Source organism: Mariniflexile sp. TRM1-10 (assembly GCF_003425985.1).
Lineage (GTDB): Bacteria > Bacteroidota > Bacteroidia > Flavobacteriales > Flavobacteriaceae > Mariniflexile.
The window spans coordinates 1,882,984-2,344,356 of the sequence record NZ_CP022985.1 but is presented as its reverse complement, the minus strand read 5'-3'; the positions used below and the strand labels follow the sequence as shown (position 1 = coordinate 2,344,356).

General features: G+C 35.0%; 367 protein-coding genes, 5 tRNA genes and 2 pseudogenes (1 of these 374 only partly in view). 176 read left to right on the top strand and 198 right to left on the bottom strand.

Annotated elements, in window-relative coordinates; genetic code table 11:
* The 6 genes from CJ739_RS10000 to mutS form a co-directional block, all read right to left on the bottom strand.
* On the bottom strand, positions 1 to 831 hold the 5' portion of the coding sequence (locus CJ739_RS10000; RefSeq protein ID WP_117174886.1) for a glycoside hydrolase family 32 protein. Its footprint begins 729 nt before the window's first position; the window shows 831 of its 1,560 coding nt (coding positions 1–831); it begins with the start codon at positions 829 to 831; its stop codon lies beyond the left edge, outside the window.
* 9 nt (positions 832 to 840) lie between these two features.
* Positions 841 to 2,157: a sugar porter family MFS transporter gene (locus CJ739_RS09995; RefSeq protein ID WP_117174884.1), complete on the bottom strand. Its 1,317-nt coding sequence runs from the start codon at positions 2,155 to 2,157 to the stop codon at positions 841 to 843.
* Positions 2,158 to 2,449: 292 nt separating this feature from the next.
* The gene (locus CJ739_RS09990) at positions 2,450 to 5,173 is read right to left on the bottom strand and encodes a substrate-binding domain-containing protein (RefSeq protein ID WP_117174882.1); all 2,724 of its coding nucleotides are present in this window, start codon (positions 5,171 to 5,173) and stop codon (positions 2,450 to 2,452) included.
* A 445-nt stretch (positions 5,174 to 5,618) separates the two neighbouring features.
* A tRNA-Leu gene (locus tag CJ739_RS09985) sits at positions 5,619 to 5,702 on the bottom strand.
* A gap of 54 nt (positions 5,703 to 5,756) precedes the next feature.
* Positions 5,757 to 5,828 (bottom strand) — tRNA-Gly (locus CJ739_RS09980).
* Between the two features lie 259 nt (positions 5,829 to 6,087).
* Positions 6,088 to 8,667 (bottom strand): DNA mismatch repair protein MutS, encoded by a 2,580-nt coding sequence (mutS, locus tag CJ739_RS09975; protein WP_117178897.1) that lies wholly within the window; start codon positions 8,665 to 8,667, stop codon positions 6,088 to 6,090.
* A gap of 347 nt (positions 8,668 to 9,014) precedes the next feature.
* Between mutS and CJ739_RS09970 the strand changes: the two genes are divergently transcribed.
* The 8 genes from CJ739_RS09970 to CJ739_RS09930 all read left to right on the top strand — a co-directional run bounded on the left by CJ739_RS09970 (position 9,015) and on the right by CJ739_RS09930 (position 18,730).
* Entirely contained in the window at positions 9,015 to 9,548 is a 534-nt protein-coding gene (locus tag CJ739_RS09970; RefSeq protein ID WP_117174880.1) for an RNA methyltransferase, read from the top strand.
* 2 nt (positions 9,549 to 9,550) lie between these two features.
* Positions 9,551 to 10,210 carry a class I SAM-dependent methyltransferase gene (locus CJ739_RS09965; protein WP_236951644.1) on the top strand — a complete coding sequence of 220 codons (660 nt, stop codon included), beginning with the start codon at positions 9,551 to 9,553 and terminating at the stop codon, positions 10,208 to 10,210.
* Positions 10,211 to 10,318: 108 nt separating this feature from the next.
* Positions 10,319 to 11,869 carry a glycoside hydrolase family 28 protein gene (locus CJ739_RS09960; RefSeq protein WP_117174878.1) on the top strand — a complete coding sequence of 517 codons (1,551 nt, stop codon included), beginning with the start codon at positions 10,319 to 10,321 and terminating at the stop codon, positions 11,867 to 11,869.
* A 396-nt stretch (positions 11,870 to 12,265) separates the two neighbouring features.
* Complete coding sequence (locus CJ739_RS09955; RefSeq protein ID WP_117174876.1) at positions 12,266 to 12,721, top strand: VOC family protein; 456 nt, start codon at positions 12,266 to 12,268, stop codon at positions 12,719 to 12,721.
* Positions 12,722 to 13,268: 547 nt separating this feature from the next.
* Entirely contained in the window at positions 13,269 to 15,710 is a 2,442-nt protein-coding gene (locus CJ739_RS09945) for a sensor histidine kinase (protein WP_162880184.1), read from the top strand.
* Between the two features lie 4 nt (positions 15,711 to 15,714).
* Positions 15,715 to 16,338 (top strand): hypothetical protein, encoded by a 624-nt coding sequence (locus tag CJ739_RS09940; RefSeq protein WP_117174872.1) that lies wholly within the window; start codon positions 15,715 to 15,717, stop codon positions 16,336 to 16,338.
* 8 nt (positions 16,339 to 16,346) lie between these two features.
* Positions 16,347 to 16,895 carry an HNH endonuclease family protein gene (locus CJ739_RS09935; RefSeq protein ID WP_162880183.1) on the top strand — a complete coding sequence of 183 codons (549 nt, stop codon included), beginning with the start codon at positions 16,347 to 16,349 and terminating at the stop codon, positions 16,893 to 16,895.
* Positions 16,892 to 18,730 (top strand): Eco57I restriction-modification methylase domain-containing protein, encoded by a 1,839-nt coding sequence (locus tag CJ739_RS09930; RefSeq protein ID WP_117174868.1) that lies wholly within the window; start codon positions 16,892 to 16,894, stop codon positions 18,728 to 18,730. The genes CJ739_RS09935 and CJ739_RS09930 overlap by 4 nt, the downstream gene beginning before the upstream one ends.
* Before the next feature lie 107 nt (positions 18,731 to 18,837).
* Here the strand turns inward: CJ739_RS09930 and folK are convergent, their stop codons facing one another.
* Entirely contained in the window at positions 18,838 to 19,968 is a 1,131-nt protein-coding gene (folK, locus tag CJ739_RS09925; protein WP_117174866.1) for a 2-amino-4-hydroxy-6-hydroxymethyldihydropteridine diphosphokinase, read from the bottom strand.
* Between the two features lie 72 nt (positions 19,969 to 20,040).
* Here folK and CJ739_RS09920 point away from each other — a divergent pair, with 72 nt between their 5' ends.
* The 4 genes from CJ739_RS09920 to rpsU all read left to right on the top strand — a co-directional run bounded on the left by CJ739_RS09920 (position 20,041) and on the right by rpsU (position 24,707).
* Positions 20,041 to 20,745, top strand: a complete 705-nt coding sequence (locus CJ739_RS09920) for a queuosine precursor transporter (protein ID WP_117174864.1) — start codon at positions 20,041 to 20,043, stop codon at positions 20,743 to 20,745.
* A gap of 80 nt (positions 20,746 to 20,825) precedes the next feature.
* On the top strand, positions 20,826 to 23,507 hold the full coding sequence (locus CJ739_RS09915) for an AsmA-like C-terminal region-containing protein (RefSeq protein WP_117174861.1): 2,682 nt from the start codon (positions 20,826 to 20,828) through the stop codon (positions 23,505 to 23,507).
* Between the two features lie 111 nt (positions 23,508 to 23,618).
* The gene (locus tag CJ739_RS09910; RefSeq protein WP_117174859.1) at positions 23,619 to 24,482 is read left to right on the top strand and encodes a sigma-70 family RNA polymerase sigma factor; all 864 of its coding nucleotides are present in this window, start codon (positions 23,619 to 23,621) and stop codon (positions 24,480 to 24,482) included.
* Positions 24,483 to 24,512: 30 nt separating this feature from the next.
* Complete coding sequence (rpsU, locus tag CJ739_RS09905) at positions 24,513 to 24,707, top strand: 30S ribosomal protein S21 (RefSeq protein WP_117174857.1); 195 nt, start codon at positions 24,513 to 24,515, stop codon at positions 24,705 to 24,707.
* A gap of 138 nt (positions 24,708 to 24,845) precedes the next feature.
* Here the strand turns inward: rpsU and CJ739_RS09900 are convergent, their stop codons facing one another.
* A complete protein-coding gene (locus tag CJ739_RS09900) occupies positions 24,846 to 25,637 on the bottom strand; it encodes a DUF2797 domain-containing protein (RefSeq protein ID WP_117174855.1) in 792 nt (263 codons plus the stop codon).
* A 438-nt stretch (positions 25,638 to 26,075) separates the two neighbouring features.
* Here CJ739_RS09900 and CJ739_RS09895 point away from each other — a divergent pair, with 438 nt between their 5' ends.
* Positions 26,076 to 27,590, top strand: a complete 1,515-nt coding sequence (locus CJ739_RS09895; protein ID WP_117174853.1) for a GH3 auxin-responsive promoter family protein — start codon at positions 26,076 to 26,078, stop codon at positions 27,588 to 27,590.
* 630 nt (positions 27,591 to 28,220) lie between these two features.
* Here CJ739_RS09895 and clpX read toward each other — a convergent pair.
* The 6 genes from clpX to CJ739_RS09865 form a co-directional block, all read right to left on the bottom strand.
* A complete protein-coding gene (gene clpX, locus CJ739_RS09890) occupies positions 28,221 to 29,453 on the bottom strand; it encodes an ATP-dependent Clp protease ATP-binding subunit ClpX (protein WP_117174851.1) in 1,233 nt (410 codons plus the stop codon).
* 72 nt (positions 29,454 to 29,525) lie between these two features.
* Entirely contained in the window at positions 29,526 to 30,200 is a 675-nt protein-coding gene (gene clpP, locus CJ739_RS09885; RefSeq protein ID WP_117174849.1) for an ATP-dependent Clp endopeptidase proteolytic subunit ClpP, read from the bottom strand.
* A gap of 178 nt (positions 30,201 to 30,378) precedes the next feature.
* Positions 30,379 to 31,707, bottom strand: coding sequence for a trigger factor (gene tig, locus CJ739_RS09880; protein ID WP_117174847.1), 1,329 nt, complete (start codon positions 31,705 to 31,707; stop codon positions 30,379 to 30,381).
* A gap of 133 nt (positions 31,708 to 31,840) precedes the next feature.
* Positions 31,841 to 32,200, bottom strand: coding sequence for a phage holin family protein (locus tag CJ739_RS09875; protein WP_117174845.1), 360 nt, complete (start codon positions 32,198 to 32,200; stop codon positions 31,841 to 31,843).
* Between the two features lie 116 nt (positions 32,201 to 32,316).
* Positions 32,317 to 33,081 (bottom strand): alpha/beta fold hydrolase, encoded by a 765-nt coding sequence (locus CJ739_RS09870; protein ID WP_117174843.1) that lies wholly within the window; start codon positions 33,079 to 33,081, stop codon positions 32,317 to 32,319.
* Between the two features lie 108 nt (positions 33,082 to 33,189).
* Positions 33,190 to 33,903, bottom strand: a complete 714-nt coding sequence (locus tag CJ739_RS09865) for a pyridoxine 5'-phosphate synthase (RefSeq protein ID WP_117174841.1) — start codon at positions 33,901 to 33,903, stop codon at positions 33,190 to 33,192.
* 180 nt (positions 33,904 to 34,083) lie between these two features.
* Between CJ739_RS09865 and CJ739_RS09860 the strand changes: the two genes are divergently transcribed.
* From CJ739_RS09860 to murI, 9 genes are all read left to right on the top strand, one after another.
* Positions 34,084 to 34,743 carry a CBS domain-containing protein gene (locus tag CJ739_RS09860; protein WP_117174839.1) on the top strand — a complete coding sequence of 220 codons (660 nt, stop codon included), beginning with the start codon at positions 34,084 to 34,086 and terminating at the stop codon, positions 34,741 to 34,743.
* 163 nt (positions 34,744 to 34,906) lie between these two features.
* Complete coding sequence (locus tag CJ739_RS09855) at positions 34,907 to 35,791, top strand: NAD kinase (RefSeq protein ID WP_117174837.1); 885 nt, start codon at positions 34,907 to 34,909, stop codon at positions 35,789 to 35,791.
* Positions 35,792 to 35,890: 99 nt separating this feature from the next.
* Positions 35,891 to 36,577, top strand: a complete 687-nt coding sequence (gene porG / locus CJ739_RS09850) for a type IX secretion system protein PorG (protein ID WP_117174835.1) — start codon at positions 35,891 to 35,893, stop codon at positions 36,575 to 36,577.
* Between the two features lies 1 nt (position 36,578).
* Positions 36,579 to 37,319 carry an undecaprenyl pyrophosphate synthase gene (gene uppS / locus CJ739_RS09845; RefSeq protein WP_117174833.1) on the top strand — a complete coding sequence of 247 codons (741 nt, stop codon included), beginning with the start codon at positions 36,579 to 36,581 and terminating at the stop codon, positions 37,317 to 37,319.
* Complete coding sequence (locus CJ739_RS09840; RefSeq protein WP_117174831.1) at positions 37,252 to 39,885, top strand: BamA/OMP85 family outer membrane protein; 2,634 nt, start codon at positions 37,252 to 37,254, stop codon at positions 39,883 to 39,885. The genes uppS and CJ739_RS09840 overlap by 68 nt, the downstream gene beginning before the upstream one ends.
* Before the next feature lie 262 nt (positions 39,886 to 40,147).
* Entirely contained in the window at positions 40,148 to 41,155 is a 1,008-nt protein-coding gene (locus tag CJ739_RS09835) for an OmpH/Skp family outer membrane protein (protein ID WP_117174829.1), read from the top strand.
* 30 nt (positions 41,156 to 41,185) lie between these two features.
* A complete protein-coding gene (locus tag CJ739_RS09830; protein WP_117174827.1) occupies positions 41,186 to 41,692 on the top strand; it encodes an OmpH/Skp family outer membrane protein in 507 nt (168 codons plus the stop codon).
* A gap of 171 nt (positions 41,693 to 41,863) precedes the next feature.
* Positions 41,864 to 42,655, top strand: a complete 792-nt coding sequence (locus CJ739_RS09825) for a hypothetical protein (RefSeq protein ID WP_117174825.1) — start codon at positions 41,864 to 41,866, stop codon at positions 42,653 to 42,655.
* A 185-nt stretch (positions 42,656 to 42,840) separates the two neighbouring features.
* On the top strand, positions 42,841 to 43,620 hold the full coding sequence (gene murI / locus CJ739_RS09820) for a glutamate racemase (RefSeq protein WP_117174823.1): 780 nt from the start codon (positions 42,841 to 42,843) through the stop codon (positions 43,618 to 43,620).
* Between the two features lie 264 nt (positions 43,621 to 43,884).
* On the opposite strand, the gene CJ739_RS09815 is transcribed toward murI, so the two are convergent.
* The 4 genes from CJ739_RS09815 to CJ739_RS09800 form a co-directional block, all read right to left on the bottom strand.
* The gene (locus CJ739_RS09815) at positions 43,885 to 44,400 is read right to left on the bottom strand and encodes a gamma carbonic anhydrase family protein (RefSeq protein ID WP_117174821.1); all 516 of its coding nucleotides are present in this window, start codon (positions 44,398 to 44,400) and stop codon (positions 43,885 to 43,887) included.
* Positions 44,401 to 44,478: 78 nt separating this feature from the next.
* The gene (locus CJ739_RS09810) at positions 44,479 to 45,213 is read right to left on the bottom strand and encodes a LytR/AlgR family response regulator transcription factor (RefSeq protein ID WP_117178892.1); all 735 of its coding nucleotides are present in this window, start codon (positions 45,211 to 45,213) and stop codon (positions 44,479 to 44,481) included.
* A 25-nt stretch (positions 45,214 to 45,238) separates the two neighbouring features.
* Positions 45,239 to 45,589, bottom strand: coding sequence for a hypothetical protein (locus CJ739_RS09805; protein ID WP_117174819.1), 351 nt, complete (start codon positions 45,587 to 45,589; stop codon positions 45,239 to 45,241).
* Positions 45,590 to 45,591: 2 nt separating this feature from the next.
* Positions 45,592 to 47,766 (bottom strand): histidine kinase, encoded by a 2,175-nt coding sequence (locus CJ739_RS09800; RefSeq protein ID WP_117174816.1) that lies wholly within the window; start codon positions 47,764 to 47,766, stop codon positions 45,592 to 45,594.
* A gap of 199 nt (positions 47,767 to 47,965) precedes the next feature.
* Here CJ739_RS09800 and CJ739_RS09795 point away from each other — a divergent pair, with 199 nt between their 5' ends.
* Positions 47,966 to 49,123, top strand: a complete 1,158-nt coding sequence (locus CJ739_RS09795) for a vWA domain-containing protein (RefSeq protein WP_117174814.1) — start codon at positions 47,966 to 47,968, stop codon at positions 49,121 to 49,123.
* 85 nt (positions 49,124 to 49,208) lie between these two features.
* Here the strand turns inward: CJ739_RS09795 and CJ739_RS09790 are convergent, their stop codons facing one another.
* On the bottom strand, positions 49,209 to 50,213 hold the full coding sequence (locus CJ739_RS09790; RefSeq protein WP_117174812.1) for a PorP/SprF family type IX secretion system membrane protein: 1,005 nt from the start codon (positions 50,211 to 50,213) through the stop codon (positions 49,209 to 49,211).
* A gap of 380 nt (positions 50,214 to 50,593) precedes the next feature.
* Between CJ739_RS09790 and CJ739_RS09785 the strand changes: the two genes are divergently transcribed.
* From CJ739_RS09785 to CJ739_RS09770, 4 genes are all read left to right on the top strand, one after another.
* Entirely contained in the window at positions 50,594 to 51,496 is a 903-nt protein-coding gene (locus CJ739_RS09785; RefSeq protein WP_117174810.1) for a NifU family protein, read from the top strand.
* A 213-nt stretch (positions 51,497 to 51,709) separates the two neighbouring features.
* Positions 51,710 to 51,910: a dodecin family protein gene (locus CJ739_RS09780; protein ID WP_117174808.1), complete on the top strand. Its 201-nt coding sequence runs from the start codon at positions 51,710 to 51,712 to the stop codon at positions 51,908 to 51,910.
* Between the two features lie 119 nt (positions 51,911 to 52,029).
* Complete coding sequence (locus tag CJ739_RS09775; RefSeq protein ID WP_117174806.1) at positions 52,030 to 52,383, top strand: DUF1304 domain-containing protein; 354 nt, start codon at positions 52,030 to 52,032, stop codon at positions 52,381 to 52,383.
* Between the two features lie 83 nt (positions 52,384 to 52,466).
* A complete protein-coding gene (locus CJ739_RS09770; protein ID WP_117174804.1) occupies positions 52,467 to 53,282 on the top strand; it encodes a mechanosensitive ion channel family protein in 816 nt (271 codons plus the stop codon).
* A gap of 36 nt (positions 53,283 to 53,318) precedes the next feature.
* Here the strand turns inward: CJ739_RS09770 and tsaB are convergent, their stop codons facing one another.
* The 23 genes from tsaB to CJ739_RS09655 all read right to left on the bottom strand — a co-directional run bounded on the left by tsaB (position 53,319) and on the right by CJ739_RS09655 (position 81,632).
* Complete coding sequence (tsaB, locus tag CJ739_RS09765; protein ID WP_117174802.1) at positions 53,319 to 53,993, bottom strand: tRNA (adenosine(37)-N6)-threonylcarbamoyltransferase complex dimerization subunit type 1 TsaB; 675 nt, start codon at positions 53,991 to 53,993, stop codon at positions 53,319 to 53,321.
* 1 nt (position 53,994) lies between these two features.
* Positions 53,995 to 55,374: a TolC family protein gene (locus CJ739_RS09760; RefSeq protein WP_162880182.1), complete on the bottom strand. Its 1,380-nt coding sequence runs from the start codon at positions 55,372 to 55,374 to the stop codon at positions 53,995 to 53,997.
* The gene (locus CJ739_RS09755; RefSeq protein ID WP_117174798.1) at positions 55,355 to 56,476 is read right to left on the bottom strand and encodes an efflux RND transporter periplasmic adaptor subunit; all 1,122 of its coding nucleotides are present in this window, start codon (positions 56,474 to 56,476) and stop codon (positions 55,355 to 55,357) included. The genes CJ739_RS09760 and CJ739_RS09755 overlap by 20 nt, the downstream gene beginning before the upstream one ends.
* Positions 56,477 to 56,493: 17 nt before the next feature.
* Complete coding sequence (locus CJ739_RS09750; RefSeq protein WP_117174796.1) at positions 56,494 to 57,738, bottom strand: ABC transporter permease; 1,245 nt, start codon at positions 57,736 to 57,738, stop codon at positions 56,494 to 56,496.
* A gap of 2 nt (positions 57,739 to 57,740) precedes the next feature.
* On the bottom strand, positions 57,741 to 58,970 hold the full coding sequence (locus CJ739_RS09745; protein WP_117174794.1) for an ABC transporter permease: 1,230 nt from the start codon (positions 58,968 to 58,970) through the stop codon (positions 57,741 to 57,743).
* A complete protein-coding gene (locus tag CJ739_RS09740) occupies positions 58,963 to 59,664 on the bottom strand; it encodes an ABC transporter ATP-binding protein (protein ID WP_117174791.1) in 702 nt (233 codons plus the stop codon). The genes CJ739_RS09745 and CJ739_RS09740 overlap by 8 nt, the downstream gene beginning before the upstream one ends.
* Before the next feature lie 84 nt (positions 59,665 to 59,748).
* The gene (locus CJ739_RS09735; protein ID WP_117174789.1) at positions 59,749 to 59,967 is read right to left on the bottom strand and encodes a CAMCR motif-containing small membrane protein; all 219 of its coding nucleotides are present in this window, start codon (positions 59,965 to 59,967) and stop codon (positions 59,749 to 59,751) included.
* Between the two features lie 68 nt (positions 59,968 to 60,035).
* Positions 60,036 to 60,572 (bottom strand): DUF420 domain-containing protein, encoded by a 537-nt coding sequence (locus CJ739_RS09730; protein ID WP_117174787.1) that lies wholly within the window; start codon positions 60,570 to 60,572, stop codon positions 60,036 to 60,038.
* Positions 60,565 to 61,311, bottom strand: coding sequence for an SCO family protein (locus CJ739_RS09725; RefSeq protein WP_117174785.1), 747 nt, complete (start codon positions 61,309 to 61,311; stop codon positions 60,565 to 60,567). Before CJ739_RS09725 ends, CJ739_RS09730 begins: the two co-directional genes overlap by 8 nt.
* 154 nt (positions 61,312 to 61,465) lie before the next feature.
* Positions 61,466 to 62,182 carry a hypothetical protein gene (locus CJ739_RS09720; protein ID WP_117174783.1) on the bottom strand — a complete coding sequence of 239 codons (717 nt, stop codon included), beginning with the start codon at positions 62,180 to 62,182 and terminating at the stop codon, positions 61,466 to 61,468.
* A gap of 200 nt (positions 62,183 to 62,382) precedes the next feature.
* The gene (locus CJ739_RS09715) at positions 62,383 to 62,763 is read right to left on the bottom strand and encodes a cytochrome C oxidase subunit IV family protein (protein WP_117174781.1); all 381 of its coding nucleotides are present in this window, start codon (positions 62,761 to 62,763) and stop codon (positions 62,383 to 62,385) included.
* A gap of 24 nt (positions 62,764 to 62,787) precedes the next feature.
* On the bottom strand, positions 62,788 to 63,768 hold the full coding sequence (locus tag CJ739_RS09710) for a cytochrome c oxidase subunit 3 (RefSeq protein ID WP_117174779.1): 981 nt from the start codon (positions 63,766 to 63,768) through the stop codon (positions 62,788 to 62,790).
* Between the two features lie 46 nt (positions 63,769 to 63,814).
* The gene (locus CJ739_RS09705; RefSeq protein WP_117174777.1) at positions 63,815 to 64,396 is read right to left on the bottom strand and encodes a cytochrome c oxidase subunit 3; all 582 of its coding nucleotides are present in this window, start codon (positions 64,394 to 64,396) and stop codon (positions 63,815 to 63,817) included.
* A 2-nt stretch (positions 64,397 to 64,398) separates the two neighbouring features.
* A complete protein-coding gene (gene cyoE, locus CJ739_RS09700; RefSeq protein WP_117174775.1) occupies positions 64,399 to 65,292 on the bottom strand; it encodes a heme o synthase in 894 nt (297 codons plus the stop codon).
* Positions 65,293 to 65,660: 368 nt separating this feature from the next.
* Positions 65,661 to 67,760 (bottom strand): gliding motility outer membrane protein RemB, encoded by a 2,100-nt coding sequence (gene remB, locus CJ739_RS09695; RefSeq protein WP_117174772.1) that lies wholly within the window; start codon positions 67,758 to 67,760, stop codon positions 65,661 to 65,663.
* A 119-nt stretch (positions 67,761 to 67,879) separates the two neighbouring features.
* Positions 67,880 to 68,665, bottom strand: coding sequence for an energy transducer TonB (locus tag CJ739_RS09690; RefSeq protein ID WP_117174770.1), 786 nt, complete (start codon positions 68,663 to 68,665; stop codon positions 67,880 to 67,882).
* Positions 68,666 to 68,791: 126 nt separating this feature from the next.
* On the bottom strand, positions 68,792 to 69,514 hold the full coding sequence (locus tag CJ739_RS09685) for an energy transducer TonB (RefSeq protein ID WP_117174768.1): 723 nt from the start codon (positions 69,512 to 69,514) through the stop codon (positions 68,792 to 68,794).
* A gap of 62 nt (positions 69,515 to 69,576) precedes the next feature.
* The gene (locus tag CJ739_RS20610; protein WP_236951643.1) at positions 69,577 to 69,951 is read right to left on the bottom strand and encodes a VanZ family protein; all 375 of its coding nucleotides are present in this window, start codon (positions 69,949 to 69,951) and stop codon (positions 69,577 to 69,579) included.
* Positions 69,944 to 70,324 (bottom strand): glycine cleavage system protein GcvH, encoded by a 381-nt coding sequence (gene gcvH / locus CJ739_RS09675; RefSeq protein ID WP_117174766.1) that lies wholly within the window; start codon positions 70,322 to 70,324, stop codon positions 69,944 to 69,946. Before gcvH ends, CJ739_RS20610 begins: the two co-directional genes overlap by 8 nt.
* Before the next feature lie 220 nt (positions 70,325 to 70,544).
* The gene (gene sov, locus CJ739_RS09670) at positions 70,545 to 77,813 is read right to left on the bottom strand and encodes a T9SS outer membrane translocon Sov/SprA (protein ID WP_117174764.1); all 7,269 of its coding nucleotides are present in this window, start codon (positions 77,811 to 77,813) and stop codon (positions 70,545 to 70,547) included.
* Positions 77,814 to 77,819: 6 nt separating this feature from the next.
* Complete coding sequence (ruvA, locus tag CJ739_RS09665; protein WP_117174762.1) at positions 77,820 to 78,401, bottom strand: Holliday junction branch migration protein RuvA; 582 nt, start codon at positions 78,399 to 78,401, stop codon at positions 77,820 to 77,822.
* Between the two features lie 51 nt (positions 78,402 to 78,452).
* Positions 78,453 to 80,753: an NADP-dependent malic enzyme gene (locus CJ739_RS09660; protein WP_117174759.1), complete on the bottom strand. Its 2,301-nt coding sequence runs from the start codon at positions 80,751 to 80,753 to the stop codon at positions 78,453 to 78,455.
* A 189-nt stretch (positions 80,754 to 80,942) separates the two neighbouring features.
* On the bottom strand, positions 80,943 to 81,632 hold the full coding sequence (locus CJ739_RS09655; RefSeq protein ID WP_117174757.1) for a LytR/AlgR family response regulator transcription factor: 690 nt from the start codon (positions 81,630 to 81,632) through the stop codon (positions 80,943 to 80,945).
* Positions 81,633 to 81,784: 152 nt separating this feature from the next.
* Between CJ739_RS09655 and CJ739_RS09650 the strand changes: the two genes are divergently transcribed.
* The gene (locus CJ739_RS09650; protein ID WP_117174755.1) at positions 81,785 to 82,099 is read left to right on the top strand and encodes a MotA/TolQ/ExbB proton channel family protein; all 315 of its coding nucleotides are present in this window, start codon (positions 81,785 to 81,787) and stop codon (positions 82,097 to 82,099) included.
* Between the two features lie 41 nt (positions 82,100 to 82,140).
* On the opposite strand, the gene queG is transcribed toward CJ739_RS09650, so the two are convergent.
* From queG to CJ739_RS09580, 14 genes and pseudogenes are all read right to left on the bottom strand, one after another.
* Positions 82,141 to 83,070: a tRNA epoxyqueuosine(34) reductase QueG gene (gene queG / locus CJ739_RS09645; protein ID WP_117174753.1), complete on the bottom strand. Its 930-nt coding sequence runs from the start codon at positions 83,068 to 83,070 to the stop codon at positions 82,141 to 82,143.
* Between the two features lie 57 nt (positions 83,071 to 83,127).
* Positions 83,128 to 83,427: a GIY-YIG nuclease family protein gene (locus CJ739_RS09640; RefSeq protein ID WP_117174751.1), complete on the bottom strand. Its 300-nt coding sequence runs from the start codon at positions 83,425 to 83,427 to the stop codon at positions 83,128 to 83,130.
* Positions 83,428 to 83,480: 53 nt separating this feature from the next.
* Positions 83,481 to 84,503, bottom strand: coding sequence for a Holliday junction branch migration DNA helicase RuvB (ruvB, locus tag CJ739_RS09635; RefSeq protein WP_117178888.1), 1,023 nt, complete (start codon positions 84,501 to 84,503; stop codon positions 83,481 to 83,483).
* A 334-nt stretch (positions 84,504 to 84,837) separates the two neighbouring features.
* On the bottom strand, positions 84,838 to 86,721 hold the full coding sequence (locus CJ739_RS09630; RefSeq protein WP_117174749.1) for an OmpA family protein: 1,884 nt from the start codon (positions 86,719 to 86,721) through the stop codon (positions 84,838 to 84,840).
* 108 nt (positions 86,722 to 86,829) lie between these two features.
* The gene (locus CJ739_RS09625; RefSeq protein ID WP_117174747.1) at positions 86,830 to 87,789 is read right to left on the bottom strand and encodes a PorP/SprF family type IX secretion system membrane protein; all 960 of its coding nucleotides are present in this window, start codon (positions 87,787 to 87,789) and stop codon (positions 86,830 to 86,832) included.
* A gap of 27 nt (positions 87,790 to 87,816) precedes the next feature.
* On the bottom strand, positions 87,817 to 92,499 hold the full coding sequence (locus CJ739_RS09620; RefSeq protein WP_117174745.1) for a T9SS type B sorting domain-containing protein: 4,683 nt from the start codon (positions 92,497 to 92,499) through the stop codon (positions 87,817 to 87,819).
* 313 nt (positions 92,500 to 92,812) lie between these two features.
* Positions 92,813 to 94,612 (bottom strand): cytochrome c oxidase subunit I, encoded by a 1,800-nt coding sequence (locus CJ739_RS09615; RefSeq protein WP_117174743.1) that lies wholly within the window; start codon positions 94,610 to 94,612, stop codon positions 92,813 to 92,815.
* Positions 94,613 to 94,640: 28 nt separating this feature from the next.
* Entirely contained in the window at positions 94,641 to 95,708 is a 1,068-nt protein-coding gene (locus tag CJ739_RS09610) for a cytochrome c oxidase subunit II (RefSeq protein WP_117174740.1), read from the bottom strand.
* 30 nt (positions 95,709 to 95,738) lie between these two features.
* On the bottom strand, positions 95,739 to 97,094 hold the full coding sequence (locus CJ739_RS09605) for a quinol:cytochrome C oxidoreductase (protein ID WP_117174738.1): 1,356 nt from the start codon (positions 97,092 to 97,094) through the stop codon (positions 95,739 to 95,741).
* A 22-nt stretch (positions 97,095 to 97,116) separates the two neighbouring features.
* Positions 97,117 to 97,668 (bottom strand): c-type cytochrome, encoded by a 552-nt coding sequence (locus CJ739_RS09600; RefSeq protein WP_162880290.1) that lies wholly within the window; start codon positions 97,666 to 97,668, stop codon positions 97,117 to 97,119.
* Positions 97,669 to 97,673: 5 nt separating this feature from the next.
* Positions 97,674 to 98,204, bottom strand: coding sequence for a DUF3341 domain-containing protein (locus tag CJ739_RS09595; RefSeq protein ID WP_117174736.1), 531 nt, complete (start codon positions 98,202 to 98,204; stop codon positions 97,674 to 97,676).
* A gap of 39 nt (positions 98,205 to 98,243) precedes the next feature.
* Positions 98,244 to 99,665, bottom strand: a pseudogene (gene nrfD, locus CJ739_RS09590) (NrfD/PsrC family molybdoenzyme membrane anchor subunit); the annotation flags it as partial.
* Positions 99,666 to 99,692: 27 nt separating this feature from the next.
* Positions 99,693 to 102,785 (bottom strand): TAT-variant-translocated molybdopterin oxidoreductase, encoded by a 3,093-nt coding sequence (locus tag CJ739_RS09585; protein ID WP_117174732.1) that lies wholly within the window; start codon positions 102,783 to 102,785, stop codon positions 99,693 to 99,695.
* Between the two features lie 33 nt (positions 102,786 to 102,818).
* Positions 102,819 to 104,111, bottom strand: coding sequence for a cytochrome c3 family protein (locus CJ739_RS09580; RefSeq protein ID WP_117178884.1), 1,293 nt, complete (start codon positions 104,109 to 104,111; stop codon positions 102,819 to 102,821).
* 214 nt (positions 104,112 to 104,325) lie between these two features.
* On the opposite strand from CJ739_RS09580, the gene CJ739_RS09575 reads away from it, so the two are divergent.
* On the top strand, positions 104,326 to 104,718 hold the full coding sequence (locus CJ739_RS09575) for an SPOR domain-containing protein (protein ID WP_117174730.1): 393 nt from the start codon (positions 104,326 to 104,328) through the stop codon (positions 104,716 to 104,718).
* An 857-nt stretch (positions 104,719 to 105,575) separates the two neighbouring features.
* Here the strand turns inward: CJ739_RS09575 and infB are convergent.
* From infB to rimP, 3 genes are read right to left on the bottom strand one after another with little or no spacing between them, the layout of a single operon-like run.
* The gene (gene infB, locus CJ739_RS09570) at positions 105,576 to 108,380 is read right to left on the bottom strand and encodes a translation initiation factor IF-2 (protein ID WP_117174728.1); all 2,805 of its coding nucleotides are present in this window, start codon (positions 108,378 to 108,380) and stop codon (positions 105,576 to 105,578) included.
* Positions 108,381 to 108,409: 29 nt separating this feature from the next.
* Complete coding sequence (gene nusA / locus CJ739_RS09565) at positions 108,410 to 109,642, bottom strand: transcription termination factor NusA (RefSeq protein ID WP_117174726.1); 1,233 nt, start codon at positions 109,640 to 109,642, stop codon at positions 108,410 to 108,412.
* Between the two features lie 13 nt (positions 109,643 to 109,655).
* Entirely contained in the window at positions 109,656 to 110,117 is a 462-nt protein-coding gene (rimP, locus tag CJ739_RS09560) for a ribosome assembly cofactor RimP (protein ID WP_117174724.1), read from the bottom strand.
* Positions 110,118 to 110,251: 134 nt separating this feature from the next.
* Between rimP and CJ739_RS09555 the strand changes: the two genes are divergently transcribed.
* On the top strand, positions 110,252 to 111,076 hold the full coding sequence (locus CJ739_RS09555) for a universal stress protein (RefSeq protein WP_117174722.1): 825 nt from the start codon (positions 110,252 to 110,254) through the stop codon (positions 111,074 to 111,076).
* A 51-nt stretch (positions 111,077 to 111,127) separates the two neighbouring features.
* Here the strand turns inward: CJ739_RS09555 and CJ739_RS09550 are convergent, their stop codons facing one another.
* On the bottom strand, positions 111,128 to 114,181 hold the full coding sequence (locus CJ739_RS09550) for a choice-of-anchor I domain-containing protein (RefSeq protein WP_117174720.1): 3,054 nt from the start codon (positions 114,179 to 114,181) through the stop codon (positions 111,128 to 111,130).
* Between the two features lie 301 nt (positions 114,182 to 114,482).
* A tRNA-Gln gene (locus CJ739_RS09545) sits at positions 114,483 to 114,555 on the bottom strand.
* A 155-nt stretch (positions 114,556 to 114,710) separates the two neighbouring features.
* On the opposite strand from CJ739_RS09545, the gene CJ739_RS09540 reads away from it, so the two are divergent.
* Entirely contained in the window at positions 114,711 to 118,022 is a 3,312-nt protein-coding gene (locus tag CJ739_RS09540) for a glycosyltransferase family 117 protein (protein WP_117174717.1), read from the top strand.
* 3 nt (positions 118,023 to 118,025) lie between these two features.
* On the top strand, positions 118,026 to 118,679 hold the full coding sequence (locus CJ739_RS09535) for a polysaccharide deacetylase family protein (protein WP_117174715.1): 654 nt from the start codon (positions 118,026 to 118,028) through the stop codon (positions 118,677 to 118,679).
* Between the two features lie 221 nt (positions 118,680 to 118,900).
* Here the strand turns inward: CJ739_RS09535 and CJ739_RS09530 are convergent, their stop codons facing one another.
* Both CJ739_RS09530 and CJ739_RS09520 read right to left on the bottom strand, forming a co-directional pair.
* Positions 118,901 to 119,197: a thioredoxin family protein gene (locus CJ739_RS09530; RefSeq protein WP_117174713.1), complete on the bottom strand. Its 297-nt coding sequence runs from the start codon at positions 119,195 to 119,197 to the stop codon at positions 118,901 to 118,903.
* Between the two features lie 523 nt (positions 119,198 to 119,720).
* Positions 119,721 to 120,956, bottom strand: a complete 1,236-nt coding sequence (locus CJ739_RS09520) for a metallophosphoesterase (protein ID WP_117174708.1) — start codon at positions 120,954 to 120,956, stop codon at positions 119,721 to 119,723.
* 422 nt (positions 120,957 to 121,378) lie between these two features.
* Between CJ739_RS09520 and polA the strand changes: the two genes are divergently transcribed.
* The 14 genes from polA to CJ739_RS09450 all read left to right on the top strand — a co-directional run bounded on the left by polA (position 121,379) and on the right by CJ739_RS09450 (position 137,391).
* Positions 121,379 to 124,234, top strand: coding sequence for a DNA polymerase I (polA, locus tag CJ739_RS09515; protein ID WP_117174706.1), 2,856 nt, complete (start codon positions 121,379 to 121,381; stop codon positions 124,232 to 124,234).
* A 17-nt stretch (positions 124,235 to 124,251) separates the two neighbouring features.
* Entirely contained in the window at positions 124,252 to 124,620 is a 369-nt protein-coding gene (locus CJ739_RS09510) for an iron chaperone (RefSeq protein WP_117174703.1), read from the top strand.
* 3 nt (positions 124,621 to 124,623) lie between these two features.
* Positions 124,624 to 124,980 carry a bleomycin resistance protein gene (locus CJ739_RS09505; RefSeq protein WP_117174700.1) on the top strand — a complete coding sequence of 119 codons (357 nt, stop codon included), beginning with the start codon at positions 124,624 to 124,626 and terminating at the stop codon, positions 124,978 to 124,980.
* A 224-nt stretch (positions 124,981 to 125,204) separates the two neighbouring features.
* The gene (rplM, locus tag CJ739_RS09500) at positions 125,205 to 125,660 is read left to right on the top strand and encodes a 50S ribosomal protein L13 (RefSeq protein ID WP_117178882.1); all 456 of its coding nucleotides are present in this window, start codon (positions 125,205 to 125,207) and stop codon (positions 125,658 to 125,660) included.
* Positions 125,660 to 126,046, top strand: a complete 387-nt coding sequence (gene rpsI, locus CJ739_RS09495) for a 30S ribosomal protein S9 (protein WP_117174698.1) — start codon at positions 125,660 to 125,662, stop codon at positions 126,044 to 126,046. Before rplM ends, rpsI begins: the two co-directional genes overlap by 1 nt.
* A 223-nt stretch (positions 126,047 to 126,269) precedes the next feature.
* Positions 126,270 to 127,049 carry a 30S ribosomal protein S2 gene (gene rpsB, locus CJ739_RS09490; protein ID WP_117174695.1) on the top strand — a complete coding sequence of 260 codons (780 nt, stop codon included), beginning with the start codon at positions 126,270 to 126,272 and terminating at the stop codon, positions 127,047 to 127,049.
* 84 nt (positions 127,050 to 127,133) lie between these two features.
* Positions 127,134 to 128,108 carry a translation elongation factor Ts gene (gene tsf / locus CJ739_RS09485; RefSeq protein ID WP_117174693.1) on the top strand — a complete coding sequence of 325 codons (975 nt, stop codon included), beginning with the start codon at positions 127,134 to 127,136 and terminating at the stop codon, positions 128,106 to 128,108.
* Positions 128,109 to 128,511: 403 nt separating this feature from the next.
* On the top strand, positions 128,512 to 129,219 hold the full coding sequence (gene pyrH, locus CJ739_RS09480; protein WP_117174690.1) for a UMP kinase: 708 nt from the start codon (positions 128,512 to 128,514) through the stop codon (positions 129,217 to 129,219).
* Between the two features lie 42 nt (positions 129,220 to 129,261).
* Entirely contained in the window at positions 129,262 to 129,819 is a 558-nt protein-coding gene (gene frr / locus CJ739_RS09475; RefSeq protein ID WP_117174688.1) for a ribosome recycling factor, read from the top strand.
* 222 nt (positions 129,820 to 130,041) lie between these two features.
* Positions 130,042 to 131,313: a hypothetical protein gene (locus tag CJ739_RS09470; protein WP_117174685.1), complete on the top strand. Its 1,272-nt coding sequence runs from the start codon at positions 130,042 to 130,044 to the stop codon at positions 131,311 to 131,313.
* A gap of 47 nt (positions 131,314 to 131,360) precedes the next feature.
* The gene (locus tag CJ739_RS09465) at positions 131,361 to 133,748 is read left to right on the top strand and encodes an efflux RND transporter permease subunit (RefSeq protein WP_117174676.1); all 2,388 of its coding nucleotides are present in this window, start codon (positions 131,361 to 131,363) and stop codon (positions 133,746 to 133,748) included.
* A gap of 70 nt (positions 133,749 to 133,818) precedes the next feature.
* Complete coding sequence (gene asnS, locus CJ739_RS09460; RefSeq protein ID WP_117174673.1) at positions 133,819 to 135,252, top strand: asparagine--tRNA ligase; 1,434 nt, start codon at positions 133,819 to 133,821, stop codon at positions 135,250 to 135,252.
* A gap of 70 nt (positions 135,253 to 135,322) precedes the next feature.
* Positions 135,323 to 136,783 carry an RNA polymerase factor sigma-54 gene (rpoN, locus tag CJ739_RS09455; protein ID WP_117174671.1) on the top strand — a complete coding sequence of 487 codons (1,461 nt, stop codon included), beginning with the start codon at positions 135,323 to 135,325 and terminating at the stop codon, positions 136,781 to 136,783.
* Entirely contained in the window at positions 136,783 to 137,391 is a 609-nt protein-coding gene (locus CJ739_RS09450; RefSeq protein WP_117174669.1) for a hypothetical protein, read from the top strand. The genes rpoN and CJ739_RS09450 overlap by 1 nt, the downstream gene beginning before the upstream one ends.
* A gap of 285 nt (positions 137,392 to 137,676) precedes the next feature.
* On the opposite strand, the gene CJ739_RS09445 is transcribed toward CJ739_RS09450, so the two are convergent.
* From CJ739_RS09445 to CJ739_RS09400, 10 genes are all read right to left on the bottom strand, one after another.
* Positions 137,677 to 138,369 carry a porin family protein gene (locus CJ739_RS09445; RefSeq protein WP_117174667.1) on the bottom strand — a complete coding sequence of 231 codons (693 nt, stop codon included), beginning with the start codon at positions 138,367 to 138,369 and terminating at the stop codon, positions 137,677 to 137,679.
* Between the two features lie 105 nt (positions 138,370 to 138,474).
* A complete protein-coding gene (locus CJ739_RS09440) occupies positions 138,475 to 138,951 on the bottom strand; it encodes an ExbD/TolR family protein (RefSeq protein WP_117174665.1) in 477 nt (158 codons plus the stop codon).
* Positions 138,952 to 138,967: 16 nt separating this feature from the next.
* Positions 138,968 to 139,558, bottom strand: coding sequence for an ExbD/TolR family protein (locus tag CJ739_RS09435; protein WP_117174663.1), 591 nt, complete (start codon positions 139,556 to 139,558; stop codon positions 138,968 to 138,970).
* 3 nt (positions 139,559 to 139,561) lie between these two features.
* Positions 139,562 to 139,984, bottom strand: a complete 423-nt coding sequence (locus CJ739_RS09430; RefSeq protein WP_117174661.1) for a hypothetical protein — start codon at positions 139,982 to 139,984, stop codon at positions 139,562 to 139,564.
* Between the two features lie 18 nt (positions 139,985 to 140,002).
* Positions 140,003 to 140,779, bottom strand: coding sequence for a MotA/TolQ/ExbB proton channel family protein (locus CJ739_RS09425; protein ID WP_117174660.1), 777 nt, complete (start codon positions 140,777 to 140,779; stop codon positions 140,003 to 140,005).
* 78 nt (positions 140,780 to 140,857) lie between these two features.
* A tRNA-Ser gene (locus CJ739_RS09420) sits at positions 140,858 to 140,945 on the bottom strand.
* Between the two features lie 78 nt (positions 140,946 to 141,023).
* The gene (locus tag CJ739_RS09415) at positions 141,024 to 142,055 is read right to left on the bottom strand and encodes an asparaginase (RefSeq protein WP_117174658.1); all 1,032 of its coding nucleotides are present in this window, start codon (positions 142,053 to 142,055) and stop codon (positions 141,024 to 141,026) included.
* Between the two features lie 13 nt (positions 142,056 to 142,068).
* On the bottom strand, positions 142,069 to 142,836 hold the full coding sequence (locus CJ739_RS09410; RefSeq protein ID WP_117174656.1) for a TatD family hydrolase: 768 nt from the start codon (positions 142,834 to 142,836) through the stop codon (positions 142,069 to 142,071).
* Positions 142,837 to 142,971: 135 nt separating this feature from the next.
* The gene (locus tag CJ739_RS09405; RefSeq protein ID WP_117174654.1) at positions 142,972 to 143,706 is read right to left on the bottom strand and encodes a tetratricopeptide repeat protein; all 735 of its coding nucleotides are present in this window, start codon (positions 143,704 to 143,706) and stop codon (positions 142,972 to 142,974) included.
* A gap of 95 nt (positions 143,707 to 143,801) precedes the next feature.
* The gene (locus CJ739_RS09400; protein WP_117174652.1) at positions 143,802 to 144,383 is read right to left on the bottom strand and encodes an RNA polymerase sigma factor; all 582 of its coding nucleotides are present in this window, start codon (positions 144,381 to 144,383) and stop codon (positions 143,802 to 143,804) included.
* A 136-nt stretch (positions 144,384 to 144,519) separates the two neighbouring features.
* Here CJ739_RS09400 and CJ739_RS09395 point away from each other — a divergent pair, with 136 nt between their 5' ends.
* The 6 genes from CJ739_RS09395 (at position 144,520) to CJ739_RS09370 (ending at position 152,032) form a co-directional block, all read left to right on the top strand.
* Positions 144,520 to 144,957 carry a hypothetical protein gene (locus CJ739_RS09395; RefSeq protein ID WP_117174650.1) on the top strand — a complete coding sequence of 146 codons (438 nt, stop codon included), beginning with the start codon at positions 144,520 to 144,522 and terminating at the stop codon, positions 144,955 to 144,957.
* A 79-nt stretch (positions 144,958 to 145,036) separates the two neighbouring features.
* Entirely contained in the window at positions 145,037 to 146,011 is a 975-nt protein-coding gene (locus CJ739_RS09390) for a hypothetical protein (protein WP_117174648.1), read from the top strand.
* A gap of 362 nt (positions 146,012 to 146,373) precedes the next feature.
* A complete protein-coding gene (locus CJ739_RS09385) occupies positions 146,374 to 148,329 on the top strand; it encodes a DUF7849 domain-containing protein (RefSeq protein ID WP_117174646.1) in 1,956 nt (651 codons plus the stop codon).
* A 29-nt stretch (positions 148,330 to 148,358) separates the two neighbouring features.
* Entirely contained in the window at positions 148,359 to 150,944 is a 2,586-nt protein-coding gene (locus tag CJ739_RS09380) for a CHAT domain-containing protein (protein ID WP_117174644.1), read from the top strand.
* On the top strand, positions 150,913 to 151,356 hold the full coding sequence (locus tag CJ739_RS09375) for a retropepsin-like aspartic protease family protein (RefSeq protein WP_117174642.1): 444 nt from the start codon (positions 150,913 to 150,915) through the stop codon (positions 151,354 to 151,356). The genes CJ739_RS09380 and CJ739_RS09375 overlap by 32 nt, the downstream gene beginning before the upstream one ends.
* Before the next feature lie 46 nt (positions 151,357 to 151,402).
* On the top strand, positions 151,403 to 152,032 hold the full coding sequence (locus CJ739_RS09370; protein ID WP_117174640.1) for a response regulator: 630 nt from the start codon (positions 151,403 to 151,405) through the stop codon (positions 152,030 to 152,032).
* A 1,284-nt stretch (positions 152,033 to 153,316) separates the two neighbouring features.
* Here the strand turns inward: CJ739_RS09370 and odhB are convergent.
* Positions 153,317 to 154,531, bottom strand: a complete 1,215-nt coding sequence (odhB, locus tag CJ739_RS09365; RefSeq protein WP_117174638.1) for a 2-oxoglutarate dehydrogenase complex dihydrolipoyllysine-residue succinyltransferase — start codon at positions 154,529 to 154,531, stop codon at positions 153,317 to 153,319.
* A gap of 47 nt (positions 154,532 to 154,578) precedes the next feature.
* Positions 154,579 to 157,320 (bottom strand): 2-oxoglutarate dehydrogenase E1 component, encoded by a 2,742-nt coding sequence (locus CJ739_RS09360; protein WP_117174635.1) that lies wholly within the window; start codon positions 157,318 to 157,320, stop codon positions 154,579 to 154,581.
* A 155-nt stretch (positions 157,321 to 157,475) separates the two neighbouring features.
* On the opposite strand from CJ739_RS09360, the gene CJ739_RS09355 reads away from it, so the two are divergent.
* The 13 genes from CJ739_RS09355 to CJ739_RS09295 all read left to right on the top strand — a co-directional run bounded on the left by CJ739_RS09355 (position 157,476) and on the right by CJ739_RS09295 (position 169,896).
* Complete coding sequence (locus tag CJ739_RS09355; protein ID WP_117174633.1) at positions 157,476 to 158,006, top strand: alpha-ketoglutarate decarboxylase; 531 nt, start codon at positions 157,476 to 157,478, stop codon at positions 158,004 to 158,006.
* A gap of 236 nt (positions 158,007 to 158,242) precedes the next feature.
* A complete protein-coding gene (locus tag CJ739_RS09350; protein WP_117174631.1) occupies positions 158,243 to 158,740 on the top strand; it encodes a c-type cytochrome in 498 nt (165 codons plus the stop codon).
* A 7-nt stretch (positions 158,741 to 158,747) separates the two neighbouring features.
* On the top strand, positions 158,748 to 159,320 hold the full coding sequence (locus tag CJ739_RS09345) for a fasciclin domain-containing protein (protein ID WP_117174629.1): 573 nt from the start codon (positions 158,748 to 158,750) through the stop codon (positions 159,318 to 159,320).
* Between the two features lie 154 nt (positions 159,321 to 159,474).
* Positions 159,475 to 161,433 carry a Sec-dependent nitrous-oxide reductase gene (nosZ, locus tag CJ739_RS09340; protein WP_117174627.1) on the top strand — a complete coding sequence of 653 codons (1,959 nt, stop codon included), beginning with the start codon at positions 159,475 to 159,477 and terminating at the stop codon, positions 161,431 to 161,433.
* Positions 161,434 to 161,730: 297 nt separating this feature from the next.
* The gene (locus CJ739_RS09335) at positions 161,731 to 162,324 is read left to right on the top strand and encodes a hypothetical protein (protein WP_162880181.1); all 594 of its coding nucleotides are present in this window, start codon (positions 161,731 to 161,733) and stop codon (positions 162,322 to 162,324) included.
* 100 nt (positions 162,325 to 162,424) lie between these two features.
* Positions 162,425 to 162,862 carry a nitrous oxide reductase accessory protein NosL gene (locus CJ739_RS09330; RefSeq protein WP_117174625.1) on the top strand — a complete coding sequence of 146 codons (438 nt, stop codon included), beginning with the start codon at positions 162,425 to 162,427 and terminating at the stop codon, positions 162,860 to 162,862.
* Positions 162,863 to 162,866: 4 nt separating this feature from the next.
* On the top strand, positions 162,867 to 164,102 hold the full coding sequence (locus CJ739_RS09325) for a nitrous oxide reductase family maturation protein NosD (protein ID WP_117174623.1): 1,236 nt from the start codon (positions 162,867 to 162,869) through the stop codon (positions 164,100 to 164,102).
* Entirely contained in the window at positions 164,096 to 164,803 is a 708-nt protein-coding gene (locus CJ739_RS09320) for an ABC transporter ATP-binding protein (RefSeq protein ID WP_117174621.1), read from the top strand. Before CJ739_RS09325 ends, CJ739_RS09320 begins: the two co-directional genes overlap by 7 nt.
* Positions 164,796 to 165,578 carry an ABC transporter permease gene (locus tag CJ739_RS09315; RefSeq protein ID WP_117174619.1) on the top strand — a complete coding sequence of 261 codons (783 nt, stop codon included), beginning with the start codon at positions 164,796 to 164,798 and terminating at the stop codon, positions 165,576 to 165,578. Before CJ739_RS09320 ends, CJ739_RS09315 begins: the two co-directional genes overlap by 8 nt.
* 50 nt (positions 165,579 to 165,628) lie before the next feature.
* On the top strand, positions 165,629 to 166,024 hold the full coding sequence (locus CJ739_RS09310) for a hypothetical protein (protein ID WP_117174617.1): 396 nt from the start codon (positions 165,629 to 165,631) through the stop codon (positions 166,022 to 166,024).
* A 313-nt stretch (positions 166,025 to 166,337) separates the two neighbouring features.
* On the top strand, positions 166,338 to 167,183 hold the full coding sequence (locus CJ739_RS09305; protein WP_117174615.1) for a hypothetical protein: 846 nt from the start codon (positions 166,338 to 166,340) through the stop codon (positions 167,181 to 167,183).
* 211 nt (positions 167,184 to 167,394) lie between these two features.
* Positions 167,395 to 169,398 carry a TonB-copper family protein gene (locus CJ739_RS09300; protein ID WP_117174613.1) on the top strand — a complete coding sequence of 668 codons (2,004 nt, stop codon included), beginning with the start codon at positions 167,395 to 167,397 and terminating at the stop codon, positions 169,396 to 169,398.
* Between the two features lie 84 nt (positions 169,399 to 169,482).
* On the top strand, positions 169,483 to 169,896 hold the full coding sequence (locus CJ739_RS09295) for a helix-turn-helix domain-containing protein (RefSeq protein ID WP_117174611.1): 414 nt from the start codon (positions 169,483 to 169,485) through the stop codon (positions 169,894 to 169,896).
* 424 nt (positions 169,897 to 170,320) lie between these two features.
* Here CJ739_RS09295 and CJ739_RS09290 read toward each other — a convergent pair whose 3' ends face one another.
* The 6 genes from CJ739_RS09290 to CJ739_RS09265 all read right to left on the bottom strand — a co-directional run bounded on the left by CJ739_RS09290 (position 170,321) and on the right by CJ739_RS09265 (position 175,221).
* The gene (locus tag CJ739_RS09290) at positions 170,321 to 171,097 is read right to left on the bottom strand and encodes a hypothetical protein (protein WP_117174609.1); all 777 of its coding nucleotides are present in this window, start codon (positions 171,095 to 171,097) and stop codon (positions 170,321 to 170,323) included.
* A 214-nt stretch (positions 171,098 to 171,311) separates the two neighbouring features.
* Complete coding sequence (locus tag CJ739_RS09285) at positions 171,312 to 172,160, bottom strand: hypothetical protein (protein WP_117174607.1); 849 nt, start codon at positions 172,158 to 172,160, stop codon at positions 171,312 to 171,314.
* A gap of 150 nt (positions 172,161 to 172,310) precedes the next feature.
* Positions 172,311 to 172,547, bottom strand: a complete 237-nt coding sequence (locus CJ739_RS09280; protein ID WP_117174605.1) for a hypothetical protein — start codon at positions 172,545 to 172,547, stop codon at positions 172,311 to 172,313.
* A gap of 81 nt (positions 172,548 to 172,628) precedes the next feature.
* Positions 172,629 to 173,150: a hypothetical protein gene (locus CJ739_RS09275; RefSeq protein WP_117174603.1), complete on the bottom strand. Its 522-nt coding sequence runs from the start codon at positions 173,148 to 173,150 to the stop codon at positions 172,629 to 172,631.
* A gap of 339 nt (positions 173,151 to 173,489) precedes the next feature.
* Entirely contained in the window at positions 173,490 to 174,359 is an 870-nt protein-coding gene (locus CJ739_RS09270) for a hypothetical protein (RefSeq protein ID WP_117174601.1), read from the bottom strand.
* 163 nt (positions 174,360 to 174,522) lie between these two features.
* Entirely contained in the window at positions 174,523 to 175,221 is a 699-nt protein-coding gene (locus tag CJ739_RS09265; RefSeq protein ID WP_117174599.1) for an abortive infection system antitoxin AbiGi family protein, read from the bottom strand.
* A gap of 1,054 nt (positions 175,222 to 176,275) precedes the next feature.
* Between CJ739_RS09265 and nirK the strand changes: the two genes are divergently transcribed.
* The 4 genes from nirK (at position 176,276) to CJ739_RS09245 (ending at position 180,396) form a co-directional block, all read left to right on the top strand.
* On the top strand, positions 176,276 to 177,724 hold the full coding sequence (nirK, locus tag CJ739_RS09260; protein WP_117174597.1) for a copper-containing nitrite reductase: 1,449 nt from the start codon (positions 176,276 to 176,278) through the stop codon (positions 177,722 to 177,724).
* A complete protein-coding gene (locus CJ739_RS09255; protein WP_117174595.1) occupies positions 177,724 to 178,500 on the top strand; it encodes a formylglycine-generating enzyme family protein in 777 nt (258 codons plus the stop codon). The genes nirK and CJ739_RS09255 overlap by 1 nt, the downstream gene beginning before the upstream one ends.
* A 4-nt stretch (positions 178,501 to 178,504) precedes the next feature.
* On the top strand, positions 178,505 to 179,218 hold the full coding sequence (locus CJ739_RS09250) for an SCO family protein (RefSeq protein ID WP_117174593.1): 714 nt from the start codon (positions 178,505 to 178,507) through the stop codon (positions 179,216 to 179,218).
* A gap of 215 nt (positions 179,219 to 179,433) precedes the next feature.
* Entirely contained in the window at positions 179,434 to 180,396 is a 963-nt protein-coding gene (locus CJ739_RS09245) for a DUF438 domain-containing protein (protein ID WP_117178878.1), read from the top strand.
* Positions 180,397 to 180,414: 18 nt separating this feature from the next.
* Here CJ739_RS09245 and CJ739_RS09240 read toward each other — a convergent pair whose 3' ends face one another.
* The 6 genes from CJ739_RS09240 to CJ739_RS09215 form a co-directional block, all read right to left on the bottom strand.
* A complete protein-coding gene (locus CJ739_RS09240) occupies positions 180,415 to 180,873 on the bottom strand; it encodes a hemerythrin domain-containing protein (RefSeq protein WP_117174591.1) in 459 nt (152 codons plus the stop codon).
* Positions 180,854 to 182,056 (bottom strand): hypothetical protein, encoded by a 1,203-nt coding sequence (locus tag CJ739_RS09235; protein ID WP_117174576.1) that lies wholly within the window; start codon positions 182,054 to 182,056, stop codon positions 180,854 to 180,856. The genes CJ739_RS09240 and CJ739_RS09235 overlap by 20 nt, the downstream gene beginning before the upstream one ends.
* 91 nt (positions 182,057 to 182,147) lie before the next feature.
* Positions 182,148 to 182,879, bottom strand: coding sequence for an iron-sulfur cluster repair di-iron protein (ric, locus tag CJ739_RS09230; protein WP_117178876.1), 732 nt, complete (start codon positions 182,877 to 182,879; stop codon positions 182,148 to 182,150).
* 48 nt (positions 182,880 to 182,927) lie between these two features.
* Complete coding sequence (locus CJ739_RS09225) at positions 182,928 to 183,362, bottom strand: RrF2 family transcriptional regulator (protein WP_117174574.1); 435 nt, start codon at positions 183,360 to 183,362, stop codon at positions 182,928 to 182,930.
* Between the two features lie 67 nt (positions 183,363 to 183,429).
* A complete protein-coding gene (locus CJ739_RS09220) occupies positions 183,430 to 183,780 on the bottom strand; it encodes a hypothetical protein (RefSeq protein ID WP_117174572.1) in 351 nt (116 codons plus the stop codon).
* Positions 183,780 to 184,754, bottom strand: a complete 975-nt coding sequence (locus tag CJ739_RS09215; RefSeq protein ID WP_117174570.1) for a polyprenyl synthetase family protein — start codon at positions 184,752 to 184,754, stop codon at positions 183,780 to 183,782. The genes CJ739_RS09220 and CJ739_RS09215 overlap by 1 nt, the downstream gene beginning before the upstream one ends.
* A gap of 176 nt (positions 184,755 to 184,930) precedes the next feature.
* On the opposite strand from CJ739_RS09215, the gene CJ739_RS09210 reads away from it, so the two are divergent.
* From CJ739_RS09210 to CJ739_RS09175, 8 genes are all read left to right on the top strand, one after another.
* On the top strand, positions 184,931 to 185,566 hold the full coding sequence (locus tag CJ739_RS09210) for a TetR/AcrR family transcriptional regulator (protein ID WP_236951642.1): 636 nt from the start codon (positions 184,931 to 184,933) through the stop codon (positions 185,564 to 185,566).
* Between the two features lie 3 nt (positions 185,567 to 185,569).
* Positions 185,570 to 186,910, top strand: a complete 1,341-nt coding sequence (locus CJ739_RS09205) for a TolC family protein (protein ID WP_117174566.1) — start codon at positions 185,570 to 185,572, stop codon at positions 186,908 to 186,910.
* Positions 186,911 to 187,073: 163 nt separating this feature from the next.
* The gene (locus CJ739_RS09200; protein ID WP_117174564.1) at positions 187,074 to 187,436 is read left to right on the top strand and encodes a four helix bundle protein; all 363 of its coding nucleotides are present in this window, start codon (positions 187,074 to 187,076) and stop codon (positions 187,434 to 187,436) included.
* 60 nt (positions 187,437 to 187,496) lie between these two features.
* The gene (locus CJ739_RS09195; protein WP_117174562.1) at positions 187,497 to 188,672 is read left to right on the top strand and encodes an efflux RND transporter periplasmic adaptor subunit; all 1,176 of its coding nucleotides are present in this window, start codon (positions 187,497 to 187,499) and stop codon (positions 188,670 to 188,672) included.
* Positions 188,673 to 188,848: 176 nt separating this feature from the next.
* Positions 188,849 to 192,352, top strand: coding sequence for an efflux RND transporter permease subunit (locus tag CJ739_RS09190; protein WP_117174560.1), 3,504 nt, complete (start codon positions 188,849 to 188,851; stop codon positions 192,350 to 192,352).
* Positions 192,353 to 192,449: 97 nt separating this feature from the next.
* The gene (gene aspS / locus CJ739_RS09185; protein WP_117174558.1) at positions 192,450 to 194,204 is read left to right on the top strand and encodes an aspartate--tRNA ligase; all 1,755 of its coding nucleotides are present in this window, start codon (positions 192,450 to 192,452) and stop codon (positions 194,202 to 194,204) included.
* Between the two features lie 204 nt (positions 194,205 to 194,408).
* A complete protein-coding gene (locus CJ739_RS09180; protein ID WP_117174556.1) occupies positions 194,409 to 196,196 on the top strand; it encodes a chloride channel protein in 1,788 nt (595 codons plus the stop codon).
* 36 nt (positions 196,197 to 196,232) lie between these two features.
* Positions 196,233 to 196,469 (top strand): hypothetical protein, encoded by a 237-nt coding sequence (locus tag CJ739_RS09175; protein ID WP_117174554.1) that lies wholly within the window; start codon positions 196,233 to 196,235, stop codon positions 196,467 to 196,469.
* 141 nt (positions 196,470 to 196,610) lie between these two features.
* On the opposite strand, the gene CJ739_RS09170 is transcribed toward CJ739_RS09175, so the two are convergent.
* Positions 196,611 to 197,060, bottom strand: coding sequence for a nucleoside deaminase (locus CJ739_RS09170; protein WP_117174552.1), 450 nt, complete (start codon positions 197,058 to 197,060; stop codon positions 196,611 to 196,613).
* A 78-nt stretch (positions 197,061 to 197,138) separates the two neighbouring features.
* On the opposite strand from CJ739_RS09170, the gene CJ739_RS09165 reads away from it, so the two are divergent.
* The 3 genes from CJ739_RS09165 (at position 197,139) to CJ739_RS09155 (ending at position 201,101) form a co-directional block, all read left to right on the top strand.
* Positions 197,139 to 198,110, top strand: coding sequence for an energy transducer TonB (locus CJ739_RS09165; RefSeq protein ID WP_117174550.1), 972 nt, complete (start codon positions 197,139 to 197,141; stop codon positions 198,108 to 198,110).
* Between the two features lie 21 nt (positions 198,111 to 198,131).
* Positions 198,132 to 199,898: a 1-deoxy-D-xylulose-5-phosphate synthase gene (gene dxs / locus CJ739_RS09160; RefSeq protein ID WP_117174548.1), complete on the top strand. Its 1,767-nt coding sequence runs from the start codon at positions 198,132 to 198,134 to the stop codon at positions 199,896 to 199,898.
* Between the two features lie 162 nt (positions 199,899 to 200,060).
* Positions 200,061 to 201,101: a Fic family protein gene (locus CJ739_RS09155; protein ID WP_117174546.1), complete on the top strand. Its 1,041-nt coding sequence runs from the start codon at positions 200,061 to 200,063 to the stop codon at positions 201,099 to 201,101.
* 349 nt (positions 201,102 to 201,450) lie between these two features.
* Here the strand turns inward: CJ739_RS09155 and dgt are convergent, their stop codons facing one another.
* The gene (gene dgt / locus CJ739_RS09145; protein WP_117174544.1) at positions 201,451 to 202,791 is read right to left on the bottom strand and encodes a dGTP triphosphohydrolase; all 1,341 of its coding nucleotides are present in this window, start codon (positions 202,789 to 202,791) and stop codon (positions 201,451 to 201,453) included.
* 636 nt (positions 202,792 to 203,427) lie between these two features.
* On the opposite strand from dgt, the gene CJ739_RS09140 reads away from it, so the two are divergent.
* From CJ739_RS09140 to CJ739_RS09125, 4 genes are all read left to right on the top strand, one after another.
* On the top strand, positions 203,428 to 203,814 hold the full coding sequence (locus CJ739_RS09140; RefSeq protein ID WP_117174542.1) for a carboxypeptidase-like regulatory domain-containing protein: 387 nt from the start codon (positions 203,428 to 203,430) through the stop codon (positions 203,812 to 203,814).
* Positions 203,815 to 204,081: 267 nt separating this feature from the next.
* A complete protein-coding gene (locus CJ739_RS09135; protein WP_117174540.1) occupies positions 204,082 to 206,859 on the top strand; it encodes a TonB-dependent receptor in 2,778 nt (925 codons plus the stop codon).
* A 201-nt stretch (positions 206,860 to 207,060) separates the two neighbouring features.
* A complete protein-coding gene (locus CJ739_RS09130) occupies positions 207,061 to 208,173 on the top strand; it encodes a beta-helix domain-containing protein (RefSeq protein ID WP_117174538.1) in 1,113 nt (370 codons plus the stop codon).
* A 316-nt stretch (positions 208,174 to 208,489) separates the two neighbouring features.
* Entirely contained in the window at positions 208,490 to 209,665 is a 1,176-nt protein-coding gene (locus CJ739_RS09125) for a T9SS type A sorting domain-containing protein (protein ID WP_117174537.1), read from the top strand.
* A 93-nt stretch (positions 209,666 to 209,758) separates the two neighbouring features.
* Here the strand turns inward: CJ739_RS09125 and CJ739_RS09120 are convergent, their stop codons facing one another.
* Positions 209,759 to 210,094 carry a toxin-antitoxin system YwqK family antitoxin gene (locus CJ739_RS09120; protein ID WP_117178874.1) on the bottom strand — a complete coding sequence of 112 codons (336 nt, stop codon included), beginning with the start codon at positions 210,092 to 210,094 and terminating at the stop codon, positions 209,759 to 209,761.
* A 385-nt stretch (positions 210,095 to 210,479) separates the two neighbouring features.
* On the opposite strand from CJ739_RS09120, the gene CJ739_RS09115 reads away from it, so the two are divergent.
* The 8 genes from CJ739_RS09115 (at position 210,480) to ppnP (ending at position 218,829) form a co-directional block, all read left to right on the top strand.
* Positions 210,480 to 211,673: a porin gene (locus tag CJ739_RS09115; RefSeq protein ID WP_117174535.1), complete on the top strand. Its 1,194-nt coding sequence runs from the start codon at positions 210,480 to 210,482 to the stop codon at positions 211,671 to 211,673.
* A gap of 110 nt (positions 211,674 to 211,783) precedes the next feature.
* Entirely contained in the window at positions 211,784 to 212,734 is a 951-nt protein-coding gene (locus CJ739_RS09110; RefSeq protein WP_117174533.1) for a PstS family phosphate ABC transporter substrate-binding protein, read from the top strand.
* 69 nt (positions 212,735 to 212,803) lie between these two features.
* Positions 212,804 to 213,682, top strand: coding sequence for a phosphate ABC transporter permease subunit PstC (pstC, locus tag CJ739_RS09105; RefSeq protein ID WP_117174531.1), 879 nt, complete (start codon positions 212,804 to 212,806; stop codon positions 213,680 to 213,682).
* Positions 213,675 to 214,529 (top strand): phosphate ABC transporter permease PstA, encoded by an 855-nt coding sequence (gene pstA / locus CJ739_RS09100; RefSeq protein ID WP_117174529.1) that lies wholly within the window; start codon positions 213,675 to 213,677, stop codon positions 214,527 to 214,529. The genes pstC and pstA overlap by 8 nt, the downstream gene beginning before the upstream one ends.
* The gene (pstB, locus tag CJ739_RS09095) at positions 214,508 to 215,347 is read left to right on the top strand and encodes a phosphate ABC transporter ATP-binding protein PstB (RefSeq protein ID WP_269467306.1); all 840 of its coding nucleotides are present in this window, start codon (positions 214,508 to 214,510) and stop codon (positions 215,345 to 215,347) included. Before pstA ends, pstB begins: the two co-directional genes overlap by 22 nt.
* Positions 215,348 to 215,358: 11 nt before the next feature.
* Complete coding sequence (phoU, locus tag CJ739_RS09090) at positions 215,359 to 216,024, top strand: phosphate signaling complex protein PhoU (RefSeq protein WP_117174527.1); 666 nt, start codon at positions 215,359 to 215,361, stop codon at positions 216,022 to 216,024.
* A gap of 115 nt (positions 216,025 to 216,139) precedes the next feature.
* Positions 216,140 to 218,449 (top strand): inorganic phosphate transporter, encoded by a 2,310-nt coding sequence (locus tag CJ739_RS09085; RefSeq protein WP_117174525.1) that lies wholly within the window; start codon positions 216,140 to 216,142, stop codon positions 218,447 to 218,449.
* Positions 218,450 to 218,547: 98 nt separating this feature from the next.
* On the top strand, positions 218,548 to 218,829 hold the full coding sequence (ppnP, locus tag CJ739_RS09080; protein WP_117174523.1) for a pyrimidine/purine nucleoside phosphorylase: 282 nt from the start codon (positions 218,548 to 218,550) through the stop codon (positions 218,827 to 218,829).
* Between the two features lie 167 nt (positions 218,830 to 218,996).
* Here the strand turns inward: ppnP and CJ739_RS09075 are convergent, their stop codons facing one another.
* The 3 genes from CJ739_RS09075 to CJ739_RS09065 form a co-directional block, all read right to left on the bottom strand.
* Positions 218,997 to 221,474 (bottom strand): ribonucleoside-diphosphate reductase subunit alpha, encoded by a 2,478-nt coding sequence (locus tag CJ739_RS09075; protein WP_117174521.1) that lies wholly within the window; start codon positions 221,472 to 221,474, stop codon positions 218,997 to 218,999.
* A gap of 232 nt (positions 221,475 to 221,706) precedes the next feature.
* Positions 221,707 to 222,687 (bottom strand): ribonucleotide-diphosphate reductase subunit beta, encoded by a 981-nt coding sequence (locus CJ739_RS09070; RefSeq protein WP_117174519.1) that lies wholly within the window; start codon positions 222,685 to 222,687, stop codon positions 221,707 to 221,709.
* A 286-nt stretch (positions 222,688 to 222,973) separates the two neighbouring features.
* Positions 222,974 to 223,540, bottom strand: a complete 567-nt coding sequence (locus tag CJ739_RS09065) for a DUF3109 family protein (RefSeq protein ID WP_117174517.1) — start codon at positions 223,538 to 223,540, stop codon at positions 222,974 to 222,976.
* Positions 223,541 to 223,701: 161 nt separating this feature from the next.
* Between CJ739_RS09065 and CJ739_RS09060 the strand changes: the two genes are divergently transcribed.
* From CJ739_RS09060 to CJ739_RS09050, 3 genes are read left to right on the top strand one after another with little or no spacing between them, the layout of a single operon-like run.
* Complete coding sequence (locus tag CJ739_RS09060) at positions 223,702 to 224,289, top strand: MarC family protein (protein ID WP_117174515.1); 588 nt, start codon at positions 223,702 to 223,704, stop codon at positions 224,287 to 224,289.
* Positions 224,290 to 224,300: 11 nt separating this feature from the next.
* Positions 224,301 to 224,504: a hypothetical protein gene (locus tag CJ739_RS09055; protein ID WP_117174513.1), complete on the top strand. Its 204-nt coding sequence runs from the start codon at positions 224,301 to 224,303 to the stop codon at positions 224,502 to 224,504.
* Complete coding sequence (locus CJ739_RS09050) at positions 224,504 to 225,109, top strand: FAD-dependent oxidoreductase (RefSeq protein ID WP_117174511.1); 606 nt, start codon at positions 224,504 to 224,506, stop codon at positions 225,107 to 225,109. Before CJ739_RS09055 ends, CJ739_RS09050 begins: the two co-directional genes overlap by 1 nt.
* Before the next feature lie 122 nt (positions 225,110 to 225,231).
* On the opposite strand, the gene CJ739_RS09045 is transcribed toward CJ739_RS09050, so the two are convergent.
* The 4 genes from CJ739_RS09045 to CJ739_RS09030 all read right to left on the bottom strand — a co-directional run bounded on the left by CJ739_RS09045 (position 225,232) and on the right by CJ739_RS09030 (position 229,340).
* Positions 225,232 to 226,824 carry a S41 family peptidase gene (locus CJ739_RS09045; RefSeq protein ID WP_117174509.1) on the bottom strand — a complete coding sequence of 531 codons (1,593 nt, stop codon included), beginning with the start codon at positions 226,822 to 226,824 and terminating at the stop codon, positions 225,232 to 225,234.
* Entirely contained in the window at positions 226,824 to 227,255 is a 432-nt protein-coding gene (locus CJ739_RS09040) for a deoxycytidylate deaminase (protein WP_117174507.1), read from the bottom strand. Before CJ739_RS09040 ends, CJ739_RS09045 begins: the two co-directional genes overlap by 1 nt.
* 484 nt (positions 227,256 to 227,739) lie before the next feature.
* The gene (locus tag CJ739_RS09035; protein WP_117174505.1) at positions 227,740 to 228,330 is read right to left on the bottom strand and encodes a HupE/UreJ family protein; all 591 of its coding nucleotides are present in this window, start codon (positions 228,328 to 228,330) and stop codon (positions 227,740 to 227,742) included.
* A 38-nt stretch (positions 228,331 to 228,368) separates the two neighbouring features.
* Complete coding sequence (locus CJ739_RS09030; protein WP_117174504.1) at positions 228,369 to 229,340, bottom strand: NAD-dependent epimerase/dehydratase family protein; 972 nt, start codon at positions 229,338 to 229,340, stop codon at positions 228,369 to 228,371.
* A 152-nt stretch (positions 229,341 to 229,492) separates the two neighbouring features.
* On the opposite strand from CJ739_RS09030, the gene CJ739_RS09025 reads away from it, so the two are divergent.
* Positions 229,493 to 230,011, top strand: coding sequence for a hypothetical protein (locus CJ739_RS09025; protein WP_117174502.1), 519 nt, complete (start codon positions 229,493 to 229,495; stop codon positions 230,009 to 230,011).
* Positions 230,012 to 230,067: 56 nt separating this feature from the next.
* On the opposite strand, the gene CJ739_RS09020 is transcribed toward CJ739_RS09025, so the two are convergent.
* A complete protein-coding gene (locus CJ739_RS09020; RefSeq protein ID WP_117174500.1) occupies positions 230,068 to 230,781 on the bottom strand; it encodes a hypothetical protein in 714 nt (237 codons plus the stop codon).
* Positions 230,782 to 231,064: 283 nt separating this feature from the next.
* Between CJ739_RS09020 and CJ739_RS09015 the strand changes: the two genes are divergently transcribed.
* Positions 231,065 to 231,529 carry a CBS domain-containing protein gene (locus CJ739_RS09015; protein ID WP_117178870.1) on the top strand — a complete coding sequence of 155 codons (465 nt, stop codon included), beginning with the start codon at positions 231,065 to 231,067 and terminating at the stop codon, positions 231,527 to 231,529.
* Between the two features lie 7 nt (positions 231,530 to 231,536).
* On the opposite strand, the gene CJ739_RS09010 is transcribed toward CJ739_RS09015, so the two are convergent.
* From CJ739_RS09010 to CJ739_RS09000, 3 genes are all read right to left on the bottom strand, one after another.
* Positions 231,537 to 231,887 (bottom strand): hypothetical protein, encoded by a 351-nt coding sequence (locus CJ739_RS09010; RefSeq protein ID WP_117174498.1) that lies wholly within the window; start codon positions 231,885 to 231,887, stop codon positions 231,537 to 231,539.
* Positions 231,888 to 232,665: 778 nt separating this feature from the next.
* Positions 232,666 to 233,130 (bottom strand): DUF2335 domain-containing protein, encoded by a 465-nt coding sequence (locus CJ739_RS09005; RefSeq protein ID WP_117174496.1) that lies wholly within the window; start codon positions 233,128 to 233,130, stop codon positions 232,666 to 232,668.
* A 1-nt stretch (position 233,131) separates the two neighbouring features.
* On the bottom strand, positions 233,132 to 233,356 hold the full coding sequence (locus CJ739_RS09000) for a hypothetical protein (protein ID WP_117174494.1): 225 nt from the start codon (positions 233,354 to 233,356) through the stop codon (positions 233,132 to 233,134).
* 316 nt (positions 233,357 to 233,672) lie between these two features.
* Here CJ739_RS09000 and CJ739_RS08995 point away from each other — a divergent pair.
* The 5 genes and pseudogenes from CJ739_RS08995 to CJ739_RS08975 form a co-directional block, all read left to right on the top strand.
* Positions 233,673 to 234,032: pseudogene (locus tag CJ739_RS08995) on the top strand (transposase); the annotation flags it as partial.
* 173 nt (positions 234,033 to 234,205) lie between these two features.
* Entirely contained in the window at positions 234,206 to 235,321 is a 1,116-nt protein-coding gene (locus CJ739_RS08990) for a virulence RhuM family protein (protein ID WP_117174492.1), read from the top strand.
* A 418-nt stretch (positions 235,322 to 235,739) separates the two neighbouring features.
* On the top strand, positions 235,740 to 236,405 hold the full coding sequence (locus CJ739_RS08985; RefSeq protein ID WP_117174490.1) for a DUF3800 domain-containing protein: 666 nt from the start codon (positions 235,740 to 235,742) through the stop codon (positions 236,403 to 236,405).
* A gap of 270 nt (positions 236,406 to 236,675) precedes the next feature.
* A complete protein-coding gene (locus CJ739_RS08980) occupies positions 236,676 to 237,434 on the top strand; it encodes a hypothetical protein (protein ID WP_117174488.1) in 759 nt (252 codons plus the stop codon).
* A 4-nt stretch (positions 237,435 to 237,438) separates the two neighbouring features.
* Positions 237,439 to 238,047 (top strand): type II toxin-antitoxin system VapC family toxin, encoded by a 609-nt coding sequence (locus tag CJ739_RS08975; RefSeq protein ID WP_117174486.1) that lies wholly within the window; start codon positions 237,439 to 237,441, stop codon positions 238,045 to 238,047.
* Between the two features lie 2 nt (positions 238,048 to 238,049).
* Here CJ739_RS08975 and CJ739_RS08970 read toward each other — a convergent pair whose 3' ends face one another.
* On the bottom strand, positions 238,050 to 238,256 hold the full coding sequence (locus CJ739_RS08970; RefSeq protein ID WP_117174484.1) for a hypothetical protein: 207 nt from the start codon (positions 238,254 to 238,256) through the stop codon (positions 238,050 to 238,052).
* A 105-nt stretch (positions 238,257 to 238,361) separates the two neighbouring features.
* Between CJ739_RS08970 and CJ739_RS08965 the strand changes: the two genes are divergently transcribed.
* The 5 genes from CJ739_RS08965 to CJ739_RS08945 all read left to right on the top strand — a co-directional run bounded on the left by CJ739_RS08965 (position 238,362) and on the right by CJ739_RS08945 (position 241,651).
* A complete protein-coding gene (locus CJ739_RS08965; RefSeq protein WP_117174482.1) occupies positions 238,362 to 239,300 on the top strand; it encodes an IS1595 family transposase in 939 nt (312 codons plus the stop codon).
* Between the two features lie 150 nt (positions 239,301 to 239,450).
* Entirely contained in the window at positions 239,451 to 239,870 is a 420-nt protein-coding gene (locus CJ739_RS08960; RefSeq protein ID WP_162880180.1) for a hypothetical protein, read from the top strand.
* Positions 239,871 to 240,380 (top strand): hypothetical protein, encoded by a 510-nt coding sequence (locus CJ739_RS08955; RefSeq protein WP_117174478.1) that lies wholly within the window; start codon positions 239,871 to 239,873, stop codon positions 240,378 to 240,380.
* A 9-nt stretch (positions 240,381 to 240,389) separates the two neighbouring features.
* Entirely contained in the window at positions 240,390 to 240,836 is a 447-nt protein-coding gene (locus CJ739_RS08950; RefSeq protein WP_117174476.1) for a protein-export chaperone SecB, read from the top strand.
* Between the two features lie 482 nt (positions 240,837 to 241,318).
* The gene (locus CJ739_RS08945) at positions 241,319 to 241,651 is read left to right on the top strand and encodes a single-stranded DNA-binding protein (RefSeq protein WP_117174474.1); all 333 of its coding nucleotides are present in this window, start codon (positions 241,319 to 241,321) and stop codon (positions 241,649 to 241,651) included.
* Between the two features lie 86 nt (positions 241,652 to 241,737).
* On the opposite strand, the gene nadB is transcribed toward CJ739_RS08945, so the two are convergent.
* The 3 genes from nadB to CJ739_RS08930 form a co-directional block, all read right to left on the bottom strand.
* A complete protein-coding gene (gene nadB / locus CJ739_RS08940) occupies positions 241,738 to 243,297 on the bottom strand; it encodes an L-aspartate oxidase (RefSeq protein WP_162880179.1) in 1,560 nt (519 codons plus the stop codon).
* 1 nt (position 243,298) lies between these two features.
* Positions 243,299 to 244,225 carry a quinolinate synthase NadA gene (nadA, locus tag CJ739_RS08935; protein WP_117174472.1) on the bottom strand — a complete coding sequence of 309 codons (927 nt, stop codon included), beginning with the start codon at positions 244,223 to 244,225 and terminating at the stop codon, positions 243,299 to 243,301.
* A gap of 496 nt (positions 244,226 to 244,721) precedes the next feature.
* Positions 244,722 to 246,551, bottom strand: coding sequence for a hypothetical protein (locus CJ739_RS08930; RefSeq protein ID WP_117174470.1), 1,830 nt, complete (start codon positions 246,549 to 246,551; stop codon positions 244,722 to 244,724).
* A gap of 374 nt (positions 246,552 to 246,925) precedes the next feature.
* Between CJ739_RS08930 and CJ739_RS08925 the strand changes: the two genes are divergently transcribed.
* Positions 246,926 to 249,514, top strand: coding sequence for a phosphoenolpyruvate carboxylase (locus CJ739_RS08925; protein ID WP_117174468.1), 2,589 nt, complete (start codon positions 246,926 to 246,928; stop codon positions 249,512 to 249,514).
* Between the two features lie 346 nt (positions 249,515 to 249,860).
* Here CJ739_RS08925 and CJ739_RS20600 read toward each other — a convergent pair whose 3' ends face one another.
* From CJ739_RS20600 to CJ739_RS08900, 5 genes are all read right to left on the bottom strand, one after another.
* Positions 249,861 to 251,225 (bottom strand): transposase, encoded by a 1,365-nt coding sequence (locus tag CJ739_RS20600; RefSeq protein WP_117172267.1) that lies wholly within the window; start codon positions 251,223 to 251,225, stop codon positions 249,861 to 249,863.
* A 166-nt stretch (positions 251,226 to 251,391) separates the two neighbouring features.
* On the bottom strand, positions 251,392 to 251,730 hold the full coding sequence (locus CJ739_RS08915) for a P-II family nitrogen regulator (RefSeq protein ID WP_117174466.1): 339 nt from the start codon (positions 251,728 to 251,730) through the stop codon (positions 251,392 to 251,394).
* A 324-nt stretch (positions 251,731 to 252,054) separates the two neighbouring features.
* Positions 252,055 to 253,287 carry an ammonium transporter gene (locus CJ739_RS08910; RefSeq protein WP_117174463.1) on the bottom strand — a complete coding sequence of 411 codons (1,233 nt, stop codon included), beginning with the start codon at positions 253,285 to 253,287 and terminating at the stop codon, positions 252,055 to 252,057.
* A gap of 23 nt (positions 253,288 to 253,310) precedes the next feature.
* A complete protein-coding gene (locus CJ739_RS08905) occupies positions 253,311 to 253,649 on the bottom strand; it encodes a P-II family nitrogen regulator (protein WP_117174461.1) in 339 nt (112 codons plus the stop codon).
* A 115-nt stretch (positions 253,650 to 253,764) separates the two neighbouring features.
* A complete protein-coding gene (locus CJ739_RS08900; RefSeq protein WP_117174459.1) occupies positions 253,765 to 254,772 on the bottom strand; it encodes an outer membrane beta-barrel protein in 1,008 nt (335 codons plus the stop codon).
* 467 nt (positions 254,773 to 255,239) lie between these two features.
* Here CJ739_RS08900 and gltB point away from each other — a divergent pair, with 467 nt between their 5' ends.
* The 8 genes from gltB to CJ739_RS08860 all read left to right on the top strand — a co-directional run bounded on the left by gltB (position 255,240) and on the right by CJ739_RS08860 (position 267,490).
* Complete coding sequence (gene gltB, locus CJ739_RS08895; RefSeq protein ID WP_236951641.1) at positions 255,240 to 259,754, top strand: glutamate synthase large subunit; 4,515 nt, start codon at positions 255,240 to 255,242, stop codon at positions 259,752 to 259,754.
* A gap of 4 nt (positions 259,755 to 259,758) precedes the next feature.
* The gene (locus CJ739_RS08890) at positions 259,759 to 261,222 is read left to right on the top strand and encodes a glutamate synthase subunit beta (RefSeq protein ID WP_117174457.1); all 1,464 of its coding nucleotides are present in this window, start codon (positions 259,759 to 259,761) and stop codon (positions 261,220 to 261,222) included.
* Between the two features lie 174 nt (positions 261,223 to 261,396).
* Positions 261,397 to 261,693, top strand: coding sequence for a hypothetical protein (locus CJ739_RS08885; RefSeq protein ID WP_117174455.1), 297 nt, complete (start codon positions 261,397 to 261,399; stop codon positions 261,691 to 261,693).
* Between the two features lie 88 nt (positions 261,694 to 261,781).
* On the top strand, positions 261,782 to 263,374 hold the full coding sequence (locus CJ739_RS08880; protein ID WP_117174453.1) for a SulP family inorganic anion transporter: 1,593 nt from the start codon (positions 261,782 to 261,784) through the stop codon (positions 263,372 to 263,374).
* Positions 263,375 to 263,381: 7 nt separating this feature from the next.
* Positions 263,382 to 264,191, top strand: coding sequence for a universal stress protein (locus CJ739_RS08875; RefSeq protein WP_117174451.1), 810 nt, complete (start codon positions 263,382 to 263,384; stop codon positions 264,189 to 264,191).
* Positions 264,192 to 264,211: 20 nt separating this feature from the next.
* Entirely contained in the window at positions 264,212 to 264,841 is a 630-nt protein-coding gene (locus CJ739_RS08870; RefSeq protein ID WP_117174449.1) for a carbonic anhydrase family protein, read from the top strand.
* Between the two features lie 24 nt (positions 264,842 to 264,865).
* Complete coding sequence (locus CJ739_RS08865) at positions 264,866 to 265,522, top strand: DUF2490 domain-containing protein (protein ID WP_236951640.1); 657 nt, start codon at positions 264,866 to 264,868, stop codon at positions 265,520 to 265,522.
* Positions 265,523 to 265,621: 99 nt separating this feature from the next.
* On the top strand, positions 265,622 to 267,490 hold the full coding sequence (locus CJ739_RS08860) for a SulP family inorganic anion transporter (RefSeq protein WP_117174447.1): 1,869 nt from the start codon (positions 265,622 to 265,624) through the stop codon (positions 267,488 to 267,490).
* Positions 267,491 to 267,648: 158 nt separating this feature from the next.
* Here CJ739_RS08860 and fbp read toward each other — a convergent pair whose 3' ends face one another.
* The gene (gene fbp, locus CJ739_RS08855) at positions 267,649 to 268,656 is read right to left on the bottom strand and encodes a class 1 fructose-bisphosphatase (protein WP_117174445.1); all 1,008 of its coding nucleotides are present in this window, start codon (positions 268,654 to 268,656) and stop codon (positions 267,649 to 267,651) included.
* 387 nt (positions 268,657 to 269,043) lie between these two features.
* On the opposite strand from fbp, the gene CJ739_RS08850 reads away from it, so the two are divergent.
* From CJ739_RS08850 to CJ739_RS08840, 3 genes are read left to right on the top strand one after another with little or no spacing between them, the layout of a single operon-like run.
* Entirely contained in the window at positions 269,044 to 269,523 is a 480-nt protein-coding gene (locus CJ739_RS08850; protein ID WP_117174443.1) for a GNAT family N-acetyltransferase, read from the top strand.
* A gap of 1 nt (position 269,524) precedes the next feature.
* Positions 269,525 to 270,775: an aspartate kinase gene (locus CJ739_RS08845; protein ID WP_117174441.1), complete on the top strand. Its 1,251-nt coding sequence runs from the start codon at positions 269,525 to 269,527 to the stop codon at positions 270,773 to 270,775.
* A gap of 22 nt (positions 270,776 to 270,797) precedes the next feature.
* Positions 270,798 to 272,627, top strand: a complete 1,830-nt coding sequence (locus CJ739_RS08840) for a GNAT family N-acyltransferase (RefSeq protein WP_117174439.1) — start codon at positions 270,798 to 270,800, stop codon at positions 272,625 to 272,627.
* 37 nt (positions 272,628 to 272,664) lie between these two features.
* On the opposite strand, the gene CJ739_RS08835 is transcribed toward CJ739_RS08840, so the two are convergent.
* The 11 genes from CJ739_RS08835 to CJ739_RS08790 form a co-directional block, all read right to left on the bottom strand.
* On the bottom strand, positions 272,665 to 273,429 hold the full coding sequence (locus CJ739_RS08835) for a sulfite exporter TauE/SafE family protein (protein ID WP_117174437.1): 765 nt from the start codon (positions 273,427 to 273,429) through the stop codon (positions 272,665 to 272,667).
* Between the two features lie 84 nt (positions 273,430 to 273,513).
* Positions 273,514 to 273,900 (bottom strand): VOC family protein, encoded by a 387-nt coding sequence (locus CJ739_RS08830; RefSeq protein ID WP_117174435.1) that lies wholly within the window; start codon positions 273,898 to 273,900, stop codon positions 273,514 to 273,516.
* Between the two features lie 175 nt (positions 273,901 to 274,075).
* Positions 274,076 to 274,531 (bottom strand): DUF1801 domain-containing protein, encoded by a 456-nt coding sequence (locus CJ739_RS08825; RefSeq protein ID WP_117174433.1) that lies wholly within the window; start codon positions 274,529 to 274,531, stop codon positions 274,076 to 274,078.
* A 24-nt stretch (positions 274,532 to 274,555) separates the two neighbouring features.
* On the bottom strand, positions 274,556 to 275,491 hold the full coding sequence (locus CJ739_RS08820; RefSeq protein WP_117174431.1) for a 2-hydroxyacid dehydrogenase: 936 nt from the start codon (positions 275,489 to 275,491) through the stop codon (positions 274,556 to 274,558).
* Positions 275,492 to 275,707: 216 nt separating this feature from the next.
* Positions 275,708 to 277,081: a magnesium transporter gene (mgtE, locus tag CJ739_RS08815; protein ID WP_117174429.1), complete on the bottom strand. Its 1,374-nt coding sequence runs from the start codon at positions 277,079 to 277,081 to the stop codon at positions 275,708 to 275,710.
* Positions 277,082 to 277,091: 10 nt separating this feature from the next.
* Positions 277,092 to 277,865: a 16S rRNA (adenine(1518)-N(6)/adenine(1519)-N(6))-dimethyltransferase RsmA gene (gene rsmA, locus CJ739_RS08810; protein ID WP_117174427.1), complete on the bottom strand. Its 774-nt coding sequence runs from the start codon at positions 277,863 to 277,865 to the stop codon at positions 277,092 to 277,094.
* A 170-nt stretch (positions 277,866 to 278,035) separates the two neighbouring features.
* Positions 278,036 to 278,353, bottom strand: a complete 318-nt coding sequence (locus tag CJ739_RS08805; RefSeq protein ID WP_117174425.1) for a DUF4286 family protein — start codon at positions 278,351 to 278,353, stop codon at positions 278,036 to 278,038.
* Positions 278,354 to 278,470: 117 nt separating this feature from the next.
* Positions 278,471 to 280,246: a tetratricopeptide repeat protein gene (locus tag CJ739_RS08800; protein WP_117174423.1), complete on the bottom strand. Its 1,776-nt coding sequence runs from the start codon at positions 280,244 to 280,246 to the stop codon at positions 278,471 to 278,473.
* A gap of 324 nt (positions 280,247 to 280,570) precedes the next feature.
* Positions 280,571 to 280,693, bottom strand: coding sequence for a hypothetical protein (locus CJ739_RS20705; protein ID WP_257791458.1), 123 nt, complete (start codon positions 280,691 to 280,693; stop codon positions 280,571 to 280,573).
* 177 nt (positions 280,694 to 280,870) lie between these two features.
* Positions 280,871 to 282,142, bottom strand: a complete 1,272-nt coding sequence (gene serS / locus CJ739_RS08795) for a serine--tRNA ligase (RefSeq protein ID WP_117174421.1) — start codon at positions 282,140 to 282,142, stop codon at positions 280,871 to 280,873.
* Between the two features lie 128 nt (positions 282,143 to 282,270).
* A complete protein-coding gene (locus CJ739_RS08790) occupies positions 282,271 to 283,206 on the bottom strand; it encodes a bifunctional riboflavin kinase/FAD synthetase (protein ID WP_117178861.1) in 936 nt (311 codons plus the stop codon).
* 197 nt (positions 283,207 to 283,403) lie between these two features.
* Between CJ739_RS08790 and CJ739_RS08785 the strand changes: the two genes are divergently transcribed.
* Positions 283,404 to 286,475 carry a zinc-dependent metalloprotease gene (locus CJ739_RS08785; protein ID WP_162880178.1) on the top strand — a complete coding sequence of 1,024 codons (3,072 nt, stop codon included), beginning with the start codon at positions 283,404 to 283,406 and terminating at the stop codon, positions 286,473 to 286,475.
* Between the two features lie 263 nt (positions 286,476 to 286,738).
* On the opposite strand, the gene pth is transcribed toward CJ739_RS08785, so the two are convergent.
* From pth to CJ739_RS08770, 3 genes are all read right to left on the bottom strand, one after another.
* The gene (gene pth, locus CJ739_RS08780; RefSeq protein ID WP_117174417.1) at positions 286,739 to 287,365 is read right to left on the bottom strand and encodes an aminoacyl-tRNA hydrolase; all 627 of its coding nucleotides are present in this window, start codon (positions 287,363 to 287,365) and stop codon (positions 286,739 to 286,741) included.
* Between the two features lie 151 nt (positions 287,366 to 287,516).
* A complete protein-coding gene (locus CJ739_RS08775; protein ID WP_117174415.1) occupies positions 287,517 to 288,152 on the bottom strand; it encodes a 50S ribosomal protein L25/general stress protein Ctc in 636 nt (211 codons plus the stop codon).
* Positions 288,153 to 288,207: 55 nt separating this feature from the next.
* Positions 288,208 to 289,149 carry a ribose-phosphate pyrophosphokinase gene (locus CJ739_RS08770; RefSeq protein ID WP_117174413.1) on the bottom strand — a complete coding sequence of 314 codons (942 nt, stop codon included), beginning with the start codon at positions 289,147 to 289,149 and terminating at the stop codon, positions 288,208 to 288,210.
* 146 nt (positions 289,150 to 289,295) lie between these two features.
* On the opposite strand from CJ739_RS08770, the gene CJ739_RS08765 reads away from it, so the two are divergent.
* The 7 genes from CJ739_RS08765 to CJ739_RS08735 all read left to right on the top strand — a co-directional run bounded on the left by CJ739_RS08765 (position 289,296) and on the right by CJ739_RS08735 (position 296,295).
* A tRNA-Leu gene (locus CJ739_RS08765) sits at positions 289,296 to 289,375 on the top strand.
* 418 nt (positions 289,376 to 289,793) lie between these two features.
* Positions 289,794 to 292,457 (top strand): outer membrane beta-barrel protein, encoded by a 2,664-nt coding sequence (locus tag CJ739_RS08760; RefSeq protein ID WP_117174411.1) that lies wholly within the window; start codon positions 289,794 to 289,796, stop codon positions 292,455 to 292,457.
* A gap of 214 nt (positions 292,458 to 292,671) precedes the next feature.
* Positions 292,672 to 292,809 (top strand): hypothetical protein, encoded by a 138-nt coding sequence (locus tag CJ739_RS20330; RefSeq protein WP_162880177.1) that lies wholly within the window; start codon positions 292,672 to 292,674, stop codon positions 292,807 to 292,809.
* A 77-nt stretch (positions 292,810 to 292,886) separates the two neighbouring features.
* Positions 292,887 to 293,570 (top strand): hypothetical protein, encoded by a 684-nt coding sequence (locus CJ739_RS08755; protein ID WP_162880176.1) that lies wholly within the window; start codon positions 292,887 to 292,889, stop codon positions 293,568 to 293,570.
* A gap of 731 nt (positions 293,571 to 294,301) precedes the next feature.
* Entirely contained in the window at positions 294,302 to 294,781 is a 480-nt protein-coding gene (locus CJ739_RS08745) for a MauE/DoxX family redox-associated membrane protein (RefSeq protein ID WP_236951639.1), read from the top strand.
* On the top strand, positions 294,778 to 295,899 hold the full coding sequence (locus CJ739_RS08740; RefSeq protein WP_117174403.1) for a hypothetical protein: 1,122 nt from the start codon (positions 294,778 to 294,780) through the stop codon (positions 295,897 to 295,899). The genes CJ739_RS08745 and CJ739_RS08740 overlap by 4 nt, the downstream gene beginning before the upstream one ends.
* Before the next feature lie 81 nt (positions 295,900 to 295,980).
* Positions 295,981 to 296,295, top strand: coding sequence for a DUF6520 family protein (locus tag CJ739_RS08735; protein WP_117174401.1), 315 nt, complete (start codon positions 295,981 to 295,983; stop codon positions 296,293 to 296,295).
* A 978-nt stretch (positions 296,296 to 297,273) separates the two neighbouring features.
* Here CJ739_RS08735 and CJ739_RS08730 read toward each other — a convergent pair.
* From CJ739_RS08730 to CJ739_RS08680, 11 genes are all read right to left on the bottom strand, one after another.
* Entirely contained in the window at positions 297,274 to 300,057 is a 2,784-nt protein-coding gene (locus CJ739_RS08730; RefSeq protein ID WP_236951638.1) for a M16 family metallopeptidase, read from the bottom strand.
* A 410-nt stretch (positions 300,058 to 300,467) separates the two neighbouring features.
* The gene (locus tag CJ739_RS08725; RefSeq protein ID WP_117174399.1) at positions 300,468 to 301,958 is read right to left on the bottom strand and encodes a protein-disulfide reductase DsbD family protein; all 1,491 of its coding nucleotides are present in this window, start codon (positions 301,956 to 301,958) and stop codon (positions 300,468 to 300,470) included.
* Positions 301,959 to 302,559: 601 nt separating this feature from the next.
* Complete coding sequence (locus tag CJ739_RS08720) at positions 302,560 to 303,036, bottom strand: protein-disulfide reductase DsbD domain-containing protein (RefSeq protein ID WP_117174397.1); 477 nt, start codon at positions 303,034 to 303,036, stop codon at positions 302,560 to 302,562.
* A gap of 38 nt (positions 303,037 to 303,074) precedes the next feature.
* Complete coding sequence (locus tag CJ739_RS08715) at positions 303,075 to 304,415, bottom strand: TlpA family protein disulfide reductase (RefSeq protein WP_117174395.1); 1,341 nt, start codon at positions 304,413 to 304,415, stop codon at positions 303,075 to 303,077.
* A gap of 264 nt (positions 304,416 to 304,679) precedes the next feature.
* A complete protein-coding gene (locus CJ739_RS08710; RefSeq protein ID WP_162880175.1) occupies positions 304,680 to 305,156 on the bottom strand; it encodes a protein-disulfide reductase DsbD domain-containing protein in 477 nt (158 codons plus the stop codon).
* Positions 305,157 to 305,410: 254 nt separating this feature from the next.
* A complete protein-coding gene (locus tag CJ739_RS08705; RefSeq protein ID WP_117174391.1) occupies positions 305,411 to 306,853 on the bottom strand; it encodes an FG-GAP repeat domain-containing protein in 1,443 nt (480 codons plus the stop codon).
* 151 nt (positions 306,854 to 307,004) lie between these two features.
* Positions 307,005 to 308,438, bottom strand: coding sequence for an FG-GAP repeat domain-containing protein (locus CJ739_RS08700; RefSeq protein ID WP_117174389.1), 1,434 nt, complete (start codon positions 308,436 to 308,438; stop codon positions 307,005 to 307,007).
* Positions 308,439 to 308,913: 475 nt separating this feature from the next.
* Positions 308,914 to 310,242, bottom strand: coding sequence for a RagB/SusD family nutrient uptake outer membrane protein (locus tag CJ739_RS08695; protein WP_236951637.1), 1,329 nt, complete (start codon positions 310,240 to 310,242; stop codon positions 308,914 to 308,916).
* Between the two features lie 131 nt (positions 310,243 to 310,373).
* Positions 310,374 to 313,742, bottom strand: coding sequence for a SusC/RagA family TonB-linked outer membrane protein (locus tag CJ739_RS08690; protein WP_236951636.1), 3,369 nt, complete (start codon positions 313,740 to 313,742; stop codon positions 310,374 to 310,376).
* A 674-nt stretch (positions 313,743 to 314,416) separates the two neighbouring features.
* Positions 314,417 to 315,577 (bottom strand): T9SS type A sorting domain-containing protein, encoded by a 1,161-nt coding sequence (locus CJ739_RS08685; protein WP_117174387.1) that lies wholly within the window; start codon positions 315,575 to 315,577, stop codon positions 314,417 to 314,419.
* A 474-nt stretch (positions 315,578 to 316,051) separates the two neighbouring features.
* Positions 316,052 to 317,230 (bottom strand): FecR family protein, encoded by a 1,179-nt coding sequence (locus CJ739_RS08680; protein ID WP_117174385.1) that lies wholly within the window; start codon positions 317,228 to 317,230, stop codon positions 316,052 to 316,054.
* A gap of 976 nt (positions 317,231 to 318,206) precedes the next feature.
* Between CJ739_RS08680 and CJ739_RS08675 the strand changes: the two genes are divergently transcribed.
* Positions 318,207 to 318,488, top strand: a complete 282-nt coding sequence (locus tag CJ739_RS08675; protein ID WP_162880174.1) for a DUF6520 family protein — start codon at positions 318,207 to 318,209, stop codon at positions 318,486 to 318,488.
* A 231-nt stretch (positions 318,489 to 318,719) separates the two neighbouring features.
* Here the strand turns inward: CJ739_RS08675 and CJ739_RS08670 are convergent, their stop codons facing one another.
* From CJ739_RS08670 to CJ739_RS08650, 5 genes are all read right to left on the bottom strand, one after another.
* Entirely contained in the window at positions 318,720 to 319,241 is a 522-nt protein-coding gene (locus CJ739_RS08670; protein WP_117174381.1) for an RNA polymerase sigma-70 factor, read from the bottom strand.
* 525 nt (positions 319,242 to 319,766) lie between these two features.
* Positions 319,767 to 319,904, bottom strand: coding sequence for a hypothetical protein (locus CJ739_RS20765; protein WP_409446112.1), 138 nt, complete (start codon positions 319,902 to 319,904; stop codon positions 319,767 to 319,769).
* A 9-nt stretch (positions 319,905 to 319,913) separates the two neighbouring features.
* Positions 319,914 to 320,432, bottom strand: coding sequence for a hypothetical protein (locus CJ739_RS08660; protein WP_117174377.1), 519 nt, complete (start codon positions 320,430 to 320,432; stop codon positions 319,914 to 319,916).
* A gap of 346 nt (positions 320,433 to 320,778) precedes the next feature.
* Entirely contained in the window at positions 320,779 to 321,327 is a 549-nt protein-coding gene (locus CJ739_RS08655) for an RNA polymerase sigma-70 factor (RefSeq protein WP_117174375.1), read from the bottom strand.
* Complete coding sequence (locus CJ739_RS08650) at positions 321,324 to 321,671, bottom strand: hypothetical protein (RefSeq protein ID WP_117174373.1); 348 nt, start codon at positions 321,669 to 321,671, stop codon at positions 321,324 to 321,326. The genes CJ739_RS08655 and CJ739_RS08650 overlap by 4 nt, the downstream gene beginning before the upstream one ends.
* Before the next feature lie 387 nt (positions 321,672 to 322,058).
* Here CJ739_RS08650 and CJ739_RS08645 point away from each other — a divergent pair, with 387 nt between their 5' ends.
* Positions 322,059 to 322,547: a RodZ family helix-turn-helix domain-containing protein gene (locus CJ739_RS08645; RefSeq protein WP_117174371.1), complete on the top strand. Its 489-nt coding sequence runs from the start codon at positions 322,059 to 322,061 to the stop codon at positions 322,545 to 322,547.
* Positions 322,548 to 322,693: 146 nt separating this feature from the next.
* Here the strand turns inward: CJ739_RS08645 and CJ739_RS08640 are convergent, their stop codons facing one another.
* Together CJ739_RS08640 and CJ739_RS08635 are read right to left on the bottom strand one after the other, a co-directional pair.
* Positions 322,694 to 324,184, bottom strand: a complete 1,491-nt coding sequence (locus tag CJ739_RS08640; RefSeq protein WP_117178853.1) for an aminotransferase class V-fold PLP-dependent enzyme — start codon at positions 324,182 to 324,184, stop codon at positions 322,694 to 322,696.
* An 879-nt stretch (positions 324,185 to 325,063) separates the two neighbouring features.
* Positions 325,064 to 325,483: a helix-turn-helix transcriptional regulator gene (locus CJ739_RS08635; RefSeq protein WP_162880173.1), complete on the bottom strand. Its 420-nt coding sequence runs from the start codon at positions 325,481 to 325,483 to the stop codon at positions 325,064 to 325,066.
* Between the two features lie 112 nt (positions 325,484 to 325,595).
* Between CJ739_RS08635 and CJ739_RS20595 the strand changes: the two genes are divergently transcribed.
* A complete protein-coding gene (locus CJ739_RS20595) occupies positions 325,596 to 326,960 on the top strand; it encodes a transposase (RefSeq protein WP_117172267.1) in 1,365 nt (454 codons plus the stop codon).
* A gap of 117 nt (positions 326,961 to 327,077) precedes the next feature.
* On the opposite strand, the gene CJ739_RS08625 is transcribed toward CJ739_RS20595, so the two are convergent.
* Entirely contained in the window at positions 327,078 to 327,722 is a 645-nt protein-coding gene (locus CJ739_RS08625; protein WP_117174367.1) for a hypothetical protein, read from the bottom strand.
* 52 nt (positions 327,723 to 327,774) lie between these two features.
* The gene (locus tag CJ739_RS08620; RefSeq protein ID WP_117174365.1) at positions 327,775 to 328,152 is read right to left on the bottom strand and encodes a DUF7793 family protein; all 378 of its coding nucleotides are present in this window, start codon (positions 328,150 to 328,152) and stop codon (positions 327,775 to 327,777) included.
* 479 nt (positions 328,153 to 328,631) lie between these two features.
* On the opposite strand from CJ739_RS08620, the gene CJ739_RS08615 reads away from it, so the two are divergent.
* Complete coding sequence (locus CJ739_RS08615; RefSeq protein ID WP_117174363.1) at positions 328,632 to 331,052, top strand: aminotransferase class I/II-fold pyridoxal phosphate-dependent enzyme; 2,421 nt, start codon at positions 328,632 to 328,634, stop codon at positions 331,050 to 331,052.
* 411 nt (positions 331,053 to 331,463) lie between these two features.
* Here the strand turns inward: CJ739_RS08615 and CJ739_RS08610 are convergent, their stop codons facing one another.
* From CJ739_RS08610 to CJ739_RS20590, 17 genes are all read right to left on the bottom strand, one after another.
* The gene (locus tag CJ739_RS08610) at positions 331,464 to 331,892 is read right to left on the bottom strand and encodes a hypothetical protein (RefSeq protein WP_162880172.1); all 429 of its coding nucleotides are present in this window, start codon (positions 331,890 to 331,892) and stop codon (positions 331,464 to 331,466) included.
* A gap of 257 nt (positions 331,893 to 332,149) precedes the next feature.
* Positions 332,150 to 332,779, bottom strand: coding sequence for a Hint domain-containing protein (locus tag CJ739_RS08600; protein ID WP_117174356.1), 630 nt, complete (start codon positions 332,777 to 332,779; stop codon positions 332,150 to 332,152).
* Positions 332,776 to 333,909 carry a type II secretion system F family protein gene (locus CJ739_RS08595; protein ID WP_117174354.1) on the bottom strand — a complete coding sequence of 378 codons (1,134 nt, stop codon included), beginning with the start codon at positions 333,907 to 333,909 and terminating at the stop codon, positions 332,776 to 332,778. The genes CJ739_RS08600 and CJ739_RS08595 overlap by 4 nt, the downstream gene beginning before the upstream one ends.
* Positions 333,909 to 334,370, bottom strand: a complete 462-nt coding sequence (locus CJ739_RS08590) for a PulJ/GspJ family protein (protein ID WP_236951635.1) — start codon at positions 334,368 to 334,370, stop codon at positions 333,909 to 333,911. The genes CJ739_RS08595 and CJ739_RS08590 overlap by 1 nt, the downstream gene beginning before the upstream one ends.
* Positions 334,360 to 334,662, bottom strand: a complete 303-nt coding sequence (locus CJ739_RS08585) for a hypothetical protein (protein WP_236951634.1) — start codon at positions 334,660 to 334,662, stop codon at positions 334,360 to 334,362. The genes CJ739_RS08590 and CJ739_RS08585 overlap by 11 nt, the downstream gene beginning before the upstream one ends.
* A 23-nt stretch (positions 334,663 to 334,685) precedes the next feature.
* Entirely contained in the window at positions 334,686 to 335,963 is a 1,278-nt protein-coding gene (locus CJ739_RS08580) for a hypothetical protein (RefSeq protein WP_117174350.1), read from the bottom strand.
* A 19-nt stretch (positions 335,964 to 335,982) separates the two neighbouring features.
* Positions 335,983 to 336,447, bottom strand: a complete 465-nt coding sequence (locus CJ739_RS08575) for a hypothetical protein (protein WP_117174348.1) — start codon at positions 336,445 to 336,447, stop codon at positions 335,983 to 335,985.
* Positions 336,437 to 337,423 (bottom strand): hypothetical protein, encoded by a 987-nt coding sequence (locus CJ739_RS08570; RefSeq protein WP_117174346.1) that lies wholly within the window; start codon positions 337,421 to 337,423, stop codon positions 336,437 to 336,439. Before CJ739_RS08570 ends, CJ739_RS08575 begins: the two co-directional genes overlap by 11 nt.
* 205 nt (positions 337,424 to 337,628) lie before the next feature.
* Positions 337,629 to 338,288: a fibronectin type III domain-containing protein gene (locus tag CJ739_RS08565; protein ID WP_117174344.1), complete on the bottom strand. Its 660-nt coding sequence runs from the start codon at positions 338,286 to 338,288 to the stop codon at positions 337,629 to 337,631.
* Positions 338,289 to 338,291: 3 nt separating this feature from the next.
* Positions 338,292 to 339,026: a hypothetical protein gene (locus tag CJ739_RS08560; RefSeq protein ID WP_117174342.1), complete on the bottom strand. Its 735-nt coding sequence runs from the start codon at positions 339,024 to 339,026 to the stop codon at positions 338,292 to 338,294.
* A gap of 416 nt (positions 339,027 to 339,442) precedes the next feature.
* Positions 339,443 to 340,246, bottom strand: coding sequence for an ankyrin repeat domain-containing protein (locus CJ739_RS08555; RefSeq protein WP_162880171.1), 804 nt, complete (start codon positions 340,244 to 340,246; stop codon positions 339,443 to 339,445).
* Positions 340,247 to 340,272: 26 nt separating this feature from the next.
* Positions 340,273 to 345,198 carry an RHS repeat domain-containing protein gene (locus CJ739_RS08550; RefSeq protein ID WP_117174338.1) on the bottom strand — a complete coding sequence of 1,642 codons (4,926 nt, stop codon included), beginning with the start codon at positions 345,196 to 345,198 and terminating at the stop codon, positions 340,273 to 340,275.
* Positions 345,199 to 345,200: 2 nt separating this feature from the next.
* Positions 345,201 to 345,479, bottom strand: coding sequence for a lipocalin-like domain-containing protein (locus tag CJ739_RS20325; protein ID WP_162880170.1), 279 nt, complete (start codon positions 345,477 to 345,479; stop codon positions 345,201 to 345,203).
* A gap of 194 nt (positions 345,480 to 345,673) precedes the next feature.
* The gene (locus CJ739_RS08540) at positions 345,674 to 351,112 is read right to left on the bottom strand and encodes a hypothetical protein (RefSeq protein WP_117174334.1); all 5,439 of its coding nucleotides are present in this window, start codon (positions 351,110 to 351,112) and stop codon (positions 345,674 to 345,676) included.
* Between the two features lie 4 nt (positions 351,113 to 351,116).
* Positions 351,117 to 351,572, bottom strand: a complete 456-nt coding sequence (locus CJ739_RS08535; RefSeq protein ID WP_236951633.1) for a hypothetical protein — start codon at positions 351,570 to 351,572, stop codon at positions 351,117 to 351,119.
* A gap of 329 nt (positions 351,573 to 351,901) precedes the next feature.
* A complete protein-coding gene (locus CJ739_RS08530) occupies positions 351,902 to 352,435 on the bottom strand; it encodes an OmpH/Skp family outer membrane protein (protein WP_117174330.1) in 534 nt (177 codons plus the stop codon).
* A 34-nt stretch (positions 352,436 to 352,469) separates the two neighbouring features.
* Positions 352,470 to 354,020, bottom strand: coding sequence for a tail fiber protein (locus tag CJ739_RS20590; RefSeq protein WP_117174327.1), 1,551 nt, complete (start codon positions 354,018 to 354,020; stop codon positions 352,470 to 352,472).
* Positions 354,021 to 354,487: 467 nt separating this feature from the next.
* Here CJ739_RS20590 and CJ739_RS08520 point away from each other — a divergent pair, with 467 nt between their 5' ends.
* The 14 genes from CJ739_RS08520 to CJ739_RS08455 all read left to right on the top strand — a co-directional run bounded on the left by CJ739_RS08520 (position 354,488) and on the right by CJ739_RS08455 (position 368,490).
* Positions 354,488 to 355,165 carry a response regulator gene (locus tag CJ739_RS08520; protein ID WP_117174325.1) on the top strand — a complete coding sequence of 226 codons (678 nt, stop codon included), beginning with the start codon at positions 354,488 to 354,490 and terminating at the stop codon, positions 355,163 to 355,165.
* A 180-nt stretch (positions 355,166 to 355,345) separates the two neighbouring features.
* Positions 355,346 to 355,765, top strand: a complete 420-nt coding sequence (locus CJ739_RS08515; protein WP_117174323.1) for a general secretion pathway protein GspG — start codon at positions 355,346 to 355,348, stop codon at positions 355,763 to 355,765.
* Positions 355,765 to 356,244, top strand: a complete 480-nt coding sequence (locus tag CJ739_RS08510) for a hypothetical protein (RefSeq protein WP_117174321.1) — start codon at positions 355,765 to 355,767, stop codon at positions 356,242 to 356,244. Before CJ739_RS08515 ends, CJ739_RS08510 begins: the two co-directional genes overlap by 1 nt.
* An 18-nt stretch (positions 356,245 to 356,262) precedes the next feature.
* Entirely contained in the window at positions 356,263 to 357,672 is a 1,410-nt protein-coding gene (locus CJ739_RS08505) for a GspE/PulE family protein (RefSeq protein WP_117178849.1), read from the top strand.
* Between the two features lie 11 nt (positions 357,673 to 357,683).
* The gene (locus CJ739_RS08500) at positions 357,684 to 358,871 is read left to right on the top strand and encodes a hypothetical protein (RefSeq protein ID WP_117174319.1); all 1,188 of its coding nucleotides are present in this window, start codon (positions 357,684 to 357,686) and stop codon (positions 358,869 to 358,871) included.
* 4 nt (positions 358,872 to 358,875) lie between these two features.
* Positions 358,876 to 360,069 carry an autotransporter outer membrane beta-barrel domain-containing protein gene (locus CJ739_RS08495; RefSeq protein WP_117174317.1) on the top strand — a complete coding sequence of 398 codons (1,194 nt, stop codon included), beginning with the start codon at positions 358,876 to 358,878 and terminating at the stop codon, positions 360,067 to 360,069.
* Between the two features lie 6 nt (positions 360,070 to 360,075).
* Positions 360,076 to 361,584 carry a bZIP transcription factor gene (locus CJ739_RS08490; RefSeq protein WP_162880169.1) on the top strand — a complete coding sequence of 503 codons (1,509 nt, stop codon included), beginning with the start codon at positions 360,076 to 360,078 and terminating at the stop codon, positions 361,582 to 361,584.
* Between the two features lie 22 nt (positions 361,585 to 361,606).
* Positions 361,607 to 363,799, top strand: a complete 2,193-nt coding sequence (locus CJ739_RS08485; protein WP_117174313.1) for a type II secretion system protein GspD — start codon at positions 361,607 to 361,609, stop codon at positions 363,797 to 363,799.
* 3 nt (positions 363,800 to 363,802) lie between these two features.
* Positions 363,803 to 365,008: a hypothetical protein gene (locus tag CJ739_RS08480; RefSeq protein WP_117174311.1), complete on the top strand. Its 1,206-nt coding sequence runs from the start codon at positions 363,803 to 363,805 to the stop codon at positions 365,006 to 365,008.
* On the top strand, positions 365,001 to 365,513 hold the full coding sequence (locus CJ739_RS08475) for a hypothetical protein (RefSeq protein ID WP_162880168.1): 513 nt from the start codon (positions 365,001 to 365,003) through the stop codon (positions 365,511 to 365,513). The genes CJ739_RS08480 and CJ739_RS08475 overlap by 8 nt, the downstream gene beginning before the upstream one ends.
* A 207-nt stretch (positions 365,514 to 365,720) precedes the next feature.
* On the top strand, positions 365,721 to 366,578 hold the full coding sequence (locus tag CJ739_RS08470) for a YicC/YloC family endoribonuclease (protein ID WP_117174309.1): 858 nt from the start codon (positions 365,721 to 365,723) through the stop codon (positions 366,576 to 366,578).
* A 95-nt stretch (positions 366,579 to 366,673) separates the two neighbouring features.
* Complete coding sequence (gene gmk, locus CJ739_RS08465; protein ID WP_117174307.1) at positions 366,674 to 367,264, top strand: guanylate kinase; 591 nt, start codon at positions 366,674 to 366,676, stop codon at positions 367,262 to 367,264.
* A gap of 8 nt (positions 367,265 to 367,272) precedes the next feature.
* Positions 367,273 to 367,851, top strand: coding sequence for a nicotinate (nicotinamide) nucleotide adenylyltransferase (gene nadD, locus CJ739_RS08460; RefSeq protein ID WP_117174305.1), 579 nt, complete (start codon positions 367,273 to 367,275; stop codon positions 367,849 to 367,851).
* Between the two features lie 111 nt (positions 367,852 to 367,962).
* Entirely contained in the window at positions 367,963 to 368,490 is a 528-nt protein-coding gene (locus CJ739_RS08455) for a hypothetical protein (RefSeq protein WP_117174303.1), read from the top strand.
* A 12-nt stretch (positions 368,491 to 368,502) separates the two neighbouring features.
* Here CJ739_RS08455 and CJ739_RS08450 read toward each other — a convergent pair whose 3' ends face one another.
* Together CJ739_RS08450 and CJ739_RS08445 are read right to left on the bottom strand one after the other, a co-directional pair.
* Positions 368,503 to 370,020, bottom strand: a complete 1,518-nt coding sequence (locus tag CJ739_RS08450) for a polysaccharide lyase (protein ID WP_117174301.1) — start codon at positions 370,018 to 370,020, stop codon at positions 368,503 to 368,505.
* A 218-nt stretch (positions 370,021 to 370,238) separates the two neighbouring features.
* On the bottom strand, positions 370,239 to 371,177 hold the full coding sequence (locus CJ739_RS08445) for a nicotinic acid mononucleotide adenyltransferase (protein ID WP_117174299.1): 939 nt from the start codon (positions 371,175 to 371,177) through the stop codon (positions 370,239 to 370,241).
* Positions 371,178 to 371,378: 201 nt separating this feature from the next.
* On the opposite strand from CJ739_RS08445, the gene CJ739_RS08440 reads away from it, so the two are divergent.
* Both CJ739_RS08440 and CJ739_RS08435 read left to right on the top strand, forming a co-directional pair.
* Positions 371,379 to 372,380, top strand: coding sequence for an NAD(P)H-dependent glycerol-3-phosphate dehydrogenase (locus tag CJ739_RS08440; protein WP_117174297.1), 1,002 nt, complete (start codon positions 371,379 to 371,381; stop codon positions 372,378 to 372,380).
* An 81-nt stretch (positions 372,381 to 372,461) separates the two neighbouring features.
* On the top strand, positions 372,462 to 372,827 hold the full coding sequence (locus CJ739_RS08435; RefSeq protein ID WP_117174295.1) for an endonuclease domain-containing protein: 366 nt from the start codon (positions 372,462 to 372,464) through the stop codon (positions 372,825 to 372,827).
* A 921-nt stretch (positions 372,828 to 373,748) separates the two neighbouring features.
* Here the strand turns inward: CJ739_RS08435 and CJ739_RS08430 are convergent.
* The gene (locus tag CJ739_RS08430; RefSeq protein ID WP_117174293.1) at positions 373,749 to 374,144 is read right to left on the bottom strand and encodes a hypothetical protein; all 396 of its coding nucleotides are present in this window, start codon (positions 374,142 to 374,144) and stop codon (positions 373,749 to 373,751) included.
* Positions 374,145 to 374,259: 115 nt separating this feature from the next.
* Here CJ739_RS08430 and CJ739_RS08425 point away from each other — a divergent pair, with 115 nt between their 5' ends.
* Entirely contained in the window at positions 374,260 to 375,258 is a 999-nt protein-coding gene (locus CJ739_RS08425; protein ID WP_117174291.1) for a T9SS type A sorting domain-containing protein, read from the top strand.
* Positions 375,259 to 375,329: 71 nt separating this feature from the next.
* On the opposite strand, the gene CJ739_RS08420 is transcribed toward CJ739_RS08425, so the two are convergent.
* The 4 genes from CJ739_RS08420 to CJ739_RS08405 are packed head-to-tail and all read right to left on the bottom strand — an operon-like array spanning position 375,330 to position 381,534.
* Entirely contained in the window at positions 375,330 to 376,745 is a 1,416-nt protein-coding gene (locus CJ739_RS08420) for an efflux transporter outer membrane subunit (protein ID WP_117174289.1), read from the bottom strand.
* 4 nt (positions 376,746 to 376,749) lie between these two features.
* A complete protein-coding gene (locus CJ739_RS08415; RefSeq protein ID WP_117174287.1) occupies positions 376,750 to 379,884 on the bottom strand; it encodes an efflux RND transporter permease subunit in 3,135 nt (1,044 codons plus the stop codon).
* Between the two features lie 12 nt (positions 379,885 to 379,896).
* Positions 379,897 to 381,024: an efflux RND transporter periplasmic adaptor subunit gene (locus CJ739_RS08410; RefSeq protein ID WP_117174285.1), complete on the bottom strand. Its 1,128-nt coding sequence runs from the start codon at positions 381,022 to 381,024 to the stop codon at positions 379,897 to 379,899.
* A gap of 9 nt (positions 381,025 to 381,033) precedes the next feature.
* A complete protein-coding gene (locus tag CJ739_RS08405) occupies positions 381,034 to 381,534 on the bottom strand; it encodes a GbsR/MarR family transcriptional regulator (RefSeq protein WP_117174283.1) in 501 nt (166 codons plus the stop codon).
* Positions 381,535 to 381,720: 186 nt separating this feature from the next.
* Between CJ739_RS08405 and CJ739_RS08400 the strand changes: the two genes are divergently transcribed.
* The gene (locus CJ739_RS08400) at positions 381,721 to 382,203 is read left to right on the top strand and encodes a hypothetical protein (protein ID WP_117174281.1); all 483 of its coding nucleotides are present in this window, start codon (positions 381,721 to 381,723) and stop codon (positions 382,201 to 382,203) included.
* 21 nt (positions 382,204 to 382,224) lie between these two features.
* On the opposite strand, the gene pheS is transcribed toward CJ739_RS08400, so the two are convergent.
* The 3 genes from pheS to CJ739_RS08385 form a co-directional block, all read right to left on the bottom strand.
* Positions 382,225 to 383,244 (bottom strand): phenylalanine--tRNA ligase subunit alpha, encoded by a 1,020-nt coding sequence (gene pheS, locus CJ739_RS08395; RefSeq protein WP_117174279.1) that lies wholly within the window; start codon positions 383,242 to 383,244, stop codon positions 382,225 to 382,227.
* 232 nt (positions 383,245 to 383,476) lie between these two features.
* The gene (locus CJ739_RS08390) at positions 383,477 to 383,902 is read right to left on the bottom strand and encodes a hypothetical protein (RefSeq protein ID WP_117174277.1); all 426 of its coding nucleotides are present in this window, start codon (positions 383,900 to 383,902) and stop codon (positions 383,477 to 383,479) included.
* Between the two features lie 340 nt (positions 383,903 to 384,242).
* Positions 384,243 to 384,599 carry a hypothetical protein gene (locus tag CJ739_RS08385; RefSeq protein ID WP_117174276.1) on the bottom strand — a complete coding sequence of 119 codons (357 nt, stop codon included), beginning with the start codon at positions 384,597 to 384,599 and terminating at the stop codon, positions 384,243 to 384,245.
* 110 nt (positions 384,600 to 384,709) lie between these two features.
* Here CJ739_RS08385 and CJ739_RS08380 point away from each other — a divergent pair, with 110 nt between their 5' ends.
* The gene (locus CJ739_RS08380) at positions 384,710 to 385,246 is read left to right on the top strand and encodes a CvpA family protein (RefSeq protein WP_117174274.1); all 537 of its coding nucleotides are present in this window, start codon (positions 384,710 to 384,712) and stop codon (positions 385,244 to 385,246) included.
* Positions 385,247 to 385,289: 43 nt separating this feature from the next.
* Here the strand turns inward: CJ739_RS08380 and CJ739_RS08375 are convergent, their stop codons facing one another.
* Positions 385,290 to 385,625 (bottom strand): DUF6686 family protein, encoded by a 336-nt coding sequence (locus CJ739_RS08375; protein WP_162880167.1) that lies wholly within the window; start codon positions 385,623 to 385,625, stop codon positions 385,290 to 385,292.
* A gap of 76 nt (positions 385,626 to 385,701) precedes the next feature.
* Positions 385,702 to 386,613 (bottom strand): DUF6607 family protein, encoded by a 912-nt coding sequence (locus tag CJ739_RS08370; protein ID WP_117174270.1) that lies wholly within the window; start codon positions 386,611 to 386,613, stop codon positions 385,702 to 385,704.
* Positions 386,614 to 386,716: 103 nt separating this feature from the next.
* Between CJ739_RS08370 and CJ739_RS08365 the strand changes: the two genes are divergently transcribed.
* From CJ739_RS08365 to CJ739_RS08355, 3 genes are read left to right on the top strand one after another with little or no spacing between them, the layout of a single operon-like run.
* Positions 386,717 to 388,801, top strand: coding sequence for a TonB-dependent receptor plug domain-containing protein (locus CJ739_RS08365; protein WP_117174268.1), 2,085 nt, complete (start codon positions 386,717 to 386,719; stop codon positions 388,799 to 388,801).
* An 18-nt stretch (positions 388,802 to 388,819) separates the two neighbouring features.
* Positions 388,820 to 389,488: an HmuY family protein gene (locus CJ739_RS08360; RefSeq protein ID WP_236951632.1), complete on the top strand. Its 669-nt coding sequence runs from the start codon at positions 388,820 to 388,822 to the stop codon at positions 389,486 to 389,488.
* Between the two features lie 2 nt (positions 389,489 to 389,490).
* Positions 389,491 to 389,943: a DoxX family membrane protein gene (locus CJ739_RS08355; protein ID WP_117174266.1), complete on the top strand. Its 453-nt coding sequence runs from the start codon at positions 389,491 to 389,493 to the stop codon at positions 389,941 to 389,943.
* A 153-nt stretch (positions 389,944 to 390,096) separates the two neighbouring features.
* Here CJ739_RS08355 and CJ739_RS08350 read toward each other — a convergent pair whose 3' ends face one another.
* From CJ739_RS08350 to CJ739_RS08305, 10 genes are all read right to left on the bottom strand, one after another.
* Positions 390,097 to 390,723, bottom strand: coding sequence for a carbonic anhydrase (locus tag CJ739_RS08350; RefSeq protein WP_117174264.1), 627 nt, complete (start codon positions 390,721 to 390,723; stop codon positions 390,097 to 390,099).
* Between the two features lie 34 nt (positions 390,724 to 390,757).
* The gene (locus CJ739_RS08345; protein WP_117174262.1) at positions 390,758 to 391,507 is read right to left on the bottom strand and encodes an SH3 domain-containing protein; all 750 of its coding nucleotides are present in this window, start codon (positions 391,505 to 391,507) and stop codon (positions 390,758 to 390,760) included.
* 1 nt (position 391,508) lies between these two features.
* A complete protein-coding gene (locus tag CJ739_RS08340) occupies positions 391,509 to 393,281 on the bottom strand; it encodes a BatD family protein (RefSeq protein ID WP_117174260.1) in 1,773 nt (590 codons plus the stop codon).
* 85 nt (positions 393,282 to 393,366) lie between these two features.
* The gene (locus CJ739_RS08335; RefSeq protein WP_117174258.1) at positions 393,367 to 394,185 is read right to left on the bottom strand and encodes a tetratricopeptide repeat protein; all 819 of its coding nucleotides are present in this window, start codon (positions 394,183 to 394,185) and stop codon (positions 393,367 to 393,369) included.
* A gap of 133 nt (positions 394,186 to 394,318) precedes the next feature.
* Entirely contained in the window at positions 394,319 to 395,356 is a 1,038-nt protein-coding gene (locus CJ739_RS08330; RefSeq protein ID WP_117174256.1) for a vWA domain-containing protein, read from the bottom strand.
* A 102-nt stretch (positions 395,357 to 395,458) separates the two neighbouring features.
* Positions 395,459 to 396,466 (bottom strand): vWA domain-containing protein, encoded by a 1,008-nt coding sequence (locus tag CJ739_RS08325; RefSeq protein ID WP_117174254.1) that lies wholly within the window; start codon positions 396,464 to 396,466, stop codon positions 395,459 to 395,461.
* Complete coding sequence (locus CJ739_RS08320) at positions 396,466 to 398,205, bottom strand: BatD family protein (RefSeq protein ID WP_236951631.1); 1,740 nt, start codon at positions 398,203 to 398,205, stop codon at positions 396,466 to 396,468. Before CJ739_RS08320 ends, CJ739_RS08325 begins: the two co-directional genes overlap by 1 nt.
* The gene (locus tag CJ739_RS08315; protein WP_117174252.1) at positions 398,206 to 399,072 is read right to left on the bottom strand and encodes a DUF58 domain-containing protein; all 867 of its coding nucleotides are present in this window, start codon (positions 399,070 to 399,072) and stop codon (positions 398,206 to 398,208) included.
* A gap of 100 nt (positions 399,073 to 399,172) precedes the next feature.
* Complete coding sequence (locus tag CJ739_RS08310; protein WP_117174250.1) at positions 399,173 to 400,174, bottom strand: AAA family ATPase; 1,002 nt, start codon at positions 400,172 to 400,174, stop codon at positions 399,173 to 399,175.
* A 187-nt stretch (positions 400,175 to 400,361) separates the two neighbouring features.
* A complete protein-coding gene (locus tag CJ739_RS08305; RefSeq protein WP_117174248.1) occupies positions 400,362 to 401,507 on the bottom strand; it encodes a DUF4382 domain-containing protein in 1,146 nt (381 codons plus the stop codon).
* 327 nt (positions 401,508 to 401,834) lie between these two features.
* Here CJ739_RS08305 and CJ739_RS08300 point away from each other — a divergent pair, with 327 nt between their 5' ends.
* The 3 genes from CJ739_RS08300 to CJ739_RS08290 all read left to right on the top strand — a co-directional run bounded on the left by CJ739_RS08300 (position 401,835) and on the right by CJ739_RS08290 (position 404,189).
* Positions 401,835 to 402,587: an SDR family NAD(P)-dependent oxidoreductase gene (locus CJ739_RS08300; RefSeq protein WP_117174246.1), complete on the top strand. Its 753-nt coding sequence runs from the start codon at positions 401,835 to 401,837 to the stop codon at positions 402,585 to 402,587.
* A 53-nt stretch (positions 402,588 to 402,640) separates the two neighbouring features.
* Positions 402,641 to 402,931, top strand: coding sequence for a four helix bundle protein (locus CJ739_RS08295; protein WP_236951630.1), 291 nt, complete (start codon positions 402,641 to 402,643; stop codon positions 402,929 to 402,931).
* Positions 402,932 to 403,055: 124 nt separating this feature from the next.
* Positions 403,056 to 404,189 (top strand): ATP-binding protein, encoded by a 1,134-nt coding sequence (locus CJ739_RS08290; protein WP_117174244.1) that lies wholly within the window; start codon positions 403,056 to 403,058, stop codon positions 404,187 to 404,189.
* Positions 404,190 to 404,439: 250 nt separating this feature from the next.
* Here the strand turns inward: CJ739_RS08290 and amaB are convergent, their stop codons facing one another.
* Positions 404,440 to 405,990: an L-piperidine-6-carboxylate dehydrogenase gene (gene amaB, locus CJ739_RS08285; protein ID WP_117174242.1), complete on the bottom strand. Its 1,551-nt coding sequence runs from the start codon at positions 405,988 to 405,990 to the stop codon at positions 404,440 to 404,442.
* A 121-nt stretch (positions 405,991 to 406,111) separates the two neighbouring features.
* On the opposite strand from amaB, the gene CJ739_RS08280 reads away from it, so the two are divergent.
* From CJ739_RS08280 to pbpC, 5 genes are all read left to right on the top strand, one after another.
* Positions 406,112 to 407,191: an isoaspartyl peptidase/L-asparaginase family protein gene (locus CJ739_RS08280; protein WP_117174240.1), complete on the top strand. Its 1,080-nt coding sequence runs from the start codon at positions 406,112 to 406,114 to the stop codon at positions 407,189 to 407,191.
* Positions 407,192 to 407,591: 400 nt separating this feature from the next.
* On the top strand, positions 407,592 to 413,156 hold the full coding sequence (locus tag CJ739_RS08275; protein WP_117174238.1) for an alpha-2-macroglobulin family protein: 5,565 nt from the start codon (positions 407,592 to 407,594) through the stop codon (positions 413,154 to 413,156).
* 4 nt (positions 413,157 to 413,160) lie between these two features.
* A complete protein-coding gene (locus CJ739_RS08270) occupies positions 413,161 to 413,472 on the top strand; it encodes an antibiotic biosynthesis monooxygenase family protein (protein ID WP_117178841.1) in 312 nt (103 codons plus the stop codon).
* Between the two features lie 220 nt (positions 413,473 to 413,692).
* Entirely contained in the window at positions 413,693 to 414,043 is a 351-nt protein-coding gene (locus tag CJ739_RS08265; protein WP_117174236.1) for an endonuclease domain-containing protein, read from the top strand.
* Positions 414,044 to 414,245: 202 nt separating this feature from the next.
* Entirely contained in the window at positions 414,246 to 416,597 is a 2,352-nt protein-coding gene (gene pbpC / locus CJ739_RS08260; RefSeq protein WP_117174234.1) for a penicillin-binding protein 1C, read from the top strand.
* Between the two features lie 407 nt (positions 416,598 to 417,004).
* Here pbpC and CJ739_RS08250 read toward each other — a convergent pair whose 3' ends face one another.
* The 5 genes from CJ739_RS08250 to CJ739_RS08225 all read right to left on the bottom strand — a co-directional run bounded on the left by CJ739_RS08250 (position 417,005) and on the right by CJ739_RS08225 (position 420,931).
* Positions 417,005 to 417,430, bottom strand: coding sequence for a type 1 periplasmic-binding domain-containing protein (locus CJ739_RS08250; protein ID WP_162880166.1), 426 nt, complete (start codon positions 417,428 to 417,430; stop codon positions 417,005 to 417,007).
* Between the two features lie 427 nt (positions 417,431 to 417,857).
* Positions 417,858 to 418,652: an ankyrin repeat domain-containing protein gene (locus CJ739_RS08245; protein ID WP_162880165.1), complete on the bottom strand. Its 795-nt coding sequence runs from the start codon at positions 418,650 to 418,652 to the stop codon at positions 417,858 to 417,860.
* Between the two features lie 304 nt (positions 418,653 to 418,956).
* Positions 418,957 to 419,826: an endonuclease/exonuclease/phosphatase family protein gene (locus CJ739_RS08235; protein WP_117174224.1), complete on the bottom strand. Its 870-nt coding sequence runs from the start codon at positions 419,824 to 419,826 to the stop codon at positions 418,957 to 418,959.
* On the bottom strand, positions 419,826 to 420,350 hold the full coding sequence (locus tag CJ739_RS08230; RefSeq protein WP_117178839.1) for a YciI family protein: 525 nt from the start codon (positions 420,348 to 420,350) through the stop codon (positions 419,826 to 419,828). The genes CJ739_RS08235 and CJ739_RS08230 overlap by 1 nt, the downstream gene beginning before the upstream one ends.
* A 113-nt stretch (positions 420,351 to 420,463) precedes the next feature.
* The gene (locus tag CJ739_RS08225; RefSeq protein ID WP_117174222.1) at positions 420,464 to 420,931 is read right to left on the bottom strand and encodes a CYTH domain-containing protein; all 468 of its coding nucleotides are present in this window, start codon (positions 420,929 to 420,931) and stop codon (positions 420,464 to 420,466) included.
* Positions 420,932 to 421,011: 80 nt separating this feature from the next.
* Between CJ739_RS08225 and dinB the strand changes: the two genes are divergently transcribed.
* The 14 genes from dinB to CJ739_RS08155 all read left to right on the top strand — a co-directional run bounded on the left by dinB (position 421,012) and on the right by CJ739_RS08155 (position 444,901).
* On the top strand, positions 421,012 to 422,109 hold the full coding sequence (gene dinB, locus CJ739_RS08220) for a DNA polymerase IV (protein WP_117174220.1): 1,098 nt from the start codon (positions 421,012 to 421,014) through the stop codon (positions 422,107 to 422,109).
* 537 nt (positions 422,110 to 422,646) lie between these two features.
* On the top strand, positions 422,647 to 423,360 hold the full coding sequence (locus tag CJ739_RS08215) for an RNA polymerase sigma-70 factor (RefSeq protein ID WP_236951629.1): 714 nt from the start codon (positions 422,647 to 422,649) through the stop codon (positions 423,358 to 423,360).
* Positions 423,361 to 423,664: 304 nt separating this feature from the next.
* Positions 423,665 to 424,831 (top strand): FecR family protein, encoded by a 1,167-nt coding sequence (locus CJ739_RS08210; RefSeq protein ID WP_117174217.1) that lies wholly within the window; start codon positions 423,665 to 423,667, stop codon positions 424,829 to 424,831.
* Positions 424,832 to 424,988: 157 nt separating this feature from the next.
* Positions 424,989 to 428,294 (top strand): SusC/RagA family TonB-linked outer membrane protein, encoded by a 3,306-nt coding sequence (locus CJ739_RS08205; RefSeq protein ID WP_162880164.1) that lies wholly within the window; start codon positions 424,989 to 424,991, stop codon positions 428,292 to 428,294.
* Between the two features lie 31 nt (positions 428,295 to 428,325).
* Positions 428,326 to 429,888 carry a RagB/SusD family nutrient uptake outer membrane protein gene (locus tag CJ739_RS08200; RefSeq protein ID WP_117174213.1) on the top strand — a complete coding sequence of 521 codons (1,563 nt, stop codon included), beginning with the start codon at positions 428,326 to 428,328 and terminating at the stop codon, positions 429,886 to 429,888.
* 307 nt (positions 429,889 to 430,195) lie between these two features.
* Entirely contained in the window at positions 430,196 to 431,761 is a 1,566-nt protein-coding gene (locus CJ739_RS08195) for an alpha-N-arabinofuranosidase (protein ID WP_117174211.1), read from the top strand.
* Positions 431,762 to 432,013: 252 nt separating this feature from the next.
* A complete protein-coding gene (locus CJ739_RS08190; RefSeq protein ID WP_117174209.1) occupies positions 432,014 to 433,612 on the top strand; it encodes an arabinan endo-1,5-alpha-L-arabinosidase in 1,599 nt (532 codons plus the stop codon).
* A 101-nt stretch (positions 433,613 to 433,713) separates the two neighbouring features.
* Complete coding sequence (locus tag CJ739_RS08185) at positions 433,714 to 435,039, top strand: serine hydrolase domain-containing protein (protein ID WP_117174207.1); 1,326 nt, start codon at positions 433,714 to 433,716, stop codon at positions 435,037 to 435,039.
* A gap of 167 nt (positions 435,040 to 435,206) precedes the next feature.
* Positions 435,207 to 436,172, top strand: coding sequence for a glycoside hydrolase family 43 protein (locus CJ739_RS08180; RefSeq protein ID WP_117174205.1), 966 nt, complete (start codon positions 435,207 to 435,209; stop codon positions 436,170 to 436,172).
* Positions 436,173 to 436,300: 128 nt separating this feature from the next.
* Positions 436,301 to 437,290 (top strand): arabinan endo-1,5-alpha-L-arabinosidase, encoded by a 990-nt coding sequence (locus CJ739_RS08175; RefSeq protein ID WP_117174203.1) that lies wholly within the window; start codon positions 436,301 to 436,303, stop codon positions 437,288 to 437,290.
* Positions 437,291 to 437,455: 165 nt separating this feature from the next.
* On the top strand, positions 437,456 to 439,831 hold the full coding sequence (locus CJ739_RS08170; RefSeq protein ID WP_117174201.1) for a glycoside hydrolase family 127 protein: 2,376 nt from the start codon (positions 437,456 to 437,458) through the stop codon (positions 439,829 to 439,831).
* A gap of 10 nt (positions 439,832 to 439,841) precedes the next feature.
* Positions 439,842 to 441,545 (top strand): GH39 family glycosyl hydrolase, encoded by a 1,704-nt coding sequence (locus tag CJ739_RS08165; protein WP_117174198.1) that lies wholly within the window; start codon positions 439,842 to 439,844, stop codon positions 441,543 to 441,545.
* A 73-nt stretch (positions 441,546 to 441,618) separates the two neighbouring features.
* A complete protein-coding gene (locus CJ739_RS08160) occupies positions 441,619 to 443,604 on the top strand; it encodes an alpha-L-arabinofuranosidase family protein (protein ID WP_117174196.1) in 1,986 nt (661 codons plus the stop codon).
* Positions 443,605 to 443,722: 118 nt separating this feature from the next.
* Positions 443,723 to 444,901 carry an aldose epimerase family protein gene (locus CJ739_RS08155; RefSeq protein WP_117174194.1) on the top strand — a complete coding sequence of 393 codons (1,179 nt, stop codon included), beginning with the start codon at positions 443,723 to 443,725 and terminating at the stop codon, positions 444,899 to 444,901.
* A 348-nt stretch (positions 444,902 to 445,249) separates the two neighbouring features.
* Here CJ739_RS08155 and CJ739_RS08150 read toward each other — a convergent pair whose 3' ends face one another.
* From CJ739_RS08150 to CJ739_RS08125, 6 genes are all read right to left on the bottom strand, one after another.
* Complete coding sequence (locus CJ739_RS08150) at positions 445,250 to 447,169, bottom strand: glycoside hydrolase family 97 protein (protein ID WP_162880163.1); 1,920 nt, start codon at positions 447,167 to 447,169, stop codon at positions 445,250 to 445,252.
* A gap of 292 nt (positions 447,170 to 447,461) precedes the next feature.
* The gene (locus CJ739_RS08145; protein ID WP_117174190.1) at positions 447,462 to 448,310 is read right to left on the bottom strand and encodes an alpha/beta hydrolase family protein; all 849 of its coding nucleotides are present in this window, start codon (positions 448,308 to 448,310) and stop codon (positions 447,462 to 447,464) included.
* Entirely contained in the window at positions 448,311 to 451,076 is a 2,766-nt protein-coding gene (locus tag CJ739_RS08140; RefSeq protein WP_117174187.1) for a PD-(D/E)XK nuclease family protein, read from the bottom strand.
* A 73-nt stretch (positions 451,077 to 451,149) separates the two neighbouring features.
* On the bottom strand, positions 451,150 to 452,526 hold the full coding sequence (locus tag CJ739_RS08135) for an OmpA family protein (RefSeq protein ID WP_117174185.1): 1,377 nt from the start codon (positions 452,524 to 452,526) through the stop codon (positions 451,150 to 451,152).
* A 123-nt stretch (positions 452,527 to 452,649) separates the two neighbouring features.
* Positions 452,650 to 453,843: a glycine C-acetyltransferase gene (gene kbl, locus CJ739_RS08130; protein WP_117174183.1), complete on the bottom strand. Its 1,194-nt coding sequence runs from the start codon at positions 453,841 to 453,843 to the stop codon at positions 452,650 to 452,652.
* A 21-nt stretch (positions 453,844 to 453,864) separates the two neighbouring features.
* The gene (locus tag CJ739_RS08125; RefSeq protein ID WP_117178835.1) at positions 453,865 to 456,996 is read right to left on the bottom strand and encodes a UvrD-helicase domain-containing protein; all 3,132 of its coding nucleotides are present in this window, start codon (positions 456,994 to 456,996) and stop codon (positions 453,865 to 453,867) included.
* Between the two features lie 129 nt (positions 456,997 to 457,125).
* Between CJ739_RS08125 and CJ739_RS08120 the strand changes: the two genes are divergently transcribed.
* Positions 457,126 to 457,734 (top strand): superoxide dismutase, encoded by a 609-nt coding sequence (locus CJ739_RS08120; RefSeq protein ID WP_117178833.1) that lies wholly within the window; start codon positions 457,126 to 457,128, stop codon positions 457,732 to 457,734.
* Positions 457,735 to 458,361: 627 nt separating this feature from the next.
* Here CJ739_RS08120 and CJ739_RS08115 read toward each other — a convergent pair.
* Both CJ739_RS08115 and CJ739_RS08110 read right to left on the bottom strand, forming a co-directional pair.
* The gene (locus CJ739_RS08115) at positions 458,362 to 460,260 is read right to left on the bottom strand and encodes an amidophosphoribosyltransferase (protein ID WP_117174181.1); all 1,899 of its coding nucleotides are present in this window, start codon (positions 460,258 to 460,260) and stop codon (positions 458,362 to 458,364) included.
* Positions 460,261 to 460,385: 125 nt separating this feature from the next.
* Complete coding sequence (locus tag CJ739_RS08110; RefSeq protein ID WP_117174179.1) at positions 460,386 to 461,312, bottom strand: PfkB family carbohydrate kinase; 927 nt, start codon at positions 461,310 to 461,312, stop codon at positions 460,386 to 460,388.
* Positions 461,313 to 461,373 lie beyond the last annotated feature (61 nt).

Genomic DNA, 461,373 nt, shown 5'->3' with positions numbered 1-461,373 from the left:
ACGTGTACCAGAACCTCCATTCGGAGCACTTTCTCCACCATGACTAATAATTAACACCCACTTTTGCTCTTTACTTCCTTCAACATGTAACTTAAAAAGGTCTGGGCATTCCCAAACACCCAGCGGTGGGTTATCATTGAATCTAAACTCACTAATTTTTTTCCAATCCCTAATATTTGATGATTCATAAAATTGAACATGATCCTTAACGACCAATACTAATTGCCACTTCGATTTTTCTTCATTCCAGAACATTTTAGGATCTCTAAAATCCTTAATACCCGGATTTTTAATAACAGGATTTTGTTCATATTTTGTCCAAGTTTCACCTTCATCATTGCTGTAAGCTATTCCTTGTGTTTGATAATCAATATTTCCAGCTTTTTCCTTAATGGGATCGTGGTAAGTAAATATGGCTACCATGGCATCTTTACCAAAGCCTGCTGTGTTGTTTTTATCAATTACGGCACTTCCAGAAAAAATATATCCTAAACTATCAGGGTACAATGCAATTGGTTTACGTTCCCAATGTAAAAGGTCTTTACTTGCGGCATGTCCCCAATGGATAGGTCCAAATACAGTAGTGTTTGGATGGTGTTGATAAAACAAATGGTACGTTCCATTATAATATACCATACCGTTTGGATCGTTCATCCATGCCTCTTTGGGCGTAAAATGAAAGTTTGGACGGTACAGCTCTTCTTCCGTATGGGATAATACGTTTACAGTGCTGTCCGTGTTTTTATTGTTTTGGACTTTATCCTTACATCCGGTAAGTAAGAACAAAACCATAAGCATTAGAATGGGATTGGTTTTTCTTAAGGTTTTCATTTATTTATCTTATTTGATTAGTTTTTTGCTTAATTCCTCTAGGGATATGCCCTTGGTTTCCGGCATCATAAAAATCACGAACAGCAATTGGAACGCCATCATTATGGTAAAGAACAGAAATACCATACCTGCCCCAATAGTTGAGAACAGGACGGGGACCAAAGAAGGGACGACGGCCGCCAATACCCAATGTACCGAGCTACCGAATGATTGCCCGTAGCCCCGTAAATGGTTTGGGAAGATCTCTGAAATGAACACCCATATAACGGTGCCCTGCCCAATGGCATGTGCGGCTATGAACATGAACAGGAATATGGGCATAAAGCTTCCTTCCCAATTGAAAAAGAACGCTGCCGAAACCAACGATAGGGATATGATGTAACCAAAGGAGCAGATGTACATCAGTTGTTTTCTTCCCAACCTGTCGATCAGGAAAATGCCCAAAAGCGTAAAGAGCATGTTGGTTACCCCGACGCCTATACTGCTCAATAGTGCTGAGCTTTCCGCCAGGCCCGCTTCCGTTAAAATCCTGGGCGCGTAATAAAGCAGCGCATTGATCCCTGATAACTGATTGAAAAATGCCATGAGGAATGCCAAGATCAGTGGGAATCTATACTTCTTCAGGAATATGTTTTCATTGGGTACCATGTTGTCCATTTCATCCTTGATCTCCAGCATGAGCTTTTCAGGATCTTGATCTGGACTTATTATTTGAAGCACTTTTTTGGCTTCGTAGTTTCTGAATTTGGTAAGCAGCCATCTGGGGCTTTTTGGAACAGTTAAAACAAACACGGTGTAAAAAGCGGCAGGAAAGGCCTCCACGCCTACCATCCAGCGCCATGCGTTCTCTCCGATGTCATTTAACAGGTAGTTTGATAAAAAGGCTATAAGGATTCCAAATACGATGTTGAACTGGTAAAGGCCAACTAGCTTACCTCTGTCTTTTGCGGGAGCGATTTCTGAAATGTATGCAGGAGCCGCGATTGTTGATGCACCTACGCCCAGTCCCCCAATGAACCTAAAAAACGCAAACGTCCAAGGGTCATTGGCAAAAGCGGACCCTACTGCGGATATGGTATATAGTACACCTATCCATATTAAAGTATTTTTACGCCCTATTCTATTAGTGGGAATCCCACCGAAAAAAGCCCCTACGACCGTGCCCCAAAGTGCCATGCCTATTACGACAACGCCATGGAACATATCGGAAGAGCCCCATAATAGTTGTAGTTTTTTTTCAGCGCCCGAGATAACTACGGTGTCAAAGCCAAATAGGAAACCTGCAAGTGCTGCAGTAATGGACCAGATAAGTATCTTTCTGTTCATTGCGTGGTGGTGTATTTAGTTTAGTCTACGCAATGTATAGGGAAAGAACAGATTTGTAATTTAGATTTGTTTCAAAAGAATTTGATTTTGTTCTAAAAAAAATAAACTCAAATAACTATCACATAATCAGTTATTTGAGTTGAAAAAATATATTTTTTAAAAATATTATTTTTTAAAAATGTTACATGTTTTTTTAAAATTCTAACAACGGTTGCATATAGAATTAATAAAAGTTCATATGCTTTCTATTTTATAAAGCAACAACGGTATTTCTATTAAACATACAGACACTTTAGTTGTTGTCCCGATAAGATTTAGGAGGTTTATTAAATTTATTCTTGAAGCTTGTTGAAAAATAACTAGGAGAAGAAAAACCTGTAGCAAAAGCTATTTCAGAAATCGTTAGCATGGTTTCATCTAGCATCACTTTCGCTTTTTCCAATCGAATATTCTGAATATAGTCACTAATATTAATTCCTAAAATCGCTTTCATTTTTCTATATAACTGTATTCTGGAAATATTCATTTCCTCCGCCATTTGTTCTACCGAAAAACTAGAATTATCCAGGTTCTTATTGATGATTTTATTAACTTTTGAAATAAAATCTTGCTCAAACAACCCAAAGCCATGGTCATTATCGAGTTTATAAATATTATTAATATAGTAATAGCGAAGTTTTTCTCTATTGTATAACAAAGATTTTATTGATTGTAATAAAATAGCAAAACTAAACGGCTTGGTTAAATATTGATCTGCTCCAGACTGCAGACCTTGAATATAAGATTCTTTGCTACTTTGTGCAGTAAGTATAATATTTGGAATATGGGAAGTCCTTAAATCGTTTTTCAATATTTTACAAATTTCAAATCCGTTCTTATCTGGTAAATTCACATCACAAATAATAATGTCTGGAATAATTTCCAATGCCTTTTCTATCGCATCTGTACCATCAGAACAACTAACTTGATATTCTATAGATAATTTCCCTTGTAAATAGTGCACTAAATCTGAGTTGTCTTCAATTAGTAAAACGGAATGCCGTTCTTCATTACTTTCTTGACTTTCTTGATTAAATGAATCTTCCTCATAATCATGTTTAAAATTAAAAATAGAATCATCAACAATATCGGGCTCATAAATAATTTCTTCAGAACTTAAATGACTGTCTCCTTTATGCAAAGTCACTATGAATTCTGTGCCGTGTTTCGAGACAACTTCAATAGTTCCATTATGAAGTTCCACAAATTCCTTTGAAAGGTGTAGTCCGATTCCAGAACTGGATTTATTATTATTTGAACCCTGATAAAAAGCCTTAAAAACATTATCTATTTCTTTACTGGGAATACCTATTCCAGAATCTTTAAAATGAATTTTTACAACATTGCTTTCTGCTTCATCTTTAATATCAATTTGTATGGTGCCATTATTTGGAGTGAACTTAAATGCATTGGATAGCAAATTAAAATATACTTTATCCATGAGGTTTCTATCTAAATAAACCTTTAAATCCTTATTATTGGTGTTAATTGAAAATTTAATATTTCGCTTTTGGGCTTCGCGTTCAAAATCATTAAAAATAAGATTAGAAAATTCAAATAAATTGGTTTCCGATGCTTTTAAATTAAATTTTTGGCTTTCAATTTTTCTAAAATCGAGTAATTGATTAATTAAACGCAATAATCTTTTTGAGTTATTGAATATTAAGGCAACATCTCTTAAAAGCTTATTTTCTTTTATAGCTTTATTTTCAGACATTGATTCAATAGAAGACAAAATAAGTGTAATAGGGGTTTTAAATTCATGCGATAAACCTGTAAAGAAATTGTCTTTGGCTTCATTACTCTTTTCAACCTCCTTTGCTATTTTTTTAATTTGGTTTCTCTGAATGGTAATCTTTTGATTTTGAAGTTCTAACTCGCGTTTTTTCTTTTTTAATTTGAAAGAGAAATAAACACTATAAGACGCAAAAATTATGGTAGTAATTAAAAGCCCTAATAATAATTTTAATGTATTTTTTTGAGATGAATATGTTTTTTGTTGTTCAATGATTTTGTTTTGTTGATTTTTAATGTCAGTTTGATGCTTGTGAATTTTGTCATACTGATTCTTCATCATTTCAGCATTTCTACTGTCAATTACAGTCGTATTTAAGATGGTATTTTTTGGGACTTCCTCGTTGTGAACAATTTTCCTTGCCAATTTAATGGATTCATCACCACCTGTTGGATACAATATGCTGGCTTTCAAAATGCCTTCTTGAACTAACTGGATGCCGTTACCCTTCCCATATAAACCATCAACACCTATAAAATCAATATCCTTTTCTACGCCTTTAGATTTTGCAATTTTCCATGCATCATATGCAATAATATCATTAAATGCATACACATAATGAATTGGAGTTACATCTAAAGAATCAAAAATTTGAGCTATTCTCTTAATATCTCCTACTTTAAAACTATAAGGAACATTTATATTAGGATCATTATCTACAATTTGATGAAACCCTAAATGCCGTTCAACTTCAGGAGAAGCCTGACCATGCCCCATAATTTCAATGACATTGATATTTTTTTTATCTGAAGAAGCAATATAATTTCCCGCATTTCTTCCTACCTCCAGATTATCGGCGCCAACAAAAGCTGTAAATTTTTCAGAATTAATTTTTCTATCAACAATAATGATAGGAATTCCTTTGTCGAAAGCACTTTCTATTACCGGTACAAGAGGCTCTGGTTCTGCTGGAGAAATAATTATCACATCAAATTCATTTTCTATCATAAATTCAATTTGTGATTTCTGTATTTCAATATCACCATTTGATTGAAAAATGGTTAAGTCCAATTCAGAATATAATGACGCTTCCACTTGCATTTCATAATCCATAGCTTTTCGCCAATCATCTTTACTTATGCATTGGGAAAAGCCTACTTTATATGTCTTCTCATCAGTGTTCGAACATGAAAAAACAAATATTATATATACTACAAATAAAAACTTACTGTATTTTATCATTTTATTAAAAAATATAATTAAAAATCAATGTTCGTTTTATCAAAAATAATCTTTTTTATATCTAACTCATTTAAATAAAATCATTAGTGTTTGATTAAAGATTTGAGACTACTTCTCTAAAAGAAAATAGAAAATAGATTATAGACGATAGACTAAATGACGACACGTTGATGTTCAAATGTATTTTTGTATGCCTGTTTTAATACATGACAAAAAACAAGACCACAAATCAGTAGCCTCTTTAAAGAGCTATTATCACTGTAATTGTTGAATCGTTTAATTGTTTAATTGTTATTGGGTGTTGACTACAAACTATTGGCTAATTTACTAATGACTAACTTTTTTGATGTTGATTCGTTGATTTGGTTATTTGAAGATCGAAATGTTGTACTTATGTTGTACCTGAATAAAAAAAGCCTTTACAAGAAATCTTGTAAAGGCTTTGTACTGAGGACGGGACTTGAACCCGTACAGCCTAATGGCCATTGGATTTTAAGTCCAACGTGTCTACCAATTCCACCACCTCAGCATACTTTCGATGGCGTTAAGCACATCTACTTGGTATATTTTAAGAAAGTTTCAGAGCGAAAGACGGGATTTGAACCCGCGACCCTCACCTTGGCAAGGTGATGCTCTACCCCTGAGCTACTTTCGCAATTTTTTAAGAACGTGCAATATCGCTATTGCGGATGCAAATTTAAAATATTTCTTCTAAAACCAAAGCCTTTTATTAAAATAAATGAAATTATTTTTAGAGCCTGTTTAAATTTGTATGATTGGATCATCTATAGGTCATTTTTGATGCAAAATGAGGCGAAATCGAAGATAATGGCAGGACCATTTGATGAGGTTTCAGCGAAATTAGGCGCAAAAAGGGGCATAGAAAAACAATTGATATAAATTTAAACAGGCTCTTAAGCTCGTTTTTTCTTTACCAACATACGTTTAATTTCGTTTAGCTTCATTAAAGCTTCAACAGGCGTAAGTGTATCAATATCAATATGCAATATCTCGTCTTTTATGTTTTCCAGCAACGGATCGTCTAAGTTAAAAAAGCTTAGCTGCATGTCATCAGTGAGTGTTTTTACCTTATCGGTAAGTTCTTCACTGGAATGCGATTTCTCTAATTTCTTCAAAATGGCATAGGCACGATGCAAAACTTGCTGTGGCATGCCTGCCATTTTTGCAACATGGATACCAAAACTATGCGCACTGCCACCTTCAACCAATTTTCTAATAAAAAGCACATTATCTTTCAGTTCTTTTACCGAAACATTATAGTTTTTAATACGGCCAAACGTTTCGGTCATTTCATTAAGTTCGTGGTAATGGGTAGCAAACAATGTTTTTGGTTTTGCCGGATGCTCGTGTAAATACTCGCTAATGGCCCACGCAATGGAAATACCATCATAGGTACTGGTGCCACGGCCAATTTCATCAAGCAACACCAAACTTCTATCGGAAATATTATTCAAAATAGAAGCGGTTTCATTCATTTCCACCATAAAAGTCGATTCGCCCATCGAAATATTATCACTGGCTCCTACTCTGGTAAAAATTTTATCAACCAAACCGATTCTAGCTGCTCTTGCCGGTACAAAACTTCCCATTTGAGCCAACAACACAATAAGGGCGGTTTGACGTAATATAGCCGATTTACCAGACATATTTGGTCCCGTAATCATGATGATTTGCTGATTGGTTCTATCTAAAAATACATCATTGGCTATGTACGCTTCGCCAATAGGTAATTGTTTCTCTATGACGGGATGGCGTCCGTCTTTAATTTCTAAATCGTGTGATTCATCAATAACGGGATACACATAATTATTATCTGTCGCCAACTGGGCAAATCCGCACAAACAATCTAACTGTCCAATTAAATAGGCATTTTGTTGTACTGGTTTTATGTATTGGTTCATCCAAGTAACCAATTCTGCAAATAACTGCTGCTCTATCGCCAATATTTTATCTTCGGCGCCTAGAATTTTAGTTTCGTATTCTTTAAGCTCTTCGGTAATATAGCGTTCTGCATTAACCAGTGTCTGCTTTCGTATCCAGCTTTCCGGCACTTTATCTTTATGTGTATTGCGTACTTCAATATAATAGCCAAATACATTATTGGAATCTATTTTTAAAGAGGTGATGCCCGTGCGTTCGCTTTCCCGTTGTAGCATCTTATCTAGATACTCTTTTCCGGATTTTGACAAGCCTCTTAATTCATCCAATTCTGAAGAAAACCCCGCTGCAATGGTATGTCCTTTTAACGCATTAACAGGTGCATCCTCATTAAGCATTTCTTTAATTTTCGCCCTTAGCTCATCACAACCTTGAAGCGTATCGCCAATAATTTTTAAGGATTCATTATCACAATGACTCGCCAAAGACTTTATCGGCACAATAGCTTCCAACGAGTTTTTAAGCTGAATCACCTCACGTGGATTCACCTTAGCCGTCGCTACTTTAGAAATCAGCCGTTCCAAATCACCAATATGTTTGATATGATTCTGGACTTTTTGAAGCGTACTATTTTCTTTCGTTAAAAAGTGAACTACTTCATGGCGCTGCTTTACTTTATCGATACTTTTTAGAGGCAATGCCAGCCAACGTTTTAGCAAGCGTCCACCCATAGGCGATATGGTTCTATCGATAATATTTAATAGCGTTACCGCATTATTATTGGTAGAATTATAAAGTTCTAAATTCCTAATGGTGAATTTATCCATCCACACATAAGCTTCTTCAGAAATTCTAGATATTGAGGTTATATGCTGAAGTTTATTATGCTGCGTTTCCCCTAAATAATGAAGAATGGCCCCCGATGCAATAATACCCTCATACAAATCCTCAATACCAAAGCCTTTAAGCGTTTTTGTGTTGAAATGTTTTATAAGCGTTTCGTAGGCATAATCGGTTTGATATACCCAATCTTCCATATAGAACGTATGGAAATCTTTCCCAAAGGTGTCGTTAAAAAGTGTTCGTTTTTGTTTGGAAACCAACACCTCACTCGGGTTGAAATTCTGCAGTAACTTATCAATATATTCGGCATTCCCTTGCGATGTTAAAAACTCGCCTGTAGAAATATCTAAAAATGAAATACCTATATGTTTTTTATCAAAATAAACCGAACATAAAAAGTTATTGGATTTTGATACCAACACCTCATCATTAAATGCCACTCCAGGCGTCACCAATTCGGTAACCCCACGTTTTACAATGGTTTTTGTTTGTTTCGGGTCTTCCAATTGGTCGCAAATAGCAACACGCTCACCTGCTTTAACCAGTTTTGGCAAATAGGTGTTTATAGAATGGTGCGGAAAACCCGCCAATTCAATTTCACTCTCGCTACCAGCACCACGCTTGGTTAAAATAATGCCCAAAATACCAGCTGCCTTAACAGCGTCTTCCCCAAAGGTTTCGTAAAAATCGCCCACACGAAACAACAGTAAAGCATCAGGGTACTTTGCTTTGATAGCATTGTATTGTTTCATTAACGGGGTTTCTTTTTTTGCCAAGGTCAAGTGGTTTTTTAATGTTATTTTTGCTAAAAATGCAAGATTGCTAATGTAGCATTATTTTGATTTTTTTTGAAATTGAACTAATAGAAGTTATTTACAATTATTAACAATTTATTGATGTTAGGATAGCCACGGATACATGAATATTATTTTGGTTTTATTAATTCAGTATGTGTTGTAAGATGATAGAACGATAGAACCCTCAAGGAAACAAATAGGTTTTTATCGATAATTAATGATAAATATTTGTGTATTCGTGGCAGAAAAACATTTAAAGATGGGATTCCCGCCTTCGCGGGAATGATAAAAAGAACTTTTTTATGCGAAAACTAAAAAACAGCGAATTAGACCGATTGAGCGTCAACGACTTTAAGCAGGTTACCAAAACACCGCTCATCATCATTCTCGATAATATAAGAAGCCTAAATAATATTGGCTCGGTATTCCGTACCAGCGATGCATTTTTAATCGAAAAAATTTATTTGTGCGGCATCACCGCCACACCACCACATAAAGACATTCATAAAACCGCCTTGGGAAGTACCGAAACCGTTGCTTGGGAATATGTTGAAAGCACAAAAGCATTGGTTGAAAAATTAAAAACTGAAGGCGTAAAAATCTGTTCCATCGAACAGGCAGAAAACGCCACCATGTTAAACGACTTCACACCCAATCCACAGACAACATACGCCTTGGTTTTTGGCAATGAAGTAAAAGGAGTTGCCCAAGAGGTGGTGAGTGCTAGCGATTTGGTGATTGAAATTCCGCAATACGGCACCAAACATTCGTTGAATATTTCGGTGAGTGTTGGAGTGGTTGTTTGGGATTTGTTTAGTAAAATTTCCAAAAACTAGAGGTGGACAAAAAACCAAAACAACCTTGGCCTACTAAAGACGTAATGACCCAAATTTATGACATGAAACTTTGGGGTGGAAAAGACTTCGATTTTTATTCTGGAAGTGGCTCTCATAACTTCGAAATAACAAAACCCTATTTAGATGTTTTAATTACTTTTTTAGAAGCTAATAACAAATCTTTAATTGTTTGCGATTTAGGTTGTGGCGATTTTAACATCGGAAAACACCTTACCAAATACACTAAAAAATATTACGCTATTGATATTGTTGAAAGCCTGATTGACAGAAACAAAAACATCTTTAAAGAAGCCAACTTAGAATTTCATTGTTTGGATATTGCAAAAGATGAACTTCCATATGCAGACTTCATTATATTACGCCAAGTTTTGCAGCATTTATCTAACATAGAAATACAAAACGTTGTTAAAAAATTAGAAATTTATAAATACATTATTTTAACTGAACATGTGCCTTTTGGAAACTTTACCCCAAACAAAAATATTATTTTCGGACAAGGCATTCGATTAAAACAAAATAGCGGCGTAAATTTACTTGAAGCACCTTTCCGTTTAAAAATTAAAGAAGAAACTATTTTAAATGAGCATATACTAGAAAACAACAAAGGACGTATTGTTACTACGTTATACAACCTGTTTTAAAGTTTAGTTTTTCTAAAAAAAAGATTTTATAGAATAAACCATTGAACAAAACAAACAGCTTTCTTCAACTCAGAAAACTAGCTTTATAAGCTAAAACTAAAATTCTAAATGAGACCATTTTTAGCCATTGTATTTCTAATATTAATTAGTTGTAAAACGGAGACCAACTTAGGAGTTGATTATAGCAAACTAACAACCATCCCTACCAAAGAACAAGTCGGGCATTTGGTTTTACCAGACACTATTGCACCAGTTGAGGCACCGTTTGATATGCCCCTATTTGAAAAACCTACATTTCCCGATAGAACCATCAATATAAAAGAACGCATTAGCCAAAACTCAAATGATATTACGGCTATTGTTGAAACCGCCATTACCGAACTCAGCAGTTTAGGGGGTGGGAAAGTAATCATTCCAAAAGGTGTTTGGAACACTGGGCGTATTTCATTAAAAAGCAATGTAAACCTGCATATTGAAGAAGGTGCCGTAATACAATTTAGTACCCATGTAAAAGATTACCAACCTGCTGTTTTTACACGTGTTGAAAGCATGGAAGTGATGTCGCTAGCCGCATGTATTTACGCCAACAATCAAGAAAATATTGCCATTACAGGTAAAGGCAAACTCGTTGGCCCTTATGGTGGCGAAATAAAAGAACGCTCGTACCACACGCCTATTGAAACGCTTGTAGATTTAACCAAACCTGCCGAAGCGCGTATTCATGATGGCTCGAAGGAAGACTGGATCTTTCCTCCAAAATTCATTTCGCCCGTTAACTGCAAAAAGGTTTATATTGAAGGCATTTCATTAGAAAATACCGCTTTTTGGAATATTGTTCCCGTGTATTGCGACAATGTCATCATAAGAGGTGTTTCGGTAAACTCGGTGGGCATTCCCCGAGGTGATGGTATCGATATTGAATCTTCAAAAAACGTGCTTATTGAGTACTGCACACTAAGTACAGGCGATGATGCCTTTACCATGAAATCTGGTCGTGGTGAAGACGGATTAAACGTTAACAGAGCCACCGAAAATGTCGTGGTTAGACATTGTTTAGCGCTTAAAGGCCATGGTGGCATTACCTGCGGAAGTGAAACTGCAGGTGTTATTAGAAATTTATACGTCCACGATTGTGTGTTTGATGGCACAGGTGTTGGTATTCGGTTTAAAACACGCCGACCCAGAGGTGGTGGTGGCGAAAACCTGTATTACAACAGAATACGCATGAACCTTGAAGCCACTTGTATAAAATGGGACATGCTAGGCACACGAGCTTATGTGGGTGAATTGGCAGACAGACTTCCTATAAGAGACGTAAATGCCCTAACGCCTTTTTACCGAAACATACACATTTCCAATATTATTATTGAAAATGGCACACACTTTTTAAAAATTTACGGCATACCCGAATCGCCATTAACCAACTTAACTATTGATAATGTGGATGCCAACTGCAGCAATCTCATCATAATAAATGATGCTAAAAACGTAAGTATTAAAAACACGAATATCAAAACGCCAGATTCGGTGGTCGATATACTTGGTGGCGACACTATCAGCTTTGACAACCTTGTTTTAGACATAAAACAGAGCGCATTAACCACACCTAATGAAACTATTGAAACCAAAGGCATTCATTTTAGCGATAGCGATTTGTAAATAGCACGAAAAATAATCTTCACAAAAATAGCTGTTAAAATTTGAATCAACAGCCCTAATAAGGGCTTCCTTCGACATTCCTTCGAGGATTGTTCGGGGTTTCTTCGTAAAATAAGGGGTTTCACGAAGAATCCTCGAAGGAATGTCGAACAAGACTCGAACAAAACCCCTTGAAGTCTTAGTCAAAAAATCGATGAACGGTTCATTATTTTTGGAATTAGGCATAAACATTTAACTTGATTCTAAATGTAAAAAATGATAACTTCGCTTGTATGTGCTTAACTTGTTCCTGTATCGGAACATTGAAACGAACTCATATCCAAATCTTTATACGCAACTTAACTGGTAAAGCTTTATATCGTAATCATAATTTTTTATTCATAAAAAGATAAAACTATGACAAAAAATAATTTACCCACAATGCACAATGTAGGCATTGTTGTAGAATCCCTCGATGACGCCATCTCTTTTTTTACTGAGCTAGGCTTGAAGCTCGAAGGGCGAGCCATGGTTGAAGACGAATGGGCTGGTCGCGTTACGGGACTCGGCTCTCAGAACGTAGAGATCGCTATGATGGTTACACCGGATGGCCATAGCCGACTCGAGATTTCACGGTTTCTCACGCCGCCTACCATCTCAGATCACCGCATGGCACCTGTGAACGCTCTCGGCTACCTACGCGTTATGTTTACCGTAGACGATCTTGATGAGGTACTCTCAAGGCTTAGTAAGCATGGCGCTCAACTTGTTGGCGAAGTGGTTCAGTATGAAAACGTGTATCGGTTATGCTATATCCGCGGAATCGAAGGCATCCTTATCGGGCTAGCGGAAGAACTCGGTAATAATTCTTGAAAAAAGAATTTTACTCGAACGGACAAATTTAGCTTATAGTTTTGCTAGCTTTTAAGCTTTTAGTATTTAAATTCGTTTGTTGATGGGGATGAATTATTGAAATGGATTTGTATGCTAAATGTTGTGCCTCGTCCTAAAAGACGACACAACCGACAGTAAACAAACAGAAAAATGAATGACAAAATACCAACGCTTTATCAAAATCAAAAGAGCCTCATCACAACACTCAAAACCGACCTAATCAAGTATATTTGCTTTTACCGCAACGCCCCAACAGAATTATCCGATTAATTTTATATAAAATCAATATCTTTACGCCAAATGCAATTTATACAGGAGCAACAAGCAATAAATAGAATCAAGGTAGTATTTGTTGAAAAAAACTTAAGCAGTAAATGGCTTGCTAAACAGCTTGGCAAGAATGAAGCAACAATTTCAAGATGGTGTACAAATGGATGTACAACCCACATTGAATACATTAGCCTCAATTACATAACTACTTAATGTTCAGATTACTAATTGATTAATAATGAACAGAAATAGCTTAATGGATAACGCAGCACAGATATTAGAACTTAAAAAAAGGCTTTCCCAAGAAACACAGAAGGATAAGCCTAATACAGGTTTGATCGCATCCATCAATGACGAAATCGAAAAATTAGAAATAACCCAAATTCCATTTACCGTTTCGGCTAGAACAGCTCGTCTAATCGGACAAGAAAACTTTGCCAATGCCGAAGGAGCTATAATTGAATTGGTTAAAAATAGTTATGATGCTGATGCATCTGTATGTATTATTATAATTGATCCAGTAAACGATAGTATTCGAATTTTAGATAATGGAGATGGCATGACCGAAAAAATCATTCGGAACCAATGGATGACTATTGGAACTGATGATAAGAAGATCAATTTTAAAACTAAATCAAGAATTAAAACTGGAGCTAAAGGAATTGGAAGATTTGCATTAGACCGACTTGGCAAGTCTAGTGTAATGCTAACAAAAACTCTAGATTCTGAAAGTTTAGTTTGGGATGTAGACTGGAACCAGTTTGACAACTCTGGTGCAGTCATATCGGATATCAAAGCAACTCTTCAAATTGGCAATAGTGATTTTTGGGGAGAAATTATTGAAATGCAAAATTTCACTGGATTAAAAGATCCAATTATTGATTATTGGAAAGAGGAAAAGGGAACCTTAATTTCGATTGACAAACTTAAAGACACTTGGGATGAAAGAGCAACACAATCTCTATTCTCAAATCTGGAAATATTAGTTCCTCCATTGGAAACTAATATATTTCAATTATTTCTTTTTAGCACATTAGAGCCTCAAAAATACGGAAAGGTTCTACCAACTTTATGTGATGATTTTGATTATAAAATTTCAACGATTGTTAATGAAGACCAATCTGTAAGTATTAAAGTTTTCAGAAATGAACTAAACTTTGGGGATTTAAAAAGATTAGGTTTTTTTGAGAACTCAAAGCTCAATCAACCTCAATATCAATTCAGTGCTTTTGAAAAAGGTATGTTTGAAATTAAGACCAAATTAGAATCTTTAATTGCAGGTTATAAAGACATTGACAAAAACAACAACTTAAACAAAATAGGTGCTTTTTCTTTTTCCTTTTTCTTTATGAAAAGAGGTGGTGGTCAGGAAAAAGATGAGGATATTAGTAAGTATCCTTATAAGGCCGTTAATTATAGTAATCGATCAAGTTGGCTAGATAAGTTTGGTGGAATTAAAATTTTCAGAGATAATTTTAGAGTGAGACCATATGGCGAAACTAAAAGTAGCTCATTTGACTGGTTGGACTTAGGAAAAAGAGCATTAAGTAACCCCACGGTAACAAGACCAGGCTATAGAGTCCGACCTCAACAAGTTTATGGTATTGTAAATATTTCGAGAATTGATAATATCAATTTTGAAGACAAATCAAGCAGAGAAGGATTACAAGAAAATGATACTTTTTCGTTATTTAAAGAAATTTTGAAATCCATTATTGAAATTTTTGAGCAAGACAGGAATCAAATAATGATGACCCTCAAGAAAATTTATGACGAAAACAATAAAAAGAGAAAGGCAAAGGAAGATGCTGAACAAATCATAAAAAATAAGAAAGAAACTAAAGGTAATTCAAGCACTAACGATCCTAAGGTTGAACAGGAAACATTGATAAGCGCAATTGAAGCATACAAGGAAGATATTGAAGAGTTGCAAGATGAACAAAAGATTTTAAGAGTTTTAGCAAGTGCTGGGCTAATAGTTACATCTTTTGCTCACGAATTTAGAAATCATACAGATAGTATTCTTCCAAGGACTGACGAATTAAAAAGTGTCCTATTACAAGTCATTGATATTGAAAAACTAAAAGAACTTCCAGATTTTTTTGATCCTTATGTTATGCTTTCAGATATGCGAAAGCAAGATGAAAGGTTGAAATCTTGGCTTGATTTTTCAATTTCATCAGTAAGAAAAGATAAAAGAACTAGAAGAATAATTAATATGGTCACATATATAGAAGGACTAGAGAAAATATGGAGTTCCTTACTTTCAAGGCGAAACATCAAATTGACAATTGACAAATGGAAATTTACAGAAGTCAATTTCAGAGGACACGAAATTGATTTAGACGGAATTTTCAATAATCTCATCACGAATTCAGTTGATGCATACAAAAGAAAAGACTCTGGAGACATCAGAGAGTTAAAACTAAGTTTTGCATTTAATTCACTCGAAACAAATGGAATTAGTATTGTATATCAAGACTTTGGCCCTGGTCTTTTGGAAGAAATATCTGAACCAAATAGAATATTTCAACCATTTTTCACCACAAAAAGAGATGATAAGACTGGGGAAAAAATTGGTACAGGCTTAGGCATGTGGATTGTGAAATCTACTATAGATGAATATAATGGGGATGTGGAGATAATGCAATCTCGACCCAATTTCAAGCTAAAAATAACATTACCGCATAATCTTTAATGAAATGAAATACAAAATCGCTTATATAGACGAAGACCAATCCGACACGAGGAGGTTTCAACGTTTTTCATATAATTTTTTTGAAGTAATCCCCATTACTCCAAAAGATTCCATTGAAGATACTTGTAATGAAATATTGGAGAGCCACGTTGATGCCATAGTGTCTGATTTTGATTTTGCCGAACAACTTTCTACAGTTCACTACGATGGTACTGATTTGGTTAGCCTGTTCTTAAAAAAAAGAGAAGGGTTTCCTATATTCATTCTGACTTCTTACGAAGATGATGCTATCTCCAAAGGAGAAGATGTAAATATTATTTATGAAAAGAAGGAGATGGACGAGGGAGAACAATTTTTAGAAAGAGTTAAAGCTCAAATTGAAAAGTATAAACATAAATTAGAATCAGATGAAAAAAGGCTTTTAGAGTTAATTTCTGAAAGCAAAAAAAGGAAACTTGATGCTCCTGAAAAAGAAGAGTTGGCAGAGCTTGATTCCAAAATAGAGAAAGCTTTAGATAAAGAAAGTCGAATTTCAAATATTTTGCGAGATGAGAAAGAAGCCTCTGAACTCTCTGAATTACTTAAAAAAGTTGATGAACTAGCAAAATCATTAGGTAAAAAAAGATGAGTGAAATATTGTTTCGAAACGAACCACCGGAAAGAACATATTCTGGTAAAGAACTGGCAGATTATAGACGATATAAGGATTCGCTCGCAAAAGATTTCAAAAATAGATGCGGATACACTTACTGTCTAGATTTTTGGTTTGGAGGGAAAACTAATTTTCAAATTGACCATTTTAAACCAAAATCAAAATATCCAGAGCTAGAAAGGAATTACAAGAATTTAGTATACTCTTGTTCCTATGTTAATAGAGCTAAAAGTGATGATTTTGGATCTTATATCGATCCAGTTGACGAAGATTACAATTTACATTTTTATAGAGATATTTTAGGAAATATATATCCTAGAGATAATTCTGATTCAGCTAAGTATATGTATATCAAGTTAAAATTGTACTTAAAGAGACATAGTATTATTTGGATGCTAGACCAACTGGAACAAAAGATGTTTACGCTTCAAGAACTTATTGAAGAATCAAACAATCCAATTGCAAATGAATTATTAGTTGCTGTCACAATGAAATATAATGACTACAAAAAACATCTTAGAGCAATTCAATGAGAAACGCATTCAAATATTTAAGTAAATATTCTACAACCCCGAAGGATGTGGACAGACTTATTATTTCTGCTTTTCTTGAAATTAATAAATTGGAACTTAAGAAAAATAAACTTCTTAAGTCGTATTCAATTGGCCAAACAGATAAAGAGGAATACATCTCATTAATTGAATTTATATTAGTAATCAATTCTGATTCAACAAAATTTGGTTTTGAAGAACTTATTGAACTTTTTGAATTTGTAATTTCTCCTGCTGATAGAATAATTAACGGAGCTATATATACTCCTGAAAAAATCAGGGATTATATTGTTAAAGAATCTTTTACCAAAGCAACAAGTTTCAAAAATCATATTCTAATATCAGATATAGCTTGTGGCTGTGGTGGCTTTTTATTCAATGCTTCAAAGGAATTGAAGAAGAGAACCAGCAAAACCTATGCAGAAATATTCAAAAACAACATTTTTGGTATTGATATTCAAGAATACTCAATCAACAGAACTAAGCTTCTTCTTTCGCTTTTGGCTTTACAATCAAACGAGGACGAAATAAAATTTGAATTTAATTTATTCCAAGGCGATTCTCTTGATTTTGACTGGACAATTAAAATTGCTGAATTTAAAGGTTTTAATATCATTCTCGGAAACCCACCCTATGTTTGTGCTAGGAATCTTGATAAAGAAACCAAAGAAAAATTAAAAGGTTGGGAAGTTTGTAAATCTGGTAATTCTGATCTTTATATTCCATTCTTTCAGATTGCCATTGAGAATTTGTCTGAGAATGGAATCCTTGGTTTTATCACAATGAATTCCTTTTTCAAAAGCCTTAATGGAAGAGCTTTAAGAGGCTATTTCCAAAGAAAACAACTTGCTATCAGCATTATTGACTTTGGGTCAGAACAAATTTTCAAATCAAAAAATACATACACTTGTATTTGTTTCATTGAAAATAGAAACCAGCATTTCATTACATATAATACCTCTGAAAGTGATAAGTTAAAGAGAAAACAATCCTTTAAAAAGGTGAATTATAAAAATCTTGATTCTAGAAAAGGATGGAATTTAAAAGACAATAAAACCATTTCAAAAATTGAATCCACGGGTATTCCATTTGGCGAACTTCACCAAACTAGACACGGCATAGCAACACTAAAGAATGACATTTATATTTTTAAACCAGTTGACGAGGACGAAAACTATTTCTACTTGCAAAATGGTAGTTTGTATAAGATAGAAAAAGGTATTTGCAAAGACATTGTCAATTCAAATAAGTTAAGTCGAGAGATTAGTTTGAACAACCTAAAAGAGAAAGTCATTTTCCCATACGACCAACAAGAAAAACCTAAAATTCTAGAAGAAGAATTAATCAAAGAAAACTTCCCCGAAGCCTACAAATATTTTCAAAATAAAAGAAAAATGCTGTCAGAAAGGGATAAAGGTAAGGGGAACTATGAAAACTGGTTTGCATTTGGTAGAACTCAATCTTTGGAGAAGATAAAGAACAAAATGTTCTTTCCTAAATATTCTGACAGGACACCCAATTTCATTATCAATTCGGATGATGACTTACTTTTTTATAATGGATTAGCAGTTGTTGGAAGTTCTGAAATAGAAATGAAAATCATTAAAAAGATTATGGAGTCGAATATCTTTTGGTACTACATCAAGACCACAAGCAAACCTTACTCTTCAAACTACTATTCATTAAATGGAAATTACATCAGAAATTTTGGTGTTTGCGAATTGACACAAGACGAAAATAAATTCTTAATAGAAGAGACCGACCAAGATATTTTAAATGAATTTTTCGAGTATAAATATGAAGTAAAAGTAAGATAACCCAACGCTAAACCAAAAATCACAAAAGAACATATATCTTTTTCCAACGCTGAAAACCAAACAGAACGAAAAAAAGCCAGTGTAAAATATCGTTAAGCATAAGCCAATCACTCCCCACAAACCTCTCCCAAAACCCATAAATAATCACTTCTATTTTCAATAAAATCCCTATCGGAAATATCAATAATTTTGACATTAAAGTCGGTTTGGCTTTTTAAAAATTCTAAATAACCCGCATTTATTTTTTCAAGATAATCGTTGGTAATGTGCTGTTCGTAATCACGTCCGCGTTTTTTAATGTTCTCTTGCAATTGTGCAGTGTTTTGATATAAATACACATACAAATCGGGTTTACGCAAGTCTTTATACATTAAGTAAAAAAGTTTGCGGTAGAGCTTAAACTCATCTTCTTGCAAGGTAATTTTAGAAAATATCAGCGATTTAAACACATCATAATCACTTACAATAAAATCCTTAAATAAATCGAGTTGCGATAAATCGTCGCTAATTTGTTGGTAACGGTCTGCCAAAAAACTCATTTCCAAAGGAAAGGCATACCGCTGTGTATCGCTATAAAATTTGGGCAAAAACGGGTTGTCGGCAAAGCGTTCTAAAATAAGTTTGGCATTAAAATCGTGTGCAATTTTGGTCGCTAAACTGGTTTTTCCTGCACCTATATTGCCTTCAATGGCTATGAAATCATACTTTGAAAAATGGTAGTCTTTAATAGGGTTTTTCAACCAAATATTAATGGGTTCCAAAACGCTATCATCGTCGCATTCGGCTAATAAATCAGCAACATTTTTATGTAATAGGGGGTGTTTTACCTGGGCTGCAATATCGTGTAACGGCAACAATACAAACTTACGATTTTGCATTTCGGGGTGTGGCACTTGCAAGGTGGCTGTATTCAAAACATGGTCTTCTACCAAAATAATATCTAAATCGATGCTTCGGGCTTCGTAAGTACTTTTCTGGGTACGCACACGTCCTAAAATGGTTTCGATAGCCAATAATTGCTGAAGTAGGGTTTCGGGTTCTAAATGACTTTCTAAAACCAAACAGGCGTTAAAAAAATCGTCGCTTTCAAAACCAAATGCAGGCGATTTATAAACCTTTGAAATGCGGATAATATTCCCGATTTTAACATGAATTAAATCGATGGCATCTTGAAGGTTTTTAAATTTATCTCCTTTATTACTGCCCAATGCTATGTAAAACGTTGTTGGTTGTATCATAAGTAGTGGCAAAATAAGTAAAACAAAATTTATTCCTTTATATTTACAAGACGTATTTATTCACAATTGTAAATGACTTCAAAAGACAAACTTGCTGCCCAACAAATTTACATGCTTTTGGGAGCGCTTTTTATAACATCGTTGGTAGTTTCAAACCTTATCTTTCAAAAATTCTTCTATTGGCATCCTTTCGATATGGAGGTTTTTGGAAGCAAACTATTTATTGTTTCGGTGGGTATTTTGCCCTACCCCATTACGTTTTTAATAACCGATTTAATTAGTGAAATTTACGGAAAAAAACGTGCCAACCAAGTGGTGGTGACCGGTATTTTTGCGTCACTGTTTTCTGTTTTAATTGTGTATGTTGCCGATATAGTCCCTGCGGTTTCTGATTCTCCTATTAACAATTCGGTATTTAATAATGTTTTTGGACGTACCATTTTAGCTGTTGGAGCAAGTATGACTGCCTACCTCTTTGCACAGTTTGTAGATATTCAAATCTATCATTTCTGGAAACGGGTAACCAAAGGGAAACATTTATGGCTGCGTAATAATTTTTCAACCTTTTTATCGCAATTTGTGGATACTTTTTCGGTTGTTTTCTTATTGTGCTTTTTTGAGGTGCTTCCTTGGAGCATGTTTAAAGGCCTGCTTATTAGCGGGTTTTTATTTAAAGTATTAATTGCTATTTGCGACACACCTCTTTTGTATTTAGCTGTGTTTTTATTCAAAAAACGTTTCAAACTTAAAGCACATGAAGAGATCCAACTTCTTTAAAAAAATATAAAGGTTGTTAAATTTTCGGTTTACGCTAAGCTTTTAGTTACTTTTGTTCGTATATTTCATAAAATTTCCCAATGAAAAAAGCTCTAAAAATCACCGGAATTTCCCTACTTATCATTATAGCACTTTTAATTGCAAGCCCTTTTATATTTCAATCGCAAATAAAAGAAATGGTTAAACGCTTTATTAACGAAAACCTAAATGCAAAGGTAGAATTTAGCGACGTCAGCTTAAGTTTTATAAAAAGTTTTCCGCAAGCGCACGTCAGTGTAGACGATTTGGCTATTACCAATTTTGAACCTTTTAAAGGCGATACGTTGGTGAGTGCCAAAAAAATGGCGTTTACCATGTCTATCAAAGAGCTGTTTAAAAAAGCCAACGACCCCATCATTGTAAAATCCATACATGCAGACACTGTTTTGTTGAATTTAAAAACCAACGCATCGGGTGCTGCCAATTATGATATTACCAAAGAAAAAGAAAATGCATCTACCGAAAGCAGCAGTTTTGCTTTCGATATTCAAGACTATCAAATTAAAAACAGCACGATCAATTATTTAAGTATAAGTGACGAATCTAAAATAGCGTTAAGCATTTCTGAGCTTAACCATGAAGGCAAAGGAACGTTTTCTTCTGAAAAATCGGAGTTAGACACCAAAAGTGAAGCAAAAATAAGCTTTACTATGGATAGCACGAATTATCTAAACAACAACCCTATAAAACTGGATGCTTTAATTGGTTTGGATTTAGAAAACAGCAAATACACCTTTAAAGAAAACAAAGGGTTTATCAACAAATTACCTATTGAATTTCATGGGTTTGTGCAATTACTTGAAGCAGGACAAGATGTTGATATTACCTTTGAAAACCCCGAATCGTCCTTTAAAAACTTTTTGGCGGTCATCCCAGAAGCGTATTCCAAAAACATAGAAACCGTTGAAACTACAGGTGATTTCAAAATTAAAGGTATCATAAAAGGCTTGGTTACCGACGAAACCATTCCTACATTAGATATTAGTATTAAATCGAACAATGCCTCGTTTAAATATCCTGACTTACCAAAACGTGTTGAAAATATTATTATCGACACCGAAATTAAAAATACCACAGGTAAAACCGAAGACACTTATGTTGCTATAAAAACCTTGAACTTTAAAATAGACCAGGATGTTTTTAAATCGTCTGCAACCATAAAAAACATTACGGGCAATATGCTTGTAGATGCCGATATAGATGGTGTTATAAACTTAGGAAACATTGCAAAAGTATATCCGGTAGATTTTAAAATGGATTTAAGTGGTATTTTAAAAGCTAAGTTAAACACGGCTTTTGATATGGATGCCATTGACAAAAATGCTTACGAACGTATAAAAAACAGCGGAAGCATGAGCTTAAGCAATTTTAAATATGCTTCGGAAGATTTTAAAAATCCGCTACAAGTTTCGGATGCCGCCATGACATTCAACCCAGAAACGGTTACATTAAACACTTTTAAAGCTCTAACTGGTAAAACCGATTTAAACGCCACAGGAACCATAAAAAATTTGTTAGGGTTTATGCTTAGCAACAAAACCTTACAAGGTAATTTTAATTTGAATTCCAACACCTTTGCGGTAAACGATTTTATGAGTGATGACGTAGCAACCCCAACAGAAACCGAAAGCGATAAAAAACCAGCAAGTAAAACAGAGTCTATAAAAATCCCAGCATTCTTGGACTGTACCATAAACGCCCAAGCCAACACCGTTATTTACGATAATTTACAGCTTAAAAATGCAAAAGGTGCTTTAATTATTAAAGACGAACAAGTACAATTACAAAATTTCACCACCAATTTATTTGATGGTCAACTAGCATTATCGGGATTTGTTTCAACAAAAACCGAAACGCCAACCTTTAGTATGGATTTGGGCATTAATAGCTTTGACATAGCTAAATCGTTTCAAGGCATGGAGCTGTTCCAAAATTTAGCACCATTAATGAAAGTCATACAAGGTAAATTAAACTCAACCTTAAACTTAAAAGGTAATTTAACTGATGATTTTACGCCTAATTTAAACAGCTTATCGGGTAATGCTTTAGCCGAAATACTATCGTCAACCATCAATCCTTCCAAAGCCGAAATTTTGAATAAATTGGAGAATTCATTAAACTTCGTTGACTTTAAAAAACTAAATTTAAACGACCTAAAGACAAGGTTTGACTTTAATAATGGGAAAGTAAGCGTTAAACCATTTAAAGTTAAATACGAAGATATTGAAATTGAAATTGCTGGTGCACATGGCTTTGATAAAACCATGGCTTATAATGCGATATTTAATGTGCCTGCAAAATATTTAGGTAGTGAGGTTACGAGTCTTATTGCTAAAATTGACGATGCTTCAGCAAAAAATATTACCGTTCCAATTACGGCAACCATTGGAGGCTCTTATACAAACCCTACCGTAAAAACCGATTTAACAAGTGGCGTTTCCAACTTAACCAAACAATTGGTTGAAATTCAAAAACAAAAACTGCTTAACCAAGGCAAAGACAAAGTAAGCGACATGCTTGGTGATATAATATCGGGTAATAAAACCAAAAAGGACTCGGCTACTACAAGCCAAAATAACGCCGTTAAAGAGGTGCTCGGCGGCATTGTTGGAGGCAACAAAACCACCACCGATACTACCAAAACCAACACAACCAAAGACGCCGTTAAAAATGTTTTAGGTGGCTTATTAAGCAAGAAAAAACAAAAAGACACGGTTCAATAGCTATTATCATTTCTTTTTGTGTGTTTTTAAATAAAGTACCGTAATTATTAGGTTATCTCATTAAAAAAGTTAAGTTGTGGGTTATAAATAGTCTATAACTTAAAAATAATAATGAGACAATTAAAAATTACGAAACAAGTTACCAATCGAGAATCGAAGTCGCTTGACAAATACCTTCAGGACATTAGCAAAATACAATTAATAACTGCTGAAGAAGAGGTAGAATTAGCACAACGCATACGACAAGGCGATCAAAAGGCTTTAGATAGACTCACCACTGCTAACTTACGTTTTGTTGTTTCAGTATCAAAACAGTATCAAAACCAAGGTTTAACCTTGCCCGATTTAATAAACGAAGGTAATGCCGGTTTGGTTAAGGCCGCAAAACGTTTTGATGAAACCCGAGGTTTTAAATTCATATCGTATGCTGTTTGGTGGATTCGACAAGCCATTCTTCAAGCATTGGCAGAACAATCGCGAATAGTGAGGTTACCCTTAAACAAAATTGGGTCTATCAATAAAATAAACAAAGCCTATTCCTTTTTAGAACAAACGCACGAACGACCGCCAAGTGCCGAAGAAATTGCATCTAACCTTGAGCTAACAATTAGCGATGTAAAGCAATCTATGAAAATTTCGGGCAGGCATGTGTCTATGGATGCGCCTTTAAAAGAAGGTGAAACCTCAACACTTTATGATGTTGTAAATTTTCAAGAATTGCCCAGACCTGATTCTAATTTGATGAAGGATTCTTTAACCACCGAAATTAATCGTGCCCTAAACATGCTTTCTGACAAAGAAGCTGAAGTGATTCGGAATTTCTATGGCATTAGCGACAAACAACCCATGAGCCTTGAAGAAATAGGTGAAGCTTTTGGCTTAACACGCGAACGCGTTAGGCAAATAAAGGAAAAAGGCATTCGTCGATTAAGACATACATCGAAAAGCAAAGTATTAAAAACGTATTTAGGATAATCCTAAAACACAAACAATTAAAAACTATACATGTTAAAAATTATTATCAAAGATGGCGAAAATATAGAACGTGCCTTAAAACGTTATAAAAGAAAACACCGTAATATTAAAGTCATGCAAAATTTAAGAGAGGCGCAGTTTTTTACAAAACCATCTGTTAAAAGAAGACGCCAAGTACAAAAAGCGTCATACATTCAAAACTTAAGAGATCAAGAGGATATTTAGACGGTTAGACGGTTAGACGGTTAGACGGTTAGACGGTTAGACGGTTAGACGGTTAGAAAGAAAAAAAATCCCATTGACTACAAAAAGTGTTGATGGGATTTTTTTGGTGTTATTCTTGAGTAATCGCTAACGCAACATTTACAAACTAATAGCAACCACCAAACCTTCATTTGCACGTATATTAAAAACGGTATCATCTTCAAAAATAAGATACTGTCCTTTTATCCCAGTAAGTTTTCCTGTATATGTTTGGTCTTTAATTAGGTTCAAACTATTTGGTTTTTTTGGGTATTTCTCAACAGGAAACTCCATATTGGTTTCGGTATTGGTTTCAATAAAATAATCTTTTGCTTCATTTGGAATGTATGGTTTCAAACGTTCGCGCCATACTACCAAATCTTCATCTACTATATCATTTTTTAACATGGTACGCCAATTGGTTTTATCACTCACATGGTCTTTTAAAGCGACCTCGGTAATGCCTGCTAAATAGCGATTTGGCACTTCTACAATTTCTATAGCTTCATGCGCTCCTTGGTCTATCCAACGTGTTGGTACTTGACTTTTTCTGGTTACACCCACTTTGACATTACTGGAATTTGCCAAATACACAACATGCGGTTGTAGCTGTACTTTCTTTTCGTATTCTAAATCACGATCTTCTTTATCTAAATGTGCCGTACTAAGTTCTGGACGCATAATCCAATCGGCTGCCTGAGGTATTTCAAAAAAACAACTTTTACAAAACCCTTGGCGATAAATAGGTTTATCCAATCCGCAGTTTAAACATTGGTATTTAACAAATTGGATGGTAATGGTTTTTCCCAATAATTGATTCATATTTAAAAAATCGTTTTCAAATACCAAATAGTATGAAATAGGACTTGAAAACTCTGTTTCCATTTTTGTTAAAACACCTTGATAGGTCATCTGTTTAAAATTTTAATTGTTAAAAAGTAATTATTAGTGTCCGATTAAAGATTCAAGACCGCTTCGCTAAAAGATAAGAGAACAAAGACTAAATAACAACAAATTGATATTCAAATGTCTATTTGCACGTCTATTTTAATAAGCGCTAAGTAACAAACTATTACAAAAAGCGAGGCCATAAATCAGCAATGTCTTTAAAAAGCCACTATCACTGTGTGTCCAGTGAATTGCAAAAGTTTCATCGGACAACCATGAAATGTAATAAAAAATCTATCATATTATTCATACTTTCATATTTTATTTTTGAATTCGATACTCTCTGATTTCAGTAATTCGTTCCAAAATTATAAGCATTTAAAAACTAAATGTAAATGTTAAATTTTGAAACTCATTTCATAAAAAAAGTATTATTTTTAAGAACTTAAATATAAAACAAATATGCCAATCCCTATAGTAAATTCCATTGCTTCTTGGTTCTTAAAAAAGCGGTTTCACCAAATTGAATTATTCTTAAAATATCCCAACGAAGTACAAAACGAATTACTATTACAGCTTTTAGACACTGCTAAAGACACTGAAATTGGTAAAAAATACGATTTTGCTTCCATAAAAAACTATAGAATGTTTGCCGAGCGCATCCCCATAAAAAATTATGATGGTTGGCAAGATATTATAGAGCGTGCTATGAAAGGCGAAACCAATCTATTTTGGCCAACACCCATAAAGTGGTTTGCAAAATCCAGTGGTACCACACGTGCAAAAAGTAAATTTATTCCCGTAAGTGAAGATTCTCTTGAAGATTGCCATTATGCAGCCAGTAAAGATTTATTGTGTATGTACCTTAACAACAACGAGGAATCACAATTATTTACAGGTAAAAGTTTACGCTTAGGCGGAAGTAAGCAATTATATAAAGAAAACGGCACCGTATTTGGCGATTTGTCGGCTATTTTAATTGACAATATGCCCTTTTGGGCAGAGTTTAGCAGTACTCCAAGCAATAAAGTATCGTTAATGAGCGATTGGGAACACAAAATGCAAGCCATTGTAAACGAAACCATAAACGAAAATGTAACGAGTCTTGCGGGCGTACCATCATGGATGCTTGTGTTACTTAATAATGTTTTAGAAACCACAGGAAAACAAAACCTGCATGATGTTTGGCCAAATCTGGAAGTCTACTTTCATGGCGGGGTAAGCTTTACACCATACAAAGACCAGTACAAAAAAATATTGCCTAAAAAAGATTTTAAATATTATGAGATTTATAATGCTTCTGAAGGCTTTTTTGCAATTCAAGACCAAAACAATTCTAACGAATTATTATTGATGTTAGATTATGGTATTTTCTACGAATTCATCCCTATGGATATTTATGCCACCGACGCAGAAAAAGCCATTCCATTAAGTGAAGTAAAACTGCATCAAAATTATGCCGTAATTATTACCACTAATGCTGGTTTGTGGCGTTACAAAATTGGAGACACCGTTAAATTCACTTCGTTAAACCCCTACAGAATTAAGGTTTCTGGCAGAACTAAGCATTTTATAAATGTTTTTGGCGAAGAACTTATTATCGAAAATGCCGAAGAAGCCCTAAAAAAAGTATGTAAAAAAACAAAGTCAGAAATTGTAGATTACACAGCTGCTCCTATTTTTATGGAAGGCAAAGAAAAAGGCGCTCACGAATGGCTGATTGAATTTAAAACGCCCCCTAAAGACATTGATTATTTTAATGAATTGTTGGACAATGCCCTAAAAGCCCTAAACTCCGATTACGAAGCTAAACGTTACAACAACATCACGCTTAACAAACCTAAAATCAATATCGCACGTAAAAATTTATTTTACGATTGGTTAAAACAAAACAATAAATTAGGTGGGCAACATAAAGTTCCTAGACTTTCTAATACACGCTTATATTTAGACGACTTAATGAAATTAAACTTTTAATATTTTACTTACATGTTTTACTGCGGCCATTTCAAAGCTTAAATGCTATTAGTTGATTGTAAAAGCAATTGTACCAATGACGACCTGCAAGTTAAAAGACATGCTGAATTTGCTGTCTCAGATTGAAGTGGTTTAAACTTTTTCGATTGAAGCAGGACGGAGCGTGAAAAAATAACCCAGTGGGTTATTTTAGCGAACGAGCCAGCCAGCGCAATGGCAATTTTGGCCAATCGAAGCCTTTTTTGAGTTAGGGTCGAGCGTAAAGAAAAGATTTAGTAAATCTTTTTAGCGAAGGAGCCAGCTTGTCGCGTTGGAAAAGCTACGGAAAGAAAAAAAGACATAGAGTGGGCAAAAAAGGGCGATTTTTTAGCCAATTAGAAAAAGTTTAAACCACTTCATTAACAATATCGATTAAATACACATCAAAAAAGTACTTTAAACGAGTATTTTGCCTTATCATCTAAAAGCTACAAAGAAGGCATTGTGAGGAATTAAAATAAATATACTTTTAACAAAGTTTTTAAAAACAGTATGAAAAATCCCCATAATGTCCTTTATTAATTAACATCCATAAAAAAATAAAAAACCACGCTAATTAGCGTGGTTTTTTTATAATTATGTGTTGCCTTTTTATGAAACTGCCTTTAGTTTCTTTAAAGTGGTTTTAACCAATTTATCTTCAACATACGTTTTGGTAACATTCAGCTTTTTATCGTTGCTACTTGGTAATTCAAACATGGCATCGGTTAGGATTTCTTCACAAAGTGAGCGCAATCCTCTAGCTCCTAATTTATATTCAATAGCTTTATCTACTATATAATCTAAAGCACCGTCCGTAATGGTAAAATCAACATCATCCATTGAAAACAATTTTTGATACTGTTTTATAATGGCATTTTTTGGTTCGGTAAGTATCGCTCTAAGTGTTTCAGCATCTAACGGATCCATATAAGTTAGTACTGGCAATCGGCCAATAATTTCAGGTATTAAACCAAAGTCTTTTAAATCTTTTGGAATGATGTACTGAAGTAAATTATTTTGATCGACTACATTATCTGAAACAGACGCACTGTAACCTACGGCTTGCATATTTAATCGTTTTGAAATATGACGCTCGATACCATCAAAAGCACCACCAGCAATGAATAAAATATTTTCGGTATTCACTTCAATGAATTTTTGGTCTGGGTGCTTACGTCCTCCTTTTGGCGGCACATTTACAACGGTACCTTCTAAAAGTTTTAAAAGGGCTTGTTGCACACCTTCACCGGACACATCCCTGGTAATAGAAGGGTTATCGCTTTTACGGGCAATCTTATCAATTTCATCAATAAAAACAATGCCTTTTTCTGCCTTTTCTAAGTTATAATCGGCTGCCTGTAATAAACGTGTTAAAATACTTTCTACATCTTCACCTACATAACCCGCTTCGGTTAAAACGGTTGCATCAACAATTGCTAAAGGTACGTTAAGCATTCTTGCTATTGTTTTTGCTACTAAGGTTTTACCTGTACCTGTTTGTCCAACCATAATGATATTACTTTTCTGAATATCAATATCGTCTTTTGTTATTGGTTGTAATAAGCGTTTATAATGGTTGTATACGGCTACCGACATGACTTTCTTGGTCATACTTTGCCCTATAATATATTCGTCTAAAAATGCTTTAATTTGTTGTGGTTTGCGTAGTTTTAATTCTGCCGACAAATCGCCACTGTCACTTTGTTTAGATTCTTCTAGTACAATACCATGCGCTTGCTCAATACATCTGTCGCATATATGAGCATCTAAGCCTGCTATTAATAAATTCGTTTCGGGTTTTTTACGACCACAAAACGAACATTCCAATTCTTCTTTTGCCATTAATCCTATATTTTTGGAGAAAAATCATTATAAATCCCTCTATAACAATTCCTTAAAATTACAAATTTTTATTTAATTACGAGCTAAAATTTCATCAATCATACCATATTCCTTAGCTTTATCGGATTTCATCCAGTAATCCCTATCACTATCGGCATACACTTTGTCGTAATCTTGTCCAGAATGCTTACTAATAATTTTATAAAGTTCTTCTTTTAAAATAAGTATTTCTCTTGCCGTAATTTCAATATCGCTTGCTTGACCTTGAGCGCCACCTAACGGTTGATGAATCATAACACGGGAATGCGTTAAACCACTGCGTTTTCCTTTAGCACCAGCACATAACAACACAGCTCCCATAGAAGCTGCCATGCCCGTACAGATCGTAGCCACATCTGGTTTTATAAATTGCATGGTATCGTAAATACCTAAACCTGCATACACACCTCCACCTGGTGAATTAATATAGATTTGAATGTCTTTTGATGAATCGGTACTTTCTAAAAATAATAGTTGCGCCTGAATAATATTTGCTACTTGGTCATTAATGGCTGTTCCCATAAAAATGATACGATCCATCATTAAACGAGAAAACACATCGAAAATGGCGATGTTCATTTGACGCTCTTCAATAATATTGGGCGTTAAGCTTGTTGGATACATACTACTGATGATTTTATTGTAATATGTACTGCTTATACCTTGATCTTTTATCGCGAATTTTTCAAATTCTTTTGCGTAATCCATAATTGTTTTTTGTTGTTGTTTTAGGTTAAATCCTTAATTATCAATTGAGTGATTTATAAATTAAAGAATTAAAACTAATTTTTCATCTTTTAATGCTAAACGTACTCAACAAATTAGGCGCTATAACTCGTTAATTATAGCGCCTAAATATAATGAATTATTCTTTAAAGGCACCTTATTATTTATGCCCATAAACTTCTTTAACAAAGTTTTCGTAGCTTAATTCTTTTACTTTAAGGTTTGCTTTTTCTTTATAAAGAGCCAATAGTTTTTGACTGACTAACTGCTCTGAAATACGACGTGCTTCCTCTTGGTTTGATAAAATACGTGCAGCAATATCATCCAATTCTTTATCGGAAGGGTTCATTTGACCAAATTGTGCCATTTGTGCTTTTATCATTTCTCTTGAATGATTTTTAATATCATCCATAGTTATCTGAATGTTATTATCTGTAATCAACTTGCCTTCAATTAATTGGTAGCGTAAGCTTTTTTCAGATTTTTCATATTCTTCTTTGGCTTGATCTCTATCCAATGGTTGTTCACCTGCGGTTTGCATCCATTTTTGCAAAAAATCTGCGGGCAAATCGAACTTTGTATTTTCAACCAAATATTCGGTAACATCGTTTAAAAGTTTTTGGTCGGCTTGCTGTGCAAATTGCTTTTCGGCATCTTCTTTAATTTTATCTTTTAATTCCGTAACCGATTTTACAGCATCTTTGCCAAATAGTTTATCAAACAACTCTTGGTCTAAATCGGCAAGCTCACGAGTATTGATTTCAGCAATTGTAAAACTCACTTCAATATCCAAACCATGTACATCGTCATGCCCTAATTTTAAAGCATGCATTAATTCATGGTCATCATCATAAAGCCCTTTGGTTTGTAATGTAATAACACCACCAACTTTAGCACCAATGAATTGTTTTTCGGTTGCTTTTCCTTTAAATTTATCTAAAGTTAAAGTCACTTTATTTTCAATGTCGCGTTCTTCATTTTTAAATGTACCCGTAATTTCGCTATCTTTTTCTACAGCCGTTTGAGAAATTAATTTCCCGTATTGCTTTTGAATACGCTCTATTTGCTCGTTGATCATTTTATCATCGGCAATAATATGGTATTGCGTAATAGCATCCTTAGCTTTTAAATCAACTTCAAATTCCGGCGCTAAACCTAATTCAAATTCAAACGAAAGTGTTTCAGCATCCCAATTTATAGCGTCTTGTGGTTTAGGTAATGGTTGTCCTAAAACATCTAACTTTTCTTCAGTAAGATATTTGTTTAATGCATCTTGCAATAACTTGTTTACTTCATCAACCAACACTGCTTTTCCGTATTGTTTTTTAACCATTCCCATGGGCACTTGGCCTTTTCTAAAACCAGGAATGTTTGCTGTTTTACGGTAATCTGTTAAGATTTTTTCCACTTTAGCGCTATAATCTTCTTTAGCGATATCTACTTTTACTACAGCATTTAATGCATCAACGTTTTCTCTTGTAATATTCATTTTAAATGATATAAAGCCTTTTAATAGGCATTTAACAAATACTATTAATTTTTTAAACCAAATTTATTTAATCAAAATCGGGTTGCAAAAATATAACATTTTTGCAACCCGACAAAGTTTTTAACCGCTTGATTTAAAGCGGTTTTTTATCTTCATTTAAAAGCGAATGTAGAAAGGATTGAAGCAAGGAAAGCAGGATGCTAAATAGGATAGCGGTCCAGATACTGCTTACCGAAAACCCGTCTATTAATTTATCGACCAACAAGATTATTAAGGCGTTTATTATTAATAAAAACAGCCCTAAAGTAACAATGGTAATTGGCAAGGTTAAAATAATCAAAATAGGCTTTACCAACAGGTTAAGAATAGACAAAACTATGGCCACAATAATGGCATTAACAAAGGCATCGCCCGACAAAGTGACCCCTGGTAAAAAATAAGCTAAAATAAATACAGATAGTGCTGATAATAAAAGTTTGAGAATTAAATTCATAAGTATATGGTATTGTTTTTAGGTCATATCGTATCGCCTTATTTTTATTGGTGTTTACAACAAACTTGTTGTTGATGGCGATTTCATAATATTTTCAATAAAAATACAAAAATAAATTACTTAACAAACGCCATCACCGCATCAAAAAAGTCTTTTGGGTTTTCGGCATGCAACCAATGTCCTGCATTGGAAATGGTACTGATTTTTGCGTTTGGAAAGTGATTTAGAATAATAGCTTCATCCTCAACTCCTATATATTCTGAACGATCGCCACGTAAAAACAGAGTATCTTTTTTAAAGGTTGCTTGAGATGGCAACGGCTCACCCACTTCGGCTACTTCTTCTTTTAAAACTTCTAAATTCATTCGCAACCCCAATTTTCCTTTTTCAACCCAGTAAAGGTTTTTTAGTAAAAATTGGCGCGTTCCTAAATCGGATACATAACCACTTAAAACCTTATCGGCTTCACCCCTACTTTTTAAAACATCAAAATTTAAAGCACTTAAGCCATTTAAAATACCATCGTGATGCACAGGGTAAAAACGTGGTGAAATATCGGCTACTATTAATTTTGAAACCAATTCAGGATATTTTGCAGCGAACAACATGGCTGTTTTCCCCCCCATGGAATGTCCTAATAATATAATATTTTCAAGTTGATGTTCATCACAGTAATGCTTTAAATCTTCAACTAGAACTTCATAGTTAAATTGATTGTCTTGAAAGCTATGGCCATGATTGCGCTGATCCACCAAATGCACCTGAAAATTTTGTTCACTAAATTGAATTCCTAGTGTTTTCCAATTATCACTCATTCCTAAAAACCCATGAAGGATAACAAATGGCTGGCCTTCGCCTACTATATTTGAATGTAAAAGCATTTTTTGATTTATGATTTTTGATTTACGACTCCCGTTTCACATTTCACGATTAACGATTTACAATTTTTGATTTACGATTTGAACAATTCACGTTTCACGATTTACGATTCACTTAAGTCTTTGAAGATACATTTGAATAACGTTTTCAATACCCAAATATAAACTTTCGGCAATTAGGGCATGCCCTATGGATACCTCTAATAAATTAGGCATATTTTCTTTAAAAAATTTGATGTTATCTAACGATAAATCATGACCTGCATTAACACCTAAACCTAAACTATGAGCCAATTCAGCACTTTCGATATACGGTTTTATAGCCTCTTTATTTCCTAAACCGTATTGATGTGCAAAGGCTTCAGTGTACAACTCTATTCTATCGGTTCCCGTAGCTTTAGCACCTTCAATCTGCTTTAAAACAGGGTCGACAAAAATAGAGGTTCTAATGCCATTTTGCTGAAATTCCTTAATGACATCAACTAAAAAACCGTTATGCTTAATGGTATCCCAACCAGCATTACTGGTAATGGCGTCTTCGGCATCTGGCACTAACGTAACTTGAGTTGGCTTTACTTCTAAAACTAATTTTAAAAACGACTCTACGGGGTTGCCTTCAATATTATATTCGGTATACACTATCGGTTTTAAATCACGTGCATCTTGATAGCGGATGTGGCGTTCGTCGGGTCTGGGATGTATGGTTACACCTTCAGCACCAAAACGTTGCACATCTTTTGCAAACTGGACCACATTAGGCACATCGCCACCTCTAGAATTCCTTAAAGTTGCTATCTTGTTAATATTTACACTTAACTTTGTCATGTATCACTATTTTAAAAGACAAAAATACAAAGTAGAACAGGCATATATACTTTTTTTTTGATTAATTTGCATTCCTATAATTAGGGTAATGAAATGAGCGTTAAATATAAATTTGAGAATAACCCGAACAAACAATTAGTGCATGGCATCTGACAACATTTAAAAATAAAAAACGAACAGATGAAACTATCAGAATTTATTGTAAACGATATAAAACCGTTAAATAGCAACAGCAAAATAAGCGATTTGCAGCACCTATTTAATCAGTTAACTTATTCACACATTCCCATTCAAGATGATAATAAAATCTATTTAGGAAGTTTTTCTGAAAATGACGCACACTGTTTTGAAAGCGACAAAACGGTTAACGACTACAAATATGCTATTGAAAATTTTTTTGTGCGCGACTCGACACTTTGGCTCGATGTATTAGAAGCTTTTGCTGTAAATTCCACTAATATTATGCCTGTTTTGAATCACCAAAATATGTATTTGGGCTATTATGAATTAAAAGAGGTTATTAGTTTATTTAAAGAGTCTCCATTTTTCTCTGAACCTGGCGGCATTTTAGTGATTGAAAAAGGCATAAACGATTATTCCTTTAGTGAAATTAGCCAAATAGTAGAATCTAACAACGGTAAATTACTGGGTGCTTTTATATCTAAAATGAAACCCGATTTGGTTCAAGTTACTCTAAAAATAGGTAATACAGGGCTTAATGAAACTATTCAAACCTTCCGTCGCTACAGTTATAATATTGTATCTGGGCATGAAGAAGACAGTTATCTGGAAAGCTTAAAAGAACGATCGGACTATTTGAATAAATATTTAAATATATAACATAGAATCCCATTACTATAAATTGGTTTCAAAAAATAATGATTATAGGGATGACCAAGCCTGTGCTAAGCATTATCGAGATGCAAAAATATATTTTGCAGCGAAGGTAGCAAGTGAAGCTTGTCGAAGCATAACCCATAAAAAACAATAAAAAAATTAACACATGAAAGTTGCCGTTTTTGGACGATTTTATAACGAAACCACTACAACTTCCGTAGAACGCTTATTTGATTATTTACTAAAGAAAAACGCCGATGCCTACATTGAAACCGAGTTTTTCAATCTTATAAAAAGTGAATATCCAAATTTTGACGATTACAAATCTTTTAAAACATTTGACACTTTAGACAAATCGTTTGATTTTTTGGTAAGTGTTGGTGGCGACGGTACTATTTTACGCGCCATTATTTTTGTAAAAGATATGGACATTCCAATTATAGGAATCAACACGGGACGTTTAGGTTTTTTAGCTACAATTCAAGTCGACCAAATAGAAAAAGCCATTCAAAACATTATAGATGGCAAGTATAGAATTTCAGAACGCAGTTTATTATCGATTGAAACATCACCTGAAAACGATGATATTAAATCGCTAAATTTCGCATTAAACGAAATAGCGGTAAGCCGAAAAAACACCACCTCCATGATTACCGTTGAAACCTATTTAAACGGTGAATTCTTAACCTCGTATTGGAGTGATGGCCTCATAGTTTCAACACCAACAGGTTCAACAGGTTACTCATTAAGTTGTGGCGGTCCCGTAATAACACCAGATACCAATAGTTTTGTTTTAGCACCCATTGCACCTCATAATTTAAGCGCACGTCCACTTATCATTCCAGACTCTACTGAAATTCAACTAAAAGTTTCAGGCAGGGAAGAAAGCCATTTAATCTCTTTGGATTCCAGAATTGCTACTTTAGAAAATGGCACCCTCATTAAAATTAAAAAAGCCGATTTTAAAATTAAAATGATTGATCTTTTGGATGAAAGCTTTTTAGACACGCTTCGAAAAAAACTACTTTGGGGAGAAGACAAACGGAATTAGGCAATATTTTTAAAGAAATGCTGTTTTACACTAATACAATTTAGCTCAAATTGTACTAGACATTTCTTATTTATTATATTTGCAAACTTTTGAATATTTATGAGGCATTTAACCATATTGATATTAAGCATTTTAATCGCTCAATTAAGCCATTCCCAAATCAACGAATTAGGTGTTTTTGTAGGAGGCAGTAATTTTATTGGCGACGTAGGAGCTACCGACTATATTTCGCCCAATCAATTTGCCATTGGGGGTATTTATAAATGGAATAGAAGTAAAAGACACTCATACCGTGCTTCTTTAATTTTTAGTGATTTAGAAGGCATCGATGTGAATTCAGACGACCCAAGACGTATTCAAAGAGGCTATGAGTTTTCAACTAAAATAACCGAAATTTCGGCAGGAATGGAATTTACCTTTATAGATTTTAACCTTCATTCTGGCCGAAAAATAGCAACACCTTATTTATATACTGGAATAAGTGTAGCGCACCACGATAATTCTTATTTTTTAAACGGCGTGCAAACCGACGAAAACAATTCCAGTTGGGCATACGGGATTCCTATGGCATTAGGATTTAAAACAAATTTCCTGGGCAATCTTATTTTAGGTATTGAAGTTGGTGCACGTTATACATTTTCAGATGAGTTGGATGGAAGTTTTCCTGACGATGCAAACCATTTCCAAAACCGATTTGGCAATATTAATAATAACGACTGGTATGTGTTTTCGGGCATTACCTTAACCTATACATTTGGCGAAAACCCATGTTATTGTATAAATTAAAATGAATTTAAAGGAAACAGTACAAAGCAAAAACTTACCAAAACACATTGCTGTTATTATGGATGGCAATGGGCGTTGGGCTAAACAACAAGGCATGATGCGGGCTTTTGGTCATGAAAATGGCACAAAAGCTGTTAAACAAACCGTTGAAGCTTGCGCCGAACTCGGTGTTGAAAATTTAACGCTGTATGCTTTTTCTACCGAAAACTGGAACCGTCCAAAACTTGAGGTTCAAACGCTTATGAAACTTTTAGTTTCTTCATTAAAAAAAGAAATTAAAACGCTTCAAGATAACAACATAAAACTCTCTGCCATAGGCAATTTAAACAGTTTACCTAAAAAAGTTTTCAAAGAACTTCACGAAGTTATAGAACAAACAAATGCCAATACCCGAATGACTTTAACCTTAGCTTTAAGCTATGGCTCTCGAGAAGAATTACTAAATACTGTTAAAGAGATTAGTATTAAAGTTAAAAATAATATAATTTCGCTCGAAAAAATTGATGAATCAATTATAAATGAGCATCTTTACACGCGAAATTTACCAGACGTAGATTTGCTTATTAGAACCAGTGGGGAACAACGTATAAGCAACTTTTTACTTTGGCAAATTGCTTATGCCGAATTGTATTTCACTAGCGTATTATGGCCGGATTTTACAAAGCAGCATTTGTATGAAGCTATTATTGAATATCAAAAAAGAGAACGACGATTTGGGAAAACAAGTGAACAACTTAGCTAATAATTTACCTTTGACAACATTTTTAAAAAACTGTTTTGCTTTATTACTTTTTATAAGCGGCATTAGCATTCAAGCTCAAGATTTACCATATAGTAACGGTGAAAAATACATTTTAGGAGATGTTTCTGTATCTGGAAATACCTCATTTAGCGAACAAACCATAATTACATATTCCGGATTAAGCAAAGGAAAAGAAATATCTATCCCTGGTGAAGATATTGGCGATGCTATAAAAAAACTTTGGAACTCCAAATTATTTAGCGATATAGAAGTTTATATAACCCATGTAGAAGGTAATGTTGCTTACTTACAAATTAGATTGTCTGATCTACCACAACTTAACGAATTAAAAATTAATGGTGTAAAAAAGGGTAAAGTTGAAGGAATAGTTAAAGACACCAAATTAAATAAAGGTGTAAAAGTCACCGAAAACCTTATTACTACGACAAAAAATTTCCTAACTAAAAAATACAAAAAGGAAGGTTATTTAAACACAAAAGTACATATCAATACTATTGAAGTTAAAGATTCTACAACAACTGCCAGAGTTAACATGGTTGTTAATATTGATAAAGGTGAAAAAGTAAAAATAAAAGACATAGTATTTACAGGCAACGAAGTATTAAGCGACAAATATCTTCGTAAAAGTATGAAAGGCACAAAAAAAATAAATCGCCTTCGCATATTAAAACGCTCGAAGTTTATTGATTCTGCATATCAAGCAGACTTAACAAATGTTGTAGAAAAATACAAAGAAAATGGCTATAGAGATGCCCGCATTATATCGGATAGTATTATTTACAACGACGACAAAACAATTTCTTTACAAATAGGAGTTAACGAAGGCACCCAATACACCTTTGGGGACATTACTTTTATAGGTAACACCGTTTACTCAAACGAGCAATTAACCAGAATGTTACGTATTAGAAAAGGTGACACTTATAACGGTGTACTATTACAAAAGCGTATAGCAGACAATTCCAAACCAGATGGTGATGATATAACAAACTTGTACCAAAACAACGGTTATTTATTTTCAAGCATAAACCCTGTTGAAGTAAGTGCTGCCAACAATGTTATTGATTTGGAAATTAGAATATCGGAAGGGAAGCCTGCTTATTTCAATAATGTTACGGTGGTTGGAAACGACAAAACAAACGACCATGTTATTTACCGCGAAATTAGAACACGTCCAGGACAATTATACAGTAAAGCCAATGTGGTACGTACCGTTAGGGAACTTGGTCAATTGGGTTTTTTCGATGCCCAGGAAATATCGCCTAACTTTAATAATCCAAACCCTAACGAAGGCACCATAGATATGGAATACTCGGTTAAAGAAACAGGATCCAGTCAAATAGAATTACAAGGTGGTTACGGTGGTGGTGGCTTTATAGGTACTTTAGGATTATCGTTTAACAACTTTTCCATTAAAGATATTTTCAAAAAAGATGCTTACAAACCAATCCCTATGGGCGATGGTCAAAAACTGGCATTACGTTTACAGGCCAGCCGTTTTTACCAAACGTATAGCTTTTCATTTTCCGAGCCTTGGTTAGGTGGTAAACGTCCCGTGCAATTTTCAACATCGATATCACATACAAAACAATTTCAGTATAATCGTATAACTGGAAACGCAGATAAATCTAAAAGTTTTAATATTACAGGTATTACCTTTGGTTTAGCAAAACGCTTGCAAGTACCAGACGATTTCTTTGTATTATCACAAGCCATTGGCTATCAACGTTACGACTTAAATAATTACAATACAGGATTATTTACTTTTGGTGATGGTTATTCTAATAACTTATATTATTCTGTAGGATTAAGCAGGAACAACACCAGTGTAGATCCTATTTACCCAACCGCAGGTTCGAGTTTTGGCGTTAATGCCAAATTCACAATTCCTTATTCGTTATTTGATGGTGTTGATTATAAAGCACTAAGTGAGGAATATAATGAATTAGACCGATCTGTTAGTGGTACTCCAGATTACACCCGAGCTGGAGAAATAGACCAACAACGCTATAACTGGTTAGAATTCTATAAAGTAAGTTTTAAAGGCGATTGGTACACACAAATAGCAAAAGATTTAGTGTTAAGACCAAGCGTAGAATTTGGTTTTTTAGGCGCCTACAATAACGATAGAGGTGTCATCCCTTTCGAACGTTATTATTTGGGAGGCGATGGTTTAGGCACCTATAGTTTAGATGGTAGAGAAGCTATTGCGCTACGTGGCTATCCAAACCAATCATTATCCGATAATGATGGTGGTACTATTTATAATAAATTCTCATTAGAGCTTCGTTACCCTATTACATTAAAAGCATCTGCAAAAATTTATGCCTTAGGTTTTTTAGAAGGTGGTGCATCATTCACTAAATTTAGAGATTACAACCCATTTGACATTAAACGCTCTGCAGGTTTGGGTATTCGCATCTTTATGCCAGCGTTTGGTTTGTTAGGAATTGACTTTGGTCATGGGTTTGATCCTTTAGAATCTTTAGGTGAAACTAAAAAGCACGGATGGGAAACACACTTCATCATTGGACAACAATTTTAATTTGGCATGATTTTTTCTATTAACACTTTGATGATTTAAATGAGAATTAAAATTTTTAAGATTATATTTCGTTAATTTTGAAATGAGCAATCTAAAATTTTTATAATCAATGAAAATGTTTATTTTGCGAATTGCATCTGACAATAAAAAAACAAATAAAACAATCAGATGAATAGATAATTCGAAAAAAGGCAGAAACAGCAATAAATCATCTGTCGGTTTTTAGAATTTATAAGCAATTAAAATATAAAAAAACAAACAGATGAAAAATAGCGTTCTTTTTTTACTGACATTAGTTTGTATGATATCCTTTTCAGTTAATGCGCAACGTGGTGTACGAATTGGATATATTGATACGGAATTTATTTTAGAAAATATACCTGAATACCAAGAAGCTACCGCACAATTAAACGAAAAGGCCAACAAATGGAAAAACGAAATTGACGCCAAGTTAAGTGCCATAGAACAAAAACGAAAAGATTTAAGCAACGAAAAAGCACTTTTAACAAAAGAACTTATTGATGAACGCGAAGAGGATATTGCTTTTGAAGAAAAGGAAATTTTAGACTATCAGCAAAAACGTTTTGGACCCAATGGCGATTTGTTTATTCAAAAGAAACAATTGATGCAGCCCATACAAGATCAAATTTTTGCAGCAGTTCAAGATATGGCAGCAACAAAACAGTACGATATTATTTTAGATAAATCTGAAACTGTGATGCTATATTCAGCAAAACAATACGATTTAAGTGATATAGTAATAAGAAGCATTACAAGAACTGCTAAACGCACACAAGCAGAATCAAAAGCAGAACGAAGGGCTGCTGAAGCTGAAGAATTAGTACCAGAAGTTAATTATGAGTTGGAAGCACGCGAAAAAGCATTGGAAGAGAAAAAAGCCGAACGCGAAAGTGCTATAGAAAAAGCGAGACAAGAAAAATTAGACGCACGTGCTGCTAAAGTAAAAGAAGCAGAAGAAAGACGTCAAAAAATATTGGAGGAGCGCGAAAAAGCGAGACAAGAAAAGTTAGATGCTAGAAAAACGACCGATGAGCCAGAGGTGAAAGCAGAAGAAACATCTAAATCGGTTGAAACAAAAACCGAAGAAGAACCAAAAGTTGAAGAAACTAAAACACAGGCGCAACTTATTGAGGAAAACAGACAAAAAAAATTAGCAGAAAGAGAAGCCAGAAAAAAAGAATTGGAAGAAAGAAAAAAGAAAATTCTTGAAGAACGTCAAAAGGCTAAAGACAGTATAAACAACAAATAACAATTTATAACACATTAACACTATTTAAAAATGAAACAATTAAAAACCCTATTATTAGCAACTGTATTATGTATTGGAACCGTTAGTTTCTCTAACGCCCAAAGCAAAATTGCTCATATAAACACCCAAGAATTAATTACGGCTATGCCAGAAATGAAAGAAGCCCAAAAGCAACTGGAAACATTAAGCAAAACGTATCAAACAGACATTCAAAGTTCTGTTACCGAATTCCAAACGTTGTTAAAGCAATACGAAGCAGAAGCAGCTACTAAAACAGAAGAAGAAAACGCTAAAAGAGGGCAAGAAATTCAAGAAAAACAACAACGTATTCAACAATTTCAAGCCGATGCTCAAAAAGATTTACAGAAAAAAGAAATGGATTTGTTACAACCAATTACCGAAAAAGCAAAAGCTGCTATTTTAAGAGTTGGTCGCGCACAAGGTTTTGATTATGTTTTAGATTCGGCTCAAGGTGTTACTATTTTAGCTGATGGTAAAAACTTATTAGACGATGTTAAAAAAGAACTAGGTATATAACTATTATTCTTTCTAAAATTTTTAATAAGCTGTTTTAAAAAAACAGCTTATTTTTTTTGAAATTTTTATTACATCAACTGTTTTATATTTCGCATTATATATAAGAAAAATCTTTGTTGATTAAATTTAAATCTTATATTTGTAGTCATGAACCTATAAATATATATTTAAATGAAAAATTTACTTACACTGAGCGTATTTGCTCTAATTTTATCCTGTACTACCAGTGAAAACACAACCCCAAATGAAAATTCCGAAGAAAAAATTTATGAAAAATTATCTTATATAGTTAACGATGAAAAATACAGTATAACAATAGACATTACTAATGAAGATGACCCAATTGTTATTGAAACTGACGAATCAAAAATAATTCAATCAATTCTTGAAAATGAAAATTCAGTTTTCTATTACAATCCGGAAATAGAAGACTTAGTCCTATTTGAGGATTATAACAGCTATTCAATATTCATAAATAACAAAGCTAGAGTAAGATCTTTAAAAGAGAAATATAAATCTAATATTACTCCATTTCAAAATACATATCAATCTAAGACTACCGAAGGTCCAGTGTATGGGGCAACTCCAAATGTTACGGTTTATACACAGAGTAATAAAGGGGGTACATCCTTCTCTTTCCTAAACAGCCTATCTATTTATAAGAATCCTAATTTCAGCAATACACCCGTGGGTGATAACACTGTGTCATCTATAGAGGTGACAAATGCATACGTAGGTTTTTGGCATGGATTTGACTATAGCGGTTATTTATTAATAATTGATAGCTATAATTATAATACTGTAGTATCAAATTTAAAAGATGCCAAGTTGACTTCATTTACGATTTATAATGGCTCCAGTAGTAGCTCTTATTATTGTGGGTGGCTTTGCAGTAAAAATTGGAATGATCGAATATCTTCTGTAAAAGCAAGAGGAGATGGTATTAAAAACTTCAATTTCTAAATAAATTTTAATCATATATTGAAAATACACTAAGTTGCTTTTTAACCAGGCAGATTAGTGTATTTTTGTTTAAATTAGTAAACATATTTTAATATTAATTGTTTTAATTTATATTAAAATTAATAAAATTTATACCAAAACAAAATACTCAATAGTTTTACTATTCAAAGTTTAGGATTTTATTTATGAGCAAACAACCTATTGGCATTTTCGATTCTGGTGTTGGTGGCACTTCTATTTGGAAAGAAATCAACATGCTTTTACCAAATGAGAATACCATCTATTTAGCCGATAGCGCTAATGCTCCTTATGGTTTAAAAACAAAAGAAACCATTGTTAGTTTAAGCATTAAAAATGTTGAGCACCTTATTAACCAAGGTTGTAAAATTATAGTGGTGGCCTGTAATACCGCCACGACCAATGCCATTTACCTACTCAGAGAAACATATAACATCCCCATTATAGGCATAGAACCTGCCATAAAACCAGCGGCACTTAACACCCAAACCAAAGCCATAGGCATTTTGGCTACCAAAGGCACGCTTTCCAGTGAGCTATTTCATAAAACAACCGATTTGTTTGCTAGCGATATTACGGTTATTGAACGCATTGGCGAAGGCATTGTAGAACTTATTGAAAGTGGACAATTGCATTCTGAAGCTATGAGAAATTTATTGAAACTGTATTTACAACCCATGATTGATGCCAATATTGATTATTTGGTTTTGGGTTGTACACACTATCCTTATTTAATGCCTTTACTTATTGATATATTGCCTAATCATGTTAAAATTATAGATTCAGGTGAAGCTGTAGCACGACAAATCAAAGCGGTTTTAGAAAAGCATGATTTGTTAAACACCAGTGTAGCAAAAGGGAACTGCCAATTTTTTACTAACGGAAAAACCGAAGTTTTAGCATCGCTAATAGATGATACGCTTAAGGTTGAATATCTTGATTTTTAACCCATTCCTGCGAATGCAGGAATCTCTTAGTTAATAAATAGAATTTTAATTCTTTTGAAAATGGTTCTATTACAGGGTATTCTATTTTATCAATTCGAAATCGTGAATCTTTCACATTTACAGTGAAAAGCCCAAAGCAAGGTACGATCGAGGACTTGTGACCTTTCAACTGCTCTCAAGATAAACTCCTAGCCCGCCCGTCCTGAGCGGAGTCGAAGGGTGTGGTAACCCCCAAATAAAGAAGATTCCTTTTTACAAAGGAATTTACTCTTTAAACCAACTGGAATATTTTATGTAATTATTGGCAATGCGGTCTATTTGCCCAGAAATTAACTCTTGGCTTATATCTTTTATTTTTACGGCTGGTACACCTGCGTAAATACTTCCGGACTCAACTCTGGTGTTCTGGGTTACTACGGCACCTGCAGCTATAATACTATTGCTTTCTATAACGCAATTGTCCATAATAATGCTTCCCATACCTACCAAAACATTGTCATGTATGGTGCAACCATGGACTATGGCATTATGACCAATAGATACGTTGTTGCCTATATTGGTTGGAGCGGTTAGATAAGTCGCGTGTATAACAGCACCGTCTTGCACATTTACTTTATTGCCCATTTTTATGTAGTTTACATCGCCACGAACCACGGCATTAAACCAGATACTGCATTGAGAACCTGCTACGACATCGCCTACAATCGTGGCGTTTTCGGCTATGTAACAATCGTCTGGTAATTGTGGTGACTTTCCGTTTACTGATTTTATTATTGGCATTTTTATGAGTTTAAAAGTTGAAGGTTGAAAAGTATAAAAGTTTTGTTATTTCTCACTACGTTCGAAATGACAATAATATTACTGAAAATATGATAAAAGTTCGGATTTTTTGGAGGCTGAAACCATAATTTCTTTTCCGTTGCTTAACACAACGCTTCCTCCCTTGCCTTTTACATATTTTACGACTTCATTAACGTTTACTAAATATGATTTGTGTACTCTAGCAAAGCTACCATCAATCAAAATATCTTCAAAATATTTTAATGTTTTACTTACTATTTTTTTCTTGTTCGTGTTTAAATGAATTTCGGTGTAATTGTCATCGGCTTTACAATATAAAATATCCGAAGTATTCAGAACCTCGAAACCATCTAATTGCGGAATGGTTATTTTACCATGAACGTTATTGGTTTTAGGAACAAGCACTTGGTTTTGTAGAGCGGTTTCTTTGGTTTTAATTTCGGAAATATAATCGACTGCTTTAATAAGTTCGTCTATGGAGATGGGTTTCATTAAATAATACGATGCATGGGCGTTTAAAGCATCAATAGCATAGTGGTTATAGGCGGTTACAAAGATGGTTTCAAAATTTATGTCGCCAACCCTGTCGAGTAAATCGAAGGCGTTTCCATAGGGCATTTCTACATCTAAAAACACCAAGTCTAAATCATTATTTCGGATTAATACCAAAGCCTCTTCTACATTTGCAGCTTCGCCTAAAACACTTACGTTTGGACAGTATTTTTTGAGATAATTCTTAAGAATTTCCCTGCTTGTTTCTTCGTCTTCGACGATTATGGAGGTTAGTTTCATATTTTCGATTTTTGCCACTAATTCATTAATTTCTATTTAAACAATTATTTGTCGAAATCAAAACATATAAAGGCACGCGCTTACAAACAAATTGTATCGAATCGCCTTCTATAAGCTCAACTTTCAATATATCAAACCTTTTTTCACTTATCCTGTGTTTAATTTCATCTTCAGTACCAACTTCTCCATCAAGAATCCAAACAGCATCTAATAACTTAACCCAATATGTTCCAGTATATTCTTTTAGTTCATCAAAACTTTTAATCCCTAAGCTTTGATTTTCAGAAGTCAATTTATAACAAGCCTTTCTTTCTTTTATCGTTTTGCAAGATAAGATTGAGATAAATACAAAAAACAAGATAAACTTTAACCTCATAATCAATCCTTTTTAAGCGTTACAACTACCTTGGTTCCTCTATCCTCTTCATCTTGAAAATCATCTACAAACACATCTACTTTATCTTTATACATGGCATTTAAAATAGACACACGCTTTTTAATATTACCCATACCTTTTGAGTTTTGTTTTTTCTGATTTTCAGTTTTTAGGGCTTTCGATTTTTCTCTTCCAATACCATCATCTGTAATGGTTATTTTAATTTCTTCAGGATTGCTTTGTGAAATGCTAATGTCTAATCGTCCTTTTGCTTTTTTGTATCGCAATCCGTGCCAAACTGCATTTTCAATGTAGGGTTGCAATAACATGGGGGGAATGACAAACTCACTGATATTGATATTTTCATCGATTGTTATGTTATAATCAAATTTATCTTGAAACCTAAAATGTTCCAATTTGGTGTATAGTTCCAAAAGCTCAATTTCTTTTTCCAGAGGTATAAAATCTTCTTCACTATTTTCTAAAACGGCGCGCATTAACAATGAAAAATCTGTCAGGTATTTGTTGGCTGTTCTTTCATCATTTGATGCTATAAAACTATTTACCGAATTTAGAGCATTAAAAATAAAGTGCGGATTCATTTGACTGCGTAAACTTTTTAACGCCAACAAATTGTTTGCCAACCGCTGTTGTTTGATGTACTTAAACATTAAAAAACCCACTACCAACAACAACATGACACCTCCTATTAATGAGTAAATAATAACCTTTTGGCGTTTGGCTTGTTCTAAATTAAGCTCGTATTTACTTTCGGATAATGCCCTATCGCTTTCTAAACTTAAAATTCTATTTTGTTTTGCAACAATTTCTTTACTAAACCTAGCGGCCTGCGATATTTCCTGTTCTTTTATTGAATATAATTGATCTACTAAATCTACATAACTTTGGTAAGCTACAAGTGCTTTATCAAATTCCCCGGCTTCCCTATACACTTCCGAAAGTTTTCTGGTCGCATCTTTTTGAACGATTAAATCCTCTTTATCATCAGCCTCTTCTATACTTTTCTTCAAATAAGGTATCGCATTAGCATAATCTCTTTGAGAGGCATAGGCATTCCCTATTTTATAATTTTGTTTTTGTGGGGTTAACGCACTTTCGTTATTTAAAATAGAATCTTTTTGTATGTCTTTTATTTGTTTTAAGGCTTCTTTTCTAAGTTGAATTTCACTTGAATAATTGTTTGTCTTATTTTTAAAATCGGCGACTTTAATTTTTTCTTCAACAGCACGTTTTTTATTTTGAGTATTTGCAAGCTTTAAAGACTCATTAAAAAACCCTTCTGCTTTTTGGACTTCACCTTTAGCATTATAAACCTGTGCTATTTTGGAGTTTAAATCGGTTACCTTTGGAGATATTAAATGCTTTTGTGCTACTTTTAAACCTTCGTTATACGCATTAATGGCCGATTGATACGATTTTGTCAACAGATAGACATCACCAAGTCCTTCGTATAATTCTACCAATTGCCAATTAGACAATTCCTTTTTGTTAATGCCATTATAAACTTGAAGACTTTCTTGGTAGTTATTGTTTTGTTTATAGGCAGAAGCCAATTTTAACTTCACGACATTCGTATTGATGCTCTGAATGCTAATTCGGTAGTTTGAAACCGCTAAATCATACTGTTTCCAATACAAATAAATATCGCCTAAAACCTCATAGGCTTCACTATTTTCTTTTGAAGAATTACTAGCTCCCAACGCTTTCTCAATAAATTGGATACTCTTTTTAGCATCTTTTTTTAAATGCGTTTCGGCAGAATCTATAAGTGATTTAAACAATTCGGGATTGGTTCTTGAATACTTTTTCTTAGAATATTGAACATCTTCAATACTAGGTTGTACCTCCACTTTAATACGTTCATTGCTTTGAATAATATAATAAACCGTTTCAAAATCTTTATGCTTTATGGTAAGTTCATCGCCTTTTCTTGCTTCAATTCTAAAATTACCTCCTAAATCGGTCGTTGTATAAGAACCCCCATTCACTTCAATATTGACATTCGGAATCGGGTTTTTGGTATCACTTTCAATCACAGAGCCTCGAACCGTAAATGTCGGTTGATTATTTAAGATTTTGTCATTTTCTTGAGCCAACAAAACCGTTGTGCACAACATCATGCATACAAACCATATATATTTTAGTGACGACTTCATTATGAGATAAACTTACGCACTTTACTCGATAAAATAAAATGAAGATTTTACAAAAGGATGTAATTATTATTCAGAATGGCTGTGTTTACGCATTTATATACTAAACTGGCTCATTCAACGCTTGCCCTTACTCATTCTTAGTTTTTTAAGAAATAAGTTGATTATAGATTTATGGTGTTAATCAAAAAAATAAAAAATTATGAAAACACATCTTAAAACACTCGTATTCAGCATCGCACTAATTGGGTTTACAGCTTGTAACGCCAATAACAAAAAACAACCTACTAACTATGCTCAAACTGAAATAGCAAAACATGAAATCAATAAACAATTTATTAAAGTCGCCCTTTTATTAGATACAAGCAATAGCATGGACGGATTAATAGACCAAGCTAAAGCACAACTTTGGGATATTGTAAATGAACTATCATACGCAAAATGTGGCACCAACAAACCCCATTTAGAAATTGCACTGTATGAATATGGCAATGATAGGTTACCTAGCGCAGAAGGCTATATACGGCAGGTTTTGGCATTTAGTAATGATTTAGATGAAATCTCGAAAGAGCTTTTCTCGTTAACCACAAATGGTGGTGAGGAATATTGCGGACAGGTAATTCAAACCTCTTTAAACCAACTAAACTGGGGTAAAAATCCAGATGATTTAAAACTCATTTTTATTGCAGGCAATGAACCCTTCACACAAGGAAAAATAAACTATAAAGATGTTTCGGTGAATGCTAAAGAAAAAGGCATCACGATAAATACCATTTTTTGTGGCGATTACAACCAAGGCATTTCAACATCGTGGAAAGATGGTGCCGCATTAACCAATGGCGATTATATGGCAATTAATCAAAATAAAACTACGGTTCATATAGTTTCGCCTTATGATGATGAGATTCTTATACTCAATCAGAAATTGAATAAAACCTATGTGATTTATGGCAAAATAGGAAAACAAAAAATGGCATTACAAGCTGAGCAGGACAGCAATGCACAAGGTTACAGTAAAGCCAATGCCGTAAGCAGAACCGTAAGCAAAAGTTCGCATCTATATAAAAATGAAACTTGGGATTTGGTTGATGCTGTTGAATTAAAAGAAGTTTCGGTTGAAACCTTAAAAGATGATGCTTTACCTGAAGAATTAAAAGGAAAATCGGCTGCTGAAATCAAAAAATATGTTTCAGAAAAAAAGAAAGAGCGCGAACAAATTCAAAATAAAATTCAAGAATTAAACGCGAAACGTAAAGTCTATATTTCAGAACAAAAAACAGATACCAAAAATGGATTGGAAAATGCCATGACCAATGCTATTAAAGAACAAGCTAAAAAGAAGAAATATACCTGGAATTAATATTGTCTGTCTGTTCGAGCGATGCTGAAAACTAAATCTGTTAAGTTTCGGCAGCGCTCCCGACAATACTTTCTTTTCTTTCAATTCAATTCACCGCAGGACATCTACAATCGTAACGTTCGCGTCTGCAATTAAAATTATAGCCTAAGGTTAATTGATGAAAACCGCCATTGGCATACACCACAGAATTAGATTGATAGGTATAAGTATAAGCAAACATAAATTCATTATAATTCACTCCTAAAATGGGGGTTATCTGTTGTAGTTTTTGACTATCTACTGCTCCAGAACTGGTTTGGTATTCGGCACCATCCAAACTTGTTCTATAGGATAAACCACCCCAAATTTTACCAAATTCCATTTCTTTGTATGCCTTGGCATTAATATCTAAAGATGCTTCTTGAGTGCCATCTTTATACTGAAACATTAAAGAAGGTTCGTAACTCCATTCGCTTCCGTATTTACTAAATACACTACCTACAGAAATTAAATAGCGTCTTAAATTGCTTGTTATTTCAATATCGTTATTAACTCCAGCATTCTTCAACACATTTTTCACGGTGCCATGTGCATAAAAATCTAAAAAATGGTATGACACTCCTAAGTCTATATTGAAGTTAGTCTCGTTCTGCACAACGCCATCTATTATAGGGTCTGGTCCATCAAACAAAAAAGAAGTTTCATCTAATTTATACTGAATAAACCCGGCACTCAAACCAAAAGAGAGCATATTTAAATCGGTTTCCGTTCTAGAAAACATAATGTGATGTGCATAGGTTGCATAAGCGCCAGATTGCGAATGGTACCCGTTGTTATCGGTGTACAAAATACCTCCAATGGCAGAGGGCGAATCTCCAATGCGTCCATTCATGCTTAATGTTAAAAGCTTGGGCGCATCTTCATGCCCAAACCATTGCTGGCGTGCCGTTAACCTAATCTTGGAACAGTTAGCAATACCCGCCATCGACGGATGAATTAAATAATAATTATCGGTGAGGTAATCGGTATATATCGGTAAGCCTTCTTGCGAATTTACACTATAAGCGAACAAAACGCTTACTGCTACCATGAAAATATTTTTTAACTTCATAAGTTCACTCGAGTTGGTTTGCTATTGCACAAACGCTTTGGTTATAAAGAGACTGTTTAAGTTTTATCCTTTGGCTCTTTTATGTGCCTTTTTCCGCCATACTTCAGCTATTTTTCGATCCATAGCTACGTACCTCTCCCTCGCGGCAGCCCGGCTCCTTCGCTAAAAAGGTCTCCCAGACCTTTTTTATACGCTCGGCCCTGTCTGACAAAAAAATACCCTATAAAACATTCCAAAAACAAAATTTAAACAATCTCTAAAAAATCATAAAAAAACAAAGCGTAAACTTTGCACTTCAATCTCTTAAAAAGAGACAACAAAACTCAAATATATGGATATCTAAAGTTTTCTTTTAGTATTTTTGTAAAAAATTAGCTGAAATGAATACTTTCAAGGTTTCTGTACGGGAAACATCAAATAACGCCATCATTAAATTCGAACTAAATGCTTTTATAACCAAGCATCAAAGTTTTGAATTTGACAATATAGATGAAGCTAAAGCATCGCCTTTAGCGCAACAATTATTCTACCTGCCTTTTGTAAAAAAGGTATATATCTCTGGTAATTTTATTGCTGTAGAACGTTACGGCATTGTAGAGTGGAGCGATGTTCAAGACGAAGTGGCCGAACAAATTGAAGCCTACTTAAACGATGGTGGCATTGTGATTGAAGAAACTGCCCAAGCCAAGAAAGTCCCTGTTACTGTTTATGCCGAAAGTACGCCAAACCCTTCGGTAATGAAGTTTGTGGCTAACAAAAAGATAGTAACGGCTCTTTTTGAATTCACATCTATAGACGAAGCAAAATTGTCGCCATTAGCTACAGAGCTATTTCATTTTCCGTTTGTAAAAAGTGTTTTTATTGACGAAAACTATGTGTCTATTACAAAATATGACATGGCAGAATGGCAAGATATTACTATCGAGCTACGTGAGTTTATTAGAAGCTACATTGAAAACGGTAAAGATGTCGTATTACCAAATGCTGCAGAAACTTTAAAAAAATCGACTACACAATTAGATACGCAATATGAATCATTGGATGATACTTCTAAAGAAATCATTAATATTTTAGAAGAATATGTTAAACCTGCTGTTGCGAGTGATGGTGGCAACATTCAATTCATATCGTATGATTCCGAAAGCAAAAACGTAAGTGTGATGTTGCAAGGCGCTTGCAGTGGCTGTCCATCTTCAACTTATACCCTAAAAAGCGGTATTGAAAATATGCTAAAGGAAATGCTAAAAGGCAAGGTTGAAACAGTTGAAGCCATAAACGGTTAGTTGAACTCGTTTAAACTTTTCACAATTGGCTAAAAAATTGTCATTTTGCACTCGCTTTTTGTCTTTTCCTCGTTCCATAGCCCTGCTATGCAACTTAAAAAAGCCTTCAATCGAGCGCAAAACGACTAATTTTCGCTTCAATTAAAAAAATTTAAACAAGTTCATTGCATAAATTTTATTAACTTTAGGTTTTTCACTTAAATTTTTAAAATCATGTCTGTATTGAAAGTTATTGAAATTTTATCTGACTCTACCGAAAGCTGGGAAGATGCGACTAGAAAAGCTATAAAGCACGCCTCAAAAAGCGTTAAAAACATTCGATCAGTTTACGTACAAGACCAAAGCGCCACTGTAAAAGATGGTGAAATAACAGCGTTTAGAGTAAACCTAAAGATTACTTTTGAAGTAAATTAATTTATATTGAACTTATCTTGACTTTTTCTATTTCCTAAAACCTGCCTGCCGGCAGGCAGGAATGGCTAAAATTCGTCCATATTTCGTTTCTTTTTTTATGCAAAATTTTTAATAAAAAAATGACCCTTTTAACAACCATTTTAATTGTTTTTGTTGCGCTAGAGCACTTCTATTTTTTAATATTGGAAATGTTTTTATGGACCACCCCAAAAGGCATTAAAACCTTCGGATTAAAATCTAAAAATTTTGCCGATGACACCAAAGTATTAGCAGCCAACCAAGGTTTATATAATGGTTTTTTGGCCGCTGGCCTGATATTTTCAATCATTCAAAAAGACATCCAAATAGCTGTTTTTTTTCTAATTTGCGTAATTATCGCAGGTATTTATGGGTCTTATTCCACAAAACAGATAAAACTATTTTACGCACAAGCAGTTCCTGCCATCGTCGCTTTGATTAGCTGCTTTATATAAGGAACCCATCTTGACTTTTATTTTAAGACTGTTTGCTTGTAAAGTTTATAACTTTAAACCCTAAATAAATTATAAATACAATTATGAAATTTGAAAACATTGACACTGAAAAGTGGATTGAATTAGCAATTGAATATGGACTAAAAATAATTGGCGCCATTGCCATTTGGATTATTGGCTCGTGGATAATTAAAAAAATCCTGAAGGCAACCCGAAAAGTAATGACAAAAAGTAGTTATGAGGAAAGTCTTCAAAAGTTTCTAATAAACCTTCTTAGTTGGGGATTAAAAATATTGCTGATCATTACCCTTTTAGGCACTTTAGGTGTACCCACTACCTCGTTTGCTGCCATTATTGCCGCAGCAGGTTTGGCTATTGGTTTGGCGCTTCAAGGTTCTTTAGGAAATTTTGCCGGTGGTGTTCTAATTATGATCTTCAAACCCTTTAAAATAGGTGATGTTATTGAAGCCCAAGGCGAAATTGGTGCCGTAAAACAAATTGAAATATTTACCACAAAATTAATTGGGCTCTCCAACAAGGAAATAATCATTCCCAATGGAGCTTTATCTAACGGAAACATTGTTAATTACACTACAGAAGGAACACGACGTGTCGATCTCGTTTTTGGTGTTGGTTACGATTCCAATATTAAGATAACCAAAGAGGTTTTAATGACTGTTTTAACAACGCATCCTAAAGTATTACAAACCCCGGAACCTACCGTAAATGTATTAGCTCTGGCAGATAGCTCGGTAAATTTTGCCGTAAGACCTTGGTGCAATGCGGAAGACTATTGGACCGTTTACTTTGAAGTGACCGAAAACGTAAAAGAAGCGCTTGATGCTGCTGGTATTGAAATTCCGTACCCACATCAAGTTGAAATTAAAAAGAATGCTTAATCCATCTCCTAAATCCGCTCCCAAAGGAAAAGGACTTTAGTTCTTATTGGATTTTAAAGCCACAAAATCTTTTAAATAATAGGGCTCAAAATAAGCGACATCTTCAAAGTCGCTTATTTTGTATTTAGTATAAGCCAACATACTCATCTCGCTTGCCGATGGTAATTTATCTTCAATAAAAACAGCGTTGGGGTGATTGATTATGGCTTTTGTTTTTTCAACACCATTACCGACAAAATACACGTTGCCTTTATATAAATATTCTACAAAAGCGTTTTCATCTAAAATTTGCGCTTCGGTTTCTCTAATTTCTTTATAATTTGAATTAAAAATTGCTGCATATACTTCCAAACGTCTGGCATCTAACATGGGGACTATAATACCATCATTACAATCTACCTGATGCGCTAAGGCTTCTAAAGTTGGCACAGAAATTAAGGGTTTATCTAAGGCAAAACAAAGTCCTTTAGCTGCCGATACACCGATGCGTAACCCTGTATAAGAACCAGGACCTTTACTAATAGCTATCGCATCCAACGCTTTTGAAGTGATGCCTCCTTCTTTTAAAACAGCATCAATAAACACATGTAAGCTTTCGGCATGCGAATAGTTTTTACTGTTATCTTCTTTTAAAAACAGTGTTTTTCCTTCTTTTGAAAGTGATACCGAACAATTGGTTGTTGCTGTTTCAATATTAAGTATTAAAGCCACATTAATTAGTTAAAGATTTTCCCATGTAAAAGTCTAAAACTTTTGTCTTAAAAACAAAATCATACTTAGCATTTATTAAAGATGCTTGGGCATTTATTAAACGTATGCGGGCTTGGTCTAGTTCAAAAGACGTCATACTTCCAATATTAAAACGCTCCTGTGAATTTTCAAATGATAATTTTTGAGCTGCCAACGATTTTTTTGCAGCTTCAAAAGCTTTAAATGCCGCTTGCGCATCGGTAAATGCGCGTTGTATATTAGACTCTAAATCTAATTTTGCTTGCTCTAAATTAAGCTTACTGTTTTCTTCCTGTATTCTGGATTTTGCTACGGCTGTTTTATTTTGAAATCTTGAAAAAATGGGAATATTTACATTCAAATTAAAACTATGCGACTTTTGATTGTTTAACTGTTCTAAAAAAGCATCTTCATTTTGAGTTAAATTTGTATAAAACGCATTGGTATTAAAACCATATCCTATTGACACACTTGGTAAGTAGCCACTTTTAGAAATTTCGGTATTTAACTGTGCATTTTCGATGTTTTTTTCGGCAATTTTAATCTCATTTCTATTTTCTAAAGCAAAATTTAAAACTGGTGCAACGTTAGTATATAATAATGCTTCCGATGGACTTTCTATATTAATAACTTCAACATCAAACCCTTCGAAAGGCACTTGTAGTAATTGTGATAAGGTTAATAACGCCAAGGTTACGTTATTCTCGGCTATGGTTACACTTTGTGCATCGGCACTTAATGTAGCTTCGATATCATAAATATTTGCTCTAGGTTGTACGCCAGCATCAACCAAACTTTTAACTTGCACTAATTGCTTATCACTAAACTCATACTGTGCTTTGGCAGTGGCTAAATTTTCTTTGTTAAACAACACGTTCAAATAGGCATTTACTACGTTTAAAGATATGTCATCTTTAATTCTATTCAACTCTAATTGACTCGTTTCTAGATTTAATTTTGATTGTTTGTAGAGATTTGTTAACCTAAACCCGTTAAATACCGTTTGACTTGCTCCAACTCCAAAACTAGAACTATGTGATGTTCTATCTACAATCACTTGGGTGTTACCAATATCTATACGCTGCGTACCAACACCGACATTATGCCCCGCACTGGCACTAACTCCTGGTAAAAAGTTACCTTTGGCTGCGATAATATTTTGTTCGTCGGTAAGTAAAGCATTTTCACCTTGTTGTATTGTAATATTATTTTCTAGCGCATGGTTTACACAATCTTCCAATGTCCATTTTTTACTTTGTGAAAAAGAGGTTGTAAAAACCAAAAGTGTTAATACGAGTATAAAAAAGCTGTTTTTCATTTTAAATATATAAATAGGCATCATTTTATCTTCCTTGTTCTTCATCTTCATTGTCTTTTGAAGCTTTGTTCCACACTTTAATTTTATCGCCTTTTTTAACGCCTTCGGTAATTTCTACATTGATACCATCGGACAATCCCAAAGTGACATTTTGCTTTTTGTACTTACCTTCACTTTCCAATATTTCAACAAAAGGCTTTTCGGTAATTCGGTTGTATTGTAGCAACGCTTCCCTTATAGCTAAAACACTGTCTTTATTTTCTATATCAATTTCGGCATTGGCGCTGTATCCTGCTCTAATATTAGTGGTTTTATCTAAAGTGACATTGGCTTTAACGGTAAACTGAACAGCACCATTTTCTTCAACACCTCTGGGAGCAACAAAGGTTAGTTTTGCAGGGAATTCTTTTTCATTGATGGCTCCTAAAATAACTTTTATTTCTTTGCCTTCTTTTAATTTCCCAACTTCAGCTTCATCTACTTTACCTTCAAAAATCATGTGACTCATATCGGCAATTATGGCAATGGTAGTTCCTGCATTGAAATTATTACTTTGAATGACTTGATCGCCTTCACGCACAGGAATTTCTAAAACAGTTCCTGAAATTTGTGCTATAATATTGGTATTTGCCGAACTTCCGCCAGAAATAGACCCGCGTTTTATAATTTGATAATCGTTTTGGGCTTGACTGAGTGTTTCCTTAGCTTGATTAAATGCCAGTTCGCTGTTTTCAAAATCTTGTTTGGAAATAACGCCTTTTTCAAAAAGCGATTTGTTTCTTTCGTATAACACTTTCGCATTATCATACGATAACTTAGTTGAAGAAATACGACTGCTGGCACTTACCAAACTTTGTTCGTTTGGCACAACTCGAATCTTTGCAATTAAGTCACCTTTTTTAACCACATCGCCTTCTTCAACAAGAATTTCATCAACTATACCAGAAATTTGAGGTTTTAGCTCAATTTCTTCTTCAGGATTTAATTTACCTGTTGCTACCGCCTTGGTGCTTATGGATGTATAAAAAGGCTCTTCAACTTTAAAATCTTCAATGGCTTTAGAGTTGGCGTCTTTAAAATATTTTAATACAAATGCTAATAGTATGATGACAACTAATACTAAACTGATTTTTACTGTTTTGTTCATTTGGTTAATGTTATTATTTATTCTTCTCTTAATGCTTCTATTGGTTTTATACTGGTTGCTTTAAATGCTGGAATTAACCCTATTAAAGTACCTAACACGACTAATATGATAAGTGCAATAAACACCACCGCTATAGATACCGATGCGTTAACTATGGCAGCATCGGACCCTTGACCAAAAGCAGCATCCAATCCAATTAGAATCCAACCTCCGGAAATAATTCCGAAAATACCTGCTACTAATGTTAAAAAAACGGCTTCAACTACTATTTGTCTTTTAATTTCAAACGGTGTGGCACCTAAGGCACGACGTACCCCAATTTCTTTGGTGCGTTCTCTCACGGTTATTAGCAATATATTACCAATGGCAAAAACTCCTGCTATTAGGGTAGCGATACCCACAAACCATGTTAAAAACTGCATGCCTGTTAAAAAACCTGTAACTTTCGCAAATTCTTTTCCTAGATTAAAACTTCCAAAAGCACGTGTGTCTTCTGGGTGGATATTATTTAAGTTTTTAAGCAATAATTTTGTGTCTTCTTCAATTTGTTTGATGTCGTATTCTGGTTTTCCGGTAATCATCATCCAACCAATTCTATCGCCTTGATTGTATATTTGTTGAAACGTTGTGAATGGTATATGGATATCTGTTGATGGTCCCATATTCATATTACTCACTTCAAAAATGCCAATAACCATAAAGTTTATACCATTAATATCTATATAGTTACCAATGGCACCCTCCCCTTTATCAAACAATTGCTTATAGGCATCTTCAGATATGACGGCTGTTTTTTTATTATCATCAATGTCATTTTGATTGATAAATCTTCCGTGAATGAGTTTCTTCTTTTGTAATTGGTCTAACAACGGATAATCACCAGCCATTTGAAAACTTCCTGAAAGAAAGTTTCTTGTAACATTTGCCGATTGCTGGCTTCTTGGAAGTACAAACTCAATACCTTCTACGTTTTCTTCAACTTTTTTGGCATCGGACAACGTTAACCTTACTTGCTTTCCTTCTTGAAACCCTTTAAAAGGTTTGCTGGTATTTTGACCCCAAACAAACACACTATTGGTTGCAAAACTACCAAACAATCGGTTAAATGAATTTTCCAATCCTCTTGCAGAACCTAACAAACCTATTAACAATAAAATGCCCCACCAAACACCTACCATAGTAAGGATTGACCTTAGTTTGTTTTTACTAAAGCTATCGAAAACTTCTTGCCACGTATCTCTTTCTAATAAAAATTTAAACATGCTTAGTCGTTTCTTAATGCTACAATTGGTTTAATTTGCGATGCTTTTTTTGCTGGCAAATAGCCCGCTATAGCACCTGCGGATATCAGTGTAATGGTAGCTCCAATTACCAAACTGTTACTTACACCTGGGTCTTTAATGAAATAATCTTTTAAAACAGGTTCTGCTAACTCGACAACCCCAACACCTATCAGCAAGCCAACATAGCCTGCAATGGCGGTTATGATTATGGATTCTATTAAAATAATGGATATAATTGATTTTGGCGACGCCCCTAATGCTTTACGAATACCTATTTCTTTGGTGCGTTCTTTAACTATAAAAATCATGATATTGCTTATTCCCACAATACCTGCTATTAAGGTTCCAAAACCTATTACAAGTATAATAACCGTTAAGCCGAATGTCATTTGGCTAACTGCTTTAGTGCCTTCTGCCATGTTATGAACTCTTACCGCGCGTTGATCACTACTTGCTACCGAAAACCGTTCTTTAAGTTTTTTGCTAAGTGTGTTGCTAAACGCTAAAGCTTCATCATAATCCAATTCTGGATTGTAGGTTAAGTTTATTTGATCTATATAATCATTATTACCATACACCTGTTGCGAAGTTGTTACGGGCATGTATATAATGCTTTCTTCATGATCGCCTCCATCATCGGTAAAAATCCCAACGACTTTATATGGGATGCCACTAAGGTTTATATACTTTCCTAAAGCTGTTGTTTTTAAAAACAAATCTTCTTCGATTTTTTTGCCAATAACCACAACTTTGGTTCTATTAACTAAATCGGTTTGATTTATATAACGGCCTTCCTGTACTTGGGTTTTTTCTAAAAACTGATGGTCTGGATGAACGCCCCTTAAACTGTAACTCCCTTGTTCGTTTCTAAAAGAGGCCTGTATGTTGTTATAGATTCTGGCGGTAATATATTCTACCTTGTTTCCAAATTCTTCTTTTATATAATTGAAATCTTCATTTTTGAATTGAATTTGCCTACCTGCCTGAAACCCTTTATTTGCCTTAGTTGTACGTCCAGATTGTATAAATATAGAATTGCTAGCGTCATCGACAAAGGCTTCGGAAAAAGTGTTTTGTAACCCGTTGGCGATACCGAAAAGAATGGTGAATAGCAAAATAGCAAATGCGACGGTAAAGCCAGACAATAAACTTCTGGTTCTATTTTTATTGATACTTTGAAATATTTCTCGCCAAAGGTCTAAATCAAACATACTGTTGGGCTCTTACCTGTGTTACTTTTTTGTCTTCCATAATGACGCCATCGCGTAGGCGCACAATTCGTTTACACATATTGGCAATATCTTCTTCGTGGGTTACCATTAAAATGGTTTTACCTTCATCATTTAATTGCTGAATAAATGCCATAATTTCGTGTGAAGTTGACGAATCTAAAGCACCTGTTGGCTCATCGGCTAATAATAACTTAGGATTTGCAGCTAAGGCTCTGGCTATGGCAACACGCTGGTTTTGACCTCCCGATAATTCTTTCGGCAAATGGTTTGCCCAATTAGCCAACCCTACTTTTTCTAAATGAAACATGGCCAACTCTTGACGTTCTTTACGTTTCATACCTTGATAATACAAAGGTAACGCTACATTTTCAAGGGCATTTTTATAATTAATAAGATTGAACGATTGAAAAATAAATCCTAAAAATTTGTTTCTGTAAACAGCTGCTTTCTTTTCGGTAAGATTCTTAATGGGCAATCCGTCTAGAATATAGTCTCCAGAATCTGCTTCGTCCAACATCCCTATGATATTTAACAAAGTGGATTTTCCAGAGCCCGAAGACCCCATAATGGCAACCATTTCGCCTTGTTCAACAGTAAGATCAATACCTTTTAATACATGTAAACTGGAATCTCCTATAGGGTAGGATTTGTGTAATTGACGTATTTCTAACATTTTTTTGATTGATTAAGCGTGAAGCTTTCTAATTAGACTATCAATACAAAGTAATGTTACATATTACAGACTAAAAACTTTTTATTACTTTTTTAACGTCTTGTATTTCTTATAGATAAAGAAGCCAATACCTCCAACCAAGATGTATGGAATGGCCATTAAATAAACAATCCCATCGTTAATACCTTCTGCTGCTGTTTGCCCTTCTTCACTTTCTAAAACAGCGCGACACATAGCGCATTGGGCGTTGGTTTCTAGAAAAAAGAAAAGAGATAAAAGAATTAAGACAACTTTATGTTTCATAAGTTAGACGGTTAGACGGTTAGACGGTTTCTTTTATTTCTTCTCTTTTATCTTCTTTCTTTTTTCTTTTAAGCGTAATATGGTGAAATCATAACATAAACAATAACCCCTGTCACAGCAACATATAACCATAACGGAAAAGTAATTCTTGCTATTTTTTTATGCTTTTCTATGTTATTGGTTATCGCTCTAACATACGTGATTAACACAAATGGAATAACAACAATAGACAGTAAAATATGAGTTAATAAGATGAAATAATACACATACTTAATAGTTCCTTCGCCTCCAAACTTTGTGGAATCGCTGGTCATGTGGTAAGCTACGTACATAATCAAAAATAAAGCCGAACACCAAATGGCGGTTGTCATTAAATTTTCATGAAGCACTACTTGTTTGTTTTTAATGGCAAAAAAAGCAATTACTAAAATAATAGCTGTCAATCCATTTATGGTAGCATAAATAGGTGGTAAAAAAGACAAAGGTTCTACATTAGGTATTCTTACACCGAATAAGATGGCGACGACTATGGGTATCACTATTGATAATACTACAATTAATTTATTGTATTTTTTATCATCTAAAATTTCTTGTTTATTACTCATTTAGCAATTTTTTAATATCTTCTTTTAATGCACTAATCTCTTCCGGTGTACCATCATCGTCTACCTTTTCAGATTCTGAAACAATCCCTTTGTAATAAATAATCGGGTTACCAAACTCATCTTTTCTAGAACGAATAAATCCATTTTTATCGATTAGAGCAAAATTTCCAGAATGTTCAAAACCCCCTACAGCATCTTCATCTTGTGCTGTATAAAGATTAAACCCTTCGTTTGACAGTTTGTAAATAGCCTCTTTATCGCCTGTCATTAAATGCCAATTAGGGTTGGTTACGCCATAATGCTCTGCATAGGCTTTAAGAATTTCAGGCGTATCGTAATCTGGATTTATAGTGAAAGATGCCACTCCAAAATTTTCAAACCCTTTAAATGCATTTTGGATTTGAATAAGGTTGGCATTCATTCTTGGGCAAATGGTTGGGCAGGTTGTAAAAAAGAATTCAATGACATACACCTTGCCCTCATAATCTTTATTGGTTATGGTTTTTCCATCTTGATTTGTAAAAGAAAATGATGGAACTTTTTTTGCTTCTCCGTTAATTTCTATAAAAGCCAAATCGGAAAGGTTTACTTTATTTTCCTTGGAAAAATCACTTCTGCTTTCGTTTCTGATGACATCATTATTAGAAATTCTATCTATAATTTTTGGAATGAAAATAATACCAAAAACGAGAATAATAAATGCGATACCTATATATGAATAATTAGTTTTTTTGCTCATTGCTTTTATATTCAATTCATTAATCCGTGGGTTTTCGGCTGTACTACCGATGACGTTTTTTTAAAATTAGGACTTCGACAAGCTTAGTCTGACAAATTAAACGTCATTTTATATTGCTTTTTTATAATAAAATGATACTTCAACCTGACACATGCTAATTATTTTCGGGGTTTAAATCGTTTGCTCTTCTTGTTGAAGAATCGAATTCGCCTTTTCTTATTTGTCTGTATTCGGTAAACAATATACGTAAATCGTCACTCATCTTATTTTTTATTTCGGCTACTTCAATGCAATTGTAAGCACTCAAAATATAAGGAGGCACTTTCTTTGATATTTCGTTATCAGTTCTGTCGTCCAATCGCCCCCTTTGGTTTAAATCTTTATCAATTATAAACACATCATTCGTAGCTAAATCACCTGTTAAACCTGTTTTACTTTTTAAACTAGCAAATACATTTTTAATAGCATCAGGTTCACCAAAAGCAAAATGCCAAAATCTTAAATCTTCATAACCACTAATTTCAGCTTTTAGTTTTTCAACAGCAGCTTCAGTACCTTTCGGCATCAAAATGACTATTTGAAACTTTTTAAAACCTTTAAATTTATCGTAAACCAATTCTTTTAAATTAGATGCCACAATACTATTATCTATAGGGTTTAACCCTAAAAACCCAAGTATGGTAATGTGATCCTGCAAAACAATGCTTTCTTCGGAATTTGAATGAAATTGATTGGTTTCCAAAACCGATTGGTTTATGATATCAAGCGGCGTATAGTTATGGGTTGCTGGGTACAAAAGCAGCAAAAAAGTAACAGGGAGAAAGAATAAAATTCCTAAAATTAAATACCGACCTGCTTTTTTATAGTTCATTAAAAACCTGTTTTTTATGTGTGCCTTTTTATTTTCTTAATGGCACATAGAACATTCATATAATTGTTCCCTTGTGTTTCGAAATATCGTTATGAATGTTTCAATTCAAAACGCAAAAATAAAAAAAGGCGGTTTAAAAACCGCCTTTATATATCTATTTAACACTTAGACTTTGCTCAGTGTGTAGGCTCTTTGATTAATTAAAAATCTCTTTTTATATAACCTTTGTCATAAACGTGAAAAACGTAACCACCTTCTTGTAATAAGATAAATATTAAATAAAGAATTAAGAAAATGGCTGTCCATACCACTGCACGTCTTAAACCTCTAGTTTCATCGCGCATGTGCATAAAATCCCAAGTAATATAGTATGCTTTTACTAAAGTTAATATAATAAATATCCAGTTAAGGCCTTTCATTCCTAATACTTGACCCATTAAAGCTTCTGGTTTGTATATACCCAATACAACCTCTACAGCAGTAACAATGGTTAAAAAGATTAAAACTCCCCAAATTTTTTGAGTATTCGATTTAAACTTAACTAAACCTCTAAATATCTCTAATTTATGTGCGTGTGCCATTTTTAAACTAATATTTTTTACTTATTAAACTAGGTAGAAGAATGTAAATACAAATACCCAAACCAAATCTACAAAGTGCCAGTATAAACCAACTTTTTCAACCATTTCGTAGCTTCTACGTCTTTCGTAAGTTCCCAATACCACATTGAAGAAAATAATGATATTAATTATCACTCCAGAAAATACGTGAAATCCGTGAAACCCTGTTATAAAGAAAAAGAAGTCTGCAAATAAGGGCGAACCATATTCATTAACATGTAAATTAGCACCTTCAACCACTAATCTCCCATTGTTTTTCAACTGTTTTAACGACTCGTCTCTAGACAAAACTGTTTTTTGACCATGTTCGTCCAACAACTGCGTTCTAACCAAAATATTTTCATGTGTTTCTAAACCGTGTACAACTTCTTCAACAGTATAAGGTGGCAAAGTTCCTTCTTCAGCAAACCAAATACCATCTTTACGCTCTTGTTGTACGCGCTCATGTTCCCCTGCTACCACAAAATCCCTTAATGCTACACGATGGCCTTCCGTATCAACAAATTGAAGAATGTTTCCTCCTTTTGTTTGAACAGCACCAAAATCGCCTTTTATAAATGTTGCCCACTCCCAAGCTTGAGATCCAACGAATATGATACCACCAATAATGGTTAAAAACATATATAAGGTTACTTTGGCTTTATTTAAATGATGACCAGCATCTACAGCCAATACCATGGTTACAGACGACATGATAAGTATAAACGTCATAAACGCCACATAAATCATTGGTAACTCTTGCCCATGTAAAAATGGTACGTGTGTAAATACCTCATCGGCAATTGGCCATGCATCAATAAATTTAAATCTTGAAAATCCGTAGGCTGCTAAAAACCCCGAAAAGGTCAAAGCATCTGAAACGATGAAAAACCACATCATCATTTTACCATAACTTGCTTTTAAAGGCTCGTTACCTCCTCCCCAAGTTTTAACTTCTGTTCCAGCGTTTGCAACTGTAGTACTCATATATGTTGGTTGTTTTTTTAAAGTTGGACAAAAATAATCAATTTATTTATCTTATAAAATATAAAAATAAAAAGAGATACACCCATAGGATGTCTATAAAATGCCAAAAGGTTGCTGCAAGTTCAAAACCAAGCATTTTTGTTGGTTTATACTTTTGTTTAAAATGATTATAAATTACCACCAATAAACAAACTAGCCCTACTACAACGTGTAAAATATGCACAATTGCTATTAAATAGATGTAAGACATGGTGACATTACTGGTTGGACCCGTGAAATTATAACCCAAATCAATAATTTGTTGAAAGCCAAAAAATTGATAAAAAATAAAGACAATACCTAAAATAAGCGTGATAAATAACCAAAGCATTGTAGCCTTACTGTGGCTACTTTTTAAAGCTCTTTTTGCCAGCATGAACGCCACACTACTCAACATAATTATAATCGTACTGATTATAAAAGCATTAGGCAATTGAAAATCTTTCAACCAATCGGGTCTGGAACTGCTTACTACAAAGGCGCTCGTCCATCCCGCGAACGACATAATAAGCGAAATGATACCAAACCAAAGCATCATTTTTTTTGCTCTGTTATTTTTTTCTTCTAAAGTACCTTGTGTTAAATCCATGGTTATCTTATAAATTTATCGATGACGTAAACAATTTGTACCAATGTTATATATGAAACACTTGCCAGCATCAACTGTTTTGCTGCTTTTTCGGTCATTTCTTTAAATAATCGAATGGCAAAATATAACATGCCCAAACCTAATATAAAAACCAAAATGGCTGCTACGATAGAAAGTTTTAAACTACCTGTAAAACCAAAAACCGGAATAATAGACACCAAAAGCGTCCAAATAGTGTACATAATGGTTTGAACCGCAGTGCCTTTATCTTGTTTACCTGTTGGCAACATAAAGAACCCGCCTTTCTTATAATCTTCAAACAAAAACCAACCAATAGCCCAAAAATGGGGAAACTGCCAAAAAAACTGTAAGGCAAACAAAGTGCCTGGTTCTATACCAAAATCATCGGTTGCTGCTACCCAACCTAGCATAAACGGAATCGCCCCCGGTATCGCTCCAACAAAAACCGCCAAAGGTGTTTTCGTTTTTAAAGGTGTATAAACGCAGGTGTATAAAAAAATGGATATAGCACCAAACATAGCCGTTTGCTTATTGATGGTGTATAAAATAATAATACCCAACACTGTAAAAACAGATGCAATTATAAATGCGGTGGTTACCGACATCCGACCTGCAGGAATGGGTCTATTCTTGGTGCGATCCATTAAGGCATCCAAATCTTTTTCAATAATCTGATTGAATGCATTGGATGCACCTACCATAAAATAGCCGCCAAGTGCCAATAAAACCAAGGTTTTAAAATCAACTGTTTCAACACCTAATAAATAACCCGCAAGTGATGAAAATACCACACTTAATGCCAATCGCATTTTAGTGATTTCCTTAAAATCTGAAATTACAGAAGGTACTGTTACCGACGTTTTTGAATTGCCCAATAGTATATTTACTTAACCGCTTAATATAGCGAGTGCAAAGATACTTTATTAAAGCATTTTTAGCAATGCTTTTTATTGGTAATTTATTTTGGAAAAACCATTTGATTTATTTGGGCGTGCCCTATATCCTGAAACAAGTTCAGGAACTAGGTCGGGCTAGGAGTTTATCTCGAGCATTATCGAAAATGAAAATATATTTTTATTTGAAGATAAAAGCGTAGCTTACGAAAGGTTGCAAGTCCTCGCTCCTGCGTCGCTGTGGGCTTTTCACTGCCATCCCTCACGCAGAGGTAGATTTAAATGAAAGCTTATATTAAAAACTCTGTGTACACTCTGTGAGTCTCAGCGGAAAAACTTCAAACAATAATTTAAAAATCAAAATACCAATTAAACAAATCGGTTCTAATACCAAAGTTAAACCAAACCGTATTGTTTTTAAATGTAGTGGCTGTTTCCGCTTCAGGATTAAAATTTCTAACAGTTATATCGGTGAAAATCTTCAAATTTGATGCTGGATTTATGACATAACCTGCTTGTAAATTGCCATTAAAGGTTTTTGTTTTGATGCCTTGCCCAACTTCTACACCGGTATCAAAAGGTCGGTCGTTATAATCTCTATAAATATCGCCACCATAGCTAAAATTATCCGTTCCATCATTAAAATCCAATCCGCGAACTCCAAAAATAAGTTTAGCATCGGCAAACCAGCGTTTATAATGGTAACGTCCAATTAAAATAGCTTCACTAAAGTTGGCTCCCCATAGATGCGCCATTGATTGGTTGTTATGCCCATAATTAAGCACAATAGTATTATGCGAATAGGTATATGGACGCATGCGATTGTACTCAAACTGCAACAATAAATTATCAACTTTAAAGGCATTGTAATACTTAAGGCCAAGTTGATAACCATATTTGTTTTTCCAACTTTTTTCGCCTCCTTTTATATCACTTAATGAAAACTCGTCTAAAATAAACTGACTATATATATTAACGTTATCATTAAACTTATATTTAGCAGAAGCTCCAAGCAATGCATTTCCGGCACCTTGGCCCGTTTCAAATTCAATAGCTCTGTAGAATATAATCGGGTTTAAATAATTCACATCAAAACCTCTATCGTTACTATTGGTCCACAACACCGACTCAAACAATCCTATATTCAATTTTTTGGAAACGTTCCAACTTAAATAGTGATTGGCGATGTATTTGCTTAAAAACGCTTTGTCATTTTCTACTTCTGGACGCACATCTTTTAACCACATCCACGTATTGGTATACTTTATTTTCCAAAAAGATGTGTTTAATTTTAAAAATGGGTGCGGACTCGCCACATCACTCAATAATAACGAACGATACCCATCTCCAATAAAGTTTTTACCATGCCCGAATTGGATGTTAATAAACTTAGCTGGCTTATACGACAAATAGGCTTCTGCCACGGGATAATCATAAGAATCCGTTTTAAAACGCTTTGCAATACCACGTCCCGGAATAATAGCAGGATCGGGTCCAAAGGCTTTTAAACTTTCGGCATACTCGTTTACATATTGGGCAAATCTGCCTTGGCTTTCAAAAACCGATGCATAAAAACTTAACTTATCACCCAAACCACCTTGCACTAAAAACCCACGCGTATTGTTATAAGTGGAATTAAAATCGGCATTAGCATCCGTTCCTGTTTCCAAATCGAAAATAGGATCGATAGTAAACCAATAATCATTTCCTTGTAATTGCACCAAATGTTCGTTCCAAAGTTTTCTTCCTACCCAAGTATCAGTTTCTTTTAGCAACTTGCCTTTTTCAGCTTTAAAATCGTAATATCTCGAAACGTCTTCGTAAATAAATGGTTTGGATGCGGTGTGACTGTTGGCACCAACTATATTCATGTCCCTGTCAAACCTCGCATAATCACTATGCGTAAACGGTATGTTTAACTGACTGGAATACGCTTTATTTTCAAATGCTTTTAAAGAAGTATTCACACTATCAAATTCTGATTTGGCCTGTTGCTCTAGCTCAGACAGCTCGTTTTCTTTGGCTATATCTTGGGGTATTGCTGTTTGATCAACCAAAGGTATGCGGATGGGAATGGTATATTGCTTATAGGTTTTTCGACCATTGTATGTTGCCGGTGTTACTTTTGGAAATAACGAAAACACCCGTTTCACTTCGGTTTTCAATTCATCGTACATCGCCTCGACATAAAGCACTTTAAATTGTCCCATCGTATCGACCTCAAAAAGCACAATGACTTCACCTTTATAATGCTCTTTTGTAACTTGTTCAGGCACTTTAAAATTATCGAAAATATGATTGTAAACATACGTGTCAAAACATGTTTGCAGTTTATCTATAGTTAAGCTATCGCAATTAGGAAATACAGGAGGTTTTTCATTATAAGCCCTGTTTTGGGAATACATTGTAAGACTTGTAAAAAGTAGGAATAGAACAACGAATTGCTTCATGGTTTTTATTGACTTGGATTTAGAATCGAAAGATACTATATTTTTAATAATCGCTTATTAAAAAAGCCATTATCGAGGATTTGATAACGGCTTTTTAGTATTTTTAAGTTATAACTAATCTAATCTTGAACTTGAAATACGATTGGTAAGGTATAAATAACCCCAACATTTTTATCGCGTTGTTTACCTGGAGTCATTTCTGGGATGATATTGATAACACGTGCTGCTTCTTTTTCTAAATCGGGATGCGTTCCTCTAACTTGAATATCTTTAACATGCCCTGTTTTATCAATTTTGAATTGTGTTCGAATGACTTGTTTGCCAGATAAACCTAATTCGCCGCCCAAATTGGTATTAAACTTTTTTTGAATTAATTGGGTAATTTTATCGGACATACATTTACGTTTTTCGTCATTTGTTTTTTTCTTTTCACATCCTGGATAGATAGGGACCTGTTCAATTTTTTCAAAAATTACATCTTCAGGCTCTACTGGTTTATCTACTAAAGTCACATCTCCAGTATTAAGTGGTTTTACAACTGATACCGTTGGTTTTTCTGGTTTATCAAAAACATCGGGAGCTGTGTCTGGAACCACCTCGTAGTCATCATTTTTTGGTTTACTAGCTTTTTGTTTTACAGGTTCCTCAACAACTGCTACTTCAGGTCTAAAAAGAGGCATTTCTGCTACATAAGTAACATTAGGTGGTTGGATGTCTGCAATCTTAGGGATGGCTTTTTCAAACTTCATCTCTAACAGTCCATAGGCTGCGAGTAAACAAACAATTAAGCCAATTTGAAAATAAAGGCTCGAGTTTTTTCGTAAATTTGCATCATGCTTTTGTGACTTTTTCACGATTTCTCCATTTTGCCGAATGGGTTCGTGAGTTTTCTTTGAATTGCTCATAATAATTATAGTTTAAAATGTTAATATTATGATAAAGTCTCAATAAGTGTACCAAAAAAGAAATCCCGTTACAAAATTTGTAACGGGATTTTATATTTAAAAATGCCTTCTTTTATATTAATAAAATTAATCTTGTACTTGAAAAACGATTGGTAATGAATAGGGTACAGTTACCGCTTTACCACGTTGTTTCCCTGGTTTCATTTTTGGAAGCAAACCAATAACACGAGTGGCTTCTTTTTCTAAACCTGGGTGTGGTGCTCTTGCACGAATACCTGTTACAGTTCCTGTTTTATCGATTTTGAAGATCACATTAATACGCTGTCTTCCGGATAAACCTAATTCTCCAGCCAAATCGGTGTTGAATTTTTTGCTTACGAACTCTTGTATTTTTTTAGACATACAGTCTCTTTTAGCATTGTTATCGCCGCCTTCACAGCCTGGGAATACCGGTACGTTTTCAATGACTGCGAAAGGAACCTCAACATCTTCTTCAATTGCAGGTGCTACTTTTACCGCTTCAACTTTTACTACTTTTTGTTCTTGATCAGATTCTGTAGATTCTATAACGGTCTCTTCAACTTCAACTTCATCTTCTACAATCTCAATAACTTCTGGAGCTGCTGGCGGTGGCGGTGGTGGTGGCGGTGCTTGTAATTGCTGAGTTAATGGAATTTCTTCTTCTAACTCTTCTTCCATATTTACCATGCCTACATCAATATCCGATTTATCGTAAGTTTTAAAATTGATAGCGAAATTTGTTAGAAATAACATCAACGCTAAACCAATAGCGAAATAAAGTGAACTGTTACGTCCAACATTTGCTTTAGGATTTTTTTTAGGTTCCATAATTTTATTGTTTTTCAAGATTGCTAAAATAACTATTTATTTATCAAATAAGCAAGTGTTTGTTATTTTTTAATAGTAATCAAATTTCTAATGAATACGATTATTACCGTAAGAAACACGCCCATTGTATTTGCCATAACATCATAAACATCAGATGATCGTGATACTGTTATTGTTCCTTGTAATACCTCAATAATTATACCAAATACTATTGAAAAAAGCGCAGCATAGGTTAATGCCTTCTTTTTTTCAAGCTTAAATGTATTGAAAAAAGTGTTAAACCATAAAAAGGCCAACACCATATATGCTAAAAAATGAAATATTTTGTCACCAAAAGACACGCCTATTTCTGGAAGCTTTTTAATTTTAATCAAGCACACTGCAGCCAATACCAATGTATAAAGTATGCTTACTAAAAGTAACAGCTTTTTAAGCACCTATAAGGGTTTTATAAGCATCGGCAGACATTAAATTTTCTACCTGAGACAAGTCTGAACACTTCAACTTTATCATCCAACCGTCACCATAAGGATCGGTGTTTACTTTTTCTGGTTCATCTTCTAATAAACTATTAAACTCAACAATTTCACCCGTTAATGGCAAAAACAAATCGGATACTGTTTTTACCGCTTCAACGGTTCCAAAAATCTCCTCGGCGTCTAATGTTTCGTCAACCGTTTCTACTTCAACATATACAATATCACCCAATTCACTTTGTGCAAAATCCGTAATACCAACGGTTGCTATATCGCCTTCAATACGCACCCATTCGTGGTCTTTTGTATATTTTAATTCTGATGGAATGTTCATTTTATTATTTTAAGTTAGTATTGGGCAAATGTATTTATTCAAACTTTAAATTCAAATAGATTCATAAAATAAAAACCGGCATTAAACGAAATATTAAATAAGCAAAAGCTTTTGTTATTTAAGAGCCTGTTTTAATTTATATCAATTGTTTTTCTATGCCCCTTTTTGCACCTAATTTCGTTGAAACCTCTAAACTAGGTTTAGAGGCCTATTTTTGCGATTAATTCCCAAAATTATATCTAATGGTAAAACCAGACCTAATGGTTGTTTGTGGAAATGCTGTTGAAATAGCATATTCTGAGAACGTATAATCGAAATAAAAGATGCCTGTTAGGTTTTTACTAAAAGCATAATCGGCCGTATATTTTATACCCCAAATGGTTTGACCTGAGGTTACTTGGTTGTTTTCTAAATCTAAATACCTAATAATGGTTTTATTATCCCTTATGGAAATATCAGCTTTCATATTTAAATCGCTTACAATACGTTTGCTTGGTCCCGCCAAATTGGAATTGATACGCAAATCTTTAATTCTATAACCTAAGCCCAATACATATTCCATGCCTTGTACTTCGGTCATTAAATTGTTATCGAAACTAAGCGACAACAAACGGTCTTTTTTAATTTCCGTTAATATTTTAACCGAATTCTGCATTTCAAAATCTATGCGAATTAACGGGCTGAACATTTCGGTTAAGTTAATATTACTGAACAAGGTTTTGTTTTTATAATTACCCGATTGATTTAAAACATTACTACCTGGAGGGATGTCATCATAATCTATACTGAAATCTGGTTGTACATAATCTAAATTCGTTTGAAACTGATTGATGGTATAGGTTGAACGGTAGCCATGCGTTAAAGAAAAACGTTTAAAGTTCTTTTTAAACCAAGCATATTTCATGAAGCCTGTATATTTTAAATCCCAGTTTGGAATAGGCACATCTCTAAATGCCGAGGTTTTTACTTTACTCGCATCTTGCCCCGAATAAGCGGCTAAAAATGCTGGCAATAATACGGCTTGACTATTTTTTCCGAAGCCTTTAGGAAACCCATCGGCATCCACATCGTTTATATCAACACCTTTTTCTTGCGCTAAGCGTTGTGCAATTACAAGTCTGTTAGCTCTAAAGTCGTTAAACGCACCCGATGCCGTTTCGTCACTTTTACTAAAAGCGGTTTTAATCAAAAGTGTCGAAATATTGAAATTACCAAAGGTATTTGGGGTTAACGAATTGTATTCGTAAGTATTAGGGTCAACCCTAAAGTTTTCGGTGTAGTTTTCATAGTAAGTTCTGTTTCCAACAATATCAATTTTCAAATCACTTACAGGCTCTAAACTAGCCGACACGTCCAGTTGTTTCGTGTTTGTTGTTGTGTACTGCTGATTAAAATCCGGAAACAAAGTTAACCAACCACGTCTTGCGGCTAAGTATCTAATATCACTTTGGCTACCAAATGTAAAACCAGTTGTTGGTTTTAAGGTACCTATAAACCCAGGTGTTTGTAGATAACCCGGTAAAAATGTGCCGTTGTTTTCTGAATAATTAAGTTGAATTCTTTTAATACTTGTCAAAATATCAACCCCTGCGTTTAGCAACTTGGTCACCGACTGGTTTTTTATTTTTGGTTGATTGGTATTATTTTGGTTCGCATTTGGCGTTGTTGGTGTGGTTCTCGCTCTTGCTCTAGAAATTGGTTTTTTAACCAATCCAATATATTTATAAAACCTGTTCATATCTAAGGTTGTATTGATATTGTGGGTATTGGCGTTTTGAATGGTATTTCCTAAATCGTAGGGACCACTTTCGATGCCATTTTCATCTTCAAATACTAATTCCCCATATAAATCAGACCCTTTTTGCCATTGGAAATTGCCACTATATTGATACGTAGCATTAACAAAACTAAAAGTTGGGATTTTATTAATTGGCAGTTGGTAGTTAATACCTAAGTCTTGCGATTGTCTGTTAGGGTCTCCAAAATCGAAAAAGCCATCCCAAACATCTAAGGTTTCATCTTGCTCACCGTTAATGATATTGTCCTTAAAATAATTTCTAACAATATTATTATTTGCCGCTGTAAAGTTTAAACTCAACGATTCTGTTAAATTGTAATTAATGGTATATTGAAAATCGAAGGTATAGTTTCTTCTGAATAACTCTTCAATACCAATATTGCCGTCACCAAGTTCTACTTCCCTAAATTTCTGTCTGTTGAATTGTCTGTTAATATCTGAGTTTACAGTAAAGCTTGATGGTAATAAATTAAAGTTCAAATCCTTTAAAAACTTCCAGTACTTGCCCGTAAATAAAGAGTCGTTCTTTTTAAAAGGTTCAACTTTGAGAGGGTTAAAATTGAATGCATAATTTGCCCCAACACGTACTGTTTTGTTAACCGCGTTTTCAATTTCAAAATCTCGGTGTTCTACTTTGTTGTAAGAATAGTTTAAGGTAACATTCTCCACATCATAAAAACGAGGTTTCGCTTCGGTAGTTCTGGTTTTTCTAACACCAATAAAATTGATGCTTTGTCGTTTTGTATAGTCTTCCGATTGTTCTTTTATAGTTTCACGATCGGCATTGGTATTGGCTGCATCTAAACGAGACTCTAAAGTTAAATCCTTATAATACGCATCGTATTTAGGTGTGATCAATTCTTCGCTTTGCCCATAATTAAACGGTACCTGAATGCCCCATTTTTTTGGTAACAATTGCCCAACATTAATATTGGTCACCACATCGTATTGTTTTACATCTTCCAAACTACGCTGGCTAGGACCTTGCTCGATACTTCCAAAACCAGAGGTGCTTTGTCTTCCTGTGGCACTGATGTTCATAAAGTCGGCAATATTGGTATCTAAACTTACCACGGCTGCCCAACCTCCTTCGTTATCCATATCGGATAAGCGAAGTTCATTAAACCAAACCTCGGCACAAACCGGTGATGTAGGTGGCGGCCCATCATTTAAACCATCCTGAACACGATTTTTAACTCCAACCATTAAGGTTCTTATATCTCCAAAATTAGGATTACCTTTTATAGTAACACGATGTTGACCAATAACATATGTTGAAAATTCATCAACTGGCGTATCTACCAATTTACCATCAATAACATCATAAAACTTTTGTTTTTCAGAAGGCAAAGTAGGATTGGCGATTTCCAAGGCTTTAATTTTTCCTAAAATATCTATGGGTAAATTAATTTCGTTTTCTTCTGGCCAAAGCCCTTCTCTTGATGCAGATTCAGATACTTTTAGAGGGATTTCTATTTGATAGTAATTCTCTGTGAGGTCGTTACCCATACGTACAAAACCGACAACTGTACTGTTAGTAGGTATGCCCGTACCTTCTTCTTGAAGGTGCATAAACATACGCATACGCTTATACTGGCGCATATCTAAATTAATGTTTTTATAAACCCCTCTGGAATCTTGCGATTCTAAATTACATACATTAACAAGTAATGATTGCTCGTTTTGTTGAACGACCGTATTGTTGTTATATAACTCTTCAGGGTCTATACCTGGTGGTCTTTGATAACTACCTTCGTTTTCCAGCGTACCAATAACACCTACTGAAAACTCGGTATTGTCATCTGCAGGATCATCTTTATCATCTTGTAAGGTTTGTGTATAACGTCTCCATTCGCTACGTACTAAATCCAAGGTTCCAAAACGAAAAACCGTAGGCTCTGTAAACTCTTTAAGAAATAAACGTGTGAATCTTACCGACCTTAAATCGGTAATCCCTCCAACGGGTTTTGCAAGACTGCCTTGTACTGGAATTCTAAATAAATACCATCTAACATTTGGATTCTGCCCATTAGGAAGTGCACGAGGTCGGTCTTTAAAATCGACTAAGAATTCTTTTAAAGGATTGCTGTCAGGAAGATTATCAAAATCAGATTTTGATGTTGGTAAATTTTGTCTCGTAATTGGCAATTCATATTCGTAATAACTATCAATCGTGTTCATGGTATTATCACGATTAATATCTTCTACATCGGGTTGGGTGTTGGCACCTCTATCGGTATTTGAAAAAGTGTCGGGCGTATTGCCTTCTACGCCATTGTAATTTTTATAGCGATCGAAAATATTGCCGTCGGCGTTTAAAAAATACGCGTAATTATCTTTTGATGGATCGCTTCCAAAACTAGATCCAAAAGTTGCAACTTCCTCCGCATCATCATACCCATCATATCCAACATCTTGATTGGTGCGCTCTTGCCCTGTGGTATCGAATGCATAAACTAGAGATTGATTTTGAGGAATTACTGTACCCCAATCCGTTACAGGAAGCAAATCAATATTTCCATCTTTTGGCAAACCATTCTCATACAATTTTCTACCATCTTTAATAATATCTTCTGAAATATTACCAAGATTGAACACTAATTTCCCTCCTGGATTTGATGGATTTTCTTGAAACGGATCTTGCAACCAAAACTCGATATACTCCACGTTTTGTTGTTCAAAATCGGTTGATGTTAATTGGCGTGTAATGCCCGCCCAAGAGGTTTCAGGGTTATTAATAACATCATTTGTTGCTGAAGGGTCAAAATTATATGGCCCTCTTTCGTTTGGATAATACGCCAAATCTAAGGTGCTCAAAACCGTATTTTGTCCTTGTACCAAATCTCTATCGGGGAATAACTCATTTATAAAAACACGACTGGTATACAAACTGGATAAATCGTTATCTGATATACCATTGGGTCGTTGGCTAGTATAAAAAATGGGATCAATATTGTACCAGTTTAACATGGCTCTACCATAACCATTTTGAATACCATTATTATCATCACCCGGTGATGCTGTTAAGTCCAACGGTCTACTTGATAAAAACCAAGACTGTTGCGATTTTAAATCAATAGAGTTTTGGGTACCTTCAAAATCATCAACATAGGAGGTGGCTTCACCTTTTAAGCTGGTGCCTTTTGGAGACCCTGGTGCTAAATAGGCGAACTCACCACGTAATGATACATTCGATTCTGCATCGGTATCAATATTTGGTAAGGCGTTTGCTAATCGGGTTAAGAACGGTACCTTGGTTGAATAATTACCGTTTATTCCAAAAATGGTGTTATTAATAGGTTCGGTGCCATAATTTGCCTTTTGTGTAATGGGGCGTTCATTTAAATTTAAAAGCGTTCCCCCCAATACAAAGTTTTCGTTAAACTTATGTTCTACATTAATACCTGTGAAGCGTCTTGTTTGCTGACCAAACACCGCATTATTTTCGGTTGAAACTTCGATAGGGGTGTTGGATGCTTTTAACGCTTCATCCAAAATTTGAACACGCCCTAATTGGTAATTTACGGTATAATCAATGCCTTCTACCAACACACGACCACCCGCAGTAACACGAACTGAACCTCGAGGCACATTAAATGATCCAATAGGAATACCATCGCTTCCACTGGATTTATAACGCCCTTTTAATTTGAATTTGTTTTTTTCAACGGCTTCTAGAGCAGCTGTTTTGGTACTGTTATAAAGGACATCGTATACATACTTTACTTGGTTTTCGTTGTATGTGGCATTGTTATCATAATCTTCACTGGCATTAAGTGATAATTTATTAAAGAGGTATTCACCAAAAGGTTCTGCGCTTGGGAAAATAATTTTTCCGCTTTGCGATAGTACCGTAATGCCTTCAACATAATCGAAAAAACCATCACCATTAGATTGCGGATCGTTGTTGAAATTTAATTTATCTAAATTAAACACTCTTAGTAAAGGTGTTTCTTGCAATGGGTCTTCATTAGGACCTGGCGGAGGAAACGCTGTAGAACCTACAGGCTTTATATAATTTAAAGGCGATGCTTCGTTGTAAAAAATATTCAGTTTAAAATCGTCTGAACTCAAGTTGTATGCACCTGTATCATAGATGTTTTTCATCATCAAATCCCAAACTGGCTGTGTAACATTTGTGATGCTGCTTTTTAATAACTTAAGTATTAAATTACTGTTAACCACGTTTGTTACTTGTCCCGACCCATTGGTTGTTACATTGGTTGCATCTACACCATCGTTGGCAAACTCACCTACTTGGTACACTTGCCCGCCTAAGGTATATTGAAATGCCACGGCTAAAACCTCATCGTTATTCAATCGTTGGTTTAACGAAATATACCCTAATTGGGTATTTAAAATATATTCTTGTCCGTTTATTAACTTTCGGGCGTTTTCTAACTTGGCATAATCAAAGCCTTCTCGCACATTTGGTACGGTTATACCATTTTGTACGGTAGCCACATCTCTAATAGCATCTGTAAGTTGAGACCCTGCGCCTCCTACATTGGTGGGATCGAAGGCATTATTTTCATTGTTGGGATATGCTGTTGGTGCTGCAAAAATGGTAACGGCAGAACCCACTTTTTCTGGATCGGACTCGCCTATATCTTGCAACGCCACCACGTTTCTAACATTTTCGGTTCTGTTGCTTCTGTTGGTAACCCAAACTTCAAGTCTTGTTATTTGAAGTCCGCCATTATTAATATACGGATAGGTCGATAAGGCTTTATCGTAAGTATCCCTAAAATATTGTGCTAGGAAGAAATGGCGATTTTCATCATAATCTCTAATGAACAATTCAAATTCTTCTAAAGTACCACCACCTTGTGCCACTACGGTATTGCCTTGTGATTTTTGCTCAGAAAACACCCCTGTTACGGTTGTTTTTCCAAATTGTAATTGGGCCTTTACACCAAATAAACTTTGCGCACCAGTAATTAAACTGCTGTTTAATGGCATGCTTACGTTACCAACTTCTATTTTTTGAATGATATCGTCTTCAGTTGGTGTGTATTCTAATTTTATAAGATTTTGAAAATCGAAGGTAGATTGTGTATCGTAATTGGCGGTTACTTGAAGACGCGTTCCTACTTTGCCCATCAAACTTAAACTGATACGTTGGTCAAAATCGAAGGTGAAATTGCTTCGGTTCCTTGGCGAAAATGACGGATTGTCTTGTTTTGAAAACAGCATCCCTAAATCCATTTCCACAGAGCCTTGTGGCACTACTTCAATGGTATTGCTTCCAAAAATAGATTCAAAAAAATCAGATTTCACATAAAACTCGGGCAATAGGTTTTTTTGAGCTTCATCGGCGCCCTCTTTTTTACCGTCAAAGGCACTTATTTTTTCTTTATAATATTCTTTTACACTTTCTCTTGCTACTAATTCGTAATATTCTTTAGGTGTTAAAATAACGGGGTAATTGATATTAAAACTACCTATTTTTTCAGTATAAATATAACGATTTGTTGTAGCGTCATATGTATATTTAGACTCAATACTATTAGGGTCCGGTGTTTTAATACTTCCTAAATCAAACCCTGTTTTAACCGAATCTTGAGCTGTAGGTTCTTGCGACCAAGCTGCTACAGAAAATAAAAACACAATAATTAAAAACGTGCTTCGACTGCGCTCAGCATGACATTCTTTAAAGGATTTATAAAAATTAAGGTTGGTTATATTCAAAATCTATTATAAATTTTTTAATGCTTGTTTAATAATGGTCTCTACAGTGGCGTCTGGTTGTGCCATAATAATTTTCTCCACAGCACGTTCCGCTTGTTTTCTCACAAAACCAAGCACTTCTAAAGCAGATAACGCTTCATCTTTATTCGTATTGCCTTTAGAAACAGAAACTTCATCAATATCATAAATCTTCAAAACTTTATCTTTTAAATCTATAATAACTCGCTGTGCTGTTTTTGCGCCAATACCTTTAATACCCTGTATTAAAGCCACATCGCTACTAGCGATACCTTCTATCACTTGTTTTGGCGTTAATGAAGATAGCATGGTACGGGCAATACTAGCGCCAATACCACTGACTGAAATTAATAACCTGAAAATTTCACGCTCTGCTAATGATGAAAAACCATAAAGCGTATGTGAATCTTCTTTAACTTGAAGATGTGTGAATAATTTTAAATGTTCATTATCAACAATTTGAGAGTAAGTATGCAACGAAATGTTTAGCATGTAGCCAACACCATTACAATCGATAACAACATCTGTTGGGTTTTTCTCTACAAGTTTTCCTTGAATATGTGTGATCATTTATAGCAATTCGTTAATCGACCAAATGTAATAAATTTATTTTCAACAGAATTACTTAGAGTTTCCCTTTTCCAATTCTAACTTTTCCTTTTGCTGTGCATCAATTACTGCAATGGCTGTCATGTTCACTATTTCATCTACATTAGCACCCAATTGAAGAATGTGCACTGGCTTACGCATACCCATCATGATGGGGCCAATAGATACCGCTTCGTTTAATTCTTTTAATAATTTATAGGTGATATTTGCCGAATCTAAATTTGGAAAAATCAAAGTATTTACTTTTTTACCAACCAATTTTGAAAACGGAAATTTTTCTTGAAGCATTTCAGCATTTAAAGCAAAGTCTGTTTGTAACTCGCCATCTACAACCATATCGGGATAATAACGGTGTAAATGCGCTACGGCATCACGTACTTTTGTTGCATTTTCGTAGGAAGATGAACCAAAATTTGAATAAGAAATCATTGCCATAACCGGATCCATCCCAAACATTTTAACTACTTGAGAGGTCATTTGTGCAATCTTGGTTAATTCCCTCGAAGTTGGGTTTATATTTATAGATGTATCACTTAAAAACATGGGACCACGCTTGGTCATCATGACATTGGTAGTTGCCACACGCGATGTGCCTTTTGCCATACCTATAAGCTCTAACATAGGCTTTACAACCGTTGGATAGTTTCTGGAATATCCTGAAATTAAGGCATCGGCATCACCTTCATTTACCATCATTGCCGCAAAATAGTTGCGCTCCCGCATTAAACGTTGCGCCGAATAATAGGTCACGCCACGACGTTTGCGTTGCTCCCAATACTCTTTGGCATACTTGTTTTTTCTATCGTTTTCTTCTTCGGTTTTTGGATCTATTATAAGTATATCTTCAGCATCAAATTCAATTTCAGCCATCAATTCTTTAATGGTTTCAACTCTCCCTAATAAAATGGGAATCGCAATACCTTCTTCATAAACTATTTGAGCTGCTTTTATAACTGCAAGTTGGTCTGCTTCGGCATAAACAACACGTTTAGGATCCAGTTTTGCACGGTTAAACAACAATCTTATAAGTTTGTTATCATTCCCTAAGCGCTCTCTTAATTCATCTTTATATTTTTCCCAATCTAGAATGGGTTCTTGGGCAACACCACTTTCCATAGCCGCTTTAGCTACAGCTGGTGGTACTTCGGCAATTAAACGGGGATCGAAAGGTTTTGGTATGATATATTCCTTACCAAATGTCAATCTGGTCTCTCCATAGGCAATATTAACTTGCTCCGGCACAGATTCTTTAGCCAATCTTGCCAATGCTTTTACTGCCGCCATTTTCATTTCCTCATTAATTTTGGTTGCACGCACATCTAGTGCACCACGAAATATAAATGGAAATCCAAGTACGTTGTTTACTTGGTTAGGATGGTCACTTCTACCCGTAGCCATAATAATATCTTTACGTGTAGCAATGGCTATGTCATATTTTATCTCTGGATCTGGGTTTGCCATAGCAAATACGATGGGGTTTTCAGCCATGGACAGCAACATTTCTGGCGACACGATGTTTGCCATAGACAAACCAATAAACACATCGGCATCTACCATGGCTTCATCAAGCGTATCTATTCTTCTGTGGGTAGCGTATTCGGCTTTTTCAGATGACAAATTTTCCCTATCGTCCCTAATAACGCCTTTGCTATCTAGCATCACCATGTTTTCTCGTTTGGCACCACATGCTTGGTATAAACGTGAACAAGAGATGGCTGCAGCACCCGCACCACTTATTACGATCTTAACTTCATCTAGTTTTTTCTTTGCAATTTCAACCGCATTAATTAAAGCTGCTGCCGATATAATAGCTGTACCATGCTGGTCGTCGTGCATTACAGGAATATCGAGCTCTTCTTTTAAACGTCTTTCTATTTCGAATGCTTCTGGCGCTTTGATATCTTCTAGATTAATACCTCCAAAAGTGGGCGCTATATTTTTTACAGTGGCAATAAATTCTTCAACATTTTCGGTATCAACCTCAATATCAAACACATCAATATCGGCAAAAATTTTAAATAACAACCCTTTACCTTCCATTACTGGCTTTGAGGCTTCAGGTCCAATATTCCCTAAACCCAAAACCGCCGTACCGTTTGATATTACAGCGACCAAATTACCTTTGGCCGTGTATTTATAGGCATTGTTTTTATCTTTTTCAATTTCCAAACATGGTGCCGCTACACCTGGTGAATAGGCAAGTGCTAAATCGCGTTGGGTTGAATATTTTTTGGTTGGAACCACTTTAATTTTACCTGGAGTAGGCTTTGCGTGGTATATAAGGGCTTCTCTACGTTTACTTTCTTCGCTCATAGGAATAAATTAGCTAATCGAACAAAGATAATAATCATATCATTGATAACACTATTCTTTTCACGGAAACTCCTATTCTTTTTTACGTAGGTATTAATACGGCTTAAACTTTGAAATTACTCTTTTAAAAAATCAATATTTCGCTTTAAGCCAGAAAATTTTTTATAAGAGAATCCATTAGAAATACAACTAACTATTAAAAAAATCATTAACCTTTTCCTTATAACTTCTTGAAATAGGCAAGTGATATTGAGCATTCACTACAACCTCGTTACCATTCAGTGTAGAAAAATCCGGATTTACCAAAAAGGATCTGTGAATACGAATAAACCCATCTAGTTGTTGTTCCCATTCAGATATTTTGATGTTATTTTTATACTGACTCCCATCTGAAAGAATTGCTAAAGTAAAATCGCCTCTACTTTCAATGTAGATCAAATTATTAATTTTAATTATTGTTTTCTTTCTATCACTGAATATTGAAATTGTTTCTCCGTAACTTTTCTTCTTTTTTTTAAATATTATTTGTTCTAAAAGGATAAAAAAACCAATAATAACCCAGATAAAAACAGGATTTATAAGTGTTTTTTCAATTGAACCTGCTTTTAATTCCAAAAAATACCAATATGCCAATGTAATAGCAAGATACCCCCAATAAAGAGACACCATAGATATAAAAAAATATCGAATCCATTTTTTAAGCCCTTTTAATGGTCCAATTTTTTGTATACCATATTTAATCAAAAAAGCTATTGGCAAAAAAAAGAGTGCTGTTAACCATGCATTCCAGAAATAAGGAATAGAGTTTTGAAGTAAAATAGCTAATAAAAAAGAAGCTATTAACCAATAAATAATTTTATGGATTTGTTTTTTTGTCACATTGTAAAAATATAATAATTAGCTCTAACTAAACCGAAAATATAATCCACAATAGCTTGACAAATGGATTTAACAACTCCAGAAAGGTTTTTAACATTGGTACTTAGCTGTGATTATTAATACATTTGAATATCAACTTTAAAACAAAAATTATGTTAGATTTATTTTATGAAGGTGGTTCGTTATTTATGACCATACTTACTATTTTACTGTTAGGTGTTATTGTGTGTTTTTGGAAATTCCCTGAATGGATTAAAGAGGTTGGTTTGTTAGCTCTATCATTTGGGATTTTGGGTCAAATTATAGGATTATATGGTGCTTTTAAAGGCATAGAGCAAATGGGACAAGTTAGCCAAGAAATGATGGCTGGTGGATTAAAAGTCAGTTCAATAACTACAATTTATGGATTACTTATTTATATAATCTCTCTTATATTGAGATTAATTAATAAACCAAGATTGAGTTAAATTAAACCAATTAGGATTAATTATTGAAACTAAATCAGTAATTAGTCCTGATTCTTTAAAAAATCAATATTCCGCTTTAAACCAGAAAATTTAGTGCGTTTTACTGCCGAATTTTTAAATACTTTTTCAAAAACGTCTTCCGTAATCTCTTCCCAATCTTTTTTGGTCATTGATAATAATTCGGGATGCGGATTAAACAATGGCTCACTATGCGCTTTTGAAAATCGGTTCCATGGACATACATCTTGACATACATCGCAACCAAACATCCAATCATCAAATTTCCCTTTAAATTCTGTTGGTATGTTTTCTTTTAATTCGATGGTGAAATACGAAATACATTTGCTTCCATCAACTACATACGGCTCGGTGATGGCTTGTGTTGGGCAAGCATCGATGCATGCCGTACATGTGCCACAATGATCTGTTGTTTGCGAATCATACTCCAACTCTAAATCGACAATCAATTCTGCAATAAAATAAAACGAGCCGACTTGCTGGGTTAGTAAATTACTATGCTTTCCAATCCAACCCAAACCCGATTTTGCTGCCCAAGCTTTATCTAAAACGGGAGCGGAATCTACAAAAGCACGCCCATGAACGTCGCCAATTTCTTCTTGAATAAAATTTAAAAGTGATTTCAGTTTTTCTTTTATGACGAAATGATAATCGGTTCCGTAAGCGTATTTTGATAGCTTATAACTTTCTTTATTTTGTTCTTCTGAAGGATAATAATTCAATAATAAAGAAATAACGGATTTTGAATCTTCCACCAGTTTTGTTGGATCCAAACGTTTATCAAAATGGTTTTCCATGTACTGCATTTGCCCATGCATATTGTTGTTTAACCATTTTTCCAGTCGTGGCGCTTCTGCTTCTAAAAATTGCGCTTTACTAATGCCACAGGACAAAAAACCGAGGCGTTTGGCTTCGGTTTTGATGAGTTGTGCGTGTAATTGTTTGTTATTCATTAGTTATACTGTCACACTGAGCGCAGTCGAAGTGCTAATTTAACTTAATCTTTATACTTAATAATGTGTTGCATTTCTACACTCCGAAAGTATCTGAAGCATATCAAAATCTCCATTTATTAAAGCTTGTTTTTTTGCTCTTGTCCATCCCTTAATTTTCTTTTCAAAATAAATGGCTTGTAAAACATCATTAAATTCTTGATAAAATCCCAAAGTTAATGGTCTTCTTTTATATGTATAAGAATCTATTTTGTATCCTGATTGATGCTCATTAAATCTTTTTTCTAAATCGTTTGTTATTCCGATATAATAAGACTCATCCGAACATTTCAGAATATATACAAAGTAAAAATACATTCGTTACTATTTAAGGGCTTCGACTGCGCTCAGCCTGACATTAGAAATTAAATTCAAAACAATCCTCCTTGAATATTTCCTTTTATCTTACCCAAATGTTTATAGGCAAGTTCTGTAACTTCACGTCCACGAGGGGTACGCATAATAAAACCTTGTTGTATTAAAAAGGGTTCGTAAACTTCCTCAATAGTTTCAGCACTTTCACTAACTGCCGTTGCCAACGTAGAAATCCCTACTGGTCCGCCTTTAAATTTATCAATTATGGTGGTTAAGATTTTGTTGTCCATTTCATCTAAACCAAAAGCATCTACATGCAAGGCTTCTAATGCATATTTTGCAATTTTTATATCGATGCTACCGTTTCCTTTTATTTGGGCAAAATCTCGAACCCGACGTAATAAAGCATTGGCAATACGTGGGGTTCCCCTACTTCTCCCAGCAATTTCTATGGCGGCTTCCATGGTAATGGCAACATTTAATATGGAAGCACTACGCTGAACAATCGTTGTTAAAAGTTCGGTGTTATAATATTGTAATCTGCTTTGAATACCAAAACGGGCACGCATGGGTGCGGTTAACAAACCTGAACGCGTCGTTGCACCGACCAAGGTAAACGGATTTAAATTAATTTGAACGGAACGTGCATTCGGACCTGATTCGATCATAATATCAATCTTGTAATCTTCCATGGCGGAGTACAAATACTCTTCTACAATGGGGCTTAACCGATGGATTTCATCAATAAACAACACATCGCGTTCTTCAAGATTGGTAAGTAAGCCTGCTAAATCACCAGGTTTGTCCAATACAGGACCCGAAGTGATTTTTATACCAACGTTTAGCTCATTTGCAAGAATGTGTGCAAGTGTCGTTTTACCTAGTCCTGGAGGGCCGTGAAATAAAGTATGGTCTAATGCTTCATCACGCAAATTGGCTGCTTGAACAAATACCTGAAGGTTCTCCAGCACTTGGTCTTGCCCCGTGAAATCATCAAAAGACAACGGTCTTAATTTTTTTTCGACGTCTAATTCTTCTGGAGAAAAGTTTTCGTTTGTTGGATCTAGGTTTTCGTTCATAACAACTTCTTGCGAAGGCAGGATTTTTTTTATTACTTTATCTACAAAGTGGATTCCTGTCTTTACTTCGACTTCGCTCAGTATAAACTCCGGAATAACAATAAAAGCAAATATAAAGAAAAAAGACCTTTGCAATGAAGATTCAATACAAAGGTCTTTGATAATTTATTATGTTATTACAAGATTCCAACTTTCACTTCGACAAGCTTAACAAACTATGTTCCACAAAACCAATTTAAACCATACATTGTCAGACTGAGCGCAGTCGAAGTCCTTCTTACCTCTTCTTTATTAATACAGCTTCGACAAGCCAGTGTGACATGCAGGAAGTTGCTTAATTCAAAATAGTGAATTCACAACGTCTGTTTATGTCATAATCTTCTTCTTTACAAATACCTTCTTTAATGCACTCGTTAAGTGGTTGCATTTCACCATAACCCATACTTTTTAATCGACTTCTTTCAATGCCTTTACTTACTAAATACTCTAAAGTGGATGCGGCTCGACGTTTTGATAAATCCAAATTGTATTGGTCGTTACCACGGGCATCGGTATGTGCCGATACTTCAACTTCCATTGTTGGATATTTTTTCATTAAATCTACCAACACATTTAAAGTAGTAGCGGCATCGTCACGAATTTTAGACTTATTGAAATCGAAATAGATTTTATCCAATTCAACCTTTATATCGCCTTTTTCGTTTTGTTTCACACGTTCTTCAGCATCAGCAAACGATTCTAAAATTAAATAAATACTGTGCTTTCCTTGACCATCCGTTGAGAACTCCACATCTTGCGGTATGTAAGCTTTACGGGTACCTCTAATTTTATATTTTTTGTTTGGTTCAATTTTGAACAAATAATCCGCTTTTGAACCTACAATAGAATCTTGAAGCACATTTCCAGCATCGTCAAATAATGTTACCAATGATCCTGGCAATAATTCTTTGTTGTTTTTATCTTGTACCAAACCTTCAACCAGATATTTGGTTAAGATGTTTTCCTCTCTTCCGAAGCGATATAACCTATCCAACCCACTTCTGTTTGAAGACACAAACCCTTTATTGTCTTTTTCTCTAATACTATAAGCAAAATCATCTAAACTACTATTGATGCTGCTTCCTAAATTCACTGGCTTGTCGAAATTTCCATTCACCAAATTACTTCTAAAAACATCCAATCCGCCATACCCTAAATGACCATCAGACGCAAAATACAATACATCTAAATCGCTTATATACGGAAATTGCTCGCGGTGTTTTGTGTTTATTTTAGCTCCTAAATTTTCTGGTTCTCCGTAAGTCCCATCGTCGTTAATGGCTACTTTATAAATGTCGAAACCTCCCATGGTTCCTGGCATATCGCTGGCAAAATATAGTGTTTTTCCATCTTTACTTATTGACGGATGTTCACAACTGTATGTATTCGAATTAAATGGCAATTCTTTTACATGGGTCCACTTTCCATCTATTAATTCCGCTTTTAAAATTTGAATATGCGCAATACGTTCTTCTTCAATTTTAGAACGCGTATGGTTGGTTCTATTGAAATACATGGTTTTTCCATCTCTACTAAAGGTCGCATTACTTTCGTGTGAATTGGTATTTATTTCATCTGAAAAAGGAACAACGTTTTCCAACTGCCCATCGTCTGTTAAATTTCCAGAATATAAATCCAGATATGGTAATTTATTCCATGAATATGACGGGTTTTCGATATTTCTGGTTGAAGCGAAAGCCACTTGATCGTCACCATAAAAAGATAAACCAAAATCACTATTCGTAGATGTTTCGTTTGCTACTTGTGCTAACTGAAACGTATGAGGTGTTGTTTTGTCGTTTAACTCTATAAAAGCAGGGGTATTAATTTGCTGGTTGTAATATGTGCTTAAATGCACATCGGCCTCCTTATAATCTTCAACTCCTTTTAAAGCCTGTGCGAACCTAAAACGATATTCAACATCTACAGAGTCGCCATAATTAACAAACAGCTCCCTATAGGTTTTAACCGCTTTTTGAAGATTGGTATTGAAGTAATAACTATCAGCTAAATTTTGAAGTACTTCTTGTGTGCGGTCTTCGGTTTCGTATATTTCGGCAGCTTCAATGTAAGCTCTCTTTTCAAAAAGCTTATTGGCCCGTTTAAGGTTTCCCTTTTGTGCTAGTGCGATTCCACTAACTAATAAAAGGCTTGCAAGTATATATATGTGTTTTTTCATGTGGTAAATTTTATTGTTTTTTAACTGTCACATGCAGCATTCATAATAGTGTATATTCTTGAACTTTGAATTTTAGAAATGGATGTTTCATCTTTATAGTCTTTATGGTTAGAAGAATCTAGGTGAACGATCGTAACCGCCTTTAAGTCCTAATAAATCAATGTCAAACAAAATAAATATTTCGTGAGAGCCTGAATTGTAATCACCAAGGTTGTTTGTTGTAAAATCGTAAGCGTACCCTATTTTTAAATCTGGCATCACTCTAAAACTTATTAATCCACTTATAGCATCATCTAAACGGTAGCCTAAACCAGCTTCCAACTTTTCATTAATTAGAACATTGGTTGTAAGATCCAATGCTAATGGTGCACCTTGAACCGACTTTGCCATAAACGCAGGTTTCAATTTTAGATTTTGATTAATATCAAATACATAACCACCTGTTAAATAATAATGAATACTTTGAACGCCTGTTGCTTTTACGCCATTTTCGGTTTCGATATGTTTTGAGTTCAGCATATTGGGGGCTGATAAACCAACATAATAGTTATCGGTGAAATAATATGCCCCAACACCTATATTCGGGAACGTTTGACTGATGTTTTCGTTAAAAGCCATATCTGTTGAAGCACTGCCCGATTGCAAATTAAAGCCATCGAAATTAACATTAAAAAATGTGAATCCTGCTTTAAGCCCTAATGATAATTTTCCGCCTTTTAAACCCATTGGTAACACATACGCAAAATCTGCATAAATGTTATTTTCCTGAACCACATCGCCTAAATTATCATTGGTAAAGGAAATACCGGCTTCCATTTTCTCGTTGATGGGTGTATGGGCAAAAAAGGTTCCTGTTTTTGGAGCTCCTTCAATACCTACCCATTGCGTTCTGTATAATCCACCCATATTTAAAATGGCTGCTTCCGATGTAGCATACGCTGGATTTATTACGCTCATGTTGTACATATACTGTGTAAACTGAGGGTCTTGCTGCGCAAAACTTTGTAAGGACACGAGGATTAACCCTACTATGGCAGCTATTTTATGATATATATTTAAATTGTTCATATTTTCTAAATTGTGTTTATCTAAAAATTATCTGCTTAAGTATAAATGTCCTTGTTTTGGTTTGTTCTCGCCATCATTAAAATTGAAAATGTAATAATACATGCCTACTGGCAAGTCACCTTTAAACGTAGTTCTTGACTGATTTGGTTTTCCATCAAAACGAGGCGTTGACGCTTTTCCTTTATAAACAATATTGCCATAGCGGTTATAAATCTCTATTTCAAAATTCGGATATAGAATGGCTAAATTATCAACCTCATAGGTATCATTAACACCATCTCCATTGGGTGAGAATCCATCTGGTAAAAAAAGTTCACCACATGAAGTTAAATCTGGTGTAACTGCTAAACGTACGTTACTTTCACATCCTGTAGCGGCATCAACCAATGCTGCGTAATAGGTTGTTAAATTAATAAGAGTTGAAGTGTCACTAATCATTGACCCATTAACATCCGCGTCATACCATACAACATTAGCAGTATTGGAATCGTATTCCGTAATATTAAGTGAAAGATCATTTATAGTTGGATTATCATTGATACAATATTCCTTACTTGGATCGTTTAATGTCGGTGTAGGCGCATTATTAATAATTGCATTAATTTGAACACTCAATGAAGATTCACAACCTGAAGCTGTCGTTTGAGTAGCAAAATAATCTTCACCATTTACCAATGCTGTAGATGTGCTTAATGGTGTAGACAAAGTCGCATCGGCATACCAAGAAACCGTTCCTGTTGGCCTTATACTTGCTGACAAATCTGCGACTGTGGGATTATCTACTAAACAAAACGATGGATTTGGTTCTAACACGACTATTTGAGGTGAATCGTTAACTGTTACAGTAATTTGTGCACTAGAATCTGGTGAACACGGCGAAACGGCTGCAACTGTATAAGTATATACACCTGCGACATCAGCACTTGGGTCGAATATTCCTGTTCCGCTCGCTAATGCTGGCGACCAAGTTCCTCCACTTTGTGCTGAAGTTCCTAAAAGTGGGAATAAATCGGTTGAACCATCTATAACACATATTGTAGCTGTAGTATCTGTTCCCGCATTAGGCGCTAGAGTAACCGAAACAATCACATCACTACTTACTGTTCCGCAAGCATTTGTTAATGTGTATGTGTAAGTTCCTGGAGCATCAACTAAGGGGTCAAAAACACCTGTGCCACTCGACATCGCTGGTGACCAAGTACCTCCTGTATCGGCACTTCCAATTAAAGTGAATAAATCGGTTGTTCCGTTATTGCTACAAACATCTAATGTATTGTTACTACCTGCATTTAAAGGCTCTTCAATTGTTACGGTTATCATGGTGCTTGCATCTATACAAGGTGAAGATGCTGTCACTAAATAGGTAAATTGATAATTGCCTGCTGATAATCCAGTAGCATCAAAAATACTTCCTGATAAAGCGCCTGTACCATCTACATCTTGCCATGTACCTCCAGCATCTTGCGTACCATCCAGTCCAGTAAATAAATCGATGGTATTGTTAGTATTACAATCCACAATTGGAATGGGGTTTCCTGATTTTGGTGACACATAAATAGTTGCAGTTACTAATGTTCTAACCGAAGATTCACAACCTGTGGTTGCATCGGTTTGAGTTGCATAATAGTTGTTGCCGTTAACTAAAGAAGTAGTCCCTGATAATGGCGTTCCTCCCGTTGCGTTATCATACCATTTTATAGAAGTTCCTGTTGCTGTTAAATCTGAAACGGTAGCAGTATCACAAAACTCTTGGGTTACTGAAGCTGTTGGCGCTGGTGTATCGTTAACAATAATGGTCACTGTTACCAAAACATCGTCACAACTACCAATGGCATCAACGTCGAATGTAAAATTATAAGAGCCCATTGCAAGACCATCAAGCGTTACTAAATTTCCTGATAAAGCACCTGAAGTATCATCATCATTCCACACTCCTGTTTGGTCTTCTCCAGTTAATAAGTCAAATAAATCATAGGTTTGACCTGATGTTATTGAAGCTACACAAAATTCAACTGGTGCATTAGCTGTTCCTGATTCCGGTGCATTTTCAACGCTCACAAGTACTGTTGAACTGTTTGAACACCCATTGGCATCTGTAATGGTATAGGTGAAATTATATGAACCAATGACCAGCATGGTTAAATCGACATTGCTTCCACTTAGAGCCCCTGTTGTATTATCATCAGCCCAAGTACCTCCTGCATCTTCTCCAGAAAGTTGACCGAATAAGTCCAATGGTGAATTCGCTGCCAAATCATTTTCACAAAATATCGCTGGCGTTGGTGTTCCCGTAACTGGTAATGGGTTTATTGTGACGGTGACGGTTACTAAAACATCGTCGCAGCTTCCAATAGCATCCACATCAAAAGTGAAATTATAATCGCCCGGTGTCAAACCAGATAAATCTACAGGATTTGAAACCATTACTCCCGTGTTATCTAAACCTGAATACCAAGTTCCTGTTTGGTCTTCACCTGTTAGTAAATCGAATAAGTTGTAACTGGCCGGCGCTAAACCTACACAAAATTCAACTGGTGCATTAGCTGTTCCTGATTCCGGTGCATTTTCAATGCTCACAAGTACTGTTGAACTGTTTGAACATCCATTGGTATCTGTAATGCTATAGGTAAAATTATAGGAACCAATGGCCAGCATGGTTAAATCGACATTACTTTCACTTAAGGCGCCTGTTGTATTATCGTCTGTCCAAGTACCTCCTGCATCTTCTCCTGAAAGTTGACCGAATAAGTCCAATGGTGAATTCGCTGACAAATCATTTTCACAAAATATCGCTGGCGTTGGTGTTCCCGTAACTGGTAATGGGTTTATTGTGACGGTGACGGTTACTAAAACATCGTCGCAGCTTCCAATAGCATCCACATCAAAAGTGAAATTATAATCGCCCGGTGTCAAACCAGATAAATCTACAGGATTTGAAACCGTTGCTCCCGTGCTATCTAAACCTGAATACCAAGTTCCTGTTTGGTCTTCACCTGTTAGTAAATCGAATAAATTATAGCTGGTCGGCGCCAAACCTTCACAGAATGCAACTGGCGCAGTTGCTGTTCCAGATTCCGGTGCAGGTAATATGGTAATCGAAATGGTTTCATCATCCGTACAAGTACCATTATCAATAGTATAAACAAAATTATAAGGACTACCTGAAACTGTAAAACTTGAAATATCTATTGGATTTGTTACGGTTACATTACTAGCATCTATCCAAGTACCACTATTGTTATCTTGAGAACCATCTAAAGCATCAAACAAATCGAATGGTGAATTTGAAGCCAAATCATTTTCGCAAAACGTTTGGTTAATAGCATTTCCTGCATTAGGGTCCGCTAAAATAACCACTTGAACTGTCGTAGATTCTTCTGGACAAGGGTTTGGCGAAACATTTTGAGTATATGTAAAATTATGTGCTCCAATTATTAATGTTGATAGATCAAGCGTTGATGGATTTAAAACCGTAGGGTCTGAACTACTAGTACCTTGTGTCCATAAACCATCTTGGTCTTCATTATTTAAAAGTGAAAATAAATCAAATGATGTTGGTGCAGTAGATTCACAAAACGTAGCTGGACTTGTTGGTGAAACCGTTCCAGAAGTAAACGTTTCATATATGGTAATTGTAATATTAGCTGTGTCTTGTGGACAAGCACCATTACTTGGAACCGTATAAGTAAAGGTATGAATTCCAGCTGTAAGTGTTGAAATATTAACTGTGCCTTGATTGCCGTTTGAGGTTGGCAAAGGTCCCGACCAAGTTCCGTTTATATCTGGTGTCCCACCAAGTTCATCAAACAAATCGAAAGGGTCCATTGGAACACTATCATCACAATAGTCTAAAGTTGCAGAAATTCCAGCATCAACCGGGTTATTAATATTAACTAATACAGGCATAGCATTACTGTCACAAAAACTATCAACTATTACATAATAAGTGTTTCCATTTACCAATGGTGTAGACAGCGATAAAGCAGGAGGAATAGGATTGCCAGAACCATCCAGATTTTGATACCATTTAAATGTAGATGTTGTTCCTGGATTCAAATTAGTTACAGTTGGATTTGAATCAGAACAAAACATTTGAGTACTTGGTGGCGTTGGGTCTGAAGGTGAATCAACAACGATAGTATCCCCTTCTTCAATTTGGCTCTTGTTGCCTAAATTATCAACAAAAATGATATAATAAGTATAAAACCCAGATAATGGATCTATAGCATTTGCCAAATCCGTTAATTCAAAATCATTATAAACCTCAACAGAACCTCCCATTGGAATATTAGGCTGCAGCACATCATCAATATATGTTTGTACGGTTGGGTTTTCATTACTACAATAAATAGCATCAAGCTGTTGTCCGGATTTATTAACCTGAAAGTCAATAGTAATTGGAACTCTTGGACCACATGAACCTGTGTTATCATCTACATAATAGGTGCCCTCCGAAACTAGCTGTGCAGGGTTTAAGGCAGTACCTCCAGAAGAAGTAAGATACCAACTTATGCCACCCCCATTATCAGTTACATAGTTATTACTGTCAGTATTTAAATCCGAAAAAGTATATCCCGAAGCATCTTGAATTGTTGGAGATGGATCATTAATTGATGGACATTGGGCATTAACTTTAAGAGCTGTCCCAAGGAATACCATTAGATAGATTGTAAAAAACCTTACATATCTAAATGAGTAGTTTGTTTTCATCTGTTTGTATTGATTGTTTTTTAATTGTCAGATGGAACACCCTTTATAATCATCTTCGTGTGTGAATGTAGTTCTCTCATGGGTGTTTCATAGTATGGGTTAGTTATAGATTTGGGTTAATAGATATTTAAGCTATGGCCCTATTTAATTTACTTACAAATATATATAAAATTCTTAACAGATATGCAATTTAACGCATTTTTTTGTATTTAAACGATATTTTCATGTATTTTATATCTCTTCTAAAAAAGATTAAACAAAAAAACTCATCTTGTGGAGATGAGTTTTTTGATTTAATGTAAAAAATATGTTTTTAATGCTGAAGTTCTTCCTCGCCTTCTTTTAATGGAATATTTTGAGGCACAAAGTCTACATCATGTCCTGGTTTACTATAATCATATGCCCAACGGTACACGTGAGGAATGTCTCCTGGCCAGTTACCGTGCATATGTTCCACTGGTGTTGTCCATTCAAGTGTAGTTGATTTCCATGGATTTTGAGTGGCTTTCTTTCCATAGTAAATACTGCTAAAAAAGTTATATAGATATACTATTTGAACCACACCACCAATTAAAGCAAAGATGGTAATGATAACATTTACGTTTGCTAAATCGTCAAATAATGGAAAATTAGTATTTGTATAATAACGACGTGGTAAACCTGCCATACCTATAAAATGCATTGGAAAAAACACCCCATAAGCACAAACAGCTGTAATCCAGAAGTGAATATATCCTAAGTTTTTATTTAACATACGACCAAACATTTTTGGATACCAGTGGTAAATACCTGCAAACATACCGTAAAGAGCCGATATACCCATTACCAAGTGGAAGTGAGCTACCACAAAATACGTATCGTGTACATTAATATCTAAAGCGCTATCTCCAAGAATAATACCTGTTAAACCTCCAGTAATAAATGTTGATACAAATCCAATGGAAAATAACATGGCAGGGTTCATTTGTAAATTACCCTTCCAAAGTGTCGTAATCCAGTTAAATGCTTTTACAGCAGATGGAATTGCAATTAATAGCGTAGTAAATGTAAACACCGATCCTAAGAATGGATTCATTCCAGAAATAAACATATGGTGACCCCAAACGATGGTTGATAAAAACGCAATAGCTAATATAGATGCAATCATCGCACGATAACCAAAAATAGGCTTACGAGAGTTTGATGCCATAATTTCTGATACCAGACCCATGGCAGGTAATATAACGATATATACCTCAGGGTGACCTAAGAACCAAAATAAATGCTCAAACAATACAGGAGACCCGCCTTGGTAATGTAAAACTTCACCTTGGATAAATATATCTGATAAGAAGAATGATGTTCCAAAACTTCTATCCATAATTAATAATAAAGCAGCAGATAACAATACTGGGAATGATATAATACCAATAATCGCAGTAATAAAAAATGCCCAAATTGTTAAAGGTAATCTTGTCATAGACATCCCTTTAGTACGCAAGTTAATGACCGTAACTACATAGTTAAGCGATCCCATTAATGACGACGCAATAAAGATAGCCATAGATACCAACCATAGGGTCATACCCATTCCAGACCCTCCTTGAGCCATTGGTAAAGCACTTAATGGTGGATAAATCGTCCATCCAGCAGCAGCAGGTCCAGCCTCAACAAACAATGATATGACCATGATTACACTTGAAAGGAAGAATAACCAATAAGAAATCATATTTAAAAAGCCTGAAGCCATATCGCGTGCTCCAATTTGCAACGGAATTAGTAAGTTACTAAATGTTCCACTTAAACCAGCAGTTAGTACAAAGAATACCATGATAGTACCATGAATGGTTACCAAAGCTAAATAAATATCAGCATCCATAACACCTTCTGGTGCCCATTTGCCTAATAATGCCTCAAACAATACGTTAGGTTGCTCTGGCCATGCAATTTGCATACGGAACATCATAGACATTAAAACACCTATTACTCCCATAATAGTACCTGTAACTAGGTACTGCTTAGCAATCATTTTATGATCCTGACTAAATATATATTTAGTTACAAAGGTTTCTTTATGATGATGTCCGTGGTCGTCATGAGCGTCGTGAGCGTGAGTATCTTCGTGTGCTGACATAATCTTATAGCGTATTTATCTTTTTTAATTAATTAACTAGAGAGTTTTTGAATTCTTTTTGCTCTTTCATCCAAGCATCATATTCTTCTTGAGTTTCCACTACAATCTTCATTTGCATATTGTAATGGGATTTTCCACAAATTTTATTACATAATAATAAATAATCAAACTCGTATCTATCTAAAGCCTCACCGCCTTCAGCAATTAACTTCTGACTTTTTTCAACTCTAATATTATTAATATTTGCAATTTTCTCAATCATTTCTGGTGTTTGTCTCATCTCTGCAGTAGTAACTGTTGGAGTAAACCCAAATTGGGTTATCATACCTGGTACACAGTTCATTTGAGCCCTAAAGTGTGGCATGTAAGCAGAATGCAATACATCTTGTGAACGCATTTTGAATAATACTGGCTTACCAACCGGCAAATGCAATTCGGTAGTAATAACATCATCTTGTGCATTTGGGTCAGCTTCATCTAAACCTAAAATATTAGCGCGATCGATATCGATTAAACGAACATTAGCTTTTCCTAATGTATTATCTGCACCGCCATATCTTGCTTTCCAGTTAAATTGTTGTGCATACAACTCTATAACTAATGGGTCGTCACTTTCATCAACACCCATAATGTTTATCCACGTATTTAACCCGTAAATAATTAAACCCGCTAAAACGATAACTGGAATGATTGTCCAGATAGCTTCTAACTTATTATTATCTGCAAAAAACAAGGCTTTCTTACCCTTTTCACCTTTATATTTAAAAGCAAAGTAATGTAATAGGAATTGTGTTATTGTTTGCACAAAGAAAATGATAACCATGGAGATAATCATTAAGTTATCTATGGTTGGACCATGCTCTGATGCCGAGTTAGACATTAAAGGCAAATCACCCCATTTTGCAAAACACACAATGGTAATTATATAAATGAACGCTAAGAAGCCCATCATTAAGTATCCATTGATTGTATTATCCTTGTCGTTGGCAATTTGAGAGTTTTCGCTTTTAGCTTGCGCCAAATCGAAAATCTTTACCATTTGCCAAATGGCAACTAAAATAAATACTAAAACTATAATTGTTAATAAAGCAGTCATTGTTATCGTTCGTCTTTATATGTATCTTAATTAATAATGAAAATCTTCACTTTCTTTTCTAAAAGGATATCCTTTTACAAGTAATGGTGCCTTTGTTAAAGCTGTAAATACTACAAATATGAATAATCCAGCAAAAAGCACTATCGAACTAATTTCAGGAATACCAATAAACCATCGGTCTCCTACTGTAGCTGGCATTATCATATTGAAAATATCTATATAATGACCTGCCAATATTACAAGACCTGCCATAACAACAAACCAAGGAATACGTTTATAGTCTGCATTCATCAACATTAAAATTGGGAATACAAAGTTCATAACCACCATACCTAAGAATGGTAATTTGTAATCGTTAAAACGTGATATAAAATAAGTGACCTCTTCTGGAATGTTTGAATACCAAATAAGCATAAATTGTGAGAACCATAAGTAAGTCCAGAAAATACTGAAAGCAAACATGAATTTAGCAACATCATGCAAATGATTTTCATTGACAAACTCCAAATAATTTCTAGATTTTAAGTAAATAGTAATTAACGCTAAAACAGTAATACCACTTACAAACATACTAGCAAATACATACCATCCAAATAAGGTTGAGAACCAGTGTGGATCTACACTCATAATCCAATCCCAAGACATCATAGATTCTGTATAAATAAAGAATACTAAGAACCCTGCTGCAATTCTAAAAGACTTTTTAAAGTTACTATTATCTTCCGCCGTATCTTGAGCAATAGAAAATTTACGGGCAAAATGACGGTATAAACTCCAACCGGCAATAAATACCAAACCTCTAAATGTAAACCATCCTATATTTAACCATCCCGATTTACCTTGGATTAATTTATCGTGAGCTACTACTTCTGGATCCATCCAAACAAATAAATTGTAATGACCAATAGTCCCAGATGCTACAGCGATACCTAAAACTATTAAAGCACCAGGCAATACATAAGCTGTAATACCTTCCATCACTCTAAATAGTACTGGAGACCATCCTGCTTGGGATGCAATTTGAATCGCATAAAAAGCTAGAATCCCTAAGGCAATCATCATAAAGAAAAATGCAGCTACATATAGTGCAGACCACGGTCTGTTAGCTATTTGATGCTGAACATGCTCAATGTGTTCTTTGTGTGCGTCAACTTCTGCATGTGCTTCTTCTCCATGCGCATTTTCAGTGGCATGTGCATCATGACTTGGTGTTTCATGGGAAGCTTCTACTGCATGACCCCCACCGTGATGAGATTCTTCTGCAAGTAAGGTTTCAACTTCTTCAAAAGATTTATGAGATGTCATAAAACCATATCCTACACCTAATGCTCCTAATATCATTAGAATGAAAGAAAATGTCTTTAATTTATTTGAAAATGTATACATATCTATAATAATCTTGTCTATCTTACTTTTCTAAATTAGCCTTTAATTCCAGTACATACGAAACTACTTGCCAACGTTCTTCTTCTTTCAATTGGTTAGCATACGAACCCATAGCATTTTTTCCATAATAAATAGTATGGTAAATACTGCCTTCATTTATAGCTCTTCCTGCATCATCATAACTAGGAATACCAAGGATTTTTTCGCGTTTCACTAAGTTTCCTTGTCCGTCTCCTTTACCTCCATGACAAATTCCACAGTAGATATCGTATAATGCTTTACCTCTTTCTAAATCTACGCTGGTAGAATCTAATGGGCTTTTTAAAGTTTCTTTTGCTAACATGTATCCCTCTGTAGAGTTTTCAATATCAAAAGGAATAAAACCTCTTGCTATAGATCCCTCGGCAGGTAATTGTGCTTCAACGCCATCTTTAAATGCGGCTTCTCCATAGGTTTCGTAACCAGCAGATTCATACATATTTGGCATGAATTGGTAGTTTGGTGCGGTATCCTTTTTACATGATACGGCCACTAAAATAACTGCTAATACTAATATTTTAATTAAGCTCTTCATCATTATTAATGCGCTTTATCAATTAAATTAATTTCAACGGCTCCAGTTTCTTTAAGTAAACTTGCCAATGCTTCCTCATTTCCATCTACAGCAATTTCCATTAAAAAATGATCATCTGTAGTTCTTGGATCAGGATTTTCAGCATTTTTAAATGGCCACATTCTACTACGTAAGTAAAAAGTAATTACCATTAAATGCGCCGCAAAAAACACGGTTAACTCAAACATAATTGGCACGAATGCCGGCATATTTTCTATATAGCTAAAACTTGGTTTACCACCAATATTTTGAGGCCAATCTTCAATCATTATAAAATTCATCATAACAATTGCAACCGTTAAACCTATTAAACCATATATAAAAGCGGTAATAGCAATACGTGTTGGTGCTAACCCCATAGCCTTGTCTAGTCCGTGGACTGGAAATGGTGTATATATTTCTTCAATGTGGTATCTTTCTGCCTTAACCTTTTTAACAGCAGACATCAATACATCATCATCTGTATAAATAGCGTGAATTACTTTAGATGCTTCCATTGCCTACGCTTCGTTTTTATTGTTAGTTACTTGATCTCCAGAGGTTCTTGCATCTGCTCCTGTTCCTACCAAACTTTCACCTCTTTCTCTAATATTTTTATAACGTTCACCAGATGATTTTAAAATAGTTTTCACCTCTGCTTGTGCTATTACAGGGAATGTTCTTGAGTACAATAAGAATAACACAAAGAAGAATCCGATCGTTCCAATAAAAATACCTATATCTACAAATGTTGGAGAGAACATCGTCCATGATGATGGTAAGTAATCACGGTGTAACGATGTTACTATAATTACAAAACGCTCAAACCACATACCTATGTTTACTACGATTGAGATAAAGAATGAGAACATGATACTTGTTCTTAATTTTTTAAACCACATAAATTGTGGGGAGAATACATTACAGGTCATCATCGCCCAATATGCCCACCAGTAAGGACCAGTTGCTCTGTTTAAGAATGCATATTGTTCGTATTCAACACCAGAATACCATGCAATAAATAACTCAGTAATATATGCCACACCTACTATAGAACCCGTAATCATGATTACGATGTTCATTAATTCGATATGTTGTACTGTGATATAATCTTCAAGGTTACACACTTTTCTCATAATAATAAGAAGTGTGTTTACCATCGCAAATCCTGAGAATACCGCTCCAGCAACGAAGTACGGCGGGAATATGGTTGTATGCCAACCTGGAATCACCGAAGTCGCGAAGTCAAACGATACGATAGTATGTACAGAAAGTACAAGTGGCGTTGCTAAACCTGCAAGTACCAAAGATACTTCTTCAAAGCGTTGCCAATCTTTAGCACGACCAGACCAACCAAAACTTAACAAGGAATATATTTTCTTTTGAAAAGGTTTTATAGCTCTATCACGTAGCATAGCGAAATCTGGTAATAAACCTGTCCACCAGAATACTAATGATACCGATAAATATGTTGAAATCGCGAACACGTCCCAAAGTAGTGGTGAGTTAAAGTTTACCCATAACGAACCAAATTGGTTTGGTATTGGTAACACCCAGTATCCTAACCAAGGACGCCCCATGTGAATGATTGGGAATAAACCTGCTTGAACTACCGAGAAGATGGTCATCGCCTCCGCAGAACGGTTAATGGCCATTCTCCATTTTTGACGGAATAATAAAAGTACCGCAGAGATAAGTGTTCCTGCGTGACCAATACCAACCCACCAAACGAAGTTAGTAATATCCCAAGCCCAACCTACAGTTTTATTTAAACCCCAAGTTCCAATACCTGTTGATATGGTATATAAAATACATCCAATTCCCCAAAGAAAGGCTACAAGTGCTATAGAGAAAACTATCCACCATTGTTTATTTGCTTTTCCTTCTACTGGTTTAGCCACATCCACAGTAACATCGTGGTATGATTTCTCGCCTGTAACTAAGGGTCTTCTAATAGGTGCTTCGTAATGAGACGCCATAATTATATAATTGATTCTTTAATTAGGTTATGCTTCAGTTGTATTTCTCACTTTTGTTTGATACATCACGTTTGGTTTTACGCCTACGTGCTCTAACAAGTGGTACATACGGTTATCTTCTTTAAGTTTTGCAACTTGACTTTCTTTATCGTTAATGTCTCCAAAAACCATGGCGCCACTGCTACAAGCTGCAGAACATGCTGTTTGGAATTCACCATCTTTAATTTCACGTCCATCACGTTTTGCATCCAAAATGGTTTTTTGTGTTTTTTGAATACACATAGAACATTTTTCCATAACACCACGAGAACGTACAACGACATCTGGATTTAATACCATACGACCTAAATCATCGTTCATATGATAATCAAACTCATCATTGCCATTGTATAAGAACCAGTTGAAACGACGTACTTTATAAGGACAGTTATTTGCACAGTATCTAGTACCCACACAACGGTTGTAAGCCATATGGTTTTGACCTTGACGACCATGTGAAGTTGCTGCCACAGGACAAACCGTTTCACAAGGTGCATGGTTGCAATGTTGACACATTACTGGTTGGAAAGCAACTTGTGGATTTACAGAAGCATGCTCCATTTCACCAAATTCACTTAACGAACTTCCTAAGCCAGAAATATGTTCTTTTTTCTCATTATCACCTGCAAATGATTCTTCAGATGAATAATATCTATCAATACGTAACCAGTGCATATCACGACTACGACGTACTTCTGTTTTTCCAACTACTGGCACGTTATTTTCAGCGTGACACGCAATAACGCATGCGCCACATCCTGTACACGCATTTAAATCGATTGATAAGTTGAAATGATGCCCAACAGAACGATCGAATTCATCCCATAAATCTACATCTGGTGACGTAACAGGAGTTTCTTTATGATTTAAAGAGACTACAGGAACCGCATTCCAGTGTTTTTTATCTTTGGTATTGAAGATTTCCAAAGACGTTTCTTTAATAATATCGCCACGACCCATTAAGGTATTGTGTAACTGCACTGATGCAAATTCATGCTCACCTGCTGTAGCTTCAATAGTAACGTTTTGTACCGTATTAAAGTTTTTATATAATGCATAGGCATTAACACCTGTTTGCATTTCTTCTTTTAAACCTTTTGTTTTTCCGTAACCAAGTGCTAATCCAACAGAACCTTTAGCTTGTCCTGGTTGAATCATAACTGGAGCAGTTATGGTTGTTCCGTTTACAGTTACTTTAGCATAACTACCATTTAAAGCACCGTTTGCAACATGCTTGTTCATTAAACCTAATGCATCAGCATCGGCTTTTGAAATGGTTAAATAGTTATCCCAAGACGTTCTGGTAATAGGATCTGGAAACTCTTGCAACCATGGGTTATTGGCTTGTTGCCCATCGCCCATACCTACTTTGGTATATAATGTTAATTCTAAACCTGATTTTTTTGCTGAAGCAGCTAATGCACTAGCAGCATTTCCTGAAGGTGTTTCTGCTGAAGTTTCAGCGTCCGAAGTATTTTCAGTTTCAGTAGCGATGGTTCCAACATAAACACCATCGTGCAGTGCTTGATTGAATGAGCTACCTCCTAATATGGTTGTTCCCCAAGCTTCTTTAATATAATCGTGGTAAGAAACATCGTTTCCTGTCCATTTTAATAAAGCCTCTTGAAATTGTCTGGTATTGAATAACGGACGAATAGCTGGTTGCGTTAAGGCATAATGTCCTTTCTTCAACTCAACATCACCCCAAGATTCTAAATAGTGAGGAGCTGCTGCTAAGTAATGTGTTTCTGAAGACGTTTCATCAACTTTAAGAGAAAACGCAATTGATAACTCTGTTTTCTTTAATCCTTCAGCAAAATCTGAAGCATTTGGTAATGTGTAGATTGGATTAACACCACTCATGATGATGGCGCCAACCTTGCCTGCCTTCATATCGGCAACTAAACCTAAAACGGCTTGGTCACTACCTTGTCTTGTTTTTATAGGTGTTTTTGGGTCGAATGCTTTACTCGCCAAAAATGCATTTATTTCTAAAGCAACAGTTTGTGCATTGACATCTTGAATTCCTGTAACTACAACGCCTTCGCTACCTGCTTTCTTTAATTGAGATGCTGCTTTTTTAACGGCATCTTCTATATGTGCTGGTAAACTTCCTGAAACTGAACCACCAACGACATAACTATATAATTTAGCTAAAGCTATTTTTTGTTCACTTGGTGTTAATGGCACACGTTTGTCGGCATTCGCTCCAGTTAAAGACATATTAGACTCAAACTGAATATGACGCGACATCTTACCGTTTTGAGGAATTCTGTTTTTTGAATATCCCGCATCAAAACCGCCACCTTGCCAATCGCCTAAGAAATCGGCACCAACAGAAACAACGGTCATCACTTTAGAGAAATCGTAATTAGCTAAACCGCGCTCTCCATATTTTGCTTGGTAAGCATCTAATGCAGCCGATTCTGACACAGCATCGTACACTACATGACGAACGTTACCGTATTTTTCCTTAAATTCTGAAATTAACTTACTTGTAGAAGGGCTCGCAAAAGTTTGTGTTAATAACACAATTTCTTTACCAGCTGCTTTTAAATCGGTTAATTTTTGATTGGTTTCTTTATCAAACGTACTCCAAGAAATAGAAGTATCTCCTTTTTTAGGACCTTGAACTCTTAAACTATCGTACAAGCCTAAAACCGAAGCATTTACTCTAGCATTTGCACTACCATTGGTAACTGCCAAAGCGTTGTTTTCAATTTTAATGGGACGACCTTCACGCGTTTTTACTAAAACACTAGCAAAATCAAATCCATCTGCAATGGTTGTTGCGTAATAGTTAGCTACACCAGGAATAATTTCTTCTGGTTGAACTACGTAAGGAATAGATTTAACAACAGGGCCTTCGCAAGCCGCTAAAGATGCTGCAGCTGTACTAAAACCTACATATTTTAAGAAATCGCGACGTGTTGTAGAGGTTGCTTCCAATGTATCTTTATCACCTAAAAATTCATCAGTTGGAATTTGTTCTACAAACTCGTTTTGTTTTAGCGTCTCAACAATAGAACTATTCTCGTTTAGTTCTTCAACACTTTTCCAGTATTTCTTGTTTGATGACATATTATATAATTGAATTAACTTCTTATTAATTTATTAATAGTGGCATTTACCACATTCTAAACCACCCATTTGAGCCGCAGTAACTTCTTTGACTCCATATTTCTTAGCCAATTCCTTATGAATTTTTTCATAATAAGCATTGTCTTTCATATTAACATTGGTAGTTCTGTGACATTCTATACACCATCCCATAGTTAACGGAGCAAATTGACTAACAACTTCCATTTCTTGGATAGGACCGTGACAGGTTTGACACTCTAAACCAGCAACCGTAACGTGTTGCGAGTGGTTAAAGTAAACAAAATCCGGTAAGTTATGAATACGAACCCATTTCACAGGTTGTGAATTCCCAGTATATTTTTGTTCAGCATCATCCCAACCTGCTGCTTTGTATAGCTTTTTAATCTCACCATCATAGAATTCCTTAGAATGCTCTGGAGTTGTTTCCCCATTGTACTCATAAATTGATTTATGACAGTTCATACAAACATTTAAAGATGGAATGCCTGAAGTTTTACTTGTTCTTGCAGAAGAGTGACAGTATTTACAATCGATACCATTATCTCCCGCATGAATTTTATGCGAAAAGTGAATAGGCTGTACGGGTTGATAGCCTTGGTCTACACCTATTTGCATGAAATACCCGTACACAAAATAAGCACTAGACAATAAAAAGAATATAGCTACAACCAACATTAAAAATTGGTTTTGAACAAATGCTTTCCAAAGTGGTGTCCCTTTTGTTTCTTCTGGCAATTCAATATTCTGAGCCGAAGCAAAACGACGCAATGTTTTGTTTACTAAATAGAGCCCAGCAGCTAATAATATGAATAGGATTGCTAAAGCACCTAATATAATTTCGTTTGAAATACCTCCTGTTGAAGAAGTAGTTTCGGCAGGTACAGCAGCTCCTGTAGTATTAGCAGGCGCTTCGGGTTTCACCTCGGCAGTATACGCAAGAATATTATCAATATCTTCATTTGATAATTGTGGAAACGCTGTCATTGCAGCACCTCCAAACTCGTTATACACTTTGTTTGCGTAAGCGTCTCCAGACTTGATAAGACCTGAACTATTTTTTACCCACGCATAAATCCATTCTTTATCTAAACCTTGCTCATCAGCTAAACGCGCTTCTACATTACGTAAAGCAGGCCCTGTCATTTTCTTATCAAGTTGATGACATGCTGCACAATTGGCATTAAATAATGATTTCCCTTTTGCTGGATCTCCTTGAGCAGAAAGCGAGGTTGTAAACGCTAATAATAAAATTAAGCTAACACGAAAAATGTTTACGCTTAATCTACGGTGAATCACCTTTCTCATATTGTTGGTCAAATTAACTTCTAAACTTTGGTATGATTTTTTCATTTAATAATTGAAAAAAATACAGTTAAAAAAATCTCTGGCAAAAGTAATACTTAAAGTCGATTTGCGAAATGTTAGAGAACTGTTAATTGGTAATTTAGAGAGATTCTAAATAATAAAAACAACTTAATTTAAGTTTATAACGTATACATTTGTATAAATATATTTGAAAATGAAATTATTGAATTTAAAAATTAGCGCTTTAAGTGTTTTAGCTTTTATTACGGCTTCAAACTATTGTTTGGCACAACAAGGAACCGTTGTTGTAAATCAGGACAAAAAAATAACCACTTTACTAGAGGTTAAAAAGGAAATGAATAAAAACGAGAGCGGTTCTGACAGATATAAAATACAGATATACTCTGGAAATCATCGTCCTAGTGCCGAGGCTTCGCAAAGAGAATTTAACTCAAATTTTTCTGATTGGAAAGCTTCTATTGAATACGAAACACCAAATTTTAAAATTTGGGCAGGCAATTATAGGACGCGTTTGGAAGCCGATAGAGCCTTGAAAAAAATTAAAAGTAAATTTCCAAATGCCTTTATTTTTAAGCCTAAGAAATAACCTTATATATTAAAGAGTCAAGACCGCTTTGCTAAAAGACAAGAGACAAGAGAAAAAAGACTATAGACTGAATGATAACAAATTGATTTACTTTTCTGTTATAGTACTAGCTAAGTAATTAATTATTACAAAAAAGCTAAACGACAAAAACCGGAAATCTCTTTAAAAAAGCCATTATCACTTTGTTTGAAGCAATTGAAGTCGTTTAAACTTTTTCCAATTGGCTAAAAAATTGCCCTTTTTTTTGACCTCTCTAACCTGAGTTCGATTGTTTTTAAATAAAAGTGGCACAACGCGTGTTCAAAATGTTTAACCCTTCCGGATTTAAATCCGCCTTCCCTTAAAAAAAGGAACATGCTGTTTGTCGTTTTAATTTCAATATAGGATATAGGTATAATCATAATATTTACCTGCCTTTTAAATTCTCCTCCTTTAAAAAGGAGGAGTGGATTCGGTTTCACTAAAAGAAACCGGAGACCAGGTGGTTTTTGCCCGGATTCGATTGCTGTTTAGGTTTTGGGAAGCAGACCTACAAGGTTTTTCAGTCCTACAAGGTTTTTAAAACCTTGCAGGAGTTCAAAAAACCTTGCAGGAGTTAAAGGAGTTAAAATGGCTTTAATCATCAATTGCTGATAATCGAATTCAGGTTCTCAATGTCTTTTTTTCATTCCGTAGCAATGCTATGCAATTCTAAAAAGGCTTCGATTGGTCAAAAAATGACTAATTTTCGCTTCAATCGAAAAGGTTCTAACCACTTCATTAAAAAAGTTATATCGGACAACAATGAAAATGATTCATAAAACAAAAAAAGCGACCAAATTGGTCGCTTTTTGTTTTCTATGAAATATGAAAATTCCTTATTTAAGTTTCTTTTTAACCTCAACTTCATGGAACCCTTCTATAATATCACCTTCCTGAATGTCGTTGTAGTTTTTAATTTGTATACCACAATCAAAACCTTTGGTTACTTCTTTAACATCATCTTTAAATCGTTTTAATGACGCTAATTCTCCAGTAAACACCACAACCCCATCTCTAATTAATCTGATTTTGGAATTTCTTAGGATTTTTCCGTTAGTTACCATACAACCAGCAATGCTACCAATTTTAGTAACTTTAAATATTTCCCTGATTTCTGCTGTACCTGTAATCTCTTCTTTAAATTCCGGAGATAACATACCTTCCATTGCATCTTTAAGATCGTTGATGGCATCGTATATAATAGAGTATGTTCTGATATCAATTTCTTCTTTATCGGCAATGCTTCTTGCATTTCCAACAGGACGCACATTAAATCCAATAATAATGGCATCGGAAGCAGATGCTAATAACACATCACTTTCTGTAATGGCTCCAACACCTTTATGTAAAATATTCACTTGAATTTCTTCAGTTGATAGTTTCTGGAATGAATCGGTTAATGCTTCCACAGAACCATCCACATCACCTTTAAGAATGATATTCAATTCTTGGAAATCACCTAATGCAATACGACGACCAATTTCATCTAAGGTAATATGACGTTGTGTTCTCACCGATTGCTCGCGTTGTAATTGTGCGCGTTTTGAAGCAATTTGTTTTGCTTCGCGTTCATCTTCAAATACATTAAATTTATCACCCGCTTGTGGTGCACCATCTAAACCTAATATAGACACTGGTGTTGAAGGTCCTGCAGCTGTTACGCTATTACCGCGTTCGTCCTGCATGGCTTTTACTTTACCACTATTTTTTCCTGCCAATACATAATCTCCCACTCTAAGTGTTCCTGCTTGCACTAAAATAGTTGCCACATAACCACGTCCTTTGTCTAAAAAGGCTTCTACAACAGTACCTAAAGCTGGTCTATTTGGGTTTGCTCTTAGCTCTAATAATTCAGCTTCAAGCAATACTTTTTCCAATAATTCTTTGACACCTGTTCCAACCTTTGCAGAAATATCGTGCGATTGGATTTTTCCTCCCCAATCTTCTACCAACAAATTCATTTGTGCTAATCCTTCTTTAATTTTTTCAGGATTTGCAGCTGGTTTATCAATTTTATTTATGGCGAAAACAATAGGAACTCCTGCTGCTTGTGCATGCGCAATAGCTTCTTTTGTTTGTGGCATGATATCATCATCTGCCGCTGCTACAATAATGGCAATATCAGTTACTTGTGCACCACGAGCACGCATCGCTGTAAACGCTTCGTGACCCGGTGTATCTAAGAAGGCTATTTTTTGTCCGTTATCCAATTCAACACCATAGGCTCCAATATGTTGTGTAATACCACCAGATTCTCCTGCAATTACATTTTCTTTACGGATATAATCCAAAAGTGATGTTTTACCGTGATCTACGTGACCCATTACGGTTACAATGGGTGCTCTTGGTTTTAAATCTTCTTCGCTATCTTCAAAAACCTCAATGGACTCTTCAATATCTGCGGTTACAAATTCTACTTCATATCCAAATTCTTCTGCTACAATTGAGAGTGTTTCAGCATCTAAACGCTGATTCATGGTTACCATCATTCCAAGTGACATACACGCTGAAATAATTTGGGTAACTGGTACATCCATCATGGTTGCCACTTCGCTTGCCGTAACAAACTCAGTAACCTTAAGAATTTTACTTTCTGCTGCTTCTTGCTCTAAATTTCTTTCTGTTTGATCTCTATGTTGATCTCTTTTGTCTCTTCTATATTTAGCACCTTTTCCTTTAGAAGATTTTCCTTGAAGCTTTTCTAAAGTCTCACGGACTTGTTTTTTAACATCTTCTTCACTAGGATCTTCTTTAACAATAGGGCGTCTTGCTTGTCCTGGTTTATTACCTTTAAAACGGTCGTTACCTGGTTTGCTAGCATCGCCACCTCTGTTGTCACCACCTTGTTGCGGACCTCCAACTTTACTGATACGTCTTCGCTTTTTCTTATTAGCTGAAGCTCCAGCATCACCAGGTTTTGCGTCGGCTTTCTTTTCTTCTTTCTTTTTCTTAGGCTTATTAAACTGAGATAAGTCAATTTTATCACCTGCTATTTTAGGACCGCTAAGTACTTGGTATTTGGTTTTTACCCTTTCTTCAGTAATTAATTCACCTTCAGAATTGGTTATCTGTTTTTTAGGTTCAACATCCTTTTTAGGTTCTGGTGTTGCTTCCTCTTTAGGTTTAGAAGTTTCTGGTTTAACTTCTTTCTTTGCCTCATCAGGAACTTGAGGCTTTACTTCTTCCTTTACAGGTTCTTTTTCAACAGGTTTTTCTATAACCTCTTCTTTAGGAACCTCAACCGCTTTCTCCTCTTGCTTTGGAGCAACAGGGGTTTCTTCAGGCTTTTTAGGATCTAAATCAATTTTCCCCACCTGCTTTGGTCCAGAAAGTGTTTTAGAGGCTTTTATTATTTCTTCTTTTCTGGCTGATTCTTTTTGCTTTTCTTCAATTTCACGTTCTCTTTGCTCACGTAGCACCTCTTTTTCTTTCAATTTGGCTTCACCAACTTCTTTAGATGCTACTTTTTTATTAGCATCTGTTTGAAATTCGTTTGAAAGAATTACATGTACTTCTTCTGAAATTTTAGTATTCGGACTTTTTTCAATATCAACCCCTTTTGATTCTAAAAAATCAACTGCGCGGTCAATAGAAATATTGAGTTCCCGTAATACTTTATTTAATCTAATTGTGTCAGCCATAAATTGCCTTTAAAATACTCAAATATATGTTATTCTTCAAATTCTTCCCTAAGAATTCTAATAACGTCTTTAATTGTTTCTTCTTCTAAATCTGTTCTTTTCACTAAATCGTTTACATCTTGCTCTAAAATACTTTTTGCAGTATCCAATCCAGCTTTACTAAACTCTTCAATAATCCATCCTTCTATTTCGTCAGAGAATTCTCTTAACTCTACATCTTCTTCTGCACCTTCTCTAAATACATCTATTTCATAACCAGTTAATTGACCCGCCAAACGAATGTTATGACCACCTCTACCAATGGCTTTACTTACTTCTTCTGGTTTTAAAATAACCTCAGCACGTTTTGTCTCTTCGTTAATTTTTATTGAAGTAACCCTAGCTGGACTTAACGCTCTTGTTATGTATAATTGTAAATTATTTGTATAATTAATTACATCAATATTTTCGTTACCCAATTCACGTACAATCCCATGAATTCTTGAACCTTTCATACCAACACATGCCCCAACAGGATCAATTCTATCATCATACGAATCTACCGCTACTTTTGCTTTTTCACCAGGTATTCTAACGACATTTTTAATAGTGATTAAACCATCAAAAACCTCTGGTATTTCTTGTTCGAAAAGCTTTTCTAAGAAAGCAGGAGACGTTCTAGACATGATGATGGTTGGTTTAGCGCCTTTTAACTCGACGCTATCAACAACACCTCTTACATTATCTCCTTTTCTAAAGAAATCTGATGGTATTTGTTTTTCTTTAGGAAGCACAATTTCGTTACCTTCATCATCCAACAAAATAACAGCTCTGTGACGAATATGATGTACCTCAGCTGTGTAAATTTCGCCAATTAAATCTTTAAATTGCTTAAAAACGATGGTGTTATCGTGCTCATGAATTTTAGAAATAAGGTTTTGACGTAATGCTAAAATAGCACGTCTTCCTAAGTGAATAAGTTTTACTTCTTCAGATACTTCTTCTCCTACTTCAAAATCCGGTTCGATTTTACGCGCTTCCGACAAGGAAATTTCTTGGTTAGGTTCCTCAACCTCACCATCTGCAACAACAACTCTGTTTCTCCAAATTTCCAAATCCCCTTTATCGGGGTTTACAATAATGTCGAAATTATCGTCGTCGCCATACTTCTTTTTTAAGGCACTTCTAAATACATCCTCTAAAATCGCCATTAACGTTACTCTGTCAATTAGCTTATCGTCTTTGAATTCTGAAAAAGATTCAATTAACGCGATATTCTCCATAACTCCTATTGAATTAAAATTTAATCATAACTTTTGCTTCTACAATATCTTCGTAAGCGATATCCGCTTGCTTCTTTACTGTTACCTTCCCTTTACCTACTGGCTTTGGTTCTCTAACTTTCCACTCTAATGTAATATTTGTATCGGTTGCTTTTGCAAGTACGCCTTCAAACGTTTCTGAAGCGGTTCTTACCGTTAGCTCTCTTTTCAAATTCTTACTATATTGTCTTTTATTTATTAAGGGTGATGCAGCTCCGGCCGACATCACTTCTAAAGAAAAATCATGTTCTTCTCTATCCAAACTATGCTCAATAGCTCTGCTAATAAACATGCAATCTTCAACTAAAACGCCATGATCGCCATCAACAACAATATTAATATGATTATCTCCTTGAATTGAGAAATCAATTAAAAACAAATCTGGTCGTTCTATTAACGCAGCGTCTAATAAATTTTTAACGTTAGTTTTAAACATTTTTTTTATGAAAAGAGGGGACTTTCCGTCCCCTCTTTCTTTAGTTTTAGCCTTTCAACAGTGCAAATATATAATATTTTATTGATTTTTAAAGTAATATTTCATAAATTTAGGTGTATCTTACTTATGAAATTATGAAAAAAATACTTGTCCCCACCGACTTTTCTACTCAAGCCGAAAACGCTTTAAAGGTAGCCGCACAATTAGCCAAAAAGCATGGTTGTGAACTTTATTTACTGCATATTCTTGAAGCACCACTGCAAACCGTAGACCCTTTAAGTTCTTACAACGACTTGCCTGAAGCCATGTTTTTTATGAAATTAGCACACAAGCAATTTGAAGAATTAAAAGAGAAAGATTATCTAAAAGGCTTGGTAGTACATGAGCACGTAGAGTTTCAGGAAATATTTAAGGGCGTTTTTCATGTTTGTAAAAAAAATCAAATAGACTTGGTTGTTATGGGGTCTAACGGAGCAAGTGGTTTAAAGGAAATGCTTATTGGTAGTAATACCGAAAAAGTGGTTCGCACTTCTGAAACTCCTGTACTTGTTATTAAAAACGAGCATAAAACATTCCAAACCAAACACTTTGTTTTTGCATCTGATTTTAACGAGGAAAGCATAGCGCCTTTTAAAAAAGCCATGGCATTTGCCAATCTTTTTGACTCTAAAATGCACTTACTTATGGTGAATACGCCTAATCATTTTATCACATCCAACGATGCTCAAAATAGAATACAAAATTTTATTAAAGATATTAAAATGCCCAATTACTCTGTTAACATTTACAATGATGTGACTATTGAAACGGGCATTATGAACTTTTCGCAATCTATTAATGCAGACTTTATTGGCATGAGTACCCATGGCAGACGGGGCATTTCCCATTTCTTTAACGGCAGCATTAGCGAGGATTTAGTAAACCACGCCAAACGACCTGTGATGACATTTAAAATTTAATAAAAAAATCCCAATCTTTCGATTGGGATTTTGATTTAATTTGGATTAGATTTATAATTTAACAAAACGCTTAACACCGTGTTCTTTTGTTTTTAATATATAAATTCCAGAAGTAAATTGAGATACATTTAAAGCACTTTCGTTGTTAAATGTTTTTACTTCTTGTCCGTTTATATTATAAATAGTTCCAGATAATATTTTATTGAATTTTAAAATACCTTCAACCACTGGGTTAGGATATATTTTGAAATCATTTTTTGAAACTTCTTCACTAATACTTAATACCTGATCGTCTATTTGGATTACTCCTAACGAGCCACTCACTTCATAACCTACTAAAAGTAAGTTTTTTGAGTTTGGACTATCGGTAGCAGGAATGAATTTTATAATCTCAGGCGCAGTATCACCTGAAGTTCTATTGCCTTTATAGTAAGTAATAAACTCAACATCGTTAGGGTTGGTGATATCGTACATAAGTATTGAACTTTGTCTTTCTAAACCAATAAACGCATAGGTTTTACCATCAACAACACCAATTGCTATTGCTTCTGGCTCAACTCCTTTATCATCCGATCTACCATCAAGCACCCCTTCGTCTTCATTAAATAATGTTGGTTCTTCTGAAGCAATTTTTTGACCAAATTGATCGGCACTGTCGAACACTAAATTGCCATATTCATCGAAAATTGAAAACGACCTAGCACCATAAGAATAGATTTGCTCAACAGTACCATCATTGTTGTAATCTCCATCGGCAATTGTGGTTTTAAGTCTACCAATATTAGCATCAGCTTGAAGCGTTGCTGCATCTGGATAATATGTTGAATTTAAAGTCAGGTTTTTAACACGCACTTCTTCTGAATATCCACCATAATCTCTAGAATCTCCTTCGTTTGCTGTTACTATATAGTTTAAACTTCCCACTTTATAAGATGCAATGGCATCTGGCATAAACATACCCAACGTTGGGTGTTGTGTAATATTAACCACATCATCTCTGTCAGAAGCATCAAAACCATAATCGGTAGCAAAAGAAATAATACCCAACACACTAGCATCGGTAACACCCGCTCCTGCTAAACCAAAATCGTTATCGTTTATTACGGCAATTTCATTGTTTGGTAACAAAGCAATACCTTCAGCTTTATCGGATGATTGGTAACCAATAGTTGGCAAATTTACCACTTTGTTTTTATGAACTGGCAAAATACTTTGAGCAGCAATTTCATCTGCCGATAGTTCTTCCAATTCTTTAGAACCCGTTAAAACCGTATTCAAAATGTTTGTTGCGTAATTAATATCTATTTCGAAAATGTATTTTTTACCATAAGTTGCAGTTGGCCCTTCAGAATCTCTTTCAATAACTAAAAATTTACCGTTTCCTGTGTAAACTGCATCACCAATTTTATCTACTCTTGAAGATGCATAACCTGCATCTTTATTTCTTTCCAATAAATACACATACTCACTAACTGGAACGCCAGTATCGGCATTAATACCTAAGATTCTAATAACATCCGATTTATTTCTAACCGCTGCACTAGACGGATTTTCAATAGGCGATTGTATAAATGCATAAACAACATGGTTTACCTCATCGTAAGCAATAGCTTCAAAACCCCTGTTATCCCATCTTTTAGAATAAACCTCTGGCAACGTTTCTGCACCATACGTTCCAACAGGTTGAGGATTTGTTCCTAATAATGAGGTTCCCGATGGCACATAACGCTCTACCAATGTTCCGTTAGGCTGAAACTTATAAATTGCAGGTCTGTACTCATCGCAAGCCCAAAAGTAGCCATCTTTATCAATTAAAACGCCTTCAAAATCACCACCGTACGCATCATAAGGTAGTTCGTGATAAACTTCAGAAGAACCATCAACATAATCTGAATTTGTATAAGCTGTTGAGGCATCGGTATAAGTTACAGGCACTTCATCAAATCCAGATATGTTTCCTTTTCCAGAAATAGGTGTTACACCATCTTTTCTAGTAAGAAGAATTTGATCGTTTAAAGCAACTGCTCCGGTTGTTTTATTTAAAGTGAATTTTACAATTCTACCTTGATAATCTGGTAATTTAAATGGTCTTAAGTTTTTTGTTGAAGTAGGCGTAACACTTGAACCAGAAACAGCATCGGCATTAGGGCCTCTATCTGGAATAGCATAAAAAACATAATCGGTTGCCGTAGAGTTTACAGCATCGTAAAACAATCCTGAAAAACCTCCTAAAAGTACTGGTGCTTGACCGCCATCGTAAGCTGGAGTACCAAGTTCCGGCCAATTAGCCACTAACTCGTTAACAACATAGCTTGTAACTGTTGGCGTGCCTAATAAATGGTTTTTATAACCTAAGGGCAAAATATCAATAATGGTATTATTCGTTAAATTCAAAACTACCAATGCATTATTTTCTTGACAATTTACATACGCTTTTGTACCATCTTCCAAAACGGTAATGTATTCAGGTTCCATATCTTGGGAAACAGTAGCAGCACCGTTATTTCCAAAAATACGAATGCCCTTATTTTGTAACGATACTCTTTTATTATCGTAAGCGTTGAAGTTTATTGTAGAAGCTGAAGCAGACAATACACCTCCACTTAAATCTATTACAGAAATTGTACCTTCTGGGTCGTTGGTATAATCATCTGAAGGCTCTCCCTCGTTAGCGACTAAAAGTTTCATACCATCAGGCGTGAATGTTAGCATATCTGGCAATGCTCCTGCTGTAACTTCATTTACATAATCTCCGTTTAAATCAAAAAACACCACTTTACCTGCGTTTTGTTTTGGGCTCGCCTCAACAGCTATCGCAACTATACTGCCGCTTATGGCAATAGAATTTGGTCCTGCTCCATAAGTTGACAAATCTACATCCTTAACTAAGGTTGGAGTAGTGGGATTGCTAATATCTACAATAGTAAAACTATTGCTTGCTGAATTAGTAAAAAAAGCGTGTTGATTGATTACATCGTAAGCAACCGTTTCAGCAGAAGCTTCTATGCTAGTTTGATAACTAGACAAATGCTGAAGTGCATTTTGAGCTTTAACTGCCGTAAAAGACAAGGCTAGAAAACTAGCAAAAAGAGTAATTTTTTTCATTTTATTTAATTAGGATTAATTTATTGATAAATAAAAGAATTACTGCCCTTTAGGGTATTACCTTAGAATTATTTTCATGTAAAATATAAACCCGTAAGTTTAACTTTATGCAACCATAAGTTTAATAATGTTATCTAAACATTAAAACCCATATTGGTATTGCGTTAGCGATTATAGTGAAAAGCCCACAGCGAGGTACGAGCGAGGACTTGCAGCGGAAAGCGCGACCCACAGGGTAACGCCCATGTATTATTATACAAAAAAATCCTGACTCAAAATAGAATCAGGATTTACAATTATGTTGGCTTACTAGGGCTCGAACCTAGACTCTTCTGGACCAAAACCAGACGTGTTGCCAGTTACACCATAAGCCAATGTGTAATTGAGGGTGCAAATTTAGTACAAAGTTTTATTTTCACAAGCATTTTTTTGAAAAAATAATTACCAATACTTAACGTTTACTTAAAAACGTACTAAATACCATATTTATTATTAAATTCGCCTCTGTAAATAAAGACAATAATTTATTATGACCAATTTTAATTTTAAAAAATGGAATACCTTTTTAGGATGGTTCACTTTTTTAATAGCTCTTGTAACATACGGATTAACAGTAGAACCCACTGTAAGTTTTTGGGATGCTGGCGAATATATTTTAACTTCGGCTAAATTACAGGTAGGACACCCACCTGGTGCGCCTTTCTTTCAAATGCTAGGCGCCTTTTTCTCTATGTTTGCCTTAGAGCCTTCGCAAGTTGGTTTTATGATGAATATGATGAGTGCCATATCTAGTGCCTTCACCATTCTTTTTATGTTTTGGACCATTACCCTCCTTTTAAAAAAACTGGTTGGACATAAAAACGACATCACTAAAGAGAAAGCCATCGCTATTTTAGGTAGTGGTATTGTAGGGAGTTTGGCTTTTACGTTTACCGATTCGTTTTGGTTTAACGCCGTGGAAACCGAAGTGTATGCTATGGCTACTTTAATTATGGCGGTTATGTTTTGGCTTGGGCTACGCTGGGAACAAGACATGCACAAACCCCGTGGGAACCGTTGGCTTATTTTAATTGCCTTTATTATTGGACTTTCTTTTGGGGTTCACTTTATGGGCTTATTAACCATACCTGCTATCGGACTTATTTACTACTTTAAAAACTACAAAACCATTACCATTAAAAACTTCATTGTTGCCAATGTCGTTTCTGTTGCTATATTATTATTCATTTTTAAACTATTGGCGCCAAATATCCTTAAAATATTTAGTGTTTTCGAAATCTTCTTTGTCAATTCTATTGGGCTTCCTTTTAATTCGGGGTCTATTATTGCGGGTATTTTATTGGTAGGCATTATTTATTACGGATTAAATTATACGCATAAAAAAGGGATGGTGCATGTTAATACCGGCATTTTATGTGTTACCTTTATCATTGTTGGATTCTCAACATGGTTATTACTTCCCATACGCGCCAATGCCAACGTGGTTATTAATGAAAACAACCCATCGAGTGCCAGGGAATTATTGGCCTATTATAATTTAGAACAATATCCTGAAACACACTTGTTTTACGGACCACAGTTCACCGACCAATATGCTTATTTAGATGAAAACAATCCGTATGTAGATGACAAACCTAAATACGAAAAAGACGAAGCCAAAGGCAAATACGTTATTGTAAACAATTATAAAAATGCAAAGCAAAACTACAATTCCAAACATGCTTCCATTCTTCCACGTATGTGGAGTACAGAACATGCCGAAAACTACATGATGTTTTCTGGGTTTTTAGACTTTAAGCTAAAACCAGAATACCAAATGGAAAACGAATTGCGAACGACTGTCACTAATTTTAAAAATGAAGTCGCTAAAGGTGCCGTCGATTATGAAGATTACAACAACTTCCTAAAACGCTTTAAAAATTATATTGATGTTGAAAAACCAGGCCTTTGGGAAAACATAACCTATATGTTCGAGTACCAATTAGGCTATATGTACTGGCGTTATTTTATGTGGAACTTTTCAGGACGACAAGATGATATTCAAGGAAAATACGACAACCACGGAAATTGGATAACGGGCATAAAACCATTAGACGAAATGCTTTTAGGGCTGTCCCAAGACAATTTGCCAAGTGATGTTAAAAACAATAAGGCAAGAAACACATATTATCTATTACCGTTCATTTTGGGATTAATAGGTTTCTTCTTTTTATTCAACATAGACAAAAAACTATTTTGGGTTTTATTGGTGTTTTTCCTTTTTACAGGAGTCGCCATACAAGTTTATACCAACGTACGCCCTTTTGAACCACGTGAACGCGATTACTCGGTAGTGGGCTCGTTTTATGTGTTCGCCATTTGGATTGGGTTTGGGGTATATGCCTTATTTGATGCCTTAAAGAAATACGCTTCACCTAAACTTTTGGCACCCATAATATCTGTTATCTGTTTAATATTAGTTCCTGGTCTTTTAGCCGCAAACAATTGGGACGACCACGACCGATCAGATAAATACACTGCTAGATCTATGGCAAAAAAGTATTTGGATTCTTGTGAAGAAAACGCTATTCTATTCACCATTGGTGATAACGATACCTTTGCGCTTTGGTATGCCCAGGAAATTGAAGGCTATAGAACCGATGTGCGCGTTGTAAACACCAGCTTGTTTCAAACGGACTGGTATATAGATCAAATGAAACGTCAGGCATATGAAAGTGAACCGATTCCTTCACAACTAACGCACGATTTATATAAATACGGCACGAATGATTATATTATTATTGAACCCGTTGTGAAAGATACTTTACAAGTCAAACAGTTTTTAGATTTTATTGCAAGTAACAATCCTAAAACCAAATATAAATATATCTTAGAACAAAAAGGCGTTGATATTTCGCAAGTTAGACAGCAAGATTTAAACGCAAGCTATTTGCCAACCGAGTTTTTAAGAATTCCGGTAAATAAAGAAAATGCCTTAAAATCTGGTATTGTAAGTCCTAAAGACGCCGATAAAATAGTGCCACATATTGACATACAAGTAACTGGAGGTGCTTTATACAAAAACAGGTTATTAATGCTTGATGTTGTTGCTAACAATAATTGGAAACGCCCTATTTACTTTACCGGCGGAAGTTTTGGCGACGACGATTACCTTTGGATGAAAGACTACTTGCAACTAGACGGTATGTGCTATAAACTGGTCCCTATAAAAACCCCTATAAATAAATCAAACCCGTTTGATATGGGACGTGTTGATAGTGACCTGATGTATAACAAAGTGAAAAAATGGGATTGGGGCAATAGCGGTAGTCCAGATATATATCACGATCCCGAAACACGTAAAAACTCCATTTCTTACAGAGGTAATTTAGCCCGATTAATTGAACAATTGCTTATCGAGAAAAAATTAGATAAAGCAGAAGAAATCGCGGACATCGCCATGACCAACATGCCTGTTGAGTATTTTGGATATTACACCTTGTTGGAGCCTTACATAAGTGCTTATTACGAGGTAGGCAACAAAGAAAAAGCACAAAAGCTGTTTAAAGAGGTGGCTAAAAAATATCAAGAGAATTTATACTATTACAGCACATTAAAAACGTCTAACCAGGAACGATTCTTCGAAGACATTTACACCGATATTGAACGCTATAAAGGTCTAATAAATGTTTTAGTAAAATACGACCCCAACTTTGCAGAAAAAGAAGGCGATATATTCAATAATCATTTAATGCTATTTAAACACTTTTACGGAGGTCAACCTGAAGAGCAGGATACTGTTCCAAAAACTGAAATAGACATACCAACTTCCGATAGCAGTATTGATTTAATAACTGAGTAAGGGATGACCTTAACGCCAGTAAAAACACCATTAGTTGCCAAAAAGATGTTCCCAAACTATGTTTGGGACATCCCAACTAATGATAAGGTTTTATATCTTACGTTTGATGATGGTCCTACCCCGGAAATCACCAATTGGACATTAAATACATTAAAGGAATACAACGCAAAAGCTACTTTTTTTTGCATTGGAAATAATATTGAAAAACACCCTGAAATCTTTCAAAACATTTTAAACGAAGGACATGCCATTGGCAACCATACAAACAACCATATTAAAGGCTGGAAAACAAAGGCGAAAGACTACATTGAAAACACTTTAGAAGCTGAAAATATTATAACGAATCAAATTCAGGATTCAGAATTCAGGGTTCAGAATTTTTTCCGTCCACCTTACGGACAGATAACCCCCAAACAAGGGAACAAACTCCTAGAATTAAACTACAAAATAATTATGTGGGATGTACTCTCTTTTGATTGGGATAAAGACGTATCGAAAGAAACGTGCTTAAAAAATGTGACTTCAAATGCAACCAACGGAAGTATCGTAGTATTTCACGATAGTATAAAAGCCTCAAAGAATATGCAATATGCATTACCAAAAGTAATGGCATATTATAATGAAAAAGGATTTGTATTTAAATCTTTAGAATTTTGATTATTCGCTTTTTATATAATAAAGAAGCAACTAATTAATGCTAATTGGTTTTGCGTTAGGGATTACTCATGCATATTATTTTAAATTGATGAAATCGTGAATGCTATGCATTTGAAGTGGAAAGCCCACAGCGAGGTGCGAGCGAGGACTTGTATCGGAAAGCCCGACCTTTAGGGAACGCCCTAAAAAATATAAAAAAGAGATTCCTGCCTTCGCAGGAATTAAACATACTTTTGAATGATGCCAATAAGCGTATTAGCATCTTGCTCACCGCTTTGGCGCCATTTCATTTCGCCGTCTTTATAAATAATTAATGTTGGCAGTGTTTTTACACGCAACGCTTCGGCAAGCTCTTCGTTTTTTTCAACATCAATTTTAATCACTTTAGCCTTATCGCCAAGTGCAGCAGCTACATCTCTTAAAACGGCATGCATTGCTGTAGATTGGTCATTCCAATCCGTGAAAAATTCTAACAAAACAGGAATTTCTACATCAATTAGTTCCCCAAATTTTGACATACTCTATTGTTTATTAGTCAAATGTACTTATACAAACCTACGCAATTTTTCGAAAATATCAATAAACATGGTGTTTATAATGTATTGAACTCATCTTTCCTTTTTTTGATTGAAGCGAAAATACCCTTTGCGCAAGCTGGCTTGTTCGCTAAAATAACCCATCTGGTTATTTTTATACGTTCTGTCCTGCCCCATATTTTACATTCAAATGAAAAAAGTCAAAATGAGTTCCTTACTATAAAAGTAAGTAATTACTTTGTATAATAAAAATTATTGTTGTCCGATAAAACTTTTGAAATTCTCTGTAAACACAGTGACAATGGCTTTTTAAAGAGATTACTGATTTGCGGCCTTGCTTTTTGTAATGATATGTTACTTAGCGAGTATTAAAACAGAAAAGCAAATAGACATTTGAGCATCCATTTGTTGCCCTTTAGTCTCACTTGTCTATTGTCTATTTTCTTTATTCTATTTTCTTTTAGCAAAGCGGTCTTGAATCTTTTAAATGAATAAAACATAAAAATTAGGTTGTACTTGCCCCCTTTTTAAGTTCAATTACCGTAATCTCTGGCCATATCCCCACACGTCCTGGAAATGCCAAATACCCAAATCCTCTATTCACATTGATGTATTGCCCCATTTCTTCGTAAATACCTGCCCAATATTTGTAACGCCATTTTACAGGACTCCATTTAAACCAACCTGGTATTTCAATACCAAACTGCATACCATGGGTGTGACCACTTAGTGTTAAGTGGTAATGATAATCATCATCAATCACAACTTTTTCCCAGTGGGTTGGGTCGTGGCTCATTAAAATTTTAAAATCGTCTTTTTTAATTCCCGAAGCAGCTTCCCGTAAATCACCTGCTTGTTTAAAACCACCTGTGCCCCAGTTCTCAACACCAACCAAAGCGATACGTTCACCATCTTTTTCTAAAAAACGGTTTTCATTCAATAATAAATCGAAGCCAATTTGCTTTTGAATGGTTTTTAAATCTTCCAAGTTTTGATGTTTAGCTGCTTCAGAATTCCAAGTAACATAATCGCCATAATCATGGTTTCCCAACACCGAAAATTTACCGTCTTTAGCATGTAGCTTATTAAAAATGTCTAGATAGGGATGCATTTCTTCAGCTTTATTGTTCACCATATCGCCCGTAAACAGAATGACATCACTTTGTTGGTCATTAACCAAATTTACGGCGTATTTAACTTTCTCTACATCATCAAAACTTCCCGAATGGATATCGCTTAACTGGGTTATTTTATAGCCATCGAATGCACTGGGTAAATCTTCAAAAGTTAAGGTATATTTTAAAACCTTAAAATTATACTTGCCCTTATAAATACCATATAAAACAGACGCCAACGGAATGGCCGCTAGACCCAATACAATCTGACTAACAAACTGCCTGCGTGATGCAAAATAATTCCCTTTAGCGGTATCTCCCTCGGTAAAATAGCGATACATAGCTTGCGGCACTCTAAAAACATCTTCAGCAAACATGCCTAAAAAAAGAATCGCTTTAGGAATTAAAATCGCTAGAAAAAATCCAAAAGCATAGGCATGGGTATGGGAAAAACCATCACTTCTGTTAAAACCATAATAGTTAAAAACAAAATTCCCAATAACTAATATAGAAACAACCCAATACGATAAATGAAACCAACTATTTTTTGAGATTGTTTTAAATACCTGAAAAGCATATAAATCCAGAATGAAGAAAATAACAAGAAAAATAACCCAACGGAGCATAATTATAAAATTAGTTTGTAAAGTTACTCATTTCGCGTTTTGATTTTCTTATGAAATTGTTAAACGTTTGATTTCAATTTCTAAGTTAAAATTTCATCAATCGTAACCTCCCAAACCCTAAATCAAAAATACTTTTCGTAGTTTTGGTTTCTTGTCTGTTCGAGTGCAGTCGAGAGCTCATTTAACACAAAATATTAAAAAAACCTCTCGACTGCGCTCGAGGTGACAAGATGGTTTCATCTTAGAAACTGTTTAAGTTTTGTTTATTGATGCTTTTTTGACTTATTTTTGGAGCAGATGAGGCGGATTTTTTTCTAATAACAGAGCTATTAGAAAAAAAATTCAACGAAATATGGGTCAAAAAGAAACAAAAAATGGCTTTTAGATAAAATTTAAACAGTTTCTTAATATATTCAATAACAATGTCCGATCAAAAACGTCTTTTTTTAGTTGATGCTTATGCTTTAATTTTCCGTGGGTATTATGCCTTTATAAAAAACCCAAGAGTCAATTCCAAAGGTGTTGACACCTCTGCTATTATGGGTTTTATGAACTCCCTTTTAGATGTCATTAAACGCGAACGTCCCGACCATTTAGCCGTATGTTTTGATAATGGTGGAAGCGTTGATAGGGTTGAAATGTTTGAAGCTTATAAAGCCAATAGAGACGAAACGCCTGAAGCCATTAAAATTGCCATTCCTTACATACAAGACATTTTAAAGGCGATGCACATACCCATTATGACGAAAGAAGGATTTGAAGCCGACGATGTTATAGGAACCCTTTCTAAACAAGCCGAAAAAGAAGGCTATAAAACCTTTATGGTAACGCCCGATAAAGATTTTGCACAATTGGTATCTGAAAATATTTTTATGTACCGCCCTGTTTTTGGAGGTGGTTATGAAACTTGGGGGATCCCTGAAGTAAAAGCAAAATTTGAAGTAACTGACCCTCTACAAGTGATTGATTTTCTTGGAATGATGGGCGACTCTAGCGATAACATTCCCGGGCTTCCTGGTGTTGGCGAAAAAACAGCCAAGAAATTTTTAGCGCAGTACGGCAGTATGGAAAATCTTTTAGCCAATACCCACGAGCTAAAAGGCAAAATGAAAGAAAACATTGAAGGTGCTAAAGAATTGGGATTACTTTCAAAAAAGTTGGCAACCATCATGCTAGATGTTCCTGTAACTTTTCATGCCAAAGATTTTGAATTGGACCAACCGGATCTTCCAAAAGTTACCGAGATTTTTCAAGAGCTGGAGTTTCGTCAATTACTTGCAAATTTTGAAAAAACGTTTGCTGTTGAAGTAGCATCTACATCAACTGAAACTACCTCAACGTCAAATACTAAAGAAGTAAAAGCAACACCTAAAGAAACTGCTTCGGCGGGAGCAGGACAATTTTCGTTATTTGGTGGCGATATATCTACTTCAGAAAAAACAGAAACTGTTTCAGAATTCACCAGAAAAACAGCCGCAACCACCTCACATTTTTACCAAAGTGTAGCTTCTGGTATGGCAACCAAACTATTCATTAAAAATTTAATGACCCAAACGTCGGTTTGCTTTGACACCGAAACAACCAATATAAACCCTATAACAGCCCAATTAGTAGGCATTGCTTTTTCGTGGGAAATTGGAAAAGGGTTTTATCTTCCGTTTCCTGAAGACCAAAATGAAGCCCAAGAACTTATAGAGCAACTGCGTCCGTTTTTTGAAAGTGAAAACATTCAAAAAGTTGGGCAGAATTTAAAATACGACATCAAGGTTTTAGCTAAATATAATATTGAAGTAAAAGGAAAGCTCTTCGATACCATGTTGGCACATTATTTAATCAACCCTGATATGCGTCATAATATGGATGTGTTGGCAGAAACCTATTTAAATTATTCGCCAATTTCTATTGAAGCACTCATTGGTAAAAAAGGCAAAAACCAACTTTCGATGCGCGACGTTCCATTAGAGAAACAAACCGAATACGCTGTTGAAGATGCCGATATCACCCTGCAACTTAAAGAACATTTTGAAAAAGAATTAGGTGAAGCCAATACCCAAAAACTGTTTGATGATATTGAAATTCCGTTGCTTCGTGTGCTGGCCGCTATGGAATTGGAAGGTATTAATTTGGATGAAAAATTCTTGAATTCACTTTCAGAACAACTTGAAAACGACATAAAATCTTTAGAAACCAAAATTTACGCAGAAGCAGGTGAAGAATTCAACATTGCATCGCCAAAACAATTAGGCGATATCTTGTTTGACAAATTAAAATTGGTCGATAAACCAAAGAAAACCAAAACCGGACAGTATGCCACTTCCGAAGATATTTTAAGCTATTTGGCAAAAGACCACGCCATCATTCAGCATATCTTAGATTTTAGAGGGCTATCAAAACTAAAAAGCACTTATGTGGATGCCTTGCCAACACAGGTAGAACCTTCAACGGGTCGTGTCCACACCGATTATATGCAAACTGTTGCTGCTACCGGACGACTTTCAAGTAATAACCCCAATCTTCAAAACATTCCAATTCGTACCGAACGTGGGCGTCAAGTACGCAAAGCATTCATTCCGCGAAGCGAAGACTATATCTTATTAGCTGCCGATTATTCGCAAATAGAACTTCGGATTATTGCTGCCTTAAGCAAGGAAGAAACCATGATCAACGCCTTTAAAAACGGTGAAGATATTCATGCCAGTACCGCTTCAAAAGTATTTAATGTCCCTATTGAAGAAGTCACCCGCGAACAACGTAGCAATGCCAAAACCGTAAATTTCGGAATTATATATGGTGTTTCTGCTTTTGGGTTAAGCAACCAAACCAATTTAAGCAGAAGCGAATCTAAAGAATTGATTGACACTTATTACACGACCTATCCAAAGCTTAGAAGTTTTATAAGTGAGCAAATCGATTTTGCACGTGAAAATGGCTATGTACAAACGGTTTTGGGCAGACGTCGCTATTTAAACGACATCAATTCCAGGAATGCCGTGGTTAGAGGTGCTGCTGAACGTAATGCGGTAAATGCGCCTATACAAGGTAGTGCTGCCGACATTATAAAAATAGCCATGATTAAGATTTACGAGAAACTCCAAACTGGAAATTTTAAAACAAAAATGTTGTTGCAGGTGCATGATGAGTTGGTTTTTGATGTGTTTAAGCCTGAATTGGAAACCATCAAAACGTTGGTTAAGACCGAAATGGAAAATGCCTATAAACTGGAAGTACCATTAGATGTGGATTTGGGTGTTGGTAATGATTGGTTGGAGGCTCATTAATCAATATAACAAAACCCATGAAAACAGATTTCACAACCGTTGATGCTTACATAAAAATATTTCCAAATGATGTGCAGGAAAAACTGAATACGATAAGGAATATTATTATTGAAAATGCCCCTGGAGCTATTGAAACCATTTCATACGGTATGCCTGCTTATAAAACTTACAAAAAACCTTTGGTTTATTTTGCAGGTTATGATAAACACATTGGGTTTTATGCAACACCTACTGGACATGAGGCTTTTGCTGAAGAATTAAGTATTTTTAAACAAGGAAAAGGTTCTGTTCAATTCCCTATAAACACACTATTACCTAGAGACCTGATTGCGCGTATTGTAAAGTTCAGGGTTAAAGAAAATGAAGAAAAATTTAAGAAGAAATAATCTATGTTAACAGACATTCATCCAAAGCTTCCCATGCGTAACAAAGCAGTTACTAAAGACTATTATGTAAATAAACTGGGGTTTGAAGTGTTTGGAAATAAAGATTTTGATGGCTACTTAATGATTCTGAAAGATCGCATCCAAATCCATTTTTTTGAATACAAAGAACTTAACCCTAAAGTAAATTATGGACAAATTTATATCCGAACGAATGCTATTGATACACTTTACAAATCATTTTTAGAAAAGAAAATAACTATTCATCCCGCAGGGCATTTACAAGTAAAGCCATGGGGGCAAAAAGAATTCTCTATACTTGACCCAGATAATAATTTAATAACGTTTGGACAAGCTATTTAAATAGAAAAATAGTGTTTTATCAAAAAATCGCACCTTTTCAATATCATTTTTAAAGTGAACCAAGCCTTCTTTTTAATGTTTAATACAAAATATTAATATCTCTAATTTTCAATAGAACACTTGGTAAATAAAATTTCCCGTTTACTATTTGGTAATCACATAGATTGTCGTACATTTGCAAACTCTTTTTGAGAGAGGAATGTTTAATAAAAATAATTAATAACGTGGACACATTAAGCTACAAAACCATTTCAGCTAACAAAGCAACTGTAGATAAGCAGTGGGTTTTAGTTGACGCTGAAGGTCAATCTTTGGGTCGTTTAGCTTCAAAAGTTGCAAAACTTTTAAGAGGCAAACATAAACCTAGCTTCACACCACACGTTGATTGTGGTGATAACGTAATTGTTATCAACTCAGAAAAAATCAACTTAACAGGAAACAAGTGGAACGATAAAACGTACATTCGTCACACAGGGTATCCGGGTGGTCAAAGAAGTTTAACTGCTACCGAATTGTTTGGAAAAGATCCTGCAAGAGTAGTAGAGAAATCAGTAAAAGGAATGTTACCTAAAAACAAATTAGGTGCAGATTTATTCCGTAATTTAAACGTTGTTGTTGGTTCAGAGCATACGCATGCAGCTCAAAAACCAAAAACAATTAACTTAAACGAATTCAAGTAATGGAAGTAATTCACAAAATTGGCCGTAGAAAAACGGCAGTTGCTCGTGTATATGTTGCCCCAGGAAAAGGGAACATCACAGTAAACAAAAAAGAATTAAACGCTTACTTTACTACATCTACTTTACAATACAAAGTAAACCAACCATTAGCTATGACTAATAACGAAGGTAACTTTGATATTACAGTAAATGTATTAGGTGGCGGTATTACTGGTCAAGCAGAAGCTGTTCGTTTAGCAATCTCTCGTGCTATGTGCGAAGTAGATGCAGAAAACAGATTAACACTTAAACCAGAAGGCTTATTAACAAGAGACCCAAGAATGGTAGAGCGTAAAAAATTCGGTCAGAAAAAAGCGCGTAAGAAATTCCAGTTCTCTAAACGTTAATATCCTGAACTTGATTCAGGATCTTTCAATCAGATACCTTTATCAAATTCAATTAAGCAGATGCTGAAATAAATTCAGCATTATTAAAATTTAACTCAGTTATTGTTGTCCTAGCGTAAAAGCAGGATTTAGTTTAGCATCTAAATGAAGCCTAAAGCATTAAGCTTAAAGCCTAAAGCCCAAAGGAACATTGCTAATTCAACAGAACGTAAACTATTACAAAATGGCAGTAGAAGTAAAAGAATTACTTGAAGCAGGTGTACACTTCGGTCACCTTACACGTAAATGGGATCCAAACATGGCGCCTTACGTATATATGGAGCGCAACGGCATCCATATTATAAACCTTTATAAAACAGCGGCAAAAATTGATGAAGCAGGAGAAGCATTAGCTAAAATTGCAGCATCAGGTCGTAAAATTTTATTCGTTGCAACAAAAAAACAAGCAAAAGATATTGTAGCTGAAAAAGCGGGCACTATTAACATGCCTTACATCACAGAAAGATGGCCAGGTGGTATGTTAACTAACTTTATTACTATCAGAAAAGCTGTTAAAAAAATGGCTTCTATTGATAGAATGAAAAAAGACGGTACGTTCTTAACGCTTTCTAAAAAAGAGCGTTTACAAGTAGATCGTTTAAGAGCTAAGTTAGAGAAAAACTTAGGTTCTATTGCAGACATGACACGTTTACCAGGTGCATTATTTGTAGTTGATATTAAACGTGAGCACATCGCTATTAAAGAAGCTCAAAAATTAAACATTCCTATTTTTGCAATGGTTGATACCAACTCCGATCCACGTCAAGTTGATTATGTTATACCTGCAAATGATGATGCTTCTAAATCAATCGATAAAGTGCTATCTTATGTAACAGCATCTATTGCTGCTGGTTTAGCCGATAGAAAAGCTGATAAAGATACAGACCAAGAAGATGACGACGTAGTAGTGGCACCAACAAAAAAACGTGCTTCTAAAGCTGTTGTTGCCGACGAGGAAGAATAATTAACAATTTCACAATACAAATAAGTCGTTTAATTATTTTCTTTACAGGAATATTTGAACGACTTTTTTAAATTTTAAAAATATATGGAATCTACAGTAAAAATTACAGCAGCTGAGGTTAATAAATTAAGACAAGCTACTGGTGCAGGAATGATGGATTGTAAAAAAGCTTTAGTTGAAGCTGAAGGTAATTTCGACAAAGCTATTGAAGTTTTACGTAAAAAAGGTCAAAAAGTTGCTGCTAACAGAGCAGACCGTGAGTCTTCTGAAGGTGCTGCCATTGCAAAAGTCAATGCAGACAATACCGTAGGTGTTGCTATTGTTTTAGGTTGCGAAACCGACTTTGTTGGTAAAAACGAAAACTTTATTGCTTTAGCAAACCAATTAGCAGATTTAGCTTTTAACTACAACACAAAAGAGGAGCTTTTAGCTGCCGATTTTGGTGGGATGACAGTTGCTGATAAATTAATTGAGCAAACTGGTGTTATTGGTGAGAAATTAGATATCAATGCTTTTGAAAAATTAGAAGCACCTTATGTTGGTAGCTATGTTCATATTAACAAGATTGCTGCTTTAGTAGGTTTAACGGCTAATGTGAAAAATGCTGAAACATTAGCAAAAGACGTTGCTATGCAAGTAGCTTCTATGGGAGCTTCTACATTATCTTACAAAGATTTCGATCCTGCTTTTATTGCTTCAGAATTAGAGGCAAGAATTGCTGTTATTGAAAAAGACAACGAAGAATTAGCGCGTTTAGGTAAAACACTTAAAAACGTACCTCAATATATTTCTATGGCACAATTAACGCCAGAGGTATTAGCTAAAGCAGAAGAAGAAGCAAAAGCTCAATTAAAAGCAGAAGGTAAACCAGAACAAATTTGGGACAAAATTTTACCAGGTAAAATTGAACGTTTCATTTCAGATAACACTACTTTAGACCAAGAACAATGTTTATTAGATCAAAACTTTATTAAAGATGATAAAATAAATGTTGCTAAATATGTTGCATCTTACGGAGATGTTGCTATTTCAGGATTTAAACGTGTTGCTTTAGGATAATTTTCATTTTTTCAGGAAATGAAAATCTAATAAAACAATAAAATTTTCAAAAAAACCACTACACTATATCAGGTAGTGGTTTTTTTTATAGAAGTGGTTTAAATTTTTTCCAATTGGCTAAAAAACCGCCCTTTTTGCCCACTCTATGTCTTTTTTTCTTTCCGTAGCAATGCTATGCAACTCTAAAAAGACTTCGATTGGACAAAAAAATGACTGATTTTCGCTTCAATCGAAAAAGTTTAAGCCACTTCATAAAAATTCCGCTTTAGCAATTTAAGATATTGTTTATATTTGCTGAACTTTCAAAAATTAAGATGTAATAAGCAACTAATAATATTGTGAAAACAACTAAATAGTTAATTTGCGAATTGCATCTGACCTTTATAAGCAATAAAAATTACAGATGAAATATAAAAGAATTCTTTTAAAACTATCTGGTGAAGCCCTAATGGGAGATCGCCAATATGGTATCGATCCAGAACGTTTATCCGAATATGCACAAGACATTAAAGCCATTACCGATAAAGGCGTAGAAGTCGCCATAGTCATTGGTGGAGGTAATATTTTTAGAGGTGTAGCTGGAGCAAGCAATGGTATGGATCGCGTACAAGGCGACCATATGGGTATGCTAGCAACCGTTATAAACGGCTTAGCTTTACAAAGTGCCTTAGAAGATGCTGGATTACCAACACGTTTACAATCTGCTGTGCATATTAACCAAGTTGCAGAACCCTTTATTAGACGCAAAGCCATGCGACACTTAGAAAAAGGACGTGTTGTTATTTTTGGTGGTGGCACCGGAAATCCTTATTTTACTACCGATTCTGCAGCCGTTTTACGTGCTATCGAAATTGAAGCCGATGTTATTTTAAAAGGAACACGTGTTGATGGTATTTATAATGTAGACCCAGAAAAAGATGCTAAAGCGATTAAATTCAATTTTATATCGTTTGATGATGTGTTGCGAAAAGGCTTAAAAGTAATGGACACCACGGCTTTTACGCTTAGTCAGGAAAACCAACTTCCAATAATAGTATTTGATATGAATAAAAAGGGCAACTTACTAAAAGTTGTTTCTGGCGAAAAAGTAGGTACCGAAGTAAACCTCTAAATTTGGCGTAATTTTTGAGTAATTGATTGAAAAAATAATGTTATGAATGAAGACATACAATTTATATTAGACACTGCAAAAGAAGCAATGGATAGTGCCATCAAGCATTTAGAAAAGCAATTTGTTAATATTAGAGCGGGAAAAGCAAGTCCTGCGATGCTTGGAAGTGTTATGGTTAATTATTATGGTGCCCAAACACCCTTAACCCAAGTTGCTAATGTAAACACCCCCGATGGTAGAACTATTACAGTACAGCCTTGGGAAAAAAAGATGCTTCAAGAAATTGAAAAAGGCATTCAAATTGCAAATCTTGGTTTCAACCCAATGAACAATGGCGATACCATCATCATTAATGTACCACCTTTAACTGAAGAACGTCGACGTGATTTGGCAAAACAAGCCAAAGCTGAAGCTGAAGACGCTAAAATAGGGGTTCGTTCTGCTAGAAAAGACGCCAACAACGAGATTAAAAAATTAGACGACGTTTCTGAAGACCTAAAAAAGAACGCCGAAGTAGATGTACAACATTTAACAGATAAATACGTTAAAAAGATTGATGACCTTTTCGAGACCAAAGAAAAGGAAATTATGACTGTATAATTGAACTCGTTTAAACTTTTCACAATTGATTAAAAAATGGTCTTTTTGCACTCGCTTTTTTGTCTTTTCATTCTTCCATAGCCCTGCTATGCAACTCAAAAAAGCCTTCAACCGAATATAAAATGACTAATTTTTGTTTCAATCAAAAAAGTTTAAACGAATTTATTTTAAAGCGACTAACAAGTCGCTTTTTTTACAAACTATAGCTTTTGCATTATTCCTATGTATAAATATTGTATCTTCTTCTTTTTTACTTTGTATGCTACAATATTTCAAGCACAATCCAGTCATGAAACCTATTTAGAAACCGCTCAGGATTCTATTAAAAAAAGCGCCTTTGCAAAAGCTCTTAGCAACGGATACATTCCCACAAAATATTTCAATTTCGACTTAAAGTATCTTATAAAATACAATCAATATGAAGGTGTGCGAACAGGAATTGGTGGTATTACAAACGATGCGTTTTCAAAAAAAATAAAAATGAATGGCTACGGGGTTTATGGGTTTAGAGACCACCGTTTTAAATACAGTATTGGCAGTAGTTTTCATTTAGACAAAGAAACCAATACTTGGATGACACTTACCTATACCGACGACTTAGAAGAAACCGGAAGCACCAAATTTTTAACTGATAAACGTTTTTTTCAATTATTTGAACCCCGTTTACTTAACATCGATTTATTCCATAAACACATCACAAAGGCTATAGCATTCGAGCATCAAATCTCAAACAACTTAAACACCGAAGTAGAATTTTCAGTAAGCAATATTGACCCCACTTATAATTACGGATATATAACTGATAATGGTGTCTTAAATACTTTTGACTTAAGCTTTGCAAAATTTGCATTACAATGGAGTCCTTTTAAAAGTTCCAATGTTTCAGAAACAAGGTTAAAAGACATTAAAAATGAGTTTCCACTAGTTACTATACAATACACAAAAAGCTTTAACGATGTATTTAATAGCGACTTAAGTTTTTCAAAATTAGACTTTAAAACGATTTATCAAATTGGCAAAAAAGATGGCAATCTTTCTGAGATTACTTTAGTTGCAGGAATAGCAAAAGGAGATATTCCGTTAACCCATTTATACCACGCCTACCCTAATAATATTAATAAAGAAACCATTATGCAACGTTTTTCGGTTGCAGGCACCAATAGTTTTGAAACCATGTTTTTTAATGAATTTTTTTCTGATAGGTTTGCAACACTACACTTTAAACATTTCCTTAAGCCCTTTAATATTTCAGAGCGTTATAAGCCGCAAATGGTTTTGATTACCCGTTATGCCATTGGCGACACGAAGCAACCGGAAAAACACCAAAACGTCACTTTTGGTTCGCTTAAAAAAGGTTATACCGAATCGGGTTTCGAAATTAACAAATTACTTTTCGGATTCGGATTAAGCTTTACGTATCGCTATGGTGCTTACCACCTACCTGAAATTGGTGACAATGTTGCTTTTAAGTTTACATTTAACTTGACTTTATGAGGTAATACCCTCATTTTTTCTACCTTTGCGCAACTTTTATTTTAGGCATGTTAAAACTTTTTACCAAAGATTTTTGGGACGTTATCGCAAGGTTAATTTTACGTAATAAAATAGGCATTCTTGTTACTATTATTATTATAACCATTTTGTTCAGCACGCAATGGAAAAATATGCGTTTTTCCAATACCGAAGCGAACCTGCTGCCGGATGATCATGAAGTAAATATTACTTATAACAACTTTTTAAAAACCTTTGGAGAAGAAGGAAACCTTGTTATAATTGGTGTAAAAGACAGCTCTTTATTATCGGCTGATAAGCTAAATGCTTGGAATAAATTAGCAGATAGTTTTAAAAAATATGATGAAGTAGAAACGGTTATCTCTGTTAAAGACCTTCAAAAACTCGTAAAAGATACGCTCCATCAAAAGTTTAGCTTAAAACCATTTATTAAAGATTCTATCACTTCCTTAGTTCAAATAAATGAACTTAAGGACGAACTTTTCAATAAATACCCTTTTTACGATAATTTCTTATTCAATAAGAAAACAAAAACCATAAGAACCATTATTTATCTTGACAAGGCCATTGTTAACACATCGGCTAGGAAAGATTTTATAATTAATGAATTAGTGCCAAAGATTGAAGATTTTGAGACAGCTACAAATTTAGATGTTCGCATTTCGGGCATGCCTTATATTAGAACGTTAAATGCCCAACTAATAATTGATGAAATTGTCTGGTTTGTTTTGGCTGCTTTATTGGTAACCTCCCTTATTTTCTTTTTCTTTTTTAGGTCGTTTAGAGCCACGTTCATTTCATTGATAGTTGTATGTATTGGAGTTATGTGGACCTTAGGCATTATTGGCGCCTTAAACTACGAAATAACGGTTTTAACCGCTCTTATTCCGCCATTAATTATTGTTATAGGTATTCCAAACTGTATCTTTTTAATTAACAAATACCAACACGAAGTAAAACTGCATGGTAATAAAGTAAAATCGTTACAGCGTGTTATCACAAAAATTGGTAATGCGACTTTAATGACCAATGTGACCACAGCTTCTGGTTTTGCCACGTTTATTTTCACTGAAAGTACACTTTTAAAAGAGTTTGGTATTGTAGCTTCTTTAAGTATCCTCTCAATTTTTGTATTGTGTTTGCTAATTATTCCTATTATCTACACATTTTTACCTTTTCCTAAAGACAGGCATTTAGAACACCTAAACAAACGTTGGATTGGCGGTTTTGTGAACTGGATGGAGCGCATGGTAAAACACGAGCGTATAGCCATTTACTCGGTAGCCTTAGTTTTATTGATCGTAAGTATTATTGGCATCTATCAAATAAAAATTTCGGGTAGTTTAATTGAAGACATGCCTCAAGATTCTGAATTTGTTAATGATATCCGTTTTTTTGAAGATGAATTTAACGGCATCATGCCTTTAGAGTTCATGATTGACACCAAACGCAAACAAGGTGTTATGAAACTTTCGACACTAAGGCGTATGGACGAGCTTCAGGAATTAATTAACGACATACCCGAATTATCAAAACCCATTTCGGTGGTCGATTTGGTTAAATATTCCAAACAAGCCTATTACAACGGTAACCCTAATTTTTACCAACTGCCTACATCGCAAGAAAATAGCTTTATATTATCGTATGCAAAAAACTCGACATCGGACGTCGATTTACTCAAAAATTTTGTTGATAGTACAGGTCAATATGCCCGCATCACAACCTTTATGAAAGATATTGGAACTGATAAAATGGAACGCATTGAAGAAGACATTCAAACCAAGATAAACAAACTTTTCCCTAAAGAACAATACACCGTTACTATGACGGGTAAAGCCTTGGTATTTCAAAAAGGCACAGCCTATCTGGTTAAAAACTTAGCTATTTCTTTATCGCTTGCTATCCTTCTAATAGCGCTGTTTATGGCATATATGTTTAGGTCTGGGCGTATGATAATTGTTTCGTTAATACCTAATCTTATTCCGCTGTTGGTAACCGCAGGCCTTATGGGCTATTTGGGTGTTCCTATTAAACCTTCAACCATTTTGGTGTTTAGTATCGCCTTTGGAATTTCGGTAGATGATACCATTCACTTTTTGGCAAAATACAGGCAAGAACTACAGGCAAACAACTGGAAAATTAAAACATCTGTTTATGGAGCTTTGCGCGAAACGGGAGTAAGTATGTTTTACACGTCTATCGTACTGTTCTTTGGCTTTTCGGTATTCACCATCTCTGATTTTGGTGGCACAGTAGCTTTAGGAGCATTGGTTTCGGCAACTTTGCTATTCGCTATGTTATCTAACTTGCTTTTACTTCCTTCCTTACTGTTGTCGTTAGAACGCAGTATTGCCAATAAAGAAGTATTAAGAGAACCAGCCATAAATATTATTCCAGAGGAAGACGAAACCGATTAGTCTAAAAAATTCTGAATTCAGAATTCAGAATTTAGAATTTTCTATATTTACATTAAAAATTTTAAAGCATATGAAATCACGTACTATTTCGGAATTATTGTCACAAGATTTTGTTAGTTCTGAAGTTGATATAAAAGGATGGGTTAGAACCTTTAGAGCAAATCGATTTATCGCTTTAAACGATGGTTCTACAATCAATAATATACAATGTGTTGTCGATTTTGAAACCTTAGACGAAGCACTTTTAAAACGGATTACAACAGGTGCAGCCATACATATTAAAGGCGACTTAGTAGAAAGCCAAGGCAAAGGGCAAAAAGTAGAGATTCAAGTCAAAGACATAAAAATTTTAGGAGATTCAGACCCCGAAACCTACCCCATTCAACCTAAAAAACATTCTTTTGAATTTTTAAGGGAAAACGCCCATTTACGTACCCGAACCAACACCTTCAGTGCTGTGATGCGTTTGCGTTCTGCCTTATCGTTTGCTATTCATAAATATTTTAATGATAATGGGTTCTACTATGTGCACACGCCAATTATAACAGGTAGTGATGCTGAAGGCGCGGGTGAAATGTTTAGAGTCACCAATCTCGATGCAAAAAAACCACCCTTAAATGAAGAAGGTCATGTAGATTATTCTAAAGATTTCTTTGGAAAAGAAACCAATTTAACCGTTTCTGGGCAATTAGAAGCCGAGACCTATGCCATGTCTTTAGGAAAGGTTTATACTTTTGGACCTACTTTTAGGGCTGAAAACTCAAACACCTCACGCCATTTAGCCGAATTTTGGATGATAGAACCCGAAGTCGCTTTTATGGATTTAGCTGGTAATATGGATTTAGCCGAAGATTTTATGAAATTTGTGCTAAAATATATTCTTAAAAACAATCGTGAAGATTTAGAATTTTTAGACGCTCGTTTGCAGGACGAAGATAAAACCAAACCACAAAATGAGCGTCAAGAGATGGGTTTAATTGAAAAGTTAAATTTTGTAACCGATAATAATTTTAAACGCGTAAGTTACACCGAAGCCATTGATATTCTTAGAGACAGCAGCCCAAATAAGAAAAAGAAATTTAAGTATATTATTAAAGAATGGGGAACCGATTTACAAAGTGAACACGAACGCTTTCTTGTTGAAAAACACTTTAAATGTCCTGTTATTTTGTTCGACTATCCTGCAAACATCAAAGCGTTTTATATGCGTTTGAATGACGATGGAAAAACAGTTCGCGCTATGGACATTTTATTCCCTGGTATTGGCGAAATTGTGGGTGGAGCACAACGTGAAGAACGTTTAGAGGTTCTGAAACAAAAAATGGCAGCCATCAATATTCCTGAAGAAGAACTTTGGTGGTATTTAGACTTACGCAAGTTTGGTACCGCTGTTCATGCCGGTTTTGGTCTTGGATTTGAACGTTTGGTAATGTTTGCTACAGGCATGAGCAATATTAGAGACGTTATTCCGTTTCCAAGAACACCACAAAACGCCGAATTTTAAAAAACATTAGTATCTTGGTAACAAATTAGTAAAAAAGTTATTTTACTATTATTTTAAACCAAATCGAAGTATGCTCAAACAACATTTACAATTCAAATTATCACAAAAGCTGTCACCGCAACAAATTCAGTTAATGAAATTGATACAGTTGCCTACGCAAGCATTTGAGCAACGTTTAAAACAAGAATTAGAAGAAAACCCTGCATTAGAAGCCGGTAAAGAAGAATTAGAAAACGATTTTGATTCTGATTTGGACAATTCAAATGACGATTTTAATGATAGCGAATCTATTGGGGACGATGACATTAATGTGGATGAATATCTGAGTGATGACGAAATTCCAGATTACCGTACCCAGGCCAATAATTATAGCAGTGACGACGAAGAAAAAACGATGCCTTATGCCGCAGGAACCTCATTTACACAGCATTTAATAAATCAGTTGAATACCTATAGGTTAGATGACGAAGAGTACGAAATCGCTGAGTTTTTAGTTGGTAGCGTTGATGAAAGCGGTTATATACGTCGTTCTCTATCTGACATCATGGACGATCTGGCCTTTACACAAAGTGTTTATACTACCGAAGAAAAAATAGGTAAAGTTCTTAAAATTGTACATCAGTTGGATCCTGCAGGTGTTGGTGCTAGAAATTTACAAGAATGCTTAAGCATTCAACTGCATAGAAAAGAAAAAACGCCCGATACCGAATTGGCTATTGAAATTATTGATACTGCATTCGAGCAATTCACTAAGAAGCATTACGATAAACTTATTCAAAAGTTTGATATTTCAGAAATTCAATTAAAAGATGCCATTCACGAAATTGAACATTTAAATCCAAAACCCGGTGGGTCTTATGCAGGCAATAATAGAATTGTAGAGCACGTAGTTCCAGATTTTGCCATTAAAATAGTTGATGGCGAATTAGAATTAACGCTTAATGGGCGCAATGCTCCCGAACTTCATGTATCTAGAGAATATAACAACATGCTTAAAGGTTATAAAGAGTCGAAAGACAAATCGAAGTCCCAAAAAGATGCCGTTATTTTTATAAAACAAAAGCTAGATGCCGCGAAATGGTTTATTGAAGCTATCAAACAGCGCCAACAAACCTTATTCATTACCATGAGTGCCATTATGAACTATCAGGAAGAGTATTTTTTAACAGGCGATGAACGCAACTTAAAACCGATGATTCTAAAAGATATAGCCGATGAAATTTCTATGGATGTCTCTACCGTTTCAAGAGTTGCCAATAGTAAATATGTTGACACTCCTTATGGAACCAAATTGATTAAAGAGTTCTTTTCAGAATCAATGAAAAACGATCAAGGTGAAGATGTTTCAACAAGAGAAATAAAGAAAATTTTAGAAACTGTTATTGAAGAAGAAGATAAGAGAAAACCTTTAACCGATGAAACTTTGGCTTTGATTTTAAAAGAGAAAGGCTACCCTATAGCACGACGTACTGTTGCTAAATACAGAGAACAATTAGATGTTCCTGTAGCCCGATTACGAAAAAAAATATAATGGATAGAATTTTAAAAAGCATCTCGTTTATTTTCCACCCATTACTTATACCGTTTATGGGGGTTGCTTTTTATTTTTTAGTATCTCCTCGCTTTACCCCTAAAGAAGTAATATATGCTAAACTTATTTCTTTAGCTATACTGACTATTATATTACCTGTTTTAATATACTTTTTATTAAAAACTTTAGGTAAGGTACAATCTGTCTATTTAAAAACAACTACTGAACGCATTTTACCTTTAGTTTTGAATTGTGTTATTGTCCTAATTGTATTGCTACGTATTTTAACCCAAACGCAATTTATAGAACTCTATTTCTTTTTTGTTGGTATTTTAATTTCAACGATGACGTGTTTAATATTAGCCATTTTGAAATTCAAAGCGAGTATTCATATGATTGCTGTATCGGGACTTTTTATGTTTTTTATTGTTTTAAGCATACATTTTAGTATAAACATTAACGAAATACTGGCTTTAATGTGTATCATAATGGGTGCCGTAGCTACTTCTAGACTGCATTTAAAAGCACATAACAATAAAGAGTTAATTATGGGCTTTTTTATTGGCGTGATGCCTCAGTTAATCTTAGTGAATTATTGGTTGAATTAGTTTATTGCTTAAAAAGCTAAATTCGATATAATGTAATCTGATATTCAAGTGTTTAAATAGTTATATAAATAAAAAACGATAATCATTACAAAACCTGAGTTCTGGTTGATAAACATACCCTGTAACTTTTAACAGTTTAACCGTGTAATCGTTGAATCGTTTACACAAACTCCATCGGTACATTACATTCTGAACTTTTAACTTTTAACTTTGTACTTTGTACTTCCAATAGTGTACTTTTAACATCTAACTTCGTTAAAATTTATATCGAACTCAAGTTAAAAACTATAAAATATAAAACATCAACCCTACTTTTATGGTATTTGTTTTTATATCATTACCATTCAATATAGCCTTGTCTGAAAAAATGGGAGATAAACCATAATACATATAAAAATTCCAAGTATTATAACCTACACTAAGGGTCAAGCCATACTGAAGCTTATTAAAGTCGCTAATATTACGGTGTTTAAAAGATCCTAAGTCTCCTTTAAACTTTGTTGTACTGGTAACCAAGTAACCTAATTTAAAACCAGTATAGATACGCCAAAACTTGTATTCGGTGGGTGTTGATGTCCGCCATCTAAACTCAATGGGAAGTTCTATTAATTGGTTTGTGTACTTATTTTTTGAATAGGTCGCAGCACCCTCTAAAATAGTATAGGTTATGTTACCATTACTATCTTTATTAATAAGTAAATTTTGAATGAATGAATTTAACGAATATCCTAAACCAATGCCAAGAGCAATATTTCGTTCTTCATTTAAAGGCATGTCCTTTATAATACCAAAATGAATACCACTTGAAAACCCACTTTGCGATAAATCTTTTGGCTTTTTACCTAATAAGTTATATGTGGCACCTATGTAAAATTGGTCTTCTTTATAAAAATTATCAACGCTGCTAATACTATCCTCTTGTGAATAACATAAATGAACACTAAACAAAATAAGTAGGATTCCGTATGAAAATTTCATCTTTAGCAGTTATAATTCATTATACAAACATACCATAATTATTAAAAATAAAAAGGCGTTTTGAAATTTCAAAACGCCTTTTATATAAAATTAAGAATATAGAAATTAGTTATTTTCTAATACACTACCTTTTTTAGTAGTGTAATTTATTTTAAGCGCATTTACTTTTCGTAATTCTTGCTTAATATCACCAATTAATCCCATATTAGCATCTTTATCTACTTTTAAAGCAGTAGTTAAAAACGGAACTAATTCTTCTCTTTTAGAAGCGCGTTCTGCAGCAATAAAAGCAGCTATATCATTAACATCGGCAAAATCATCGTTAAGTTGAATTCTGGTTTCAGTACCATAATTTCTATAATTCGCACTTGGTTTACCTGCATATATATACATAACCAAATCTTTCTTATCTAATTTTTCAACTTGATCTGCAAATGGTAAATTATTTTCTACTTTCAAAGTGTTCTGTCTCATAACAGTTGCCACCATAAAAAAGAATAATAACATAAACACAATATCTGGTAATGATGCCGTTGATATTGCTGGCATTTCGCCGCCTTGTTTCTTTTTAAATTTAGCCATAATAATGTGTTAAATTTTAATTTTGTACTTCCGAAAGCTTTTGAGGATACTCTATTTTTATTTTCTCGAGTTGCTCTTTTAGCTTCGTTTTATTTCCTGGCCAATTAACATCATTAAGGTTCGCTTCCATTTCAACAAAAGATTTTCCATATAGCGACTGCGCTCTAATATTCCTTAAATCGTTGTATGCAGCTACTAATTCATTTTGAACCGCTATATACGTTTTATAAGTTGTTTCACGCTCATTCTTTAATGATATTACAGCCTTATCTGGATTATCAGAAGATTCAGGATCTTTATCACCATTACAATAATCACAAGTACCATCTCCACCATTGTCTAAAAACTCTGTGGCCGCCTTTCTTAAATCTTTAAGTTCCATTAACTCGTCCTCAACAAGTAATTGATCTTTACCATTTAAAAGTACGGTAAAAATATTTTTTTGTTTAATAACAGGTGGTTCTACGTTATCTTCAATAGGAGGTAGCTTTCTGTTTAATCCAGAATCCGTTTCAATAGTGGTTGTTACTAAGAAAAATATCAATAGTAAGAACGCGATGTCGGCCATGGAGCCTGCATTTACTTCTGGTGCTGCTCTTTTTGCCATAATTTATTTATTTAATAGTTTTTTTGCACTTGAAAGAAAGGTAGCAACTATTGCTATTACTGCAAGAAAGTAAAAAGCATATAAACCTGCCCCTACATTCTTAGAGATCCCTTCTGTAATGCCCAAACCTTTATCGTTAAATTGCTTTAAATCTAAATCTGTACCAGATGATATAAGGTAAGATATTAGAATAACTGCCAAAAACAATCCTACGGTGGTTAGCGTTTTTTTAATGTTTCCTGCAAATATGCCTTTAAGCACATATATAAGTATTAAAGCTATTACTATAAATAGAACAATATAAGTAACCACTAATATATTGTCTATCATACTATCAGAATCTGTTGTCATTAATAACAATGCAAAAACGGTTCCAATAATACCAAGAGCAAAAGCTAAATACTTGAGTATTTTATATAAATTCATGATTTTTAGTTTTAATTATTACTTTTTATTTCTAATTAATAGATCCATTAACGTAATAGAAGCATCTTCCATATCATTAACGATACTATCAATTTTAGCAATAATGTAATTGTAAAAAACTTGAAGAATCATCGCTACAACAAGTCCAAATACTGTTGTTAAAAGTGCTACTTTAATACCTCCAGCAACAAGTGATGGTTGCATATCTCCAGCAGCCTCAATTTTATCGAACGCTTGAATCATCCCAATTACTGTTCCCATGAACCCTAACATTGGTGCTAAAGCAATAAACAATGAAATCCAAGATACGTTTTTCTCTAATTGTCCCATTTGAACACCACCGTAAGCTACAACAGCTTTTTCAACAGCGTCTAAACCTTCGTCCGTTCTATCTAAACCTTGATAGTAAATAGAAGCAACAGGACCTTTTGTGTTTCTGCAAACTTCTTTTGCAGCTTCAACGCCTCCAGAAGCAAGTGCTTCTTCAACCTCTTGAGTTAATTTTTTTGTGTTTGTAGTTGAAAGATTTAAAAAGATAATTCTTTCTATAGCTATGGCTAATCCAAGAATCAAACATAATAATACAATCCCCATAAATCCAGGACCACCTTCAATAAATCTCTTTTTTAATTCTTGATGAAAACCAAGTTCTTCTGCTGGTTCAGCAGTGTCTTCATCTTGTGCCATACTTGCTACAGTTGTTGCAACTGTGCTTGTGTTTGCATTTGTTGTTGCATTAACAGTTCCAAAAGCCATCATTCCAGCAATGGCAAGGATAGAAAATAATCTTTTCATGTTCTAAATCTTAATTTTATTAGTTAATTAATGTGTTAAAGATATAAAAAAAATACAATAAAAAAATAAAAATAACAGCAGAGAGGAAGGGATTCGAACCCTCGATACCCTTTTGAGGTATACACACTTTCCAGGCGTGCGCCTTCGACCACTCGGCCACCTCCCTTTGTTTTTTTATTATACTTTTTTATGGGTGGGCAAATAACAAAAAAAACTTTGAACCTTAAAATTTTATAAGTTAATTTTAAGACAATTCACCTCGTAATGCTTTTTCGAAGGTCATTTTGAATGTTTTAAAGGGTATATTTTCACCCAACAGGTACATTAATTTGCAAATTGCAGCCTCGGTTGTCATGTCTTTACCTGAAACAACTCCTATGGTTTTCAAATGGTTACTGGTTTCATAATGCCCCATCATCACACTTCCGCCTACGCATTGCGTTACATTTATAATATGCACACCGCGCTTAATCGTTTCTTGCAAAAGATCGATAAACCATGCTTCTGTTGTGCAATTTCCAGCGCCATAAGTCTCCAAAACAACTGCTTTTAAGCTTGGCGTAGCTAATACACTCTTTAAAAACGTCTCAGATATGCCTGGAAACAGTTTAACAAGCGCTATGTTGGTGTCTAAATTTTTATGGACTATTAACGTTTTTTTTGAATCTGGCTTCAATAAATAATCTTGGTTTACTTTTAAATGCACCCCAGATTCTGCTAATTCGGGATAATTTAATGATGCAAATGCTTTAAAATTTTCGGCATTTAGTTTCGTCGTTCTATTAGCTCTGTACAATTTATACTCAAAATACAAACAGACTTCCTTAATCAAAGGCTTCCCGTTTTCTTGCAAAGAAGCCATTTGAATTGAGGTGATTAGATTCTCTTTGGCATCGGTTCTTAAATCACCAATGGGCAATTGCGAGCCTGTAAACACTACTGGTTTTACTAAATTTTCCAAAATAAAGCTTAATGCCGATGCTGTGTAGCTCATGGTATCGCTTCCATGTAATACAACAAATCCATCAAATTTATTATAATGGGTTTCTATTATTTCAGCAATTTGAATCCAATACACCGGATTCATATTACTTGAATCGATGGGTTTTTCAAAAGAAACCGTTTCAATATGGCAGTCTAACAATTGAAGCTCTGGAATTTTATCTAAAAGATTTTTAAAATCGAAAGCCTTCAATACACCGGTTTTAAAATCTTTAATCATACCAATAGTACCGCCTGTGTATATAAGTAATATGTTTGGTTTTAATTTACTCATTTTGATTTACAATTTAAATTCCAAATACATCTTTAGAATTCTGGGTGGTTATTTTGGCTATTGCTTCTAAAGATACACCATATATTTCTGATAATTTTTCCAACACCTTTAATATATAGACACTTTCATTCCGCTTACCTCTGTATGGTGCCGGTGCTAAATAAGGCGAATCGGTTTCTAATACAATATGATTTAAGTCTATCTGATTTAAAAACTGATCGATTTTCCCATTTTTAAAAGTTGCAACACCTCCTATTCCTAATTTCATATTATAGGACATCGCTTGATGCGCCTGTTCTAAAGTGCCTGTGAAGCAATGAAAAACCCCATACAAATCATCACTCTTTTCTGTTTCTAAAACTTCAAAGATTTCATTAAAAGCTTCCCTGCAATGAATAACTATGGGCAACTTATATGTTTTAGCTAATTGAATTTGATGTTTAAACGCTTCTTGCTGAATACCGAGTGTTGACTTATCCCAATACAAATCAATACCAATTTCACCCACTGCATAAAATTTTCGTTTTGCAAGCATGGCTTCAACAAACTTTAACTCGTCCTTATAATTATCTTTTACGTGCGTTGGATGCAAGCCCATCATTAAAAACACATTACTAGGATAATCCTTTTCAAGTTGAAGCATGGATTCTGTATATGTAGAATCGATGGCTGGAATAAAAAAACGTGAAACGCCTTCATTTAATGCACGGGTTATCATGGCATTTCTATCTTCATCAAAAGCGTCGCTATATAAATGGGTATGGGTATCGGTAATTATCATTCGGTAAAAATAAGAAGTATTTTAATAAACAAAGACCTTAGAGGTTTTGTTAATACCTACAAGGTTTTGGAAACCTTGCAGGTGGGTTTTGGAAACCTTGCAGGTAAATCATTACTCAACCTTGCAGGCAAAGCATTACTCTAACTTTTTTATAAGTTTTTGGGCTTTGTCATAATCATCAGCATCTTCTGGAATGGTCTTTAAAATTTCCAAAGACGCATCGTAGTCTTTTTGTTTTAAATGACTTAATGCCAAATACCAAATAGCTTTATTTTTATATGCCGATTGCCCTTTACTCAAACTAATCAATAAACGTTCAGCCGTTTCAAATTTGTTTAATTCTACATTGGCTACAGCTCTATAAAATTGTAATTCAGCATTGTCTTTATCCATTAGCATTAAACTTTTAAAAGCTTCTTCCGCTTTAGCGAAATCTTTAGTGTTAAAAGCGTTTTCGGCCGTTTTTAATAAAGCATCTTGTTCGCCTCTCACGGTTAAACTAATACTGTTATAATTTGCAAAATCCTCATAAACCGGACTTGAAAAATTATTAAACACGGTTATACCAATTAATAAAACAACACTTGCCGCCACGGCATATTTCCAAATTTTAAAACGAACCACTTTTTTAGGAGCGTCTAGTTTTTCAAAATAAGTTTTTGAAATATTTTTTAAATTATTTTGAAATGCTGTTGAAGCTTCCTCGTTACCAAGCTTATGTTCTAAAAAAGAGGAAAGTTCTTTATAGGTATTGAAACTGTCTTTGAATTTTGGATCTACTTTCAATCGGGCTTCAAAAGCACTTTTTTCAGTTTCAGAAAGGTCTCCTAAAAGGTAGTTTTCAAACAATATGTAGTCTTGCTCATTCATGTGTTCAATTTTATTGTTTTTTAGCAGTCACATGCTACATCTATTTAATCTTTTGTTATAGCATTAAAGATTTAGTTATAGATGTTTCATAATGGTTACTTATTAAGTAGGTTAAATTTTGGCGACCCTTGAACCAACTCTGTTAGTTTACCAATACATAAAGATTTCTTTTTTCGGGCATAAGCGTATGTTACACCTAAACTTGAGGCTACTTCTTCCATCGATTTTATTTTAAAAGTAGCGGTCAATAATTCTTTACAAGCAGTTCCTAGTTTTTGAAACATTTCGGTAAATAAGGCTTGTTTTTCGCCAAACACATCGGTTTCAAATGCTAGTTCTTGAGCGTCGTCATCTTTATATAAAACTTCCTCATTAATTGTTACCTCTTTATGAGCTATTTTTTTCAGTTCATTTAACCATTTGCGTTTACACAATAAAAAGAAATAAGCATCAAACGGACATGTAAGCTCCAATTTCTTTTCGCTTGCCTGATTATATATGGTTATTAATGTGTCCTGTACCACATCTTGCGCTTGGTCTACATCCCCACTGTTCTGCTTGATGTAATTAATAACCTTAGGCACGAATTTATCATAGATTGCTTGTATGATAAAGGAATTGTTTTTCAGCAAACCATCAATATATTTTTGGTCTTCATGTATTTTTTTTTCGCTCATTAACCCTTGTATTTACTGCTAATTTAAAAAAACTTTAAAATAAATGGGTAACAATTTTTAAATGGTTTTGATATAAGGGTGTAACAGCAAAATGCTAAAACAAAAATTTTAATTAATCCATAAAAATTTAGAAATCATGAAGAAATCAATTTTAATTATCGCAACAGTAGCTTTTTCAATAATAAACATAAACGCTACAAATGAAAAATCGATCCTTAACACTTCAAATGAAGTTGTAAGCTTTACAAAAGAAAACATTGCTCAAGTATTTGACTGGAAAGTAGAAACCGATAAAGGCAGCTATTCAGGAACTTCCCTTTCTCTTGAAAACGCTAAAGAAATGATTGCCTTATCTAGCTCTGGAGAAATTGTTTTAGGAACCGAAATTCAAAGTTACTTGGTTCTAAAATCTGAAATCAATACTAGTAGAAATTATTTCTGGGAAGTTGAAACAGCTACAGGTTCTGCAAAAGGTTATGCATCTTCTGAAGATTATGCCAACAAAATGATACAATTAGTAGCCTCTGGTGATGCTGTAATCTCTAAAATAATCATCAGTCAACCTCAACAATAAAAATAATTACCAAAACAGGGTAACAAAATAGTTGCCCTGTTTATATAACAATGAATAATAACTTTAAAACCCAATAATCATGAAAATTACAAAACACATTTTAGGAACACTTTTATTAACGGCTTTAATATTTACTAGCTGTTCAAAAAACGACAATGAGGATTTAGTAATCCCCGCAACAGCTCAAGAATTTGATGCTTTAAGAGAAGAAGCTTTAACCGCTTTAACCCAAACATTTCAATTTAATGCCGAAGATGGCTCGGTAAACTTTACATCTGATAAAGGTGTTGAAATCTACATTAATGGCGCCTGTTTAACCAAAAACGGGGACGCCGTAACCGGTGCCGTAGAACTAGAATTTGTTGAATTATTTGATAAAGGCAACATGCTTACAACAAACAAACCTACAATGGGTATTTTACCAAGCGGTGACAAGGCCTTATTGATTTCTGGTGGCGAGTTTTTTGTACAAGCTACCCAAAACGGTGTTGCTTTAGATACCAACTGCGGATTCCAAATGTTAATTCCTGCTGATTTAACAGGTGGTATAGATAACGATATGATACTTTGGAATGGTATTATTGATGATAACGGAGATCTTGCTTGGGCTGAAGACAAACGTGATGGTGCCAACGGTGAAGGTGGTGTATTTGCAGAAGGCAACCAATACTACGGTTTTTTCCAATCGTTTGGATGGTCTAACGTTGATAGATTTTACAGTGACCCACGACCAAAAACAACTATTTTAGTTGGTGTTCCAACAGGATACGACAACACAAATAGCTCAGTATATTTATCTTACGATGGTGAAGATTCTGGTCTTGCCAACTTAGACACTTATGACTCGCAAACGGGATTATTCAGCGAGCATTACGGACAAATCCCCGTTGGACTGGAATGTCACGTTATTTTCGCAACCGAAGAAGATGACAACTGGAAATACGCTATAAAAGCGGTAACCATTGTTGAAAACGGTGTTATCACATTTACAGAAGGTGAAACATCTATAGCTACCGAAGCACAACTTACAACAATTATAAATGGTTTACCATAAACAGCTACTCATTTTAATGACCTACTTAAAAATCATGGTTTGCCACAATTCTTAACCTGCTTTTTTTATCCCAGAGACACTTCGTTTCTGGGATTTTTTAGACCTCACAGGTTTTAAAAACCTGTGAGGTCTTCTTCATTTAGAAAAAAGGGTAACAAAATACCAACTTTATTGATATAATGGTATACAGAACACATCATGAAAAAGTTTGTTTTTATATTCATTATAGTCTGCATCATATTATTCGTAATTGGCGCTAACATTTCTATCATATTATCTAACTTATAAAAACGATACCCATTAAAAACAGCTTTATAAATGCCACTTTTTGTATATTTAAAATCTATTTAAACCTCTTTATCATGAACAAACGGTTTTCTTTTCTATGTTTATTTTTAATTGGCGTTTGCAGTTATGCTCAAAAACTAATTGTTAACGATACGCTAACAAGAGTTGCAACCATAAAAAATACAACCCATGGCAATGCCGTTTTGTTCACTCCTGAAACGCCCACATTAAATCAAATAGCAGGAGCGCCCAAAGCATTTTATACCCATTACTGGGAATTTGGTGATGGCCATTATAGCACCGAAGAAAAACCAAAACACGTTTATAAAAAAACCGGGGAATACGAAGTAAAGCTTTGGGCAACCAACAATTATGACACAGGTAAACCGCCCACAACACGTCCTAAAAAAATTGCCATAAGCGACATAACAACAGCGTATGACGACGTTGCAAGCATGGAAGAGGATTTCATATTAAAACGCAATAGGGAACCCGTACCCGACGAAGAAATGGTGGTCATTGTTAGTTATAAAAACCCAAAAGATTATACTACTAATGGGAAATTGTATTTGTTTTATAACGAGCACCAATACAAAGCCAATAATTTTGAATTAATAGATACTCGAACTTATCACAACGAAAAAAATGTTTCGGCAGATGGATTTGCTTTCACACATCATATTGATGACGATGGCACTTATTTAGCATCTTCTAATAATGAGTTTATTGAAGCGCGCACTTTTTCGCAAGATTCTACCGAAAAAACCAACCTGCCTTTAACCATTGCAAACTCTAAAGCCTTTTACAAAAACTGGAGTCTTTTGGAGTTTGATAATATGAAACCTCAAGAAGAACGCAATCTTTTTTTCAGTTTAAAAACCACTCCCGAAATGCTTAAAGACACCAGTGCCATTATTTCGATAAGAGGTATTTATGTACCTGATGCCAATTACGATAACCATAAAGTAAAGGATATGGAAATGGAAATCGTAACCTCCCACGATCCTAATAAAATGTCATCAAACGGCACGTTCTTAAATTACAGATTGGTACGTTTTAAAACTTTGAAATATAAAATTAAATTTCAAAACAACGGTGAAGGGCCTGCACGCACCATTCGCTTGGAAACCGATATCCCTGAAATGCTGGACAAATCGACACTGAAAGTTTTGGATATGTATCCCAAATGTGATATATGTCCCAAAAAAGAAGTACTGTATAGCTGCTTAGACACCATGTTTACAGACACTCAGGCTATATTCACATTTAAAAACATCTACCTACCCGGAAGCGAGCAAAAGAATGTGAAAGAATACGATTCTACCAAAGGCTTCGTAAAGTATAGCATCAAGTTTGCCAAAGATTTTCATAAACAAAAAACCAAAAGCAGAACTGCTATTATCTTCGATAAAAACGACCCGATAATCACCAACTATTCCACCACACGTTTTTTACCGGGAATTTCTATTGGTGCCAAAGTTGGGGTTAATTCTTTTTCAGATTTAAATAATTCTGAAAGCTACTTTTTTGGGGCTACCCTATCACCATACAAATCGTACCGTTGGTATTGGCAAGTTGAATTGATGAATAATTTTCATAATTATGATGCCAACACCAATGTCACCGAAGAATTTGTTCAAGATGCACAGGGCATTCGTTTTTTACAGCGTACCACAACCCGAAATTCTTTTGAAAATATCGATTGGGACGTACCCATTTTAATTCGTTATAATATGAATAATTACATCGGTCTTGGGGCAGGCTTACAAAACACTGTGTCACTTAGCGAAAAACAAGAACAATCGATTTTAACCGAGCGGTTCGAAGGCGATACAGCAGACGGGCCTATTATAGATTCCAAAGAAGAATCTGTAAAAACGACCAATTCATTTACCAATTTAAGAACCGGCTTGTTATTTGAAGCCACCGCAGGTTTTGCAAGAATCGGCCCCAGTTTAGGTGCACGCTATATTATGAATTTTGAAAACGATTTTAATTATTGGCAATTCTATGCCATTTGGAAGTTTTGAGCCTAAGGCTCTTTTGGTATCTCACTCAAATGAAAAAAATATTTTTTCTATTCTTTTTAATCTCTGGAATCTCTTTTTCACAAAATTTGGAAGAAGCCATTTATACTGCTGTCGAAACATTTATTAGCAATAAAAATGATGCGTCATTAAAACTTTTAAATCAGCAAGAATCTTCATTTAAAACTCATGTAAAAACTAAAGACGAGCAATTAGCACTCGTTTTTTTACAGTGCCACAAAGGTTATTATTTAGATGAGCATTCCAAATTAAAAGAAGCCCTTGCCACGTATGAAGATGCCCTAAAACGATTCAACAACAACGAGCTTTCAAAACTTTCAGATTTTGACATCATTGAAAGTTGCTTAAAACCTTTGGGTAATTTATATACCAAAACTGGCGATTACACCAACGCAGTTAGTACCATAAACCAATACATTTTTTTAGCTGAAAAAAATAAAAATACCAAGCATCAAATTAGCGGTGCTATCAATTTAGCCATCCTATACCGAACCCTTGATAAGCACGAAACGGTATTAAAAATTGTTAATGATGCTCTTAAATTTCCTAATATAAACAGCCATCAAAAAGCATTGCTTCAAAATATAAAAACGAATAGTTTAGCGGCTTTAAATAATTACGAAGCCGCTTCACTATTAAATAACGCTTCAACTTTCTTAAACTTTGAAAAATATAAGAACGATTATATAATAGAACTTCAAAAAGACAATTACCCAGAAGCTTTAAATGCGTTCAACAAAGCAAAGGAATATCTTTCTGAAATAAATTTACCTGCAAGAGATCTGGCGAAGTTTTATGTTGAAGAAGCGCAATTGCACTATTTACTTGAACAGCCAAATGAAGCTTTAAAGAGTTTGCAACAGGCCATCAAAATATTGTTGCCAAATTTTAATGAAAAAGGGTTGCCCAACAAAAAAGATTTGTACCCAGAAAATACATTTATAGATATTTTCGACTTGTATGCTACTATTCAAAACAATCCCAGGAAAGCATTAAAAAGTTACGATTTAAGTTTTTATGTTTCTGATTTATTACAAGAAAACTGGACGTCGCAAGAAACCAAAATTTTTAACGAAGCCTCGAACCGAATTAGGAGTGAGCTCTGCATCGATATTCTTTATAACATCTATAAACAAACCAAAAAAAAATCACTTTTGTTTGAAGCCTTTCAATATTCAGAAAACAATAAAGCTTCGATTATAAAGGATCTGAACCTAAAAAAAATACGCTTGCAACAGTTTCCTAACGACAGTTTACTAGCTAAGGAACTTCATCTTCTAAAAACCCAAGAATATTATACTGGCCTATTAATAAAAGAACAACTTGGTGCCAATAAAGCTTCAGCTGTAAACCATTTAAGTGAAAAATTAAGTGCTATTAGCCTTCAATTAAAAACATTAAAAACAGCCATTTCAAAAAAGTATCCAGAAAGCAACAAATCATATACTTTAGAAAGTTTTCAAAGCAAATTAGCAAAGGATAAAGCTGTTTTGGTTGCATACTTCTTCGGAAAAAACACCTTATACCAATTCGTGATTTCAGAAAAAGACATCGCCATTGAAGGCATTCAACTAACCGAAGAAATCAAAAAAAGAATCGTAAGCTTTATTCATTTATTTAATAGTGCTTCCATAATAAATAACGATATAAACAACTACACCAATCAAGCTTTTACTATCTTTAAATTACTAAACTTTAATAAGCTTTCTCCCTATAAAAATGTGGTGATAATTCCCGATGGATTATTAAATTTTATACCATTCGAAGCGCTACTTACTTCTAAAACCACCACCACATCATTCTCAAAAATGCCTTTTATAATTAAAAGTCAACATATTATTTATAATTCGAGTGCAACACTTTATTTAACCAAAAATCAAGAACATAAAAACAAAGACCTGCTTGGTTTTTTTCCTGTGTTTGAAAACACCAATCAAAAGCTTACTTACTCTATTGATGAAGCAGAAGTCATTAAAGAAAAAATGAATTCAGATATTTTCATGAATTCCAAAGCTTCAAAAACCAACTTTCTTAAAAATGCTTCTAAATATGGTATTCTACATTTATCTACCCATGCCAGTAGTGGCGATTTTATAAACCCTGCTAACATTTCGTGTTATGACGACGTAATAATTTTGAACGAATTATACAGTTTAGACTTAAAGCCCGATTTAGTGGTTTTAAGTGCCTGCGAAACGGGTATAGGCAAACTCTATAAAGGCGAAGGCGCTATGAGTATTGCTAGAGGATTTCAATATGCGGGTGCAGAAAACTTACTGTTTTCACTTTGGCAAATTAATGATTTATCGACCTCTCAAATCATGCAATCTTTTTATGAAAATTACAATACATCGGAATCGGCATATTTAGCTAATCACCAATCAAAAATAGACTACTTAGAAAATGAAGCCATTAGCAATGCAAAAAAATCACCTTATTACTGGAGTGCTTTTGTCTATTACGGAACACTTGAGCCAGCAAAATCAGACAACACCACATTTTATATAATTTTTAGCATATTTATAGCAAGCATTGTGTTACTTTTAATTTTGAAATTTAAAAAACATGACAGAAACACTAGAAGAATTTCTTCTTAACAAAGGCTATATTAGGGTAAAGTTACGCCTTACCAAAACCAATCACTTCGAAATTAAAGCGACTTTAAATGGCGTTAAAGGACGTTTTATATTGGATACTGGCGCCTCAAATTCGTGTGTTGGTTTTGAAGCAGTAGATCATTTTAATTTAAAAGTAAAAGATTCCAATATTTTGGCAGCTGGAGCTGGTGCCAGTAATATGGAAACTAAAATGTCCAAAAAAAACAAAGTTAAAATCGGCAAATGGGAAACAAATAAAGTTATTTTGGTTTTATTTAATCTTACCCATGTAAATACGGCGCTCATAAATCATAAATCAAAACCTGTTGATGGCATTATTGGTGCCGATATTTTAAAAAAATCGAATGCTGTGATAGACTATGAGAAGAAATATCTGTACTTAAAACTTTAATATCCTTATATTTATACCATAAATTAATAGCATTTAACTCCCTCTAATGAACACTTCAATTGTAATTGCAGACGATCATCCGTTGATGCTTCGCGGTCTTACCGATTTTTTGACCGCTAAAGGCTTTAACATTGTTGGAAGTGCGCAAGATGGTAATACCGCTTACAATCTTATTGTAAAGCTCAAGCCAGAAATTGCCATTCTTGATATTAGAATGCCCCACCAAACAGGTTTAGAAATTGCCGAAGCTTGTAAAAAAAATAATCTTTCAACAAAAGTTATTCTTATCACTTTTGATAAAGAAGAAGAATTATATGATAAAGCTATGGAATTTAATGTGTATGGCTATATTTTAAAAGAATTTGCTGTTGAAGAAATTGAAACGTGTATAGAGCATGTTGTAAACAATAAAGCTTATTTTAGTAGTGAGATAGCTTCGTATTTAAATCCTAATTCAAATAATAAACCAGCAAAATTAGAGTTACTTACCAAGGCTGAATTGAAAATTGTAAAACTTATTTCCGAAAATAAAACAAGTCTTGATGTAGCCGAAGAACTTTCCATATCGGTTCGCACAGTTGATAAACACCGAAGCAATATTGTTAATAAATTAGGTTTAGACAATAAGCCAACATCTCTTTCAATTTGGGCCAACCTTAACAAGCAGCATCTTTAAAAAATACGTAGAAGTGCGTATTTTTTTTATCAATTACACACATTACTTTTACAGAGCTATTAATCAGTTTTTAGGGAGAATTATTGAAGGCTTTAAACGTCATGTTTAAAGCTTTCTTTGTTTCTATCAATTTTATGCTGTTTAATTTTTGAAATGGCATTAAAAAAGATTCAAGATTCAAGACCGCTTTGCTAAAAGAAAATAGACAAGAGACAGGCTAAATGATAACAAATTGATTTACTTCCCTGCTTTTATAATCGTTAAGTAACTTATTATCACAAAAAACAAGCCCACAAATCAATAATCTCTTTAAAAGCCATTATCACTGTGTTTGCAGTGAATTGCAAAAGTTTTATCGGACCACAATGATTTAATAAAAAATAAGTAGAAGTGCGTATTTTTTTCATCAATTACGCATATTATCTTTACAGTATTAATAATAAGTTCTTAGGGAGAATTATTGAAGGCTTTAGACGTCATGTTTAGAGCCTTCTTTGTTTTTATCAATCTTATACCGTTTGATTTTTGAAATGGTATTAAAAAGATTCAAGATCCAAGATTCAAGACCGCTTTTCTAAAAGAAAATAGAATAAAGAAAATAGACAAGAGAATATAGACTATAGATTATATAGACAATAGAAGACTAAATGATAACAAATTGATTTACTTTTCTGTTTTTATAATCGCTAAGTAACTTATTATTGCAAAAAAAAACAAGCCTACAAATCAATTAATCTCTTTAAAAGTCATTATCACTGTGTTTGCAGTGAATTGTAAAAGTTTTATCGGGCCACAATGATTTAAAAAAATACGTAGAAGTGCGTATTTTTTTTATCAATCACACACATTACTTTTACAGTGCTATTAATCTGTTCTTATAGGAGAATTATTGGAGGCTTTAGACATCATGTTTAGAGCCTTCTTTGTTTTCTATCAGTCAATCTTAAACAAAAAATACGTAGAAGTGCGTATTTTTTTTTACTTACTCAAAATATACCTTTACACCGCTATTAATTAATCATTTAAGGGATGATCTATATAAATTCTCTACGCGCTTTAGCGTAGAGAGTTTATTAATGTTATTCAAATATCCAAAAAGTAAAACCATGGGAAAAGATAATAGTTATCTAGATAAATATTTTATAATTGGATTAGTTATGTTAGTTGTTATTGTAATAACCATAAACATTGTTTATTGTATAGGGGTCGCTTTTTAAAAAACAAAAAGTGCTAACACATTAAAAAACGTTGTTAGCACTTTTTTATTTAATTAAGCCTACTCTATTAAAGTTCTAAAGCTTTTTTCACATCATTATTCATTAACAGCTCTGTAGGGTTTTCTAAAGCTTCTTTTACAGCTACTAAAAAGCCAACACTTTCTTTTCCATCAATGATTCTATGGTCATAAGATAATGCGACATACATAATAGGGCGTATTTCAACCTTACCATTAATGGCAACTGGACGTTCTACGATGTTGTGCATTCCTAAAATACCACTTTGAGGAGGGTTAATAATTGGAGTCGATAGCATACTACCAAAAACACCTCCATTGGTAATAGTGAATGTTCCTCCGGTCATTTCATCAATAGTAATTTGGCCATCTCTTGCACGAAGCGCTAATCGTTTAACTTCAGATTCAACGCCTCTAAAACTTAAATTTTCAGCATTACGAATTACTGGAACCATTAATCCTTTTGGTCCTGAAACCGCAATACTAATATCATAAAAATCATAAGAAACCATTTCGTTTCCATCAATCATAGAGTTTACAGCAGGATACATTTTTAATGCTCTTACAACAGCAAGTGTGAAGAAACTCATAAACCCTAAACCAACGCCATGTTTTGTTTTAAATACTTCTTTATATTCATCACGCAAAGCGAAAATTGGGGACATATCAACTTCATTAAAAGTCGTAAGCATCGCCGTCGTATTTTTAGCTTCCACTAAACGCTCTGCAACTTTACGACGCAACATAGACATTTTACTTCTTGAAGCACCACGGCTACCACCTGTTGGTGTTCCCATAGATGGGACAGCACTTATAGCATCTTCTTTGGTTACACGTCCATCTTTTCCTGTTCCTGAAATTGATGAAGCTTCCATACCTTTCTCGGCTAAAATCTTTTTAGCTGCAGGACTTGCTGTTCCTGTTGCGTATGTTTTTGTTTCTACTGCGGCTGGTTTAGGAGCCTCAGCTTTTGGAGCTTCTTCTTTCTTTTCTTGTTTTGGTGCTTCTGCTCCACCTTCTGGTTTTGCTGCGCTAGTATCAATTAAGCATACTACAGCACCTACAGCCACGGCATCACCTTCTTCTGCTTTAAGGGTAATGATACCACTTGCTTCTGCTGGAAGTTCCAATGTTGCTTTATCACTGTCCACTTCAGCAATAGCTTGATCTTTTTCAACATAATCGCCGTCTTGAACTAACCAAGTTGCTATTTCAACTTCTTTTATAGACTCGCCTGGTGAAGGCACTTTCATTTCTAAAATCATTCTTCTTATTTTAAATGTTTTACGAGTTTTTCAACTCAACTTATATGTTATACTATATCAAATACTTGGTCAATAACTCTTTGTTGTCTTCTCTTGTCTCTTGTACTAGAACCTGGTGCAGGAACAGAACTGTATGGTCTTGACATAACTTCTAGTTTAACAAAATCCAAGCGTTGTACCACATGACTCCAAGCACCCATGTTCTTAGGTTCTTCCTGCGCCCAAACATAATTTTTCGCATTAGGATACTTCGCAATTACTTGTTTTATCTTGTCTTCGTGAAGTGGAAACAATTGTTCAATTCGAACTAAAGCGATACTATTATTCTCTAATTTTTCACGTTGTGCCAATAAATCGTAATAGAATTTACCTGTACAGAAAACAAGTTTAGTAACTTGCTCTGGATTTAAAGTATCGTCTATAACTTCTCGGAATTCTCCAGTTGCTAATTCATTTAATGATGAAACCGCTTTTGGATGACGTAATAAACTTTTTGGTGTAAATACAATTAAAGGTTTTCTAAAATCCCATTTCATTTGACGACGCAATAAATGGTAAAAGTTAGCTGGCGTTGTACAATCGGCTACAATCATATTATCATCAGCACATAATTGTAAATAACGCTCCATTCTTGCAGATGAGTGCTCAGAACCTTGACCTTCGTAGCCATGAGGCAATAATACCACAATACCATTTTGAGCTTTCCATTTATCTTCAGCAGCCGATAAATACTGGTCGAAAATAATTTGAGCGCCATTACTAAAATCACCAAACTGGGCTTCCCAAATGGTTAATGTATTTGGGTTTGCCATGGCATAACCATAATCAAAACCAAGTACGCCATATTCAGATAAAAAGGAGTTATAGATATCCATTTTACCTTTATTTTTTGGGTTTGTATTTAGTAAATTTATACGGTCTTCAGAAATTTCATCACGTAAAATAGCATGACGATGGCTGAATGTACCACGTTCTACATCTTGTCCAGAAATACGAATATTATAACCTTCTTCTAGTAAAGTTCCATAAGCTAGTGTTTCAGCCATTCCCCAATCTAGGGTATCAGTTTCAAAAACCATGGAGGCTCTACCTTCTAAAATCCGCTCTGCTTTGCGAACAAACTTCACACCCTCTGGAACGGTTGACACTACCTTAGCAATGCCTTCTAAATTATCTTTTGGATACGATGTGTTTTCAGGTTTAAGTATAGCTTCTAAACCTTTACGACTAAAACCGTTCCATCGTTCAATCATAAACTCTCTAACCTTAGAAGATTTTTCATCTTTAGATTTATCGTAAGCTGTTTCTAAAACATTTTTAAATTCCTCTACAATACCATCGGTATATGCTTGGTCAATTGTTTTTTCAGCAATTAACTTATCAGAATATATTTTAAATGGATTATCGTGTTTAGCTATTTCTTTATATAATTTTGGTTGTGTAAAACGGGGCTCGTCACCTTCATTGTGCCCGTATTTTCTATAACCTAATAAATCAATATACACATCTTTTTTATATCGCATTCTGTATGCCAATGCTAATTCCACTGCATGTACTACGGCTTCGGCATCGTCTGCATTCACATGCAATACTGGAGATAATGTTACTTTAGCAACATCTGTACAATACGTACTAGAACGTGCATCTAAATAGTTGGTAGTAAACCCAATTTGGTTATTTACCACAATATGAAGTGTTCCTCCGGTTTTGTAACCATTTAGTTGGCTCATTTGCGCCACCTCATACACAATACCTTGACCTGCAATAGCGGCATCTCCATGTATAATTATTGGTAATATTTTAGAGTCATCACCATTATAATCGGCATCAATTTTAGCACGTGTAATACCTTCGGCAACAGAAGCAACAGTTTCTAAATGCGAAGGATTTGGCACCAAATTCATCTTAATGGTTTTCCCGTTTTGGTACGTTTTATCGAGTGTTAAACCTAAATGGTATTTAACATCGCCATCAAAATCCAATTCCTCAAAATCTTTACCATCAAACTCGCTAAAAAGTTCGTGAACTGGCTTTCTAAAAATATTAACCAAAGTGCTTAAACGACCACGGTGTGCCATTCCTAATACGCATTCTTTTACGCCATATTTTTCAACCGAAATATACAATGTATTGCTTAATGCCGGGATAAGCGACTCACCACCTTCTAACGAAAATCGTTTCTGACCCACATATTTGGTCTGTAAAAAATTCTCGAAAGTAACCGCTTGATTTAATTTAGAAAGAATATATTTTTTAGAATCTTCGTTAAAATTAGGCTGGTTATCATTAATATTCAATTGACTTTGCCACCACCCAATAACTTCTGGATTACGCAAGTACATGTATTCAACCCCGATGGAGCTGCAATAAATTTTATCTAAATGAATTAAAATTTTCCGTAAAGTCTGAGTACCAATACCTAAAATCTCACCTGCACTAAAAACGGTATCTAAATCGTTTGTGCTAAGTCCGAAATTTTCGATTGCCAATGATGGCTCATAAGTTCTTCGTTCGCGTACAGGATTTGTTTTGGTAAACAAATGTCCTCGCATTCTATAGCCATCAATAAGCTTTACTACTTGAAACTCCTTTTGAAGAGATTCTGGCATTTGAGTTGAAACACTTTCAATATTTTCACTTTGTAATCCATAATTTTCACTACCAAAATCATACCCCTGAAAAAAGGCCCTCCAACTCGGTTCTACTGAATCTGGACTTTGTAAATATTGATCATATAAATCGGCAAAATACGATGTATGTGCTGCGTTTAAAAAAGAAAATTTATCCATTATAGTATTGATACACTTAATTTAAATCAAATTTCCTGCAAAAGTACAACTTTTACCAAAAACAGATGTTTCTTTTGCTATATTTATAAGCTAATTACAACCGTAATATTGATAAATTATTTTTTTATGTTAATTTTTTAAATATTTCCAATTATATGAATAGATTTTATTTAATCATTAAAATCACGTTGCTGTTTTTCTTCATAATTCTTAGTTCTGTAAGTACTTTAAACGCCCAACAAAGCCAAGATAATTTCTGGGATTCCGTACGCTTTGGCGGCGGTATTGGATTGAGTTTTGGTGATGGCTTTTTTAGTGGCACATTGGCTCCAAGTGCTATTTATGAGTTTAACAACCAAGTAGCTTTAGGGTTTGGATTAAATGGAACTTATAATACACAAAAAGACTTTTACAAATCTACCATTTTGGGAGGTAGTTTAATAGGCTTATTTAGCCCTATTAATGAGATTCAACTATCTGCCGAATTTGAAGAACTCCACGTTAACAGACGCTACGAGAGTCGTTTAAATTTAGAAAACGACATTTATTGGTCTCCTGCCTTATTCTTAGGTATAGGTTACAGAAGTGGCAACGTAACATTTGGTATTAGATACGATATGCTGTACGATAAAGACAAAAGTATTTATGCCAATGCTTGGGCGCCATTTGTTAGGTTTTATTTTTAAAAACCCAACTTTAAAAATAACAGCTTAAAACTTACTTAAGGTTATCTATTAGCTTTTCTTAATTCCTGTAATAACCTTTTTGGTATGCCTTCAAATTAGTATACGCAAGTATTCACAAAATCACATCATTTAATAATGTTACAAACAAAAAGGACAAAAAAGTCCTTTTATGACTTTTGTCATATTATTTCCTTAATAAGGTACCTAAATTTGCTTGACTTAATTTAATTCATATTATGAGACAAGCATCAAAATTATTAATACTTCTCGCCATAACCATATTTATAAGTTGTGGTGGAAAAGAAAAGAAAAAAGAGAATTTTTCTTATGAAAAAACAGAGCCTACAGAACAAACTGCTCCTGTGGTAGAATCTGTTCCTGCATCAAAAAGAGTCGACTTAAGCGACAAAGGTATTGGCCCTATAAAATCGCTGGAGTTAGCGCCCGAAATAGACCAAGCAATGGCGACTCATGGTGAAGATATATATACAAAAATGTGTACAGCATGCCACAGAGCAGACAAAAAATTTATTGGACCTGCCCCAACTGGAATTTTAGAACGCAGAACTCCTGAATGGGTTATGAATATGATTTTAAACCCAGAAGAAATGATTCAAAACAACGCTTTAGCTAAAGACTTATTAACCGAATTTAATGGCGCTCCTATGGCTAACCAAAATCTTACGGAAGCCGAAGCCAGAGCTGTACTTGAATACTTTAGAACATTAAAATAAAATTCAGATGAAAACCAACTTAAGCATTTTATTTACTGTTTTACTTGTTGTCTTCTTTTTTAATTGTAAAAATAATAAAGAAACTTCCGTAGAAACATCCACAAACAACACCGCTACAACATCAACTGTTGAAAAACAAGGACAAGCCTTTATAGCAGATGATGGTTCCACACCTAACGTATTGCAAATAGCCATTGGCTCCAAAGACCACACAACACTTGTGGCTGCTGTTCAAGCTGCCGAATTGGAGAATGCCTTGGTAAATGCAGGTCCGTTAATGGTTTTTGCGCCTACGAACGAAGCTTTTGCTGCGTTACCCACAGGAACGGTTGAAGATTTATTAAAACCAGAGAACAAAGCTACTTTGGCCAATATTTTATTGAACCATGTGACTCCGGGCAACTACTCAAAAGACTTTCTTAAAAAATTCAAAAAATTAGGTCAGGCCAATAATCAAAACATAGAAGTGGAAGTTATTGGCGACGATGTATTTGTTGGAGGTGCCAAAATAATTGCTAGTGTATCTGCCGGTAATGGTATTGTACATGTAGTTGACAAAGTCATTTTACCAGAAAACTAAACATTTTAAACAAAAAAACATTATGAAATCGCCATGATTTGGAAACACAATTGATAATCATCGAACACCAATGAAAATAAAATTTGTGAGATAAACACCAATGAAGATTAAAGCGATACCATATGACCTTTAAAAAATAAATAATTATCTACATATGAAAAAAATATTAAATATTTCCATTGGGTTTTTAATTATTGCCTTCACTTTTACAAGTTGCAATAATGGAGAATCTTCAAAATCTAACGGCGCATTAAGCTCAAATGCTGCCGAAAAAGTATATGTTGCCCCTGGGGAGCATGATGAATTTTATGCTTTTATTTCTGGTGGTTTTAGCGGACAATTATCTGTTTATGGTTTGCCATCGGGACGCCTTTTTAAAGTTATTCCCGTTTTCTCCCAAGATGCAGAAAAAGCTTATGGCTATAATGAAGAAACCAAACCTATGTTAAATACATCTCATGGATTTATTCCTTGGGATGATTCACACCATCCAGACATTTCCCAAACTAAAGGGGAATTAGATGGCAGGTATGTATATATTAATGCAAACAATACACCTCGTATTGCAAAAATAGATTTAACAACATTTGAAACTACAGAGATCATTGAAATTCCAAACAGTGCAGGAAATCACAGTTCTTCGTTTGTAACCGAAAACACGGAATATGTGGTGGCAGGAACTCGTTTTTCTGTACCTATTCCCCAAAAAGACATGCCTATAAAAGACTATAAAGGAAACTTTAAAGGCGCCTTGTCATTCCTTAAAGTAAATCCAGACAATGGTGAAATGTCTATAAAATTTCAAATATTAATGCCCGGATTTAATTATGACCTATCACACCCAGGACGTGGAAAGTCTCATGGATGGTTCTTCTTTACTACTTATAATACCGAGGAAGCTAGTTCGCTTTTAGAAGTTAATGCCTCACAAAATGATAAAGATTTTATTGCAGCCATTAACTGGAAAAAAATTGAAGAATATGTAAATAATGGAGGTGGCACCAAAATGCCCACTAATTATGCACATAATTTATATAGTGAAGAAACACATTCTGCAACATCTACTATGATCAAAGAGGTTTTAACAGTTAACCCATTAGATGTTCCTGGTGCCATATACTTTTTACCAACACCAAAATCACCTCATGGTTGTGATGTAGATCCAAGTGGAGAATATATTGTTGGCAACGGAAAACTTTCAGCGGACCTCACAGTACATTCATTTACCAAAATGCTTGATGCTATTGCCAACAAAAAACATGATGGCGAAGCTTACGGCATTCCAATTTTAAGATTTGAAGATGTACTTGCAGGTACCGTAAAACAATCCGGATTAGGACCATTACATACCGAATTTGATGGCAAAGGCAATGCCTATACCACTTTCTTTATTTCTTCGGAAGTTGTAAAATGGAAATTAGGCACTTGGGAAGTTATTGATAGAAAACCAACATACTATTCCGTAGGGCATTTAATGATTCCTGGAGGAAATTCAGCAAAACCTTTTGGCAAATATGTGCTTGCCATGAATAAAATTACTAAAGACCGTTATTTACCAACGGGTCCTGAAGTAACACAATCGGCGCAGCTGTATGATATCTCTGGCGATAAAATGGAACTGCTTTTAGATTTCCCAACTATTGGCGAACCGCATTATGCCGCTGGTTGCCCTGCATCGTTAATTAAAGCCAATTCTAAAAAACTCTATAAACTGGCAGAAAACAAACATCCCTATGCTGCTAAAAGTGATGCCGACACTAAAGTGACCAGAAATGGTAAAGAAGTTCATGTACAAATGACCATGATACGCAGTCATTTTTCACCTGATAATATTGAAGGTATTAAAGTAGGCGATAAAGTATATTTTCATGTCACCAATTTAGAACAAGATTATGATGTTCCTCATGGTATCGCCATAATAGGAGCCAATACGTCTGAATTACTAATAATGCCAGGGCAAACCGAAACGTTTGTTTGGGAACCAAAACAAGTGGGTGTATGGCCATTTTATTGTACAGATTTCTGTTCTGCGTTACATCAAGAAATGCAAGGGTATGTTCGCGTATCTCCTGCATCATCTAGTATACCTTTATCTTGGTCTTTAGGAGACTAATATAGTATTGGGGAATTTTATTTAGTGTTTATTTCCCATATAAGGCGAGAGTTGAATTGTCGCTCTCGCCTTTCTTTTAAAACATTAAAACAAATCCGTTGGGTGAAATTAAGAAAATTTAATTTATAACGAATTTTGATTATAATTTATAAGTCAATTTAGCACTCAAGTGTCAGTCTGAGCCTGTCGAAGACACTAGAAGATACATTTCGACAAGCTCAATGTGACAATTTATATAAAAATTAGTATTGATAAAGCAATTATACCCAACGAGTTAAAACAATTAAATACAAACAGATGAAAAAGTCAAACATCATAATGCTTATTGCGGCTTTATTGCCTTTAGGATTGTTTCTTTTTCCACTTTGGAAAATTACTTTAGAAGCGCCTCAATATCCAACTCCTTTGGGAATGTACATTCATATTAATGATTTTTCAGATGTGAACCCTTTTGATATTAAAAACATCAATTTAATGAATCACTATGTGGGAATGAAATATATTCCGGATGCCATTCCTGAATTCAAAATTTTCCCTGCGGGCATATTGATAACGACTATATTGGGACTTATAATTGCATTTAAAGGCAACTACAAATGGTTCTTGTCCTGGTTCATATTGATGATCGTTTTAAGTACAGCTGGACTATACGATTTTTATTTATGGGAGCACGATTATGGTCATGATTTAGACCCCAAAGCGATTATGAAATTCACCAATCCGGATGGTTCGGTAATGGGCTTTCAACCGCCTTTATTTGGCACTAAACACATCTTAAATTTTACGGCACATTCGTACCCAAGATTAGGCTCTTTGTTTTTAGGGTTAGGTATTGCAGCCTCATTTATTGCTTATCTGGTTGGGAAAAAAACCAATAAAATAATTTCTTGAAACGAACTATCCTCGAGGCAGAGCGTCGAGGAATTCTTTTCGATTAAAAAAACAAAAGCTATGTAGAAAAAAATCTCAAAAAACACTAAAACACTATGACATGCAAACACTAAAACAATTATTAATAGGCTCATTATTGCTGTTATTTTATGGCTGTAATGTATCTCCAAAAGCCATAAACTATGGTAGCGATGGTTGTCATTTTTGTAAAATGACCATTGTAGACAAAGTTCACGCAGCCGAAATTGTTACTAAAAAAGGCAAACTATATAAATTTGATTCAACCGAATGTATGATTCATTTTATGAATGAATTCGACAATGCCGAAATTGAACTATACCTTTCAAATAACTACACAGAACCTGAAGCTCTTATAGACGCAACCAAAGCTACTTTTTTAATAAGTAAAAATATTCCGAGTCCTATGGGAGCGTTTTTATCGGCCTTTAAAACTGAAGGAGAAGCACAAAAATTCCAATCGGAAAAAGGCGGGATGCTGTATTCCTGGAACCAACTACTAGAACATTTAAAAAACTAGTATCATGTACAAAACAGTCATTTTTTTACTGGTCATTTTAATGGCTTACTCCAGTTATGCTCAAAAAATTGAAGTATGCCACTCTTGTGCTATTACTTCATTAAAAAAAGCCATAGCTCAAGCCAAGGATTATGATACAATTATAGTAAAAAAAGGGACTTATAAAGCGCATAAAATTTTAGTAAATAAACCTCTCACAATTATTGGCGAAAATCACCCCATTATAGATGGCGAAAAAAAAGGTGAAATTTTCACCATTATTTCAGACCATGTAACGATTGATGGCTTGTTCATTATAAATGTTGGCACTAGTTATACCGAGGATTATGCCGCAATTCGTGTTAAGCGAAGCAAACATTTTGTTATCAAAAACCTCGTCTTGGAAAAGTTGTTTTTTGGTATTTATATAGAAAAATCGAGCTACGGAAAAATTTATCACAACAAAATAATTGGCGATGCGGTACAGGAATACAATTCCGGAAATGGCATCCAATTATGGTACAGTAATCATATAGAAATTGAACATAATTATATCGAACATGTTCGCGATGGGATTTATTTAGAGTTTTCAGACGATTGCCTCATCAAGAATAATGTAAGCGTACAGAACTTACGTTATGGGTTGCATTTCATGTTCAGCAATAACGACACCTATCAAGGCAATACGTTCCAAAGCAATGGTGCTGGTGTGGCGGTTATGTTTTCAAAAAAGATAAAAATGTTCAACAATACGTTTAAAGAAAATTGGGGTACTGCATCATACGGCATACTTTTAAAAGAAATAAATGATGCTGAAATTATTGGGAATACCTTTGAAGAAAACACCGTAGGCATCAATATAGAAGGCTCGAACAGAATTGTTTATAAAAACAACGATTTCATCAATAACGGATGGGCAATTAAGGTTCGTGGTGCCTGTTATACCAACAGTTTTCTTGAAAATAATTTTCTGTACAATTCTTTCGATGTTTCATACAACAGCAATATAAACGACAATGTTTTTGACAAAAATTATTGGAGTAACTACACAGGTTACGATTTGAATAAAGATGGCATTGGCGATGTACCTTACAGGCCGGTCAAGCTGTTTTCATACATTGTAAACCGCACACCGGAAACCATCATTCTATTGCGAAGTTTGTTTATTGATATTATAGATTTTTCCGAAAAAGTATCACCCGTATTTACACCCGATAATCTATTAGACAACAATCCTGTAACAAAAAAAATCTCATGGTAAGTATTCAAAATTTACATAAAAAGTTTGGAAAAAACCCCGTGCTAAGTGGCGTCGATCTATCTATTAAAGAAGGGGGCATTTTTGCAGTACTTGGACCTAACGGCTCTGGAAAAACCACGTTGATAAAATCTATATTAGGTATGGTAATTCCCAACAAAGGTACCATATCGGTTTATGGTCAAAACATAAAAAACAATTCGGATTACCGCTATAACATTGATTATTTACCACAAATCGCCAACTTCCCTAGCAATTTAAAAGTAAAAGAGCTTATTAAAATGATTAAGGATCTGCGTGGTAAAACCAGTGACGACGAACGTCTTATTGATTTATTCAAACTAAATCCGTTTTTAGATAAAAAATTAGGAACACTTTCTGGCGGAACCAAGCAAAAAGTGAATCTGGTTTTAACCTTTATGTTTGATAGTCCGCTTATTATTTTGGATGAACCCACATCTGGACTCGATCCCATATCACTTATTAGACTAAAAGATTTAATTCAAGTAGAAAAGGCTAAAGGGAAAACCATTTTAATAACCTCGCACATCATGAGTTTTGTTGAAGAAGTTTCCGATGAAGTCGTATTTCTATTAGAAGGGAAAATTTACTTTAAAGGTCGTATTTCAGAATTGAAAACAAAAACAAATCAGCCCGATTTCGAACATGCCATTGCATCCATTTTAACCGAGAACCATGCTTAAAATATTAAAATATAGTTTTTACGATTTAATGCGAAGCCGCTGGAGTTATGTGTATTTCGCTTTTTATTTAATGCTTGGGATTGTCCTCCTTTTTTTAAACAATGATTTATCTAAAGCGGTCATTACTTTAATGAATGTGATCATCATATTAGTACCACTAATCGGAACCATTTTTGGTGTTATGTATTATTACAATTCCAAAGAATTTACCGAGCTTCTTTTAGCACAACCCATAAAACGCTCTTCCATATTTTTAGGTCAATATCTAGGTGTTGCCTTGTCTTTGTCTATGAGTTTAATTTTAGGCTTAGGATTGCCATTTATTTTTTACGGATTATTTAAAAGCCATGCCATTTGGGATTTTTCATTATTGCTTATCACTGGCACTTTTTTAACCTTAATATTTACAGCATTGGCGTTTAATATTGCCTTATCTAATGAAAACAAAATTAAAGGCTTTGGATATGCCATTCTGCTATGGTTGTTTTTGGGCATTATTTACGATGGCATCTTTTTAATGTCATTAATATTATTTGAAGCGTATCCATTAGATAAAATGTCATTAATAGGAACGATGCTAAATCCAATAGATTTATCGAGAACACTCATTCTTTTAAAACTTGATATCTCGGCATTATTGGGATATACAGGCGCTATTTTTAAACAATTTTTCGGAACTAGTTTCGGGTTAATTGTTTCATTTACAGCCCTATCCCTTTGGGTGATTTTACCCGTTTTAAGCATCATTTTTAAGGCAAAAAAGAAGGATTTTTAATTATTTCAAAATATCATATTAAGTTTAAAAGAGTTCAGTAAATTTGACCCATGATTTCAACAATCGCTAATAAAATAACAGCATTTGTTTTAGTGTTTATATTATTTGCACATAATGTAAACACACTGGCTATTATTGGCGATTTCGTTATTAATCAGGACTTCATTGCAAAAACCTTGTGTATTCAAAAAGACAACCAACAAGGGTGTAACGGTAAATGTCATTTAATGAAGGAATTAAAGGAAAGTGCACCGGAATCAAATACAACGATACCTGTGCAAGAGACAAAACGTTTCTCGTTAGATGCATTTTGTCTTTATAAAATTAATTCCTCAGAACATCTAAATTTTGTAAATAAAGCATACCAAATTGGGTTTAGCCCATATTCACAAAATCTACTTCACACGTATTTCGATATCGATACGCCACCTCCCATATTCATCTAGTTTTTTACAGCTTATTAATGACCCTTTTCTGGCTTATAACCTAAGCGAGCATGCGGTATTATGCATTACAAAAAAATGTGTGGTTTGTCATGCTACGCGAAATTTAAAAAACAATACAGATGAAATGTCCATAACTGAAGGAGTTATGAGTTAAGAGTTATGAGTTAAGAGTCTAACCACGGGTTAAGGATTAACAATTAACCAGAATTAAAATAACAAACAAAACCCTTAAAACCAATATGAGTAACCTTTGTTAAGTCCCTCCTTCGGAGGGGTTGGGGAGGCTTGGGGTTAGGGGGCTAAATATTAACAGATGAAATTAAAATATATTTTACAGATAGTGTTCATTGCTATACTAGCAACATCTTGCTCAACCGACAATGATGACGAAATAACGATTAATGAGATTGAAGGACTTGTTAAAATCCAAGACCTTTCAAACAGTACCCATACCATTGAATTATATAATGCTACAGGGCAATTTAAAACAGGATACAATGCAGTAAGTATTCGCATTAAAGACAATACGTCCAACACCTATATAGAAAATGCCACCGTATCTTGGAATCCAATAATGCAAATGCCTACCATGCAGCATTCTTGTCCTAAATCTGTTATCGGAAAAGCTTTAGGAAAAGAAACAGTCTATGAAGGATTTATTATTTATCAAATGACCGGTATGGATGGTTCTGGATGGTCGTTGACTGTAAATTATTCTATAAATGGCGTTGAATATTCCATAACAGATACTATAACCGTCATACAGAATGCTAAACAACATGTAACCAGTTTTATGGGGAGCGATAACAATCGTTATGTCATGGCTCTCATTGAACCAAAAACACCAAAAATCGCTATTAACAATTTAAAAATTGGTTTGTTTAAAATGGAAACCATGATGTCTTTTCCTGTTGTTGAAAACTATAAAATCACCCTAGACCCCCGCATGCCAGGGATGGGAAATCACAGTTCACCCAACAACACAGATTTAACTTTCAATACAGAGGATGCTATGTATCATGGCAATTTATCACTTACCATGACAGGGTATTGGGTGCTTAATTTAAAGTTACTAAATACTGAAAACGAGGTATTAAAAGGTGAAGATGTCACAACCGAAAACACCCAAAGCTCGCTTTATTTAGAGTTGGAATTTTAAGCTTAAACAAACATTTAATATGAGGTTGTCTAAAAAGACTATTTAGAAGCAAATTGTCACATTGAGCATTATCGAAAATGAAAATATATTTTTATTTGAAGATAAAAGCGCAGCTTGCGAAATGCATTGGTATTCTGACTTATAAGGTTTTCGACTGCGCTCAAACTGACATAAAAGTTTACTTTTTAGACAGTCTCACAAAGTTTTGCCAATGAAAAAGTATATCATATGGGGCGTTAGTTTGTTATTTGCTACACTAACATACGCTCAAGACATAGAAAACCACCTTGAAAAAAAGGACACTATTAATTTAAATGAAATTATGGTGGTTGGAAGACATAAGCTAAGCAACTACCGTCAGGAAAAAACACTATCCAGTATTGATGATTTTTTAGAAAAATCCAACAAAATCACCATGATCAAGCGTGGAAATTATGCTTGGGAAGCTTCTTTAAATAATATGAATAGCAACAGGCTATCTATAACTATCGATGGCATGCAAATTTTTGGAGCCTGTACGGATAAAATGGATCCTATTACATCGTATGTTGATGTTTCAAATCTGGAAAAAGTAAGTGTTGGCTCAGGACAAGAAGGTACCGAACATGGTCATTGTGTTGGTGGTGGTATCGACTTGCAATTACCACAAGCCACCTTTGGGGTTTCAGGGTTAAAAACAAGTATGGATGTGGGTTATGAAACCAATGGCAACTATAAAACTACGGGATTAGACATGGAATATTCCAACCATAAATTCTATTTAAACGCTGATGGAATTTATAGAAAATCCGATAATTATAAAGCCGGAGGAAACAAAGAAGTGCTCTACTCCCAATTTGAAAAATATAACATTTCATTACAAAGCGGCTATAAACTAAGCGAACATGAATCTTTAGATGCCAATGTCATTTACGATAAAGCTACCAATATCGGTTACCCTGCCTTGCCCATGGATGTTTCGTTGGCAGAAGCATTAATCACTTCGTTTACACACAATTACGCAAACGATTCAACGTTTATAAAATCCTTAGAAACAAAAATATACTTTAATACGATAACCCATATTATGGATGACTCTAAACGTCCCATCGTGCCTATTCGTATGGATATGCCTGGATGGAGCGACACCTATGGATTTTACAGTAAAGCAAGTATTAAAAAAAATAAGCATGACGTTATTTTTAATTTTAACGGATTTTACAACAGGTCTTTGGCAGAAATGACCATGTACCCAAACGACACCAATCAACCAGATATGTTTATGTACACATGGCCAGATATCAGAACACTTTATACAGGTGTTTATGCAAAAGACAGCTACCGTTTTAATGAAAATGAAACCCTTTCAACATCACTTCGTTTTGGTTTTCATAAAAACAGGATTGCAAAAAAAACAGGTTTGGAAAGTCTTCAAATATTCTATCCTGAAATTGATGCGTCTAAAAGTCGGTTTCTAACCAGCATGTCATCAAATTATGAGATAAAAAAACACAGGTTCGATGTAACATTTGGTCTGGGATATGGTGAAAGAGCACCAACAGTTAGTGAAGGTTACGGTTTTTTCCTTTTCAACAGTTTTGATAATTACGATTATATAGGCAACCCCACTTTAAAAAATGAAAAAGCTATAGAAGCCAATTTGAAAACCAATTATCATTTTAAAAAATTCCATGTGGGTATTGAATCCTCCTATTTTCATATTATGGATTATATTATTGGTGAAATTGATGCGACATTAAGCCCCATGACTATTGGCGCTAATGGTGTGCAAGTGTACACGCATTTAAATAATGCCACTATTTTTGATGTCTATTTAAACTCTTCTTACCAACTTTCAAAAACATTCTCAGTTAATGCAACGGTTGGTTATAACTACGGAAAAGGGAGTAACAAAGAACTGTTACCACTTATAAAACCGTTTTCTTATTTAGCTGAAATAAATTATAACACATCCAGTTTTAATGCAGCCATTCAACTTGAAGGAAACGGAAACCAAAGTAAGTACAGCCGTTTTTATGGTGAAGACGAAACACCACAATACGCCGTTTTAAATTTAAATCTTGGAAATATATTTTATATAAACCACCATAAAACCGTACTTAAATATGGTATTGAAAATATATTCGACACCAACTATTCAACCTATGCCGATTGGAATAACATACCAAGACAAGGCAGGAATCTATATATAAACCTATCTTTTGTATGGCAATAATATTGGTTAGAGGTTGTATAAAACCAAATCGAATTTGTTTTTTACAAGTGTGGTAAATTTCACAAAAAATCTTATATTTGGTTCATGGAAACAGCAACAAAACCAAACCACATAGGCAGAAAGATTAGCCGTATCAGGGAGCTAAGAGGCATGAAACAGGAAACACTAGCCGAAGAACTGGGCATCAGCCAACAAGCTGTGTCCAAAATTGAGCAATCTGAAACCATTGAGGATGGTAAACTGGAACAGATTGCAAAGGTGCTTGGGGTTACAAAGGAAGCAATCGAAAATTATAGTGATGAAGCTGTATTTAACAATATTCAGAATAATTATGATGGTTCCGTAATCCATGCTGGACCTACAATAAATCACCATTGCACATTTAATCCTCTCGATAAACTATTAGAAGCGCACGAAGAAAACAAAAAACTCTACGAACGTCTTTTAAAATCTGAACAGGATAAAATTGAGTATTTGGAAAAACTGCTCAATAAATAATACCAGAAGAAGTTAATTGTTAAATTATTTAACCTTTTTATATGTTTCTAGCTGCAATAGGAATGTTTTTAAAGGGAATTTTATTTTAGCCTTATAAAACAACTGCATAGACGCACTCAAAGTGGTGGTTTCCTTTAGTTTAAAATCGCTGCTATAGGTTGTTTTAGGCAACTTATAAGGTTGGGAATTATAAGTAAAAATCAACAACTCTATCTAACTTTTCATGTGTTTATATTTATTTGTTTTTCAAAGGACACATGGAACGCCTATAATCATTTCCTTGGGTGTACAAAGTTTTGGTCATGGTCGTTTCATCTTCGGTTTCGTGAATGGTTATTTTCTTATAAAGAGGGACTTCAAAAAAAATCTTTTTAATAGTTTGGTTTTAATATTTGCTAACATTTAGAACGGTGTTGCACAGGTTTTATTTTTCTATAGTAACATAAGCTGTATGTTCACATTTATGAAATCCAATTAATTGTTCCCCACATTTCGGGCATTGTTCATGATCACAATTGTCAGTGTGATAAAATCCTTTAATAACCCCACAATCGCCACATAGGTCACTATTTCCAATTTTGAAAGTTGTTTCACTACCGAATGGGATTCTATCAAATATTTCATTGTCTATTTCTAAACCGTCATATTGTTGAGATTCAATAATGTCTTTAGGGTGATTTTTATGTACCGTAATTCCATGGTAGTGAACATATTCTGACTTTTTTATTTCACTTAAAAGTTCTGCTTCAAACGCCCAATATTCTTTTTGAATTATGTCATGAAGGTCTTTGCTAAGGTATTTTGAATAGAAATAGTGAATAAACTCAAATAGTCTTAAGTAATAACTATGCGCTTGCTTTGGGTTTAGATTAAATTGAAAATGGGTTATTTGATTGCGAATTTTAATAGTTTTCTCTAGTCTTAATTTATCTGAAGGTTCTAAATCGATAACTTTAAAACTTACTAGTCTATTTAAAGCTGCAGATATACCAACTGTCTTATTAATATTAGGGTTATCAACATTGTCATAAACAAGCATTTCATTTTCTTTTGATAAAAGAAATTTCAAAGTCAATTCTAGACCTTGTATTAATAGGACAATTGCAATTGGATACTTATCACTTTCTTTAGATGCTCTTCTTGCACAATGAAGAGATTCATTTATAAAATTGGATGCATTTCTATTTAAATCGAATTCCATATTTTTTACTTGTGCCTAACAATTGTATAACCACAACAAACAGTAGCACTATTGTAGTTATATTCTTTATATACGCAATATATTACTTTTTCTTTAATATTGCTACGAAGTCACTGACTTCAAGAGCTGTTCTAACGGGCTAAGAACCGGTTCAGTCAACAGGGCGTTCATGTTGGGTCGTACCGACCACACGAACGCTAGTTATTGGTAGTAGTTATTTTATTTCCGAACCATATAAATTCTTAACGTTATCTCCGAAGTCAAATTTAGTGTGTTCAAACGGTGAATAGATAAAAAACTGTTTAATTACTTCGGTCGCAAAATCAATTCTTAATGCTGCAACAAATCCTTTGTCTTTATAATTCTCTACCATAATTCCAACTAAATAAAATTTTGGCACTCCCTTTTTTCTATCATTCCAATTGGGCACATACCAGAGTCCGCTTCCACTAATTCCTCTCAATTCCTTTGTGATTTGTTTTTCATTAGAGCCAAAGGGTGCAACTTTTCTTTGATATTTTACTAAAATAAAATGGTCAGGATTAAATCCGTACTTTTCGTATTTGTCAGTTTCTATTGGGTAAGTCAAAAACTTAACTGGAATAGGTTTGAATTCCGCTTTTCCACTTGTTTTTTTTACTCCAGAAACTGGATATCCTGCAATTACATAATATCCACCTTTTTGAACTTTATGGTTAACTATAATGTCAGATGGATTACAAAACCCTAAATTTCCTCCAATAAAATTTTTGTTCTGTCGTGCAGAAAATTTTAAAATGCCAAAGTCTATTGGATTGTTGGTTTTTGAATCTTTGTATGATGTTATAACTATTCCATTTAGCCACACCATTTTTTTGTTAGCTCCAGGAACTATTAAATTTGGCCAATCTTCTAAATTCAATAAATGTCCAGCACTTATCAAATATCTATCATCATTTATTTTCAGAAAGATTCCACAACCTAATGGAATTGCAGAAGGTGGATTGGGAACACTTAATATCGGTGTAACTTGTAATGCTGTATTTGCAACATTCTGTGTTAATATTCCTAATTTCTCGTCCATTCTCTAATTACTGCCAACGGTTTGTATATGCTTTGGTGCGTGGTAAAGCAATGAATTTAACAAGTGCAAACTGAATAGAAAATCCTCGAGGATTTTCGTAAGCAAGCTAGAACTAGCACTAAATTATATACGTTGTTACCACACGTTTTTTTAGATTATAAAAGCAACTACAATTTGCAATAGAATAGACAAAATCGCAACAACTAAAAAGAATATAAAAATGTTTTTCGAGATATTCTGTGTTTTTAAAAGTCGGAATTGGTTTAGATTGTTTAAAATCAACAATTCTTTTTCGTCCATTGCTCGTAATTCCGAAAGCTTTTTGTATTTGCTGTATTTCTCAAATTCGTTTAGTTCAATGTCATTAACATTTTTAATATTTTCCATAAGGTTTTATTGAGTTATTGATTGTTAGCACACATTTTTTAATCAGATTATTAATTTTTAAATCAAATACTATGTCAAAATTTATTCAATTTTTAAAGAGTCGTTTTTTTTATGATTGGGAAGAATTTCAGTTCTTTTTTCCAACAATTCTATACGCTCTTTTTGTTTTTCCATTGTGTTTTTTACTTCTTGTAATTCTTTATCGGATAGCGTTTTTAGATTGTCCAATTTTGATGTAAGTGAAACATAAGCAATTACTAAAGCTAAAACAGGAATAACTATTTGAACAAAGTTTTTTAACCAATTTATTATGATTTTATCATTCTCTTTTAAATATTTTTTATCCGAAAATGAATTAAAACCTTTTAGTGTAGAGATTAAACCCTCTATATCAACATTGGTATATTTAACCTCTTCATTTAGATATAAAGTTCCAATAATAAGTTCTAATTTATTTCGGTCGCATTTTAATTCAGATTGTAAGTCACTAAAACTCACTCCGAACACAAAATTAGAATCAGTTTGGTCACTATTGAATTTTATAAAGCTGTCAGACAACAGTTTTAAAGTCTTATGTCTTTTTCTATTTATGTTTATTAGCATGAGTGAGTTCAAATGTGTGGTAACAATTGTATAACCACAACAAACACCATCCCCATTGTAGTTATATCTTTTATAGGTTTACGAATATAATAAAAAACCACCTACAAAAAACATTTTAAAATGTAAAGTAGGCATGACAGCAGTCCTGGTTTAGTTTCGTTCGCCCTTTGTTCAGGCAAACCCCCATCCAAAAAATAGACCCCCGAACCATAGCTGAACAAAACCCGAACAAAACTCGAACAAAACCCGAACAAAACTCGAACAAAACCGCTGTTGCTTATAACGTTAAAAAGTATTTGAAGTTTACCAAAAAGCAGTGCCATTGTTGGCACCAGTTTTTTATTCGTTTTTATAATTCACTATTTTATCTACTGAAATTCCTTTTCCATATTTTTCTATTGTTGTAAAAATTTCAAGTGAGTTAAAAATCGGTTTTATTTTTTCTTCATTTTTTGGATGAATAATTTTATAATCATTTTCGTTTTCAAAATATTCTCCTAATTTCTCAATAATTGTTTCATATTTTACTAAACCACTTTCTTCTTTTGTTCTAAATAATTTTTTGATTCTTTTTTGAATTAAAACAAAATCTACTTTTGGTAAAACAAACGGAATATGTTCAGGCCAAACACATAAAGTTTCTACGTTTTCAGTTCCATTTTTATTTAGGTAGAAAATATTTGGGACAAAGTATTCTTCTGTTAATTTTTCTTGAAGTTCGTTTTTATTGTAGCAGAATTCCCAACAATAATTGGATTTCTCTAATTCTAAATAATTTAGTTCCCATTCTTTAAAATAAGATTTACTGATTTTTTCATTTGATTTTAACCAGCTTTTTAATAATTCTCCTTTTTTATATTTTATTGGTACTGCTTCTGCTTGTGGGTCAAGAACATAAAGGTCAAACTTTTCTATTAACTTATCTACTAATTCAAAACTTTCAATTCCGAAAAAGTCTGGTCTAACATAATTTATATTAAAACATAAATTAGTATCTTCTAAATCTTCAAAGTCATTTTCATCTTCGACTTCACTTTCTTCTGATTCATAAGTTTCAAATAAGCAAAAAACTCCTGTAGTTTCATTTTCATAAACTATTTGGTCTTCGCTTTTACTTTCCAACATTGGAATAGTATTTAAGAATTCAACCATTTCTGAAATACTTACTTCATTATTTCCTTTTTTGTAAAAGTTTAAATCAAAACTCATTAAGTTCGTTTTTTTTTAAATTGGTGCCAACGTTAAATGTATGTTGCGTAAGGGATTGCGGAGCTCAAACCTATCAATTTACCTCCATAAATTAATGCGAGCGAAAACGCTCGAAAACCAGTGAACCCCTTATGCAATATACATATTGTTGTGTGTTCGCCTTTTATTTTATCCTCCAATTGGATATTTTAATTATTTCAACATCTAATCCAAAAGTATTTATTAGTTCGTCTTTTTCGGATGCATTCGAAACAAAAAGAATTTGAATATCCTCTCGTTTAAATCTAAGTGGATATTTTTCCAGCATTTTATTATGCTTGTCTCTGTTTTTCAAATAGGTCCTTTGATTCTGTGAAATCAAATAATTATCAATATCCGATTTTCTTGGCACAAATCTCCATTCGTTTTCTGCCTTAAAGTCAAAATTCTCTTCTTTAAATTTGCTGTTATACCCTTTTTCATTTTTCATGAAAGTCTTCACCTCCATTATTGCAAGTCGAATTTTTCCAGGTAGTTTTTCGTTATTCGTTTTTCGCCTTGCTTTAAGTAAAATGTTCATTCCTTTTGCTGCTACAGAAGTCGTTCCAACATATAAAACTGGACCAACATTATTGTTTTTTGCCCAATCCTTCGAAAAACCAATGCCATATTTTCCATATGTTATTCTTTCATTATCAATTGTTGAAATGTTATATTCTGAAAATGAAATCATAGGATGAGCTGCCTTTGAGGCTGCTTTATTATCATAGTAAAAGTCCTCACTACAAAATGATAATTTTAGCGAATTACTGGAAAGAATGAGTTTTAATGTGTTAAACTCTTCTGTTATATGGATTATCTTGTTTTCTGATTTACTTATCATTTTGCACTCTACTCAAGGTGACACACAACAATCGTATAACCACAACAAACACCATCCCCATTGTAGTTATATCGTTTATAGGTTTACGAATATAATAAAAATCCACTTACAAGAATATTTTAAAAATGTAAAGTAGGCATGACAGCCGTCTTAGTTTAGTTTCGTTCACCCTTTGTTCGGACAAACCCCCATCCAAAAAATAGACCCCCGAACCATAGCTGAACAAAACCCGAACAAAACTCGAACAAAACCCCTCTATTTTTGGGCAGGTGTGTCCTCTTCGGTTCAAGGTTCAAGGTTTTGGGTGTTGGGTTCTGGGTTTTGGTGAATCGGTTAACTATAATCAGGGAGGTCCAAATCGTGAAACGTGAAAGGGGAATCGTGAATCGTCAATCGTCAATCGTTAATCAGAAATCGTGAAAAGATTCGGGAATAGCATCTTGTCATCGTTTTAAAACATCTTTTAACCTCTCGGGTTCTGATTGTTAGACTTCTTAGAATGTTAGACTTTTTAGATTTTTAGATTTTTAGATTGGGGATAGGTCTAGAGAAAGGGGAATTGTCAATCGTCAATCGTTAATCGTGAAAGGGGAATCGTCAATCGTTAATCGTTAATCGTCAATCGTTAATCAGAAATCGTAAAAGGTATCTTGTCATCGTTTTAAAACATCTTTTAACCTCTCGGGTTCTGTTCTTGCTTCAAGATTTGTGCTCTCAATTCCACATTCTGAATCCATAATTCTGAATTCTGAATTCTAAATTGTCAATCGTCAATCACCTGACACTCATGCCGTCACGAGCGAGATGCTCGCGATAGCGGAGGTATATAAACCTATCTTTTGTACTACAATAATTTGGTAATAAAATCTATCTCGCCTATCTTGTAAGTTTATAATAGTTAAATTTCAACTATTAAATTCGAATTCCGTAAATTTATGAGAATCTGACAAATATCATATTCTCAAACAAATTCTACACGTATTTTTGAACAAAGAGGATATTTTTATCCTTTATAATAAACAACGAAAACTATCAATAAACTAAAACACTAAAAATGAAACATTTAAATTTATCACTTGTGTTTTCTGTAGCCAGTATGCTATTTTTAACATCTTGTTTCGATAACAAAGAAACGGTTTACGACAACGCAGCAGACATTCCTGTAAACAGAGAAATGATTGCGGAATTAACATCGCCACCCCATGTGCCAACGCCAGTTGGAAAAAGAAAAGCAAAAAAGCTTATCATAAAAATGGAGATTCTTGAAAAAGAAGGAGAAATGACCGACGGCGTGAGATATGTATATTGGACCTTTGGAGGTACTGTGCCCGGCAGTTTTATTAGAACACGTGTTGGCGATGAAGTAGAGTTCCATTTACAGAATCATCCAGATAATAAATTGCCACACAATATTGATTTACACGCCGTTACCGGACCAGGAGGTGGTGCCGAATCATCATTTGTGGCACCTGGGCATGAAAAAGTGTTTTCGTTCAAAACCATAAACCCAGGATTGTACGTGTACCATTGCGCTACGGCGCCTGTTGGCATGCACATTGCCAACGGTATGTATGGTTTAATTTTAGTAGAACCTGATGGTGGTTTACCGCTAGTAGATAAAGAATACTATATTATGCAAGGCGATTTTTATACAAAAGGCGCTAATGGCGAACGTGGGTTACAGCCTTTCGATATGCAAAAAGCTGTGGATGAACATGCCGATTATGTTGTTTTTAATGGCAAAGTTGGTGCACTTACTGGCGACAATGCCATAACAGCCAAAGTTGGCGAAACCGTTAGACTCTTTGTGGGTAACGGTGGGCCAGGATTGGTATCGTCTTTTCATGTTATTGGAGAAATATTTGATCGCGTACACATAGAAGGTGGCGATTTAATTAATAAAAATGTCCAAACTACTTTAATTCCTGCTGGTGGTGCTGCTATGATAGAATTTCGTGTAGACGTACCAGGAACATTTATTCTAGTGGACCACTCTATTTTTAGAGCCTTTAACAAAGGAGCCTTAGGCATGCTGAAAGTAGAAGGCGAAGAAGACAAAAAAATATACTCAGGAGAAATACGCGACGACATTTATTTGCCTGAAGGCCCTGGTATTCAAACGATGCCAACAACTGGTGAAATTATAGCTTCAGAAGTACCTGCAAAATCGTTTGAAGAACAAATGGAATTTGGAAAACAAGCCTATATGCAAACTTGCTTTGCTTGTCACCAAGGTGAAGGACAAGGCGTTCCAAACGCTTTCCCGCCATTGGCAAAATCCGATTACTTAAATGCCGATGTAGATAGAGCCATTGGGGTTGTACTTAACGGACTAACAGGAGAAATCACCGTAAATGGTCAGAAATACAACAGCGTTATGACACGGCAAATGTTATCATCCGATGAGATTGCAAATGTATTAACCTATGTCTATAATAGTTGGGGCAACTCCAAAAAAATAGTTACTAAAGCTATGGTAGATAAAGTAAAACAAAAGAAATAATGAAATACCATGCCTTTAGAATATTGCTTGCTTTATTAGTGCTTCAGCCCATGCTTTTCGCACAATCTAAAGGCATGGTTTCCATAAAAGGGAATCGTTATATCCCACTATACGGAAGAGATTCTACCGTTGTTGAAGTAAAAGATTTCGAAATGGACATCTATCCTGTTACAAATGCAGAATATGTTGCTTTTGTTAAGAAATATCCAAAGTGGCAAAAAACGAAAAGCATCAAATTATTTGTGGATGATAGCTATTTATCGAATTGGAAAAATGATTTAGAACTTAAAGATTCAGAAAAACCAGATAGTCCTGTTACCTATGTGTCTTGGTTTGCTGCTAAAGACTATTGTGAATGTCAAGGCAAGCGTTTACCAACCGTTGATGAATGGGAATATGTGGCTATGGCTGACGAAACAACCAAGGATGCGCGTGTGAAGCCTTCATACAACAAACAGATATTAGCTTGGTATGAAGCCCCTCGATCTAATGAAAATAGCATTGGACGCACACCAAAAAATGCTTGGGGTGTACACGATTTACATGGTTTGGTTTGGGAATGGACTTTAGACTTTAACTCCGTTTTAATTACTGGAGAATCAAGAAAAGACGTTGACAAGGACAGCAATCTTTTTTGTGGTAGTGCCGCAGTAAATGCTACCGATTTAATGAATTATGCTGCTTTTATGCGTTATGCCATTCGTGGTAGCTTAAAAGCCAAATATTCTATGAAAAATTTAGGATTTCGTTGTGTGAAAGATATCAATCTAAAATAAAACCATGAAGTATTTAAAATACATATCTCTAGTCTTAATAACCACTTTAGCATTTCAAAGCTGTAAATCTGATAAAAAATCAAAAGACGATATTACTGAAGTATATCAGTGTCCTATGCAATGTGAAGGCGATAAAACGTATAGCGAAAAAGGAAGTTGCCCGATTTGTAAGATGGACTTAACGCTTGTTGAAAACAACTCAGAATTAGTGGAGGATGGTGGAATTTCAGAAGAATCCATATTCAATTTAACTTCTATTTGGCATACTGAAGAAGGCAAGGCTATTCAACTTAAAGATTTAAAAGGAAAAACTTTGGTAATGGTCATGATTTATACCTCATGTAAAGCAGCTTGTCCCCGATTGGTTGCCGATATGCGTCACATTGAATCTCAAATTCCCGATGAAAAAACAAAAAATACTCAGTTTGTTATGGTAAGCATCGACCCAGAAACCGACACCCCCGAAAAACTAAAAGCCTTTGCCAAAGAAAACCTTATGGACGACATACATTGGACTTTTTTGCAGGGTAGCGAAAGTGGTGTTCGTGAGTTCGCCAATGTGTTATCGGTAAAATACAAAGAAATTTCACCTATAGATTTTTCACATTCCAACATCATATCTGTATTCAATCCGCAAGGGGAACTAAAGCACCAACAAGAAGGCCTGGGAGTTGACAATAAAGACACCATTGAAACTATTTTACAGATGACACCCTAAAAAATTATTTAATCATAAAGAGGCTGTCTAAAAAGTCTAGTTCTATGTCATATTGAGCACTTCGACAAGCTCAGCACAGGCTTTGTCGAAATATTTTAACTTACTGATAATCAATATCGGTTTCGACAAGCTCAACCTGACAAATTAAATTTAAAGGACTTTTTAGACAGCCTCTTCCATAATAAAAAACATAAAAAGTGAACTCATTTTACCCCATTGTTGAAACCTTAACAGAAGGACACCCCGTAAAAGTCTATTATACTGAAAGCGCTTTAATACAAGATTTAATTTTAGAATTAAAAGACGTCAATCCTATTGAAGATTTTCAGAAATATTTAAATATTTTCAACCAATTAACCACCATTGAAAAACGTTTTGCACGAAAAGAAAATCAATTATTTCCTTATTTAGAGAAGCATGGTTGGGAAGGCCCCAGTCAAGGCATGTGGTCGTTTCATGATAATTTGCGGGAACAAATAAAGTTATTAAATAACTACAACGTTAAAAAAGATATTGAAAAAATTATTGAGAATATCCCCTATTTATTAAATGGCATCGAACGCTTGTTGACTATTGAAGATATAAGACTGTTTCCAAACGCCATGGAACTGATAACCGAAGAAGAATGGAAGGATTTTTATATAGGTGACGAGGAAATTGGTTGGATGCTAAAAGAAAAACCAACACCTTATCCTGCAGTTGCAAAAGAAGAAGCCTACCTTCATCCAAGTCAAGATCACAGTCAGAGGGATTTATCATTTTCGTTAGAAAACACCTTTCATTACGATGAAGGTTATATGACACCTGAACAAGTCAATTTACTTTTAAGTTTTTTACCTGTCGATATTACCTTTGTTGACGAAAACGATAAAGTTATTTTCTACAATCGAGGAAACGACCGTGTTTTTGCAAGAAGCAAAGGCATCATTGGTCGAGAAGTACGGTTTTGCCATCCGCCAAAAAGCGTTAATATGGTGTTACGTATTGTTGAAGAATTCAGATTAGGCACTAAAGATGTTGCTGAATTTTGGTTTAATTTTAAAGGAAGAATCATCCATATCCGGTATTTTGCCATCCGGGATAAAAACAAAACATATAAAGGTGTTGTTGAGATGTCTCAGGATGTAACCGATATTCAAAAACTTGAAGGTGAAAAAAGATTATTGGATTGGGATTAAACCTAGCCAATACCAGATTTACTTCCAAAATTGATCATCAAGCTTATCCACAAAATCCGTTTCCTGATGAATTTTTTCTATCTCCAGTAATTCCAATTCGGTAGCCGCTTTTTGAATTTCCGGAAACAAAACGCGTTCTTCAAATCGAATATGTTCATCTAGTGCTTTTTCAATCTGGCTTAAAGCAATTTCTATATGGTCATCTTCAAATAAACGCTTTAAAAGTGTATGGTCTTCTAGTGCTTTTTTTACAAGCTCATTATTTGATTCCAAAACCGGAAAAACAAACTGTTCTTCCATTTCAAAATGCGGAATTAAATGTGTTTTAAAAAACCAATCGGCATACACCTTGATGCGTTCTGGTTCAATATTTTTGCTGAATCCTGCTCTAATTTTCCATGATAGCAATAAACCATGGTGATGCTCTCTGCTTAAAGGTTGTAACGCTTTGTGACGTTTAAGTGGTTTCTGCGACATTTTTTCTAGTGTTTATAATGTTGATAATGAAGCATCCAATACCTAAAGGCAATAAGATACTGCATAAGAATAGTATTAAGTAATAATTTGGTAACAGACCTATTCCAAAGTAAAAAAAGCCTCCTTGAATTAATAAAATAAGTTCCGTTAATACAAAACCAAAGATAAAGGCATACATCCCGAAAGTTAGTGTTTTAGAATGCTTTATTAAACTATTTTGTAATAAAAAGGCAAATAAAAACCCGGAAATAACACCCAACATGCTTAAATGGATAAACCCAATGACGAAATTTCTATGTTGATATGCTACGTTTGAAACTTCAGGAATTAAAGATGCCGATTGCAGCAGCATTTTAAGCACAAAGCAAACCAATGCAAAATCATACATGAACTTAGTAACGCTGGCCTGTGTTTTAATGAACGCTTTTAATGCCGGTTTTATAATTATTATAAAATAGTATAAAGCAAATAACTGGCAAATAACCCCAATACCATTAATCCATACCAAAACAGGATGTGGCGCAAACCAGTTTACAGGCAATGCAAAAGTGAGAATGGTCGCTATGATTAAAAATTTAAAAAATAATCGAAACTCTTTCGAATCTTGAAGTTGTAATTTATGAAAAAACACAGCAATAACAGCCAACAAAAACCACCCATTAAACTGAAAATGCAAAAAGAACTGAATCGCTATTTGGTAAAATGCCGATGCTTGTCCAAGCATAACAACTGCGGGTCCTAAACACCACACACCAATAGTTGATAGTAGCATAAAAGCCAATGCCCATTTAAGTAAACGACTTGTAACTTTGTTTTTGGTTTTATGATGTTTGAAAATTAAGTAAGCAAAATAGTAACTACAAAAAATATGTAATGTTGAAAACGCAATGGAAACCGCTGCATACCCCTGAAAAGGAAAACTAAACAACATACCAACAACGGCAAATTCGGTGACCCAAAACAACCGATTATAAATAGGCTTCTTATCAGGAATAAAATAGTGGACTATGAGCGTAAAAAGCATTAAATACACCCAACCTAACATAGCAACATGCGAATGGGCATGCGTTAAAAACCGATAGTTAAGTGACATTGGCTGTACAAAAGCATATCGCAATAATAACCCAAAAACAGCTGCTATAAAAAAGTTAAGCAAGCATACTAAAACAAGTTTTTTAGGCATTACAAATTATCTTTAAGTGATGTACCAATAAACATAGAAAATCCAGAAAATCAAAAAGTCTTTCTGGATTTTTTAATTGAAGCTATTGCTATTAACCAAATTGTTGTTCTAATTTAATAGCTTCGGGGAATAGAATATTATTCTCTAAATGAATGTGTAAATGTAAATCCTGTTCAAACTCGTTTAACATGGCAAAGGTAACTATGTAGGTATTACAACCATCGGCAGGTGGCGTGTAGTTATTTGTCAACTCAGCAATTTGTCTAAAGCGTACCCCTTCATTATCGTGCTCTTGCATCATCATAGCTATTGGGTTCTCAACTGTTCCAAATGGTGGCGGCTGTATGGTAGTATGTCCCAATTTTGCGTTCACCATTCTTTTCACAAAAGGAAAAAGAACCAATTCTTCTTTTCTCATGTGAGCTGTCAATTCACCTGCTGAAGCTGTAAAAAGTTTATTAATTTCAAACAATTCTGGATGTCTTTCGCCATGAACGTTACACAATTTATCTAAAAACTGACGCAAAATGGGGATTTTTTCTTCCACATAGCGGTGATGCTTTTTCTCAATATATTCTGCCAATAAATCTAAAGGCCATGATTTATAATCAATCGTTTGGTCTGTTTTAGAGCTCAAAACGGTTTCAAGTTCATCAATTAGCATATTACTGTCTATGCCTTTTTTAGTGCAGGCCTCTTCAATGGTTCTGTTGCCATTGCAACAAAAATCAATTTTATATTTTGTAAATACCGCTGCGGTTCTAAAATCTTCGGCAACAAAGTGCCCTATTTGTTTTTGGGTGTTTTTACTTATTGTTTCCATCATGTTATTTATTTCGGATAATTTTATCCTATTTATATTCAAATTTTTTTAAGCCTTTAAAAAAGACGCGCCCGATTTTATGTTCAGGGCAAGTTCTTCCAAACTGGTGTTCTCTAACATTTGTTTTAGTTCATCCCTAACGCCCTTAAACTTATCATGCACTGGACAGGGATGGTTTTCATCGCACTTTTCTAAACCCAAACCACATCCGTTATAAATGTTATCGCCATCAATGGCCTTTACAATTTGCGAAAGCTTAATGTATTTAAGCTCATTTTTATCAACCTCAAAACCGCCATAAGCGCCTTTTACTGAATTAATAACTTTATGCCTTACCAATGCCTGCAAAATTTTTGCCGTAAATGCTTGCGGAGAATTGATTTCTTCAGCTATTTCTTTTGGGCTTACACGTTTACCTTCATACGAATTTATCGCAATGAAAATAGACGCTTTAATACCATACTCACAAGCTTTTGAAAACATAATAATTACTTAATTTGATACAAATATAAGATATATTTTTAAATAGGACAAATTTATCTTATTTAATTTATTTGTACTTATTTCTAAACCACACTTTTTGCCATTCACGTTGCAGAATTAAAAACATGACATCTTCAGATAGCTTGAGAATGTCTTCGCCATTTAAAGCTTTTATTCGCTTTTCTGAAACATCAATAATATAAAGCAGGTTTAAATATTCGGTAAATTTTTCCTGGATAAGTTTATAAATTGTTTCGTGAAGTAACAATTTTAAACTGGTAGGCAAAACATCTTCATGAAAATCTAAATTGATATTAGCCAATAAAAAATCCTTATTCAGTTGGCGTACTAAATTTTTATACAAATCCAGCTTATTTGCTTCTTCAACTAAATCCTCGAATGTTGATGGTAAACTCATTAAACGTTTCTATTCATAAGGTTGTTTCCAAAGTCTTTTAGCAGCGCTTTTTTGTCATCGGAAATATTAATAGTACTTAAAACATTAAATGCTTTATGGGTATATTCTTGAATGGCATTTTTTGTAGCTTCGGCAGAACCAGAGGATACAAAAATTTGTTTCGCAGTATTTATTTTAGCTGAAAGGTCTTCTGGGTTTGACGAAAATAATTGGGTTAATTCAAACCTATCCGTTTCGTTTGAAAATTCCAATGCCTTTAGGTACAAATAGGTTTTTTTATTTTCAATAATATCGCCACCTACTTGTTTTCCAAAAGTTTTTGGATCGCCAAAGACATCTAAATAATCATCTTGTAGTTGGAACGCAATACCCAAATTTTTACCAAATTCATAAATACTATGTTGATCTTCTAAGGATGCATTGGCTACAATAGCTCCCATTTTCATGGCAGCACCAACCAAAACAGCTGTTTTATATTCAATCATTTTTAAATATTCGCCAATAGTAACATCATCACGCGTTTCAAAATCTACATCATACTGCTGACCTTCACAAACTTCCAATGCCGTTTTACTAAACAACTTAGCCAATGCTTGAAAAGTGACAGGTTCATAATTCTCAAATAATTGATACGCCATAATTAACATCGCATCTCCCGAAAGGATGCCCGTATTCACATCCCATTTTTCATGTACCGTTTGATACCCACGTCGCAAAGGCGCATCATCCATGATATCGTCATGTACCAACGAAAAATTATGAAACACTTCAATACTTAAAGCGGCATCGAGTGCTATTTTATAATCGGCATTAAAAATTTCAGCAGTCATTAAAGTTAAAACCGGGCGCAGGCGTTTACCTCCTAATTGCAGAATATAGTTTATAGGACTATATAAAGACAGCGGTTCACGGTCTTGGGTAAACCCTTCTAAATGCGAAGTAAATGCGTCTTGATAAAATTGTACGTTTTGCATCAAACAAAAATAATGCAATTGCCATCACTAATCCAACAACTTTAATCAATATTAAAAAATTGTTAAAACTTTGGAAACTTTTATTGTTTTTAAAGTTTCCTATTGTACATTTGCCTCGAATTATGAAATCGCCATACTATCAACAACAAAAAAACTAGGACTATAAGCGATACCAAATGTCCTTTAAAAAAAATAAGTATCACCATTTGAAAGAAGATATTTTAAAAACAGCAGTCGATTTATTCTTAACCTATGGGTTTAAGAGTGTCACCATGGACGATATTGCCAATGCCCTTGGCATGTCTAAAAAAACCATTTACCAATATTTTGAAAATAAAAACGTACTCGTAGAAGAGGCTACATTATACATGTTTCATTTTATTTCGAAAGGAATTGAAGAAATAGTAGCTCAAGAGAACAACCCTATCGAAGAAATTTATGAGATAAAGCATTTTTTGATGAAGCATCTAAAAGACGAAAAATCATCACCACAATACCAACTTCAAAAATATTATCCAAAAATTTACGAATCGTTAAAGTCCAAACAAGTTTGCGTAATGGATGATTGTGTAACCCACAACCTAGAACTTGGTATAAAAACAGGACTCTACAGAGACACCATAAACACCGAATTTGTATCTAAAATATATTTTGTGTGCATGATGGCTTTAAAAGATAAAGACCTGTTTCCTTTAAATAATTTTTCTATGCACGATTTGATGAACAATTATATTGAATATCATTTAAGAGGCATTTGCACCCCAAAAGGACTTGAACATTTAACCCAATACTTAAATAACAATCAATCATAAAATATGAAGCACGTACTAATTTTAGTCTTTAGCTTACTCCTTACAATCAAAGGATTTTCTCAAGAAAACCCGCAAAGTCTCAGCTTAGAGCAAGCTATAGATTTTGCATTGCAGAACAACAGAACAGCAAAAAATGCCACACGCGATATTGAAGCTGCCAGACAGCAAAAATGGGAAACGACAGCTACAGGTTTGCCACAAATCTCAGCCGAAATTGGGTATCAAAACTTTTTAAAACAACAGGTATCTTTAATTCCCGCAGAATTTTTTGGTGGTAATCCTGGTGAATTTGAAGAAGTTACTTTTGGCACCAAACAAAGCGTAAATGCCATGGCAACACTAAACCAGAAAATTTTTGATGGCTCTTACTTGGTTGGTTTACAATCGGCCAAAGTATTTTTAGAAATATCAAAAAACGCTAAAACCAAAACCGATTTAGAAGTTAGAAAGGCAGTGATAAACGCTTACGGCAATGTGTTACTTGCCGAAGAAAGTGTTGCCATTCTTGAAAAAAACAAAGCCATTCTTGAAAAAAATCTATACGATTTATCAAAAATGTTTGAAAATGGTTTGGAAGAAGAAGAAAGTGTAGAGCAACTTCAAATAACATTATCGGGTGTAAACAGTTCGTTAAAAAACACCGTTCGATTAAAAACATTGGCTTATCAAATGCTTAACATCACTTTAGGTCTAGATGTTTATAACCCTACAGTATTAACAGATAACCTTGAAAGTTTAACGGTTCAAAATATATCTTTAGAATTGGTTGATGCTGATTTAAATTTAGAAGAAGCCATAGACTACCAAATAGCCGAAAACGATAAAAAAGCGAAAGCGTTATTGCTAAAATTGGAAAAAAGCAAAGCGCTACCAACTTTAAACGCATTTATAAACGGTGGTTATTCGGCTTTTAGCGATGAATTCAATTTTACAAGCAAGGACCAAAAGTGGTTTGGTTCGTCGTTGTTTGGCGTTAACTTAAACATTCCTATTTTCAGTTCCTTAGGAAGAAGTGCCGCTACACAACGTGCTAAAATAAATCTTGAAAAAGCGAAAGACGATTTAATTGAAACCGAACAAAAACTACAACTTCAAACGGCTGCTGCAAAAAGCGATTATCAATTTGCCATTGAAGATTACGATAACAAAAAACTAAACTTAAATCTTGCTGAACGCATTGAACAAAAAAACCAAACCAAGTTTTTTGAAGGTATTGCTTCCAGTTTCGATTTAAGACAGGCACAAACGCAGTTATATACAGCACAACAAGAATTTTTACAAGCCATGCTAGATGTGATAAACAAAAAAGCAGAGCTAGAAACTATATTGAATAAAGTTGATTAGTTTATGAAAAGAGGTTATAGAAAAGGTTTATGGGTTTATTAGTTTATAAATGGTTATGAGTTTATCATAAATAATTAAGCTTAGAACTAATAAACGGTTAAAATTCAAACAATAAACCTCACACCTTATAAACACATAAACTAATAACCTAAATTTTAAAAATATGAAGCAATTCTCTTTCGAAAAATTAATCGTATGGCAAAAATCAAGAACCTTGTCTGTTTCAATATATAAAACAACAAAGTTATTTCCAGATGACGAGCGTTTTGGTTTAACAAGCCAAATGAGGAGATGTGCTATTTCCATGGCATCAAATATAGCTGAAGGCTCTGGAAGACATACCAATAAAGATAAAGCACCATTTACGGAAATTGCTTTTGGATCTGCTTTAGAATTGTTAAATCAGCTTATTCTATCAAACGACCTTGAATATACTTCAAACGAAAATTATACTCAAATTCGAGAAAACATTACAGAAATAACAGCAATGCTAGATGGTTTGCATAAATCCCAACTCAGCCAATAAACTCATAAACAAATAAACTCATAAACTCAAAATAATAAACTCATAAACTCCATTCAAAAAATGAAAAATATATCCGCCATATTAATCGTTACGCTTCTTTTAACTGCCTGCAGTGGTGAAAAAAAAAGCAAATCTTTAGAAGACCTAATTGCTTCAAATAACTTAGAGGCATTAAAACAAAAACGTGAGGAAATTGATGCTAAACAACAAGAATATGCCGCACAGTTAAGCCTCATTAACAATAGAATTTCTGAATTGGATACCGTTAAAAGATTACCATTGGTGACTACAGTAATGGCAAAATCTGAGAAATTCGACCACTTTTTAGAACTACAAGGTAATGTTAAAACCAAACAAAACCTTGTTATTTATCCTGAAATGGCAGGCACCTTAACACGCGTGTATGTAAAAGAAGGACAAAACGTTACCAAAGGGCAATTACTTGCAACCATTGATGACGGTGGTTTAAGCCAACAAGTGGCACAATTACAAATTCAAGCTGATTTAGCCAAAACAACCTTCGAGCGTCAAGAACGTTTGTGGAACCAAAAAATAGGTAGCGAAATCCAATATCTGCAAGCTAAATCTAGTTATGAAGCACAACAACGTGCCGTAAGCCAGTTAAAAAGCCAACTTGCAAAAACCTCAGTTAGAGCACCGTTTACAGGTGTTATTGATGATGTTATTACAGACCAAGGCAGTGTCGTAGCGCCGGGGCAATCGCAATTAATGCGTATTGTTAATTTAGAAGATATGTATATTGAAACCGACGTTCCGGAAAATTATATTTCTAGCATAACTGCTAATAAAGCTGTAAAAGTAGAGTTTCCAATTTTAGGAAAATCCATCGATGCTAAAATTAGGCAAGCGGGTAATTTTATAAACCCAGCTAACAGAACCTTTAAAATAGAAGTTGCGGTTCCTAATAAAGACAAAAGCATTAAACCAAACTTAACCGCAAAACTTAAAATTAACGATTACACAAACGAAAATGCCATTTTAATTCCTCAAAGTATCATTTCAGAAAATGCCGATGGCGAGCAATACATATACATTATTGAAAATAAAAATGCCGATAATGAAGGAAATGCCAAACGCGTCATTATCGAAACAGGAAAGGCACAAGGTGATGTCATAGAAGTGACCAAAGGACTAGAAAACAATGCCGAAATTATTGAAGAAGGTGCCAGAAGTGTTAATGACGGTCAAACTGTTAAAGTAATCAATAATCTTTAGAGAGATGACAGAAGAGCGATGTCAGAAGACTGAAGTTTAAAAGTTATAATTGAACAAGAAATAGAATTAAGAGAAAAACTTGAAGCACCCCATAAAGGATTACAAGTCTTCAAAAATACCTCAAAATAAATACTAACGTCTAAAGTCTAACGACTAAATATTAACGACCAATAATCATGACGAAACAACAAAAACAAGTCGATAAAGAATTCAAACTATCATCGTGGGCGATACATAATAAGACCACCATTTATATGATGATGGCTATGATTTTCTTTTTAGGTAGTTCAGCATATTTTAAAATGCCCCGAGAAAGTTTCCCAGAAATTAAAGAAACTAAAATTTATATAAGCACGCCGTTTTTCGGAAATACCGCCGAAGATATTGAAAAACTAATTACCGATCCGCTTGAAGACAAACTTAAAACAGTAAGTAATGTGGTAGAAATTACCTCATCATCCCAAGAAGATTATTCAATGATAGTTGTTGAGTTTGATGAAGATATTACCGTAGATCAAGCAAAACAAAAAGTTAAAGACGAAATAGATTCTGAAACTTCGGGCGAAGATTGGCCAACATTCAACGGTGCGAAAGTAGAACCTAATGTGTTCGAGTTGAGCATGTCTGAAGAAATGCCCATTCTTAACATTAATATTTCTGGCGATTATCCGGTTGAAAAACTAAAAGAGTTTGGCGAATATCTTCAAGATGAAATTGAAAACTTAATCGAAATTAAAAAGGTCGATATTCGTGGTGCTCAAGAAAAAGAAGTTGAGGTAGCCGTAGATATTTATAAAATGATGGCGTCCCAAGTGAGTTTTGATGATGTAATTAGTGCCATAAATAGCGGAAACATGACCATGTCTGCGGGTAATTTCATTGCTAGTGGTCAGCGTCGAACCATTAGAATTCTTGGTGAAATAGAAGATCCAAACGATTTAAAAAACTTTGTGGTTAAATCCGAAAATAACAATCCCATTTATTTAAAAGACATTGCCAATATAAGCTTCAAAGAAAAAGATAAAACAACCTATGCCCGCGAGTTTGGAGACCCTGTTGTGATGCTAGACGTAAAAAAACGCTCTGGTAAAAACATGGTCGAAGCTGCTGAAAAAATTGAACTCATTAGAAAAGATGCCATTGAAAACGTATTTCCAAAAAACCTGAAAGTAACTATCGCCAACGACCAATCTTCAAAGACCATTGGACAAGTTGATGATTTAGTGAACAACATTATTTTTGGTATCATTCTCGTTGTAACCGTTTTAATGTTCTTTTTAGGATTTAAAAATGCCCTATTTGTTGGGTTTGCCATCCCTATGTCTATGTTTATGTCTTTAATGATTTTAAACTTATTAGGCTATACCATGAATACCATGATTCTCTTTGGGCTTATTATGGGTCTTGGTATGTTGGTAGACAACGGCATTGTGGTAGTTGAAAACGTATACCGCCTTATGGACGAAGAAGGCATGAGCCGAAAAGAAGCTGCTAAAAAAGGCATTAGCGAAATTGCATATCCTATTATTATTTCAACAGCAACTACGGTCGCTGCCTTTATTCCTTTAGGTCTTTGGCCTGGGCTTATGGGGCAATTTATGATCTATTTCCCAATAACATTATCGGTAGTTTTAGGTTCATCTTTATTTGTTGCCATCTTTTTTAACTCCGTATTGGTTTCTCAATTCATGACAACTGAAGATAAAGACATGCCTTTAAAACGTATCATATACATCACCGCAACCATTTCCATTATAGGCTTTATCATCCTTATAATTGGTGGCGATTACAGAGCCCTAGGTTCCCTTATGATTTTCACAGCCATCATGTTGTGGGTGTATCGCTTGATACTTCGTAAAATGGCGAATCGCTTTCAAAACAAAAGCCTTGTAAAACTTGAAAACTTTTATGAAAAATCCTTAAAAAGTGCCTTAAAAGGGAAACGTCCTTATTTTATAAGTATAGGAACTGTTATTTTACTCATTATTTCATTTGTAGTTTTTGGAATTTCTTTGGGAACACAAAGAACAAAAGTAGAGTTCTTCCCAGATAATAAACCGAATCAAATTATAGTCTATATTGAATACCCTGAAGGTACCGATATTGAAAAAACCAATACCATTACCAAGGAAATAGAAAAAAAAGTATATCGTGTTTTAAATGAAGACATGTATAGAAAAGGCGACTATAACTTTATGGTAGAAAGTGCGGTATCGCAGGTGGGTGAAGGTGCTGGAAATCCGCAAACCGATGGTGGTTCAGCTGCCGAAATGCCCCATAAAGGTAAAATTACCGCCTCGATGCGCGAATATAAATTTAGAGAAGGAGAAGACAGTGAATTGATGCGCCAAAAAGTACAAGAAGCCTTAGTAGGCATTTATCCTGGAGTATTAATTTCGGTTGAAAAAGACCAAAACGGACCACCGGCAGGAGCACCAATTAACATTGAATTAGAAGGCGATGATTACTCGGAGCTTATTAATACTGCCGAAAAAATGCGCGACTTTATCAACTCCAGAAGTATTGCAGGTATCGATGAGTTAAAAATAGACGTGAACAAAGACAAGCCAGCCATGCAAGTGGTGGTTGATAGAGAAAAAGCTGGAGAATTAGGCGTCAGTGCGTCTCAAGTAGGGCAACAATTAAGAAATGCCATTTTTGGAGCCAAAGCAGGCGTTTATAAAGAAGATGGTGACGATTATGATATTTATGTACGTTTCAATGAAGAAAACAGATATAATTCGAGTGCCATTTTCAATCAGAAAATTACTTTTAGGGATATGGCTTCTGGACAAATTAAAGAAGTTCCTGTATCTGCTGTTGCAAAACAATCCAATACTTCAGGCTTTAGTGCCATAAAACACAGAGATGTAAGGCGTGTTGTTACGGTATATTCCGCTTTAGCACCAGGTTATACCGATGCCGGTGCAGTGGTATCGCAAGTGCAGCATGCCATGAAAGAGTTTAAAGAATTGCCAAAAAACATTAAAATAGATTATACTGGGCAAATTGAAGAACAAAACAAACAAATGGCATTCTTAATGGGCGCATTCTTTACTGGATTATTCTTAATATTTTTAATTCTTATCTTCCAGTTTAATTCGTTCTCTAAACCAGCAATCATCATGCTTGCCATATTTTTAAGCTTAATTGGTGTGTTTAGTGGCATTGTTATTACGGGTAGCGCTTTTGTTATTATGATGACCATGATGGGTATCATATCACTGGCAGGTATTGTTGTAAATAACGGGGTGGTTCTTTTAGACTATGCCCAACTTCTTATTGATAGAAAAAAATATGACAGAGGTTTAGATGAAGAAGAATATCTTGATAAAGAAGATTTATACAACAGTATCGTACAAGCAGGTAAAGCGCGTTTACGCCCTGTTTTACTAACAGCCATTACAACTATATTAGGTTTAATTCCTTTAGCCATTGGTTTAAACATTAATTTCTATACCCTATTTAGTGAGTTTAATCCACATATCTATTTTGGTGGTGATAACGTTATTTTCTGGGGTCCTTTGGCTTGGACAGTTATTTACGGGTTATTTGTAGCAACGTTTTTAACATTAATAGTAGTACCTGTATTATTCTTTTTAGCCATGCAATTAAAAATGTGGATAAGAAGTAAAACAAGTTCTGAACCTATAATTCAAGAACCAGAGATTATAGATTAAAAAAGAATGGATTAAAAACAAAAAGCCTTAACATATGTTGGGGCTTTTTGTTTCATAATCCCATAAGTTATGTAAATTTGCACTTCAAATTTCAACTATGTACAGAAGTCATAATTGTGGTGAATTAAATGCATCACATATAAATAAAGAAGTCACACTTGCTGGGTGGGTTCAAAAATCTAGAGACAAAGGCTTTATTGTTTGGGTAGATTTACGCGATCGATATGGCATGACGCAACTCGTTTTTGATGAAGAGCGCACCTCCAAGGACATGCTATTACAGGCACAAAATTTAGGTCGTGAGTTTGTCATTCAAGTAAAAGGATTGGTTATAGAACGCACATCCAAAAACCCAAATATGCCAACAGGCGATATTGAAATTTTGGTCTCAGAACTAACCGTTTTAAACGAAGCCTTATTACCGCCTTTCACTATTGAAGATAAAACCGATGGCGGTGAAGAACTGCGTATGAAGTATCGCTATCTGGATATTCGTCGTAACCCTGTAAAAAACAGCTTGATTTTTAGACATAAAGTAACCCAAGAAGTTAGAAACTACCTGTCTAAAGAAGGTTTTATAGAAGTTGAAACACCTTACTTAATAAAATCGACTCCCGAAGGTGCACGCGATTTCGTAGTGCCTTCGCGCATGAATGCAGGACAATTTTATGCACTTCCGCAATCGCCTCAAACTTTTAAGCAATTGCTTATGGTTGGTGGCATGGATAAATATTTCCAAATAGTGAAATGTTTTAGGGATGAAGATTTACGTGCCGACAGACAACCGGAATTCACACAAATAGATTGTGAAATGGCGTTTATTGAGCAAGAAGATATTTTAAATGCGTTTGAAGGTTTAACCCGTCATTTACTAAAAGAAGTCAATGGTGTTGACATTGAAAAATTCCCAAGAATGCTATATGACGATGCCATGCGTTTATACGGAAACGACAAACCAGACATTCGTTTTGGGATGGTATTCGGTGAATTAAACGAGGTTGCCCAACATAAAGATTTTGGTGTATTTAATAATGCCGAATTGGTAGTTGGTATTGCAGTACCCGGTGGGAACGCTTATACCAGAAAAGAAATCGACCAATTAATTGATTGGGTAAAACGCCCACAAATTGGTGCTTTAGGAATGGTTTACTGTCGTTGTAATGAAGACGGCACATTCAAATCGTCTGTAGATAAATTTTACGATGAGACCGATTTAGCTAAATGGGCAGAAGTAACTGGTGCCAAAGCAGGCGATTTAATCTGTGTGCTTTCTGGTGATAAAAATAAAGTACGCACCCAATTAAGTGCTTTACGTATGGAATTAGCAGAACGTTTAGGACTTAGAAATCCAAAAGAATTTGCACCACTTTGGGTTATGGATTTCCCTTTATTGGAATGGGATGAAGAAACCAAACGTTACCACGCCATGCACCATCCATTTACATCACCAAAACCAGGTCAGTTGGAATTATTAAAAACAAATCCTGGAGAAGTAAAAGCCAATGCGTACGATTTGGTGCTGAACGGAAACGAAATTGGTGGTGGTTCTATTCGTATTCACGATAAAGAAACGCAATCCTTGATGTTCGATTATTTAGGATTTACACCCGAAGAAGCAAAAGCACAATTTGGGTTCTTAATGGATGCCTTTCAGTATGGCGCACCGCCACATGGTGGTTTAGCTTTTGGATTGGATAGATTGGTAGCTATTCTTGGCGGACAAGAAACCATTCGTGATTTTATTGCGTTCCCAAAAAACAATGCAGGTCGAGACGTTATGATTGATGCGCCTGCAACCATAGACGATGCACAATTAACCGAATTAAGCCTAAAACTTAATTTAAAACAATAGAAACTGTTTAAGTTTTATCTAAAAGCCATTTTTTGTTTCTTTTTGACCCATATTTCGTTGAATTTTTTTCTAATAGCTCTGCTATTAAAAAAAAATCCGCCTCATCTGATCCAAAAATAATTCAAAAAAGCATCAATAAACAAAACTTAAACAGTTTCTAAAAATCAATCCTGCTTTTTGCAGGATTTTTTAGTAGATTTAACTATGCCAAAACAAACCATTCTAAAACAAGTACTCATCTGGAGAGCTAAACACATTTCTCACAGACAATTTGTATATATATTAAGTATTGTTATTGGTTTTACCTCTGGTGTTGGTGCGGTGATTTTAAAAAATTTAACGCACTTTTTTCAACATTTATTGGAAGGTAATTTAATTAAATATTACCATCATGCTTTTTATTTTTTGTTTCCTATTATTGGTTTAACCATCGTATATTTTATCATAAAATATGTTATTAGAAACAAAGTAAGCCATGGTATCCCCTCGACCCTTTTTGCTATTTCAAAACGAAAAGGTGTTATGAAACAATACCAAATGTTTGGTTCTATTTTAACGGCACCTCTAACGGTTGGCTTTGGTGGTTCCGTAGGACTAGAAGGACCTACAGTAGCTACGGGAGCTGCTATTGGTTCTAACATTTCAAGAATGTTTCACATGAACCAAACCACTCGAAATTTATTGATTGGTTGTGCTGCCGCTGGCGCCATGTCATCTATCTTCAAAGCTCCTATTGCCGCTATTATTTTTGCTATTGAAGTGTTTAGTTTAGACTTAACCATTGCATCTATGTTGCCCCTTTTATTGGCATCACTTTCAGCCATTCTAACTTCTTATTTTTTCTTTGGAGACGATATTTTATTACCCTTTAGAATTGAAGATAAATTTGTTATTTCCGATGCCCCTTTTTATATGGTTCTGGGTGTTTTCGCCGCTATAACATCCATCTATTTTGCTCAAGTTTACGACAAGTTTCAAAAATTTTTCGACAAAATAAAATCCCCCATAAAACGTTTAGTAATTGGTGGCATTCTTTTAGGTATTTTAATTTATTTCATTCCACCACTTTATGGCGAAGGATTTGATGTTATCAATAACCTTATTGCCGGCAACCCAGAAAAAGCTTTGGAAAACAATATCTTCCAAATGGATTTAACCAATATTTGGATCATCGTTCTACTTTTAGCTGGTTTGGTATTTTTTAAAATTATTGCCAGTGCCCTCACTTTTGGAGCTGGTGGTGTCGGTGGTATTTTTGCACCAACGCTTTTTATGGGTAGCATTATGGGCAATTGTATTGCCAAAATAATTAATAACTGCGGTTTGTTCAATACACCTGTTTCCGAAAGCAATTTCACCCTTGTAGGTATGGCTGGTTTACTTGCTGGTGTTTTACATGCGCCGTTAACCGCTATTTTCTTAATTGCAGAACTTACCAGCGGCTACGAACTGTTTATACCCTTAATGCTAACGGCAACCATTTCATTCGGTATTACGAAATACTTTAGCTCACATTCGGTTTATAATATGGAATTGGGTAGAAAAGGCGAACTCATAACCCACGACAAAGACCACGCTGTATTAACCTTAATGGATATAGATAAAGTTATTGAGAATAATTTCATAACTATAAATCCAAAAATGAATTTGGGTCAGATGGTACATGAAGCCGTTATAAAATCAAACCGAAATATTTTTCCTGTAGTGAATGAAAAAAACAACGCCCTACTTGGTGTTATTTTGTTGGACGATTTGCGCCCCGTTATGTTCGATCAATCATTATACAATGACATTACGGCTACAGATGTTATGCAACCAGCACCCGAAATAATCGATCTCGAAAAAGATAAAATGACCGACATTATGAGAAAATTTCAAGATAGTAGTGCATGGAATTTACCCGTAGTGAAAAATGACGAATATGTTGGTTTTATATCAAAATCAAAACTATTAACGGCTTACCGAAGACAATTAATTAACTTTACAAAATAAAACCTAAAGGTTATTTAAGTATCCTTATCCCTACAAATGAAATATCTCATTCTTTTTTTGTTTTTAGCCTCTTTCGGAAGTATTTTAACTGGGTATTTTGTAGAATCTGAATACTCCCAAAAACTTATTGGCTTCGGCGTTATGGGGCTATTTTTTATTGTATTTCCACTGTTTTCGTATTACCGCTGGAAAGATAAAGATGTTAAAGATTATATGCTTACTAAAGAAAATTTGGACAAAATGCGTGAAAATCAAAAAGAAAAGAAGATTTAGCAGTGTTCAGTTGGCAGTGTTCAGTCACAGTGTTCAGTCGCAGTAATCAGTTGCAGTAATCAGTGGTGTTAAAGAGTATTAATATTCACAAAAAAAACTCTGTGAATCTCTTTTTAAACTCTGTGAATCTCTGAGAAACAATTAATTCAAATTACGTCTTTCAATAAAAAAACGTTTCAATAACTCAGCAGCTTCCGTTTCCATAACACCACCCTTCATAACGGTTTTAGGATGCAGTTTGGTTTTCAAATTAATACACCCTCGTTCCAAATCCCTAGCGCCATAAACAATATTCGATATTTGGCTCCAATATAAAGCACCCGCACACATTTGGCAAGGCTCCAACGTTACATACAACGTGCAATTTTTTAAATATTTTCCTCCTAAAAAATTAGCCGCAGCTGTAATAGCCTGCATTTCGGCATGTGCCGTAACATCGGTTAATGTTTCCGTTAAATTATGCCCGCGGGCTATAACCCTGTTATCAATAACAACCACAGCGCCTACAGGAATTTCGCCTTTTTCAAAAGCCATTTCTGCTTCCTGCAAGGCTTTTTTCATAAAATAGGTGTCATCAAAAGGTTCTATCATAAAAACAAAAATACAATTTCAAACGATTTAAAAATCTTTCGGCAGGAAATTTGATAAATAATTCCAAAGCTTCCCACTATGCAAAAATATTATTCTATTTCCATTCCAAAACCTTGCCATGAAGATTGGCATGCCATGACTCCTAAAGAAAAAGGCAGATTCTGTAACTCTTGCTCTAAAACAGTCATTGATTTTACAAAAATGGACACTTATGAAATTCAAGATTTTATAAATGAAAATAAAGGCAACCGTGTTTGCGGACATTTTAAACAAAGCCAATTAGATAGTATCAATATTCACATCCCGTCACAGGTCTTAACCGCTAGAAAAAGCTTTCACAAAACATTTTTATTAGCATTACTTATTGTTATGGGAACGACCCTAATGAATTGCACTAACAAAAATGGTAGTAAACAAAAAATTGATAGTATTGAAGTTGTAAATTCTATAAATAATACTACAATTGATGTTCTTGGAGGATTATCATTAATAACAGAGATAGATTCATTACAAAACAAAAATTGTAATACCAGTTCTAAAAATATAAACCATATCGATATTACAACTGATGGTGAATTAATTATTGAACCTGTTGGAGATGTTGTATTTATTGAAAAGATAAAAAATCCTGATTCAACAAACCTCGTTACCCCAACTTATTGTCCTGCACCTGAAAAAGAAACAGAAGAAGAAATACTTTTTGGAATGATTACAGTACAGTCTCCACCTGAATTTAAAAATACGCCACAAAACTTTACCGTGGAAGAAAAAAGAAATTACTTCTCAAAAGAAATATCAAAAATTATTTCTGAAAATTTTAACACATCAATTTCTTCAGATTTAAAAGGCAGACAAAGAGTTTATGCACAATTCAAAATAGGCAAAAACGGCTTCATTTCAGATATTAAGGTTAGAGCAATAAATATAAAATTGGAAGAAGAAGCCATTCGAGTACTTAAACTTTTGCCTCAATTCATCCCTGCAAAACAAGCAAATAAACCTATAGATATGCTCTATACCTTGCCTATTATTTTTCAAGTAGAAGAATAATAAAATCTGTACTTTTGCTTCGTGCAAAAAAACCTTTTAAATACCATTCATTCCCCTAAAGAACTTCGTCTTTTAAACCAAAAAGAATTACCTCAACTTGCCCAGGAATTGCGGGACTTTATAATAAACATTGTCGCCACCAAAGAAGGGCATTTAGGAGCGAGTTTGGGAGTGGTTGAATTAACCATAGCACTACATTATGTGTTTAATACGCCCGAAGACCAGCTTATTTGGGATGTGGGTCATCAAGCTTACGGACATAAAATTCTAACAGGTAGAAAAGATTGTTTTCATACCAATAGACAGATTCATGGCGTGAGTGGATTCCCAAAACGCGATGAGAGTGTTTATGATGCTTTTGGTGTCGGGCATGCCTCTACTTCTATTTCGGCAGCTTTGGGTATGGCGATTGCTTCCAAACTACATGGTGATTTAGAAAAGCAACATATTGCTGTTATTGGTGATGCCTCTATTGCTAGCGGTATGGCTTTTGAAGGCTTGAACCATGCCGGCGTCACCGATGCCAACTTACTGGTTATTTTAAATGATAATGCCATAGGAATCGATCCAAGCGTGGGTGCTTTAAAACAGTATTTAACCAATGTTAAAAAGGGGATTCAGAAAAAAAATAATATTATAAAAGCCTTAAATTTTGATTATTCCGGACCTATTGATGGTCATGATATTGATAAAATTATTTCAGAATTAAAGCGTTTAAAATCTGTAAAAGGTCCTAAGTTTTTACATGTCATTACCACCAAAGGCAAAGGTTTAAAACAAGCGGAAGAAGACCAAGTTAAATACCACGCCCCCGGAAAATTTGATGCTTCAACAGGAGATCTTATTTCTAAAACACCATCGGAGTTCACTAAATACCAAGATGTTTTTGGATACACTATTGTGGAGCTTGCCAAACAAAATAAAAACATTGTGGGTATAACGCCTGCGATGCCCACAGGAAGCTCACTAAAATACATGATGAATGAAATGCCAGACCGTGCTTTTGATGTGGGCATCGCCGAACAGCATGCCGTCACATTAGCTGCTGGCATGGCAACCCAAGGACTCATGCCGTTTTGTAATATCTACTCCACGTTTTTACAACGTGCTTACGACCAAATTATTCATGATGTCGCCTTGCAAAAGCTACCTGTTATTTTTTGTTTAGACCGTGCAGGACTGGTTGGTGAAGATGGCGCCACGCATCATGGGGTTTTTGACCTGTCGTATTTAAGGTGTATTCCCAATCTCATTATTTTTGCACCAAGAAATGAGGTTGAGTTAAGAAACATCATGTACACCGCACAACTTGGCTTGCAACAACCCATGGCGATTCGCTACCCAAGAGGCACTGGCGTGACTGTTGATTGGAAGCAACCGTTTTCTAAAATAGAGATTGGTAAAGGCGTTCAGCTAAAAGACGGCAATAAACTGGCTGTTTTAAGTATGGGGACGATTGCTAAGAATGTTAGCGATGCTATTGAAAAATCGGAGCACCCTGATAGCATAGCCCACTACGATATGCGTTTTTTAAAACCTTTGGACGAGGTGTTATTACATATTATTTTAAAGACATTTGACACCGTTATGACCATAGAGGATAATAGTATTAAAGGCGGTTTTGGAAGTGCTGTTTTAGAGTTTGCTGCAACACATAATTATAAAAACAATATCAAGCTTTTAGGTATTCCAGATGTGTTTATTGAACATGGCAGTGTTACCGAACTTCAAAAATCTATTGGTTTGGATGTTGCGAGTTTGACGAAATATTTTGAATTGTTTTTGTAATTTCAGTAACGTCTGATATAATTAACTCGTACTTAGCGAATTTCGAAGTATTAAAAACGATTTGATATTGTTGTAGTTGTAGCTCATTTTGAAAAAAATTCAGCTCATAAATAGTATGAATTTGAGCCACATTTAGTATTTTAGTGAGCTAAACAGATCACAATGAAAGACAATAGAAACTCCGAAATACTCAATTTCATTTTAAAAAATCAGGAATGCTCTTCAAAAGAAATTCATGAAGGAATTTCAATTCCAATTAGCTATGCTACTGTAAAAAGAATCTTAACAAATTTAACTTCCGAAAATTTAATTTCTAAAATTGGACAAGGAAAAGGTACAAGGTATATTATTTCCCCTGCTTTTGAACTGCTTCAGCCAATTAATATTGAAGATTATTATAAAAAAGAAATTGACGAAAGAATAATTAAAGAAAATTTTAATCTCGATTTAATAACTGAAACCCTTGGAAAAGCAAATCTGTTTACTGAAATTGAATTTAACAAATTAGAAGAACTTCAAAAAACTTATAAACATAACTTTTCTCAACTTTCAGAATTTGAATACAAAAAAGAACTGGAAAGGCTAGCTATTGATTTGAGCTGGAAATCATCTCAAATTGAAGGAAACACCTATTCTCTTCTCGAAACAGAACGCTTACTTAAAGATAAAGAAACGGCTTCAGGTAAAACAAAAGAAGAAGCAACAATGCTTTTAAATCATAAGGATGCCATTGATTTTATCATCGAAAATCCGGATTATTTAATCCCCTTAACAGTTTCAAAAATTGAAGATATTCATAGTATTTTAATTAAAGAACTAGCCATTGACAGAAACATTCGAAAAAGAAGAGTAGGTATTTCAGGAACAAATTATCGCCCGTTGGATAATGAATTTCAAATCAGGGAAACATTATTAAATATGTGCCATTTGGTAAACAATAAAAATAATATTTTCGAAAAAGCACTTTTGACTTTAGTGCTAATTTCATATATCCAGCCTTTCGTTGATGGGAATAAAAGGACAGCAAGAATTGTAAGTAATGCCATTTTGATGAACAACAACTATTGTCCAATTTCGTTCAGAACGGTTGATTCCGTTGAATATAAAAAAGCAATGTTGTTGTTTTACGAACAAAATAACATAACGGCATTTAAAGAGATATTTATAAATCAATTTGAATTTGCAGTCAATACATATTTTTAAAAAGATAAAAAAACGAGCTACAACACCACTAGCAGTCCCCCACTACTGTTGAACCCTGCTTAGTAACGGCAAGAGTATGAATAACAACTCCATGCCCCTTTTTTGCTCTGCAATAGTTTATATTTTCTACTAATACATCAAAATAAATTTGTCTTGTAAAAAACATCCAACCAATATACCGTAGCAAACGACACGAAGTACAACCCCGACTTATTATGGAATTTATAGTTTCTGCTCATAAATCTAAAATACGAAAAGCTTTTACACCTATAATATTTAGGATGTAAAAGCTTCACTTTTCTCACTCTTGACGCCACTAAGCGGGAGCTTAGAGGTAGCGTGCGCTTATTTAAAATTCAAATCCTTTTATTTTTTTGTATTCCAAAATGGCTTTACTATCTGAAAGTAAGGACACATAAAAACATACACTGGACAAACGTTGGTACAAACTAGAACTTTCTATGTTTATGGTTTTTGGAAGGCTTTTAAAAATAAGTTTGTCGTAATTTGAAGCAGTTCCATCATATATATTGTTTATGGCGTTTGTATAGGTGGTTAAGAGCGTATTTATAACACCATACCCTGCAATTTCTTTATCGACCACCTCGGTGGATTGGTAGATGTTTTCAATACTGATTTTAATAATATCTTTTATTTGTGCGTCGTATTTGCTTTTATCCAACAAAGCACAATCAAAGTCGCCATTTAAAATAGCTTCTTCATGTTTCATGAAAATAGTTACAGCCTCGTCAATTAAAGTGCCAATCGCCAAGGCCCGCAAATAACTCACGCGGTCTTCCTTATTGGTTAGGGCATAGTAGTTTTCGGTTTTAATTCTATCCCGCACTAAATTTATAAGGTATTCCAGAGCAAATTCTTCTTGGATGAGACCTAGATTGATACCATCTTCAAAATCGATGATGGTATAACAAATGTCGTCGGCAGCTTCCACTAAAAAAGCAAGTGGATGACGTGAAAAACTTAAGTCTTTATGGCTTCGTTTTATCAAACCCAATTCGGATGCGATATCCACAAAAGCGTCTTTTTCACTTTGAAAAAAACCATATTTTTTGTCGGCAATATGAGTTGTTGGTTTTTTGGGAAGTGACTCTTTGGGGTATTTGGTAAAAGCGCCCAAAGTCGCATAACTTAAACGTAAACCGCCACTTCTTCCAGCTCTACTCTCGGTTAGAATTTTAAATCCGTTGGCATTGCCTTCAAAATCGCATAAATCTTGATATTCTTTCAGAGTCAGTTGGCTTTTATAGTTACTGCCTGCGCCGGTTTTAAAAAATTCGCCTATCGCTTTTTCACCCGAATGTCCAAACGGCGGGTTTCCAATATCATGTGCTAAGGCTGCGGCAGCTACAATGGCACCAAAATCGTTGGCTTGGTAGCCATGGACATTTTGTAAATGGGGATGTTTTTCCAGTAATTTTTTACCAACCAATCGCCCCAAAGAACGCCCCACCACACTAACTTCCAAGCTGTGGGTTAAACGGGTGTGCACAAAATCGGTTTGAGATAAGGGAATTACTTGGGTTTTATCTTGTAAACTTCTGAATTCTGAAGAAAAAATCACGCGGTCATAATCTACTTCAAAGCCTAAACGGGTTTCGTCTTGTTCTTTTCTAATGCGTTTGTTGGTATCGCCAAAGCGTTTTAAGGATAGTAATTGTTCCCAGTTCATTGTTAAATTTTAAGCATTGGCAAGATAATAAAGAATTTCTTTAAACTTAGAAACTGTTTAAGTTTTGTCTATTGATGCTTTTTTGAATTATTCTTGGGTCAGATGAGGCTGATTTTTTTTTAATAGCAGAGCTATTAGAAAAAATCCAACGAAATATAGGTCAAAAAGAAACAAAAAATGGCTTTTAGATAAAATTTAAACAGTTTCTTAATCCGTTAGGTGTAAATAAGAAAATTTAATCTAGAATGAATTTTGATTACAATTTAGGTTCTCAAGTGTCAGTCTGAGCGCAGTCGAAGACCTTAAAAAGCACATTTCGACAGGCTGTCTGACAGAGGATTGGTATTAAAATGGTTTGTCAAGCTTGTCGAAGCTATATGAAGTAAGAAATAGCTAAAAGACTTCGACAGGCTCCATGTGACAATGAATATAAAATTAGCATTACCAAAGTAATTGTACCCAATGGGTTAAACTTATCATGTTTTTAAAGGAAATATTTTTCAACTAAATTCAACAAAACTAAAATTGAAAATTCGGTAACATTAGGATAACATTATAATGACCGTTGTTTAATGTTTAGATAACATACTATTTGATTAGAATCGCTTTTTTTGCATTGTTGATTACAATCGTATTATGAAACGTTTAATTTATTTATCTCTTTTTTTACTTACCGCTACTTCCTTTGGGCAAAACACAGGCTTAATTATTGGTAAAATCATGGATAATGAATTAAATAATGCACCGTTAGTACTCGCTAATGTTTCAGTTAAAGGCACTGCCATAAATTCAAACACCGATTTAACCGGTATGTTTATTATTGAAAACCTGGAAGCTGGTGATTACACGCTAGTTTGCAGTTTTGCCGGTTACGAAACACAAGAAATTAAGGTGCATGTTGATGCATTAAAACCTGCAGAAATAAAATTATCCCTTGCGGCAAGTACCATTTCATTAAGTGAGCTAGCATTGCTTACTAGCGTCGCACAAAAAGATGACAAATCGGCTGCTGTATTAAATTAATATAGCAATTCATTATTTAAAAGCATCCTTCTTCTTATATCTATTCAAAAAAGGATGGATTTTTTTCTTTTTAAGCAAGATGTGTTCTTTATATGTTTTGTTTTCAGCTTCTTTCTATGCTTTCAAAAAAATCAATGTTAAACTAATGTTTAGAAATCAACGATTCGGTAACATTAACATAACCCTTTTGTTACCGTTGTTTAACCTACTCATAACATCCTATTCATTTTGTGTTTCGTTCTTTGCACCAAGATAAAAACTAAAAGAATGAAAAAATTAACCCTATTGTTACTGCTATTTACGGCAACAATTTCATACAGCCAAAATACTGGTTCTGTGGTTGGTAAACTAACCGATAAAGAATATAATAACGAACCTTTGGCTTTCGCCAACGTATTAATAAAAGGAACTACCAAAGGAACCACATCAGACTTTGATGGTTTGTACAGTATTGAAAATTTAAGACCTGGTGCATATACCTTTATATTTAGTTTCGTAGGTTACGAAACACAACAAATACCTGTAACCGTTCTTGCAAACAAAGTAACTGAAGTTAATGTACCCATGGGCGCAAGTGCTGCGTCTTTATCGGAAGTTGTAATTACAACTACTACCAAAAGAGAAAGCGAAACAGCTTTGTTGTTGGAACAAAAGAAAGCCGTTGCTTTTAAAGCATCTATTGGTGCTGACGAACTTTCAAGGAAAGGTGTTAGCGATGTTGCGACTGCTGTAACCAAAGTAAGTGGTATTTCTAAACAAGAAGGTTCTGGGAATATATTTGTAAGAGGCTTGGGAGACCGTTATAACATTACAACTCTAAACGGATTACCATTACCATCTAATAATCCTTCAAATAAAAACATTGTTTTAGATATTTTCACTACCGACATTGTTGAATATGTAGGCATTAGCAAAACGTTTGAATCTCAAAACTATGCCGATTTTGGTGGTGCCAATATTGATATTGTATCCAAAAAGTTCTCTGGTTCGCCTTATGTCATTTTAGGTGTTGGTTTAGGAGCTAATACCAATGTTTTAAAAGTAGATGATTTTTACCTACAAGACGGCCCTTCATATTTGGGTTTCGATTCTGGGAAAGCACCAAGCAACCCTTTATTACCTTACAATTATGCAACAAGCTGGGATAGACAAAGCACTAAAAACATTTTTAACAACAGTTATGCATTGTCTGGCGGAAAAAAATTCAGCATAGGCAATGAAAGTAGTTTAAGCACTTTTATTACTGCATCGTTTGATGCTGAGAACAAATATATAGAGGGATTTGATAGAGGTAGCATTACAGCTCAAGGAACTATTAATTCAGACTTCTACAAAAAGTCTTACAAGCATAATACCAATACTACAGTAATGGGTTCTGCCGATTATAAAATTAACAATCAAAACGCTGTTCTATTTACATCCCTATTTTTAAACTCTAGCTCTCAAGATTATAGTGAATACGAAGGTACTAACCAAAACTTTGATGGTGGAGCTCCAGGAGTTGGTGATATTTCTGGTTTTATAAAGCGTGGCACTTTCGATAAAACACAATTATTTGTAAATCAATTATTAGGCAGCCACGAATTTAACGAGCAATGGCAAGCTAATTGGGCTGTTGGGTACAGTATATTGAACAATGTCATTCCAGACCGAATGCAAAACACTTTTGTTCCTGCTCGTGATGGTTCTTCAAACTATACATTCTTTACAGACTCTAGTATTCATAACCATCGTTATTTTCAAGAGTTAGAAGAAAATGAATTGTCTGCAAATGCTTCCGTATCCTATAATTTCAACAAAAATGTTGACGATGAGTTTAATGGAAAAGTAACATTAGGGTACTCTGGTAAAATGAAAGATATTGATTTTGATTCACAACAGTATGGTTTTTTCCCAGTGGCAAACAAAATTACATTCCCTGCAAACGGTATTCATGATGTAGACACCTATTTAAATTCGTCAAATTTCAATACATCAACAGGTGACAGATCAAGTGTAATACCTCAACTTTACACAGGTAATTTAGATGTGCATGCGGTATATGGAACATTGCAATACAATGTAACTGAAAAATTATCGGCTATTGTTGGTGTTAGATTTGAACAATTAGAGCAAAACGTTTATTTTGAAACTTCGTTGGTTCCTAGCGGTGATAATTCAAACTATTCTCCTGTTAACTTTTTACCTAGCTTAACGGCCAAATACAAGTTAAACGACAACCAAAATTTAAAGTTTGCTGCTAGCAAAACCTATACACTGCCTCAGTTTAAAGAAAAAGTAAAATTATTGTTCCAAGAGGTAACCCAAGATTACGAAGGAAATCCTAACTTATATGCATCAACTAATTACAATGCCGACTTAGGCTGGGAATATTTCCCAAGTAATGGCGAATTGGTTTCTGTTACGGCATTTGGAAAATTAATCCAAAATCCAATAAACGAAATGTTTACCAACTCATCTTCAGGAAATATCACTTATGCCAATACAGGCGAAAGAGCAATTGCTTTGGGGGTTGAGTTAGAATTAAGAAAAAACATTTTTGAAATTGAAAAAGAAAACGATTTGAAAGATAAATTATCTTTTGGAATTAACGGTTCTTATATTAACCATACTCAAGATTTGGATAAAGATAAAGTATTTGAAGAAAACGGTTTTGGAGCTAATTTTACTTTTGATGAAGCCAAATTATCTGGAGCTTCTGATGTTTTAGCTAATGCCGATATAACATTATTAAAAGAGTTTGCGAATAACAAAGATATTTCAGCTACCTTATCATATGCTTATTTTTCAGATAAATTAGCCGTAATTGGAACACAAAGCAAAGGTAACATGGTTGACAAATCTATCAACCGCTTAGACTTTAATCTTAAATCTAGCTTAACTAAAAATTTAAAATTGGGCGTATCTTATAAAAACATTTTAGACCCAACCTACAAACGTATATTGGAACAAAGCAAAGTACCTGGAAGTACAACATCAGATGTTTTAGTAAGCTCATACAAAATCGGTTCTAATTTTAAAATATCTTTGGAATACAAGTTTTAAAAAGACAATCCTTTTAGTTCAAAAAAGGTGATTATCAGTTTGTTAATCACCTTTTACTTTTATAATACGTTATGTAAATTTTATGTTAACTAATACAAGACTTAACCAGAAATACTTAACAACAAGGTAATGCAGGCTTAACCAATAAAAAACAGTTTGTGGCTTTCTTTGCAGCATAAAATAAAACAAAAAATATTCAAAATGAAAAAATCAATTTTAGCAATAGCAGCAATCGCAACACTAGCTTTTACAAGTTGTAGTGATGATGACAAGCCAACAACTCCAAAAAGCACTTTTGAGTTAAAGGTAGATGATTTAAAAGGAAACATTAACGATGGCACTGTAACTTTAGATCCGTCTCAAACGTATACATTAACAGGTGGTTTAATAGTAAAGTCTGGAGCTACATTAACCATTCCTGCAGGAACGACTATTAAAACTAGCGCTACTGCTCCTAATACTTCATTGTACATAGGTGTTGAAAGAGGTGCAACTATTAATATTAATGGTGAAGCTAATAACGCAGTAGTGATGACTTCTGGTAAAGCGGAGCCGAAAGAAAGTGATTGGGGTGGATTAGTAATTTGTGGAGATGCCAAAGTAAACACTGGTGACAATGGTACATCTGAAGTAGGTGGTTTAAGCTTCGGAGGAAACAATAATGCAGATTCTTCTGGAAAAATCAACTTCTTAAGAATTGAATATACCGGTGCTAAATTTTCATCTGATAAAGAGTTTAATGGCGTTTCTTTCTTTGGTGTAGGAAGCGGAACAGAAATATCTAACATTTACGCCTATGAAAGTGGTGATGATGGTATCGAGTTTTTTGGCGGTGCAGCAAACGCTTCTAATTTAGTAATTATAAATGCGTATGATGATTCTTTAGATTTTGCCGATGGTTACCAAGGTACAATTACTAATGTTTACATTTCTGGTATTACTAAAGCTGGTATTGAAGGTTCTAATAATGCGGGAAATGACATTGCTACTCCAATGACTGATGCAAAATTGATAAACGTCTCTATTGTAAAAGGTGCCGATGCTAAATTTACGGCTGGTGAACAAGCGGTAAACTTTAAAGAAGGTGGTGGAAAACAAACTTACACTAATTTATTTGTTTCAGGTATTGATACATTTGCTAAGTTAGATTCTGGCACTGGGGCTACTGCAAGAATTGCTGCTGGAGACTTTAAAGTAAACGGCATAGACTTTGTTGCAGCCAACAACCTTACTACTGATTATGTTTCATCCGAAACAGGAGCTGGTAGCGGTGCAACTTTACCATCTTGGGCTTCTAAAATTTCTAAAAACTAATTATTCTCTAGTAGAGAAAAAATAATATAAAGAAAAAAAGCATCCCGAATCGGGATGCTTTTCTTTTTTAGTTATTGATCAAAAAAAACGTGACTCTATTGAATTTCAGTTTCTTTTAAGCCAGCTATAACATTAGCATTATAATCTACTTCTTTTATGGTTTTATTAGTCCAATAAAATCTTTAATCCTTTTTGTGTGTATTTTTTAAGCTATATAAAATTAGATAGGTTTTTATTTACATTTATATAGCATTCAGGTAACAATATTTATATATTATAAGATTAAGTTTACGGAATATACCTAAAAAATTTTATTATGAAAAAAATCACTTTATTACTAGTACTATTATCGAATTTAGTTTTTTCACAAACAATAGATGTAAAAGACTTTAAAGTAAACGAACCAATAGGACAAACGTTTAACTCTGGAACTAAGTTTGATTTTGAATTTAAAATAAAAGGAGACTATTCCTATACAACAAATGGATATCATCAAATAGACTTAATAATATACAAAAATAATGTTTCTTCAAGTAATGAAATAGCTAGAAGTTACTGGAATAGAGAAGACGATGAAGACCTAATTTTTAATGACTACACTACGAAAACATGGTGGAATACTTCACTAATTAATTACTCTACTACATCAGGTGGAATATTTAAACTTGTTGTTAAATATGGAAATCAAACAAAAACCTTGACATATATCATTCCATATACTATTCCAGATACTGACACAGATGGAGATGGAGTATTGGATGGTAATGATAATTGCCCAAACGAGCCAGGACCATCATCAAATAATGGGTGTCCTTTACCTGTGGGCAATCCAGATTTAATAATTAATTCAAATAATTCAACTGCAAAATCTAGTGGAGCAAGTGGAACTACACAATATATTTCTACTAACACATCCCACTCACTTTATTTAGGTGAATCATTACAATTACTTTTATTTGTTAAAAATAATGGACAAATAACTTCTAACTCTATGAAAGCTGGAATTTATGTGACTACTGGTTCTGGATTCACTAATGCATCTTTACTAACAGAAGTGAATTATGGTAATATTAGTCCTAACGGAAGCGAATCACATTCAATAGAAATTTCTGGAAGTACAATTGCAGGATATGCGAATTCTAGTGGTTGGGCTTATATACACATTGTTGTTGATAAGAATAACAGTGTTAATGAAGGATCCTCAGGAGGTGAAAATAATAACATATATTCATCTATTCCGGTGGTAACTTATTACACTAGTAGAAGCGGCAAAAGCACTATTAATAAAAAGGATTCAAATTTAACACAAGAAATCTTAGAGGAGAAATTAATAGAGCCTTATTCTATAGATATCTATAATTTCCAAGGTCAAAAAGTTTTATCCAGGGAAGTTGCTTCAATAGAAGAAGAAAATAAACTAATACAATCTTTAAGCAGTGGTTTATATATTGTTAAGTCTAAAAATAAAACTTATAAAATTTCTAAAAACTAATTCGCTTAGTAGAGAAAGTATTAATACAAAAAGCATCCTAAAATTTTAGGATGCTTTTCTTTTTTTAGTTTATTAATTTAAAAAAACGTAACTCTATTGAATTTCAGTTTCTTTTAAGCCTGCTATGACATTAGCATTATAATCTACTTCTTTTACGGTTTCATTAGTGTAATAAAACCATTTGCCGACTTTTTTACCATTATCATAATTTCCAGAAACAATTTTTTTGCCTGCTGTATCAAAACTTAACCACTCTCCTTGTAATTTACCATCTGTCGTATAAGTTCCTGTTTGACTTACAACGCCATTGTCATGATAATAAACCACTTCAATTAAATTAGTGTCTTTGTTAAGTTTTAAATCTCTCTTTTGTTGTCCAAAAGAAACCACAGTAATTAAAAAGGCAAAAAGTAAAATACATTTCTTCATAATTATGGGGGTTTTAAACATTATATATCAAATATAGTGATTTGGTAACATTAAAACAACACCTAGATAACATTAAGGTAACACTAAAATCGCAATTGATTATATATCAAATAGTTACTAATGTTAAATTTAACATTGGCAATATTAATAATTAGTTAATGTTAATATTACAATTAGCTAAACTAAAAGGTTGATATTCGCATTGTCTTAAGACGAAACAATTAGTTTTTCATATAATCTATTAGTTTTTGTCGACTACATTATTATGATTTCTAATGAGCTGCCTTAGGCCAAGGCAGCTTTTTTTGTCACAAAATTAATAATCAGGAAACATTCAGTTAACATTGGAATCGGTTATTTGCAGCGACAAAAATTAATAAACATTATGAAAATTAGATTATTCGCATTAGCCTTTTTAACGGCTCTTATGATGAATGCACAAGAAATTGAAGCACCAAAATTTGGAAAAGGAATTTTAAATCTTGTGGGTAAAGATAGTACTTGGTCAATGAAGGTAGCCGCCAGAATGCAATTTTTAACTGTGATAGACTGGGCTAATCAAGACGGAAACTATATTGACCCACAATCTAAATTTACGGTTAGACGCGCGCGACTAAAGTTTGAAGGATTTGCTTATAGCCCAAAATTAGAATACAAATTAGAATTAGGATTATCTAATGACGATATATCTGGAGCGTCTGTTTATACAAAGAATGCTCCTAGATACATACTCGATGCGGTTGTGAAATGGCATTTTGCTAAAAACCTACAGTTATGGTTTGGGCAAACTAAATTACCTGGAAACAGAGAACGCGTTATTTCTTCTGGAAACATGCAATTTGTTGACCGCTCGTTACTTAATAGCCGTTTTAATATAGATCGTGATATGGGTATTCAATTACATCATCAATTTAATTTAAGCAACTCTTTTGTTGTAAAAGAAATACTAGCAATCTCGCAAGGTGAAGGAAGAAATATCACAACTGGTAATATTGGTGGACACCAATATACAACTAGATTAGAGCTATTGCCTTTTGGTGAATTTGTTGGTGAAGGTGATTATTCTGGAAGTGATTTAAAAAGAGAAGAAACACCTAAACTTGCTCTAGGAGTATCTTATGATTATAATAATAATGCGGTTAAAAATCGTAGTAACCAAGGATCTTATATGACTAACGATACTGGTTTCTTTGAAACTAATATAAACACCTTGTTTATTGATGCCATGTTTAAATACAATGGATTCTCTTTTATGGGTGAATATGCTAACAGAGATGCTAAAGATGCATATGCAAAAAACTCCGATGGGTCTTTAACAGATGTCGAAGTTCAAGTTGGAAACGGTTTAAATCTTCAAGCAGGTTATTTATTTAAAACCAATTGGGAAGTAGCAGGTCGTTATACTAACATTGCTTATGACAAAACAATAACGGGGAGCGATATAGAAAATCAATACACCTTAGGTGTTTCGAAATATATAGTGGGACATAAACTTAAAGTACAATCAGATATCAGTTATTTAGATTTTGGATCTAATGATAAATTGATGTACAGATTACAATTTGACATCCATTTCTAATAAAAATATTAAAAACTTAAATCATGAAATCGCCATGATTTGGAAATCCAAACACCAATCAAAATAAAGCGATAACATATGACTTTTAAAAAACAAATAATTATTTACATATGAAAAAACAATTATTAACCTTATTCGTTGCTGTTTTAGCATTAAGTTGTGGAAACAAAAACAAATCTTCCGAAGCTAATAATTCTGAAACTTTAACAGGCACTATAAAAGTGGATGGTTCAAGCACCGTTTTTCCAGTTACCGAAGCTGTAGCAGAAGAATTTAGAAACGTGCAACCTAAAGTAAATGTTACTATTGGTGTATCTGGTACTGGTGGTGGTTTTAAAAAGTTCTCTAGAGGTGAAACCAATATCTCTAATGCTTCAAGACCAATTAAAGATAAAGAAATTGCTGCTTGTGCAGAAAACAACATTACATATTTAGAGCTAGAAGTAGCTTACGATGGGTTGGCTGTTTTAGTAAACCCTGAAAATACTTGGGTTGATAATTTTACTCCAGAAGAGTTAAAAAAAATCTGGGAGCCAGCCGCTCAAGGTAAAATTATGAAATGGAATCAAATACGCCCAGAATGGCCAAATGAGGAAATTCATTTATACGGTCCTGGCGTTGCATCAGGAACTTACGATTATTTTACTGAAGCTATTGTTGGAGAAAGTGGTTCAAGTAGAGGTGATTTCACCGCAAGTGAAGACGACCATGTATTGGTACAAGGTATTGCCGGAGATAAATACTCTTTAGGATTTTTTGGATTAGCCTATTACGCTGAAAACAAAGACAAATTAAAATTAATTGGTGTTGATAACGGTACAGAGATTATTAAACCTTCTTTAGAAACAGTAAGAAACGGCACTTACACCCCTTTGTCTAGACCTTTATTTATATATGTAAATAGTACTTCCGTAAAATCGCCAGAGGTTATTGCTTTTGTTGAGTATTATATAGATAATGCAGCCGAATTATCTCAAGATGTTGGCTACATTCCACTTCCTACTGAACTGTACACAAAGCAAAAAGAAAATTTCAGAACTTTTGTTGAAAGTAACAAATAAACAGAAGTTTCTATTTGGAAAATCAGGTATAGCACTATACCTGATTTCCTTATTTTGATACTATTTCGTATGCGAAAAACCAAAGAATTTATCATTGAAAAATCTCTATTTGCAAGTTCGCTAATAACCATTGCAGTAACTATTGGTATTGTTTTAGTACTATCCATTGAAGCTGTGCAGTTTTTTAGCGAAGTATCTATCATAGATTTTATTACTGATACCCAATGGACGCCATTATTCACCGAAAAACACTTTGGAATTTTACCGTTACTTTCGGGCACATTGCTTACTTCTTTTATTGCCATAGCAGTGGCATTACCTATTGGCTTGTCTATTAGTATCTATTTAAGTGAGTACGCTCCAAAATCCTTCAGAAAATCCATTAAACCTTTACTAGAGCTTTTGGCTTCCATACCAACAGTTGTTTATGGTTTTTTTGCGCTTGTAGTGGTAACACCTTACTTACAACAAATTATTCCTAATCTATCTGGTTTCAACTCACTTTCGGCAGGTTTAGTTATGGGTATTATGATTATTCCGTATATCTCGTCCATTAGTGAAGATGCTTTACATGCCGTACCACAATCGTTACGCGAAGCCTCTTTTGGCATGGGAGCAACAAAACTACAAACTGCATTTAAAGTTATTGTCCCTGCAGCATCTTCGGGTATCATTGTCTCTATTATTTTAGCTATTTCAAGAGCTATTGGAGAAACCATGATTGTTGCTGTGGCTGCTGGCCAACAACCCAGATTAACACTAGACCCAACAGTTCCAGTAGAAACAATTACAGCTTATATAGTTCAGGTAAGTTTAGGCGATGTTCAACATGGTTCACTCGAATACAGAACCATTTTTGCTGCGGGAATTACGCTATTTGTGTTTACATTTTTATTAAACACCCTTAGTTATAGAATTAGAAAAAAATACCGAGAGAAATATGAGTAATATTCAAAGAAACAGATGGAAAGACCAAGTGTTCAAGTTCTGGGGAATATTTTGTACACTTATTGGTTTGGTATTACTCGTCATATTTATTGGGAATATTGTTATTGATGGGTTTTCTAGAATTGATTGGGACTTTATTACGAACCTCCCTTCTAGAAAAGCAGAAAATTCAGGGATCTATACTGCATTAATGGGAAGTATCTGGATCTTACTCCTAACAACAATAATAGCTTTTCCTTTAGGTGTTGCAGCCGGCATATATTTAGAAGAATATGCCAATAACAACAAACTAGCTGGTTTATTAGAGATTAATATTTCAAACCTTGCAGGTGTACCTTCAATTATTTATGGATTATTAGGTTTGGAAGTATTTGTAAGAATCATGAATCTTGGAGCAAGCGTTCTTGCTGGCAGTTTAACCTTATCATTATTAATTTTACCAATAGTAATAGTTGCAACACGTGAAGCTATTAAGGCTGTACCAAATTCTATTAAAGACGCCTCTTATGCGTTAGGTGCTTCAAAATGGCAAACCATTTGGCACCAAATTTTACCCGCTTCTGGTGGAGGTATTTTAACAGGAGTTATATTAGCTTTATCAAGAGCCGTTGGTGAAACAGCTCCGTTAATAGTGATTGGTGCTTTGGCATATGTGCCATTTGCCCCAAAAACCCCAATGGATGAGTTTTCGGTATTGCCTATTCAAATATTCAACTGGATCTCTAGACCACAAGCAGGCTTTATTGAAAATGCTGCTGCAGCAATTATCATTTTATTAGGCATTACTTTTATTATGAATGCAGTTGCAGTATATTTTAGAAATAAATGGCAGAAGAAATGGAAATAATTATGGAACAATTAAAAGATAAAAGTACAGTGTTAGGTAGTGTCTTTGACCCATCTCTAAAAAAAACACCAAAAATAGAAGTTAGCGACGCAAAAGTGTGGTACGGTGATTTTATGGCTATTAAAGGCATAGACATGTCTATAAAACCACATACTATTACTGCTTTTATAGGACCTTCTGGATGTGGTAAATCAACATTTCTTCGTCTATTCAATCGTATGAACGATTATGTTGATGGTTTCAAAATGGAAGGTAAAATAAAAATAAACGGAGACAACATTTATAAGAAAAAAGTAAATGTTGAAGAACTTAGGAAAGAAGTGGGCATGGTATTTCAAAAGCCAAATCCGTTTCCAAAATCTATTTTTGAAAATGTTGCATACGGTTTAAAAATACAAGGTATTAAAGATAAAAACCTAATTGCTGAACGCGTTGAAAAAGCACTAAAACAAGCAGATCTTTGGGAAGATGTAAAAGACGATTTAAAAAAATCGGCACTTGCATTATCTGGTGGGCAACAACAACGTCTATGTATTGCCAGAACTTTAGCTGTAGAGCCATCAATTATTTTAATGGATGAGCCAACCTCGGCTTTAGACCCAATTTCTACAGCTAAAATAGAAGACCTTATTTGTCAACTTAAAGAAAAATACACCATCATTATAGTTACCCACAACATGCAACAAGCAAGTAGAATTAGTGATTATACTGCTTTTTTCTATATGGGAGACTTGATTGAGTACAACAAAACAAAAACAATTTTTACAAATCCAGAAAAACAACAAACCGAGAATTATATTACGGGGCGTTTTGGTTAAAATATAAACATATGGTATCAAATGCAGAACACCAAAGAGAAATTCTAAATCAAGCCGGATTAGAAATGTTGGAACTTTGCAAATCGCAACTAGAAAAAGCTATTGAGGCTTTTTTAAATAATGATAGCGATTTGGCAGAGGAAGTTATGAGCTCGGAAAACCGAGTGAACGCTTTAGATATTAAAATTGAAAAAGACTGCGAAAAATTCTTGGCATTATACAACCCTGTAGCTATTGATTTGCGTTTTATAATGGCTATTTTAAAAATAAATTTCGCATTAGAACGTATTGGAGATCATGCCTATAGTATTTCTAGATATGTAGTAGATAGAAACAAGAAAGTTTCTGAGCCATTGCTAAAAAGCTTAGAATTCGATCTTATGGTGGAAACCGTCTTTTCTATGATAGAAAACATAACACTTGCATACGAAACCAAAGATGTAAAAACGGCTAGAAAAGTATTCAAAAAAGACAAAATACTAGATAAAATCGATTTTAATTCTTTCGATATAATAGAAGGTGAAATAAAAAAAGAGGCGTCTTTAGTTGGCGAAGCCTTAGTAGTATCATCAGTTATTAAAAAAATAGAACGTGTTGGCGATTTAATAAAAAATGTTGGCGAAGAAATTATTTTTTATATTGATGCCGAAGTATTAAAGCATAAAAAAAAGAAATAAAACTTAAAAATTTTATTACATATTTTTTTACAAAAACCCTAATTGGTAACATTTTGTTAACATTGGGGTTTTTTATTTGAATTACTTTTGCACCGTTACTTTCAACAAATTTATTATGGAAAACATATACTTATATATGATTATCGCTCTTGCCATATTAGCAATCGCTGATTTGGTAGTAGGAGTTAGCAATGATGCCGTAAATTTCCTGAATTCAGCTATAGGCTCAAAGGCCATACCCTTTAAAACCATTATGATTGTTGCCAGTATAGGCGTTGGGCTAGGTGCCATTTTCTCTAGTGGTATGATGGAGGTTGCAAGATCTGGAATTTTCAATCCCCATGAATTCATGTTCAATGAAATCATGATTATTTTCATGGCAGTGATGATAACGGATATTCTGCTATTAGATTTTTTCAATACCGTGGGGATGCCAACATCTACAACTGTTTCTATTGTTTTCGAATTATTGGGAGCATCAGTTGCCATGGCACTTATTAAAATTGGTCATAAAGGTGGAAACTTTTCCGATGTTGTGAACTATATCAATACTTCCAAAGCAGGAGAAATCATTTTTGGTATTTTACTTTCTGTTGTCATTGCCTTTTCAATAGGTGCTGCTGTACAGTGGGTAGCACGTTTGCTATTATCTTACAATTATGAAAGAAAAGCAAATTGGGTAGGTGCTCTATTTGGTGGTATCGCCATAACTTCTATCACCTATTTTATCTTTATGAAAGGTATTGGCGGAACAGTTTATGCCAAACAAAGCTATGATTTTATAGGAGGTTCGACAATTAAAGAATTTTTAAGCAACCAAGCTCCTTTTATTATCTTTACAAGCTTCATTTTTTGGTCATTGTTTTCTTATCTTTTAATAAGCTTTACTAGGCTTAACATCTATAAGTTAGTAATCATCATAGGTACTTTTGCGTTAGCTTTAGCATTTTCAGGAAACGATTTGGTTAATTTTATTGGTGTACCAATTGCTGGATGGCAATCGTACTCTGCTTGGGTTGGCACAGGTATTTCACCAGAAGCTTTTAGTATGGGCTTTCTTTCTGACAAAGTACCTACTCCTACCTTTTTGTTAATTATAGCTGGGTTGGTAATGGTAGCTACCTTATGGCTATCAAAAAAAGCAAAAAATGTGACCGAAACCGAAATCAACCTATCTAGAGAAGGTGATGGTAAAGAACGTTTTCAACCTAACTTTTTATCTCGTAGTTTTGTAAGGTTTGCCATGTTATCATCTCAAATGACATCGTATATATTGCCAAAAACTTGGCAAGCTAAAATTGAAAAACAATTTGAAAAACCTGTAATTAACTTAGCTAAATCCAAAACACACGAATTACCTGCTTTTGACATGGTACGTGCAGCTGTAAATTTAATGGTAGCTGCCATTCTTATATCATTAGCAACCTCTATGAAACTTCCACTATCTACAACCTATGTAACGTTTATGGTTGCTATGGGTACATCATTAGCCGATAGAGCTTGGGGAGCCGAAAGTGCTGTTTACAGAGTAGCGGGTGTTTTAAACGTTATTGGGGGATGGTTTTTTACAGCATTTATTGCTTTTATCGCTGCTGCCCTTATTGCCTACTTGCTAAACTGGAACGTTGATGTTATGATGCCTGTGTTATTGTTGGTAGCTATCTTATTGATAGCTAGAAATTATATAGCACATAGAAAGCAGTCTTCTGAAGCTAAAGCCGAAGATAGTTTAACGAAAGCTGAAAGCAGCTCTATTCAAGGTGTTATATACGAAAGTGCCAACAACATTGGTAATGTTGTAAAACGTGGTAATAAAATATACACCAATGCCATTAATGGGTTGGCGAAGCAAGACTTGGCGTTATTAAAAAAGAACAAAAAGCAAATAGTAAAATTATCTAGCGAAGTAGATGAATTACGCGATAATATTTTCTATTTTATTAAAAATTTAGATGAATCCAGTGTTGGAGCCAGTAACTTTTATATTCATGTTTTAGGCTATCTTCAAGATATGACCCAATCTTTAGAGTATATTACTAAAGTGAGCTATAAACATGTTCAAAACAATCATAAAAAACTAAAATTCAATCAAATTAAAGAATTAAAAGAGGTAGATGAACGATTTGAAACCTTTTTCAATAATACTCAAAAAGCTTTTGATTCCAGATCATTTGAAGAAATTGGAATTATTTTAGGCAGAAAACAAGAGATTTTAGGTTTGGTAACCTCAAAAATTCAAAAGCAAGTTGAACGTACACGCACTGAAGAATCGAGTCCTAAAAACACAACCTTATATTTTAGTTTGTTATTGGAAACCAAAGATTTGTTAAATGCTACTATGAATCTTTTGGAAGAATACCATAATGCACACGACAGTTCTGTTAAACCTGCTACTTTAGTACAAAATTCAACAGAATCTAAATAATAATTTTTATAAGTCAAACAACAAAAGCCATCTTAATTAAGATGGCTTTGTTGTTTATTTAATTTATTTACTTTTGTATAAAATTTAAATAACATACAATGATTTCAGCAAACGAGTATTTTGATAGTAATGTAAAATCTTTAGGCTACACCACAGCAACAGGAAATTCTACTTTAGGCGTTATGAACCCTGGTGAGTATGAATTTGGAACTTCTAAGCACGAAACTATGCGTGTTATTGAAGGTGAAATGACTGTTAAGCTACCTGGGGCTACAGAATGGGTAACATTTAAAGCTGGTGAAGCTTATGAAATAGATGCTAACAAAAAATTTCAAGTTAAAGTATCTGTACAAACATCCTATTTGTGCCAATATAAATAATAGTATTGAGAAACTGTTTAAATTTTATCTAAAAGCATCAATAAACAAAACTTAAATAGTTTCTGAAAAAATTCCATAAAAAAAGCACCTCAATCGAGGTGCTTTTTTACAACACTTAATCTGAAACTGCTTTCAAATATTATAAATTTAAATTTGGGGCAAATTTATTAAGACCCACACATTAAACAATCGTCTCCTTCTGCCGCTTTTGCCTGAGCTATAAGTATTTTCATTTCTTCAGCTGACATGGGTTCTATTTCTGGAGCTTGTTGTTTTGCAAATTTAACCGCTGTTTTTTCAGCTATATGTTTTTTCTGTTTTTGTACAACGTCTTGGTTTACTACTTCTACCCCTTCTGTAGTAGGCTCTTCCTTTTTAGTGGTTTGTAAGGTGAATTTAATAGCATCTACAGCACTCTTAGTACGTAAATAGTACATCCCTGTTTTTAGCCCACTCTTCCAAGCATAGAAGTGCATAGACGTTAATTTTGCCATAGTTGCTCCTTCCATAAATAAGTTAAGCGATTGCGACTGATCGATAAAGTAACCTCTCTGGCGACTCATATCAATAATGTCTTTCATACTTAACTCCCAAACCGTTTTATAAAGTTCTTTAATCTCTTGTGGAATGATCTCAATACCTTGAACCGAACCATTAGCTCTCATTATTTCTTGTTTTAAACCATCATTCCATAAACCCAACTCCACTAAATCTTCCAATAAATGTTTGTTTACTACAATAAACTCTCCCGATAATACACGACGTGTATAAATATTAGAGGTATATGGTTCAAAGCATTCGTTATTTCCTAAAATTTGGGAAGTTGAAGCTGTTGGCATCGGCGCTACTAAAAGCGAATTGCGTACGCCGTGTTTTAATACTTGTTTACGCAGTTTTGCCCATTCCCACATGCCGCTCAATTCTTCGTCCTTTAAACCCCAAAGGTTATGTTGGAACTCCCCTTTACTTATTGGAGATCCTTTATAAGATTGATAAGGTCCATCTACTTTGGCTTCTTCCATACTTGCAGTAACCGCAGCAAAATAAAGCGTTTCAAAGATATCCTGGTTTAATTTTTTTGCTTCATCGCTTGTAAAAGGCATACGTAATTGAATAAACGTGTCTGCCAACCCTTGCACACCAAGACCTATTGGTCTGTGACGCATGTTAGAGTTTTCAGCTTCTTTTACAGGATAATAATTTCTATCAATAACCCTATTTAAATTTTTTGTTACGCGTTTTGTAATACGGAACAGTTCTTTATGGTCGAACTCACCATTTTTAACAAACATAGGGAGTGCTATAGATGCCAAATTACACACAGCAACTTCATCGGGTGATGTATATTCTAAAATCTCGGTACATAAGTTAGATGAACGAATGGTTCCTAGATTTTGTTGGTTTGATTTACGGTTAGCTGCATCTTTGTACAACATATATGGCGTACCGGTTTCAATTTGGGATTCCAGTATTTTTTCCCAAAGTTCACGGGCTTTAATAGTCTTACGGCCTTTTCCTTCAGCTTCATATCTTAAATATAATGCTTCAAAAGCGTCGCTATGTACTTCGTCTAAACCCGGGCATTCGTTCGGGCACATTAACGTCCATGGTCCGTCTTCCTGAACACGTTTCATAAATAAATCGGAAATCCACATGGCGTAAAATAAATCGCGTGCACGCATTTCTTCTTTTCCATGGTTTTTCTTTAAATCAAGGAAGTCAAAAATATCAGCATGCCAAGTTTCAATATAAATAGCAAAACTTCCTTTGCGTTTTCCGCCACCTTGATCTACATAACGTGCTGTATCGTTAAAAACCTGGAGCATCGGCACAATACCATTACTAGTGCCGTTTGTCCCTGCAATATAGCTTCCTGTAGCACGAATATTATGTATAGCCAAACCAATACCACCAGCAGATTGCGATATTTTAGCTGTTTGTTTTAATGTATCGTAAATACCATCAATACTATCGTCTTTCATAGTTAATAAGAAACAAGACGACATTTGTGGTTTTGGTGTTCCTGAGTTGAAAAGTGTTGGTGTAGCATGTGTAAAATATTTTTTAGACATGAGTTCGTAGGTTTCAATAACCGACTCTAAATCGTCTAAATGAATACCTACTGCCACACGCATTAACATGTGTTGAGGGCGTTCAGCTATTTGACCATTAAGCTTTAATAAATAGGAACGTTCAAGCGTTTTAAACCCAAAATAATCATAACCAAAATCACGGTTATAAATAATGGTAGAATCCAGAACATCCTTATTTTTCATGATAACCTCGTAAACATCATCGGCCAAAAGTGGTGCATCTTTACCAGTTCGAGGGTTTATGTAAGTGTAAAGGTCATGCATAACCTCACTGAATGTTTTCTTCGTGTTTTTATGTAGGTTAGAAACAGAAATTCTTGCCGCTAATCGTGCATAATCTGGGTGTGCCGTTGTCATCGTTGCAGATATTTCGGCTGCTAAATTATCAAGTTCGCTAGTGGTAACACCGTCATATAAACCTTCAATGACACGCATCGTTACTTTTAACGGATCTACCAATTCGTTTAACCCGTAACACAATTTACGCACCCTGGCGGTGATTTTGTCGAACATAATCTGTTCTTTTCTGCCATTTCTTTTTACTACATACATATTTTTATACTTTTTTTAAGTTTTACTGATACACCTTCAGTAAAACGGTTAGTTAGTTATCCCAAATACTATCTAATTAATAACTAGTTTAGTACTTAGTGGTTTCGTTGGATTAATAAAATTTATTCAAATTCTCATTTTACTGAAACTGGCTCAGTGAAAATGTATGAGAGCAATACCTTTATAAGGTAAAAAAAGCTTTTTTTTTAATTGACTTTAATGATGAACTCGATTAAAAATCGGCATCAAAAGTAAATTTATCTTTTTCTTCTTCTTTATTAAGAACGCCTGCTTTTTGGTATTCGGACACACGTTTCTCAAAGAAATTAGTTTTCCCTTGCAATGAAATCATATCCATAAAGTCGAACGGATTTGCTGTATTATATTCTTTATCGCAGCCTAATTCAAACAACAATCTATCGGTTACAAACTCTAAATATTGCGACATAAGTTTAGCATTCATGCCTATTAAACTGGCTGGCAATGATTCCGTTATAAACTCACGCTCGATATCTAAAGCATCTACCAAAATCTCTCTAATTCTATCTTTTGGCACTTTATTTACCAAATGCTTGTTATGTAAGTGTACTGCAAAGTCGCAATGCACACCTTCGTCACGAGAGATCAACTCATTTGAGAATGTCAATCCTGGCATTAAGCCTCTTTTCTTTAACCAGAAAATAGAACAAAATGCCCCTGAAAAGAAAATACCTTCTACCGCTGCAAATGCAATTAAACGTTCTGCAAAACTTGGAGATTCAATCCATTTCAAAGCCCAATCTGCTTTTTTCTTTATCGCAGGGAAATTTTCAAGCGCATTAAATAATAAATCTTTTTCCTTTTCGTCTTTAACGTAGGTATCAATTAAAAGTGAATAGGTTTCACTGTGGATGTTTTCCATCATAATTTGAAACCCGTAAAAGAATTTCGCCTCACTATACTGTACTTCGCTTACAAAGTTTTCTGCTAAGTTTTCATTTACAATACCATCACTAGCCGCAAAAAAGGCCAAAATGTGTTTTATAAAATAGCGCTCGTCATCGTTTAGTTTATTTTTCCAGTCTGAAAGATCCTGATGTAGATCAATTTCTTCTGCAGTCCAAAAACTAGCCTCCGATTTTTTATACCATTCCCAAATATCATGATGTTCAATTGGAAAAATAACAAAACGATTTTTGTTTTCTTGTAGAATGGGTTCTATTGACTGAGACATTTTTTTTGGGTTTTATTTTAAAAGTTAAACGAAAATCTGTACCGATTTAGGGAGTAACAAAGATTGAAAAATGCTGTTAAAAATGAAAGTTTAGTTATAAACAATGTCAAGAAGTTTTTAACAATTAAAGAATTTACAAACAAAATGAAGTTTACAAAATAAAAGTGTTAATAGTCTGTTTTTCAAGTTTTTACAATTTTTTAATTTTCAAAAAGTTTACAGGAAAAAACAAGTTTTTATATTTTAAACCCCTTATTTTAAAGGTGTTTAAGAGGATTATTTTTAGTTATTGGAACTTGTTGGCAACCTTTTCCAATTCCGAATACCAGTCTTCACCAAATTTTCTAATTAAGGCCTCCTTTACAAATTTATAAACGGGAATTTGTAATTCTTTTCCAAGCGTACAGGCATCGTCACAAATTTGCCATTTGTGGTAATTTACTGCCGAAAATTCAGTGTAGTCTTGTACTCGTATGGGGTATAAATGACAAGAAACAGGTTTTTTCCAAGAAATTTCACCTTGGTTATAGGCTTCTTCAATAGCACATAATGCCACTTTCTTTTCATCAAAAATCACATAGGCACAATCGGCACCATTAATTAAAGGCGTTTCTAAATCGCCATCTTCAGAGACCACGTATACACCCTGGGATTCTATCGCTTCAATGCCTTCTTTTCTTAAAAAAGGTTTCACTTTAGGGTATATGTCTTTTAATATCTCGGCTTCCTCTTTTTCTAAAGGGGCACCCGCATCACCATCAATACAACAAGCACCTTTACATGCCGATAGATTGCACATAAAATCCTTTTCAATAATATCTTCTGAAACGATGGTCTTCCCTAATTGAAACATATTCTTTAATTATAGAACTCATTTAAACTTTTCATAATTGGTTGAAAAGTTTAAAGGAGTTCATATTGTAGTGGGCAAAAATAACTAAACTTTTGCGTTTAATGCTATAGATATTGTACACAATCCTATACTTTTGCAACAATATATAAGAAAGCGCACAAATGCAACTTAATTTTAAAGAAATATTTACTGCTTTTATGGTATTATTTGCTGTAGTAGATATTGTTGGCAATATTCCCATAATAATAGATTTACGAAAAAAAGTAGGTCATATTAACAGCAGGAAAGCCGCCATTATTTCGGGAGTTATCATGGTGTCATTCCTATTTTTGGGTAAAAGTATTTTAACCCTCATTGGTATTGATGTAAACTCGTTTGCCGTAGCTGGGTCGTTTATTTTATTTTTTATTGCGTTGGAAATGATTTTGGGCATCACACTTTATAAACATGAAGATCACACTGCAGACACTGCCTCGGTATTTCCGTTGGCATTCCCGCTTATTGCCGGTCCCGGCAGTTTAACAACACTCTTATCACTACGAGCTGAATTTGAAACCGAAAATATTATAGTAGCCATTATATTAAACGTTATTGTTATTTTTATTGTTTTAAAAACATCTAGAACCATCGAACGCTTTTTAGGGCAAAACGGCATTAGCATTATTAGAAAAGTATTTGGCGTGGTATTATTAGCCATTGCTGTTAAACTGTTTGCCCATAATATTAAAGCACTATTTGAAATTATTTAACCTATAGACAGATGAAAATTTTAACCATTATAATTAGCGTGCTTGCCTTAGCACTTATAGTTTTCAACTTTACCAAAGTGAATTTTGAATCCCCTTTTGAAGGCGAAAGTATGATTGCTTTAATAACCATTTTAGCAGCACTTTGCGCCATTGTCATGATGCTCATTTTAAGGGTTTCTAAACATATTGAAGAAAAAGTAAAACAACGCCGTTAATGTTTGATGCCTTAATAATAGGTGGCGGAGCCGCAGGTTTACAATGCGCTTTAGTGCTGGGATCTGCTAAAGGCAAACCCTTTTCTGAAAACAAGCATATTGGCATCATTGCACATCAAAAAACATCGCATTTACAAACCGCTCTATTTAACAATGTGCTTGGTTTAACGCCTGGAACTACAGGAGAATCTATTTTAAATTCAGGTAAAGCACAATTAAAGTCCTTATATCCACATGTTAAACAGATTGAAAACGAAAAAGTTTTAGAGCTATCAAAAACTGAAGATGTTTTCAACATAAAAACCAACAAACACACTTATAAATCCAAACTGGTTGTAGTTGCGGTAGGCTACACCAATTTAATGACTATAAAAGGTTTGGAACCATACATTGAACCCCATCCGCGGGCAGCGATTGAAAAAAACCGCATTTGGCTAAAAAACATTGACCACTTAGTGGATGAGAATCTATATGTTGCTGGCTCGTTGGCAGGTTGGCGCAGTCAGTTTGCTATTTGTGCAGGCAGTGGCGCCCATGTTGCTACTGATATTTTAACCCTTTGGAATGGCGGGAAGCATGTGAAGGTGCATGATAAGATTGGTTAACTTGTAAAGTTGCAAAGACTCAAAGATACAAAGTTGCAAAGCCGAAAAGTGCACTATTAACAATATGGACATCTAAAGAGTTGCTTTGAAATTTCAAAAATACTGAAAACTGAGACTGAAAACTATTCCCCCCCCTCACTCAACTCAATAACCTCTTCAATCATAATATCGCGTTGATTGAAAACTTCCTCAAAAGCACCCGCACCATAAAGTTGGTCGGCCAATGTTGCCTTTAGATATTGCTTTACCTCATCGTGATACGCCACGAAGGTTAATTTAGATTCGGTTCTTTTATTTAAATATTCTTGAAAATCATAGACCATCTTCGTTGGGACCTCAAAAACATCAATAAAATCCTGTCTAGAAATATCGCCGTAAAACATCCTGTCTTTTTCTAAGGTTTCAAAAATAAAATACCCCATAAACCCACGACGTTGTAAAAAGGTAAGGGTTTCGTTTTGCATGCTGTTATCTATAGGCACAAACACGTCTGGTATAATACCGCCTCCGCCATATACAATTTTCCCTTTTGGGGTTTTGTATTTTAAAGAATCGGCAACGTGGATTTTTTCTGGATCCAAAAGCTCACCGCTATCCAATCTTTCAAAATATTCATCGTAATAATCTTTATTTCCCTTATTGTATGGCCGTTGAATAGAACGCCCTGTTGGGGTGTAGTATCTTGATACGGTTAGTCTCACCGCACTTCCATCGCCCAAATCCATTTCGCGTTGCACCAACCCTTTACCATACGAACGACGTCCAACAATAGTACCTTTATCATTATCCTGCAATGCACCCGCAACAATTTCACTTGCAGATGCTGAGTTTTCGTTTATTAATACATAAAGTTTGCCGTTTTCAAAATCTCCCTTATCGGTGGCGAAACTTTTTTCAACATTACCTCGTTTGTTTTTTGTGAACAAAATCAATTTATCATCTTCCAAAAACTCATCTGCAATTTGTTCGGCAATGCCCAAAAAACCACCTGGGTTGTCACGTAAATCAAGGGCAATTTCTGTCGCTCCTAAGTCTAGAAGTTTATCCAAACCTTTTTTAAATTCTTTATAGGTGCTTTCGGCAAAACGGTTAATTTTTATATACCCTAATTTTTTGGTAAGCATATAAGCAGCATCCACGCTTTTTATTGGAATGTGAGAACGTTTCACTGTGAAATCCAACAATTTTGATTGGCCCTTTCTAAATACCTTTAAGTTGACTTTACTGTTTAATGGACCTTTTAGTTTTTTTATCAATTCGCCATCTTTCAACTTATTACCAAACAGCGTATCGCCATCGGCCATCACAATGCGATCGCCACCTTTAATACCAGCTTTGTCACTTGGCCCACCTTCTATGGCTCTAATAACGGCTATGGAATCTCGATATGGATAAAAACTAATACCAATACCAACAAAATCTCCTTTCATGCTTTCCGCAACACTTTGCATATCTTCTTTGGGAATATACACTGAATGTGGATCCAAATTTTCTAAAATGCCATTTACGGTAACGTCTACAATACTATCGGTATTAATATCGTCTACATAATCGTAATCTATATAGTCTATAAGTCTGTTGAGCTTATCCTTTTTGCTGTTTTTTGAAAATAATTTATCGGGCACATCGCTAAAATTCAGCTTGCCTCCAATAAAAATGCCCGCAGCAATGGCTACACCTATTATTAAGGGTAAATATTTCTTTTTATATGGCATTAGGCTCGTAGATCTTCAATTTGTTTTAACTCAATTCCTGCTTTTTTTAAGAATTCTAATCCAGAATCGTCTTTATAAGCTATATGATATACCACTTTTACAATACCTGCTTGATGGATGAGCTTGCTACACTCTTTGCATGGCGACATGGTTATGTAAAGTGTCGCACCTTTGCAGGATTGGGTTGATGCCGCTACTTTTAAAATAGCGTTTGCTTCGGCGTGTAATACATACCATTTGGTGTATCCCGCATCGTCTTCACAAAAATTTTCAAATCCTGATGGCGTACCGTTGTACCCGTCTGAAATTATCATTCTATCTTTTACTATAAGCGCACCTACTTGCCTACGTTTGCAATACGATAATTTTCCCCATTCTTGTGCTATCCTTAAGTAGGCTTTATCGTATTTAAGCTGTTTCTTTTCTGGCATTAATTTTAATTATAATTTGGGCGTTACCCTCATTTCAAGTTTTAAGTTTAAAATGAAACTTAAAACTATTCGGGTCGGGCTATCCGTTACAATCTTTTGCAAAAAAGCAAAAGGATTTTCACTACTATCCCTAACGCAAAACAATATAACGAATATACTTGGTTCGTATTTTAATTGCAACGCAAGTTCGTTAAACTTTTTAGAAAGTTTGTGAAAATAATAACAAGTTTTATCTGGAAAGGTGGTTTGCGTTAAAGGCTACTCACACATACTATTTTAACCTGAGTTCGATGTAATATAATCTGGTATACAGGCACTTAAATAGTTAAATAAAAAAAAGATATCATTACAAAACCTTCGTTCTGGTTGATAAACATACCCTGTAATTTTTAATAGTTTAATCGTGTAATCGTTGAATCGTGTATTACAAACTTCATCGACACCTCAAACTCTGAACTTTGAATTTTGAATTTTGAATTTTAAACTAAGCCAGAAAATCGCTGTTAAGTATCATAGGAATAACCAATCCAACTACGATGGCAGAGATGACCATAATCCAGTCACGCTTATTAAACCTAAATATGGTTTGCATAATATAACCTAATAGTAAAACCACAAATACAATGATTATTTGAGCCAATTCGATCCCTAAAGCGAACTCTAGCAATAGCACTAATTTACTATCGGAATCGCCCAATAGCATCTTAAACTCCCGAGCAAAACCTAAACCGTGTATTAAACCAAAGAAAAGGGTTGACAAAAACAAGACGCCTACTTTTTCTTTTTGGGCACCTTTACCCGAAGTAAACACATTAAAAAGCGCTACAATTAGTATGGTTATAGGTATCAAAAACTCCACCATAACCGCTTTAACACTAACAATATTATACACTGCTAAAACTAATGATAGCGTATGCCCCAAGGTAAACATGGTTACTAATAATAACACGCGTTTCCAATCTTTAAACAAATATGGAACGGTTAAAACAATAAGAAATAATACGTGGTCGTAGGCTTTTATATCAAGGACGTGGTTGATGCCATATTGAACGTTGAACCAAAAATTTTCGAACATAACACTATATTAGGATTTAGGGAAACCCAAATATACAATTATTTAGATTTGTTTAACGATGCGCCATATTTTTTATTGAGTTGCAAAAGCATCTCTTTGGTGATGTCTTCAATATTGAATTGGTGCTTCCATTTCCAATCTTCTCTTGCATAAGAATCGTTAATACTCTTTGGCCAACTATTGGCTATATCCTGTCTGTAATCTGGTGTGTATGTAATTTTAAATCCCGGTATGTGTTTTTTTATGGATTCGGCAAGCTCTTTTGGTGTAAAACTAATAGCTGCCAAATTATACGACGATCTTATCTTTACAGCATCTTTATTGGCCGTCATAATATCTATGGTGGCTTTTATAGCGTCGTCCATAAACATCATGGGGAGTTCGGTCTCTTCAGTTAAAAAGCAATCATAGAAACCATCGGTTATAGCTTTATGGTAAATTTCTACCGCATAATCGGTTGTACCGCCACCTGGCAATGTTTTCCAGCTAATAATGCCCGGGTAGCGTAAACTGCGAACGTCTACATCATATTTTTTATGATAGTATTCACACCAGCGTTCGCCAACTTGTTTGGTAATACCATAAACAGTAGATGGCTCCATAATAGTATATTGTGGCGTAAACTCTTTAGGTGTAGTGGCGCCAAATACGGCAATGCTCGATGGCCAAAATACTTTTTTTATAAATTTCGCTCGGGCCAAGTTTAGCACATGAAACAACGATTCCATGTTTAAGTCCCAAGCTTTCATGGGATATTTTTCGCCCGTTGCACTTAAAATGGCTGCCATTAAATAAATGGTATCAATCTTATACTTTTCAACACACACTTTAATGCTTGCGTAGTTTTGCGCATCAACAATTTCGAAAATACCCGAATTAACAACGTCTAAATTACTGTAACTAATATCGCTGGCAATAACATTTTCCTCACCAAACAACCGCCTAAGTTTAAGTGTTAATTCTGACCCAATTTGACCGCAAGCACCAATCATTAATATTTTCGACTTCATTTAAAGCTGTGTTTATAAATATTTATCAAAAATAATAAGTTTTTATTGATAATATCGCATTTTAAAACTGAAATATTACTAATACTAATACAAACTATCTAACAAAAAAAAGAAACGAATCTTATATCTTTGCTTTTTATATATGATATGTTATGAATTTTAAGTATTTAAGTATTTGGTGCTTTTTGGTTATTGCTTTCTCTTGTAAAAAAAATCAGGAGCAGGGCGAGGCAACTCTTGATAAAGCCAACGATAGTCTGGAAATCAAAGTAAAAGACATTTCGAAAATTAAGTACACCGATTATATTTTAGATAGCAGAACAGAAGACATTACTATAAATTGGAATGCATACAAGCAACTGCAAGAGGTCATAGACCATGTAAAGAAGGCCGATTTAAGTTTCTTTTACAATAACACTAAAGAAGTTAAAGAGTTACTAACCAACTTAAAACAAACCATACCCAGCAATATAAATAGCCCTGCCATTTTAGCAAGAATTTCGGCTTTAGAAACCAAACTTTTAAAATTGGAAAGTTTATCAAATTTATCTACCACAAGCAAGGAGGAACTTCTTGAGAACATCAAAGGATTTTTGGTAGCGTTTTCTAATTTAAACCTACAAATGAATAAGAAAATAGAAAACGATAATATTATTATTGAAAAGCCATAAAATAAAAAAGCGGCAAGCATTAAATAACACTTACCGCTTTTAGGTATTTAGTTTAGTTAGTTTTTAGGTTGTGCTGCTTGTGCCTGTAACACTTGTTTTTGTCTTAACAATTCGTTTTTTGTTAACTGAATTAAATTAAAGTTTGGCGACAACTTTAAAGTAGCATCCAAAATATCTACAGCTTTATCGATATTTTCTTTTTTGTCTTTGTTATAGGTAGATAACGCATTTAAGTACATAAAAGCCGATTTTAATGATACTTCATAGGGCGTTTGGGTTTCGTAAAATGCTTTTTTCATATCGTCTTTAGAGTTTGCCAACCCATAAGTAATGTGCTTATCCGCTTCGGCTAGTTTTTGAGTTTGCAAACAAAGCTCAGCCAATTCATAAGCAATTAGAGCATTTGGATTTCTTTTAAACATTTCATCAAATTGCCCAATAGCTAATTCTGGTTGTTTTACAGCCTTTAACGAAACAGCTTTTACTTCTATAGCAATGTCTGAATCGTCCACCATGCGTTCATAACCTATGGTGTTTAAAGCTTGCATATATTTATCTTCACTCATATAAATATAAGCCAGCGTATCCATTCTTGCCGGAGAAGGCGACAACACATTTAAATGCGTCATAGCGTTGATGATGCCTTGAACATCTCCCTGTTTTTTCATTTGCTTATAATAAGCTTCATAATGCTTCAATAAATCGGAGTTGCTTTGCGCACCCATTATAAAACCACTCACCAAAAATCCTAATACAAATAATCTTTTCATCTGTTTATTTTATTGTTTTTTAATTGTCAGATGGAACACCCTTAACAATCATCCTCGTGTGTATGAATGCCATTCCCATGGGTGTTTCATTGTTATACTATTTTAAAGCACTAAAACTATAAAAAATTAGCATTTAAACCCTTAAAAGTATACTAATTATTTCCGTTTCAATTAATAATTAATTATTCTTAAGGTTTTATTATGGATTTAATGTCAGATGAAAAATACATTATTAGGAAAATTTAAAAAAAATAAGTACATTAGGTTGTTAAAAGATAGAATTATGGGAATTAAAAGTTTTTTAGCCTCTCGAAAAAATCAGCAGAATACCTGTGTAGATTTGCCTATTAAGGTTAGTGACTACATGTCTACAAACCTGATAACCTTTAAGTCTGAGGAACTCATAGAAAAAGTGATTGATTCCTTAATTAAAAACAGAATTTCTGGTGGTCCGGTCGTAAACGATGAGCATGAATTAATTGGTATTATATCTGAAGGCGATTGTATTAAACAAATAAGTGAAAGCAGGTACCACAATTTGCCTATGGAAAATAATACTGTTGAAAAATGTATGGTGAAAAATGTTGAAACCATTGATGGGAACATGAATATTTTTGATGCTGCAAATAAATTTCTAGAATCAAAACGCAGACGTTTTCCTATTGTTGAAAACGGAAAATTGGTAGGTCAAATAAGTCAGAAAGACATTTTAAAAGCAGCCCTTGCCTTAAAAGGACATACATGGTAGTGTTTGTTTAGCTTTCTCTTTTTACCAAGGCATAATATTCATCTTCTAAGGGCAAGTACCCTTGATCGTAAACAAAGTAATAAACGGTACCTACTTTAGTAGTATAAGTACTTGTGAAAAAATTAAAATCAAAACCATGTTGAATAAGTTTTGTTCTCGTGGTTTTTGTTTTTTGTTCTGGGTTTAACGTTTCTAAAATGCGCCAATTTTTCCTTAATCGATTATTTATGTTTCGAATTAAGTTTTTAGAATCTTTATTTATGGTATTGTTATAGGCATTACGGCAATAATCACTACAAAATTTTTTGTCGCTTCTTCCTATTATTTTTTCACCACATTCTAAACAAGCTTTGGACATAAGTACATCTTTTTTATAAATGTACAAATTTATTTTTGACAGTAAAATAATATAATTCTTCTGTTATTGGGAATTACATGCCTGTTTACACCAATAAAAAATGAAGAAAATCGATTCAATATTAAAAAAACTAGGCTATGAGAAAGAAGTTTAGTTTTAGAGAAATAAAACTAATAAAGTCATTCATTATTAGTTTTTTATTAGTAATTATTTTACTGACTATATCATTTCTTTTTTTTCAGGAATCAATTCTATGATTAGGGCTATAATATATATTAAAAAATATATGACTATATACCAATAAAAATAGATATATGAATCAAAAATAAAGCCTATTGAATATATAGTAAACAATAGTAAAGATTTCCATATCATTAGAATAAGGGATGAAAGAGAAATACAACAACTAAATAAAGCGTCTTCATCTTCCCTTGATTTATCATTTAGCAAAACAATCAGCCCTAATGAAAATGTAGAAATAAAGCTTAATGTACATGATAATGTCACTAAAATAGTTGCATCAGTAGTTTTATTTATAAAAATTATTGTTTATAAAAAAAAATGACAGATACCACAAAGGAGATGTTAATAGAGATAATGCAAATGATTTTAGAAACTGATTAGACTCCTCTATATCCTTAACATACGACATTGTAAATTGTATTAATAACTGAAATATACAACAAAACAATAAAAATCTTATAATAAGTCTTTTAATAGACTTTGAAAATTTTATTTTATTAAGGTAGGTAGATTGCTGACAGTCGGAAGCAAAATATTATTCTTTATCTTTAGATTGGAAAATTTTGCCTAAAACAAAGATGCTAGCAAGACCAATTACAGTTGTAGTTCCTAATGCTATTGCAAGAGTTTCATAACCTTCTGTCGCTAAATAAACAGTAGAGGCAATACAAAGTAGAGCTAATGTAAAACCAAAAATTTGACCTCTACCACTTTGTTTTATTTGTCCTTTTATAGCGAAATCTTCTAAATCCATTCGATGTTTAGATTGGTTTTCTGCCATTTTCACAACACGTTCAGCACCATCTTTTACTACATTATTATACTGTTGCAAAACTTCAGGTGAAGGTAATGGTCCACTAAAACTTCTCTTAATTGTAAGGACAGATATTATTTTTTCCTTTTTCTCGTCAGAAATTTCAGGGTCATTTAATATTTCTTGAATTTCTTGAGGAATGTCATTTTCTTCCTCCTCATTGATTGGGTCTAAAGCTTCTGACATTTTATTTTAAGGAAAGTTCTTTTTTAACGTTTTTGATAGCTTTTTCAATATCTTGTCCAACAACACCCCAATCTGATTGTATAGCTTTAAAATCAGCTTCTAAAGAAGTCTTTGAAGTATTAAACTTATAGTAATTTCCAAACACGTTAAAAGCACTACCCATTCCAATAAAAAATGAACTTTTAGGGAATAAGAAGTCAGTTCTGTATTTACGAATTTTAGTCATTTTTATAACTGTTAGTTGTTTATAAGTTTATTGTATTTGTTAATACAAAGTTACAATATAATAAAATATTATGTAATTAAATATAAGTTAAATTATATAGAAGACATATTATTACGTTATAAGATACATTATTTAATTCATATATTAAAACGTTATGTGTTAAAGTGTATTATAAATTATATACGCAAACAAGCTAAAAAAGTTGGAAAAAATAAATAGATTTCAGTAATTCAAATATAGATTAGCTCTTTTTTACACTAAATATTTGTTTGTTGTGTAAATAAACACTATGTTTATTTCTTTAAATAATAAGATTATGTTCAATAAAGAAGTAAAATCAGTCTTAGACTTAATCCAAGCCTTTCCAACTGAGCAATCTTGTATTGACCATTTAGAAATATTACGTTGGAACGGTAACGTCGTAAGTCCTTTTGATGCTACTTCTAAAGTATATGATTGTAAAGGAAATAAATATAAATGTAAAAACACAGGAAAATACTTCAACGTTAGAACGAACACTATTTTTGATAATACTAAAATGGATTTACAAAAATGGTTTCTTGCCATTTGGATTGTAACATCATATAAAAAAGGAATCTCATCTATACAGTTAAGCAAAGACTTAGGAATAACCCAAAAAAGTGCTTGGTTTATGCTACAACGTATTAGAAATTGCTTTGGATTGGATTAATCAAGGTGAATACGTAAGAGGTCGTGTATCTATAAACACCATAGAGCATTTTTACGTTGGTGAATTTGTGTTCAGATATAAGACAAGATTCATGAAATGAAAGATTTAATTTACCTTTGTCTTACATCGAGAATAAAGCAACTTTAAAGAATTAATAAATGTATAGTTTAGAAAACACAAACTTCATGTTTTATTCATCGGATAATGGCACAACCAATATCCAAGTAATATTAGACGATAAGAACGAAACGGTTTGGGTTTCTCAAAATAGCATGGCTGAAATATTTGACACTACCAAACAAAATATCAGCCTTCACTTAAACAACATATACAAAGAGGGTGAATTAAATAAATTTTCAACTGTCAAGGAAATCTTGACAGTTCAAAAAGAAGGTGGTCGAAATGTTCAAAGAAATATTGAGTTTTATAATCTTGATGCTATAATTTCAGTTGGCTATAGGGTTAGTTCACAAAAAGCCACCATGTTTAGAATTTGGGCTAACAGTATTTTAAAAAGTTATCTTGTAAAGGGTTTTGTGCTTGATGACAACAGATTAAAACAAGGGAAAAACTTATTTGACAAAGATTATTTTGATGAATTAATTGAGCGTATTAGAGAAATACGTGCTTCTGAAAGACGTTTTTATCAAAAAATTACGGATATCTATGCCACTGCAATTGATTATGATCCCAAAGCTCCAATTACACAAACTTTCTTCGCAACAGTACAAAACAAGCTAGAGTATGCCATTACTAACCATACAGCATCAGAAATCATAAAACTAAGAGCAAGTTCCAAAAAACCTCACATGGGATTAACAAGTTGGAAAAATGAAAAAAAAGGAGGCAAAATACTAAAGTCAGATGTCGGCGTTGCAAAAAATTATTTATCCCAAGAAGAAATATCTGAATTAAACAGGATTGTTACTATGTATCTAGATTATGCAGAAAACCAAGCCAGTAGAGGTAAAATAATGAATATGAAAGATTGGGTGGGCAAATTAGACGCTTTTTTAACATTTAATGACTACGATATTTTAAATGATGCTGGGAAAATGAGAGCAAATGTTGCTGAAACATTTGCTGAAAAAGAATTTGAAAAATTCAGGGTAATCCAGGATAAAGAATATAAATCTGACTTTGATAAAATGGTTGAAGGCGTCAAAAAGGGTGAATTACCAAGTGAAAAAAAAATTGAAATTCAAGAACCCTTTTCAGAATTCAACCAAAAACTAAAACAAGGGTTAAATTACAATCCTAAAGACGAAAAATAAATTTTACCCTCAGTATTGGCTGTTTAGTTAAGGAGTTATCGCTATAAAAGAAAGGAGTATCATTAACAAGTGTAACAAACTCCTATCCCTATACATTGAAGAGGCAGCTATATACAATTTTTATATTTCTGCAACATATTTATACACCCCTGTTACCGGCATCTATATACATTATGGGACAAGCTCAAAATCAAAAAATAAATCAAGATTATCAAGGAAATAAATGCCTTTTAAAAATTAAATGTTAATTATGCCGTCAACATTAGTAATTTATTTGTACTTTTGTATAGTAAACAGGTAACACTCCTAAGCAAAGTGTGGTTGTGAGACATCTACCATAAGTGTATTATAAATACACCACCCTTAGGGTCTGTTTTTTAAAAATATTTTAGAGCCTATTAATTTAGGCTCTTTTTTTATGAACTTCTATTTAGACGAAAGCGGAGATTTGGGTTGGACATTTGACAAACCCATAAGAAAAGGTGGCTCTAGCAGATATTTGACTATTTCTGGTTTTATTGTGGAAGAAGAACACGAAAAACACATAGTCCGTTTCATTCTTGAAATGTACAGTAAATATGGTTTGAAAAATGGCATTGAAAAAAAAGGAGCTAGCTTTAGTTCTGATCATTGCAAATTTATAACCTCTCAATTAAACAAGATTAAATCAAAAGCACCAAGCTTTAAAATAATAACAATTACGGTTTATAAGCCGAAAGTAAATGAAGCCTTAAGAAAAGATAAAAACATATTTTATAATTATGTTTTATCATTATTGGTTAGGCAACAAATATTGAATTGTGATTGCGCTAAGATTTTTATTGACCAAAGAACAATAAAAGTAAGTCATGGTCAAAGTTTCCCTGATTACATAAAAACAGTGGTCTGGGGGGATGATGGCTGCAATATTGATATAGACTGTGAGTTTATAAATAGCTACAACAATAAAATGATTTGGTTTGCAGATTGGTATTCTAATTGGGTATGGAGAAGGTATGAAAATAATGATTGCGAAGCTTATAACCTCTTTAATAAGTTGCCCTTATCAAACTTTTTTATTGAGAAAAAATTATTTTTTCCTTAAATTAGAACGTTTTGACACTAAATATTTGTTTTTTATGCAAATAACCACACAACAAATAAATCCCGAACACACCCATAAGAATATCACCGACCATATTTTACTCTATTTGTATAATTACCATATCAATAGTTACATCGTTTGCCTTTTTTATTGAATAGCATCGTATATATTATAATAATAAATTCAATTAAGAACACTATATGAAAATAATATTAATTTTTCTAAATATCTTTTATTTATATTTGTTAAACTATAATAACTTAAAACGCATTGTCTGAGAGGCTTAAAATAAAGTTTACGGGGAATGAAATAGACCCATCTAAGGTGACTGCTAATGAGTTCGCTAAGATTGTTGCGTCTTATGAAAATGCTCTTTTGTCTGTTGCTAATAAAATCAATCCTGCAAGAAAAGGAATTGATTTTATTAGTGTAGTTAATGTGAAACACGAAAGCTTAACTATTGAAGCAGAGCCTCACACAATACAAATAAAGGAAGCTGCGAATGAAATAAATACAGCAATTAAGCAAAATAGAGTTAATAGACTTCCTTACGAAACAATTGAAAATCTTATGGTTTTTCAATCATTTGTCAATAAATATAAATGTAAAGCCATACTAAATGGAATTGAGGGAGTTGAAACAGCAGAAATAACGGTAGATAGCGATATTAAAATAACCGATTCTTTATACTTCAAAGGAGAAACAACTATATATGGAAAAATTATTAGAATAGGCGGTTCTAAGCCTAGAGTAAGGATTCAAATAGATAACGGAAATTATATTTCTGTAGAAACTTCAAGTAAAAACGCTAAAGAATTATCCCCAAATCTTTATAATAGAATTGGAATAAAAGGAATTGGTAAATGGAAGAAAGAAAACAACGAATTAGTTGAAATAAAAGCCAAATCATTTGTAGTTATTTCAGATTTACCCCTTACCGAAAAATTGAAAGGACTTAGTAACCTACTTAGTAAATATTGGATAAATATCGATAATCCCGACGATTACATTACATCATTAAGAGGTTAATTATATGAAGAAAGTCTGCGTAGATACAAATATGCTCGTTTGGTACATTAAAAAACAATGTACAAAAGGACAAGAAGAATATTTAGAAAAAGCAGACTACTTGTTTAATTATTTTGAAAAGAACAATATTTTAATTGTAATACCTAGCTTGGTTGTTGGAGAATTATTAGGAAATATTGAAGACGAGGATGAAAGAGAGGGCTATTTTGATTACATATCATCTAATTTTGAAATAGCTCAACATGATATTGTTTCAGCTAGGAAATTTACAGAGTTAAGGCTTAAATTATCTAAAACAAACGCTAAAAGTTACGCTACTGAAAATAACATTCCTAAATGTTTAATGATAAATGATTATAACATCTGCGCAGTCGCTATTTCTAGTGGATGCGATGCTGTTTTTTCACACAATTTAAAAGATTTCGAGCATTTTGCAGACCACCAAATACTTATTTACAATCTAGATTATGTAGATGTTTTAAAAGCAGAGGAAGAAAAAAACGAGAAATTTCATAGTAAAAAATCAAAAGACCCTGCTCAGACTAGTATTTTTGAACAAACAAATGATAACGACAATGATGATGAATACGAAGGAATAGAAGTCATACCATAATATTAATAATGCTTAACCTTAAAAATCCTATAATCTTCAAACTCGATAGGATATTCATCTTTACGGACTAAAGTCCAATAACTCGGAAAGTTTTCATCTTCAACAAAATCCGTAATCTTTTTTAGGTTTCCAAACGTACCTAATACTACGTCATTTTTAATCAAGACGAAGTTTGTTTTATCCTTTATACGCTCTTTATATGTAGTCATGGGCTAAAATTAGCAATAAATATCAAATAAACCGAATATTTTTGTATAATTTATTTGTATATATCAAAATAACCGATTATATTTGTATATATAAAATTAGAAACCATGAATTTTAAATCACTACCACAGCTTTTAGACCACTTCAAAGAAGAAGCGACTTGCATAGAATATTATGAATTGGTTCGTTGGAATGGTTATCCTGTTTGCCCTCATTGTGGTAGTGAGAGAGTTTACAAAACCACAAGGGGCTATAAATGTGCAAACAACGAATGTTACAAAAAGTTTACCGTTAAGGTTGGTACTATCTTTGAAAACTCTAAAATATCTTTAAGAATATGGTTCGCTGCTATATTCTTGGCTACCAACCATAAAAAGGGAATTAGTTCTGTTCAATTAGCATCGGACTTAGGAATTACACAAAAAACCGCTTGGTTTGTATTGCACCGTATAAGAGAAATGCTGAAAGTTAAAGAGCCTAAATTATTGGGTAACGATAATATGGTAGAAGTTGATGAAACCTATATCGGTGGAAAGAACAAATTTAAGCATCACGGTAAAAAACGCTCGGTTATAGATAATACTTTGACTAACGAGGGTAAACCGTATGTGCCTAAAAAAATGGTAGTAGGTATCATAGAGCGTAACGGGCAAGTGGTTCTTAAACACGTTCCAAGTGCCGATTTAAACAACATAGGTTCATTCATTTCCAAACACGTTCAGCAAGGCTCTACAATCTATTCGGATGAAGCACCAGTATATAACCACTTAAAAAAGTTCTATACACATGATAACGTTCAACATGGAATCAATATCTATGTAGAGGGCAATGTTCACACGAACACAATCGAAAACTTTTGGAGCGTTCTTAAACGTGGTCTTTACGGTATCTACCACCAAGTAAGCGACAAACATTTAGAGCGTTATTTAGATGAATACAGCGCACGTTTCAACACACGTTCTTTGACAAACCAACAAAGGTTTGAGAAATTTTTATTGGATAGTGAAAGTTCTTTGAGTTATAAAAGACTAACGTTAAAATCTTGATAATTTAACATCAATTTCCTATATTTTATCGTATATTACGTAATAAGTGATAAATTGATACAATATCTCGTCCGTTTTTACGGCATTTTATGTATGGATATTGTTTCTTTTAGATATATTTGTAAACTTCTAATAAGAAAATATCATTTATTGGACTATATAAAATCTAAATCGGTATTCAATTTGGAAGCCGCAAAAGAATTAATAAATGAGCATCAATATTATGCGCCAAGCGTACATTGTTCATATTATGGGTGTTTTCAACATATTATGTCAAAGCTTAATTCAATAGGCATTACTTATGAAATAATGGATAATGATATTGCAAATTCTAAGCAAGATGGTGTACCTACACTTTATTCCAATAAATACCCAATAGATTTAATAATCAAAGAAATTAGCAAAAAATCCGATTTGATATACACTAAAAACGTTAGAGACAAGATTAAGAAATTAAAATTATTTAGGGTTATGTCAGATTATCACAACGACCAGATAAATGAACCCAAAAGCACAGAAGCTTTAAGGCTAAGCCACGAAATAATAAACTTGATTAATAAAAAAATATAAATGACTTCGATAGATTATTTAATCAAAAAACTCAAAGAATTGCACGCTAATTGTGAATTTTTAGATATAAAATATGAATATAAAAAATATCTAAACACACATATAATAGATGTAAGACCTAAAGAATTTTTTGAAACTGACACATTTTATGTGGCTTCTCAGCTATCTTTAGAAGATGAATTTGAAGAATTATTTCCAACCGAAGAAATTATTTTTATATCTGACAATGAATTAATAGAAATAGAAAAACCTATTTTAATATTAAAAGCCATTGATATAAGAGAATTTGAAGTTGCATTCAATACGCCTTTCTTAGATGAAATTTTCTTTGAAGATATGAATACAACTCAAATAGTTGGAGCAAAGTGTTATTCATTTGAAAGCTTAGATTTTATAGATATAGAAGAAATTGAAAATGAAATTGAAATTAAAATACCACCTCCTAAACCTTGGTGGTCAAAGAAAAATAAAAAAAGCTCCAAACATAAATTGGAGCTTTTTTTTGTTTAATTTTGTCGTATGGCAGAAGTAAAAAAAGCGTCTTTTAGCTTTAAGACATTTAAAGTACCCAGTTTTTCTTATGAATCTTCAAAGAAGAAAGAATCTGAATTAAAAATAGACTTTAATCCTAGCGGAGAATATAATAAAGAATTAGGGGTATTTCAATTAAATATTGAATTTACAGGTTTTGAAGAAGGCAACAATAATCCTGTCGTTAGAATTAATAGTTTTGCTATATATGAATTTTCAAAAGGTCTAGATATTAAAGATATTCCAGATTATTTCTATAGCAACTCAATTGCTATTGTTTTTCCATATATCCGAGCTTTTATAAGTAATCTAACATTACAAGCGAACACGGGTGTTTTAATGTTAGGATTGCTTAATTTTACTAAAATGGGCGATTTACTTAAAACTCAAACCGTAAGTATAAATGAACAAGGACAAAAATCCAAAAGACAATAAAAAACCTAAAGAAAAGCCCTTGATTATCAAAGGCACTTTGGACGATGTTCTAAAAGCTTCCGTAAAGAAGCCAAAGGACAAAAAATAGCATCGGTATTGACCGTAAGTTAGAGTTAAGCTCCAAGAGATAACATTAACTAGTGCGACACGTTATTTGATTGAATTACCTTTGGTCTGATTTATTCGGCAAGATGCTCACGCTCTGGCATTCTGAATAAGTAGGTGCTAATCGTGGATTAAAGGTCTGGCTTCCCAAAAAAAAGCGTTTTTCTTGCTTTATTAAATTAACATATTCGTTTGTCCCTTTTTGTATATAGATGCTCTGTTACCAATCATTTAAAGCGATTTAAACGACTACAAACATTTACAAACGAACACAAATGTTTACTAACCGATTATATTTTTCCAACAATAACATCTTTGCCATGTCGAAACATCAGAACTCGATAGTATTAACTGTTTAACAATTAAAAATTAAAATTATGAGCACACTTAGAAACAAAGTACAGTTGATTGGCAACTTAGGAAACGATCCAGAAATCATCAATTTAGAATCTGGAAAAACACTAGCAAAATTTGCTATTGCAACAAACGAAAGCTACACCAATACGAAAGGTGAAAAAATCACGGACACACAATGGCACAACATTGTTGCTTGGGGAAAAACAGCCCAAATAATTGAAAAATATGTAACTAAAGGAAAAGAAGTTGCTATTGAAGGCAAATTAACATCACGTAGTTATGATGATAAAGATGGCAACAAACGCTATGTTACCGAAGTGGTATGCAATGAATTATTGATGTTAGGAAAATAAACCATTGTTCTTTAAATTCATGTTCTTGAGGCTGCCTAAAATTAAGGCAGCCTCTTTTTGTTTGGGAAAGTCCAGTAGTTGTCTTTCTACTTGTCTACATTATCAATATTGAAATAACCGCCTTTGTTTTCGGTTCTTTTTAAAGATTGTTCTACAATTAAATGAGAAACATTCACCATGTTACGCAACTCACAAAGCGAGGTTGATATTTTAGATTCTTTATACAGTTCTTCAACCTCATTATGAATTAAATCTAAATGCTTTATCGCTTGTTTTAAACGTTTATTACTTCTTACAATACCCACATAATCTCGCATTAAAGCCTGCATTTGTTTCAAATTATGCTGTACTAAAATATGCTCTTTCGGGATTGTTGTACCCTCATCATTCCAATCCGGAATTATGACATCGGCTACTTCATAGTCATTTTCACTATGGTATTTAAAAATATTATGCGCGTACACCAAGGCTTCCAATAACGAATTGGAAGCAAGTCTGTTGGCTCCATGCAATCCTGTTCTGGAGCATTCACCACAGGCAAATAAATTGGAAATACTTGTTTTTCCTTTTTTATTCACTTTAATGCCGCCACATAAATAATGAGATGCCGGAACAACAGGTATCCAATCGGTTTCAATTTGTATGTGATGCTCTAAGCATTTGTTATAAATATTGGGAAAGTGATTTTTAAAAGCATCCATATCTAAATGGGTGCAATCTAAATACACATGTGTTTCACCTGATTTTTTCAATTCACTATCGATACTTTGCGAAACAATATCGCGCGATGCCAATTCGGCTTGTTCGTGGTAATCCAGCATAAATCGATGTCCCGATTTGTTTCGTAAATACGCACCAAAACCTCTAACGGCCTCAGAAATTAAGAATGACGATTCGCCCTTTGCTTCGTACAAAGCCGTTGGGTGAAATTGCACAAACTCCATATCCTTAATTTTAGCCTTTGCCCTATAAGCCATAGCGATACCATCACCCGTAGCAATAATGGGGTTTGTAGTATGACCATAAACACAACCAATACCACCAGAAGCTAAAAGGGTACTATTTGCTTTTATAGTGAAGATATTATCGGTTTTTTGATCGAAAACATAAGCACCGTAACAGGATACTTTTTCGGATGTATCGTTGACAATATGGTGGTTTGTAACCAAATCGATGGCGAAATGATGAGGTAAAATAGTGATGTTGGGTAATTGATGGGCACGTTTAAGTAAGGCGCGTTCTATTTCGTAACCCGTAATGTCTTTATGATGTACAACACGATATTCTGAATGGCCGCCTTCTTTTCCTAAATTGAATTCACCTCCAGCATCTACATCAAAATTAGCTCCCCAAAGCAAAAGTTCTTCTAAACGTTTGGGGCCTTCTTCAACAACCATTTTAACCACTTCTTTATTGCACAAACCATCACCTGCAATTAGGGTATCTTCAATATGCTTCTTAAAGGAATCCTTTTCTTTGTCCAAAACAACGGCAACACCACCTTGTGCATACTTGGTGTTCGATTCGTCTTCGTTGGCCTTGGTTACAATAACAACGGTTCTGTTTGGAAATTTTTCGGCTATTTTAACTGAAAAAGTTAAACCTGCAATGCCAGATCCAATTACTAAATAGTCTGTATTAATCATGTTATTTAGAAAGCTCTAACATACGTTCTATTGGCAATAAAGCACGTTCTCTAATGTGTTCCGGTACTTCTATTTGAGGGCTTTCATTTAACAGACAATCGTATAGTTTTTGTAGCGTGTTCATTTTCATAAAATGGCATTCGCTACAAGCGCAGGTATTGTCTTCAACTGCTGGCGCAGGAATTAATTCGGTATCAGGCATTTCTAATTGCATTTTATGTAAAATACCCGCTTCGGTAGCCACAATAAATTTTTCTTCAGGATGCGCCTTCACAAAATTTATCATCCCTGAAGTAGAACCAATGTAGGTAGCCGTATTTAAAATATGTTCCTCAGATTCTGGATGCGCAATAATTTTATAATCTGGGTATTTTTTATGAAGCTCAATTAATTTATCTATTGAAAACGCTTCATGTACAATGCAACTTCCGTCCCAAAGTAATAAATCCCTGCCCGTTTGTTTACTAACATAACGCCCTAAGTTTTTATCCGGAGCAAAAATAATAGGCGTTTCTTTTGGGATGGATTCTACAATTTTTACAGCGTTAGACGATGTACAAACAATATCGCTTAATGCTTTAATTTCGGCGGAACAATTCACATAGGTAATAACCACATGGTTGGGATGGGCTTTCGTGAATTTTTCAAAAGCTTCCGGCGGACAAGAATCTGCCAATGAACAACCCGCTTTTAAATCGGGCAACACCACCATTTTGGTTGGGTTCAATATTTTAGCAGTTTCTGCCATAAAATGAACCCCTGCAAATACAATAATATCAGCATCGGTTTCAGCTGCTTTTTGTGACAACTGCAAACTATCACCAACATAATCGGCAATATCCTGTATTTCTGCAACTTGATAATAATGCGCCAATATAACCGCATTTTTCTCTTCTTTTAGACGCTTTATTTCTTTTACTAAGTCCATGATTCTCTTAATCTTCAACATGCTACACAAGAAAATCTTCTTATGCTGTTCAATTATTATACAAATATCTTAATTATAATCTTATTGAACTGAGATTAATAGAAAAAATGAGTGAGAATTAAATGGGTCTTTATCTTTTTATTAAATTTTTAAATTCTTTTTAATCAAAGGCATATTTATTTACTAAAACAAAAACTCCTTCAAATAAAAAATTAATTGAAACTGACTATCCTTGAGGCAGAGCCTTAGAAACTGTTTAAATTTTATCTAAAAGCATCAATAAACAAAACTTAAACTGTTTCTTAGGGGAATTATTCAAATTAAATACGAATACTAGTGTTGGGTTAAGTGTAATATGTCGGTTAAGTCGCCATTATTTTTTTCTTTTATAAGGCTAAAAAACTTAGCATAGCTGTAGCTACGGTACGTTTTTTTTAACGAAATAAAAGGGAAAAAGAACAAGACTTGGGCTGGCTAAATTATGCTTAACTTAACACTAGACAGCTACTTGTGTTTTCTGGTTTTGAATTGATAAATCTTGGATTTCTAAAGCTATTAAACTTAATGATTTTTCACCGTTGGCTAACGCATCTAACACTTCGTCTTTTATATCTTGAAACGTACTTTTTAACTCATTAAACAAGGTTTTATAATAAGCAACACCCTCGCCTAAATTATGGGTAAAGGTCAGCAAGTATTTTTCTTCTTTATTGGTCATTACTGTTTTTACTTCCTCTAATTTATTTTTTAAATAATCAATATAAATAGTGAGCTCTTTAACAAACAAGTTCGGGCGATCGGTTCTAGAAATCATGTTGTCTCGTCCATAAATATGGTCAGTCATATTCTTTAAACTCATGACTCTTGAGTAATACGCCATGTTAGGTCCTGGACAAATAGAAACGCCTTCGCCTTCAACCTTCGTATCTAAATTATAAGCCAACAATGCCGAAGTGCCTAGACCTACACAGGTACACGATTTTTCGGTTATTTTATTAAATTCCTTTTGATATTCGTTTAAAGGCAAACCGGCTTTATCTAATTCTTTTATTTTTAGATGTTGATATTCCCTAGATGCTGTACAAATCCCTGTTTCTTTGAATTCTTTATTTAAGGCTACAAATTTTTTAGGACACGAACTTCCTGGTCTGCCCTTACTGATCAGCGCTTCTTTTTCTAAATCTTTGGTATTCGATCTGAGGTTATTAAATGGTACGCCTAAGGGTGAAATGTCACTTAAATACAAGTCTTCTTCTTTAGCAAGCATCAATTGATTCATGGTTTTTTCATCAACCGTTGTTGCTTCTGGCACTAATAAAAAGGGCGTTCCCCAACCCACAGCATCTAATTGATATTGGTTAAGCAAAAATTCATGCTCTTCGTGTGTACCGACACCGCCTTGAGCCGAAACCCTGATGCTTAAAGGTGTTTTTGAAATGGCTCGCCCTTGATTAAGTAATTCTTGATTTACAATAGCTTCTACAGATGCTCTTAACTCTTCTCTTTTTTCTTTAAATTCTGCCAAAACAGGTCCTAATAAATAGCCATCAGTAGCAAAAGCATGCCCGCCACAGTTAAGTCCAGACTCTATTCTGTATTCTGATACCCATAGTCCTTTTTTTGCTAAAAATTTACCCTGAATTAACGCCGATCTGTAATCACTCACTTTTAAGATAATTTTCTTTTTAAAAGTACCGTCTTCTGTTGGATAAAAATCATCGAACTGGCTCATGTATGCATACAATCTGGGGTTCATTCCTGCCGACAATACCACCGAAGATTTTAGTTTACTATTGGCAAAACCTCGTAAAGCGGCATGGGCATCGTTATACTCAATTGGCAACTTTTCGTTTTTTATATAGTTGTCTTTATCGACTTTCGTCATAATATTGACATCAATACTCCCTTTGGTTAGGTTTTGTGAAGCCCATTGTTTAATTTCTGAAATATTAAATCCTTTTTCTGTTAGCTTATTAAACTCTTGCTTAACCTTAGAGCTTGATGGTAGCATATTTATATAAGCTTTTAGCTCTTCCCCTTTTTCGGTAGCACCCATTTTTAAAGCTTCAAATTTTTTATCGACCAAATCGCTCATCATATTCAAATAGGATGTAATTCGTTTTGCTCTAAAATCATCTATTTTATCAGTTATTTCGGTATAGGGAATTTCAAATTTTTCGCTATACATTTTTCTCAATTTCTCAATCAAAATATCATCGACCAATGAGATTACAGAGTCTATTCCGTATTGAGCAACTTTTAACGGTGCGTCTATTGTAAATCCAATTCCCATGACAGGAATGTGGAATGTATGGGTTTTATTCATTTGTTTCGTGTTTATAAAATACTTTCAAAGTATTCATATTATTCAAAAATGGTAATTGTAATTTCCTTTTGTTTTGAACAAATTTATGAATGACTTAAAAGATGCGAAGTACCAACTAAATAACAAAACAAAACATGACAATTGTCATACTTCTAAATGGAGCTGTTTAAAAAAAGGCACCCTTTACGTTGCTTCTTTAAAGTATTGCAAAGAAATTAAGGTTATAAAGATTCAGATTAAGTGAACATTTTTTTAATTATTCTCAATCAGAATTCAGTAAATAACAAAAATTGATAAAATTTTGAATTTTCTATGTTCGTTAATTAAAGCTTCCTTACTTTTATGGTTAATTTTCAATAGAACTGAACTACCTTATGTCTGTAGAACCGAAATTAACACGATTCAAACAACACGTACTGTCTAAATACCAAATATACAATAGTATATTTATGACCTTACCTTTTGATGCTATTACAAAAACAGGGGCGTTACTGCCTTTGTTTCATGAAACCTGCCAAAAAGGATTTAAAAATGGAGACGACCCAACCACCATCGTTGATACGTTCTTTAAAAAATACCAAGGAAGACGTTCTAAGGAAAGCCAAATAAATCTACTTTTTAGGTTTATACAATATATAGAACGCCAAGTGGTTTTATTTGATGCTGTTGAAGATGCCGCTTTCCCTATTGTAAACAACATGGAAGGTATTGGCACTTTAAGAAACCTTAAAGAATCGGCCGTTTCCAACAACAATTTGGAAGCTTTACAAAATTATCTCGAAGAGTTTAAAGTACGCATTGTTTTAACTGCACATCCAACACAATTTTATCCGGGCTCTGTACTTGGTATTATTACGGATTTAACAGAGGCCATTAAAAAAAATAACCTATCTGAAATTAACAACCTATTTGCTCAATTAGGAAAAACGCCTTTCTTTAAACACGAAAAGCCAACACCCTATGACGAAGCAAAAAGCTTAATATGGTATTTAGAAAATGTTTTTTATCAATCTTTTGGAGAAATTTATAATTACATCCAACAGAATATTTACGATGACGGTAAAAAACACAACGAAATAATCAATATTGGTTTTTGGCCAGGTGGTGACCGCGATGGAAACCCGTTTGTAAAACCAGACACCACCCTTCGCGTAGCAAAAAAGCTTAAACAAGCTATCTTAAAAAAATATTATGCCGACTTAAAAAACTTAAGACGCAAACTTACTTTTAGAGGTGTAGAGGAACGCATTATACGCTTAGAAACTATTTTCTACAATTTTAGCATCAACTTAGACTACCCTGAAGCTATTACTTCAAAAGCGTTTCTTAAAGAATTATTAAGTATTAGAAACGTTATTGTTGAAGAATTCCAATCGCTTTACGTTAATGAAATAAATAGCTTAATTAACCGCATCCATTTATTCGGATATAATTTTGCAACCCTGGATATTAGACAAGATAGCAGAATCCACCATGATGTTTTTACAACAGTAATTGACCATTTAATTAGCAATGGGAACACATCATTCCCAAAAAACTACCACGATTTATCTGAAGCTGAACAAATTAAAATTTTATCGGAAGTTACAGATATCAGTGTTGATATCAATGTGTTTGATGATGAAATGGTTTACAACACTTTAAAAACCATCGAGGCTATTAAAGATATACAGGAAAGTAATGGCGAGCGCGGCGCTAATAGATACATTATTAGCAACAACCAAACGGCTTTAAATATGATGCAGCTTTTTGCCATGCTTAAAATAGTGGCATTTAAAGATGACTTAACCGTAGATGTGGTACCGCTTTTCGAAACCATTACCGACTTAGAAAATGCCCCTGCCGTCATGGAGCAATTATATACAAATCCAGCATACATGACACATTTAAAAAGCCGTGGCAACAAGCAAACTATTATGCTAGGTTTTTCTGATGGCACAAAAGATGGCGGGTATTTAATGGCTAACTGGGGTATTTATACCGCAAAAGAAATGCTTACCGAAATGTCTAGAAAATATGGTATTACTGCTATATTTTTTGATGGACGTGGAGGTCCTCCGGCAAGAGGTGGTGGAAAAACACACCAGTTTTATGCATCTTTAGGGCCTAAAATTGAAGATAAAGAGGTACAGCTTACCGTTCAAGGACAAACCATAAGTTCTAATTTTGGAACTTTAGATTCGTCTCAATACAATTTAGAACAGCTTATAAGTTCGGGCATGTTTAACCGCTTAGGAAAAGAAAAACATGAACTATCTGATGAAGATAGAATGGTCATGGACGATTTAGCCGAAACAAGCTACCAAGCTTATAAAGATTTTAAAAGCCATCCCATGTTCATTCCGTACTTGGAACGCATGAGTACTTTAAAATATTATGCTAAAACCAATATTGGAAGCAGACCGTCAAAAAGAGGTTCTTCAGATAAATTAGTTTTCTCTGATTTAAGAGCCATTCCTTTTGTGGGGTCTTGGAGCCAATTAAAACAAAATGTTCCCGGTTTTTTTGGCGTTGGAACAGCATTGAAAAAATATGAAGAAAAAGGTGAATTTAACAAAGTAGAAGCTCTATATAAAAATTCTAAATTCTTTAAAACTTTACTGGAAAACAGCATGATGAGTTTAACAAAATCATTTTTCGACTTAACAAAATACATGTCTAAAGATGAAGAATTTGGCGATTTTTGGAATATTATTTACAGCGAATATATTACAACAAAAACATTATTGTTAAAACTTACGGGTTACAAACAATTAATGGAAAACGAACCTTCTGGAAAGGCTTCTATTGAAGTTAGGGAATCTATTGTTTTACCGTTGCTTACCATACAGCAGTATGCACTTAAAAAGATTCAGGAACTGGAAAAAGAAGACGTAAAAGATACCGAGCAAATTAAGATTTTTGAGAAGATTGTGACACGCTCTCTTTTTGGAAATATTAATGCTAGTAGAAATTCAGCATAACATTTAAAAGCACTACGTTTTTAATATGAACTCATTTAAACTTTTTTGATGGAAGTGAAAATTAGTCATTTTTTGTCCAATTGAAGAAAGTTTAAACGAGTTCTACAATAAAAAGGCTGCCTTGAGAATTCAAGACAGCCTTTTATATTTTGGAGTGTTAACTATTAAGGCACATTCAGAAGTAAGAGTACTTTTGAGTAAAACTAACATAAAAAATGACCGATTTTGATTTTCAAAATCGGTCATTTTTGTTATTTGGAGTTTTTTAAGGATAATTTTATAGAAAAGAATGCGTTTTTGTTTCCAACAGGACACAAGTATCCCATCGAAGTTAGCTTTCGTTTTTTTAAGCAGCTAAGTTTTTAAATCGAGAGCTGTAAATTCTTCTTCCAATTTCAAGAGCATTGGCTGTATGGATTCCGAAGAAAATCCAGAGAATCTCGCTCTTTTGGGTTTTGGCCTTGATCTTTTTCAGGTTGTAATGTTCTTTTTCTTTACCAAAGCTTCCTTCAAGACGTGTGGAACGTTCTTTTTTGATTTCTCTGGCCAAAATTTTACGCTGTTCTTCGTTTTTACCAGCCTTTCCTTTTCTGATAAAATCGGTCTGGATTTTGCGACTTGAGGTAAATGTTCGGTTTTTATTGGTAGCATAAATAGCATCTGCCCCCAGTATTTTTATTTTAGTCTTGGTCAGGTTTTGGGCGCAAGATACACTGCTCTGCAAACGGGTCCCTTCATTGAAGGCACGGTACTGGATATGCTCAATAAAATTGATTCCGTCTATTTGAACTTTGTTCACTTTTGCTCCAAATTCTACCTGTTTGGTTTCTTTGCCCCGCACAATTGGACGAATGTAACTTTTGCTGATGCTTACGATTCTATCGGGAACACTTTTTCCTGTTTTAAATATTTGTGCCTGTTGCCGGTAAACTTTGGCAATAATGGATCGTTGTCGCTTGTATTTAGCGGTGGATTCAAATGGATATTGATTTTCTATCTGACCCAGTGCACCGTTAAGTTTGTACAGTAATTTCAGTAACCCTCGGGTTACTTTTGTGCGGTATTTGGATTGTTTCTTTCGTTTTTTCGAATACTCGTTATAGCGTCTGCACCAATCCAGATATTTGGTCCTGGGCAATTTGATTTTCAAAGTGCGGCATAAGGATTCCATTTGTCTGTAGTTCCACTGAACGCATTCCCAAAGCAATTTCTGATTGGTTGGAAAACGCACTTCGCTCTCGTAACAGGTCGCATCGGTAAACATTTTGTCCAGGTCCTTCATATAAGGAATCCAGTTCTTGGCAAGTACTTCTTGGGATCTTCTAATATTTAAACCCTTGGAAAGCTCCATCCTGATTTGGCTCACGATCTTAAAGTTGGTCAGCGGTTTATCGATGGGAATTAGAATATCGCAAAAAAACTGCATGAAAATATTTCCATTCAAAAGCTCGATCAGTTTCTTGTCCGAGCATCCATAATAGTTTTTGAGCATCATCAGGGCAATTTTCCCTTTGGGACTAAAATAGCAATGGGTTCCTTTTTTAGAATCTTTCAATTTGAAAGATTGACCAAGCTCGGAAAAAGGCGTGGAAAGGTAAATTTTGCCCAAATCGGTTTTTAGAAATTGGGCATAAAATCCATCAAAATCTTTATTGATGGCGAAAATTGGAATTTCGTATTGAAATTCGCTTAAACGTATTATTTTTGGCATCACACTTTAAAAGAAAACCCCGTTTTTGGCCCGTTTGGAGCAATTTCGGGGTTTGTTCCTTCTAATATAATACCTATTTTATTGAAAAACAATAGTTTATATTATTATGAATATGCCTATTAATAAATAGAACTACGTTTATTTCTTTATTAGTAGTTCTATAGAGTTATCTTAATGTATCCCCACCTTTTTCTCCAGTTCTTATTCTGTAGCATTCCTTAACATCGGATACAAAGATTTTACCATCTCCAACTTCACCTGTACCTGCAGAACGAAGAATTACTTGTATAGTCACTTCTTCAAAATCATCATTGACCACAATAGACAAATACCTACGTTGAATATCACTTGTACTATAGGTTACCCCACGGTACACATGCCCTTCTTTTTCGTTTCCAATACCCGTAACATCCCAGTACGAGAAAAAATTTACGCCAACTTCATGCAAAGCTTCTTTTACTACGCTATATTTCGATTTCCTAATAATTGCTTCAATTTTCTTCATAATAACTCCATTTAGTGTTTATTTCAAATTTAAGGAAATATTGACAATATCTTTAGAGACTGTCCAAATTTTGTTTTTAGAATATTCTATCGTGTATTTTTTCGTCAGACGAAGGCATCTTGAGGTTCATAGCCAGAGAAAGCTAAAATCTGGAACAGGACGGAGCGTATAAAATACTCCCGTAGGTTATTTTGGTGAACGATCCAACATACGCAAAGGATATTTCTTCGCTTCAATTAAAAAAGTCGAGGCGAGTTCTAAAAAAAAGAGGCTTTGCCACATGACAAAACCTCTCTTTTTCAGTTTATATTTAAAACCTATAGATTAATGCTCATTCAATCTAAAGTCTGGATAAGCATCCATACCATGTTCGTGTGCATCCAACCCTTCTAATTCTTCTTTTTCAGAAACGCGGATTCCTACGGTTTTCTTAAGTGCAAAAATAATGATGAATGCCGTTGCTAAACAGAATACAGCATAAGACCCCACACCTATTAATTGGCTAACAAATTGGTCTAAACCGGCCAAGTTTCCAAAAATACCTACTGCCAATGTTCCCCAAATACCACATACTAAGTGAACAGCAATAGCACCAACAGGATCATCTAATTTTAATCTGTCAATAAACGCCACAGCAAAAACAATTAAAGCTCCTGCTATAGAACCAATTAAAATAGCATCGGTAGGGCTCATTTGGTCTGCACCAGCAGTAATACCTACTAAGCCACCTAAGATACCATTTAAGAACATGGTTAAATCTAAGTTTTTGTACATAGCTGTAGATACTAACATCGCTACAACACCACCAGCCGCAGCTGCTAAACAAGTTGTTACAAGCGTTAATGATGTTAATCCTGGGTCTGCAGAAAGTACAGAACCACCATTAAATCCGAACCATCCTAACCATAAAATTAAAACACCACCAGTCGCCAATGGTAAATTATGACCAGGAATTGCTTGAGGCTTTCCTTCTTTAATCTTACCAATACGTGGGCCTAATAAACAAACAGCAACAACGGCTGCCCATCCTCCTACAGAGTGCACTAAGGTAGAACCTGCAAAATCGTAAAATGGTGTTTCTAATGTTTGTAAAAATCCACCTCCCCATTTCCAAGATCCAGCAATTGGGTAAACTAAGCCAACATATATTACTGTAAAGATCATGAATGGTACAATTTTAATACGCTCTGCAACTGCACCAGAAACGATGGTAGCTGCAGTAGCGGCAAACATACCTTGGAACAAGAAATCTGTCCAATACGTATAACCTTCGTTATATGTTAAATCCAAAGCGCCTTCAGCTGTTAATGGTGAACTTAATCCAAAACCTGAAAACCCTAAAAATCCGTTAAACTCTCCTGGGTACATAAGATTGAATCCTACAAGGCAGTAAAGCAGCAATCCTATGGTAATGATAAAAATATTTTTAAATAAAATGTTTATTGTGTTTTTTTGTCTCGTTAATCCAATTTCTAAAAATGAAAAACCAAGGTGCATAAAAAATACAAGTGCTGTACAGATCATCATCCATACATTATTTGTTGTAAGTAATTCCATAATATTGTTTTATTAGATGATTATTATTTTAAAGTGTCTCCACCTTTTTCTCCAGTTCTTATTCTGTAACATTCTTTGATATCAGACACAAAGATTTTACCATCTCCAACTTCACCTGTTCCTGCAGAACGAAGAATTGCTTGTATTGTAGCTTCTTCAAAATCATCATTGACTACAATAGACAAATATCTGCGTTGAATATCGCTTGTACTATAGGTTACACCACGGTACACATGCCCTTCTTTCTCATTCCCTATACCCGTAACATCCCAGTACGAGAAAAAATTTACGCCAATTTCGTGCAAAGCTTCCTTTACGACACGATATTTGGATTTTCTAATAATTGCTTCAATTTTTTTCATAATGTCATTATTGTTTATAAGTTTTAAAGGTTAGTTAAAGAAAAATAAAGCAATTTAGGTTTATCGAGCAATTGCTTTATTTTCCTTTTATATTGGTTGATTTTTTATACTTTTTTTAGAAAGAGTATATAGCTGCTAATGTAAATGCTGCTAAGCTTTTTGTAGCGGCTAAGTCGTTATCAAAATACACTTCTTGACTGTTTGAATCCAGTCTAAGCTCTGGCTTGATAATTAAATTCTCAATAGTGTAGCTTCCTGTTAATGTTAATGCAAGAACATCTTGATCATCTGTTGCAGCATCTACATCACTCATCCAATCAAAATATTCACCTCTTAACCCTAATGAAAAGCTATCAGACATTGCGAATTGAGGATATAAAGCAGCACCCATAAAACCTTCTCCTTCATTATCAGCATAAGCAGCATTAATACCTAAGAAGAAAGAATCAGTTAAATCAAAACCACCTGTATAATCGATTTCAAATCCTAATTTTGCTTTATTGTCATAGTATAGATTTAAAAACTGACCTGAATATCCCAATTGAGCCCCTAAAGAATATGCTCCAGGCACTGAACTACTAGTTCCGTTAAAGTTTTCATCTGTAACGTTCATTACAGCAAGCATTAAGCTAAAATCTTCAGAGAGAGAAAAATCTGCTTTCAAACCAACATGCGAAAACGGACCATTTGAAAATAAATAAGAAGTACTGTAGTTAAAATTTGCTGCAGGAGAAATAACTTCATACCCTAAGTATGTGTTAAATCTACCTAAAGTTAATTTAGTGCTCTCTGACACATTCCAGTATGCATATAATTGATTAACAAAAATACCCGCATCAGTACCCGCAGCCTGTAAAGCTCTAGGTCCAAAAGCTAGGTCAGCAACAGCTCCTGTTTTTTCGCCTTCATAAGAAGCTATGATGTTTGCCATACCTAAAGCAAAACCAGTTTCATCCGCAAAAGAAGTTCCGAAGGATTGCGAACCTACATCCGTAGATGTTAAATTAGTTTTATAATACGCATCAACTGTTCCACTAATTGATACTTTTTTCGCAGGTGCCTCTTCTTGTGCAAATAACGCCGTTCCCATAAAAAGCATTGAAAGGGTAATTAATTTTTTCATAATGTTTTGAGTTTTTAAGTTTATTAATTTTGGTTTGTTCCTTAAGAATGTCGTAAAACTAAATTAAAAAAACTTAACCCCCATAAAAATGAGGGGTGTTCTACGTATTTTTATGAATATTTCATTTTTTACCCTACTTTTTAAAGGGTGTTTTGTATTTTTTTTTGATTTTTTGATTTTTTACTAAACAGTTTAATTGAATTATCGTCAGTATTTTCTAATTTTTAGTGATTTTATTTTCATTAATGTGAATAATTATTATCATAATTTCAGTAATCCTTAATTTATTCTAGAATAATTTAGGTGTTGAATATTTAATAAAAAATCACTTTATTATTAACATATAATTATTTTTAGCCAAACTTCACTTCTAAAATCGAAATAATGAATTCCTCTCTATTGTTATTCAAAAACAAGGTCATATCTTAGCATTTCAACTCAAGTTTTTAAACCAATATTTGTTGATTATGCTGAAGAAACAAGGAATGTATTTACCTGAATTTGAACACGAAAACTGTGGTGCAGGTTTTATTTGTAATCTTAAAGGAGAGAAGACAAATCAAATTATCCATGATGCGTTAGAAATTCTAGTAAAGTTAGAGCACCGTGGTGGTGTAAGTGCGGATGGGAAAACTGGTGATGGCGCCGGTTTGTTAATTGATATTCCTCACGATTATTTTAAACGCGTGTGTAGTTTTGATATCCCTGAACAAAGGGAGTACGCCGTAGGTATGGTATTTTTACCTAAAGTACCTAACCAATATCAATTTTGTAAAAACACTTTTGAAAAAGAAATAAAAGAACAAGGACTTTCTATATTAGGATGGCGACAAGTGCCTGTGGATTCTTCTAATTTAGGAGAAATTGCACTAGCTTCAGAGCCTAATATTGAACAAGTTTTTATTGGAAAAACAGAAGCTATCACCGAAGCTGTTTTTAAAGCTAAATTATATGCTGCCCGTAAAATTACAGAGCATACTATTAGAGAGTCTAAAATCTCTGAAAGTGGGTATTTTTATGTGCCAAGCTTATCTACTACAACCCTTATTTATAAAGGTATTATTATGCCGGAGGATATTGGGCCATATTATACCGATTTACAACAAAAAGATTTGGTAACCCGTTTAGCGTTGGTACACCAACGTTTCTCTACCAATACCATGCCTACTTGGGAACTGGCACAACCGTTCCGTTTTATGTGTCAAAATGGAGAGATTAACACCCTTCGTGGTAACGTAAGCAGAATGCGTGTTCGCGAAGAAATTATGAAAAGTGACGTTTTCGGACCTCAAATAGAAAAATTATTCCCCATTATATTACCAGGCAAATCGGATTCTGCCTCTATGGATATGGTGGTTGAATTGTTAACACATACCGATAGGTCGCTTCCAGAAATTATGATGATGATGATTCCGGAAGCTTGGGAAAAACACAAAACCATGTCTGAAGAGCGCAAAGCATTTTACGAATACAATGCGTGCATTATGGAAGCTTGGGATGGTCCTGCTTCTGTACCTTTTACTGATGGTGATTATATTGGTGCTTTACTAGATAGAAATGGACTAAGACCTTCTAGATATACCATAACCAAAAGCGGCAAATTAATCATGGCATCTGAAATTGGGGTAGTAGATATTGCTCCTGAAGATGTAGAAAGACACGGTAGATTGGAACCAGGAAAAATGTTCTTGGTAGACATGAATGAAGGACGCATCATTGAAGATGAAGAAATTAAAAGTAAAATTGTTACTGAAAGACCTTATAAAAAATGGTTAGACCAGACACGTTTACATTTAAAGGATGTGCCTTACACCAACGAAACCTGTCCGATAGAAACCATCGATATTAAAACAAGACAACGTTTATTTAATTATACGTTTGAGGATATTCAGGAAGTTATCACACCTATGGCTGTTGCCGGTAAAGAAGCTTTAGGCTCTATGGGTACCGATACACCTTTAGCTGTATTATCGGATAGACCTCAACTAATTTCAAATTATTTCAAACAATTGTTCGCACAAGTTACCAATCCACCTTTAGATGGTATTCGCGAAGAAATTGTAACCGATATTAGTTTAAATCTTGGAAAAGATAGAAACATTTTCAGCATTACAGAAAGACAGTGCAGAAAACTAAGAATCCAAAACCCTGTCATTTCCAACGCCGATTTAGAAAAAATCAGAACCATACAAATTGAAAGTTTTAGAGCAGAAACTATCCATATTTTATATCCGAAATCTCAAGGACTTAATGGTTTAGAGGATGCTTTAGAAAACATGATTACTCAAGTTTCCAAAGCCATTGATAAAGGTGTAAACATCATCATATTATCTGATAGAGGTGTTAATAAAGATTTTGCACCAATTCCTGCGTTGTTGGCTTGTTCTTATGTAAACCATCAAATGAACCGTTTACGCAAGCGTTCTTATTTCGATATCATTATCGAATCGGCAGAACCTCGCGAACCGCATCATTTTGCTACCTTATTTGGTTATGGAGCAAGTGCGATCAATCCTTATATGGTAAACGAAATTATCCGTTCGCAAGTAAAAGAAGGTTTCATTACCGGTATGGATGAAGAAAAAGCGGTTAATAACTTCAATAAAGCTATTGGCTCCGGCATCTTGAAAATTATGAATAAAATTGGAATCTCTACACTACATTCGTACAGAGGTTCCCAAATTTTCGAAATAGTTGGTTTCAATTCTGCATTTGTTGAAAAATATTTCCCTTATACAGCTTCAAGAATTGAAGGTATAGGTCTATATGAAATTGAAAAGGAAATTAACGAACGATACAAATATGCCTATCCAGATAATTTAATAGACAAACGTTTAGGATTAAATATTGGTGGCGATTACAGATGGAGACGTAATGGTGAACGTCACATGTTTAATCCAACCACCATAGCTAAATTACAACAGGCGGTTAGGTTAAGCGACCAAGCAAGTTACGATGTGTACGCCAAAGCCATAAACGAACAGTCTGAAAATTTAATGACCATTCGTGGTTTGTTCGAATTTGATAAGCTTGACCCCATTCCATTAGACGAAGTAGAACCTTGGACCGAAATCGTAAAACGTTTCAAAACAGGTGCTATGTCTTACGGGTCTATCTCTAGAGAAGCACACGAAAACCTAGCCATTGCCATGAACCGTATCGGTGGTAAATCCAATTCTGGTGAAGGTGGTGAAGATAGAAAACGTTTCCATCCAGATTTAAATGGTGATAGTCGTAACTCGGCTATTAAGCAAGTAGCATCGGGTCGTTTTGGTGTCACATCCCATTACTTAACCAATGCGAAGGAAATTCAAATTAAAATGGCTCAGGGGGCAAAACCTGGTGAAGGTGGGCAATTACCTGGCGAAAAAGTATTACCATGGATTGCTGCGGCGCGAAATTCAACACCTTTTGTTGGATTGATTTCACCGCCACCGCATCACGATATTTACTCTATTGAAGATTTAGCACAATTAATTTTCGACTTAAAAAATGCCAATCGTGAAGCTAGAATCAATGTTAAATTAGTTTCAGAAGTTGGTGTGGGTACCATTGCTGCTGGTGTTGCAAAAGCAAAAGCCGATGTGGTACTTATTGCTGGTTATGATGGTGGTACAGGAGCTTCTCCGTTAACATCATTAAAACATGCCGGTTTACCTTGGGAACTTGGTCTAGCCGAAGCGCAACAGACTTTAGTTTTAAATAACTTAAGAAGTAGAATTGTTGTGGAATGTGATGGTCAATTAAAAACCGGTAGAGATGTTGCCATCGCTGCTTTATTAGGGGCAGAAGAATTTGGTTTTGCTACAGCTCCTCTTGTTGCTTCAGGTTGTATTATGATGCGTAAGTGTCACTTAAACACCTGTCCAGTTGGTATTGCAACCCAAGATAAAGAGTTACGTAAAAACTTTAAAGGCACGCCAGAACACGTTATTAATTTCTTCTACTATATTGCTGAAGAATTAAGAGGTATTATGGCACAATTAGGGTTTAGAACCTTAGCTGAAATGGTTGGTCAAACCCATAAAATTAACGCCAACAAAGCAATTACCCACTATAAAGCAAAAGGGTTGGATTTATCGGCCATTTTACACCGTCCAGAGGCTTATAAATTAATGACTGTTAAGAATACCGAAAAACAAGATCATAATTTAGATGGCGTTCTTGATTTTAAAATATTAAAAGATTCTCACAGAGCCTTATATAGAAAAGAAAAAATGACTTTAGCATATCCAATTCACAATACCGATCGTACTGTTGGAGCTATCGTTAGTAATGAAATTTCAAAAATCTATGGTCATTTAGGCTTACCGGAAGACACCCTTAATATAAACTTTACAGGATCAGCTGGTCAAAGTTTTGGAGCTTTTGGTGCTAATGGTTTAACATTTACAGTTGAAGGAAACACCAACGATTACTTAGGCAAAGGATTATCTGGTGCCAAATTAATAGTTAAAAAACCTGTAAAAGCCGATTTCATTGCAGAAAACAACATCATTGTTGGTAATGTTTGTTTATTCGGAGCTATTCAAGGTGAAGCATATATCAACGGAATTGCCGGTGAACGTTTTGCTGTTAGGAACTCTGGAGCCATTGCTGTTGTAGAAGGTGTTGGAGATCATGGTTGTGAGTATATGACTGGAGGAAAAGTAGTTGTTCTTGGTAAAACAGGTAGAAACTTCGCTGCTGGTATGAGTGGTGGTATTGCGTATGTTTACGACCCCGAAGATAAATTCACAAACGGTTTGTGTAATACCCAATCCATAGAATTTGAACAAGTTTTAAATGAAGATGCCCAAAATTTAAAGGCATTAATTGAAAACCATGTTCGACACACAAACAGTAACCAAGGTAAAAAATTATTAGCAAACTGGGAAACTAGTTTAAAGAACTTTGTAAAAGTGATGCCTACCGAATACAAACGTGCATTAAAACGTTTAGAGACAGAAGAACAAATGGTAGAAGAACTAACAATAGCATAATGTCATGGGAAAAGTAACAGGATTTAAAGAATTTGAAAGACAAGATGAAAGCAATGCGCCCGTAAAAGAGCGTTTAAAACATTATAAAGAATTTACCATTCCTTTAAGTGATACGGAAATGTCAAAACAGGGATCACGCTGTATGGATTGCGGCATTCCTTTTTGCCACAGTGGTTGCCCACTTGGTAATTTAATACCGGATTTTAACCACATGGTATATCAAGGTGAATGGCAGAAAGCCTCTTGGTTATTGCATGCAACCAATAATTTCCCAGAGTTTACAGGACGTTTATGTCCTGCACCCTGTGAAAAGTCATGTGTGTTAGGCATTATTGAAGATCCCGTATCAATTGAAAACATTGAAAAACAAATCGTAGAGCGTGCTTTTAAAGAAGGTTGGATAAAACCACAACCGCCAAAAACAAGAACGGGCAAAACCGCTGCTATAGTAGGCTCTGGTCCTGCTGGTTTAGCAGCTGCACAACAATTAAACAGAGCAGGACATACTGTAACTGTTTTTGAAAGAGATGATGAAGTTGGTGGTTTATTACGCTACGGCATTCCTAATTTTAAAATGGAAAAAGGTATCATAGACCGTAGAATTGCCATTTTAGAAGCCGAAGGCATTACTTTTAAAACCAATGTGAATGTTGGTGTAAATTATGATGTTGAAGAATTAAAGAACTTTGATGCTGTAGTGCTTTGTGGTGGCGCTACCGAAAGAAGAAGCTTACCTACACCTGGATCTGATGCAGATGGTGTGGTACAAGCTATGGATTTCTTAACCCAACAAACCAAAGTATTATTTGGCAAAGAAGTTAAAGACCAAGTTTTGGCAACCGATAAGCATGTCATAGTAATTGGTGGTGGAGATACAGGATCAGATTGTGTTGGAACATCAAACCGTCAAGGGGCTAAATCGGTAGTGAATTTTGAAATCATGCCAAAACCCCCAGGGCACCGTTCACCTACAACTCCATGGCCTTTTTGGCCATTACAGTTAAAGACATCGTCATCGCACGAGGAAGGTGTTGAACGTAACTGGTTAATAAATACCAAAGAGTTTATAAAAGACGCCAATGGCAAATTAATCGCTTTAAAAACTGTAAATGTTGAGTGGAAAATGGTTCCAGGTGAGCGTCCTCAACTGCTAGAAATTGAAGGTTCAGAAAAAACATGGCCATGCGATTTAGCATTACTTGCTCTTGGATTTACAGGTCCAGAAAGCACTATTGCAGATCAATTAGGCATTGAAAAAGATGCTCGTTCCAACTACAAAGCAGAATACGGAAAATACCAAACCAATATCCCTAACATCTTTACCGCTGGTGATATGCGTAGAGGACAATCATTAATTGTTTGGGCAATTTCCGAAGGTCGAGAAGCAGCGCGTCAAGTTGACATTTACTTAATGGGTAAATCCGATTTACCTACTAAAAACGAAGCTGGCGATTTAATAGCCTTATAAAAAATACCAACCCCCTTTATTGAGAATAATAAAGGGGGTTATATGTTATATCTGTAAATATTTTCGTTTAAAATTAAAAAAAAATCAAAAACACCCCATTTTTAACCATTTTAAAAAATATTTAACATAATAGAAAGTGTTAAATACTATATTTGCTTCTAATATTTTTTCTTAATGATTAGAAAGGCAATAGCGATATTTTTTACAACCTTATTTATGGCACTTATTATTGTGCCATCTGTAATTATTGCATTAGATGATTCTATTGATACTTCTATATTCTATTCTATAACAGAAGAAGAAGAGAACAGCAAGACCAAAAACTTGATATCGCCGTTTTCGCTTCAAAATCATGATGGTTTAGCCTATTTTACGTTAAGGCCTCTTCGTTTTTTTAGTTACAGGTTTAAAAATTACCCAAAACCCCACCTCAATTTAATTTCTCCGCCACCAGAACGCATCATATTATAATTTCGGTTTTTTTCTGACTTTGAAAAAAGTCAACTAATCACGTTTAATAACTTTTGGTTTTTAACCAAGAGTAAAATTTAATTATAATATGTTTAAAACTATTAAAAACGACTTGCCTGCAAGTATCGTTGTGTTTTTTGTTGCCTTACCATTATGTTTAGGTATCGCTCTTGCGAGTGGTGCCCCTTTATTTTCGGGTTTAATTGCAGGCATTATTGGAGGAATTGTTGTTGGAGGCTTAAGTGGCTCTAAAGTTGGTGTTAGTGGGCCTGCAGCGGGCTTAGCCGCTATTGTTTTAACTGCCATTGGCACCTTAGGAGGTTATGAAAACTTTTTAGTTGCTGTTGTTTTAGGTGGTGCTATTCAAATACTTTTCGGAGTTTTAAAAGCCGGAGTTATTGGCTATTATTTTCCCTCATCTGTTATCAAAGGCATGTTAACGGGTATTGGTATCATCATTATTTTAAAACAAATACCAAACTTTTTCGGGTACGATGAAGAGTCCGCTTGGGACCTTGAATTTTTTGAAATGGATGGTGGTAACACCTTTTCAGAATTATTCAGCATGTTGGGTAATATACACCCAGGAGCTGCTTTAATTGGATTTGTTAGTTTAATATTAATAATATTTTGGGATAAAGTATTAAGTAAAAAATCTAGAATATTTCAATTAATTCAAGGGCCTTTTGTTGTGGTTGTTTTAGGAATTATCTTTTTTATTATAACCCAAAATCATGAACTATTGTCTATTGGACAAAAGCACATGGTTAGCGTACCTATTCCTGATAATGCTACCGATTTTTTAAGCCAATTTAGTTTCCCAAATTTCACTGCCATAACAAATGTAGATGTTTGGATTACTGCCTTTACTATTGCATTAGTAGCAAGTTTAGAAACTTTATTATGTGTTGAAGCTTCAGATAAAATTGACCCTGATAAAAATGTAACACCCACAAACCGCGAGTTATTGGCACAAGGTACGGGTAACATGATTTCTGGTTTAATTGGCGGTTTACCAATTACACAGGTAATTGTTAGAAGTTCTGCAAATATCCAATCTGGTGGAAAAAGTAAATTATCGACCATATTACATGGTCTTCTACTTTTAGTATCGGTCATATTAATTCCCCGTTTACTTAACATGATCCCATTATCGGTTTTAGCTTCTATCCTTTTGGTTGTTGGTTACAAATTAGCAAAACCATCTTTATTCAAAAAAATGTATGAACTAGGATGGAAACAATGGATTCCATTTATAGTAACCGTTTTTGGCATTGTGTTTACCGATTTACTGTTTGGAATTTGTTTAGGGCTTATGGTTGGTATTGTCGTGATTTTACTTAAAAGCTACCAAAATTCACATTTCCTTCATATTGAAGACAAAAGCAATGGTAAACATAAAATAAAAATGACGCTTGCAGAAGAGGTTACCTTTTTTAACAAAGGAGCCATTCTTAAAGAATTAGATAGTTTACCACGAGATACCTATTTAGAATTGGATCTCATTAAGACCCGATATTTAGACAATGATATTATAGAGATTCTTGAAGATTTCCTATTTAAAGCCAAAGAAAGAAACATCGATATTAAACTTGTTTCAAAACGTGGTATTGTTGAAAATCCATCAAGTTTCATCAAATTCTTTAACGAGAGACCAAAATCGAAATTAAGCTTAAGTTAAAAACATCATGAAAAAAAATAAATATAAAATATTAGTGCTTGCCGATTTAAAAAAATCGACGAGCACGACACTAAAAAGCACTGTTAGTCTAGCAAAAATGATTGGTGCTGAGGTGGATTTTTTTTATGTAAAAAGCGCTTCAGAGATTGTTGAAAGAGACAATCAATTATCTGCCATTCGTGTGATTAACCAAGATTATACGGCAACCGATAAAAAAATAAAAAAGATAATACAATCTGTTTCAGAGAACCATCAAATAAACATCAATTACTCGTTTGCATTTGGGAATGTTAAAAACGAAATAAGTAGCTGTATTAAAGAAAAACAACCAGACATTATTGTTTTAGGAAAGAAAAAAAACAATTTATTAAATTTGAATGGAGATAAGATTATTCAATTTGTTTTAAAACAATTTAGTGGTACCATTCTAATAGCAGATGCAAATAACACGTTAGAGCCCGATGTAAAATTATCATTAGGTGTTTTAAATAATATTGAAACAACACTTAGTACCTCTTTAGCTCAAGATTTGTTAGCTCATATCCAAACACCTGTAAAATCATTTAAAATTGTTAAAAAAGCCAAAGTATTGGATGAAGCCATTTTTTCTACAAATATCAATACCATAGAATATGTATTTGAAGAAAACGATCATACTATTGCTAATCTTTCAAACTACATATCAAAAAATAACATTAACCTGTTGTGTATAGATAGATTGGAAAATGGTTCAAAAAACAAATCCAAAACAACAACGCAGGATATTAAGTCTATTATAAAAAAACTTAATGTCTCTCTCCTGTTAACAGGTAAATAAAAAATTAAACCAGTAAAATTATGAAAGCACATACAAGAGAAACCCAAGCAACCATGACGCCTCAAAAGGCATTACAATATTTAAAAGAAGGCAATCAAAGATTCCAAAATAACTTAAAAGCAAACCGTAACTTATTAGAACAAGTTAACGATACTAGTGAAGGGCAATTTCCGTTTGCAACCATTTTAAGTTGTATAGATTCTAGAGTTTCCGCCGAATTAGTATTCGACCAAGGTTTAGGCGATATTTTCAGTGTTCGTATTGCAGGAAACTTTGTGAATGAAGATATTTTAGGAAGTATGGAATTTGCCTGTAAACTCGCAGGAACCAAATTATTAGTGGTATTAGGACATACGAGTTGTGGTGCTGTAAAAGGCGCTTGCGACGATGCCAAACTGGGCAATTTAACCACTATGTTAGGTAAAATTAAACCAGCTGTTGAATCTGTAACAGAACCTACGGACAAAAGCTTAAGAAATTCTAAAAACCTAGATTTTGTAGATCGTGTTGCAGAAAAAAATGTAAGCATTGCTATAGAAAACATTAGAAAACAAAGCCCTATTTTAAAAGAAATGGAAGACAATAATGAAATAGATATTGTTGGGGCTATGTATGACATCAACACAGGTGAAGTTGCATTTTTTGAATAAAAAGTAAAAAACACTAAACATATTATGAAGAAGAGAATAAGTATGGTAGCACTAACGTTAGCGTTAGTGCTGCCTAACTTTATAAATGCTCAAGACAGCAATTTTGGTAATTGGCTTATATACATTGGAAACAAAAAGGTAAATTCTAAATGGAATATCCATAACGAAATTCAATACCGAAATTATAATGCTATTGGCGATTTAGAACAATTACTGTTAAGAACAGGTTTAGGTTATACGTTTAACGAAAACAAAAATAACGTTCTATTAGGCTATGGTTATATTTTATCTGAAAATTATATAGGTGATACCGATGAAAAAACAAGTGTTAATGAACACCGAATTTTTCAGCAATTTACATCAAAGCAAAACATCGGAAGCCTCATATTAAACCATCGTTACCGCTTTGAACAACGCTTTGTTGAAAATGATTTTAAAATGCGTTTCCGTTATTTTTTAAGTTTAAACATTCCTTTTTCCGAAACAAGCAACTATTATATTTCGGCATACAATGAAGTATTTTTAAATACCGAAAGTGCCGTTTTCGACAGAAACAGAGTTTATGGGGGTATTGGTTATAACTTAAATAAAAACATAAAACTAGAAGCTGGATATATGAATCAATTTTTTGAGACTTCAAGCAGAGATCAATTTAATTTGATAGCGTTTGTAACTTTCTAAAAATTTTAAATAATAACCCCATAGTTTTTTATGTATTTGGGTTTCTGAAGTGATTTTAATTTTAAATAATTAACTTAGAACTTTAAAATAAATTCCATTATGAAAAACCTATTTTCAAATTTAAAAGGCGATGCTTTTGGCGGTATTACTGCTGGTATTGTAGCATTACCATTAGCTTTAGCTTTCGGGGTATCATCTGGTCTGGGTCCAAGTGCAGGGCTTTACGGCGCCATTTTTCTAAGTTTTTTTGCAGCACTTTTTGGTGGCACAAACACTCAGATTTCGGGACCAACGGCTCCTATGACGGCCGTGAGTATGGTTGTAATTGCAGGCATCATTGCCATAAACGACGGTGATATTGAAAAAGCCTTACCAGCAATACTTATCGTATTTTTGTTAGCAGGCATTATGCAAGTGGGATTGGGTCTCTTAGGACTTGGTAGGTACATAAAATATATTCCTTATCCCGTAGTTTCTGGTTTTATGACAGCCATTGGTGTTATTATTCTAATTACACAAATTTTACCTTCTATAGGGTATTATCCAAAAGAAGACACAGAATTTGTTAGCCAATTCAAACCCCAGGCTGAAGAATTAATTTTAGAAAATATTTTAAAAGAAGAAGCTAGCGAAGGTATTTTGGTTTTAGAAGATTTTGAAGAAACGTTGAAAAGAGCCAAACTTATTACTGATGACGATATTTTAAAAGAATCAAAAACACTAGCCAAAAACGAGGCTTCCGGAGTTATGGGAACCTTAAAAGTATTGCCTAGAGCTATACAAAACATTAATTGGTTAGAGTTGATTTTAGCGCTTTCGACCATATTCATCATCTATGGTTTTAAGCGTATCACCACAAAAATACCCAGCACCTTGGTTGCTTTGGTTGTTGTATCGGGTGCAGCCATAGCGTTTGGATTAAACTACAGGCCTATTGAAGAAATTCCAAGTGGGATACCAATTCCTCATTTAGAAATTTTCACCAATTTCAGTATTGGAAGCATAACACCTTATGTTTTTACAGCTTTAACTTTGGCTTTGCTAGGCGCCATCGATTCTTTATTAACAAGTATTGTGGCCGACAATATGACCAAGACAAAACATAACCCCAACAAAGAACTTATAGGGCAAGGTATTGGTAATAGTATAGGGGCGCTTTTTGGTGGTATTCCTGGTGCAGGCGCAACCATACGAACTGTTGTAAATATCAATTCTGGAGGAAAAACAAAACTTTCGGGTATGATTGCCGGTATCATGTTACTTATTATCTTACTAGGTCTTGGGCCCATTGCATCAAGAATTCCAGCGGCGGTACTTGCAGGTATATTAGTTACTGTCGGGATAGGGGTTATGGATTATAAAGGACTTAAAGCCGTACCAAGTTTACCAAGAGACGCTAAGATTGGACCTATTAATATAAGTTCAGAAGTTATTATTATGTTTGTTGTTTTACTACTTTCTTCGTTCTGGAATTTAGTTTACGCAGTAGGAATTGGGCTTATTATAGCGTCTTTAATGTTTATGAAAAAAATAGGCGATTTAACTGCCGAACGTTCTGATGTTAAATCTTTAAAGGAAGAAGCTTGGAGCGATGAACTTGATTTTCCAGAGCAATTAAAAGAAAAAGTGTTTATTAAGCACATTAAAGGCCCTTTGTTTTTTGGCTCTACAAACGAGTTTTTAAGTTTAGCGGCACAAATTCCAAAAACAGCATCAATAGTTATTATTCGTTTAGACCGCATGCAATATATGGATCAATCTGGACTATACGCTATGGAAGATGTCCTTCAGGAACTTAATAAAAACAGCATCACCCCCCTGTTTGTTGATTTGCTAAATCAACCAAAATACATGATGGAGCGCATTGACATTATTCCAGATTTAATGCCAAGAGAACAAATTTTTGATACTCTTGATGAGTGCATTAAATGGATTAAAGCTAAAAACGATCTAAATCTGAATCAATAGATAAAAAAGAGGCTGTCTAAAAAGTCTAGTTCTATGTCATATTGAGCTTGTCGAAATATTTTAACTTACTGGTAATCAATATCGGTTTCGACAAGCTCAACCTGACAAATTAAATTTAAAGGACTTTTTAGACAGCCTCTTTTTATAAAGCTTATTTTTTACTGTGCATCGCGCATAAACTCTTCACACTTTTCAACCATGTTTTTACTACCGCAAATAAAAGGCACACGCTGGTGCAATTCCGTTGGTGTAATATCCATAATTCTGGTAAAACCATCACTGGCTTTACCGTTTGCTTGTTCTGCTAAAAAAGCCATAGGGTTGCATTCATATAACAAACGCAACTTGCCATTGGAGTTTAATGAGCTTTTTGGGTATAAGTAAATACCGCCTTTTATCATGTTTCTGTGAAAATCGGACACTAAAGATCCAATATACCTAGACGTGTATGGTCTATCACCTTCTTCCTTCTGGCAATATTTTATGTAATTTTTAACCCCTTGCGGAAAGTGAATATAATTCCCCTCGTTAACAGAATAAATATGGCCATCTTCTGGAAACTGCATATTAGGGTGTGATAAATAAAATGACCCAATAGCGGGATTCAATGTAAACCCATTAACACCAGCGCCCGTTGTATAAACCAACATGGTAGATGTTCCATAAACCACATAACCTGCCGCTACTTGCTGACTTCCTTTTTGTAAAAAATCTTCAATGGTAACAGGGCTTCCTATAGGTGTAATACGTCTGTAAATTGAAAAAATAGTTCCTACAGATACATTGACATCAATATTTGAAGAACCATCTAATGGATCTATTAACACAACATATTTGTTTTGATGGTTTTCATCTTGACTATTAATAGCAATAAAATCGTCTTCCTCTTCACTGGCAATACCGCAAACGATATTCCTATTGGTAAGTGTTTGGATGAACTTTTCGTTCGCATAAACATCCAACTTTTGTTGGTCCTCTCCTTGTATGTTTGTATCACCGGCAGCTCCAATAATATCTACTAATCCTGCTTTATTAACTTCATGGTTTACAACTTTGGCAGCCAGTCTAATAGAATTAATAAGACTAGATAATTCACCCGAAGAATATTTAAAAGATGATTGGTTTTCAATGATAAATTCCCCTAAGGTTTGCTTTTTGTGAGACATAAATTAGATTTTTTGCTACAAATATCTGCTATTTTTTAATGAACTACAACGTTTTCGTTCAACATTAACCTTTTATATATTCAACTTTAAACTATCTTTGAAATACCTGAAACAAAACTTGCTTCAAAAGACAAAAGCAAATTAGGTATAGCATCTGATTTTATTTTAAAGAAAAAACGATCAGATAAAACATCCATGTTAAAAACACTTTTAACACATAGAAACATGATTATGGATGTAACATCTGACCGATAAAAAACAATAGAGATAAACAGATGAAACATCCATGCTAAAAACATTCTTAACACACAGAAGCATGATTATGGATGTAACATCTGACCGATAAAAAACAATAGAGATAAACAGATGAAATAATTAAAATAAAATATGAGTTTCACAATAAGAAAAGCAAAAAAAGAAGATATGCCGCAAGTGCTATCGTTAATAAACCAATTAGCTCATTTTGAAAAAGAACCCGAAGCCGTAATAATAACTGTTGAAGATTTACAACAAGATGGCTTTGGCGAACATCCTGCATTTTTTTGTTTTGTGGCTGAAATAAATTCGAAAATTGAAGGCATTGCATTAGGCTATAACCGCTATTCTACCTGGAAAGGAAAAACAATTCACCTAGAAGATTTAATTGTTAACGAAACTGCTAGAGGCACCGGATTAGGTTCTGCCCTGTTAGATGAAGTTGTAAAATACGGTCATCAATTAGGCGTGAAACGCATTAATTGGGAGGTGCTTGATTGGAACGAACCTGCCATAACATTTTATAAACAAAAAGGAGCTACCATAAAAGAAGAATGGCGTGTTGTTCACATGGATGAACAGAGCATAAAAAACTATATTTCAAAACTATAATATGCAGGTATTTAAATTTGGTGGCGCATCGGTTAAAGATGCCCGCAGTGTTAAAAATGTGGCTTCGTTATTACAAAAAGTAGGCTACAAAAACACACTAATTGTTGTTTCTGCTATGGGAAAAACAACCAATGCTTTAGAACTTGTTGTTAAAAATTATTTTGATAATAAAACCGAATTACAAAGCACTTTACAAGAAGTTATAAAGTACCACAATGAAATTCTATTGGATTTATTTGATAACGAAAACCATGAAGTTTTTAAAAAAGTAACCGCCTTTTTTAATGAGCTCAACCAATTTTTATCATCCAATAAATCGCCCGATTATAATTTTGTTTACGACCAAATTATAGGCTATGGCGAGTTGGTTTCAACAACTATTGTTAGTGCGTATTTAAACAGTATCCAAATAAAAAATAACTGGATAGATGTTCGCGAACATATTAAAACCGATAATTATTACCGAAGCGCACATGTTAATTGGGAAGAAACACAACAACATATCACATCAAATTTTAATAAAACTGTTTTAAATATTACCCAAGGCTTTTTAGGTAGCGACTCTAATAATTTTACAACCACTTTAGGTAGAGAAGGTAGCGATTATACAGCAGCTATTTATGCCTATTGCTTAAACGCCGAGCGTGTAACTATTTGGAAAGACGTTCCGGGGGTATTAAATGCCGACCCACGCTATTTTGAAAATGCCCAATTGCTTAACCAAATAAGTTACCGCGAAGCCATAGAATTAGCATTTTATGGGGCTTCGGTTATTCACCCAAAAACCTTACAACCTTTACAAGGTAAAGAAATTCCTTTGTATGTAAAATCGTTTTTAAACCCAGAAGCTCCAGGTACTAGAATAGGCAAAAACATTACTTTAGACCCCATGGTTCCTTGTTTTATAGTTAAGAAAAATCAAGTTTTAATCTCATTATCATCCTTGGATTTTTCATACATCGTTGAAGAAAATATTAGCGACATATTCAATTTATTACACTTATACAAAATGAAAGTGGACGTTATTCAAAATTCGGCCATTAGTTTTTCGGTCTGCGTCGATAACATTTATGACAATCTTGACAAATTATTACATCATTTAAAAGCGAAATTTAAAGTAACCTGTCATAAAAACGTATCTCTTTATACTATTAGGCATTATACCCAGAACGCAATTAACCAAATTGAAGAAGGTAAAACGGTGTTATTAAAACAATTAACACAAGAAACTGTTCAAGTAGTAAGTAAGTAAACAATTTAGTACATTTACAGTCATGACCAAACAACAAGATTCAGGATTAGTCTCAGCTAAAGAAGTGGCTAAAGTAATAAACGTAGACAACTATGGTTTTATAGGAACGTTTATTGGTTGGTTGCTTATGAAAGTGCTTAAGATTTCAACTCTAAATAAATTTTACACACGGAACAAACACCTTCAAGGGATCGATTTTTTAGATAAAATTTTAGATGAGTTTCAAATTAAATTTGAAATTCCTGAAGAAGATTTAAAACGACTTCCTAAAGATGGTGCTTACATTACGGTTTCAAACCATCCTCTTGGCGGTATTGATGGTATTTTACTTTTAAAACTAATGCTCGAACAGCGTAGCGATTTTAAAATAATTGCCAATTTTTTATTGCACCGTATCGAGCCAATGAAGCCTTACATTATGCCTGTAAATCCTTTTGAGGATAGGAAAGACGTAAAATCGAGTCTTGTAGGCTTTAAAAATGCCATTTTACATTTACGTGAAGGTTGTCCATTAGGTATTTTTCCAGCAGGAGAAGTATCAACTTACAGGGATGGCAAATTAATGGTTGATAGACCTTGGGAAGAAGCAGCCATGAAGTTGGTAAAAAAGGCCGAAGTTCCTGTAGTGCCTATTTACTTTCATGCAAAAAACAGCCGATTATTCTATAAGCTATCAAAAATTAGTGATACGTTAAGAACTGCCAAATTACCTTCTGAAGTATTAACGCAAAAAAGGCGTACCATTAAAGTTAGAATAGGAAAACCCATTTCGGTTGAAGACCAAAAAGAACATACATCTCTTGATGATTTTTCAGAATTTTTAAGACGAAAAACCTATATGTTATCGAATTCTTTTGAAAACAAATCGAAAATATTAGATAACATTCAATCTACTTTAAAAACACCTAAAGCGCCAAAACGTATTGTAACACCTGTTGAAAATACATTAATGATTAGTGAGGTAGAAGCGTTACGTAAGGATGACTCTAGGTTACTACAAAGTAAAAACTATGAAGTCTTTTTAGCTGAGGCCTATAAAATTCCTAATATCCTGCGTGAAATTGGTCGTTTACGCGAAATTACTTTTAGAGAAGTTGGTGAAGGCACCAATGAATCCATAGATTTAGATGTTTTTGATAACTATTACCACCATATGTTTCTATGGGATAATGACAATAAGGTGCTTGCAGGAGCCTACAGATTGGGTTTAGGCTCTAGAATTTTTGAACGTTACGGTATTAATGGTTTTTATTTACAAGACTTGTTTCGGTTTGAACCCGAGTTATATAAAATGATGAGTGAGTCCATCGAAATGGGACGTGCTTTCATTATTAAAGAATATCAACAAAAACCGATGCCATTGTTTTTACTTTGGAAAGGCATCGTACATATCACCTTACGTTACCCTGAACATAAATATTTAATTGGCGGTGTGAGCATTAGCAATCAGTTTTCCAATTTCTCGAAATCGTTGATGATTGAGTTTATGAAATCGCATTATTACGACCCCTATTTAGCGCAATATGTGAGTCCTAAAAAAGAATTTAAAGTAAAACTGAAAGACGCCGACAAAGATTTTGTTTTTGATGAAACTGAAGCCGATTTAAACAAATTTGACAAAATTATTGATGAGATTGAACCAGGTGCGTTACGCCTACCTGTACTACTTAAAAAATACATAAAACAAAACGCCAAATTACTGGCATTCAATGTAGATCCTTTATTTAACAATGCTGTTGATGGATTGATGTATATTAGAATTGCCGACTTACCCGAAAGCACCGTACGCCCCGTTATGGAAGAGTTTCAAGCAGAACTGGAACGTAAGTTTATGGAGAATAATGAAGAGTGAATGACGGTTTTTAAACTCTAAAAAAGTTACTATTTTATTATCTAAACAACATGATGATGCCTCCCAAAGCTGTGACTATTAGCACAAAACGTCTGTAATTAACATTCGAAATGAGTTTCACTATATAAGCTCCCAAGAAAAAGCCCAAAATAACCATGGGTATTAAAATCGAATTCAAAACCAATGTTTCTACACTAACGGTTTTCCAAACAAAAAAATGAAAGGGCAATTTAAACACATTTATTATAAAGAATAGCCAAGCAGCTGTCCCTATAAATTCGTTTTTAGGCAGACGCATGGCAAGAAAATAAATATCGGAAATAGGACCTGCCAAATTACCGACCATCGTGGTAAAGCCTGCCAGAAACCCCGCTGAATTAGAAAACCACTTATTGGTTGGTACGGTGGTAGATTTTCGGTTTTCCATATAAAACATAATGAGCACAGATCCAATGATGATGACCGCCATAATGCGTTTAAAAACAACTTCAGAAATATCATTACCTACCCAAACGCCTACTAAAACCCCAATAACCATAGCAGGCAACAATTTTTTTATATAGTGCCATTGCGCATGCTTGTTGTAATATACCACAGCAAAAATATCGGCACAAATTAGCATAGGAAGCAAAATACCTGTGGATGCTTTTTCACCAAACACAAAAGCCAGTATCACAACAATAATAATCCCAATGCCTTTGACACCTGATTTTGCTAATCCCAATAAAAAAACCGCAAAACAAATAGCTGTCCATTGCAATACGGTTAAATGGAATGATTGTAGAATTTCGAAATAAGTCAATTTGGTTGATGGGTGTTAGTGGATGGTTGTTGGTCTTGGGTCTTGGGTCTTGGGTCTTGGGTCTTGGGTCTTGGGTCTTAAAATTTACAAAAAAGCACTATCTATGGGTTCCCAAAGTTCAATTTTATTGCCATCGTTATCTAAAATCCAACCAAATTTGCCGTATTCGTATTCTTCAATATCGCCAACAACCGTAACGCCTTCGCTTTTTAAAACCTTTATTAATTCAATTAAATTTTCAACCCTATAATTAAACATAAAGTCTTTTTTTGACGGCTCGTAATATTTGGTATCTTCAGCAAACGGGCTCCATTGGGTTGAACAATTGTTCCCTTCCTTGTCTTTCCACCAAAAGGTACAGCCATAATCGTCGGTATTGAATCCTAAATGTTTTTTGTACCAATCTTTTGTTTCCTTAGGGTCTTTCGTTTTAAAAAACAACCCGCCAATACCTGTAACTCTGTTTTTCATTTTATAGTTTATTTTTTAATATTCTTTTCTTTAGTACATGACAAAAATAGAAGAGTGTCACATTGAGCCTTTCGGCTGGGTTCAAGATAAACTAAAGTCGAAATGCTATTAAAAACAATACTTCCAATGTCTTCGACTGCGCTCAGACTGACATCTGAATATATTTGAATTTTTGTCATGTACTAAAATTCTTTTCGTACATGTTTATCCATTCTTCAACAGTTATTTTTGAAGCTAATTCACCAATAAGTCCGTACGGAATATCATCAATATATTTAAAACGAACGCAACCTTTACCCATGTCGAGTTTCCGCTTGCAGTATTTGGGATATTCAGCAACAAACCAATCGTATAATGCTTTTTTAGCGTATACCCCCGAATGATATACGTTTATAGTATTTTTTTGTGAAGCAATGCTCATAAACGGCAAAGGCAGTTCTGGCGCGCAATGATACCCATCTGGATATATGGTGTGAGGCACTACATAACCAATCATGCCATAACTCATGGTTTCTTCAAAACCTTTTGGGATATTTTTTTTAATGACTTCTCTCAACTTCTTAATGGGTTCTTGCCTGTCCTCTGGAAGTTGATTGATGTAATCTTCGGGTGAGTTTGCTTGGTATGGCACTTCGTTTGCTTTAAAAGCTTAAAGTTAACAAAATTTTGCTTTAATCTTATCGACAATGGTTTGTGCCAGTTTTTCTTTGCTTTCGACAGTCCAACCAGCAACATGTGGTGTTAAAAGAACGCTTTGTGATGCTATTAAATATTGGAATGGTTCGGGCATAGTTGTCGTAAACATATCTTCAAAAGATGCTTTTTCATATTCTAAAACATCTAACCCAGCACCCAATATTTTTCCAGATTTTAATGCCAAAACCAAATCTACCGTAACCACACTTTTACCACGTGCCGTATTGATGAACCAAAACGGTTTTTGAAATTGATTGATAAAATCGGCATTCATCATGTTCAACGTTAAAGGCGTTTGTGGGATGTGTAAACTTACAACATCCACTTTTTCTTGAAATTCTTTTAGGGGCACTTGTTTTGCATTGCCATCACCAACTTGATCCTGTATGTCGTAGCACAGTACTTCAACATCAAACCCGCATAGCTTTTTCGCAAAGGCTTTACCCATATTGCCATAACCAATAATACCAACTGTTTTTCCGTCGAGTTCTATACCTCGATTGGCTTCCCGTAACCATTTGCCTGTTCTAACTTCTTGATCGGCTTTATTTAGTTTGTTGAATAATGATAGTAACATACCCAAAGTATGTTCACCCACCGCATTGCGGTTACCTTCGGGTGCTGCAATAAGTTCAATGCCTTTTGTAATAGCATAATCACAATCTATGTTTTCTAAACCAGCCCCTACACGTCCAATAAATTTTAGGTTTTTGGCAGCATCAAGAAATTGTTTGTCAATAGCGAATCTGCTCCTTAAAATAATGCCATCATAATCTGAAATTTTGGTTTCAATAGTTTCTTTTGAAGACGTGTAATCTTCATGATTGGTAAATCCCAAATCATTTAGTTGATTGATTAAAAGGTCGTGATTGGTATCTAGGTGAAGGATTTTCATGTTATGCCATTTCAAAAATCAAATGTAATTATTATGTGATGCTGAAACAAGTGCAGCATGACGTTTTTTACCTTGCTGATTTTGCGTTAAGGATGACTCTTCAAACTATTTTGAATGAATGAAATTGTGAATGCTCCGCATTTGCAGTGGAAAGCCCACAGTGAGGTATGGGCAGACTTATAACATAAAGCCCGACCTTGGTAGCGCCCAAATTGTTTAAAACCCTAAAATAAACTTTGCGATTAAAAAATACATTAATATACCAAACACATCGTTGCTTGTAGTAATAAACGGTCCTGTAGCTACGGCGGCATCGATACCGCGTTTGTCTAAAAATATAGGGATGAATGTACCTATTAACGCTGCCATTATGATGACTGAAATTAAGGCAACGCATATAGTTAATGACTCTAGATAGCTGGTGTCAAATGCAAAATGACTTATAGGCAATACGATACATGCAATGGCTAGCCCATTGACTAAACCCAATAAAAATTCTTTGAAAAGGCGGCTTATGATATTACCATTTATGGAGTCGTTGGCTAAACCTTGCACCACAATGGCAGATGATTGTACACCAACGTTTCCTGCGGTTGCTTGTATTAAGGGAATAAACATTAAAAGTGCTGGAAATTTCAGCATGGCATCGTTAAACCCGCTAATAATACTTGCTGCCCCTATGCCTCCAAACATGCCTATAAGCAGCCACGGCAAACGGGCTTTGGTAAGCTCCCAAATATTATCATCGGCCTCTACATCGGCCGTAATACCTGCAGCTAATTGATAATCTTTCTCGGCTTCTTCTTTCATGACGTCCACAATGTCGTCAATAGTGATTCTACCTAATAATATTTGATTATCGTCTACAACTGGGATGGCTTCCAAATCGTATTTCTGCATCACTCTGGCAACGTCTTCGGCATCGTCGTGTACATTTACATAATCAACGCTAGAGTTAGATAATTCAGCTATTCTTTGGTCACTTTTAGCAACAATAAGATCTTTTAACGATAAGCGCCCAACCAATCTATTTTGCTTATCCACCACATAAATGGAATGGACACGGGTTACTTCTTTGGCTTGTCCTCTTATGCGACGTAAACAGCCTGCAACCGTCCAAGTTTCATAGACTTTAACCAGCTCTTTTGCCATAAGTCCACCTGCCGTATCTTCATCATAAGCCAGTAATTCTTCAATTTCTGCCTTGTGTTCCTCGTCTTCAATATGTGAGATAACTTCACGCTTACGTTCTTCAGGTAATTCAGAAATGATATCGGCAGCATCATCGGTATCTAGTTCACCAATTTCATCGGCAATTTCTTTTGAAGACAGGTTTCTTAATACTTTTTCTCGATTGTCTTCATCGAGCTCCATTAAGATATCTGCGGTGGTTTCGGAATCTAGAAGTTTTATAATATATACAGCCTCATCTAAATCTAATTCATCTAAAATTTCGGCAATATCGGCGTAGTGAAAGTCTTTTAAAAGTTTCTGAAGCGCTTTGTCATCATTTACTTCAATAAGACGTTCTACCTGATTTATTAAATCATCGGTTAATTCAAATTGTATGTTTTCTATTTCTTCAGACAAAATACGATGTTTAAATGTCTTTTTCGATTAACTGTGTGAGTTCTATAAACTGCTGAACATTTAATTGCTCTGGACGTTTGTCAAAGATACTATCTTCTCTTAAATTATCACTTAAATTGAATGTTTTTAAACTGTTACGAAGTGTTTTTCTTCGTTGTTGAAATGCTGTTTTCACTACTTTGAAGAATAAGGCATCTTCACATGGCAGAGAATAGTCTTCTTTTCTTGTGAGTCGTAACACACCCGATTCTACTTTTGGTGGTGGGTTGAATACTGTTGGCGGTACCGTGAAAAGATATTCTGCATCGTAATAGGCTTGTGCTAACACTGACAAAATACCATACACTTTATTGCCTTCTTTTGAGCAAATACGTTCGGCCACTTCTTTTTGGAACATGCCCGAAAACTCAGGGATTTGGCCGCGCATCTCTAAAGTTTTAAAAACAATTTGGGTTGAAATATTATAGGGAAAGTTACCAATAATAGCAAATGGTTCGCCTTTAAATATCTGATTTAAATCGTACTTTAAAAAATCCTTTTCTATAATTCGTGGTGCCAGATTTAAGTAATTAGCTTGTAAATAGGCTACCGATTCGGTATCAATTTCAATAACATGGGTGGTGACTTCTTTCTTTAGTAAATATTTAGTTAGCACGCCCATACCCGGACCAATCTCTAAAACCGTTTTATAGCCTTTTAACGTAAGTGTATCGGCAATTCTTTGCGCAATATCCTCATCGTTTAAAAAGTGTTGTCCTAAATGCTTTTTTGCCTTTACTGTCATTTGTTTTAGGGTGTTGGGTATTAGGTGTTGGGTATTAGGTTTTCGTTATTTGTTGAAAATCGTAATCCGTAAACCGTCTTTTGTGTTATGGTACGAATATAACAAGAATAACTCGCGAAGGCACAATGATTGTTTTGTCTTTTTTCTCTTCTCTATTTTCTGTTATCTTTTTATTTAGAATATTCATCAACAATTTCAAGTTCGGTTCTAAACGCCAATACTTTATCTGCAAATTTTTTAAGAGCTTCGCCTCTTAATTTTGGTGCATCTTCTTTATAATATGCCTCTAAAGCTGCGCGCGATGATGTTCGGTATTGCACCGAATAGGTAACGCCTCCCATGTCTTCTTCTACCAAAACCCTGATAAGCGTTGCTTTTTCAAATTTTCCAGTAGCTAATATTTGTGGAATATGTTCTTCTTTCATCCAAGTCAGCCATTGCTGATGAATGCTTTCGTCTATGTTTGAAGTTACGTTGTATATGATCATTGGGTTCAAGGTTTTGGGTTCAAGGTTCTGGGTCTTGGGTTCCTTTTAATAATCTAACTGTCTAGCAATCTAACAGTCTAATTGTCTAACTATCTAATTGTCTAACCGTCTAAAAATCTAATTAATAGCATCACCTCGTAACGCTCTATAACGCTTTCTGGCTTCTACAAAATAAATACTATCGGCATGGTTAAAAATAATTTTCTCGTATAATGCTTTTGCCTTTTCTGGCTGATTTAATTGATTTTCGTAGAGTTCTGCTAACTTAAAATAGGCATCATCTACTAAAACACCTTCTCCATAATTTGTAATAATAGCATTGTAATTGGCTTCGGCTTTATCAAATTGGGCTTTTTCTTCAAATAATTGGGCTTGTTTAAATAAGGCTTGTGGAATGATGGGTTCGGTTTTGTGTTTGTTTAAAATAGTGTCTAACAAGGCTATAGATTCGTTATTTTTGTTTTGAAACGACAATAAATCGGCTTTCGCATACCTTTTTAGAGCGGTCTGAAGTGAATCTTCATATTTATTATCGGAAATAAGCAGTTTTAAATCTAAGGCATCATTGGCTATAAGTTGCGACGTTGAAGCTTTTAGTACTTTAAGCTGTGATTCTGCCCATTTAAAATCGCCTTTATAATAACTGGTTTTGGCCACTTTATATCGTGCTTCTTGCGACACGGTGCTGTTTTTTACATTTCTCTGTATTTGTGTGTAATAAATTAAGGCATCGTTAAAATTTTCTTGTAAAACCAAAATATCTCCCAACTCTAATTTCACTTCGGCTTGCTGTAGTTCGGTTAATGGCAACTGTAATGTTTTTTCCAGAAAAGACGTTGCCTTTTTCGGGTCGTTTTTATTGAAAGCCAAAAAATGTGCATAAGCAATTTGAAGTTTTAAAGTTTGCGAAAAAGTTCCAAATTTGTTTAATAGCTCGGTGTATTTGGCATCAATAACATCATAATTATCTTCCGTACTTTGCTTTATTTCCAATTGCATTAAATGATGGTGCGCTTCCAACAAAACATCTAAATCTTGCGAGTTCGCTGTTATGTATGTATATATTTCTTTAGCGATTTCCAGTTCGTTTTTACTAAAGGCAATATCTGCTAATTCTTCTATTCTAATTAAACTTTCGGGCTGCCTACTAAAAACAGCTTTCTCTTGGGCAAATGCTTTTTTAAAATCGTTTTGCTGAATAAACAACCAACTTAAAAACTCATTCCAAAGAATGTTTGGTTCTTGTTGTGCTTTTCTAAGCAAAATTTTTCTAAAAATAATGTTGTTCTCATTCTCACTATTTTCACTTATAAAATCGCTTATAGCACGTTTAATATTAGGTAATGTAAATGGATTAGACTCGGCAAAATCAACATAACTGATAAACATTTTTTCAATGTTTCCCTGCTCGCCATACAACTGTGCCAATTGCAGATTAAAATTATAATCCGGTTTTAGTTTCATGGCTTTTTCATACGCAATAATAGCTTCATTTATTAGTGAATGACTTTGAAAACTTCTAGCAATAGAAGATACGTTAATAGGATTTTCATCAATGCTAGCCAGAGCTTTATTATAATTGATATTAGCATTTTCCAAATCATTTTTAAGCTGGTAATTATAGCCCAATTCCACCATAAATACTGGATAATTAATACGTTCCATGAGTTTTAACAAAAATGATTGTGCTTCATCATATTGCTCTAATTCTTGATGCGAACTAACTATTTGAAAAATATAATTAATGTTTGAAGGCGATTGGGTGTATAACTTTTTATATTCAAATAATGCTTTTTCAAAATCCCCGTTTTTATAGTAATCTCTAGCCAATGCATCGTCTTGCGAGTATGCATACGCACTAAATAGAAAGCATAAAATAAATAGGATTTTCATTTATAAAAAATTATTTTACTTTTCATCGGAATAAATCAATTGCTTTTGTTTGTTGATATTTTTTTTACAAAAAAACTTCTTAATTATAGCGATTTCATGTGGTAAAGATAATGAACTCATTTTGACTTTTTCAATTGGCCGCAAAATGAGTTCAATAAATAGGCTGAGTAGCTACTGCTAATATAATTATAAAAAAAATGCCCGAATAAAAATTCGGGCATAACCAACCAAAATAAAAGTTCCATTAACTACCGTTAATATAAAAAACGATGTAATACTGATTGGGGACAGTCTTTGTGTAAAGATTGTATGAGAATAAAACCCCTATTTACTTACAATAGCAGTTTCATTATTTTCAGATTTTGATATTTCAAAATCTGAAAATAATACTTTACCTGCGAAAAAAATTAGTGTAATTAAAATTACTAAGCGTTTAATATTCTTCATGGTCAGTAGGTTTAATAGATTTGGTGCCTCTAACTTCGAAAATATTTTTTAGATACGCAAAAGAAAACGTAATAAAGTTGCTAAAAAACGTTACTAACTCACACTTAGTCGATTATTTGAAATCAAATATTGAAATATTGTAAGTTTTTATCTTTTTTTTGAAAAATTTATTTTGCTTTAATCAATAATTTTAAAACCTGTATATGCTTGTAAAACTTCAGGAATTACAATACCATCTTTTGTTTGATAATTTTCTAAAATACCTGCTAAAACTCGTGGTAAAGCTAAAGAACTACCATTTAGTGTATGTGCCAATTCGTTTTTACCTTCGCTATTTTTAAAACGTAATTTCAACCGGTTTGCTTGAAAGGTTTCAAAGTTAGACACTGAAGATATTTCCAACCAACGGTCTTGAGCGGTTGAGAACACTTCAAAATCATACGTTAAAGCCGAAGTGAAACCTAAATCGCCACCACAAAGTCTTAATATTCTATATGGTAACTTTAGTTCTTGCAAAATGGTTTTTACGTGTTCTACCATACCATCCAACGCTTCATAAGATTTTGTTGGATGCTCAACTCGTAAAATCTCCACTTTATCAAATTGGTGCAACCTGTTTAGCCCACGAACATGCGCCCCATAACTTCCAGCTTCACGTCTAAAACAGGGTGTGTAGCCTGTAATGCCTATTGGTAGATCGCTTTCGTTCAATACCACATCTCTAAAAATGTTGGTTCCAGGCACCTCAGCAGTTGGAATTAAATATAAGTTGTCTTCGGTGACATGATACATTTGCCCTTCTTTGTCTGGCAATTGTCCGGTTCCAAAACCCGATGCTTCATTTACCAAATGAGGCAATTGATATTCGGTATAACCCGCAGCGGTATTTTTATCTAAAAAATAAGCTATTAAAGCACGTTGTAACCGAGCGCCTTTGCCTTTGTAAACAGGAAATCCTGCTCCTGTTATTTTGTTTCCTAATTCAAAATCGATGATGTCGTATTTTTTTGCTAATTCCCAATGCGGCAAAGCACCTTCATGCAATACAGGAATATTGCCTTCTTTGTAAACTTCAAAGTTATCGGTATCAGAATTTCCGTTAGGCACGATCTCGTTAGGCACATTTGGAATTTTATAAAGCAATTGGTTTAATTCTTCTGCTTTATTATTAAGTGCTTCGCTTAATTCTTTTGAAACTTCTTTTAACTGACTTGTTTTTTCTTTTAAAAGATTGGCTTTTTGTGCTTCACCCGATTTGTATAAGTTCCCAATTTCTTTTGAAAGTGTGTTCGATTCTGCCAAGGTGTTATCCAACTCGGTTTGAATGCGTCTTCTTTCTTCATCTAAAGAAATAACGTTATGAATCATTTCAGTAGCATCTATGTTTCGTTTTGCTAATCGGGTTATTACCAAATCTTTGTTTTCTCTAATAAAAGGGACTTGTAACATGTCTTGAAAATTTAAGCGACAAATTTAATGAATTGCCACTATAATTTGATGTCTTTTGAAAGTAAAATCAAATTTATGGTTTTGAACGATTACGAGATGCTGAAACGAGTTCAGCATGACGTGAAAACCTAATTAAAATGCGATTTTATATAGGCTAAAGACACCTCTTTGTCTTTTAATAATTGGTTTTTTAAAGCCTCAACCGATTCGAATTTTTGCTCGTCGCGCAACCGGTGCAATAAATCTATTTGAATGGTTTTATTGTAAATATTTTTGTTGAAATTGAAAAAATGCACTTCAATGGTTTCTTCACGGCCTTCAACGGTAGGGTTAAAACCAATATTCATCATGCCATAAACAACCTGATTATTAATAACAGAACTCACGACATAAGATCCGTGTTTCGGTATTAATTTGTAATCTTCGGCTATTTGGATGTTTGCAGTAGGATAATCAATCTGTCTGCCCAAAGCTTTTCCTTTTACCACTTTTCCTGTTAGCATAAAAGGATAGCCCAAAAACGCGTTTGCCTTGGCAATATCTCCTTCTTCTAAAGCCTTTCTGATTTTAGTGGAGCTTACAGACACCTCATTAATGTCTTGTGCCGAAATTTCTTCAACCTCAAAACCGTACAAATCCCCAAACTTCCTTAAATCGTTAATATCGGCGTTCCTATTTCTCCCAAATCTATGGTCATAACCAATAATTACTTTTTTTGCATTTAGCTTGTCTACCAAAATTTTCTTAACAAAATCTTCCGCAGAAAGTCGGGAAAATGCCTTTGTAAACTTTTTAATAAGCAAGTAATCCAAACCTAAGGCGTCCAAAATAGCACCACGCTCGTTAATGGTATTTATTAACTTAATACCAGAATCCTTTTGTAACACCATACGCGGATGCGGAAAAAAAGTAAGGATGACAGATTTTAACTGGGTTTGTTTACCAATATTAATTAATCGCTTAATTATTTTTTGATGCCCAACATGAACCCCATCAAATGTGCCAATGGTAACTATAGTTGGTTCTACCGATTTGTATGCTTTTATATCTTTAATTTTGCTCATAACAAGCATTTAATTGCTACTTTAATTAAAAAAAATTAGATTTGCTAACAGTGTTAATAAAACCAGCTTCAAATATTTTTTATGAAATCGCCATTAACAAACGTTTTAAAAATCACCCGTAAATAAAAAGGCGATTGCTTCGCCAGTTCGCTATCGTTCGTGTCCATATGACCTTTAAAAAACAACAATATCTACTTATGAAAGCAAAACTACATTATGTTTTATCAATAGCAATGTTTTTGTTTATCTTTTCGGTGTCTTCCCAAAATTCTTCATGGGAAAAGGTTGAAACCATTAAAGATTCCAAGATAATTTCAAAATTCAATTTAAACAAAAACAATGTTCATGTTTTCAAGCTTCATAACAATTTGTTGCAAGAATCGCTATCTGGTGCTGTTTCAAGAAACTCAAAAACAAGACAAAAAGCAACCATAATCACCATGCCTGCTGAAAATGGCAAATTAGAAACTTTTAGAATTTACGAAGCCTCTGTTTTTGCTCCAGACTTAGCTGCAAAATACCCTGATATAAAATCATATGTGGGTATAAGCACCGATAATACTGGAACGCGGTTACGTATGAGCGTTTCGCCACAAGGGGTACAAACCATGATTTCTTACAGCAACAAACCTGCTGTTTTTATGGAACCCGCATCAAAAGGCTCTAAGGAGTACATTTTGTACCGGAGAACGGATAAAAACAAAACAAAAAACGTCTTTGAATGTAAAACCCTTGATGAGCTCAATGAAACGTTTAATAAAAATGGTTTAGCTTCAAAAATTGCCATTAATGAGGGAGGTGCTAACAACCAAACACTTCAAAAATTCAGAATAGCTATTTCTACAACTGCCGAATATACGGCGTATCATGATGATGGCATTTCTGGAAATGGTGATGCCGTTGCCGATGCTTTAGCAGCTATAAATGCAACTTTAAGCAGGGTTAACGAAATTTTTGAAACCGATATGGCAGTTACTTTTGAACTTGTTAATGCCCCACAATTAATATATACAGATGCTACAACCGACCCCTATTCTGATGCTAATGTAGGCGCTGATGAAGATAATTTTGATAACACAAATGGCTGGAGTCTTCAACTTCAAAATAACTTAACCAATACCATTGGAAATGCTGCTTACGATATTGGCCACTTATTTGGTGCCACCGGTGGCGGAGGTATTGCTGGGTGTATTGGTTGTGTATGTAATAATGACTCCGTTAGCGATTCAGACCATAATAAAGGAAGTGGATTTACCTCACCCTCAAATGGTATCCCAGAAGGCGATACCTTTGATATCGATTTTGTTGTTCATGAAATTGGGCATCAAATGGGCGCTAACCATACCTTTGCTTATGAAAATGAAGGTACCGGTGTGAATTCCGAACCAGGAAGTGGCAGTACAATTATGGCTTACGCGGGAATTACTGGTGAAGATGATGTGCAAAACAATAGCGACCCCTATTTTCATTATCAAAGCATTAAACAAATATTAAGTAATTTGGGTGGTAAAAGTTGCCAAACAACTGAAGTAATCACCAATAATCCGCCCATTGCAAATGCTGGAAACGATTATCACATTCCAGCTGGAACAGCCTATGTTTTAAAAGGTGCAGCTACCGATGCAGACGGTAGTGATAACTTAACGTATAGTTGGGAACAAATTGATAGCGGTCTCGTAAATTATTTAAATTTCGGGCCAACTTTAGCTTCTGGTTCAATGAATAGATCATTGCCTCCTTCAAACGCTTCTGATAGATACATCCCGAAATTAAGCAGTGTATTAGCTGGAAATACCATTCAAACCAATCCCTCTTTAGGAAGTGATTGGGAAACGGTTTCAACCGTTGGAAGAAACTTAAATTGGGCACTAACGGTAAGGGACAGAGCCCCAGCTAGTGTCAGTGGCGGACAAAGTAGTTTTGATACCATGGCAATAACCGTAGAAGATGTAACGCCATTTACTATTTCAAACCCTGTGTCTTGGAGTCAAGGCAGTAATGTAACTATAAATTGGGAGGTTGGGCAAACAGCCAATGCTACCATAAACTGCCAAAATGTAAATATCAAGCTCTCTACCGATGGTGGTTTAACGTTTCCAATAAACGTTGCATCAAACACACCTAACGATGGTGCCTTTTCATACACGGTGCCTTCAATTCCAGACACATCGCTAGCCAGACTATTAATTGAAGCTGCCGATAATATTTTTTACGATGTTTCAAATTTTAATTTTTCCATTTCATCAAACCCCGATTTTTTTATTGTTGAAGAAACTTTAGATCCCTTAGAGTGTGCCACCACTACAGCAACATTCCATTTTAATTATGTAACTGCTAATGGTTTTTCTGAAAATACTGTTTTTAGTGCATCGGGAAATCCAAGTGGTTCTTCTGTAACTTTTTCTCCAGCAAATTTAGATGCTTCTGGACCTGTTACCATGACCATTAGTGATTTATCTGGTGTTCCGCAAGGAGATTATCTAATTACGGTAACTGGCACTTCATCTTCAATAACTAAAAATAAAGTTTTAAATTTCCCTTTTTTCAATGGGCTTTGCGCCTCTATCGCAAATACTCAATACGAAACCAGCACTACTCTAGTTCAGTTTAATACCATCAATAACGCATCAGGAAAACCTTCTGGCTATAATAATTACACAAATATCACTACCTATGTTAATAGAAATAGCAGTTATCCTTTAACAGTACACGTAAATACCGATGGAGACTTTACAACAGGCACCAAGGTATGGATAGATTGGAACCAGAACTGTAGCTTTAATGACGCTGGGGAAGAATATAATTTAGGCACAGCTACCAATGTTACCAATGGTGCTACTTCAAACGTGCCACTTTCAATTACCATTCCTGTTGGAGCCATTTTAGGAAATACCACTATGAGAGTAAGTACAAAATTTGATGATGATGGTCCTCCTAGCGCTTGCGAAAATGGATTTGATGGTGAAGTTGAAGATTATACGCTAAACATCATGCCAACCATGGCTATTGAAGCATTTGGTTTCGAGAATTTTGTGGTGTTTCCTAACCCGAATAATGGCAAGTTTGTTATTCAATTAAATGGCTCATTGGAACGAGCGATTGATATTGCTGTTTTTGATATTAGAGGAAGGCATATTTATAAAAATACCTTCCCGAACGTTGGTGATTTTAGTCAGGAATTGCAGTTAAATAATGTACAATCTGGCATGTATTTATTAATTGTGAGTGATGGTGTTAGGAAATCTACTAAAAAGATTGTGGTAAAATAATATTTGAAGAAATAAAACCGCAAATTCATTTTAAATAATTTGATTGTCCGTTATTAATCATAATGAGCGGGTCTCCTCGAGCGCAGTCGAGAGGTTATTAACTTAACGATTTCAAAATTAGGTCTCGACTGCGCTCGACCAGACAACGATATTCTCTAAATGATTGATTACGGATATACAATTAAATAATCAATACGAATCAATAAGCTAATAATAAGTTATGTGAAACTGAAACAAGTTCAGTTTGACGAACGCATCCACTTTTACTTGCCATTAAAGGTATTCATGGTAATATTAATGCCTGCCAAGCCAAAGGATTTTATAAGCTCGATAGATTTATCTAAGCGTTCTTTAAGTTTTTCGTTTTCATCATCGGTCCATTCACCCAGCACATAGTCAACCTGTTGCCCTTTATTAAAGGCATCACTAATACCAAATCTAAAGCGGTTGTAGTTTGTGGTATTTAGCTTTGCTTGTATGTCTTTTAATCCGTTATGGCCACCATCGCTTCCTTTGGTTTTTACACGAATACTTCCGAAAGACAGGTTTAAATCATCGGTTATTACCAACAAATTTTCTAACGGAATATTTTCTTTAGTTAACCAATAGACCACTGCCTTTCCGCTTAAATTCATGTAGGTACTTGGTTTTAAAAAAATAAAGGTTCTTCCTTTTAACTTATAAGTGGCGGTGTCTCCCAGTTTTTTAGTTTCGAAAGTTATATTTTCTTGTGAAGCAAAATGGTCTAAAATTCTGAATCCTATATTATGACGGGTGTTGGCATACGCTTCGCCAATATTTCCTAGACCAACAATTAAAAACTTTTTCATGGTATCTTGTTCGTTTGGATGACTTTTCTTTTTAAATAACCTTAATAAAAATTTCCACATGATTTTGTTTTGTGTGCTAAAATTAAAACAAAAAAAATGAATTCGTTTAAACTTTTTTGATTGAAGCGGTATACTTTTTAAAACATGGGTAAAACAAAAAAAAGCATCCTGAAATATTCGGGATGCTTTTGGTATTTAATAAGAATATTATCTATTCTTGAGTTGCTTCTACTTCAGCTGCCGCTTCTGCCGCTGCCTCAGCTGCTGCTTCTTCTTCTTCATCATCAAATGCATCTACTGACGCTCTAGAACGTCTTACAAGACAAACTACTGTATTGTCTGGGTGCATGAATTTGTAAGCATCGTTCTGTAATGTAGTAATGTAAAGTTTGCTTCCAATTTTAAGCGGCGTAATATCTGCTTCGATAAAATCCGGTAAGTTAGCTGGCAATGCTTTAACACGTAAGCTACGTCTGTTTTTACGCAATACACCACCATTTTTAACACCACGAGAGTTTCCAACAAAACTGATTGGAATTTCCATAGTAATTTCTTTGTCTTCGAATAACTGATAAAAATCTATGTGTAAGATTTTGTCTGTTACTGGGTGAAATTGAATGTCTTGTAAAACAGCATTATATTTTTCACCATTTTCCAAAGCAATCACAACTGTATGCGCATTTGGAGTGTATACAAGTGATGAGAACGCTAATTCTTCTGCACTGAAATGAACTGGCTTATCTCCTCCGTATAATACGCAAGGAACCTGACCAGCATTACGTAAGGCTTTTGTTGCTTTTTTGCCCACGCTTTCTCTTTGAGATCCGTTGATTGTAATTGATTTCATTTTTAAAATATATAGTTAATAATTATTATTCTCTTTTTATGCGTGCCTTTTGAGCCTACATGATAAATTTTGAACTAATAGACTTGTTGTTGTGTACTTTTTCCATAACTTCAGCAAATAAATTGGCACAGCTTAAAACCCTGATTTTATCACTTAATGGTTTAATAGGTATGGAATCGGTTACTATCAATTCTTCTAAGTTTGAATTATTTAAATTCTCGTATGCCTTTCCAGATAATATAGGGTGAGTACAAATAGCTCTTACACTTAACGCACCACGTTCCATCATTAAATCGGCTGCTTTTGTTAGTGTTCCGGCTGTATCAACCATATCATCAACCAATACGACATTTTTACCAGTAACATCCCCTATTAATTCCATATGGGAAATGATATTGGCTTTAGCGCGCTGTTTATAACAAATTACCACATCGCATTCTAATGCTTTTGAATAGGCATAAGCTCTTTTGGAACCTCCCATATCTGGCGATGCAATGGTTAAATTATCTAAATTTAAACTTTGCAAATAAGGCAAGAAAATGGTTGATGCAAATAAATGATCGACGGGTTTTTCAAAAAATCCTTGTATTTGGTCTGCATGCAGATCCATGGTGATAATTCGAGTTGCACCTGCGGCTTCCAACATTTTAGCCACCAATTTAGCGGCTATTGGCACTCTTGGTTTATCTTTCCTGTCTTGTCTTGCCCATCCAAAATAAGGTAATACTGCGGTTATATGTCTTGCCGAAGCACGTTTGGCAGCATCAATCATCAACAACATTTCCATTAAATTCTCTGGTCCTGGATTGGTAGAACCAATGATGAAAATACGTGTCCCTCTAATAGATTCTTCGTATGAGGGTTGAAACTCACCATCGCTATAAGTAGAGGTAATCACATTGCCTAGTTCTGACCCAAAAGCTTTAGCAATTTTCTCTCCAAGCACCTTACTTTGAGTACATGCAAAAATTTTAGCTTCGGTAATCACAATTGGCATGGTTAACTTATTGTTTTATAGCGCAAAAGCGCGCCCTATTTTAAACGAGGTGCAAATTTATACATTTATTTTAACCTAAAAAGTATATTGCTCACTATTTTTATGAATATTATAGAAAAAATATATATTTTTGCAGTCCTATTTAAGCTCAAGTGGCGGAATTGGTAGACGCGCCGGATTCAAAATCCGGTTCTTCGGAGTGCGGGTTCGATTCCCGCCTTGAGTACAACAAAAATCCGTAATACAATTGATTATTAATTGTTTACGGATTTTTTATTTTATTGTTTGTACGATTTATGTACGGTTGAATTTTTTTTTCGGCTAAAAAACATGTATATACCCCAAAAGGTTTAAAAAAACAATCCTATAAGAATCCAGTGTGCTTAGAAGCGGTTTGTACCTCCTTTCCTTTGTAATGTCATTCTTCTTTAAGGTGACATTATAGAATCCCTTTAAGACAAGTTTTAATCCATTTGAGATAAGTTTTATCATCGACCTTTGTTAATGCTTTTTAGTTAGTAGTTGACTTTCGGTTGCGCCCAATCACCCCTTTTCTGAAATCCTCAAGATTGTGCGTAGCCGAAATTAACTAAGACAGAGTTCCATGTCTGATTAATCATGTCTATCCCAATAGCTGTAAACACATGAAACATTATTTTTTTACATTCTCAATTTTCTGTGCAACAGTGGCTTTAGCGCAAACCAAAGCATTTAAAATTTCGGGAACTTTAATCGCCGAAGTCGATAAAACACCTTTAGAAGCTGCTACTATCTATCTCGAACGTGTTAAGGACAGCTCATTGGTAACTTATACTATTTCAGACAAAAACGGAAATTTTTCTTTAGAAGGCAAAACAACAAACCCGAGTTTGAATCTTTATATCTCGTATGTTGGCTATCAAACCTATTATCAACCCATTCATTTGAATCAGGAAGCTATTCATTTAAGCACCATTAATCTAAAAACAGATCTGAATGCTTTAGAGGAAGTACTTATAACATCTAGGACTCCCGTTAGGATAAAAAAAGACACTTTAGAATTTAATGTCTCGTCCTTTAAAACTAAAAAAGATGCAAATATTGAAGATTTATTAAAGCAATTGCCAGGAGTAGAAGTTGATCCCAAAGGAAATATAACTATAAATGGCAAAACGGTGGATAAAATTTTGGTAAATGGAAAACCTTTTTTTGGCAATGACCCCACCATAACAACCAGAAATTTAAGCAAGGACATCATTGAGAGTGTCCAAATTACAAATACAAAAACCAAGGCTGAAGCTTTTGCCGGAGATGAAGGTAATAAAGACAAAAAGACTATTAATTTAACTATAAAGAACAAAAACAGTAACGGTATTTTTGGGCGAGTAGCCGCTGGATCAGGAACAAATAGGCGTTACATGTTTGCAGGAATGCTTAATCTTTTTGATGATGACCAGCGTATTAGCATGCTTGCGGGAGGAAATAATACAAATTCGCCTGGATTTGGTTTTAAAAGCGACCATGGAGGTGGAGAAGGCATCATAACATCTCAAAATTATGGCGCCAATTATGTTGACACCTTTGAGAAAAAGCTGGATATCTCTGCCAATTATTTTCATTCTGATAGCCGTTCAGAAAACGAGAAAACCGCTCAAAGAACATACACCCTTCCCAATTCGAAATATATCTCTAATTCCGGTTCAAACTTAGATAACGAAACTGATAATCATAGTGTTGATTTGGGTTTTAACATCAGCGTTGATTCTACACTTTTAATCAACATGAGTCCGTCATTTAAAACGACCAACACTAAAATAGAAACATCCAGTGATGAAACATCCAGAGACGATAAAAATACAGTAACTAATCAATCCAGCGCATCATCTTTTGCAGAAACTATGGATGAAAACTTTAGAAACAATTTAGATGTAACGAAACTATTTGGTAATAATGGCGCCTATTTAAAACTTCATGTCTCAAATGAATACAATACCACAGAAACTGATGATTACCTGACTTCGGAAACGACTATTTTTGGGGCAAATCCCGAAACTATTAGTAGAAACCAATTGACACAGGGAGCCCTCAAAAAAAAAGGCTTCTATACTAACATAGCATATCGGCTTCCTTTAAAAGCCAAGGAATTGTTTTTAGACTTTAAATTTAGTTATAGAAATGATATCCAGAAAAACACCAAAAGCACTTACAGTTTTGATACCAACACACAGGATTTCACCTTATTTAATGCAGATTTAAGTACAGATTTTGAATATATGAACAAAAGAAGTACCCCAGGGCTAAAGCTAACGTATACAAAAGAAATGTGGTCTATTAATTTGGAATCGGGCTATGTATTTAGTACCCTAAATAATATCGATTTTTTAAGACCCCACTTAAGTTTAATACACTCTTTTAAAGCTTTGGAACTAAAATTGGGGTCTTATTATCAATTTAACCCAAAATCATCGATGTCCTTCGGTTATAGTTTAAATAATACACCCCCACAATTATCACAATTACAACCATTTCAGGATATATCGGATCCCTTAAACACGATAACAGGCAACCCTAACTTAGAACCTACAAACACCCACAATTTTTCTTTCCTATATAATGCATTCGATTTTCAAAAGCAAACAAATTTCATTAGCCATGTAGTAGCCGATTTTAGGAACAATCAGATTGTTCCTAAAACTACAATTAATGAAAACTTTATACGACATACAACCTATGCAAATGTAGATGGCGGTTATGATATAGGTGCCAGCGGCAGTTATAGTAAGTTAGTGAAAATAGACAGCTTAAAGACACTTAAATATCTAGTAAGCCTATATATGGGCATCAATAAATTTATTAACTTTAATAATGGCGTGCAATATGTTTCAAACAATAACTTTCTAATACCATATGCCGGCCTTAACTTTACGTGGAAGGATGTCATGACGCTTATGCCAAATTACAGGGTCTCATTTAACAGAACCACATTTGATTTAGACGATTTTAAAGATCAGCAATTTATTGATCATTCGATAGGACTTCAACTAACAACATACGTTCCTAAAAAATTTGAATGGCAACATGATATTAGCTTTAATTATAACCCAAACATAACGCTGGGTTTTCAAAAAAGTGCCTGGTTTTGGAACACATCCTTGATGTATACAATGCTTAAAGATCAAGGAACTTTAACTTTTAAGATTTATGATTTATTAAACCAAAATACGAACGCAAAACGTATGGCTACAGAAAATTATATCCAAGATCTACAAAGCACTGTCCTGAAACAGTACTTTATGTTAAGTTTTAGTTGGAAACTTAATAGTTACTAAAGTCAAACTAAATCACTATGATTTTAAACGAGTTTATAGGTTTGATTGCAAAGTGAATGTCTGTTTTGCCACGAATACACGAGTATTTTAATAAAATCCCATTTAGTACATGACAAAAATCTAAATATATTCAGATGTCAGTCTGAGACCTTTGTTAAGTTTTTTAACTAGCGAATGTGATGACGTAGTTTTACAAGTTCAACAATAAGCCACAATGCAAGAGAACTTGGCATATCAATTAGCTATAAAACAGCGGTTTATAGAATACATCAATGGTAGCGCAGTCGAAGGCATTGGAAATACTGTTTTTAGAACCGGAAAACCACAAAAAGCTTCAATAAATCCCTCTTAGACAAGTTTTAATCCGTTAGAGATAAGTTTTCTTAGCTTTATTTGTTATATAAAGCAACCCCAGGCAAAAAAAAGCTAATGATACAACACTTACTTACACATAAAAAAACCAACAAAAAATTCGTAGTGTTTGAAGATAGGGATTTTGAAATGAAAAACCCCATTGAACAATATGGAAATAAAATCATCACAAAACAAATGATTTTAAATGGCATTCCTAAAGAAGAGATAACGGGTGTAAAGGAATTTACGGCCAGGAGCAAGGAAATATTTAGAAATGCTTTTAATGATTGGTTAAAGCTAAAAGAAGAATTCCAAGCCATAAAAATTCCGGAAAACTTAATTCAGCTTTTAAAAACCGATAGTAAAGAAGATCAAGAAAAGTTACTCAAAAAATTAGCAGTAACCCCGGAAGTGCTCACAGCCTTTATTTTTATGGCGTACCATAAATTCGGATACACATTGAGTCAACATACCTTTAGATTTCCCAAAAGATTTTTTGAAACAACCAAAATATTACATATTAAAATTATTGATAGTGGAGCGCACTGGCATTGCTTTTTTACAATCTTTAATAGTTTGGGAGAAGAAAAAACCGCTTCAGACGACAAAGAAGAATATCTTTATTATATGTCTTTCACCTTTGGTATTGATAGAACGGAAATCGTTAACCAAATAAAATCGAATGGGTTCGAATTAAAGTTAAGCCATCTACCATATATCACATTAAAACATTATGAGCATTCGTACCAGATGTTTTAAAGACAGGAACCTTCGTAAACAATCCCCAATATTTGTAGCTAATCCACGAACTCGTTTAAACTTTTTTGATTGAAGCGAAAAAATAGGAATTTTTGAACCAGATATAGTTTTTGCCGAAAATACCAAGCTAAAACCATCTCGGCTTCGGTTTTTTTCTGTAAAACCGAAGCCCACACCTCCTTTAAAAGGAGGAGAATTTTAAAGGCAGGAAACATCATGGTGATACCCGCATTGAGATCAATACGACAAACAACTCCTTCCCTTAAAAAAGGGAAGGTGGATTTAAATCCGATAGGATTTGAAGACGGAAGGGCAAAACCATTCTAAAAGCTAAAACCACCTCGTCTCCGGTTTCTTTCTGCGAAACCGAATCCACTCCTCCTTTAAAAGGAGGAGAATTTAAAAGGCAGTGAAATATTATCATTATTCCTATATTGAAATTAAAGTAACAAACAACTCCTTCCCTTTTTTAAGGGAAGGTGGATTCAAATCCGATAGGATTTGAAGACGGAAGGGTAAAACCATTTTAAAGGCAGGAAATATTATAATTAACCCAATATTGAATTAACAAAACAGGGACTTATCCCTCAGCTTCACACAATTAATCCCTCTCAGACAAGTTTTTTTACACCAGAGACAAGTTCTATCCCTCTGAGACAAGTTTTTATCCGTTAGAAATAAGTTTTCTTAGACATCTTTGTACTGTTGATGAACAAATAATCATAAATAGCATGAAAATTCATAGTAAATATAGAAACATTTTATTGGAAATTATCTGTTTCCTGTTTATACTGTTGTTTGTATATGCAGCGATGAGCAAACTATTGGTCTTTGACCAATTTAAGATCCAAGTAGGGCAATCTGCCATGTTAACGCCCATTGTAGATATCATAGCCTGGGGAATCCCTTTCCTTGAATTTGTCATCGCATTGATGCTTATCATCCCGCGATTTAAACGCTTGGGGCTTTATGCCGCCTTTACCCTTATGGTCATGTTCACAACCTATATCTTTATCATTTTGAATTTTAGCAATGATATTCCCTGTTCCTGTGGGGGCGTTCTCGAGAAATTGGGATGGACTGAGCATTTAATATTTAACATTGCCTTTGTTTTTCTTGCCTTTACGGGCATCCTACTAATGAGTAATGACAAAATGAACAATGACAATAAGAACACCTCCAAAAACTATTTATACGATATATACGCATGATACGTAAAAAAACCTATACCGTTCTTTTAATCTGTACCATAGGCAGTATGAGCCTTGTTGTATTGATGTTTATCTTAACAAAAAAAGAGATACAGCGAGACATGAGTTTTAAACGTGGATTTCTTCATGATGCCCCAAAAAAAATTCATGAATTGGATCTGGAATACAATAACTATTATATCGCCGGAGCGGCCGATGGACAAATCTATCTGGGAAACCCTCAATCGCCCTTATACCTTACGGTACTGGACACGGCACTTCAAAGCAAAGAAGTGATTCATTTAACTATGGATCAGGATAGTTTGCCGTTACGTTCCCCACAGCTCCGGGTGACTCCCCCTTACTTCTTCTTGATGGACGGTACCGTTCCGTATGTCCTTAGGGGGCGCACCAAGGACTGGAAAGCACACTCCATATTAAAAAACCCGCTTTATTTCTCTAATGCCCAGCCTATGGACTCGGTTACCTTAGCGATACGAGCCATAAGTAACAAGACCAAAGAGCTTGTGCTTGGTACCATAAGCCTTATGGATACAGCAAAGGCCAACCTCTCTTACAAGCTCTTGGAAAAACAAGTGGATGGCATTTTTGATACTGATGGCACCCTTCAGTACAACCAGCAGTTACGACGATTGATATATACCTACCGCTACCGCAACCAATATATTGTAGCCAATGACAGCCTCCAATTGCAATTATTGGGAAACACCTTGGATACCATAAGCCAGGCCCAAATACAAGTGGGCACCATCGCCTCTAAAAACCAACGGAAACTGGCAGCACCTGCCCTTACGGTGAATAACTACAGTGCGACCTCTGGAAACTACCTATTTGTAAACTCCAAGCGTTTAGGAAAAACAGAGTCTTTGTTTTTATGGGAACAATCATCCGTTATTGATGTCTATGACCTTACGGAAAACAGCTATCAATTTAGCTTTTATGTAGCCGATATAGAAACGCAAAAACTAACAACATTTCAAGTACTCAATGATAAATTCATAGGACTCATCGGTAACCATATCGTTACCTACCAACTAGGGGATCGTTTTAAGGAACCGCAGCAGCCTCCAGCCACAACGGCTCTAAATTCAAAAAAACAAGTATCGGAATACCGATAAACAATACTGCAGTCAGGGCTAAGACCGAAAACCTGTAAAAAAGAGTAGGTCACTAATAATTTAATTTTAAATACTTTTATTATGAAATCAAAAATTTTTAAAATCGTTTTACCAGCGTTTGCTCTGGTGTTTGCCATTACCGCATCGCTTGCTTTTACACCTGCCGAAAATGGTAAGGCAGAGGATGCTCCAGTTAATAAAGGATGGTACCAAAATCCTGATGCAAACAACTGCGTACAAATCATGCCGATTCAATGTCAAACTGATATAGCTCCGCAGATTTGTACTACTATTGTATTTGGTGTAGAGCGTCAATTGTTTTATACAGCAACTGGCGACATTACGACCCCATGTAATATTACTTTGTATAAAAGACCAAATGGAAATGGACAATAATCGCTATACGAGATTATTGCAGCATTTCAATGATTAGAGAAAGAAGCCGTCTCACAACTTGAGACGGTTTTTTATTTCAAAAAAATTGAGATATTTTGTATAGTTATATTTAATTTATAAACGTCTACAAACGTAAGTTCGACGTCATGTAATCTGATATTCAGATGTTTAAATAGTTAAATAAAAATAAAAAAAACCGATATCATTACAAAACCATAGTTCAGGTTGACAAACATACTCTGTAACTTTTAACTGTTTAACCGTATAATCGTTGAATCGTATATCACAAGCTTCATTGGCACATCAAACTTTGAACTTTGAACTTCTAATATTGCATATCTAACATCTAACTTAGTCAAAATTTATATTGAACTCAGGTTGTTAGAATATGGCGTTTACAAATTCCAATTGTTTGCCCTTACCAAAAGGCTATATTGATTGACTTCTGTGTATGTCTATTATCTTTTCCTACTTAGAAATTAAAAGTTAAATCTCAACAGTACCTGATGAACTGCCAACGGTTTGAAACAAAACATTCTTTCCAGAAAATTCATCTACGATTTGGATACGCGCCGTGCCGCTTTTATTTAATCAAAAGACCTGTCAGGGTTTTAAACCCTGACAGGTCTTTGCCTCTAAGCCAAAATAGCAATTGAACTTAGACCAAAACCACCTCGTCTCCTTTTAAAGGAGGAGAGTTTTAAAGGTAGCAAAATACCATGGTTATACCCATATCGAAATCAAAACGACAAACCACTTCTTCCCTTTTTTAAGGGAAGGTGGATTTAAATCCGATAAGATTTAAAGACGGAAGGGTAAAACATTTTGAAAGCTAAAACCACCTCGTCTCCGGTTTTTTTCAGTGAAACCGAATCCACGCCTCCTTTTAAAGGAGGAGAATTTTAAAGGCAGGAAATATTGTGGTTATATACTGGGGCTTCCCTCGACAAGCTGGCTCCTACATAAAACATCGACTGGCTATTTTTTTAACGCTTGGTCCGGCTTACAAACAATTTCATAGGTATCAGCTCCTTTTAGGATGGTTTTGGCGATTTCCTGAATGTCCTTTTTGGAAATGCCATTGATGATGTTCTCAAAGTTTTTGGGATCGTGCCTGTTATAACCCTCCAAAATATAATCGGTGAGCAGACGCATATATTCACTATTGTTGTCTTTGGCTTCTTTCCGTTCTTTGAGATAATTGGTCAATGTCTTATCCAAATCACTTTGATCGATATCGCCTTCTGCCAATTTATGGATTTCGTTATGTACTATTTTGATAAGCCCTTCCTCTTTTTCTGGGTTAGCATCAAATGCTATCGAAATCGTGGCTTGTTTTCGTGGTTCTTTTAATAATTGTGCATTGACACTAGCTCCATAGGTACCTCCTTCCTGCTCCCTGAGGGTTTCGGTATAGCGTAATTGCAGGAGGTCGCCCAAGGTTCTTACAAGCCATTCATTTTTAAGGCTATAATCCAAGTTATTTCTATAGCCAATACTAACGGTACTTTTAGGGTCTTCCATCTCCAAAAAGACATCTTTATCTATATGCTTCCGCACCCAATCTGGGGTATTGTCCATCCATTGTTCTTTGCCCTTTTCGGTAGGCAGACTGGCGATATAGGATTTCAATAAAGGCCGGATGCTGTCTATTGGGACATCACCGACTATAAAAAATTGGAAATCTGCGGGGTTTGCAAAACGCTCTTTATACAATTTCTTGATGGTTTCGAAATCAATCTCCTTGGCATAGTCCTGATCGAACAAGCGGCGTTGGGGGTTATCATAACCATACAGAGCTACCGTAACACTATCGCTAATCTTGGCATTGATATCTTTACTTCTACGCATGATATAATTGTTGACATTGCCCATCAGTACCTTAAAGGCGGCTTCATCAAATCGGGGTTTTACAAAATGAAGATAAACCATTTGCAGGAGGGCTTCCACATCCTTGCTTGTCGAGTTGCCGTTAATACCTTCCGTAATATTATTGATGTATATGGTCGTATTTGCCGATTTGCCAGCCAGAACTTTTGTGAGGTCGGTAGCGGAATAATCGCCCAAGCCTGAAAAGTCAACGGTATTTTTAACCATACTGGCCGATGGTAGGTCATCATCCTTAACCAATGACAGTCCGCCATCACTAACGGCTTTGAACTGGACATCGTTTTTGTTTTTATTGGAGAACTTATAATGTACCTTGACCCCATTACTTAGCGTAAAGGTCGTGGCATTTAGTTTTTGGGACGTATATTCGAAATTGATCTCTCCTGGTGTTATGCTGTTATCTGAAAGGAGGGTCTTTCCAGCAAATCCATCGGTATATGGGGCAAGGGTGCCATCGTTCTCAATTTCCATTAGGATTGCCTCGGCTTCTTTTTTAGTGAGATTGTTTTGACCCTTTACTCCTGTTACCAACAGGTAGCGGTTATTTTGTGTATATAAATTGCTTATCGCCCGGTGCACGTCTTCTGCCTTTAACCCTTTGAAGATGGATTTTACAACTTCGTATTCCTGTTCCACATCGGTCATGGTAGCATGTTCCAAATAATTATTTTTGATGGTTTGGATGAGCTGGCGATGGGACTGTTCGTCCTTTTTAGAAATAGACTTTTCATAAGAGGTCTCGAACTGATGGATGGTTCGATTCAATTCTTCAGGTGTAAATCCAAATTTGACGGCTCGGTACACTTCGGTCATGGCTATTTTATAGGCTTCTTGTTGCTCATTGGGCTTTGGGTATATTTGACAGGTGAAGGACTTGGTCGTTCTCGAATGGTCGCCAAAGCCAATGTGTGCCCCAAGAAAGGGTGCCTCGGGTTTCTGGCTTATTTCCTTTAACCTTGCTGAAAGCATGGTCGTGACCATAGCGTTGAGCAGGTCGGTCTTTAGATCGGCGACCGTTTCTTCCCGTAACCTTTTGGGATGGCGGATGCCAAAGGTAATCTGTGCCGTAGAAACTTCTTCATCCAGGGCCATAACATATAAAAGTACCTCGTTATCACGAATTTGGGTGTTGATACGTTGCTTTGGATGTTTGATTGGGGGAATGTCGGAAAACCGTTCTTTTATCTTTGCTTCCATACCATCCAAATTGATATCGCCTACCACTGCTATGGCCTGTAGGTCGGTACGGTACCAGTCATGGTAAAAGTCGCGTAGTGCCTTATATTCAAAATTATCAATGACTTCCATTTTCCCTATCGGGAGTCGATTGGCGTAGATGGTGTTGTTGAACATTGTGGGCAATTGTTGTTGTAATATACGCATGTTACCGTTTTGGCGGGTGCGCCATTCTTCTTTTATGACGCCACGTTCGGCATCGATCTCGGCATCGGTTAACAACAGATTGTTGGCCCAGTCTTTTAATATCAACAAACCCGTATCGATCATATCGGGCGTTGTGGGCATGTTGTCGATGTTATAAACGGTTTCGTCAAAAGAGGTATAGGCATTGATGTCCTTACCGAACACCAGGCCTTTTTCCTGAAGGGTATTCAAAATGCCCTTGCCTTCAAAATGTTTGGTACCATTCAATGCCATGTGCTCCAGAAAGTGTGCCAAGCCCTGTTGGTCATCGTTTTCAAGCACAGAGCCCACATTTTGGATGATGTAATAGCTGGCGACGTTTTTGACCAAGGTTGATTTTGCGATGTAATAGGTCATCCCGTTTTCCAGCACGCCCTTTCGAATGTTGGTGGTTTGGGGCAAGAGGTCATTTTTATGGATCGTTTGCGCCGAAAGGACGGTACAGAACATAAAGCTTAATATAATCACTACATTTTTCATGGGTTCATTTTTATTGCCTGCACTGCCGGCTGGAGGAACATCCAAATAATCATTTTTCTGTGTGTTTAAAAGTTGATTATGGCTGTTTTATTTATTTACGCTTAACAAGGTTTAAAAAACACGACACCCCATCCTCTAATGGGATGCCGTGTACTCCCGATAGCTATCGGGATCAAAATAATGCTCAAAATATGAATGACTAATTCAAAATAAAATAAAGAAGTGGTTTAAACTTTTTCCAATTGGCATACTTTGATTTCTTTTATACAATGTCTAGAGGGATTAATTATTTTCTGTTTAAATATTAACTAATAATGAAAAAATGGCTGTTAATCCCTCATATGACATGCATCATTGTTTATGTTTTAATCATTGAATATTCATTTTATATTATTATGTTCTTTTAAACCGCTTTCTAAAAATGTTATGAAATTGTTGACATCGAGGTCGTAGGCCTTTGGTTCTACCAATTTTTGGCCGTCTGCATCTATGAGCACATAAAACGGTTGGGCGTTGTTGTTATACGCCACTATTTGATAATCGGCGTTCTGTTTGCCAATGGACTTTTTGGTCTTACCGTCATATTCAGATACATACCACTCTTTTTCAGGTAATTCCGTTTTCTCATCCACATACAATGCCACCACAACATAGTCTTCGTTTAAAATTTTCAATAGCCTTGGGTCACTCCATACCCTTGCTTCCATTTCCCTGCAGTTCACACAACCATGACCTGTAAAGTCTATAAAGATGGGCTTGTTTTGTGCCTTAGCACAGGCTTTTGCTTGTTCCAGATCGAAATAGCCTTGAAGGCCGTGTGGTAAATGGAGCATGTTAGCGTATTTTGGTCTATCACACGCCCCTACCTCTTCCCCTCGAAGGGGAGAGACTTTATCCCCCGTAAGGGGAGAAATGGCTCTGGATGACATAGGATTTGTATTCATGACGAACTCCTGTGATGTTAGTGGCGGTAAATAGCCTGATAAAGCCTTTAGGGGTGCTCCCACCATGCCCGGAATTAAATACACGACAAAACTAAAGATGATGATGGCGAGCATTATTTTTGGAACGCTTGCTTTTTGATTCGCTGTGGTATGTGGCAGTTTTAATTTACCAATAAGAAATAGCCCCAGCAAGCTAAAAATGACAATCCAAAAGGCTAAATAAACCTCTCTGTCCAGAATGCCCCAATGGTACACCTGATCGGCGACACTTAAAAACTTTAGGGCAAATGCCAGTTCCAAAAAGCCCAAAACAATCTTGACATCCTGTAACCAACCCCCGGATTTCGGCAGTTTTTCAAGCCATTTAGGGAAGGCCGCAAAAAGGGTAAAGGGAAGCGCCAATGCCAGTGAAAAAGCAAACATGCCCGCTACGGGCTTGATCACCGCACCACCGGCCGAGAGCACCAATACGCTACCAACAATAGGTCCCGTACAGGAGAACGATACCAATACCAACGTAAAAGCCATAAAAAAGACACTTAACCAACCGCCCTTATTACTTAAAGTATCCATTTTATTCACCCATTTATGAGGCAGTGTTAGCTCGAACATGCCCAAAAAAGACGCCGCAAAAATTAAGAAGATGAAAAAGAACAAGACGTTTGGCAGCCAATACGTGCTTAACCAATTGGCAAACTCGGGGCCGTTGATACGTGCGACAATACTACCGGCTATAACGTAGATTAAAATAATAAAAAAGCCATAAAGCAGTGCTTTAGAAAACCCCTTGCGCTGTTTTGTTTTTTTGGTGGCTTCACTTCCAAAAAAACTCACTGTTAGTGGAATTAGGGGAAATACGCAAGGGGTTAGTAGGGCTGCTAAACCTGAACCGAATGCCAATATCATGAATGTCCAAAATTCGTTCATCTGTATATTTTGTTTGTTTTTATATTTGTTTAGCCCGTTGGGATAATTGCTTTATCTATGCTAATTTTATATAAATTGTCATGGGAGCCTGTCGAAATGTATTTTCTAGTGTCTTCGACAGGCTCTGACTGACACTTGAGTGCTAAATTGAGTTTTTAAATTAACGTGAGTTCGATTTAAAAACAATTCTATACTTAAGGATAAACTCCACTATTAATGGAGAGTTACCTTGAGATTTTATCTTGAGTGCAGCCGAAAGACTCAACCTGACAAACGATAAGCTCAGTTTGACTAACTAATATCATTATATATTGCTTTTTATAGAAATAAAAATGATATTTCAGACTGACAAATGCTCTATGTTTTAGCCTGTCGAAGCTGCATGAGCAGAAATAGCTAAAAGACTTCGACAAAGCCTGTGCTGAGCTTGTCGAAGTGCTCAATCTGATTATGTTTATCAAACTGAAATGATTTGAAAAGTCTGTCATACTGTCGAAGCCTATCATTGACATAAACTTGGGATTAATCCTTATGTCGCACCCAAATTCCCCATACTTTTTGCTTTCATTTTATATTCATTACACGGTCTGTTATGATTTATTTATTTATTGATTGTTTTAATCTGGAACTCAAATTCGTCATCTCCCAGAATGCATTTGCCATCAACCGTCGTACAGACCTGATAGGTATAACTTCCTTTTATTACTGGATTCTTGGAAAGGATTTTGACTTTTTGGCGAAATTCCGCTGTGCTCTCAAAATAATTGACATCGACTTCAAAAACGTCATCGTATTTCTTTTTAGCACCTATGGCCACAACATCGCCCACTAACTTATAACTGCCATTAGGCGAAAACGCGAAAACGGTGGGCAAGGGGCCTATTTTGTAGTCCTGGACATTGGAATATAAATGCCAAGTGGCATCCAATTGGATTTTAAAGATGAGTTCGATAACATCTCCTTGTTTGATGTCTTGCTTTGATAGCTTGCTGGTCCATTTTGCCGGCGTTAAAATCTGGGCGGACACTGGGATTCCCATTAAAAGGTTTAAGACAATTAATATTATTCTTTTTTTCATTCCACAGGTTTCATTTAAACTTTAAAAAGGCCTTATTTCTATTTTTCTTCTAATTCCAAATATTTACGGATGAGCGGTTCCAACCTTTCACCCCGCGCGTCTCTATCTACTATAATGCCTTCCTTATTTAATAACCATACGGTAGGTAATGACGTTATTCCATACAAGGCGTGAAGGCTTACCGATGCATCCGACCCCTGGTCCAAACGCTGTGGCCAATTGGCACCAGTCTTTTTGAGAATGCCTTCTATCCTGTCTTTAGCGGCATCATTATCTGCGGCGATCCCTATTACCTCAAAGCCCTGATTACGGTATTTGTCATATAGGCTCCTCACATGTGGCATTTCTTTAATACAGGGCGCACAATAGGTTGCCCAAAAATCAATGAGTACCACTTTGCCTCTCATTTTGGCAAGATCTACTTTGGTGCCATCCATAGCGGTAAATGCCATTTCCAATGGCTTGGTATAATCCACTCCTTTTAATGTCTCGATGGCCTCTACATTTTCGGCGGCTACTTTATGTAAGACTTTAATTCCTTTTTGGTCTGCCTGTGGGTGATCGCTACTTGTTATTTCAAAGAAGTATTTCCAATAGGCATCGGCCGCAACTGGTGAAAAATTTTTGAGCAATGTCAAAATATTCTGAACACGATCGGACACGATTTCCATGGATGCATATTTGTTGGCGTGATGTTCCAGGCGTAGCCGAATGTGTTGCCAGTACTGCTGGTCAAACCGATTCCAATAATCAGCCTCCAACTTTTCCTTTTCTAAGGGACTATATAACCTTAAAGCCTGACGAAACTCACGGCTGATCAGTTGAAATTCTGCACCTTCTTTACGTTTTAAGCTTGTATTGGATGCCAGTACACTTTCTGCCATAGCGTCCCCTGTTTTTCGCCATTGTTCCCATGCCACAGTATCTACCGGCAATAACCGTAGAAACCTCTTAAAATCCTTAGGTGGTATACTGGCCAACAGCTGTACAAGACTGTCAGGGATGGTTTTAGGAACAAAATAAGGTTCAGCATAAGCGTTAAAGAATAGACCTAAGGCCCTATCGCGACGCTCATCTTGTGGGTAATTGTTCCAAAACGCTGCTGCCAATCGAGCTCTTTTTCTTAAAAATCCATCCTCATACCGCCTTATTTCTAAAACACCCCCTTCTCTAGCCCTTTGAGCTTCTTCAGCAGAGCCTAAATAGGTCATCGCATCTTCTAAAGCTTTCCAGTCTATATCTGCTTGTGTTTCTATAACTGTCGTATTTGTATTCGGTTCTTGCGCTTGCATGTTAATGGTAAAAAAAACAAGCAATGGCAGGATGCTATTTTTTAACCTTGGCAAGGTTGTACCTTTGAACTTTTTAATCGTATTCATACTTAATTTGTTTAAACTATTTAATTACTATTTTAAGTGAGTTCTATATAAATTTTCTTTTTTATACTTATCGTAACTTATTATTTTTAAGCTTTTTTGTCATTTAGACAACGTGAGGAACGAGCGACGAAAAACCTTTAGGTTCAGTATAAGCTAAACCTCATAATTATGGGATTCCTCCTCATGCTTCGTTCGGAATGACAACAATTTTCATTAAAAAAACTTAACTAACTGATTAATAGTTATTATTATACCGAACTCTCGCTATTTTACCGTAACTACAACATCTATCTTTTTTCTAACTGGCGGATAACAGATATAGTCATTACAGGTTTGATATATTATGTTGACCTTAATAGTTTGTTTACCGGGCTTTACATTTTCACATGTTTGGAATTTTTGGGACATTCTAATATCGTTGCCCCAGTAGGTATCCAAAAAACCAGGCTTATTTGGTAATTCCAATCCGCCTATTTCTTTTAAGCCCGCTGGCACTTCAAAGCTTACGTTGGTAGCAATTTTACCCTGCGCGGTGTTCATATCAATAGGTGCATATATATACCAACCGGGTTGGGTACTAAACGTCGTCGTAATACTAAACGCTTCTCCTGCTTTTACTGTTTCCGGTGAATCGATGGTATAGCTTACAGGATCACCTGATGTAGATTGTGCCATCACAAGAGGCCCCGTTGTGCCTACCATCACCCAGCATGTCATTATCATTAATGCTTTATAAATCATAATCATACTTTTTTAACTGAAGTGGTTTAAACTTTTACGATTGAAGCGAAAATCAGTCATTTTTTGTCCAATCGAAGTCTTTTTTGAGTTGCATAGCATCGCTACGGAAAGAAAAAAAGACGTAAAGTGGGCAAAAAAGGCGATTTTTTAGCCAATTAGAAAAAGTTTAAACCACTTCATAATTAGTTTTATGTGCTATTCCTATTATATAGATGTTCTCTCAATTGGCTAGGTTGAAAGGCAGGTGCTCGTCCCTATTTTTCTCCTAGCATCACGTATACATATCCCTTATGAGCAAGCGTACGATGTACCCCTTTCCCATAGTAACGTTCGTATGGTTCTTTATCCGACACATAATACTTTTTCAGTGCCTCTTCCTTTCCCATCGCAGCTACGATACTGTCATGACGTGCCTGCTGAATTTCTATATTTTCTTTAAAACTATCAGGGTAATAAAGAGGATTGAGTTTGCCAATGCCCGTATCGTGTTCCCAACTCCATGACAGGTCGTGGTCAAAGGTTCCTTTTAATGTGGCAACACTCGTTCCTATCAACAGGTCATTCACCCCGTCATTGTTCCAATCGGTTACACATATATTGAGCCAGCTCCCCGGGAATTCCTTCTTGCCATTTTTGGTTTTGAACAAAGGGACGCCCGCTTCAAAGCGCAGCACTTCTTTCCCGCCTACCGGACGGTCAGGTGTTTTAACGCCACGGAAAAATGTTACCGCTGCATTTTTTCCTTTATCGGTAAAAGCATCTGTCATTAAAATATCGAGTGTGCCATCCCGGTCCCGGTCAACTACGTAAGGCACCATGTTAACTGAAGAGTGGGATTCAAGTTGCTTACCATGTACGTCATATAACAGCTCCCTTTTTCCGAACTTGGGAACGGATTTGGTCCCTATATTTTCACAGATCCGCAATGCCTCCCCCCCTACAATCATATCCTGGTCCCCATCATCATCAAAATCACCAAATGCAGCGGAAGAATACATCCAATATTTCCTACTTTTAAAATCTGTGATTGGAGGTTCATGAGATGCCTTAAAATAATCCAGGTTACTCCAACAATCCCTTATAGGGTCATAAGCTTCCTCCAGCTTTATACCGTGTAAAAACCCATTGGCACTGCCCCGAAACCAGGTAATGTATCCGGGTGTGTACTGGCCCGATAACAGATCGGTAAAGCCATCGTTATCCAGATCGGCGAAGCGGGGGGTAAAGGGGAAACAGCAAAACGTATAAATGGACAATGGTGTGCCCGTACTTTCCTTTAACTCGGGTATTTCCCTGGCATATATAAATTCATCAGAAAATTCAGGAGCCGCATCCGTTCCCTTATTTTGGTATACCCGTATATGATGTCCTGTGATAACGCCCCATTGGCGACCACTTCCAAATTCCCCTATCAATACATCTTTTTTACCATCACCATTCCAGTCGTACACTGCAGGGGCCACCCATCCATTGCCTTCGCCCCTCACCGGAAGGGAATCGCCCATGATCAATTGGGGCTTGCCCAGTTTAGGAGCTCCCGGGATATCGGCGTGGATGAGTTCGGGGAAATCATTGGGGCCCAACGTGTTTTTAGTGTCTTTTTTTTTGACCGTCTGTACATCACTTTCTGTATTTACATTGCATTGTGTATTTACAGCACAAAACAGAAGACTCACTATTAAGATTATTCTATTCATTTTTTATTGTTCTTTAAATTTATTATGCATACTTATCCATTTCCTGGTCCAAAGGAATGGGTTGGTAAAGAGTACTATTTTGGTTTTTTGGGCTCCATAGCCTATACGCTAACTGACACCATCACTTAAAGTGTCCAGTCGGCACTCGATCCTATTTTTCTCCCAGCATGACATATATATAGCCTTGATGTGCCAGTGTTTTATAGGCTTCTTTTTTGTAATAGTGCTTAAAAACATCTTCCTTCGTCTGACGACCTTTCTTTCTCCATTCCTCATCACTAAGCCCCGATTCTTTTTGGTTTGCTTCTGCACGTTCCATGCTTTCTAATATTAATCTCTTCAAACTAGCGGATGTATATGCCAGATTTTTTTTTCCAATGCCTGTATCATGTTCCCAACTCCATGACAGGTCGTGGTCAAAGGTCCCGTTCAATGTGGCAACACTCGTTCCTATCAACAGGTCATTCACCCCGTCATTGTTCCAATCGGTCACACATACATTGAGCCAGCTCCCCGGGAATTCCTTATCGCCATTCTTGGCCTTGAACAAAGGGATGCCCGCTTCAAAGCGCAGCACTTCTTTCCCGCCTACCGGACGGTCAGGTGTTTTAACGCCACGGAAAAATGTCACTGCTGCATTTCTTCCTTTCTGCATATAAGAATCCGTCATTAAAATATCGAGTGTGCCATCCTGGTCCCAGTCAACTACGTAAGGCACCGTGTTAACTGAAGAATGGGATTCAAGTTGCTTACCATGTACGTCATATAACAGCTCCCTTTTTCCTAACTTGGGAACGGATCTGGTCCCTATATTTTCACAGATCCGCAGTGCCTCTCCCCCTACAATCATATCCTGGTCCCCATCATCATCAAAATCACCAAATGCAGCGGAAGAGTAGATCCAATATTTCCTACTTTTAGGAGTTGTGATTGGAGGTTCATGAGATGCCTTAAAATAATCCGGGTTACTCCAACACTCTTTTATAGGATCATAAGCTTCCTCCAGCTTTATGCCGTGTGAAAATCCATTGGCACTGCCCCGAAACCAGGTAATGTATCCGGGTGTGTACTGACCCGATAAGAGATCGGTAAAGCCATCGTTATCCAGATCGGCGAAGCGCGGGATAAAGGGGAAACAGCAACCTGTATAAATGGACAACGGGGTGCCCGTACTTTCCTTTAACTCGGGTATTTCCCTGGCATAGAAAAATTCATCAGAAAATTCGGGAGCCACATCCGTTCCCTTATTTTGGTATACCCGTATATGATGTCCTGTGATAACGCCCCATTGGTGACCACTTCCAAATTCCCCGATCAATAGATCTTTTTTCCCATCGCCATTCCAGTCGTACACTTCGGGAGCCGCCCATCCATTGCCTTCGCCCCTCACCGGAAGGGAATCGCCCATGATCAATTGGGGCTTGCCCAACTTAGGGGCTCCCGGAATATGGGCATGGATGAGTTCGGGGAAATCATTGGGGCCCAACGTGTTTTTAGTGTCTTTCTTTTTAACCGTCTGTGCATCACTTTGTGTGTTTACGGCACAAAACAGAAGACTCGCCATTAAGATTATTATTCTATTCATTTTTATTGTTCTTTAAATTTATTATGCATACTTATCCATTATCCTAGCCCAAAGGAATGGGCTGATTATGGCTAACATTCTATTTTGTTGGTTAATTAGTTCGTTCTAGGTTCCTTCATGAGATCTCCCCCTTCGCGGGCAATGTCATTAAGTTAAGTATGATTATTCTAAATTGTCACATTGAGTATTATCGAAAATGAAAATATATTTTTATTTGAAGATAGAAGCGCAGCTTGCGAAAGGCTTAACAGAAAAGAGTTTGACAAAGGTTTCGACTGCCTGTCCGCAGATAGACGGACGTTCAGATTGACATCCGAATATATTTTTATTTTTGTCATACTAATATTTATTGTTTTGTTCATGGCACTTATAACCGCTTTCCCAAAGTTTCCGTTTGAATTGCGAAAGATGGTTTTAATTCTAGATTCTATTTATGAGATCCCCGCATTTATGAGATCCCCGCCTTCACGGGGATTTAATTATCGTACCCATCATTTTGAGGCAATAAATTGGGATTCAACAAAATTTCAGATTCAGGAACTGGAAACAGAATGTCTGTATGCTGCCATCCAGATTTTATGGGTGCCAGGATTTCGGCGGCCCTTCCAGTTCTTTTTAAATCGAACCAGCGCAGTCCTTTTTCTGTAAATAGTTCTACCTGTCGTTCTTGAATAATGGCATTCAGCAACTCGTTTAAGGTGGCGGCTGTGGTATTTGGCAATCCTGCCCGAGTTCTAATTTTATTGATGTCTGCTTGTGCACCAGCTATTTTATCCCCGCCTTGATGTGCCCGTGCTTCCGCACGGATTAAATACTGTTCTGCCAATCGAAATACCACTGTATATTCCAATGAAGTGGGATTATCGTTAACCTTTGTATCGCGCGCCTGTTGGTATTTATACGCATAATACCAAGTATTTGCACCCACCGTTGATTTCCCGATCCAATCAGACTTACGCCGATCATTAGGTTCGAATGCATTCATTAGAGAGGCACTTAAAACAGGTCTAACGCCTGGGGAACCAGGAAAGATGAATCTATTGCCTTCCAAGGTATTAAATCCATCCTGAGGAGGTTTGATTTGCCATATCGATCCTGATGAATTCTTTTTAAACACCTTTTTTAAATCTGGCTCCCATACAAAGCTGTTAATGACCTTACTTGCAGTGGCATCTGCAAGCTCCCATTGTTGGGTATATAAATAGACCCGTGCCAATAGAGCATCTGCAACTGCTGTGTAGGCGCGTACCCGCTCTCCCGAAACCGAAACATCTGCACCCAACAACCCCGAAGCCGCTGTTAAATCAGTTATAATATGGCCATATACGACCTCTACCGGCATTCGCGCTACCTTTGTGTTCGCTATATAATCGGTCGTGCGGATATAAGGAATGGGGCCATACAGCTCCACCAATAAACTATGCAGATAGGCCCTAATAAACAGGGCTTCGCCCTTTATTTGATTTTTGTCTTCGAGGCTCAAGGCTGAAGAATTATCAACGCCTTCTATCACAGCGTTGGCTTCATAGATCCCATTATACGCGTCACTCCACCAACCTGATACTGTAGGATCTAACGCAGTCACATTATGCGTATAGATTGGGGTCAGATTATTGACCTGATCCAGTTCATCGGCATATAAGCCCATCTCTTCAGATAGGTTATATACAAACCCTGTACGTATTTGGGCATAGATACTTCTTAAGGCTGCCGTTGCTGTTGTCGCATCTTCAAAGACCGCTTCGGCAGTCAATCGATCTGTGGGGAGGTCAACATCCACAAAATCATCGCAGGACGACGTCAAAACGGAAATCAATAAAAGCAGATATAATCCTTTCAAAATACCAAACTTACCCTTTATAGAATGGATTAAGAACTCTATTATGTATCTCATCACATATATTTTTTTAAGTTGCATAAAAACTGTGTTTAATGTTAAAAACCTAAATTTAGACCCAAAGTAAATTGTCGTAATGGCGCTAAATTATCTAATGCCGATACTTCGGGATCGACACCATCATATCCTGTTATAACAAATAGGTTCTGCCCATGCAGATAGACACTTACATCCATGCTCTTTGTTGCAGTCTTGGGAACCGTATAGGACAGCGATACATTTCTCAATCGGATAAAGGAGGTATCCGTCACTGCCACATCACTGGATTTATACCTATTTGCTGCCGTTGCTAACGCACTATTAGATAAATAATAGCGTTGGATCGGGCTCTCATCGCCCGGTTGCTGCCAACGGTCCCATAGACTTACAGGCATATTTTGAAGTGTGCTCCCAGGATCTCCAAAAAAAGACAGTTCCTTAAAGCCTTCTTGTTTGGTGAACTGGAAGAACACATCCAGTTGTAGGTTTTTATACTGTATGGTATTGCCTAGCCCTCCAACATATTTTGGGGTAGGGTTAGGGTTTAAAAACAATTTAGCGTCATCACTAAAACGGATAGTACCATCATTATTAAAATCTTCAAATTGATACACGCCAGTTTCTGGATCTACCCCGATAGCATGATATATTTTTCGGACTCCTAAAGGTTGTCCTATCACAAAGGATTCTGCAAAAGTCGAGCCTTCCAATCCCGGAAATGCGACTAGTTTGTTTCTATTAGCCGAGATATTAAAGGTCGTACTCCACTTAAATGCATCGCTTTGTATATTTAGTGTACGTAAATCGATTTCAATGCCCTTGTTTTCCACTATGGCGTCATTAAGGTTGCCATCTATGCCAGGAAAGCCTGTAGTGGCAGGCAACGGTATATTAATCAGTTGGTCAGAGGAACGGTTCTGGTACCAAGCGGTTGAAACGAATAGGCGATCCTTAAAAAATCCAAGCTCCACAGCGGCTTCCAGCTTTTTGTTTGTTCCCCAAGAATAAAGGTTAGGATTGTATAGACCTGAAGGCGCCAAACCTGGACCATTGTAATTTCCAGAGTCCTCATAGGAATCATAAAACCCGTAATTATCCACTACGTTATCGCTACCTGTAATGCCATAACTGGCACGGAGCTTCCCAAAGCTTAACACCTGGTTCTGTTTTAAAAATGGTTCCTTCGTAAATATCCATGCCGCCCCCATCGCTCCAAAATATCCAAAGCGTTTACCGGGCCCAAAGCGGCTGGAACCGTCCCGACGCCCTGTCAAGTTCAATATATATGTATCTTGCCAGTTAAAGTTAATCCTGCCAAAGAATGCCTGATATTTATATTCTGAACCTATATCCTGCAAAATCTGTATTCTGTTCGCCGCTTTTAGATTACGCAGTTGGCTATTGCTAGTAAAACCTAATCCATATTGAGACAATTGCTGATCTTTAGTCTGTTGAAAGGTGGCACCCACCAATAGTTTTAGGCTGGTATCTTTCCAATTTTTTTGCCAATTGATCTGTGGTTCCACGCTCCAGGATTTTTGGACTTGATCATTAATAGAAATAGAGGAACCATTGATACTGGACTGACCTGAGGTTGTATTTGGATCTAGGCTTGTATGTGGGGTTTCAAAATAAGTTTTCGTGCGATAGTCGGTAAAGCCCAAACTGGTCTTGAACTCCCATGCCGGGGTTGGATGATAGGATAGTACCGTATTTGCAATGAGGCCATGGGTCAATGCATTATAACTTCTTTCTAAAATAGCCAAGGGGTTTTGCCACGTGGAATTTTCCCAATTTAAGTTGCCTTGGTCGTCATAAAGCGCTGGTGCGTTGGGTGCTAAAGTCCTTGACTGCCTTGTAAAATCACTACCGGGTAAATTATTGGTGTCTGCACCATAGTTTGCCGAAACATTCAATTTTAAACGTTCATCTTCTGATTGGTGGTTTAGGTTAAGCAGCACCGTTGCCTTGTCATATTTAGAATCTCCAGGGAATACAGTAGTCTCACTTGAGTAGCCCCCACTTAACAAAAATTGGGTCTGTGCATTGCCTCCCGAAAAAGAGAGCTGCGCATTATGCCTATAAGCGGTACCTCCAATAAGCACCTCTTGCCAGTCTGTATAACGATCTTGGTCCCATACTAATAGATCGGGCATAGTACGTGATATATACTCGGGTAGGTCTTCCAGTGTGAGACCGTCATTTGTAATGGCTTCCTTGCGCATCTCTAAATATTGCTCGGTGTTCATTAAATCCAAAAAACGGGTCACCCTGCTTAAGGTACTGCTTACATTGACCTTGATCTGGGTTTTTCCCATCTTGCCTTTTTTGGTCGTGATCAATACCACGCCATTGGCACCTCGGGATCCATAAATGGCCGTGGCATCGGCGTCCTTAAGCACTTCAATGCTTTCTATGTTTGCCGGATTTATGGTATTTAAGGGGCTTACCCTTCCGCCAGGAATAGGGCTTTCTGTATTGAAAAGTCCCGAAAATTCAGAACCGTATGGTACCCCATCTACAATATATAAAGGCTCGTTGTCAGGGTTTGCAAAAAACGCTCCTGAATTAGATATAAAATTATCCCCTCGAATACGAACACGATAACTTCCACCAGGAACACCAGAATTCTGGGTAATAACAACTCCGGGAAGGTGTCCTTGCATGGCTGCCAAGGGATTGTTGACCGGTTGTTTTTCCATGTCCTTGGCTTCGATTTTGCTGATGTTCCCGGTTCGTTCCCGTTCAGATGTTATATAATAACCTGCATTAATGGTCACTTCGTCCAAGGTACTGATACTTTCTTTGAGGGACACATCAATGGTCGTTTGGTTACCAACAGTTATCTCTTGTTTTTCAAAGCCCAAAAACGAAAAGATCAGTACATTTTCCGGATTGGGCACGAAAATGCTGTAACGCCCATCAAAATCGGTAGTTACACCTAGGGTAGTGCCCTTTATCAAGACTGTGGCACCCGGTAAGGGATTGCCTAATGGGTCTGTGACCGTGCCAGAGACACGATGTTGTAGGGCTTTTGAATGGGGAGCTTTCTCTTTTATGAGAATCGAATTGTTTTTTGCAAAGATGATATTGACAGGACTTCCATCAAGGGTATGATCTAATAATTTATTTAACCTAATGACTCCTTTTTTGAGATGCACTTTAGGAAAATCTTTAAACAAATCGAAATGGTACACAAACATATAATCTGTTTGCTTTTTAACAATATTGAATACTTCATCAACGGACATAATAGTATCTGCATCTATAACAATCTTGTCGTTTTGAGAGCATGCATGTTTGGGTGCCAAGCTGAACAGCGTTGAACAGAACAAGAATATAAAGGTTCGCATCATAAGCTTTATGAGTTCTTTTCTTGTCCCGAAAGTTATCGGGAAGAAAAGCACATTAGTTAATTCAATTTTCATAACTTTACATGTCATTAATTAGTTAAACTTTTTTTGATTAATTAATACGGCTTAGAAGGGGATGAAGTATGATGTTTTTAGCGAAATTTAAACTTCGTTCCCTTTACTTTTTTATATTCTTTTAAGTGCCAATGTGCCATCTGGTTCCTTTTCATTATAATTTATCTCTACCAATCTTTCGGTGCAATCGTTTAGCGAACACCCCATGTCTTTAAGTTGAAAATTTGTCATTTCGACAAAGGAGGAATCTCATTAAATCCTTACTAAATAATATGAGATTGCTTCGCCAGTTCGCTGAAGCTCGTGTCCTCGTGCCTCGAAAGGACAAAAAACAACTAAATATCTTAACTTAAACATTCTGCGAGTATCAACTGATCCATTGACGTCGTCAAATCCTCTATTTAGCTTACTAATGCGAATCAAGGGTTGAAAATGAGCCTTGCCAATCCGGGAGATACCTTTGCCAAAGTTTTGAACTTTGGCAAAGGTTAAACCTCAACTTACTGAGTATTAATACTCTTTAAAACCCAACCCCTTGATTCGCATTACTATGTATTCATTTTATTAAATTGATTTTGTGAAATCGAAGATTTGACTAAGCCAATACTTCCTATTTAGGTTCGTCAGATCTTCAATTCTTCACTAAACTTTTTATTTTTAAGAGACTGTTTACGCTATTTCTTTATAATTCTTTTAGTCTCCGTACCATTGCTGGTATTGATCTGTAAAAAATACATCCCTTTTGACAGATGGCTCACATCGATTGTCTCTTGTTTAGTCTGTAAGACCAGTTGTCCTAAATTATTATATATGTTAATAGTTTTTAAGTTTAAAATATTTTTAACATACAGGATATCCATTACTGGATTTGGATATACCAATACATTTTGGCGCTTATAATCATCTGTTACAGACAGTGTTGCCAAAGAACTAACTGATAAATTGTCAAATCCCATTATCACTCCAGTATCTGTTGTTACCGTAAAGGACGTGACGTTGATCCAATTCAAATCCACAGAGGCAGCCCCTCCAACCAGTGATGCCTCAACCACCGGATTATCACCTCCGGTAGGGGTAAACGTATAAACTACATTGCTGGCAGCACCCTCTAAAGCTAAAATGGAATTGACCACTACGGGTTGATCGAATGTAAATGTAGACGATGTAGTGCCACTGGCTAAAACAACATTTCCTGATGACCCTCCAAAACCTCCAACAGGAGTGAAGGCCGTACCATCATTAGCAGTATTATCATCATTTGTGAACGTCACCGTGATATCGCCTTTGGTTTCGGTGACATTGTTGCCATTGTCAACGGCATTCGTGTCCCAATCAAAAACAACGGGGGTACTATAAGGATATACTGATAAATTGTCAAATCCCATTATCACTCCAGTATCTGTTGTTACCGTAAAGGATATGACGTTGATCCAATTCAAATCCACAGAGGCAGCCCCTCCAACCAGTGATGCCTCAACCACCGGATTATCACCTCCGGTAGGGGTAAACGTATAAACTACATTGCTGGCAGCACCCTCTAAAGCTAAAATGGAATTGACCACTACGGGTTGATCGAATGTAAATGTAGACGATGTAGTGCCACTGGCTAAAACAACATTTCCTGATGACCCTCCAAAACCTCCAACAGGAGTGAAGGCCGTACCATCATTAGCAGTATTATCATCATTTGTGAACGTCACCGTGATACCGCCTTTGGTTTCGGTGACATTGTTGCCGTTATCAACGGCATTCGTGTCCCAATCAAAAACAGTTTGACCACTAACTGTGTTAAAAGCCAATGCCAATACAATAAATAAAAATGTAATTTTTTTCATAATTAAGGGTATTTAATGGTTAATAATTAGTAGTTAATAATTTTAAATAATAGTGTTTTAGTACATGACAAAAACTGAATCGTGTCACATTGAGAGCTGCCTAAATGCGATTAAAACTAATATTTCCAATGTCTTCGACTGCGCTCAGACTGACATCTGAGTATATTTGGGTTTTGGTCATATACTAGAATAAAACGTTTGTTAAAACGAACTCGCCTTGAACCAAAGTCATAAGCATTTCTTTTCATATCCAAGTCCCACCTGCCAATAGGCGGTAAATTGAGTACCAGTGTTGTATTTATCTAAAGGTTAAAAAAAAGTGTTGTACTTTAGGTTCCCTGTTCCTATCTGACTACAGACTGGTTCACTAAAATGATTTACAGATTTAAAGAATTAATTAGGTTCTAATTGTTTGTGCATATGCATATGACTTGTTCACAAACATCTACCACTTGATTTTAATACGTTCCACCTTTATTTAATAATTAACCTTTTATCGTTTATTTCATAGTTATTGATAAAATTGGTATTCTTAATAGCTGTTAGAATATCCTCAATACTATTGCTTTTGTTGAACGTGCCAATAAACCGTTCTTCTTTTTTTACCCTATTTTCAATGGTCACATCCATATCGTACCATCTTGATAGTACTTTCATAATGTCTTTTAAAGATGTATCCTCAAAACTAAAAACACCGTCTTTCCATGATGTTACATTATAGACGTCGACCGAAGTCATGCTTATATGATTAGTTTTTAGATTAAGGCTTGATTGTTGGTTAGGTGCCAGTACTTTGGGTGTTGGGTGTTGGGTGTTGGGTGTTGGGTTTACTTTTACGCTTACTTTGCCCTCTACCAAGGTGGTATAGATATGGGTCTCATCTTTATAGGCTTTTATATTGAATTCCGTACCTAATACTTCAACGTCTTGGGATTGGTTCAGCACCTTAAACTTTGCTCCCTTATGGTCTGTACTTGGTGACACATCAAAATAGGCTTCGCCATAAACGAGTTCTACCTGACGAACCTCTCCATCGATAAAACTCACCGGATATTTTAGCTGGGATTCAGAATTCAACCAGACTTTAGTACCATCGGATAATCTTATATAGAATTGACCGCCTCTTGGAATCGTTAATGTGTTATAGGCAATCGCTTCGGTCTTCGGTCTTCGGTCTTCGGTCTGGTACACAATCTCCTCGCCGTTACTGGTTACATAGGATGCTTGATAGGTTCTGCCTTTTCCCAGAACGACGTCTTCCCCACTTTCTAAAGTTAGGATGGCTTTATCTGAACCTACTTCTATCGTGTTGTTTACAATAACTGGCTCTGTGAACTGTGGGGTATCGTCTCCTTTATTTAAGAAAATAGTCAATGCAACAATTAAAAGGACAGATGCTACGGCAGCATATCTGTAATACAATAATTTCCTTATTGGCACATGCATCTTACTTCGAACAATTTTCCAGTCTTTTTCCGTTTCAATGCTCTTTAAAAGACTTAGGCGCTTGCCTTCTTTGATGTCCAAGAGCATCTGTTCTTTCGTTTTTTTATCGAAGAAATCAGATTTTTCGAAGTCTCTGCAACTTTCATTCTTTATGAGCGATGCTGCTAATTTTTTTGAAAGTGATTTTATTTTATTAGAATTTTCCATTCGGAATATATTTGCTGTTAGAACTTGTTCCTTTTTAGAACTCGGTTCTTAATAGTCATTACAACAAAAAATAAAAAACGGGTGGTATAAATACCGTGTTTTTTTTATAATGGGCGTTCGGCTTAAGCACCAAGGATGATTTTTACACATCTTATGTAATCATCTTCGACAAACTATCTATGACGTTTTTTAAAATTGTGACTTCGACAAGCTCAGTCTGACAAACGACAAGCTGTCTCACAGGGGAACTATAAAAGTAAGAGGGTAAATAAATTTGTCACACTGAGCTTGTCGAAGTGCTTTTAGAAGAAATCTTGGAATCCTTAGCCTGACAGAGAAGCATCTAACCATACTTGTCGTAGCTACATGTCGAGGTACTAAGAATTGGACTTTGACAGGCTCCTATCTGACAAACTAAACATCATTCTATATTGCTTTTTTTAGAATAAAAATAATCCCTCCGACTGACAAATGCTGGATGTTTATGAATTCTTAATGTTTAGTGCTGTCATGCTGAGCTTGTCGAAGCATAGTCTATCGAAGCTTCTTTATTGATATTCACGCAACTAATCCCTCTCGGACAAGTTATTTTCCTCCAGAGACAAGTTCTATCCGTCTAAGACAAGTTTTTATCCCTTAAGAATAAGTTTTTTTACCCATCTTTATATAACCCCATGTAAAACAGCTGTCAATTTGGCTTTTATACAGGGGATATAGGAACGGACAAACTAAGAACATTCAAGTACCAAACTATAAATCCATAGGGCGTATCGGTAACCATATCGTTATTCCACCGATTACCGATTAAAATACTGCAGTCAGGGATAAGACCGAAAACCCGTAAAAAAGAGTAGGTCATTAACATGTAATTTAAATATTATGAAATCGCCATTAACAACAAGTTTGTTGAAAACAAATACCTATAAAAAAAAGGCGATACCATATGACATTTAAAAAACAATTAAATATTTACATTATGAAATCAAAAATTTTTAAAATCGTTTTACCGGCTTTTGCATTGCTGTTTGCCATTAGCGTATCGCTTGCATTTACTCCTGCCGGAAATAGTATGGTGGAGGAGACTCCTGTTACTGCAGCATTCTACCAAAACCCTGATGAAAATAACTGTACACAGGTTGTTGTTGACTGTGACACTTGTGGTTGTGAGATTTGTACCGCTGTAATATTTGGTATCGAGCGTCAGTTGTTTTTAAAAAACGCAGGAGGCAAATGTAATATTCTCCTATATAAACCTTAACAGTGGTTTTGCAAAGGTTAGTAAATTAGTGAAAAGGTGTCGGTTTTGGACACCTTTTTTAAGTGCTGACTTTCTGAATTATATCATTTAAGCTTTGAAATTTCTGTATAATAAAAGAATGTTTTTTTTTCTTTACACTTATGTAAATCCCTGATATAGGTTGACCACAAAAAGTCAATTTATATATCAGGGACATCCACATCTCACGATTCACCATTTTCACGATTCCACTCATCTTAAAAAACCCAAAAGCTTTCTTAATTTACGGTAGGCCACTTTTTTATGGTCTTTGACGGTATTGACAGAGATGGACAGTGTCTTGGCTATCTCATCATTGGTGTAGTCCTTGATGCTGAGCCTTATCACCTGGGCCGCTTTGTCCGGTAGTGTTCTGATGGCGTTTTCTATGATAACGGTGGTTTCCAGTACCACGGCCTCGGACATAAGGAATTCTTCCGTCTCATGGGTTTCCATGTTTTCCTGCCCATAACGTTCTGTTAGCTGGTGCCGTTTGCTTTTTAGGTGGTTGAGGCATTTATTTTTTACGGCTTTATAAAAATAGCCGGTGGTATGGTTTTCATCTTGAAAAACGGTTTTATCTTCCCATACCTTGATGAAAACCTCCTGAACGATGTCTTTTGAGGTCTCTAAATTATCAAGGTACTTATATGCGAATACACATAGCTGTGGGTACAGGCTCTTAAAAAGCGTGTTGTAGTCCTTAAGTGTTAATTCTTTTTTGCCTTCCCTCATGGCTTTATTAGAATAGAATTAGTCAAAATTATAGCAAATAATAAATGACTTTGGTTGAGATAAAACATGTCATCTAGATATTTTTCGCCCTTTTCTAGGCTTAAATGATTATGAAGTGGTTTAAACTTTTTCCAATTGGCTAAAAAATCGCCCTTTTTTACCCACTCTACGTCTTTTTTTCTTTCCGTAGCAATGCTATGCAACTCTAAAAAGGCTTCGATTGAGTAAAATTACCATTGCGCTGGCTGGCCCGTTCGCTAAAATAACCCACTGGGTTATTTTTTACGCTCCGTCCTGCTTCAATCGAAAAAGTTTAAACCACTTCAATTACTCCTTCCTTGTTACTGACCATAATTTCATTTGTTTAAATTCCCTTTTTATGTTCTTGGTCAGTGTCCCGATAGACACTAGCTCCCAATTATTAATACGGTATGGGTTTAGAAACAAAAAAGGCGCGGAACGCATCTTAGCTTTTTCAAAGTCTGTTTGGCACCGTGTCGCACAAATAAGTGAAATGCCCGCGCTCTAATACGTGGGCATCTTTTTTTGAAAATGGGATCCAAAGGAAAATCTTTTACCGAGAGAACCCATAGACTTTTCGTCTTTAAGGTTTTTATTTACAAATACAATTTCCATATTATACCAACGCAATAATACAGTCATAATACCTCTTTAATTAGAGTCATAATATTTTTTTAATGGTTTTCTTTCAAAATCGAAAACACCATCTTTCCTTGAGATGAGGCTATTAATCCCATTTACAGTTGTAACCCTCATATCATTAGATTGAAAATCTAGATTTGATTGTTGGCTAGGTGCCAGTATTCTGGTTATTGGACGTTGGGTGTTGAGTGCTGGGTCTACTTTTACGCTTACTTTGCCCGCTACCAATGTGGTATAGCTATTAGTCTCATCTTTATTTAAGAATATGGTTAGAGCGACAATTAAAAGTACGGATGCGGCAACGGCATATTTTAATTTTCTTATCGGTACATGCATCTTACTTCGAACCATTTTCCAACCTTTTTCCGTTTCAATGGTCTTTAAAAGGTTCAAGCATTTACCTTCTCGAATGCCCAAACATATGTACTCTTTCGTTTTTTTGAAGAAACCGGATTTTTCGAATTCGCGGGAGTTTGCATTTTTTATTAATTTTATTGAAAGTGGTTTTGCTTTATTGGAATTTCCCATTCAGAATACTTTGCTTTTAGAACACGTTCTTATATATAACAACAAAAAACAAAAACGGGTGGTATAACTACAATACTTTTTTTCAAAACGCAGGTTCGGTTTAAGTACCATGAATGATTTGGCACATCTTATGAAACCGTCTTCGATAAGCTCAACGTGACATTCTACTTTTAACTGGCTAATGGACTAAAATTCATAGGTCATAAATAATTATTCGCTATCTTTTCTAAGCGTTTAATGTCATATGTAGTCAAAGCATGAGCCTGATAAAACCTATTATTGATATAAATTAGATTTTTTATCCTGATGTCGAACTCCAGTTTAAAGCACCAAGATATTCTTTTGATTATCCAATAGCCAAAATCCCCAGAACCTGCCTTAAAAACCCCAGAAGCTTTCTTAATTTGCGGTATGCCACTTTTTTATGGTCCTTGACGGTATTGACGGAAATGGACAGTGCCTTGGCAATCTCATCGTTTGTATAGTCCTTGATGCTGAGCCTTATCACCTGGGCCGCTTTGGCCGGTAGTGTTTTGATGGCATTTTCTATGATAACGGTGGTTTCCACGACTACGGCCTCGGACATAAGGAATTCTTCAGTCTCATAGATTTCTGGATTTTCCTGCCCATAACGTTCCGTTAGCAGGTGACGTTTGCTCTTTAGATGATTGAGGCATCTGTTTTTTACGGCTTTATAAAAATAGCCGGTGGTATGGCTTTCATCTTGAAAAGTAGTTTTGTCTTCCCATACCTTGATAAAAACCTCCTGGACAACATCTTTTGAAGCCTCCAAATTATCAAGGTATTTGTATGCGAATACGCAAAGCTGTGGGTACAAACTCTTAAAAAGCGTATTATAGTCCTTAAGTGTTGGTTCTTTTCTGCCTTCTCTCATGGCTTTGTGCCTTCCCTGCCAATGGACACAACGTCATTTGTTTCGATGCACCTTTTTATGTTCTTGGTCAGTGTATCGATGGATACCAGTTCCCTATTGGTAAAATATACGCTTGGTAACGATCCATAGAACGTGTCGAATTCTTTTCTTGATAAAAGCTGTGTTCCCGTATTGTATGCCAGGTCGGTATATATAATGCCCATAACCTTGAGCGCCGTGCCACAGTGCTCCTTAACGGCATTGCTAAGGCTTGACCTGTCCAGCAACAGGGCCAGTGAGTCTAAAATATCGTGCTGTGGCAGTATAAAGGAGTTGGGGTCTATAGGTTTCTTGTTGTCTTCCATGAGGGTCAGGTTTAGGGTTAATACATGCTTCTTTTATAGTATTATGTAAAGTTGAAGTTACCTGAAAAACAAGGTCAATGACCCATTAAACCCTTAGTGTACGGGAACAAAAAAGGCGTGGAACTCAGCTTACTGCCTTAGAGGTACTGGTATACCGAGGAACAATAAGTGAGCCCACGCCCTAAGACGTGAGCATCTTACCTATCATTTCGTTCCTTTTAAAATTACCAGTTTTCTAAGACGAAATTCAAAGCGAATGCTTCTAATATATTAATACAAAAGAATTGCAATTCACTAATTATTATGTCAAGATATAACTAATTTTATTAACAACAAAATTTCATTATAAATTATTTTATGTTGTTCTATATTTTGTTCAATTTGATTATGGCTAAATATAAAAATGAACAACTTTTAAAAGAAATTGGGGAAAGGATAAAAACTCAAAGAATTAAAAGTGAGTTAGAAATAGAAGATATATCTGAAATGACTGGATTCACATACAACACCATTCGAAGCCTTGAAGATGGTAATGAATTAACTTTAAGCTACTTTGTTGAAATCTGTAAAGCCATTAAATCCCATCCGAAAGACATTCTTGATTTAAAAATAGATCCTCAAACACGATACGAATTATCGCCTTCTAGAAAAGAAAAATCCCGTCTGACTGCTCGGGTAAAATTATATTTGGCAGATAATTACTTCTCAAAAGATAGAACTGCTCATGACATTCTACGAGAACTTGAGGAAAATTATCAAATAAAATCTTCTACTGCAGCCATATCCGTTATACTTAATAGAATGGTTGAAATGGGTATTCTCAAAGCATCAAAAAAGAAAAACATCCATTACTACTCCACAAGGAAAAAGCAATAATAGCCTTGGCTCTATTGGTCTGCACCAATAATAGTTTCTCGTATGGATTCATATTTATTCTAGTTTTTTTAATATTCAGATGTTCCATAATTGCTCCATAATTTGGCATAATAAGTCGCTTACAAAATCACGAATGGTGGTATTCTTTATGATAGATTAAACCAAGTTTCGGTTACTTGCAACTGTTCATGGTCTGGTTTTAAATTTATATAATCATTTTTTAGGGCATCATATTCATAGTCTTTGCCCCAAATATCATAATTGGCTGCCACAGCCTCTATGGCATCGCAGATGGTATCTATCTCATGGTTTGTCATGGTTGGATGGATGGACATCCGTACCCAACCCGGCCTATCAATCAGGCATCCATCCATAATCTTTTTCTCAATGGCCATGGATAAAGGCTCATCTACCTGCAACAGGTAATGTCCATAGGTACCGGCACAGGAACAGCCGCCCCTAGTTTGTATGCCAAAGCGATCGTTCAGTAATTTTACAATAAGGTTATAATGGCAGCCCACCACATAGAAGGAGTAGATCCCCAAGCGATTGGTATGTTCTCCTGCCAAAATGTGGAGATTTGGAATGTTTTTGAGTCTATTGAACACCTCGGCATTAATGGCAGCTTCGCGTTTGAGTATATTGTCCACTCCCATTTGTTCCTTGAGCTTTATGGACAAGGCAATCCGTATCGCTTGTAAAAACCCTGGTGTACCACCATCCTCCCTCGTTTCGATATCGTCTATATAATCCCGGGCTCCCCAAGGATTTGTATAGGAAACGGTGCCTCCACCTGGAATATCGGGTACTAGGTTCCTGTATAGTTTTTTATTAAAAATAAGAACCCCTGAAGTACCAGGTCCTCCTAAAAATTTATGGGGAGAAAACGTGATAGCATCCAAATAAGCCTCTGGATCCTCAGGATGCATATCCATAGCCACGTAAGGCGCCGAACAGGCAAAGTCCACGAAGCATAAGGCATTATGGGCATGGGCTATTTTAGCCACTTGATGGTAATCCGTTTTAATACCCGTTACATTGGAACATGCCGTAATGGCCACAATCTTTAATGGGAGGTCTTTATGGGATTCCAATAAGGTTTCCAAGGATTTCATCCCGATTAGCCCATCCTCTGTATGGGGTATGATTTTCACATGGGCAATGGTTTCCAGCCATGATGTATGGTTGGAATGGTGTTCCATGTGCGATATGAATACCATAGGTTTTAAATGATCCGGAATCTGGGCATAGGGCATGAGCAGCTCCGAGACCTTCAGCCCCATAAGCCGTTGTAATTTATTAATGGCACCGGTCATTCCCGTTCCTACCGTTATCAGGACATCATCATTGTTTGCATTCACATGGGTTTTGATGATGCTTCTTGCCCGATGGTAGGCCTTGGTCATGGAAGCTCCTGTTATAGAGGTTTCCGTATGGGTATTGGCCACAAAGGGCCCGATAGTATCCATGAGTTTTTCCTCTATAGGTCTGTACAATCTACCACTGGCTGTCCAGTCTGCATAAATAATCCGCTTTTTGCCATATGGAGACATAAATTCTTGATTAATTCCGATGATTTGATCGCTGAACTGCTTAAAATAAGCTTTCAAATCAAAACGTTCTGTGATGTTTTCCATGTTATTACTACCCATATATTTTTACTACTATAAATCCATTATTGGTTTGTTTTCGGTAAGACTGTTCTTGATTTCTATTATCAACTGTAACTTATTATTCAAAAATAATCAAAATTAAGCGATTAAATTATTAAATACATAAAAAAAATAAGCAATTACTGGTTTAAATGTAATTTCACATGGTTTAACTTCTAACATTCTTACTCTAAAGGAAATGTGAATTAGGCACGAGCAAAGCGAACTAGCGAAGCAAAACCCAAGGTAGAGCCATCGGGGAATTATTTAACGTGAGTTGTTATGTAATCTCATATCCAAGTGTTTAAATAGTTATATGAATAAAAAAAAACAATATCATTACAAAACCTGAATTCAGATTGATAAACATACTTGTAACTTTTTAACAGTTTAACCGTGTAATTGTTGAATCGTGTATCACAAACTTCACGTACAAGAACCCAATACTAAACTCTGAACTCTGAACTTTTAACATCAAACTTCGTTAAAATTTATATTGAGCTCAGGTTATTTAGATTAAACTTCCGAAAATTTTAAAGGGCTTCGTTTGAGGAGAAAATATTATTCAAAAATGGCAAACACAAAAAAAATAATATTTGCGTATTTACAGCTATGGGAATCGGAATGATTAATCATATTAAAATGCTCTCTTTAATTAGTTTCGGCTACGCTCAATCTTAAGAATTCCAACCAAATAGTGATTGGCGCAACCGAAATCAATTACTAATTATTGATAAGCAGGCACAAATGTCGATGATAAAACTTGCCTGAAAGGGATTAAAACTTATCCTAAAGGGATTTTTTGCAATATTGCTTCAAGAAAAATGAAATTACAAAAGGAGGTACATTATAAACCGCTTCAAATCATAAAGAACTTTTATAGGATTGCTTTCTCAAATCCCTTGGGGTATAGCCATATTTATTCTTGAAAGCTTTGGAAAAATGTGGGACACTTATAAAACCTGTTATATGAGCCACTTCTTTTAAAGGAATATCGGAATGTTGGACCAAAACGCTTGCTTTTCTTAACCTTTCATCTATTAAAAAACGAAAAACAGTTTGTCCATATAGTTGCTTAAATCCTTGCTTTACTTTATATTCATTGGTTCCAAAAGTATGGGCTAATTCTATTAATGGCGAAAGTGGTTTCTCTAGATTTTTTAGAATGTAATCATGAATCTGCCGAATTTTTCTAATATCTGATGAATTTAGGCGAGAGTCTTTATTTTGCTTAGTAGCATAGAGGGATTTCTTAGCCTTTTTATTGTTTTTCTTTCCAGGCATATTCATAATAATATAAACTATTGTTTTTCAATAAAATAGGTATTATATTAGAAGGAACAAACCCCGAAATTGCTCCAAACGGGCCAAAAACGGGGTTTTCTTTTAAAGTGTGATGCCAAAAATAATACGTTTAAGCGAATTTCAATACGAAATTCCAATTTTCGCCATCAATAAAGATTTTGATGGATTTTATGCCCAATTTCTAAAAACCGATTTGGGCAAAATTTACCTTTCCACGCCTTTTTCCGAGCTTGGTCAATCTTTCAAATTGAAAGATTCTAAAAAAGGAACCCATTGCTATTTTAGTCCCAAAGGGAAAATTGCCCTGATGATGCTCAAAAACTATTATGGATGCTCGGACAAGAAACTGATCGAGCTTTTGAATGGAAATATTTTCATGCAGTTTTTTTGCGATATTCTAATTCCCATCGATAAACCGCTGACCAACTTTAAGATCGTGAGCCAAATCAGGATGGAGCTTTCCAAGGGTTTAAATATTAGAAGATCCCAAGAAGTACTTGCCAAGAACTGGATTCCTTATATGAAGGACCTGGACAAAATGTTTACCGATGCGACCTGTTACGAGAGCGAAGTGCGTTTTCCAACCAATCAGAAATTGCTTTGGGAATGCGTTCAGTGGAACTACAGACAAATGGAATCCTTATGCCGCACTTTGAAAATCAAATTGCCCAGGACCAAATATCTGGATTGGTGCAGACGCTATAACGAGTATTCGAAAAAACGAAAGAAACAATCCAAATACCGCACAAAAGTAACCCGAGGGTTACTGAAATTACTGTACAAACTTAACGGTGCACTGGGTCAGATAGAAAATCAATATCCATTTGAATCCACCGCTAAATACAAGCGACAACGATCCATTATTGCCAAAGTTTACCGGCAACAGGCACAAATATTTAAAACAGGAAAAAGTGTTCCCGATAGAATCGTAAGCATCAGCAAAAGTTACATTCGTCCAATTGTGCGGGGCAAAGAAACCAAACAGGTAGAATTTGGAGCAAAAGTGAACAAAGTTCAAATAGACGGAATCAATTTTATTGAGCATATCCAGTACCGTGCCTTCAATGAAGGGACCCGTTTGCAGAGCAGTGTATCTTGCGCCCAAAACCTGACCAAGACTAAAATAAAAATACTGGGGGCAGATGCTATTTATGCTACCAATAAAAACCGAACATTTACCTCAAGTCGCAAAATCCAGACCGATTTTATCAGAAAAGGAAAGGCTGGTAAAAACGAAGAACAGCGTAAAATTTTGGCCAGAGAAATCAAAAAAGAACGTTCCACACGTCTTGAAGGAAGCTTTGGTAAAGAAAAAGAACATTACAACCTGAAAAAGATCAAGGCCAAAACCCAAAAGAGCGAGATTCTCTGGATTTTCTTCGGAATCCATACAGCCAATGCTCTTGAAATTGGAAGAAGAATTTACAGCTCTCGATTTAAAAACTTAGCTGCTTAAAAAAACGAAAGCTAACTTCGATGGGATACTTGTGTCCTGTTGGAAACAAAAACGCATTCTTTTCTATAAAATTATCCTTAAAAAACTCCAAATAACAAAAATGACCGATTTTGAAAATCAAAATCGGTCATTTTTTATGTTAGTTTTACTCAAAAGTACTCTTACTTCTGAATGTGCCTTTCCAGAGGTTATCGTTTTCCATAACGCTGTTTCTCTTTCCTTGCTGCTCTTAATAATTTCTATGGACGTTATTATGATTCTTTCAGATTGACTAATTTCATCAATAAATTTGCCCACCAAGCAATTTATTGTCAAAGTTAAATGTTGTTTGGTTTTAAAAGACAATACAATATATTCCTCGTGAGAATCCTGGTCTGTGGACACTAACCTAGAGGTTAAACGATCCCATTCTAATTTAGAATCTTGAGTCAAAAATGAAGAAAACGGCTTTCCTTGTAATTCACTATCATCAAAAAGCAATAATTGTTTGATTTGAGAATTATATGCTGTGATTGTTTCCTTTTTATCCAATAGAAAAAATATTTGTACAACGTACTTATAAGTTTCATGTACGTTTACATAGCCTTGATGTAGAAAAAAGGATTTTATTTCTTCTAAGGTCATATTAACCAGTTCTACTAGTGCTTCAATGTCATCGTTCAAGTTGGTTCTTTCAAGCCTATACGCAAAATTTCCGCTCGCAAACTCCATAAGAATGTTGTGAATTTGTTTTAGCCTTTCCATTTTATCTTTATCAAGCATTATACATAGATTTAGTTTTACTGTTTTACACCCAAAAAATCAAAAAATTAGTTTAGGTAAAGGAGCGCAAAAATGCTAAAGCTTCGGCATCGTCGGTAAATACCTTGGTAAAAATAATGGGCTTACTTGTTTTAAGGTAAAAACCTGATATTATATAAGACAATGGATTATTAATTAATAAGGCAACAGCTTTAATTAGAACCGAACCTTCCAGTGCTAAATAATTTCTTGCAGCTTTATCTGCACTTTTAACGCCTCTCATATCACAAAAAATTAAAAAAGCTTTACCTTCCTGTAAAAAGAGTCGGTCTTCTACAATTTTTATAGCGCCAGCCAGATCTATAGAAACATCACTTTTGTAAACAACAAAAAGAATGTCATTTTCTACCCACAGCTTGGCGTACTCATTTTCTATATAATTATTCAACATGAGGCTATAATTTCGATCTTCAAAATAACATACTTGTAAAAGTGTGATTTATGACTTAACTATTTTTTGTGCTAATCTTAATCTTGAGAGGAAATTATTTGAAACACATTAAAACAAACCAAATATAATAAGAATTATTTTAATACAACTGTGGAAAACCCGTACTTAACAATTATATAAAGGCTTCTTATTCCATTTTACCATGACTTGTTTTCAATGCTTTAGCTAGACATACTAACTTCTAAACTTCATAAAAGTTAATTGTTTATAAGTTTTTAACTAAATTAAAAACAACCGGTATTTTACTTCCTTAAGAATAACGTATTTGCAGCAAATAAAACTTACCTGAAAGGGATTAAAACTTATCTGAAAAGGATTTTTTGTTGTATTTCTAACATCATAACAAGATTACACCATTAAATTTTTCTAGCTTCATCATTTTATCTGTAGATAGATTGAATTACTAAAACTTTCGGAACATGGCAAAAATCAAACACAACAATTTTTTAGACACTGTAAATGAAGTATTTACGGATGCAAAGCAAGAAGGTGTATTGCACTTGTATGCTGAAGGAGACACCTTTAGCGGACGCACCATAGGTGTAGGAAACAGGCAATTGTACCATTTTGGAACCACTGGATATTTGGGATTGGAACAAGACCCCAGATTAAAAGCCGCGGCAATAGATGCCATAACCAAGTATGGTACACAGTTTCCCTTGTCCAAATCCTATATTTCCAATCCGCTTTACAAGCAATTGGAGGAGAAAGTCACGGACATGTACCAAAACCCAATCATCATCACCAAGAACAGTACGTTGGGACATTTGGGGGTTATACCCAATGCCGTCAATGACCGGGATGCCATCATTCTGGACCATCAGGTACATTGGAGCGTACAAAGTGCCGCAAAGGTTTTAAAAAACCGAAGTGTAACGATAGACATGATACGGCACAACGATATGGATATGCTGGAAAAGAAAATAAAAAACCATTCGAATAAGCATCAAAGAATCTGGTATATGGCAGACGGCATCTATTCGATGTACGGAGATTATGCGCCCTTAAGTGATTTAAAAACACTCGCTTTGAAATACCCTCAATTGCACCTTTATATCGACGATGTCCATGGGATGAGCTGGACCGGAAAAAACGGTACGGGCTACGCACTGGGCGAACTCGGTTCGCTGTCGGAGAACGTGCTATTATTTGGAACACTGAGCAAAACCTTTGGAGCCAGTGGTGCCGTATTGGTCTGTTCCAATAAAAAAATGTACCAAGAGATAAAGACCTTTGGCGGGCCCTTAACCTTTTCGGCTCAATTGGAACCGGCTTCCGTAGCAGCAGCCACCGCCTCCGCGGAAATCCACTTGACACCGGAAATCCATGAGCTTCAAAACGATTTAAGGGAGCGCATCCAGTATTTTAATAGTCTTTTGGAAAATACCGAACTGCCACTAATCGACAAAAACAATTCCCCCGTATTTTTTATCGGCACGGGCATGCCCAAAACGGGCTATAATTTTGTCAACCGCTTGATGAAAGAAGGGTTTTATGTCAATCTGGGAATATTTCCAGCCGTACCCGTCAAAAACACGGGTGTACGCATCACCATATCCAGACACAACCAAAAACAGGAGATCAAAGCATTGGTGGAGGCCATGGTCTATCATTATCCCAAAGCGTTGGAAGACACCCATACCAATGCCCTTCGCGTAAACCAAGCATTTAAGCGAGATGTCAAACCAAACAAAATAGTAGCATCAAATCATACCGTTAAAGTGCAACTTGAAGATTCCATAACAAAAATAGACAAAGCCCTTTGGAACACATTGCAGGGAAACCAAGGTGTCTTTGATTGGGAAGGCCTTGAATTTCTTGAAAACACCTTTAGTAACAACCCTCTAAAGGAACATAACTGGAAGTTTTGGTACTTAATGATCTATGACCAGAACCAACACCCCATACTATCAACATATTTCACTTTGGGATTATGGAAAGATGATATGTTAGCAGATGTCAGTGCCTCCCAACTCATTGAAAAGACTCGAAAAACGGACCCTTATTACCTAAGCTCCCTAGTTCTCAGTATGGGATCATTATTTACAGAGGGAACACATCTTTACATCGATCACGAACATCCATTAAAGCAAGAAGCCTTAAATGCCATGATGCAGACTATGGAAACCTTAGAAAAACAATGCCATGCAAAAATGATTGTGCTCAGGGACTTTTCGGAAAATGAAACCCTGCATCCGTATTTTCAAGGGCAAGGATTTGTACGGGTACAAATGCCCGATTCCTGTAAAATCGATTTAAAAGCACGTGAAACCATTGAAGACTATGGCGCAAAACTATCGTCAAGAAACAGGCAGCATTTACGGAAAGAGATTCTCGCATATGAGCCGTTGTTGAAAATCGACATACTGAAAAGCTGTAATGCAGACCAGTTAAAACAAGTTGAGGCTCTATATAACAACGTACATCAAAACAATTTAGGATTGAACACTTTTCCCTTTCCGGAAAAATTATTCAAAAATATGTCAGAGCATCCCAATTGGGAATTCATAACCATTGGTTTACTGGATTCTCCCGATAAAATGATAGGCGTGATGCTCTGCTACAACAATGGCGGCCATACGTATGTACCATCCTTTGTCGGCATGGATTATAGCTACCTAACAGAATATTACACCTATCGCCAATTGCTGTACCAAACCATAAAGCGTGCCATTGAACTAAAATTCAAGCATATCGATTTGGGAATGACCGCCAGTTTTGAGAAACGCAAACTAGGAGCCAAGATTACGGAAAAATATGCCTACATACAGACTTTCGATAACTATACTTTGGAATTTATGAGCATCTTAGAGCTTAATGGATCTACCAATACCGCTTAAGCTTTGGACAACCAAAAAAGAAATTACAGTGACGTATTTAAAGAAAAACCGTGCGTTTAAGTTTTTAGCGAGAAAACTAGACTTAAAAACAAAAAGTTGGACAAATTTTATAAGACCAGTTCTAGATATTTAAATTGATAAAATTTCTGTTCTGATTCATAAGGAGCTTTATAGAATCTTCGCTGTTTTTACTGTTTTCATCACAGAAAAACCACAATCCTACTTAATAGGATTGTGGTTTTTGTTTTATAATTATAGAGAAGTTACAACTTCGTGCAGCGGGTTTTTAGGGTTTTGCCGTTTTCTGGCTCTTTTTTGCCACAAAAAAACCACAACTTTTACATTGTGGTTTCCTCTTGTTTTTATTTCTTGCTCGTTACGGCACTACATAAAAACTAGCGGTAGCGTATACTAGGGAACAGCGGGCAACAATACCTCCTTCAAGACCTTAAATCTCCCCCTTTTTACTTTACCAAGAATAATAGCTGTAGTTATAATAGCTATTGTTGATAATATTATATACAATACCATAAAAATTGTACCCCGTATTTTTTTGTTTTTAGAGACATTTCTCCACTTTTCATCCATCTGCTCATAGCTAAACTTTGAATATCTTAAATAATTTGGGATAATGAAAACTAAAAATGAAGCATAAAGAACATATTTATTGATATTCATATTTAAATCTAAATAGACATATGCAAAATATAACATAGTAAATACATTAAATTGTTGCATTAAAGAAACTACACAAAGGGCATATAGCATAGGAGTACTATCTCCCAAAATATTTTTATATAAAGAATAAGACCTATAATAGACATAATCAAAAAAGTTCATCAATTTCATTTTTATCTTTTATCTTCTAGTTCGTCAATATCCTCGTTATTCACTAAAATACTATTTACAAAATAATTACTGCTATTAGAGATTTTAGAAAGGTTATAAGTTTTTATTGTTTTCTCAAATTGTGTAATTCGAACAATCTTAATTTTCTTTAACCCATCTCCTTTATTTGTTAAACAATAGTCAGAAACTTTCAATATCATTGTTTTTATACCATAATTCTTTAGTGTTTTCTCAGGATTGAAAGAGCACTAACCCTTATCTTTAACGTAATACGGGTGATCTTCTGTACTAATAATCTCCTCTCCATTAGAAAAAACAACCTTTACGAGTTTATGGTGTATAGGATTATCAACTTTTAACACAAGATTAATTTCCATTTTTTCTTTTATAAAATCATATGTTAAAACAGCATCTCCAACTTGTATAAACTCAATGTTTTTGGTAGTTCCATCTCCCATCAACACTTGAGAACCTTCCGCAAAACAATTTGCTCCTATACTCATCGGTGTTTGTCCTGTCTGCATTTCTATCATTTTAATTCTTTTTTCCTTATTGGGGTCATTTCTAACATCATTAGCATACAATTGAAATACAGGGGCCAATATCCATCCACCAGGGGCAAAGGCAGTTCCGCTTATCATAAAATCAACAAAGTTATCACCATTGACATTTCCATTGATAAGCATATCATTTGTTGCTGGAATCATTCCTGCTATATTACCTATAGTGCCTAACCCTTTTGCAAAACCAGCTATCCTTGTCATTCGAGCAGTATTTTCTAAAGTCAATTTTGCGGCACTTATTTCAGCAGTACCATATACATATACTAAAGATTTGTTTAAGTCAGAATTAGTTTCTAATGCTTTAAGAGCAATCACCCCATCACACTGCTCAACTTAAACATCGGCAGGTACATGGCAATCAGGATAACGCCCACCAGCACACCGACTATGAGAATTATAAACGGCTCCATGATGGTGGACAGCATTTTGGACTGCTGCTGCACCTGGGTGTTGTACTGCATATTGAGCCTGTCAAAAATGAATTCGGTCTGGTTGGTTTCCTCGGCGACCTTTACCAGGGCGATCATCTTATCGTCAAAGAGCTCGTGCTGGCCTAGGCTTTGGCTTAGGGACTGCCCTCTCAGAATGTGCTGTTCCACTGTTTCCAATGCGTGCTGCAGGGGATAAAAGTCGATCATTTGCTTGACCAACTGGATGCTGTTCACCACGGGGACCTTGGATGCGGTCAATAGGGACACAGCCTGCGTAAACTGTGACAGGTAAATGGCCTTTACGAAGTTGCCGATAAAGGGGAGCTTTAGTATAAGGGTGTCCTTGAACTGCTTGTACCGTTTGTTTTTGTTGAACAGGGGCTTTGAGGCCATCATGGCGATAATCGCCACGAGCATTAGCCACCCGTAGCTGCCCACAAATTCCGATAGGCTTATGATGAACTTGGTGATTGCCGGGAGTTCCACGCCCTGTTGCCTGAAGATATCCTGAAACATGGGCACGACGTACCTCAGCATAAAGACCACGACCAGAACGGCGGTGCTTAATATGATCACGGGGTATGTCAGGGCACTGACCAAATTTCTGTGCTGTTCGTTCTTTCTTGCATAGAAGTTCCCCAGTTGTTCGGTGACCTGGAACAGTGTGCCTGTTTCCTCACCGATCTTTATGGAATAGTATTCGTAATCGGTGAACTGTTTTTGTTTTTTCAGTGCTTCCGATAGGCTTTCGCCCGATATTATGGCATTATAGATCTCTTGCAGGGCCGCTTTGGTCTGTTTCTTTTTGTGCGAGCTCTGTATGAGCTCCAGGCCGTCCTTTAGGGTGATACCCGCTTTTAGCAGGACGCTCAGTTCGGTGTACAGGTCTTCTTTTACCTTATTGGAGAACGTTCTGTCGAACAGGACGATCTCTTTCTTTAGAAAGGAGGTGCCTGTGCTTGGTTCTTTTATAGCGGGTGCTTGTTTTTCTATGTTGTCCAGATTGAATGCCATCAGTTTAAAAAGGGAATTGCGTCGTTGTCCTTGTATATGAAAAGGGTTTGGGTTTGGTATGCTTTACTGGTTTCCAGTTTTATGGCGTCCATGGTTCCGGTGCCTATGGTGCTGCCCTCAAAGTACATGGTCCTATGCTGCAGTTGGATGTGGAAGGTATCCATGGTCTTGGTGATGTAGCTGTCGTGGAACCGATAGGTTATGGAATCGATGTCGTTTGCAAAGGTTATTTTTTCTTCCATGGGATCGTATTTGATTCTTGAATATCTGTTAAAGTCCAGCCATAGGGACTGTTCGAGCTTATTGAGCTCGGTGCTGTTCGCAAAGTTTTGCTGGATGCCGGTCATATGTTTTTGTACCAGGGTCAACACCGAAAATGCCAATCCCACAACGATACTGGTGAGTATCAGGACCACGACCATTTCGCTTATGGTAAAGGCCTGTATTTTGTTATGGGTCATTTTCATGGATTGTTTTTGTAATGTTTTTATTGGTGGTGCTGTTCAGTGCCTCGAACCGGACGCTATGGGTTCCGTTTTCTGTGATGGCTTCAACAGTGATTTGCCAATCTTTATAATCGTCTTGATAGGGAACTGTTAGTTTTTCTCTTTTGTACAGGTATTCCAGTTCGTTTAGGTGGGCATCCATGTTCCGGGTGTTGTTTTTGATACTGTTTGAGAACATGTTGTTCAGTATCATACTGGTAATCATGAATACCAGCACGATCAGTACCGAGGCGACCAGGGTTTCCATGAGGGTGGATGCGTTTGTTTTCTTTAGTAGAGCCATTTTAGTACGCCTTTTTTTTGGTTTTCTAATGTTAGGCCTATATATTCCCGGGGCAGGGCCTCTATTGTAATGCTGCCATTGTAGAGGTGGTTTTGGTAGGAGGATCCGGATTGGTTTGCTACAAAATTGGACGTGAAGACACTGCCGTGCACCGTTCCCAAAAGCTCTAGGTTCCTGTTACAGTATATTTCGCCGGTCACGGTAACGGTTTCGTCAATGAACACTTGTGCCCTGTGGTTCTTCGTAGTTCCCAAATAGACAATGGCACCCTTTACGGTACTGCCCTTACCGATCTTTATGGCAGGGGTTTCCTTGGCATGACCTGTGTTTTCCGTTGGGTTTTTGTTGTCCTCTTCTTCATTTAAAACGAATGCGGAGGGGTAATCGAGCCTACAGTGTTCCCCGATAATTATTTCTTTGGTTGCGATGGCTTGAAAAGTGCCTTTTGTGTTGTTTTTTATTTCGATGATGGGTGCTACCAGTACCACGTCCTTTAGGTCGGATGGGGCTTCCACGGTGATCTTTGTTCTGGACTGTACCAGGATATGTCCTGTGAGTGATATGTCGGACAGGGTAATGTCCCTGCTGCTATAGAGAACCTGTAATGGGTTTAAAAATGAGTTTTGTTGTTTTTTGGTTTTACCTAGGTCCAAAAACTGGCTGGGTTCGATTTGGTCTATGTTATCCTGAATTGTGTTAATCTGTTCCTGGGTTGCTTTTGAAATTTCCGGAAACTCGGCGCTTGTTCTTGTCGTGCCGTATATAAGCTGGCTTCCGTAATAGGAGTGTCCCGATATGTTGCCTGTCCGGACGCCTTGTTTGGGGATATGGGCGAGTCCCTGGATTTTGGTGTTCCCTACAACCACTAGGGGCTTGTTCTGGTCTTCGACGTACAGGGCAATGCCTTCGGGTCGGGGCTGTCTGGCTCCTATGAGGGCGGTTTTTATAAACGTATGGGTTTTTATTCTTGACATGGCGGTGGCTTTTTCAAAGAGCCCCCAATAATCACGGTGTACCTTTACTGTTTTATAGTCTTCGTCTTGTTGGTTGATTTGCAAGGTGTCGTTTTGCCTGATATCGTTTTGAAGTACATAGCTGATGCCTTTATTGGCGTTTTCAATGGTTTCCAATACAAAATCGGTTTTTATTTTAAATTGTTTGTGGGTATGGACCAAAATAATAAAGGCAGCCAACAGCACAGCTACAACTACCACGATGAACATGGTCAGCTGCAGGGCACCGGCTTTTACTTTTTGCCTTTTCATAGATGTGAAAATAGGTGTTTCATTGTTTGGGGACTGTTTTCCTTTGGCCTTTGTAGTTGACCAAAATTTCAGTATTGCTGGCCTTTACCAGTTTTACTTCCTGGACCTCCTGCCCTATTTTCATGATGTGCTGCTGTCCGTTTATGGACAGTATGCACAGTTTTTCCTTGCTGTCCTGTTTAGAAACGGTGCCGTGGTAGGTGATTGAGATCCAGACAAAGGCTTCTTTTGGCTTGGTGGTTCTTGGGGTAGTGCTTTCCTGTTTTTTGGCGTACAACGTGCCCAGGAAGGGGTCGCGTTGAACCGGCTGGATGCTAAAGGTATCCTTGGCGGCATGGCTCTTTGGCGTAAAGACGACCATTTCATCTTGTTTCTTGACTTCTGGGGCTTCTGGATTTAATGTGGACATTATCTTAAATCCGATGATGCCCCAGATGGCCAGAACGGCCGCCAATAACAGGTATGTTTTTGTTTTATTCTTCAATTTTTTTATTAAGTAATTTTTCTACTAATAGTAGTAATTTTTCATTTTTAGATTCCAGTGCCTCAATTCGTTTTTCTTGGTTGATGGTGTAAAGCGTTAACTCTTCTATTTTCTGTAACAGTTTAGAATCCATCTCACCTAAAAAGATACCGTTTTCTTTTACTTCCTCTGCACTTGGGATGTCTTTTAAATGCCCTTTTTCTTTGATGTGTTGCTCTACTTCTTTTAGGGTTGGAAGGTTATAGCTGTTTTCAAAAACGAAATCTGCCCAATTACTATACATAGCGACTTTTACTTCTTCAGCAGCTATTTTTCCTTGAACCCCTAATTTGAATCCTTTGGTGTCTGTTGTGCCGATGCCTACGTTGCCATTAGATAGAATTCTTACCTTTTCTTCTGCATTTCCATTTTGTCTTACATAAAACGATAATCTTCCGTTGCTTGAGTCTGTTTCAGAAAGTGTGGCGGCTTCCATAATACCAAAAACTCTACTTAGGGGATTAGGAGCTCCATTTTCAGATAGTGTTAATAACAATCTACTTGTTTCATTTGTACCTGAGTTGGTGCCATAATTCTTTCTATTATCTATAACTAACCCATTAAAATCACCATCTATTTGTCCCGAAATTTGTAATTTACTTGATGGACTTGCTGTACCAATACCAACATTCCCCCCATTTAACCAACTATCACCGCTACTAGCAATATTCGCTTTCAATATTCCAGATCCATCTCTAGCCTGTATTTTAAAATTATTTAAAGCATCCTGATAAAAACCAGACCAGTTATTTACACCAACAGATGTCGCTAATATGGTAAAATCCGTAACTCCACTTGGAGATACAACATGCAATCTAGATTCTGAATCTGGGGTTGTTGTACCTATCCCAACATTTGTACCTGTATCTGTAATGGCTTGTTGTGAAAAAACAGTATTCACTGTTATAAAAAAAAGAAACTTGATTGTATTTTTCATCTGTTTATATTTATTGTTTTAATTTGGTCATGCTTCGACAAGCTTCACTTGCTACCTTTGCTGCAAAATATATTTTGCATCTCGCTAATGCTCAGCACAGGCATGCTCCCTGAATAATCATCCTCGTGTATGTGAATGCTATTCTCACGGGTGCTTCATATTATTGTTTTTTAAAAATTACTTAACTATTTATCAATTAAAATAACTATTCATTCACCGTAAACCCAATTTCCATATAACCCGTTTCAAAACCAGAGTTTTTAGCTTTTACTCTAAATTTATATGTGTTTGCACTCAAATTGGAAACTGAAAAGCTAGTATTTGTTATGGTTTCATCCTTAATGGTTTCTACAGGGTTATCAAAATCCGGGGTGGCTATTTGTATCACATATTGGTCTGCGCCTTCAATTGTTTCCCAAGAAAAATTGATGGTGTCGGTTGTTAAGAAGGTATTCCCATCTGTTGGAGTCAAAATAACCAGTTGCTCATTTGTAATATCGACAGGGTCTGGTGCAGAAACCGTGAATTTTTGGGTTGTGAACAGTGTTGCATAACCTGAGTTTTCCGCCCGTATGCGCCACTCATAATTACCGGAATCCAGTAGTCTATTAAAAAAAGTGCTCGTTACGGTAGAGTCCGTTACTATTTGTGTGGCAGCTTCAAAACTTGGTTTTGCTATTTGTATTTTATAGCTTTCGGCTTCTTCAACGGCATCCCAAGTAAATGTAACACTGGCTTCGTCTACCAGCACACCGTCCCTAGGCGCTAAAACCGTTACGGTTTCTTCTGAAATATCTACGACTTCAATAATGTCATCACAATTGAAAAAGCACAGTGTTGCAACTAATAATAGTAGTTTTTTCATTTTCTAGTAGTTTAAAGTATGTATCTTTTTTTCTGAACGTTTAGCAGAACGATAGGTGTTATTGGGACAACTATTATAGTCACTTACTAAATCCACAATCTCAAGCTTGTGGTATTTGTTTGCCTGCCAACAGCAATTGGATCCTTTAAAAGCAAATACCACGCCTTGGTTAAATGGAATTGTTTGTGTTTTTACGGCGTCTTTATAAAGTTGCAGTGCATAGGTTTTATATCCTTTTTCAACAAGAAATACAGCGTCTGCTTTTGTAATAGCATCTAAATCGGGTTGGTTTAGTGCTAGTGAGATACTGGTTATAATATGAACATCGGCATTATAACTTAAATACTTTTTTACGGCAGTGTTTTCTTCATTGTTTAAAGCATGTATTACGGCAACCTTATCGGCTATTTGTAACTTGACATAATTAGGCTTTGTTTTAATGGAATCGACATAGTTAACGTTTACATCAGCTGCTTGTAAAGCATTGGCTTTGGCAAATACTCTAAGGGTCTGTTTAGTGAATGGCGTTACTATTGTAGAAACCTTTATGGGTGTTTTATAGGCTGGAATGGATGTGTTGTTAAATTCACTTTGTAAAATGAAATCTTTTTCTAAACCAATACTTCCCAGAACGACCTGTTGTGTGGTATTGGTTTGGGACACTTGATCTATGGCTATTGTTTTACAGCTTGTTACAAGCAATAGCACACATCCGGCACTTAAAAAGTTTTTGAACATATTTTTACTTAATTTTAGTTGATAAAAATATGCATTTTTTTCCTAAAACGGATAAGGTTATTCCTTAGAATTAGTAAGGTTTTTACTTAGAAATATTAAGGTGGTTTTATGAAGTTGTTTAAATATGCTGGATGTGCTTGATTGTATATGGGGTGAAGCGTGAAAACGTGAAAGGTGAAAGGTGAAAGGTGAAACGTGAAAGAAAACGTGAAAGGTGAAGCGTTGTAAAATATAGAAAAAAACGGATATTCCTGTGGTTGATGTTTTGAACCTGAATAATTTTACCAGATACAATGAATATTGACTTTGATAAAGTTGGAATTGTCTATGGGAATGGGTGCGAAGTCGGGAGACTTCGCACAGCACCCCAAAACTATTAGAAACGTTTGTTTTTAGTAGACTTTGGGGAGCTGGGGTTATTCCTTTTTTAAATAATTCAAGATTTCGTCCTTAGCCTTTTCTCTAAATTTATTGGGCTCATTAAACGAAAATTCCCTGCTTTTAAGAATCTCATCTAAAGATTTATACCCTTGATAATGCAGCAATACAGTACCGTCTATAAATATTTTTTCTGGAACTTTAAACTTTAAATCAACTATTAAATACTTTAAAGCACTTAAATTCCTGTCTTCTAAACAATTATAAATAATATTTTCCTGATAATCTTCAGGACTATTGTACAAAGATAATAAGTCAGGGTTGTTTAGCTTTGAGGTCAATAACTTTAAAATCGCAAAACCACATTTCACTTTACTTTCTTCATTGTAGTGTAATATTGTTTCGGGTATCGGATCGTATGCTTGATTACATTTACTAGGAAATCTAGGCGTAATATTTGCACCATACTCTAATATTTTTTTAATAAAAAAAGTATCACAATTATGATTGTATCTTATGGCTGATTTTAAGGGGCTCACACAAGAAGAATTATCAATATTGGGATTAGCTCCAAGCCTTAATAATTCTTCAAAAGCATCTTTTTTGTTATTAGCGATAGCTAATGCAAGTAAGGATACTTCATATTCTTCATCTTCAAAATTAATATCAACATGTTTTTTTAATACTTCTTGTCTAATCCCCTCTACATCATTACTTTTTATTGCTTTAACAAGGGTTTCTGCAGGTGTACCATAAAAATTTGAAAATCTAAAGGCTGGGTTACTATGTTCACAAGAACTTAAAAAAAACATGATATTAACTATAAAAAACACATATCTCATAACTAAAAAATTAATTTTAAAAAACTTTATCGGCAGCCACAACCCGCTTTATCATCTTTCCCATAGCTAAAGGTGGATAGTATATTTTGAATAATATTATTAATATCATGAACTTCCCAAAGCTTTAATCTAAAATTATCCTTGAATTCACCTACAAAAACATTTTCCCCTATAGGTTTAACAAAGGCCGTTGCTGCTGTTTTATGTTGAAGTTGGTGTAATGAAGCTCCTTTTGGAATATAATTGATTTGTTGAACTGCTGGACGATATGCTAACGGAATTGTACTATTAATTTTATTTATACTAGCTTGAGATAACCAAGCAGGATCAAACGTAATAGACAGCCTACCTGTGGCAAGCGAGGAATAATTAGCTTGTCCACCGCCTAGTGAATGCCCAACAAAAGTAAGTTCTTGTTGCCCAAGATAAACTGATAACCTAGTGGAGACTTTTAAAGCCTGTGCATATTGTTCAGAACTACCAATAAACTGTTGGGCATTATTCTTCCAATCTTTCCAATCTATTGTACCTGCATAAGCATAAGCATACTCCATTATTCCAGTTTTTTCATCCCTTCTTTCAAATAAGAACCCATAGAGCCCTGACTGAGAATCATCAATATTAAAGTTAACTATGGTTGAGTATTTCCAATTCCCTATTAAAGTTATATTTGGATCGTACACATAAGCAGCCATTAATGCAGCTTCTAAAGGTGTAGGATATCCACCATTGAGGTCTACAACAATTACAGGATTATTAGCCATACCTTGATATGGTGTATGATGTATTCCCATGGGGTCAGGACTTAACCACCTCCCAATCCTGCTATCCCATAAACGAAGCTCAAAAGCCTCTTTCCCAGTCTCAGGGTCTTTTTCCTGTCCTTGGTATTTGTAGCGGTAATTTCCCTCGATGTTTCGATTAGGCATCGGCATCCCGAAGGGATAGTAATCTATTGTAGATACTATTGCCAAAGACGTACCGTTACTGGCCCTGCCTGTTACAGCACGCACATTACCTAAATGGTCGGTTAGCTGGTAATGACTTGAGCCATCACTTTTATTATAAACACCCAAACGGCTTGCCCCATAAATGGTATGCTCCGTTACAGTTGTGCCATTATAAATAGCTAAGGCTGTACCAGCTGCATCACGTACATAATACTGTGTACCTGTCAATGAACTTATTCCTCCATTTATCGTGTAACTTTCCTTTTTTACACGGTGCCCTTTATCATTGTAAAAGAACTTGACCAAAGGTACATTTTTTTTGGATACCTCGGTTACTAAACCACTTGCATTATACTTATATCTAATAATATTGGTTGGGTCGGCGATAGTAGCATATTCATGATTTTCTATTAATTGCCCAATACTATTGTATACGTAGTTGCCAGCATCTTGGTCTCCTATGTCGTCTGCGTTTGCCACATCGCCAGCGGCATCGTCTACCCATGCTAATTGGTTGGGCTTTACAGGATCGTACACATAACTCAGGTTGTCCATAGCATTGCTGCCATTTTCGGTATTCTTGTTACGCTTTAGGGTTTTAATGTTCCCATTGGCATCATAGGTAATGCCCGAAACATCGTAATCGCCGTTCCCTAAAAACCCATCTTCATCATTAATTACGGCGGTAAAGGTACTTCCGCTTTGTGCATGAAACCCGGGTTGTAAGGTGATACTAAGGGTGGCCTCTAAATTTAAGGTGTTACCACTTGTTGTTACAGCCGTTGAGGTTACCGTTTCATCGGCCGTAGTTGGTACCGGCGTGCTATAGTTCCCATAGTGCGCATCTGTTAGCCAATTGCTTTTGTTATAACGATAATCGTAAACCGTTTCTTTATTTGTTCCTGCATGGTAGGTATTGTTGTTCCAACGGACCCCTTTTATATTTCCGTTATATTGATCCTGTCCAAAAACAGTGGTTTCTATATTGTTTGTTGTTCGCAAATAATCGTCCTGATGGTAATCAATCTGCATCCCAAACAAATCGTTGGCATCGCCTCCCGGGTCTTTACTGGCTGTTAGGCTGGGATGGTTAATACTTTTTAGCTGTCCATTTATGTTATACACATAATCAATACCCTGCAATGGATTTCCATTGGTATCGGGAGCCAATTCAACACGCTTTAGCGCGCCTGTTTCATAATACTCATATTCGGCTTGCGTAGTATAATTGCTATCATTTGTAGAGGTACTCACCTTAACCAATTGGCCATTTATAGAGTCATAGTGATAAGCATGAATAAACCGTTCTGATGCATTATTACGTTGGTAATCGACCGCCAATATCTGACCACTTACATAATCATATTCATAGTCTATGGTCTTTAGTCCCAGTCCGGATATTTCCTGTATTATCCACTTTACACGTCCTTGTACATCATAGCTATACCAGGAGCTGGTTTGATTGTTTTCTGTTTTAGATACATTGCCAAACAAAAAGGTCTGCTTATAGTTTGTTAAAGAAATTCCATTGGCGGTTAATTTGGCATCTAAAGAAGCATCCGGGATATCATATAGTATATTTTGTACTTCCTTGGTAGTTCCTGAAGGAAGCGTCCCATCAGGATCGGAAGTTGCAAAATTGTTGTTTGTAATCACTCCGCTTTCTATAGGTCTTCCCAACACATCATAATTGGTATATGAAAATTCTCCTGCTAAAGCTTGTAACACATTTTGGGAATACCGTATTTGCCCATCTTTACGGTATTTAAATTCTGCACTGCCTTCATCGGGACTTGCCGTACTTAACAATTGTCCTAAACTGTTGTAGGCAAACGTACTTGTTAAAGTATGATTTCTGGTTGAAGTGTTCAACGTTAAAGCATTGTCAAAGCCAAGAGGCTGGACATTCTTGGTGAGTCTGCCTGCCCTATCGTAAAAATTTAAACTATAATCATAATAGTTTACTTTATAACGTATCCCAACCGCTTCTGTTGGTTTTACCAGTGAAACACTTCCTCCTGCAGATATGGTCACATACGGATATGGATTCTTGCTATAGGGTACAGAAGTTACTTCCTGAATACGGTAAAAACCCGGAGATAAATTAACATTTCCACTAACATTGGAACTTATTGGTGTGGTACTATCACTTATTAAGTCGTACACATTAAACTTCGCATCATTACGACCTTCAAAAGTGACCGTCCCACCACACCCTACCGGGATATGGATATCAACAAAGCCTTGTTCATTTATTGGAGATACTACCTCATACTGTTTTGGATTGTTTTCTTCATTTCCGCTTCTAGCTGCGGCTAAGGTGTTACCATCACTATCGGTAAAAATTACGGTCTCAATACCATTAACATCTCGACTAACCGTTTTTGTTACCTTTAAATTGTATGGATAAATAGGGCATTCTTTATAAATAGTACTGGATAATTCAACATCATAAATATAACTACTATTAACATCCCCTAAATAACTTGCATACGACAAGGTATAATATCCTGACAATCCCCAAGTAGCCTCATAAATTTTACCAGATTGAAATACAAAACTAGTAGATGCCTCGACCAATATAATCCTATTTTCAATGGTTCCTGTGTCGCAAGACACCAATTGTAATTGATAGAATCCCTCGCTAGAGCTACTGTAACTACCGGTGTCCTCCGCTAAAATAGCATCGGGTGTACCAAAATAATCTTTCCCAAAGGCATAATACATTTCTTGGGCCACCGGCATTGAAAAACTATAAGATTGCAACCATTCCCCATTTGTTTTATTTCCTCCTAAGACCTTATTAACCGAACCAGGCAATAATTTACTGTATACTTGTCTGTTAAAAGGATATGAAGTAATATCTTGATACTGTTCATTTGTATTATTATCACTATAATACCATCCTAGCTTACTTATTGTTGAGTTTAAGCTTACCTGGGAAGGATTCTGTAAGGTTGAAGCACCATCAAAATCGTTTTTATCATAGGTTCCTCCTGCGCTGTCTTTGATTAAATTATCCTTATAACTAATATTATATCCTGAATAAACGGGTGCACTCAATGTCTGTATTGCAGCCCTACCGTGATTATCGTATAACGTTTGATTAGCCCATATTTTATCTTTTTTAGCATCATAACTAAGGGACTGATCATGCTTGCCTAAAAAATTATAATAGTTTCGGTTAGCCCCTATTAATGTTCCCGACAAATTATACGATTCTGAATGTACCCAGTTTCTAGCATCATCACCACTTACCGGGCAGCCATTATTGCTAGATGGTCCTGACTGAGCAGGACATTGATCATTACTATTAAATACATATCCAGAAGGCTGAGAACATGATGATTGGGTTGTATTTGGGTCTCCTAAGCCGTCACCATCTGAATCTGCATACCAAACTACTTCTAGCTCTATTTCTGCATAAACAGAACCTGACCCCCCGCTCCATGTACCATTATTATTTCTTGCGCGAATATAATAAGTTCCCGTGCCTAAATTTGCTATAAACGGTTGACTCGATGTTCCCAACGAAGTACTCGTACCATTCGAATTTTTTCCTTGCCAATACCAACTAACTCCACAGGGTGGAGTTCCGTTGCTTATTAAAGTAGCCTGTCCACATTCGTAAGAATCAACTATTGGGTTGTATGGTGTTGAAGGTGGTTGTACATGGACAGCTATTTGAACATAAATTTCTTCATTGTTAGTTGTGTTTATATAAGTGACCCCCAGGCTCTGTGTTCCTTCTATACACCATTCTACCACAACCGTACCTTCATTATTAGGACCTATTATATGACCTTCATGTTCCTCCCAATATACTACTTCGTATGCTCCATAAGGATCTGTTAAATAATAAGTTTCCGTCTCGCCTTGATTGGGATAAATTTCCCCGCTTATATTTTGAGAGAATAAAACATAAGGGCTCAGAAACACAATCAGTATTGTTAAATACGACAATAATGATCTATTTTCAAAAGATGAATGTAGTTGTTCCATAGTTAATAAGATTTTATAAAATGCCACTCTGACATTAAAGGTTTTAAACTAGCTTCTACTTTTGGTTTTAAAACCAGTTCTGATGCAGAAACTGAGATAATTTTATATTCTCGTAAAACAGCTCCTGCGTCTGTGATAAGTATTCTATCACCATTGGTTTCCCATCTTCCTAAAAATTCTTTACCATTGACTAACTTTTGGCTATATCCACCATTATCATTAAAGGTAATTACCCGACCCTCGTAATTGCTCCGTACTTTCTCTTTCCTTTCTGTTCTCATTTTTTGGCAATGGGATTTAGCACTTGAATCCATATGTTCCATCGAGTTCTTATAGTCAAAAACCCTACTTCCTATTAACAATTCCTCTATATTATTACTTGATTCTTGCGACCATAAAGGATTGTGGAGTATTAGCACTAACAGGACAAAACTGATATTTCTAAAAAAATTTTTCATACTTAGTTTTTTTATAATTATGGTAAATAATTACAACAGTCTCCACAACCCTCGGTTGTCATACTTTGGTAGTGGTATTTGTTTTCGTTTATGAGCTTAAACCCTCCTGTATAAGAATTGATGGATGCATTGTTATAACTACCCGAAGTTCTAACCTGCGTAGGCACTTCAACATACGTTTTACATAACCTACCTGCAGCATCATAAACATATCTAGTTGCCATATTATTAGCATCTAGAATATAGAGAAGCTCATCGGTAACTTTATCGTAAACATAACTGTTCATAGACGTATATACAGGATGGAGCCTAAAATCATCAAAATAATAATTGCCGCCATTTGTATTGGTCACATAGAGACTAACGCTTGAACTAGCAATTAGGTCAACATAATAATTATATTGTTTCCAACTGCCTGCTTCAACAGATTCAGACATAGGAACACTAGTTCCATTAAGTTTTAAATTGGCTCCTGTTTGGCTAGCTGCCCCAGAACTATGATACATCCAAAAAGATACTTTGTATTTCCCTGGTCTAAAGTCTTTTGTATAATCAGTACTATTAGCACCTACATTACCTAAAATTTCAAAAACCTTATCGTTTGCCGCATTTGTTTTAACCGAATAATCACCGGTATGTGCAATTCCTGATTGCCTGAAATTAGCTCCCAAAACTTCTCCGTCAAAATTATTCCCAGACACCATATTTTCTGCTCCACTATAATACATCTCTGTATATCGCGCATTACCACTTGCTACTGTTTTACTAAAATTATCGGCCATCTTCGAAGAGGCAAAGTTCCCATTGATATCTTTAGTTTCAATAGGCGATGACCAATGTGTATATCGTGTAATCTCTGAAATATTTTGCCATTTGCTACTGGTTGGTGTCCCTGCACCCCAGTTGAAATAGTTATTATATTCACTTACACCTGTGTTATATGCTCCTGTTGTTGCATTTACTTCATCTTTCCAAAGATAGGTTTTATGCTTACGCCATACAGGCACTTCCCCTGCAGAACTTTCCATCCCAAATTCATCCCTATAAGTCCAATCCTTATTCCAAGTGGTTATGCTGGCACTCAATGTTCCATAAGCATTTGGTCCTGATAATTTAGAAATAGACATTGCCTCTTGTACTAACATATTCTTATTTGATGGGTTTGTTACTTTAGAGCCCATTAAAGGATATTTTTCGTAGGCTGGTATTTTTTCTACTATTTGTTTTGTACCATCGGACATCGTTGTTTCTGTTCTCCTAAAAGCTCCGGTTTCTGGATCGGCATTACTATATATTTCAGTATTTTTTCCAAATTGTGTAGTAGTTGTAACCCTTGATAAAACACTATTATAATCTCTTCTACTCGATAGTGAAAGTAATCGCTTTTGTAATACAGGGCTTTGGTTACTGCTATTTGCTTTAAAAATAGACTTCATGCTTTGGAAAGATTCTCGCACATATCCTCTATTGGAATAACTAGCTAAATCAACTCCACTCAAATAACTTTTCTCGGTTTTTTTCAATAAATGACCTTCATTATTAAATTCTTCAATAGATCTAAATTGACCAACCAAAGATGTATTTACATCTATGTTTATTTTCTTAGCATAAACTTTTTGATCATTATGTAATAATCCTTCACTGTGATTATTTGCATTTTCAACAGTGGCATTGAATATTTCTTTACCTTGGTCATCGTACATAGTAAGATTAGGATCAAAAATATCCTTTACTGGTTGCAGCGTATAAAATCGATATCTTGTTTCACCCAATGGAATTCCTTGATCTGATTCGGAAACCATTGTTACATATTCGTACATAACTCCTGCGCCAGGTAATTCTGATTGATATGGTACAAATTTTAATCCATTAACAGGAGCAAAAGACGTTATTCCAGATGATTTGTATGTACCAACATTCTTTTCTTTATAAGTACCTGGTTGATTATAATAATACTTGGTATGGTATTTATTGTTACTTTCATCTTCAAGAGTAATAGATTTTACCCTCAAACCACCTCCAGTTTGGTCATTAGGCACTTTACTTGCTAATAATTTATAATAAATTGAATGGTGGTAAAACCCTCCAGATTCTCCTGCAGGACAGTTATTTTTACCTTTTTTTGTATTACTAGGGCCATTAACATTGGAGCCTTGTGTATAAGAATACCAATCATTATCATTAAAAGGATTATGTTCTGGATCTGTATAAGTAAAATTTATTTGTGATGAAGATAATTTTAATACTACTTGAGTTGTTGAAACAGATTGCACTTCTAATTCTTTCGCATCTATTAAAAATTTATAATTATCAATATCATGAAAAGCACCATCTTCTCTGCCTCTAGCACAAAATGACAAATCAATAAAGGGATAATCTCCTATTTTGAAATAATCGGTAAAATCTTCAGTAAAATATTCTGGATCAATATTTGGCGTGTCATTTTCAATATCTATATAATAAAATCCTCCGGAAGTTCTAAATCGGAATTTTAAATTATCTACCCAATAGCGTCTAGCAAAGGCTTCGATATAATAATCATCCTCTTCATATTCAAAATTTATAGTAGAGCCTGTTGGAGTAGTTATTTTTTTTAGACTCCAATTATCTGGCCCATGAGAATTGGCAAATTGAGAATAATACTGATTAAATAAAGTTTTGTAATTACTATCTCCTGGCTCACTATTAAATGTAGTTTTCAAGTAATTTTTCAAGTAATACTGTTCATCAATAAAACCCCATTCATCCTTTGCCTTTTTCACTTCTTGATTATCATTTATATTATGACCCATTGGATAAACAAGACCACTAGTACCACTTCCTTTATAGTCAAATTTATAAGGGGGCATATATTTTGCTAAATTCCTACCTAAAAATTGAACACTTTTTAATGACAACTTCCCTTTATTTGTATTTGGTGGATTACTTGCAGAAGTGTTATTATAACATTGGTAAGAACTAGGTGAACCTGTAGCAAGTTCATAATCATACTTTAGCTGAATGGTTTTTATAGCTTTAGAATAATCAAAGTTTGCAAAATCCTTAATATCATACACATCTTCTTCTTGATGCAAATAAACTGTTGGTCTTGCATTTCTTTCAGCATAAAACCCCGCATCAGGATTAGTATTATATTGCAATTGATAACTATCATTTGCTATATAACCTGGTAAATTTTGGGAATTAAGCGTTTGATAACTATCGTCTTTTTGAACATTATCAAATTGAGAAGGGACAATAACTATTTTATCTAAAAGCAGCTGGTACTCTCTCTTATATGTAATACCATTTTCTCTTACCCATGGATCTGTACCACCACTACTAGTATTATCTGGAATTCTATCAAATCCTACATTATAACTGTAAATAAAAGAACTTTCATTATTAGTGCCATTTGTTGTGGCTCCAGTAGCATCGTATCTTATGTCTTTAACAAAATAGGCCGTATGGGTTTGCGTTACTATTTTATCTAAATAATAAAGATCTTTCCTTCCGTATTGATAATTACCAAAATCTTCAGTCCCTATTTTGCCTAATTCATTGGTGCTGTAATTAACCCCATTATAAGGTGAACGCCATGTATAAGCATTACTCCATTTACCATGGTCCAATCTCACCCAATATCCGTAATCGTTTGCGTCAGGAAAATTGTTACTATTTGTATCAACAAAATCAGGTCCTGTAATAGCTGTTAAAAGCCAATGTGTAGCAAAAGCTGTGTATTGCCTCTTTTCATTTACATAATTACCACTTGCGTTTTGCAAATTTGTACGTTCTACCCTTTCATAATTATAGACAGGAAGTGCAAAATGGTAGATTTTACCATCTGGCGCAGTAATTTTATAACCTCCTATTCCTGAATCTTTGTAATCGAGGTTTGTTCTACTAGTATGGGGTAAGCCTTCTGGCTCTAACAATCCAGTTGCTTGACCCGTTCTTATTTGATAATTAGTAAATACTTCAACATAATTGCCTGATTTTTTTCTATTATTATCTGCAACTTTTCCTGTTGGCAAATAATCTTTCATTGTTTTATTTTGATCTGTATTAAAAGAAAAACTACTAGTATAGTTTAATGGAGCTATCTGTGTTTTCTGTGTAAACTGACCATCAAAATAGAATACAAAATTATTACTCCCTCCAAGACTTTTAGTTGGCAAATAGTTTGTACTACCGCTGCTGTTATGATTATATATCCTCATTTTTTCATCAGTACCGGAGTTTGGATAGGATCCTTTATAACCAAGGCCAAATAATGTGGCATTTTCAAATACTTTAGGCTTCATACCACCAGCAATTCCTGTTGCATTTACCTCATACGAATCATAGCCTGCAAAAGAAAAGTTTAATTTCATATTCTCGTCCTGAGAATCTGCAATAAATTCTCCTTCACTCTGGGGCAATACCTGATCGTACATATCCGTATAAACATATCTATTTTGATAATCTCCAAACCTATGATTGGTAGGAATACCTTCATTATTTATATTTAAATCGTTACTAGCAGCTTGATTGGCATAAAGAATTCCATAACCTGTTTTACCATATCCTTTTTTTAATGTATAAGTTACTTTTTGTTTACCGAAACCTAATGAAAAAGGGCCTAACTGTATAGGAATATAAAAACCTTTACTACTAATATCAAAATCTCCAGAAGAATAGTTTCCGACAGAAATTCCGCCACTACCTGATTGACCTTTATCATATGCTTTACGATTACTATAACCTCCTGAAATAGAGAAAGAAGCCCCTGAATCTGAAAGACTAACACCTAAACTTCCCGTTAAATTTCCAGAACGTCCACCAACACCTAATCCAACTGTTGGTTTTCCACCATTAATATTTCCAGATATTGAAATACCTGCACCAACTCCTGAAGTTTCACTTCCTTTACTACCAAAACCAACACCAAAACCTACTGAATAACTTCCATCAGTACTAATACTTGCGCTAATCCCAGCGAAAGATCCAAAAACTGAACCAGATAAACTCTTATTAGAACCCCAAGACATACCTACACCCACCTCAGCAGCTTTACTTATACCTATACCTACATTAATACTATAAAATGTTTGAGAATCTTGGAAATAGATAAAGTCTAATGTTTTTGCAGAGCTCCAATCATCAGGTGTCGCACTGACCCCCCTAGCAATAGCTCCTGTATTTATATTCCACCCTAGACCAACCCAAGATGACTCCATATCTAAAGGGATACCCGAATGATATGACAATGTAACCGGGAAACCTCCAACGTCTATTAAAGGAAGTACATAAGCTGTGTCTCCTGTTGATAAATTCACCATGTCTGTAGCGTCTACAGGTTCAAAACCTGAAGCTTCTGGAGCATTTGGCCCATTATTATTAGCAAACAGATAATTAACAGGAATAATTGAGGTCAAAAAATTAAGTGTTAAAAACACCGCGATTACCTTATGTGAAAATTTGTTTTTTTTCATTTAGTTAATTTTTAAATGATATTGTTGGTTCGTTATTCAATTTATCCGTTGGTACTTTAAATTTCACCTCGCCCGTGTACAGTCCCAAATCCTGTATGGTAAAGTTTAAATAGTCCTCCTTTAAATGTTTTTCATCCCTGGGGTACACAAACATGATGGTGGTCGCCCTGCTCATGCCGTACATGCGGGGGTATATGAAGTCCGCCATTTCCAAGGTGTCCTTGCTTGGGGTATATACATGTACCTTTTGGCCCATTCCAAATGCCAGCTCGTTTACCATGGCCCCGAACTCGTTCCTGTTCTTTGGGGCGGTGCTCAACAGTTCCTGGTTGTTCTGGCTCATGCTTAAATTGAAATACATGTATTTGCTATATTTTTCCCTTAATTCTTTTATTTGTGCCGAGCTTGACGAAGCATCTCCCAGTTCCTGGTTTACCAAAGCGTCCGTGGGACGGTACATGAGGGTATAGTCCACCCCGTTTATGGTTTTGTGCTGGGTATAGCCGTTGGTCTCGTCCTTTATATAGTCCAACATAGCGGTCTCGTTGTTGAATGTTTTTTGGTTGCAGCTGGAAAACAGCACCACCATTATCAATAATGAGATGCCTCGTCGTTTCATGCTTCGCTCTGTCGGAATGACAAAGTGTTTCCTTTTTATTAATTTCAACTTGTATGCTCTAGTTTGTTTATTAATATTCCTCTTTCCTTGTTATTAAAACTGTTTTGATGTGCAATTGAGGCTTTCTAACTGATATTTATGGGATTCCCGCCTTCGCGGGAATGACAAAACTATTTTCCTTGAAATTCCGCATTAAGCCCTTTCAATACTTCTTGGGTCAGATCGGTCACTTCATCGGCGTACATGATATTACCGCCTCCGCTTGCCCCAAATATGATCTTGTACTTGTGCTTCTTACCGTATTCCTTTATGTAATCGTTGATATCGTTGATCACGGTCTGGGTGGATTTTTTGTCTTCTTCCTGGATCTGTTTTTGTATGGCCTGTTGGTAATTGTTAATCTGCTGTTGTTTGTTGCCCAACAATTGCTGTTTTAGCTCCAGTTCCTTTTTGCTCATAGTGGAGCGTTCCTTTTCATAGCTTTTGATCTCGTTTTGCCAATCGACCATTAAACTGTCCACATTGGCATTGAGGGTCTTTGCTTTTTCCTCAAACTGGGCCTTTACGATTTTTGTGCGTTGGTACCCGTCCAGCAATTTGTTGACATCCACATATACCAGTTCCGATGACGAGTTTAAATAGAAGAATGAAAGAATGCTTGCTGCTATGGCAATAAGGGACAATGGCAATGCTAGTTTGTTCATTTAAAAAAGTGTGTTTGTTTAAGGGTTTGTTTGTTTAGTTCTTTTGGTTGCCGTTCAATACCAGTTGCTCTAATCTTAAAAGACGATCCTTCAATTCTTGATTGACCTCATCCTGTTGTTTAATTAGAATTTCTTGCTTCTCTAATTGTTTTTCCTGCTCGATGGTGTACAATGTTAACTCTTCTATTTTTTGAAGTAATTTTGTGTTCATTTCTGCAACGTATAGACCATTAGTTTGCATTTCTTTTGCAGAAGGAATTTCCGGCAAATGTTTATGAGCTTTAATAAACTCTTCAACTTTTTTTAGGGTAGGTAAATTGTAATCGGTTTCGAAAACAAAATCGGCACCTGCTGTTGCTGTTACTTTGACTTCTTGAGCATGAATAAGTCCTTTTACGGTAAGTTTGGCGTCCGGTGTGGTAGTACCGATGCCAATATTTCCATTAAAAATGTCTGCAAACATGTAAGCAGTATTTAAAAATTCGGAATTGGTATATTCTAATTTAGAACCAGCTTTTTCTCTTAAAAAGTAAGTTCCTTCATCTTGATATACAATACCTCCTATGTCGTTGTATGTCCCAGAAGGTCGAACCCATTTAGCAATTGTTTGATTCCATTTTGCTGGCCCATAACTCCCTGTTAACCATTCATCTCTAATCCAACTATTTTCAGCAGATCCTAAAGTAACGCCTAATGTTGTCTTTCTAATTTGAGCACCATCAGTTACATGAAGTTTATAATCTGGTGATGTGGTGCCGATGCCTACGTCGCCATTAGTTTTTATAATCATTCTTTCACCATTGCCTGCATATAGGCTTAAATCCTTTCCAGTTTTTCCACCTACAATGGCTTTGGCGTTGGCTGTATCCCAACTTAAAATACCATAATCGGCTGCACTTCCCCATTCCATAACACCATCTCCTCTAAACTTTATTCTATTATTTAGTTGTAATGTTGTCACTCCAGATGTTCCTTGATCTGCGATATGTAATTTAGCGTTTGGAGTAGTTGTGCCAATACCTACTTTTTTATTACCATCAAAAACCATAATCTGATTAGATCCAATTACATTACCATAACCAATTTCTAGTTTATAACCGTTTGAATTACCAGCAATGTAATATTCTTCATTATAAGCATCAAAATGCAAGGTTTTATTATTGGATATACTAGCGCCACTTTGTAAATTTAATAGGCCTGTAAATCTTCCAGTTCCCGTAACATCAAGCTTATAAATGTTATTCGTGTTTCCTATGGAAAAGTTACCTGTATTAGAGTTATATCGCATCTTCTCAACACCATAACCATAAAACATAACATCGCTCCAAGTATCGTTTATATCCCCAAATGCAATACCGCCTCCGATTTCTTGTATAACTCCTCCTCCACTATTACCTTCTAGGCTTAATCCCCCAACCGTTACATTGCTAGCAAACCTACCTGTACCCAACACATCTAATTTATATGAGGGTGTTAGCGTCCCAATCCCCACATTTCCAGAAGCAGGAAATGTATTGGTGGTTTGCGCATTTAAAAAAAAGATTGATGACAAGAAAGTACAGAAAACAAAGATTGGCTTTTTCATTGGTTTGATAATTTAGCATTTATAGTAACGCGTTAAAAGTATTTATTTTTTATGAATAACAGGTAAGGATATTCCTTGAAATAATTAAGGATTTCCCTTTTTTTTTAAATCAAACAAATATGCTTTAAACAGTGGTATAATCTGTAGTATTCTGAAGAAATATACTATTATTCGAAAATAATATTCGCTTAAAAAATAAATCATAAACACCTAAAAATCAATATATTACAAAATAAAAAAAGAAATAATCAACGATACAAATAAAGAAATAAGGAAATACCTTAGAAATATTAAGGTTTTACCTTAACGGTGTTTTAAGTATTATTAATAAATTAGCCACAGCAATTTTATTTTTCTTACTTGTTTATTTCAGGCTAGTATGACATAAACTTATGACGTTAAGATTGAAGGCTTTTATTTAGTAAGATTCAAGTCAAGTAAAGTTTGAAATCAAAATATATTACATAATGACCACACCTATCAAAACTTTAATTATTGACGATCATGTTCCAATAGTTGAAGCGTTCGAAAGATCGCTTTCCCATTTAAATTCAAACAGCCATTTTGTTTTTGAAGTTGATTCGGCAACTGATTGTGATTCTGCAATTTTAAAAATTGAAGAATCCATAAAGGAAGATAAAAGCTATCACTTATTTTTTCTTGATATTAGCTTGCCTCCCTCAGAGGATCGTAAATTTCTTTGTGGTGAAGATGTAGGAAGGAGAATTCGTGAACTATATAAAAATGCAAAAATTATTGTTTTCACCCATCATAGTGATAGTTTTAGAATTAGCAATATTTTTAACAGTATCAATCCGGAAGGCTTTTTAATAAAAAGCGAAGCAGGTTTCAGCCATTTTATCGACGCCATTAAAAATGTATTAAATGATACACCTTACTACACTAAAACGGTATTGGAATTACTGAGAAATAATATGGTTTCAGACTTGGTATTAGATGAAAAAGACAGGATGCTACTTCATGAACTATCAAAAGGAACCAAAATGAAAGACTTACCCAGAATTATCAATTTGTCTATGGGTGGCATTGAACACAGAAAAAGAAACCTCATTGAAATTTTCAATATCAAAAAAAAAGATGATAAGTCCTTGATAGAACTCGCAAGGGAAAAAGGGTTTGTATAAATGTACAGGCTTTAACCCAATAAATTTAATTACATACTTTATTGGTTTTGAAGTCCGCGTAAGTATTAACCTTGTTTTTTCAAGCTTAACCATGATCTAAAATATGCCTTTTAATACTATCTTTAACCTATTTAATTGGCACTTATTTATTTTGTTAACCCGCCGTTATTTTAATAAACTATGGATTTAAAAAATATAAAGATTTCTAAAAAACTCCCGTCGTACAACCTTCAGGAAATATTGATCGTACTGGTCATCATTGGCATCCTATTATTATTGGCCCTGCCCAATCTGATGCCCTTGATCAGCAAAGCGAAGAGCATCGAGGCACAGACCCAGCTCAAGTACATCTACAATTCGCAAACGAGCTACAGGTATATGTACTCCAAATATTCCAGCGACCTGAACGAGATTGACTTTACCCCTCCCAAAACGGTTAAGGAAAACGGCACCAGCAATTATGTGTATGAAGTGGTAAGTGCCTCCAACAACAGCTTTAAGGTCAGGGCGACCGCCATTACCGATTTTGACGGCGATGGGGTCTTTAATGTGTGGGAGGTTGACGAGAACGGCAATCCAAAGCAAATTGTTAAGGACTGATGGTGATACTAAAAATCATATTGCTGCTCGCCTTTGGTCTCATTTTATATCAGGATATAAAAGAACGCCAGGTGTTCTGGTTTTTGTTTCCCTTGATTGCCCTTTGTGCCGGTATGCTGTTTTATTTCGGAACGGTGCCCGAACTTTTCTATATGGCTGTATTATTGAACGTTGGTTTTGTTATCCTATTGTTGTTGGCCGTGTTTTTATACGGCAGGTTGAAGCTAAAGACCGCGTTCGCCCGTGTTTTTGGCCTGGGGGATGTCCTCTTCTTTTTTGCCGTGTGCTGTTCTTTTTCCACCGTTTCCTTTATCGTGGTTTTTTGTAGCGCCCTGGTTTTTTCCTTGGTCCTGCACCTTTTATTGTCCAAAAACCAAAAATCCGAAACGGTCCCGCTTGCTGGTTATATGGGTCTGTTCTTTGGCCTGGTCTACCTTGGGTCCTGGTTTGGTTTGGTTCAATCTGTTTATCAAATATAATGTATGGACAAAACGGATATGAATAAAATAGATTATAACCTTCCAACGTCCTTGGTACAGCTCATCAGCAGTGAACAGGCCTATCATTACGGCATTGTGCCCGTTGATGCAAAAAATGGCAGTCTGACCTTTAGGTCGGACAGTCCGTCCCAAACGCTCAAACAGGAACTGCAGGTCGTTTTGGGAAAGCAAATCGAGCTGCTTCCCGAGTCCCCTGAAAATATCCAGCAGTACCTGGCGACCAATTTCAGGAAACAGACGGGCAACACCAAAGAGGCCCTGCACTATACGGCCGATTTTCTTGAAAGGCTCTTGCTGACGGCCAAGAACATTGGCAGCAGTGACATCCACTTTGAGCCTTACGAGCACCGCTGTCGGGTTCGCTACCGTTTGGATGGCAAGCTCAAGGAACAGTTTTCCATTGCCTTAAATGAATATCCGGTTATCGTTAATAAATTAAAGATCAAGGCGGGTCTGGACATCTCCGAAAAGCGTTTGCCACAGGATGGGCGTATTACCGTCAAAACGCACGCCGATGAGTTTGATATCCGTGTTTCCAGTTTACCGACCTTGCATGGTGAAAAAATGGTGCTGCGTATTTTAAGTAAGGATGCCGACCATATCCAACTGGATGACCTGGGCTTTACGGAAGCGGAATTAAAGACCTATACGGAGTCCATTAAAAAACCGAACGGGATTGTGCTCATTTCCGGCCCGACGGGCTCCGGGAAAACGACCACCTTGTACGCGACCCTGAAGTTATTGAACGATGACAAAACCAACATTGTTACCATTGAGGATCCTATCGAATATACTTTGGAAGGTGTTAACCAGGTCCAGTTGAAGGAGAATATCGGATTGGACTTTGCCAGCACCTTGCGTACTTTTTTGCGCCAGGACCCTGATGTGATCATGGTGGGTGAGATTCGTGATGTTAACACCGCCAATATGGCTATTCGTGCTGCCCTGACGGGGCACATGGTTCTGTCCACCGTCCATACCAATTCAGCATGGGCAACGGTCTCCAGGTTGATCGATATGGGGATTCCGGCTTTTTTGATTGCGAGTACCTTAAATGTTAGTGTGGCGCAGCGTTTGGTGAGGAAGCTCTGTAATGCCTGTAAAGAGGAAAAGCCTGTCGATAAAGATGTTTTTCCGCAGAATTTTGTCATCCCCCCTGCCCTAAAGTCCCATTTTGTTGCCGTGGGCTGCAACAGCTGCCACCACACGGGCTATCAGGGCCGCAAGGCCATTTATGAGATCATCCCCATTACAAAGACATTGATCGGCCATATCAAGCATAACGACCTGGAAATTGATGCTTATTTAAACGAACATGGCATAGCTACTTTAAAAACAAACGCCATTGACTTGGTATCTCAGGGGATTAGCTCTGTGGAAGAGGTGTATGCACTATTAATTGATTAACATTTTTTATTATGAAAAACACTATTTTACTTCTTTATCTATTTGGGTTTATTTTTAAAGTTCAATCTCAGAATGTTGATTTGAATAACAGTACAGATTATATTAGAATACAAAAAAATGGGGCATCAAGTTTCTCACGAGCATTTGGTATAAATGGAAGTAATCAACTATACATAGGAAGTGTTGAAGAAACAATTGGAAATATTTACTTTTTCAATAAAGGAACAGATTATTTAATGACTATTAAGCCTGATGGAAACGTAGGCATCGGCACCACTACACCAAATGCTAAGCTTGAAGTTACTGATGAAATAAGAGTTAGACTAGCAACAAACAATGTAGACAAAAATGTGGCCAGAATTTTACCCATTGGCTACAGCGGAATAACTGGGGCAATGAATTGGACCATAAGAGGCGCATATCAGTATTCGACTGGTATTAATACTAACTCAGTTGGCGGAGATTTAGATCTCATAAAATCCTTAGATAGAAATACAATTCTAGCTACCAAGAGCGATGGTACATCAATAGGAAACGTTGGCATAGGTACAACTAGCCCTACCTCCAAATTAGAAGTTAGCGCAAATAGTAGTACAGATGCTATAGCGCTTAGACTAACTAATACTGGATGGTCTTGTAACATGTCAACATCAATAGAATTCAAAACAGGAAATCAAAAGTCTGTACCAACGTCAAAAATTTCCTCAATCATGAATGGCTGTGGTAATGCTGGAGATAGGTTAGGTTTTTTTGTTCAAGACACTAGTACTAATAATCCTAACAACAACCCTTTAGTTGAAAAATTATCATTATTGCCTAATGGTAATTTGGGAGTAGGTACAACTTCCCCAGATGCCAAACTTGCAGTAAACGGCAATATACATACCAAAGAAGTCAAAGTAGATTTAATAGGCTGGAGCGATTTCGTTTTTGAAAGCAACTACAACTTACCAACCTTATATGAAGTAGAAACTCACATAAAAGAAAAAGGTCATTTAAAAGACATTCCCTCTGCTGAAGAAGTAGTTGAAAATGGTATTCTGCTAGGTCATATGAATGCCAAACTTCTTCAAAAAATAGAAGAACTAACACTTTATACCATTCAACAAGAAAAAGAACTTCAAAATCAAAGATTAATTAATAAAAATTTAGAAGCTCGATTACAAAAAATTGAGGATTTATTGAGCTCTAAAAAATAACATCATGAAAAAAATACTTTTTATTACCTGCCTTTGCTTATTTGTCACTTTATGTTTAAATGCACAAACAACACCTTTTGATAATTTAAATGCAAATCCATTAACCAATAAAGCTATAACATGGACATCTTCCAACTATGGTTCAGGTTTTGGGCATAGAATTATAAATTCTGACCCTGGAGGACAAACCTTATTAAACTTTCAAGGGAGACATGATTCTACAACTTGGTCAGATATTATGACGCTTACCTCTAATGGAAATGTGGGAATAGGAACGAGTAATACTAACTTTAAAGCACACATAGTATCTACAATAAGTGCCCAAGCACTTAAAGTTGAAAATATTAATGGTGGTTATGCTAATGTAGATGTATCCAGTAATAGATCATCTGGAAATATTGGCGGATTTAGATTCTTTACCAATGGAGATACTTATGCTACAACGGAATTAAATACCATAGTAAATGGTGATTTTTACATTGGTACTGGCACGGGTAGTAATGTTCCATCTACAAGATTAACTGTCACATCTTCAGGTAAAGTTGGTATTGGGACTTCTAATCCAAGTGCCAATTTTGAAGTCTATCAGTATGATGGTCTAGCACATACAAGAATATACACGAATCAGCATAATGGAATTGCTAAATTAGAGATTGCTGGGGGGGTCGCCGGTTTTGTTAATGGGGAATATGGTTATTCGGGTTGGTCCATTTACCATTCTTATAATCAAACAAATAAAGATTTATATTTTAGACACGGACAGACAGGAGAACCTAATGTGATCTTTACAGACAATGGCAATGTTGGCATTGGCACTTCTCCAGACTCAAAACTCACTGTAAAAGGCAACATTCACACCAACGAAGTCAAAGTAGATTTATTGAATGCCGTGGCTCCAGATTATGTGTTTTATAAGGACTATGATTTAAAATCGCTTAAAGCTGTTGAAGATTATATTGCAAACCATGGGCACTTACCCAACATCCCTTCTGCAAAAGACATGGAAACCGAGGGTATCATGCTTAAGGAAATGAACTTAAAATTGCTTGAGAAAATTGAAGAACTCACATTATATGCTATTGAGCAGGAAAAAGAAACAACTACTTTAAAAGAAGAACTTCAAAACCAAAAACTAATTAATGAAAATTTAGAAAATCGATTACAAAAAATTGAGTCTTTATTAAACTCTAAAAAATAATAACCCATGAAAAAACTTCCATTTATATTCTGTCTTTGCTTATTTGCCACTTTGTGTTTAAATGCACAAATAACCAATACATTTCCCGACTCTGGAAATGCGGGGATTGGCACTACAAATCCCACTAATAAACTAGTTGTTCAAGGAGATTCGTCACCAAATTTAGAACTCAAAAACTCTAATTATTCCAATGGTGGCTTTATATTAAACCGTACCAATTATGGACATCAATGGAAGTGGTGGGCAGAAAGTAATGTAATGTATTTTGATTTCTCGACCGATGAGACAAATTATTCCAATAAGTTCACAATAAAATCTAACGGGAATGTTGGCATATCTAATGCTAACCCTCAAGATAAATTGCAAATTTCCAATACTTTTGTTTTTCACGATGGGGGTCATAAAATTCTTAGCCTTTTATATTCTCCTGGTGCAGTTGATCTCGATGATACTAAATATGCCTCGGAAATCCGTTATGACCCAACTTCTGGGAGTTTACATTTAGGTACATCTTCCACGGTTACCAATGCCCCTACCGCAAGATTTTCTATCACTAAGGACGGTAATGTTGGCATTGGGACTACTGCACCTAATGCTGGTCTGGAAATCTTTAAAAGCAACACAAATAACCATGCTTTAATATTAAATTCCTCTGGTTTAGGTTGGGGCTCTGGTATGCTATTTAAGAATACGTCAGGACTAACTTATGGTATTTACTCTGGTGCTGACAATAAATGGCATTTTACTAATGAAGGTGTAGGAGACAGATTGGTAATTGATAATGCTGGATACATAGGCATTGGCACTTCTACCCCTTCATCTAAATTACAGGTTGAAGGAAGAACTTCTGTAGGAAAATCAGGAATATTAAATTTAGATTGGACGAATGAAGCCAATTGGGGAGGAAGTGCTAATAAATGGTCTGGATATATAGGTTTTAATGCATATAGAAATAATGACGAGATTAAGGACAGCTATTATGGAAATAATCAATATACTAGCAAGGGGGTGTTTGAAGGATCAAATTATGGGTTTAGATGGCTTTTTAGAAAGGTTGTGAATAATGACTCGCAAAGTCAACATCAATTGTCTGAATATATGAGGCTAGACAATGATGGCAACTTAGGTATAGGCACCACACCAGATGCCAAACTCACCGTAAAAGGCAACATCCACACCAATGAGGTGAAAGTCGATTTATTGGGTGCTGTGGCTCCAGATTATGTGTTTTATAAAGACTATGATTTAAAATCACTTAAAGCAGTTGAAGATTATATAGCAAGCAATGGGCATTTGCCCAATATCCCTTCGGCAAAAGACATGGAAACCGAGGGCATCATGCTTAAAGAAATGAACTTGAAATTGCTGGAGAAAATAGAGGAGTTGACACTTTACACCATCAATCAAGAAAAACGCATTGAAACTTTAGAAAAAGAAAACACCACACTAAAAACCCAAGAAGAACGGATTGCACAATTAGAAGAAAAAATAAAATTACTTCTAAACAAAAAATAACCATATTTAGTACCTAAACTACATGAAGAAACTGCACTATATATTACTCCTATTCGTTTTTCAATTTGGCATTGCCCAGAATAACGATGCCCGTATCCAATCCATCAAAAACCAATTGGAGGTCTTGGCCATGGACAATGTGGGACTGACCGAACAGGTAAAGACCGAGATTAGCGTAAGCAACATCACCTTGTCCAATTTCCTGTTGGCGGTTTCCAATGTGCACAAGGTCAATATGAACCTGGCTCCCGAGCTTGACCAGATTAGTATCGTCAACAATTTTTCCAATGTAACGGTGGCTGACCTGTTGGTGTTCTTGTGTAAGGAATATGGTCTGGCCATTGATTTTACAGGCAATATCCTCTCCATAAAAAAATATGCACCACCTATAGAGCTTCCTAAAGAGCGTATCATTCCAATTTCTTATGCACCGGATGGCAATACGATTAGCATTGATGCCAAAAATGATAAATTATATGATGTCTTTAAAGGTATCATTGATGAATCTGGTAAAAATTTGGTGTTTGCGCCCGGTATGGAAAGCAAATTGATTACTTCCTATATACAGGACGTGCCCTTTGATGCGGCCATGGACAAACTGGCCTTGGCAAACCAGATGTTTGTTGAAAAGACCAAGGACCATTTTTATGTGTTTGAGGACAGTACGCCTTCTACAGACTCCCATGGAAAACAGCTATCGGGCAGAAAAAAATCTAATTTAAACTTCAAGGTTTTGGATGTGGACAGAAAACTATTGGAAGTTGATTTTGTCAACACGCCTATCGCCGACATTATTAATGATATTGGTACTGAACTGGACATAGACATATTCACCGCAACACCGCTACAAAGCGCAGGAAATGCCACTTTTAAAACCAAATCCATTTACTTTGATGACTTGCTTGAAAAGTTGTTCGAATCACAATCTACCTCGGGAACATCCGTTCCATTAGATGTAAATGCAAACCAAAACAGAAACAACCAGAATCAAAACATCAGCAGTTCCAGTCCTTCTTCTGCTCAGTTATTCACCTTTAAAAAAGAAGGCACTACTTATTTTTTTGGTACCGAAAATCAATTAAGTGTTCGCAAAGTGGAAATCATTCCCTTAATATCCCGAACGGTAGAAATGTTTGCAGATCCTTCTGGTGGTGGAGGCACCAATAGATCGGTTGGAAGAAATTATGGCAATCAAAATAGCTATGGCAACAGTGGTTACAATAACAATTACACCAATCAGTTTGACACCAATGTGGGAACGAACAGGAACAATAGGGAATCCATTAGCTCAAATAACCAATCCAGTTTCAATAATTCCGTATCTAAAGGGGAAGCTCTATTGAGTATTCTTCCTGATCAAATTAAACAGGATCTGGATATTAAAGTGGACTATGAGCTCAACAGTTTTTATGTCCTTGGGGCCAGTGAAAAAATAGAGCGTTTTAAGGCATTCATTAAAAAGATCGATAAACCAGTACCCGTTATCCTTATTGAGGTCATGCTCATTGAGGTCAACAGGAACTCCACCATAGAAACCGGTGTCAGTTGGGGGATTGGTGACGAGCCGGCTGAGACCAAAGGGGGTATTTATCCGCAGACGGATTTAACATTAGGGGCCAGAACCATCAATAGGGTACTGAACGGTTTTGATGGTTTTGGACATATTAATCTGGGGAAAGTGGTGCCCAACTTTTTTGCGACCATCAAGGCCATGGAATCCAATGGCAATATCAAAATACGTTCCACGCCCAAATTGTCCACGCTCAATGGGCATCGCGCTACTTTTTCCAATGGACAGACGTCTTACTATGCGGTAACGCAGCGTAATATTTATGGGACCGATAACCCGCAGACGTCCGAGATCACGAATTACGAACCCATTGATGCCGAACTGGGGCTGACCATCAAGCCTATGGTTTCGGGCGACGGCCAGGTGACCCTGGATATTTTTGTGGTGCAGTCCAGTTTTGGATTGCGTATTGCCGAAGATGCACCACCAGATTTAAACTCCCGGGAGTTCAGTTCGATCATCCGGGTTCAGGACCAGGACATTGTGGTCTTGGGCGGTCTGGAGGAACAGGTCAAGAACGACTCTGGTACGGGGGTGCCTTTTTTGGCACGTATTCCTGTTATTAAGTGGTTGTTCAGTACCCGCAAGCGCGAGGATTCCAAATCGAGGTTAACGGTGCTCATCAAACCGACGGTTATTTATTGATCTATGTTGGAACGGTTTAAAACATATCTGGAATATGGGAACCGCTTTTGCGGGGTGGAGCATGGCTCCCACAATGGGCAGGAGGCCTTTTATGCTACGGTTTTAAAGAAAGACAGAAAGAGCGTTTCGGTCGTGGACTTTTTTGACAGTGCCGATTTTGAAGGTATGGTCTCAAAGCTTAACAAAAAACAGCCTGTTTTTTTGGTGGTCAATAATGATAGTGTATTGACCAAGCACATTGAGAGCAGTCAAACGGAGGCTTCAAAGTTAATGCACAATGCGTTTCCCAACATCAATCCCGAAGACTTTTTTTATGAGATTGTTTCCCAAGGCTCCAGCCATCTCCTGTCCATTTGCAGGAAGGCCTATGTTGAGGGGCTGGTGCTTGATTATAAGGGGCATGGCTTTTCCGTCATCGGTATTTCGCTGGGAAACGGCCTGGTGACCGGTATCGCTCCCTTTTTGGACAGTACGTCCATTATGACCTCAAATGCTTGTTTGACCATGAACATGGGGGCTGTAGCGTCCATTGAGAAAAAAAATATCGAAGACACCGTTACTTATGATGTCAATGGTTTACGGGCAAATAACTTTCAGTTGCTTTCGATGGCAGCGGCATTGGATATTGTTTTGGAACGTTTTAGACCCTTATCCAATTTCGGAATCTTAAAGCTGTCCCTTAAAAATGATTACAAACAGGCCCGGTTTTTTGCCGTTTTCGTAAGGTTTGGGTTGCTCTTTATTTTATGTGGGCTGCTCATCAATTTTTTTGTTTTCAACCATTATTTTGAGACTGTCAATGCCCTGCAGCAGACTTCACAAATAAACCAAACGACCAAATCGAGCCTTTTGGAGCTTAGCGAGCGTGTCAATAAATCGCAAAAAATGGTGGACGATATGCTCAAGGGCAGCGCTTCCAAAAGTTCTTTTTATGTGGATGCCATTGTCCGGGGGCTGCCTAGTTCCATACTGCTAACGGAGCTGGATTACCAGCCGCTGCTTAAACGTATTAAAAGTGGGCAGTCGGTTGTGATTGACAATAATACCCTGTTGGTGTCCGGGGAGTCAAACGACAGCGCTTCCTTTTCAGAATGGATTGCGGACATGGAAGACATTGACTGGATACAGAAAGTTGAGATCATAAATTACGGGGATGCGTCTTCATCGGTTGCTTCCTTTTCTTTAAAACTTATGATGGTCCATGACTAAAAAAAACAAAAATATAGTGTTGGTGGCCGGTTTTATATTGGCCTTGTTCCTTTGTTACCATATGGCGGTTTCTAAAACACTTGTTCTTAAAAAGGAACACGACCACTTAAAGAGTGAGGCTATTTTGTTCGAGAACACGCCCAAGCAGGTCTCGCTCTTAAAACAAAAGCAGCTTTATTATGATGGTCTGCTTTCCAAGTACCAGCTTAATGGGAGCTCGGTCCAAAACAGCCTTTTAAGGACCATCAACGCATTTGCCGATAGTACGGGCCTTAAGGTCGTTGGCTTTTTGGAACCCCATACCGTGCTTCAAAATGACCTAAAGGTAAGTACCTACCAGTTTACCTTGGAGGGGGATTTTAATGCTATTTTAAGGCTCATACATAAACTGGAACGGGACACTGGGTTTGGGGAAATCATAAATCTCCATTTTGAAAAGAAAACCAATTTTAGGACTGGGAAGGCTTATCTGCAGGCCCAGGTGCTGTTGAAGAGTTTTGGGTGATTATAAACGAACACCCTTGGGCAGTGTCTCAAGGAATTCTATAGATTAGAATAAATTACTGGTTTGTCGCAATTGCTTTTATAAAGAAATTCCAGTTTTTTGCTTCTCTTTTATCTGCCTCAAACCAACGAATTCCATTTAACGCCCTTTTAAGTGTTTTCTATCCCTTAGGTTTTAATTACATTTGCATAACTTAATACACACGTTATGATATATTCAATGACAGGTTACGGAAAATCTGTTTTGCAATTACCCACCAAAAAAGTAACTATCGAGTTAAAATCCCTTAATAGCAAAAGCTTGGATTTAAATGCCAGAATGCCTTCTATTTACAAAGAAAAAGAATTGGCGATCAGAAAATTACTTGCAGATAATTTAGAACGTGGCAAAATAGATTTTTCTATTTATATGGAGGCGACTGCCGAAGATACGTCTACACAAATTAATACACCAGTTGTAAAACAATATATAGAACAATTACGGCAAGTGGTTGATGGCGATGCCATTGAATTGCTTAAAATGGCGGTTCGGTTTCCGGATGCTTTAAATACCGTGCGCGAAGAAATTGACGAAAACGAATGGCAAATCATCGCTGTTGAAATTAACAAAGCCATAGAAGATTTAAACAACCACCGTTTAGATGAAGGCAAAGTATTAGAACAAGAATTTAACAAACGTGTTACCATTATTGATAACTTATTGGATCAAGTTATAGCTATGGACCCCGAGCGTATTGTAGGCGTTAGAGAACGTTTATTAAAAGGTGTTGAGGAATTAAAAGACAAATACGACGAAAACCGCTTTGAACAAGAGTTGGTATATTACATTGAGAAATTTGATATTACCGAAGAAAAAGTGCGTTTAAAAAACCATCTGAATTATTTTATTGAGTGTATTAATTCTAAAGATTCCAACGGAAAAAAACTAGGATTTATTAGTCAGGAAATGGGACGTGAAATCAACACCATTGGTTCAAAAAGTAATTATGCACCCATGCAACAATTGGTGGTGCAAATGAAAGACGAATTGGAGAAAATTAAGGAACAATTATTAAATGTACTGTAAACAGCTGTAAGCTATAGGCTTTAAACTGTAAGCATAGTTAGCCTAAAGCATACAGCCTAAAGCGTACAGCATATTAGCAACAAACATAAAACTTCGTGACAAAACAAACCACCACAAACAAAGGAAAACTTATTGTGTTTTCGGCGCCATCGGGTTCTGGAAAAACAACTATAGTTAGGCATTTATTAGGTATAGAGGATTTAAACCTAGAATTCTCTATTTCGGCAACTTCTAGAGAAAAGCGGGGCTCCGAAGTAGATGGAAAAGACTATTACTACCTATCATTAAAAGAGTTTAAAAACAAAATAAAAAACGATGAATTCCTGGAGTGGGAAGAAGTCTATCGCGATAATTTTTACGGTACATTAAAAACCGAAGTTGAACGTATTTGGGCTATGGGCAAAAATGTTATTTTTGATATAGATGTATCGGGTGGTTTACGTATAAAAAGAAAATTTCCAGAGGAAACATTAGCAATTTTTGTAAAACCCCCAAGCATTGACGAATTAAAAATAAGACTTAAAAAACGAAAAACCGAAACCGAAGACAAAATAAACATGCGTGTTGCCAAAGCTTCGGCAGAACTAGCCACCGCGCCTTTATTTGACGTTATTGTGGTAAACGACGATTTGGAAAAAGCACTCGTTCAAGCTGAAAAATTGGTAAGTAATTTTGTAAATTCTTAAACCTTCACATGAACATTGGATTGTATTTTGGCTCTTTCAACCCCATACACATTGGGCATTTGGTTATTGCCAATCACATCGCTGAATACAGTAATTTAGACGAAGTTTGGTTTGTAGTAACGCCGCATAATCCTTTTAAAAAGAAAAACTCTTTGCTAGATAATTTTCAGCGGTTGGAAATGGTGTACCGTGCCACCAAAGACTACATCAAACTTAAACCTTGCGATATAGAATTTAACCTGCCTCAACCTAATTACACTATCAACACACTTATTTATTTACAGGAAAAATATCCTAATTACGCGTTTTCCTTAATTATGGGCGAAGACAATTTAAAGAGTTTTCATAAGTGGAAAAACTACGAAGTTATTTTAGAAAACCACGATATTTACGTGTACCCAAGAGTTTCAAAAGATAAGATAGAAACTCAATTTGATGGACATAAAAAAATTCATCATATCGACGCACCCATTATGGAACTCTCTTCAACCTCTATACGCAATGCCATAAAAACAGGTAAAAACGTAAAACCCATGCTACCAGAACACGTTTGGGAGTATTTGGATGAAATGAATTTTTATAAGTAAGTTGTTTATTTGTGAGAAAATTTATTAATTTCGTTTAGCGTTCGATGTAAAACATCAAAGCGAATTTATATCATTATAGTTTTAAGTATTTTTTATAAATAAAATCATTATATGAAAATTCGAATAATAATATTCTCTTTTGTTTATTTTTTTATATTAAAAGTCAATGCACAAAATGTAGCCAAAGTAGAAAATAATTTGATTGGTCAATGGCAATTTATTAAAATGGTTGATACTAATAACAAAAAATTAAAACCATTTGTTAGTTCAACAAATTATAGTCCAAAATTCAGAAAGATATTTCCTGATATTGTTTTCAGTAAAAAAGGAAAAATAATAATTGATCCAGATCATAAGACCCCACTCAAAGCTAATTGGAATTGGATTTCTGATTCTGAAATTGAAATTATTGAAACATTAGACAAGGATTCGGACAGATTTAAATTTCCTGATGATTCTATGAAAATTAAAAGAGAGAGAGAATTAGATGGAAAAGGAAATTATATATTACGGGATACATTTCAAATTGAATGGATAAAAAAAACAAAAATTAAAATATATAGAGGCGAACCTTTTTTTAGAATTTATAAAAAAAACCGCCCAAAGAACAAATCTTCAAACGGTTTCCAAACTAAATAAAACTAACTTTAACTAACTAATGCTATCTATGTTGTTACCAAGATTACGGTAATTAATTTTTTCGGTTGGGTTCGTTCCATTAAGAAATTCTTCAACATTTGTATAGCCATCACCATCGGAATCAATTGCGCTATCTGTGTTGTTTTTGGGATCTAAGGAATGTTTAATTTCCCATGCATCCGGCATTCCATCGCCATCACTGTCAACGGGCACTTTAGCTGGATCGTAAGTCAATACAGGGTATCCACCTACTTCCGAAATATCTTTAAGTATTCCCGTTTCGGTAGTCGGTTTTCCTGAACGAACCATGTCCGTAACACGTGTATCTACCGCATCGCGCTTTGGTAATGTAGCACCTACTTTTGCCAGCACAGATTCGAAAGCAAGCTCCGCCGTTTCATGTGGCGAAACAGGCCAGCCCACAAACGGCGTGTTTACACGAGCCAATTTTTCAGGTCCTTTAATACCTGACCAATTATTATTGGTAAGCTCTTCATTGCCATACATAACATTACCAGCTACATACCATTTTCCGGGTCTATTTTGTGCCTTGGGATACCAATCACCTTCTGCCCAAGCACTTCCTGGCGAATACATACTTCTTTGCTCAACACGGGCAAAAACAGCTTTCATATTGTCGTTGGTTGCAGGACCTGATTTGTAGTAGTTGTTAATAACATTAATCATGGAAGTTTCGTCGCCACCATCCATCGTTCTATGACGCCAATTAAAAATAACATTGTTTCGGAAATCAAAAGGTCCAGACATACCTATAGATGGATTTCTAGCGGTATTACAGGCAAAAAGGTTGTGATGGAATGTCGATGGGTTTCCTCCCCAAGTGCCTCCAAAAGCATGACCACGCGCATCAAGAGCTTCACTGGAAATTGTCCACTGAATTGTAATGTTTTCAGCCGGATCTTTAATTTGAGTACTGCCGTCAAGTGAAGGTCTCATGCGGCGGTAAAGAGATATATTTTCATCCATTCCCCAACTTGTTGAACAGTGATCAATAATAATATGATGGTTTGGGTTACCTCCAATGTTATCATCGCCTTGTCCTCCCACAGGAACACCACGACGCACACGAACATGGCGAAGAATGACATTGTGGGTGTTGATATTAAATGTTCCTGCTATGCATATACCATCTCCAGGGGCAGATTGACCCGCAATAGTAATATCTGGATGATTAATATTAAGATCATTTTTAACTTCAATGGTGCCAGCAACGCGGAATACAACAATACGCGGGCCTTCAGTTTCAACTGCAGCACGTAAGCTGCCCTCACCGCTATCGTTAAGATTTGTTACGGCAATAACTTTACCACCGCGTCCACCTGTGGTGAACATTCCAGCACCCCACGCACCTGGAAATGCGGGAATGACCCCTTCAGGTAATCTTGGAGGGTGTGGAGGTATTTGTCCAGGTTCAGGCTGACTGCTATCTTGTGCATTGGAATTCAATACGACTATAAGAAACGTAAAAAGCAACAGACTTGCTCTGGTTATTTGATGGATTTTTATCATAGGTGTTTAATTTAATTACTTATACAGTTTTTAAGAGATCCTTAAAAGGACGTGGCTAATATGGTTGTTTTAAGAATAATTAACTGCTATTTTTGAACGGCGACCAATTTTATGAAACTTTTGTGCATGATAATATACAAGCCAAATCAAAAAAAAGAAACCGCCTAAAGAATAAATCTTTAAACGGCTTCTAAACTAAATAACCAACCAAACTTATGTTAAACCCTTGTATTTTCTCTTGGGTTTTCTACTTTATCTTTTCTATGCTTACGCAATTTTTCTGTTGTAACAGTTCTTCCTTTTGTATCTGTTGTTTTCATAAATTGTATATAGCCTCTACCAACAAACTCATAGGCAGTACCCGATGTTGGGTGATACAATTCTATCTTTCCATCATTTATAACGCTTAATTCAAAATATTCATTGTCAAAATAATCATAATCTAATGTTAAAGTTTTAAGCTTGTTATTGCCAGCTATATTTCCAACACCATAAACTCCGGTATAATCCCAATAAATATTATTTGGGCTGGTACCGTTAACATCTTGTGAGCTTCTAAATTCTGAATCGTTTCCGCCAGCTAAAAACTGTAAAAAGTTTTCGTTATCAAACTCGTTTATAGCACCATAATCGCTTGTATATACTTTTTCCCAAGCGTTATACTCTTGCAAGAAATAATGAATATTATCATAAAACACAAAATCGTAATCGAAATTGCTGCGTTGGTAACCATCTAAAAAGTATGAGGTATCATTATTAGGGTTGTAAAGCTCGATGGTATTGCTGTCTATTTGGTAAACATCAAAAGTTTCAAACCCATCTATAACATGGTAAACATCCAGAACCATATCATAAGCATCATAAGTCCCTACTTTTATTCCAAAGCCATTGCCCGTATTACCAATACCTACAATATTATTATTTGCTAATACATTATTATTTATAAACGACATGGTAAACGCTTTTTGTAAAAAGGGTGTTTCGCCATAACCTTTAGTGGCATTAATGTCTACATACCACAACTCGTACGAACCCAATAATTGGTTTAAAGATATTTGTGGCGTATTATCGTAATCGTCTACAATAACTTCTCTGTAACAAGAAGTAAATAGGGTAGCTATTAAAGCAAACGAAAAAAGTAATTTTATAGTCTTCATAATCAAACGTTTTTAGGGTTCCTGTTTTAATGGTTTTCAAAACACGTGCCAAAAATTTTTTTGACTCCAAATTTTAAGTCTCAGTATGAAGCCTTCCGTCTCCCGTCATCGGTCATTTATATTCTTTACTCTTTTAACATACATTCCTAACCTAGATAAATATTTTATGTATTTTTGAAACATCAAACAACGAAACTATTTATGAATGAACCTTTAAAATACGCGGTTTTTGGTGCAGGAAGTTGGGCAACAGCCATTGTAAAAATGCTTTGCGAAAATTTAGATGAAGTAGGTTGGTACATGCGCAGTGTTTATACCAAAGAGCATTTACTTAAAGAGCGTCACAACCCAAATTATTTAAGTTCGGTAGAGTTTCATGTAGAGCAACTAAAGCTTAGTAACGATATCAACGACATGGCCAATTATGCCGATGTGCTTATTTTTGTAATCCCTTCTGCCTTTATTTATAGCGAATTACAAAAATTACATGTTGATATTTCCAATAAAATTATTGTTTCGGCAGTAAAAGGCATTATTCCAGAAACAGGTTTGTTGGTTGGTGAACATTTTCATGAAGCTTACAAAATACCTTACAACAATATTGCGGTAATAGCGGGTCCATGCCATTCTGAAGAAGTGGCTTTAGAACGTTTATCGTACCTAACCATTTCATGTTCAGATGCTAAAAAAGCCCAAGCTATTGCCGATAGTTTGTCGAGCGATTACATAAAAACAAAAATTAGCGACGACATTATTGGTGTAGAATATGCCGTTATGCTTAAAAATATATACGCTATTGCGGCGGGTATTGCCCACGGATTGGGTTATGGTGATAATTTCCAGAGTGTGCTTATGAGTAACTCCATTCGTGAAATGAAACGTTTTATTAAAAAAATGCATAAAATGAAACGTAACATAAATAATTCCGCCTATTTGGGCGATTTATTGGTAACAGGCTATTCGGTATTTTCTAGAAACCGTATGTTTGGAAACATGATTGGAAAAGGCTACACCGTAAAAAGTGCACAAATGGAAATGAGCATGGTTGCCGAAGGCTATTACGCCACCAAAAGTGCTCATTTACTAAACGAAAAAAACAAAAAGAAAACACGCTTGCCCATTATCAATGCGGTTTACGATATTTTATACGAAGGTAAAGACCCGAAAAAAACCTTTAAAAAGTTGACTGAGAAATTGGATTAATTCCTCCTCTAACTCCTCCAAAGGAGGAGAACACTCAATCCTTAATTTTCCCAAAGAAATGAAAGACGGAAAGATTAACGTATGACACAAAACATCCATAATCTTAAATACCTTGAAGAACGTAGAAAAGCGCTTCGAAAAAATTCAACATCTGCCGAAGCTACGCTTTGGAAACACCTCCAAAAAAGCCAATTAAACAATAAAAAGTTTAGAAGGCAACAGAGCATCAAAAATTTTATTGTCGATTTTTATTGTCCAAAAGAAAAGCTTATTATTGAATTAGATGGTGCATATCATTTGGATTTTGCGCAACAACAATATGATTTGGAACGAACTAAACAACTAGAATCTTTAGGTCTTAAAGTGATTCGTTTTGAAAATAAATTGGTGTTTGAGAATCTAGCTGAGGTTTTAAATGAGATTGTGAGTCATTTTAAAAGTATTTAACATTTGAATTTTCTTTTACAGTAAATTCAGTATAATAACCACCTCGTCTTCTATTTCGATATCTCGAAATAGAATCCACTCCTCCTTTAAAAGGAGGAGAATCCCTTTTCATTTAACTAAAAGTTTGCCGACAGTTTAATTCCTTCCCCTGACCTCGGCATTAAAATCTAATAAAAACCACAACTAATTGATTATTAATTCTAAAGCAATTTATTTAAAGTGTTATGGGGTGACTCAATAAATTTTTATTCCCGTAGGAAGGTACAGAGATTTTTTAAACATTTAGCTTTAACAAAATATCGGGTGACCCTGTATCGAAAACAGGAAAAAGGAGGAGAATCCCTTTCCATTTAACTAAAAGTTTGTCGACAGTTTAATTCCTTCCCTAACCTCGGCATTAAAATTTTATAAAAAACCACAACTAATTGATTATTAATTCTAAAGCAATTTATTTAAAGTGTTTTTGGGTGACTCAATAAACTTTCATTCTCATAGAGATGCTGAGATTTTTTAAATATTTAGCTTTAACAATATAGTGACCCTGTATCGAAAACAGGAAAAAGGAGGAGAAATCCCTTTTCATTTAACTAAAAGTTTGCCGACAGTTTAATTCCTTCCCCTGACCTCGGCATTAAAATCTAATAAAAACCACAACTAATTGATTATTAATTCTAAATCAATTTATTTAAAGTGTTTTTGGGTGACTCAATAAACTTTCATTCTCATAGAGATGCTGAGATTTTTTAAATATTTAGCTTTAACAATATAGTGACCCAGTGTCGAAAACAGGAAAAAGGAGGAGAATTCCCTTTTCTTTTAACTGAAAGTTTGTCGACAATTTAATTCCTTCCCTTTTTAAGGGAAGGTGGATTTCATTTTGATAAAAATGAAAGACGGAAGGGTCATGAAAGACGGAAGCATCTACTTCACCAAAACACCCTTAGCCTCCATTAAAGGAACAGCTTGCAACGCTTTTAAATTAATGGTGTTTTTTCTGAACAAAAAGGTTTTATCAAACATTTTGCTTCCTTCAAAAAAAGATACTTTAAACGTATTGTTTAAAGCAAAAAGTTCTTCTTGCATCAACTCAATTTTGGCATAGCTTTTTTTAGGAAGTGTATCTAGTTTCTTTCTAAAGGTAGAAGTTATTTTTTCTTCGGAATAGCCAGAAGTGACAATTAAAACCATTTCTAAATCAACGTCTTTGTCATTGATTATATAAGCATTCCAATCTTGGGTTTTATAAATAGCGTTATACTCGTTTACAATGGCAACGTAAACACCTTCAACTTTTGGAATTTCGATATCTTTTTTCATGAGAAAATGTAATTTTTAAAAAACAAAATTAGCAGAATTTATAATACAAAATTAATGTCTTTTAGTTTGTAAAGTAAGAATAATAAACTAAATTAGTTGTACTAAAAAAAACACTATGCAAAAAATTACTTTAATAATTTTAACTTTACTTACAGCTATTAATTTAAACGCTCAAATTATCTTAACAAGCGCAACAAGTTCTCCACAGATTGGGCAAGAATTTAATTATATCGCTATCCCTAATTATGCATTTGATGTTAGTCAAAGTGGAGCAAACCAGACTTGGGATTTTTCTTCCGCCACTGGTTCTGAGTCAATTACTAATTATATTGGTTTAGCAAGTTCTTCGGAACCATCAACATTTCCTCAAGCAAATGCTGTGGCTGTTACTACAAACCCAAATACTGAAACTTATTTCTCTAACTCTACCTCTGGACAAATAATTGAAGGCTTTTTTTCCCCTGGATTACTTCGAGAAATTTATACAGACAAACGAGAGTTTATTAAATACCCCATTACCTACAATGATGTTTTTAATGAAACATTCTCAGGAACTAGCGAAAATATTGCAGCTGGACAAACTTATGACAGAGCAGGAACTACTCAAATTTCAGCTGATGGATATGGCACATTAATTCTTCCTTACACAACAGTAAATAATGTTCTTAGGATAAAGATAACCAATACATACTCTGATACTTATATGGGGTTTCCAATTGGTCCATATAACGATGTTATTTTAGTTTGGTATAATGCCACAACCAAAAACCCTATAGCCAGTACTTCTGATGCCTATTTTAATGGAGATCTCATATCATCGCAAGCCACATATTTAGCCCAATCGGATTTAGTACTTGCTACAAATGATTTGCAATGGACTAAAAACCAAATATCAGTTTATCCTAATCCAGCTAATGACTATGTTCATATAAAGAATAGAACAAATCAATCTTTATCACTTGGAATTTATGATGCTCAGGGTAGAATAATTAAAACGGCTAATATTGAAAAAGGCGAAAATAAAATAAATGTTTCAAGCTTAAACTCTGGTATATATATTATCAGCTATTTAAAAAACTCACATTTATATACACAAAAAATAGTAATCAAATAAAAAACTAGTTCGATTGCTTATTATCCATGGTAAAACGTTTGGGTGTAAATGTTTTACCATGGATTATAAAATTACTTCCAACCACCTCCAAGTGCTTCATACAAATTTACAACCGCTAATAATTGTTGCAACTTGCTATCAATCACATTCAATTCAGCATTTAAGGCGCTTTGTCTTGCAGTTAATAAATCCAAATAATTGGCGTACCCATTATTCAAAAGTATTTCTGAATTACGCTCCGCATCTCTTAATGCCTCTACTTCTTTTTGTCTGAATTCAAATTTTCTGGTTTCGGCGTTGTAAGCAAACAAAGCATTAGACACTTCATTACCAGCCACTAATAGTGACTTTTTAAAATTTAGAAGTGCTTGTTCCTTTTGTGCTTTACTTACTTCATAGTGTGTTTTAATTTTTCGCTGATTAAAAATAGGTTGTGCTAACCCACCGACTAAATTGGCAAATAATGAATTCGCATTAATTAGCTCATTAAAATCTAAACTTTGAAAACCACCTGAAGCTGTTAGCGTTAAAGATGGATAGAAATTGCTTCGTGCCACATTGGTTAATTCAAAAGACTGGATTAAAGCAAACTCTGAAGCCATTACATCGGGGCGGTTGCTTAATAAACTTGCTGGAACGCCCAATTTTAAATCGGATTCTAGGGTTTGCACCTCCATCTGACTTCTATCAATATGTTGGGGCACTTTTCCTAACAAAATACTGAGGGTATTTTCGGTTTTAAAAATGGCAGTTTCTAAATCTACTTGTAAAGCTTTGGCGTTATTGTATTGTGCAATATTTTGGTCTACCGCTACTTGGGTTACTTGACCTGCATCTTTTAAAGCTTTTATGGTTTCTACTCCTTTTTCACGAGTTTCAATAGTTTGTTTGGTAATTGCTAATTGTGCATCTAAAGCCAACAGTTGATAATAGGTGACAGCTATACCAGAAACCAATTGCGTTTTTACTGCTTGATGTGCTGCTACACTTTGTAAATAACTAGCTTGGTAAGCACGCTTGTTGCTGCGTATTTTTCCCCAAATATCAGCTTCCCAAGACAAAGCACCTGATAGTTCAAACTGGTCTAAGGCGCCATTAAAAAAGGATCCAAATTGGCTATTCCTTGCCAATTCCTGATGCGTCATAGTTCCCTTTGCATTTAACGTTGGAAAATAACCTGCTTTCCCTTGTTTTAAATAGGCTTCGGCAGCTACTATTTGTTGGATAGCGATGCGCACATCCATATTATTTTGAAGTCCTTCTTCAATATATTGACTCAAATAACTATCTGTAAATAATGTTTTCCAAGATACATCTGCCATGGATAAACTATCGGTTGGCAAATTATCGGTTCTGTACAAATTTTGGGTTTCTGCCAACTCCGGTTGTTTGTAATCTTTGGCAACAAAACAACCTTGCAGTGTTACGGAAACAACTACCAAAAGCAGGCTTTTACTAAAAAGTGTGTGTTTTATTATTGATATCATACGGTTAATCTTCAATAGTTTGAATTGCTGGTTTACTCGAAATTTTTTCTTGTAACCATTGAAATAAAATAAATAGAATGGGAATAACGAATACCCCCAAAATAGTACCAATAAGCATGCCTCCAGCAGCACCAGTACCAATAGATTTATTACCTTCAGATCCAACACCTTTTGCCAATACCAATGGCATTAAACCTAAAATGAAGGCGAATGAGGTCATTAAAATAGGGCGTAAACGTGTTTTTGCACCGTTAACAGCTGCATTTACTATGCTCTCGCCATTATATCGTCTTTGACGTGCAAATTCCACAATAAGGATGGCATTTTTAGCCAGCAACCCTATTAGCATGATTAAAGCAATTTGGAAATATATATTGTTCTCAAGTCCTAAAAACTTGGTGCTTATATAAGCTCCAAAAACCCCAAAAGGAATAGACAGAACAACCGCTAAGGGTAAAATATAACTTTCATATTGAGCACACAGTAAAAAGTAAACAAATAGAATACTTAGTATAAAAATAAATGTTGTTTGATTACCTGCATTTACCTCTTCGCGCGTTAACCCAGAATAAGCAACTGTATAGTTACTTGGTAATTTGGCAACTTCTTCTTCAATAACCCTAATCGCATCACCTGTACTGTAACCAGGGTTTGTAGCACCACTTAAACTTGCCGAGTTAAACAAGTTAAAACGGGTTACCGATTGCGGTCCGTACACACGCTTTAAGGTTATGAACTGCGTAATAGGCGTCATTTCACCTGAATCGGTTCTAACATACATGCCATTTAAAGCATTCACATCGGCTCTATCCTCTGGTAACGATTGAATATACACACGGAATTGTTTTCCAAATCTAGCGAAATCGGATGCATAAACGCCACCTATATAGCCTTGCAATGTTGAAAATATGCTGTTAATTGGCACGCCTTTTTCTTTTGCCAAGGGCACATTAACTTCCATTTCATACTGTGGATATTTTGTATTGAAAGACGATTGCGCATACTTAATTTCTGGATGCTTCATTAAAGCTCCAATAAATTCCTGGTTTGCTTTATCTAAGTCTGTAAACTCACCCCCAAAGCGGTCTAACAAATTCACTTCAAAACCAGCTGAATTACCAAAACCACGAATACTAGGGGGCGCAAAGAAAATAATATTAGCCCCAGGAATGGTAGATGCAATACCAAATAGTTTACCTGTAATAGCTTCGGTAGATAATGTTTCGTCTTCACGATCAGCCCAATCTTTTAATTTAAAAAAGCCAATAGCATAATTACTTCCTGCACCACTTAATAAACTTCGTCCTCTAATTAACGAAACGCCTTCAACACCTTCTAATTTATACGTTTTGTCATATAATTCTTGGGTTATTTTATTTGTTCTATCTAACGATGCGCCGGCTGGTAATTCTATATTGGCAAAAATCATCCCTCTATCTTCGTTGGGAACAAAACCTGTTGGGGTTGTTTTCGATGCCCAAAAAATACCAACCACAACTAAAATCAATAATACAGCCGAAATCCATTTTTTCTTATAAAGAAGTTGTATTGACTTTCCATATTTTTCAACCGTGGCGTTAAATCCACGATTAAAAAGTGTGTAAAAACGTTGTAAAAAACTCTTGTTTTTTAACGCTTCTTCGTCATACGGTTTTAAAAATAATGCGCATAATGCAGGACTTAATGTTAGGGCGTTTACAGCCGATATAAGTATCGCAATTATTAAAGTGACTCCAAATTGTTTATAAAACACGCCCGTAGGTCCTTGCACAAACGTTACCGGAATAAATACAGCAGCCATCACCAGAGTAATAGATATAATAGCCCCCGATATTTCGTGCATGGCTTCTAAAGTTGCTTTTTTAGCATTTTTTTCACCGTGTTCTAACTTGGCATGAACCGCTTCAACGACGACAATAGCATCATCTACCACAATTCCAATGGCCAATACCACAGCAAATAGTGTCAATAAATTGATGGAATACCCAAATAAATTCAGAAAGAAAAAGGTCCCAATAATTGATACAGGTACCGCAATAGCAGGAATTAATGTAGAACGAAAATCTTGCAAGAAAAGAAATACTACAAGAAATACTAATAGAAAAGCTTCTAATAAGGTAGTTACTACTTTATCTATAGATGCCGTTAAAAATAAACTGGTGTCATAAGGAATAAAAATATCTAATCCTTTAGGCAAATCTTTTTTAACATCGTCTAATGCGATTTTGATGTTTTCGATAATTTCCTGAGCATTAGAACCTTTCGTTTGGAATACGCCCATAAATACGGCAGGATACCCTAAACTTTTAGCACCTGAACCGTACGATTGTGCATCTAGCTCTATAGTTGCAACGTCGTTTAATCTTAAAAACTCGCCATTTCCTAATGCCTTAACAACAATATCGGCGTATTGCTTTTCCTCTTTAAAACGTCCGCTATATTTTATAACATACGAAAAAGCTTCGCCATTATTTTCGCCCAACGAACCAGCTGCGGCTTCTAGATTTTGTTCTTGTAAAGCGGCCGTAATATCTGAAGGTATTAAATTGTATGCTGCCAGTTTTTCGGGTTTTAACCAAATTCGCATGGCATAATCTTGCTGAGAAAACACACTAACATCGCCAACGCCGTTAATTCGTTGCAATGCAGGTATCACATTAATCCTTAAATAATTTTGAATGAATGTGGCATCGTAATCTTCATTTTTTGAATACAACGACAAGAACATTAACGCACTCGTTTCTTGTTTCTGGGTTGTTACCCCTGTTTGCTTTACCTCTTGTGGCAGTAACTGATTGGCTCTAGAAACACGATTTTGCACGTTTACAGCGGCAACATCGGCATTAATATTTTGGTCGAAATATACCGTAATATCCGCAGTACCATTATTGGAGGCTGTTGAAGTGATATAGGTCATACCTTCAACTCCATTTATTTGCTCTTCAATAGGAATGATAACGCTTTCTAAAACCGTTTCGGCATTCGCGCCAGGGTAATTCGCCGTTACTTTAATGGTTGGTGGCGCAATGTCGGGATATTGCTCTATAGGTAAGCTTGAAATACTTATAAACCCAAGCAATAGTATAATGATGGAAATAACTGTAGAAAGTACAGGTCTTTCAATAAATGTTTTTAGCATAATTATTTCTTTCTAGTTTTTAAATAATTTTTCGATAGGTTTCAAAACACTATCAAATGCAACTTCTTGAGGTGTTATTGGCATATCATTTCTCAACTTTCCAACACCTGTAACTACTATTTTATCGCCTTCTTTTAATCCTGATTCAACAACATATAAATTATTAACGTTTGCTTTTACTTTAATGATCGAAGATGACACTGTATTATTTTTACTTAATTTAAAAACCATAATGTTTCCTTGTTGTTCATAAGTAGCTTCTTGTGGAATAACGGTTGCATTTTCGTAAATGGTTGGAACTTGGATTTTTCCACTATTGCCATTTGTTAAAAGTTGATTTGGATTATTAAAAACAGCCCTAAAACTTACCGTTCCAGTGTTTTGGTTTATTTGTCCCGTGCTAGTTTCTATCTTTCCTTTTTCAGAATACATCGTTCCATTGGCAAGTATTAAGCTTACTTCTGGAAAGTTTGCAATCTTTTCTTCTAAATTATTTCCTTTTGTGTTTTGTAGAAAGTTTAAATAATCGGCTTCATTCAAACTAAAAAACGCATATACTTGTTTAATATCACTAACGGTCGTTAAGGGTGTTTCGTCATTGGCACTTACTAGCGAGCCTTCTCTAAATTTAATAGCCCCCACATAACCATCCACTGGGCTTTTTACAGTTGCATAGCCAATATTAGCAGCAATACTACTGTAATTCGCTTGGGCTTGGGCTAAATTAGCTTTAGCAGTTTCTAATTGTACCGAACTGATAATCCCTTTCTCTACCAAGGGGATTAATTTATCCACTTCAACTTTAGCAACATTTATACGTGCCTTAGCTGCTCCTGCATCTTGACTTAACGATTGTGTTTCTAATTTGAATAAAACTTGCCCTTTTCGCACTTTCTGACCTTCATCTACCAACACTTTTTGGATGTACCCCGATACTTTTGCCCGTACATCACTATTTACAATGCCTTCTATATTGGTTGGGTATTCTTGAAACCCCGTAACAGTTTTGTGGCTTACTTGCGCTACAGGAAAAGTAGCTGGCGGCATTTTAGCGGCTTGTTGTTCTTGTTTATTACCACAACTTGATAACACAATTGCTAAACATAGTGTTGCGATTGAATATAGTCTGATTTTTTCCATGTTGCTTCCTTAAAGTTTATTGTTCTTTTCTATGATTTTTGTCCTTAATTTTAATACAGATTTGGTAGCTTCGTCCAAAAACTGAATGTAATCGTCATGAAATTCTAAATCGAATTTTGAAGTGTCATCAGAATTATTGGCGTTCGATTTTTCTTTATAGTCTCTAATTTCAATATGGAGTTCTTTTTGAACACACCAAGTTTCTATCATATCATCAATACCTTGAATAATCGTGTCTTGATTTATTACAAAATATTTTTTTCGGTCTCCCAATTTTGTGAAATAGACAATTTTCTTTAAATCTTGTAAGTGATTTAAATGGGTTGATATGGTGCTTTTACTAGCGCAAAGCTTTAATACCAAATCTTCAAAAGTTGTTCCTACCTTTCCTGTTAGTATGATGTACGACATAATACGAGCTGCAACAGGAGCCAGTTGGTCTTTATTCTCTATAAAAACCCCTAGTTTTTCAACCAAAGCTTTTTTCTCACTACATATATTATCCGGCATAATTATAAAATTTGGTGTAAATATAAAACAGGTTCGTTTTTTTCCGAACTAAACGAAGTTAAAAAATTGTTAAATAACAATACTCACAATAATATTTGCTTTGAAAGAAATAATTTACTAGATTCGTTTGGAAACCGTCTCAAACGCCTTTTCCGTTTATGCTACTTTAAAAACCAATATTTTTTTATGAAGAAATTAGCTTTATTTTTCCTTTTCAGCTTTTTGGCTCTATACTTAAAAGCACAAACTACTCCTTTAAATGTAGATGAGGATTTATACGAAACGATAGGAAAAGAATTAAATACGATGATTTCGGAAGAAAAAGATGCTATGAAAATAGTTTCATTAACCCCTAAAAAAGATTTGATTAATGATAATATTTATGAGTTTTCGGTAGTAGTTATTTATAATTTAGTTTCTAAAGAACAAGCCATATTGAATGTTGGTTTTAATAATGGTATAAGTGAAAAATCCCATCGACTAATTTCCGATGCTTCAAAAATTATAAATAAGGGCGCAAGCTATCATACTTTTAAAGTAAAATCAAAAGTAATTGATTGGAGCGATATAGGAGGTGCTTTTTATGTAGCAACAAATATGTCTGAGCATCCGCATGAAAAAATTTGGAGTCCTTTAGCTAGCGACAGGTTCTTTTTAAAGGTTAACTAATATTTATCTTTACAGTTGTTTTTATAGTGCGCTTTTAAACTGCTCTAAAAACCTCACATCATTCTCGCTTAATAAACGAATATCATTTATTTGGTGAAGCAACATGGCAATGCGATCTATACCAACTCCAAAAGCAAAACCAGAATATTCTTTAGAGTCTATTTTGCAATTTTCCAATACGTTGGGATCTACCATACCACAACCTCCAATTTCTAACCAACCGGTACCTTTTGTAATGCGGTAATCCGATTCGGTTTCTAAGCCCCAGTACACATCAATCTCGGCACTTGGCTCTGTAAATGGGAAATAAGACGGACGCAAGCGTATTTTAGATTTTCCAAACATTTGGGTTGTAAAATATTGAAGTGTTTGCTTTAAATCGGCAAAACTTACATCTTTATCAATGTACAAGCCTTCTATTTGGTGGAAAAAACAGTGTGAACGTGCCGAAATAGCTTCGTTACGGTATACGCGACCTGGAGAAATAGTACGAATTGGTGGTTGGTTATTTTCCATATAACGTACTTGCACCGAACTGGTATGGGTACGCAATAAAATATCGGGATTTGTTTGAATGAAAAACGTATCCTGCATATCGCGTGCCGGATGGTATTCTGGCAAATTTAAAGCGGTGAAATTATGCCAATCGTCTTCAATTTCCGGGCCTTCACTAACATTAAAACCAATGTTAGAAAAAATATCTATAATTTGATTTTTTACTATAGAAATCGGATGACGCGCACCAATTTGAATCGGGTTTCCCGGACGTGATAAATCACCATAAATACCTTTTACTTCCTCTTTACTTTCTAAGGATTCCTTTAAAGTATTTACTTTGTCTTCGGCTGTATTTTTAAGTTGATTTATTATTTGCCCAAACTCCCTTTTTTGGTCGTTGGCAACGTTTTTTAATTCTCCATAAAACTCCTTTAGAAGTCCTTTAGAGCCTAAGTATTTTATTCTGAAAGCTTCTACTTCCTCTTTGGTTTGTGCTTTAAAGGCTTCTGCTTCGGTAATAAGTTCTTTTATCTTGTCTATCATAACTTCCTAAAATGATGGCAAATTTACTGATTTTTTACGGAATTTGATAATGAACATTATTTTTGACAAACTATAAATAATTATTATCGGAAAGATCTGGAATTTAGAAAGAACTGTCTTTTTTAAAGGAAATTGAATTCAATCCGTTAGGGATTGGCTGTTCTTGGGGACTACTTTTTTGTTGCCAAATAGCTAAACAGGGATTTAAAAACATATTCTTAATTTATACTTTTCAAGCATAAATATCCTTAAATTCCTTTAAATTTCTCATCCATTCAATGGACTGATTTAATGTACAGCATCTTTTTGTGCTATTATGGGACAGGTATTTTTCAATTGTGGCAATATTGAAATTTAAATCATCATAAAAAACAATGGCCGACGCGACAATAAAATCATAGTCGGTATTAAATTTGATCCATTGTTTAAGATCAATAGAAAATGAGGCTATCCTATTTGAAATAAAACCAATTTTCAAGTCCTCACCGTAGTGATCTACCAAAGCCATGACGATGTCTTCGCATTCTTCTATACCAATATGTACACCTTCCTTAAATTCAGCGATACAAAAAAAATCCAATAAATAAAGGTTCCCAATGTCCAGGGTTACTTTTTTTGAGTCTATGGCACCATAATAGGTTGAGTTTTCAAATTTCATCGGGGCAATATCTGTTTGATTAAAAATAACATTCTAAATATAGGAAAATCATACGTATATTTGCTGTGAATATGATTTAAAATAAAAATCATCTACTATTCAGAGCACCCATATTCATCATGAACAGATTGAATAACGAAGAATAATTGACAAAATTCTAAAAAATGGTGTGTTTATCTAACATGCGTTTGGCATGACCAAGACTGTATAAGACTCAAAATCAGCCACTCATGTTTTTATATTCGGTTAACTTCAATAAAAACCAAAATCAATCGAAGTGGCATATGGAGTTCATCTTGATTTTTTTATTTTAATTAAAAAAGTTGAGGTAAGTTCCTTATTAATGGATATACTCGGTTTCTAGAAAGTAGTTTACAATGGCTTCTTTCATTAAAACACTTTGTTCACCCGCTTTTAAATGTGGTAAGGTTTCGATGGTTTTGTAATGTGGCCAACCTTCGGCATCCACAAAATCGAGTTCGTAATAGCCATATGGCGTTAGCAACTTACAGATGGCAATGTGCATTAAATCGAGCTTATGGTCTTTTTTAAATTCCCTATCTAACTGCCCAAGTTCCTGCACACCTATTAAATAAATAATGGCATCGAGGTCTAGCATATCGCCATCAGCAAATTGGTTGGATAGTTTTTTTACTACCAATTCCCAGCGTTCTTTTAATTGTTCGTCTCTAGACATGGGTTGAGTTGAAAAGTTTTAAAGTTCAAAGTTAGTAAACTTCTATGTTCTTATGAATAGTTCTGTTTAAAATTCAAAATAAATTGTAGGTTTGTTAAAACAGATTACATATGAATGTTTTAGATATTGTTTTATTAGCCTTTTTAATTTTAGGATTGGTAAGGGGCTTTTGGCGGGGATTTTTTGTTGAAGTAGCATCGTTAGTGGCTTTGGTAGCTGGGATTTATGGTGCATTTCATTTTAGTGATTTTGCTTCTGATTATTTAAAAGAAAAAGTAGATTGGACCGAAAACACCATAAATATTGTGGCTTTTGTTGCTACCTTAATACTTATTATTTTGGCTATTGCCTTGGCAGGAAAAGCATTAACAAAAATTGCCGATTTTGCTGCACTTGGACTCGTTAACAAAGTTTTAGGGGCACTTTTTGGCGGATTGAAAATTGCCGTTATTTTAAGCGCTGTACTTATTGTGCTTGAAAAGATGAACAAACCAATTCCTTTTACAGAGGAAGCAGATAAAGAGGCTTCTGTACTATACACGCCTCTGAAATCTATTATCCCATTGATTTTTCCTAGTTTAATTGTAAATGGAAAACCTATTGGTGATGATTTGGAAGCGGATGAAACTTTACAAACTGGTTTGTAAATAGTTGATAGAATTACTAAAACAGAAAAATTCGGATAGTATTTTAATTCAAGACAAACATATAATCTATATCATCTACATTTAAAATACTATCTTTTCTTTTGTTTATGAACAAGGCTTTTAATTCTTCTACTTCTTGCCTATTAAACATTAAAACAATGTTTTGACATACTGTTGTAATTGGGATTTTTCGCTTAATATTGGTATAAGCATATTTTTGTTCCCAATAGTCAATATCAATTTCTAGAAGATATGTTTTCAGTTTTTCAAAGTGAATTGTACTAAGCTCACAATATATGTTGTTAAACTCTAGGTGATAGGTACCGCAGCTTTCACAAAATGAAAGTTCTCCACTTCTTACTTTTGCTAATGTTTTCAAACTATCGCACATATTTAATTTCTTATATTTTTTTAAGCTTAATACAATTCATTTCCTTTTTTTACCTAGAAGCCATTTAAAGTTTCTTTACAAATGCTTCAATGATATTATTGATATCTTTTTCTTTGTTTGAGAAATCTTTTGAAAATAAATGTTCATACAACGCTTTATCTTCTACTTTTTCTTCTAAAGCTAAATTTACTTTTCTATTAAAAACCTGATCCCATTTAGCACGTACAAGTTTCCAAGGTTGGCTATTGGTTTTCCACCAGTCTTGGGCAGCTTGACATTTACTATCATCTACTTTAGTGTATATATTCAATCCCTTTTCTTGAGCAAGTAACACATCGTCTTCCCCTTCTTTTCTAATCACTTTATCGTTATCTTGATCGTGTATCCAACCTGTTTTGGTAATTTCATGTTTGTTGGTTCTAACGGTTACATTGTAATCACTACGTTTTGTGTATTCACGTCGTGGTAGTGGGGCATCCGTTGTATTTTCCCAATAGCTTTTTCCATCGGCATGGATCCACGTGGCAGAACCTTCGTAACGCGGACTATCATCTACTTGAAATACTTTTTGTGTCCATTGCCCTTTTACTTGGTCTTTTGGCAAACTCACATAATTCCATTTATTGTCAGCATTGTATGTGTATAAGTTGACATTTTCATATAACCAATCTTGTCTCCAATGTTTAATAACATGTTGTCTATCGGTTGGACCCACAATTAATAAATGTTGCATCACAATTTTATTGTCTGTGTCTTCAACCAATTGTACCCACTCTAAACCTTTATCGTGTTTTGTTTTAGAAGGCATATACGTAGAATCATTTGAATACTGAAATGTTTCAGCAAAATTGAAGCTTACTTCATAACAACCACACATACTTTTAATGGCTTTTTGGTCTTGGTTTTTTTTGTTTTGGGCATTACCATTATACAAAAATGTTAATGTAAAAACCGCTAATAGTGTTACTTGTTTCATTTTTAAGTGTTTGATTTTAGTTATTATAATAATTTGAAATTTATTTTATTCTTATTTAGATTAAATAAAAATAACTTATATATTTGTGACAAATTTATGTAGAATGAGTCTAAATAAAAATAATATCCCCATCTTTTTTTTAATTTTTTTTAGCGGTATTTCTTTTTCACAAGAAGGGGTAAGTGCTATACAAGACTCAATAAAAATTAAAAATTTAGACGAAGTTGTTATAACCGCAACCCGAACAGTTAGACAGCTTTCTTCTTTACCACTGCCCGTTCAATTAGTATCGAAAAAAGAAATCCAAAGTGTTAATTCGCTTCGTTTAAGTGATATTTTAAACGAACAAACAGGACTTATTACCGTACCTGATTATGGTGGTGGCGAAGGCATTCAACTTCAAGGTTTAGACTCGCAATACACGCTTGTTTTAATTGATGGCGTACCATTAATTGGGCGTTCCGCAGGTACTTTAGATCTTAGCAGAATTACCATTGGTAATGTGAGGCAAATTGAAATTGTAAAAGGAGCATCTTCTAGTTTATATGGTAGTGATGCGCTTGGTGGTGTTATAAATATTATTACAGACAGCCCAAAATATGGTTTTAATGGAAATTTAAATTCAAGAGCGGGAAGTTTTAATAGCTACGATAGTAGTCTCAATTTAGGTTATAAAAGAGAAACGTTTGCCATTAGTACATTTTTAAACAGCTTTAATAGTGGTGGCTATGATTTGAATAAAAATGATGTCTTAAATACCGTAGAACCATATAGTAATTACACATTAAACTCTAAACTTACTTACCACTTTAACAAGAATACAAACTTGTTTCTTTCTGGAAGGTATTATTCCCAAAATCAAGATTATGTCGCTTCTGAGGATTTAAAAGGTGAAAGTAACATAAGGGAATGGAACACGCATTTAAAACTGAGCCATAATTACAGTAAAAAATGGAGCAGCTATTTTGAGTTTTATGCAACCCGTTATAAGGCAAATGAGTATTTGAATCATACTGATAATTCACCTTTTAACGCTAGCAATTTTAATCAATTATTAGTTCGTCCTGAAATTAGAGCTACTTACAATTTAAATGAAAAAAGTGCTTTTATTGGAGGGTTGGGTTGGAATCATGAAATCTTAAAAAGAACCGATTTTTCAGCAAGCCCTAAGTTTAATTCTCCATACGCATACTTACAATATGATACCAATCCAACTAATAACATAAACGTCATTCTTGGTGCCCGTTTTGATAATCATAGTGAATACCGATCGCAATTCAGCCCTAAAGCAGCCATTCGCTATAAATTATCTAAAAAAATAGCCATAAAAGGCGCTATGGGTTATGGTATTAAAGCGCCCGATTTTAGACAATTGTACTTCGATTTTACCAATGCAACTGTAGGGTACACCGTTTTAGGATACAATGTGGTTAGCACAAAAATGCCTGAATTGGAATCAGAAGGACAAATTGCCAACATGGTTGTGCCACTCTCAGAATTTGAAAATATGCTAAATCCTGAAAATTCCATAAGTTTTAATCTTGGTGCAGATTACAACCCTCTAGCATCATTAAAATTCAACTTAAATCTTTTCAGAAATAACATAAACGATTTAATCGATACACGAGTTATTGCTAATAAAACCAATGGACAAAACGTATTTAGCTATTATAATGTTCATAAGGTTTATACGCAAGGCTTAGAATTTAACACAACTTGGAAACCCAGTAACGACATAAAAATTTCAGGTGGTTATCAGTTACTTTTTGCTAAAGATAAAGATGCTGAAGATGCCTTTAAAAATGGAACCGTTTATGCGCGCGAAACACCAAGCTCACCCTCATTTCAATTAGATAAAAAGGACTATTTCGGTCTTTACAACCGCTCACGACACATGGCTAATGTAAAGGTGTTTTATGAGGTCACTAAATGGAATTTAGATGCCAACATTCGTGGCACTTACAGAAGCAAATATGGGTTATACGACACGAATGGAAACACCTATTTAGATACATACGATGCTTTTGTTGAAAGTTACACTATCTGGGACATCGCTATTAACAAAACGCTCTATAAAAACTATCAACTTGGCTTTGGAATTGACAATGTTTTTGGTTTTACCGATACTCAAAACATTAGCAATATTCCAGGACAAATAATTTACGGAAAACTGAACATTCAATTTTAACAATTATATATAAACACTATGACCTCTTCAAACAAAAACCAAGAACGCAAAATGAACAATAGTAATTTTGCGATCAAATCAATCAAATTTTTAGCAATAGCAGTACTTTTTATGGGCATCGCCTCTTGTTCCGATGATGACGACAAGCCCCTTTTGGAAGTAGAATCTGAAACCTATTCTAATTTACATGCACCTCAATCTGGTGGTCAAGGATCCGGAGAGGCTATCTCTGGTACTTTTACAAAGTTTAGTTTCTCAACAGGGCAAACAACTACAAGTGAAACCGAATGGGATATTGCCTTTAGAGGAACTTCGATTATTATAAATGGCGGCGCATCTTTAGGAACTACAGATGAGCCTGAAAGAACAGGAAATGTATCTGGCTATATTGCAAATAATACTTTTGAAAATGTAAAAACTGTTGATACCGATCTTTTAGGGCAAGACTCAAGTGAAGGGTATGTTTTTTCAGATTGGTACACTTATTCTGGGCCACCAAACCACTTAATTACTGCTACTCCAGGAAAAGTATTTGTTTTAAAAACATATGATGGAAAATATGCTAAAATGGAAATTGTTAGCTATTATAAAGATGCCCCAGAAACACCTAGTGCATTTAACGGAACGGAGAGGTACTATACTTTCAATTATGTATACCAACCAAATGAAGGTGTAATGACGTTTTAATCATGGGAAAATCAATCAGCATTTTATTTATTATACTTCGTTTGTTTTTAGGCGGATTTATGATTTATGGAGGTGTCCAAAAATTCCAGTCACCTCCCATTACTCCTATTGAAGTATTAGAAAAAGCCAATAAATTTTCATCTCCTGAAAATGAACCTACGCTTCAAAAAATATTATATATAAGCGGCGTCAAACAAACAGGCTATTTTTGGCAAGTACTTGGATTTTGTGAACTACTTTTTGGATTTCTTTTAATTATTCAAATCACAGGATTTGTCGGTTCTCTTTTTTTGCTCCCAATGACCCTACATATATTTCTATTTCATCTGTTTCTTGAAGCTGATGAAGTTGGAGAATTAATTCAAACAGGCGGATTATTCGCTATAAATATCGCGCTCGTTTTAAAAGAAAAAGAAAAGTGGAAACACTTGCTTTGGATAAAACCTTTTCAATAAATTATTTAAAAATTAAAAAGGCTAAAAAGTATAGTTCTATGTCATATTGCTTGTCTAAATATTTTAACTTTCTGGTAATCAATATAATTTTTAACAAGATCAACCTGACAAATTAAATTTAAAGGACTTTTTAGCCTCTTTTTTATCTAAGAACTAATCTAAATGATAAATCTCCCGTATGCTTTCAAGAATACTCTCAAAGTCCATTTTTAAATCTATCAGCTCGCCCGTATGCACATCGAACACCCAACCGTGTACTTTTAATCCGCGTTCTCTGGCTGCTTTTTGTACTGCAGCAGTTTTAATAAGATTAACACATTGCTCTTGTACATTAAGTTCTATAAGCCTCTCATACTTTTTTTCCTCGTCGGTGATGTGTTTTAATTCATTTTTATGGATACGATAGACATCCCGTATATTACGTAACCAAGGATTTAAAATACCCAAATCGGCCGATTGCATGGCCGCTTTAACACCTCCACAACCATAATGGCCACATACTACTACATGATTTACTTTAAGATGTTCTACGGCATAATTTACAACAGACATGACGTTTAAATCTATACTAATAACCATATTAGCAATGTTACGGTGTACAAAAACATCGCCAGGACCCAAGCCCATTAATTCTTCGGCAGTTACGCGACTGTCCGAACAGCCAATAAATAAGAGTTCCGGATTTTGTCCTGACCCCAAACTTTCAAAATAATTCGCATCGGAAGCCAACTTCTCTTTTATCCATTGTTTATTATTCTGAAAGACTCTATCTAAGTTCATATGGAAATAATTGTTTGGCTAAAGATACATCAAATTAAAGTGCTTTTATGTCTTCGGAAGAAACCCAACCGGTTTTCCCATCTTGAAGTTTAATTTTTTTCCAGTCATCAACAGTATCTAAAATCTGTACTTTGGTGCCTTCGTGCAACCTGAAGGATTCTTCACTTCTATTGTTCGGTGCATTTTTTACCAAAATTTCTTTAGCAAATACAATGGCAGGTTTATTCTTTTTATCTAAATTGAATTTATGAAATGCAAATAATAACGTAATGCACATTATTGTTAAGGATACTAAACTACCCAAAAAAGCCAATCGTTTTCTTAGCGAGGAATATGCAAAATAGTAGACTAAAAATAAGATAACAAAACAAAAGACAAAGCCAATAGATACTTTTGCCCAAGTATCAAAAGTCATGGTGTTGGCAGCATTATTTAAAATTTTTGATAATCCTGCTTCAGGAACCACATCAATGGCATCAATGGTCATATTTTGTGCAAAGGCCAAATTGTTTTTTATGTCTTCATCGTTAGGTGCTAACTGCAAAGCTTTTTCGTAATAATAAATACTTGGTGCAATGTTGTTTAATTTATAATGGGCATTCCCCAAATTAAAATATAGCTCTGCCGAATGGTTTTTAGTATCTAAAATGGTTTTATACTTATCTATAGCTTCACCATATTTTCCTTCGTTATATAATGCATTTGCCTGCTCAAAAAGGGCATTGTTTTGGGCAAATAAACCAAAGCTGAACAAAAACGATAGGATGTATAATAACTTCTTCATTTTAACGTGCTTGTTTATCAATTAACGAAATGGTTGTTGCTGCTTTTTCATAATCTTCTTGCATGGTTACAATATCTATTGGTGTGTAACGTGCCAACTCGCAACTTTCTAAAATGCTAATAAAGTCTTTAATCACAGTAGCTTCTACTTGCTTTTCTGCAAGCAAGGTATTAATGTGGTCTTTACTTAATTCATAGGTTTCAATGTGCAATTTCGCTTTTAAATAATTATGCAGTGCTTTTTCTAAAGCAATATAAAATACTTCTTTTTGACCTAGCGACTTTTTGGCATGGCTCAAGTATTTTCTAGCTAGTTTATCGGCTTTTCTAATTTTATTTCCATAAACATCGGCATCTCTTGTTGCCTTTTTATTTCTAATTACAATTGCTAACGGAATTGCTAAAAAAGGCAGTAATAACAGGCTCCAAAAGGCAGTTGTTTTAAAAAAGGCTGTATTATTTACACTTACAAAATTGGTACTCGTTTTAATAAATGCAAACTGATCTTTGTTAAGTAAAACAGGTTGTTTTCCGTTATTTGCAACAGCTGCGTTATTAGAATTGGCATTGTTTAAAGGACCACTTAAAACATCTAAAACAATTTCATCGGAAGTTAAACGCTTATAACTTTCTGTTTTTAAATCGAAGTATGAAAAAGAAATACTTGGTATGGGATATTTTCCTTTATATTGAGGAACAATGGTATAACTATCGGAAATAGACCCTTGCATACCGGATAGACTGGTATTGACCTCTTCTTTGTGTTCGGGTTCGTAAACTTCCAAAGAACTTGGTAACGACACTTTAGGCAGTTTAAAAAGCTTTAAATTCCCGTTTCCTTTAACAGCCACTTTTAATTGCAAGGATTCGGAAGCTTCTAGACTTGTTTTTGAAGGTGAAACCTCAAAACTAAAATCACCTACGGCTCCAGAAAAATCTAAAGGTTTGCCTTCTTCCGGCAAGGACTTAACGGTAATGGTACTATTCCCGGCAGAGACCACTTTGTTGGTACGCGTCATTAAAAGGCTTCCAAAAATATCGCGTCTGTTGGTCGGTACGCGCAAAGCAATATCTAAACTTAAAGGTTCTATATTAAGTTTACCCGTTTTTTGAGGATACAATACGGTTTTCCTTAAAACCAAAAAGCGATAGTCTTCCCCTTTGAAAGTACCGTTTTGTACTTTTTGACCTTGCGTATCTATATTCTGACTCCAAAAATCGTTATAACGTGGACTATCAATTTCGTTCCAATTATCAACAGCAATAGATGGAGATACATATAGTTTATATACCACTGTAATGGCTTCATTTAAATACGGATTGGTTTTTGAAATTTCAGCAACTAAATGAACATTTTCCGAAGCTATATAATCTGGATTATTAGGGTCTTTGGGTATTTCTACAGCAGCGGTAACTTCAATAGTGATAGGCACTGTTTTATAAGTTTCCCCATCAATATTAATAGTTGCCTGAGCAATGGTAAACTGACCTCGGCCTTTGGGTGCTAAGAAATAGCTATAGGTTTTTTTAAAACTTCTAACACCATTAATCCACGAATTGCTAACCGATTGGTTTGGACCTCCAACTACGGTGAAATTAGAAAAATCCGGTGGATTAAAATTATCCCCATCTCGGTTCATTTCAAAATCGATACGCAAACGCTCATTAACCCCGAGCTTTTGTTTGCTAACCTTGGCTTCAAACTTAACCTGAGCCGAAGCCATACTTGTAACAAGTATTATTAATAGTATGTATGTGTGTTTAATAAGTTTCATAATGATTTACGATTTTTGATTTACGATTTACGATTTTTGATTTTTCTCAATTTCAAAATTCGTAATTCATAATTCGTAATTCGCTTTACCAATCTTTTTCTGTTTTTACTTTAACACCTTTTTGTTTTTCGGCATTGATTTTTTCTTGAACTTTTTGTTCTTGGTTATTCATGGCTTCTAACAAACTCTTAACCTGTTGCGGAGACATTTGACCTGGACGGGGTTTGGGCTGCTCTTGTTTTTCTTTATCATCAGCTTTTCCTTTATTGTCTTTTTCTTCTTTAGGCTTTCCGTTTTCATCTTTCTTATCGTCACCCTCTTTTTGATCTTGATCACCTTGGTCTTTTTGGTCTTGGTCTTTCTTATCGTCCCCTTCTTTTTTGTCCTGATCCTTTTTGTCGTCCTTTTTATCCTTATCGTCTTTCTTATCGTCTTGTTCGTCCTTTTGTTGTTCAGCACATATTTTGGCTAAACCCAAATTATATCGTGTTTCTTCATCAGTTGGATCGTTTCTTAAGGCGTTTTTATAAGCTTCGACAGCTTCTTTACACTTTTTGTTTTGCATAAGCACATTGCCTATGTTGTGGTAAGCTTTGTGTTTCTCAGGTTTTGAAGTAGCAATTTTAGCGGCTTGATCTAGTCTATATAAAGCTTCTTCATAGTTTCCTTTTTTAATATAAGAGTTTCCTAAATTATAGATGCCTGCTACGGTTGTTCCTTGTTCTGAAATGGCTTTTCTATATTCCTTTTCTGCTGAAACAAAGTCGTTTTCACTAATTAAATTATTGCCTTCATACACATAATTATTAGCTTTTTTAGCCGCTAATAATGCTTCCTTTTCCTTCTCTTGCGAAAAAGAAAAAGTAGTTGTTAACGTCATTATAATTACTAGTATATATTTCATTTTACTGTTTATTAATCAACTTATAAATATATAAAACCAAACAACGGCCTCTAGTTAAAGGTTTTATAAATGTTAGATTTATGATTAACATTCTAATTTCAATCGTAAATCAAAAATCGTAAATCGTAAATACCTAAAGGTTTTCGTTAAATAAATTTAATTTTTTTAACCAAGCGGTTTTACGGTCCAACAAGAAAATATCGAGTAGCAAAAAGAAAACAGCAAATGCTAAAAACCATTGAAATTGGCTTTTAAAATCGGCATATTCCTTTGTTTCAAACTCCTTTTTATCCATTCCGTTTAAAATATCGCCTATTTTTTTAACAACCTCATTCGTGTTTTTGCCGTTTAAATAGACTCCATTAGCTTCGGCAGCAATACTTTTAAGGGTTTCTTCATCCAAACGCGTAATAACGGTTTCGCCTTGGTTGTCTTTTTTATAATTTAAAACAATCCCGTTACGTTTTTCCGGTATAGGTCCCCCTTTTACATCACCGACACCAATGGTAAAAATCCTAATACCTGCTTCGTTAGCTTCTTCGGCTACTGCGGTGGCTTCTTCGCTGTGGTCTTCACCATCTGAGATAATTATTAGAATGCGATTGGTTTGTTCTTCATCATCAAAATAGGTGGTTGCCAATTTGATGGCTTCATTAATAGCTGTTCCTTGGGATGATAGCATATCGGTATTCATGCCTTGAAGAAACATTTTTGCCGAAGCATAATCGGTTGTAATGGGCAATTGCGGAAATGCTTTTCCTGCGTAAGCAATAATACCTACGCGGTCGCTTGCCAAATTATTGATGATTTGCGTTACCAATTGTTTGGCTTTGTCTAACCTATTGGGTGCGATGTCTTCGGCAAGCATACTTTTTGACACATCGACTGCAAAAACGATATCAACGCCTTCGCGTTTTATGGTTTCTAGCTTTGTGCCTATTTTTGGATTTACCAATGCGATGGCTAGACATGCAAAGGCTAAGCTTAATACAACTAGTTTTAAAACGGACTTAAATAACGATGCATTCGGACTTAATTTTTTTAGTAATGCTTTATCGGCAAATTTGCGTTGGGTGCGGTGTTTCCAAAATTGAAGCACCAAAAAGAATAGGATTATTACTGGAATAATTCCTAATGCCCAAAACCATATTTTTTCGTCTAATTGATACATTTATTTTTTATTTGTTTGTCCCCTAAATCCCCAAAGGGGACTTTTATTTCCGTAAATGGAGTGTCTTTTTCTCTTATCTATTTTCTCTTATCTATAATCTAATTACACAAAACTTCTAAAAATGGTGTTTCTTAGTAAAAATTCTATCAACAATAGTAGACCCGCCAATAGCACCAACGGGCGGTATTTTTCTTCGTAATTGTAATATTTAAACTCTTCAACATCTGTTTTCTCAAGTTTGTTTATTTCTCCATATATTTCTTCAAGCTTTTTATTATCGGTGGCTCTAAAATATCTTCCTCCAGTAACTTTCGCTATTTCTTTTAACAATACTTCGTCAATCTCTACGGGTACGCGAGCATATTGAAATCCGCCTGTTCTTGGATCTAATGCTACCGGTGACAATGCCATACCGTTAGTACCTAAACCGATGGCATATGTTTTTATACCATATTCCACCGCCAATTCACTAGCTATTTTTGGATCTATAAAACCAGTATTATTCACACCATCGGTTAATAATATAATGACCTTACTTTTGGCTTTGCTGTCTTTTAATCTGTTTACTGCAGTTGCTAAACCCATACCAATTGCCGTTCCGCCTTCAATAATCGTGTTGTATTTAATGTCTTTTAATGAGCGTATTACAATTGCCTTGTCACTAGTAACAGGGGTTCTTGTATAACTTTCTCCAGCGTATTCTACCAGTCCTATTCTATCATTCGGTCTACCTTTAATAAATTCAGCTGCTACATTTTTTAAAGCTTCCAATCTGTTTGGTGACAAATCTTTTGCCAGCATACTTGCCGATACGTCAATAGCCATTACAATATCAATCCCTCTTGTTGTTTTTGTTTTAGAAGAAACATCAACCGTTTGTGGTCTTGCCAATGCTGTAATTAATAATGCTAATGCCAATAGACGTAATACAAATAACCCGTGTTTTAGTTTTGGTAACCAAGAATTGGTGAGCTTAAAACCTTTTAAGCTAGATATTTTAAGTTCAGCTGTTTGCTTTTTATGTTTGAAAATATACCATAATATAGCTAAAGGCAATACTAAAAGTGCCCAAAACCACTGCTTATTTAAAAAATCGATGCCTTCAAACATTATTCTTCTGCTTTTTTAAGTTCAACTGAATTTAAAATACGTTCTATCATTTGATCTGCATACTCATCATTAATTGGATAGGTTATAACAATTTGCTGTAACACATTTTCTGAAGCAAATTGTAGTAATATATAATTTCCCTCTTGTACTTTTTGGCTTATTGGATTTTTAATTTTTAATGTTCCATAGGTTTTTAATCCTTCTGCGCCATTTGGTGTTACAAATTTATCTCTCAATACCACAATATCTTGAGCGCCCTGAGCTTCCATTCCTTTAAGACTTTGCTCGGATGCCTTCTCAATATCGATTTTGTTTTCACCCATGTTTTTATATGACGTGGTATTTACCATCACACTAAAAACATCTAATAAGGTTCCGTAAATAAAAGTTGTTTGGGTTACTTGTGCTTTCATTTCGTCTGGAACTGGCAACTCGATACGAGTTAATACTTTAGGCGTAGAAATGGTAACTGGTGGCACGCCATATGCACTGGTGACCCATTCGCCTTCTAAAAGCTCAATACTATCATGACCAATAATGGTGTCTTTTATATAATTGAATCCGTACTTTAAACCAAAGCCAACAAATGTTGCCATTAATAAAAATACACCTATAACAACAGTAATGATGATTTTCTTGCGTTTCTTTTTACGCTCTAACTCTTGACGGTATTTTTCATCTTGAAGCTTTTCTTCTTCTGTTGGTTCCGGCAATGCTTCTTTTACATGGTCAATTTCAATATCAATAGTATCTCTATCCATTTTGGCGAGCTCAACATCTACGGCAGATTTAGCGAATTTCACCAAATCAGCACGTTTTAAAATGCTTTCTAAATTTCTAATATCTTGAGTACTCAACTCTATTTGATTGCCTTCTTTAAGTAAATTAAGTCGGTTAATCAGCTCATCCGTTGTGCTTTCCAATGCTCGGTCATACACTTTTTCGTCAAGATATTTTCTAATAATAAACGTAAGGTCTGAGTAGTATTCCTTTATAGAATCGGTTTCTAAATAATGACTTTCATCCAATTTTTTAAGAGCTAACTTCGCTCTATCATAAGGTGGTAACAAAGCAATTTGTTCTGCTTCGGTTAATGGTTTTTTTCGCCAAATAAACCAATACATTAAAAAGCCAATGATGCCAACTATTAAAAGTGTCAGCAATACATATTTCCACCAATCACTACCTTTTTTACTAACTTCAATAATGGGTTTTATATCGTAGAGCCCTTGTTTTGTTGTGTCTACAACCACATTGTTCACCTCAACTTTTAATGAGTCGGTAAAAAAAGTTTTATCACCAATAATGACTTTTTGCCTTGGGATGGTGTATTTCCCAGAATCAAATTGAGTTAAACCATACTTTTTTATAAGGTTGTATTTGTCTTTATTTTTAATGGTATCAATCGCATACGATTCAATCATTTCCAAGGGAGAAAATGTTTGCCCTTCGGGGAAAACCACCAAGCTGTTTGGTTTGGTTTCAACTTCAATTTTATAGGTAATTTGTGCCCCTATTTTAATTTTTGTTGAATCGATAGATGTTGTTACTTGGGAAAAAGAGAAAAAAGATGAGAGAAAAAAGACCAAAGACCAAAAGACGGAAGACCGAAGATTTAAGACCGAAGACTTAAGACCGAAGACCAAAGACCCAAGACTCAAGACGGAAGACCGAAGACCGAAGGCCCCTTTTATTTTATTCAAAAATCGTAAATCGTTAATCATAAATCTAAACTCCATTTATCCTCTTCTTTTAAAATACCCCAACATTTTTTTTACATAGCTTTCATCAACACGACAATCGATAGTCCCCGCTCCTGATTTTGTAAAACTTTCTCTGTAATAATCTACTTTTTCTTGATAAAACTTACCATAATTAAGGCGTACTTTTTTGGACGATGTATTTACTAACATATATTCACCCGTTTCTTCATCTTGCATTTGAACAACGCCTAAATTCGGAATATCTTCTTCGCGTTTATCATAAACCCTAATGCCTGTCACATCGTGTTTTCCTGAAACAATTTTCATGGTTTGACGGTAATCGTCTGCAATGAAATCAGACAATACAAACACAATCGCTTTTTTCTTCATAACATTTTGCATGAATTTTAAAGCTTCGGCCAGATTGGTTTGTTTACTTTCTGGTTTAAACTCAATCAATTCACGAATAATACGTAGTACATGCGAACGCCCTTTTTTGGGTGGGATATAAAGTTCTACTTTATCTGAAAATAAAATCAAACCAATTTTATCATTATTCTGGGTTGCGGAAAACGCTAAAGTTGCTGCTATTTCCGTAACGACTTCGCTTTTAAATTGTGCTTCGGTACCAAACATTTCAGACCCTGAAACATCTACCATAAGCATCATGGTAAGTTCGCGTTCTTCTTCAAAAACCTTTATATAAGGTTCGTTGTAACGCGCAGTCACGTTCCAATCTATATTTCGAACATCATCACCAAATTGATACTGGCGCACTTCGCTAAAAGTCATACCACGTCCCTTGAAAGTTGAGTGGTATTCGCCTCCAAAAATATGATCGGACAAACGGCGTGTCTTAATCTCTATTTTACGTACTTTTTTTAGTAATTCTTTAGTATCCATTTTTTTAGTAAACAGTTTACAGTCTCAGTTTGCAGTAAATTATATCCAGCAGCCAGTAAACGAAAAAACTGATTACTGCCACTGAACCCTGTTAACTGGATTAAGGTACTTCTATTTCGTTTACTATTTTATTAATGATGTCTACCGAAGTTACATTTTCGGCTTCGGCTTCGTAAGTGATGCCTATTCTGTGTCTTAACACATCGTAAACGACGGCACGAACATCTTCAGGGATTACATACCCACGACGTTTTATAAAAGCGTAGCATTTGGCAGCAGATGCTAAATTGATACTTCCACGGGGCGATGCACCAAAAGAAATAAGTGGTTTTAAATCGGCTAGTTTATATTTTTCTGGGTAGCGTGTTGCGAAAACAATGTCTAGTATGTATTTTTCAATTTTTTCGTCCATGTAAACATCACGAACTACTTGTTGTGCTTTTAGAATTTGAGCAATTGAAACCACAGGGTTTACTTTTTCCCAAGCGCCTTTCATATTCGCTCTCATAATTAATTGCTCTTCAGCAATTTTTGGGTAGTCAATAACCGTTTTCAGCATAAAACGGTCTACCTGTGCTTCTGGCAATGGGTACGTTCCTTCTTGCTCAACAGGGTTTTGGGTTGCCATTACTAAAAATGGCTTGTCTAATTTAAACGTTTCATCACCGATAGTTACTTGTTTTTCCTGCATGGCTTCAAGTAATGCCGATTGCACTTTTGCAGGCGCACGGTTAATCTCATCTGTCAATACAAAATTTGCAAAAATAGGTCCTTTTTTGATGGAGAAGTCATTCAACTTCATATTATAAATTAGGGTTCCTGTGACATCGGCAGGTAATAAATCGGGGGTAAACTGTATTCTGCTAAAACTGCCATCAACCGCTTGTGCCAAGGTATTAATGGCTAAAGTTTTTGCAAGTCCCGGAACACCTTCAAGCAATATATGCCCTTGCCCCAGCAAACCAATAAGCAAACGTTCTACCATATGCTTTTGCCCTACGATGACTTTGTTCATCTCTAGCATCAGTAAATCAACAAAAGCACTTTCTCTTTCAATTTTCTCGTTAATAGTCTTAATATCAATTGTACCTGTTTCTTCCATCATTTATATATTTTTTAAACGCCCGAATATACTAAGCTTATTTGAGCAGTGCAAATTGTTAAAACTTTTCTTTGAACGCTGTTAAATATTGGTTAAATTATCCAAACTGTTCAGTTAATAATTGGTTAAAAAAATAGCGCGACACCTAGATGTCGCGCTATTTAATAAAGCTAATGCTTCTAATTTTTTATTCTGCAACTAACGTTATTGCATCTAAAGTAGTTTCTGTATTAGATGTTACAATGACATCTGTAGAGCCATCTTTAGTATAATCTTGTGAAACAAAACCAGCAGCACTTACGGTTACAGTGTACGTTCCAGCTGGGATATCTTCTAAAAGAAATTCTCCACTGGCATTTGAATCCATTGTTGCAACAACATCCCCGCTATCTTTATCTTTTACGGTTACAGTTGCTACAATATCATTTGTTACATCTCCTCTTATAGAACCTACTTCTGTGTCTTGTTCCTCAGTTAGCTGAATAGGTTCTGCTAATGTTGTTGTTTCACCATTAACAACTGTTACTCCTGATACGGATCCTTCGGTGTAACCTGATTCAGCATTCAAAGGTGTTGCAATGACATCATACGTTCCTGCAGGTAAGCCCCATAAAGTAAAGGCACCTGTGTCGTCTGTAATCGCAGAAACAACAAAATCGTCATCTGTTTCTGGAGTTCCCTTATCGTCAACCAATACTGAAACCGTAGAAGGCACATCATTCGGTTCAACAATTCCCTCTATATTACCTGAACTCACTTCAGCACTCACATAAAGTACTGGTTTCAAAATAATATTGTCTGAACCACCTGCCATAACTATTGATTTTGCAACATCAAAATCCAATACAAAATTATAGGTAAATCCTTCTTCTATGACAGTCCCTACTTGAAGTTTTAAACCTGATTGCTGGGCACTAGGTGTTTTTAGATCAAAGGTTTCAGGTTCATCAGCATCATTTCTAATAACAATGGTATTACCGTCTCCTAACACCAATCGCATTTGTTCAAGTGTTCCGGCAGGAATTGGTTCCGTGTCAACCAATACTTCATTAACACCACCAGTAAGATCCAATAAATTGATAGATCCTTGGCTACTCATCTCTAAGTCAATCCATCCACTTTCATCAGTGCCGTCAGTGCTGTCTTTCATTTTTATCATAACGCCAACTACATTAACGTTTACTTCGTCATAATCGCCTGGAGAATCAACAAGTTTTATTGTTATTTTTGGAGCTCCTGCGTTTATTTTGTCAGATTCGTTGTCACTACATCCAATAATGGATATCATTAAAAATGAGAGAAAAAATAAGCTTAATCTGTTTAATGTTTTCATAATTTTATATATTTATTTATTTGGGTTCATTAATTATATACGTACCCAAAACGGAAAATAGATTATCTTTTTTCAAAAAAACTATCTTTTGTTTTTATTTTATCTCGTTAAATATTTTGTTTGACAAGTATAGTAAGGCCTTAGAGCAAATTTTAAAGAAATAGGAATATTAACTTCTATAAATAGAAAAGACAACTATACCATTTTATGTCGCTTTTAAGTATTTTTATAAAATCGTCTTGATTTTTTTGATTGAAGCGAAAAATGTTCTTTACAATTGCAAAAAGTCAAGATAAGCTCTATATATGAATTGCAAAAACAATACAAATGAAAAAAACAGCCCTAATAACCGGAGCAACAAGTGGCATAGGACATGCAACAGCCTATGAGTTTGCAAAGCATGGCATTAATTTAATTTTATGTGGAAGGCGATTGGAGCGCCTGCATACCATACAAGCAGCCTTAGGCAAATTAACACATGTACATATACTAAATTTTGATGTGCGTGATAAAACTGAAACGTTTAAAGCCATTGAATCACTACCAGAAAAATTTAAACATATAGACATTTTAATTAATAATGCAGGCAATGCACATGGTTTAGATCCCATAAACGAAGGAAGTATTGACGATTGGGATGCCATGATGGACATAAACGTCAAAGGACTTTTGTATATAAGTAAAGCCATAATCCCACAAATGACCAAACGACAATCGGGACATATTATAAATATTGGCTCATCGGCAGGTAAGCAAGTGTATCCAAAGGGGAATGTGTATTGCGCCAGTAAACATGCTGTTTTGGCTATTACAGAAGGCATGCGTATTGACTTGAATCCGTTTGGAATTAAAGTAGGTGCCATAAGCCCAGGTTTGGTTGAAACCGAATTTTCGCAGGTGCGCTTTAAAGGCGATAAAATTGCCAATACAGTCTATGACGGCTTTAAAGCTTTGCAAGCCGAAGATATTGCCGAAATTATTTATTTTGTTGTATCACGTCCTGCCCATGTTAATATTGCCGATATGCTAATTTTTCCAACGGCACAGGCTAATGCCTTTACATTAAACAAATTTGTCTGAACTTATTTTTAATATGGATAGCATTTTTTATTTTTATTATTTATTCAAGTAATATGGCACGCCACAATTCATTTGAAAGTTTAGAGGTTTATAAAGAAGCATCCGTGTTTTGTGATGCGATATGGGAAATTATATGCCATACTTCTTTAAGTAAAGATTATAAATTAAGAGAGCAAATCAATGGTTCATCTGGTTCAATAATGGATAATATAGCTGAAGGATTCGGTAGAGGAGGAAACAAGGAATTTATAATGTTTTTAAGCTATTCCCGCGGGTCATGTAACGAAAGCAAGTCGCAATTATTAAGATGTTTTCGACGAAATCATATAGATGAAACCACTTAACAGTGATGCTGAAAATCTAATAAATCAATTATCAAAATTTATCAATTACCTTAAAAGCTCCGAACGCAAGGGCTCAAAATTTGATTAGTCTTGAATAAATAATAAAAATAAAGCATAGACAATAATGATCAACAAGCGCCTACTTATAAAAAATTTGCTGTCACACAATGACGAAAATAGCTTTTATGATAAAAAGCGTAAAATTGACATTAGCTTTAAAGAAGGAAAAGCTAAGTTTTTAAAGCATGTCTGTGCGCTTTCAAACAGCAATCCTAAAAACAACTCGTACATTGTTATCGGTGTTGAAGATATTGATAACGACATTGTTGGTGTTGACTTTTTTGATGACAGTAAAATCCAAAACCTCATCAATGCCTATTTAACCAATCCGCCTATTGTTCAATATGAAAATATTCCGTTTCCGCATTTACCAGACCATAAAGTAGTTGGTTTGGTTACCATTCGCCCAACTGGAAAAATAACATCGCTGCGGAAAAACATTTGGAAATATTATGGCGGCTCGGTATTTTTTAGAGATGGGAGCATGAGCATGCCCAAAGTATTCGACATCGAAATAAAAGATGTTAATTCTAAAATTGTTGAGTCTATTGAAAATCATTCGCAAAACAATATTGAGCATACCTTAAACGGCGTTTTCGATTTTTTAAAAAAACGCAAAGACTACAACGCCCAATACAAGGTATTTAAAGAATACTTTGTTGTTTGTTGGGCAGGGCAAAAAAAAGTAGTTAAAGATGAAATATTTTTTTCTAGAGTTGATATTGAATTGATAAACGAACAGGTCCGTTTGTTTTTTTCGGCTTTTGATGAAGTGGCTATTTTTATTAATGACGATTCATTTAAAATCGTTGAATATGTGAATCTAGGGTTTCAAAATTCCAATAAATACTATCAATTGGAAGAAACCATTATCAATTTTGAAAACAATGCCAATTATTCCATTGAAACCAAGCTTTTATTTGAACCACCACAGTACGATAAAAAAGTACTTCACCATATTTATAACACTACAAATGCTATTTTAGAAAAACTAAAAAAAGGGCTACCGTTTACAAAAAGCGAAGAAACAGATTTAAAAAACTTACCTATAACCTATCTAATTTGTTATCTAAATTTATTTCACGAAGCTATTGATAAGTTAAATGAAGCAAAACCCTATTTAAGGGCTCATAGTGAAGAATTATATCACCTTTATAAAGAATCCATGCGTGTTTTAAGGAAGGTAAAATACAGTTAATCTAATTTATTGGAAGCTTAACCATAATTTAACTTTGGTGCTTTTTTTCTCACGGCATATAACATATATTTGCACTGCTATTAATCTTTTTAAAGATATAACCTTGTTTCTCCCGATAAAATTTCGGCATTGGAGCAAGGTTTTTTTATTAACCGATTTACCCAAACTACTTTAACGGCTCAATGCAAAAAGTCAAGATGAGTTCAATGTTTCATTTGAAAAAATAAAGCTTAGAAACACACATATCAAGCTATAAATCAAATTTAATACCTTGAGCTAAAGGCAACACAGCTGTATAATTAATGGTATTGGTTTGACGTCTCATATAAATTTTCCAAGCATCACTACCAGATTCGCGACCACCACCAGTTTCCTTTTCACCACCAAAAGCACCACCAATTTCGGCACCCGAAGTACCAATATTCACGTTGGCGATACCACAATCAGATCCAGTAACCGACAAGAAACGCTCAGCTTCACGCAAGTTGTTTGTCATAATGGCTGAAGACAATCCCTGCGCCACATTGTTTTGGATTTCAATCGCATTTTCTACACCACCCGAATATTTCAATAAATACAAAACAGGTGCGAAAGTTTCATGCTGTACTATTTTAAATTCTGGTTTCGCTTCAGCTATGGCTGGTTTTACATAACAGCCGCCTTCGTAACCTTCACCAGAAAGCACACCGCCTTCAACTATAATTTTGCCCCCTTCTTTAACTACTTTAATTAAAGCATCTTGATACATCTTCACCGCATCAGTATCTATTAAAGGCCCAACATGATTTTTTTCATCCAACGGATTTCCTATACGAAGTTGTTTGTAAGCATCGATAACGGCTGTTTTTACCTTATCGTAAATAGACTCATGGATTATCAATCTTCGCGTTGAAGTGCAACGTTGACCGCAAGTACCCACTGCGCCAAAAACCGCACCAATAACGGTCATTTTTATGTCAGCATCTGGAGTTACAATAATGGCATTGTTCCCTCCTAACTCTAACAAACTTTTTCCTAAACGACTTGCGACTTCTTGTGCTACAATTTTACCCATTTTGGTGGAACCTGTTGCCGAAATTAATGGAATGCGAGTATCTTTCGTCATAAATTCCCCTACTTTATAATCGCCATTAATTAAACACGAAATGCCTTCGGGCAAATTGTTTTTTGAAAAAATTTCAGCAGCTATATTTTGACAAGCAATACCACAAAGCGGTACTTTTTCACTGGGTTTCCAAATACATACATCACCACAAACCCAAGCTAAAGCGGTGTTCCAAGACCAAACTGCTACTGGAAAGTTAAATGCTGAAATAATTCCAACAGCACCTAACGGATGGTATTGTTCATACATACGGTGACCAGGGCGTTCGGAATGCATGGTTAATCCATGAAGCTGACGCGATAAACCTACTGCAAAATCGCAAATATCGATCATTTCTTGAACCTCACCCAACCCTTCTTGATAGGATTTACCCATTTCATAAGATACCAATTTTCCTAAAGCTTCCTTTTTTTCTCGAAGTTTTTCTCCAAACTGGCGCACAATATCACCGCGTTGTGGTGCAGGCATTAATCGCCATGTTTTAAATGCATGGGTTGCGGCATCCATCACCTTGTCATAATCGGCTTTTGTGGTCGTTTTTACTTTTGCTATAAGCTGTCCATCAACAGGCGAATAGGATTCTAAAATATCTCCATTGGAAAAATTATTTATCCCTGTAGAAGTGCCTTCATTAATATCTTTTATTCCTAAAGTTTTAAGAACTTTTTCTATTCCGAAATCTGTTATCACTTTCATTAATTATAGATTTATTAGTTAAATTAAAATTATTTACGAATATAGCAATAAAAAGTCGTTTTTATTAAAGTTTAATACTTATAAAACTGTTAACTTTGAAATACAAACTAAGATAAATCTTATGAAAAAATATACTCTAATTTTTTTTAGCTCACTTCTACTTTTTAGTTGTAAAAAACAAGACAAACTGATTGATTCCGAAATTAAAGAAGAACATATTAAAGATTTACAATTAACGACTGAAAACAAAACTGTTCAATTCTCAATTGTTATTCATGGTGGCGCGGGCTATATAAAAAAAGAAAATATTTCATCCGAAAAAGAAAAGGAATACCGAGATAAACTTGAAGAAGCTATTAAAGTTGGTTATAACATTTTAAAAAATGGTGGTACTAGTTTGGATGCTGTAGAAAAAACCATTAATGTTCTAGAGGATTCTCCCTTATTTAATGCGGGTAAAGGCGCTGTTTTTACGTACGAAGGCACGAATGAACATGACGCTTCTATTATGGATGGAAAAACCTTAAATGCCGGTGCTTCGGCAGGTACAAAAACAATAAAAAATCCTATTAGTTTAGCCCGTGCTGTTATGGAAAAATCGCCACACGTGATGCTCTCTGGGAGTGGTGCCGAAATATTTGCTGAAGAACATGGCTTAGAAATTGTAGAGCCTAGTTACTTTTACACAGCCCCCCAAATGAAATCTTTAGAACGTGCAAAAAATGCTGAAAAAAACAAAATGTCATTGTTTTATGATTCGAAAATTAAAGACTCAAAATTTGGAACTGTTGGTTGTGTGGCATTAGACAAAAATGGCAACTTAGCAGCAGGGACTTCAACAGGCGGTATGACAAACAAACGTTGGGGACGCATAGGTGATTCGCCTATTATTGGTGCGGGTACTTATGCAAATAATAACACGTGCGGAGTTTCAAGCACAGGTTGGGGTGAATATTTTATTCGCGGTATGGTTGCATATGATATTTCGGCTTTAATGGCATATAAAGGCATATCGCTTGCAGAAGCTGCCAATGAAGTGATTCAAAAAAAGTTACCGGAAATTGGAGATGGTGCTGGTGAAGGGGGTATTATTGCGATTGATAAAAATGGACATGTAGTAATGGAATTTAATACGCCCGGGATGTTTAGAGCAACTATGAATGATAAAGGTGAACTCTATATCGGGATGTACAACGATTAAGAGACTGTCTAAATATTTTTCATTAGTGTCCGATAAGATTCAAGGCTGCTTCGCTAAAAGAAAAAAGAATAGAGACTATAGTCTATAGTCTATAGAAAAATAGACTAAATGACAGCCAATTCAAATTCAAATGTATATTTTAATAATCGCTAAGTAATTTATTATGACAAAAAGCTAGACCACAAATCAGTCTTCTCTTTAAAAAACCATTATCACTGTGTTTGCAGTGAATTGCAAAAATATTATCGGGCAACAATGAATATTTTTCTTAAAAGTATCTTTTATGAATAATTTAACAAAAGAGAAAAGCCTAAAATAAAATACTTCAACGTAATTTGTTTAACAAGAAGCTGCCTACAATTTCTTTTAATTTAAGTTCAATTCAGTAAACTATCAACCTATGTCATCAAAAAAGCTCCTCGCTATCGTAATATTAATTGCGATTACAATTTCCTGCAAAAAGAAAGAAGTAGAAACCGATAACTTATTTAAGTTTCGAGAATATATAAGCTATACCTCTTCTGGTTTGGTTTCGGTGGCTGATCCCATTCAAATTAATTTGGCAAAAGATGTAGAAGGTTGGGAAATGGGCAAGGAAATTACTTCTGATATCATAACCATTTCTCCGCATGTACAAGGAAAATTAACGACTGCCAACAAGCACACACTACTTTTTACACCCGATGAACATTTAGAACCGTCGACAGAATATAGTGTCACCGTTAAACTAAATGACATTTATAAAAACATCCCCAAAGATTTTAGCAGCTACACATTTCAGTTTAAAACCATTACACCAAATTTTAATATTGTTACCAATAATTTACAATCTTATAGTAAAAATTGGCAGTATTTGGAAGCAGGATTGCGTTCGGCAGATGTCATTTCAATTAAAGATGCAAAAAAAATAGTTGAAGCATTTCAAGAAGACAAAAAACTATCCATTGTATTCAATGAAGCTCATGAATATGCCAAAGTGTTCGAGTTTAAAATTGATAGCATCCACCGTAAAATAAACGACAGCGAAGTCCTTGTAAAGTGGCATGGAAAGGCGATTAAAGCAGATAATAAAGGCGAAAACAACGTATTTATTCCCGGAATAAACAACTTTACTATTATTAATATGGATGTCATTCAAGCCCCAGAGCAACATCTGTCCATTAACTTTTCCGACCCTTTAAAAAAGCAACAAAACTTTGATGGATTGATAACCCTTCAAACAGTAAAAAACCCGAAATATGTGGTAGATGGTAATGTATTGAAAGTATATCCAGAATCTAAATTGACAGGGAATATTCGAGTTGATGTATTCCAGGGTATTTCGAACACCGATGGTTATAAACTTAAAAAACCGTTTTCTGAAATCATTGCTTTTGAAGAATTAAAACCACAAGTACGCTTAATTAGCAACGGCACCATTCTACCAAACTCACAAGAATTAAAATTCAATTTTGAAGCGGTAAACTTAAAAGCTGTAGACGTAAGAATCATTAAAATTTTTCAAAATAATGTGCTTCAGTTTTTGCAAGACAGCGAGTTAAACGGCAGAGATTCTTATGCGATTAGGCAGGTAGGCCGACGCATTGCAAAACAAACCATACAACTTCAAACCGCTGCTGGAAATACTGGAAAGTGGAAAGCGTACAGTATTGATTTATCTAAATTTTTTAATGCAGATGCGGGTGCTATTTATCGGGTGGAACTGAGCTTTAACAAAAGCTATTCGTTATATAATTGCGATGCAAATACGACAACATCAAACACAGAAGGTGATGAATATGAAACATATTACGAAGATGAATACTATGAAGGAAACCAAACAGAAAGCACACCTGAAGAAGAAGAATTACGGGAAGAAGCCTATTGGGACAACCTAACATACCATTACAAAAACTACAACTACAATTGGCGCGAAGAAAACAACCCCTGCCATGACGCATATTATAATGGCTCTAAAATTGTTTCCCAAAACCTATTGGCATCAAATCTGGGCGTTATTGCCAAACAAGGCAGTAATAACTCATACTATTTCGCTGTTACTAATATTTTAACTACCGACCCAGAAGCGAATGCAACTGTAAAACTCTATAACTTTCAACAACAAGAAATAGCAAGTGCGCTAACAGACAACGACGGATTAACCCTTATAGATTTAAACAAAAATGCTGCCTTTGCCATTGTTTCAAAAGGAAAAAATACCACATATATAAAACTCGCCGATGGTAATTCGTTATCGCTAAGTAAATTTGATGTGTCCGGCAATAAACTTCAACGCGGGCTTAAAGGCTACATTTATGGCGAACGTGGGGTTTGGCGACCTGGAGACACACTTCACTTAACGTTTATGCTGAATGATTTTACAAATCCCTTACCAAAAGGCCATCCTGTGAAAATGGAAATTACCGATCCCAACGGTAAATTGGTTTATAAAAACGTCACATCAAACAACCTAAATAACTTTTACAAGTTTACGGTTATAACCTCATCTGAAGATAAAACAGGAAATTACAATGCCAAAGTTTCTGTTGGTGGTGCATCCTTCTATAAAGGTTTAAAAATTGAAACCGTTAAACCCAACCGCCTAAAAATTAAAGTAGATTTTGAAAACGACATTCTTACAAGCAAAGAACCTTTAAAGGGGACTTTGGATGTGAAATGGCTTCATGGCGCACCCGGAAAAAACTTAAAAGCAGAAATTAAGGCAAAATTCAGTAGTTCCCATACCGCTTTCAAAAATTATAAAGAGTATGTTTTTAATGATCCGACAAGACAATTCAACACGGAAGAAAGCACTATTTTTGAAGGTTCTGTGGATGCTGAAGGACTCGCAAAAATCGATAAAAAATTAGAGATTGGTAAAAATGCCCCAGGCATGTTGAACGTTCAGTTTTTAGTGCGTGCTTTTGAAAATGGTGGTGATTTCTCTATGGATGCTTTTACCAAACAATATGCGCCTTACGAGTCGTTTGTTGGCTTACGTGCTCCTAAAGGAAATGCTTATGGTTCATTCTTTACAGATGAAAACCAAACTTTTGATGTGGTAGTGGTAGACGCCAACGGTAAACCCATAAAACGCAATAACCTTGAAGCAAAAGTTTATAAAGTGGAATGGCGCTGGTGGTGGAATTCGTCTTACGATAACCTATCTAGCTATGTGTCCAGCTCCTACCATAAACCATTTCTGAACAGCAAAATCAATACAGATGCTAACGGAAAAGCACAACTAAATATAAAAATTCCAGATAACCAACGTGGTAGATACCTCATTAGAGTTGTTGACCCTATAAGTGGTCATGCTACAGGGCAAACGGCCTATTTTTATAAGAACTGGTATGCCCCAGCTGGCGATAAAGAAGCCGCTAAAATGTTAGTGTTTTCAGCCGACAAAGAACATTATAATGTGGGTGAAACTGCAAAAATTAAATTTAAATCGGGCAGTGAAGGGCGTGCCTTGGTTAGTGTTGAAAACGGCACAGAGGTTTTAAACTACAAATGGGCGAAAACCAAACAAAGTGAAACCACTGTTGAAATTCCTATAACTTCTGAAATGGCGCCCAATGTATTTATCAATATTTCGTTATTGCAACCACATGCCATAACGACCAACGATTTGCCCATTCGTTTGTACGGCATTATTCCAATCATGGTCGAAGACCCTAGCACTAAATTGGAACCTCAGCTGAAAATGCCCCATGTGCTGCAACCCGAACAGGAATTTCAAGTATCTGTTTCAGAAAAAAACAAAAAAGCGATGACTTACACCCTTGCGGTTGTTGAAGAAGGACTATTGGATTTAACACGCTTTAAAACACCAAATGCTTGGGACGAATTTTATACCCGTGAAGCGTTGGGTGTAAAAACCTGGGATATTTTTGATGATGTTATTGGAGCTTACAGCGGAAGCATCGACCAAGTTTTTGCTATTGGTGGTGACGGAAGTGCAGCCGCAGGAAAAAATAAAAAAGCAAACCGATTTAAACCAGTTGTTACTTATTTAGGTCCTTTCTCGTTAAAAGCTGGTGAAAGCAAAACCCATAAAATAAAACTTCCAAATTATATTGGTGCGGTACGCACCATGGTTGTTGCAGGAAACCATACGACCAAAGCGTATGGAAGCACAGATAAATCAGTAGAGGTTAAAAAACCTTTAATGGTATTGGCTACGCTTCCGAGGAAATTAAGTCCAGGAGAAAAAGTAACACTTCCAGTGACCGTTTTTGCTATGGAATCCAAGGTAAAAAATGTGAATATTAGTCTCAAATTAAGCAATGGCATTTCTATCGTTGGAGAAAGAACCAAAACGCTGTCATTTCCTAGACCAGATGAGCAAATAACGTATTTTGAATTAGACGTTAGTAAAGCAAAAGGCGTCAGTACCATTGAAGTGATAGCAACAGGAAATGGTGAAAAGTCAACTTATAAAGTGGAATTGGATGTTATGAACCCAAACCCTATAACCTCTATTCCCATTGATGAAACATTAGAATCCAATGCATCAAAAACTTTAGGGTTTTCAACCTTTGGTATTACAGGAACAAATACTGCAACCGTCGAGTTTTCAACCCTGCCTCCAATGGATTTTTCACGTCGTTTACAATATCTTATCCAATACCCTCATGGATGTGTGGAACAAACCACATCGAGTGTGTTTCCGCAGTTATTTTTAGGAGATATTTTCGATTTAACGTATGCTAAAAAGCAACAAATTGAAAGTAATATTAAAAATGGCATTATTCAATTAGGGCATTTCCAGCAATCAAATGGTGGATTAAGTTATTGGGCTGGAGAACGTACTGCTGATGATTGGGGAACCAGTTATGCCGGTCATTTTATGATTGAGGCAGAGAAAAAAGGGTATGTACTGCCATTAATGTTTAAAAACAATTGGCTAAAATACCAAAAACAAGCTGCTAGAGATTGGCGACCAAGTTATAGAACCTATAATTCCGATTTGGCCCAAGCTTACAGGTTATATACGTTGGCACTTGCTGGACATGCAGATTTAGCCGCCATGAACCGTTTGCGTGAGTTTAGCGAAATTTCCAATGAAGCCAAATGGCGTTTAGCTGCGGCTTATGCTTTGGCAGGACAAAAAGAAGCGAGTAACAGTATTTCAAAAACTGCCAATATAAATTTCTTGCCTCCAAAATATAATTATTACACCTATGGCTCGGTAGATAGAAATCGTGCTATGGCTTTAGAAACCATGGTGTTGACAAAAAATTCCAAAACGCGGGAATTGGCACAATACATCGCTAAAGATTTATCGAGTAACCGTTGGATGAGCACCCAAACCACCGCTTATAGTTTGCTTGCCATGTCAAAAATGGTCGCCGCTAATGGTGGAAAAGCATTACATATAAGCTACACTATTAACGGAAAAACCGAAACTATAAATTCTAAAAGTGCTATTGCCCAACGCGAATTAAAAGTATTAGATGGCTCAAACAGCCTGTCCATAAAAAATAATAAAGACAATTTGATTTATGTCCGTATTTTAAACTCTGGGAAATTACCTTTAGGAGAAGAAATTGCCGAACAACGTGGTTTAAGTATTTCTTTAGTGTATAAAGATTTAAAGGGCAATAAAATGGAGATTTCAAAATTGCAACAAGGGCAAGATTTTGTAGCAACTGTTAGCATTAGTAATATGAAAAATGAAAGCGTACAAAACGTGGCTTTAACAGAAATTTTCCCTTCAGGATGGGACATTGTAAACACACGTTTCACTGAATTTGGCGATGCCACCACAAGTCAGGCACGTTATACAGATATTAAAGATGATCGAGTGAATTTCTATTTTGATTTACCTGAAAAAGGAAAATACAGCACAAAAACTTTTAATGTGATGCTGAATGCCTCGTATTTAGGAACCTATTATTTACCGGGCATTCAAGCTGAAGCAATGTATGATAATGAGTATTTGGTGAGAACAAAAGGACAATGGATAACGGTTGAAAAGTAAAAGCATGAAAACCAACTTCAAACCCTATTACGCCGTAATTTTCACTTCAACCCAGAAAGAAAACATTGAAGGTTACAGTGACATGGCAGAAAAAATGGAAGCGCTCGCCAAACAGCAATCTGGCTTTTTAGGAATAGATAGCGCAAGAAACCAAATAGGTATAACCGTAAGTTATTGGGAAAGTTTAGAATCCATAAAAAACTGGAAGCAACAAACCGACCATTTACAAGCACAATTAAAAGGTAGGCAAGATTGGTATAGTTGGTACAACGTGAGAATTTGCAAAGTAGAACATGAGTATGAGTTTAATGGATAAACCACCTCGTCTTCGGTTTCCTTTTGCGAAACCGAATCCACTCCTCCTTTTAAAGGAGGAGAGCTTTAAAAAGCGGTGAAACATTATAATTACAACTAGGTGAAACATTATAATTACAACTATATTGAAATTAAAGTAACAAACCACTCCTTTCCTTTTTTAAGGGAAGGTGGATTTAAATCTGATAAGATTTAAAGACGGAAGGGTTAAATAAAATAAGATGCACAACCACAAACACCTAGAAGAACGGAGAAAAGAATTAAGAAAAAGCTTAACTCCCGCAGAAGCTTCGCTGTGGAAGTCTCTACAAAGAAAACAGCTTAAAAATAGAAAATTTAGAAGGCAACATAGCATTAATAATTTCATAGTAGATTTTTATTGTGCTTCAGAAAAACTGATAGTAGAATTAGATGGAGCTGTTCATTTAGATTTTGCACAACAAAATTATGATTATGAACGAACTCAAATTTTAGAAAACTTAGGTTTTAGAATCATTCGATTTGAAAACAAATTAATTTTTGAAAACCTGCCTGAAGTTTTAGAAAATATAGCAAGTCATTTTAAAGATTAAAACCACATATCGTCTTCTATTTCGGAAATCAAAATAGAACCTACTAATCTTTTTTAAAGGAAAAGTACTTAAAAGGCGGTGAAACATTATAATTACAACTATATTGAAATTATAGCGACAAACAACTCCTTCCCTTTTTTTCAAGGGAAGGTGGATTTAAATCTGATAAGATTTAAAGACGGAAGGGTAAAGAATATAAACAGTGAACAAAATAACTACTTACATTAAACGTCATAAAATAAAGTCGGCAATAATTGCCGTCATTTTAATTGCTTATTATTTCTGTTTACCAAGGCAACTTTTTAAAGACCCAACAGCAACAGTAATTACCAGTGCCGACAATGAACTTTTAGGAGCGCAAATTGCTGACGATGGGCAATGGCGGTTTCCTCAAAACGATAACCTTCCAGAGAAATTCAAAACCTGTATCCTTCAATTTGAAGATGAATATTTTTATAAGCATCCTGGTTTTAACCCTGTTTCTATTTTTAAAGCGTTGCGAGATAACCTAAAATCCAACAGCGTAAAACGTGGAGGTAGCACCATAACGCAGCAAGTTATTCGCTTATCAAGAAAAGGTCAAAAACGTACTTATTTTGAAAAAGCCATCGAAATTATTCTTGCTACAAGATTAGAATTAAGAGCATCAAAAAACCACATTTTGGCATATTACAGCAGCAACGCGCCTTTTGGTGGCAATGTCGTGGGGTTGGATGCTGCTTCATGGCGTTACTTTAATAGAAATGCCAATGAGTTATCTTGGGCAGAAAGCGCTACACTTGCCGTTTTACCGAATGCTCCAAGTCTTATTTATCCTGGAAAGAATCAAGAACGGTTAATTAAAAAAAGAAATCGGCTGCTTAAAAAACTTTTAGAAAATGAAATCATCGATTCGTTAACCTATAATCTGTCAATCGCTGAAAGTTTAGCTCAAAAACCATATCCATTACCACAAATAGCACCTCATTTGTTACAAAAAGTATCGCAATTACATAAGGGAAAACGGATACAGACCAGCATTGATATGCGCTTACAAGAACGTGTTAACTATGTTATAAAAACCCATTACAATCAATTAAGCCAAAATGAAATTTATAATGCTGCTGTACTGGTTTTAGATGTGAAAACCAGAAAAGTGATGGCGTATGTTGGCAATACCCCAACAGACAAAGCCCATGAAAAAGATGTAGATGTTATTGATAAACCCCGAAGTACCGGAAGTATTTTAAAACCATTTCTTTATACTGCCATGTTGGATGCTGGTGATATTTTACCGCACACATTAGTTGCCGATGTTCCCACGCAATTTGGGAGTTACAACCCTGAAAATTATAACAAAACTTATGATGGTGCAGTTCCTGCAAGTCGCGCCTTATCACGCTCGTTGAATGTTCCTTCGGTTCGTATGCTTCAGGAATTTGGGTTAGACCGCTTTCATCATTACTTAAAAGTACTTCAGCTTAAAGATTTAAAATACCATGCCAATCACTATGGCCTCTCGCTTATTCTCGGTGGTGCCGAAAGTAATCTGTGGGATTTATGCAAAAGTTATGCAGCATTGTCATCAACATTAAATCACTTTTCTGAAACCTCAAGCGAATATTACACCAACGAGTTTTGTGAACCCACTTTTTTAGTTTCGGAAACCATTGACTTCGGAAAGAAAACAACAGACAAAACACTTTTTGATGCCGCTTCCATTTATTTAACTTATGAAAGTTTAAAAGAAGTGAATAGACCGGAAGGCGATGAAAGTTGGGAATTTTTTGATGGCTCTAAACAAATTGCTTGGAAAACAGGCACCAGTTTCGGCTTTCGCGATGCTTGGGCTATTGGCACCACTAAAGATTATGTTGTAGGCGTTTGGGTAGGAAATGCCGATGGCGAAGGCAGACCCGGTTTGGTAGGCGTACAAGCAGCAGCTCCCATTTTATTTGACGTGTTTGACTTATTGCCAAAAAGCGACTGGTTTTCAAAACCTTATGATGAAATGCAAGAAGTCTCAATTTGCAAAAAAAGTGGTTATAGAGCGTCTCCTAATTGTGATGATCTTGAAGAACGTTTTATTCAGTTAAGTGGATTAAAAACCAAAGCCTGTCCGTTTCATATTTTGGTACATTTAGATACTTCTGAAACATATCAGGTAAACTCATCGTGCGAAGAACTTAGTCGCATTAAAAACAAATCGTGGTTTGTGCTGCCTCCTACAATGGCCTATTATTACAAAACCAAAAACCCCTTTTACAAACCTTTACCCAAGTTTAAAAGCGATTGTTTGAGAGATAATGCCATTACTATGGAATTTATTTATCCAGAGGAAAATAACAGCATTTTTTTACCTAAGGATTTTGATGAAAAACCCAATGACTTGATTCTAAAAATAGCGCATTCCAAACCAGATGCAACCCTATTTTGGTATTTAAATGAAACGTTTATTGGAAGCACAAAAGACATCCATGAGTTGGCTATAATTCCTAAAGAAGGCAAACATATCATTACCGTTGTTGATGAATTTGGAAATGAGGCAAAAAGAAGAATCACTATTACCAAATAATATGTGACTTTGTGTGAATCAATTAATTAATAATGTCACCCAAATTACAGAAGATTTTGACGGTGATTGGTGATTATTTTATTACAGTAAAAAAACAATTCTTGAAAAATCTATATAAAATATTAATTAAATTAAACAAAAAAGAAAATGGCATTACATACTTTGCGTATTCTAAACTTGTCTATTTTTTAATTATTGTATATCTGTTTCATTTTCATTTAGTTACCTTATATGGGACAACTTGTTTTAAAATGTACTTGGGAATAGCAGGGTAACACAAACGACCTCAACTAATGTTTTCCTAGAAAAGAACCACAACTTTTTTATTGTAGTTCTTTACTCTTGTTTTATTTCTTACTCGTTACGGCACGGAAAACATTTCCGCGCTAGCAGGGGAGGACAATTAACTACCATCCCTTGCTTAGATAATTAAGCTCTAGAGGTTCAGTTATATAATAACAATCATTAAACCTAGTTAAATTGACTCTCAAAGTCCACTGATTATTTTTATCATCCTCAAGCTTCATGATGTATTTTTCTCTAAAAAAATAACTTGACACTTCCTCTATACTTTCCATTTCAAAGTTTTTAAGTTCAAAATGCCATTTGTCAAGTTTATGTATTTTTTCCAAAGTGCCTATTAACATATTGTAGCTTATTGAATACATTTTTATAACCTGCGGTTTGTTATTAGTTAATAAGTCTGCCATATCATTATAACCATTGTCCTTTTTACCAGCACCTTTCCAAACTTTCAACACACTATCAAACTCAATCAAAGAGATATATTCTTCTGTGTTTTTATTATTAATAGCTTCAACTGAATTTTCCATTAAATCCTTTGCTGTTTTACAAACCTGACTTGGTGAGTTTACACATGTCAAAAATAAAAACATGGAGACGAAACAACTAATATTAATTTTTGTATTCATAGTTATACTTTCAATTTAGGTGTTCTTTATTTTTTTAAAATTATTTCCGCACCCATCCTCCCGAATAGATATCATGTGTATAATTACCTTCTTCAAGGTTTCCAGATCTAGTATCCTCTAGTAATTTTTTAGTTTCCTTATCCTTTTCTCTTCTTTCTTTTTCTCTTCTTCACTTTTTCCCTTCATCTTCCTTCTCTGAAAATGAATTATAAACATCTTAAAAGGTCAGCTTAAACACAAAAACTCCTTTTAAGGAGTTTTTGACATTGTTTTCATGTTCTTTAAAGGCTTGTGCAACGACTACGTACATTAGGGAACAGCTAAAATACTACCTATTTTCTATATAATTTATAATTCTTTTCCTATGTAAATCATTTTTTGAGTTTTCAGGGTATTTTTGTTCATTTAAAAATTCAATTATAGTAAGTTCCTGCCTAGGTGTATTATTATGCGAAGGCCTAACAAAAATATAACTTGGTATTTCTGCTTTTCTTTCTATAATTAAATATTCCAGTATGTCTAAATTATCATGTACAATACAATTAGCCAAAGGTCCCTTTCCATTAATATAATTATAGCCATTAATATCCGCTCCTAATTCAACTATTTTTTTTACTAAATCAATACAATCTGACTTAATAGCAATCATTAAAGGTGTTTCTTTTGTTATATAATTAGAATTAAGATACTTTACATCTATTTTATCATCTATTTTACCTCCATGTTTAACAAGCAATTCTAAAATATCTGTTTCACAATTTCTTTTATAGGCCTTATCACTAGCAATAAAAACAGCAGTTGTAACTTCATTATTCATATTAGAGGGTGGTTCTGATTTCTTATTTGGGTCAGCACCAAACTCTAGTAATTTAGAAACTGATTTTTGTAAATTATTAGCAACTGATAGCATCAGAAGTGAGTGACCAAACTCAGGGTCTAAATAATCTACTAAAGATTCATCTTTTTCTAAAATTCTTTCTATTTCACCTAAATTCTCATTTTTAACCGCTATAGCTAAATCATAAGCTTTAGTATTTTTAAAGGATTCAAAATCAAAACCAGGTAGATTTTCTTTACAGCCATTTAATATTATTACTAAAAAAATTATTCCGATTTTTCTCATTTTAAGCTTTTTAATTACCAATTAGGCATTGCAGTCGAAAATGTTCCAAAGATCGACTGTTTGGGGACATAAGGCTTAGGATTATTAGCCAATCCATCAATCATACTTGTAATACTATGCCCTCCTTTACCACTAATTCCTGGTTTAACAAGTATCGTATTCCCAAGTGCAGAGGCAGATGTAGATATTTCTGCTTTAGCGGGATACAAACTTCACCAGCAGGGGAATCACTATTACCAAATAATATGTGACTTTGTACAAATCAAAGACCATAGCCCATTTGGATCCAACTAGCGCTATAAAATTATTTTCTAACATACGTTTTAAGTATACAATGATCGCTTTTAAACGTATTAATTTTTTGAGTTTTAAGAATCTTTAAATCTTTAGAAACCCAAATATGGTCGAGAGAAAGCAACGGTATGTTCCATAACCACGTTTCTCTAAAACCATTTCCTTTTTCATTGAAAGCGTGGTTGAAATTTTCTTTAATTTCTTTTAAATTTTTAGATTCAAAAGGCACATTAAAATCGCCCAAAATAACAGTTTTTTGTGTTGTTTTAATTGATTTATTAACAAAATCTAGCTCCCAAGTACGAGGTACATCGGGGCTTCCCGTAACATCAACTGCATAAAAATCAATACCCCTCGTTTTAAATTTTATAACCGTTGAGCTGTAATTGGATGTATTCTCACTTTCAATGTGTACTTCAGTTTTAGAAAAAACACATATTTCCCTTCTTAATTTATAAAAAAAATATTCTGGATATTTTAGTTGGAAGGAATCCATGTTAACTCTTTTAGACTCAACCAGAACCATTATATCTGGAATACTATTACTCTCTTTAAATGCTTCACCAAAACCATTCTTGCGGGATGCATTCCAAAAAACCACCTCTAAATCTAAATCATTTACTGGCTCTGGAATATGGATCTTAAAACTTCTTCCCAGCCAAATTAGTAATAAAACACCTGCTAAAACGAAATGATATTTTCTTTTTTCAATAAAGATAGATAATATTAAAACGACTAATATTATCAACGGTAAAGGGTGTGCATAATAATTTAAAGAATCCGAAAAACTGCGTTCTTTTAAAACAAAATGTACTACCAAAAGCGCTGTGATTATTACAACATTTACAATCCAATAAAGAATTTTAAAAATCTTAATCATTACCTAAGCGAAAAGCCCTTTGCCGCCCACCAAGGGTGTATTTCTATAACCAAACGCCCAGCTTTTACCATGGGGTCTGCATTCGCTAAACTATCGGCCATTTTAAGGGTTGGCACATTATAGATTGTAATACCTCTAATATCACCTTTGTCTCCAAAAGGCCCAGAAATATCAGCATAGCCCAACTCGTACATTTTGCCTAAATAAGCCAAATGTTCTTCTTGTAAAATCTCTGCTTCTTCTTCGTTTTGCGTACGAATGGGACCGTTTTTTAAAAACGCTACAAAATATTGCTGCATTAAAATGGTATCTTTTGTTTTTTCATCAACATAATCAAAGGTTTTAAACCCTTTAGCTTTTAGGTCTTCTTTAATTTCTTTTGTCGATTTTTTAACGGGTTTTTCTACAATTTCAAGTATTACTGTGTCTTTGGCGGTTTCTTCTACGACGGTATTTTCCTTTTCTTTTTTTCTACATGACACCATTGCCAATATTGAAAAACATATTACTATAAATTTTTTCATCTGTTTATATTTATTGTTTTTATCTGTCAGATGGTGCATCCATAATCATGCTCCTGTGTGTTAAAGGTATTTTTAGCATGGATGGTTCATCTTCTCTCTTTCAATTATTTACGTTACCATGTTTTAAATGGTCTTTTGCTTAATTGTGAATTGTAATATTTAATAGTTCCAGTAACTTCTTCACCTAACCAATCGGGTTTTAAGAATGCCTCATTTTCGGTATTTAATTCAACTTCAGCAATGACTAATCCTTCGTTTTCACTATAAAATTCATCCACTTCAAAAATATGATCTCCAAATTTTACTTCATAACGGATTTTATCAATAACACCTGGTTCACATAGCTTTAAAAGTGCTTCGGCCTCTTCTTTTAATAGTCCTTTTTCCCATTCAAAACGCGATAAACCATCATTAGTAGATAATCCCTTTACAGTTATAAATCCAGTATTTCCTTTTAATCGAATTCTCACGGTTCGGTCTTTATGCGTATTTAAAAACCCTTGTATAATCCTTGTGCTTTTAAAAGCTTCATTTTTATAACTATTTGAAGTTACTAAAAATTTGCGTTCAATTTCTACCATTAACTATCTCCACTAATTTTAATTAATTTGCTCGTTAAAAATGCCAATAAAAAATCACATTTAATGCCTAAATTTACACTATGTTGACCGATTTACCAATACGAAAAATTATTCATGTTGATATGGATGCGTTTTATGCCTCTGTGGAACAAATGGATGACCCAGAACTCAAAGGGAAACCCATTGCTGTTGGTGGAAGTGGTAAACGCGGTGTCATTAGTGCAGCAAGTTACGAAGCTAGAAAGTTTGGAGTAAAAAGTGCAATGGCTGGAAATTTGGCTGTAAAACTATGTCCAGAACTCATTTTTGTGAGACCACATTTTGAACGTTATGCTGAAATTTCAAAAAAAATCCGAAAAATTTTTCATGACTATACCGATTTGGTAGAGCCACTCTCTTTAGATGAAGCTTATTTAGATGTTACCCACAATAAAAAAGGCAACCCAAGCGCCTCTTTAATTGCAAAAGAAATAAGGGAGCGTATTTTTAATGAAGTGGGCTTAACGGCATCGGCAGGTATTTCTATTAATAAATTTGTGGCGAAAGTAGCCAGCGATTTTAATAAACCTAACGGACAAAAAACAGTAAATCCTGAAGAGGTTTTTGAATTTTTGGAAGCACTTGATATTAGGAAATTTTATGGCGTTGGTAAGGTAACTGCTGAAAAAATGTATCAATTAGGTATTTTTACTGGAAAAGATTTAAAACAAAAATCCATTGATTATTTAGATGAACATTTTGGAAAATCCGGTCGGTACTATTATTATGTGGTTAGAGGCATTCATAATAGTGAGGTAAAACCAAACCGAATTAGAAAAAGTTTAGCTGCCGAACGGACCTTTAGTGAAAATTTATCGAGCGAAGTATTTATGCTTGAAAAGCTAGAACATATTGCCGATGAAGTTTCCCGACGCTTAACAAAAAGCAAAGTATCTGGTAAAACCATAACATTAAAGATAAAATATAGCGATTTTACTTTGCAAACCCGAAGCAAAACCTTGCACTATTTTATTAGTGATAAATCATTAATTTTTGAAACTGCAAAAGATTTACTCTACCAAGAAAAACTGAGCAATTCGGTGCGGTTGCTTGGTATTTCTATGTCTAATTTAAACACCGAAACAAAAAAAACACATGAACAAAAAAGTGTGAGCGTACAACTAAAGTTTGAGTTTTAATTAATTTTAAATCATTGTTGTCCAATAAAACTTTTACAATTCACTGCAAACACAGTGATAAGGGCTTTTTAAAGATATTACTGATTTGTGGCCTTACTCTTTATTATAATTTGTTACTTAGTGATTCTTAAAACAGTCATGCAAATGGACATTTGAATATCAATTTGTTGTCATTTGGTCTATATGCTATGTTCTTTGAGTGAAGCCTTGAATCTTTAATCGGATACTAATAATTTCAAATGGGTTTATTTACTATTTTTATTTGAAATCAAAAAAATAAGTGTATAAATAACATTTATAAAAATACACTTGGTTATGTGGTTTTTTTAAGTTAACTATGTAAAACAAAATAGGTCTGTTAATTACAATTAAAGTGGCAAATCTAAAATTGCCTGCAAAAGTGCTGAAAACTTAGAAGTTATTTAAACTTTTTGTTTGTAAGCGAAGAATTTAATCCTGCGACAGCTGGCTCGTTCGCTAAAATAACCCACTGGGCTATTTTTTACGCTCCGCCCTGTTTCATAATAAACCTTTTTTGTGTCGCATAACAGCGCTACGGGACTTAAAAAAGTCAAAATTAGGGAGCAAAATGTGAATTTTGCAAGTAAAAGAAAAAGTTTAAATCACTTCTTTTTAAAAATAGTATTAGTTGAGATAGAAAAGCAGATTATTGATTTTAATTCAACAACTTTGAACACTCATAGCGAACCATATCAGCTTACATTAAAAGAGTATAAAAAAACATTTGACTCTTTGTATACATTGCTATGTTTATTCGCTAACAAATATTTAAATGATATTGAAGCATCAAAAGATATTGTTCAAGTAGTTTTCATTAAAATTTGGGAAGATAATATTGAGTTTCGTAGCGAAGAAAATATTAAATCCTATTTATATACTTCAGTAAAAAATAAATCGCTCGATTATATTAAGAGTAAACGTGTTACATCAACCGAAAAATTGTCATCCATAAAAATAGAAGACATGGAAACAGAGCCTTTTTATTTAAGAGAGGTTGTGGTTTTAGAAACCCACAGTATTGTTGAAAAGGCTATAAAAACATTGCCTAAAAAGTGCGCACAAATTATTAGGTTAAGTATTAATAATTTTACGAATCCAGAGATAGCTACCGAACTGGGCATATCGATAAACACCGTTAAAGCCCAAAAAAAAATTGCATATAAAAAACTAAAGCCTATCCTAAAAGATTACCTCATTCTTATAGCTTTTGTTTTTGATTTAGGTGATTAGCCTTGACTTTTTCAATTGGCCGCAAAATGATCTTTTTACCCCATATTTTACCTTTTTTTACTCCGTAGCACTGCTATGAAGTGATAAAAAGCTAAAATCTGAAAGAGGACGGAGCGTATAAAAATAACCCAGCGGGTTATTTTAGCGAACGAGCCAGCATACGCAGAGGGCATTTTTGCTTCAATCAAAAAAGTCAAGATGAGTTCAAATAAAAAAGTTTTTCACTTTTTTTTAACCCTATCTTAACATTCTGTCGTCTTAAGGTTAAATAAGCATATTTTCAAGTTAATTAACCATACATCGCATGTCTGTTTTCAATAAAATCATTATACTATCCAAAAAACTTGCGTCCTCATTATTAAAAGACGAAAAGCCTACAGATTTAGAAGCTTCCGATATTTTTAATGATGCTGATAAAGCATATATATTGAAGAATCTTACCGATGAGACTTTAATAAAAGAACGTCTTAACCTAGCAAATCAAGTTAAAAAAAAGGAAGATTGGGAAAAAGTAAAAAGTAATATTACAAAACCATCCGTAAGGTTTTTATATTGGAAATATACTGCCGCTGCCGCTGTAATAGGATTATTGGCAACTACATATTTTTTTAGAGGAACACTTTTTAACAACTCTAATGAGTGCATGCCAATAATTGTAAATAATAATATAAAAACAGGTACCGATAAGGCTACCCTAACATTAGAAGATGGAACCATTATAGCTTTAGAAAAGGGAAATAATTATGAGGCTGGTAATTTTAAAAGCAATGGCGAAAAAATAATATACCAAGCAAATAATCGCTCAAATTCAAAAATTGCATATAATTATTTAACTATTCCGAGAGGCGGGCAATTTTTTATTGAATTATCAGATGGCACAAAAATATGGTTAAACTCAGAAACCCAACTTAAATATCCCGTATCTTTTATTAAAGGTGAAACCCGAAATGTAGAACTTGTTTATGGAGAGGCTTATTTTGATGTATCACCTAGCGTTAACCATAAAGGATCGAAATTCAAAGTAATAAACCAAAATCAAGTGGTTGAGGTTTTAGGAACAGCGTTCAATATAAAAGCCTATAAAGACGAAACTAATATTTACACCACTTTGGCAGAAGGCAAGGTAGAATTAGACTTTAACGGGAAAAAACAAAAATTAAGTCCAACACAACAATCTAATTTTAATTTGAACACCAATGCTTTATTGGTAGTAAATGTAGATGTATACAACGAAGTTTCATGGAGACAAGGTGTTTTTAGTTTTGAAAATAAACCATTAAAGGAGATTATGAAGGTATTATCCAGATGGTATAATATGAATGTCGTATTTATTAATGAAGAAATAGGAAATGAAGCGTTTACAGGGGTTTTGGGCAAAGATCAAAACATAGAAGATATTTTAGCTACCATTAAAAACTTTGGAATCATCAACAATTATTATATAAAGAACAAAACAATAACATTGAAATAAAAAAAGGGAGCGAAGTTTTGACATTTAGCGGTATCTAACTTCGTCCCTCCTAACTAAATTAATTAAACTAATGTCTAACTAATCTTAATGCTAAATTATGAAAATTAACTTAATTGAGGCCCGTTCTCTAACTCGAAAACGGCTACTACTATTTATTATGAGAACATTTTTCTTCTTATTATGTACAACCGTATTCAGTTTCACTACTGAAAACACATTTTCTCAAGAGAAGGTTGTCATTGACCAAGACCAAACGGTAACGGTTGATAAGGTGTTCAAAATAATAAAAGAACAAACGAATTATCGTTTTATTTACCCAAGTAATCTATTTGAAAATGCTCCTAAAATTCAATTAACAAAAGGGGAAATTGAAATTCAAAAATTACTAAACCAAAGCCTTTCAGGAAGTAATCTTAATTTTGAAGTATCTAAAAACAACACCATTGTAATTAAAGAAAATGTTGTTAATTATGTTAATGAAATTCAACAAGGTATTCAAATATCTGGTACTGTTGTAGATGGTTCTGGGTTTCCTTTACCTGGGGCAAATATTCTAGAACAAGGTACTAAAAATGGTGCACAGTCAGATTTTGACGGTAATTTTTCCTTAAAAGTTTCAAGTAAAAACGCTGTTTTAGTAGTTTCTTACTTAGGATATTTAACCAGAGAAGTTGCCTTAGAAGGTAAAACAAAAATTGATATTGTGCTACGTGAAAACGCTTCAGCTTTAGATGAAGTCGTGGTTGTAGGTTACGGTACGCAAAGAAAATCAGACTTAACGGGCTCTGTAAGTGTTGTAGATATTGATAATGCTAAAAAAACAGTAACATACGATGCCGCTAAAATGTTACAAGGTCAAGTTGCAGGTGTAACAGTACAATCTTCAGGAGAACCAGGAGGTTTTGTTAACATTAAAATTAGAGGAATAAACTCGTTTAGCAACAACAACCCGCTTTTTGTAATAGACGGAATGATTATAGATAGCCCTTTCGATTTTGCTCCAGGCGATATCGAATCTATGCAAGTGCTTAAAGATGCATCGGCAGCAGCCATTTATGGAGTACGTGGCGCTAACGGTGTTGTAATTATCACCACAAAAAAAGGAAAAATGGGCAAATTTGATGTGAAATTAAAGTCACTTTATGGCGTTCAAAATGTAGCTAATACTTGGTCGGTAACAGATAGAGTGGGCTATCAAAACATAACTACTGCTGCCGAGTTAAACGCAGGTTTAAGTATTGCACCAGGAAACGACCCAAACAATCCTTCATATATTAGTAACGTAGACACCAATTGGCAAGAAGCTGCTTTTCGTACAGGTTATATTGAAAACCACGCCCTTACTTTTAGTGGTGGTGCCGAAAGTTTAGCCTATAACATGAATGTAGATTACTTTAAAAATAGTAGTTATATGGATTCTCCACAAGACTATGAAAGAATATCTACCAATCTAAATTTAACAGGGAACAAAGGCAAGTTTAAGTATGGCTCAAAATTGGGTTATACACAATCTAATAAAGAAATTTTTAACGAGTATTTAGCTGGCCAGTCGCCAATAAGTGATTTATTGGGAGCTATTCCAACAATGTCAGTTTATGATGAAAACAATATAGGAGGTTATGGCGGCACAGACAACTTAACCCAAAGAGCTATTTCCATGAACGTCATTGGGTTTAATAATGTAAATGAAAATTCAGGACAAAGAAATCGTTTTATCGGAAATATTTGGGGAGAATTAGAAATATTTGAAGGATTTAAATATAAATTGGATGCCAGTTTTGATAGATTAGATTGGAAAAATAGACTGTTTATTCCTGAAAGTGAATTAGGATGGTATTACTTAACAACGCCCGAAGAAGCGTCTTTAGATATTGCAACAGGAAGTCAAACCAGAACCTTCCTAAATCATTTACTTACTTATGATATAACTCTAGCAGATAAGCATAAAATAGGTGTTTTAGCTGGTTTAGTACAAGAAAGAAACGACTATTACAACCATTGGTCAAGAGGTGTTGGATACCCAACAGGAACGATTAGTCATTTAGAATATGCTACCGATACGAGTACAGGTGAAAACGAAAACACTATAACAGGTATTTCTTATTTAAGCAGGTTAAACTATGGGTACGACGATCGTTATTTGTTAACTGTAAACTTTAGACAAGATAAAACATCGCTTTTTAGTGAAATCAATAATTCAGCAAATTTTTATTCCTTTTCAGGTGCTTGGAAACTTAGCAACGAAAAATTCATCACTTTACCAGAGTGGTTAAATACTGTTAAGTTAAGAGGTGGTTATGGCGAATTGGGCAATAACACCATTCCACCATACTTTTTCGCAACAACCACAAATCAGTTTGCCGGATATAATTTCAATAATGCTTTAGCTCCTGGAACCACAGTTGTAAGCTCGTTGGACCCTAATGTACATTGGGAAAAGACAAAAACAACCAATGTGGCACTTGAATTAGGTTTATTGGATAATGATTTACAATTTACGGCAGAATATTATATTAAAAAATCAAACGATTTATTAATTGGTGTACCACTACCTTTTTCTACTGGTGCATTTCCTGCAAGTATTACCACTAATGCAGGCGCTGTTCAAAATAAAGGTTTAGAATTTACGGCTTCTTACAGCAATAATCGCCATGAGTTTAAATACAATATTTCGGCTAATTTAGGAACACTTAAAAATGAAGTACAACAAATAGGCATCAATGGAAATCCAATTTATGGTGCTGCTTCAAAAACAGAAGTTGGAAGATCTATTGGAGAAATTTATGCTTATGAAACCGATGGCATTTTCCAATCGGATGCTGAAGTTGCCGCTTCACCAACACAAGTTGGTGCGGCTGCTGGTGATATTAAATTCAAAGATCAATTAACCGTAGATACAGATAACGATGGTGTGTTTGATTCGGCAGACGGTATTATTAACGATCAAGATAGAATTTTTCAAGGAGTTACTATTCCTAAATACAGCTATGGGTTTAACTTTAATAGTACTTATAAAAACTTTGATTTATCATTCTTTTTACAAGGTGCTGGCGGAAACAAAGCATTCAATGGGATGTATAGAAACTTGATGATTGGTCAATATGTTAATCATCATACAGATGCATTAAATTACTGGACACCTACCAATACCGATACGAATGTACCACGACCAATCATCGGAGATCCAAATGGCAATGCAAGAGATTCTAACAGATTTATTGAAGACGGTGATTATATTAAACTTCAAAATATGGAGATTGGGTATAATATTCCTTTAGGAGATAATAAATTAATCCAAAGTGTTAGAATTTATGCCAATGGCCAAAACTTATTTATTATAAGTAAGTACAGAGGATATGATCCAGATTTTAATTCAAATGACGGATTGTTTTCTAGAGGGTACGATGGTGGGTCTTTACCAAATCCAAGAACATTCTCATTAGGTGTTCAAGTAGATTTTTAACAGAAGTTAACAACAATTAAAACGAATTAAAATGAAATATATAAATTTTAAATACTTATCAATATTCCTTTCGCTGTCTATGGTGCTTAGTGGCTGTGTAAAAGAAGATGATTTAATACAAATAGACCCTAATAACGATGCCGTTGATTCTTTTTGGAAAACTGATGATGATGCGCTTAAAGGTATTAATGCTGCTTACGGCAGTCTATTAACCGATGGAACCTACATGAGAAGTACCCCATTATTATTAGATTTAAAAGGAGATGATTGTAAAAGCAACAGCCCTTGGGGCGCTATGTATGTGGTGGGTAAATTTAATTCAAACGTTACCGACGCAGCCATTTATGGATGGGCTTATGAAACTTATTACCAAGGTGTTTATCGTGCCAACCAAGTTTTAACACATGTTCCAAGTATTGATTTTGAAGACAGTGCTCTTAAAAATAGAATTTTGGGTCAAGCCTATTTTTTAAGAGGTTTGTATTTGTTTCATGCAGTAAACTTATTTAAAAATGTACCAATTCCAACAGAGTTAGCAGCCATATATCCTCAAAAAACAGAAGCTGAAGGATGGGCACAGGTCATTGAGGATTTTAAAACTGCTGCCGATTTACTTCCTGTTTCTTACACTAATATTTCAGGTTTAGATGCAGGAGAAAAAGGGCGTGCTACCAAAGGGGCGGCCCTAGCTTACTTAGGAAAATCGTATTTATTTACTAAAGATTTTCCAAATGCAAGAGATACTTTTAAACAGGTTATAGATTTAAATGTGTACGCATTGGTTTCTAATTACAGAGATAACTTTACAGATGTTAATGAGAATAATTCAGAATCTGTATTCGAAGTACAATTTAGTAGAGATGCAGGTGGTGTAGATTTAGGTTGGGGCGGTGCTCCAGCTTCTGGATGGGGAAAAACATCAGCTAGAGCTATTACTTATGGACCAAGAGCATTTGGATGGACAGACGTTCAGCCTACTAGAGCTTTGTTTAATGAATTTCAAGAAGAATTGACCATATCCGGGGAGGTTGATCCCCGATTGGATGCAACCATGTTCTATAATAAGCCAGGAGGTATGATGCTATACGGTCAAGATTTTGCGACATTTTATGGAGGGAACCCTCAAGATTTAAACGATCTTTTCTGTAGAAAATACCAAAATTCTGATGGCAATTATCCAAATGAATACGATTGGCGCTCTGGAATTAACGAACGTATTATGCGTTATGCAGACGTGCTGTTAATGTATGCAGAATGTTTAAACGAAACAAACGATACGCCAGGCGCATACACGTATATAAAACCCGTTAGAGACCGTGTGGGTTTACCAGACTTAAGTGTTGTAAAGCCAAATATGACAAAAGAACAAATGAGAGAACAAATAGGGCATGAAAGATATTTGGAGTTCGCTCTAGAAGGGCACCGTTTTGATGATATCCGTCGTTGGGGATGGTTACAAGACCAAACCAAGCTTACTTGGTTAAAATCCAGAGATCCAGAATTTGACACCTATTCACCAGGAAGGGAATATTTCCCAATTCCACAATTAGAAATGGACAACAATCCAGGAACCGTGCAAAACTCTGGGTACTAAATATTTTTTGAGTTAGTTTATTTAATGAACTCGTTTAAATTTCTTAGCCAATTATGAAAAATTTAAACGAGTTCAATTCCAATAGCAAGCTTTTAACTTGCTATTGGATATTATTTTTTTTAGTTCCAATGCATTAAGCATATTAACTAATAAAATGAATGCTAAAATTATAAAATAGATTTTATCAACGTATTTCTTGGTTTTATTAAGTTTTTTCAATTTATTTGTAAGTGTATATTAAACACTTATAAAGTAAGATATTAAAATCTTAATAAAAAAGGAATAATTAAATTATATAAAAAAGCAAATGGTTGAGTTTAAATTTAAAAATGGATTTTTAAAAGTTCTTGTGATTAACTTTATAGCATGCCTGAGTGTCTATTCTCAAGATAAGACAACTCTGGTAACAATAAATAAGACTGAAGATGCCCCCGTAATAAGCAAGCATATTTACGGCCATTTTGCTGAGCACTTGGGAAGATGCATTTATGATGGTTTTTTTGTTGGAGATACATCTAAAATAGCTAATACAAACGGTGTACGTAATGATATTGTTGAAGCCTTAAAAAAACTACAAATACCTAATTTAAGATGGCCTGGAGGCTGTTTTGCAGATACCTATCATTGGAAAGATGGCATTGGCCCTTTAGACCAACGACCAACCATAGTGAACACTTGGTGGGGAGGCGTCACCGAAGACAATAGTTTTGGTACCCATGATTTTTTAAATATGTGCGAATTACTTGAAACCGAACCATACCTTTCTGGTAATGTTGGTAGCGGTACGGTACAAGAATTGGCAGATTGGGTACAATACACCAATTTTGGAGGCAAGAGTCCAATGAGTGATTTACGAAAGAAAAATGGTAGAAACGAACCATGGAAAGTAAAATATTGGGGAATTGGAAACGAGGCTTGGGGCTGCGGTGGCAATATGACAGCGGATTATTATGCCAATGAGTATAGAAAATATGCCACATTTATTTCCGATTGGGAAAATACAGGAGGAATCGTACGTATAGCTTCTGGAGCAAGTAGTGATGATTATAATTGGACGGAAACCCTTATGAAGAATATTCCGAGAAATATGTTAGGAGGCTTGGCATTGCACCATTATTCTGTAATAGACTGGAAGAAAAAGGGAGATGCCGTTAGTTTTACAGAAGAACAGTATTTCAAAACTATGACAGAAGCCTTAAAAATGGAAGAATTGGTTACCAAACATGCTGCCATTATGGATAAATATGATCCAAACAAAAAAGTTGATTTAGTGGTAGATGAATGGGGTGGCTGGTATGAAGTTGAAAAAGGTACAAATCCAGGGTTTTTATATCAACAAAACACGATGAGAGATGCCGTTTTAGCAGGTGCAACCCTCAATATATTTAATAACCATGCCGATAGGGTTCGTATGGCAAATTTAGCGCAATGCGTCAATGTGTTACAGGCTGTAATTCTTACTAAAGAAGCCAAAATGATTTTAACACCAACATACCATATCATGGAAATGTATAAAGTGCACCAAGACGCTAAATTATTGCCAATTGCATTTGAAAGTCCTTTATATACATTTAATAATGAATCACTTCCTGCAATTTCTGTTTCAGCTTCAAAAGATAATAACGGACTCGTTCATGTATCCATGGTTAATGTAGATTCTAAAAAAGAAAACAAAATTGAAATAGACCTAAATGAACTTACCGTTAAAAATATAACAGCTAAAGTACTTACTTCAAAAACATTACAAGATCATAACTCTTTTGATAATCCAACAAAAATACAACCAACCAATTACAAAGGGTTTGAAGTAAAAAAAGGAAAACTGACTGTAATAATCCCTCCTTTTTCAATTGTAATGATAGAAGGTAAATAATTATAAAAATGACACGAGCCTTGAGGCGAACTGGCGTAGCAAACACCCATGCAAAAGATACTTTTAACACATAGAACATGATTATGGATGTAACATCGATAGGAAGAGTTATGGGTTATGAATTAAGAATTATGAGCCTAGCCAAGGGTTAAAGATTAACAATTAATCGATTAAACAGAATTAAAATAACAAACACAACCCTTAAGCCAGTATGGGTTCTCCCTTTGGGAGTTAAGGGGCTAAATATAAAAAATGAAAAGTATAAAAATAGTGCTTAAAGTGGCAGCCATATTGGTGGTGCTTTTTGTTACAAGTTGTTCAAAAGATGACCCAACAACAGAAGAATCAACGCCCACTCCTACACCTACACCAACGCCTACACCAAGTACGTTTGCAGGGCCTACATACCCAGATAACTACACCTCTACAGCCTCATGGAATTCGCGGTCACAATGGAATTTGGCCAATGTGCACGACCCGACTGTAGAGAAAAGTGGTGATTATTATTATATGTATCAAACAGATGCTTCTTATGGAAATGCACACGACGGTAATGGGCATTTTCACCACAGACGGTCTAAAGATTTAATTAATTGGGAATATAGAGGAAGTAGCATGAGTGCTGCGCCTGCTTGGGTTAAAGATTCTTTAAATAATAAAAGAGCTCGAATGGATCCTGCTTTGCCGCCTATTGAAAACCCAAGTTATGGATATTGGGCTCCTTTTATCAAAAAAGTGGGGAATACGTATAGAATGTATTATAGCATTGTTGTTTTAGAACCAATAATTGGTTCCGATTATAATACCTCTTGGTCTGAACGCGCATTTATAGGTCTTGCAGAATCGGACGATTTAGCCTCCAATGTTTGGGTAGATAAAGGGATGGTAGTTTGTTCAATTGCCGATGGTTTGGAAACTTACACAAGAACAAGTGGCAATGATTGGAGTGGTTATTTCAAATTTAATGGCATAGATCCTACAATGGTTATAACAAAAGAAGGCGAGCAGTATTTAATTTATGGGTCTTGGCATTCTGGAATTGCCGCCGTAAAATTAAACCCAGATACAGGTAAACCCGATAAATTAGAAACCTTACAAGATTATGGGGTTACTATTGCTAAACGCGGAAACAGCCGTTGGCAAGCTTCAGAAGGACCAGAAATCATTTATAATCCAGACACCGATTACTATTATTTATTTTTGGCTTATGATGAATTGTCGGTGGCTTACAATACAAGAGTAGCACGTTCAAGAAATATTACAGGACCCTATCTTGGTATAAATGGTGCAAATATTACATCGGGTGCCGATTGTTATCCTATGCTAACACATCCTTATGCGTTTAAAAACCATACAGGTTGGGTGGGCTTCTCTCATTGCTCGGTTTTTCAAAATCCCGACACAAAACAATGGTTTTATGCGTCTCAAGCGCGTTTACCAGAAAATGTTCCAGGTATAAATGCATCCAATGCCCTTATGATGGGACATGTTCGTGAAATTCAATGGACCGAAGATGGTTGGCCCGTTGTAGCACCAGAACGTTATGCAGGCGTGCCTTCAACAGAAATTACTGAAACTTCGTTTATCGGAACTTGGGAACATATCGAAATGAAATACCAATATAAAACCATTCAAAACGCAACAACGATTCAACTAACAGCTGATAAAAAAATAAGTGGTGGCCTAACAGGCACATGGTCGTACGATAGTGCCAATAAAACATTAACGATTAATGGTGTTAAATGCAAAGTAACCGATGCTTGGGATTGGGAAGCTTCTACCAGAAAAGTAACCATAACTTATTCGGGACTTACGGCAGCTGGTTTGCCGGTTTGGGGCAAAAAGAATTAAACTATTCGGGACCAGCAATGAAATTTAAAAACAACTGCGAAGCACATCAGTGAACACTGCTAACAAATATCAACTTAGTGAACTAAATAAATACCCACATAATGAAAAGAACAAGTGTTATTTTTACTTTACTGGCTGTCTTTACTTTGAGTTGCAAAAATAATTCAACAGAAAAAAGTTCCATACCCCAAAGTTTCAATCATAATCCCAATTTAACGGAACTCCATGTCAAATCCGGACAAATTGAAAAGATCGATGCTTTACTTCAATCGTTCGTAAGTGAAAAAAAATTAAACTGTGTTACCGCTTTTGTAGCCAAAGAAGGCCATGTCGTTTATAATAAGGCTTATGGTTTAAAGGATATTGACAATCAAATTCCGGCCAGTGTAGATGACTATTATGTGTTGTTTTCCCAAACCAAAGCAGTTACCACTGTTGCCTTTATGACGCTTGTTGAGAAAGGATTGGTAGCTATTGATGACCCTGTTTCAAAATACTTTCCTGAAATCCCCGACCAGATAGTAACAAAAGTTTACGAAGACGGTACTTATGAAACCCGTCCTATAAAAAACCCCATGACCTTTGCACATCTGATGTCACACGCTTCGGGGCTAAATGCCGGCCTTGTTGGAGAAATTCGTCGTTCGGAAAACCAAAACGGTGGTACCCCTGCCGGATTCGGGGGGCCTATACCTAATAATATACCCAATGGACAAAGGAGTTTTGGAGGCAATTTTGATTCAAAATATTTGAAAGAAGAAATGTTGGCACTGGTAAAATACCCACTAGGTTTCGAACCCGGTACAGAATGGAATTACCATGTAAGCACCAATATGTTAGGATATATGGTTGAACGAATATCAGGAAAATCATTACGTGACTATGTAAAAGAAACGATTTTGAAGCCACTGGGAATGGACAATACCGATTGGTATTACCAACCCAATGCCTTGAGTCGTTTTGTGAAACCTTATAATGCTATCGACGGTAAGTTGGAAGAAGGTTCAACAATGTACGCCCAAGGCACAATTAGCAGTGAACAAACATATTGTGAAGGTGCCATTGGTCTAAACGGCCCCATTGAAGATTATGCAAAATTTTGCCAGATGTTGCTTAATAAAGGAGAATTTAACGGACATCGTATTTTAACCTCACAAACCGTTGAATTGATGACAACCATTAACCGTTTGCCGGAAACTAAAGACAACCCTTTTAAATTCGGACTGGGGTTTGAATTGTTCAATGACCTGAAAAAACCTGTTCCGTCCGTTTCAAATACTGCCTATGGTTGGGGAGGCTTGTTTGGGACCGATTATATTATTGATCCTGAAAACGACTTGATCGCTTTATTTTACATGAACATGTATAAGCACGACCCACTCTACCCTAAGTTCTTAGATGAAGCGTACGAGTTATTTGATAAATAAATAGCACCCTCGTATTTTATAAAAAACCCTGTGCTTTGGACTTGTTAAGAAATTATAAGTACGGTTGAAACGGAAAACGAGAGACAACAGAGTAGAGAATGAACAATAGAATAGGCAATAAATAATAGACAGAGTTCAAGAGCTTTGCAGCTTTAAAAAACAACCAAATGAAAAATATAGTTTTATTAATTACAGCGGTTTCACTTATTACGGCGTGTAAAACAAAGAAGATTGAGAATGGGGATGCTTTAAAATTAAACAACCCTATTATTACAGATAAATACACGGCCGATGCTGCTGCCATTGTTTATAAAGATAAGGTGTATTTGTACGCAGGTCACGACCAAGCACCAAATGATGTTAATGCTTATAGAATGCACGAATGGTTAGTATATTCTTCATCAGATATGGTACATTGGAAAGAACACCCAGTGCCTTTAAAACCAACAGATTTTAAATGGGCGTCAGGTAGTGCCTGGGCTTCACAAGTGATAGAAAAAGACGGAAAGTTTTATTGGTATGCCACTGTCGAACACGGAAGTATTCATGGAAAAGCTATTGGAGTTGCCGTTTCCGATAGTCCGACAGGGCCTTTTAAAGATGCTTTAGGAAAGGCACTAATTACTAATGATATGACCACCCAAACAAAGATAAGTTGGGATGATATAGACCCAACGGTTTGGATTGATAATGATGGGCAAGCTTATCTTTTTTGGGGAAATACCGTATGCAAATATGCTAAGTTGAAAGATAACATGATAGAATTGGATGGCCCCATAATGACCATAGAATTACCAAACTTTACTGAAGCTCCTTGGATCCATAAAAAAGGCGATTGGTATTATTTATCGTATGCGTATCAATTTCCGGAAAAAATAGCCTATGCCATGAGCAAATCCATAACAGGACCTTGGAAATTTAAAGGTATTTTGAATGAAGTAGCAGGAAATAGCAATACCAATCATCAAGCAATTATCGAGTTTAAAGGAAAAGATTATTTCATTTACCACAACGGAAGCATTCCAACCCACGGAGGAAGTTTTAGGCGCTCGGTTTGCGTGGATAGACTTTATTATAACGAAGATGGCACCATGAAACGTGTCATTATGACTTCAGAAGGCATTCAAAAATAAAAGATAATGAAACTCCATGCTAAGATGAGTTGTGAGTTATAAGTTGAACCAAGACCCCAAGACCCAACGAGAAACTTTGAATATAGACAAATAGAGACTTTGAACTTTGCAACTCTAAACATAAACAGATGACATCACTAAAAAAAATAGTTTTAGTATTAACCATTCTAATAGAATCTTCGCTATTCGCACAAAATATTCGAGTGCATGACCCTGTTGTTATTCAGCAAAACAATACATTTTACTTATATTCTACAGGAAGAGGTATCGATTGTTTTAGTTCACCCGATTTAATAAACTGGAAGAAGGAACCATCAGTTTTCCCCGAAAAGCCAATTTGGGCCGATAGTGTTGTTCCAGAATTTAAAAACCACATTTGGGCACCCGATATTTCATTTCATAACAATACCTATTATCTATATTATTCGGTTTCAGCTTTCGCTAAAAATACGTCTGCAATAGGTTTGGTAACCAATACCACTTTAAACCCAACCGATGCTAATTATAAATGGGTAGATCATGGTATTGTCATTCAATCCATACCGAATAGAGATTTATGGAATGCCATCGACCCCAACCTTATTTTTGATGAAAATAATACGCCTTGGTTGTCTTTTGGTTCTTTTTGGAACGGTTTAAAAATGGTAAAACTCAATCCAGATTTAAAAACACTTGCGGAACCTCAACAATGGCATACCATAGCAAGAAGGCAACGCAGTTTTGAGTTAGACGACACAGACCCAGGTGATGCGGCTTTAGAAGCCCCTTTTATTTTTAAAAAGAATGATTATTACTATTTATTCCTGTCATGGGATTTATGCTGTAGAGGTGAAAACAGCACTTACAAAGTAGTGGTAGGTCGCTCTAAATCTGCTACTGGTCCTTTTATTGATAAAGAAGGAAAGGATTTAAATAACGGCGGGGGCACTCTAATAATTGAAGGAAACAAAAACTGGTACGGTGCTGGGCATAATAGCACATACACGTTTAATGAAACAGACTACATTGTTTTTCACGCCTATGATGCGAATGATAATGGATCTCCAAAGCTTAAAATTGCCAAGTTGTCCTGGGATAGCGACTATTGGCCAAGTTTAAAAAATAATATACTTAACTAATATGAAATCGCCATTAACAAAAAGTTTGCGGAAGCAATTGAAAATCATCGAACACCGATGAAAATAATTTTTTGTGAGATAAACACAAATGAAAATAAAGCGATTGCTTCGCCAGTTCGCTATCGCTCGTGTCCATATGACCTCTAAAAAAATGAATATTTACATATGAAATATTTTGCCATAAGTTTTATAGTATTCGGTTTAACGGGAGCATTTGCCCAACAGCAAGTCAACTTATTTACTTTAAATGAAGTGTCGATAACTTCGGGGGTTTTTAAACAAGCTGCCGAAACCGATTTTAATTACATACAACAATTAGATCCAGACCGTTTGCTTGCGCCTTTTTTAAGGGAAGCTGGTTTAGAACCAAAGGCCGAATCGTACACCAATTGGGAAAACTCAGGATTAGATGGTCATATACTGGGGCATTATCTTTCGGCATTATCCATGTATTTTGCTTCTACAAAGGATAAAAAAGCGGAAGATTTAATTGATTATACCTTAGCCGAATTAAAACGTGTTCATCTTGCTAATGGTAATGGCTATATGGGCGGAGTTCCCGAAAGCAAGGTGTTATGGAATGAGATTCAAAAAGGAAACATAAAAGCGGGGAGCTTCAGCCTTAACGATAAATGGGTGCCACTTTATAACATCCATAAAACCTTTGCAGGATTAAAAGATGCTTGGGTTTATGCTCAAAAAACTGAAGCCAAAACCATGTTAATCGATTTAACCAACTGGTTTATCCACATTACGGAAAATCTAACTGATGCTCAAGTACAAGATATGTTGCGTTCTGAACATGGTGGATTGAATGAGGTTTTTGCCGATGTTTATGCTATCACAAACGATGCTCGTTATTTAGAATTGGCTAAACGCTTTTCCCAATGGACACTTTTGAATCCCTTAGCAGAGAACAAAGATATTCTTACCGGAATGCATGCCAATACACAAATTCCTAAATTCATAGGTTTTGAAAGAATCGCTCAACTGGAACATGATAAAAAATATCACGAATCAGCGTCTAATTTTTACGATAATGTCACCCAGAAACGGTCGTTAAGTATAGGCGGTAATAGTGTTAGGGAGCATTTTAACCCCATTGATGATTTTAGCTCTGTTTTAAGTAGTGAACAAGGCCCAGAAACCTGCAACACATACAACATGCTAAAATTGGGCAAGTTATTGTTTGAAGATTCGGCAAATGCCAGCTATATAGATTTTTACGAACGTGGACTCTACAATCATATTTTATCGTCTCAAAATCCTAATGGGGGATTTGTTTATTTTACACCCATGCGACCAGGACATTACAGGGTATATTCGCAACCCGAAACAAGTTTTTGGTGCTGTGTAGGTTCTGGCATGGAAAATCACACCAAATATAATGAGCTAATCTATGCAAAGAAGAATGATAAATTGTATGTCAATCTATTCATTCCTTCAACAGTTAAGTGGGACGAAAAGCAAGCGACACTTACGCAAAAAACAAATTTTCCTGAAGAAGCATCTACAACATTCATATGGCAAAGTAAAAAGAAGGCACAAGCCACTTTAATGCTTCGTTATCCTGAATGGGTAAAAGCAGGAACAATGGAGATTTACGTAAACGGAAAAATTCAGAAATTAGAAGGACAACCAGGTTCGTATATCCCACTTCAGCGTAAATGGAAAAACGGTGACAAAATAGAACTCAAATTACCCATGCATTTAAGTTTAGAGGACATACCGGATCAATCGGGGTATGTATCGCTAAAATATGGACCTATCGTACTTGCTGCCATAACAGGAGACGACAATCAGGATGGGTTATTTGCTGATGATAGCCGTGGAGGTCATGTTGCTTCAGGGCCTTTCTTAGAAATGACGGAAGCTCCCATGTTTGTTTCAGATAGTGGTCAAGATATTTTAAAACATATAAAACCCATTGAAGGCGAGGTTCTTAAATTTAGTGCCACAGAATTGTTTTATCCTGAAAAATATAAAAAGCTGGTACTTCAGCCATTTTATAAAATTCATGAGAAACGTTATTCTATATATTTTAAAAACGAAACATACGAGGGTTTAGCTAAGCTGCAACGCGAATTAGAAGAAAAACAACAGGCAGAAGCCCGTCTAAAAGCCATTACCTTAGATTATGTTGCCCCTGGCGAACAACAACCCGAATCCGACCATGGCATAAAATCCGACAATTCTAATAGCGGGCTAAATAAAAACCGCCATTGGCGTGATGCTACAGGGTGGTTCAGTTACAATCTTAAAAACAAGGGCGGTAAAGCAAAAGCGTTACGTATTACCTATTTTGGAAAAGATTCTGGACGGAAATTCAAGATTCTCGTAAATGGAACCATTATAGCGAATCCTGAATTAATGGGAACAGAAGGCGATCGTTTCTTTGAGGTTGACTATAATTTACCAGAAACTGTTGTGACCAATAGCGATATATTAACAGTACGTTTTGAAGCAGATAAAAATAATATAACAGCAGGTATTTATGGTGTACGGTTAATTGGCAATATAGAAACTAATGACAACCATTAAACATTTATAAATGATAAAATTCAAATTCATTTTTAAAATTATATTTTTCATTGAAATATTTTTTTTTCAGTTAGGTATTTCTGCCCAAACAAATCCCATAACAATAGAAATTGATGTAAATGAAGTATTAGGGACAATGAATCCCATTTGGGCTTGGTGGGGTTATGATGAACCAAACTATACTTATATGAAAGATGGTAAAAAATTGCTTTCAGAAATGTCATCTTTAAGTCCTGTTCCAGTATATGTCCGTACACATAGTTTGTTGGTTACTGGGGAAGGAACTCATGCCCTTAAATGGGGCTCAACTAATGCCTACACTGAGGACGAAAAAGGAAACCCTATTTATGACTGGACCATTATTGATAAAATATTTGACACCTATATTGAAAGGGGCATGAAGCCTCTGGCACAAATAGGTTTTATGCCAGAGGCCTTATCTATAAAACCATCTCCTTACAGACATTATTGGAAACCCGGAGCAAAATATAGCGATATATATACAGGTTGGGCCTATCCACCTAACGATTATAAAAAATGGGCTGAATTGGTTTTTCAATGGGTTAAACATTCTATTGAAAGATACGGCAAAGAAGAGGTTGAAAGCTGGTATTGGGAATTATGGAATGAACCTAATATAGGGTATTGGCAAGGCACTACAGAAGAGTATATTAAACTATATGATTACACAGCTGATGCTGTTAAACGTGCACTGCCTACTGCAAAAATTGGCGGCCCTGAAGTTACTGGACCGTCTTGGGACAAATCAGAAGAATTTTTACGTACTTTTTTAGACCATGTGCTTAAAGGAAAAAATTACGTTACAGGCAAAGTTGGAACACCTATTGATTTTATCACGTTTCATGCTAAAGGAAGTCCTAAAGTTGTTGATGGTTTTGTTCAAATGAATATGGGAACCCAACTAAGAGATATAAGTAAGGGTTTTGAAATTATAGCTTCTTATCCAGAATTTAAAAAATTACCAATAATAATTGGAGAATCAGACCCTGAAGGCTGCGCGGCTTGTTCAGAAGCCGATTACCCATATAATGCTTATAGAAATGGAACCATGTATGCTAGTTATACTGCTGCTTCATTCTCTAGAAAATATGAATTAGCAGACCACTATGGAGTCAATCTTTTAGGCGCAGTAACATGGGGGTTTGAATTTGAAGATCAGCCTTGGTATGCTGGATTTAGAGATATGGCTACAAATGGTGTCGACAAACCTGTTTTAAATGTTTTTAGAATGTTTGGAATGATGGGAGGTAAAAGGATTAAAGTTAATCAAGATAATCTTTCTTATAATTACTTAAAAGTTAGAGATGAAAGTGTGAGAAGTGAGAATCCTGATATTAATGCACTTGCATCAAAAAAAGAGCATTCAATATCAGTACTGGTTTGGAATTATCATGATAAAAATGATTTAAATGTACCATCTTCATCAATAAAAATTTTGATTGACAATATTCCAGCAACTCAAGTATTATTAAGCCATTACAGAATTGATCAAGAACTCAGCAATTCTTATACATTATGGAAAAAAATGGGATCACCTCAAAATCCAACAAAAAATCAAATTGAAAACCTTGTAAAGGCTGGTCAATTACACCTTTATTCTTCCCCTGAATGGATGCAGGTAAAAACAGGAAAAACAAAAGTTAACATGGAATTACCTAGGCAGGCAGTATCATTAATTACTTTAGAATGGTAAACAAACACCTCTCAATATATACGTAATATCAGCTTTTTAAAATACAGCTTAAATAAACTAAAACTAAACAAAAATGAAATTTACACTAATTAAAAAAACCTCCATTTGTACCATTCTGTTGAGTGCATTTTTTGGATTTAGTCAACAAATCAATTTAGAAGTTGATTTAGCTACAACCATAGCTAAAATTCAACCAACCATGTACGGTGTGTTTTTTGAAGACATCAATTTTGCAGCCGATGGCGGTTTGTATGCCGAAATGATAAAAAACCGTTCATTTGAATTTGATAATCCGTTTATGGGATGGATTCAGCCCAATAGTGATCGTCATTCATATAACAATAATTCGGGTATCGCATCGGCAGTAAACTATACGGGAAATCCAACCAATAAAAACTACATTAGAGTTAAAGTAAATAACGATAAAGGGTATCAACTTATAAATGAAGGATTCCGTGGCATGGGAATAAAAAAAGATGCGACCTACAATCTTTACCTGTCTGCATTGAAAAAAAGTGGCTATATTAAAACAATAAACGTTCAATTTATTGATGAAAACGGAACTGTTTTAGGCGAAACAAGTATCGTTCCAACATCACCAGATTGGAAAGATTACACTTCACAAATAGTAGCTACAAAAACGGAAGCGAAGGCACAACTAAAAATCACTTTTGAAGGTACTGGCGAAATAGATCTGGATATGATTTCGTTATTTCCAGTAGATACTTGGAAAGGCAGAAAAAATGGTTTGCGAAAAGATTTGGTACAACTTTTATACGATATGAATCCTGGGTTTTTACGTTTCCCTGGTGGATGTATTGTTGAAGGAAGAACCTTAGAACAACGCTACCAATGGAAAAAAACGGTAGGTCCTGTTGAAGACAGAGAACACTTAATAAACCGATGGAATACCGAATTCTCACATAAATTGACCCCAGATTACTTTCAAAGTTTTGGATTGGGTTTTTTTGAATATTTCCTGTTATCAGAAGATTTAGGAGCAGAACCGTTGCCAATTTTAAGTTGTGGGATGGCTTGCCAATTTAATACAGGTGAGTTAGTACCTATGGAAGAATTAGATCCTTACATCCAAGATGCCTTGGATTTAATTGAATTTGCAAACGGTTCTATAGACACGCCTTGGGGCAAAATTAGAAACAGTATGGGGCATCCTGAACCTTTTAATTTAAAATACATTGGAGTAGGAAACGAACAATGGGGACCAGATTATATTGAACGTTACAAAGCTTTTGCAAAAGCAATAAAGGATAAATACCCAACAATGATTATTGTTTCAGGAAGTGGTCCTTTTCCTGAGGGCGATTATTTTGAATACGGTTGGGAAGAATTAAAAAAACTACAAGCTGAAATAGTTGATGAACACTATTACAAACCACCACAATGGTTTAGGGATAATGCAACGCGTTATGATAGTTATGATAGAAAAGGCCCTAAGATATTTGCTGGTGAATATGCTGCACAAAGTGTTGCGATTGCTAGCCCATTAAACAAGAATAATTGGGAATGCGCTTTATCTGAAGCCGCATATATGACAGGTTTAGAACGAAATGCCGAGATAGTGCATTTAACATCATACGCACCCCTTATGGCGCATGCTGAAGGTTGGCAATGGACACCGGATATGATTTGGTTTAACAATTTAGAATCGTATGGAACAGCAAACTATCAGGTGCAAAAAATGTATGCAACCAATAAAGGCACGGATTTGCTTTCTATAACTAAAGAAGGTAAACCTGTTACTGGTCAAGGGGATTTATACGCTACAGCTGCTAAAGATTCGAACAAAAAAGAGCTCATCATTAAATTGGTAAATACCTCAAACAGCAATCAAAATATTACAGTAAATCTATCTGGGAAAAAAGTAAGCTCTAAAGGCACAATGACCGTTTTAACAAGTGACAGTTTGGTCGATGAAAATTCTTTTGAAACACCTGATAAGATCAGTCCAAAAGAATCAGCTTTTAAATTAAAAGGCAAAAAAGCCATAGTAGATTTACAAGCAAACAGCTTCGTTATTTTAAAATTTAAATTGATATAAGTTCTATTTTTTTAATACTTTTAAGCTTTAAAATTTTATAAGTGTTATAATTACACCGTTTAATTTATAAAGCATGAATGCAACATTTAAAAATCACCAATTAAAATAAACACTAATTATGAATAGATTAAAGAAAAGTATCTATGTTCTTTCTTTACTAAGTATAGCCTTTTTAAGCGTACAATGTAAAAGCGAAAAGAAAAAAGAGGTTGAGGTTGTTCCCGAAAAAGTAAATCTGGTAACCATTTCAAAAGAATCTTTTGGCACTACTACCGATAGTATAGAAGTAGAAAAATATACTTTGAAAAACGAAAAAGGAATGGAAGTAAGCATTATTACTTACGGAGGTATTATAACACATTGGACCGCTCCAGATAAAAATAACACGTATCAGGACATTGTTTTAGGCTATAATACGTTGGCCGAATACGAAAAAAGCAATCCATATTTTGGTGCTTTAATCGGGCGTTATGGTAACCGTATTGCCAAAGGCAAATTTACTTTAGATAATACAGAATATACCTTAGCTACTAATGATGGCTCTAATCATTTGCATGGTGGAGTAAAAGGGTTCGATAAAGTAGTTTGGTCTGCTTCTGAAGCACAAACGGATAGCACTGCATCGGTAGTACTTACCTATCTAAGTAAAGATATGGAAGAAGGTTATCCAGGAAATTTACAAACCAAAGTCATATACACACTTACAAACAACAATGAGTTGTTGGTTGATTATGAAGCAACAACCGATAAAAAAACCATTGTAAACCTAACACAACATTCGTATTTTAATTTATCGGGCGATTTTTCAAAAACTATTTTAGATCATGAAATAGCTATTAATGCCGATAAATATATACCTGTAGATGCTACATTAATTCCAACAGGCGAACTTAGGGATGTTACGAACACCCCATTCGATTTTAGAATTGCAAAAACCATTGCTAAAGATATTGATGCTAAAGATGACCAACTAACTAAAGGTTTAGGGTACGATCATTGCTGGGTTTTAAACAATCAAAACGAAGGTATGAGATTAACATCTTCAGCCTATGAAAAAGAAAGTAGAAGGCTGCTTGAAATTTATTCAGATGAACCAGGAATTCAGTTATATACTGGAAACTTCTTAGATGGCACCTTGCCAAGTAAAAATGGCAGTACCTATGCATATAGAACTGGTTTTTGTTTAGAAACACAGCATTATCCAGATTCACCAAATCAAAAAGAGTTTCCTTCTACGGTATTAAATCCAGGAGAAACTTACAAGTCTAATACTACATTTAAGTTTTCTATTAAGTAGTATTTTCTGCAGTATAAAAACAAAAGAGCCAGTAAAGTTTTACTGGCTCTTTTGTTTTTATACTGTTTTGTGCGGTTAGAGACCCATGAAAAATACTAAGTTCTTACTTCCTATTAGCAAAAGAAAGGAGCCGTTCGTTGCTTCGATTTAAAAGCGGATATGATCATAATATTTTGCCGCCTTTTAAATTCACCTCCTTTAGAAGGAGGAGTGGATTCGGTTTCACCGAAAGAAACCGAAGACGAGGTAGTTTTACCCTTCCGTCTTTAAATCTTATTAGATTTAAATCTACCTTCCCTATTTTTAAGGGAAGGAGTTGTTGGTCGTTCTAATTTTAATTCATCTAGGCTAAAACTTCATGACAAAGCCATCGTGTGCTTTCATAGTTACAGTTAGCTTATCGGTTGCTTTTATGGGATTTTGTTGAAACCCACTGGCATCTTCCAAAATAATAAAGCCATCCTTTTGGTTCACAAATGATAGATCAAGATCAAACGCTTTTGGTTCGTTATCACCATTAATACCAACTATAAACCATGTATCACCCTTTTTTCTAGCCATAATAGCATGCTTTCCAGGATAGCCTTCTATGAATTTAGAATCGTCCCAATTGGTTGGAATGTCTTTTAAATAATCAATTACAAACTGGGGCTGTTTAGCCATCCCTTCTGGAATTTCGGCAATGTGCTGTATCCCCGATAAAAATAGAACAGGTAGTGCCAATTCAAAAGCAGCAGTTGTTTTTCTTGTAATATTTGGAATGGAATCTAAAACCATTGGTGTAAAATCCATAGGATCAAAAACATTGCGGGTAAATGGCAACATGGCACAGTGGCTCGGTTGTAAATCGGCAGTTTCTTGACCAAAAGTTATAAACTCTTCGCCTTTTATGGCTTCAGTGGTTAATAAATTTGGGTAGGTACGCTGCCAGCCTCTAGGTAGTGTTGCACCATGAAAATTAACTGTTAATTTATGTGCTGCTGCATCTTTTAGTATCCCGTGATAATAAGCAATCATAGACTGCCCATCACCACCAAAAAAGTCAACTTTTAATCCTGCAATGCCTATATTGTTGAGTTTTGTAAATTCTTCAACTCTATCTTTGTGGGTAAGTAATTTACCTTTTGGATGATACGGTGTGGTATTCCAAGAACCCGAAGAGTTATACCAAAGAATTAATTTGACGTTTTTGGTTTTTGCATAATCTGCAAGTTCTTTGATTTTTTCATAACCAATTTTTGTGTCCCAATCGGCATCAATTAAGCAATAAGGCCAATGCATATCTGCAGCATAATCTATAAACTTCATGGATGTTTCAAAAGTTGTAAAATCGTCTTTTAACAACACCCAACTCCAAGAACTCAAACCACTTTTAATAAATGACGTATCTAAATCTATCGCTTTATCGGCTAAATCGGTACCCAAAGTACTTTCTGTTACGGTTTTTAATGACCCTATCGTAATAATACGCCAAGGTGTAAACCAAGGTAATTTAGACTCTGGGTTTAATGCTCCGTCAGGAAAAATTTCTTCTTTTTGAGGAAAAGTGACCTGTAATGCACTAGCAGTATCGTTGTATTTTAATCTGCTTCCGCAGTAATTTTCGTTTAAAGCAGTTTCAGAAATTAAAACCCATGTGTTATCTGTATTAAATAGAGCAGGATACACCCAACCTTCACCAATGGGTGATTTTTCAGCTACTGGAATTCCCATTTGATAATGTTCTTCATACGATGGGTTTGTGTTTGCCCATCCCGTTTTTGCTTTAGACATGGGTTGTAACCAAGCTTTGGTGTTTTCATTAAATTTATAAGTTGTTTTTTCTTCAACAATATATTTTATATCGTTGGATGATTCAGGAAATTGGTATCTAAACGCAATACCATCATTGGATAATTGGAAAATGATGTTCATTAAATCACCCTTTTCGTTTTGAAGTTCTACCGTATATTGATTGGCAGTATATGAAATATCTTTTCGTTTTCCTTGAAGCATTGTATAGGAGTCTGATACTAATTTAGGTTTTGAAATGCCTATAATTTTTAAGTCATTGTAAAAATTTGCATCTTCTCTAATAATGCCAAGTTGTGAAGAATCTATAACTGATTTGTTGTTATAAGAAGCTTTGTAAAATGGAGTTTTGTTTGTGCCTAAATTGAATTCTAATTGAATGCTTTTATCTGGGCTTTCAAATACTGTAACTGCTTTTTCACTATTGCAGGCAACCAAAAATAGACTGCAAATAAATAAAATAATGTTGGTTTTCATATGTAGATAATTATTTAGTTCACTAAGTTGATATTTGTTAGCTGTGTTCACTGATGTGCTTCACAGTTGTTTTTTAAAGGTCATATGGACACGAGCGATAGCGAACTGGCGAAGCAATCGCTTTAATCGTCATTGGTGTTTATCTCACAAATTTTATTTTCATTGGTGTTCGATGATTATCAATTGTGTTTCCAAATCATGGCGATTTCATACATAAGTGTTTGTTTTACACTTGTAAAAATACAGAATTATATCCAATTATATGATGCTACTGGAAGGGAAATGTTTTTGTCTATTGGTTATTTTGTAAAAAAGCAAGACACTTTTGTACAACTTCATTTAAATGATTGGGCGATCCCTCTTTTTCCCAAGGATGCCCGGCACCAAACACATGGTCAGCTCCATCAATAATTTGTAATTCACTATGAGGGTTCCATAGGTGAAGATGTTCGGCTTCCTCCATTAAAACACTGGTATCTTTATTACCATGAATTATGAGATGTGGTATTTTTAGGTTTGAAACAGCACGTTTGATAGTTAGGCGTTCTTCATTAGCTTTAAAATCTTCGTAAAACTGATAGTAATGTGGCATTTGCTGGTTGGTCCTACCGTTTATAACATGGGTAACACCGGTTTGCTTCCAAGTTTCTAAATCACAAAGTGCCGTCATTCTACTACCAAAATCAGAGACACTTGCTAAACTAATAACGTTTTTTATTCTGCTATCTTCTTCAGCTTTTATAAGGGTAATGCCACCACCTCGGCTGTGACCTAATAATGAAATGTTATCTGTATTTGCTATATTTTGTAGGTCGGGATAATTAAAAACCCAATCAATAACCGTTTCTAAATCGTCTAGCTCCTTTGTGTAGTTGTTGTTTCCAAAGGCTTCTAAATCGGGGAAATCTATAGGTTGTTCAACAGTACCACCATTATGCGAAAAGTTAAACTTTATAAAACAAAATCCAGTTTTAGCAAATTGTTTTGCCATTAAGTTCCATGCGCCCCAATCTTTAAAACCTTTGTAACCATGGCAAAATATTATAATGGGCAGGTTTGTTTTGTTTTCGACATAGGTAACATCAATAACTATGGGTTTTTGGTGTTTTCCATTTATAACAATATGTTCTTGAGATAGCATTTAAACTTCTTTTTCAGTGAAAGGGATATTCGGATTGCAAATTTCTAAAATGAGCTGTTTTAATTCAACCTTAAAATTAGTGATAGTTTCATTAGTAATCAAGAAATCTTTTTTAGCACCATAACCAGATTTGTCCTTTTTAGCAAATTTTAAAAAGCCTGCGTTTAAATTTTTAAAGGAAATAATACCTGCTTCAACAGGGAGTTTAATATCGCCCATAAGATGCATCATATAAGCATACATAAGTATTTGAAAGGGCTTACTGTATTTTTTATAATCCGTTGTGATTTCTTCCCAATTTACAATTTCTACATGGTTTTGTTCCACGCGTCCTGTTTTATAATCAATAATTCTAGTAATGCCATTATGCTGATCAACCCGGTCTACTTTTCCAACCAGTTTTACAGGGAAATCAAGTTCAGGAATAGCAACCATAACTTCATTATCCGCTTCTATAGCACATATTTTTATCTGGCTTCCAGCTTTTAAATCTTGAATTTCCAAATCTAAAAAATTAGATACATAACGTTTTGCTATTTCAAAAACGATGAGGTTTTTCCCTTTGGTAATATCGCCTTCTTTATATTCATTTTTAAAATGAAAGCTTACTTTTTGCTCTATTTGAGATTTTAAATTATTAATTATTTCAGCTGTTATAAATGTGCCGACTAAAGGTTTGTAAAAATCTTCGAGAGTATTGTGCACTACGGTTCCTAAAGTGTTGGCTGCAACGGTTTCTTCAACATCATCGTGTTCTTTTATTTTTAATATTTTCTGATAATAAAAATCAATAGGATTTCTTATATATGATGTTAGCGACGAAGGTGAAAATCCTTTTTCGGCAAGACTAACAATATCGCTTTGAAGGCTTTCATTTTTTTCAATGGTTTGTAACGATGCTTCAATAACAGGTACTTGTGGCGCAACAATTTGATGGGTAATATTATGAACACCCTCTAATTCCAGTTGGGTAATAAATCGGCTTTTTTCACCACCAGTTAACACATCGGCTTCGGTATTATATAAAATGTAAATATTTTTAGCACGTTGCAGAAGTCTGTAAAAGTGATAGGTATAAACCGCATCTTTTTCTTTGTAAGTAGGCAGTTTATTTTCTAGCTTCACATCGTAAGGAATAAACGAATTATTGCTTTTTCCCGAAGGAAGCACGCCTTCATTTACAGAAGAAATTATAACGGTTTCAAAGTCTAAAACACGCGATTCCAGCATTCCCATAATTTGCAAGCCTTGTAAAGGTTCGCCTTGAAAATCTAAAGTTTCAGAACTTAGCAATTCTTTATAGATGCTAAATAGGGTTGAAACATCTTTTATGTGGTGGTATTTGGTGTTTAAACGTGATAACTCATTAAACAATTCATTAAAGCGGAATAAGTACTCTAACGACAACAAATTAGCGGCTTTGTTTCCGTCTAAATAGGTTTTTATACCTAGGATGAGCTGAAAGCAGTTTTGAAGCGCTAAATCGATTGTTTTGCCCCAATTAGAAAATAAGAGCTCAATAATAGTAACTGATTTAGGCGCCATGTCCTTTAGTCGGTCTACAGTTAGGTAAATAATGTTATTAGTATCAATGGTTTCAATTATTCTTGAAGCATAATCGACCTGTTCAACATTAAAAAGTGGTCTTATAAATTGATGTGATATTACATTAATAACATCTTTATAATAAAAGGTATTTGAAGGTGTTTTGTGTATGTGAAAAAGTGTTTCAAACAACCAAGCTAGTGGAATGGACTTTAACGGAAACCCCATGGTTATATTTAATGCATTAATATTTTCAGGGAGTGCATTAAGTACGGGAATTAATAAATTTTCGTCTCCTAAAACAACAGCGGTATTTTGGAGTGTTGTATGTTCTCTTTGTAATTTATTTAATAGCGAACCAATATATTTGGCTTGTCCGATGTTTTTAGGAATGCCAAAAACTGATATGTTTTTTTCTTTTGTATAATTGGTTGTGATCCAATTAAACGAATTGTTTTTAAAATAGTGCCACTTTTGTTTATGCTGCCTTGTAAATAATGCAGCGTCGTGGTTTGTGCTGTTAAAAAAAGTGGTGTCGATATCCCAATAAATCTTTGCTAAATTGTTTTGAAGCAATTTTTGAATAATGGTTTCTTCGCAGGTATTAAGAGCGTTGAAGCCTAAAAACACATGTTGTTTTTTAGGATTGTTTTGAATGTAAGCTTCTAAATTATCAACAGCTTCTCTATAAATCAACCCTTGGTAACCTATTTTTTTGTTTAAAAGTTGTTTGCTAAAATGGGTATAATACGTGTGTAATTTATTCCAAAAGGATAAATATCTTTTAATAAATTCTGTTTGATTTTCCTCAAGCGACCAATGGTGGTTTTCAATTTCTTTTATGGCACTCAAATAATTGAAAATATTTTTTTGAGGAATTAAATACCTATCAATTTCATTGAAATCTTGAAGTAAAATTTGTGCCCATTTAGAAAACACTTCAAAAGTATCGGTTTCTTCTTTTTTTGTTAATTGAGTATAAGTACTATAAAATTCGAAAAGTAATTCGGTGTTTGGAATGGTTTTAAGTTGGGATAACTCTTCAACAAATTCCTCGATACTAATAATTGTGGGTGAAAAAATAGTTTGGTTGCTAACCTTATAAAGTTGATGTTTTAAGAAGAGACCAGCCCTTTTACTTGGTAAAACAAACGTTAGCTCGGAAAGATTTGAGTTGTTGTTTTGTAAATCTTTTAGAACATCAAAAATAAAAGTTGTCATTGCATAAAAATAAAAAACGCTTCGGATATCCGAAGCGTTTTAAGCTTATTTATTTTATACTACTAAAAGTAAATTATTTAGCTAAGTTAATTTCAACACGTCTGTTGTTAGCTCTACCTGCAGCTGTAGTGTTTTTGTCAATTGGTTTAGACTCACCATAACCTTTAGAAGAAAGTCTAAATTCATCAATACCGTTTTTCACTAAGTAATCTTTAACCGCAAGTGCTCTAGCATCAGATAAATCTTGATTTAATTTATCGCTACCAACACTATCAGTATGACCCTCTACAGTAAATTTAGAGTTAGGGTATTCGTTAAGGATTTTAATGATATCAGCTAATACAGTCTCAGATTGAGATTTGATAGAAGATTTACCTGTATCAAATAAAATCGTTTTAGCGTAAGCATTTAAAGTTTTTTGAACTTCTTCTGAAACTTCAGGACAACCATTGTTTGCAACAGTACCTTTTACAGATGGACATTTATCATCTTTATCTAATACACCATCACCATCAGTATCTGGCCAAGGACATCCTTGGTTTGCAGCAGGACCAGCAACAGTAGGACATTTATCATCAGCGTCAGTTACACCGTCACCGTCACCATCAGGACAACCAGATAAAGCTTTTAAACCAGCAACAGTAGGACATTTGTCATCTTTATCAGCAATACCATCACCGTCAGAATCAGGACATCCGTTAAGTTCAGCAGTACCAGCTTCGTTAGGACAAGAATCTTTGCTATCTTCAATACCATCACCATCAGTATCAGGACATCCGTTAAATGCAGCAATACCAGCTACGTCTGGACAAGCATCATCTTTGTCAAAAATACCATCACCATCAGTATCAGTACCACCAAATTTAATAGAGATACCAGCAGTATGTTGGAAATGAGTGTTTAAATAATCTTCAAAAGCATGTTTGTAAGCAGTTTGTAATGTTAAACCAACATTATCACTAAACCAAACGTTTAAACCTATAGTTCCGTTTAAAGTTCCAGCACCAATTTCGTCAACCCAAGTGTAACCACCACCAACACCTACATAAGGATCAAGAGTTGTTCCTTCTAAGAAGTTATACTTAATAGTACCATCTACACCGTAGTATGACCAATCATCTACTTCGTTTGTTTGATCTGGATTCGAGCTAATATCACCCCATTTTTCTATTTTATTCAAAGAACCTCCAATACCGAAAGAGAAACCATCTCCTACATATTTAGATACAGAGATAGTTGATAATGATGGTAAAATATTCCAATGATCAGTTACATTGAATAATTCGTCACCAAAAGTTTCACTAAAAAGGCCTCCATCTCCACTAGGGTAAGCGTCTACAGCATTTGCCCCAATAGTAATTTGCCAAGGATTGTTTTTGTCTTGCGCATTAGCGTTGCTATAACCAAGTATAAGCAACATTGCGAACAATAATCTGCTAAGATTTTTCATATTCAAAAGTTTAATTTTTAAGTGTTAATTGTAAACAAAAGTAAGTTGTTAAATTTTATTAACAAAGACAAATATATAAAAAAATTGAAGATTTTGCTTATTTACCAATAGTTCTGAACGAATTTATATAATATTCAATGCTTTTCCAACAGTTGAAAATGCAAGAATAGCCTTATCCAAATGCTGTTTAGTGTGTGCTGCCGATAGCTGAACGCGAATTCTTGCTTTTTCTTTTGGCACTACAGGAAAAAAGAATCCTATAACATAAATACCTTCTTTTAAAAGCATGTTTGCCATGGTTTGCGATAATTTAGCATCATAAAGCATCACAGGAACAATAGCCGAATCGCCATCAACAATGTCGAAACCAGCTTTTTTAATCCCTTTTTTAAAATAATTGGTGTTCCATTCTAAAGTGTCGCGCAATTTGGTATCGTTTGCCAACATATCAAATACTTTTATCGATGCGCCTACAATGGCAGGAGCTAACGAGTTTGAAAACAAATAAGGTCTGGAACGCTGACGAAGCATGTCTATAATTTCCTTTTTACCAGTTGTATAACCGCCCATGGCACCGCCTAAAGCCTTTCCTAAAGTGCCTGTTATAATGTCAATTCTATTTAAAACGCCTTTTTCTTCAAGAGTGCCGCGACCTGTTTTACCAATAAATCCAGCGGCATGGCATTCGTCTACCATTACCAACGCATCATATTTATCGGCTAAATCACAGATTTTATCAAGTGGAGCTACTATACCATCCATAGAAAACACACCATCGGTTACTATTATTTTAAATCGCGCACCATTACTATTTGCTTCAATAAGCTGATTTTCTAAATCTTGCATATTACTGTTCTCGTAGCGGTATCTGGCAGCTTTACACAAACGAACACCATCAATAATAGAAGCATGGTTTAAAGCATCTGAAATAATAGCATCTTCCGCACCCAATAATGGTTCAAAAACACCAGCATTGGCATCAAAAGCAGCGGCATATAAAATGGTGTCTTCGGTTTGATAAAAATCAGCAATTTTTTGTTCAAGTTGCTTATGTATATCTTGTGTGCCACATATAAAACGAACAGAGCTCATACCGAAACCATGCGTATCCATAGTGTCTTTAGCCGCTTGAATGACATCTGGATGCGACGATAAACCTAAGTAATTATTGGCACAAAAATTTAAAACTGTTTCTCCGGTATTTAAAGTTATTTCGGCGCCTTGTGCAGAGGTAATAATGCGTTCTTCTTTATAAAGTCCATTATCTTTTATGTCTTGAAGCTCTAATTGTAGATAATTTTTTAGTTTTCCATACATAATTTTGTGTTTTTAGCAAAGTTATACTTCTTTTACTGAAAAATCATCATTTAAATATACAAGAATCCTCTTTTTAACAATTATTTTCATGTCTTGCAATACATCTTGATACGATTGCAATTGCTGTACGTGTTTTTTGTCTTCAACCCCAGTTTTGTAATCAATAATTACCGCTTCATTTTCAGCATTTATGACGACTCTATCAGGTCTTAAAATAATGCCTTCCTTGGTAATAATGTCCCGTTCGTTATAGATGGTATTATTCGAGTTATAATAAGCCTCAAGTTTTGGATGATTCACTATTTGAATCATCAAATTTTTTAATCTTTCAGCTTGAATGGTATTAATAATAGCTGTGTTTATATAATCGGTTATTACAACATCAAGATCATCCTTCGTTTTAATTTTAGACATGATATTATGAACAAGGTTTCCTTTTTCTATGGCTTCTTCTTGAGTCGTGTCCCAAAGCATACCCGATTTTGTAACCACTTTTATGTTGTGCATTTCTTTTGAAGTAGAAATAAATTCTTCTTGAAAAGTTGTATTTATTGAAGATACTTTGGGTTTTGAAGTCTTTTCGCTAGTTCCAAAAGTGTAAGTTGTTTGTGAATCGTTCCAAATATCTAAATGCTGCAAGTAATTAATAAATAATCCCGAATATTTTTTATTGTTTATATCTCCTTTAGCAGAAATATCTTTGGTTGATATGATATATAATTGCTCAACCGCACGCGTTAGCGTTACATATAAGAGATTGATATTGTCAAGCTCTTGTTCAGATTTATGATTGTTGAAAATCTCCAATCCAGCATCGCCAAAATTCTCGAAATCTTTATTAAAATTTAATAGGGTATGCGAAAAGCCATTGTAAACTTCTTTGTTTATAGGGAACCACTCTTTAGGTTCTAGTTCTCTGTAAACATCCAAATCGGCATATGGGAAAATAACCACAGGAAACTCCAAGCCTTTCGATTTGTGGATGGTCATTATTTGTACCGCATTTTGACCTTTAGGTGATACAATACTTAAACTGTCTTTTTTCTTGTTGAAATAATCTAAAAATGCCGAAATATCCGAGCCTTTTTTCTGTGAAAAATCCAAAACAATGTCTAAATAAAACTGAATATATGCGTTGGAAGTTTTAACCAAATGAAAGCTTCTAATGATGGTTTCAGCGGCATCATAAAGTGGAAGCTGCAATAAATTATGGTTGCTTACAAATACATTATATACTTCGAAACTTTTAAAGAGTTGGGTTAAGGTCAATGGTAAATGGCTGCTAAAAAAATCATGCTTGACTTCAATATCAAATAAGCTTGTTAAATAATTTAAAACAGCAATTTTTAGTTCGTTGTTTTTAGGTTGCACTAAAAGTCCAAATAGGTTGTTTACAAACTGTACTTCGGGTGCATTATTAATTAATAAGGTTTCAGAAGACACGATAGGAATGTGGTGTTGGCTTAAATAATTTGCCACTGCAACGCCTTCTTTTTTCTTTCTTACCAAAACGCAAACATCTTCAAGCTTAAATCCATTTTTCTGGCAATTTTGAATGGTTCTTAAAACGTTTTCAGAAAAAAGTTCATCTCTATCGTCTTCTTTTTCAATGTCTAAAAATGATAATTCAACATAACCGTTTTGATGTTTACTAATATTTTGATGTGCATTTTCATAAAGGGTTTCATAGGCCGCATTGCTAAAAATATGTGTTGCCAAATAGCTAAAAAACCCGTTATTGAACGTAACAATTTCTTTAAAACTCCTGAAATTTGTTGGTAGGTTTTTTAACTTTTTTTCTACATAAAACGGGTTGTCATTATGAAATAGCCCAATAAATTGTTCCGCTTTTCCACCACGCCATCGATAAATGGCCTGTTTGGCATCACCTACTAATAGGGCGGTTCCTTTACCCGCAGAAAGGGCATTGCCTAATAGCGGAATTAAATTTTGCCATTGCATAACCGATGTGTCTTGAAATTCATCAATAAAATAATGATTGAATTTTTCGCCAATACGCTCGTAAATAAAGGGTGTGGGTTGGTTGCTTATTTCCTTACTAATAATGGTATTGAATTCTGAAATGAGCATTTTGTTTTGGTCGGCTTTTAATACTTTTAACTCATTATTAATAGCATTTAAAACCGATAAAGGTGTGATATTTTTATAAAAAGCCCTTAGGAATTTAAGATGAAAAACGGCTTGTTTACTGAAATTAAATGCAGAAGCTATTTGTGGCTGTATCTGTTCTATGGTTGAAGCGACATCGCTAGTCACCCGTTTTGGGTAGAGTGTTTGGGTTTCAATAGCTTCTTGCCATTTGTTTCCATATGCAACATCAAAATCTTTTTCTGCTAATTTTTTAAAGTGTTTAGGCAAATAGCCTCCAGAGAAATCGTTGTGTTCCAATCCGCATTCTTCCATTAAAGTCAAAACGCCTTGTGCCGCTTCAACAATAGCGGTTTCTGTTGTTTTTATTTCAGCAGTCAGTTGTTTTTTTAAAGCTACAAAATCGGTTAAGGTTTTGTTTTTTAAGGTTTCAATAAAAGGAATATCGTTTTCATTAACCAGCAGTTTTGCTATTTTATTAAAATCGTATGACACATCCCAACTTTTGTCGTCGTCGGCTTTTTCAATGGCAAAATCAACCAATACATTTGTAAGTAGTTTATCGGTTCCCGCTTTTGAAATTAGGCTGTCAACAGCTTCATTTAGTAAAGCCTCTTGGTCTAATTCAACTTCAAAATTTAGAGGAAGTTTTAAATCGTAAGCAAAAGTTCGTATGAGTCTATGCGTAAAACCGTCAATAGTCGAAATATCAAACGCTGCATAGTTATGGATAATGGTATTTAATAGGTTTTTGGATTTTAAGTTAAGTGTATCTGGAGTCATTTGCAATTCATCACAAATAACCTCAAACATACTGTTGGGTTTTTCTAAAATTTCAGGAGAAGAAAACGTTTTAAGCACTTCAATAATACGTTCTTTCATTTCGGCAACCGCCTTATTGGTAAAGGTAATGGCTAAAATGCGTTTAAACTGATCGGGGTTATGGGATTGAAATAAAATTTTTAAATATTCTTTAACCAACGTAAAGGTTTTACCGCTACCTGCTGAGGCGTTATATATTGTAAATGGTTGGTTTTGTGGCATGAATTTTAAATTTTGCATACAAGATAAAAACTATCAATCACTTGATAACAATTAATTATTTTTAATTGATGCGTTTTATCCGTAAATTTGGAAAAGAAAATAAATACTAATAAATTAAAACAAAAAATTATGGCTTTCGAATTACCGGAATTAGGATATGCTTATGATGCTTTAGAGCCTCATATAGACGCTCGTACTATGGAGATACACCACTCAAAACATCACCAAGGATATACAACCAATTTAAATAATGCTATTGCAGGAACCGATTTAGATGGGAAATCTATTGAAGATATACTTGCTAATCTTGATATGAACAATGCAGCAGTAAGAAATAATGGCGGTGGATTTTACAACCACTCATTATTTTGGAATGTTATGAATCCAAAAGGAAAAGGAGATTTATCTGGCGAATTAAAAAATGCTATCGAAGATGCTTATGGCTCTGTAGATGCTTTTAAAGATGCTTTTTCAAAAGCGGCAGCTACACGTTTTGGTTCAGGATGGGCTTGGTTATGTGTACAAAAAGGAGGTAAAGTAGAAGTTTGCTCTTCTCCAAACCAAGATAACCCATTAATGCCAGGAGTTGGTTGTGGCGGAACCCCTATTTTAGGGATTGACGTTTGGGAACATGCTTATTACTTAAACTACCAAAACCGTCGTCCAGATTATATCAATGCATTTTTTAATGTCATTAATTGGAATGAAGTTGAAAAACGTTACGCAGAAGCGAAATAACTAGGTTAAAAAACTTTTAATATAAATCGTCTGGAATTTTTTCTGGACGATTTTTTTTATGCCAAAGTTTAGCAAAGTTTATAAAATGAAAAAGGTGAACATGTGTTCACCTTTTTCTCCCAAATCTACCATAAACTTAACCTACTTATGTTATGGTGAGCCAAATATATATTAGCTTCAACATTGCGAAAAATATTTTAGTCAAACAGCCTATATATTGGCTTAAGCGATTTTTTGTTAATTATACAAACATTTAGCAGGAAACTAAATTGCATAAAAAAAGGCGAACGAGTGTTCACCTTTTTTTGCCCCAAATCTACCATGAACTTAACCTACTTATGTTATGGTGACGCTAATTTATAGGTATTTTGGAGAACCGTATTATTTATTAGATAAACGGCGTTTTTTTTAGATTAAATGTATTTTCCCTGATATAGGTGTCTATAAATTGATTACAAAACAAATTAGAGACTGTTTAAATTTTGTTTTTGGAATATTTTATAGGGTATTTTTTTGTTAGGCGAAGCTATTTTTCGGTTCATAGCTATGGCTATGAACCGAAAAATAGCTAATATATGGCGGAAAAAGGCATATAAAAGAGCCAAAGGATAAAACTTAAACAGTCTCTTAATAAGCACGTTCTTTATTGCCTTCGTAAAAATTAATAAAAGCACGGTTTACAACTCTATTACCACCAACGGTTGGATAGTTTCCTGTAAAATACCAATCGCCCAAATGTTCTGGACATGCTTTATGTAAATTTTCAACTGATTGGAAAATAATTTTGACTTCGGCTTTTATGCTTTCATCGCTTAAAAGTTCTGCTATTTTATCAGAGATTTGTTCATCTGTAAAAGGATCATAAATCTCTTTCACAAAATTCTGTACATAAACATCTTCTAACTCCGTTTGATCTATACATTTATTATAAACTTCTTCTACAATATGATACTTATTGGTTTCTTTTAATAGTTCCAATGCAGCTCTAAAAGCCACTAAGCTTTCCAGATTGGCCATATCAATACCATAACAATCAGGATAGCGTATTTGAGGTGCCGACGAAACCACGACAATCTTCTTCGGGTTTAAACGATCGAGCATTTTTAAAATACTCTTCTTTAATGTGGTACCTCTTACAATACTATCATCAATAATCACTAAATTGTCGTTTGGTTTAATAACGCCATAGGTAACATCATAAACGTGCGCTACCAAATCGTCTCTACTACTATCTTCGGTTATAAATGTTCTTAGCTTGACGTCTTTAATGGCAATTTTCTCTACGCGAATGCGCTCTGATAGCACTTCGGTAACTTTATCTGCAGAAATAGAACGTTGCCCCGTTAAAATAGCAGCCGTTTTCTTTTTGTTTAAAGCAGCTTCGGCAGTTTCTATCATTCCAAAAAACGAGGTTTCAGCCGTATTCGGAATATAAGAAAACACCGTGTTTTTTGTGTCATTATCAATGGCATCCAAAACCTTAGGCATTAATAATTTACCTAGCATCTTACGTTCTTGATAAATTTCGGCATCACTTCCTCTAGAGAAATAAATACGCTCAAACGAACATGCTTTGCGCTCTAAAGGCTCTAATATTTTTTTAATAACTACTTTACCAGATTTTTTAGTAATAATAGCATGCCCTGGTTCTAATTCTTTTACGTCTTCAAATTTCACATTGAATACGGTTTGAATAACTGGACGTTCGGATGCAATGACAACAATTTCATCATCTTGATAATAGTATGTTGGTCTTATTCCTGCCGGATCCCTTAATACAAACGAATCACCATGACCAATGAGTCCTGCCATGGCATAACCGCCATCCCAATTTTTAGCCGCTTTTCTTAAAATTTTTGCTACGTTTAATCGTTCGGCTATTAATGGAGAAGCATCCATTTTACTAAAACCTTCTTTTTTTACGTCTTTATAAATTTTACTTACGGCATCATCCAAAAAATGACCGATTTTTTCCATAATAGTAATGGTATCGGTATATTCTTTGGGATGTTGCCCTAAACGAATAAGATTGCTAAATAGTTCTTTAACATTGGTCATGTTAAAGTTGCCCGCCATAATTAAATTTCGGTGCATCCAATTGTTTTGTCTTAAAAACGGGTGCACACTTTCAACGCTGTTTTTTCCGAAAGTACCATAGCGAACATGCCCTAAAAACACCTCGCCTATATAAGGTATGTGCTTTTTTTGTAGAGCTACATCATCCGTATATTCAGGATGTGCCAAGAATTCTTTATTAACGCGTTCGTTAATTTGAGCAAATATATCTTGAATGGGTTGTTGTGCTATAGAACGTACACGACTAATATAGCGCTCTCCTGGTTTTGTGTTTAATTTAATGCTTGCAAAACCTGCACCGTCTTGCCCACGGTTATGCTGTTTTTCCATCATGAGGTACATTTTATTTACCCCATAAAAAGCACTTCCATATTTTTCTTTATAAAATTCTAACGGTTTTAAAAGTCTTAAAACGGCTATGCCACATTCGTGTTTTATTGAATCACTCATTTTTAAAGATTTTCGCTTTACTCATTAATTTTATTTCATGTCGTTGAATTCGTGAATCCTTGACTTCGCTGAAATGAATAATTATTATTTAAATTAAAAACGCGCTCTATTTTGAGCGCGTTGGTTTATGCTAATTTTATATTGAATTGTGTTAATTGCTTAAATTGTAACAATCGTTTATGTATTTCTTCGCTTTTTAAATTTTTCATACGTTCGGTTCCAAATTTTTCAACACAAAACGATGCTAGTGTCGATCCAAAAATCACAGCATTCTTCATGTTCTCAAAGGACGTATCTCCTGTTTTGGCAATATAGCCTGCAAATCCTCCCGCAAAGGTATCACCTGCTCCTGTTGGGTCAAATACTTCTTCTAAAGGCAAAGCCGGAGCGTAAAACACCTCATCATTATGAAACAATAATGCACCATGCTCGCCTTTTTTAATCACTACATATTTAGGTCCCATGGCATGAATTTTTCTGGCAGCCACTACCAAAGAGTACTCTCCGGTAAGTTGCCTGGCTTCTTCATCGTTTATAGTAATAACATCTACACGTTTCATAACGTTATGTAAATCATCAAGGGCACTATCCATCCAAAAATTCATAGTATCTAAAATAACCAATTTTGGTTTATTAACCATTTGGTCTAATACACTCAATTGGACGATAGGATGCAAATTTCCTAACATCACAATTTCTGCATCACGATAATTTTCAGGAACTACGGGGTTAAAATCGGCAAGGGTGTTTAGTTCGGTAACCAATGTATCTCTAGAATTCATATCATTATGGTAACGACCACTCCAAAAGAATGTTTTTCCTTCTTTAACAATTTCGATACCCGAAATATCAATGTTTTTATTTGATAAAAGATCTAAATATTTTTGAGGAAAATCGCCCCCCACAATAGAGACTGCAGCAGCATCAATATTAAAATGTGAAGCAGCTAAACCAATAAATGTTGCAGCACCACCAAGAATTTTATCGGTTTTACCGAAAGGCGTTTCTATAGCATCAAAAGCTACGGTGCCAACAATTACTAATTTGCTCATAAAAGCGTGTGATAATTTTGTGCAAATATAAGCCTTTTAAATACTAAGGCAAGAATATTTT

Excerpts from the sequence above, each read along its gene's own strand:
- CJ739_RS09995 (WP_117174884.1), bottom strand. The coding sequence starts at position 2,157 with ATGAACAGAAAGATACTTATCTGGTCCATTACTGCAGCACTTGCAGGT.
- CJ739_RS09990 (WP_117174882.1), bottom strand. The coding sequence starts at position 5,173 with ATGATAAAATACAGTAAGTTTTTATTTGTAGTATATATAATATTTGTT.
- mutS (WP_117178897.1), bottom strand. The coding sequence starts at position 8,667 with ATGAAACAATACAATGCTATCAAAGCAAAGTACCCTGATGCTTTACTG.
- CJ739_RS09970 (WP_117174880.1), top strand. The coding sequence starts at position 9,015 with ATGCGAAAACTAAAAAACAGCGAATTAGACCGATTGAGCGTCAACGAC.
- CJ739_RS09960 (WP_117174878.1), top strand. The coding sequence starts at position 10,319 with ATGAGACCATTTTTAGCCATTGTATTTCTAATATTAATTAGTTGTAAA.
- CJ739_RS09955 (WP_117174876.1), top strand. The coding sequence starts at position 12,266 with ATGACAAAAAATAATTTACCCACAATGCACAATGTAGGCATTGTTGTA.
- CJ739_RS09945 (WP_162880184.1), top strand. The coding sequence starts at position 13,269 with ATGGATAACGCAGCACAGATATTAGAACTTAAAAAAAGGCTTTCCCAA.
- CJ739_RS09940 (WP_117174872.1), top strand. The coding sequence starts at position 15,715 with ATGAAATACAAAATCGCTTATATAGACGAAGACCAATCCGACACGAGG.
- CJ739_RS09930 (WP_117174868.1), top strand. The coding sequence starts at position 16,892 with ATGAGAAACGCATTCAAATATTTAAGTAAATATTCTACAACCCCGAAG.
- folK (WP_117174866.1), bottom strand. The coding sequence starts at position 19,968 with ATGATACAACCAACAACGTTTTACATAGCATTGGGCAGTAATAAAGGA.
- CJ739_RS09920 (WP_117174864.1), top strand. The coding sequence starts at position 20,041 with ATGACTTCAAAAGACAAACTTGCTGCCCAACAAATTTACATGCTTTTG.
- CJ739_RS09915 (WP_117174861.1), top strand. The coding sequence starts at position 20,826 with ATGAAAAAAGCTCTAAAAATCACCGGAATTTCCCTACTTATCATTATA.
- CJ739_RS09910 (WP_117174859.1), top strand. The coding sequence starts at position 23,619 with ATGAGACAATTAAAAATTACGAAACAAGTTACCAATCGAGAATCGAAG.
- rpsU (WP_117174857.1), top strand. The coding sequence starts at position 24,513 with ATGTTAAAAATTATTATCAAAGATGGCGAAAATATAGAACGTGCCTTA.
- CJ739_RS09900 (WP_117174855.1), bottom strand. The coding sequence starts at position 25,637 with ATGACCTATCAAGGTGTTTTAACAAAAATGGAAACAGAGTTTTCAAGT.
- CJ739_RS09895 (WP_117174853.1), top strand. The coding sequence starts at position 26,076 with ATGCCAATCCCTATAGTAAATTCCATTGCTTCTTGGTTCTTAAAAAAG.
- clpX (WP_117174851.1), bottom strand. The coding sequence starts at position 29,453 with ATGGCAAAAGAAGAATTGGAATGTTCGTTTTGTGGTCGTAAAAAACCC.
- clpP (WP_117174849.1), bottom strand. The coding sequence starts at position 30,200 with ATGGATTACGCAAAAGAATTTGAAAAATTCGCGATAAAAGATCAAGGT.
- tig (WP_117174847.1), bottom strand. The coding sequence starts at position 31,707 with ATGAATATTACAAGAGAAAACGTTGATGCATTAAATGCTGTAGTAAAA.
- CJ739_RS09875 (WP_117174845.1), bottom strand. The coding sequence starts at position 32,200 with ATGAATTTAATTCTCAAACTTTTATTATCAGCACTATCTGTATTTATT.
- CJ739_RS09870 (WP_117174843.1), bottom strand. The coding sequence starts at position 33,081 with ATGCTTTTACATTCAAATATAGTAGGCGAAGGCCAGCCATTTGTTATC.
- CJ739_RS09865 (WP_117174841.1), bottom strand. The coding sequence starts at position 33,903 with ATGACAAAGTTAAGTGTAAATATTAACAAGATAGCAACTTTAAGGAAT.
- CJ739_RS09860 (WP_117174839.1), top strand. The coding sequence starts at position 34,084 with ATGAAACTATCAGAATTTATTGTAAACGATATAAAACCGTTAAATAGC.
- CJ739_RS09855 (WP_117174837.1), top strand. The coding sequence starts at position 34,907 with ATGAAAGTTGCCGTTTTTGGACGATTTTATAACGAAACCACTACAACT.
- porG (WP_117174835.1), top strand. The coding sequence starts at position 35,891 with ATGAGGCATTTAACCATATTGATATTAAGCATTTTAATCGCTCAATTA.
- uppS (WP_117174833.1), top strand. The coding sequence starts at position 36,579 with ATGAATTTAAAGGAAACAGTACAAAGCAAAAACTTACCAAAACACATT.
- CJ739_RS09840 (WP_117174831.1), top strand. The coding sequence starts at position 37,252 with ATGAAGCTATTATTGAATATCAAAAAAGAGAACGACGATTTGGGAAAA.
- CJ739_RS09835 (WP_117174829.1), top strand. The coding sequence starts at position 40,148 with ATGAAAAATAGCGTTCTTTTTTTACTGACATTAGTTTGTATGATATCC.
- CJ739_RS09830 (WP_117174827.1), top strand. The coding sequence starts at position 41,186 with ATGAAACAATTAAAAACCCTATTATTAGCAACTGTATTATGTATTGGA.
- CJ739_RS09825 (WP_117174825.1), top strand. The coding sequence starts at position 41,864 with ATGAAAAATTTACTTACACTGAGCGTATTTGCTCTAATTTTATCCTGT.
- murI (WP_117174823.1), top strand. The coding sequence starts at position 42,841 with ATGAGCAAACAACCTATTGGCATTTTCGATTCTGGTGTTGGTGGCACT.
- CJ739_RS09815 (WP_117174821.1), bottom strand. The coding sequence starts at position 44,400 with ATGCCAATAATAAAATCAGTAAACGGAAAGTCACCACAATTACCAGAC.
- CJ739_RS09810 (WP_117178892.1), bottom strand. The coding sequence starts at position 45,213 with ATGAAACTAACCTCCATAATCGTCGAAGACGAAGAAACAAGCAGGGAA.
- CJ739_RS09805 (WP_117174819.1), bottom strand. The coding sequence starts at position 45,589 with ATGAGGTTAAAGTTTATCTTGTTTTTTGTATTTATCTCAATCTTATCT.
- CJ739_RS09800 (WP_117174816.1), bottom strand. The coding sequence starts at position 47,766 with ATGAAGTCGTCACTAAAATATATATGGTTTGTATGCATGATGTTGTGC.
- CJ739_RS09795 (WP_117174814.1), top strand. The coding sequence starts at position 47,966 with ATGAAAACACATCTTAAAACACTCGTATTCAGCATCGCACTAATTGGG.
- CJ739_RS09790 (WP_117174812.1), bottom strand. The coding sequence starts at position 50,213 with ATGAAGTTAAAAAATATTTTCATGGTAGCAGTAAGCGTTTTGTTCGCT.
- CJ739_RS09785 (WP_117174810.1), top strand. The coding sequence starts at position 50,594 with ATGAATACTTTCAAGGTTTCTGTACGGGAAACATCAAATAACGCCATC.
- CJ739_RS09780 (WP_117174808.1), top strand. The coding sequence starts at position 51,710 with ATGTCTGTATTGAAAGTTATTGAAATTTTATCTGACTCTACCGAAAGC.
- CJ739_RS09775 (WP_117174806.1), top strand. The coding sequence starts at position 52,030 with ATGACCCTTTTAACAACCATTTTAATTGTTTTTGTTGCGCTAGAGCAC.
- CJ739_RS09770 (WP_117174804.1), top strand. The coding sequence starts at position 52,467 with ATGAAATTTGAAAACATTGACACTGAAAAGTGGATTGAATTAGCAATT.
- CJ739_RS09760 (WP_162880182.1), bottom strand. The coding sequence starts at position 55,374 with ATGAAGAACAAGGAAGATAAAATGATGCCTATTTATATATTTAAAATG.
- CJ739_RS09755 (WP_117174798.1), bottom strand. The coding sequence starts at position 56,476 with ATGAACAAAACAGTAAAAATCAGTTTAGTATTAGTTGTCATCATACTA.
- CJ739_RS09750 (WP_117174796.1), bottom strand. The coding sequence starts at position 57,738 with ATGTTTAAATTTTTATTAGAAAGAGATACGTGGCAAGAAGTTTTCGAT.
- CJ739_RS09745 (WP_117174794.1), bottom strand. The coding sequence starts at position 58,970 with ATGTTTGATTTAGACCTTTGGCGAGAAATATTTCAAAGTATCAATAAA.
- CJ739_RS09740 (WP_117174791.1), bottom strand. The coding sequence starts at position 59,664 with ATGTTAGAAATACGTCAATTACACAAATCCTACCCTATAGGAGATTCC.
- CJ739_RS09735 (WP_117174789.1), bottom strand. The coding sequence starts at position 59,967 with ATGAAACATAAAGTTGTCTTAATTCTTTTATCTCTTTTCTTTTTTCTA.
- CJ739_RS09730 (WP_117174787.1), bottom strand. The coding sequence starts at position 60,572 with ATGAGTAATAAACAAGAAATTTTAGATGATAAAAAATACAATAAATTA.
- CJ739_RS09725 (WP_117174785.1), bottom strand. The coding sequence starts at position 61,311 with ATGAGCAAAAAAACTAATTATTCATATATAGGTATCGCATTTATTATT.
- CJ739_RS09720 (WP_117174783.1), bottom strand. The coding sequence starts at position 62,182 with ATGAACTATAAAAAAGCAGGTCGGTATTTAATTTTAGGAATTTTATTC.
- CJ739_RS09715 (WP_117174781.1), bottom strand. The coding sequence starts at position 62,763 with ATGGCACACGCACATAAATTAGAGATATTTAGAGGTTTAGTTAAGTTT.
- CJ739_RS09710 (WP_117174779.1), bottom strand. The coding sequence starts at position 63,768 with ATGAGTACTACAGTTGCAAACGCTGGAACAGAAGTTAAAACTTGGGGA.
- CJ739_RS09705 (WP_117174777.1), bottom strand. The coding sequence starts at position 64,396 with ATGGATTTAACACAAGGTACTTTAGAAGAAAAAAATAACAGAGCAAAA.
- remB (WP_117174772.1), bottom strand. The coding sequence starts at position 67,760 with ATGAAGCAATTCGTTGTTCTATTCCTACTTTTTACAAGTCTTACAATG.
- CJ739_RS09690 (WP_117174770.1), bottom strand. The coding sequence starts at position 68,665 with ATGAGCAATTCAAAGAAAACTCACGAACCCATTCGGCAAAATGGAGAA.
- CJ739_RS09685 (WP_117174768.1), bottom strand. The coding sequence starts at position 69,514 with ATGGAACCTAAAAAAAATCCTAAAGCAAATGTTGGACGTAACAGTTCA.
- gcvH (WP_117174766.1), bottom strand. The coding sequence starts at position 70,324 with ATGAACATTCCATCAGAATTAAAATATACAAAAGACCACGAATGGGTG.
- ruvA (WP_117174762.1), bottom strand. The coding sequence starts at position 78,401 with ATGATCACACATATTCAAGGAAAACTTGTAGAGAAAAACCCAACAGAT.
- CJ739_RS09660 (WP_117174759.1), bottom strand. The coding sequence starts at position 80,753 with ATGAGCGAAGAAAGTAAACGTAGAGAAGCCCTTATATACCACGCAAAG.
- CJ739_RS09650 (WP_117174755.1), top strand. The coding sequence starts at position 81,785 with ATGTTAGATTTATTTTATGAAGGTGGTTCGTTATTTATGACCATACTT.
- queG (WP_117174753.1), bottom strand. The coding sequence starts at position 83,070 with ATGAATAACAAACAATTACACGCACAACTCATCAAAACCGAAGCCAAA.
- CJ739_RS09640 (WP_117174751.1), bottom strand. The coding sequence starts at position 83,427 with ATGTATTTTTACTTTGTATATATTCTGAAATGTTCGGATGAGTCTTAT.
- ruvB (WP_117178888.1), bottom strand. The coding sequence starts at position 84,503 with ATGAACGAAAACCTAGATCCAACAAACGAAAACTTTTCTCCAGAAGAA.
- CJ739_RS09630 (WP_117174749.1), bottom strand. The coding sequence starts at position 86,721 with ATGAAAAAACACATATATATACTTGCAAGCCTTTTATTAGTTAGTGGA.
- CJ739_RS09625 (WP_117174747.1), bottom strand. The coding sequence starts at position 87,789 with ATGAACAATTTAAATATATATCATAAAATAGCTGCCATAGTAGGGTTA.
- CJ739_RS09620 (WP_117174745.1), bottom strand. The coding sequence starts at position 92,499 with ATGAAAACAAACTACTCATTTAGATATGTAAGGTTTTTTACAATCTAT.
- CJ739_RS09615 (WP_117174743.1), bottom strand. The coding sequence starts at position 94,612 with ATGTCAGCACACGAAGATACTCACGCTCACGACGCTCATGACGACCAC.
- CJ739_RS09610 (WP_117174740.1), bottom strand. The coding sequence starts at position 95,708 with ATGACTGCTTTATTAACAATTATAGTTTTAGTATTTATTTTAGTTGCC.
- CJ739_RS09605 (WP_117174738.1), bottom strand. The coding sequence starts at position 97,094 with ATGTATACATTTTCAAATAAATTAAAGACATTTTCTTTCATTCTAATG.
- CJ739_RS09600 (WP_162880290.1), bottom strand. The coding sequence starts at position 97,668 with ATGAAGAGCTTAATTAAAATATTAGTATTAGCAGTTATTTTAGTGGCC.
- CJ739_RS09595 (WP_117174736.1), bottom strand. The coding sequence starts at position 98,204 with ATGGAAGCATCTAAAGTAATTCACGCTATTTATACAGATGATGATGTA.
- CJ739_RS09585 (WP_117174732.1), bottom strand. The coding sequence starts at position 102,785 with ATGTCATCAAACAAGAAATACTGGAAAAGTGTTGAAGAACTAAACGAG.
- CJ739_RS09580 (WP_117178884.1), bottom strand. The coding sequence starts at position 104,111 with ATGAGAAAGGTGATTCACCGTAGATTAAGCGTAAACATTTTTCGTGTT.
- CJ739_RS09575 (WP_117174730.1), top strand. The coding sequence starts at position 104,326 with ATGAAATTATTGAATTTAAAAATTAGCGCTTTAAGTGTTTTAGCTTTT.
- infB (WP_117174728.1), bottom strand. The coding sequence starts at position 108,380 with ATGGCTGACACAATTAGATTAAATAAAGTATTACGGGAACTCAATATT.
- nusA (WP_117174726.1), bottom strand. The coding sequence starts at position 109,642 with ATGGAGAATATCGCGTTAATTGAATCTTTTTCAGAATTCAAAGACGAT.
- rimP (WP_117174724.1), bottom strand. The coding sequence starts at position 110,117 with ATGTTTAAAACTAACGTTAAAAATTTATTAGACGCTGCGTTAATAGAA.
- CJ739_RS09555 (WP_117174722.1), top strand. The coding sequence starts at position 110,252 with ATGAAAAAAATACTTGTCCCCACCGACTTTTCTACTCAAGCCGAAAAC.
- CJ739_RS09550 (WP_117174720.1), bottom strand. The coding sequence starts at position 114,181 with ATGAAAAAAATTACTCTTTTTGCTAGTTTTCTAGCCTTGTCTTTTACG.
- CJ739_RS09540 (WP_117174717.1), top strand. The coding sequence starts at position 114,711 with ATGACCAATTTTAATTTTAAAAAATGGAATACCTTTTTAGGATGGTTC.
- CJ739_RS09535 (WP_117174715.1), top strand. The coding sequence starts at position 118,026 with ATGACCTTAACGCCAGTAAAAACACCATTAGTTGCCAAAAAGATGTTC.
- CJ739_RS09530 (WP_117174713.1), bottom strand. The coding sequence starts at position 119,197 with ATGTCAAAATTTGGGGAACTAATTGATGTAGAAATTCCTGTTTTGTTA.
- CJ739_RS09520 (WP_117174708.1), bottom strand. The coding sequence starts at position 120,956 with ATGCTCCGTTGGGTTATTTTTCTTGTTATTTTCTTCATTCTGGATTTA.
- polA (WP_117174706.1), top strand. The coding sequence starts at position 121,379 with ATGTCCGATCAAAAACGTCTTTTTTTAGTTGATGCTTATGCTTTAATT.
- CJ739_RS09510 (WP_117174703.1), top strand. The coding sequence starts at position 124,252 with ATGAAAACAGATTTCACAACCGTTGATGCTTACATAAAAATATTTCCA.
- CJ739_RS09505 (WP_117174700.1), top strand. The coding sequence starts at position 124,624 with ATGTTAACAGACATTCATCCAAAGCTTCCCATGCGTAACAAAGCAGTT.
- rpsI (WP_117174698.1), top strand. The coding sequence starts at position 125,660 with ATGGAAGTAATTCACAAAATTGGCCGTAGAAAAACGGCAGTTGCTCGT.
- rpsB (WP_117174695.1), top strand. The coding sequence starts at position 126,270 with ATGGCAGTAGAAGTAAAAGAATTACTTGAAGCAGGTGTACACTTCGGT.
- tsf (WP_117174693.1), top strand. The coding sequence starts at position 127,134 with ATGGAATCTACAGTAAAAATTACAGCAGCTGAGGTTAATAAATTAAGA.
- pyrH (WP_117174690.1), top strand. The coding sequence starts at position 128,512 with ATGAAATATAAAAGAATTCTTTTAAAACTATCTGGTGAAGCCCTAATG.
- frr (WP_117174688.1), top strand. The coding sequence starts at position 129,262 with ATGAATGAAGACATACAATTTATATTAGACACTGCAAAAGAAGCAATG.
- CJ739_RS09470 (WP_117174685.1), top strand. The coding sequence starts at position 130,042 with ATGTATAAATATTGTATCTTCTTCTTTTTTACTTTGTATGCTACAATA.
- CJ739_RS09465 (WP_117174676.1), top strand. The coding sequence starts at position 131,361 with ATGTTAAAACTTTTTACCAAAGATTTTTGGGACGTTATCGCAAGGTTA.
- asnS (WP_117174673.1), top strand. The coding sequence starts at position 133,819 with ATGAAATCACGTACTATTTCGGAATTATTGTCACAAGATTTTGTTAGT.
- rpoN (WP_117174671.1), top strand. The coding sequence starts at position 135,323 with ATGCTCAAACAACATTTACAATTCAAATTATCACAAAAGCTGTCACCG.
- CJ739_RS09450 (WP_117174669.1), top strand. The coding sequence starts at position 136,783 with ATGGATAGAATTTTAAAAAGCATCTCGTTTATTTTCCACCCATTACTT.
- CJ739_RS09445 (WP_117174667.1), bottom strand. The coding sequence starts at position 138,369 with ATGAAATTTTCATACGGAATCCTACTTATTTTGTTTAGTGTTCATTTA.
- CJ739_RS09440 (WP_117174665.1), bottom strand. The coding sequence starts at position 138,951 with ATGGCTAAATTTAAAAAGAAACAAGGCGGCGAAATGCCAGCAATATCA.
- CJ739_RS09435 (WP_117174663.1), bottom strand. The coding sequence starts at position 139,558 with ATGGCAAAAAGAGCAGCACCAGAAGTAAATGCAGGCTCCATGGCCGAC.
- CJ739_RS09430 (WP_117174661.1), bottom strand. The coding sequence starts at position 139,984 with ATGAATTTATATAAAATACTCAAGTATTTAGCTTTTGCTCTTGGTATT.
- CJ739_RS09425 (WP_117174660.1), bottom strand. The coding sequence starts at position 140,779 with ATGAAAAGATTATTTTCTATCCTTGCCATTGCTGGAATGATGGCTTTT.
- CJ739_RS09415 (WP_117174658.1), bottom strand. The coding sequence starts at position 142,055 with ATGAGTAAATTAAAACCAAACATATTACTTATATACACAGGCGGTACT.
- CJ739_RS09410 (WP_117174656.1), bottom strand. The coding sequence starts at position 142,836 with ATGATAATTACCGATACCCATACCCATTTATATAGCGACGCTTTTGAT.
- CJ739_RS09405 (WP_117174654.1), bottom strand. The coding sequence starts at position 143,706 with ATGAATGAGCAAGACTACATATTGTTTGAAAACTACCTTTTAGGAGAC.
- CJ739_RS09400 (WP_117174652.1), bottom strand. The coding sequence starts at position 144,383 with ATGAGCGAAAAAAAAATACATGAAGACCAAAAATATATTGATGGTTTG.
- CJ739_RS09395 (WP_117174650.1), top strand. The coding sequence starts at position 144,520 with ATGAAGAAATCAATTTTAATTATCGCAACAGTAGCTTTTTCAATAATA.
- CJ739_RS09390 (WP_117174648.1), top strand. The coding sequence starts at position 145,037 with ATGAAAATTACAAAACACATTTTAGGAACACTTTTATTAACGGCTTTA.
- CJ739_RS09385 (WP_117174646.1), top strand. The coding sequence starts at position 146,374 with ATGAACAAACGGTTTTCTTTTCTATGTTTATTTTTAATTGGCGTTTGC.
- CJ739_RS09380 (WP_117174644.1), top strand. The coding sequence starts at position 148,359 with ATGAAAAAAATATTTTTTCTATTCTTTTTAATCTCTGGAATCTCTTTT.
- CJ739_RS09375 (WP_117174642.1), top strand. The coding sequence starts at position 150,913 with ATGACAGAAACACTAGAAGAATTTCTTCTTAACAAAGGCTATATTAGG.
- CJ739_RS09370 (WP_117174640.1), top strand. The coding sequence starts at position 151,403 with ATGAACACTTCAATTGTAATTGCAGACGATCATCCGTTGATGCTTCGC.
- odhB (WP_117174638.1), bottom strand. The coding sequence starts at position 154,531 with ATGATTTTAGAAATGAAAGTGCCTTCACCAGGCGAGTCTATAAAAGAA.
- CJ739_RS09360 (WP_117174635.1), bottom strand. The coding sequence starts at position 157,320 with ATGGATAAATTTTCTTTTTTAAACGCAGCACATACATCGTATTTTGCC.
- CJ739_RS09355 (WP_117174633.1), top strand. The coding sequence starts at position 157,476 with ATGAATAGATTTTATTTAATCATTAAAATCACGTTGCTGTTTTTCTTC.
- CJ739_RS09350 (WP_117174631.1), top strand. The coding sequence starts at position 158,243 with ATGAGACAAGCATCAAAATTATTAATACTTCTCGCCATAACCATATTT.
- CJ739_RS09345 (WP_117174629.1), top strand. The coding sequence starts at position 158,748 with ATGAAAACCAACTTAAGCATTTTATTTACTGTTTTACTTGTTGTCTTC.
- nosZ (WP_117174627.1), top strand. The coding sequence starts at position 159,475 with ATGAAAAAAATATTAAATATTTCCATTGGGTTTTTAATTATTGCCTTC.
- CJ739_RS09335 (WP_162880181.1), top strand. The coding sequence starts at position 161,731 with ATGAAAAAGTCAAACATCATAATGCTTATTGCGGCTTTATTGCCTTTA.
- CJ739_RS09330 (WP_117174625.1), top strand. The coding sequence starts at position 162,425 with ATGCAAACACTAAAACAATTATTAATAGGCTCATTATTGCTGTTATTT.
- CJ739_RS09325 (WP_117174623.1), top strand. The coding sequence starts at position 162,867 with ATGTACAAAACAGTCATTTTTTTACTGGTCATTTTAATGGCTTACTCC.
- CJ739_RS09320 (WP_117174621.1), top strand. The coding sequence starts at position 164,096 with ATGGTAAGTATTCAAAATTTACATAAAAAGTTTGGAAAAAACCCCGTG.
- CJ739_RS09315 (WP_117174619.1), top strand. The coding sequence starts at position 164,796 with ATGCTTAAAATATTAAAATATAGTTTTTACGATTTAATGCGAAGCCGC.
- CJ739_RS09310 (WP_117174617.1), top strand. The coding sequence starts at position 165,629 with ATGATTTCAACAATCGCTAATAAAATAACAGCATTTGTTTTAGTGTTT.
- CJ739_RS09305 (WP_117174615.1), top strand. The coding sequence starts at position 166,338 with ATGAAATTAAAATATATTTTACAGATAGTGTTCATTGCTATACTAGCA.
- CJ739_RS09300 (WP_117174613.1), top strand. The coding sequence starts at position 167,395 with ATGAAAAAGTATATCATATGGGGCGTTAGTTTGTTATTTGCTACACTA.
- CJ739_RS09295 (WP_117174611.1), top strand. The coding sequence starts at position 169,483 with ATGGAAACAGCAACAAAACCAAACCACATAGGCAGAAAGATTAGCCGT.
- CJ739_RS09290 (WP_117174609.1), bottom strand. The coding sequence starts at position 171,097 with ATGGAATTCGATTTAAATAGAAATGCATCCAATTTTATAAATGAATCT.
- CJ739_RS09285 (WP_117174607.1), bottom strand. The coding sequence starts at position 172,160 with ATGGACGAGAAATTAGGAATATTAACACAGAATGTTGCAAATACAGCA.
- CJ739_RS09280 (WP_117174605.1), bottom strand. The coding sequence starts at position 172,547 with ATGGAAAATATTAAAAATGTTAATGACATTGAACTAAACGAATTTGAG.
- CJ739_RS09275 (WP_117174603.1), bottom strand. The coding sequence starts at position 173,150 with ATGCTAATAAACATAAATAGAAAAAGACATAAGACTTTAAAACTGTTG.
- CJ739_RS09270 (WP_117174601.1), bottom strand. The coding sequence starts at position 174,359 with ATGAGTTTTGATTTAAACTTTTACAAAAAAGGAAATAATGAAGTAAGT.
- CJ739_RS09265 (WP_117174599.1), bottom strand. The coding sequence starts at position 175,221 with ATGATAAGTAAATCAGAAAACAAGATAATCCATATAACAGAAGAGTTT.
- nirK (WP_117174597.1), top strand. The coding sequence starts at position 176,276 with ATGAAACATTTAAATTTATCACTTGTGTTTTCTGTAGCCAGTATGCTA.
- CJ739_RS09255 (WP_117174595.1), top strand. The coding sequence starts at position 177,724 with ATGAAATACCATGCCTTTAGAATATTGCTTGCTTTATTAGTGCTTCAG.
- CJ739_RS09250 (WP_117174593.1), top strand. The coding sequence starts at position 178,505 with ATGAAGTATTTAAAATACATATCTCTAGTCTTAATAACCACTTTAGCA.
- CJ739_RS09240 (WP_117174591.1), bottom strand. The coding sequence starts at position 180,873 with ATGTCGCAGAAACCACTTAAACGTCACAAAGCGTTACAACCTTTAAGC.
- CJ739_RS09235 (WP_117174576.1), bottom strand. The coding sequence starts at position 182,056 with ATGCCTAAAAAACTTGTTTTAGTATGCTTGCTTAACTTTTTTATAGCA.
- ric (WP_117178876.1), bottom strand. The coding sequence starts at position 182,879 with ATGGAAACAATAAGTAAAAACACCCAAAAACAAATAGGGCACTTTGTT.
- CJ739_RS09225 (WP_117174574.1), bottom strand. The coding sequence starts at position 183,362 with ATGTTTTCAAAAGCTTGTGAGTATGGTATTAAAGCGTCTATTTTCATT.
- CJ739_RS09220 (WP_117174572.1), bottom strand. The coding sequence starts at position 183,780 with ATGAGTTTACCATCAACATTCGAGGATTTAGTTGAAGAAGCAAATAAG.
- CJ739_RS09215 (WP_117174570.1), bottom strand. The coding sequence starts at position 184,754 with ATGCAAAACGTACAATTTTATCAAGACGCATTTACTTCGCATTTAGAA.
- CJ739_RS09210 (WP_236951642.1), top strand. The coding sequence starts at position 184,931 with ATGTCCTTTAAAAAAAATAAGTATCACCATTTGAAAGAAGATATTTTA.
- CJ739_RS09205 (WP_117174566.1), top strand. The coding sequence starts at position 185,570 with ATGAAGCACGTACTAATTTTAGTCTTTAGCTTACTCCTTACAATCAAA.
- CJ739_RS09200 (WP_117174564.1), top strand. The coding sequence starts at position 187,074 with ATGAAGCAATTCTCTTTCGAAAAATTAATCGTATGGCAAAAATCAAGA.
- CJ739_RS09195 (WP_117174562.1), top strand. The coding sequence starts at position 187,497 with ATGAAAAATATATCCGCCATATTAATCGTTACGCTTCTTTTAACTGCC.
- CJ739_RS09190 (WP_117174560.1), top strand. The coding sequence starts at position 188,849 with ATGACGAAACAACAAAAACAAGTCGATAAAGAATTCAAACTATCATCG.
- aspS (WP_117174558.1), top strand. The coding sequence starts at position 192,450 with ATGTACAGAAGTCATAATTGTGGTGAATTAAATGCATCACATATAAAT.
- CJ739_RS09180 (WP_117174556.1), top strand. The coding sequence starts at position 194,409 with ATGCCAAAACAAACCATTCTAAAACAAGTACTCATCTGGAGAGCTAAA.
- CJ739_RS09175 (WP_117174554.1), top strand. The coding sequence starts at position 196,233 with ATGAAATATCTCATTCTTTTTTTGTTTTTAGCCTCTTTCGGAAGTATT.
- CJ739_RS09170 (WP_117174552.1), bottom strand. The coding sequence starts at position 197,060 with ATGATAGAACCTTTTGATGACACCTATTTTATGAAAAAAGCCTTGCAG.
- CJ739_RS09165 (WP_117174550.1), top strand. The coding sequence starts at position 197,139 with ATGCAAAAATATTATTCTATTTCCATTCCAAAACCTTGCCATGAAGAT.
- CJ739_RS09155 (WP_117174546.1), top strand. The coding sequence starts at position 200,061 with ATGAAAGACAATAGAAACTCCGAAATACTCAATTTCATTTTAAAAAAT.
- dgt (WP_117174544.1), bottom strand. The coding sequence starts at position 202,791 with ATGAACTGGGAACAATTACTATCCTTAAAACGCTTTGGCGATACCAAC.
- CJ739_RS09140 (WP_117174542.1), top strand. The coding sequence starts at position 203,428 with ATGAAACGTTTAATTTATTTATCTCTTTTTTTACTTACCGCTACTTCC.
- CJ739_RS09135 (WP_117174540.1), top strand. The coding sequence starts at position 204,082 with ATGAAAAAATTAACCCTATTGTTACTGCTATTTACGGCAACAATTTCA.
- CJ739_RS09130 (WP_117174538.1), top strand. The coding sequence starts at position 207,061 with ATGAAAAAATCAATTTTAGCAATAGCAGCAATCGCAACACTAGCTTTT.
- CJ739_RS09125 (WP_117174537.1), top strand. The coding sequence starts at position 208,490 with ATGAAAAAAATCACTTTATTACTAGTACTATTATCGAATTTAGTTTTT.
- CJ739_RS09120 (WP_117178874.1), bottom strand. The coding sequence starts at position 210,094 with ATGAAGAAATGTATTTTACTTTTTGCCTTTTTAATTACTGTGGTTTCT.
- CJ739_RS09115 (WP_117174535.1), top strand. The coding sequence starts at position 210,480 with ATGAAAATTAGATTATTCGCATTAGCCTTTTTAACGGCTCTTATGATG.
- CJ739_RS09110 (WP_117174533.1), top strand. The coding sequence starts at position 211,784 with ATGAAAAAACAATTATTAACCTTATTCGTTGCTGTTTTAGCATTAAGT.
- pstC (WP_117174531.1), top strand. The coding sequence starts at position 212,804 with ATGCGAAAAACCAAAGAATTTATCATTGAAAAATCTCTATTTGCAAGT.
- pstA (WP_117174529.1), top strand. The coding sequence starts at position 213,675 with ATGAGTAATATTCAAAGAAACAGATGGAAAGACCAAGTGTTCAAGTTC.
- pstB (WP_269467306.1), top strand. The coding sequence starts at position 214,508 with ATGGCAGAAGAAATGGAAATAATTATGGAACAATTAAAAGATAAAAGT.
- phoU (WP_117174527.1), top strand. The coding sequence starts at position 215,359 with ATGGTATCAAATGCAGAACACCAAAGAGAAATTCTAAATCAAGCCGGA.
- CJ739_RS09085 (WP_117174525.1), top strand. The coding sequence starts at position 216,140 with ATGGAAAACATATACTTATATATGATTATCGCTCTTGCCATATTAGCA.
- ppnP (WP_117174523.1), top strand. The coding sequence starts at position 218,548 with ATGATTTCAGCAAACGAGTATTTTGATAGTAATGTAAAATCTTTAGGC.
- CJ739_RS09075 (WP_117174521.1), bottom strand. The coding sequence starts at position 221,474 with ATGTATGTAGTAAAAAGAAATGGCAGAAAAGAACAGATTATGTTCGAC.
- CJ739_RS09070 (WP_117174519.1), bottom strand. The coding sequence starts at position 222,687 with ATGTCTCAGTCAATAGAACCCATTCTACAAGAAAACAAAAATCGTTTT.
- CJ739_RS09065 (WP_117174517.1), bottom strand. The coding sequence starts at position 223,540 with ATGTTTCAATTAGGGAAGACCATCGTTTCAGAAGATATTATTGAAAAG.
- CJ739_RS09060 (WP_117174515.1), top strand. The coding sequence starts at position 223,702 with ATGCAACTTAATTTTAAAGAAATATTTACTGCTTTTATGGTATTATTT.
- CJ739_RS09055 (WP_117174513.1), top strand. The coding sequence starts at position 224,301 with ATGAAAATTTTAACCATTATAATTAGCGTGCTTGCCTTAGCACTTATA.
- CJ739_RS09050 (WP_117174511.1), top strand. The coding sequence starts at position 224,504 with ATGTTTGATGCCTTAATAATAGGTGGCGGAGCCGCAGGTTTACAATGC.
- CJ739_RS09045 (WP_117174509.1), bottom strand. The coding sequence starts at position 226,824 with ATGCCATATAAAAAGAAATATTTACCCTTAATAATAGGTGTAGCCATT.
- CJ739_RS09040 (WP_117174507.1), bottom strand. The coding sequence starts at position 227,255 with ATGCCAGAAAAGAAACAGCTTAAATACGATAAAGCCTACTTAAGGATA.
- CJ739_RS09035 (WP_117174505.1), bottom strand. The coding sequence starts at position 228,330 with ATGTTCGAAAATTTTTGGTTCAACGTTCAATATGGCATCAACCACGTC.
- CJ739_RS09030 (WP_117174504.1), bottom strand. The coding sequence starts at position 229,340 with ATGAAGTCGAAAATATTAATGATTGGTGCTTGCGGTCAAATTGGGTCA.
- CJ739_RS09025 (WP_117174502.1), top strand. The coding sequence starts at position 229,493 with ATGAATTTTAAGTATTTAAGTATTTGGTGCTTTTTGGTTATTGCTTTC.
- CJ739_RS09020 (WP_117174500.1), bottom strand. The coding sequence starts at position 230,781 with ATGAAAAGATTATTTGTATTAGGATTTTTGGTGAGTGGTTTTATAATG.
- CJ739_RS09015 (WP_117178870.1), top strand. The coding sequence starts at position 231,065 with ATGGGAATTAAAAGTTTTTTAGCCTCTCGAAAAAATCAGCAGAATACC.
- CJ739_RS09010 (WP_117174498.1), bottom strand. The coding sequence starts at position 231,887 with ATGTCCAAAGCTTGTTTAGAATGTGGTGAAAAAATAATAGGAAGAAGC.
- CJ739_RS09005 (WP_117174496.1), bottom strand. The coding sequence starts at position 233,130 with ATGTCAGAAGCTTTAGACCCAATCAATGAGGAGGAAGAAAATGACATT.
- CJ739_RS09000 (WP_117174494.1), bottom strand. The coding sequence starts at position 233,356 with ATGACTAAAATTCGTAAATACAGAACTGACTTCTTATTCCCTAAAAGT.
- CJ739_RS08990 (WP_117174492.1), top strand. The coding sequence starts at position 234,206 with ATGTATAGTTTAGAAAACACAAACTTCATGTTTTATTCATCGGATAAT.
- CJ739_RS08985 (WP_117174490.1), top strand. The coding sequence starts at position 235,740 with ATGAACTTCTATTTAGACGAAAGCGGAGATTTGGGTTGGACATTTGAC.
- CJ739_RS08975 (WP_117174486.1), top strand. The coding sequence starts at position 237,439 with ATGAAGAAAGTCTGCGTAGATACAAATATGCTCGTTTGGTACATTAAA.
- CJ739_RS08970 (WP_117174484.1), bottom strand. The coding sequence starts at position 238,256 with ATGACTACATATAAAGAGCGTATAAAGGATAAAACAAACTTCGTCTTG.
- CJ739_RS08965 (WP_117174482.1), top strand. The coding sequence starts at position 238,362 with ATGAATTTTAAATCACTACCACAGCTTTTAGACCACTTCAAAGAAGAA.
- CJ739_RS08955 (WP_117174478.1), top strand. The coding sequence starts at position 239,871 with ATGACTTCGATAGATTATTTAATCAAAAAACTCAAAGAATTGCACGCT.
- CJ739_RS08950 (WP_117174476.1), top strand. The coding sequence starts at position 240,390 with ATGGCAGAAGTAAAAAAAGCGTCTTTTAGCTTTAAGACATTTAAAGTA.
- CJ739_RS08945 (WP_117174474.1), top strand. The coding sequence starts at position 241,319 with ATGAGCACACTTAGAAACAAAGTACAGTTGATTGGCAACTTAGGAAAC.
- nadB (WP_162880179.1), bottom strand. The coding sequence starts at position 243,297 with ATGATTAATACAGACTATTTAGTAATTGGATCTGGCATTGCAGGTTTA.
- nadA (WP_117174472.1), bottom strand. The coding sequence starts at position 244,225 with ATGGACTTAGTAAAAGAAATAAAGCGTCTAAAAGAAGAGAAAAATGCG.
- CJ739_RS08930 (WP_117174470.1), bottom strand. The coding sequence starts at position 246,551 with ATGAATAAAACCCATACATTCCACATTCCTGTCATGGGAATTGGATTT.
- CJ739_RS08925 (WP_117174468.1), top strand. The coding sequence starts at position 246,926 with ATGTCTGTAGAACCGAAATTAACACGATTCAAACAACACGTACTGTCT.
- CJ739_RS20600 (WP_117172267.1), bottom strand. The coding sequence starts at position 251,225 with ATGCCAAAAATAATACGTTTAAGCGAATTTCAATACGAAATTCCAATT.
- CJ739_RS08915 (WP_117174466.1), bottom strand. The coding sequence starts at position 251,730 with ATGAAGAAAATTGAAGCAATTATTAGGAAATCGAAATATAGCGTAGTA.
- CJ739_RS08910 (WP_117174463.1), bottom strand. The coding sequence starts at position 253,287 with ATGGAATTACTTACAACAAATAATGTATGGATGATGATCTGTACAGCA.
- CJ739_RS08905 (WP_117174461.1), bottom strand. The coding sequence starts at position 253,649 with ATGAAAAAAATTGAAGCAATTATTAGAAAATCCAAATATCGTGTCGTA.
- CJ739_RS08900 (WP_117174459.1), bottom strand. The coding sequence starts at position 254,772 with ATGAAAAAATTAATTACCCTTTCAATGCTTTTTATGGGAACGGCGTTA.
- gltB (WP_236951641.1), top strand. The coding sequence starts at position 255,240 with ATGCTGAAGAAACAAGGAATGTATTTACCTGAATTTGAACACGAAAAC.
- CJ739_RS08890 (WP_117174457.1), top strand. The coding sequence starts at position 259,759 with ATGGGAAAAGTAACAGGATTTAAAGAATTTGAAAGACAAGATGAAAGC.
- CJ739_RS08885 (WP_117174455.1), top strand. The coding sequence starts at position 261,397 with ATGATTAGAAAGGCAATAGCGATATTTTTTACAACCTTATTTATGGCA.
- CJ739_RS08880 (WP_117174453.1), top strand. The coding sequence starts at position 261,782 with ATGTTTAAAACTATTAAAAACGACTTGCCTGCAAGTATCGTTGTGTTT.
- CJ739_RS08875 (WP_117174451.1), top strand. The coding sequence starts at position 263,382 with ATGAAAAAAAATAAATATAAAATATTAGTGCTTGCCGATTTAAAAAAA.
- CJ739_RS08870 (WP_117174449.1), top strand. The coding sequence starts at position 264,212 with ATGAAAGCACATACAAGAGAAACCCAAGCAACCATGACGCCTCAAAAG.
- CJ739_RS08865 (WP_236951640.1), top strand. The coding sequence starts at position 264,866 with ATGAAGAAGAGAATAAGTATGGTAGCACTAACGTTAGCGTTAGTGCTG.
- CJ739_RS08860 (WP_117174447.1), top strand. The coding sequence starts at position 265,622 with ATGAAAAACCTATTTTCAAATTTAAAAGGCGATGCTTTTGGCGGTATT.
- fbp (WP_117174445.1), bottom strand. The coding sequence starts at position 268,656 with ATGTCTCACAAAAAGCAAACCTTAGGGGAATTTATCATTGAAAACCAA.
- CJ739_RS08850 (WP_117174443.1), top strand. The coding sequence starts at position 269,044 with ATGAGTTTCACAATAAGAAAAGCAAAAAAAGAAGATATGCCGCAAGTG.
- CJ739_RS08845 (WP_117174441.1), top strand. The coding sequence starts at position 269,525 with ATGCAGGTATTTAAATTTGGTGGCGCATCGGTTAAAGATGCCCGCAGT.
- CJ739_RS08840 (WP_117174439.1), top strand. The coding sequence starts at position 270,798 with ATGACCAAACAACAAGATTCAGGATTAGTCTCAGCTAAAGAAGTGGCT.
- CJ739_RS08830 (WP_117174435.1), bottom strand. The coding sequence starts at position 273,900 with ATGAAAAACAGAGTTACAGGTATTGGCGGGTTGTTTTTTAAAACGAAA.
- CJ739_RS08820 (WP_117174431.1), bottom strand. The coding sequence starts at position 275,491 with ATGAAAATCCTTCACCTAGATACCAATCACGACCTTTTAATCAATCAA.
- rsmA (WP_117174427.1), bottom strand. The coding sequence starts at position 277,865 with ATGACAGTAAAGGCAAAAAAGCATTTAGGACAACACTTTTTAAACGAT.
- CJ739_RS08805 (WP_117174425.1), bottom strand. The coding sequence starts at position 278,353 with ATGATCATATACAACGTAACTTCAAACATAGACGAAAGCATTCATCAG.
- CJ739_RS08800 (WP_117174423.1), bottom strand. The coding sequence starts at position 280,246 with ATGAAAATCCTATTTATTTTATGCTTTCTATTTAGTGCGTATGCATAC.
- CJ739_RS20705 (WP_257791458.1), bottom strand. The coding sequence starts at position 280,693 with ATGAAGAATATTAAACGCTTAGTAATTTTAATTACACTAATTTTTTTC.
- serS (WP_117174421.1), bottom strand. The coding sequence starts at position 282,142 with ATGTTACAAGTCCCTTTTATTAGAGAAAACAAAGATTTGGTAATAACC.
- CJ739_RS08790 (WP_117178861.1), bottom strand. The coding sequence starts at position 283,206 with ATGAGCAAAATTAAAGATATAAAAGCATACAAATCGGTAGAACCAACT.
- CJ739_RS08785 (WP_162880178.1), top strand. The coding sequence starts at position 283,404 with ATGAAAGCAAAACTACATTATGTTTTATCAATAGCAATGTTTTTGTTT.
- pth (WP_117174417.1), bottom strand. The coding sequence starts at position 287,365 with ATGTGGAAATTTTTATTAAGGTTATTTAAAAAGAAAAGTCATCCAAAC.
- CJ739_RS08775 (WP_117174415.1), bottom strand. The coding sequence starts at position 288,152 with ATGAAATCAATTACAATCAACGGATCTCAAAGAGAAAGCGTGGGCAAA.
- CJ739_RS08770 (WP_117174413.1), bottom strand. The coding sequence starts at position 289,149 with ATGCCAATTGTGATTACCGAAGCTAAAATTTTTGCATGTACTCAAAGT.
- CJ739_RS08760 (WP_117174411.1), top strand. The coding sequence starts at position 289,794 with ATGAAACATTATTTTTTTACATTCTCAATTTTCTGTGCAACAGTGGCT.
- CJ739_RS20330 (WP_162880177.1), top strand. The coding sequence starts at position 292,672 with ATGCAAGAGAACTTGGCATATCAATTAGCTATAAAACAGCGGTTTATA.
- CJ739_RS08755 (WP_162880176.1), top strand. The coding sequence starts at position 292,887 with ATGATACAACACTTACTTACACATAAAAAAACCAACAAAAAATTCGTA.
- CJ739_RS08745 (WP_236951639.1), top strand. The coding sequence starts at position 294,302 with ATGAAAATTCATAGTAAATATAGAAACATTTTATTGGAAATTATCTGT.
- CJ739_RS08740 (WP_117174403.1), top strand. The coding sequence starts at position 294,778 with ATGATACGTAAAAAAACCTATACCGTTCTTTTAATCTGTACCATAGGC.
- CJ739_RS08735 (WP_117174401.1), top strand. The coding sequence starts at position 295,981 with ATGAAATCAAAAATTTTTAAAATCGTTTTACCAGCGTTTGCTCTGGTG.
- CJ739_RS08730 (WP_236951638.1), bottom strand. The coding sequence starts at position 300,057 with ATGTTCTGTACCGTCCTTTCGGCGCAAACGATCCATAAAAATGACCTC.
- CJ739_RS08725 (WP_117174399.1), bottom strand. The coding sequence starts at position 301,958 with ATGAACGAATTTTGGACATTCATGATATTGGCATTCGGTTCAGGTTTA.
- CJ739_RS08720 (WP_117174397.1), bottom strand. The coding sequence starts at position 303,036 with ATGAAAAAAAGAATAATATTAATTGTCTTAAACCTTTTAATGGGAATC.
- CJ739_RS08715 (WP_117174395.1), bottom strand. The coding sequence starts at position 304,415 with ATGAATACGATTAAAAAGTTCAAAGGTACAACCTTGCCAAGGTTAAAA.
- CJ739_RS08710 (WP_162880175.1), bottom strand. The coding sequence starts at position 305,156 with ATGATTTATAAAGCATTAATGATAATGACATGCTGGGTGATGGTAGGC.
- CJ739_RS08705 (WP_117174391.1), bottom strand. The coding sequence starts at position 306,853 with ATGAATAGAATAATCTTAATAGTGAGTCTTCTGTTTTGTGCTGTAAAT.
- CJ739_RS08700 (WP_117174389.1), bottom strand. The coding sequence starts at position 308,438 with ATGAATAGAATAATAATCTTAATGGCGAGTCTTCTGTTTTGTGCCGTA.
- CJ739_RS08690 (WP_236951636.1), bottom strand. The coding sequence starts at position 313,742 with ATGAAAATTGAATTAACTAATGTGCTTTTCTTCCCGATAACTTTCGGG.
- CJ739_RS08685 (WP_117174387.1), bottom strand. The coding sequence starts at position 315,577 with ATGAAAAAAATTACATTTTTATTTATTGTATTGGCATTGGCTTTTAAC.
- CJ739_RS08680 (WP_117174385.1), bottom strand. The coding sequence starts at position 317,230 with ATGGAAAATTCTAATAAAATAAAATCACTTTCAAAAAAATTAGCAGCA.
- CJ739_RS08675 (WP_162880174.1), top strand. The coding sequence starts at position 318,207 with ATGAAATCAAAAATTTTTAAAATCGTTTTACCGGCTTTTGCATTGCTG.
- CJ739_RS08670 (WP_117174381.1), bottom strand. The coding sequence starts at position 319,241 with ATGAGGGAAGGCAAAAAAGAATTAACACTTAAGGACTACAACACGCTT.
- CJ739_RS20765 (WP_409446112.1), bottom strand. The coding sequence starts at position 319,904 with ATGACTGTATTATTGCGTTGGTATAATATGGAAATTGTATTTGTAAAT.
- CJ739_RS08660 (WP_117174377.1), bottom strand. The coding sequence starts at position 320,432 with ATGGGAAATTCCAATAAAGCAAAACCACTTTCAATAAAATTAATAAAA.
- CJ739_RS08655 (WP_117174375.1), bottom strand. The coding sequence starts at position 321,327 with ATGAGAGAAGGCAGAAAAGAACCAACACTTAAGGACTATAATACGCTT.
- CJ739_RS08650 (WP_117174373.1), bottom strand. The coding sequence starts at position 321,671 with ATGGAAGACAACAAGAAACCTATAGACCCCAACTCCTTTATACTGCCA.
- CJ739_RS08645 (WP_117174371.1), top strand. The coding sequence starts at position 322,059 with ATGGCTAAATATAAAAATGAACAACTTTTAAAAGAAATTGGGGAAAGG.
- CJ739_RS08640 (WP_117178853.1), bottom strand. The coding sequence starts at position 324,184 with ATGGAAAACATCACAGAACGTTTTGATTTGAAAGCTTATTTTAAGCAG.
- CJ739_RS08635 (WP_162880173.1), bottom strand. The coding sequence starts at position 325,483 with ATGCCTGGAAAGAAAAACAATAAAAAGGCTAAGAAATCCCTCTATGCT.
- CJ739_RS20595 (WP_117172267.1), top strand. The coding sequence starts at position 325,596 with ATGCCAAAAATAATACGTTTAAGCGAATTTCAATACGAAATTCCAATT.
- CJ739_RS08625 (WP_117174367.1), bottom strand. The coding sequence starts at position 327,722 with ATGCTTGATAAAGATAAAATGGAAAGGCTAAAACAAATTCACAACATT.
- CJ739_RS08620 (WP_117174365.1), bottom strand. The coding sequence starts at position 328,152 with ATGTTGAATAATTATATAGAAAATGAGTACGCCAAGCTGTGGGTAGAA.
- CJ739_RS08615 (WP_117174363.1), top strand. The coding sequence starts at position 328,632 with ATGGCAAAAATCAAACACAACAATTTTTTAGACACTGTAAATGAAGTA.
- CJ739_RS08610 (WP_162880172.1), bottom strand. The coding sequence starts at position 331,892 with ATGAACTTTTTTGATTATGTCTATTATAGGTCTTATTCTTTATATAAA.
- CJ739_RS08595 (WP_117174354.1), bottom strand. The coding sequence starts at position 333,909 with ATGGCATTCAATCTGGACAACATAGAAAAACAAGCACCCGCTATAAAA.
- CJ739_RS08590 (WP_236951635.1), bottom strand. The coding sequence starts at position 334,370 with ATGACCCATAACAAAATACAGGCCTTTACCATAAGCGAAATGGTCGTG.
- CJ739_RS08585 (WP_236951634.1), bottom strand. The coding sequence starts at position 334,662 with ATGGAAACCCTGGTCGCCTCGGTACTGATCGTGCTGGTATTCATGATT.
- CJ739_RS08580 (WP_117174350.1), bottom strand. The coding sequence starts at position 335,963 with ATGAAAAGGCAAAAAGTAAAAGCCGGTGCCCTGCAGCTGACCATGTTC.
- CJ739_RS08570 (WP_117174346.1), bottom strand. The coding sequence starts at position 337,423 with ATGAAAAATACAATCAAGTTTCTTTTTTTTATAACAGTGAATACTGTT.
- CJ739_RS08565 (WP_117174344.1), bottom strand. The coding sequence starts at position 338,288 with ATGAAAAAACTACTATTATTAGTTGCAACACTGTGCTTTTTCAATTGT.
- CJ739_RS08560 (WP_117174342.1), bottom strand. The coding sequence starts at position 339,026 with ATGTTCAAAAACTTTTTAAGTGCCGGATGTGTGCTATTGCTTGTAACA.
- CJ739_RS08555 (WP_162880171.1), bottom strand. The coding sequence starts at position 340,246 with ATGAGATATGTGTTTTTTATAGTTAATATCATGTTTTTTTTAAGTTCT.
- CJ739_RS08550 (WP_117174338.1), bottom strand. The coding sequence starts at position 345,198 with ATGGAACAACTACATTCATCTTTTGAAAATAGATCATTATTGTCGTAT.
- CJ739_RS20325 (WP_162880170.1), bottom strand. The coding sequence starts at position 345,479 with ATGAGAACAGAAAGGAAAGAGAAAGTACGGAGCAATTACGAGGGTCGG.
- CJ739_RS08540 (WP_117174334.1), bottom strand. The coding sequence starts at position 351,112 with ATGAAAAAAAACAAATTTTCACATAAGGTAATCGCGGTGTTTTTAACA.
- CJ739_RS08535 (WP_236951633.1), bottom strand. The coding sequence starts at position 351,572 with ATGTACCGTCCCACGGACGCTTTGGTAAACCAGGAACTGGGAGATGCT.
- CJ739_RS08530 (WP_117174330.1), bottom strand. The coding sequence starts at position 352,435 with ATGAACAAACTAGCATTGCCATTGTCCCTTATTGCCATAGCAGCAAGC.
- CJ739_RS20590 (WP_117174327.1), bottom strand. The coding sequence starts at position 354,020 with ATGAAAAAGCCAATCTTTGTTTTCTGTACTTTCTTGTCATCAATCTTT.
- CJ739_RS08520 (WP_117174325.1), top strand. The coding sequence starts at position 354,488 with ATGACCACACCTATCAAAACTTTAATTATTGACGATCATGTTCCAATA.
- CJ739_RS08515 (WP_117174323.1), top strand. The coding sequence starts at position 355,346 with ATGGATTTAAAAAATATAAAGATTTCTAAAAAACTCCCGTCGTACAAC.
- CJ739_RS08510 (WP_117174321.1), top strand. The coding sequence starts at position 355,765 with ATGGTGATACTAAAAATCATATTGCTGCTCGCCTTTGGTCTCATTTTA.
- CJ739_RS08505 (WP_117178849.1), top strand. The coding sequence starts at position 356,263 with ATGAATAAAATAGATTATAACCTTCCAACGTCCTTGGTACAGCTCATC.
- CJ739_RS08500 (WP_117174319.1), top strand. The coding sequence starts at position 357,684 with ATGAAAAACACTATTTTACTTCTTTATCTATTTGGGTTTATTTTTAAA.
- CJ739_RS08495 (WP_117174317.1), top strand. The coding sequence starts at position 358,876 with ATGAAAAAAATACTTTTTATTACCTGCCTTTGCTTATTTGTCACTTTA.
- CJ739_RS08490 (WP_162880169.1), top strand. The coding sequence starts at position 360,076 with ATGAAAAAACTTCCATTTATATTCTGTCTTTGCTTATTTGCCACTTTG.
- CJ739_RS08485 (WP_117174313.1), top strand. The coding sequence starts at position 361,607 with ATGAAGAAACTGCACTATATATTACTCCTATTCGTTTTTCAATTTGGC.
- CJ739_RS08480 (WP_117174311.1), top strand. The coding sequence starts at position 363,803 with ATGTTGGAACGGTTTAAAACATATCTGGAATATGGGAACCGCTTTTGC.
- CJ739_RS08475 (WP_162880168.1), top strand. The coding sequence starts at position 365,001 with ATGACTAAAAAAAACAAAAATATAGTGTTGGTGGCCGGTTTTATATTG.
- CJ739_RS08470 (WP_117174309.1), top strand. The coding sequence starts at position 365,721 with ATGATATATTCAATGACAGGTTACGGAAAATCTGTTTTGCAATTACCC.
- nadD (WP_117174305.1), top strand. The coding sequence starts at position 367,273 with ATGAACATTGGATTGTATTTTGGCTCTTTCAACCCCATACACATTGGG.
- CJ739_RS08455 (WP_117174303.1), top strand. The coding sequence starts at position 367,963 with ATGAAAATTCGAATAATAATATTCTCTTTTGTTTATTTTTTTATATTA.
- CJ739_RS08450 (WP_117174301.1), bottom strand. The coding sequence starts at position 370,020 with ATGATAAAAATCCATCAAATAACCAGAGCAAGTCTGTTGCTTTTTACG.
- CJ739_RS08445 (WP_117174299.1), bottom strand. The coding sequence starts at position 371,177 with ATGAAGACTATAAAATTACTTTTTTCGTTTGCTTTAATAGCTACCCTA.
- CJ739_RS08440 (WP_117174297.1), top strand. The coding sequence starts at position 371,379 with ATGAATGAACCTTTAAAATACGCGGTTTTTGGTGCAGGAAGTTGGGCA.
- CJ739_RS08435 (WP_117174295.1), top strand. The coding sequence starts at position 372,462 with ATGACACAAAACATCCATAATCTTAAATACCTTGAAGAACGTAGAAAA.
- CJ739_RS08430 (WP_117174293.1), bottom strand. The coding sequence starts at position 374,144 with ATGAAAAAAGATATCGAAATTCCAAAAGTTGAAGGTGTTTACGTTGCC.
- CJ739_RS08425 (WP_117174291.1), top strand. The coding sequence starts at position 374,260 with ATGCAAAAAATTACTTTAATAATTTTAACTTTACTTACAGCTATTAAT.
- CJ739_RS08420 (WP_117174289.1), bottom strand. The coding sequence starts at position 376,745 with ATGATATCAATAATAAAACACACACTTTTTAGTAAAAGCCTGCTTTTG.
- CJ739_RS08415 (WP_117174287.1), bottom strand. The coding sequence starts at position 379,884 with ATGCTAAAAACATTTATTGAAAGACCTGTACTTTCTACAGTTATTTCC.
- CJ739_RS08410 (WP_117174285.1), bottom strand. The coding sequence starts at position 381,024 with ATGGAAAAAATCAGACTATATTCAATCGCAACACTATGTTTAGCAATT.
- CJ739_RS08405 (WP_117174283.1), bottom strand. The coding sequence starts at position 381,534 with ATGCCGGATAATATATGTAGTGAGAAAAAAGCTTTGGTTGAAAAACTA.
- CJ739_RS08400 (WP_117174281.1), top strand. The coding sequence starts at position 381,721 with ATGAAGAAATTAGCTTTATTTTTCCTTTTCAGCTTTTTGGCTCTATAC.
- pheS (WP_117174279.1), bottom strand. The coding sequence starts at position 383,244 with ATGATAGACAAGATAAAAGAACTTATTACCGAAGCAGAAGCCTTTAAA.
- CJ739_RS08390 (WP_117174277.1), bottom strand. The coding sequence starts at position 383,902 with ATGAAATTTGAAAACTCAACCTATTATGGTGCCATAGACTCAAAAAAA.
- CJ739_RS08385 (WP_117174276.1), bottom strand. The coding sequence starts at position 384,599 with ATGTCTAGAGACGAACAATTAAAAGAACGCTGGGAATTGGTAGTAAAA.
- CJ739_RS08380 (WP_117174274.1), top strand. The coding sequence starts at position 384,710 with ATGAATGTTTTAGATATTGTTTTATTAGCCTTTTTAATTTTAGGATTG.
- CJ739_RS08370 (WP_117174270.1), bottom strand. The coding sequence starts at position 386,613 with ATGAAACAAGTAACACTATTAGCGGTTTTTACATTAACATTTTTGTAT.
- CJ739_RS08365 (WP_117174268.1), top strand. The coding sequence starts at position 386,717 with ATGAGTCTAAATAAAAATAATATCCCCATCTTTTTTTTAATTTTTTTT.
- CJ739_RS08360 (WP_236951632.1), top strand. The coding sequence starts at position 388,820 with ATGACCTCTTCAAACAAAAACCAAGAACGCAAAATGAACAATAGTAAT.
- CJ739_RS08355 (WP_117174266.1), top strand. The coding sequence starts at position 389,491 with ATGGGAAAATCAATCAGCATTTTATTTATTATACTTCGTTTGTTTTTA.
- CJ739_RS08350 (WP_117174264.1), bottom strand. The coding sequence starts at position 390,723 with ATGAACTTAGATAGAGTCTTTCAGAATAATAAACAATGGATAAAAGAG.
- CJ739_RS08345 (WP_117174262.1), bottom strand. The coding sequence starts at position 391,507 with ATGAAGAAGTTATTATACATCCTATCGTTTTTGTTCAGCTTTGGTTTA.
- CJ739_RS08340 (WP_117174260.1), bottom strand. The coding sequence starts at position 393,281 with ATGAAACTTATTAAACACACATACATACTATTAATAATACTTGTTACA.
- CJ739_RS08335 (WP_117174258.1), bottom strand. The coding sequence starts at position 394,185 with ATGAAATATATACTAGTAATTATAATGACGTTAACAACTACTTTTTCT.
- CJ739_RS08330 (WP_117174256.1), bottom strand. The coding sequence starts at position 395,356 with ATGTATCAATTAGACGAAAAAATATGGTTTTGGGCATTAGGAATTATT.
- CJ739_RS08325 (WP_117174254.1), bottom strand. The coding sequence starts at position 396,466 with ATGTTTGAAGGCATCGATTTTTTAAATAAGCAGTGGTTTTGGGCACTT.
- CJ739_RS08320 (WP_236951631.1), bottom strand. The coding sequence starts at position 398,205 with ATGGAGTTTAGATTTATGATTAACGATTTACGATTTTTGAATAAAATA.
- CJ739_RS08315 (WP_117174252.1), bottom strand. The coding sequence starts at position 399,072 with ATGGATACTAAAGAATTACTAAAAAAAGTACGTAAAATAGAGATTAAG.
- CJ739_RS08310 (WP_117174250.1), bottom strand. The coding sequence starts at position 400,174 with ATGGAAGAAACAGGTACAATTGATATTAAGACTATTAACGAGAAAATT.
- CJ739_RS08305 (WP_117174248.1), bottom strand. The coding sequence starts at position 401,507 with ATGAAAACATTAAACAGATTAAGCTTATTTTTTCTCTCATTTTTAATG.
- CJ739_RS08300 (WP_117174246.1), top strand. The coding sequence starts at position 401,835 with ATGAAAAAAACAGCCCTAATAACCGGAGCAACAAGTGGCATAGGACAT.
- CJ739_RS08295 (WP_236951630.1), top strand. The coding sequence starts at position 402,641 with ATGGCACGCCACAATTCATTTGAAAGTTTAGAGGTTTATAAAGAAGCA.
- CJ739_RS08290 (WP_117174244.1), top strand. The coding sequence starts at position 403,056 with ATGATCAACAAGCGCCTACTTATAAAAAATTTGCTGTCACACAATGAC.
- amaB (WP_117174242.1), bottom strand. The coding sequence starts at position 405,990 with ATGAAAGTGATAACAGATTTCGGAATAGAAAAAGTTCTTAAAACTTTA.
- CJ739_RS08280 (WP_117174240.1), top strand. The coding sequence starts at position 406,112 with ATGAAAAAATATACTCTAATTTTTTTTAGCTCACTTCTACTTTTTAGT.
- CJ739_RS08275 (WP_117174238.1), top strand. The coding sequence starts at position 407,592 with ATGTCATCAAAAAAGCTCCTCGCTATCGTAATATTAATTGCGATTACA.
- CJ739_RS08270 (WP_117178841.1), top strand. The coding sequence starts at position 413,161 with ATGAAAACCAACTTCAAACCCTATTACGCCGTAATTTTCACTTCAACC.
- CJ739_RS08265 (WP_117174236.1), top strand. The coding sequence starts at position 413,693 with ATGCACAACCACAAACACCTAGAAGAACGGAGAAAAGAATTAAGAAAA.
- CJ739_RS08250 (WP_162880166.1), bottom strand. The coding sequence starts at position 417,430 with ATGGAAAATTCAGTTGAAGCTATTAATAATAAAAACACAGAAGAATAT.
- CJ739_RS08245 (WP_162880165.1), bottom strand. The coding sequence starts at position 418,652 with ATGAGAAAAATCGGAATAATTTTTTTAGTAATAATATTAAATGGCTGT.
- CJ739_RS08235 (WP_117174224.1), bottom strand. The coding sequence starts at position 419,826 with ATGATTAAGATTTTTAAAATTCTTTATTGGATTGTAAATGTTGTAATA.
- CJ739_RS08230 (WP_117178839.1), bottom strand. The coding sequence starts at position 420,350 with ATGAAAAAATTTATAGTAATATGTTTTTCAATATTGGCAATGGTGTCA.
- CJ739_RS08225 (WP_117174222.1), bottom strand. The coding sequence starts at position 420,931 with ATGGTAGAAATTGAACGCAAATTTTTAGTAACTTCAAATAGTTATAAA.
- dinB (WP_117174220.1), top strand. The coding sequence starts at position 421,012 with ATGTTGACCGATTTACCAATACGAAAAATTATTCATGTTGATATGGAT.
- CJ739_RS08210 (WP_117174217.1), top strand. The coding sequence starts at position 423,665 with ATGTCTGTTTTCAATAAAATCATTATACTATCCAAAAAACTTGCGTCC.
- CJ739_RS08205 (WP_162880164.1), top strand. The coding sequence starts at position 424,989 with ATGAGAACATTTTTCTTCTTATTATGTACAACCGTATTCAGTTTCACT.
- CJ739_RS08200 (WP_117174213.1), top strand. The coding sequence starts at position 428,326 with ATGAAATATATAAATTTTAAATACTTATCAATATTCCTTTCGCTGTCT.
- CJ739_RS08195 (WP_117174211.1), top strand. The coding sequence starts at position 430,196 with ATGGTTGAGTTTAAATTTAAAAATGGATTTTTAAAAGTTCTTGTGATT.
- CJ739_RS08190 (WP_117174209.1), top strand. The coding sequence starts at position 432,014 with ATGAAAAGTATAAAAATAGTGCTTAAAGTGGCAGCCATATTGGTGGTG.
- CJ739_RS08185 (WP_117174207.1), top strand. The coding sequence starts at position 433,714 with ATGAAAAGAACAAGTGTTATTTTTACTTTACTGGCTGTCTTTACTTTG.
- CJ739_RS08180 (WP_117174205.1), top strand. The coding sequence starts at position 435,207 with ATGAAAAATATAGTTTTATTAATTACAGCGGTTTCACTTATTACGGCG.
- CJ739_RS08175 (WP_117174203.1), top strand. The coding sequence starts at position 436,301 with ATGACATCACTAAAAAAAATAGTTTTAGTATTAACCATTCTAATAGAA.
- CJ739_RS08170 (WP_117174201.1), top strand. The coding sequence starts at position 437,456 with ATGAAATATTTTGCCATAAGTTTTATAGTATTCGGTTTAACGGGAGCA.
- CJ739_RS08165 (WP_117174198.1), top strand. The coding sequence starts at position 439,842 with ATGATAAAATTCAAATTCATTTTTAAAATTATATTTTTCATTGAAATA.
- CJ739_RS08160 (WP_117174196.1), top strand. The coding sequence starts at position 441,619 with ATGAAATTTACACTAATTAAAAAAACCTCCATTTGTACCATTCTGTTG.
- CJ739_RS08155 (WP_117174194.1), top strand. The coding sequence starts at position 443,723 with ATGAATAGATTAAAGAAAAGTATCTATGTTCTTTCTTTACTAAGTATA.
- CJ739_RS08150 (WP_162880163.1), bottom strand. The coding sequence starts at position 447,169 with ATGAAAACCAACATTATTTTATTTATTTGCAGTCTATTTTTGGTTGCC.
- CJ739_RS08145 (WP_117174190.1), bottom strand. The coding sequence starts at position 448,310 with ATGCTATCTCAAGAACATATTGTTATAAATGGAAAACACCAAAAACCC.
- CJ739_RS08140 (WP_117174187.1), bottom strand. The coding sequence starts at position 451,076 with ATGACAACTTTTATTTTTGATGTTCTAAAAGATTTACAAAACAACAAC.
- CJ739_RS08135 (WP_117174185.1), bottom strand. The coding sequence starts at position 452,526 with ATGAAAAATCTTAGCAGATTATTGTTCGCAATGTTGCTTATACTTGGT.
- kbl (WP_117174183.1), bottom strand. The coding sequence starts at position 453,843 with ATGTATGGAAAACTAAAAAATTATCTACAATTAGAGCTTCAAGACATA.
- CJ739_RS08125 (WP_117178835.1), bottom strand. The coding sequence starts at position 456,996 with ATGCCACAAAACCAACCATTTACAATATATAACGCCTCAGCAGGTAGC.
- CJ739_RS08120 (WP_117178833.1), top strand. The coding sequence starts at position 457,126 with ATGGCTTTCGAATTACCGGAATTAGGATATGCTTATGATGCTTTAGAG.
- CJ739_RS08115 (WP_117174181.1), bottom strand. The coding sequence starts at position 460,260 with ATGAGTGATTCAATAAAACACGAATGTGGCATAGCCGTTTTAAGACTT.
- CJ739_RS08110 (WP_117174179.1), bottom strand. The coding sequence starts at position 461,312 with ATGAGCAAATTAGTAATTGTTGGCACCGTAGCTTTTGATGCTATAGAA.